This window comes from Lysobacter alkalisoli (assembly GCF_006547045.1).
GTDB lineage: Bacteria > Pseudomonadota > Gammaproteobacteria > Xanthomonadales > Xanthomonadaceae > Marilutibacter > Marilutibacter alkalisoli.
This window is the reverse complement of sequence record NZ_CP041242.1, coordinates 3,429,269-3,857,091: the sequence shown is the minus strand read 5'-3', so window position 1 is coordinate 3,857,091 and position 427,823 is coordinate 3,429,269. Positions and strand designations below refer to the sequence as shown.

General features: G+C 66.8%; 364 protein-coding genes and 14 pseudogenes (1 of these 378 cut by a window edge). 235 read left to right on the top strand and 143 right to left on the bottom strand.

Annotated elements, in window-relative coordinates:
- Window positions 1-269 precede the first annotated feature (269 nt).
- The 5 genes from rpmH to FKV23_RS17045 all read left to right on the top strand — a co-directional run bounded on the left by rpmH (window position 270) and on the right by FKV23_RS17045 (window position 5,904).
- Window positions 270-410, top strand: coding sequence for a 50S ribosomal protein L34 (gene rpmH, locus FKV23_RS17065; protein WP_027070414.1), 141 nt, complete (start codon window positions 270-272; stop codon window positions 408-410).
- A gap of 74 nt (window positions 411-484) precedes the next feature.
- A complete protein-coding gene (rnpA, locus tag FKV23_RS17060; RefSeq protein ID WP_141624944.1) occupies window positions 485-937 on the top strand; it encodes a ribonuclease P protein component in 453 nt (150 codons plus the stop codon).
- An 81-nt stretch (window positions 938-1,018) separates the two neighbouring features.
- The gene (gene yidC / locus FKV23_RS17055) at window positions 1,019-2,743 is read left to right on the top strand and encodes a membrane protein insertase YidC (RefSeq protein WP_141624943.1); all 1,725 of its coding nucleotides are present in this window, start codon (window positions 1,019-1,021) and stop codon (window positions 2,741-2,743) included.
- Window positions 2,744-3,038: 295 nt separating this feature from the next.
- On the top strand, window positions 3,039-4,394 hold the full coding sequence (gene mnmE / locus FKV23_RS17050) for a tRNA uridine-5-carboxymethylaminomethyl(34) synthesis GTPase MnmE (RefSeq protein WP_141624942.1): 1,356 nt from the start codon (window positions 3,039-3,041) through the stop codon (window positions 4,392-4,394).
- A 130-nt stretch (window positions 4,395-4,524) separates the two neighbouring features.
- Window positions 4,525-5,904 carry an energy transducer TonB gene (locus FKV23_RS17045; protein WP_341867569.1) on the top strand — a complete coding sequence of 460 codons (1,380 nt, stop codon included), beginning with the start codon at window positions 4,525-4,527 and terminating at the stop codon, window positions 5,902-5,904.
- Between the two features lie 54 nt (window positions 5,905-5,958).
- Here FKV23_RS17045 and FKV23_RS17040 read toward each other — a convergent pair whose 3' ends face one another.
- From FKV23_RS17040 to FKV23_RS17015, 6 genes are all read right to left on the bottom strand, one after another.
- Entirely contained in the window at window positions 5,959-7,176 is a 1,218-nt protein-coding gene (locus FKV23_RS17040) for an ABC transporter permease (RefSeq protein ID WP_141624940.1), read from the bottom strand.
- Complete coding sequence (locus FKV23_RS17035) at window positions 7,173-7,919, bottom strand: ABC transporter ATP-binding protein (RefSeq protein WP_141624939.1); 747 nt, start codon at window positions 7,917-7,919, stop codon at window positions 7,173-7,175. The genes FKV23_RS17040 and FKV23_RS17035 overlap by 4 nt, the downstream gene beginning before the upstream one ends.
- A 52-nt stretch (window positions 7,920-7,971) precedes the next feature.
- The gene (locus tag FKV23_RS17030) at window positions 7,972-9,501 is read right to left on the bottom strand and encodes an alpha/beta hydrolase (RefSeq protein ID WP_141624938.1); all 1,530 of its coding nucleotides are present in this window, start codon (window positions 9,499-9,501) and stop codon (window positions 7,972-7,974) included.
- The gene (locus FKV23_RS17025; RefSeq protein WP_141624937.1) at window positions 9,498-9,698 is read right to left on the bottom strand and encodes a helix-turn-helix transcriptional regulator; all 201 of its coding nucleotides are present in this window, start codon (window positions 9,696-9,698) and stop codon (window positions 9,498-9,500) included. Before FKV23_RS17025 ends, FKV23_RS17030 begins: the two co-directional genes overlap by 4 nt.
- Entirely contained in the window at window positions 9,695-10,090 is a 396-nt protein-coding gene (locus tag FKV23_RS17020; protein ID WP_141624936.1) for a hypothetical protein, read from the bottom strand. Before FKV23_RS17020 ends, FKV23_RS17025 begins: the two co-directional genes overlap by 4 nt.
- A gap of 97 nt (window positions 10,091-10,187) precedes the next feature.
- Window positions 10,188-11,045: a ferredoxin--NADP reductase gene (locus FKV23_RS17015; RefSeq protein ID WP_141624935.1), complete on the bottom strand. Its 858-nt coding sequence runs from the start codon at window positions 11,043-11,045 to the stop codon at window positions 10,188-10,190.
- 72 nt (window positions 11,046-11,117) lie between these two features.
- Here FKV23_RS17015 and FKV23_RS17010 point away from each other — a divergent pair, with 72 nt between their 5' ends.
- From FKV23_RS17010 to FKV23_RS16885, 26 genes are all read left to right on the top strand, one after another.
- Window positions 11,118-12,125, top strand: a complete 1,008-nt coding sequence (locus FKV23_RS17010) for an ABC transporter ATP-binding protein (RefSeq protein ID WP_141624934.1) — start codon at window positions 11,118-11,120, stop codon at window positions 12,123-12,125.
- Window positions 12,122-12,931, top strand: a complete 810-nt coding sequence (locus tag FKV23_RS17005; RefSeq protein WP_141624933.1) for an ABC transporter permease — start codon at window positions 12,122-12,124, stop codon at window positions 12,929-12,931. The genes FKV23_RS17010 and FKV23_RS17005 overlap by 4 nt, the downstream gene beginning before the upstream one ends.
- A gap of 371 nt (window positions 12,932-13,302) precedes the next feature.
- Window positions 13,303-14,310, top strand: coding sequence for an OmpA family protein (locus FKV23_RS17000; RefSeq protein WP_244244043.1), 1,008 nt, complete (start codon window positions 13,303-13,305; stop codon window positions 14,308-14,310).
- Between the two features lie 390 nt (window positions 14,311-14,700).
- Entirely contained in the window at window positions 14,701-15,636 is a 936-nt protein-coding gene (locus FKV23_RS16995) for an OmpA family protein (RefSeq protein ID WP_244244042.1), read from the top strand.
- Between the two features lie 35 nt (window positions 15,637-15,671).
- Window positions 15,672-16,274 carry a hypothetical protein gene (locus tag FKV23_RS16990; RefSeq protein WP_141624932.1) on the top strand — a complete coding sequence of 201 codons (603 nt, stop codon included), beginning with the start codon at window positions 15,672-15,674 and terminating at the stop codon, window positions 16,272-16,274.
- 88 nt (window positions 16,275-16,362) lie between these two features.
- Complete coding sequence (locus FKV23_RS16985) at window positions 16,363-16,749, top strand: hypothetical protein (protein ID WP_141624931.1); 387 nt, start codon at window positions 16,363-16,365, stop codon at window positions 16,747-16,749.
- 102 nt (window positions 16,750-16,851) lie between these two features.
- The gene (locus FKV23_RS16980) at window positions 16,852-17,931 is read left to right on the top strand and encodes an OmpA family protein (protein ID WP_244244041.1); all 1,080 of its coding nucleotides are present in this window, start codon (window positions 16,852-16,854) and stop codon (window positions 17,929-17,931) included.
- Window positions 17,932-18,180: 249 nt separating this feature from the next.
- A complete protein-coding gene (locus tag FKV23_RS16975; protein WP_141624930.1) occupies window positions 18,181-18,456 on the top strand; it encodes a pilus assembly protein in 276 nt (91 codons plus the stop codon).
- Window positions 18,457-18,706: 250 nt separating this feature from the next.
- Complete coding sequence (locus tag FKV23_RS16970) at window positions 18,707-20,383, top strand: pilus assembly protein TadG-related protein (protein WP_167285370.1); 1,677 nt, start codon at window positions 18,707-18,709, stop codon at window positions 20,381-20,383.
- A gap of 59 nt (window positions 20,384-20,442) precedes the next feature.
- Window positions 20,443-21,306: a hypothetical protein gene (locus tag FKV23_RS16965; protein WP_141624928.1), complete on the top strand. Its 864-nt coding sequence runs from the start codon at window positions 20,443-20,445 to the stop codon at window positions 21,304-21,306.
- Window positions 21,307-21,321: 15 nt separating this feature from the next.
- A complete protein-coding gene (locus FKV23_RS16960; protein WP_141624927.1) occupies window positions 21,322-22,248 on the top strand; it encodes a TadE family protein in 927 nt (308 codons plus the stop codon).
- Between the two features lie 30 nt (window positions 22,249-22,278).
- On the top strand, window positions 22,279-23,004 hold the full coding sequence (locus tag FKV23_RS16955) for a hypothetical protein (protein ID WP_141624926.1): 726 nt from the start codon (window positions 22,279-22,281) through the stop codon (window positions 23,002-23,004).
- Window positions 23,001-23,237, top strand: a complete 237-nt coding sequence (locus FKV23_RS16950) for a hypothetical protein (protein ID WP_141624925.1) — start codon at window positions 23,001-23,003, stop codon at window positions 23,235-23,237. Before FKV23_RS16955 ends, FKV23_RS16950 begins: the two co-directional genes overlap by 4 nt.
- Before the next feature lie 37 nt (window positions 23,238-23,274).
- Window positions 23,275-24,066: a Flp pilus assembly protein CpaB gene (gene cpaB / locus FKV23_RS16945; RefSeq protein WP_167285368.1), complete on the top strand. Its 792-nt coding sequence runs from the start codon at window positions 23,275-23,277 to the stop codon at window positions 24,064-24,066.
- 55 nt (window positions 24,067-24,121) lie between these two features.
- A complete protein-coding gene (locus tag FKV23_RS16940) occupies window positions 24,122-25,423 on the top strand; it encodes a type II and III secretion system protein family protein (RefSeq protein WP_167285365.1) in 1,302 nt (433 codons plus the stop codon).
- A gap of 8 nt (window positions 25,424-25,431) precedes the next feature.
- On the top strand, window positions 25,432-27,165 hold the full coding sequence (locus FKV23_RS16935) for an ATPase, T2SS/T4P/T4SS family (RefSeq protein ID WP_208543199.1): 1,734 nt from the start codon (window positions 25,432-25,434) through the stop codon (window positions 27,163-27,165).
- 2 nt (window positions 27,166-27,167) lie between these two features.
- Entirely contained in the window at window positions 27,168-28,016 is an 849-nt protein-coding gene (locus tag FKV23_RS16930; RefSeq protein WP_141624922.1) for a type II secretion system F family protein, read from the top strand.
- Window positions 28,013-28,900, top strand: coding sequence for a type II secretion system F family protein (locus tag FKV23_RS16925; protein ID WP_141624921.1), 888 nt, complete (start codon window positions 28,013-28,015; stop codon window positions 28,898-28,900). Before FKV23_RS16930 ends, FKV23_RS16925 begins: the two co-directional genes overlap by 4 nt.
- A gap of 26 nt (window positions 28,901-28,926) precedes the next feature.
- Entirely contained in the window at window positions 28,927-29,244 is a 318-nt protein-coding gene (locus tag FKV23_RS16920) for a DUF192 domain-containing protein (protein WP_407067690.1), read from the top strand.
- Entirely contained in the window at window positions 29,241-29,801 is a 561-nt protein-coding gene (locus FKV23_RS16915) for a tetratricopeptide repeat protein (protein WP_167285363.1), read from the top strand. The genes FKV23_RS16920 and FKV23_RS16915 overlap by 4 nt, the downstream gene beginning before the upstream one ends.
- Before the next feature lie 23 nt (window positions 29,802-29,824).
- Window positions 29,825-30,766 carry a TadE/TadG family type IV pilus assembly protein gene (locus FKV23_RS16910; protein WP_208543198.1) on the top strand — a complete coding sequence of 314 codons (942 nt, stop codon included), beginning with the start codon at window positions 29,825-29,827 and terminating at the stop codon, window positions 30,764-30,766.
- Window positions 30,757-31,398 carry a hypothetical protein gene (locus FKV23_RS16905; protein ID WP_141624918.1) on the top strand — a complete coding sequence of 214 codons (642 nt, stop codon included), beginning with the start codon at window positions 30,757-30,759 and terminating at the stop codon, window positions 31,396-31,398. The genes FKV23_RS16910 and FKV23_RS16905 overlap by 10 nt, the downstream gene beginning before the upstream one ends.
- 11 nt (window positions 31,399-31,409) lie before the next feature.
- Complete coding sequence (locus FKV23_RS16900; protein WP_167285361.1) at window positions 31,410-32,336, top strand: pesticin C-terminus-like muramidase; 927 nt, start codon at window positions 31,410-31,412, stop codon at window positions 32,334-32,336.
- Between the two features lie 54 nt (window positions 32,337-32,390).
- Window positions 32,391-33,164: a hypothetical protein gene (locus FKV23_RS16895; RefSeq protein ID WP_141624916.1), complete on the top strand. Its 774-nt coding sequence runs from the start codon at window positions 32,391-32,393 to the stop codon at window positions 33,162-33,164.
- Complete coding sequence (locus FKV23_RS16890; protein WP_141624915.1) at window positions 33,161-33,820, top strand: hypothetical protein; 660 nt, start codon at window positions 33,161-33,163, stop codon at window positions 33,818-33,820. The genes FKV23_RS16895 and FKV23_RS16890 overlap by 4 nt, the downstream gene beginning before the upstream one ends.
- Window positions 33,821-33,908: 88 nt before the next feature.
- Window positions 33,909-34,946 carry an OmpA family protein gene (locus FKV23_RS16885; protein WP_141624914.1) on the top strand — a complete coding sequence of 346 codons (1,038 nt, stop codon included), beginning with the start codon at window positions 33,909-33,911 and terminating at the stop codon, window positions 34,944-34,946.
- A 12-nt stretch (window positions 34,947-34,958) separates the two neighbouring features.
- On the opposite strand, the gene FKV23_RS16880 is transcribed toward FKV23_RS16885, so the two are convergent.
- Window positions 34,959-35,768 (bottom strand): TatD family hydrolase, encoded by an 810-nt coding sequence (locus tag FKV23_RS16880; RefSeq protein WP_141624913.1) that lies wholly within the window; start codon window positions 35,766-35,768, stop codon window positions 34,959-34,961.
- 345 nt (window positions 35,769-36,113) lie between these two features.
- Between FKV23_RS16880 and hrpB the strand changes: the two genes are divergently transcribed.
- Complete coding sequence (gene hrpB / locus FKV23_RS16875) at window positions 36,114-38,720, top strand: ATP-dependent helicase HrpB (protein WP_141624912.1); 2,607 nt, start codon at window positions 36,114-36,116, stop codon at window positions 38,718-38,720.
- Between the two features lie 158 nt (window positions 38,721-38,878).
- Here hrpB and FKV23_RS16870 read toward each other — a convergent pair whose 3' ends face one another.
- From FKV23_RS16870 to FKV23_RS16850, 5 genes are all read right to left on the bottom strand, one after another.
- A complete protein-coding gene (locus FKV23_RS16870) occupies window positions 38,879-40,015 on the bottom strand; it encodes a hybrid sensor histidine kinase/response regulator (protein ID WP_141624911.1) in 1,137 nt (378 codons plus the stop codon).
- Window positions 40,016-40,172: 157 nt separating this feature from the next.
- The gene (locus FKV23_RS16865; RefSeq protein WP_141624910.1) at window positions 40,173-40,727 is read right to left on the bottom strand and encodes a pseudouridine synthase; all 555 of its coding nucleotides are present in this window, start codon (window positions 40,725-40,727) and stop codon (window positions 40,173-40,175) included.
- 25 nt (window positions 40,728-40,752) lie between these two features.
- Window positions 40,753-41,166: a PPC domain-containing protein gene (locus FKV23_RS16860; RefSeq protein WP_141624909.1), complete on the bottom strand. Its 414-nt coding sequence runs from the start codon at window positions 41,164-41,166 to the stop codon at window positions 40,753-40,755.
- Between the two features lie 71 nt (window positions 41,167-41,237).
- Entirely contained in the window at window positions 41,238-42,113 is an 876-nt protein-coding gene (locus FKV23_RS16855; RefSeq protein WP_141624908.1) for a class I SAM-dependent methyltransferase, read from the bottom strand.
- 156 nt (window positions 42,114-42,269) lie between these two features.
- Window positions 42,270-43,178: a LysR substrate-binding domain-containing protein gene (locus tag FKV23_RS16850; protein WP_141624907.1), complete on the bottom strand. Its 909-nt coding sequence runs from the start codon at window positions 43,176-43,178 to the stop codon at window positions 42,270-42,272.
- Between the two features lie 141 nt (window positions 43,179-43,319).
- Here FKV23_RS16850 and FKV23_RS16845 point away from each other — a divergent pair, with 141 nt between their 5' ends.
- From FKV23_RS16845 to FKV23_RS16835, 3 genes are all read left to right on the top strand, one after another.
- Window positions 43,320-43,520 (top strand): hypothetical protein, encoded by a 201-nt coding sequence (locus tag FKV23_RS16845; RefSeq protein WP_141624906.1) that lies wholly within the window; start codon window positions 43,320-43,322, stop codon window positions 43,518-43,520.
- A 94-nt stretch (window positions 43,521-43,614) separates the two neighbouring features.
- Window positions 43,615-44,664, top strand: a complete 1,050-nt coding sequence (locus FKV23_RS16840; RefSeq protein WP_244244039.1) for a DUF4344 domain-containing metallopeptidase — start codon at window positions 43,615-43,617, stop codon at window positions 44,662-44,664.
- Between the two features lie 44 nt (window positions 44,665-44,708).
- On the top strand, window positions 44,709-45,308 hold the full coding sequence (locus FKV23_RS16835) for a class I SAM-dependent methyltransferase (protein WP_208543197.1): 600 nt from the start codon (window positions 44,709-44,711) through the stop codon (window positions 45,306-45,308).
- Between the two features lie 94 nt (window positions 45,309-45,402).
- Here FKV23_RS16835 and FKV23_RS16830 read toward each other — a convergent pair whose 3' ends face one another.
- On the bottom strand, window positions 45,403-47,646 hold the full coding sequence (locus FKV23_RS16830) for an NADP-dependent isocitrate dehydrogenase (RefSeq protein ID WP_141624905.1): 2,244 nt from the start codon (window positions 47,644-47,646) through the stop codon (window positions 45,403-45,405).
- Window positions 47,647-47,902: 256 nt separating this feature from the next.
- On the opposite strand from FKV23_RS16830, the gene FKV23_RS16825 reads away from it, so the two are divergent.
- The gene (locus FKV23_RS16825) at window positions 47,903-48,616 is read left to right on the top strand and encodes a CPBP family intramembrane glutamic endopeptidase (protein ID WP_167285356.1); all 714 of its coding nucleotides are present in this window, start codon (window positions 47,903-47,905) and stop codon (window positions 48,614-48,616) included.
- 15 nt (window positions 48,617-48,631) lie between these two features.
- Here FKV23_RS16825 and FKV23_RS16820 read toward each other — a convergent pair whose 3' ends face one another.
- The 7 genes from FKV23_RS16820 to FKV23_RS16790 all read right to left on the bottom strand — a co-directional run bounded on the left by FKV23_RS16820 (window position 48,632) and on the right by FKV23_RS16790 (window position 56,355).
- Window positions 48,632-49,975 carry a DUF58 domain-containing protein gene (locus tag FKV23_RS16820; protein WP_244244038.1) on the bottom strand — a complete coding sequence of 448 codons (1,344 nt, stop codon included), beginning with the start codon at window positions 49,973-49,975 and terminating at the stop codon, window positions 48,632-48,634.
- Window positions 49,972-51,003: an AAA family ATPase gene (locus FKV23_RS16815; RefSeq protein ID WP_141624903.1), complete on the bottom strand. Its 1,032-nt coding sequence runs from the start codon at window positions 51,001-51,003 to the stop codon at window positions 49,972-49,974. The genes FKV23_RS16820 and FKV23_RS16815 overlap by 4 nt, the downstream gene beginning before the upstream one ends.
- Window positions 51,000-52,208: a DUF4350 domain-containing protein gene (locus FKV23_RS16810; protein WP_141624902.1), complete on the bottom strand. Its 1,209-nt coding sequence runs from the start codon at window positions 52,206-52,208 to the stop codon at window positions 51,000-51,002. Before FKV23_RS16810 ends, FKV23_RS16815 begins: the two co-directional genes overlap by 4 nt.
- Window positions 52,205-53,893 (bottom strand): DUF4129 domain-containing protein, encoded by a 1,689-nt coding sequence (locus tag FKV23_RS16805; protein ID WP_141624901.1) that lies wholly within the window; start codon window positions 53,891-53,893, stop codon window positions 52,205-52,207. The genes FKV23_RS16810 and FKV23_RS16805 overlap by 4 nt, the downstream gene beginning before the upstream one ends.
- Window positions 53,890-54,909: a stage II sporulation protein M gene (locus FKV23_RS16800; protein ID WP_141624900.1), complete on the bottom strand. Its 1,020-nt coding sequence runs from the start codon at window positions 54,907-54,909 to the stop codon at window positions 53,890-53,892. Before FKV23_RS16800 ends, FKV23_RS16805 begins: the two co-directional genes overlap by 4 nt.
- Window positions 54,906-55,700 (bottom strand): RDD family protein, encoded by a 795-nt coding sequence (locus FKV23_RS16795; protein ID WP_141624899.1) that lies wholly within the window; start codon window positions 55,698-55,700, stop codon window positions 54,906-54,908. Before FKV23_RS16795 ends, FKV23_RS16800 begins: the two co-directional genes overlap by 4 nt.
- A 112-nt stretch (window positions 55,701-55,812) precedes the next feature.
- Window positions 55,813-56,355, bottom strand: coding sequence for a gamma carbonic anhydrase family protein (locus tag FKV23_RS16790; protein WP_141624898.1), 543 nt, complete (start codon window positions 56,353-56,355; stop codon window positions 55,813-55,815).
- A 55-nt stretch (window positions 56,356-56,410) separates the two neighbouring features.
- On the opposite strand from FKV23_RS16790, the gene FKV23_RS16785 reads away from it, so the two are divergent.
- Together FKV23_RS16785 and xth are read left to right on the top strand one after the other, a co-directional pair.
- On the top strand, window positions 56,411-57,826 hold the full coding sequence (locus tag FKV23_RS16785; RefSeq protein ID WP_141624897.1) for a coniferyl aldehyde dehydrogenase: 1,416 nt from the start codon (window positions 56,411-56,413) through the stop codon (window positions 57,824-57,826).
- A gap of 18 nt (window positions 57,827-57,844) precedes the next feature.
- Window positions 57,845-58,642 carry an exodeoxyribonuclease III gene (gene xth / locus FKV23_RS16780; protein WP_141624896.1) on the top strand — a complete coding sequence of 266 codons (798 nt, stop codon included), beginning with the start codon at window positions 57,845-57,847 and terminating at the stop codon, window positions 58,640-58,642.
- Between the two features lie 508 nt (window positions 58,643-59,150).
- Here xth and FKV23_RS16775 read toward each other — a convergent pair.
- Window positions 59,151-59,405 (bottom strand): GlsB/YeaQ/YmgE family stress response membrane protein, encoded by a 255-nt coding sequence (locus FKV23_RS16775; RefSeq protein ID WP_141624895.1) that lies wholly within the window; start codon window positions 59,403-59,405, stop codon window positions 59,151-59,153.
- Between the two features lie 125 nt (window positions 59,406-59,530).
- The gene (locus FKV23_RS16770) at window positions 59,531-60,934 is read right to left on the bottom strand and encodes an AMP-binding protein (protein ID WP_141624894.1); all 1,404 of its coding nucleotides are present in this window, start codon (window positions 60,932-60,934) and stop codon (window positions 59,531-59,533) included.
- 172 nt (window positions 60,935-61,106) lie between these two features.
- On the opposite strand from FKV23_RS16770, the gene FKV23_RS16765 reads away from it, so the two are divergent.
- From FKV23_RS16765 to cls, 9 genes are all read left to right on the top strand, one after another.
- A complete protein-coding gene (locus FKV23_RS16765) occupies window positions 61,107-61,676 on the top strand; it encodes a 4'-phosphopantetheinyl transferase family protein (protein ID WP_407067689.1) in 570 nt (189 codons plus the stop codon).
- A gap of 56 nt (window positions 61,677-61,732) precedes the next feature.
- Window positions 61,733-62,374, top strand: a complete 642-nt coding sequence (gene rsmG, locus FKV23_RS16760) for a 16S rRNA (guanine(527)-N(7))-methyltransferase RsmG (RefSeq protein ID WP_244244201.1) — start codon at window positions 61,733-61,735, stop codon at window positions 62,372-62,374.
- A 284-nt stretch (window positions 62,375-62,658) separates the two neighbouring features.
- The gene (locus FKV23_RS16755; RefSeq protein WP_141624892.1) at window positions 62,659-63,495 is read left to right on the top strand and encodes a ParA family protein; all 837 of its coding nucleotides are present in this window, start codon (window positions 62,659-62,661) and stop codon (window positions 63,493-63,495) included.
- Entirely contained in the window at window positions 63,492-64,430 is a 939-nt protein-coding gene (locus tag FKV23_RS16750; RefSeq protein ID WP_141624891.1) for a ParB/RepB/Spo0J family partition protein, read from the top strand. Before FKV23_RS16755 ends, FKV23_RS16750 begins: the two co-directional genes overlap by 4 nt.
- 51 nt (window positions 64,431-64,481) lie before the next feature.
- Window positions 64,482-64,913: a hypothetical protein gene (locus FKV23_RS16745; protein ID WP_141624890.1), complete on the top strand. Its 432-nt coding sequence runs from the start codon at window positions 64,482-64,484 to the stop codon at window positions 64,911-64,913.
- 21 nt (window positions 64,914-64,934) lie between these two features.
- Window positions 64,935-65,924 carry an NAD-dependent epimerase/dehydratase family protein gene (locus FKV23_RS16740; RefSeq protein WP_141624889.1) on the top strand — a complete coding sequence of 330 codons (990 nt, stop codon included), beginning with the start codon at window positions 64,935-64,937 and terminating at the stop codon, window positions 65,922-65,924.
- Between the two features lie 229 nt (window positions 65,925-66,153).
- On the top strand, window positions 66,154-66,390 hold the full coding sequence (gene rpmB, locus FKV23_RS16735) for a 50S ribosomal protein L28 (RefSeq protein WP_141624888.1): 237 nt from the start codon (window positions 66,154-66,156) through the stop codon (window positions 66,388-66,390).
- A gap of 13 nt (window positions 66,391-66,403) precedes the next feature.
- Window positions 66,404-66,568: a 50S ribosomal protein L33 gene (rpmG, locus tag FKV23_RS16730; protein ID WP_036191471.1), complete on the top strand. Its 165-nt coding sequence runs from the start codon at window positions 66,404-66,406 to the stop codon at window positions 66,566-66,568.
- 227 nt (window positions 66,569-66,795) lie between these two features.
- A complete protein-coding gene (gene cls, locus FKV23_RS16725) occupies window positions 66,796-68,217 on the top strand; it encodes a cardiolipin synthase (RefSeq protein WP_141624887.1) in 1,422 nt (473 codons plus the stop codon).
- 42 nt (window positions 68,218-68,259) lie between these two features.
- Here the strand turns inward: cls and FKV23_RS16720 are convergent, their stop codons facing one another.
- Window positions 68,260-68,880 carry an exonuclease domain-containing protein gene (locus FKV23_RS16720; protein ID WP_141624886.1) on the bottom strand — a complete coding sequence of 207 codons (621 nt, stop codon included), beginning with the start codon at window positions 68,878-68,880 and terminating at the stop codon, window positions 68,260-68,262.
- The gene (locus FKV23_RS16715) at window positions 68,877-70,754 is read right to left on the bottom strand and encodes a DUF294 nucleotidyltransferase-like domain-containing protein (RefSeq protein ID WP_141624885.1); all 1,878 of its coding nucleotides are present in this window, start codon (window positions 70,752-70,754) and stop codon (window positions 68,877-68,879) included. Before FKV23_RS16715 ends, FKV23_RS16720 begins: the two co-directional genes overlap by 4 nt.
- Before the next feature lie 102 nt (window positions 70,755-70,856).
- On the opposite strand from FKV23_RS16715, the gene FKV23_RS16710 reads away from it, so the two are divergent.
- Window positions 70,857-74,375, top strand: a complete 3,519-nt coding sequence (locus FKV23_RS16710) for a hybrid sensor histidine kinase/response regulator (RefSeq protein ID WP_141624884.1) — start codon at window positions 70,857-70,859, stop codon at window positions 74,373-74,375.
- Between the two features lie 64 nt (window positions 74,376-74,439).
- Here the strand turns inward: FKV23_RS16710 and FKV23_RS16705 are convergent, their stop codons facing one another.
- The 5 genes from FKV23_RS16705 to acs all read right to left on the bottom strand — a co-directional run bounded on the left by FKV23_RS16705 (window position 74,440) and on the right by acs (window position 80,466).
- Window positions 74,440-76,185: a sensor domain-containing diguanylate cyclase gene (locus tag FKV23_RS16705; protein WP_167285351.1), complete on the bottom strand. Its 1,746-nt coding sequence runs from the start codon at window positions 76,183-76,185 to the stop codon at window positions 74,440-74,442.
- Between the two features lie 96 nt (window positions 76,186-76,281).
- Window positions 76,282-76,575 (bottom strand): hypothetical protein, encoded by a 294-nt coding sequence (locus tag FKV23_RS16700; protein ID WP_141624882.1) that lies wholly within the window; start codon window positions 76,573-76,575, stop codon window positions 76,282-76,284.
- Window positions 76,575-77,432: an SAM-dependent methyltransferase gene (locus tag FKV23_RS16695; protein WP_208543196.1), complete on the bottom strand. Its 858-nt coding sequence runs from the start codon at window positions 77,430-77,432 to the stop codon at window positions 76,575-76,577. Before FKV23_RS16695 ends, FKV23_RS16700 begins: the two co-directional genes overlap by 1 nt.
- Window positions 77,433-77,708: 276 nt before the next feature.
- Window positions 77,709-78,392 carry a response regulator transcription factor gene (locus FKV23_RS16690; RefSeq protein ID WP_141624881.1) on the bottom strand — a complete coding sequence of 228 codons (684 nt, stop codon included), beginning with the start codon at window positions 78,390-78,392 and terminating at the stop codon, window positions 77,709-77,711.
- 121 nt (window positions 78,393-78,513) lie between these two features.
- Window positions 78,514-80,466, bottom strand: a complete 1,953-nt coding sequence (acs, locus tag FKV23_RS16685; protein WP_141624880.1) for an acetate--CoA ligase — start codon at window positions 80,464-80,466, stop codon at window positions 78,514-78,516.
- A 302-nt stretch (window positions 80,467-80,768) separates the two neighbouring features.
- Between acs and FKV23_RS16680 the strand changes: the two genes are divergently transcribed.
- The 4 genes from FKV23_RS16680 (at window position 80,769) to FKV23_RS16665 (ending at window position 84,746) form a co-directional block, all read left to right on the top strand.
- A complete protein-coding gene (locus tag FKV23_RS16680; RefSeq protein WP_141624879.1) occupies window positions 80,769-82,097 on the top strand; it encodes a DcaP family trimeric outer membrane transporter in 1,329 nt (442 codons plus the stop codon).
- 76 nt (window positions 82,098-82,173) lie between these two features.
- The gene (locus tag FKV23_RS16675) at window positions 82,174-82,428 is read left to right on the top strand and encodes a DUF4212 domain-containing protein (RefSeq protein WP_141624878.1); all 255 of its coding nucleotides are present in this window, start codon (window positions 82,174-82,176) and stop codon (window positions 82,426-82,428) included.
- A gap of 12 nt (window positions 82,429-82,440) precedes the next feature.
- Window positions 82,441-84,261, top strand: coding sequence for a sodium:solute symporter family protein (locus tag FKV23_RS16670; RefSeq protein ID WP_141624877.1), 1,821 nt, complete (start codon window positions 82,441-82,443; stop codon window positions 84,259-84,261).
- Window positions 84,262-84,386: 125 nt separating this feature from the next.
- A complete protein-coding gene (locus tag FKV23_RS16665; RefSeq protein WP_141624876.1) occupies window positions 84,387-84,746 on the top strand; it encodes a hypothetical protein in 360 nt (119 codons plus the stop codon).
- Between the two features lie 140 nt (window positions 84,747-84,886).
- Here FKV23_RS16665 and FKV23_RS16660 read toward each other — a convergent pair whose 3' ends face one another.
- The 4 genes from FKV23_RS16660 to FKV23_RS16645 all read right to left on the bottom strand — a co-directional run bounded on the left by FKV23_RS16660 (window position 84,887) and on the right by FKV23_RS16645 (window position 88,915).
- The gene (locus tag FKV23_RS16660; RefSeq protein WP_141624875.1) at window positions 84,887-85,555 is read right to left on the bottom strand and encodes an esterase; all 669 of its coding nucleotides are present in this window, start codon (window positions 85,553-85,555) and stop codon (window positions 84,887-84,889) included.
- An 80-nt stretch (window positions 85,556-85,635) separates the two neighbouring features.
- A complete protein-coding gene (locus FKV23_RS16655; protein WP_141624874.1) occupies window positions 85,636-85,968 on the bottom strand; it encodes an EF-hand domain-containing protein in 333 nt (110 codons plus the stop codon).
- Window positions 85,969-86,588: 620 nt separating this feature from the next.
- Complete coding sequence (locus tag FKV23_RS16650; RefSeq protein ID WP_141624873.1) at window positions 86,589-87,776, bottom strand: DesA family fatty acid desaturase; 1,188 nt, start codon at window positions 87,774-87,776, stop codon at window positions 86,589-86,591.
- A gap of 230 nt (window positions 87,777-88,006) precedes the next feature.
- The gene (locus FKV23_RS16645) at window positions 88,007-88,915 is read right to left on the bottom strand and encodes a CHAD domain-containing protein (RefSeq protein WP_167285350.1); all 909 of its coding nucleotides are present in this window, start codon (window positions 88,913-88,915) and stop codon (window positions 88,007-88,009) included.
- A 170-nt stretch (window positions 88,916-89,085) separates the two neighbouring features.
- On the opposite strand from FKV23_RS16645, the gene mutM reads away from it, so the two are divergent.
- The 3 genes from mutM (at window position 89,086) to FKV23_RS16630 (ending at window position 93,435) form a co-directional block, all read left to right on the top strand.
- Window positions 89,086-89,913, top strand: coding sequence for a bifunctional DNA-formamidopyrimidine glycosylase/DNA-(apurinic or apyrimidinic site) lyase (gene mutM / locus FKV23_RS16640; RefSeq protein WP_141624871.1), 828 nt, complete (start codon window positions 89,086-89,088; stop codon window positions 89,911-89,913).
- A 19-nt stretch (window positions 89,914-89,932) separates the two neighbouring features.
- Complete coding sequence (locus tag FKV23_RS16635; RefSeq protein ID WP_141624870.1) at window positions 89,933-90,514, top strand: ECF-type sigma factor; 582 nt, start codon at window positions 89,933-89,935, stop codon at window positions 90,512-90,514.
- Window positions 90,515-90,606: 92 nt separating this feature from the next.
- Window positions 90,607-93,435, top strand: a complete 2,829-nt coding sequence (locus tag FKV23_RS16630; RefSeq protein ID WP_141624869.1) for a serine/threonine-protein kinase — start codon at window positions 90,607-90,609, stop codon at window positions 93,433-93,435.
- An 80-nt stretch (window positions 93,436-93,515) separates the two neighbouring features.
- Here FKV23_RS16630 and FKV23_RS16625 read toward each other — a convergent pair whose 3' ends face one another.
- The 3 genes from FKV23_RS16625 to FKV23_RS16615 form a co-directional block, all read right to left on the bottom strand.
- Complete coding sequence (locus tag FKV23_RS16625) at window positions 93,516-94,229, bottom strand: SEL1-like repeat protein (protein ID WP_141624868.1); 714 nt, start codon at window positions 94,227-94,229, stop codon at window positions 93,516-93,518.
- 87 nt (window positions 94,230-94,316) lie between these two features.
- Window positions 94,317-94,940, bottom strand: coding sequence for a thymidine kinase (locus tag FKV23_RS16620; RefSeq protein ID WP_141624867.1), 624 nt, complete (start codon window positions 94,938-94,940; stop codon window positions 94,317-94,319).
- Between the two features lie 137 nt (window positions 94,941-95,077).
- Entirely contained in the window at window positions 95,078-95,971 is an 894-nt protein-coding gene (locus FKV23_RS16615; protein WP_141624866.1) for a methylglyoxal synthase, read from the bottom strand.
- Between the two features lie 603 nt (window positions 95,972-96,574).
- Between FKV23_RS16615 and FKV23_RS16610 the strand changes: the two genes are divergently transcribed.
- The 3 genes from FKV23_RS16610 (at window position 96,575) to FKV23_RS16600 (ending at window position 100,429) form a co-directional block, all read left to right on the top strand.
- A complete protein-coding gene (locus FKV23_RS16610) occupies window positions 96,575-98,557 on the top strand; it encodes a UvrD-helicase domain-containing protein (protein ID WP_141624865.1) in 1,983 nt (660 codons plus the stop codon).
- 229 nt (window positions 98,558-98,786) lie between these two features.
- A complete protein-coding gene (locus tag FKV23_RS16605) occupies window positions 98,787-99,428 on the top strand; it encodes an outer membrane beta-barrel protein (RefSeq protein WP_167285349.1) in 642 nt (213 codons plus the stop codon).
- A 104-nt stretch (window positions 99,429-99,532) separates the two neighbouring features.
- Window positions 99,533-100,429, top strand: a complete 897-nt coding sequence (locus FKV23_RS16600) for a 5'-nucleotidase, lipoprotein e(P4) family (protein WP_167285348.1) — start codon at window positions 99,533-99,535, stop codon at window positions 100,427-100,429.
- Between the two features lie 32 nt (window positions 100,430-100,461).
- Here FKV23_RS16600 and FKV23_RS16595 read toward each other — a convergent pair whose 3' ends face one another.
- The 5 genes from FKV23_RS16595 to FKV23_RS16575 all read right to left on the bottom strand — a co-directional run bounded on the left by FKV23_RS16595 (window position 100,462) and on the right by FKV23_RS16575 (window position 105,191).
- Window positions 100,462-102,459 carry a carboxypeptidase-like regulatory domain-containing protein gene (locus FKV23_RS16595; RefSeq protein WP_167285347.1) on the bottom strand — a complete coding sequence of 666 codons (1,998 nt, stop codon included), beginning with the start codon at window positions 102,457-102,459 and terminating at the stop codon, window positions 100,462-100,464.
- A 38-nt stretch (window positions 102,460-102,497) separates the two neighbouring features.
- Window positions 102,498-103,340, bottom strand: a complete 843-nt coding sequence (locus FKV23_RS16590; RefSeq protein ID WP_141624861.1) for a COG1470 family protein — start codon at window positions 103,338-103,340, stop codon at window positions 102,498-102,500.
- The gene (locus FKV23_RS16585; RefSeq protein ID WP_141624860.1) at window positions 103,340-103,846 is read right to left on the bottom strand and encodes a hypothetical protein; all 507 of its coding nucleotides are present in this window, start codon (window positions 103,844-103,846) and stop codon (window positions 103,340-103,342) included. The genes FKV23_RS16590 and FKV23_RS16585 overlap by 1 nt, the downstream gene beginning before the upstream one ends.
- Window positions 103,843-104,472, bottom strand: a complete 630-nt coding sequence (locus FKV23_RS16580) for a hypothetical protein (RefSeq protein WP_141624859.1) — start codon at window positions 104,470-104,472, stop codon at window positions 103,843-103,845. The genes FKV23_RS16585 and FKV23_RS16580 overlap by 4 nt, the downstream gene beginning before the upstream one ends.
- A gap of 128 nt (window positions 104,473-104,600) precedes the next feature.
- Window positions 104,601-105,191: a hypothetical protein gene (locus FKV23_RS16575; protein ID WP_141624858.1), complete on the bottom strand. Its 591-nt coding sequence runs from the start codon at window positions 105,189-105,191 to the stop codon at window positions 104,601-104,603.
- A 383-nt stretch (window positions 105,192-105,574) separates the two neighbouring features.
- Between FKV23_RS16575 and FKV23_RS16570 the strand changes: the two genes are divergently transcribed.
- Complete coding sequence (locus FKV23_RS16570) at window positions 105,575-106,546, top strand: hypothetical protein (RefSeq protein ID WP_141624857.1); 972 nt, start codon at window positions 105,575-105,577, stop codon at window positions 106,544-106,546.
- Window positions 106,547-106,583: 37 nt separating this feature from the next.
- Complete coding sequence (gene plsB, locus FKV23_RS16565; protein ID WP_141624856.1) at window positions 106,584-109,319, top strand: glycerol-3-phosphate 1-O-acyltransferase PlsB; 2,736 nt, start codon at window positions 106,584-106,586, stop codon at window positions 109,317-109,319.
- A gap of 28 nt (window positions 109,320-109,347) precedes the next feature.
- Here plsB and FKV23_RS16560 read toward each other — a convergent pair whose 3' ends face one another.
- On the bottom strand, window positions 109,348-109,566 hold the full coding sequence (locus FKV23_RS16560) for a YdcH family protein (RefSeq protein ID WP_141624855.1): 219 nt from the start codon (window positions 109,564-109,566) through the stop codon (window positions 109,348-109,350).
- Between the two features lie 118 nt (window positions 109,567-109,684).
- Here FKV23_RS16560 and ttcA point away from each other — a divergent pair, with 118 nt between their 5' ends.
- The 3 genes from ttcA (at window position 109,685) to FKV23_RS16545 (ending at window position 112,625) form a co-directional block, all read left to right on the top strand.
- Window positions 109,685-110,560, top strand: a complete 876-nt coding sequence (gene ttcA, locus FKV23_RS16555; RefSeq protein WP_141624854.1) for a tRNA 2-thiocytidine(32) synthetase TtcA — start codon at window positions 109,685-109,687, stop codon at window positions 110,558-110,560.
- Window positions 110,561-110,668: 108 nt separating this feature from the next.
- Window positions 110,669-111,571 (top strand): recombination-associated protein RdgC, encoded by a 903-nt coding sequence (locus FKV23_RS16550; protein ID WP_141625261.1) that lies wholly within the window; start codon window positions 110,669-110,671, stop codon window positions 111,569-111,571.
- A gap of 250 nt (window positions 111,572-111,821) precedes the next feature.
- Complete coding sequence (locus FKV23_RS16545; RefSeq protein ID WP_141624853.1) at window positions 111,822-112,625, top strand: M48 family metallopeptidase; 804 nt, start codon at window positions 111,822-111,824, stop codon at window positions 112,623-112,625.
- Here FKV23_RS16545 and FKV23_RS16540 read toward each other — a convergent pair.
- Window positions 112,612-113,472 carry an alpha/beta fold hydrolase gene (locus FKV23_RS16540; protein ID WP_407067688.1) on the bottom strand — a complete coding sequence of 287 codons (861 nt, stop codon included), beginning with the start codon at window positions 113,470-113,472 and terminating at the stop codon, window positions 112,612-112,614. The two genes, FKV23_RS16545 and FKV23_RS16540, sit on opposite strands and share 14 nt — an antisense overlap.
- Before the next feature lie 8 nt (window positions 113,473-113,480).
- Entirely contained in the window at window positions 113,481-114,509 is a 1,029-nt protein-coding gene (gene hemH, locus FKV23_RS16535; RefSeq protein WP_141624852.1) for a ferrochelatase, read from the bottom strand.
- A 192-nt stretch (window positions 114,510-114,701) separates the two neighbouring features.
- Between hemH and FKV23_RS16530 the strand changes: the two genes are divergently transcribed.
- The 4 genes from FKV23_RS16530 to tatC all read left to right on the top strand — a co-directional run bounded on the left by FKV23_RS16530 (window position 114,702) and on the right by tatC (window position 117,150).
- Window positions 114,702-115,601 carry a lipid-binding SYLF domain-containing protein gene (locus tag FKV23_RS16530; RefSeq protein ID WP_141624851.1) on the top strand — a complete coding sequence of 300 codons (900 nt, stop codon included), beginning with the start codon at window positions 114,702-114,704 and terminating at the stop codon, window positions 115,599-115,601.
- Window positions 115,602-115,758: 157 nt separating this feature from the next.
- The gene (gene tatA / locus FKV23_RS16525; protein WP_141624850.1) at window positions 115,759-116,001 is read left to right on the top strand and encodes a Sec-independent protein translocase subunit TatA; all 243 of its coding nucleotides are present in this window, start codon (window positions 115,759-115,761) and stop codon (window positions 115,999-116,001) included.
- A 29-nt stretch (window positions 116,002-116,030) separates the two neighbouring features.
- Complete coding sequence (gene tatB, locus FKV23_RS16520) at window positions 116,031-116,408, top strand: Sec-independent protein translocase protein TatB (RefSeq protein WP_141624849.1); 378 nt, start codon at window positions 116,031-116,033, stop codon at window positions 116,406-116,408.
- On the top strand, window positions 116,386-117,150 hold the full coding sequence (tatC, locus tag FKV23_RS16515) for a twin-arginine translocase subunit TatC (RefSeq protein ID WP_141624848.1): 765 nt from the start codon (window positions 116,386-116,388) through the stop codon (window positions 117,148-117,150). Before tatB ends, tatC begins: the two co-directional genes overlap by 23 nt.
- Before the next feature lie 36 nt (window positions 117,151-117,186).
- Here tatC and FKV23_RS16510 read toward each other — a convergent pair whose 3' ends face one another.
- Window positions 117,187-118,032: a BPSS1780 family membrane protein gene (locus FKV23_RS16510; RefSeq protein ID WP_141624847.1), complete on the bottom strand. Its 846-nt coding sequence runs from the start codon at window positions 118,030-118,032 to the stop codon at window positions 117,187-117,189.
- Between the two features lie 27 nt (window positions 118,033-118,059).
- On the bottom strand, window positions 118,060-118,785 hold the full coding sequence (locus FKV23_RS16505) for a glutamine amidotransferase (protein WP_208543305.1): 726 nt from the start codon (window positions 118,783-118,785) through the stop codon (window positions 118,060-118,062).
- 66 nt (window positions 118,786-118,851) lie between these two features.
- Between FKV23_RS16505 and glyQ the strand changes: the two genes are divergently transcribed.
- Together glyQ and glyS are read left to right on the top strand one after the other, a co-directional pair.
- The gene (gene glyQ, locus FKV23_RS16500; protein WP_141624845.1) at window positions 118,852-119,787 is read left to right on the top strand and encodes a glycine--tRNA ligase subunit alpha; all 936 of its coding nucleotides are present in this window, start codon (window positions 118,852-118,854) and stop codon (window positions 119,785-119,787) included.
- Complete coding sequence (glyS, locus tag FKV23_RS16495; RefSeq protein ID WP_244244036.1) at window positions 119,784-121,922, top strand: glycine--tRNA ligase subunit beta; 2,139 nt, start codon at window positions 119,784-119,786, stop codon at window positions 121,920-121,922. Before glyQ ends, glyS begins: the two co-directional genes overlap by 4 nt.
- A gap of 20 nt (window positions 121,923-121,942) precedes the next feature.
- Here the strand turns inward: glyS and FKV23_RS16490 are convergent, their stop codons facing one another.
- The 4 genes from FKV23_RS16490 to FKV23_RS16475 form a co-directional block, all read right to left on the bottom strand.
- Window positions 121,943-122,188, bottom strand: coding sequence for a hypothetical protein (locus tag FKV23_RS16490; protein ID WP_141624844.1), 246 nt, complete (start codon window positions 122,186-122,188; stop codon window positions 121,943-121,945).
- A 13-nt stretch (window positions 122,189-122,201) separates the two neighbouring features.
- The gene (locus FKV23_RS16485) at window positions 122,202-123,317 is read right to left on the bottom strand and encodes a transporter substrate-binding domain-containing protein (protein WP_141624843.1); all 1,116 of its coding nucleotides are present in this window, start codon (window positions 123,315-123,317) and stop codon (window positions 122,202-122,204) included.
- A 72-nt stretch (window positions 123,318-123,389) separates the two neighbouring features.
- Complete coding sequence (locus tag FKV23_RS16480; protein WP_141624842.1) at window positions 123,390-123,926, bottom strand: hypothetical protein; 537 nt, start codon at window positions 123,924-123,926, stop codon at window positions 123,390-123,392.
- Window positions 123,927-123,995: 69 nt separating this feature from the next.
- Window positions 123,996-124,619: a DUF3011 domain-containing protein gene (locus FKV23_RS16475; protein ID WP_141624841.1), complete on the bottom strand. Its 624-nt coding sequence runs from the start codon at window positions 124,617-124,619 to the stop codon at window positions 123,996-123,998.
- Between the two features lie 384 nt (window positions 124,620-125,003).
- Here FKV23_RS16475 and FKV23_RS16470 point away from each other — a divergent pair, with 384 nt between their 5' ends.
- The 7 genes from FKV23_RS16470 (at window position 125,004) to FKV23_RS16440 (ending at window position 137,539) form a co-directional block, all read left to right on the top strand.
- On the top strand, window positions 125,004-126,812 hold the full coding sequence (locus FKV23_RS16470; RefSeq protein WP_244244035.1) for an autotransporter assembly complex protein TamA: 1,809 nt from the start codon (window positions 125,004-125,006) through the stop codon (window positions 126,810-126,812).
- Entirely contained in the window at window positions 126,809-130,735 is a 3,927-nt protein-coding gene (locus FKV23_RS16465) for a translocation/assembly module TamB domain-containing protein (protein ID WP_244244034.1), read from the top strand. Before FKV23_RS16470 ends, FKV23_RS16465 begins: the two co-directional genes overlap by 4 nt.
- A 37-nt stretch (window positions 130,736-130,772) precedes the next feature.
- Window positions 130,773-131,849 (top strand): winged helix DNA-binding domain-containing protein, encoded by a 1,077-nt coding sequence (locus FKV23_RS16460; RefSeq protein ID WP_167285344.1) that lies wholly within the window; start codon window positions 130,773-130,775, stop codon window positions 131,847-131,849.
- A gap of 218 nt (window positions 131,850-132,067) precedes the next feature.
- The gene (locus FKV23_RS16455; protein ID WP_141624838.1) at window positions 132,068-132,592 is read left to right on the top strand and encodes an RNA polymerase sigma factor; all 525 of its coding nucleotides are present in this window, start codon (window positions 132,068-132,070) and stop codon (window positions 132,590-132,592) included.
- Window positions 132,589-133,626, top strand: coding sequence for a FecR family protein (locus tag FKV23_RS16450; RefSeq protein ID WP_141624837.1), 1,038 nt, complete (start codon window positions 132,589-132,591; stop codon window positions 133,624-133,626). Before FKV23_RS16455 ends, FKV23_RS16450 begins: the two co-directional genes overlap by 4 nt.
- A 114-nt stretch (window positions 133,627-133,740) precedes the next feature.
- The gene (locus FKV23_RS16445) at window positions 133,741-136,374 is read left to right on the top strand and encodes a TonB-dependent receptor (protein WP_141624836.1); all 2,634 of its coding nucleotides are present in this window, start codon (window positions 133,741-133,743) and stop codon (window positions 136,372-136,374) included.
- Window positions 136,375-136,387: 13 nt separating this feature from the next.
- Complete coding sequence (locus FKV23_RS16440) at window positions 136,388-137,539, top strand: TlpA disulfide reductase family protein (RefSeq protein WP_167285342.1); 1,152 nt, start codon at window positions 136,388-136,390, stop codon at window positions 137,537-137,539.
- A gap of 108 nt (window positions 137,540-137,647) precedes the next feature.
- Here FKV23_RS16440 and mnmG read toward each other — a convergent pair whose 3' ends face one another.
- On the bottom strand, window positions 137,648-139,540 hold the full coding sequence (gene mnmG, locus FKV23_RS16435; protein ID WP_141624834.1) for a tRNA uridine-5-carboxymethylaminomethyl(34) synthesis enzyme MnmG: 1,893 nt from the start codon (window positions 139,538-139,540) through the stop codon (window positions 137,648-137,650).
- Between the two features lie 877 nt (window positions 139,541-140,417).
- The gene (locus tag FKV23_RS16430) at window positions 140,418-140,957 is read right to left on the bottom strand and encodes a hypothetical protein (protein WP_141624833.1); all 540 of its coding nucleotides are present in this window, start codon (window positions 140,955-140,957) and stop codon (window positions 140,418-140,420) included.
- 175 nt (window positions 140,958-141,132) lie between these two features.
- Between FKV23_RS16430 and FKV23_RS16425 the strand changes: the two genes are divergently transcribed.
- The 5 genes from FKV23_RS16425 (at window position 141,133) to FKV23_RS16405 (ending at window position 145,499) form a co-directional block, all read left to right on the top strand.
- Entirely contained in the window at window positions 141,133-142,104 is a 972-nt protein-coding gene (locus tag FKV23_RS16425) for a DMT family transporter (RefSeq protein ID WP_208543195.1), read from the top strand.
- Window positions 142,105-142,113: 9 nt separating this feature from the next.
- On the top strand, window positions 142,114-143,115 hold the full coding sequence (locus tag FKV23_RS16420) for a pyridoxal-phosphate dependent enzyme (protein ID WP_141624832.1): 1,002 nt from the start codon (window positions 142,114-142,116) through the stop codon (window positions 143,113-143,115).
- A 236-nt stretch (window positions 143,116-143,351) separates the two neighbouring features.
- A complete protein-coding gene (locus FKV23_RS16415) occupies window positions 143,352-144,110 on the top strand; it encodes a hypothetical protein (protein WP_141624831.1) in 759 nt (252 codons plus the stop codon).
- A gap of 111 nt (window positions 144,111-144,221) precedes the next feature.
- On the top strand, window positions 144,222-144,974 hold the full coding sequence (locus tag FKV23_RS16410; protein WP_141624830.1) for an MHYT domain-containing protein: 753 nt from the start codon (window positions 144,222-144,224) through the stop codon (window positions 144,972-144,974).
- Window positions 144,975-145,070: 96 nt separating this feature from the next.
- A complete protein-coding gene (locus tag FKV23_RS16405) occupies window positions 145,071-145,499 on the top strand; it encodes a ketosteroid isomerase-related protein (protein WP_141624829.1) in 429 nt (142 codons plus the stop codon).
- Between the two features lie 192 nt (window positions 145,500-145,691).
- On the opposite strand, the gene FKV23_RS16400 is transcribed toward FKV23_RS16405, so the two are convergent.
- The 6 genes from FKV23_RS16400 to bioB all read right to left on the bottom strand — a co-directional run bounded on the left by FKV23_RS16400 (window position 145,692) and on the right by bioB (window position 151,627).
- Window positions 145,692-146,378, bottom strand: a complete 687-nt coding sequence (locus FKV23_RS16400; RefSeq protein WP_141624828.1) for a hypothetical protein — start codon at window positions 146,376-146,378, stop codon at window positions 145,692-145,694.
- Between the two features lie 85 nt (window positions 146,379-146,463).
- Window positions 146,464-147,456: a multidrug resistance efflux transporter family protein gene (locus FKV23_RS16395; RefSeq protein WP_141624827.1), complete on the bottom strand. Its 993-nt coding sequence runs from the start codon at window positions 147,454-147,456 to the stop codon at window positions 146,464-146,466.
- 58 nt (window positions 147,457-147,514) lie between these two features.
- Window positions 147,515-148,447 carry a malonyl-ACP O-methyltransferase BioC gene (bioC, locus tag FKV23_RS16390; protein WP_141624826.1) on the bottom strand — a complete coding sequence of 311 codons (933 nt, stop codon included), beginning with the start codon at window positions 148,445-148,447 and terminating at the stop codon, window positions 147,515-147,517.
- A 2-nt stretch (window positions 148,448-148,449) separates the two neighbouring features.
- Complete coding sequence (gene bioH, locus FKV23_RS16385; RefSeq protein ID WP_141624825.1) at window positions 148,450-149,292, bottom strand: pimeloyl-ACP methyl ester esterase BioH; 843 nt, start codon at window positions 149,290-149,292, stop codon at window positions 148,450-148,452.
- Window positions 149,293-149,305: 13 nt separating this feature from the next.
- Window positions 149,306-150,523 carry an 8-amino-7-oxononanoate synthase gene (gene bioF, locus FKV23_RS16380; protein ID WP_141624824.1) on the bottom strand — a complete coding sequence of 406 codons (1,218 nt, stop codon included), beginning with the start codon at window positions 150,521-150,523 and terminating at the stop codon, window positions 149,306-149,308.
- Between the two features lie 27 nt (window positions 150,524-150,550).
- Window positions 150,551-151,627 carry a biotin synthase BioB gene (gene bioB / locus FKV23_RS16375; protein WP_141624823.1) on the bottom strand — a complete coding sequence of 359 codons (1,077 nt, stop codon included), beginning with the start codon at window positions 151,625-151,627 and terminating at the stop codon, window positions 150,551-150,553.
- A gap of 49 nt (window positions 151,628-151,676) precedes the next feature.
- Here bioB and FKV23_RS16370 point away from each other — a divergent pair, with 49 nt between their 5' ends.
- Complete coding sequence (locus tag FKV23_RS16370; RefSeq protein ID WP_141624822.1) at window positions 151,677-152,450, top strand: ComF family protein; 774 nt, start codon at window positions 151,677-151,679, stop codon at window positions 152,448-152,450.
- Here FKV23_RS16370 and FKV23_RS16365 read toward each other — a convergent pair.
- On the bottom strand, window positions 152,447-156,163 hold the full coding sequence (locus FKV23_RS16365) for an indolepyruvate ferredoxin oxidoreductase family protein (RefSeq protein WP_141624821.1): 3,717 nt from the start codon (window positions 156,161-156,163) through the stop codon (window positions 152,447-152,449). The genes FKV23_RS16370 and FKV23_RS16365 overlap by 4 nt on opposite strands.
- A gap of 315 nt (window positions 156,164-156,478) precedes the next feature.
- On the opposite strand from FKV23_RS16365, the gene FKV23_RS16360 reads away from it, so the two are divergent.
- From FKV23_RS16360 to FKV23_RS17885, 10 genes are all read left to right on the top strand, one after another.
- Window positions 156,479-157,492, top strand: coding sequence for a hypothetical protein (locus FKV23_RS16360; RefSeq protein WP_141624820.1), 1,014 nt, complete (start codon window positions 156,479-156,481; stop codon window positions 157,490-157,492).
- Window positions 157,493-157,803: 311 nt separating this feature from the next.
- Window positions 157,804-158,610, top strand: coding sequence for a hypothetical protein (locus tag FKV23_RS16355; RefSeq protein ID WP_141624819.1), 807 nt, complete (start codon window positions 157,804-157,806; stop codon window positions 158,608-158,610).
- 94 nt (window positions 158,611-158,704) lie between these two features.
- On the top strand, window positions 158,705-159,472 hold the full coding sequence (locus tag FKV23_RS16350) for a hypothetical protein (protein ID WP_141624818.1): 768 nt from the start codon (window positions 158,705-158,707) through the stop codon (window positions 159,470-159,472).
- A gap of 57 nt (window positions 159,473-159,529) precedes the next feature.
- Window positions 159,530-159,910: a hypothetical protein gene (locus FKV23_RS16345; RefSeq protein ID WP_141624817.1), complete on the top strand. Its 381-nt coding sequence runs from the start codon at window positions 159,530-159,532 to the stop codon at window positions 159,908-159,910.
- Between the two features lie 214 nt (window positions 159,911-160,124).
- On the top strand, window positions 160,125-161,171 hold the full coding sequence (locus FKV23_RS16340; RefSeq protein WP_141624816.1) for an AraC family transcriptional regulator: 1,047 nt from the start codon (window positions 160,125-160,127) through the stop codon (window positions 161,169-161,171).
- A 92-nt stretch (window positions 161,172-161,263) separates the two neighbouring features.
- Window positions 161,264-162,475 carry a nuclear transport factor 2 family protein gene (locus tag FKV23_RS16335; protein ID WP_141624815.1) on the top strand — a complete coding sequence of 404 codons (1,212 nt, stop codon included), beginning with the start codon at window positions 161,264-161,266 and terminating at the stop codon, window positions 162,473-162,475.
- 180 nt (window positions 162,476-162,655) lie between these two features.
- Window positions 162,656-163,516 carry a right-handed parallel beta-helix repeat-containing protein gene (locus FKV23_RS16330; protein WP_141624814.1) on the top strand — a complete coding sequence of 287 codons (861 nt, stop codon included), beginning with the start codon at window positions 162,656-162,658 and terminating at the stop codon, window positions 163,514-163,516.
- A 207-nt stretch (window positions 163,517-163,723) separates the two neighbouring features.
- Window positions 163,724-163,960, top strand: a complete 237-nt coding sequence (locus FKV23_RS17890) for a transposase (protein WP_141624813.1) — start codon at window positions 163,724-163,726, stop codon at window positions 163,958-163,960.
- Between the two features lie 169 nt (window positions 163,961-164,129).
- Window positions 164,130-164,585 carry an SRPBCC family protein gene (locus FKV23_RS16320; RefSeq protein WP_141624812.1) on the top strand — a complete coding sequence of 152 codons (456 nt, stop codon included), beginning with the start codon at window positions 164,130-164,132 and terminating at the stop codon, window positions 164,583-164,585.
- 84 nt (window positions 164,586-164,669) lie between these two features.
- Window positions 164,670-165,176 carry a GNAT family N-acetyltransferase gene (locus FKV23_RS17885; protein WP_141624811.1) on the top strand — a complete coding sequence of 169 codons (507 nt, stop codon included), beginning with the start codon at window positions 164,670-164,672 and terminating at the stop codon, window positions 165,174-165,176.
- Between the two features lie 30 nt (window positions 165,177-165,206).
- Here FKV23_RS17885 and FKV23_RS16310 read toward each other — a convergent pair whose 3' ends face one another.
- The 4 genes from FKV23_RS16310 to FKV23_RS16295 form a co-directional block, all read right to left on the bottom strand.
- Window positions 165,207-166,262: a DUF5694 domain-containing protein gene (locus tag FKV23_RS16310; RefSeq protein WP_141624810.1), complete on the bottom strand. Its 1,056-nt coding sequence runs from the start codon at window positions 166,260-166,262 to the stop codon at window positions 165,207-165,209.
- 323 nt (window positions 166,263-166,585) lie between these two features.
- Window positions 166,586-167,713: a hypothetical protein gene (locus tag FKV23_RS16305; RefSeq protein ID WP_141624809.1), complete on the bottom strand. Its 1,128-nt coding sequence runs from the start codon at window positions 167,711-167,713 to the stop codon at window positions 166,586-166,588.
- A gap of 161 nt (window positions 167,714-167,874) precedes the next feature.
- Window positions 167,875-168,219 (bottom strand): 5-carboxymethyl-2-hydroxymuconate Delta-isomerase, encoded by a 345-nt coding sequence (locus FKV23_RS16300; RefSeq protein WP_141624808.1) that lies wholly within the window; start codon window positions 168,217-168,219, stop codon window positions 167,875-167,877.
- A 53-nt stretch (window positions 168,220-168,272) separates the two neighbouring features.
- Complete coding sequence (locus FKV23_RS16295) at window positions 168,273-168,767, bottom strand: lipocalin-like domain-containing protein (RefSeq protein WP_141624807.1); 495 nt, start codon at window positions 168,765-168,767, stop codon at window positions 168,273-168,275.
- Between the two features lie 108 nt (window positions 168,768-168,875).
- Between FKV23_RS16295 and FKV23_RS16290 the strand changes: the two genes are divergently transcribed.
- From FKV23_RS16290 to FKV23_RS16270, 5 genes are all read left to right on the top strand, one after another.
- Window positions 168,876-169,715, top strand: coding sequence for a LysR family transcriptional regulator (locus FKV23_RS16290; protein ID WP_141624806.1), 840 nt, complete (start codon window positions 168,876-168,878; stop codon window positions 169,713-169,715).
- A 217-nt stretch (window positions 169,716-169,932) separates the two neighbouring features.
- Window positions 169,933-170,643 carry an alpha/beta hydrolase gene (locus tag FKV23_RS16285; protein WP_208543194.1) on the top strand — a complete coding sequence of 237 codons (711 nt, stop codon included), beginning with the start codon at window positions 169,933-169,935 and terminating at the stop codon, window positions 170,641-170,643.
- 61 nt (window positions 170,644-170,704) lie between these two features.
- On the top strand, window positions 170,705-171,088 hold the full coding sequence (locus tag FKV23_RS16280; RefSeq protein WP_167285341.1) for an ankyrin repeat domain-containing protein: 384 nt from the start codon (window positions 170,705-170,707) through the stop codon (window positions 171,086-171,088).
- A 180-nt stretch (window positions 171,089-171,268) separates the two neighbouring features.
- A complete protein-coding gene (locus tag FKV23_RS16275; protein ID WP_141624804.1) occupies window positions 171,269-171,649 on the top strand; it encodes a hypothetical protein in 381 nt (126 codons plus the stop codon).
- 18 nt (window positions 171,650-171,667) lie between these two features.
- The gene (locus FKV23_RS16270; protein WP_167285340.1) at window positions 171,668-172,093 is read left to right on the top strand and encodes a hypothetical protein; all 426 of its coding nucleotides are present in this window, start codon (window positions 171,668-171,670) and stop codon (window positions 172,091-172,093) included.
- 335 nt (window positions 172,094-172,428) lie between these two features.
- Here the strand turns inward: FKV23_RS16270 and FKV23_RS16265 are convergent, their stop codons facing one another.
- Entirely contained in the window at window positions 172,429-173,022 is a 594-nt protein-coding gene (locus tag FKV23_RS16265) for a hypothetical protein (RefSeq protein ID WP_208543193.1), read from the bottom strand.
- Between the two features lie 277 nt (window positions 173,023-173,299).
- Between FKV23_RS16265 and FKV23_RS16260 the strand changes: the two genes are divergently transcribed.
- Together FKV23_RS16260 and FKV23_RS16255 are read left to right on the top strand one after the other, a co-directional pair.
- Window positions 173,300-173,695 (top strand): GFA family protein, encoded by a 396-nt coding sequence (locus tag FKV23_RS16260; protein WP_141624802.1) that lies wholly within the window; start codon window positions 173,300-173,302, stop codon window positions 173,693-173,695.
- A 130-nt stretch (window positions 173,696-173,825) separates the two neighbouring features.
- Complete coding sequence (locus FKV23_RS16255) at window positions 173,826-174,362, top strand: GrpB family protein (protein WP_141624801.1); 537 nt, start codon at window positions 173,826-173,828, stop codon at window positions 174,360-174,362.
- A 360-nt stretch (window positions 174,363-174,722) separates the two neighbouring features.
- Here FKV23_RS16255 and FKV23_RS16245 read toward each other — a convergent pair whose 3' ends face one another.
- A complete protein-coding gene (locus tag FKV23_RS16245) occupies window positions 174,723-174,839 on the bottom strand; it encodes a helix-turn-helix domain-containing protein (RefSeq protein ID WP_141624800.1) in 117 nt (38 codons plus the stop codon).
- Between the two features lie 118 nt (window positions 174,840-174,957).
- On the opposite strand from FKV23_RS16245, the gene FKV23_RS16240 reads away from it, so the two are divergent.
- The 3 genes from FKV23_RS16240 (at window position 174,958) to FKV23_RS17880 (ending at window position 177,223) form a co-directional block, all read left to right on the top strand.
- The gene (locus tag FKV23_RS16240) at window positions 174,958-175,860 is read left to right on the top strand and encodes a hypothetical protein (protein WP_141624799.1); all 903 of its coding nucleotides are present in this window, start codon (window positions 174,958-174,960) and stop codon (window positions 175,858-175,860) included.
- A gap of 342 nt (window positions 175,861-176,202) precedes the next feature.
- The gene (locus FKV23_RS16235; RefSeq protein WP_141624798.1) at window positions 176,203-176,913 is read left to right on the top strand and encodes a class I SAM-dependent methyltransferase; all 711 of its coding nucleotides are present in this window, start codon (window positions 176,203-176,205) and stop codon (window positions 176,911-176,913) included.
- 220 nt (window positions 176,914-177,133) lie between these two features.
- Window positions 177,134-177,223, top strand: a complete 90-nt coding sequence (locus FKV23_RS17880) for an SEC-C metal-binding domain-containing protein (protein WP_208543303.1) — start codon at window positions 177,134-177,136, stop codon at window positions 177,221-177,223.
- A gap of 157 nt (window positions 177,224-177,380) precedes the next feature.
- Here FKV23_RS17880 and FKV23_RS16225 read toward each other — a convergent pair whose 3' ends face one another.
- Window positions 177,381-177,662 carry a hypothetical protein gene (locus tag FKV23_RS16225; protein ID WP_141624797.1) on the bottom strand — a complete coding sequence of 94 codons (282 nt, stop codon included), beginning with the start codon at window positions 177,660-177,662 and terminating at the stop codon, window positions 177,381-177,383.
- 53 nt (window positions 177,663-177,715) lie between these two features.
- Here FKV23_RS16225 and FKV23_RS16220 point away from each other — a divergent pair, with 53 nt between their 5' ends.
- On the top strand, window positions 177,716-177,937 hold the full coding sequence (locus FKV23_RS16220) for a hypothetical protein (protein ID WP_141624796.1): 222 nt from the start codon (window positions 177,716-177,718) through the stop codon (window positions 177,935-177,937).
- Window positions 177,938-178,115: 178 nt separating this feature from the next.
- Here FKV23_RS16220 and FKV23_RS16215 read toward each other — a convergent pair whose 3' ends face one another.
- Window positions 178,116-178,961: a 3-keto-disaccharide hydrolase gene (locus FKV23_RS16215; RefSeq protein WP_208543192.1), complete on the bottom strand. Its 846-nt coding sequence runs from the start codon at window positions 178,959-178,961 to the stop codon at window positions 178,116-178,118.
- Window positions 178,962-179,048: 87 nt separating this feature from the next.
- On the opposite strand from FKV23_RS16215, the gene FKV23_RS16210 reads away from it, so the two are divergent.
- Together FKV23_RS16210 and FKV23_RS16205 are read left to right on the top strand one after the other, a co-directional pair.
- Window positions 179,049-179,264, top strand: coding sequence for an addiction module protein (locus FKV23_RS16210; protein ID WP_141624795.1), 216 nt, complete (start codon window positions 179,049-179,051; stop codon window positions 179,262-179,264).
- The gene (locus FKV23_RS16205) at window positions 179,261-179,557 is read left to right on the top strand and encodes a type II toxin-antitoxin system RelE/ParE family toxin (RefSeq protein WP_167285339.1); all 297 of its coding nucleotides are present in this window, start codon (window positions 179,261-179,263) and stop codon (window positions 179,555-179,557) included. The genes FKV23_RS16210 and FKV23_RS16205 overlap by 4 nt, the downstream gene beginning before the upstream one ends.
- Before the next feature lie 32 nt (window positions 179,558-179,589).
- On the opposite strand, the gene nagA is transcribed toward FKV23_RS16205, so the two are convergent.
- The 3 genes from nagA to FKV23_RS16190 all read right to left on the bottom strand — a co-directional run bounded on the left by nagA (window position 179,590) and on the right by FKV23_RS16190 (window position 182,691).
- Window positions 179,590-180,723 (bottom strand): N-acetylglucosamine-6-phosphate deacetylase, encoded by a 1,134-nt coding sequence (gene nagA, locus FKV23_RS16200; protein ID WP_141624793.1) that lies wholly within the window; start codon window positions 180,721-180,723, stop codon window positions 179,590-179,592.
- 143 nt (window positions 180,724-180,866) lie between these two features.
- On the bottom strand, window positions 180,867-181,880 hold the full coding sequence (locus FKV23_RS16195) for an SIS domain-containing protein (protein ID WP_141625254.1): 1,014 nt from the start codon (window positions 181,878-181,880) through the stop codon (window positions 180,867-180,869).
- 67 nt (window positions 181,881-181,947) lie between these two features.
- Entirely contained in the window at window positions 181,948-182,691 is a 744-nt protein-coding gene (locus FKV23_RS16190; protein WP_141624792.1) for a GntR family transcriptional regulator, read from the bottom strand.
- 285 nt (window positions 182,692-182,976) lie between these two features.
- Here FKV23_RS16190 and zwf point away from each other — a divergent pair, with 285 nt between their 5' ends.
- The 5 genes from zwf to FKV23_RS16165 all read left to right on the top strand — a co-directional run bounded on the left by zwf (window position 182,977) and on the right by FKV23_RS16165 (window position 188,549).
- On the top strand, window positions 182,977-184,473 hold the full coding sequence (gene zwf / locus FKV23_RS16185; protein WP_208543191.1) for a glucose-6-phosphate dehydrogenase: 1,497 nt from the start codon (window positions 182,977-182,979) through the stop codon (window positions 184,471-184,473).
- Entirely contained in the window at window positions 184,473-185,219 is a 747-nt protein-coding gene (gene pgl, locus FKV23_RS16180; protein WP_244244033.1) for a 6-phosphogluconolactonase, read from the top strand. Before zwf ends, pgl begins: the two co-directional genes overlap by 1 nt.
- Before the next feature lie 154 nt (window positions 185,220-185,373).
- Complete coding sequence (gene edd / locus FKV23_RS16175; RefSeq protein WP_141624791.1) at window positions 185,374-187,239, top strand: phosphogluconate dehydratase; 1,866 nt, start codon at window positions 185,374-185,376, stop codon at window positions 187,237-187,239.
- Between the two features lie 163 nt (window positions 187,240-187,402).
- Window positions 187,403-188,032: a bifunctional 4-hydroxy-2-oxoglutarate aldolase/2-dehydro-3-deoxy-phosphogluconate aldolase gene (eda, locus tag FKV23_RS16170; protein ID WP_141624790.1), complete on the top strand. Its 630-nt coding sequence runs from the start codon at window positions 187,403-187,405 to the stop codon at window positions 188,030-188,032.
- 223 nt (window positions 188,033-188,255) lie between these two features.
- Entirely contained in the window at window positions 188,256-188,549 is a 294-nt protein-coding gene (locus FKV23_RS16165) for a hypothetical protein (protein ID WP_141624789.1), read from the top strand.
- A gap of 66 nt (window positions 188,550-188,615) precedes the next feature.
- Here FKV23_RS16165 and FKV23_RS16160 read toward each other — a convergent pair whose 3' ends face one another.
- Both FKV23_RS16160 and FKV23_RS16155 read right to left on the bottom strand, forming a co-directional pair.
- Window positions 188,616-189,650 (bottom strand): LacI family DNA-binding transcriptional regulator, encoded by a 1,035-nt coding sequence (locus FKV23_RS16160; protein ID WP_141625251.1) that lies wholly within the window; start codon window positions 189,648-189,650, stop codon window positions 188,616-188,618.
- A 102-nt stretch (window positions 189,651-189,752) separates the two neighbouring features.
- On the bottom strand, window positions 189,753-191,045 hold the full coding sequence (locus tag FKV23_RS16155; protein WP_141624788.1) for a sugar MFS transporter: 1,293 nt from the start codon (window positions 191,043-191,045) through the stop codon (window positions 189,753-189,755).
- Window positions 191,046-191,443: 398 nt separating this feature from the next.
- Here FKV23_RS16155 and FKV23_RS16150 point away from each other — a divergent pair, with 398 nt between their 5' ends.
- The 4 genes from FKV23_RS16150 (at window position 191,444) to FKV23_RS16135 (ending at window position 198,684) form a co-directional block, all read left to right on the top strand.
- The gene (locus FKV23_RS16150) at window positions 191,444-192,478 is read left to right on the top strand and encodes a glucokinase (protein ID WP_141624787.1); all 1,035 of its coding nucleotides are present in this window, start codon (window positions 191,444-191,446) and stop codon (window positions 192,476-192,478) included.
- Window positions 192,479-192,596: 118 nt separating this feature from the next.
- Complete coding sequence (locus tag FKV23_RS16145; protein ID WP_141624786.1) at window positions 192,597-195,371, top strand: TonB-dependent receptor; 2,775 nt, start codon at window positions 192,597-192,599, stop codon at window positions 195,369-195,371.
- A 156-nt stretch (window positions 195,372-195,527) separates the two neighbouring features.
- On the top strand, window positions 195,528-197,882 hold the full coding sequence (locus FKV23_RS16140) for a beta-N-acetylhexosaminidase (protein WP_141625250.1): 2,355 nt from the start codon (window positions 195,528-195,530) through the stop codon (window positions 197,880-197,882).
- Window positions 197,883-198,054: 172 nt separating this feature from the next.
- Entirely contained in the window at window positions 198,055-198,684 is a 630-nt protein-coding gene (locus FKV23_RS16135; protein ID WP_141624785.1) for a tetratricopeptide repeat protein, read from the top strand.
- A 33-nt stretch (window positions 198,685-198,717) separates the two neighbouring features.
- Here the strand turns inward: FKV23_RS16135 and FKV23_RS16130 are convergent, their stop codons facing one another.
- The gene (locus FKV23_RS16130; RefSeq protein ID WP_141624784.1) at window positions 198,718-200,199 is read right to left on the bottom strand and encodes an AAA family ATPase; all 1,482 of its coding nucleotides are present in this window, start codon (window positions 200,197-200,199) and stop codon (window positions 198,718-198,720) included.
- Between the two features lie 117 nt (window positions 200,200-200,316).
- Here FKV23_RS16130 and FKV23_RS16125 point away from each other — a divergent pair, with 117 nt between their 5' ends.
- The 12 genes from FKV23_RS16125 (at window position 200,317) to FKV23_RS16070 (ending at window position 212,476) form a co-directional block, all read left to right on the top strand.
- The gene (locus tag FKV23_RS16125; protein ID WP_141624783.1) at window positions 200,317-201,240 is read left to right on the top strand and encodes an AEC family transporter; all 924 of its coding nucleotides are present in this window, start codon (window positions 200,317-200,319) and stop codon (window positions 201,238-201,240) included.
- A 77-nt stretch (window positions 201,241-201,317) separates the two neighbouring features.
- Complete coding sequence (locus tag FKV23_RS16120) at window positions 201,318-202,568, top strand: hypothetical protein (protein ID WP_167285338.1); 1,251 nt, start codon at window positions 201,318-201,320, stop codon at window positions 202,566-202,568.
- A 66-nt stretch (window positions 202,569-202,634) separates the two neighbouring features.
- A complete protein-coding gene (locus FKV23_RS16115) occupies window positions 202,635-203,264 on the top strand; it encodes a ParA family protein (RefSeq protein ID WP_141624781.1) in 630 nt (209 codons plus the stop codon).
- Window positions 203,265-203,353: 89 nt separating this feature from the next.
- Window positions 203,354-203,830, top strand: a complete 477-nt coding sequence (locus FKV23_RS16110; RefSeq protein ID WP_141624780.1) for a SixA phosphatase family protein — start codon at window positions 203,354-203,356, stop codon at window positions 203,828-203,830.
- Between the two features lie 89 nt (window positions 203,831-203,919).
- A complete protein-coding gene (locus FKV23_RS16105) occupies window positions 203,920-204,516 on the top strand; it encodes a YceI family protein (protein ID WP_167285336.1) in 597 nt (198 codons plus the stop codon).
- A gap of 35 nt (window positions 204,517-204,551) precedes the next feature.
- The gene (locus FKV23_RS16100; protein ID WP_244244199.1) at window positions 204,552-206,489 is read left to right on the top strand and encodes a phospholipase D family protein; all 1,938 of its coding nucleotides are present in this window, start codon (window positions 204,552-204,554) and stop codon (window positions 206,487-206,489) included.
- 483 nt (window positions 206,490-206,972) lie between these two features.
- Window positions 206,973-207,167: a hypothetical protein gene (locus FKV23_RS16095; protein ID WP_141624778.1), complete on the top strand. Its 195-nt coding sequence runs from the start codon at window positions 206,973-206,975 to the stop codon at window positions 207,165-207,167.
- A gap of 184 nt (window positions 207,168-207,351) precedes the next feature.
- The gene (locus FKV23_RS16090; RefSeq protein WP_141624777.1) at window positions 207,352-207,801 is read left to right on the top strand and encodes a hotdog fold thioesterase; all 450 of its coding nucleotides are present in this window, start codon (window positions 207,352-207,354) and stop codon (window positions 207,799-207,801) included.
- Window positions 207,802-207,831: 30 nt separating this feature from the next.
- Complete coding sequence (locus FKV23_RS16085) at window positions 207,832-208,635, top strand: lysophospholipid acyltransferase family protein (RefSeq protein ID WP_141624776.1); 804 nt, start codon at window positions 207,832-207,834, stop codon at window positions 208,633-208,635.
- Window positions 208,636-208,680: 45 nt separating this feature from the next.
- On the top strand, window positions 208,681-209,685 hold the full coding sequence (locus FKV23_RS16080) for a YheT family hydrolase (RefSeq protein WP_141624775.1): 1,005 nt from the start codon (window positions 208,681-208,683) through the stop codon (window positions 209,683-209,685).
- Window positions 209,686-209,750: 65 nt separating this feature from the next.
- Window positions 209,751-211,820 (top strand): tetratricopeptide repeat protein, encoded by a 2,070-nt coding sequence (locus FKV23_RS16075; RefSeq protein WP_167285333.1) that lies wholly within the window; start codon window positions 209,751-209,753, stop codon window positions 211,818-211,820.
- Between the two features lie 29 nt (window positions 211,821-211,849).
- A complete protein-coding gene (locus FKV23_RS16070) occupies window positions 211,850-212,476 on the top strand; it encodes a YbhB/YbcL family Raf kinase inhibitor-like protein (protein ID WP_141624773.1) in 627 nt (208 codons plus the stop codon).
- A 110-nt stretch (window positions 212,477-212,586) separates the two neighbouring features.
- Here the strand turns inward: FKV23_RS16070 and FKV23_RS16065 are convergent, their stop codons facing one another.
- The gene (locus tag FKV23_RS16065; protein ID WP_141624772.1) at window positions 212,587-213,420 is read right to left on the bottom strand and encodes an META and DUF4377 domain-containing protein; all 834 of its coding nucleotides are present in this window, start codon (window positions 213,418-213,420) and stop codon (window positions 212,587-212,589) included.
- 77 nt (window positions 213,421-213,497) lie between these two features.
- Window positions 213,498-214,292 (bottom strand): undecaprenyl-diphosphate phosphatase, encoded by a 795-nt coding sequence (locus FKV23_RS16060; RefSeq protein WP_141625248.1) that lies wholly within the window; start codon window positions 214,290-214,292, stop codon window positions 213,498-213,500.
- Between the two features lie 373 nt (window positions 214,293-214,665).
- Between FKV23_RS16060 and FKV23_RS16055 the strand changes: the two genes are divergently transcribed.
- Complete coding sequence (locus FKV23_RS16055; protein ID WP_141624771.1) at window positions 214,666-217,353, top strand: TonB-dependent receptor; 2,688 nt, start codon at window positions 214,666-214,668, stop codon at window positions 217,351-217,353.
- Between the two features lie 147 nt (window positions 217,354-217,500).
- On the opposite strand, the gene FKV23_RS16050 is transcribed toward FKV23_RS16055, so the two are convergent.
- Entirely contained in the window at window positions 217,501-218,565 is a 1,065-nt protein-coding gene (locus FKV23_RS16050) for a LacI family DNA-binding transcriptional regulator (RefSeq protein ID WP_141624770.1), read from the bottom strand.
- 471 nt (window positions 218,566-219,036) lie between these two features.
- Between FKV23_RS16050 and glk the strand changes: the two genes are divergently transcribed.
- Window positions 219,037-220,044: a glucokinase gene (gene glk, locus FKV23_RS16045; RefSeq protein WP_167285331.1), complete on the top strand. Its 1,008-nt coding sequence runs from the start codon at window positions 219,037-219,039 to the stop codon at window positions 220,042-220,044.
- An 84-nt stretch (window positions 220,045-220,128) separates the two neighbouring features.
- Here glk and FKV23_RS16040 read toward each other — a convergent pair whose 3' ends face one another.
- The 3 genes from FKV23_RS16040 to FKV23_RS16030 form a co-directional block, all read right to left on the bottom strand.
- Window positions 220,129-221,640 (bottom strand): tryptophan halogenase family protein, encoded by a 1,512-nt coding sequence (locus FKV23_RS16040; RefSeq protein ID WP_141624768.1) that lies wholly within the window; start codon window positions 221,638-221,640, stop codon window positions 220,129-220,131.
- Window positions 221,641-221,876: 236 nt separating this feature from the next.
- Entirely contained in the window at window positions 221,877-223,868 is a 1,992-nt protein-coding gene (locus FKV23_RS16035) for a TonB-dependent receptor (protein ID WP_167285328.1), read from the bottom strand.
- Window positions 223,805-224,620 carry a TonB-dependent receptor plug domain-containing protein gene (locus FKV23_RS16030; RefSeq protein WP_167285326.1) on the bottom strand — a complete coding sequence of 272 codons (816 nt, stop codon included), beginning with the start codon at window positions 224,618-224,620 and terminating at the stop codon, window positions 223,805-223,807. The genes FKV23_RS16035 and FKV23_RS16030 overlap by 64 nt, the downstream gene beginning before the upstream one ends.
- A gap of 314 nt (window positions 224,621-224,934) precedes the next feature.
- Here FKV23_RS16030 and FKV23_RS16025 point away from each other — a divergent pair, with 314 nt between their 5' ends.
- A complete protein-coding gene (locus tag FKV23_RS16025) occupies window positions 224,935-227,592 on the top strand; it encodes an alpha-amylase family glycosyl hydrolase (RefSeq protein WP_244244198.1) in 2,658 nt (885 codons plus the stop codon).
- Window positions 227,593-227,747: 155 nt separating this feature from the next.
- Here FKV23_RS16025 and FKV23_RS16020 read toward each other — a convergent pair whose 3' ends face one another.
- From FKV23_RS16020 to FKV23_RS16010, 3 genes are all read right to left on the bottom strand, one after another.
- Complete coding sequence (locus FKV23_RS16020; protein WP_141624764.1) at window positions 227,748-229,775, bottom strand: glycoside hydrolase family 97 protein; 2,028 nt, start codon at window positions 229,773-229,775, stop codon at window positions 227,748-227,750.
- Window positions 229,776-230,025: 250 nt separating this feature from the next.
- On the bottom strand, window positions 230,026-232,728 hold the full coding sequence (locus FKV23_RS16015; RefSeq protein WP_141624763.1) for an alpha-1,6-glucosidase domain-containing protein: 2,703 nt from the start codon (window positions 232,726-232,728) through the stop codon (window positions 230,026-230,028).
- A gap of 21 nt (window positions 232,729-232,749) precedes the next feature.
- On the bottom strand, window positions 232,750-234,381 hold the full coding sequence (locus FKV23_RS16010; protein ID WP_141624762.1) for an alpha-glucosidase family protein: 1,632 nt from the start codon (window positions 234,379-234,381) through the stop codon (window positions 232,750-232,752).
- 342 nt (window positions 234,382-234,723) lie between these two features.
- Between FKV23_RS16010 and FKV23_RS17875 the strand changes: the two are divergent.
- The 3 genes and pseudogenes from FKV23_RS17875 to FKV23_RS16000 all read left to right on the top strand — a co-directional run.
- Window positions 234,724-235,384, top strand: a pseudogene (locus tag FKV23_RS17875) (MFS transporter); the annotation flags it as partial.
- A 77-nt stretch (window positions 235,385-235,461) separates the two neighbouring features.
- Window positions 235,462-236,208, top strand: a pseudogene (locus tag FKV23_RS17870) (MFS transporter); the annotation flags it as partial.
- Window positions 236,205-237,944: an alpha-amylase family glycosyl hydrolase gene (locus FKV23_RS16000; RefSeq protein WP_141624760.1), complete on the top strand. Its 1,740-nt coding sequence runs from the start codon at window positions 236,205-236,207 to the stop codon at window positions 237,942-237,944. The pseudogene FKV23_RS17870 and the gene FKV23_RS16000, both read left to right, overlap by 4 nt.
- Window positions 237,945-237,980: 36 nt before the next feature.
- Here the strand turns inward: FKV23_RS16000 and FKV23_RS15995 are convergent, their stop codons facing one another.
- Window positions 237,981-239,012 carry a LacI family DNA-binding transcriptional regulator gene (locus tag FKV23_RS15995; RefSeq protein WP_141624759.1) on the bottom strand — a complete coding sequence of 344 codons (1,032 nt, stop codon included), beginning with the start codon at window positions 239,010-239,012 and terminating at the stop codon, window positions 237,981-237,983.
- Between the two features lie 243 nt (window positions 239,013-239,255).
- Here FKV23_RS15995 and glnA point away from each other — a divergent pair, with 243 nt between their 5' ends.
- The 9 genes and pseudogenes from glnA (at window position 239,256) to FKV23_RS15945 (ending at window position 248,722) form a co-directional block, all read left to right on the top strand.
- Complete coding sequence (gene glnA / locus FKV23_RS15990) at window positions 239,256-240,665, top strand: type I glutamate--ammonia ligase (RefSeq protein WP_141624758.1); 1,410 nt, start codon at window positions 239,256-239,258, stop codon at window positions 240,663-240,665.
- A 233-nt stretch (window positions 240,666-240,898) separates the two neighbouring features.
- Complete coding sequence (locus FKV23_RS15985) at window positions 240,899-241,672, top strand: TorF family putative porin (protein ID WP_141624757.1); 774 nt, start codon at window positions 240,899-240,901, stop codon at window positions 241,670-241,672.
- 45 nt (window positions 241,673-241,717) lie between these two features.
- Window positions 241,718-242,056 carry a P-II family nitrogen regulator gene (locus FKV23_RS15980; RefSeq protein WP_141624756.1) on the top strand — a complete coding sequence of 113 codons (339 nt, stop codon included), beginning with the start codon at window positions 241,718-241,720 and terminating at the stop codon, window positions 242,054-242,056.
- Window positions 242,057-242,174: 118 nt separating this feature from the next.
- Window positions 242,175-243,611: an ammonium transporter gene (locus FKV23_RS15975; protein WP_141624755.1), complete on the top strand. Its 1,437-nt coding sequence runs from the start codon at window positions 242,175-242,177 to the stop codon at window positions 243,609-243,611.
- Between the two features lie 199 nt (window positions 243,612-243,810).
- Window positions 243,811-244,845: a two-component system sensor histidine kinase NtrB gene (locus FKV23_RS15970; protein WP_141624754.1), complete on the top strand. Its 1,035-nt coding sequence runs from the start codon at window positions 243,811-243,813 to the stop codon at window positions 244,843-244,845.
- 142 nt (window positions 244,846-244,987) lie between these two features.
- The gene (ntrC, locus tag FKV23_RS15960) at window positions 244,988-246,433 is read left to right on the top strand and encodes a nitrogen regulation protein NR(I) (RefSeq protein WP_141624752.1); all 1,446 of its coding nucleotides are present in this window, start codon (window positions 244,988-244,990) and stop codon (window positions 246,431-246,433) included.
- 152 nt (window positions 246,434-246,585) lie between these two features.
- Window positions 246,586-247,136, top strand: a pseudogene (locus tag FKV23_RS15955) (superoxide dismutase family protein).
- A 105-nt stretch (window positions 247,137-247,241) separates the two neighbouring features.
- Window positions 247,242-247,727 carry a GNAT family N-acetyltransferase gene (locus FKV23_RS15950; RefSeq protein ID WP_141624751.1) on the top strand — a complete coding sequence of 162 codons (486 nt, stop codon included), beginning with the start codon at window positions 247,242-247,244 and terminating at the stop codon, window positions 247,725-247,727.
- Window positions 247,728-247,825: 98 nt separating this feature from the next.
- Window positions 247,826-248,722, top strand: coding sequence for a bile acid:sodium symporter family protein (locus FKV23_RS15945; protein ID WP_141624750.1), 897 nt, complete (start codon window positions 247,826-247,828; stop codon window positions 248,720-248,722).
- 214 nt (window positions 248,723-248,936) lie between these two features.
- Here the strand turns inward: FKV23_RS15945 and FKV23_RS17685 are convergent, their stop codons facing one another.
- The 11 genes from FKV23_RS17685 to FKV23_RS15895 form a co-directional block, all read right to left on the bottom strand.
- Window positions 248,937-249,071, bottom strand: a complete 135-nt coding sequence (locus FKV23_RS17685; RefSeq protein ID WP_279633015.1) for a hypothetical protein — start codon at window positions 249,069-249,071, stop codon at window positions 248,937-248,939.
- Window positions 249,072-249,209: 138 nt separating this feature from the next.
- Entirely contained in the window at window positions 249,210-249,917 is a 708-nt protein-coding gene (locus tag FKV23_RS15940; protein ID WP_167285321.1) for a right-handed parallel beta-helix repeat-containing protein, read from the bottom strand.
- A gap of 162 nt (window positions 249,918-250,079) precedes the next feature.
- Entirely contained in the window at window positions 250,080-250,943 is an 864-nt protein-coding gene (locus tag FKV23_RS15935) for a right-handed parallel beta-helix repeat-containing protein (protein ID WP_141624748.1), read from the bottom strand.
- Window positions 250,944-251,107: 164 nt separating this feature from the next.
- Entirely contained in the window at window positions 251,108-251,977 is an 870-nt protein-coding gene (locus tag FKV23_RS15930; protein WP_141624747.1) for a right-handed parallel beta-helix repeat-containing protein, read from the bottom strand.
- A gap of 10 nt (window positions 251,978-251,987) precedes the next feature.
- A complete protein-coding gene (locus FKV23_RS15925) occupies window positions 251,988-252,845 on the bottom strand; it encodes a right-handed parallel beta-helix repeat-containing protein (protein ID WP_141624746.1) in 858 nt (285 codons plus the stop codon).
- A gap of 175 nt (window positions 252,846-253,020) precedes the next feature.
- Entirely contained in the window at window positions 253,021-253,713 is a 693-nt protein-coding gene (locus FKV23_RS15920; RefSeq protein WP_141624745.1) for a hypothetical protein, read from the bottom strand.
- Between the two features lie 4 nt (window positions 253,714-253,717).
- The gene (locus tag FKV23_RS15915) at window positions 253,718-253,924 is read right to left on the bottom strand and encodes a hypothetical protein (RefSeq protein ID WP_141624744.1); all 207 of its coding nucleotides are present in this window, start codon (window positions 253,922-253,924) and stop codon (window positions 253,718-253,720) included.
- 72 nt (window positions 253,925-253,996) lie between these two features.
- Window positions 253,997-254,866, bottom strand: coding sequence for a right-handed parallel beta-helix repeat-containing protein (locus FKV23_RS15910; protein WP_167285318.1), 870 nt, complete (start codon window positions 254,864-254,866; stop codon window positions 253,997-253,999).
- Between the two features lie 136 nt (window positions 254,867-255,002).
- Complete coding sequence (locus FKV23_RS15905; protein ID WP_141624742.1) at window positions 255,003-255,869, bottom strand: right-handed parallel beta-helix repeat-containing protein; 867 nt, start codon at window positions 255,867-255,869, stop codon at window positions 255,003-255,005.
- Window positions 255,870-255,971: 102 nt separating this feature from the next.
- A complete protein-coding gene (locus FKV23_RS15900) occupies window positions 255,972-259,190 on the bottom strand; it encodes a BTAD domain-containing putative transcriptional regulator (RefSeq protein WP_141624741.1) in 3,219 nt (1,072 codons plus the stop codon).
- 48 nt (window positions 259,191-259,238) lie between these two features.
- Window positions 259,239-260,216: a hypothetical protein gene (locus tag FKV23_RS15895; protein WP_141624740.1), complete on the bottom strand. Its 978-nt coding sequence runs from the start codon at window positions 260,214-260,216 to the stop codon at window positions 259,239-259,241.
- A 145-nt stretch (window positions 260,217-260,361) separates the two neighbouring features.
- On the opposite strand from FKV23_RS15895, the gene FKV23_RS15890 reads away from it, so the two are divergent.
- A complete protein-coding gene (locus tag FKV23_RS15890; RefSeq protein ID WP_141624739.1) occupies window positions 260,362-261,639 on the top strand; it encodes an acetyl-CoA C-acetyltransferase in 1,278 nt (425 codons plus the stop codon).
- A 201-nt stretch (window positions 261,640-261,840) separates the two neighbouring features.
- Here FKV23_RS15890 and FKV23_RS15885 read toward each other — a convergent pair whose 3' ends face one another.
- The 3 genes from FKV23_RS15885 to FKV23_RS15875 all read right to left on the bottom strand — a co-directional run bounded on the left by FKV23_RS15885 (window position 261,841) and on the right by FKV23_RS15875 (window position 265,008).
- Entirely contained in the window at window positions 261,841-263,091 is a 1,251-nt protein-coding gene (locus FKV23_RS15885) for a heme biosynthesis protein HemY (protein ID WP_141624738.1), read from the bottom strand.
- Entirely contained in the window at window positions 263,088-264,167 is a 1,080-nt protein-coding gene (locus FKV23_RS15880; RefSeq protein ID WP_141624737.1) for a uroporphyrinogen-III C-methyltransferase, read from the bottom strand. The genes FKV23_RS15885 and FKV23_RS15880 overlap by 4 nt, the downstream gene beginning before the upstream one ends.
- A 79-nt stretch (window positions 264,168-264,246) precedes the next feature.
- Window positions 264,247-265,008 (bottom strand): uroporphyrinogen-III synthase, encoded by a 762-nt coding sequence (locus FKV23_RS15875; protein ID WP_141624736.1) that lies wholly within the window; start codon window positions 265,006-265,008, stop codon window positions 264,247-264,249.
- Here FKV23_RS15875 and FKV23_RS17725 point away from each other — a divergent pair.
- The 5 genes and pseudogenes from FKV23_RS17725 to FKV23_RS15850 all read left to right on the top strand — a co-directional run.
- Window positions 265,007-265,555: pseudogene (locus FKV23_RS17725) on the top strand (YiiD C-terminal domain-containing protein); the annotation flags it as partial. The gene FKV23_RS15875 and the pseudogene FKV23_RS17725 overlap by 2 nt on opposite strands.
- 155 nt (window positions 265,556-265,710) lie before the next feature.
- Entirely contained in the window at window positions 265,711-266,187 is a 477-nt protein-coding gene (locus tag FKV23_RS15865) for a hypothetical protein (protein ID WP_244244032.1), read from the top strand.
- 156 nt (window positions 266,188-266,343) lie between these two features.
- On the top strand, window positions 266,344-266,781 hold the full coding sequence (locus FKV23_RS15860; RefSeq protein ID WP_141624734.1) for a rhodanese-like domain-containing protein: 438 nt from the start codon (window positions 266,344-266,346) through the stop codon (window positions 266,779-266,781).
- A gap of 187 nt (window positions 266,782-266,968) precedes the next feature.
- The gene (secB, locus tag FKV23_RS15855) at window positions 266,969-267,505 is read left to right on the top strand and encodes a protein-export chaperone SecB (RefSeq protein WP_141624733.1); all 537 of its coding nucleotides are present in this window, start codon (window positions 266,969-266,971) and stop codon (window positions 267,503-267,505) included.
- 14 nt (window positions 267,506-267,519) lie between these two features.
- A pseudogene (locus FKV23_RS15850) lies at window positions 267,520-268,562 on the top strand (NAD(P)H-dependent glycerol-3-phosphate dehydrogenase).
- 123 nt (window positions 268,563-268,685) lie between these two features.
- Here FKV23_RS15850 and hemF read toward each other — a convergent pair.
- Window positions 268,686-269,621 (bottom strand): oxygen-dependent coproporphyrinogen oxidase, encoded by a 936-nt coding sequence (gene hemF / locus FKV23_RS15845; RefSeq protein ID WP_141624731.1) that lies wholly within the window; start codon window positions 269,619-269,621, stop codon window positions 268,686-268,688.
- Window positions 269,622-269,802: 181 nt separating this feature from the next.
- Between hemF and fabG the strand changes: the two genes are divergently transcribed.
- The 3 genes from fabG to FKV23_RS15830 all read left to right on the top strand — a co-directional run bounded on the left by fabG (window position 269,803) and on the right by FKV23_RS15830 (window position 271,868).
- On the top strand, window positions 269,803-270,540 hold the full coding sequence (fabG, locus tag FKV23_RS15840; RefSeq protein WP_141624730.1) for a 3-oxoacyl-ACP reductase FabG: 738 nt from the start codon (window positions 269,803-269,805) through the stop codon (window positions 270,538-270,540).
- Window positions 270,541-270,781: 241 nt separating this feature from the next.
- Complete coding sequence (locus FKV23_RS15835; RefSeq protein WP_141624729.1) at window positions 270,782-271,282, top strand: hypothetical protein; 501 nt, start codon at window positions 270,782-270,784, stop codon at window positions 271,280-271,282.
- A gap of 106 nt (window positions 271,283-271,388) precedes the next feature.
- Complete coding sequence (locus FKV23_RS15830) at window positions 271,389-271,868, top strand: hypothetical protein (RefSeq protein ID WP_141624728.1); 480 nt, start codon at window positions 271,389-271,391, stop codon at window positions 271,866-271,868.
- Window positions 271,869-271,885: 17 nt separating this feature from the next.
- Here the strand turns inward: FKV23_RS15830 and FKV23_RS15825 are convergent, their stop codons facing one another.
- The 7 genes from FKV23_RS15825 to cyoA all read right to left on the bottom strand — a co-directional run bounded on the left by FKV23_RS15825 (window position 271,886) and on the right by cyoA (window position 279,015).
- The gene (locus FKV23_RS15825) at window positions 271,886-272,425 is read right to left on the bottom strand and encodes a response regulator transcription factor (RefSeq protein WP_141624727.1); all 540 of its coding nucleotides are present in this window, start codon (window positions 272,423-272,425) and stop codon (window positions 271,886-271,888) included.
- Window positions 272,415-273,707 (bottom strand): ATP-binding protein, encoded by a 1,293-nt coding sequence (locus FKV23_RS15820; RefSeq protein ID WP_244244031.1) that lies wholly within the window; start codon window positions 273,705-273,707, stop codon window positions 272,415-272,417. Before FKV23_RS15820 ends, FKV23_RS15825 begins: the two co-directional genes overlap by 11 nt.
- A gap of 23 nt (window positions 273,708-273,730) precedes the next feature.
- Complete coding sequence (locus tag FKV23_RS15815; RefSeq protein WP_141624725.1) at window positions 273,731-274,456, bottom strand: SURF1 family protein; 726 nt, start codon at window positions 274,454-274,456, stop codon at window positions 273,731-273,733.
- A 327-nt stretch (window positions 274,457-274,783) separates the two neighbouring features.
- Window positions 274,784-275,170 (bottom strand): cytochrome o ubiquinol oxidase subunit IV, encoded by a 387-nt coding sequence (gene cyoD, locus FKV23_RS15810; RefSeq protein ID WP_141624724.1) that lies wholly within the window; start codon window positions 275,168-275,170, stop codon window positions 274,784-274,786.
- The gene (gene cyoC / locus FKV23_RS15805) at window positions 275,167-275,778 is read right to left on the bottom strand and encodes a cytochrome o ubiquinol oxidase subunit III (RefSeq protein ID WP_407067686.1); all 612 of its coding nucleotides are present in this window, start codon (window positions 275,776-275,778) and stop codon (window positions 275,167-275,169) included. Before cyoC ends, cyoD begins: the two co-directional genes overlap by 4 nt.
- A 16-nt stretch (window positions 275,779-275,794) precedes the next feature.
- Complete coding sequence (cyoB, locus tag FKV23_RS15800; RefSeq protein WP_141624722.1) at window positions 275,795-277,801, bottom strand: cytochrome o ubiquinol oxidase subunit I; 2,007 nt, start codon at window positions 277,799-277,801, stop codon at window positions 275,795-275,797.
- 161 nt (window positions 277,802-277,962) lie between these two features.
- Entirely contained in the window at window positions 277,963-279,015 is a 1,053-nt protein-coding gene (gene cyoA / locus FKV23_RS15795) for a ubiquinol oxidase subunit II (RefSeq protein WP_141624721.1), read from the bottom strand.
- Between the two features lie 226 nt (window positions 279,016-279,241).
- On the opposite strand from cyoA, the gene FKV23_RS15790 reads away from it, so the two are divergent.
- Window positions 279,242-280,579 carry an MFS transporter gene (locus tag FKV23_RS15790; protein ID WP_141624720.1) on the top strand — a complete coding sequence of 446 codons (1,338 nt, stop codon included), beginning with the start codon at window positions 279,242-279,244 and terminating at the stop codon, window positions 280,577-280,579.
- A gap of 75 nt (window positions 280,580-280,654) precedes the next feature.
- Here FKV23_RS15790 and FKV23_RS15785 read toward each other — a convergent pair.
- The 3 genes and pseudogenes from FKV23_RS15785 to FKV23_RS15775 all read right to left on the bottom strand — a co-directional run bounded on the left by FKV23_RS15785 (window position 280,655) and on the right by FKV23_RS15775 (window position 283,539).
- A pseudogene (locus FKV23_RS15785) lies at window positions 280,655-281,496 on the bottom strand (glycosyltransferase family 2 protein).
- A complete protein-coding gene (locus FKV23_RS15780) occupies window positions 281,489-282,298 on the bottom strand; it encodes a beta-ketoacyl synthase chain length factor (RefSeq protein ID WP_141624719.1) in 810 nt (269 codons plus the stop codon). The pseudogene FKV23_RS15785 and the gene FKV23_RS15780 overlap by 8 nt, the downstream one beginning before the upstream one ends.
- Before the next feature lie 2 nt (window positions 282,299-282,300).
- Window positions 282,301-283,539 (bottom strand): beta-ketoacyl-[acyl-carrier-protein] synthase family protein, encoded by a 1,239-nt coding sequence (locus FKV23_RS15775; RefSeq protein ID WP_141624718.1) that lies wholly within the window; start codon window positions 283,537-283,539, stop codon window positions 282,301-282,303.
- A 176-nt stretch (window positions 283,540-283,715) separates the two neighbouring features.
- Here FKV23_RS15775 and FKV23_RS15770 point away from each other — a divergent pair, with 176 nt between their 5' ends.
- Together FKV23_RS15770 and FKV23_RS15765 are read left to right on the top strand one after the other, a co-directional pair.
- Entirely contained in the window at window positions 283,716-284,123 is a 408-nt protein-coding gene (locus FKV23_RS15770) for a hypothetical protein (protein WP_141624717.1), read from the top strand.
- 22 nt (window positions 284,124-284,145) lie between these two features.
- Complete coding sequence (locus tag FKV23_RS15765) at window positions 284,146-284,868, top strand: YdcF family protein (RefSeq protein WP_141624716.1); 723 nt, start codon at window positions 284,146-284,148, stop codon at window positions 284,866-284,868.
- A 141-nt stretch (window positions 284,869-285,009) separates the two neighbouring features.
- On the opposite strand, the gene FKV23_RS15760 is transcribed toward FKV23_RS15765, so the two are convergent.
- Together FKV23_RS15760 and FKV23_RS15755 are read right to left on the bottom strand one after the other, a co-directional pair.
- The gene (locus FKV23_RS15760) at window positions 285,010-287,316 is read right to left on the bottom strand and encodes a S9 family peptidase (protein WP_407067632.1); all 2,307 of its coding nucleotides are present in this window, start codon (window positions 287,314-287,316) and stop codon (window positions 285,010-285,012) included.
- A gap of 90 nt (window positions 287,317-287,406) precedes the next feature.
- On the bottom strand, window positions 287,407-288,102 hold the full coding sequence (locus FKV23_RS15755; protein ID WP_141624715.1) for a glutathione S-transferase N-terminal domain-containing protein: 696 nt from the start codon (window positions 288,100-288,102) through the stop codon (window positions 287,407-287,409).
- A 106-nt stretch (window positions 288,103-288,208) separates the two neighbouring features.
- On the opposite strand from FKV23_RS15755, the gene FKV23_RS15750 reads away from it, so the two are divergent.
- The 3 genes from FKV23_RS15750 to FKV23_RS15740 all read left to right on the top strand — a co-directional run bounded on the left by FKV23_RS15750 (window position 288,209) and on the right by FKV23_RS15740 (window position 291,839).
- A complete protein-coding gene (locus FKV23_RS15750; RefSeq protein WP_141624714.1) occupies window positions 288,209-288,790 on the top strand; it encodes a TIGR00645 family protein in 582 nt (193 codons plus the stop codon).
- Between the two features lie 246 nt (window positions 288,791-289,036).
- Window positions 289,037-291,256, top strand: a complete 2,220-nt coding sequence (uvrD, locus tag FKV23_RS15745; protein ID WP_141624713.1) for a DNA helicase II — start codon at window positions 289,037-289,039, stop codon at window positions 291,254-291,256.
- A gap of 190 nt (window positions 291,257-291,446) precedes the next feature.
- Entirely contained in the window at window positions 291,447-291,839 is a 393-nt protein-coding gene (locus FKV23_RS15740; protein WP_141624712.1) for an HU family DNA-binding protein, read from the top strand.
- A gap of 107 nt (window positions 291,840-291,946) precedes the next feature.
- Here FKV23_RS15740 and FKV23_RS15735 read toward each other — a convergent pair whose 3' ends face one another.
- Window positions 291,947-292,231, bottom strand: a complete 285-nt coding sequence (locus tag FKV23_RS15735; protein ID WP_141624711.1) for a DUF2782 domain-containing protein — start codon at window positions 292,229-292,231, stop codon at window positions 291,947-291,949.
- 120 nt (window positions 292,232-292,351) lie between these two features.
- On the opposite strand from FKV23_RS15735, the gene polA reads away from it, so the two are divergent.
- Window positions 292,352-295,147, top strand: a complete 2,796-nt coding sequence (gene polA / locus FKV23_RS15730) for a DNA polymerase I (protein ID WP_141624710.1) — start codon at window positions 292,352-292,354, stop codon at window positions 295,145-295,147.
- A gap of 758 nt (window positions 295,148-295,905) precedes the next feature.
- Here polA and FKV23_RS15725 read toward each other — a convergent pair.
- From FKV23_RS15725 to FKV23_RS15715, 3 genes are all read right to left on the bottom strand, one after another.
- Window positions 295,906-296,487: an OmpO family porin gene (locus FKV23_RS15725; protein ID WP_141624709.1), complete on the bottom strand. Its 582-nt coding sequence runs from the start codon at window positions 296,485-296,487 to the stop codon at window positions 295,906-295,908.
- Window positions 296,488-296,704: 217 nt separating this feature from the next.
- Window positions 296,705-297,184 carry a tRNA (cytidine(34)-2'-O)-methyltransferase gene (locus tag FKV23_RS15720; protein WP_141624708.1) on the bottom strand — a complete coding sequence of 160 codons (480 nt, stop codon included), beginning with the start codon at window positions 297,182-297,184 and terminating at the stop codon, window positions 296,705-296,707.
- A 64-nt stretch (window positions 297,185-297,248) separates the two neighbouring features.
- Entirely contained in the window at window positions 297,249-297,950 is a 702-nt protein-coding gene (locus tag FKV23_RS15715) for an SDR family oxidoreductase (protein WP_141624707.1), read from the bottom strand.
- A 212-nt stretch (window positions 297,951-298,162) separates the two neighbouring features.
- Between FKV23_RS15715 and FKV23_RS15710 the strand changes: the two genes are divergently transcribed.
- The 3 genes from FKV23_RS15710 (at window position 298,163) to FKV23_RS15700 (ending at window position 302,669) form a co-directional block, all read left to right on the top strand.
- A complete protein-coding gene (locus FKV23_RS15710; protein WP_141625245.1) occupies window positions 298,163-301,057 on the top strand; it encodes a M16 family metallopeptidase in 2,895 nt (964 codons plus the stop codon).
- 168 nt (window positions 301,058-301,225) lie between these two features.
- Window positions 301,226-301,561: a DUF4156 domain-containing protein gene (locus tag FKV23_RS15705; protein ID WP_141624706.1), complete on the top strand. Its 336-nt coding sequence runs from the start codon at window positions 301,226-301,228 to the stop codon at window positions 301,559-301,561.
- Between the two features lie 85 nt (window positions 301,562-301,646).
- Entirely contained in the window at window positions 301,647-302,669 is a 1,023-nt protein-coding gene (locus FKV23_RS15700) for a 3-oxoacyl-ACP synthase III (RefSeq protein ID WP_141624705.1), read from the top strand.
- A 512-nt stretch (window positions 302,670-303,181) separates the two neighbouring features.
- Here the strand turns inward: FKV23_RS15700 and FKV23_RS15695 are convergent.
- Window positions 303,182-304,150: a LysR family transcriptional regulator gene (locus tag FKV23_RS15695; protein WP_141624704.1), complete on the bottom strand. Its 969-nt coding sequence runs from the start codon at window positions 304,148-304,150 to the stop codon at window positions 303,182-303,184.
- Between the two features lie 141 nt (window positions 304,151-304,291).
- Between FKV23_RS15695 and aceB the strand changes: the two genes are divergently transcribed.
- Window positions 304,292-305,953: a malate synthase A gene (aceB, locus tag FKV23_RS15690; protein ID WP_141625244.1), complete on the top strand. Its 1,662-nt coding sequence runs from the start codon at window positions 304,292-304,294 to the stop codon at window positions 305,951-305,953.
- A 155-nt stretch (window positions 305,954-306,108) separates the two neighbouring features.
- Complete coding sequence (gene aceA, locus FKV23_RS15685; RefSeq protein ID WP_141624703.1) at window positions 306,109-307,407, top strand: isocitrate lyase; 1,299 nt, start codon at window positions 306,109-306,111, stop codon at window positions 307,405-307,407.
- Window positions 307,408-307,490: 83 nt separating this feature from the next.
- On the opposite strand, the gene FKV23_RS15680 is transcribed toward aceA, so the two are convergent.
- Window positions 307,491-309,557 (bottom strand): S9 family peptidase, encoded by a 2,067-nt coding sequence (locus tag FKV23_RS15680; protein WP_141624702.1) that lies wholly within the window; start codon window positions 309,555-309,557, stop codon window positions 307,491-307,493.
- A 273-nt stretch (window positions 309,558-309,830) separates the two neighbouring features.
- Here FKV23_RS15680 and FKV23_RS15675 point away from each other — a divergent pair, with 273 nt between their 5' ends.
- Window positions 309,831-310,871 (top strand): GGDEF domain-containing protein, encoded by a 1,041-nt coding sequence (locus tag FKV23_RS15675; RefSeq protein WP_141624701.1) that lies wholly within the window; start codon window positions 309,831-309,833, stop codon window positions 310,869-310,871.
- A gap of 11 nt (window positions 310,872-310,882) precedes the next feature.
- Window positions 310,883-313,510: a putative peptide modification system cyclase gene (locus FKV23_RS15670; protein WP_141624700.1), complete on the top strand. Its 2,628-nt coding sequence runs from the start codon at window positions 310,883-310,885 to the stop codon at window positions 313,508-313,510.
- On the opposite strand, the gene FKV23_RS15665 is transcribed toward FKV23_RS15670, so the two are convergent.
- Window positions 313,465-313,812 carry an NHLP-related RiPP peptide gene (locus FKV23_RS15665; RefSeq protein ID WP_141624699.1) on the bottom strand — a complete coding sequence of 116 codons (348 nt, stop codon included), beginning with the start codon at window positions 313,810-313,812 and terminating at the stop codon, window positions 313,465-313,467. The two genes, FKV23_RS15670 and FKV23_RS15665, sit on opposite strands and share 46 nt — an antisense overlap.
- Before the next feature lie 262 nt (window positions 313,813-314,074).
- Between FKV23_RS15665 and FKV23_RS15660 the strand changes: the two genes are divergently transcribed.
- Window positions 314,075-315,280 (top strand): putative peptide maturation dehydrogenase, encoded by a 1,206-nt coding sequence (locus tag FKV23_RS15660; protein ID WP_141624698.1) that lies wholly within the window; start codon window positions 314,075-314,077, stop codon window positions 315,278-315,280.
- Between the two features lie 152 nt (window positions 315,281-315,432).
- Here the strand turns inward: FKV23_RS15660 and FKV23_RS15655 are convergent, their stop codons facing one another.
- The 4 genes and pseudogenes from FKV23_RS15655 to FKV23_RS15640 all read right to left on the bottom strand — a co-directional run bounded on the left by FKV23_RS15655 (window position 315,433) and on the right by FKV23_RS15640 (window position 322,032).
- Entirely contained in the window at window positions 315,433-316,752 is a 1,320-nt protein-coding gene (locus tag FKV23_RS15655; RefSeq protein WP_141624697.1) for a hypothetical protein, read from the bottom strand.
- 1,023 nt (window positions 316,753-317,775) lie between these two features.
- A pseudogene (locus tag FKV23_RS17610) lies at window positions 317,776-319,449 on the bottom strand (type IV secretory system conjugative DNA transfer family protein); the annotation flags it as partial.
- 63 nt (window positions 319,450-319,512) lie between these two features.
- Window positions 319,513-320,133 (bottom strand): hypothetical protein, encoded by a 621-nt coding sequence (locus FKV23_RS15645; protein WP_141624695.1) that lies wholly within the window; start codon window positions 320,131-320,133, stop codon window positions 319,513-319,515.
- Window positions 320,134-320,439: 306 nt separating this feature from the next.
- Window positions 320,440-322,032, bottom strand: coding sequence for a type IV pilus assembly protein FimV (locus tag FKV23_RS15640; protein ID WP_141624694.1), 1,593 nt, complete (start codon window positions 322,030-322,032; stop codon window positions 320,440-320,442).
- Window positions 322,033-322,646: 614 nt separating this feature from the next.
- Between FKV23_RS15640 and FKV23_RS15635 the strand changes: the two genes are divergently transcribed.
- From FKV23_RS15635 to FKV23_RS15470, 31 genes and pseudogenes are all read left to right on the top strand, one after another.
- Window positions 322,647-322,961, top strand: a complete 315-nt coding sequence (locus FKV23_RS15635) for a TcpQ domain-containing protein (protein WP_244244030.1) — start codon at window positions 322,647-322,649, stop codon at window positions 322,959-322,961.
- 16 nt (window positions 322,962-322,977) lie between these two features.
- Window positions 322,978-323,913, top strand: coding sequence for a virB8 family protein (locus tag FKV23_RS15630; RefSeq protein WP_141624692.1), 936 nt, complete (start codon window positions 322,978-322,980; stop codon window positions 323,911-323,913).
- Window positions 323,910-324,680, top strand: a complete 771-nt coding sequence (locus FKV23_RS15625) for a TrbG/VirB9 family P-type conjugative transfer protein (protein WP_141624691.1) — start codon at window positions 323,910-323,912, stop codon at window positions 324,678-324,680. The genes FKV23_RS15630 and FKV23_RS15625 overlap by 4 nt, the downstream gene beginning before the upstream one ends.
- Window positions 324,677-325,834 (top strand): TrbI/VirB10 family protein, encoded by a 1,158-nt coding sequence (locus FKV23_RS15620; RefSeq protein WP_141624690.1) that lies wholly within the window; start codon window positions 324,677-324,679, stop codon window positions 325,832-325,834. Before FKV23_RS15625 ends, FKV23_RS15620 begins: the two co-directional genes overlap by 4 nt.
- Before the next feature lie 7 nt (window positions 325,835-325,841).
- Window positions 325,842-326,900, top strand: coding sequence for a P-type DNA transfer ATPase VirB11 (virB11, locus tag FKV23_RS15615; protein ID WP_141624689.1), 1,059 nt, complete (start codon window positions 325,842-325,844; stop codon window positions 326,898-326,900).
- 147 nt (window positions 326,901-327,047) lie between these two features.
- On the top strand, window positions 327,048-327,908 hold the full coding sequence (locus FKV23_RS17720) for a lytic transglycosylase domain-containing protein (RefSeq protein WP_141624688.1): 861 nt from the start codon (window positions 327,048-327,050) through the stop codon (window positions 327,906-327,908).
- A 63-nt stretch (window positions 327,909-327,971) separates the two neighbouring features.
- Window positions 327,972-328,367 (top strand): TrbC/VirB2 family protein, encoded by a 396-nt coding sequence (locus FKV23_RS15605; RefSeq protein WP_141624687.1) that lies wholly within the window; start codon window positions 327,972-327,974, stop codon window positions 328,365-328,367.
- The gene (locus FKV23_RS15600) at window positions 328,367-328,684 is read left to right on the top strand and encodes a type IV secretion system protein VirB3 (RefSeq protein ID WP_141624686.1); all 318 of its coding nucleotides are present in this window, start codon (window positions 328,367-328,369) and stop codon (window positions 328,682-328,684) included. The genes FKV23_RS15605 and FKV23_RS15600 overlap by 1 nt, the downstream gene beginning before the upstream one ends.
- Before the next feature lie 14 nt (window positions 328,685-328,698).
- Window positions 328,699-331,161 carry a VirB4 family type IV secretion/conjugal transfer ATPase gene (locus tag FKV23_RS15595; RefSeq protein ID WP_141624685.1) on the top strand — a complete coding sequence of 821 codons (2,463 nt, stop codon included), beginning with the start codon at window positions 328,699-328,701 and terminating at the stop codon, window positions 331,159-331,161.
- 56 nt (window positions 331,162-331,217) lie between these two features.
- On the top strand, window positions 331,218-332,018 hold the full coding sequence (locus FKV23_RS15590; protein WP_141624684.1) for a hypothetical protein: 801 nt from the start codon (window positions 331,218-331,220) through the stop codon (window positions 332,016-332,018).
- Window positions 332,019-332,094: 76 nt separating this feature from the next.
- Window positions 332,095-333,435 carry a type IV secretion system protein gene (locus FKV23_RS15585; RefSeq protein WP_167285316.1) on the top strand — a complete coding sequence of 447 codons (1,341 nt, stop codon included), beginning with the start codon at window positions 332,095-332,097 and terminating at the stop codon, window positions 333,433-333,435.
- A 25-nt stretch (window positions 333,436-333,460) separates the two neighbouring features.
- Entirely contained in the window at window positions 333,461-333,982 is a 522-nt protein-coding gene (locus tag FKV23_RS15580; protein WP_141624682.1) for a DUF4189 domain-containing protein, read from the top strand.
- 370 nt (window positions 333,983-334,352) lie between these two features.
- Window positions 334,353-334,811 carry a hypothetical protein gene (locus FKV23_RS15575; protein ID WP_141624681.1) on the top strand — a complete coding sequence of 153 codons (459 nt, stop codon included), beginning with the start codon at window positions 334,353-334,355 and terminating at the stop codon, window positions 334,809-334,811.
- A gap of 120 nt (window positions 334,812-334,931) precedes the next feature.
- Window positions 334,932-335,440, top strand: a pseudogene (locus FKV23_RS15570) (DUF4189 domain-containing protein).
- Between the two features lie 99 nt (window positions 335,441-335,539).
- Window positions 335,540-336,073: a DUF4189 domain-containing protein gene (locus FKV23_RS15560; RefSeq protein ID WP_141624679.1), complete on the top strand. Its 534-nt coding sequence runs from the start codon at window positions 335,540-335,542 to the stop codon at window positions 336,071-336,073.
- Between the two features lie 109 nt (window positions 336,074-336,182).
- Complete coding sequence (locus FKV23_RS15555; protein WP_141624678.1) at window positions 336,183-336,524, top strand: DUF4189 domain-containing protein; 342 nt, start codon at window positions 336,183-336,185, stop codon at window positions 336,522-336,524.
- Between the two features lie 281 nt (window positions 336,525-336,805).
- A pseudogene (locus FKV23_RS17600) lies at window positions 336,806-337,319 on the top strand (DUF4189 domain-containing protein).
- Window positions 337,320-337,417: 98 nt separating this feature from the next.
- Complete coding sequence (locus tag FKV23_RS15540) at window positions 337,418-337,957, top strand: DUF4189 domain-containing protein (protein ID WP_141624675.1); 540 nt, start codon at window positions 337,418-337,420, stop codon at window positions 337,955-337,957.
- Window positions 337,958-338,179: 222 nt separating this feature from the next.
- On the top strand, window positions 338,180-338,749 hold the full coding sequence (locus FKV23_RS15535) for a hypothetical protein (RefSeq protein ID WP_141624674.1): 570 nt from the start codon (window positions 338,180-338,182) through the stop codon (window positions 338,747-338,749).
- Window positions 338,746-340,017, top strand: coding sequence for a lipase family protein (locus FKV23_RS15530; RefSeq protein ID WP_208543188.1), 1,272 nt, complete (start codon window positions 338,746-338,748; stop codon window positions 340,015-340,017). The genes FKV23_RS15535 and FKV23_RS15530 overlap by 4 nt, the downstream gene beginning before the upstream one ends.
- Window positions 340,018-340,034: 17 nt before the next feature.
- Complete coding sequence (locus tag FKV23_RS15525; RefSeq protein WP_141624673.1) at window positions 340,035-340,358, top strand: hypothetical protein; 324 nt, start codon at window positions 340,035-340,037, stop codon at window positions 340,356-340,358.
- A 655-nt stretch (window positions 340,359-341,013) separates the two neighbouring features.
- The gene (locus FKV23_RS15520) at window positions 341,014-341,580 is read left to right on the top strand and encodes a hypothetical protein (protein ID WP_141624672.1); all 567 of its coding nucleotides are present in this window, start codon (window positions 341,014-341,016) and stop codon (window positions 341,578-341,580) included.
- Window positions 341,581-341,802: 222 nt separating this feature from the next.
- Window positions 341,803-342,882, top strand: coding sequence for a peptidoglycan-binding protein (locus tag FKV23_RS15515; protein ID WP_141624671.1), 1,080 nt, complete (start codon window positions 341,803-341,805; stop codon window positions 342,880-342,882).
- A gap of 214 nt (window positions 342,883-343,096) precedes the next feature.
- A complete protein-coding gene (locus FKV23_RS15510; protein WP_141624670.1) occupies window positions 343,097-343,879 on the top strand; it encodes a hypothetical protein in 783 nt (260 codons plus the stop codon).
- Window positions 343,880-343,981: 102 nt separating this feature from the next.
- A pseudogene (locus tag FKV23_RS15505) lies at window positions 343,982-345,529 on the top strand (peptidoglycan-binding protein); the annotation flags it as partial.
- 308 nt (window positions 345,530-345,837) lie between these two features.
- Window positions 345,838-346,398, top strand: a complete 561-nt coding sequence (locus FKV23_RS15495) for a hypothetical protein (RefSeq protein ID WP_141624669.1) — start codon at window positions 345,838-345,840, stop codon at window positions 346,396-346,398.
- Window positions 346,395-347,660, top strand: coding sequence for an alpha/beta hydrolase family protein (locus FKV23_RS15490; protein ID WP_244244029.1), 1,266 nt, complete (start codon window positions 346,395-346,397; stop codon window positions 347,658-347,660). Before FKV23_RS15495 ends, FKV23_RS15490 begins: the two co-directional genes overlap by 4 nt.
- 188 nt (window positions 347,661-347,848) lie before the next feature.
- Window positions 347,849-348,532, top strand: a complete 684-nt coding sequence (locus tag FKV23_RS15485) for a hypothetical protein (RefSeq protein ID WP_141624668.1) — start codon at window positions 347,849-347,851, stop codon at window positions 348,530-348,532.
- A 78-nt stretch (window positions 348,533-348,610) separates the two neighbouring features.
- Window positions 348,611-349,702, top strand: a complete 1,092-nt coding sequence (locus FKV23_RS15480) for a peptidoglycan-binding protein (RefSeq protein ID WP_141624667.1) — start codon at window positions 348,611-348,613, stop codon at window positions 349,700-349,702.
- A gap of 147 nt (window positions 349,703-349,849) precedes the next feature.
- Window positions 349,850-350,236: a type IV secretion system protein gene (locus FKV23_RS15475; protein WP_167285311.1), complete on the top strand. Its 387-nt coding sequence runs from the start codon at window positions 349,850-349,852 to the stop codon at window positions 350,234-350,236.
- A 163-nt stretch (window positions 350,237-350,399) separates the two neighbouring features.
- The gene (locus tag FKV23_RS15470) at window positions 350,400-350,867 is read left to right on the top strand and encodes a hypothetical protein (RefSeq protein WP_141624665.1); all 468 of its coding nucleotides are present in this window, start codon (window positions 350,400-350,402) and stop codon (window positions 350,865-350,867) included.
- A gap of 73 nt (window positions 350,868-350,940) precedes the next feature.
- Here the strand turns inward: FKV23_RS15470 and FKV23_RS15465 are convergent, their stop codons facing one another.
- Window positions 350,941-353,340 (bottom strand): alpha/beta hydrolase family protein, encoded by a 2,400-nt coding sequence (locus FKV23_RS15465; RefSeq protein WP_141624664.1) that lies wholly within the window; start codon window positions 353,338-353,340, stop codon window positions 350,941-350,943.
- Window positions 353,341-353,625: 285 nt separating this feature from the next.
- On the opposite strand from FKV23_RS15465, the gene FKV23_RS15460 reads away from it, so the two are divergent.
- Both FKV23_RS15460 and FKV23_RS15455 read left to right on the top strand, forming a co-directional pair.
- Window positions 353,626-353,895: a YcgL domain-containing protein gene (locus FKV23_RS15460; protein ID WP_141624663.1), complete on the top strand. Its 270-nt coding sequence runs from the start codon at window positions 353,626-353,628 to the stop codon at window positions 353,893-353,895.
- Window positions 353,888-357,274, top strand: coding sequence for an ankyrin repeat domain-containing protein (locus tag FKV23_RS15455; RefSeq protein ID WP_141624662.1), 3,387 nt, complete (start codon window positions 353,888-353,890; stop codon window positions 357,272-357,274). Before FKV23_RS15460 ends, FKV23_RS15455 begins: the two co-directional genes overlap by 8 nt.
- 10 nt (window positions 357,275-357,284) lie before the next feature.
- On the opposite strand, the gene FKV23_RS15450 is transcribed toward FKV23_RS15455, so the two are convergent.
- The gene (locus FKV23_RS15450; protein ID WP_141624661.1) at window positions 357,285-359,099 is read right to left on the bottom strand and encodes a monovalent cation:proton antiporter-2 (CPA2) family protein; all 1,815 of its coding nucleotides are present in this window, start codon (window positions 359,097-359,099) and stop codon (window positions 357,285-357,287) included.
- Between the two features lie 119 nt (window positions 359,100-359,218).
- On the opposite strand from FKV23_RS15450, the gene FKV23_RS15445 reads away from it, so the two are divergent.
- A complete protein-coding gene (locus tag FKV23_RS15445) occupies window positions 359,219-360,070 on the top strand; it encodes an energy transducer TonB (protein WP_141624660.1) in 852 nt (283 codons plus the stop codon).
- 60 nt (window positions 360,071-360,130) lie between these two features.
- Here the strand turns inward: FKV23_RS15445 and rho are convergent.
- Together rho and trxA are read right to left on the bottom strand one after the other, a co-directional pair.
- Window positions 360,131-361,534, bottom strand: a pseudogene (gene rho / locus FKV23_RS15440) (transcription termination factor Rho); the annotation flags it as partial.
- 591 nt (window positions 361,535-362,125) lie between these two features.
- Window positions 362,126-362,452, bottom strand: a complete 327-nt coding sequence (gene trxA / locus FKV23_RS15435; RefSeq protein ID WP_141624658.1) for a thioredoxin TrxA — start codon at window positions 362,450-362,452, stop codon at window positions 362,126-362,128.
- A 237-nt stretch (window positions 362,453-362,689) separates the two neighbouring features.
- On the opposite strand from trxA, the gene rhlB reads away from it, so the two are divergent.
- The 17 genes and pseudogenes from rhlB (at window position 362,690) to rpoH (ending at window position 381,917) form a co-directional block, all read left to right on the top strand.
- Entirely contained in the window at window positions 362,690-364,444 is a 1,755-nt protein-coding gene (gene rhlB / locus FKV23_RS15430) for an ATP-dependent RNA helicase RhlB (protein ID WP_141624657.1), read from the top strand.
- Between the two features lie 134 nt (window positions 364,445-364,578).
- Complete coding sequence (ftsE, locus tag FKV23_RS15425) at window positions 364,579-365,265, top strand: cell division ATP-binding protein FtsE (RefSeq protein ID WP_141624656.1); 687 nt, start codon at window positions 364,579-364,581, stop codon at window positions 365,263-365,265.
- Window positions 365,262-366,233, top strand: a complete 972-nt coding sequence (gene ftsX / locus FKV23_RS15420; protein ID WP_141624655.1) for a permease-like cell division protein FtsX — start codon at window positions 365,262-365,264, stop codon at window positions 366,231-366,233. The genes ftsE and ftsX overlap by 4 nt, the downstream gene beginning before the upstream one ends.
- Window positions 366,234-366,243: 10 nt before the next feature.
- On the top strand, window positions 366,244-367,083 hold the full coding sequence (locus FKV23_RS15415; protein WP_141624654.1) for a response regulator: 840 nt from the start codon (window positions 366,244-366,246) through the stop codon (window positions 367,081-367,083).
- A 354-nt stretch (window positions 367,084-367,437) separates the two neighbouring features.
- Complete coding sequence (locus FKV23_RS15410) at window positions 367,438-368,418, top strand: helix-turn-helix domain-containing protein (protein ID WP_141624653.1); 981 nt, start codon at window positions 367,438-367,440, stop codon at window positions 368,416-368,418.
- Window positions 368,419-368,450: 32 nt separating this feature from the next.
- Window positions 368,451-369,143, top strand: coding sequence for a uracil-DNA glycosylase (gene ung, locus FKV23_RS15405; protein WP_141624652.1), 693 nt, complete (start codon window positions 368,451-368,453; stop codon window positions 369,141-369,143).
- A 127-nt stretch (window positions 369,144-369,270) separates the two neighbouring features.
- Window positions 369,271-370,845 carry a phospholipase D family protein gene (locus FKV23_RS15400; RefSeq protein WP_167285308.1) on the top strand — a complete coding sequence of 525 codons (1,575 nt, stop codon included), beginning with the start codon at window positions 369,271-369,273 and terminating at the stop codon, window positions 370,843-370,845.
- Between the two features lie 136 nt (window positions 370,846-370,981).
- Complete coding sequence (locus FKV23_RS15395) at window positions 370,982-372,031, top strand: bifunctional nicotinamide-nucleotide adenylyltransferase/Nudix hydroxylase (protein WP_141624650.1); 1,050 nt, start codon at window positions 370,982-370,984, stop codon at window positions 372,029-372,031.
- A gap of 61 nt (window positions 372,032-372,092) precedes the next feature.
- Window positions 372,093-373,556 carry a nicotinate phosphoribosyltransferase gene (locus tag FKV23_RS15390; RefSeq protein ID WP_141624649.1) on the top strand — a complete coding sequence of 488 codons (1,464 nt, stop codon included), beginning with the start codon at window positions 372,093-372,095 and terminating at the stop codon, window positions 373,554-373,556.
- A 34-nt stretch (window positions 373,557-373,590) separates the two neighbouring features.
- Window positions 373,591-374,667 (top strand): radical SAM family protein, encoded by a 1,077-nt coding sequence (locus FKV23_RS15385; protein WP_407067685.1) that lies wholly within the window; start codon window positions 373,591-373,593, stop codon window positions 374,665-374,667.
- Window positions 374,660-375,712, top strand: a complete 1,053-nt coding sequence (locus FKV23_RS15380) for a DNA methyltransferase (protein ID WP_244244027.1) — start codon at window positions 374,660-374,662, stop codon at window positions 375,710-375,712. Before FKV23_RS15385 ends, FKV23_RS15380 begins: the two co-directional genes overlap by 8 nt.
- A gap of 114 nt (window positions 375,713-375,826) precedes the next feature.
- Window positions 375,827-376,738: an STM4015 family protein gene (locus FKV23_RS15375; protein WP_141624647.1), complete on the top strand. Its 912-nt coding sequence runs from the start codon at window positions 375,827-375,829 to the stop codon at window positions 376,736-376,738.
- 24 nt (window positions 376,739-376,762) lie between these two features.
- The gene (locus FKV23_RS15370) at window positions 376,763-377,878 is read left to right on the top strand and encodes an STM4014 family protein (protein WP_141625240.1); all 1,116 of its coding nucleotides are present in this window, start codon (window positions 376,763-376,765) and stop codon (window positions 377,876-377,878) included.
- A 16-nt stretch (window positions 377,879-377,894) separates the two neighbouring features.
- A complete protein-coding gene (locus tag FKV23_RS15365; RefSeq protein WP_208543186.1) occupies window positions 377,895-378,692 on the top strand; it encodes an STM4013/SEN3800 family hydrolase in 798 nt (265 codons plus the stop codon).
- A complete protein-coding gene (locus FKV23_RS15360; protein ID WP_141624645.1) occupies window positions 378,689-380,047 on the top strand; it encodes an STM4012 family radical SAM protein in 1,359 nt (452 codons plus the stop codon). The genes FKV23_RS15365 and FKV23_RS15360 overlap by 4 nt, the downstream gene beginning before the upstream one ends.
- Window positions 380,048-380,052: 5 nt before the next feature.
- Window positions 380,053-380,901 (top strand): annotated as a pseudogene (locus FKV23_RS15355) (STM4011 family radical SAM protein); the annotation flags it as partial.
- Window positions 380,902-381,038: 137 nt separating this feature from the next.
- The gene (gene rpoH, locus FKV23_RS15350; protein ID WP_141624644.1) at window positions 381,039-381,917 is read left to right on the top strand and encodes an RNA polymerase sigma factor RpoH; all 879 of its coding nucleotides are present in this window, start codon (window positions 381,039-381,041) and stop codon (window positions 381,915-381,917) included.
- Window positions 381,918-381,975: 58 nt separating this feature from the next.
- Here the strand turns inward: rpoH and FKV23_RS15345 are convergent, their stop codons facing one another.
- Both FKV23_RS15345 and FKV23_RS15340 read right to left on the bottom strand, forming a co-directional pair.
- On the bottom strand, window positions 381,976-383,295 hold the full coding sequence (locus FKV23_RS15345) for an NAD(P)/FAD-dependent oxidoreductase (RefSeq protein WP_141624643.1): 1,320 nt from the start codon (window positions 383,293-383,295) through the stop codon (window positions 381,976-381,978).
- Window positions 383,282-384,238 carry an NAD(P)H-binding protein gene (locus FKV23_RS15340; protein WP_167285305.1) on the bottom strand — a complete coding sequence of 319 codons (957 nt, stop codon included), beginning with the start codon at window positions 384,236-384,238 and terminating at the stop codon, window positions 383,282-383,284. The genes FKV23_RS15345 and FKV23_RS15340 overlap by 14 nt, the downstream gene beginning before the upstream one ends.
- Window positions 384,239-384,352: 114 nt before the next feature.
- Between FKV23_RS15340 and FKV23_RS15335 the strand changes: the two genes are divergently transcribed.
- Window positions 384,353-384,889 carry a GbsR/MarR family transcriptional regulator gene (locus FKV23_RS15335; RefSeq protein WP_141624641.1) on the top strand — a complete coding sequence of 179 codons (537 nt, stop codon included), beginning with the start codon at window positions 384,353-384,355 and terminating at the stop codon, window positions 384,887-384,889.
- 42 nt (window positions 384,890-384,931) lie between these two features.
- On the opposite strand, the gene tal is transcribed toward FKV23_RS15335, so the two are convergent.
- Window positions 384,932-385,897 carry a transaldolase gene (gene tal, locus FKV23_RS15330; protein ID WP_141624640.1) on the bottom strand — a complete coding sequence of 322 codons (966 nt, stop codon included), beginning with the start codon at window positions 385,895-385,897 and terminating at the stop codon, window positions 384,932-384,934.
- A 164-nt stretch (window positions 385,898-386,061) separates the two neighbouring features.
- Here tal and FKV23_RS15325 point away from each other — a divergent pair, with 164 nt between their 5' ends.
- The 9 genes from FKV23_RS15325 (at window position 386,062) to FKV23_RS15285 (ending at window position 400,070) form a co-directional block, all read left to right on the top strand.
- The gene (locus FKV23_RS15325) at window positions 386,062-386,796 is read left to right on the top strand and encodes an NYN domain-containing protein (RefSeq protein WP_141624639.1); all 735 of its coding nucleotides are present in this window, start codon (window positions 386,062-386,064) and stop codon (window positions 386,794-386,796) included.
- Window positions 386,797-386,895: 99 nt separating this feature from the next.
- A complete protein-coding gene (locus tag FKV23_RS15320) occupies window positions 386,896-387,645 on the top strand; it encodes a protein-L-isoaspartate(D-aspartate) O-methyltransferase (protein WP_141624638.1) in 750 nt (249 codons plus the stop codon).
- On the top strand, window positions 387,642-390,077 hold the full coding sequence (locus FKV23_RS15315; protein ID WP_141624637.1) for a class I SAM-dependent methyltransferase: 2,436 nt from the start codon (window positions 387,642-387,644) through the stop codon (window positions 390,075-390,077). Before FKV23_RS15320 ends, FKV23_RS15315 begins: the two co-directional genes overlap by 4 nt.
- Window positions 390,078-390,139: 62 nt before the next feature.
- A complete protein-coding gene (locus FKV23_RS15310; RefSeq protein ID WP_141624636.1) occupies window positions 390,140-392,080 on the top strand; it encodes an alpha/beta hydrolase family protein in 1,941 nt (646 codons plus the stop codon).
- A 214-nt stretch (window positions 392,081-392,294) separates the two neighbouring features.
- Entirely contained in the window at window positions 392,295-392,960 is a 666-nt protein-coding gene (locus FKV23_RS15305) for a response regulator transcription factor (RefSeq protein ID WP_141624635.1), read from the top strand.
- Window positions 392,961-392,986: 26 nt separating this feature from the next.
- Window positions 392,987-394,576, top strand: a complete 1,590-nt coding sequence (locus FKV23_RS15300) for a 7TM diverse intracellular signaling domain-containing protein (RefSeq protein ID WP_167285303.1) — start codon at window positions 392,987-392,989, stop codon at window positions 394,574-394,576.
- Entirely contained in the window at window positions 394,495-394,815 is a 321-nt protein-coding gene (locus tag FKV23_RS17715) for a sensor histidine kinase (RefSeq protein ID WP_141624633.1), read from the top strand. The genes FKV23_RS15300 and FKV23_RS17715 overlap by 82 nt, the downstream gene beginning before the upstream one ends.
- A gap of 127 nt (window positions 394,816-394,942) precedes the next feature.
- Complete coding sequence (locus tag FKV23_RS15290) at window positions 394,943-398,077, top strand: hypothetical protein (protein ID WP_141624632.1); 3,135 nt, start codon at window positions 394,943-394,945, stop codon at window positions 398,075-398,077.
- A 178-nt stretch (window positions 398,078-398,255) separates the two neighbouring features.
- A complete protein-coding gene (locus FKV23_RS15285) occupies window positions 398,256-400,070 on the top strand; it encodes a YadA-like family protein (RefSeq protein WP_141624631.1) in 1,815 nt (604 codons plus the stop codon).
- 103 nt (window positions 400,071-400,173) lie between these two features.
- Here FKV23_RS15285 and FKV23_RS15280 read toward each other — a convergent pair whose 3' ends face one another.
- Window positions 400,174-402,441 (bottom strand): primosomal protein N', encoded by a 2,268-nt coding sequence (locus FKV23_RS15280; protein WP_141624630.1) that lies wholly within the window; start codon window positions 402,439-402,441, stop codon window positions 400,174-400,176.
- 576 nt (window positions 402,442-403,017) lie between these two features.
- On the opposite strand from FKV23_RS15280, the gene FKV23_RS15275 reads away from it, so the two are divergent.
- Window positions 403,018-404,028, top strand: coding sequence for a hypothetical protein (locus FKV23_RS15275; protein WP_141624629.1), 1,011 nt, complete (start codon window positions 403,018-403,020; stop codon window positions 404,026-404,028).
- Complete coding sequence (locus FKV23_RS15270) at window positions 404,018-404,743, top strand: DUF3106 domain-containing protein (RefSeq protein WP_167285297.1); 726 nt, start codon at window positions 404,018-404,020, stop codon at window positions 404,741-404,743. The genes FKV23_RS15275 and FKV23_RS15270 overlap by 11 nt, the downstream gene beginning before the upstream one ends.
- Before the next feature lie 71 nt (window positions 404,744-404,814).
- Here FKV23_RS15270 and FKV23_RS15265 read toward each other — a convergent pair whose 3' ends face one another.
- Together FKV23_RS15265 and FKV23_RS17865 are read right to left on the bottom strand one after the other, a co-directional pair.
- Entirely contained in the window at window positions 404,815-405,162 is a 348-nt protein-coding gene (locus tag FKV23_RS15265; protein WP_141624627.1) for a DUF4286 family protein, read from the bottom strand.
- Window positions 405,163-406,129: 967 nt separating this feature from the next.
- A pseudogene (locus FKV23_RS17865) lies at window positions 406,130-406,448 on the bottom strand (DUF3667 domain-containing protein); the annotation flags it as partial.
- A 123-nt stretch (window positions 406,449-406,571) separates the two neighbouring features.
- Here FKV23_RS17865 and FKV23_RS15255 point away from each other — a divergent pair.
- Both FKV23_RS15255 and sppA read left to right on the top strand, forming a co-directional pair.
- Complete coding sequence (locus tag FKV23_RS15255) at window positions 406,572-407,972, top strand: MATE family efflux transporter (RefSeq protein WP_141624625.1); 1,401 nt, start codon at window positions 406,572-406,574, stop codon at window positions 407,970-407,972.
- A gap of 69 nt (window positions 407,973-408,041) precedes the next feature.
- Window positions 408,042-409,943, top strand: a complete 1,902-nt coding sequence (gene sppA, locus FKV23_RS15250; protein WP_141624624.1) for a signal peptide peptidase SppA — start codon at window positions 408,042-408,044, stop codon at window positions 409,941-409,943.
- 191 nt (window positions 409,944-410,134) lie between these two features.
- On the opposite strand, the gene FKV23_RS15245 is transcribed toward sppA, so the two are convergent.
- Window positions 410,135-410,359 (bottom strand): hypothetical protein, encoded by a 225-nt coding sequence (locus FKV23_RS15245; protein ID WP_407067631.1) that lies wholly within the window; start codon window positions 410,357-410,359, stop codon window positions 410,135-410,137.
- Between the two features lie 130 nt (window positions 410,360-410,489).
- Between FKV23_RS15245 and FKV23_RS15240 the strand changes: the two genes are divergently transcribed.
- The gene (locus tag FKV23_RS15240; protein ID WP_141624623.1) at window positions 410,490-411,266 is read left to right on the top strand and encodes an SDR family oxidoreductase; all 777 of its coding nucleotides are present in this window, start codon (window positions 410,490-410,492) and stop codon (window positions 411,264-411,266) included.
- 21 nt (window positions 411,267-411,287) lie between these two features.
- Here the strand turns inward: FKV23_RS15240 and FKV23_RS15235 are convergent, their stop codons facing one another.
- The 9 genes and pseudogenes from FKV23_RS15235 to FKV23_RS15195 all read right to left on the bottom strand — a co-directional run bounded on the left by FKV23_RS15235 (window position 411,288) and on the right by FKV23_RS15195 (window position 421,907).
- On the bottom strand, window positions 411,288-412,145 hold the full coding sequence (locus tag FKV23_RS15235) for a DUF4124 domain-containing protein (protein WP_141624622.1): 858 nt from the start codon (window positions 412,143-412,145) through the stop codon (window positions 411,288-411,290).
- Complete coding sequence (locus FKV23_RS15230) at window positions 412,145-412,873, bottom strand: DUF4124 domain-containing protein (protein ID WP_167285295.1); 729 nt, start codon at window positions 412,871-412,873, stop codon at window positions 412,145-412,147. The genes FKV23_RS15235 and FKV23_RS15230 overlap by 1 nt, the downstream gene beginning before the upstream one ends.
- A gap of 195 nt (window positions 412,874-413,068) precedes the next feature.
- Window positions 413,069-413,632: an L-threonylcarbamoyladenylate synthase gene (locus FKV23_RS15225; RefSeq protein WP_141624621.1), complete on the bottom strand. Its 564-nt coding sequence runs from the start codon at window positions 413,630-413,632 to the stop codon at window positions 413,069-413,071.
- A 30-nt stretch (window positions 413,633-413,662) separates the two neighbouring features.
- A pseudogene (locus FKV23_RS15220) lies at window positions 413,663-414,837 on the bottom strand (lytic polysaccharide monooxygenase).
- A gap of 243 nt (window positions 414,838-415,080) precedes the next feature.
- Window positions 415,081-417,552: a DNA topoisomerase I gene (locus FKV23_RS15215; RefSeq protein ID WP_141624620.1), complete on the bottom strand. Its 2,472-nt coding sequence runs from the start codon at window positions 417,550-417,552 to the stop codon at window positions 415,081-415,083.
- Window positions 417,553-417,744: 192 nt separating this feature from the next.
- A complete protein-coding gene (locus FKV23_RS15210) occupies window positions 417,745-418,683 on the bottom strand; it encodes an RDD family protein (RefSeq protein WP_141624619.1) in 939 nt (312 codons plus the stop codon).
- A gap of 181 nt (window positions 418,684-418,864) precedes the next feature.
- Window positions 418,865-419,353, bottom strand: a complete 489-nt coding sequence (locus tag FKV23_RS15205; protein ID WP_141624618.1) for a DUF494 family protein — start codon at window positions 419,351-419,353, stop codon at window positions 418,865-418,867.
- A gap of 89 nt (window positions 419,354-419,442) precedes the next feature.
- The gene (gene dprA, locus FKV23_RS15200; RefSeq protein ID WP_141624617.1) at window positions 419,443-420,669 is read right to left on the bottom strand and encodes a DNA-processing protein DprA; all 1,227 of its coding nucleotides are present in this window, start codon (window positions 420,667-420,669) and stop codon (window positions 419,443-419,445) included.
- 89 nt (window positions 420,670-420,758) lie between these two features.
- The gene (locus FKV23_RS15195) at window positions 420,759-421,907 is read right to left on the bottom strand and encodes a LysM peptidoglycan-binding domain-containing protein (RefSeq protein WP_141625237.1); all 1,149 of its coding nucleotides are present in this window, start codon (window positions 421,905-421,907) and stop codon (window positions 420,759-420,761) included.
- Window positions 421,908-422,080: 173 nt separating this feature from the next.
- Between FKV23_RS15195 and def the strand changes: the two genes are divergently transcribed.
- The 4 genes from def (at window position 422,081) to FKV23_RS15175 (ending at window position 425,809) form a co-directional block, all read left to right on the top strand.
- Entirely contained in the window at window positions 422,081-422,596 is a 516-nt protein-coding gene (gene def, locus FKV23_RS15190; RefSeq protein ID WP_141624616.1) for a peptide deformylase, read from the top strand.
- Window positions 422,593-423,516 carry a methionyl-tRNA formyltransferase gene (fmt, locus tag FKV23_RS15185; RefSeq protein ID WP_141624615.1) on the top strand — a complete coding sequence of 308 codons (924 nt, stop codon included), beginning with the start codon at window positions 422,593-422,595 and terminating at the stop codon, window positions 423,514-423,516. Before def ends, fmt begins: the two co-directional genes overlap by 4 nt.
- 66 nt (window positions 423,517-423,582) lie before the next feature.
- Window positions 423,583-424,893, top strand: coding sequence for a 16S rRNA (cytosine(967)-C(5))-methyltransferase RsmB (gene rsmB, locus FKV23_RS15180; protein ID WP_141624614.1), 1,311 nt, complete (start codon window positions 423,583-423,585; stop codon window positions 424,891-424,893).
- 91 nt (window positions 424,894-424,984) lie between these two features.
- On the top strand, window positions 424,985-425,809 hold the full coding sequence (locus tag FKV23_RS15175) for a glycosyltransferase family 2 protein (protein WP_141624613.1): 825 nt from the start codon (window positions 424,985-424,987) through the stop codon (window positions 425,807-425,809).
- 40 nt (window positions 425,810-425,849) lie between these two features.
- On the opposite strand, the gene FKV23_RS15170 is transcribed toward FKV23_RS15175, so the two are convergent.
- Together FKV23_RS15170 and FKV23_RS15165 are read right to left on the bottom strand one after the other, a co-directional pair.
- Window positions 425,850-426,890, bottom strand: coding sequence for a glycosyltransferase (locus FKV23_RS15170; protein ID WP_141624612.1), 1,041 nt, complete (start codon window positions 426,888-426,890; stop codon window positions 425,850-425,852).
- Between the two features lie 35 nt (window positions 426,891-426,925).
- Window positions 426,926-427,823, bottom strand: partial view of a PH domain-containing protein gene (locus FKV23_RS15165; protein WP_141624611.1) — the 3' portion only. It continues 617 nt past the right edge of the window; only the last 898 of its 1,515 coding nucleotides appear in the window; its start codon lies beyond the right edge, outside the window — the gene reads right to left on this strand; the stop codon is at window positions 426,926-426,928.

The window sequence follows — 427,823 nt, the reverse complement described above, 5'->3', positions numbered from 1 at the left end:
GTCAGCCAGACTATCACCGTGGCGGAGGCGGGAACAGCGCGCAAGCACTGCAACTACGCGGTTCCGCCGTTATCTGCATGTCAAGTGCCCACAGGAAGTCCACAACCCTGGCGGCGACCCATCACGCCGAGATCCGGCCCCGGGGCGCATCCGCAGGCGGGAGGCGCAGGTCTGCGTCCCGATCAATGCAGGTCAGGAGCGGCTTGACCGTGCCCGGACCGATGGTTAGACTTCGCGGTTCCCTTACGCATATAACGCAGAGCCACGTCATGGCCACCAAGCGCACCTACCAGCCCAGCAATCTCAAGCGCAAGCGCGACCACGGTTTCCGCGCGCGCATGGCCACTGCCGATGGCCGCAAGATCCTTGCGCGTCGTCGCGCCAAGGGCCGCAAGCGCCTGAGCGCCTGAGCGCTCGAGCAACAGCTGCCAGCAGCTGTGGCCGCGGTCGCCGGCACGCGTTGCCCGCACCGCCATCGACGCCGATGACGTCCCATCGCTTCCCGCGCGCCGCGCGGGTTCGCGCACGCGGGGATTTCGATCGCATCTTCAAGCACGGGCGGCGTGTCGCGCTGCCCGTGCTTGCTTTGCATTGCAGCTTCGATGACGACGACAGCGCCACCCGGGGCGTGCCTCGTCTCGGCCTGGCCGTCTCGCGCAAGGTCGATCCGCGCGCGGTCGGCCGCAACCGCATCAAGCGTGCCCTGCGCGAAGCGTTCCGCCTTCACCGCGACCGGCTGCGTGCCGGCGACTACGTCGTGGTCGCCCGCCCGGGAGCGGCCCGCCAGGACGGGAAGGCTCTGAGCGAGGCTTTCCTGCAACTGCTGCAACGGGCCGGTGCGTTGCCCCGCGCGGACGCGGACGGCACAATGCGCGCCAGCACGTCTGCCGAGACGCCCGCTCCCCGTGCCGATCTTCCTTCCGGTAGTCCGTCCTGATGGGATCGACCGGAGGCGCCGGACTGCGCCACGTCCGGCCTGACGCTTTGCGAAACCACGAATCCTGAAGAGTCCCGCTCCATGACCCAGACCCGCGTTTTCCTGATCATTGCCTGGCTGATGGTGGCGACCCTGCTGTGGATGGAGTGGGACAAGGAGCGCGCCGCGCCCGTGGCCGAGCCGACGCCGGTCGCCACCACGACCACCGACATGTCCGATGCCGGCGTGCCGGCCGTCACCGGTCCGGTCCCGACGACTGCCGCGGACGATGGCAGCGTGCCCAGCGCACCGCAGCCGGGCGCCACCCCGGATACGCCCACGGCCCCGATCGCATCCGGTGCCGAGGCGGTGACCGTCACCACCGACGTGTTCAAGATCGTGCTCGATGGCGGCCAGCTGCGCCAGGCCGATCTGCTCGGCTACGCCACCACCACCGACGACAACAGCCCGCCGGTGCGACTCTTCACGCTCGACCCGATCGGCTATTTCGTCGCCCAGAGCGGCTGGACCAGCAGCGATCGCACCGCACCTACCCATGCCTCGGGCTTCCAGCCTGTCGGGGACGCGCGCAACTACGTGCTGGCCGAAGCAAGCGACAGCGTGGTCGTGCCGTTCCTGTGGACCGGGCCGGACGGGGTCAGCATCCGCCGCGAGTACACCTTCCGCCGCGGCGACTACGTGGTCGGCGTGCGCGACGAAGTCGTCAACCGTGGCGATGCGCCCTGGCAGGGTTTCGTCTACCGGCAATTGAGCCGGGTGCCGGTGGCGGTCAAGGGCTCCGGCCCGATGAATGCGGAAAGCTTCAGCTTCCAGGGTGCGGTCTGGTACAGCGCGATCGACAAGTTCGAGCGCCGCAAGTACGACGATTTCGTCGACGATGGTCCGCTCAACAAGCGCGTGACCGGCGGCTGGATCGGCATGCTGCAGCACCACTTCTTCGCCGCCTGGATTCCGGGCGAGGCCGACGAGAGCACCTACTCGCTGGCGACCCTGTCCGCCAATGGCGGCACCCAGTACCTGATCCGCGAGGTCGGTCCGGGCGTGAACGTTGCGCCGGGCGCCACTGCCGCCACCGAGGCGCGGCTGTGGGTCGGTCCGAAGCTGGCCAAGCAGATCGAGGCGCAGGGCGTGCCGGGACTGGACCGGGCGATCGACTACAGCCGTTTCAGCATCTTTGCCGCGCTCGGCAATGCGCTGTTCTGGCTGCTCGACAAGATCCACTCGCTGGCCGGCAACTGGGGCTGGGCGATCATCGGCCTGGTGTTGCTGATCAAACTGGCGATGTACCCGCTGTCGAAGGCGCAGTACAAGTCGATGGCCAAGATGCGCAAGTTCCAGCCGCGCATCGCCGCGCTCAAGGAGCGCTACGGCGACGACCGGCAGAAGTTCCAGCAGGCGATGATGGAGCTCTACAAGAAGGAGAAGATCAATCCGGTTGGCGGCTGTCTGCCGATCCTGTTGCAGATGCCGATCTTCCTCGCTCTGTACTGGGTGCTGCTGGAGTCGGTGGAGCTGCGCCATGCGCCGTGGATCCTGTGGATCCAGGATCTGACCGCGCGCGACCCGTTCTTCATCCTGCCGGCGCTGAACATGGCGGTGATGTGGGCGACGCAGAAGCTCACGCCGATGAGCGGCATGGATCCGATGCAGCAGAAGATGATGCAGTTCATGCCGCTGGTGTTCGGCGTGATGTTCGCGTTCTTCCCGGCCGGCCTGGTGCTGTACTGGACCACCAACGGTGCGCTCGGCCTGCTGCAGCAGTGGTGGATGACGAAGAAGTACGCGGAGGCGCCGGCGAAGGCGTGAGTTGGCGGCGCGTTCGATTGAAAGCGAGGCCCGCCGGTTGGCGGGCTTTGTCTTTGATAGCACCGGGTAATCTGCGGGAGAAGCCATCGGGTGTGGCATTGCGGCACACGCCGTGAATACATCCGTGTAGGCTCTTCCGAAACATCCATGTTTCGGAAGGTCCCGCAATGCCACACCCGATGGCTTCTGGACAGGCTTCCGGCGGCTGTGGGAAAAGCAACAACCTCGTCATCTCGACTTTTCCGGGATGACGAAGCCTTCGAGGTTCCCTTCAGCGTTCTGCCACCGTCCCGCCATGCCTCTCCCCAACCGCGACACCATCGCCGCCATCGCCACCGGCCCCGCCGCGGGCGGGGTCGGCATCGTGCGTTTGTCGGGGCCGCAGGCGAAGGCGATCGGCGAGGCGGTATGCAAGCGCGCGTTGCGCCCGCGCCACGCCCATCACGCACACTTCCACGATGCCGGCGGCGCGGTGCTCGACGACGGCATCGCTTTGTATTTCGCCGCACCGGCCAGCTACACCGGCGAGGAGGTGGTCGAGTTGCAGGCGCATGGCAGTCCGGCGGTACTCAATGCGCTGGTCGAGGCCTGTGTCGTGCTCGGTGCACGGCGGGCGCGGCCGGGCGAGTTCAGTGAGCGGGCGTTCCTCGAGGGCCGCCTCGACCTGGCCCAGGCCGAGGCGGTCGCCGACCTGATCGCGGCGGCCGACCTGCAGGCGGCAAGGGCGGCGCGGCGCGCGCTCGACGGCGAGTTCTCGCGCCGGGTCGAGGCGATCGCCGCCGACCTGCTCGCCGCACGCGTGCATGTGGAAGCGGCGATCGACTTTGCCGATGAGCCGATCGATACGCTCGGTGGCGAGGCGCTGAAGCGGAAACTGGGCACGCTCGCCGACGACCTCGACACCTTGCTGCGCGCGGCCGATCGCGGTCGCCGCCTGCGCGACGGTCTGCATGCGGTGATCGTCGGCCCGCCCAACGCCGGCAAGAGTTCGCTGCTCAATGCGCTGGCTGGCAGCGATCGCGCGATCGTCACCGACATCGCCGGCACCACCCGCGACCTGCTGCACGAAACCATCCGGGTCGACGGGGTCGAGCTGACCCTGGTCGATACCGCCGGCCTGCGCGAAGGCGGCGATGCGATCGAGCGCGAGGGCATGCGCCGGGCCGCCGGCGAGCTGCAGCAGGCCGACCTGGCCATCATCGTGCTCGACGCGCGCGATCCGGACCGTGGACGCACGGCCATCGCCGATGCGATTGCCCGGGTGCCGCGGCGGTTGTGGCTGCACAACAAGGCGGATCTGCTGGCGGCGCCCGGGGAATGGTCACCGGCGAGCGGCGAAGAGGTGCTGCATGTGTCCGCGCATACCGGAGCGGGGCTGGAGGCCTTGCATGCGCGTCTGCGAGAACTGGCCCAAGGCCATGCCGGCAGCGACGGGGCGGGCGCCTTCACTGCCCGCAGGCGGCATGTCGAGGCGCTGCATGCCGCAGCGACCGAACTGGCCGAGGCCCGCGCCCAGCTCGACCATGACGTGCTTGAACTGACCGCCGAGGCCCTGCGCCAGGCCCATGACCGCCTTGGTGAGATTACCGGCCGCGTGCATGCCGACGACCTGCTGGGCCATATCTTCTCCAGCTTCTGCATCGGCAAGTGAGGGGGGCGGGCATGGATGCGTACCCGGGCGAATTGTGCTTTGGATCCACTTTTCTGCTTGACAAAGGCACTGTGAAGAGGCGATGAAGGGCGTTGCTCGCATGAGCTCGAATCAGGGGAGAGTTTCACCAATGACGTCATACCGAATGCATGATCGGGTCACGGCCGGCTGCGCGGCGGCGGGCCGGGTGGTCCTGCTCGTCGCCCTGGGCCTGGCCCTGGTCGCCTGTGGCCAGGATGCGCCGGCACCGGCCACTCCGGCCCAGGCCCCGGAACCGGAGGTGGCCGAAACGCCGGCCGAAACGGCCGAAACCGACGAGGGGGAGACGCCCGATCGGCTGTCGACGCTGGACGCCGGCGAGCTGCGCGAGGCCGCGCGCCAGGCCTACGCGGAGAACCGCCTGTACGCCCCCACCGGCAACAACGCGGTCGAGTACTACCTGGCGCTGCGTGAGAAGGCTCCGGCCGATGCGGCGGTGTCCAGCGCGTTGACCGATCTGCTGCCGATGACCGTCATCGCGATCGAACAGAGCGTGCAGCGCGAAGACTTCGACGAAGCGCTGCGGCTGACCCGGCTGCTCGCGCGTGCGGATCCGCAGCATCCGGCCCTGGCCCGGCTCAATGACAGCATCGAAGCCCAGCAAACCGCTTCAGCCCGTCGTGTCGAACAGGAACGGATCGGCGCCGAAGAGCGTGCGCGCCGGCAGGAAGAACTGGAGCGCCAGCGGCTGACCGAACAGCAGGCCCAGCAGCAGCAGGCCGCGCGTGAACTCGCCGCCCAGCAGGAAGCCGCGCGCCAGCAGGCCGAGCAAGAGGAAGCCGAACGCATTGCCGCCGAACGCCGCGCCGCGGAACAGCGCGCTGCCGACCAGCGTGCAGCGCAGCAGCGAGCCGCCGAGCCGGTCCGGGCGACTGCCGCCGATCTGCGGCCGCTGTCGACGCCGGCGCCGCGCTATCCGCCGGAGGCTTTGCGTGCGGGCACGTCCGGCGAAGTCCAGATCGAATTCACCGTCGGCACCGACGGTTCGGTCACCAGTGCTCGTGTGGTCCGCTCCAGTCCCCCGCGGGTGTTCGACCGCGAGGCGGTCGCCGCGGTCCGCAACTGGCGTTTCCAGCCGCTCGCCAATCCGGTCACCACCCGCCGCACCATCGGCTTCAGCCCGGGGGGTGAGGCCAGCTTCATTGGCGCATGCGCCAATGAAGCTCCCAAAGTGCGCACCGCAAACTTTGGGCCCCAGGCCATGCTTCCGATCCTCCGCCCGCGCCTGGGGCGCGAGCCGCCCCCGTTACCAAGGGGGCCAGAGCACCTGGTCTGTTGGATGATCGAGGCGCCGGGGGCGAAGGCCCTTGGATGCGAATGTCCCCCGGCACCGGCCAGGGGACATTCGCCGTCAAGGCTGGCAGGCCGCGTCGGAACAGCCAGACAGCGGCGAGAACCGGTATCAAACGCAAGCCAGCGCCACGCCTTCGCTGAGGAAGAGTTCCCGCTCAGGTGGAAGAAGAACAAATGAGAAGCCCGGCGTTCGCCGGGCTTCTCATTTCAATTCAATGCACTCGATTCCGGATCACTCGGAGATCGCCAGCTTCTCCTGGTTGTACCGGTGCACCGCCGCCAGCCACAACACCGCCGCCAGCCCGAGCGCGGCGGACAGGTAGACCGCCCATGCCTGCGGGCCGATCCATTCGCCGCGGATCACCTTCAGCAACATCTGGTTCTGGGCCAGGAAGGGCACCGCGTACTGCCACAATTGCGATTTGATCGGATTCACCATCAGGATGAAGGTCGGCACCATCGGCAGCAGCATCAGCCAACTCATGTGGCTCTGCGCCTCCTTGGTGCTCTTGGCCGAGCCGGCCAGGAAGGTCAGCAGCGAATTGCCCAGCAGCATCATCGGCAACAGGATGAACAGCATCCGCGCGATCGACTCGAAGCTGACATCGAGCAGCTTCGCCGCCCTGATGTCGATCAGGGTCGCGCCCTTGAACGCGAGCAGGCTCAGCAACAGCGAGATCAGCCCCAACACACAGGCAGCGGTGATCTTGCCGCTGACCGTCGCGCTGCGCGGTGCCGGCGTGGCCAGCAACGGCTCCAGCGATTGCCGCTCGCGCTCGCCGGCGGTGGCGTCGATGATCAGGGCCGCGCCACCGATGAACGAGGTCAGGATCAGGAAGTACGGCAACAGCACCGCCAGCATCTGGCCCTGCTTGGCAGCGACGCTGGCCAGGTCGCGCTCGCCCACGGCGATGGGTTGGATCACAACCGGGTCGATGCCGCGCACCATCAACCGCAGATTGCCCACCTGGCGGCGGTAGCCCTCCAGCGCGATCTGCAGCCGCCGCACCGGCAGTTCGGCGTAACGGCGGGTGCTGTCGTAGACCACCTCGATGGAGGCCGAGCGCCCGGCATGCCAGTCTTCGCCGAAATCCTCGCTCAGTACCAGGCCGACGTCGACCACCTGGCCGATGATCGACGCTTCCAGGTTGTCGGGTGCAGGGACCACCTCGATGCTTTGGCTGGCAAGCCAGGCGACCAGGTTGGGTGCTCGCTCGCTACCGACCATGGGTACTTTCAGCACGCCTTCGAGCTGGGTCCGGGCACGTTGTTCGCTCAGCGCTCCCATGCCGAGCATCATTGCCGGGAACAGCACCGGCCCGAGCAGCAGGACCAGGGCCAGGGTGCGGCGATCGCGGGAGATGTCGAGCAGTTCCTTGCGCACCACGGTGAGCAGCGAGGCGAAGAAGCCGATCCGACGTGGCGATTTGCCTTTGAATGCGGTGTTCATGCGTGCAGGCCCTCCGACGAACCGATCGCCTTGACGAAGGCGTCCTCCAGATTGGTTTCGGCATAGCGCTGGCGCAGTTCGTCGGCGCTGCCGGCGGCGACCACCCGACCCTTGGCGATGATGACGATGCGGTCACACAGTGCCGCCACCTCCTGCATGATGTGACTGGAAAAGATCACGCAGCGGCCCTCCGCGCGCAGGCGGCGCAGGAATTCGCGCATTGCCCGCGTCGTCATCACATCCAGACCGTTGGTGGGTTCGTCGAGGATGACGTTCTTCGGGTCGTGTACGAGTGCGCGGGCGATCGCGGTCTTGGTCCGCTGGCCCTGGCTGAAGCCCTCGGTGCGGCGGTCCAGGATGTCCGCCATGTCGAGCGCATCGGACAATGCCGCGGTGCGCTGGGCAATGTCCGTCCTGTCCATGCCATGCAGCCTGCCGAAGTAGGCGATGTTCTCGCGCGCGGTCAGGCGTTTGTAGACGCCGCGCGCGTCCGGCAGCACGCCGAGCGCGCGCCGCACCGCAGCCGGGTCGTGAGCGGCATCGATGCCGTCGACGTGGATGTCGCCGCGGTCGGGCGCCATCAACGTGTAGAGCATGCGCAGGGTGGTGGTCTTGCCGGCGCCGTTGGGGCCAAGCAGGCCGGTGATCTGGCCGTCGTGGGCCTTGAAGCTGACGCCTTCGACCGCGGTGACCGTGCCGGTCCGGGTCTTGAACGCCTTGTGCAGGTCGTTTGCGATGATCATTGGAGATTCCGTGAGTGGGGAGCAGTGGCGCGTACCGGTTGGTGTGTCGCGCTCAGGGCTCCCAGCCGTTGTAGCCGGTGAACGGCGGAACGTAGTCGAGGGCGTCCAGACACTTGGCGTCGAGTGCCTGCGGGTCGGCCGACTCGATGAACTGTGCGATCAGGCGCGGCATGCAGCCCACGCCCATCACCCCATGGCCTTGTCCGCGCAGAGAGAAGTGGCGCGCATTGGGCAGATCGCCGGCCACTTCGTCGCCGTACTCGGGCGGCGTCACCGGATCCAGTTCGCCGGACAGCAGCAGGACCGGCAGTTCACCTTTGAACGGTGCGTTGAAATCGGTCGGGACGTCGCCGGTCGGCCAGAAGTCGCAGCCGGTGAAGAAACGCGAGCCCTGTTCGGTGCCCATCAGGGTGCCGGCATCGGCTGGGTCGGGTTCGTAGCGACGCGCGTCCTCCGCGCACACCACCGAGCGCTGCATGCCGAGGTTCATCATGTCCTCCATCTGCCCGCTCCAGAGCTGGGCGATCGACATCATCGGCTCGTAGTGGCCCTGCTCGGCCTCGCTAATGACCAGCGGCAGTACCGCGCCCAGTTGCGGCACATAGGACACGCCATGCACCAGGCCGATCAGGGTGTCCGCGGTCAACTGGTCCTGTCCCGGTGCGAAGGTGGTCGGATGGCGGTAGCTGACCTCCACCGGCTGTTCGGCGAGCCGCGACTGCAATGCGCGGATGCGCGAGATCAGGTCCTCGCCGAAGCGGGCCTTGCAGGCCGGCGTCCCGGCGCATTGCGCATCCTGCCGTTGCAGGCTGCGATCGAGCATGCGCGCGAACTCGCCGCCGACCACCAGCCGGTTCGGGACGACGCCATCGAGTACCACGCTGCGGGTGTGTTGCGGGTAGCGCGCGGCGTACTGCTGAGTGACCCGGGTGCCATAGGAGCCGCCGACCAGATTGATGCGTTCCACGCCCATCGCCGCGCGCACCGCGTCGAGGTCGGCCAGGGCGTGGCCGGTGGTGTAGAAGCGCGGGTCGGCGCGGCCTTCCAGCGATTCCAGGCACTGGCGGAAGTAATCTCCGGCGGCTTCGGGATCGGCCATCCGTTCCGGTTCCAGCTGCAGTGGCCGTCCGTCCGGGGCGCGGCAATCGAGCGGGTTGGACTGTCCGGTGCCGCGCTGGTCGACCAGGATGATCGCGCGCTGCTTGCGCACGTCCCTGAGGGCGCGGTCGACCATAGGCGCCACGGCGGTTGCCGCCTGGCCCGGCCCGCCGGCGAGGAAGAACACCGGGTCGGCGGCGCCGGCACCGCGTTCGGCTTCAAGCCAGGCGATGTTGAGCTCGATCCGGCGGCCTTCAGGCCGAGCCGGATCCTCGGCGACCTCGAAGCGGCCGCACTGGGCGCCGACCGTCGGCATGCCGCGTTCGCCGCCGAGCACGCAGGGCTTGAACGCGATTTCGCCGTACTGATGTACGGAAGTGTCGATCCGGGTCGCCACCGCGGCCGGATCCTCCGGCTGGCAGCCGACAGCAAGCAGCGCGGCCGCGAGCGTGAGCAGTGGAATGAACCGCAGTGGTGGAGTCATGCGTCCCCCTCGGGAAAGAAAATCGATTCGATGGTGGCGTTGAACAAGGCGGCGATCCGGAACGCCAGCGGCAGGCTGGGATCGTACTTGCCGGTTTCGATCGCGTTGATCGTCTGCCGTGAAACTTCCAGACGTTCGCCAAGCTGCGCTTGTGACCAGCCGCGTGCCTCGCGCAGTTCGCGGACGCGGCTTCTCACTGGTAGCGCCGCGAGGTGACGGCTGCAAACACGCCGTAGAGGAGTGCGTACAGCGGAAGGATCCAGATCAGCACGGTGGCGCCATCGAGCGGCTGCAACACGGCGCGGCCCAGCAGGCCGAGCGAGAAGGCGCCCAGAGTCAGTACCAGCGATGCCAGGGCAAAGGCCTCCAGCTGGATCCGCCGTTGCAGTTCATCGCTGTCGCGTACGAACCGCAGCAGGGCGCGGGCGGCAAAGCCGATCGGGATCACCGGCAGCAGCGCGATCGCGGCACGCGCCAGGGGGGAATCGACGGCCCTGAGGGCATGGACCGAAGCCAGCAGCACGACCACATAGCCCGTCATCGCGGGGATGAATTCACGCAGGTAGCGGCGGGAAACGGCAGCGGTCATGGCGGACCCTTTGTGTCAAGGAGGCTTGACACAAGCATCCCTCTGTGTGGGCGCCATGTCAAGCATGCTTGACATAATGGCCCGCCCGCCCGGCGCGTTACTTGCTGCTGACGTACTTCTCGCGGCGAATCTGCTTCACTTCCAGCGCGCATGCTTTCAGCGCCTCGAAGCAGGCATCGACCATGTTCGGGTTGCCGCACAGGTAGGCGATGTCATGGCTGGCATCCGGTGCGACCTCGTCGAGGAACTGCTGCACGTAGCCGTGGCGGACGTCGGCGTGCGCGTGCGGGGACCCGGCGTCCGGCAGCTCGCGCGAGAAGCAGGGCATGAAGCGGAAGTGGTCCGGATGCTTGTCGGCGAAGGCGCGGAATTCATCCCCATAAAGCAGCTCCGCCGGAGTCCGTGCGCCGAACAGCAGGACCACCTGCACGCCGCGCTCGCGGATTGCCGCTTCAAGTTGCGGCAGCATCGAGCGGTACGGGGTCACGCCGGTGCCGGTGGCGATCAACAGATAGCGCGCGTTGGCATCGCCCGGCATCAGGCAGAAGCGGCCGAACGGACCGCTGGCGTCGACCGTGCCGCCGACCTCCAGGCCCTCGAACAGCGCCGTCGCCGCGCCGCCGGGGACGTAGCTGACCGCGATCTCGACCGCCTCGCCCGGACCCATCGCGTGATCGTGGATGGTCGCCAGCGAATAGCTGCGCTTGGTCGCGGTGCCGTCGGCGTACTCGAAGTGGACCTGGATGAACTGGCCGGGGATGAAGTCGAGTGGCAGGCCGTCGTCGCGGACGAAGCTGTAGTGGCCGATGGCCGGGGCCAGCATGCGGCGGGAGATGAGCTTGAGCGGGAAATGCTGGATGGCCACGTGGTCGGTCGGTCCTGTGTGTCGCTCGGGCAGGGCGACAGCATATGCGTCGGCGGAGTGCGCCGGGCGGAACACTGTAGCCCGGGGCATGGACGGTCGGCCGCCTATAATAACGGCTATCGCCGCGGTGCCCGCGGCCCAGGCCTGGCCATGACTCCCACCATGAACGAGCAATCCGCCGCCGTTGCGGCACCTGCGCTGTCGGTCCCCGCCCTCAGCGTGAGTGGTCTGCGCAAGACCTACGACAACCGGGTCGAGGCGCTCAAGGGCGTTTCGCTCGACGTCGCCCAGGGCGACTTCTTCGCCCTGCTCGGCCCCAACGGCGCCGGCAAGAGCACCCTGATCGGCATTGTCAGTTCGCTGGTGAACCTGAGCGGGGGCGAGGTGCGCATCTTCGGCACCGACCTGGTCCGTGAGCGCGACACCGCCATGCGCCTGATCGGCCTGGTGCCGCAGGAACTCAACTTCAACATGTTCGAGAAGCCGCTCGACATCCTGGTCAACTACGCCGGCTTCTACGGCATCCCGCGTGCCGAGGCGCTGGTGCGTGCCGAGCAGGAACTGCGCCGCGCCCAGCTGTGGGACAAGGCAGCGATGATGAGCCGTACCCTGTCCGGCGGCATGAAGAGAAGACTCATGATCGCCCGCGCGATGATGACCCGGCCGCGCCTGCTGATCCTCGACGAACCGACCGCCGGCGTCGATATCGAGATCCGCCGCGGCATGTGGCAGACCCTGCGCGAGATCAACGCTGCTGGCACCACCATCATCCTGACCACGCATTACCTGGAAGAGGCCGAGAGCCTGTGCCGCAACCTCGCCATCATCGACCGCGGCAGCATCGTTGCAGCCGGTCCGATGAAGACATTGCTGGCCAAACTCGACGTCGAGGGCTTCCTGTTCGATATCGACGGCCGGCTGCCGACGGCATTGCCGGCGATCGAGGGCACGACCATCATCGCCCCCGACGACCACACCCTCGATGTCGAGATGCCGCGCTCGATGGACCTCAACCGGGTGTTCGCCGCGCTCGGCGAGGCCGGCATCCGGGTGCGATCGATGCGCACCAAGTCCAACCGCCTGGAGGAACTGTTCGTGCGCATGACCGGCGAGAACGCCATCGATGCCACCGACAGCACCACCCAGGTCGCCCCGGAGCCGACCGCATGAACACGACCGATGCCACGCACCACGAGGCGACCAGCGCCGCCCGGCGCAACTTCGTCGCCCTTGGCACCATCGTGCGCCGCGAGATCACCCGCATCCTGCGCATCTGGGGCCAGACCCTGGTGCCGCCGGCGATCACGATGACCCTGTACTTCCTGATCTTCGGCGGCCTGATCGGCTCGCGCATCGGCACCATGGACGGCATCGCCTACATGGACTTCATCGTGCCGGGCCTGGTGATGATGAGCATCATCCAGAACAGCTACGGCAACATCTCCTCGAGCTTCTTCGGCGCCAAGTTCGGCCGCCATGTCGAGGAGCTGCTGGTCAGCCCGATGCCGAACTGGGTGATCCTGACCGGCTACGTCGCCGGCGCGGTCGCGCGCGGACTCGCGGTCGGCGCGATCGTGCTGTGCATCGCCATGCTGTTCACCAAGGTGCGCATCCCGCACCCGTTCGTCACCCTGACCACGGTGATACTGGGAGCGACCATCTTCGCCCTCGCCGGCTTCGTCAACGCTGTGTACGCGAAGAAGTTCGACGACATCGCGATCGTCCCGACTTTCATCCTGACCCCGCTGACCTACCTCGGCGGCGTGTTCTATTCGGTCAAGCTGCTGCCCGGCTGGGCCGAGGCCGCGACCCACGCCAACCCGATCTTCTACATGGTCAACGCGTTCCGCTACGGCCTGCTCGGTGCGAGCGACGTACGGCTGTGGGTGGCCTACGCGCTGATGCTCGGCTTCGTGGTCGCACTGGCGGCGCTCGGCCTGTGGCTGCTGAAGCGGGGTGTAGGGCTGCGCAGCTGAGGTGCCGGTCAGGTTGATCGGGCAGGTCTGCTCTCTTCACTTCTCATTGCGGTGCCAGCGCCTGCAGGTGTTATCCCAATCACGATTCCGGGAGCAGACGCGCGATTTGTCGCAGATGCGCCGATATGATGAGCACGAATGACGCGAGCAGACCGCATTGATGGCCAAAAGCATCGGAATTTGCGCGTGGACACGAGGCGATCATTGACCGCAACAGTTTCAGCATATGCCTGCGTGCCGTGAGAGAACCGGGCAAGGCCCTGCAGGCCAGTGCGACTACCCAGGATCCCCGCAACTGAACAACTAAGGAAAGGAGCAAGATGGATATCGGGTGTTCTATCAGCATCATGCGACGTGGTGTGCTTGTGGCGATGGCCATCGGTGTACTGGTGGCCTGTGGTCGCTCGGAGCAGGCCGTCGCAACACAGGACGGAGAGCCGGTGCAGGCCGGCGAGTCCGCCCCGGCCGAAACAGCCGTCAGCCCGGCTGCAGCCCCTGGGCCTGCTCCCGAGCCGGCGAAGCCGGTCGGCTTCGACCTTGCCTCGGTGCCGGTGTCCGACCGTGCGCTTGGCGCGTTTCCGTTCATTGCGCTCCCGGAGGGCTATGAAGCGATTGACGAGCAGACCCTGAATATCGCGCGAGTGCCGTTCTGGACGGGCGACCGGCTGGAAAACGTCGAAGGAAAGGTCTACATGGCGACGATCCAGGAGCAGCAGGGCTGGACCTACTCCCACCTGGAACTTGAGCGCAATATCCAGCATGTGGTCGAGCAGGCCGGTGGCATGCTGGTAACCGACTCGAACATCGCGCCGGACGTGCTTGAGAGCGTCAGCCGTGATGTCCGCGTAAGTCTGGTCGGCGGCTGGGGCGATGTTTACAACTACCCGGTGCGGACCTACGTGATCCGCAACACCGACAAGACGGTCTGGCTGCACCTGTGCGCCGACAGTGCCGGCGCCGGCCTGATCATCGTCGAGGCCAAGGCGTTCGAGCCGACTGCCAGCTTGCTACCGGCCGATGCGCTCAAGCGAGAGATCGACGCCCATGGCAAGGTCGCCATGCAGATCCACTTCGCAGTCGACAAGGCCGACATCATGCCGGACTCGATGCCACAGATCGAGCAGGTCACCAGCCTGCTGAACAACGATCCGGTGCTGAAGCTGTCGATCAACGGCCATACCGACAATACCGGCGATGCTGCCCACAACCAGGTACTTTCCGAAGCGCGTGCCAAGTCGGTGGTCGCTGCACTGATCGCGCGCGGTATCGACGAGTCGCGCCTGCAGGCGAAGGGCCAGGGCCAGAGCGAACCGGTTGCCGACAACGCGACCGAGGCAGGGCGGGCGAAGAACCGACGGGTCGAGCTGGTCAGGATCTGATCGGCCATGTCGTGCCCACCTGTTTTCGTGCGTTGTTTCCCTTTGTCCGTTACCAAGACGTCGCCTAGCTGAATGCAATGTCGTGATGCGCGGCTACCAGGTTGCCGCATCCTAGTAGACAAGCGGTTCGCGGCTGCAAAAAACGAGGCGGCGGTCTTCGCAGCTCATATGCAAAGCTGTTAAGGTCGCCCGGTCCGATCACGGTACGGGTGTACAGAGACCCCGAAACTGGCGATTCGTTGACCTACTGCCCTCATCGGAACATGGAGTTTCCACATGTTGCAGCGCCCGCCCTTCATGAACGTCCCCGCTTCCGTCCTGGTACTGCTTGTCCTTGGGCTCGCCCTTGCCGGCTGCAGCCAACCAGTCGAGGAGCCGGAGGCACAAGCGGTGACTTCCGTCGATAGTGCGACGACTGGTGCCGATGTCGATGCTGCACCGGCCGCAGCACCGGCGGTGGACAGCGCAACGGAGTTCGATATCACCTCGGTTCCGGTGTCGCAGGCCGCGCTGGGCGAGTTCCCGTACTTCGCGCTGCCGACAGGATACGAGCCGCGGAGCTGGGAAGCCCGGGATTTCGACCGTTTTCCGTTCTGGGTCGGCGACCGCTTCGAATGGGTTGAAGGCAAGCTCTGGTCGACGTTCATCGGTGCCGTGGACGGCAAGAAGATGTCGCAGTACGAGGTCAAGCGCAATCTCGACCATGTCATTGCCGGTGCCGGTGGCACCAAGATTTTCGAAGGCCAGGTGCCGAACGCGGCAGTCGAGTCACTCGGCAGAGGCATCATGGTCGAGCACAACACCGGCCTCGGCGGCATTGCCAGCGAACCGAGTACGGTCTGGCTGCTGCGCAGGCCGGATCGCAACATCTGGGTATACCTCAATACCTACAGCGCCGGTGGCAGCCTCGCCATCGCTGAGTCTGAAGCCTTCCTTCCGACTGCCGCATTGATTCCTGCCAGCGAACTCAGGCAGAAGCTCAACGCCGATGGCCGGATCGCACTGCAGGTCAACTTCGCCATCGACAAGGCCGACATCCTGTCCGAGTCACAGCCGCAGATCGAGCAGGTGTTGCAGCTGCTGCGCGAGGATTCCACGCTGAAACTCTCGGTCAACGGCCACACCGACAGCACGGGCGATGCCAACCACAATCAGGCGTTGTCTGAAGCGCGTGCACAGGCGGTGGTCGCTGCGCTGGTTGAGCAGGGCATCGATGCCGCACGCCTGGAGGCTGCCGGCTTCGGTCAGAGCCAGCCGGTCGCCGACAACGACACCGAGGCAGGCAAGGCGCAGAACCGCCGCGTCGAACTGATGCGCCTGCCCTGAAACATGCTCTGACAAAAGGCAGGCATCCCCGTGCTATGCCACTGATCTACCGACCGGCGGCTGGAAGCGAGATTGTTGGTCCTCGTAATCGGCACCGAATCAGGACGGAGCTCGCGTTACGGTTCTGCCTTACAAAAAAAAACCAGAAAGAACACGAGGAAAACCCGATGTTGCGACACACCCTTTCCCTCGCCATCCTGATGCCTCTACTGGCAGTCGGATGCGCTGACAAACCCGGTGTTCCAGCCGAGCAGGCCGAGACAGTCGAATCGACGGCACGAGAAATTGGGTCTGCAGAAACCATGCCTGAGACGACCGAAGAGGCGACAAGCCATGCGCTGGATCCGGCTATGGAGGCCATGGTGCAGTTGGCGGCCCAGCTGAGCGCCGCCGCTGCCGTGTGCGGAAGTTCTTCCCGCGCTGAAATTGACGCCGCTGCCACCCAGTCGCGGCAAACCATGGCCGGGCGTGGTCTGAGTGGTACCGACCACGACCGCATCTACAACGCCTCGTTCAGATCGGTCGAGCGCAAGTTCGAGCAGATGTCCGCCGCCGAGCGGAAGCAAAGCTGCGACGAGTTGGAGCAGCTCGGCGAGGCAATGAAGGAAATGGCGGAGGGGCTTCCGTCAGAGCAATAGCAGCTCCATCCGGGAACATCGCTGAAGCTGGGCGCTTCCGGTTTTTGTTTACGTAATCCTGTCCACTGATCCAAGTACGGAGAATCCCATGCCCAACATGATCAAGCCATTGATGCCGGCCTGCCTCCTCGCTGCCGTGGCCATTGCATTCAGCCCTTCGTTGCACGCCCAGGGCGGGCCTGGCGACGTTGGGACGCAGGTGGCCAGGGCCGTGGGTTCGTTGCATGCCATGGCGAGGGCCTGTGGTGCGGCTACCGATCAGCAACTGGCCGGACTGAAGCAGAAACAAAAGGCCCAGCACGGCCAGTTCGGCATGGACCCGGCCACCTTCGACCCAGGCTTTGATGCCGGTGAAAAAGAAGTCGACCAAAGCATGCGGAACATGTCACCGGTGCAGAAGGTCGAGGCTTGCGCAGAAGTCAAGCAGCAATTCGAGGAGGCCGCCCGGCAACTCGGCGAGACGTACGGCCAGTGATCCCTGCCCGCGGAGTAGCGCGGGCAAGGTTCGACATCAAGAGTTACAGGCCAGGGAGCCCACCCTTCGCCTGCCGGCACCTTCTTCAGGAGAAGAATAGAAATGAACCAGCAACTTTCCCGCACCTTGAGCCACGGCTTTGCGATAACGCTGCTGGCGGGCGCCCTCGCCGCCTGTGGGGTGGCCCCGCAGGCCGATGTCGATACCCCGGACCAAGGCGCGCAGATGCTGGAACCGGCTGAGCAGGAGATGACAGAGGAAGCGGCGGCGACGGGTCAGCTGGAGTCCGGCCAAGCTGAATCTGAGTCGGAGGGCGCCGATGCTGGCTTCGATTTAGGCAAGGCGCCGGTCTCGACGGTCGCTCTGGGCGAGTTTCCCTTTGTTTCGCTTCCAGAGGGATACGAGCCGATAAACAAGCCGAGAACGCTGAGCATCGCACGGGTGCCGTTCTGGACAGGCGACAGGTTGGAGCAGGTCGAGGGCAAGACCTATGTGGTCACCATCCAGGCGCAGAAAGGAGTGACCTACTCCGCCTTTGAGCTGATGCGGAATATTGAGCATGTGATCGAACAGGCGGGTGGCGTCAAGGTTACCGATTCCAGGATTCCGTCCGAGGTTCTCAAGTCTGTCGGCAGCGATGTCAGCGTTGGCCTGATCGACGGTTGGGGCGATGTGTACAACAATCCTGTCCAGACCTACGTGATCCGGACTGCCGACAAAACGGTCTGGGTCCATCTGTGCAGCAACAGCATGGATGCCGGCTTGCTCATTGTCGAGGCGCAGGCATTCGAGCCTACCGCGAGCCTGTTGCCGGCCGATGCGCTGAAGCAGCAGCTTGATATCGATGGCAAGGTCGCGCTGCAGATTCATTTCGCCGTCGACAAGGCCGATATCCTGCCCGAGTCTCAACCGCAGGTCGATCAGGTGCTGAAGCTGCTACAACAGCATCCGTCGCTGAAGCTCTCGGTCGATGGCCACACCGACAATACCGGCAATGCCGACCGTAATCAGGCGTTGTCCGAAGCGCGGGCACAGGCAGTGGCGGCCGCATTGACCGCGCAGGGCATCGAAGCGAAGCGGCTGCAGGCGCAGGGGTTTGGCCAGAGTCAGCCCGTAGCCGATAACTCGACTCAAGATGGCAAAGCTGCCAACCGCCGCGTGGAGCTGGTGAGGCTGGACTGAGGGTGCGCTATCTCTGCTTGGTGCCTGGCTCCAGCCGTTGTACGGCGCCCATACGCTGAGGTCTTGAAACGGTCATCTCAAGCGTGTAACGTCAGCAAGACCTTGGGTGTCATATTTCGCCGCAGAGCGTCAGCTGAAAACCGCCCGAGGGCCGAAAAGAACAGGAATCGAGCAGCAACATCATGCCCCCGGCACTAACGAGACATTGGGGGTTTCGAAGTCAAGTCGAGAGAAGAGAGGATATTTCTCATGGAACTCAAGCAGCGTCGTTTCGGTACCCGTCAGCGCGGTCAGGGCATGACCGAGTACATCATCATCGTGGCATTGATCGCGATTGCGGCCATCACCGTGGTCAGCTTCTTCGGCGGCACGGTCCGCAATCAGGTAGCGGGTATGGCCCAGGAACTGTCGGGCACGAGCGCAAGCTCGTCGATTGGGCAGGCCAAGCAGAACGCTCAAAAGGCTGCCAATGATGCCAAACAAGAAAGGAACATGGGCAGTTACGAGAATCAGGTCAGCGACTGACCTGTAATCTCGTTTCAAGTCGGTTTCGCATAACCGGAGGGCGGTGCTTGTGGCTACTAGACCACGAGCGCGGCTCTGCTGCTGGCTTCCTGCGCGATCGGAACGGATTATCGCCTGACTGCAATCATCGTTGCAGCAGGCAATCATTTCTGCAGTGCTGATTGCCTGTATGTAGTCAGGTGTGTTGCCCGTGCCGGGCAGGACTCTAATGGCGCACCGGTTGCCCAAGGCATGCCAAGGGTGAATGCCAATGGACGTCAACAATAAAGAGATGGCTCGTCGTATCAGGCTTCGCGGCGCAAGTGCGAGGCCTTCGGGTGCTCGCCGATTGCGTGGCCAGGCCATGGTGCTGTTCCTGGTGCTGGTCGGGGTCCTGTGCCTGGGCGCGGTCCTGATGTTCAACACTGGCCAGACCGTTCAGAAGAAAGTGCATTTGACCAACACGGCTGATGCGGCAGCCTACAGTGTTGCCGTGCAGCAGGCACGGGCGATGAATTTTGTTGCCTACATGAACCGCGGGCGTATCGCCAACGAAGTCGCGGTTGCCCAGATGGTCAGTCTGTGGTCGTGGATGAACATGTATCACACGCATGCAGTCGCTGGGCAGAATTTCTTTTTTTATATCGAATCGCTATGCAATGCCTTGTCTCTTATCCCAGGCGTTGCAGCCATATGCCAGCCAATCGCCCGAGCTGCGAACCTGATGAAGAAGGGATATCAGGCGGCTGAAAAAGGTTTGGCTAGTACCAGGGCTGCCGTTCATCCGCTTGTGGATGGTGCCGTAACGATGCTGGGAACCTGGAACCTTGGGCTGGCGAACGCGGCAGATCTGATGCTGGCAGGAATGCTGGTTGATGGCATAAAGGTTGCCCGTGATGTGGTCGATAAGAACGATAAGAATGCCAAAATTCCGGCGCTGGCCCATGGGCTGCTGCTAAACCAGATAAGAAAGGCGAGCACGGAAAGCAATATGCTGGACAGGTTTAAAAAGGGTCGGGCATCAGAAGGCGATACCAGGCACATAGCGGGCATGAATCGCTATCGCAATGTCGTGATGGCATCGCGCGATTACTTCAGTGCTGACAGAACCTCTGAGACCCCACTCCCGTTCATCAAGCTCAAGGAGCGCGGCGGTACGGACATGGTGGATTATGACCGCTGGGTTGCGGTCGACGCCCTGGACCTGAACATGAAGTTCTGGAAGCTGGAATTTGATATTTCGCTTGGGTTCGGCGGTGCACAGGCAGTAAGAGACGTAGTAGGAGATGGGAGTAAAACCCCCAGGTTTTTTGAAGGCATAGAGAGCGGCCGGAATGGGGCGGGTGCCGGTTGGTACTACGAGGGCCTGCCGGGAAATGATGGGCATCCTCTCTATCCACAGTATGGCGGGGCTACGAACAATACTGCGAAATTTGTAGAGCAATACCCGTCTGTGAATCAGCCTAAGACTCTTCCATTCTTTTCCCCTCTGGGACCGACCGGTGGTCCGAATCGAAAGCGAGATGCGTACCTTTCCGGCCACCGTGGGCTGCAGGACTATAGCGACATAAACCAAGAGTATGCCCGGACCCCGGAGGGGGAGAAGGCAGGTCCGATTTTCACTGTTCTTGTCGAAAGTGACCGTAAGCATGCCCGCACCAGTGAGGACACTGAGATCGGTGGCCCGGCAAATGGCCAGCTTGAACTGAACAATGACATGAGCGGCGACAAGATGAGGGCGATCGCGTCGGCGCAAGTTTACTTTAATCGCCCACCGGCCCACCCATGGTTTCAGCGTGTCTCGCGGCAATCGTGGAAGGATAAAAACCCGACGGTTGCCAATGAGCTCGAGATGGGGAGCCTGTTCAGTCCTTACTGGCAGGCACGTCTGATAGAAACTCCCGCGAAGGACTACTTGGTGGTCCTTCCTTCATTGGCGGGTGGCTAGGGCTCTGGACGGGATCTATGACAAATAAGACGAATAACAGGTCTGAAAGCGTGCCGAGCATGGGTGAATCGCTTCTGAAAGGCTTACTTCTGAAGGGCGTATTTTTGAAGGCGGCCATCGTGGTCATTGCATTGACTGCTTGTACTCAATCCGGAGCCGATGTGGCAGTTGCCGCTGGCACAGCTGTGTCGCATGACAGCGCGGAGGCTGGTGATGCCGATATTCCAAGAATCTATGTTGACCGCGTGTTTGAAAAATCGGTCGATAAGGGTACGAATTTCTATCTCAACCTTTATCAGGAAGCCCTCTCGATGTGCCAGGAGGCGGGCGCATCGACCAAGCCATTAAGCCCTGATGATGAGGCGCGAGTTGGCACTGAACGCTGGCAGTACTGGCGAGTTCCCGGTCGGTTGGCGTACCGGGTGGAAAGCTGGGAGTTTGCAACAGGGGAGACGCCTTCGACTGCATGCCATTTCGACCTGCAGACGAGCGAAGCGCGCCATGCCTATTTTGATCGCGAGAAAACGGTCTATCTCGACATGCTGACAGGCGAGAGCAGGGTTGCGCCGCCGAAACCCGAGAACCTGGGTGCGTACGACTTGACCGCTGATAACGATCGCTACGCCGCAGAGCCGGGCTGGGATGGGCCGAACCAGCAAGCAGTTCTCGGGCAACCGTGCAACGAATGGCAGCATGGGGCTGCGGAAAGCATCTGTGTATGGTCCGCAGGCGAGAAATGGGGGTTCTCCGCGGGGCCGCATGCTGATTTGCAGGGCGGAACGCCGAGCACGCACCGTATCGATCTGAAAATCGATCCTCCACCAAACGGCACGGGTGCACGCTTGACCACCAGGCGATTCAATATCGACCAGGGCATTGACCTGGACGAGATTCTGCCTGCCGAGGTTGCCAACGGAATGTAACCGGGAGTGACGTGTATGGGTAACGCGATATCTTTCCGCCAGCCTGCATTGAGTGGAGTGAAGTCACCAAGACTGCAGCATGGCCAAGCACTGACTGAAATGGCGATTCTTGCAGTAGTGCTGGTGCCGCTGTTCCTGCTGATCCCAATGCTTGGCAAGTACTCCCATACTCAGCAGATGGCCCAGCAGGCAGTGCGCGCGGCAGCCTGGGAAGCGACAGTTGCGGATTCGTACCACTGGGATGATTCAGTCGAAAGCAATGCTTGGCGTGCCCAACAACTCCAGAAGCTGATTGATCGCCATTACGGGGATGCGGCCGCTCCGATTCGCTCGCAGTCATCCGGTGCACAAGGGAGTGATGCGGTCGAAGATGTGATGATGAATACGTTTTCCGGACGGCCATTGCTCCAGCGTGATGGTGTCGAGCTGTTGCCGTACAAGAATGAATCTGCTGGCTTTTCCTCAAAGGCGATTGAGCTGCTGGACAAATTGCCTGACTTCATTCCGGGTGATTTTCCGCCAGGTCGGGATGGGTTGGTAAGTGCTGAGCTGGTAGTGCGCCCGGAGGATCTGAAAACTGCTGATGGCGCGGCTGCAAAGTATTTGGAGCCCTTTGACAACCTGGGTCTGGAGATGCGTGTGAAGCACGTGGTGTTGGCAGACACGTGGAATGCATCCGGTAGCGGATGTCTTGGCGGCCAGTGTCAGGACAGCGTTTCCGCTCAGAGGGATCGCAGGCGCGTACGTGATCAGGTGAAGACGTTGAGTCTGGGTTCGATATTTGGCCCGGATTCACGGATAGGGGGCCCGATCCACAAGGTAAAAGAAGCTCTTAAACCATTTGAAAATATACCGTTGCTGGACGTTCCTCTTCGAATTGATCCAGGCTACATAGAGCCCGATGTGGTCCCGCGAGACAGGTTGCAGGCGTATCAGCCATGACGCTTGAGAGGGTGTAGATGTATGTCGACTATGAAAAAACGACTGTCGCGCATGGTCTGTACCGGATTGTTTCGGCGGCGCAAGTTCACGATGCGCGCGCGAGGTATGACCGTGATCACATGCTGCATGCTTTGTGCGAGTCAGGTGGGCGGGGCGTGGCCGAGCGTGCCATTGCCGGACAATAGCCGCGGAGAGATGGTCAGCGAGCATATCAAGTTCAATGGCCTGAACATGCAAGCGAGTCGATTCGCTACTTCACAGTCGCCCGAGGATGTGGCGGCATTCTATGCCACGCAATGGCCAGGCCAGCATGTCGTAGACAAAGTGGAGTCGAAGACGGTCATAGGCAGGGCGGCGGGCAAGTACTACATCACGGTGGAGCTGGAGGCGAGCGGCGGCGGTACCGAAGGGACCGTAGGGATCATCGAGTTGCCCAAAGATGGGCAGGTGCCGAGCATGGGGGAGGGTTTCTACCGACCTGCCGGTACCGACGTAGTCAGTGATATCAGTTATCTCGATACCCCCAACAAGAGCCGTACGCTAGTTCTTCACAATCAGATGTCGCCTTATGTCAACCAGCAGCACTATCTGCAGCGCATGCGCGCGGAAGGCTGGTCGGTTGTTGAGTCGGCGGGGTGCAGGCCGAGTTCGAGCCAGTGCGTTGTGCGATTCGAACGGGCACGGGGCCGACGGATGGCGATTGCCATCACGCGTGACGAAGGAATGGTGACATCGACAGTGGTTACCATCGAATGATTGGAACCTACGGCAGGGCTTGGACAATGAAGAGGAAACAGCTTCCGAAGGGTCCGCGGCGACAGCGGGGCAGTGCGATTGTTGAATACAGCATCATCACCATGCTTGTCATTGTTGTCCTTGTTGCCAATGACAATGTGGTGGGGCAGCTGATGCAGGCGATCAAGGGCATGTATGAGGCCTTCAGTTATGCCCTGTCGATGACATTTCCTACAGATTTCCTACAGAATTGAATTGTGATGCAAAGGGGAGCACGTGGCCTTACCTAAATTGAACAAGAACGTCCTTTTCCTGGGAGGGGCGATTCTGCTGGGGATCATTGCGGCACTGCTGAGCGTCAGTTACATACAGGAGCGTGTCGCAGAGGCAACAGCGGCCGTGCAGGTTGAGGTGGCTGAAACGCAGGTCGTGGTTTCAAGGCGCAACCTTGATATCGGCGATACCATTTCGGAGTCCGATATGGTCACGCGCAACATGCCGGTGGACTTCGTCCCGGCGGATGCGGTGACGACCGAGAATTACGTCGGCTTCATTGATCGGATGGTGCGTTCACCGATCAAGCAGGGCACACCACTCAGTGCCAGCGCCCTGGTACCCGCGTACGACAAGTTCTCGCATGTAATCGTGCCGGGCAAGGTGGGTTACACCCTCTCGGTGAACGAGAACAACTCCATTTCGGGCATGATCGCGCCAGGCGACCGTGTCGATATTCTGCTCACCTACAGCGGCGACAAGGACTTTGGTGGCGGCAAGAAGAGCAACCAGGGGGACAAAGTGGTACCGCTGCTTGAGAACATTACGGTACTGGCGACCGGTACCCGCATAGGAGATGTGCCTGAAGGTATGGGTGACAGCGCGTTTTCGAGCGTCACCCTGGAACTTGCTCCGAACCAAGCCGAGTTGTTGACGGCAGGACAAAAGACGGGTGACTTGCGAGTGTTGCTGCGAAATTACGAGGACAACACGCCTTTTGGCTTGTCGGGGCTCTCCGAAAAGACATTGATGAGTCTGTTCAGTAGTGGCGGGGGCGATGATGTCGAGTACATCATCGGCGGTAATTGATAAATCGATAATGGACACATCAATGCGCAGGGATTCTTTATTTGGGATTATCGCGATGCTGGCCATCGCATTCACATCCGCCTTCATGCCTTTCGGGCAAGCCCAGGCACAGGTTGCGACGTTGCCGAACAAGCTTGAGCTGTACGGTGGTCAGGTCAAGGTCTACAAGAGCGGCCGGCCGTTTTCGCGGGTCGCCGTGGGCAACGGCGACCTGATCGAAGTGACTACCATCGACAAACGGCAGCTCGTTGTGATCGCAGGAGCCGATAAAGGTGGTTTCACCACATTGCACCTGTGGTACGAGGATGGTGACCAGCGTTCTATCAACGTCAATGTGAGCCCGGTTGATACCAGCAGCACGTCATTGGTTGTTCGCGAACTGCTGGCCCTCGAGCCGAATTCGAAAGCGCGCGTGCAGGATGTGGGGAGCAGCGTAGTGATCACCGGCGAGCTGACGGCGCTCGAGGCCGAGCGTGTCGGCACCATTGCCAAGCTGTATCCGAATGTCGTTGACCTGAGCACCCCGGATCTGGTTGCGATGCAGCCGATGGTGTTGATGGATGTGCGGATCATGGAGTTCAAGCGCGATGCCCTCCGCGACCTCGGCATCCGCTGGCAGGAAAGCATCGACGGTCCCGCAGGTGGCGCGATCAAGGATTTCTCAAGTTCCTTTTTCCGCATATTGCCCGACAAAAGCTCGTTTCTGGATATCGTCGATGACCTGCCGGCACGGATCAATCCGATGGCGACCTATTTCGGCATCGCCACCTCGATCACATCCAGGATCAACCTGCTGACCGAAACCGGCAATGCCTACGAACTGGCATCGCCACAGCTCAGCGCGCGCAGTGGAGGGAGCGCCAAATTCCTCGCCGGCGGCGAAGTTCCGATCCTGAAGCCTGGTGCCTTCGGTACGACCACGGTCGAATTCAAGGAATACGGCATCAAGCTGGACATCGAGCCGTTCGTTAATGGCAATGACGAAATCTCGACTGCAGTGTCTACCGAGGTCAGCAAGATTGATCCCTCGGTCACGGTGCAGGGCGTGCCCGGTTTCCTGACCCGCAAGACCGACACTGAGCTCAATGTACGTTCGGGTGAGACCATCGTGATCTCGGGTCTGGTCGATATCACAGGTTCCAAGGGCTTCGGCGGTATTCCGGGCTTGGCCAATATTCCGATCCTGGGCCGGCTGTTCCGCTCGGATGAATTCCGTGCCGGCCGCACCGACTTGGTGATCTTCGTGACCCCGAGGATCATTCATCCGGATCACCCAGCCAACATCGATGCCATCCAGAAGAGCGATCGGATGCTTGAGGATTTCAAGCAGACGATCGGCACGGATATCTTTGACTGAGTACGGGCATGTTCAACGTCGTCGTAGAAGCACCGCGAAGCGAGCCGAGGAAGATCCGTTGCCTGCACAACGAGTGCGGGGTCGGCCGTGGCGAGGAAAATCTGGTGATTCTCCAAGGTTGGAGTATCGCCAAACGACATGCGTTGATCCGGGCCCAGGACGATGGCATGTTCATCGAGTCCACCGGGGGTCGGGCCCAGGTCCGTGTGAACGGCAATGCGATCAAGGAGCGCCAGGGGCCGATCAGCAGCAGCGATATCGTCGAGATCGGTGATTATCGCCTGCGGATCTTTTCCGACTCCGTCAACAACGGGACGGTGCAACACAACGACCACGCGGCGCCGTCCGCCGACCAGTTGGATCCAGCGCCGCCAACGCCTGTTGCCGCGCCGGTGGAGCCGGCAGCGACACCGACAGAGAGCGCGGCGACCGAAATCGCAACGACTGCCGATGCCCCGCCCGACATGGTGGTGTGGCGTGGGCGGGTACATGCGTCGCTGGTCAAGCAGATGGACCTGCGACGGGTGGATGTCCGCAGCCTGAGTGATGCCGAACTACGGGAAAAGACTGCTGCGCTGATCGAGGCAGTCCTGGACAAGGAGTATGCCGACCTCCCGAAGGCGATCAGCCGCCGCATGCTGGCCAAGCAGGTCCTGGATGAAGCCATCGGCCTCGGCCCGCTGGAAAATCTGATCGACGATAACAGCGTTACCGAGATCATGGTCAATGCCCACGACCAGATCTATATCGAACGCAGTGGTCGGATCGAGAAGTCTCCGGTCTATTTCACTAATGACCGGGCCGTGCTTTCGGCCATCGAGCGCATCGTCGCCCCGCTGGGACGCCGGATCGACGAAAGCTCGCCCATGGTCGATGCACGACTCAAGGATGGGTCGCGCGTCAACGCGATCATCCCGCCCATCGCGTTGCGCGGACCCAGCATCAGCATCCGAAAATTCGCCAAAAAGAAGCTGGACGGCCGCGATTTGTACGGCTACGGGTCAATCAACGAAGGAATGCTGGCATTCCTGGAGACGGCTGTACGCGAACGCAAGAACATCGTCGTGACCGGCGGTACCGGCTCGGGCAAGACCACGCTGCTGAATATCCTGTCCAACTTCATTCCCGACCGTGATCGCATCGTCACCATCGAGGACGCGGCCGAGCTCAAGCTCGTGCAGCCCAACCTGGTGGCTCTGGAAGCGCGCCCGCCGAACCTTGAAGGCAAGGGGCAGGTCACCATCCGCGATTTGGTAAAGAACGCGCTGCGTATGCGCCCGGACCGGATCGTGGTCGGCGAGTGTCGTGGTGGCGAAACGCTCGACATGCTGCAGGCGATGAACACCGGCCATGAAGGCTCGTTGACCACGGCCCATGCCAACTCGCCACGCGATGCGATCTCGCGCATCGAAGTGATGGTCCTGATGGCCGGAATGGAGCTCCCGATGGCGGTCGTTCGCGAGCAGATTGCCTCGGCGGTCGACATGATCGTGCACCAGCGCCGCTTCCCGTGCGGATCGCGCAAGGTGACCCATATCACGGAGGTCACCGGCATCGAAAGCGGCACCATCCAGTTGCAGGACATCTTCCATTTCAGGGTTCGCTCTCACCATGGTCCGGACGGCAAGGTTATGGGCACGTTCGAAGCAACGGGCGCGATTCCGGAATTCATGGAAGAGCTGGCCGACCGGGGCGTGAAGATCGATCTGTCGATATTCCGGAAGCCCAAGGAGGATTTCTAGGCATGCAGGTCTGGCTGATCGCGATCACGGCTTTCGCAGCGGTATGCCTCGCGGGGGTGTACGCCATCCGGGCCGGTGACACCTTTATGGGGCGCTACCATGAGGCGTTCATGGAGCAGGCCCGGGTCAATCTCGCGGACATGTTCCTGTTCGTTGATCCGAAAAAGTTGTACACCGCCAATATCGTGATGCTCGTGATTGTGCCACTGCTGCTGTGGATGATCACCGGAAAATTGCTGATCGCAATCGTCGCTGCCTTGGCCCTGGCCATCATGCCCAAGAAGATATATCGCTGGTTGCGGCAGCGGCGGATCAACAAGATCCAAGAACAGCTTCCGGATGCGTTGATGATGCTGTCTGGCGGCATGAAGGCGGGGCTGGGCTTTGCTCCGGCATTGGAAAGCCTGGTGAGGGATGGGTATCCACCGCTTGCCCAGGAGTTGGCTCTGGTGCTGCGCGAGCAGCATCTCGGGGTCAAGACCGAGGAGGCGTTGGAGCACTTTGCCGAACGGGTGCCGGTACTCGACGTCAAATTGTTCGTGTCGGCGGTTTCGATTTCGCGCGAGGTGGGTGGCAACCTTGCCGAAAGCCTGAAAACACTGGCTGAAACACTACGGCGGCGCTTGATCATGGAGAACAAGGTCAAGGCGTTGACTTCGCAGGGCAAGCTGCAGGGAATCGTGATGGCAATGTTGCCGGTCGCGATCGCCGGCTACCTTGCCATGGCCTATCCCAGCACGATGGAGCCGATGTTCAACACCTGGATGGGCTACGGCGTCATCGCCGTGTGCGTGATCCTGGAGTACGTTGGCTACAAGATGTGCGTGAAGATCATGACGATCGATATATGATTCAGCTGGCATTTCTAGCATTGTGTGTTGTTGCCGCGTTCGTGATGGTGATCGTTGGTATACGCGGCCTTTTGAACCAGGTGCCGCAGGATGAGCGTGACTATCAGGATCCACTTCCGTTCACCCTGAAGATGATGTGGCCACTGGTGACCGCGGCCACCTATGTCATCGGACCGCGGTTGAAGTCTAGTGACCTGGAAAAGGCCCATCGCACTTTGCAGTCGGCCGGGCAGGACTATCTGATCTCGCCGGAACAACTCGCGGGGCTCCGTATCGTTGCCAGCGGGATGGTAACGATGTTCTTCCTTCTGGTTGTAGTACTGCTCAAGCAGCTCAACTTTGGAACCTTTTTCATTTGTGTCGTGTTTGGCTTGCCGCTGGGCTGGCTGTACCCGAGCCTGTGGCTGGGTGAGCGCCGCAAGACCCGGCAGAAGCGGGTGATCCGCGACCTGCCGATCTTCCTCGACTTCATCACCATGTCGGTTGAAGCCGGTCTCAACATCACAGGCGCGATCGAACAGGCGGTTATGAAAGGGCCGGCAGGACCCTTGTCGCAGGAATTCTCGCGCATGCTGCGGGACCTGAGTGCCGGCTTGCCACGTTCGGAGGCACTCAAGCGTCTGGCTGACCGGATGGATATTGCGCAGATATCCAGTTTCACCAGCGCGCTGATCCAGGCCGACCGTGTCGGTGCCAGCCTGGGCGACACATTGCGCGCGCAGTCGATGCAGCGACGCGAAGAGCGTTTCCTGCGGGCGGAGAAACTGGCGCTGGAGGCACCGGTGAAGATGATGGCGCCGCTGATCATGTTCTTCTTTCCGCTCATCTTCATCGTGCTGGCCTATTTCATCTACCTCAAGATGGTGGAGGACGGGATCCTTTGAAGCGCATTTGCTTCTACCGCAAGGGGGTGTGTTTGGCGCCGCATGGCAAGGCGGCTCTATCGTGGTGGGCGCGGCTGCGCGGCCTGCTGTTCCGACCACCGCTGGCAAACGACGGTAGCGAGGCGCTGTTGATTTCGCCATGCGCCAGCATCCATACCTTCGGCATGAGCTATCCGCTGGATGTGGTTTTCCTGGATCGTGCCGGCAGCGTACTTGGGGTGCGTGAACGGATCCGCCCCTGGCGTGCCTGCATGCAGAAGGGCGCACGCAGTGTCATCGAATTCCATGCCGGTGCCGTACAGCGGCTCTCGATCCGGCCCGGGGATGTCATCGAATGGAGATGAAAGTGAAGACCGGCCTTCCATGCTTGCTGGTGGCCTTCGTCATTGCCAGCGGCTGTGCGACGTCGGGGCAGAAGGAGGTGGGGCCGGAGCTGAACGGGCTCGTGGAGGTCGAGCGTCGCGCCAGTGATGCCTATGCCAACGGCCGCAACGAGGAGGCCGCGCAGTTGTACCGCAGCATGGTCGAGCAGATGCCAGGCGAAGCCGAGTACTGGTATCGGCTGGCCAACTCCCTGGTCAGGACCGGTCGTCAGGATGATGCCGCCATTGCCTATCAACAGACACTGCGGATTGATCCTGACAACGCCAAGGCGTGGCATAACCTTGGGATCGTGAGATTGCGCCAGGCCCAGGCGTCATTTGCAACGGGTGTACAGAACTCGTCCTCTGGAGATCGGGTCTTCGACGAGAGCCTGAGGCTTTCGACAGCCGTGTTCTCACTGATCTCACCCGAAAGCAAGCAAGGTAGAAGGGAAGAATCCGCAACTGATGGAAATGCCCGCTCGATCAACGCAGGTCAGGAGCCGGGTGGGATGCCGGAGGCACAGCCAGGAGGCTAGCCCAGACACCGGGAGCACATGTCATGGAGAACAGAACCGCCATTCAACGCAGTGTTGGAACAGGGAACAGGCAGGCCGGTCAATCGCTGCCGGAATTCTTGATTGTGGTGCCTGTGTTCCTGTTCCTGGTGCTGCTGGTCTTCCAGATAGTGCTGGTTTATCGCGCCAAGACCACCTTGGATTATGCCGCTCTTGAAGCCGCTCGTGCTGGGGCTGTCAATAACGCGAAGATGGATGCGATGCAGGACGGCTTGATCCGGGGCCTCATGCCGCTATACACGACGTCGAGCGACGTTCCGGGGTTGGCCAAAGCGTATGCCGCGGCTGTGCTCGACGTGAAAGGGGTTGGAGCGTACGGCGGCAATGCCAAGATTGAGATTATCAGCCCGACCAAACAGGCCTGGAATGAGTTCAAGGAGAAACAATACGACGGGCGAGAAGCATTGCCGAACGACAACCTGGCATTTCGTAGCAGTGAAGTCGGGAGCAGTGGCGTCAATGTCCAGGATGCAAACATCCTCAAGATACGGGTGCATTACGACTTCCCATTGATCGTGCCCTTCGTCGACCGGGTGCTGCGCGGTGACTCGCAGTACGTGAGGAGCAACGGCTTTTTCGATTCGGCCAAGGTCGACATGAAGGATCCGTTGCTGGGCGGTCCGGATCCGATGCACGGAGAGTGGGTGCTGGGCAGGCATTTCCGGATTCCCCTGCGGTCCACTGCCATCGTGCGCATGCAAACACCGATCTACGACGCCAACCTGCTTGCCGATGCAGGAGGCGCCTCGCCACCAGGAGGCGGCACCCCGCCAGGCGGCGGGGGAGGCACTCCGCCGGGAGGCGGTGGTGGCGACGACGGTGGTGGCACGCCACCCGGAGGAGGCACTCCACCGGGAGGTGGTGATCCGCCCGGCGGTGGCGGCCCTGAAGAACCGGATCCCGAGGATCCGCCGGTATGCACATGAACACCACGACGGGGAAAATGCCGATGGCAGGGTCACTGCTGCGATGGTTGCTGCCGGCAATGCTGCTGCTTTCATATGCCGGGCTGGCTCAGGCCGAAAGCCGCAAGTACCGACAACTGCCGGCTTCGGCATGGCAACAGCTTGACCAGGCACGTGGCGTGCGGTTGACCGGTGATGCGGGACTGACGCCCAATGTGCAGATCGTCTGCGACCCGAATTGTCCGTATTGCGCACGCCTGGATCGCAGGTTGCGCGAAGCGCACAAGAACATGCCGATACGCTGGGTGCCGGTGGCTTACTTCAAACCGGACAGCGAAACGATGGCGGCGGCGATCCTGTCTGCACGGGATCCGGTGGCGAGCCTGGAAGCCAACTATCGCGATTACGATTTCGATGCGCGTCGCGGTGGCCATGCGTCGCCTTCCGAGCGCATGCGCTTGGACCCGGGTCACGCGGAGCTGAAGCGGGCATGGAAGCAATGGGGCGGTTTCACCCCGATGATCATCGTACGTACCCGCGATGGTCGCATCCTGCGGGCCATGGGGGCGAGTGATGCATTTGTGGAAAGCGTGCTGGAGCAGGCGGCTCCGCCAGTCCGAGCCTATGAGGCATGGCGCCCGTCATCGCGGTGAGGAGGATGAGCATGATGAAGGATCTGCAATCCATCGGAGTTTCGCGGCCAGTGTCCGGTAGCAGACAGGGCACGATCCATTCTTCGAAAGGTTGGAACAATTGGATCACGGGGCTCGCCCTGGTGGTGCTGTTTGTCTTGAGTCCACCGTCGGCCTGGGCTGAACCGTGTCCGGACCCTGGCATGTGCTTCTTCAATCAGAATGCCAAGGATGCCTGGGCCAACGACCTGGACTGCGACTTCGGGGATGATGGCGAAGGGCCTGCAGGCGATGACTGTACGGAAACATGGCGGCTGGACGATGCCTTCCTTGAACAGAGCGAAGGAGCACTCATACTCGAAGGTTACATTCCGATGCAGGGGGGCGAGGTGCTCGGTCAGAGCGGTGTCACCATCAGCACCGGCGTCGACCTGGGCCAGCAGAGCGCAAGCGGCACCCGCAACATCATCAACAACTACATCAATGAGCATGGGAACAATGAAAATGTCGATGTCGATGCATTCATGGCCAAGCTCAATCCATATTTCGGTCTGAAGAAGGGAGCCGCTGTAGCTGCACTGGAGGAGACGCCGTTGACGGTGACCCAGGCCGAGGCCGAGCTGCTGGCGGAAGCCTTCAAGCACCATTTCCTCAACCAGATTGCCGCACAGTTCAATGCCCGCAACGAGCTGGGCATGACCTTCCAGCGGTTGCCGACGGAGGCACAGACGGTAATCATGGATTTCGCCTACCAGTATGGCCTGTCCGATACTCAGGGCAGCGTCAGGCAGACCTTCTGGGGGCATGTGTACCGGGGCGAATGGATGCAGCTTGCCGAGTGGCTGAACAGCAACCCTGATCCGTATACCAGTCGTCGTCGCCGAGAAGGCAATCTGTTGCAGGATGCCATCGACAACCATCGCATTCCCAACGTCGGCGACCCCTGTCCGGGCGGCTGACGTGGGGGATACACAGGTGGGGATTGGCACCATTGAATGGATCGGGAGTTCGACATGAACAGCATGATGAGAAACACCCTGGCAGTTGCCAGCCTGCTTGTGCTGTCCGCCTGCAACGGTGCGCCGCAGGCGGTAGGCGCTGCCGATGCGGCGAATGCTCCTGCGGCTGCCGAAAGCACACAGGCGACACCATCGGTCGATGCGTTCAAGGATTTCATCAATGAGATCCGACGCTTTGCCGGATCAGCACAGGTCGTGATGGGCGATGAGGCAGGGGACGCAGTGTCGCTTGCCGTAGGCGACCGCATTGTGACCGGTTTCGAGCAGTACCCGCCGCGGCAGCTGTCATTGGCCGATGGTTCGACAATCTACTGGGGTTGGCAGCACGGCCAGGCTTTCGTCCAGTCGATCGCGATACGCGGAACGGACGGGCAGTTGCAGTTGCTGGGTGCTGTGGACGACCTGCCGGTGCTTTACAGCCGGCGCGCGAATCGGGCCATTGCCGATCAGCAGGCCTACGACGCATTCTTGCGCGAGAGCGCAGAGCGAGGTGGCAAGCCTGCAGTTGCGTTGTTCATCAAGGATGACAATGCACTTGCGGCCTACTATCCCCTGGTGGCTCGCTGGCTGCAGGCGGCCATGCTGGGCTTCAATGCCGATTGCAGCGATCCGGCACAGGGACCGACTTGTGCGTTTGTCGAACAGGTCAGCGTTCCTGTCGAAGCCTACGCGCGCGATTGCGCGGCCGCGGACACGGTCAATGCCTGTGCTCTGGTGGTGCCGGATATCCCGGCAGCCGATGTCCCACTGGAATCTTTCAAGCAGTGAAGTCCGGATGGAATATGCGCAGGCGATCGGGCCGATGGCTGCTTCCAGCCCTGTTTTGCCTGATGGCAGTTCCGGCGGTGGCGGAGGATGGCCCCCCTGCCCCGACGGCATTCACGCTGCATGCGACCATGGTCGGGGACAACCCGTACCACGGTGGTTACGACACCACGCCGTATCCGGTCACGCTCTATGCGCGCGGAAAGTCGACGCGGGTCGACTTCACCGGTCCCGCCGACGAACGCGGCATGCTCTTGCATGAAGCCGACACCCGCTCGGGTTGGCTGGTCAGTCTGAATGAGGGAATCGCGATTCCACTGGATGCGCCGGGCCTGGGTGAGCTGGTGGTGGAACCGGAGCGGCCCTGTCAGCGCATGCAGGCGCGTTGCCAACCGGCCGGGAACCGGTACGTGGCAGGCAGGGTCGTCAAGGGTTGGCGCTACCGCAACGCCGACGGGCGCGGTCCCGCCGGCACCAGCAGCGGCGAGTTGTGGGTCGATCCGGAACACGGCGTAATTCTGGCCTATAGCGGAAAGAAACAGGGTTGGGACCGGCGCTACGAGATGGAGGCCATGGCCGTGACCTACGGGCCGTTGTCCGAACTGCTGTTCGAGCTGCCGGAAAGCGTGGCTGTGCCGAACGAAGGGGAACGCCTCTGACGGAGGTCCCCCACGACTGCCGACAGTCTGGTGATGGTGCGACCATTGCCCGCTATCATCGGCAGAATCCAGTCCCCAGGATGTTTCGATGATCCATCGTCCCTTCTCTTTCCTTGGCCTGACCGCATGTCTAGCATTGGCCGCGTGTGGCGGTGACGCGCCGCCTCCGGCCGATGAGCCGGAGACCGATGCGACTGCGGAGGCATCGACAGAACCGGAATCCGATGAGCCCAAAGCCTTTGACATCACCACCATTCCGGTATCCGATGCCCCGCTTGGAGAATTTCCCTATTTCCAGTTGCCGGAGGGATATCACACGACCGAAAAGTTATCCTCGACCATTGAGGTCGGACAGTTCCCATTCTGGGTCGGGGAGTTCTTCATCGGCGTGGAAGGCCGGATCCATCAGGCCAATATCCGGGGCAACGAAGGCAAGGCGTTTTCCGCTCTTGAAGTGGAGCAGGCGATCCGCAACGCAATCACCTCTGCAGGTGGTGTCGAGATCGCAAACATGGTCATCCCGAGATCCAGGACCCAGGATGTACTGACCCGCAGCTTCACCCAGGAGTTCAGCAACGGACTGTGCTGGCCGAAAGAACCGGTGCGCACCTATGTCGTGCATCGCACCGACAAGGACATCTGGGTGCATGCCTGTACCTATGGCGGAATCGGTGCCGCCTGGGTGATTGCCGAGACCGCGACAGCCGAGCCGGAGTTTGAGGTGGTGTCCAGCGATACCCTGCGCGAGCGGCTCCGTACTGAAGGCAGGGTTGCAATACCAGTCGGGTTTGCCAGTGCTTCTGCGGAGCTGTTGCCGGGCGCGGCAGCGCAGATCAGGGAAATCGTGACGCTGCTCGAGCAGGAAGCCGAATGGCTGCTTGATATCAATGTGCATGTCGACGACAGCGGAAGCGCACAGCACAGCATGGCTTTGTCGGAGGCACGCGCTCGAGCGGTGGCGGAAGCCATGGCCGCCGCGGGCGCGGGCACGGGCCGGCTCAAGGCCCGCGGCCTTGGGCGCAGTGAGCCGATTGCCGACAATGGCACCCCGGAAGGCAGGGCGAAGAACCGCCGCGTGGAACTGGTGTTGCAGGGGCAAGAATCGGAACCGGCTGCAGAGGGCTGAGGTCGAACGGGATCAGGCCGCCGGCAATCCGAAGAACGCACGCGCGGTCGCGGTGGCATTGGCCGCGGTCACTTCCACGTCCTCGCCGCGGTCGCGGGCCAGCTCCTCGACGATATGGGCCAGGTACATCGGTTCGTTGCGGCGGTGTGAGGGTGCGGGCCTGACCGTGCGCGGGAGCAGGTAGGGGGCGTCGGTCTCGATCATCAGGCGGTTGGCAGGGATCGATTTCACCAGCTCGCGCAGGTGCTGGCCGCGGCGCTCGTCGCACAGCCAGCCGGTGATGCCGATGTGCCAGTCCCGGTCGAGGCAGGCGAACAGCTCCTCTCGGGTGCCGGTGAAGCAGTGCACGACCGCGGGGCCGAGCCGGCCCTCGAAATTCTTCATGATCGCGACGAAGTCATCGTGCGCGTCGCGCTGGTGCAGGAAGAGTGGTTTTGCAGCGCGGGCTTTTCCGGTGTCGACCGCGATTTGAAGTTGCATCTCGAACGCGCGTCGCTGCGCCGGTCGCGGAGAGAAGTCGCGGAAGTAGTCCAGCCCGCATTCGCCGACCGCAACCACTTCATCGTGGGCGAGCAGTGCGCGCATCTCGGCGTCGCATTCGGCGGTGTACTCGCTGGCGTGGTGCGGATGCACGCCGGCGGTCGCGAACAGTTCACGCGGGTGTGCCTGTGCCAGGGCCAGCGCTTTGGGTGAATGCTCGCGGCTGGCGCCGGTAACGACCATCTGCACCACGCCAGCCGCGCGCGCGCGCTGCAGCACCGCGTCGCGGTCGTGGTCGAAGCTGTCGTGGGTCAGGTTGGCGCCGATGTCGATGAGTTGCATGGTGGGGCGCGGGTTGTCCATTTGTGGATGCACAAGGATAAGGCTCTGTCACCCCGAGCGCAGCGGCGTGGTCATCTATCCAGACGCAGTCGGGGTTGCCGTTGCAGGGCCGTATGCGGCATGGATGCCGCATCCGAGCCCCCAAGGGTGAGGCCGCGCGCTTGCGAAGCATTGCTTCGCGCGCTGTCGAACGCCTGGAGGCCATGCCGGAGGGCCGGGCCCGCGAAGCGGGGGTTCGCGGCGTGTCCTGCAACGGCGACCCCGATTGCGTCCTTCCGTGAACTACCAAAACGGGTCATGCCGCTGCGCTCGGGATGACGGCTTCCCGGAAGCTCCCCGTATCCTATGCAGGTGAACCATCCCGACTTGCCCATCGACCCCCTGCTGCCGCAGATCCGCGACAGCCTTGCCGTGCATCCGCGGCTGGTACTGGAAGCGCCGCCGGGCGCCGGCAAGACCACCCGGGTGCCGCCGGCGCTGCTCGATGCGCCGTGGCTGCAGGGTCGGAAGATCGTGATGCTGGAGCCACGCCGGGTCGCGGCGCGGGCGGCGGCGATGTTCATGGCGCGCGAGCGCGGCGAGGCGGTCGGGGAAACCGTCGGCTACCGCATACGCTTCGATAACAAGGTGTCTGCGAAGACCCGGATCGAAGTGGTCACCGAGGGCATCCTGACCCGGATGATCCAGGACGATCCGATGCTGGAAGGTATCGGCGCACTGTTGTTCGACGAGTTCCACGAACGGCACATGGCCGCCGACCTCGGCCTCGCGCTTGCCCTCGACGTGCAGGCGTCACTTTATCCGGACCCCGGATCAAGTCCGGGGCCGGCTCTGCGCATCGTGGTGATGTCGGCGACGCTGGACGGCGCGCGGCTGGCGCAGTTCCTCGATGCACCTCGGCTGGCAAGCGAGGGGCGCAGCTTCCCGGTCGCGATCGAACACGTCCCGGCCCGCCGTGACGAGAAGCCCGAACACCAGATGCGGCGCGCGATCGAGCATGCGCTGGAAGCACACCCGGGGGACGTGCTCGCGTTCCTGCCGGGACGGCGCGAGATCTCGCGGGTGGAGGCGGTGCTGAGCCCGCTTTCGCCTGCGGAAGAGGGGGTGGAGGTATTGACCCTCCACGGCGACCTTCCCGTCGAACAGCAGACCCGGGTGCTGCAGCCTGCGACCGACGGCCGCCGGCGCGTCGTGCTGGCGACCAATGTCGCCGAATCCAGCGTGACCCTGCCGGGCGTGCGCGTGGTGGTCGATTCCGGACTCGCCCGCGAGCCGCGCTACGACCCCAACAGCGGTTTCGCGCGGCTGGACGTGGTCAACATTGCGCAGGCCTCGGCCGACCAGCGTGCCGGTCGCGCCGGCCGCGTCGCCGAGGGCTGGGCCTACCGGCTGTGGCCGCAGTCGCAGCGGCTGGAGCCACAGCGGCGGCCGGAGATCGCCCAGGTCGAACTGGCCGGGCTGGCGCTGGAACTGGCGGCCTGGGGCAATGCCGAACTGCGTTTCGTCGACCCACCGCCACCGGGGGCGCTCGCTGCCGCGCGCGAGCTGCTGCAGCGCCTCGGTGCACTGGACGCCGGCCCCCACCCTTCTCCGCAAGCGAGGGAGGGGATTTCAGGAATCACCCCGCTCGGCCGGCGCATGCTCGCGCTCGGCACCCATCCACGACTGGCGGCGATGCTGCTCGCATCCAGCTCGCAAAGCGAGACTGCACTGGCCTGCGACCTCGCCGCATTGATCGAAGCGCGCGATCCGCTGCTGCCTCGAAAAGGCGTGCAGCGCAGCGATGCCCTGGCCGAACGCTGGCAGGCGCTGGCGGCGTTCCGCACTGGCCGCGTGCCCGCAGATGCATCGCGCGCGTCGCTGGCCGCGATCGACCAGGCCGCGAAGCAATGGCGGCGACGGTTGCGAATCGATGCGCCGCCGCCGGTCGATCTGCCCGCGCATGCGCTCGGCGACGTGTTGCTGCATGCCTGGCCGGACCGGATCGCGCGCCAGCATCCCACCGATCCCTATCGCTATGCGCTCGCCAACGGCCGCATCGCGCGACTGTTCGACGACAGCATGCTCTACGGCGAGCCGTGGCTGGTGATCAGCGAATTGCGCGACGACGCCCGCGAAGCGCGCATCCTGCGCGCGGCCCCCCTGGATGAATCACGTTTGCGACGTGAGTTCCCGCAGCGTTTCACCCGCGAGGATCGCGTAGTGTGGGATGCGGAGAAACGTGCCATCGCCGCGATCCGCGAATCGCGTTTCGACCGCATCGTGCTCGACAGCCGGCCGCTGGCGAAACCGAATGAGAAGGAATGGTCGTCGAAGTACGCCGACGCTCTGGTCGATGCGGTGCGCCAACTTGGCCTCGATGCGCTGCCGTGGACCGAATCGCTGCGGCAGTGGCGTGCGCGGGTGCGCTGCCTGCGCGCGTGGATGCCTGAGCTGGCCGAGACCCTGCCCGATCTCTCTGATGCCACGCTGCTGGCCTCGCTCGACGACTGGCTGCGGCCGGCGTTGGCCGGCAGGACCCGGCTCGACGCGCTCGACGAACAGAGCTTCGGCGAAGCCCTGAAGTCGTCGCTCGACTGGGCCACGCGGCAACACATCGACACACTGGCGCCGCTGCGCATCGCGGTGCCGTCCGGCCTAGAACGCCGCATCGACTATGCCTGGGACGCCGCCGCCGGTACGCCGGTCGAACCGGTACTGGCGGTCAAGCTGCAGGAACTGTTCGGCCTCGCCGACACCCCGCGCATCGTCGGCGGGCGGGTGCCGCTGACCCTGCACCTGCTGTCGCCGGGCGGTCGTCCGTTACAGGTGACCCGCGATCTGCGCGGGTTCTGGGACCGCACCTACCCGGAGGTGAGGAAGGAGATGAAGGGGCGGTATCCGCGCCACCCATGGCCGGACGATCCATGGAGTGCCATGGCCACGCACAGGGCCAAACCACGGGGCACCTGAATTCCCGCCTGTGGCGACGGTGACACGGAAAGTGGCGGAAGTTTCACTCGGCGCGGCCGGACGATCCGTGGACAGCGCAGGCCACCCTCCGCGCCAAGCCGCGGCTGCGCCGATGGAGAACCGCGCGCCCGGCAGTGTATGCCGGGCAGAGCGGGCGCTCAGTCGCGCGCGACCGCGGCCGTAGCCTCCGGGTCCGGCGTTTCACAGGCGGCGGCAGCCTGCGCTTCCGGCAGTTCGATGATGAAGCGCGCACCGCCGCGCCGGCGCGATTCGTACCAGAGCTGGCCGCCGGCCTCGGCGACGATCTGCCGCGCCAGCGACAGGCCCAGACCGCTGGAGATGCCGTCCTCCTCCTCGGTCAGGCGGGTGAACGGCTTGAACAGATCGCGCTGTTGCGCGGGCGGGATGCCGGGGCCGCGGTCGGAGACCACGATCTGCCAGTAGCCGGGCGCCCCCATGCGCGCACTGAGGATCAACGGCGCGCCGGGTGCGTACTTGATCGCATTGGTGACCAGGTTCTCGGCGACCTGGCACAGCACGCGCTCATCGATCGCCACCAGGGCATCGCGCGGTGGCAGGTGCAGTTCGACGTCCATGCCGGTGGCCTCCAGCTGCACCTCGTAGCGCTGCAGCAGCCAGTGCAGGGTCGCCGAGACGCTGGCGCGGGCATCGCCGTTGCCCTTGCGGGCCTGGTGGCGGGTTTCCAGGTACTGGTGGATATAGCCGAGCGCGTCGGTCGCGCTTTCGTGGATGATGCGCAGGTAGCGCGGCACCCGTTCGGGCTTGCACTTGTCCTCCAGCAGCAGTTCGCTGGCGAACAGCGCGCTGGTCAGCGGGTTCTTGAGGTCGTGTGCGACCAGGCTGACCAGTTCCTCGCGCTCGCGTGCGACCCGCTCCAGCCGGTCGACGGTGAGCTTGAGGCCGATGTGGGCGTTGACCCGCGCCAGCAGCTCCTCGGGCAGGAACGGCTTGGTCACGTAGTCGACCACGCCGGCATCGAAGGCGCGCAGCAGCAGGTCGCGGTCGTGCGCGGCGGTGACGAATATCACCGGAATGCGGGTATGGGCTTCGCGCAGTACCGCCATCACTTCGAAGCCGTCCATGCTCGGCATCATCACGTCGAGCAGCATCAGGTCGAAGTCGGCCTCACCGCAAAGCGCCAGGGCTTCATCGCCGCTCGACGCAAGGGCGACTTCATAACCATGGCGGGTCAGCAGGGCGCTGACGACACGGAGATTCGCGGCCTGGTCATCCACCACCAGGATCCGGCCCTGGCTGTTGGCGGGTGTGGTCATTCGTTCTCGCCCCGGTACCCGCGGCCGCCCCCCGCGCCGCGTGAACCCATCGCTGAATTTCACGTCACGTTAGCAGATTCCATCCCGGTTGAATCGCCTTGCGGAGGGAAAAGCAGGTGTAAGTGTTGTCAGGGTGGATGCCCCGCCCCGACGACGGTCAGCGTGCCTCCAGGCGCCATTGCCCGGGTGCCAGGCCGGCCAGTGCGACGTCGCCGACCGCGACCCGAACCAGCCGCAGGGTCGGCAGGCCGACCGCCGCGGTCATCCGCCGCACCTGGCGGTTGCGGCCTTCGGTGATGGTCAGTTCCAGCCAGGCGTCGGGCACGGTCTTGCGGAACCGCACCGGCGGATCGCGCGGCCACAGTGCCGGCGCCGCGATCGACCGCACCCGCGCCGGCCGGGTCGGGCCGTCCTTCAGCACCACGCCGCGGCGCAATGCCGCCAGCCGGGCCTCGTCGGGCGTGCCTTCGACCTGCACCCAATAGGTCTTGGGCTGCTTGTGGCGCGGGTCGGTCAGGCGGTGGGCGAGGCGGCCGTCGTCGGTCAGCAGCAACAGGCCTTCGCTGTCGTGGTCGAGCCGCCCGGCCGGGTATACGCCGGCGGGCAGCCCGAAGTCGGCCAGCGTGCGCCGTGCCGGCATTCCGCCCTGCAGCCCACTGCGATCGGTGAACTGGCACAGCACGTTGAAGGGCTTGTTGAAGGCGATCAGCACGGCGCACGCCCCGCCCGGGGCGGGTTCAGTCGTCGCTGACGACGCTGGCCTTGATCGTGTAGGCACCCACCGCGTTCTCGCCGCTGCCGAGCGAATTGAGGCGGACGAGGTAATCGCCGGCGATGCTGGTCGAGGCCACGATCAGCGAGTTGGTGTCGCCGTCGGCACGGTCGTCGTTCTCGGCCAGCTTCGAGCCGTCAGGAGCGAACAGCACCAGCACCGGATCGAAATCGGTCGACTTGGCGCTGATCGCGATCAGCTGTCCGGCCTCGAGCCGGAGCGTGTAGTCCTGGTTGCGGCCGCCGTTGTCGCTGGGGCGGTTGGACTCGGACAGCTTGCCGCTGGTCTGGTGGCCGAGGCGCAGGCTCGGGTCTGCGGCATGGGCGGAGCCCAGAGCGAACAGGCCGGCGGCGAAGAGGGTCAGGGGAATCTTGCGCACATGAAATCCTTATGCAGGGGATAAAAGAGATGCCGGCACCGCGTTCTGTGACGCGGTGCCGGCATCGGCCATTATTCGGCCGGTTTCACAAAGCGCAAGGTCATCCGGTCGCTCTCGCCGATTTCCGCATACTTTTCCGCGTCGGCATCGTCGTGGCGGTTGCTTGGCGGCAGCGTCCACACGCCGTTCGGATGATCGGCGGTATCGGCCGGATTAGCGTTGATCTCGCTCCGGTCGGCCAGCTCGAAGCCGGCCGCGGTGGCCAGCTCGATCACCACCGCTTCGGTCAGGTAGCCGGACTTGTTCATGGCCTCGGCATCGGTGCCGGGTTTGGCACGGTGGTCGACCACACCTAGGGTGCCGCCGGGGGCCAGCACGTCGAAGAAGGCGCTGAAGTAGGCCTCGCCGTCGCCAGCGGCGACCCAGTTGTGGGCGTTGCGGAAGGTCACCACCGCGTCGGCCGAGCCGGCCGGGCCGAACGCCGGTGCCTTCGGGTCGAACACGCGCACTTCCGGCGCGCCGTAGACCTCGGGGTTGTCGGCGAACTTGGCGCGCAATTCCTCGTTGAGGCGATAGCGGTAACCGGGCTGGTCGGGGATCGCGTCGTCCCAGACCGCGGCGATGTAGGTGCCATCGTCGCGCAGGTACGGAGCGAGGATCTCGGCGTACCAGCCGCCGCCCGGGGTGATCTCGATGACGGTCTGGTCCGGCGCGATGCCGAAGAACGCCAGCGTCTCGGCCGGGTGGCGGTACTTGTCGCGGGCGGCGAAATCGGAGGTGCGCCAGTTGCCGGCAACGGCGGCGGCCAGGGCATCGGCCGCCGAGGGGGCCGGGTCGGCGGCCTCGGTGGTCGCGGTGTCGGTGTCGGTGGCGGGTGCCGGGTCCTGCGCGGTGCAGGCTGCGAGCAGCAGCACAGGGACGAGTGTGGCAAGCAAGGTGCGGGTCATGCGTAAGCCTCCAGCGAACGGGGGGCACAGCCTAGCCCGGATGGCTCACCCTGTCCTGCCGTGAGCTGTCCCGCCTGTCGGCGCATGCCGGTCGTGACCTGTCATCGGCGGGCTGCGCGGGGTAATGGCGAGATGCCCGGGCCGGCCCGCAACTCTTCAGGCATTCGCTTCAAGCGTCGCCGCATAGGCCTGGGCTTCGGCCAGCAACCAGTCGCGGAAGGCCTGCAGGCCGGCATGGTCGGCCGAGCGTTGCGGATACGCCAGGTAGTGGGCGTAGTGGGTGCGCAGGCGCGCCTCGCTGAGCCGCACCAGCTGGCCCGATTCGATCAGCAGGCGCGCGCGGGTCAGCCGGCCCAGCGTCACGCCGACCCCGCTGGCGGCGGCGCGCAACAGCGCTTCGGTGTCGTCGAAGTTGGCCGCGTAGCGCGCCGGCGGTTCGCCGCCGTGCGCGGCGAACCAGGCCAGCCACTGCTCGTTGCCGTCGTCCGGTTCGCCCAGAAGCGGCCAGGTGTGAAGCTCCGCCATCTTCGGCGGACCACCGAGGCGGGCGACCAGCTCGGGGCTGGCGACCGGCGCCACCCATTCGTCGAACAGGTGCTCGCTGGCCAGCCCCGGCCAGTGTCCGCGGCCGATCCGCAGCGCGGCGTCGACTTCGCGCTCGCGTTCGAAATCGATCGCGGTCGCGGTCGACTGCAGGTTGATCTGTACCTGTGGGTGCGCGGCGAGGAACCCGCCCAGTCGCGGCACCAGCCAGGCCGAGGCCATCGACGGGGTCACGCTCAGGGTCAGCACGTCGTCGTGACGCGGGCCGTACGGGCGCAGCGCCTGCTCGAGTGCGTCCAGGTGCGGTGCGACCCGGCTCATCAGGTGCTGGCCGTCGGCGGTCAGCTTCACCCCGCGCGAACTGCGTTCGAACAGGCGCCGGCCGAGCCGTTCCTCCAGGCCGCGGACCTGGTGGCTGAGCGCGCTCACGGTCAGGTGCATCGACTCGGCGGCGCGGGTCAGGTTGCCGGCGCGGGCGGCGGCGGCGAAGCCGAGCAGGGCGTGCAGGGGTGGGCGGGCCATGATCGATCCTTTCTTGAACAAAATTCAATGAAGCCTTGCGTAACTATCGCTTTTTAGGTGATTGGCGCAAGCGTATCTTGCAACCTACTTGATAGGGCCGTCCACTCCTCCCCCACCCGGCCCGCTACCTGGAGATCGATCATGAGCATCTACAAAGACCTGCTGTTCCTGCACGGCTACCGGAGCGACCTCGCGGTGGCCGACGACATCGAGCAGACCCGGACGGCCCCGGTCGCCGCCGACGGCAGGGCGAACCGATCGGACCACATCAGGCCCCGCGTGGAATCGGGCGCCGGACGCACCGCCGTGCCCCCGATGCCAGCAGCCGGAGGCTGTGCCTGAGAACGGAATGCCACCCCGGCGCGGTTCCTCTCCACGGCGGCAGGCACTACCATCGCCCCGTCGTATCTGCGACCGGACGGGGAGATCGCGCAAGTTGCGGAAGGGCTGGATCATCGCGATCGCATTGGCTGTCGTCGCCATCGCCGCCGGCGCAGGCAGCCATGCCGGCAGGTCGACGGCGCCGATGGGGATGCTGGCGCAGGGCCTGCCGGAAGCCCCGGGGCGGTCGCTGATGCGATCGCTGATCCGGCCGGTGGTGCGGCCACGGCCGGTCCTTCCCGGCGAGCGCGAGAAGCGGGGCGGGCCGGCGTTCGAGTACGAGTACATCGCCCCGCGTTCACCGGAACTGCAGCCGATCCATCAACGCGTGCGCGAGGCGGACCTGCTGCACCACCTGCCCGAAGTGGAGGCGATCGACGGCCTGTTCCTGCTGCCGTACGCGTTGCGTTTCGTCACCGCCGAGTGCGAGCAGTTCGGCGCGTTCTACGTGCCCGCGACGCACGAGGTGGTGCTCTGCTACGAGACGCTGGAGGTGCTGTATGAGCGCGGCGAACAGCTGCGCGAAGACAACGGTTTCGACGCCGGCTACCCGCAGCGCTATGCCCTGGCCAACCTGCGTTTCATCGTCCTGCACGAAACCGGACACGCCCTGATCCACCTGCTCGACCTGCCCGTCACCGGACGCCAGGAAGATGCGGTCGACCAGCTGGCGACCATGCTGATGCTGCACTTCGCCGGCACCGACGAGTCGCCGCAGCAGGTCGCCGAGAATCTGCGTATGGCCGCCAACTGGTTCCTGGTGCGCAGCACCGGCGCCTACAACCTCGACGCCTATGCCGATGAGCATGCACTCGGCGAGCAGCGCTATTTCAACCTGCAATGCCTGCTGTACGGCAGCGATCCGGTGCGCCTAGTCGACACCGTCACCGACGGCGACCTGCCGCCGGCGCGCGCGCAGCGCTGCCCGCAGGAGGCGCAGCAGATCAAGCGCGCCTGGCTGCGCCTGCTGCTGCCGCACCTGGCGCCGAAGTACGAAATGAGCGAAGCCGAGGCCAACCACTACCTCGAGCAGCAGCAGCGCGAACGCGAGCGCCACGGCCAGCGGCCATATGTGCGTGGCCCTGCCCCGGCCACCGCTCCGTGAGTCCCTCCCGGTGTCCGCTGTGCTCCGCAACGGACACGAGGCCTTTGGCCCGTGTCGCCTCGCGTCGCTATTTCGAATGCGGCGGCTGCGACCTGGCCTTCATGGCCGGCGAGGACCTGCCCTCGCCGGCCCAGGAGCGGGCGATCTATGAGCAGCACCAGAACGATCCTTCCGATCCCGGGTACCGCGCTTTCCTCAACCGGCTCGTGGAACCGCTCGCCGAGCGCCTGTCGCCTGGCATGCGCGGATTGGACTTCGGTGCCGGTCCGGGCCCGGCCCTGGCCCTGATGCTGGGCGAGCGCGGCTTTCCCACGCTGTCATGGGATCCGATGTTCGAGCCGCATGAGGCGTTGCTCGACAGCCGCTACGACTTCGTGACCTGTAGCGAGACCGTGGAGCATTTCCATCGGCCCGGCATCGAGTTCGAGCGACTGGCGGCGCTGCTGCGCCCGGGCGGCTGGCTCGCGATCATGACCCAATGGCGCCTGCCCGGTGCCGCGTTCGATCGCTGGGGCTATGTGCGCGACCCCACCCACGCCTGCTTCTTCTCCGAGCGCACGTTCGGCTGGCTCGCGGTCAGGCATGGCCTGCGGCTGGAGACGCCGGCGCGTCACATCGCCTTGTTGCAGCGCGGTGATGCCTGACCCGGCAGTGCAGCGACCGGCAACATAACGACCGGGAACACAACGAAAAGGCCCGGCATGATGCCGGGCCTCCTGTTTCGCGGAACGCGCCGGCTCAGCCGGCCAGCGAATCGATCACCGCGTTGAGCGTGCTGCTCGGCCGCATCGCCGCGGCGAGCTTGCCGAAGTCCGGGTGGTAATAGCCACCCATGTCGACCGGCTGGCCCTGCACCGCGATCAGCTCCTCGACGATCTTCGCCTCGTTGTCGGCCAGCGCCTGCGCGACCGGGGCGAAGGTCGCCTTCAGTTCGGCGTCGTCGTCCTGGGCGGCCAGTGCCTGCGCCCAGTACATCGCCAGGTAGAAGTGGCTGCCGCGGTTGTCGATGCCGCCGAGCTTGCGGGTCGGCGACTTGTCGCTGTCGAGGAACTGGCCATTGGCGACGTCGAGCGCATCGGCCAGCACCTTCGCCCGCGCGTTGCCGGTGGTCTCGGCCAGGTGCTCGAGCGAGGCCGCCAGCGCAAGGAACTCGCCCAGCGAATCCCAGCGCAGGTAGTCGTCCTGCTCGAACTGCTGCACGTGCTTGGGCGCGCTGCCGCCGGCGCCGGTCTCGAACAGGCCGCCGCCGGCCATCAGCGGCACCACCGACAGCATCTTGGCGCTGGTGCCCAGCTCCATGATCGGAAACAGGTCGGTCAGGTAGTCGCGCAGCACGTTGCCGGTGACGCTGATCGTGTCCTTGCCGGCGCGGATGCGTTCGAGCGAGAACTTCATCGCCTCGACCGGCGCCATGACATGGATCTCCAGACCGCTGGTGTCGTGATCCTTCAGATAGGCCTCGACCTTGGCCGCGAGGTTGCGGTCGTGCGCGCGCTGCGGGTCGAGCCAGAACACCGCCGGAGTGTTGCTCAGGCGTGCGCGGGTGACCGCCAGCTTGACCCAGTCGCGGATCGGCGCGTCCTTGGTCTGGCACATGCGCCAGATGTCGCCGGCCTCGACTTCGTGCTTCATCAGCACGGCGCCGGCCTCGTCGAGCACCTCGACCACGCCGTCGGCGGGAATCTTGAAGGTCTTGTCGTGGCTGCCGTACTCCTCGGCCTTCTGCGCCATCAGGCCGACGTTGGGCACGCTGCCCATCGTCGCCGGGTCGAACGCGCCGTGCGCCCTGCAGTCATCGATCACCGCCTGGTAGATGCCGGCGTAGTTGCGGTCCGGGATCACCGCCTTGGCATCCTGCAACTCGCCGGCCGGGTTCCACATCCGGCCACTGTCGCGGATCATCGCCGGCATCGACGCGTCGACGATGATGTCGCTGGGCACGTGCAGGTTGGTGATGCCCTTGTCGGAGTTGACCATCGCAAGCTGAGGGCGCTCGCCGTACAGGGCGTCGATATCGGCCTTGATCTCAGTGGCAACGCTTTCGTCCAGCGACGGCAGCCGCGCGTACAGGTCGCCGATGCCGTTGTTCGGGTCGAAGCCGGCCTCGGCCAGCACCGCCGCGTGCTTGTCCAGCACCGGCCCATAGAACTCGCTGACCGCGACACCGAAGATGATCGGGTCGGACACCTTCATCATCGTCGCCTTCAGGTGCAGCGAGAACAGCACGTCCTGCGCGCGCGCATCGTCGATCTGCGCGCGGATGAAGGCGGCCAGCGCCTTCGCGCTCATGCAGGTGGCGTCGATCACCTCGCCCTCGGTGACCTTGACCCCGGTCTTGAGCATGTTGCTGCGGCCATCGCTGCCGGTCAGCCGCACCTTGACCGTGCCGGCCTGCTGGATCACGACCGACTGCTCGCTGCCGTAGAAGTCACCGGCGTCCATGTGCGCGACGTGCGACTTCGAGTCCGGGCTCCACTTGCCCATCCGGTGCGGGTGCTTGCGCGCGTAGTTCTTGACCGAGGCCGGCGCGCGGCGGTCGGAATTGCCCTCGCGCAGCACCGGATTGACCGCGCTGCCCTTGGTGCGGTCGTAGCGGGCCTTGATCTCGCTCTCCTGCTCGCCCTTGGGCTCCTCCGGGTAATCCGGCAGCGGGTAGCCCTGCGCCTGCAATTCCTTGATCGCCGCCTTCAGCTGCGGCACCGAGGCGCTGATGTTCGGCAGCTTGATGATGTTGGCCTCGGGCTTGGTCGCCAGCGCGCCCAGCTCGGCCAGGTGGTCGCCGACCTTCTGGTCATCGGCCAGCACATCCGGGAACTGCGCCAGGATCCGCCCCGCCAGCGAAATGTCGCGCGTCTCCACCGCCACCCCGGCGGTGCCGGCGAAGGCCTCGATGATCGGCAGCAGCGACTGCGTCGCCAGCAGCGGGGCTTCGTCGGTGAGGGTGTAGATGATCCGAGGGGTGTTGCCGGTGGACTGGGTCATGTGGGGATTCGACTCGAAAGCGGTGGACGGGCGCTGTCGCGCGACGGCGCAGGCACGGAAACGCCGGCCATTGTCTCAACCGCGCCGAGTCAGAGCAAAGGCAAGGACCCTACGGGGTGGCATGGGGGTATGCCGGTGGGGCATGTGCACGGAACGATGCTGGCATGTCCCCACGGACATCGTCCTGATGGACAACGCCGAAGCCCCGTCCGACACTCCGGCGTGAAGCCGCCACGGGGGGCGGGGAGGGATGCATGTGCACATCGCGACCTACTCACTGACATTCGCCGTGATGGCGCTGCTGCTCGCGCTGGCCGCGATGCCGTTCGACCGCCGCATCGGAGTCGCGACTGCGGCGCTGTTCGCGCTCTACCTCGGCCTGGACGATCTCGATACCGCACTGCCGACCGCGGTGGCCGCGGCCGATCTGCTCGGTGGCCGCTGGAACTGGTCAGGCAAGGTCTACAGCCTGCTGCTGGCGGCGGTGGTGATCTGGATCTTCCGGCTCAGGCCCGATGCGGTGGGATTGACCTTCAGGCAGCGCAACCTGCGCGCATCGATGATCGCACTGGTGTTGCTGGTCGCGCTGGGGGCGGCGCTGGGTTTCGCCTTCGATCCGGATACGCCCTCGTTCGAGACGCTCGCGTTCCAGGCGACGATGCCGGCGCTGGCCGAAGAGCTGGCCTATCGCGGGGTCGCGCCCGCCCTGCTGCTCGGCCTGATCGGTCGCAAGGCGCCGCCCGGGCAGGTGCCGTGGGCGGTGGTGGTGGTGACCGCGGTGATGTTCTCGCTGTGGCACGGGCTCGGCTACGGCCGCGACGGGTTCTCGTTCGAGCCGGTATCGGCGTCGTTCACCCTCGTCGGCGGGCTCGCCTATGGCTGGATGCGCTTCAACAGCGGCAGCCTGCTGTTCCCGCTGCTCGCGCATGCGCTCGGCAACCTGGTGTTCCAGTTGACCGCGTTCGTGTGAGTTGCAGGGCGAGACCTACAGCAGGCCGTCGCGCTTGACCGCCAGGTAGCGTTCGACCAGCGAGGCGGCGAGCTGGTCGCAGGTGACGTCGAGGACCATCACGCCGTGGTTGCGCAGGGCCTCGTGGGCGGCGTTGCGCTGTTGCAGGTACTGGGCGGTGGCGCCGGCGCGGATCGCGTCGGGCAGGTCGTGGACTTCGCGGGCAAGGGCGTTGTCGAGGGCGACTTCGCGCAGGCTGGCGACGCAGACCAGGTGTCGCTTGCGCAGCAGCTGCACCGCAGCGAGCACGTCGTCCATGTCCTCGTCGCGCAGGTTGGTGACCAGCATCACCAGCGAGCGGCGCCGCTGGCGCACCGACAGTTCGGTGGCGGCGGCGAGGAAGTCGGTGGCGACCGGCGACGGCTGCAACGCATAGCTGCCACGCAGCAGGCCCTCGATCGCGCCGGCACCGCGTCGTGGCGGTACCCAGGTGGTGTCGCCGCCGGCAGCGAGCAGGCCGACCGCGTCGCCCTGGCGCAGGGCGAGATAGGCGACCACCAGCGCGGCGTCGAGCACATGGTCGAAGTGGGCCATGCCCTTGCCATCCGCAAGGTCGTCGCGGGCGAGCAGGCGGCGGCCGGTGTCGAGCAGCAGCACCAGTTGCTGGTTGCGCTCGTCCTGGTATTCGCGCGAGATCAGCTTGTGCGAACGCGCGGTGGCTTTCCAGTCGATCTGGCGCAGGCTGTCGCCAAGCCGGTATTCGCGCAGCTGATGGAAGTCGGTGCCCTCGCCGCGGCGGCGCTTGACGTGCGCGCCGACCAGTCGCGAGGCCTGCTCGGCGGAGAACATCGCGAACTTGGCCAGCGGCGCGAAGTTCGGGAACACCCGCACCGCTTGCGGCTCGCCGGCCACGCGCAGCTGGGTCCACAGCCGCCACGGCGCGTGCAGGCGCAGCTGGGTGCCGTCGAACACGAAGTCGCCGCGCTCGTGCGCGCGCAGGTGGTAGTCGAAGCGGGCGGACTCGTTGCGGCCCAGGTCGAGCCGCCGTGGCAGACCGTGCAGGGCCCAGCCGACCGGATGCAGGTCGAACACGTCCATGCGCTGGCGACGGGTCGATTCGAAGGCCAGTGTCACCGGCCGTTCGATGCCGATCGGCCAGGTGTCGGGGATGCCGCGCTCGACCTGTGGCAACGGCTGCCGCCATAGCCGCACGAGGTCGGTCAGCGCGAGCAAGGCGAGCGCCGCTCCCGCCGCCTGCCACCACAGGGCCGGCAGCCAGCCGATGCTGGCAGCCAGGCCGAGCGCGGCCCAGCACGCGAGCAATGCGAGCAGGGCCGGGGCGGGGCGGGGCCAGCGCCGGCGTGGCACAGGCGCCGTCACTGCCGCGGCGCCTCCACCTTGGCCAGCAGGGCCTTGAGCACGGCGTCGGGAGTCTGGCCCTCGATCTGCAGCTCCGGCGCCAGTGCGATGCGGTGGCGCAGTGCCGGCAGGGCGATCTCGCGGACGTCGTCGGGGGTGACGAAGTCGCGGCCGGCCAGCACCGCCTGCGCGCGCGCGGCCCGCACCAGGGCGAGGCTGCCGCGCGGGCCGGCGCCCATCGCGATGCCGGCCCAGTCGCGGGTCGCGGCGACGATCCGCACCGCGTAGTCGATCACCGCGTCGTCGACGGCGACCTGCGCGGTGGCGGCCTGCATCGCGACGATGTCGTCGGGGCCGGCCACGCACTGCACCTGCGACAGGTCGAACGAGGCCGCGGTCTGGCCACGGCTGACCGCGGCGACCATGCGCTTCTCGTCGTCGCGGTCCGGGTAGTCGATCAGTACCTTGAGCAGGAAGCGGTCGAGCTGGGCCTCGGGCAGCGGGTAGGTGCCTTCCTGCTCGACCGGGTTCTGGGTCGCCATGGTCATGAACGGCGGCGGCAGCGGGAAGCTCTTGCCTTCGATCGTGACCTGCAGTTCGGCCATCGCCTCCAACAGTGCCGACTGGGTCTTGGCCGGGGCGCGGTTGATCTCGTCGGCGAGCAGCAGGTGGGTGAAGATCGGCCCGCGGCGGATGTTGAAGGTCTCGCTCTTCGGGTTCCACACCGCGTGGCCGCTGATGTCGCTGGGCATCAGGTCGGGGGTGAACTGCACGCGCGCGTAACTGCAGTCCAGCGCCTGCGACAGCGACCGCACCAGCAGGGTCTTGCCGAGGCCGGGCACGCCTTCGATCAGCACGTGGCCGCCGGCGAGCAGGGCGACCAGGATCTGGTCGAGCACCTCGGGCTGGCCGATGAAGGCCTTGCCGACCTCGTCGCGGATGGCGGCGGCGCGCTCGGCCAGCCCGTCACCGGCAACTGCGGTTGTGACAGGCGAGGCTTCGGCGGACGGGGGCGCAGCATGCTGCGGTGGAAGTTCGTTGGCGGTCATAGCTGATTCCTCAACCGGATCAGGGTGGCAATGCGGGAACGGAACGCGGCGTGGTCGCGCGCGGGAGGGGCGGACAGGGCGATGCGCACGTCGTCGGCACTGACCGTGAGCGTGTCCTTGAAGCGTTCGGCGATCAGTGCCGCTTGAGCGTCGCCTTCGAGCGCGGCGGCCTGTGGATCGCGCCGGCGCAGGCGGGCGAGGAAGGCCGCACGCACCGCGGCATGCAGTACATGGCCGTAGCCGTAGCGGTAGATGTGCTCGCCGCTGGCGGTGACATGTTCGAGCAGCGAGCGGCGCTCGCCGATCGGCGACGGCAGCTGTGGCCCGAAACGCTGCATGCGCGACCACAACCAGGCCAGCAGCGCCAGCAGCAGCGGCAGCCAGGCCATCCAGCTGTTGGCGGCCAGCCAGCGCCAGAACGATGGCATCTCCGCCGCGTACAGCAGGTGCGCGGTGCCGGCCTTCCAGTTGGGTTCCAGCAGCTGCCGGGCCAGCACGATGTGCGGGCCGTCGCGCAGTTTGTCGTTGGTCATGAAGTCGAGGCCGGCGATCACGTCCACCGTGCCCTCGCCATACGGCAGGCGTGCGTAGACGAGGTGGCCGTTCTCGTCCTTCCAGCGATGCAGCGGGCCGATCGCGCCGGTTCCGAAGCGCTGGCCGCCGCAGAACTCGACATGGCTCTCCTCTCCGTCGACCAGCAGCGGCACGCAGGGCCGGGGGGCCTTGGCCAGCATCACGTCGAGGGCTTCGAACAGGGTGTCCTGGCGCCCCGCGCCGGCCTCGAGCCGCGACTGGCGCGGGAACAGCGAATCGACCATGCCCGACGGTGGAGTGCGCACCACCAGGTGGCCGCCCCCGTCGACCCAGTCGAGCAGGGTGTCGGCATCGATCTGCGACATCCGGCCCGGATCGTTGAGCACGACCACGGTGTCGCGTGGGCCGAGCGTGGCTTTGCGGCTGTCCAGGCGCTGGCGCATGTCCACCGTCCAGCCGTCCTCGCGCAGGGCCAGGCCGAGCACGTACAGCGGGTTGTAGGTGATCTCGCCGGTGCGTGGCAGCTCGATCTCCTCCTCGACCCGCTCATGGGTCGAGTACCACCACCAGCCGACCGCGCCGAGCAGCGGCAATGCGATCGCCACCGCGAGCAGCGTCCACAGCGTCTGCCGGCGCGAGCTCGGGCGTGATGTGGCCGGCGCCGCGCTCATGCCGCGCCTCCGCCGCTGGCGAACGAGCCTCTCGAAATCCAGCCGAAGCGCCCGCCGAGGGTGTCGAGCAGCTGTTCGAAGGCATTGTCGTCGGGCAATCGGCCGGCGTAGGCCGCGTACTGCCACAACCGCACCATCGAGGCGAAGGCATCGCGGTCGCCGGCCTCGGGCATCCGGCGCGAGGCGCGCAGGCAGGCCGCTTCGGTCGCGCCCGGCACCAGCACCACGCCGGCGCGTTCGCGCACCACCTCGACACTGGCGCGGTACATCAGCGCCAAAGCCTCGCGGTGGCGGCCGGCGTTCCACAGTGCCCGTGCCGCGGCCGGGATGTCGTCGGGCAACGGGGCGTCCTCGATCAGGGCATCGTGGACGATCGGGTCGGGTTCACGCCGCTGCGCATCGACCGCCCCGCGCAGCCAGCCGATCCAGCGCGGCATGGTCGCCAGCAGGATCGCCACCAGCACCCCCAGCAGCAGCCACAGGCCGTATTTGCCGATCAGCGCGATGACGGTGCCGATGGCTTTCAGCGCCGGGGCGTCGGAGTTTGAGGGCTTGTGGTCTTTCTTCTCGTTGCGGTCGCGCCGCTGCCAGGTCGTCACCGTGCGCTTGCGGGTGACGCTGGGGTCGTCATAGGCGCGGGCGACCGACTCGCTCAGCCCGTCGGCATCGGCGATGCCGCGGAACACCTTCGGCAGGGTGGACTTCTGCAGGTGGTCGCGACGGCGTGGCGGGGAAGCATCATCTTCCGTGGCGGTTTCGCCTTCATCGCTGTCTTCGCTGGTGTCGGCTTTTTCCCGGACCGGCTTGTCGAGCTTGCGCTGCGACAGCGGCCGCACCGGGCCGTCGATCTCCTGCGCCGATGCCGGCACGGTGGAGGCCGCCAGCAGGCCGCCGCCGAGCGCGACCGCAAGCAGCAGCGGCGTGGCGGTGCGGGCCAGCCGCGAGGCCAGCCGGCGCAGCACGATCTCGATGTCCCAGCCCTCGATCTGGGTGCGCCGGTTGAGGTACAGGCCGAAGCCGGCGCCGACATAGAACGGTTCGATCGCGCAGGTCGCCAGCCACACCAGGGTATTGGTGAGCAGGTCCAGCCACAGCGGCTGTTCGCGCATCAGGGTCAGGAAACCGTTCCAGGCCCCGGTCAGGTGTTCGGGCGGGATGAACAGGAATGCCAGCGCGTTGAACCCGAGGTACACCGCCAGTTCGAAATGCAGGCAGATCGCCGTGACCAGCACGCCGATGCCATAGACCGGCCCGGCCAGGGCGCGACGGCGCTGGCGCGCGGCCGCGCCCTGGCCGCCTTCGAGCAGATCGACCGGCAGGTTCAGCGCGCGCACCGGGCTGAGCCGGCGCCAGGTCAGGTGGGCCGGCATCCAGCGCAGGCCCCAGTTGAACTGCGCGCGCAAGGTGCGGGCGGGGCCCGGGACGTCGCCGAACACCGCGTGCGAGAGCACATAGAGCGGGATGCGGTCGTACAGCGGCTTGAGCCACCACATCAGCAGCGGCGCCAGCCACATCACGCCGAGCGACCAGGCCAGCAGATTGCACAGCACCAGCATCGGGATGGTCAGCAGCAGCCACGGCTTCCAGATTGCGGCGGCGTGGCGACGGGTCAGCGCCGTGCCCAGCTCCACCGCTTCCCACGCGGTACGCGGACGCAGGGCGACGGTCAGCGACTCCAGGTTCATGCCGCGCCTCCGTCGTGTTCGCCGGTGGGTCCGAGATGGCGGCCGCCGAGCAGCAGCCAGCCGAGCACCAGCGTCCACAGGCCGGCGCCGACCGAGTACTTGATCCATGCCGGCATCCACGCGATCGACGACCAGAACGCCTCCACGAACGCCGCGAACACCAGCATCGCGAACACCCCCAGGCACAAGCGCGCACCGCGGATGCCGCCCTCGACCAGCGCATCGATGCGCCGCCGCCGTCCCGGCGCGACCAGGTTCAGGCCCAGCCGCAGGCCGGCGCCGCCGGCGATCACGATTGCGGTCAGTTCCGGCGCCGAATGGCCGGCGACGAAGCGCCAGAACGGATCGCCGTGGCCGACCGCCTGCAGGTGCCCGGCCACGCCGCCGATGCTCACGCCGTTGAACAGCAGCACCAGCACCGTGCCCAGTCCGGCCAGCAGGCCGCTGGCGAACGTGCGGAAACCGATGCTGACGTTGTTCCAGATGTAGTAGCCGAACATCGCCAGGTCGGTTTCGCTGTCGCGGCCGAGCTTGCGCTCCGGGTCTTTCGGGTCGTACATGTTCTCGAACCCGGCCAGCTGGAGCGGGTCGAACAGGCTGCTGGCCAGCTCCGGTTTGAGCTGGATGGCGACGAAGATCACCACCAACGGCAGCGCGAACAGCGCCAGCGAGGCCAGCATGCAGCCGCGCTCGGCACGCACCTGGCGCGGGAACCCCGACAGCAGGAATTCCAGCGCCACATGCCAGCGCGGCGGCGGGGTGCGGTAGAGCAGGCTGTGGCCACGCTGCATGATCTGCTGCAGGCGCTCGACCAGCACCGGGCTGTAGCCGCGCCGCCGGGCCAGCGCCAGCTGCTGGCACAGGCGGCGGTAGCGGGCCGGCATCTCATGGTCGGCGATGCCGTCCCAGCCGCGCCGCTCGTTGCGCGCCTTGCGGGCCTGGCCGCGGGCGTCGAGCCAGCGTTCCAGCGCCAGCCATTCGGGCTCGTGGCGGCGGACGAAGAGTTCCTGCTTCATCCGTGCTGTCCAGATCCGTGCTGTTCAGAGCCATGCTGTTCAGAGCCGTGCTGTCCAGAGCCGTGCGGTCCAGGGTCGCGCCGCCCCAGCAGGCCATTGGCGATGCCGTACAGGCGCTGCACTGCCGTGTCGCCACGTGCCTGCAGCCAGGGCGAGCCCAGTTCGGCCAGCTCGATCTGGCGTGCCTGTGTGAGCCGCGGCGCGCGTTCGGCGAAGGCGACCAGCGCCGCCTGCTCGTGCGGCAGCAGCACGACCGGCGCGGCCATCGGTTCGGCGGGCGGGGTGGTGGCCGGCGGCGGGGTGCGGCTGTCGTGCACGACCAGGGTGCCGGCGACCATGTCGCCGATACGCCGCCCCCACGGATCGCCGAAGCTGACCAGCAGGCCCAGCGCATAACCGAACGGCAGCATGTCGACCACCCGCAGCAGGTTGCGCGCGAACGCCGCCAGCCAGCCGACCGGGGCGCCGTTGGCGGCGATCACCCGCAGCCCGAGTGCGCGCTTGCCCGGCGTGCGTCCGCCCCACAGCACCTCGAATGCGATCGGGTACAGCCAGAACACCGAGAACAGCAGGATCAGGTACGGGCCCATGCTGCCGCGGCCGAGCATGCCCACCACCATGCTGCCGGCCACCAGTATCGCCATGCGCAGCATGAAGTCGATCAGCCAGGCCAGCGCTCGCGGCATCGGCCCGGCCGCAGGCAGACGCAGCGCGACGCCTTCGGGAGTGACGACTTCGCGGCAGGTGTCGAGTACGGGCACCGCGGCGGCCCTGCCGTCAATCACTGCCATGCCTTGAACATCCCCACATCGTGAATCCCTGCACTGCGCCCCCGTACCGGCGAAATCTTCAACGAAACAGCTTCCGGTCCTTTTCCGCTTTGGAAAGCCTGTCCCGAAGCCCTCAACTACCGGTGATGCCGAGGTACCGATCCTTCAATCGCATGTAATGCTGCGCGCTGTATTGCAACTGTTCGATCTCGCGATTGTCCAGTTTTCGCACGAACCGGGCCGGATTGCCAAGCCACAGTTCCGCCTCACCGACGGTCTTGCCCGGCGCCAGCACCGCGCCGGCACCGACAAAACCGAAGCGCGAGACGGTGGCGCCGTCGAGGATCTTCGCGCCCATGCCGATCAGGGCGAACTCGTGCACGGTGCAGGCATGGATGATCGCGCCGTGGCCGACGGTGACGTCGTTGCCGATCACCGTCGGCAGTCCGCCCGGGCGGGTGAACGGGCCCTCGTGGGTGACGTGGACGATGGTGCCGTCCTGGATGTTGGTGCGGGCGCCGATCTCGATGCGGTTGACGTCGCCGCGGACCACGCAGCCGGGCCAGATCGAAACGTCGTCGCCGATCGTGACCGCGCCGATCACGGTCGCGGCGGGGTCGATGTAGACGCGCTCGCCGAGGCTGGGAAAAGTGTCGAGGTAGGGGCGCAGGGTCATGCGTCGATTGTACCGGTTTGGTCTGTCGGACCGTGGCTGCGCCTACACTCGGACCATGGACATCACCGCCGACACCACGCCCGACGAGTTGCGCGTGACCCATCGCGCGCTGCGCCAAGCCTGGCAGGGGCGCAAGCCCGCCATGGCCCAGCGCCGTGCCGACCTGCTGCGTCTGCGCGACGCGTTCCGGACCCGGGTGGTGGAAATGGACGCGGCGATCCGCGCCGATTTCGGCCATCGTTCCGAACACGAGAACCTGATCTCCGAGACGATGGTGGTGCTGGCCGAGATCGCCCATGCCCTGCGCCACCTGAGCCGCTGGGCGAAACCGCGCCGCGCCGCGGTCGGCTGGAAGTTCTGGCCGGCACGGGCGCAGGTGCGGCCGGAGCCGGTCGGCGTGGTCGGGATCATGTCGCCGTGGAACTACCCGGTGAACCTGGCGCTGGTGCCGCTGGTGTCGGCGATCGCCGCCGGCAACCACGTCTACCTCAAACCGTCCGAACACACCCCGCGCACCGGTGCCTGGCTGCGCGCGCTGCTGGCCGACGTGTTCCCGGCCGACCGCGTCGCGGTCGCGCTGGGCGGCCCCGAGGTCGGTGCCGCCTTCGCCGCGCTGCCATTCGACCACCTGCTGTTCACCGGCTCGAGCTCGGTCGGGCGCAAGGTGATGGCGGCGGCGGCGCCGAACCTGACCCCGCTGACGCTGGAGCTGGGCGGCAAGTCGCCGGCCATCGTCTGTCCGGATTACCCGCTGGCCAGCGCCGCCGCACGGATCGCCACCGGCAAGTGGTTCAACGCCGGCCAGACCTGCATCGGCGTCGACTACGTGCTTGTCGACGCCGCCCGCCGCGATGCCTTCGTCGATGCCATCGTCGCCGAGCTGCACAAGCGCTACGGCGACTTCGACGCGCCGCTCGACTACACCCGCATCATCAGCGACGCCCAGCATGCACGCCTGCGCGGCTGCCTCGACGACGCCCACGCACGCGGCCTGCGCGTGATCGAGCCGTTCGCGGGCAAGGCCGATGCCGGCGCGCGCCTGTTGCCGCCGGTACTGGTGATCGATCCGGACCTCGATGCCGAGGTCATGCGCCATGAGATCTTCGGCCCGATCCTGCCGGTCGTTTCCTGCCAGGGCCTGGACGACGCGATCGCGAAGATGCAACGCCTCGATCGCCCGCTCGCGCTGTATCCCTTCAGCCATGACCGGGCCAGCATCGAGCGCATCGTGTCCGGCGTGCTGGCCGGCGGCGTCACCGTCAACGACACCCTGATCCATTTCGGCGTGCACAGCCTGCCGTTCGGCGGCATCGGCCCGAGCGGGATGGGCCAGATCCACGGTCGCCACGGCTTCGACACCTTCAGCAAGCTGCTACCGGTGTTGCACCAGGCCCGCCGCGCCGGCAGCGACCTGATCCGGCCGCCGTACACGGGTTGGGTCGACCGGATGATCCGCTGGCTGGCGAGGTAGTCGACTACACTGCGGCGCATGAAAATCGCCAGCTGGAACGTCAACTCGCTCAACGTCCGCCTGCCGCATCTGCAGCAGTGGCTCGACCAGGCCGCACCCGACGTGGTCGGTCTGCAGGAGACCAAACTGGAGGACGCCCGGTTTCCCGACGATGCACTCGCCGCGGCCGGCTGGCGCAGCGTGTTCTCTGGCCAGAAGACCTACAACGGTGTCGCCATCCTCGCCCGCGAGGCGCCACGCGATGTGCAGATGGGGATTCCCGGTTTCGAAGACGACCAGAAGCGGGTGATCGCGGCGACCGTCGGCGCTCCCGGATCCTCGGATCCGGAACGGGCGATCCGCATCGTCAATCTGTACGTGGTCAACGGCCAGGACGTCGGCACCGACAAGTACGCCTACAAGCTGCGCTGGCTCGAGGCGGTGCACGACTGGCTGGCCGAGGAGATCCGCGCGCATCCGAGGCTGGTGGTGATGGGCGATTTCAACATCGCCCCGGACGCGCGCGACGTGCACGACCCGGAGCTGTGGAACGAGGACCACATCCTGACCTCGACCGCCGAGCGCGACGCGCTGCGCCGGCTGTGTGCGCTGGGCCTGCACGACGCCTTCCGCCTGCACAGCGACGAGGCCGGCACCTTCAGCTGGTGGGACTACCGCCAGGCCGGCTTCCGCCGCGACCGCGGCCTGCGCATCGACCTGACCCTGGTTTCCGACGCGCTCAGGCCACATTGCGCCGCCGCCGGCATCGACCGCGAGCCGCGGACCTGGGAGCGCCCCAGCGACCACGCCCCGGCATGGGTGACGCTGGACGCATAGGACAGAACCGGGAATCGCCCCCCTGAAATCGGGTTTTTCGCCCAATCGAGGGGAAAGCGCCGGGTCTGTTGGATAACCGCGGCGCCGGGGGCGAAGGCCCTTGGGTACGAATGTCCCCCGGCACCGGCCAGGGCCGGCGCCTCCGCCTTGATTTCGCACCCAAGGGCCTTCGCCCCCGGCGTTCCGACATGACTGGTGGTTCCAGAAGCGCACTCCCGGGGAGGGTCTGCTTCGCGTTCCAGCGTGGCCGCGCGATCCCGCCAAGGCCGGCAGGTCGCGGCGGGACAGCCAGACAGCGGCGAGAACCGGCGATCGAACGCAAGCGGCAGCGCCCACGCCTTCGCTGAAGGCGAGCCCCCCTCACGTGGAAGAAGAACCTGAAATCGCCCCCCTTGTTCAGGGGGGGCGATTCGCGCCGCAGGTGCGAAGGGGGTGTGGAGGTGCACGGCGGGGCCAAGGTTTGCGCAGCAAACTTTGGGGATACCCGGGCACAGCCCGGGTATCGTGCTCAGCGCATCTTGCCGCGCCGGAACAGATTGACGATGGCCAGCAATACGATCGCGCCGATCAGCGCGGTGATCAGGTAGCCGAGCCATCCTGTCAGGTTCAGGCCGACCATCGGCAGCAGCCAGCCGCCGAGGAAGCCGCCGATGATGCCGACGACGACGTTCAGAATGATGCCCTGCTGCGCATCGGTCTTCATGACGATGCTGGCCAACCAGCCAGCAATGCCACCTACGAACAACATGATGATCCAACTCATGCCAGCTCTCCCGGAGTGAAAGTACCGTCATGACCCGGGCGCGCCGGTGGCGGGCCTGCGGGTCGCGGTCACTCTGGGGCCGTGCCCGTGACGGGCATGTCAGTACGGGCGCGCTGTTCAGCTTTTCAGCTTTGGCCGTGCAGCAGCGCCAGCAGGGCGCGGCGCGGCAGTTTGCCGGTTTCGTTGCGCGGCAGCGCCGGGACGCAGCGCAGCGGGCGCGGCAGGAACACCGGGTCGACGGTGGCACGCAGCGATTGCATGACCGCCTCCGCTGCCAGGCCCGGCGCCACCGCCAATGCCGCGATCCGGCGCACGCCGGCGGCATCGGCCTCATCAAGCTGGAACACCACCGCGTCCTCGACCCCGGGTACGGCCTGCAGCTTGCGGGTCAGGTCGCCGAGCGAGGCGCGCTTGCCGGCGATCTCCAGCAGGTCGCTGTTGCGGCCGTGAAGGGCGAAGCGGCCGTCTTCGAACACCTCGATCAGGTCGGCCAGCAGCACTGGCCCGGTCAGGTGCGGCGCGTGCACCGCGGTGCCGTCGGGCCGGGGGTGCAGGTCCACGCCGGGCAGCGGTGTCCAGGCCGTGTCGACCGCGGTGCGACGGCGCGCGAACACACAGGTCTCGGTCGAGCCGAACAGTTCGCGCACTTCGCAGCCGAAGCGGGCCTCGGCGGCGCGGGCGAGTTCGGCGGGCAGTGGCGCGGTCGCCGAGACAATGCCGGCCAGCGCCGGCATCGCCACGCCGGACTCGACCAGCGCGCGCAGGTGGACCGGGGTGGTGACCAGCAGTGGCGCGCCGGCGGCGTCGGTACAGGCGCGGGCGATGTCGCCGGGGAAGAATGGCCTTGTGGTGTGCACCGCGACCGGCCCCAGCAGCGGCAGCAGCACCGACATCTCCATGCCGTACATGTGCTGCGGCGGCACGGTGGCGACAAGTGGCGTGGTTCGGGTTGGGGTGATGCCGGCGTCGAGCAGGTCCTGCAGCGCCGCCAGGTTCTGTGTGGTGCTGGCGCGGAATGCGGCCCAGGTCTTCGGGTTCGGCCGCGGTTGGCCGGTGCTGCCGGAGGTGAAGCCGATCGCCACGACCGCGTCGTCGGCGACGACAAGTGGACCGCCGTCGAGTTGCGGCAGCTGTTCAGGCAGCCGGATCGCGCGATCCAGGGCGTCGGTGGGCGTGCTGCAGCAGGGCATGACGTCGCCGAGGCCATAGCTGCCCGGGTGCCGGGCCAGCACTTCGTCGATCATCGCCGGGGCCCGCGAGGGTGGCAGCAGGGTGGTCTGGCCGCGCAGCGCGGCAGCACAGAACGCGACCAGGAAGCGGTAGCGGTCCTCGCACAAGTTGATCACCGCCGGTGCGTCGGGCAGGCCGGCGGCGACGCCGCGGACCTCGCGCCGGAAGCGCGCCAGCTCGATCGCGCCGTGTGCATCGAAGGCGACCGGTCGCGCGGCGTCGCCGGTGGCGAGCGCGTGCCCGGGTCCCCGGGACGTTGGCGTGGTCTGGCGCTTGGCTGGCTGAAGCTCGGCTGACATGGTTGCGGCATCCCCCGCGCTGTTCCTGCATGCGGCCATGGCCGCCCCCTGTCGGGTAGTTTAGGGCCTGTGGCGAGCCCATGCCGCGCATCCTCCCCGCCTTCACCTGACCGTTACCCATCCGACCGTGCCAGCCCTCGACCCGCCAGCTTCCGAATCCGGTCCCGCCGCGATGCCCGTGCGCTGGATCTGGCTGCCGCGTCAGCACGGCGTGGCCGCCGAGGCGCAGGCGCGCGGCTGGCTGGCGACACAGCTGGAGCTGTCGGCGGACGCCGTGCCGCTGTACCGCGACGATGGCCGGCGGCCGTGGCTCGGGGCGCCGCTGGCCGCCCGCGACATCAACTGGAGCCACAGCGGCGAGGGGCTGCTGGTCGCACTCGGCGAAACCGGCTTGCGGGTCGGCGCCGACCTGGAGTGGCGGCGTCCGCGGCCGCGCGCGATGGCACTGGCCAGGCGCTGGTTCACCGCTACCGAGAATGCATGGCTGGACTCCATGGCCGATGAGCAGGCGCGCGAGCAGGCCTTCCTGCGCCTGTGGTGCGCGAAGGAGGCGGTGCTCAAGGCGCACGGGCGGGGGATCGCGTTCGGCCTTGACCGGCTGTCGTTCAGCGACGGGCCGCATGGCCTGCGACTGGTCGAATGCCATCCAGAACTCGGCAGGCCCGACGCCTGGTCGCTGGCTGAGATCGCGCCGGCACCCGGCTATCTCGGCACACTGGCGTGGCGCAGGAGCGAAAGCTGACCGGCCCGGGCAACGACCCACTAGACTTTGCCGATGCCGACCGCCCTGCCCCCGACCTGCGCCCGACCCTCGAAACCGGCCTGACCGGTCTCGGCCTCGACCCGGCCCTGTCCACGCCGCTGCTCGACTACCTGGCCCTGCTGGCGCGCTGGAACCGCGCCTACAACCTGACCGCGATCCGCAATCCGCGCGAGATGCTGGTCAAGCACCTGCTCGATTCGCTGGCGATGCATGCATTCGTCAATGACATTGCCGCCGCCGGGGGCGCGCTGGCCGACCTGGGTACCGGAGCCGGCCTGCCCGGCATCCCGCTGGCAATCACCAAGCCTGGCCTGCGCGTCGCACTGGTGGAGAGCAACGGCAAGAAGGCGCGCTTCATGCGCGAGGCGATCCGCAAACTCGACCTCGCGCCACGGGTGCGGGTGCTGGAATCCCGGATCGAGGCGGTGGACGAGGCCGGCGCGTTCGATGCGATCACCGCACGCGCGCTGGCGACACTGCCGCTGATCATCGAACTCGGCGGCCCTCTGCTGAAACCCGACGGCGTGCTGCTGGCGATGAAGGGCACTCATCCTGATGACGAGATCGCCGCCCTGCCGGCCGGCTGGACCCTTCGCGCCAGCCATCGCCTCGACGTGCCCGGCCTCGATGCCGAACGCCACCTGATCGTGGTTGGGCGCGACCAGGGCCGGACGTAGCCCGGGGCAAGCGCCGCGCGCCCGGGATTCCTCTCGACCCACCTTGGGTTCGCTCCGCGTGCCCAGGCGACGAACTGCGCGTTCATCCTTCTCCGGCCGTCGCCAAATCGCCGGCAATCGTGACCCCGAGGTGGGACAGGCGCCTGGAGATGGGCATAATCACCAGTCCGGCCTGCGTCCGGACCGGGCCCGCCGCGGCAGCGTGCGGACCCGGCAGCGAGCGCCGGCCACCGAACCCAACGCCCTCCGGGGTGCCACCCGCATACGCCAGGGGAACCAGCCGCATGGCCCGCATCATCGCCATCGCCAACCAGAAGGGCGGGGTCGGCAAGACCACCACCGCCGTCAACCTGGCCGCAGGACTGGCGCGCACGCCGAAGAAAGTGCTGCTGGTCGACATCGACCCGCAGGGCAACGCGACGATGGGCAGCGGCGTCGACAAGCGCGAGCTGGAAAGCTCGGTCTGCGACGTGCTGATGGGCGAGGTCGCGGCCGCCGACGCGATCGTGCGCACCGCCGAGGACTTCGACCTGCTGCCGGGCAACATCGACCTGACCGCCGCCGAGATCCAGCTGATGGAGCGCGATGGCCGCGAGCAGCAACTCAAGATCGCGCTGGCCGGTGTCGCCGACCGCTACGACTACGTGTTGATCGACTGCCCGCCGGCACTGTCGCTGCTGACCCTCAACGCGCTGACCGCCGCCGATGCGGTGATCGTGCCGATGCAGTGCGAGTACTACGCGCTGGAAGGCATCAGTGCGCTGATGGAGACGATCGAGGCGATCCGCCAGCGGCTCAACCCGAAGCTGGAGATCGAGGGCGTGCTGCGGACCATGTTCGATGTGCGCAACAACCTCGCCAACGCGGTTTCGGCCGAATTGACCAACCACTTCGGCGACAAGGTGTTCCGCACCATCGTGCCGCGCAACGTGCGCCTGGCCGAGGCGCCCAGCCATGGCCAGAGCATCGTCGGCTACGACCGCGCCAGCCGCGGCGGCATCGCCTACCTGGGACTGGCCGGCGAGGTGATCCGCCGCCAGCGCGAGCGTGAACAGGCCGCACGTGCGGCAGCGCAACCACAGGCGGCCTCGGCTGCCGGCACACCGGAGGTGGCGGCATGACCGCAGCCAAGGACGCGACGGCCAAGGCAAGTGTGGCGAAGAAGCGTGGACTCGGGCGGGGGCTTGAAGCCCTGCTCGGTCCCAAGGGCGCGGCCGAGGCGCCGGCGCTGGAAGCGACCCCGGGCGACGCCCTGCGCACCCTGCCGGTCGATGCGCTGGCGCCGGGCAAGTACCAGCCGCGCAAGCACTGGGACGAAGACAAGCTCGACGAGCTGGCCGAGTCGATCAAGGCGCAGGGCGTGATCCAGCCGATCGTGGTGCGCGAGATCGCCGAGCGCGGCGGCAAGACCTGGGAAATCATCGCCGGCGAGCGCCGCTGGCGCGCCAGCCAGCGTGCCGGCCTGAGCGAGATCCCGGTGGTGGTGCGCGAGGTCGACGACCGTACCGTGGTCGCGATGGCGCTGATCGAGAACATCCAGCGCGAGGATCTCAACCCGCTGGAGGAAGCCACCGCGCTGCAGCGCCTGATCGACGAATTCGACCTGACCCACGCCCAGACCGCGGAAGCGGTCGGACGTTCGCGTGCGGCGGTGTCCAACCTGCTGCGCCTGCTCGAACTGCCGCCGGAAATCCGGGTGCTGGTCGAGACCCGCGCGCTGGAAATGGGCCACGCCCGTGCGCTGTTGACCCTGACCCCGCAGGCGGCGATCGCGCTCGCTCGCCAGGCTGCCGAGCATGGCTGGTCGGTGCGCGAGGTCGAGCACCGCGTGCAGCAGCTCGCCGCCGGCATGGTGCCGACGAACGGCAAGAGCAAGCCGGCCAGGGCCGCGCCACAAGCCGACATCCTCAGCCTCGAACGCGAGCTGGCGGAGTCGCTCAACACCCGCGTCAATGTGCTGCACGGCCGCGGCGGCAAGGGCCGGCTGGTGATCCACTATTCCAACCTCGACGCGCTCGACGGCGTGCTCGAGAAGCTCCGCGGCAAGGCCGACTGAAGCCGGGCCATCGAGGACGGCGCCGATTCACAGCTGACGCCCGCAACGATCGTGAATCCCTACCGCTATCAGGTGGCCCTGCGCGCCACCCATCCCAGTGACGATCTGAAGCCGCTGTTCGAGGCGATCGGGTTGCGGCCCACGCGCGCCTGGCGTGCAGGCGAGCCTCGGCGCACCCCGGCCGGACATCGGTTGGAGGGCGCCTACCCCGACAGCTACGCGAGCGCATCGCTGCTCGACCAGGCCGCGCCGCGCGGCTGGACCGAGGAACCGCTGGAAGCCTTCCTGCGCCGCCAGCTCGACCGCCTGGCGCCGCACCAGCCCGCATTCCAGGCGCTCGCCAGTCAAGGCGGGCGCTGCGAGCTCTTCATCGGATTGTTTGCCGACAACAGTTTCGGCTTCGACCTCGGCAACTGGCTGTGCGAGGCTACCGCCCGGCTGCGCCTGTCGCTGGCCTTCGATATCCATCCCGGCGCCGACTGAGTGCGCCAGGAGCCTTAATCGATGAGCGATTCCACTCCTCCCGTCCTGGTCACCGGCGCCGCCGGCTTCATTGGCGCCTATGTGTGCCGTGCCCTGCGCGCACGCGGCGAGGCCGTGATCGGGCTCGACAATTTCAACGGCTACTACGACCCGCAGCTCAAGCGCGACCGGGTAGCGGCGCTGTGCCCGGACATCGACCTGCGCACGCTCGATCTCACTGACCGTGCAGGCCTGGCCGCGCTGTTCGACGAATTGCAGCCGCAGCGCGTCATCCACCTCGCCGCCCAGGCCGGGGTGCGCTACTCGCTGCAGAACCCGCACGCCTACGTCGACAGCAACCTCGCCGGTTTCGTCAATCTGCTGGAGCTGTGCCGGCATCGCCATGTCGGGCACCTGGTCTACGCCAGCTCATCCTCGGTCTACGGCGACTCGGCCACGCCGCCGTTCTCCGAGGACCAGCGCATCGACAAACCGCGCTCGCTGTATGCGGCGACCAAGGCCGCCAACGAGCTGATGGGCTACAGCTATGCCCAGCTGTACGGCCTGCGCATGACGGGGCTGCGTTTCTTCACCGTCTACGGCCGGTGGGGACGGCCGGACATGGCGCCGATGATCTTCAGCCGCGCGGTGCTGGCCGGACAGCCGATCGAGGTGTTCAACAACGGCGAGATGCGGCGCGACTTCACCCACATCGACGACATCGTCGCTGGCGTGCTGGCCGCACTCGATCGCCCGCCGCCAGCCGCCGTCGACGGCGTACCGCCGCACCGGGTGTTCAATCTCGGCAACCACACCCCGGTCGAACTGGAGCGTTTCATCGCGGTGATCGAAGCCGCCGCCGGCCGCAAGGCGGACAAGGTCTACAAGCCGATGCAACCCGGCGACATGGTCGAAACCATGGCCGACACCCAACGCGCCCGCGAGGCACTGGGCTTCGAGCCGCGCACCGCGATCGAGGACGGCCTGCCGGAAGTCGTGGACTGGTGCCGCGATTATTTCGGCACGGTCTGAGCGCCTGTCGGGCTTGTGGATAAGTCTTGCGCGATGCCCCCAGGGCGTGCATAATGCCCGGCTCGCTGTGTCCGGCAGGTTCTCACGATCCCGTCGGGCGGCCCGGAAGCGCGATTCCGGCCGCCAGCTGGCAGCGCAGATTGGACCCTCCCGGATCGCGCATCGCCCATGGCGATGGGGCCGCCACCTCCCTGGCTAAGGGCGGTACCACGAACACTTGAGGTGCGTAATGTCCCGAGTATGCCAAGTCACCGGCAAGCGTACGACGACCGGCAACAACGTCTCGCACGCGATGAACAAGACCCGTCGCCGTTTCATGCCCAACTTGCACGAGCGCAAGTTCTGGGTCGCCAGCGAGAACCGCTGGGTGAAGCTGCGTATTTCCACCAAGGCGCTGCGCACCATCGACAAGAACGGCATCGACGCCGTGCTCGCCGACCTGCGTGCACGCGGCGAAAAGGTCTGAGGAGGACTGAACCATGGCTTCCAAGCGCGACAAGATCCGCCTGATCTCCTCGGCCAACACCGGCCACTTCTACACCACCGACAAGAACAAGAAGAACACGCCGAACAAGATGGAGATCAAGAAGTACGATCCCGTCGTTCGCAAGCACGTGATCTACAAGGAAGGCAAGATCAAGTGACGACCTGGCGCGTTTTCGCGTAGCGAAAACGCCTTTGCCAGGACGTCATCCCGGCATGCTTTCAGCCGGGATCCGGCTTTTCAGACAGCCCGCCATTTGGCGGGCTGTTGCTTTTGCGCCTTCGCACACGGCGCGAATGCCCCGCCATCCGATCCAGGCCCCGCGGTTCCGTTTGCCGGCGCAACACTCCAGAATCGGGCGATGGACGTCATGGCGGACGCGCAACGATGAGCTGGGACCTGCTGTCCACCGGCGCTTTGCTGCTCGCCTTGGATTGGGCGATCCGGCTGGCGGCGCTGGTCTGGATACCGGCCCGCACCTCCCCGGCTGCCGCACGCAGCTGGCTGCTGCTGGTGTTCTTCCTGCCGCTGCTGGGGCTGCCGCTGTACCTGCTGTTCGGCCATCCGTGGCTCTCTCGCGAGCGCATCCGCCGTCAGGCGCTGGCCTCGCAGGCGATCCGCGAGGGGCAGGCGCCGCAGGCGGCGCTGCGCTGGACGCCGCCGACCGGCGGGGCGGAGTACGAGATGGCGCCGCTGGTCGAGCGCCTGGGCGACTTCATGCCGGTGCGCGGCAACACGATCGCGCTGCTCGACGACTACGACGCCTCGCTGCGTACGCTGCTGGACGATATCGATGGCGCACGCGAGCGCGTGCACCTGCTGTACTACCTGATGTTCGACGATGCGGTTGGCGAGGCGGTGGTTGGCGCGCTGGAGCGGGCTGCCGGGCGTGGGGTGTGCTGTCGCCTGCTGCTGGACGCGGTGGGGGCCAAGCGTGGTTTCCGCCGCTATGCACGACGCCTGCGCGCGGCCGGCGTGGAGGTGCACGACATGCTGCCCGGCGGCCTGCGCTGGCGCCGCAGCGGCCGAATGGACCTGCGCAATCACCGCAAGATCGCGGTGATCGACGATGACGTCGCCCATGTCGGCTCGCAGAACCTGGCCGAGGCGGAGTTCGTGCGCGGCTTTCCCAACCGCGAGCTGGTGGCGCGCGTTCGCGGCCCCGCAGTAGCGCACCTGGAAGCGGTGTTCGCCAGCGACTGGTATCTGGAGACGGGCGAGATACTGGCGGTCTCATCGACGCGGCCGACCCACTCCGACGATGCGGCGGCGCAGCTGCTGCCCAGCGGTCCGGCCTATCCCTTCGCCAATGCCCGCGACACCGTCAATGCGTTGATCCACCTGGCCCGGCACCGGCTGGTGCTGACCACCCCCTATTTTGTGCCCGACGACGCCATCATGGCCGCGCTGCGCATCGCCGCGCTCTCCGGCGTGGAAGTGCAGCTGATCCTGTCGGCCAGCAACAACCAGCGCCTGACCGCCTGGGCACAGCATTCCTGGTACGAGGAACTGCTTGCCTGCGGGGTCAAGGTCGCCCTGTACCGGCCGCACTTCCTGCACGCCAAGCACATGAGCGTGGACGACGGCATCGTCCTGATCGGGTCGATCAACCTCGACTTCCGTTCCTTCGCCCTGAATGCCGAGATCGGCCTGCTCTGCTACGACCGCGATGCGGTGGCGCGCATGCGCGGGATCGAGGCCGAGTACCTGCGCGATTCGGAACAGCTGTCGCTGGAGCAGTGGCGCAGGCGTCCGGGCTGGAAGCGCAGCCTGGAGGGCATCGCACGGCTGGCGGATTCGTTCATGTGAGAGAAACGGCCGCGGAACCGTACCGGGGCGGTCGCCATGGGTTCACCGTCGTGCCCGCAATGCCAGCCAGCAGGCTGCGGCTGTAGTCGCGTCGCCAAGGGCGGTATGACGGCCAAGCATGGGCACGCCGAGGGCGGCGGCGACGGTTTCGAAACCGGTGGTATCGAGGCCCGCATCCGGATTGCGATGGGCATGGGCGGCGTATTCGAGCGCGATGTCGATGTGCGGGTTGGGCAGCCGGAAGCCGGTGATCGCCGGCACGATGCGGTCGAGTATCGCCACGTCGAAGCCGATCCGGTAGCCGATCAGGGTGCGCGGGCCGAGCCAGTCGAGCAGTTGCGCCACCGCCACCTGCACGTCCGAGCCGTGGGCGAGGTCCTGCGGGCGCAGCCGATGGTGGCGGATCGCCTCGATGTCGGCGGCGCGGGGGGCGCCGTCCGGCGGTCGCACCACGGCTTCGAAGCGGTCTGCGAGGTGAACCCGCCCCGCGGACACCGGTATCGCGGCGATGGTCAGGATGTGGTCGCGGGTGGTGTCCAGCCCGGTGGTCTCCAGGTCGAGCGACACCCATTCACCGGCCGGCGGCGGTGCCAGCAGGCCACCCCAGGGGCCATCGCCGTGACGGCGCCTGTCCAGCCACCTTCGCAGGCTCGCGAGCATCATTCGTACAGGCTGAAGGTGGCGCGGATGTGGTCCTTGAACGCGTTGACCACCCGGAACGCATCGCGCAGCAGTTCGCGGTCGAGTCGGCGCAGTGCGGCCGGATCGAGTCTGTTGCCGGCCTCGCGCCCGGCCGCCAGCGCCTGCAGCTGGGCGCCCAGCCGCAGGCGCATGAACACCGCCAGCGCCTGCGGCACGTCGCGGCCGAGATCGGGCGGCAGCGCGCCGGCTTCCAGCAGCGCGGCGCAACGGTCGAAACTGTTGTGGCGGCGAACGCCGTGGCGCAGCGACAGCATGCGGATGCCGTTGACCAGCGGGAACACCCCGCCCTTCTTCAGGTCGATGCCGTCGGCGTCGCCGCGGACCCGGCCGAACAGGTTGAGCGGGCTGGAGAAGTCGAGCGTGGCGCGGGCCAGCTGGCGCAGCAGGATGTCGTCGCCGCCGAGCGTGGCGATTCGCTCGGCGACCGGCTCGAACAGCGCCGGGTTGCCGGCCAGCGGGCGCGCGTCGATCGCGATCGACAGGTCGAGCACGCTCTGGCCGTCGCCCTCGCGCCGCCAGTGCTCGATGCGCTGGAGCCACTGCGCGCGACTCATCCGCCAGTGCGGGTTGGAGGCCATCACCCCGCCCGGACAGGGCGGATAGCCGATGTCGGCCAGCGCTTCGCTGAAACGGCGCATCGCATCTTCGAGCCCGTCCCATTCGAAGCCGTCGTCGAGTACCAGGGCGTTGTCCTGGTCGGTCTTGAGGATCTGCTCGCGCCGGCCCTCGCTGCCGAGCACCAGCAGGCATACATGGTTGCGCAGCGGTTCCGGCACGACCTCGTCGAAGACCCGGCCGAGGATGCGGCTGTTGAGCGCGGACACCAGTTCCATCAGGTAGCTCATGCGCGCGCCCTGGGCATGCAGCTGGCGCACCAGCGCGGTCATGCTGCGCGCCGCCTCGGCGACCTCGGCGAGGGTTTCGGCGCGCGCCAGGCGCAGGCTGATCAGGTGCGAATGGCTGGCGTAGTGGGCCAGCACTTCGGCCATGCCGAGGGTGCCGAGCATGCGCCCGCCAGTGCGGGCCTCGCCCTCGGTGACCAGCACCCGCTCGATGTGATGCTCGGTCATCGTCACCAGCGCCTGGAACAGCACGTCGTGGGCGCGCACGCCGATCACCGGCCGTTGTGCCAGCGGCGCGACCGCATCCTCCGGCGTGAGCCCATTCAGGGCCACGGCTTCGAGCAGGTCGGTGCGGGTCAACATGCCGGGGCCGGCATCGGGGTCATCGACCAGCAGGCAGTCGACCCGCGATTCGCGCAGCTGGCGTGCGGCCTCGGCCACGGTGGTCGTGACCGGCACCTGTACCGCGGGCGCCAGTTGCGCGTCGCCGACCCGGGTCAGCATCAGCTCGGTCACTTCCGAGGACTGCTGCTCGCGGCTTGCGCGTTGCCGCTTCAGGGCCAGGCCTTCGTGGAACCAGGCGGCGAAGGCGGGATTGCCGGCCAGCAGTTCGCGGAACAGCGTGGCCGGGATCAGGAAGTCGAGCACGTCCTCCGCGGCCTGGTAGCGGTGCCGCGCGCGGCCGGCGATCACCGCCCAGGCGCCGAACACGTCGCCGGGGCCGAAGTCGGCGAACAGCCGCGGCGCGTCGTCGCCATGACCACCCGGCTCGTCCCAGGCCCGGACCACGCCCTTGAGGATCACATGCACGTGTTCCGAGGCGGCCCCGGCCGGCAGCAGCACGGTGCCGGCCGGATGGAAGCCCATGTCGACCGCACGCTGCACCCGCGCCTGTTCGACATCGGTCAGCAGGTCGAACGGCGGGTGATCGAGATCGAGGCCGGGCACCGGTTCCATGCCGCGCAGCGTGCCACGGCAGGGCACGCTGCGCATGCGACTTTAGGGGAAGGTGGCCGGATGCCGGTAGCGTGGCCCCGGGTGCGCTTTGCTTAGCCGGGCTACACTCATCCGGATCGCAGAGGGGGCCAACAAGACGTGATCCCGGGCTGGGTACTGCTGCTGGTGTCGCTGGGCTATGTGGCCCTGCTGTTCGCGGTCGCCTACTGGGGCGACCGGCACAGCGAATCGATGCCGCGCTGGCGATGGCTGCGGCCGGCGATCTATTCGCTGGCGATGGCGGTGTACTGCTCGTCATGGACCTTCTATGGCGCGGTCGGCACCGCCGCGCGCACCGGCCTGGGCTTCCTGCCGATCTATCTCGGCCCGTTGCTGCTGCTGTTCTTCGGCTGGCGGATCCTGGAGCGGCTGGTGCTGATCTCGGGCGAGAACCGGATCGTCTCGATTGCCGACTTCCTGTCCTCGCGCTACGGGCGGGCGCCCGGGCTGGCGGCACTGGTGGCATTGCTGGCGCTGGTCGCGGCGGTGCCCTACGTCGCGCTGCAGTTCAAGGCGGTGGCGATGAGCGTGGGCGTACTGGCCGGGCTGCCGGCCAATTCCCCGCCGCTGTCGGACCCGGCCTTCTACACCGCACTGCTGCTGGCGGTGTTCGCGATCCTGTTCGGCACTCGCCAGATCGACGCCACCGAGCACCACCGCGGCATGGTGCTGGCGGTGGCGCTGGAGTCGATGGTCAAGCTGGTCGCGTTCGTCGCGATCGGCGTGTTCGCACTGATGCACCTGCCCGGCACCGGCCATGTCGGCGAACGCATGGTGCAGGCCGCCGACGTGGTGCTCTCGCCCGGCATGCCGACCGGCTTCATGGTCCAGACTCTGCTCGCGTTCACCGCCATCCTGTGCCTGCCGCGACAGTTCCATGTCGCGGTGGTGGAGTGCCAGAACCCGGCCGACGTGCGCACCGCGCGCTGGATGTTCGGCGGCTACCTGATCCTGATCAGCGTGCTGGTGGTGCCGATCACCCTGGCCGGCTGGGCGGTGCTGGGGGGCTCCGGGGCCTCGCCGGACAGCTACGTGCTGGCCCTGCCTTTGGCGCTGGACCACAACACCCTGGCGATGGTCGTCTACATCGGCGGCTTTTCCGCCGCCACCGGCATGGTGATCGTGGCCAGCGTCGCGCTGGCGACCATGGTCAGCAACGACCTGGTGATGCCGCTGCTGCTGCGCAGCCGCAGCCTCGACGAGACGCCTGCGATCAATCGCCACATCCTGTGGGTGCGCCGGATCACCATCGTGATGCTGGCGATGCTGGCCTATGCCTATCACCGCGGCGACCTGCAGCGTGGCGACGCCGGCAGCCTGGCCCAGCATGGCCTGCTCGCGTTCGCCGCGGTCGCGCAGTTCGCACCGGCATTGATCGGCGGCCTGTATTGGCGCGGGGCCAGCCGGACCGGCGCTTTCAGCGGTCTGCTCGCCGGTGCGGTGCTGTGGGGCTGGACCTTGCTGCTGCCGGCCCTGGCGCGTGGCGGCTGGTTCGACCAGGGCTGGATCGAACGGGGTCCGTTCGGCATCGACTGGCTGCAGCCGGAGCAGCTGTTCGGCCTGCAGGGCTGGGATCCGTTGACCCATGGCGTGTTCTGGTCGCTGCTGTTCAATGTCGGCGTGTTCGTGTTCATGTCGATGCGGCAGCGTCCGCGCCTGCAGGATCAGCTGCTGGCCGCACCGTTCCTCGACCCCTATGTGCAGCGGCCCGCGCTCGGCCCGGGCGGCTGGGCCGGCAGCGTGCGTGCCGGCGAATTGCTGGCGCTGGCCGAGCGCATCGTCGGCGAGCGTCATGCGCGGCGCGCGTTCGAGACCCATGCCGCGCAGCAGAACCGCACCTGGCAGCCCGAACAACCGGCCGATCGCGCGCTGGCCCAGTTCACCGAGCGCCTGCTGGCCTCGGCGATCGGTGCCGCCTCCGCGCGCCTGACCCTGACCAGCGCCCTGCGCGGCTCGGGCATGGAGCTGGGCGAGGTGGTGGCCCTGCTCGATGAAGCCAACCAGGAGCTGCGCTTCAACCGCCAGGTGCTGTCGACCACGCTGGAGAACATCAGCCAGGGCGTCAGCGTGGTCGATGCCGAGCTGCGCCTGGTGGCCTGGAACCGCCAGTACCAGGAACTGTTCGACTATCCGGACGGCATGCTCTACGTCGGCCGTCCGGTGGCCGACCTGATCCGCTGGAATGCCGAGCGCGGCGAGATGGGCGAGGGCGATATCGAGGAGCAGGTGCGGCGCCGTCTCGGTCACCTGCGTGCCGGCACCCCGTATGTGTTCGAGCGCGTGCGCGCCAGCGGCCAGGTGGTGGAGATGCGCGGGCGTCCGCTGCAGGGGGGCGGCTACGTCACCAGCTACAGCGACGTCACCGACTACAAACGCGCCGAACAGGCCCTGCGCGAGGTCAACGAGACCCTGGAGCAGCGGGTCGAGCAGCGCACCCGCGAAGCCGAGGCCGCGCAGCAGTCGCGTACCCGTTTCCTGGCCGCGGTCAGCCACGATGTGCTGCAGCCGCTCAACGCCGCGCGGCTGTTCACCACCGCCTTGCGCGACAGTCGCGACGGCGACGAACAGGCGCGCCTGGCCGAGCGCGTCGATGCCGCGCTGCGGGCCGCGGAAGACCTGCTGGACGGCCTGCTCGACATCTCGCGCCTGGATGCCGGAGCGCTGCGGGTCGAAATCGGCGACTTCGACGTCAACGAACTATTGCGCGAACTCGTGGCCCAGTACGCGCCGATCGCCGCCGAGCGCGGCCTGCAACTGCGCGTGCGCGCGCCCGAGCGGCCACAGCCCGTGCGCAGCGACCGCCGGCTGTTGCGGCGCGCGCTGCAGAACTTCCTCGCCAACGCGCTGCGCTATACCCGCGAGGGCGGCGTGCTGATCGCCGCACGGGTGCGCGAAAGCGCGATCGAGCTGCAGGTCTGGGATACCGGCCCGGGCGTTTCCGAACATCATCTTGCGCAGATCTTCGACGAATTTCGTCGTTTCGATACACCGGCCCGCGGCGGCGAGCGCGGGCTCGGTCTCGGTCTTTCGATCTGCCAGCGCATTGCCCGCACCCTCGACCATCCGCTGCGGGTGCGTTCAAGGATAGGCAAGGGCTGTGTGTTCTCGATCACCGTGCCTTTCGGCAGGGCTGCCGGAACGGATGCCGGGCAGGCGGTGGCCGCCACGGCCAATCTGCAGGCGCCTGCGGTGGCATCGCCCATCAGCGATATCGACGCATTGGCCGGACTGCAGGTGCTGTGCGTGGACAACGACCGCGAAATTCTCGATGGCATGCGCACCCTGCTTCAGCGCTGGGGCGCGGATGTGGTCACCGCCGTCAACACCGACGAGGCGCTGGCCGCCGCCGACTCGATGCGGCCGCCGGACGTCGCCCTGGTCGACTACCACCTGCACGACCGCCTCGACGGCCTCGGTGTGATCGATGCCCTGCGCTCCCGGCTCGGCCCCCTGTTCCCGGTCGCGTTGCTGACCGGTGACGGCAGCGACGCCCTCAAGCATGCCGCCCGCGAACGCGGCTGCCGGGTGCTGACCAAGCCGGTCAAGCCGGCCTCGATGCGTGCCTTCCTCGCCGCGCAAAAACCCGTCGCCCGGGCAAGCGAAGCTCACCCCGGGTGATCGGCGGCGACCATTCCCGGGTGCGCTTCGCTTACCCGGGCTACGCGAGTTGCGAAGGCTCGCGCTACGCCGTGCCCCGTTGCAGCACCGCCACCCCCGACGGGCCGCCATGGATGCGGATGCGGTCGCGGCCCTCGGCCTTGGCCCGGTACATCGCGTTGTCGGCGTGGGCGAACATCAGTTCGAAAGTCGGGCCCGAACGGACCGAGGTGGTGCAGCCGAAACTGGCGGTGATCGGCTCGCCATGGCCGATCGGAGAGGTGTCGATCGCGGCCAGCTGCTCGCGGCACTGGCGGGCGATGCGCTCGGCGGCGGCCAGGTCGCCACCGCAGGACATGATCGCGAACTCCTCGCCGCCGAGGCGCCCGCACAGGTCGCCGTCGCGGCACACGCTGCGGCAGGCTTCGGCGACCCGGGCCAGCACCCAGTCACCGGCGGCGTGGCCGTGGTGATCGTTGAGGCGCTTGAAGTTGTCCAGGTCGAGCAGGATCAGCGCGGTCTCGCGTCCGGACGACGCGCAACGCATCAGCAGCGCGTCGGCCTGTTCGCGGAAGTGGCGGCGGTTGCTGATCCCGGTCAGGCCATCGGTCTGCGCCAGGCGCCGCAGCTTCATCTGCATGCGCTTGGTCTTCCAGGCCCAGAAGCCGACTGCCGACGCGATCACGATCAGCAGCAGGACCAGCAGGTGGGTGTTCTGCGCCGACTTGCGCGCGACTTCCTGCTCCAGCCGCAGTACCTCGTTCTGCTTGCTCAGCAGGCCGATCGCCTGGTCGCGCTGCTGCAGCTCATGGCGGCTGAGCTGGAACGCGAACTCGCGCGCCTTGACCTCGTCGAGGCGCGCCTTGTCGGCTTTGGCGTAGCTGCGGTATTCGTCGAGAGCGGTGGCGAGGTCGCCTCGTTTGAGCGCGGTTTCGAACAGCACCCGGTGTGCGATGACCAGAGGCAGCGAATAGGCATCCTTTTCGCCCAGCTCCAGTACGGTGCGGGCATGCTGATCGGCGCGTGCCAGATCGCCGGTCGCCTGGCGGTATTCCGCAAGCAGGCTGTGGATCTCGCCGATCAGGCGCGGAAAGCCGGTTGCCTCGACTTCCGACAGATGGGTCTCAAGCAGTTCGATGGCTTTGGCTGTCTTGCCCGCCCCCGCCCATTGGCGGGCCAGGTAACCACGAAGGAGTCCCGTGGCAATCGGCTCCTTCTGGGCCATGCAGTCGCTGATTGCGATATGTGTATCGCGCTCGACTTCAGGCCTGGTGCCGAGCTTCCACTCTGCCTCGATTTTCTTAAGGCGGGCTGCACATCGGGTGCGCGCTGAAGTTTCGAGGGAAAGAAGCTGCTTGGCGTAGTGGAGCGAAAGCGAATGCTGTCCGTACTCGGTGTACAAGATCGCGGCTACCAGAGAACCCAGGTGCCGCTCATCGGCCTCTGGCACCTGGTCCTGCATTGCCAGGGCGATTTCCAGATAGCGCAAGCCCAGCGAAAACTCCCGGGTGATCGCCGCGGTGTTTGCCGCCAGCAGGGCGGCACGGAACTTCAGGGTTGGATCGTCGGTGCGTTGATGGATGTCGATCGCGTCGGCTATGGCGGACTCGTAGTTGCCGGTGAGAGTCTTCTGGTAGGTCCGGAGGAGCCGGATGCGAAGCTTCTGATTCGGTGTTGCTTCCGGCTCGAACGCGGCGAGGCCGGCAAGGGCGTCGGCGAACTCCCTGGGGTCGCTGGTGCGAATCGAGTCCGCGTGCTTCAGGGCCGCTTCGATGCCGGCCCGGGCCGGCATCGCCACCGCGCAAGCGGCCAGGATCATGGTGACCAGCACTGCACGAACTGCTCTGCACATCATGGTGTCATCCTCCAGCCATCCGCTGCTGGCGCTGCCGGCCGCACCCGCAATGCCCGGGCGCGGGTGCAACGTCTACTCAGGTTCCTTGGGTGTCGGCTCTTCGACCGGCGTCTCCACGCCTTCGTCTTCACGGTCGTCGTCGAGGGGCTGCTCCTTGCCGCCATCGGGAGTGGCGACAAAACTGAAGCAGAACATCGGTGAGCGGGCATCCAGGGCGTGTATCAAGCTCTCGGCATCACGCTGCAAGAGGGCATCGCGCGAACTCTCGTCCAGCCCGGCATCCATCACGGTGCGGATATAGTCCGCGTCCGAAAGCAGGGCCGGATGCCGGCCCATGGTTTCAAGGAACTGAACGACATTCGACATCAGGTGGCTCCTTCTGTTTCAAGCGATAACGAGGAAATCGTGAGTGAACCGGTCACGGCTGCGCGTTCGAGCGCCTCGATCCGCGCCAGCATGGCGGTGTCGGGTTGCAGCGCTGTGGCCGGTGGCAGCACCAGGGTGCTGTGCATGTGCAGTTCGGTGTCGGCCAAGTTGCTCAGCTTCACCGACTCCATCCGTGGCGCGGTGATCGGCAAGGTGGCGGCCTCGTAGACGACGGCCTCGTGGTCGGCCGGATAGTCCTCGAGCAGGCGCTCGACCAGCAGCCGGCGGTGGGCCGGGCCGGTGGCGAAGCGGCGGCAGCTGCGGTCGCCGGCGATGCCGACCTGCCAAAGCACCAGGTAGGCCGAGGGGTCGATGCGGCGCCGGTAGAACATGAACTGGCTGGCCTCGTAGTGCTGGCAGCCGAACCTGCCCGGGTCGATGCCGAGGTCGGCGTACAGGCAGTCCTCGGCGGAGACGCCGGGTTCCATGTGGGCGTGGAAGCCCTCGCGGCGGGCCTGGGCGATGGCCTCGTGGGCTACCTGGGCGAACACGCCGGGGTGACCGTAGAAGGCGCCGCAGACCTGCTTGCCGGCGCGGACCTCGGCCAGCATGGCCTCGACCATCTCGCGATAGGTCTGGTGGCGCGACTTGCCCTCGGCGTAATGGGGCTGCAGGCTGCGCACGTCGGCGTTCATATCCTGCAGCCACAGTTCCACCAGCGGGTCGGATACGGCGGCGAACACCACGTCGGCCTGTTCGACATGACTGCGCGCGCGCGGCCCGATATGGGCCCCGAGCATCATCCCCACGCCGATGCAGGCGAGTCTGCCCGGTGGCTTGGTGGCGATCTTCGGCATTGCTGATGTGTGCCCCCCCGGACCAGAAGCCGACGATACTCCCACCGAACAGGTTTGCAAGCCGGCTCAGCGGTTTGCCCGCAGGGCGCTCCAATGCCGGCACGGCAGTTCCCAGCGGCACAGGCCGGGGCGCTGGCCCGTTCCGGAGTGCGGCGGAAGCCGAAACGATCGAGCAGGCGGCCGATGGGCCGGGCGAGGCCGTCGTCCGGCTGCTCGGCGCTGATCAGGGCCAGATGACGAGCAAGAGGCGCGGTGTGATGGGCAAGACCGCGACCGTCAATCCGTCTCTTCCGGTGGCGGCACGATCGCGCCCGGGTCGACCGCGAGGCGGCCGGCGATCAGCACCGCCTGGGTGCGGTTGCTGGCCCCCAGCTTGCGCAGGATAGCGGTGACGTGGGCCTTGATCGTGGCTTCCGACACGCCGAGGTCGTAGGCGATCTGCTTGTTGAGCAGGCCGGCGCCGAGCATCTGCAGGACGCGGAACTGCTGTGGAGTCAGTTCGCGCACGCGCCGGGCGGCATCGTGTTCGGCATCGTCGGCGGCCGGTGCGGACAGTGCCGCCGGTGGCGCCCAGCGGTCGCCGGCGAGCACGGCGGTGATCGCGCTACCCAGGGTCGCGGCATCCGCGGACTTGGGGATGAAGCCGACCGCGCCGTGGTCCAGCGCGCGCCGCATCACCACCGGTTCCTCGCGTGCCGACACCACCACGATCGGCAACTGCGGATGCAGCGCGCGCAGATGAACCAGAGCCGAGAACCCCTGCGCACCGGGCATGTTGAGGTCGAGCAGCAGCAGATCGGCATCGGGCTCGCTCTCGACCAGCGTGTACAGCGACTCGACGCCATCGGCCTCGCACAGCCGGGCATCGGGTAGCACCCGCGCGACTGCGCCGCGCAGGGCTTCGCGGAACAGCGGATGGTCGTCGGCGACGATGACGGTGGCGGGGGGAGGGCTGGACATTCGGTTTCTCCCCCTCTCCCGCGTGGGAGAGGGTCGGGGTGAGGGCAAAGGGCGCTGGGCACGCCCCCCATCCCAACCTTCCCCCGTAAACGGGGGAAGGGGCAAGAGGCCGGTTCGGCCGTTACGGTACCCGTCGCTCCGCGACCAGCGACTCGACCACGCTCGGATCGGCCAGGGTGCTGGTATCGCCGAGCTGGTCGGGTGCGTTCTCGGCGATCTTGCGCAGGATGCGGCGCATGATCTTGCCCGAGCGCGTCTTCGGCAGGCCCGGTGCCCACTGCAGGTGGTCGGGGGTGGCGATCGGGCCGATCTCCTTGCGCACGTGGACGATCAGCTCCTTGTGCAGTTCCTCGGTCTGCGCCTCGCCGGCGATCAGGGTGACGTAGGCGTAGATGCCCTGGCCCTTGACGTCGTGCGGGAAGCCGACCACGGCGGCCTCGGCGACCTTCGGGTGGGATACCAGTGCGCTCTCGACCTCGGCGGTGCCGATGCGGTGGCCGCTGACGTTGATCACGTCGTCGACGCGGCCGGTGATCCAGTAGTAGCCATCGGCGTCGCGGCGGCAGCCGTCGCCGGTGAAGTACGTACCGGGATAGGCCTTGAAGTAGGTGTCGATGAAGCGCTGGTGGTCGCCGTAGACGGTGCGCATCTGCCCCGGCCAGGAATCGAGCAGGACCAGGTTGCCCTCGGCCTCGCCTTCGAGGAAGGTGCCATTGGCGTCGACCAGGGCCGGCTGCACGCCGAAGAAGGGTTGGGTCGCCGAGCCGGGCTTGAGGTCGGTCGCGCCGGCCAGCGGGGTGATCAGGATGCCGCCGGTCTCGGTCTGCCACCAGGTGTCGACGATCGGACAGCGCGAGTCGCCCACGGTTTCGTAGTACCAGCGCCAAGCCTCGGGGTTGATCGGCTCGCCGACCGTGCCGAGCAGCCGCAGCGAGGCGCGCGAGGTCTTCTTTACCGGCTCGTCGCCGTCGCGCATCAGCGCGCGGATCGCAGTCGGTGCGGTGTAGAAGATCGTGACCTGGTGCTTGTCGATGACCTGCCAGAAGCGCGATACGTCGGGGTAGTTGGGCACGCCCTCGAACACCAGCGCGGTGGCGCCGTTGGCGAGCGGGCCGTAGACGATGTAGCTGTGGCCGGTGACCCAGCCGACGTCGGCGGTGCACCAGTAGACGTCGTCCTCGCGCAGGTCGAACACCGCCTCGTGGGTGTAGCTGGCATAGGCCAGGTAGCCGCCGGTGGTGTGCAGCACGCCCTTGGGCTTTCCGGTCGAACCGGAGGTGTAGAGGATGAACAGAGGGTCCTCGGCGTTCATGCGCTCGGGCTCGCACTCGGTCGGCTGCCCGTCGACGACGGCGTCGTACCAGCGGTCGCGCGGCATCTGCATGTCGACCGCACCACCGGTGTGGCGCACCACCAGCACGGTTTCCACCGAGTTCGTGCCCGGCAGACCGAGCGCGGCGTCGACGTTGGCCTTGAGCGGCACCTTCTTGCCGCCGCGCAGGCCCTCGTCGGCGGTGATGATCAGCTTGCTGCCGCAGTCGGCGACGCGGTCGGCAATCGAGTTCGGGGCGAAGCCGCCGAACACCACCGAGTGGATCGCCCCGACACGAGCGCAGGCCAGCATCGCCACCACCGCCTCCACGATCATCGGCAGGTAGATGGTGATGCGGTCGCCCTTCTTCACCCCGAGGCTGCGCAATGCATTGGCGAGCCTGCAGACCTTCGCGTGCAGTTCCCGATAGCTGACATGCACGGCCGGATCGGACGGGTTGTCGGGCTCGAACACCAGGGCGGTCTTGTCGCCGCGGGTTTCGAGGTGGCGGTCGAGGCAGTTGACGCTGGCATTGAGTTCGCCGTCCTCGTACCAGCGGATATGGAAGTCTTCCAGCGCGTAGCTGACGTCCTTGATCTTCGTCGGTGGCTTGAACCAGTCCAGGCGTTCGGCGACGCGGCCCCAGAACGCATCCGGGTTCTCGACCGACTCCTTGTACAGGCGCGTGTAGTCGTCCCGGCCGATGCGCGCCGTGGCTGCGAAGTCCTCGGGCACGGGGTAAAGGGCGTTGGGATGGTTCATGCGGCGCTCCATGTGACGGGTGGTGCGTGGGACGGGGCCGCGGGCACAGGCGTCCGCGGCCGTATTGATGGCCGCGCGCGGCGGCCGGAGCCCAAGTGTGCCGCATCGGCCGGCGGCCCCCGGCCCGGCTTGGGTTAGACGATGGTCGCAAAAGACATGTTTCCGGCCCGTACAGGCCCCATATCGGGTCATCCGGGCCCGCTTATGCGACCAATGGGGAATGGTTCGTGTCGGGGCGCTGCGCTCAGTCTGCACGGGACCGTGCAAAGGCACGGTATTTCCTTTTGGGAGGGAGGAAGTCCATGTCCACACATAATGCGCTCAAGCGGCCCCTCGCGGTCGCATTGGCGGCCGCGCTGGTCCTGCCTGGCCTGGCCGGCGCCCAGACCGCCAAGGAGGCCGAGCTCGAAGCTCGCGTCGCCGAACTCGAAAAGATGGTGCAACAGCTGTTGCAGCACCAGCAGGAGGCGCCGGCCGTGGCGCCTGCGCCGGCAGCGGATCCGGGCAAGACGATCCAGTCCACCACGATCCTGCCCGGGGCCAATCCGGGCAGCCGGTTCTCGTACGGCGGTTTCATCAAGTTCGATGCCATGGTCACCGACACCAGCGACGGCAAGATCGCCGACGGCTCGGCAGGCCGCCTGTTCTACGTGCCGAGCACCATTCCGGTGGTCGCGAACGGTACCGAGCCGGACACCGATCCGTATACCGACTTCCACGCCGCGTTCTCGCGCTTCTGGTTCGCGGTCGACCACACCACCGACAACGACGACAAGTTCAGGGGCTATATCGAGGCCGACCTGTTCGGCGGCGGCAGCGCCAATCTCGGCAACGAGGTCTCCACCAACACCCACGGCATCACCATCCGCCACGCCTTCGTGACCTGGAACAACTGGCTGGCCGGCCAGACCTGGACCAACTTCCAGGACCTGGGCTCGCTGCCGGAAACGGTGGACTTCCTCGGCGTGTCCGACGGCACCATCTTCGTGCGCCAGGCCCAGTTGCGCTACACCAACGGCCCGTGGTCGTTCTCGATCGAGAACCCGCACACGCTGGCGACCAACTTCGGGGGCACCGGCCGCTTCAGCTCCGGCGACAACGTGCTGCCTGACATCACCGCGCGCTGGAACACCAAGGGCGACTGGGGCCACTTCAGCGTGGCCGGCCTGCTGCGCCAGTTCAAGGCCGGCGATGAAACCGCGACCGGCGCGTCGGTCAGCGTGGCCGGCAAGTTCAATCTGGGCGCCAACGACGACATCCGCTACATGGCCAACTACGGTCAGGGCCTCGGCCGCTACTTCGCCTTCGGCCAGGGCACCGACGTGGTACTCGATGCCGGCAGCGACCTCGAACCGATCAACGCCTATGGCGGCTTCATCGGCTGGCGGCATGCGTTCAATCCCCAGCTGCGCAGCAACATCATCTTCTCGGCGGCGTATTACGACAACGATCCCAGCCTGACCGGCTGGGGCGTCACCGAGCGCTCGCATTCGATCCGCGCCAACCTGATCTACTCGCCGTTCCCCAAGCTCGACATCGGCGCGGAAGTGACCTACGGCGAGCGCGCGCTCGAGGACGACCGCGAAGGCGATCTGAAGCGCTTCCACACCACGGTCAAGTACAGCTTCTGACCCGGCCGGCCGGGCCCCGCATGGGCGGGCACCCGGCTGTTCTCACAGACAGAAAACCCACGGAGGCGTTTCAACAATGAGTGTCTCATCGGAACACTGGCGCCATACGCGCAACCTGATGCTCGGGCACCTGACGGTCTGGTTCGTATTCTCGTTCCTGATCCACTGGTTCGCATCGTCGCTTTACAACGTCAACTTCCTCGGCTGGCCGCTCAACTACTACATGGCGGCCCAGGGCTCGCTGATCGTGTTCGTGATCCAGCTGTTCCTGTTCAGCAGGCAGCAGCACGCGGTCGACACGAAGTACGGCGTCCACGAAGACGAGCAATAAGGGGAGATCGTCATGGGACTGCAATGGGAAGGTAAATCCTTCATCGACAACCTGCCGAAGATCTACGGGGTCTACACCGGCGGCTTCCTGGTCTTCTTCGCGCTGATGGCGATCGGCGAGAAGATGGGCATGAGCGCCGCCGCGATCGGCATCTCGTTCGTGGCCTTCACGGTCGTGATCTACGCTTTCATCGGTATCCTCTCGCGCACGATGGCGGTCGATGCCTACTACGTGGCGGGCCGCAGCGTGCCCCCGGTGTTCAACGGCATGGCCACGGCAGCCGACTGGATGTCGGGTGCCTCGTTCGTGGCGATGGCCGGCGGCATCTTCATGTCCGGCTACCCGTACCTCGCGTTCGTGGTCGGCTGGACCGGCGGCTACATCCTGGTGGCGACGCTGATGGCGCCGTACCTGCGCAAGTTCGGCTGTTACACGGTGCCGGACTTCATCGGTACCCGTTACGGCGGCAAGCTGACCCGCTTCTGCGCCATCGTGGTGCTGATCGTCGCATCGTTCACCTATGTGACCGCGCAGATCACCGCCAGCGGCACGATCGCCGCGCGCGCGTTCCTGATCCCGTTCGAGTGGGGCGTCTATATCGGCCTGGCCGGCATCCTGGTCTGTTCGATGCTCGGTGGCATGCGCGCGGTGACCTGGACCCAGGTGGCGCAGTACATCGTGCTGATCATCGCCTACCTCGTCCCGATCGTATGGATGTCGGGTGCACAGGGCTTCGGCTGGTTCCCGCAGTTCCAGTACGGTCCGGCGGTCGAGCGCATCATCGAGCTGGAGCCGATGCTGGGTGTTGGCACAGCGGCAGCCGAGCAGGTTCCCGGCCTGGGCGTGCTGACCACCCTGCACGCGGAACCCCAGGCGGGTGCGCTGGCGGCCTGGCAGTTCGTCACGTTGGCGTTCTGCATGATGGTCGGTACCGCCTCGCTGCCGCACATCCTGATGCGCTACTTCACCACCCCATCGGTGAAGGCCGCCCGCAACTCGGTGGCATGGTCGCTGTTCTTCATCTTCCTGCTGTACTTCTCGGCACCGGCCCTGGCCACCCTCAGCAAGCTGTCGCTGATGGACCCGAATCTGGCCAGCTCGATCTTCGGCAAGAGCATTGCCGAGGTCGAAGCACTGAGCTGGGTGCGGAACTGGGGCGAGGTCGGCCTGCTGGCGATCCGCGACTCCAACGGCGACGGGATCCTGCAGGTCAACGAGTTCTTCCTCAACCCGGACATCATCGTGCTGGCCACGCCGGAATTCGCCGGCCTGCCGTACGTGATCTCCGGACTGGTCGCCGCAGGCGGCCTGGCCGCGGCGATGTCCACCGCCGACGGCCTGCTGCTGGCGATGGCCAACACCCTGTCGCATGACCTGTACTACAAGATCCTCGACCCGAAGGCCGAGACCCGCAAGCGCCTGCTGACCGCACGCGTCCTGCTGATCGTCATCGGTCTGGCCGGTGCGCTGGTGGCCAGCATGAAGCTGACCGGCATCCTCGGTGCGGTGGCCTGGGCGTTCTGCTTCGCGATGTCGGGTCTGTTCGCGCCACTGGTGCTGGGCGTGTGGTGGAAGCGCGCCAATCGCCAGGGCGCGATCGCCGGCATGGTGTTCGGCCTGGCCGCGGGCTGGGGCTACCTGCTCGCGGTGCGTGGAGGAATGGAGCCCTGGCTCGGCCTCGACCATCTGCGCTTCGGCGTGGTCGGCGTGGTCGTCAGCTTCGTCGCGATGATCGTGGTGACGCTGATGTTCCCGGCGCCGGATGAGGAAACCCAGCGCATGGTCGACGAGGTCCGCGTGCCGCGCGGCGAGACCATCATCGGTAGATCCTGATGGCGCACGGCCTGCTCCGGTCGGAGCAGGCCTTCTGGTGAAGTCGGCGGTGCTTGCAGCCGCCGGCTTCGCCGTATGAGAGCATTACGGACGAGGCCGCGGGCAAGAGAGTTTCCGGAGTCGAGATGATTACAGAAGTACCGCTGTACGCAGTCGTGATCGACTACCTGCTGGGCATGGTGATGTGGACGCTGATCGGCCGCTTCGGCATGCGCATCTTCCTGCCGGAAGACAGCAAGTTCTTCTTCAGCCGCTTCTTCATCCGCGTCACCGATCCGCTGATCAGGCTGTTCAAGCCGATCACCCCGGGCTTCCTGGTCCCGGCGATGGTGCCGCTGTACGTGGCCTGGTTCTTCTTCATGGCCCGCTTCTACCTGATGCCCTGGCTGCTCGGCTATTCGGTGATGGGCATGCTGTCGTTCCCGCTGGAGGGGCAGATCACCAAGGCGCTGCGCTACTTCTGGCACCTGCTGCTGGGCAGCTGAGCGAATGCAGCCCGGGCAGGGCCGAAGGCCGGACCCGGGACAAAGGCGGCATGAACCCGTTCGGCACCCCGTAGCCCGGGTAAGCGAAGCGCACCCGGGGACTAACCGCCCCGGATCCGGCCTTCGGCCTTGTCCGGGCGTCAGTCGAGGCTGCGCGCGATCGCATCGGCGTCGAGCATCCCGCGCAGTTCGGCGCGCACGTCCTTCCAATGGAAACGCACCGAGTTGCGCACGACCTCTTCGTCGAACCGCTTGAGGTTCTCGACCACCGGCGCCCACTTCACCAGCGCGGTGGGGCTTTCATGGAAACAGCCTTCACCGTCCTCGACCTGGTGCCACGGGGTCAGTGCGATCCGCGCACGCACACGCTCGGCGTGGGCGGGGAACTCTGCGTCGGCCTCGGCCGGGACGCCGGTCGCGACGAGGATGTCCTCGACCGTCCGCCGCATCAACGCGCCGGTCTGCTCTTCCGGAATGCCGCGGTGTACCAGCAGGCCGCCGGCATACACCGTCAGGTCGGACACGCAGGCCAGCCACATGTGCCACTTGGCGATGTTGATCGAGGCCACGAACACATCGTCGTCGAACAACTCCGGATAGCGCATCCCGGCGCGGGTGCGCAGGTAGCCGTACAGGCTGGTCTGGGCGATGAAGCTGGCGCGGCTGTTGATGAACGCGTGCAGTTCATCGGCATCGCGCACCGGTTCGCGGCGCACCTTGCCGCCGATGCCGAGGTAGTCGCGGCATTGCGAGACGAAACCGGCAATGCCGGCCTGCATGCGGTCGGCCAGGGAATCGTTCTGCTTCATGGCGCTCTGTGCTGGACGGACTCCCGCACTTTGAGGCAAGCCGCGCGGGCAGGCAATGCAGGCATTGGTCGAATGCGCCGTTACAGCGGCGGGGCGGCCAGTTCTCGGGCATCGAGATGGCCGTCGCCGTTGCGGTCCTGCCTGTGGAAGCGTTCGGTCAGGCGCTGGCGGTGTTCCTCGCGGGTGACCGGCGTGCCTTTGCCGCCGGGCAGCTCGTCGGCGCTCAGCACGCCGTCGCCGTCGCGGTCCATCTGCTCGAAGGCGTAGCCCATCCAGTCCAGGTATTCCTCCAGCGACACCCGGCCGTCGCCATCCGTGTCCATGCGTGCGAGGTATTCATCGGTGGCCTGGACCTGGGCATGAGCCAGGGGCGTGACGAGCAGCAGGGCGGTGAGGGCGATGTGACGGCGCATGGCGGCAGGCTACCGGATTCGTGCGTGGGTTTTCAGGTGTCTCTGGAAATGTTTCTTTGCTTTCCATGGAGCTGCGGGGCTTGCGGGGAAGCCGGCGGCCAGTGCGTTGCGGGACACGCGTGAACCCATCCATGGGGCTCTTCCGCGACATCCATGTCGCGGACGGTCCCGCAACGCACTGGCCGCCGGCTTCTGGACACATTGTCGGTGCTTGATGAAAAACCATCCGGAGCGGCAAGCCTTCGTGTTCGCGAAGGCGATGATCGGCGGGAAGGTGCCAATCTCCGGAAACAGGGGCGGCGGCCTCCTTGATTTCGCCGTCAAGGCCGACAGGCCACGTCGAATCGCGGCCACACTGGAACGCGAAGCGGGCCCTCCCCGGGAGTGCGCTTCTGGAGCCACCAGTCATGTCGGAACGCCGGGGGCGAAGGCCCTTGGGTGCGAAATCAAGGAGGAGGTGCCGGCCCTGGCCGGTGCCGGGGGACATTCGCATCCAAGGGCCTTCGCCCCCGGCGCAACGGTCATCCAACAGACCCGGCGCTTTCCCCCGATTGGGCGAAGAACCAATAAAAAGCCCGCGCATTGCGCGGGCTTCGGTGATGCACTCGGGGCGGACCGGATCAACCGCGTGCCGGCGCCAGCGTGTAGCCCTTGAGTCGCATGGAGAAGGCTTCCAGCGCGGCGATGCCGCTGGCCTCGGCCTCGGCGCACCAGGCTTGCAGCCGCTGCAACGTGGCCTGGGCGTCGTGCGAACGGTCGTCGAGCACGTGGGCCAGGCGCTGGCGGTACTCGGCCAGGGTCGCCATCTTCGGCCGCTCGGCCAGCCAGGCCTGCAGGCGCTCGCGCTTGCCATCGTCGAGCCAGCGGCCGCCGTCGGCGAGGCCACGGCGCAACGCCAGCGGCAACTTGCCGCCGCGGCTTTCGCGCAGCGCCGGCAGGGTGACGTTGCGGTAGTAGTCGGTCATCGCCTGGAAGCGGATCGCCAGCAGCGCCCTGAGTGTCTCGCCGTCGGGCATGGCGATGTTGGGGCGCACGTCGAGCGACGGCGCCACGCGCAGCACCTTGGCCAAGCCGAGTTTCTCGAACACGCGGATGCTGGCCCAGCCGATGTCGAACTCCCACTTGCGCAGCGCGAACTTGGCCGACGACGGGAACGCGTGGTGGTTGTTGTGCAGCTCCTCGCCGCCGATCCACACGCCCCACGGGGTCAGGTTGGTCGAGGTGTCGGCGCTCTCGAAGTTGCGGTAGCCCCACCAGTGGCCGAGGCCGTTGACCACGCCGGCGGCCCAGAACGGGATCCAGGCCATCTGGATCGCCCATACCGCGACGCCCGCGAAGCCGAACAGGGCGAAGCTGATGAACAGCAGCAGGGTCGGGCCGAGCGTCGCGTGCGGGGTATAGAGGTGGCGCTCGATCCAGTCGTCCGGGCAGCCCTTGCCGTACTTCTCGATCGACTCGCGGTCGCCGCGTGCCTCGCGGTACAGCTCGACGCCACGCCAGAACACGTTGCCGATGCCCTTGACCTGCGGGCTGTGCGGGTCGTCCGCGGTCTCGACCTTGGCGTGGTGCTTGCGGTGGATCGCCGCCCATTCGCGGGTGATCATCGAGGTGGTCAACCAGGTCCAGAAGCGGAAGAAGTGCGCCACCACGGGATGGAAGTCGACCGCGCGGTGCGCCATCGAACGGTGCAGATACAACGTGACCGAGAGGATGGTCAGCTGGGTCGCGACCAGCAAATAGATCACGAGGGTGCCGAGGCTGGCCTGGATCAGGCCGCCGGCGAGGAAGTCGAGCAGTGAAGCGAGCATCTGGAACTCCGTGGACCGGGGTCCGGGTAAATGGCGCCGTCCGCAGCCGTGTCAACCACGACTGCCGGCGGGGAAGGCGGGACCGATACGTTTGATGCGGCCAGCCCTGTACTCATCATGCCACCCGGGCGTGACCGTTCGCTCCGGTATGGCGGCACGACGATGGTCGTGGGAGGGGTGGCGTTCACATGCCGTGCGTGACCGGGTGCCTGAATGGGCGCTCCGGATACTCAGGCACGGTGGCGGATGCGTTCGCGCAACTTCGCCAGCTCGATTTCGGCATAGCGTGCCAGGGCATGGCGATCGGCCTTGCCGAAGCCGCCGCTACGTCCGCAGTGTTCGAGCAGCAGGCTCAGATCCTGGGCGGTGCCGAGCAGGGCCGCGGTGCTTTTGTCCACGTCGCTCTTGTCGGCGCGGCCTTCGTCGATGATGCCCTTGCCCGATACCGGTGTCCCTGCATCCGCGCCGCTCGCGATGGGGATGCCGCACCTGGCCAGTATCGTGTGCTGCTGCGACTGCCGCCGCATCCGTCGGCGCCAGCGGTGCCAGTCGCGATCGCGCCCGCTGGCTGCGACCCGCGCGCGCGTCTTGGCCGTTGTGGTTGCGCTGGCCTGCAGGGCGGTATGGACGATCTCCATGGACACTGCCGCCCAGGGCAGGGTATCGAGGGCGCCGGCCAGGGCGGCCAGCACGGCGCGGCGGTCGGTCAGGCCAGGGTCGTCGGCCAGCGCTGCATCGGCCAGCGCACGACGGCGCCGGCTCGCCATGCGTCGAACACCGCGCAGGTGCGATACGGTTATCGGATCGTCGCAGCCGGCCTGCAGGCGGGTGAGGGTTTCCACCAATGCTTGGCCGTCGCGCAGCTTGCCCAGGCTGCGTACCACCCGGCGCAGCTCGCGATCGACCATGTCCGCGCCCGGGCCGAGTGCCGGCCGGCCCAGCGCCAGCGTGGCCCGGACCCGGCGCAGTGCCTTGCGGCCCTGGTGCACGCCCCGGTGCAGGCGCCGCTTGCCGGCATCGTCGACCGTCAGCCAGTCGATCGCGGCATCGAGCTCGGTGTGGGCATGACGACGCAGCGCGGGGCCGGGCAATGGCCGCCCGCTGACATGTTCCGGGTCATTGCCTTCCGGGTTCGACATGGTCGATACCGCGCGGCAGATAGGAGAATCGAGCATACCTTCGGCGCTGTCCGCGTGCAGCGCGGCAGCATCGCCCGGTCACGTATCGGCATACACTTCCCCGCTCGTCCTTGAGCTCTGCGAGCCTGCCGCTCCGGCGACGGCCACGCACGGATTGCGAACAGTCACGCATGCCTGAGTTGCCCGAAGTCGAAACCACCCGTGCCGGCCTGGCGCCGCATCTGCAGGGCCGCCGCGTCACCGCCGTGCGGCTGCGCCGCCCCGACCTGCGCTGGCCGATCCCGGCCGAGATCGAACGCACCCTGCCCGGCCAGCGCATCGATGCGGTGCGCCGGCGTGCCAAGTACCTGCTGCTGGACACCGCCGCTGGCAGCGCGCTGCTGCACCTGGGCATGTCCGGCAGCCTGCGGGTGGTGCCGGCCGACACCCCGGTACGCACGCACGACCACGTCGACCTCGCCCTCGATTCGGGGCGGGTGCTGCGCTTCAACGATCCACGCCGGTTCGGCTGCCTGCTCTGGCAGCCGGCGGGCGAAGTGCATGAACTGCTGCGCGGACTCGGCCCGGAGCCCTTGTCGAATGCGTTCGATGGGACGGCTTTCGATGGGGATTACCTGTTCAATCTCAGCCGCGGCCGCCGCGCGCCGGTCAAGACTTTCCTGATGGATCAGGCGGTGGTGGTCGGGGTCGGCAACATCTACGCTGCCGAGGCCCTGTTCATGGCCGGCATCTCGCCGCTGCGCGCGGCCGGTCGGGTCGCGCGCGCGCGCTATGCGGCGCTGGCCGCTGCGGTGAAGGCGATCCTCGGCCATGCGATCGCGCGTGGCGGCACCACCCTGCGCGATTTCATCAGCCCGGACGGTGCGCCCGGCTACTTCGAGCAGGAACTGCTGGCCTACGGCCGTGGCGGCGAACCCTGCCCGCGCTGCGGTCGTGCGTTCAGGCAGGCCAGCATCGGCCAGCGCGCGACGGTCTGGTGCGGCCATTGCCAGCGCTGAACGCGCTATATTCGCGCCCATGGAGATCGGCGACACCCCTGCGCGGGCCGCAGACATCACTCAACTGCTGGGCGCCGCCCGCGACGGCGACCGCGGCGCGCTCGACTCGGTGCTGGCCACCCTGTACCGGGAGTTGCACTCGATGGCCCGCCGCCAGCTGGCCGGACAGCACGGGCATACCCTTGACGCCACCGCGCTGGTCCACGAGGCCTACCTCAAGCTGATCGGCCGCCGCGACGCCAAGTTCGACGATCGTGCCCATTTCTTTGCCTACGCCGCTTCGGCCATGCGCAGCGTGGTGGTCGACTACGCCCGACAGCGGTTGGCGCAGAAGCGCGGCGGCGACATGCACCGGGTCACCGACCTGCCCGAAGATCTCGATGGCGGGCTGCGCCTGGACGAGGAAACCCTGGGCCTGGACACCGCACTGACCCGGCTGGCCAATGTCGACAAGCGGCTGGCGCAGGTGGTCGAACTGCGTTATTTCGGCGGGCTGTCGGAGCTGGAGATCGCCGGCCTGCTCGAACGCTCCGAGCGCAGCATCCGCCGCGACTGGCAGAAGGCGCGGCTGTTCCTGCTGGCCTCGCTGCAAGAGAACTAGGAGAGAGTGAAGAGGAGTGAGAAGAGAGTGAAGGCACGGCGGTTTTCGCTTCTCCCTCGTTTCTCACTCCTCTCCACTCTCCACTCGGTTCCATGGACGCCGAACGCTGGCAACGCCTGTCACCGCTGCTCGACGCGCTGCTCGAACTCGAGCCGGAGGCGCGCACCCGGCGGCTGGAGGAACTGCGCGGGGAAGACGCGGCGCTGGCCGGGGAGCTGGAGGCGCTGGTCGCGCTCGAAGCCGAACATGGGGACTTCCTGTCCGAACCGCTGGTGATGCCGCCGGCCGGGGTCGGCAGCGGTAGCGAGGTCGGGCCGTACCGGCTCGACCGCCTGCTCGGCGAGGGCGGCATGGGCCAGGTCTGGCTCGCCTCGCGCGCCGACGGCCTGTACCAGCGCCGGGTCGCGCTCAAGCTGCTGCGCCCGGGCCTGACCAGCCACGACCTGCGCCTGCGCTTCACCCGCGAGCGCGAGATCCTCGCCCGTCTCGCCCATCCGCACATCGCCCGCCTGCTCGATGCCGGCATCAGCGCCGAGGGGCTGCCCTACCTGGCGTTGGAGTATGTCGACGGTACCCCGATCACCGACTATTGCCGCGACAACAGGATCCCGCTGGCACAGCGCCTGGGCATGTTCCTGCAGGTCTGCGAGGCGGCCAGTCATGCCCACGCCAACCTGATCGTCCACCGCGACCTCAAGCCGTCCAACATCCTGGTCACCCCGGCCGGCGAGGTCCGTCTGCTCGACTTCGGCATCGCCAAGCTGCTCGACAGCGGGTTGTCCGAAGGCGCGGCCACTGCGCGGGAACAGACCGGCACCGGCATGCGCGCCTTCACCCTGCACTATGCCGCGCCCGAGCAGATCCGCGGCGAGCCGGTCACCACCATGACCGACGTCTATTCGCTCGGCGTGGTGCTGTACGAACTGCTGACCGACCGCCGCCCGTACCGGCTCAAGCGCCACAGCGACGCCGAGTGGGAGGAAGCCATCCTCACCGCCGACCCGCTCCGGCCCTCGGTCGGGGTGCTGCGCGACACCGCCACCGCGCGCGACCGCCAGGCACAGCGGCGGCACAGCCGGGTGCTGGCTGGCGACCTCGACAACATCGCGCTCAAGGCCCTGGCCAAGCGGCCCGAGCAGCGTTATCCCTCGGTCGAGGCACTGGCGCAGGACATCCGCCGCTACCGGGCCGGACGACCGGTGCTGGCGCGGCCGCAGAAGCTCGGCTACCGGCTGCACAAGTTCGTCGCCCGGCACCGCTGGGCGCTGGCCTCGGCGCTGCTGGCGACCGCGGCGCTGACCGCCGCGCTGGCGCTGATCGCCTGGCAGGCGCAGCAGGCGGTGGCGGAAGCCGCGCGCGCGCAGGCGATGCAGGACTTCATGGTCGGTCTGTTCGAGAACGCCAGCGGCCGCAGCCGCGGCGAGCCGATGGACCTGGACCAGTTGCTCGACGACGCGGTCGCGCGCGGCAACCAGCAACTCGCGCGCGAACCGCGCGCGCGCGCCGAACTGCTCGGGGTGATCGCGCGCCTGCACATTGGTCTGGGCAACTACCCGCAAGCGCAGATCCTGCTCGACCAGCAGGCGGAGATCATCGGCCAGACCGCGGACATCCCGAACAGCCTGCAGCTGGAAGCGTTGACCCAGCGCGGTCGGGTGTTGCGGCTGCTCGGTGAGCCGGAAGCCTGCATCGAGGCGATGCAGCCGGCACAGTCGCTGGTCCGCCGCGAACAGGCGCGGCTGCCGCCGCAGGTCGCCGCTTTCCATGTCCAGCTCGGGCATTGCCGGCATGCGGTCGGCGAGCGCCAGGGTGCGCGGCAGTCGTTCGAGCGCGCGCTGGTCGTGCGCCGGGCGATCGGCGGCGACGAGGCCGGTACGGTCGAGGTGCTGATGGACCTGGCCGTGCTGCAGGCCGACGACAATCCGGCGGCCGCGCTGGTGGCCTACGAGCTGGCCCGCACGCAGCTTCACGACCGGGTCGGGCCCGCCCACGTGCTGAATATCCGGCTTGGTCGCGAACTGGCCGCACTGCAGACGGCGGCGGGGCGGTTCCAGCCGGCCCGGGAAACCCTGCGGCAGGCCCTGCAGGTCGCGTTGGACATACACGGCCCCGGCCACGAGGAGACCCTCGGGGTGCGCGGCCAACTGGCCGGGCTGCTGTTCGACACCAGCCGATTCGACGAGGCGGAGATCGAGCTGCGCGAGGTCCACCGCCTGCGCCGGGCACGACTTGGCCCCGGTCATCCCGAGCTGGTGTCCGACCACATCCGCCTTGGCCGGCTCGCGTGGGAACGCGATGACCTTTCCACCGCGCTGGCCGAACTTCGCGAGGCGTTGCAGATCGCGCGCAGCGCCGGTGAGCCCGAAGCCGAGATCCGTTCGCTGGTGGCGCTGGCCGATGTGCTGCGAGCAGCCGGACGCGCCGGCGCGGCACGGCCGGTGCTGGTCGAGGCGCAGCAACTGCGCAACGCGCTGGCCGATGTCGACTCCGATGCCGGCAACGATGTCGATTGGCTGCTCGGCGATGTCGAGATCACGCTGGGCGATACCCTGGTCGGCCAGGCCCGGCTGCAGCAGGCCATGGTGCTGGCCCAGCGCCGTTACGGCGAGACGCAGCCCGACGCCCTGCGTGTCGAGGTCGTGTCGCTGCGGCTGCGCGCACTCGATGGCGACCTGCAGGCGATGGAGCGGCTCGAAGCGATCGCTCGCGGGCAGGACCAGGCCCGTTTCGATCACCGCCGGCGTGCGATCGGCTGGCAGGCTTCCGTGGCGGTGGCCGAGGCACGCTGCCGCAACGGCGAAGCAGAGGCCGGTGCTGCCGCCCTCGACCAGCTGTCGAGCCGGTTGCAGAGCGAACAGCCCGACGGCAGTGCGCTCAGGCGCGAGATCGAGGCCACACGCGGACGCTGCGGGGGGAGATGAGCTCGGGGCTGGAGGCTCGGAACGGGAGCTCGGAGCTGAAGTTCGCAACTGGCCGGGACCCGGAGCGATTCCGTTCGATGCTACGGGTCCAGCGGCTCGTCCAGCTTTTCCACGTCGCCGATGTCCACCCGGCCTTCCAGCGGGGCTTTCCAGAGAATGTCCTGCATCGCCCAGTAGTACTCAGGTTCCCAGTACTTCTTCGCGTAGTACTGGTCGCCGCGCAGGGTCATGCCCATGTCCGACATCGGGCCGGTGTTCGGGACGATGGTCAGGAAGCCGGTAAAACCGGTGCGGCTGCCCGTCATCCGGCGCCGCTCGCGCCGGAGCACCCGTTCCAGGCGCGGTTTTGCGACATCGTCGCCGTACTCGGCCAGCACGGCCTGTCCACGCTCGACCGCGGCTGCGCGCTCATGCTCCGACAGCGCATCCCAATAGATTTCGCGGCGCACCAGGAAATCGTGGTAATGGCGCTCGGCCGCGATGTCCATCCAGACATAGCCCAGCGCGCGGTCCTGCGGCACGCCGATGCCGTTCCAGTACATCTCGGCAATCATCGCCTGCGAGGGCTTGTCGGCATAGCGCGCGGCGCGCTTGAGCCGGGTCATCGCCAGTTCGTAGTTTGCCTGCCCGTAGGCATGCAGTCCTTCGCCGCGCCAGCGCAGGTCCGGGTGCGCGGCAAGGAAGCCTTCGGTCATCACTGCCGGATCGAAACCGGCTTCGAGATTCTCGGCCTGTCCCGCAGCCAGGGCGGGGGACGTGCATAGCAGGCAGGCCAGCAGCAACAGCGTGCGCACAGGTGTTCCTCCTTGTCTCACGGTGCGGACTCTACGATGCCGCCGGTGCCAGCGTCGCAGGTGGAAGGTCATGGGGTCTTCGGGGCATCAGTCCAGCGACAACGGCGGTTGCAGCGGATCGATCGTGCCCTCGCCCCGCATCACTCTCTTGTATTCGGCACGCGACACCGACACGTAGCGGTCGTTGCCGCCGATCTCGACCTGGGGTCCCTCGCGCACGGCGCGGCCCTGTGCATCGACGCGCACCACCATCGTCGCCTTGCTGCCGCTGTGGCAGATGGTCTTGATCTCGGTCAGCTCGTCGGCCCAGGCCAGCAGGTACTGGCTGCCCTCGAACAGCTCGCCGCGGAAGTCGGTGCGCAGGCCGTAGCACAGCACCGGGATGCGCAGCGCATCGACCACTTCGCTGAGCTGCCAGACCTGCGCCTTGGACAGGAACTGTGCCTCGTCGACCAGCACGCAGTGCAGCTTGCCGTGGGTGGTGATGTCGCGCTCGACCCGCCGCTGCAGGTCGTCGTCGCGCTCGAACGCGATCGCCTCCGACTGCAGGCCGATCCTCGATGCGACCCGGCCGGCCCCGGCGCGGTCGTCCAGCCGCGGGGTCAGGATCGCCACTTGCATCCCGCGCTCGCGGTAGTTGTGCGCCGACTGCAGCAGGGTGGTGGTCTTGCCGGCGTTCATCGCCGAGTAGTAGAAGTAGAGCTTGGCCATCCGCGCATTTTAGGGCGGCGCGTGCCGGGCCGTCTCGACCGAAGCCGTTGTTGCCTGCTCGTGGGGCGATGCCCGGCTGCGCCTGGACACATTGCGTGAACCGATTTCGCGTCACCCAGGATGACACCCAAGTCCTCTCAGAGCGGCCTTTGCATCTCCCGCTTCGCCACCCCCTCCGCCCAGCGCGCCGCCATCGTCGGCGAGGTCACGCAGACCGCGTCGTCGGTGACCGTGGTGACCGCGCGTTCGAGCAGCTGGATGTCGGCCTCGTGCTGGCGGGCGACGTGCGGGTCCTCGAAGAACACCACCCGCTGGCAGCGCCGCTCCAGCACCAGGTCGGCGATCTGCGCGTCGCCACCGAGCGGGCCGCTCTTGTAGCGGTCCACCCATGGCGTGTCGGCCGGCCAGCCGCGGCTCCAGGCCAGTTCGTTGAGGCGCTGGCCGGTGGTGCCGGTGCCGACCCGGCGGGCGAACCCGGAGAGCAGGTCGAAATGGGCGGTGGCGAAGTCGAGCATCGAGGCCTTCATCGCGTCGTGCGCGATCAGCGCCAGGGTCTGGCCGCGATGGTCGAAGAAGCGGTCGGCGCCGGGATCGGGGGCGAAGCCGGCGTGGATGCGCTCGAGTTCGATGAAGTCGCGCGCCGACGCCACCGTCGACACGAACGGCTTGCCGTGGATCACACACTGGCGCTTGAGTGCGACCGCCTCGGGGAAGGTCGAGGACGGGTCGACCGGGTCGATCAGGTAGATCGCGCCGTCGAGGGTGCGGCTTCCATCGGGGTTGCCGTCGTCGAGGCCGACCACTTCGGCGACCAGCTTCATCAGCCCGCCCTCGCGGCCGTACGGATAACGGCGCAGGCCGGGGTAGCCGCCAAGCATGCCGGCCGCGGCGATCGCGTCATGGGTGCGGCCGACCGCGTGCAGGTCGAGTTTCAGCTCGCGGATGCCGGACTCGCAGGCGCGCAGCCAGCGGAACAATGCGGCGTCTTCGGTAGCGTGGTGCAAACGGTTGGCGGCCAGGCCCAGTCGCATCGGCGGCTCCGGAACAAGTGGAGGAGCTCCAGTCTACGGGCGAATGACGACGATCAAGCGCTCGCTGCCTGACGAAGCACATCATCCCGGGCGCAGTGAGGGCTCTGTTCTGGCTCTTCTCCCAAGTGAGGGGGGCTCGCTTTCAGCGAAGGCGTGGGTGCCGCCGCTTGCGTTCGATCGCCGGTTCTCGCCGCTACTTTTCGCCGCTACCTGGCTGTCCCGACGCGACCTGCCGGCCTTGACGGCGAATGTCCCCCGGCCGCCGCCCGTGGCGGCGGCCTCCTCCTTGATTTCGCCGTCAAGGCCGGCAGGCCACGTCGGGATCGCGTGGCCACGCTGGAACGCGAAGCAGGCCCTCCCTGGGAGTGCGCTTCTGGAACCACCGGTCATGTCGGAACGCCGGGGGTGAAGGCCCTTGGGTGCGAAATCAAGGAGGAGGCACCGGCCCTGGCCGGTGCCGGGGGACATTCGCATCCAAGGGCCTTCGCTCCCGGCGCCCGGTCCTCCAACAGACCCGGCGCTTTCCCCGCGATTGGGCGAAGAACCAAATAATCTCCTGGCCAGGCAAGGCCGCTACACTGTCGCCCGCTCCAGGGAACACTCATGCACGGCCTCAACCCCCCCCAACGCGCCGCCGTCCTGCATACCGACGGCCCCCTGCTCGTGCTCGCCGGCGCCGGCAGCGGCAAGACCCGCGTGATCGTCGAGAAGATCGCCCACCTGATCGCTTCCGGCCGCATGCCGGCGCGGCGGATCGCGGCGATCACCTTCACCAACAAGTCGGCGAAGGAGATGAAGGAGCGCGTGGCCAAGCGCATCCGGGGCGATGCGGCCGAAGGGCTGACCGTCTGCACCTTCCATGCGCTGGGGCTGAAGATGCTGCAGATCGACCAGGCCAAGGTCGGGCTGCGGCGCGGTTTTTCGGTGTTCGATTCCGACGACACCGCCGCCCAGATCAAGGACCTGTTGCCGGCCGGCAGCAAGCCCGACGCACTCGACAACGCCCGCAACCTGATCTCGCGCGCCAAGAATGCCGGGCTGTCGCCGGAGCAGGCACTGGCGGTGGCGCGTTCGCAGCGCGAGATCGAGGCCGCGCAGCTGTACGCGCGTTACCAGGCGCGGCTGACCACCTTCAACGCGGTCGACTTCGACGACCTGATCCGCTTGCCGGTGGAGCTGCTGGAGAACGATGAGGATGCGCGCCTGGGCTGGCGCGAGCGCATCGGCTACCTGCTGGTCGACGAGTGCCAGGACACCAACGATGCCCAGTACCGGCTGTTGAAGGCGATCGCCGGCCCGAAGGGTCTGTTCACCTGCGTGGGCGACGACGACCAGTCGATCTATGCCTGGCGCGGCGCCAACCCGGACAACCTGTTGACCCTGGGTACCGACTACCCGGAGCTTAAAGTGGTCAAGCTGGAGCAGAACTACCGCTGCTCCAACCGTGTGCTGCGCGCCGCCAACGCATTGATCGCGCACAACCCGCACGAGCACCTCAAGACCCTGTGGAGCGACAACGCCGACGGCGAGCGCATCCGCATCTGGGAATGCAAGGACGGCGCCCACGAGGCCGAGAAGGTCGCCGCCGAGATCCACTTCATCGCCACCGCCAAACAGGCGCCGTGGAGCGACTTCTGCATCCTGTTCCGCAGCAACCACCAGAGCCGCGCGCTGGAGAAGTCGTTGCAGTTGCTGAAGGTGCCCTACCACCTGACCGGCGGCACCGCCTTCCTCGAACGCGGTGAGGTCAAGGACGCGCTGGCCTGGCTGCGGCTCATCGCCAACCCCGACGACGACGCGGCGTTCCTGCGCGCGGTACAGGCGCCGAAGCGCGAGGTCGGTGCGACCACATTGTCGAAACTGGCCGAGATGGCGCAGAAGGCGCACATGCCGATGTCGCGTGCGGCCGAGTCGGTCGGCGTGCTCAAGCAGCTCGCGCCGCGGGCCGGCAATGCGCTCGATGGCTTCATCGGCATCATCCGCTCGCTGCGCGGCGATGCGCAGCGCCTGCCGCCGGCCGAGCTGGTGCGGGTGCTGGCCGAGAAGAGCGGCCTGCTCACCGCGATCCGCGCCCAGTGCAAGGACGAGGCGACGTTCCAGCGCCGCAAGGCCAACCTCGAAGAACTGGCCGACTGGTTCGAAGGCGGCAAGAGCAGCGGTCCCGGCGAACTCGCCGCACAGCTCGCGCTGCTCTCGCACGCCGACAAGGGCGAGGCCGGCAACCAGGTCCGGTTGATGAGCCTGCACGCGGCCAAGGGACTGGAGTTCCGCTATGTGTTCATCGTCGGCATGGACGACGGCACCCTGCCGCACGAGGTCGCGGTCGAGGAAGGCAGCCTGGAGGAGGAGCGCCGCCTGCTCTACGTCGGCATCACCCGTGCCAAGGAACAGCTGTGGCTGTCGCATTGCCGCGAGACCCAGCGCTGGGGCGACCGCCTCCGCCTGCAGCCAAGCCGCTTCTTCGACGAACTGCCCGCCGCCGAGATCCAGCGCGACGGTGCCGACCCGGAAGCCGACGCCGCGCGCAAGCAGGAACGTGCTCAGGCCGGGCTGGCCGCGATCCGGGCGTTGCTGGAAGAAGGTTGAGGCAATTCCCGGGCTGTGCCCGGGAATCCCCGAAGTCTGCAGCGCAAACCTTGGACCCCGCCGTGCACTGCCATACCCCCATTCGCGCCTGCGGCGCGAATCGCCCCCTGACTCAGGGGGCTGGGCCTTCCGTGGTTCTGCACCGTCTGCGGTTAGAATGCCGCGCCCGCATCGCGGGAGGCGGATGCTGCAACGGCTTTCGTCACCAACATCAACATCAGGGGACAACATGTTCAAACATGGATGCATGGCGCTGGTCGCCATCGCATGCGCTGCCGTCGTGCCGGCCGCACACGCAGAAGGAAATTTCTTCGTCGCCGGCCAGGTCGGCCAGGCGAAGTACCACGACATCGATTTCGGCGACGATACGGCCGGTACCTACGCGATCAGCGGCGGTTACCGCTGGCAGGCCGGAGCGGTCACCCAGGTCGGTGTCGAGGCCGGCTATGGCAGGGTCAACGAGGTCCACGAGGCGCATAGCTGGGGCAACGGTTACACCGACTCCGGTCATGCGCGCGTCGGCATGAAGGCCCGCTATGCCCATATCGGTGCCAATGCGCGCTTCAGCTTCGGCGAGGGCAGCCGCTGGTTCGCCATCCTGCGCGCCGGATACATCGGTTACAAGCAGGACGTGAGTTTCGAAAGCACCTCGTATTTCGAGGGCAGCATCATCGACAGCTATTCCGGGTCCCACAGCGATGATGGCGGTGGCGCCTACTTCGGTGCCGGCATCGGTTTCGATGTCACACCCAATTTCAGCGTCAGCGTGATGCGTAGCGGTTACGCTTTCTCCAGCTCCGATAGCGGCGACTGGAACGACGACTACGGCACCGCTGCCACCAACACCCTCGGCCTGGAACTGCGCTTCTGAGCCTGCGGGTCACGGGCACGTGCGGGGCCGGATTCCAGGCCCCGCACATCGACTGAAATCCAGGGCCGCTACACTCGGACGTTTCCATGGATCCCGGAGCCGTCATGCGCCCCCATCTCCTGGCCGCGTCCCTGCTGGCCTGTTCCCTTGCCCTCGTCGCCTGCAAGCGCGTCGAGCCTGTCCCGTCGCAAGCGTCGCCGACCGCCGCGGACAGCGCCGAAGCCGTCCCCGCCGACGACAACCTCAATGCGGTGTTGTGGGTGCAGACCTCGGCCGAGTACCGGATGCTGACCACGCAGACGTTCAAGGCCGCCGCCGACCACCTCGACAAGGCATTGGCCGAGCCGAACTGGGATGCGCTGGTGCCGGCCGAACGCGAGAACCCGGGCGCGGGTTTGCGGCCGGCGGTGATCGTGGACATCGACGAGACCGTGCTCGACAACTCGCCCTACCAGGCGCGGCTGGTGCGCGATGGCGAAAGCTACGACGAGGTCAGCTGGGCGGCCTGGGTGGCGGAGAAGAAGGCCAAGCCGGTGCCGGGCGTGGTCGACTTCGCCAGGGCCGCGGCGGACAAGGGCGTGACCCTGCTGTATCTGTCCAACCGCGCCCAGCATCTGCAGGAGGCGACCCTTGCCAACCTGCGTGAGGTCGGCCTGCCGGTCGCCGACGACAGCGTGTTCCTCGGCCTCGGTACCCATGTCGAGGGCTGCGAGCAGCACGGCAGCGAGAAGAAATGCCGACGGCGGCTGGCCGGGCGCGAGTACCGGGTGCTGATGCAGTTCGGCGACCAGCTCGGCGACTTCGTCGAGGTCGTCAGCAACACGCCCGAGGGCCGCGCCGCGTTGCTGGAGGAGTACGGCGACTGGTTCGGCGAGCGCTGGTGGATGTTGCCCAACCCGACCTACGGTTCGTGGGAACCGGCGACCTTCAACAACGACTGGAGCCAGCCGCTGGAAGTACGCCGCGCAGCCAAGCGTGCCGCACTCGACGTCGCGCCCTGACCGATCTCGGCCTTGCCTCCGGCGTCGTGCGGTCAGCGCGGCCGCGTGGCGGGGATGTCGATGCGCAGGTCCTGGCGGACCTCGAGCTCGATCTGGCGCTCGGCCTCGGTGTCGTCGAAGAACCAGGGCAGTGGCAGATTGTCGGCCAGCACGGTGAGGGTGTGGCGGCCGACCGCGACGTTGGGGAACTCGAAATTCCCGGCGCTGTCGGTGCGCACCGCGTAACGGCCGTCGAGGATCACGGTGAGGTGGGCGACCGGCAGCTCGGCCGCGTTGCGGACGCGGTCGTTGTTGTCGTCCAGGTAGACGCTGCCGGCGACGTGGCCGGTGGCAGCGCCCGGGGCGCCGCCGATCACCGCGCGCGGGCGCCCGGCCTCGCGCTCGTAGCGCAGCACCAGGAAGGCCGAGCGTTCGCGCGGCAGGTCGACGAACAGCGGGTCGTTCGCCAGCGGGTCGAGTTGGAACGGAGAACGTCGCGCGCCCTGGTTCTGGTACAGCGTCGCCGCCAGCGACCAGTGGCGGGCCAGACGCCAGTTGATGCCGATGTTGGCGTTGAAGCCGCGCAACGCGTCGGGGCCATTGCCGTGGGTCCAGCGGACCTGGCCATCGATCGCGAGCCGGTCGCCGAGGTCCTGGCCGCCGTAGAGCGCCAGGCCGGTGCTGCGCGTGGCCGGGCGGCCGTCGTATGACAGTTCACCATGCGACAACGACGCCGACAGTCGGCTCCCAGTGTCGACCGGAAACGCCTGATCGAGGGTGAGCTGCCAGCTGTCGCGGTCCCCACTCTGGCCGTTGCCGTTCCGGGCACTGGCGCCGTCGACCTGCAGGCGGGTGTTGCCCCAGTCGTTGCGTGCGTCGAGGAACAGCTGGGCGCCGACCGCGTCATCGCTGCCGTCGCGCAGGCTCAGGCTGCCGCCGTAGCCGAGGCGGCTGCTGGCCTGGTAGCGGACATGGGCGTTGGCATAGGTGCCATCGAAGCTGTCGCCGGAGATCGACTCGATGCGGTCCAGGCCCGCGTTCCAGCTCCAGCGGGCGAACTGATAGGCGATGCGGTAGTAACCGCCGCGGACGTCGTTGTTGATCGGATAGCTGCCCCAGGCGAGATCGTCGCCCAGGTAGAAGGCGCCGTAGTTGTGGCTGTAACGGCCACGGGCGGCGCTGGCATCGATCCATGCCCCGTTCGCCGCGCCGGCGTCGGCGTCGCTGGCCAGCAGGTTCAGCTGGATCCGGTCGCGGGTGCCCTGCCAGGCGGTGGCGGCATGGACGGCGTGCGAGGTGTTCGCCTCGATCACTGCCTGGCCCTGGTCGCCGGCGACCAGGCGGCCGTCGCTGCTCAACGCGGTGACGGCGCCGGTCCAGCCCGGGGCCCAGCGCCATTGCGCGCCGATGGCGCCGACGTGGCCCTCGTCCAGTTCGAAGCCGAGCAGGCGGGTGCCGGTAAAATGGCCGATGCGCCCGCCGCCGGCCTGCAGGCGCAGGCCCGAGTCGGTGTTGCGCCATTCGCTGCTGGCGCCGGCGAAGGCCACGCTGGGCAGGAAGAAGCGGTACTGGCTACGCTGCAGCGGCAGTGCCGGGGTATTGAGCACACCCAGGCCGTTGTCGCCGGACCACTGTCCGGGCATGGCGAGGTTGCGCTGCCAGAGCGTGGCCGCGCCGCGCCATTCGTCGCCAGCGCTGCCGGTCGGGGATGCGTTCGCGCGGGTGTCGTCGCGACGGGACAGGCTCGCCTGCAGCGACAGGGTGCCGTGGTGTCCGGTTTCGCGGAAGCCGCCGGCCGAGACGCCGTGTTCGCGGTAGGTATCGTCGCCGAACCTGCCGTGGCTGTACGCCGCTTCGGCGTGGAACGCGCGCGGCAGGCCGTTCGCGTCGTAGTCCGTGTCCGCGTCGTCGTCGGACGCCTTCGACAGCGATGCGGGGTCGATCACCCGGTCCTGGTAGGCCGGCGGGTCGTCTGTCGGATCGTCTGCCGGATCGGCGCCGGCCGGCAGTGTCGCCAGCAACAGCGCGACCGCCGAAGCGAGTGCGCTCATCGTCGCCGGATGCCGCGGCATCGGCAGGCGCACGGCCTTCACGGCCGGACGACGAAGTCGATGTCGACGCGCTGCCGGCCGGCGTCGAGGCGGCCTTTCAGGGTCAGCGGATAATGGATCGCCGGCACCGGCGTACCGCTGTCGTCCTGCACCGGCGACAGGATGATGGCGCGGGTCTCGCCGGCCAGGATCGGCAGACTCGAAGGGGCGAGGGCGATACGTCTGCCTTCGGCATCGGTGCCGTTGAGGTAACCGTCCAGGCGGCCGTGGGCATCGCCGGTATTGCTGATTTCCAGTACCGGAAGCCGCTGGCCCTGGACCATCGCGACGTGGTGGCCGGCCACGGCCAGGTACGGCGCGGCGTCACCGATGGCCAGGTAGACGATGATCCCCAGCCGGCCCGATACCGGCACCGGTACATCGCCCGGCGCGGCCTGCGGCGCGCCTTCGAACATCAGCGCGAAACGGCACTCGCCCTGTGGCGCATCGGCAGGCACGTCGACCTCGAAGCGGAAGCGGCGCTTGCGGCCGGCCCCGAGGCTGAACTCGCGCGCCTCGATGGCGGCCCAGGGCCGGCAACTGCCGTCGGCCAGCGCATCGTCGAACTGCGCATTGCCGGACGCATCCAACGTCCAATCGGCCGTCATCACTGTCAGCGGCGTATCGCTGCGGGCCACGTTGGTCAGTTCGACGATGCTGCGCCAGGTCTCCCCGGGCCTGGCTCGAGCCTCGATGCGCGGGGGCGAGGCCAGTATCGCGAATTCGCCCGCATGCGCGTTCGTGCCCGGCAGCAGCAGGCCCGGCAGCAGCACGCCAAGCACTGCTACGGCCGGGAGGCAGGCGCGATGCAGGTCGCGTACGCGGAGGCGGAAACAGGTCATCACAGGGCTCCGGGTTCGATCTCGAACGAAAAATCCAGCTGCTCATTGCGGCCCAGGCGGCGGCCGTCGGCCTGCAGGTGCAGGCGCATCGTGTCTTCGATGAGGGCGGTATCGATGGGGCCGGCGTAGACCAGCTGGCGCTCGCCCGCACGCAGAACGCCGGGCAGCAATGGGCCGCGGGTGGTCCAGGTCGCGGTGACCGGGCCGCTGGGCTGGTGCGGCAGGCTCATGTAGATCCGGCCCGGCCGGCCGCGCCATGGCGCCACGTCCAGCCGTACCAGCACGGTCACGGTACCGCTCACCGCGTGCGAGGCGGCGCCTGAGCCGGGCGTGCTGTCCCACTCCATCGGCACCAGTCGTTCGAGTACCTGGCTGGCGCTGTCGTCGACCGGGTAGCTGCGCGACTGGGCCTGTGCGTCGTGCATGGCCAAGGCCAGGTACAGGAAGGTGGCAAGCAGGGTGCAGGCGGCAAGCCGGGCGGTGATCGGCAGGCGGCGCAGCATCATGGCGCCGACAGGGTGTAGGTGGCGCGGCCGTTGTACTCGCCGGCAGCGAGTACGTCGGTGTTGGCGTAGCTGAAGCTCAGGCAGCTCTCGTTCCAGGTGTTGCGGGAGAACGTCGCCAGGGTCTGCTGGCCGCCGGTGAAAGCGCCCGCAGGAATCGGCTGGGCGCCGGTATCGCCGTTGCCGCTGCTGGTCCAGCTGATCCGGTTGAATGGCAGGGTGTCGCCGGCGGCATTGGCCAGGTGGGTTGGCGTGCTGACGGTAAGCGTCGCCACGCTCGCATTGTTGTTCGGCCGGCGATAGAACCCGCCCACGTAGACCTGGCCGGTATTGCAGAACGCATAGCCGTCGTAATTGCTGGTGTTCTGGGTCGCGTTGCCGGTCATCGCCAGCGCGGTGCCGTTGCCCAGCGCCGCGGCCGGCACGCTTACCGAGACCCGGTTGATCGAACCTCCGTTGCCTGGGATGCCGCCGTTGACGTAATTGGCGCTGCTGAAGACGCCGTCGCCGACCCGCAGGTAGAGCTGGCGGGAGCCTGAGCTGATGTTGACGGTGAACGCCGCGGCCTGTGCCGACCAGAGCGTTGCCATCAGCAGGAGTAGCGTGGTCGCGAGCGCGCGGGTGTGCATGCGGGATCCGGGAAAGCGTGCAATCGGGGTGGGGTGCGACGGCGGCCCATGACGGGCCGCCGTCTTCGCGGACGGGGCAGACAGGCGGCTTCGGGACGGCCTGCCCGCGCGTCCGTACCAGCGCCGGGTCAGGGCATCGCGGCGGTGTAGGTCACCCGACCGTTGTTGACGTTCTGGCCGCCGTAGGTGCCGGCTGCGACCAGCGCGCTGTTGGCGTACTCGAAGGTCCATTGGGCGCTGCGGTCGGTGACCTTGCTGCCCGAGGTCGGGGCCAGTACTACCGAGCTGGTCGTGCCGTCGACGAGGGTCGGCGAGGGCAGGCCAGAGTCGCTGCTGCTGGTGGTGATCTCGGCATAGGAGATCGAATCGCCGTCTCCGTTGAGCAGCGCGCCCACGGTGGTCGCGCCGAGGGTGATCGCACCGTTGTTGCCCATCACGTGCGCGGTGACGCTGCCGCCGCCCAGGTCGCCACCGGTGCCGCTGACCGTCTGCGTGCCGGCGTTCTGCAGGTCGGCGGCGGTCACGTCGAAATCGATCAGGTCGACGGTGCCGGCGTCGGAGCCGACGCGCAGGAGCAGGACCCGCGGCACGGTCACCTGGAAGTCCAGGTGCGCGGTCGCGCTGCCGTTGCCGTCGATGAAGCTCGAATTGGCGTGGGTGGTGAGCGGAAGTGCGACCGCCAGGACGGCGGCGGCGAGAAGGCTGTGCTTGAGGTTCATGGGCATGTTGGCTCGCTGGGTCTGAAGGGTGGGGGGAGTGGTTGCGGCTTGTGTCGGATGGACGCTGGGCAAGATGAAGAAAACGTGAAGAGGCGAGCAGGAATCGTGCCAACTATTGAGATGCGCATCACATTAAGGCGCTGAAGCGGCTCTGAAGTGGTGTGGTGCAGAGCGCATTACTTCACGCAACCATCATGTTTTCTGTTCTGTTGCCTGGTTCAGCGACAACTTATGACGTCCTGTGTCAGTTCCCACGCAACGTTGAGCACCGTGCCCGATGCGTCTCGATTGCGGGTTCGATCCGCGACCAGGTTGGCAATACCCCGCCTTGTCTGCCCGTACCGCGACCGCCAAGATGCCGGTCAGCGAAAGGGGGGATGCGCATGCAAGGTTTCCGGGGGGCTCCGGTCAATCGCCAGCGTTGGTTATGGGCCGTGCTGGCCGGGGCGGTATTGTTGGCGGCTTGCCGGCCTGAGCCGGCGCCGCTGGACGTCGGAACTGCGCCGAACCGCCCGACCGAAGCGGTGGCTCAACTGGTCGACGACCTGCGCCGCAATGATCTCAACGCCTATGCCCGTCACGCGGTACCGCCCGCGCTGCATGCGCGGCTGGGCGTCGCGTGGTCGCAGGGCCGCACGCTGTGGCCGCTGACCCTGTTGCCTCTGGACGAGCAGTTGCCGGCGATGATCACCGCCCTGGCCGAGCCGGACTCGGAGCAGGAATTGATGGCGGTCTACAACCGCCAGTTCGCTGGCGCCACCCGCGAACTGCGCGCCACCGCCTCGGCCTTGGGTCTGTTCGCGGCGCAGTACATCAACAACCACTCCGACTACAGCGACGCGGAGCGCGAGCACTACGTGCAACTGGCCGCCGTGCTCAGCCAGTGGGGTCAGCAGGCGCCACTGTCCGATCGCCAGCGTGCCGGTCCGGCACTGGCCCGGCTGGCGGCCGCGGCCCGTGAAACCGGGCTGGCCGGCGATGACGCCTTTGCCGCGGCCGGCCTGGAGCCCGGCCTGGAACGGATGACGCCCTTCATCCAAACGTTGAAGCAGGTGCTGGCCGACTACGGCCTGGACCTGGATGCCGCGCTGGACAGTGTCGAATCCAGTCTGGTCGAACAGACCGGCGACCGGGCACAGGTGCGCCTGCGCTACGTCCTGGCCGGGCAGGAGATCGACGTGGTGCTCGCGCTGGAGCGCCATGACGACCGCTGGTACCTGAGCGATCTGCTGCGCCATGCCGAGAACGAGGCCGGGCCGCTGCCGTCGACTGGCGAGACCGATGCGGGGGAGCCGGACGCCGCGCCCGATGGGACTGGCGCCGATAGCGGCGAGCCTGCGGCGGCGGCATCCTGAGTCGGGCAAACGCTACCCGTCGCCGGCTACCGGCATAATGATGGGGATGCCGAAACAGTCGCCCCTGCCATTCCCGGACGCCGCCGACCCGTCGAAGACCGCGGACGCGCCGGCCGACTCCGCCATGTCCATGCCGTCGGCGGAGGTGAAGCCGAGCCACACGGGTGACGGGGATGCCGCCGATCCCAGCCCGCCGCCAATCTCCGACGCCGCCCCGGCCGTCGCGCCCGCCGCCTCGCGCCCGGTGCGTACCCGCCGCCCCTGGTGGGCGCGCCTGCTCGGGCGGATGCTGGCGCCATGGGTCTCGCTGACCATCGAACCGTCGGACCCCGGCATCCATGACGACGGCCGCGGCCGCCCGCTCTGCTACGTGCTCGAGGACTACGGCCTGTCCAACGCGCTGATCCTCGACCGCGCCTGTCGCGAGGCCGGCCTGCCCTCACCGCTGCAGCCGCTGCCGGGCGATCCGCTCGGCCGCAAGCGCGCCTACGTTGCGCTGTCGCGGCGCAATGCCACCCGCGTGCCGCTGGGGAGCTCGCCGCCCTCGGGCAAGAGTCATTCCGAATCGCTGGCGCGCCTGCTCGAGGCGCATCGCGCCGAGCCCGGGCTCGACGTGCAACTGGTGCCGGTGTCGATCTTCGTCGGCCGTGCGCCGGACAAGCAGAGCGGCTGGTTCTCGGTGCTGTTCTCGGAGAACTGGGCGCTGGTCGGCCGCTTCCGCCGCCTGCTCGCGATCCTGCTCAATGGGCGCGACACCCTGGTCCGGTTCGCGCCGCCGGTGTCGCTGCGCGGAATCAGCGATGAAGGCCTGCCGCCCGAGCGCACCGTGCGCAAACTGTCGCGGGTGCTGCGCGCGCATTTCCGCCGCATCCGTGCCGCGATCATCGGCCCCGACCTGTCGACCCGCCGCCTGCTGGTCGACCGGGTGCTGGCCGCGTCGACGGTCAAGGAGGCGATCGCCGACCAGGCCCGCCGCGACAAGACCTCCCAGACCGACGCCTGGAAGAAGGCGCACGCCTACGCCTACGAGATCGCCGCCGACTACTCGCACCCGGTGGTGCGCTCGGCCAGCTTCCTGCTCACCTTCGTCTGGAACCGGATCTACCGCGGCGTGCTGGTCCACCACCTCGACAAGCTCAAGCAGGACGCCCCCGGCCACGAGGTGGTCTACGTGCCCAGCCACCGCAGCCACATGGACTACCTGCTGCTGAGCTACCTGCTGTACACCCGCGGCATCGTGCCGCCGCACATCTTTGCCGGGGTCAACCTCAACCTGCCGGTCATCGGCACCTTCCTGCGCAAGGGCGGTGCGTTCTTCGCCCGCCGCACGTTCCGCGGCAACGCGCTGTACTCGGCGGTGTTCCGCGAGTACATGGCGCAGCTGGTCGCCGGCGGCTACTCGATCGAATACTTCATCGAGGGCGGCCGCTCGCGTACCGGTCGGCTGCTGCCTCCCAAGGGCGGCTCGCTGGCGATGACCGTGCGCGCCTATCTGCGCCAGCCGACCCGGCCGGTGCTGTTCCAGCCGGTCTACATCGGCTACGAGAAGCTGATGGAGGGCAACAGCTACCTCGACGAGTTGTCTGGCAAGCCCAAGAACAAGGAGTCGATCTGGCAGTTGCTGACCGGCATCCCCAAGGTCCTGCGCAGCAACTACGGCCAGGTGGTGGTGAACTTCGGCGAGCCGATCCGGCTCAACGACATGCTCGCCGAGCATGCGCCGGGCTGGAATGGCGAGCCGCTGTCGGAGGAGGAAAAGCCGGCCTGGCTGGCGGAGACCATCGACGGACTCGCGCAGCGCATCCAGGTCAACGTCAATCGCGCCGCCGACGTCAATCCGATCAACCTGCTCGCGCTGGCACTGCTGTCCACGCCCAAGCACGCGATGGGCGAGGGCGACCTGCTGGCCCAGATCGCGTTGAGCAAGACCCTGCTCGACCAGGTGCCTTACGGCGAGCGCGTCACCGTCACCCCGCACCCGCCCGAACAGATCATCGCCCACGGCGAGGAAATCGGCGTGCTCGTCCGTACCGCGCATCCGCTCGGCGACGTGCTCGGCGTGTCAGGCGACAACGCGGTGCTGCTGAGCTACTACCGCAACAACGTCGTCCACCTGTTCACCGCCGCATCGTGGATCGCCTGCTGCTTCCAGCACAACCGGCGCATGAGTCTGGCCGGCCTGCTGCGGTTGGGCCGCAGCGTGTACCCGTTCCTGCAGGCCGAACTGTTCCTGCCGTGGAGCGAAGACGAGTTCGCCGCCCGCATCGAGGCCACCATTGGCGTGTTCATCGACGAGGGGCTGCTGCAGCGGGTCAGCGACGACGAGGGCGGCATCCTTGCCCGCAGCCCCGGCCAGAGCGACGAGGTGTTCCGCCTGCGCGCGATCGGCCATTCGCTGCAGCAGGCGTTCGAGCGCTATTACATCGCGATCTCGGTGCTGGCCAAGAACGGCGCCGGCACCCTTACTGCCGGTCAGCTGGAAAGCATGTGCCAGCTCACCGCGCAGCGCCTGAGTCTGCTGTACGCACCGGCCGCGCCGGAGTTCTTCGACAAGACCCTGTTCCGCGGCTTCATCCAGAAACTGCGCGAGCTGGGTCTGGTCTGGAGCGACGATGACGGCAAGCTCGCCTTCGACAACCGTCTCGACCAGTGGGCCCGCGACGCCAAGTTCATCCTCGGCCGCGAACTGCGCCACACGATCGAGAAGATCAGCCCGGAGATGGCGCCGGAGGTTGCCGGAGACATACCGGCCGAGCCCGTTGCGGGCGGGTGAGGTTCGAGTTGCGCGGAAACTGGCGGCCCTAGGCCGGCTCGTCGGGAATCAGCGCACTCTCGAGCCGGGCGATGCAGTCCTTCAGCCACAGCTTGCGTTTCTTCATCCGTTTGAGCGCGAGGTCGTCATGCGGGTCGCTGCTTCCCAGCGCGACCAGACGGACGATGGCCGCGTCGAGGTCGCGGTGTTCGAGCCGCAGCTCGCCCAGGCGGCGGGCGATGATGGCGGGGTCGTCGTTCTCGAGCATGCGGGCTGGGCCGGGCTTGGATCGCTGTCGGCAGCTTAGCGCGCCGCCGGCTGTTGCGTCATGACGATCCGGCCTGGCTGCTCGTCCGGCGGGGCACTCCGGTAGAATCTGGCGGTCGATGAATACTGTCCTGCCCCTAGCCGAACCGCTGCCGCGCCGCGCCGCGCACGAGGCCAACAAGCTGGCCAAGCGCCTGCGCCACCAGGTCGGCCGCGCGATCGCCGACTTCGGCATGATCGAGGACGGCGACCGGGTCATGGTCTGCCTGTCCGGCGGCAAGGACAGCTACACGATGCTCGACGTGTTGCTGCAGCTGCAATCGAGGGCGCCGGTCGAGTTCTCGATCACCGCGGTCAACCTCGACCAGAAGCAGCCCGGCTTCCCGGAACACGTGCTGCCGGAGTACCTGCGCTCGATCGGCGTCGACCACCACATCATCGAGCAGGACACCTACTCGGTGGTCACCCGCGTGGTGCCGGAAGGCAAGACCATGTGTTCGTTGTGCTCGCGGTTGCGTCGCGGCGCGCTGTACACCTACGCCGAGGAGTACGGCTTCAACAAGATTGCGCTCGGCCACCATCGCGACGACCTGGTGGCGACGTTCTTCCTCAACCTGTTCTTCCACGCCAAGCTGTCGGGCATGCCGCCCAAGCTGCTCAGCGACAACGGCAAGCACGTGGTGATCCGCCCGCTGGCCTATGTGCGCGAAGACGACATCGCCCGCTATGCAGAGCTCAAGCAGTTCCCGATCATCCCCTGCAACCTGTGCGGTTCGCAGGAGAACCTGCAGCGCAAGCAGGTCGGGAAGATGATGGCGGCATGGGAGCGCGAGTCGCCCGGCCGCATCGAGACGATCGCGCGTGCGCTTGGCGACATTCGTCCGTCGCAGCTCAGCGACCCGAAGCTGTTCGATTTCCTCGCGCTCGGCCGCCATGGCGGCGACGTGCCCGACATGCATGCGTGGCTGGCCGGCGAGCCGCACGCGAACGAATAACCCCTGTCATTCCGAGGGCGATGCCCGAGGAGTCTGCTTTGCCACGGCAAGAAAAGCAGATCCCTCACTTCGTTCGGGATGACCATGACGCAAGGAATCCTCGATTCGATGTTCTTCCGCAACCTGACCCTGTTCCGCTTCCCCACCGCGCAGAAGTTCGACGACCTCGACAGCGGCCTCGACGAATGCCAGCTCAAGCCGGTCGGCCCGCTGGAGCTGTCCAGCCGCGGTTTCATCAGCCCGTTCGGGCGCGATGCCGAGGCCCTGTCGCACGCGGTCAACGACGCGATGTGGCTGACCGTCGGCGGCGAGGACCGGCTGCTGCCGGGCAGCGTGGTCAACGACATGCTGGGCAAGAAGCTGGCCGAGATCGAGCGCAAGGAAGGCCGCAAGCCCGGTGGTCGCACCCGCAAGCGGATCAAGGACGAACTGATCACCGACCTGCTGCCGCGCGCCTTCATCAAGCCCAGCCGCACCGATGCACTGATCGACCGCAGTCACGGCATCGTCGTGGTCGACACGTCCAGCCGCAAGAACGCCGAGACCGTGGTCAGCGAGATCCGCCGTGCGATGGGCAGTTTCCCGGCGTTGCCGCTCAATGCCGAGGTCGCCCCGCGCTCGATTCTGACCGGCTGGCTCGCCGGCGAGCCGCTGCCCGACGGCCTGTCGCTGGGCGACGAATGCGAGCTGCGCGATCCGGTCGACCAGGGCGCGGTGGTCAAGGTGCAGCGGATGGAACTGCAATCGGACGAGATCAACAAGCACCTGGAGTCCGGCAAGCAGGTCACCCGGCTGGCGCTGAATCTCGACGACCACGTCAGCTTCGTGCTCGGCGAGGACCTGGTGATCCGCAAGTTCAAGCTGCTCGACGGTGCCGTCGACGAGCTCGAGGCCACCGACACCGAGGACATGCGCGCCGAGCTCGACGCCCGTTTCGCACTGATGGCAGGCGAGACCAAGCGCCTGTTCGCGGTGCTGGAGTCGGCGCTCAAGCTCAGCAAGGTCGACTGACTGCTACCAAGCTGTGCCTGGTAAGCCCCGAGAGCTGCCGCGCAGTTTTCGGGGCCGGCAAGGCGTTCCCACACTCCGTACGCACCTGGTGGACTCGCCTTCACGATGTCCTGGCGACGATGCCCGGAGGTATCATGCCTCCATCCATGGAAGATCGGTGATGTACGACGTCGCCTGTTCTTGATCGCCGTTTCCGCCGCGCGGGGACGGCGTCGAGTCCTCCTCCCGCCTCGCAGTTGCCCATACGTCGATGACACCCCCTTTCCGCCTGCTCGCGCCGCGGGCACGGTCCGTTGGCCGTGTCGAGCGCGAAGCCGTCGAGTTCACCCTGCCCGACGGCCGCCTGATCGAAATGACACGGGTGCGCGATCCGCGCGCTCGGCGGTTGCGGTTGTCGGTCGATGAGCGCGGTGCGCGCCTGACCCTGCCGCCGCGTTCGTCTCTGGTCGCCGCAGAGCGCTTCGCGCTCGAACACGGCAGCTGGCTGGCCGAGCAGATCGACCGCTATACCATCGACGCCCTGCCGACCCTGATCAAGGGCGAGACCGTCGCCCTGCCGCTGCGCGGCGACAGCCTACCGGTCGAATGGCGGGAAGGCCGCTTCACCCGGCTGCAGGCCGAAGCCGACGGCCACTTGCTGTTCATCGCCAACCCTCGTGCCGGCGACCCGGCATTGCGCCGCGCGCTGCGCGACTTCTACGAGGCGCAGGCGCGCGCCGATGTCGGTCGCTGGCTGCCGCGCTACCTGTCCGGGCTGCCGTGCGCACCGCGGCGGGTGCGGCTGAAGGTGATGAGTTCGCAATGGGGTTCGCTGGCCCCGGACGGCACCATGGCGCTGGACCTCGGCCTGGTGCTGGCACGGCCGTCGGCGTTCGAGTACGTGCTGGTGCACGAACTCTGCCATCTGGTCCACGCCGACCACTCGCACGCGTTCTGGCGCGAGGTCGAGGCTCGCTTCCCCGACTGGCGCGCCGAACGCGACTATTTCCATGCCGAAGGCCGCCGCCTGAAGGCGATGATGCGCGCGCTGTGCGGCGGTCCTACGGGGCGATGAAGAAATCGCCGATGGCCTGTGCCACCGCTTCTGGTTGTTCCATGTGCAGATGGTGGCCGCCCTCGATCACCACCAGCTCGCCACGCGGCAGCAGGGCGACGCGTTCGCGGCGCAGCGGATCGGGCAGGTAGGGTTGGGCCGGGTCGGCGAAGATCACCCGTGCCGGGCATTCGATCCCGGCCACCAGCACATTGACCTGCGCCTCGGTCGGGCGCTGGAAGGTCGGCAGGGTCAGGCGCGGGTCGCTGGACCAGACAAAGCCGCCCTCGACCGGCGCCGTACCGCGCTCGACCAGCAGCCGTGCGGCCGGCTCGGCGAGGCGACTGCCGAGCCGGTGGCCGGCGCTCATGCGCGCACGCACCGCCTGCGCGAGGTCGGGGAACACTCGCAGCGACTTGCCCTGCAGCGCGCGTGTCGCGATGATCGCGTCCCGCATCCGCACCACCGTATTGTCGACCTCATCGGCCAGCGCGCCGAGCGCCTCGATCGCGAGCAGCCGCTCGACCCGTTGCGGGCAGGCTGCGGCGAGCAGGCTGGCGATGCCGGCGCCCATCGAATGGCCGAGCAGGGCGAAGCGCTCCCAGCCCAGCGCGTCGGCGACGTCGAGCACCGCGTTGACCGCGCCGGCGAACGAGTAGTCGGCGCCGGGTGCGAGATGCGCGCTGCGGCCGTGGCCGGGCAGGTCGATCGCGACCAGGTCGAGGCCGTCCAGGTGCGGTAGCAGCGGCACGAAGCTGGCGGCGTTGTCGAGCCAGCCGTGCAGGGCCAGTACGCGTGTACCGTTCGACGGGCCGCCGCGCAGGCCGCTCATCCGGCCCATCGGGGTATCGAGGACGAGCTCGCGCATCGGCGCGCTCATGCCTCGGTCGCCTGCAGCACCGGGCGCACGATATCCGCCAGCGCACGCGCGTGCGCCGGTTCCGCATTGAGGCAGGGGATGTAGCGCAGCGTGCCGCCGCGTCCGGCGAAGCCCTTGGCCAGCATCATGGCGACCTCCTCAAGCGTTTCGATGCAATCGACCGCGAAGCCGGGGGCGACCACGTCCACGGTTTTCACCCCACGGTCGGCGAGCGTGGCCAGGGTGGCCTCGGTCGACGGCTCCAGCCACGGCTCGCGTCCGAAGCGCGACTGGTAGCACAGCGTCCAGGCATCGTCGGCCAGACCCAGCGCGGCGGCGATCGCGGCCACGCTGGCCTCGCACTGGCGCGCATACGGGTCGCCGTTGTCGACGAAGCGCTGCGGCAGGCCATGGAACGAGAACAGCAGGTGTTCGCCGGCACCATTGGCTTCGCGGTGGGCGCGGATCGAGTCGGCGACCGCAGCGACCCAGCCGGGGTCGAGGTGATAGTCCTCGACCATCTTCACCTCGACGCCGGGCGCGGATGCACGAAACTTCGCCACCACGTCGCCCACCGAGGCCGTGGTCGAGGTCGAATACTGCGGGTAGAGCGGCAGCACCACGATCCGTTGCGCACCCTCGTCGCGCAGCCGTTGCAAGGTCGCTGCAAGCGAAGGGTTGCCGTAGCGCATCGCATCGATCACCCGCACGCCCGATGCATGCGCCTGCGGCAGTTCGGCCTGCAGCGCCCGGGTCAGCCGGCGGGTATACACCGCCAGCGGCGAGTTGCCATTCTCGGCGCGGCCGTTCTGGGCAGGGCCGTGCTCGCCTTCGATCCAGATGCTGGCGTATTTCTCCGACACCACCCGCGAGCGCAGCGGCAGGATCGCCAGGTGCAGGACCGGCAGCCACAGCCAGCGCGGCATGTCGACCACGCGCGGGTCGCTGAGAAACTCGGCCAGGTAGCGGCGCACCGCGGCCGCGGTCGGCGCATCGGGCGTACCGAGGTTGACGAGGACGACGGCGGTGGCGGGTGATGGGGACATCGGGCTGGCGTCTGCGGCTGGCATCCGGGGCCGCATAGCATGACAGGTGGTGCGATCGGGTTCAGCCGGGGGAGGGCCGCGCAGGGTGCGACAGGCCGCATCATCCCTGTGTTGTCGCGGATTTCGCACGGATTCATTCGCACTCCGTCACGCTGGATCACAATCGTCGCCAAACCCTGCCGTGAGGCCGCCATGCTCCTCCACATCGCGTTCCTGAAATCCTTAGCCCGGAAGTCCTTTGCAGCCATCCTGCTGGCTGGCGTCGCTACTGCCGCCACCACCGCCGTTGCCGGCCCGACCGAGGACCAGCGCGCCCGCGATGCGTTGCGGGTCCTGGCCGAGGTGCAGGGGATCCCGGAGTCGGCGATCCCGGACAAGCTGTTCGACGAGGCCAAGGGGATCGTGGTCGTGCCCGACACGCTCAAGATCGGCCTGGTGCTCGGTGGCCGCCGTGGCCACGGGCTGATGTCGGTCAAGAATCCGGACGGCACCTGGTCGCAGCCGAGCTTCGTCAAGCTGACCGGCGGCAGTGTCGGTTTCCAGGCCGGGGTGCAGTCGGCCGACGTGGTGCTGGTGTTCCGCAAGGCGCGCGGGCTCGATTCGATCGTCAACGGCAAGGTCACCCTCGGCGCCGATGCCGGCGTCGCCGCCGGTCCGGTCGGCCGCAATGCCGCCACCGCCACCGACGGCCAGCTCAAGGCCGAGATCTGGTCGTGGTCGCGCGCACGCGGCCTGTTCGCCGGCATCGCCCTGGACGGTGCGGTGCTGAGCATCGACGACAAGGCCAACCTGGCGGTCTATGGCGACGGCACCACCCCGCGGATGATCTTCGAGGGCCGCACCAGACAGACCCCGTCGGATGCGGTGGTCGATTTCCGCGACCAGCTGGAGGAGGCCACCGCCGCCGCCCGCGCCGCCCGCGGCACCGACACCCGGCCGGCCCCGGCCGACGCGACCCTGCCGACCACCACGGTCGAGCCGCCGCCCGCGAGCACCGCGCCGATCGGCCAGGCCGAGCCGCAATCGGGCGGGTTCGAGACGGTCGAGGAGCCGATCCAGGAGCCGGTCCAGGCCGAGCCGTTGCCGCACTGAACGGGCGGACCGACCCCGGACCGTGAGCGTCGTCACCTCCCGCAATCGCGGGATGGCGGGTGGATGAGGTCTTTCAAGTCGGGTCTGCGTCCGCTGTCATCGGGTTGGAGCCGGCACTGCGCTATCCTGTGAGGCCCACTTACCAACGGGCAATCCCATGGGCAGTTTCAGCATCTGGCACTGGCTGGTCGTCCTCCTGATCGTGGTGCTGGTGTTCGGTACCAAGCGGCTGAAGAACATCGGCAAGGACCTGGGCGAAGCCGTGAAGGGCTTCAAGGACGGCGTCAAGACCGATGACCAGGCCGACGACGCGCCGAAGCAACTGCCGCAGGACGACGCTTCCTCGTCCACCCAGACGCGCAGCGGGCAGAAAGCCGAGGACGAGCGCGATCCGCGCTGATCCCGGCCCCGCACGCGTTTTCGCCTGACATGTTCGACATCGGCTTTACCGAGATCTTCGTGATCGCGGTGATCGCGCTGCTCGTGCTCGGGCCCGAGCGCCTGCCCAGGGCCGCGCGTTTCGCCGGCCTGTGGGTGCGGCGCGCGCGTGCGCAGTGGTACTCGGTGAAGACCGAGTTCGAGCGCGAGCTGGCCGACGAAGAACTCAAACGCAGCCTGCTCGACGCCCGCGACGACCTGCGCGAGGCCGGCCGCAGCCTCAATGAAGGCGGCGCCGCGCTCAGGCGCGAGATCGAAACGATGGACCCGGACCGCGCCGCCGCGGATCCAGCCCCGTCCGAGCCTGCCGGCGACCCGCCCGCCCCCACCGACACGCCGCCATCCGATGACCCAGCCCCGCGCGCCTGATCCCCATGCCGGCGGGCACGGTGCGGCCGAGGAGCCGCGCCTGCTCGACCATCTGGTCGAGCTGCGCAGCCGGCTGCTGCGTGCCGTGCTCGGCCTGCTCGCCGCGCTGCTGGTGGTGATGCCGTTCTCGCACAAGCTGTACGCCTGGCTGGCCGCGCCGCTGGTGGCCCGGTTGCCGGAAGGCGCGCACATGATCGCGGTCGAGGTCGCCTCGCCGTTCTTCGCCCCGCTCAAGCTCGCCTTCTTCGTCGCCCTGGTGCTGGTGATGCCGTGGCTGCTTTACCAGGCCTGGGCCTTCGTCGCCCCCGGCCTGTACCAGCGCGAGAAACGGCTGGCGATGCCGCTGCTGGTATCGGCGGTGGCGCTGTTCTATGCCGGCTGCGCGTTCGCCTACTTCCTGGTGTTGCCGGTGGTGTTCGGCTTCCTGACCGGCATCACCCCGGAAGGCGTGTCGATGATGACCGACATCAATGCCTACCTCGACTTCGTGCTGGTGATCTTCTTTGCCTTCGGCCTGAGTTTCGAGCTGCCGGTGGCGCTGGTGATCCTGTCGTTGCTGGGCTGGGTCACGCCCGCGCAGATGAGTGAAGCGCGCGGCTACGCCATCGTCGGCGTGTTCGTGGTCGCCGCGATCGTGACCCCGCCGGACGTGATCTCGCAGCTGATGCTGGCGATACCGATGATGGCCCTGTACGAACTCGGCATCCTGGCCTCGCGCTGGCTGGCTCCCAAGCCGGAATAGGCGCCCCCGGGCCACGGGGCTGCGCTTCTCCCGTTCCTACACCTCGATCCCGGCACTGGGCATCGGCGGCGGGGCGGTGCCATCGAGCATCCGCCGCCATGCCGAATAGATCGTCGCGCCCATCAACGGCAGCAGCACCGACATCAACAGGGTCTGCCCGATCAGCATCGCGATCGGCAGGCCCAGCGCGATCCCAAGCACGGCGACCAGGATGTTGGCGGCGATGCTCAGCGCGAAGAAGGTGATCACCAGCAGCACCATGAACACCAGTACCGCGCCGATGTTGTGCAGGCAGGCGCGGAAGCTCAGCCCCATCGCCGCAAAGCCGCTGCGGTCGGTGAACATCACGTCGGGAATCGCGATCAGGGTGAAGAAGCCGGCCACCATGCTGACCACCAGTACCGCGACCAGCCAGGCGAACAGCGAGCCGACCGGCAACGCCTCCAGCAGCGCAGGGTCCGGGTTGCCCGCACTGTCCTGGATCTTCTGCATCACCTCGGCCATCTGTTGCAGCTGCTCGCTGCCGATCATCGCCACCAGCAGCAACGCCAGCACCAGCAGCGCGGCCAGTTGTGGCAGCAGCATCACCAGGAAGCGGGCCATCTTGCCTTCGCGCAGGCCCTGCAGCAGGTGACCGGGCTGGGCGCTGCGGCCCTGATCGACCTCGCGCGCGGCGTAGATCACCCCGCCGAACAACAGCGGCCCGAACACGGCCAGCACCAGGCTCATCCAGACCTGGCCGGTCAACGAGGCGATTGCGGACAGTCCGCCCCAGATCAGCCCGAGCACGCCGAGGGCGAGCGGTGCCTTGCGCAGCAGGGTGAAGCCGTCGAGCAGCCACTGCGCGCCCTGGCTGGCGGAAAGTTTGTTGATATGGGGCATGTCGGTATCGGGTGTCGGAAGCAGATGTCAGGCGCGCGCCAGCTGGCGTGCGTGGTGGACGAATCGCCGCAGTACCCGGCGTGCCTGCGGGGCCGCACCGACGTTGGCGAGGATCGCGGCCGGGTCATGGCCTTCGCGGGCGAGGGCGACGTGGCGCGCACGCACGTAGCCGCGCATGTGGGTGGCGCTGAACTCGGGATGGAACTGCACGCCCCAGGCGCGGTCGCCCCAGCGGAAGGCCTGGTGCGGATCGTGTTCGGAGTGGGCGAGCACCGTGGCGCCTTCGGGCAGTTCCAGCACGCTCTGCACGTGGGTGAGCTGGGCGGCGAAGGCCGCTGGCAGGGGTTCGAACAGCGGATCCTCGCCGGCCGGTGCGGCCTTGCGGATCTCGAGCGTGCCCATCCTGCGTCCAAGCGGGTTGTCGCCGACCTTGCCGCCCAATGCGTGCGCCAGCAGCTGATGGCCGTAGCAGATGCCGAGCACCGGCAACCCGGCGCGGGCGGCTTCGCCGAGCCAGGCCGCGCTGCGCTCACTCCATTCGGTGCGGTCGGTGACCATCGCCGCCGAGCCGGTGACGATCGCTCCGGCCAGGCCTTCATGCGCGGGCAGCGTCTCGCCGGCCTCGACATTGGCCACGACCGAGTCGCCGGCCGGCAGTCCGGCAGCGACGCGGATCCAGTGCGGGAAGCCGCGGTGGCGGCGCATCGACTCGACCGGCTGGCCGGTCTCGATGATCAGGAAGTGTGGGGGCACGGCAAGGGAAGGGTGAACTAGGCCTGCCGGTATACTAGCGCGCCTTGCCGCACGCCCAGCGACACCATGGCCGCACCGCCGCTCCAATCGAACACCTTCCAGCAGTTGATCCAACGCTTGAACGCCTACTGGGCGGAGCAGGGCTGCGTGCTGATCCAGCCGCTCGACCTGGAGGTCGGCGCCGGCACCTTCCATCCGGCCACCTTCCTGCGCGCGCTGGGCCCGGAGCCGTGGAACGCCGCCTACGTGCAGCCCTGCCGCCGCCCCACCGACGGCCGCTACGGCGACAACCCCAACCGCCTGCAACGCTATTACCAGTACCAGGTGGTGATGAAGCCGTCGCCCGACAACATCGTCGAGCTGTACTTCGACTCGCTCAAACATCTCGGGATCGATCCGCTGGTCCACGACCTGCGCCTGGTCGAGGACAACTGGGAATCGCCCACGCTCGGCGCCTGGGGCCTGGGCTGGGAGGTCTGGCTCAACGGCATGGAGGTGACCCAGTTCACCTACTTCCAGCAGGCCGGGGGGCTGGAGTGCCGGCCGGTGCTGGGCGAGATCACCTACGGCCTCGAGCGCCTGTGCATGTACCTGCAGAACGTCGACAACGTGTTCGACCTGATCTGGACCTATGGTCCCGACGGTACTCCCGTCACCTACCGCGACGTCTACCACCAGAACGAAGTCGAGCAGAGCACCTACAACTTCGAGCATGCCGACGTCGCCGAACTGCTCCACCGCTTCGATGCCTGCGAGGCCGAGGCGCAGCGCCTGATCGAACTGCAACTGCCGCTGCCGGCCTACGAACAGGTCTGCAAGGCCAGTCACAGTTTCAACATGCTCGATGCACGCCGCGCGATCAGCGTGACCGAGCGCCAGCGCTACATCCTGCGGGTGCGCAAGATCGCCCAGGGCGTGGCCGAGGCGTATCACGCGCAGCGCGAGAAGCTCGGGTTCCCGGGCTTGAAGAAAGTGGCAGCGGACAAGGAGGTGGCGGCATGAGCGCCTCCAGCATGCACCCCCTCCTGATCGAACTCGGCACCGAAGAGCTGCCGGTCAAGGCGCTGCCGGGCCTGGCGCAGGCGTTCTTCGACGGCGTCATCGCCGGACTGGAAAAGCGCGGCATCGCCTTCGATCGTGGTGACGCGAAGCCGCTGTACACCCCGCGCCGGCTCGCGGTGCTGTTGCCACTGGTGGCGGACGAGCAGCCCGAACAGCGCAGCGAGGTGCTCGGTCCCTACCTCAACATCGCCCTTGACGCCGACGGCCAGCCGACCCGCGCGCTGCAGGGTTTTGCGGCCAAGGCCGGGGTCGAGTGGAGCGCGCTGGAGAAGACCACCGACAACAAGGGCGAGCGCTTCGTCCACCGCTCGGTCAAGCCGGGCGCGCGCAGCGCCGACCTGCTGCCGGAGATCATCCGCGAGGCGGTCGCGGCGATGCCGATCCCCAAGCCGATGCGTTGGGGCGCGCACGAGTACGGCTTCGCCCGCCCGGTGCATTGGCTGGTCGTGCTGCACGGCAAGGACGTGGTCGAGGCCGAGCTGCTCGGCGTGCGCAGCGACCGCATGAGCCGCGGCCACCGCTTCATGCACGACAAGCCGGTCTGGTTCAGCGTGCCCGGCGACTACATCGAGTTCCTGCGCGGCGCCAAGGTGCTGGCCGACCCGGACGAGCGTCGCGCGCGCGTCGTCGCCGAGGTCGAGGCGGCGGCGAAGGCGGCCGGCGGCAGTGCGCGTATCGACGCCGGCATCCTGGAAGAGGTCAACGGCCTGACCGAGTGGCCGGTGGCGGTGCGCTGCAGCTTCGAGCCCGAGTTCCTCGCGGTGCCGGCCGAGGCGCTGGTGGCGACGATGGAGACCAACCAGAAGTTCTTCCCGGTGCTCGATTCCGACGGCCGGTTGTCCGAGCACTTCGTCGGCATCGCCAACATCGAATCCAACGACGAGGCCGAGGTCCGCAAGGGCTACGAGCGGGTGATCCGCCCGCGCTTCGCCGACGCCCAGTTCTTCTTCGTCGAGGACATGAAGCAGGGCCTGGCCGCGATGGGCGAGGGCCTGAAGACGGTGACCTACCAGGCCAAGCTGGGCACCCTCGCCGACAAGGTCGCGCGGGTGACCGCGCTGGCCGAGGCGATCGCGGAACAGGTCGGTGCCGACAAGAAGCTGGTGCGGCTCGCCGCGCAGTTGTCGAAGAACGACCTGCAATCGCGCATGGTCGGCGAGTTCCCTGAACTGCAGGGCATCGCCGGTCGCCACTACGCGATGCAGGATGTCTCGCTCGACGATCTTCCGCACGACGACCGAGTTGCCGTCGCCGACGCCATCGACGAGGCCTACCGCCCGCGCTTCGGCGGCGACGACATCGCACTGTCGCCGGCGGGCAAGGTGCTGGCGATTGCCGAGCGGCTGGATACCCTGGCCGGCGGTTTCGCCGCCGGACTCAAGCCGACCGGCAACAAGGATCCGTTCGCGCTGCGGCGCAATGCGCTGGGGTTGGCGCGGACGGTGATCGAGAGTGGGTTTGATCTGGACATCAACGCTTTTATCTCCAGTGCTGTGGGGATTAATGCTCCGGTCGACCGTGTGGAAGATCCATCAGATCCGCACGCTCATTTAGAGCAGAGTGCGAAAGAGCTTTACGACTTCATCCTCGACCGCCTGCGCGGCTACTACGCCGACAAGGGCGTGCCGGTGCAGCACTTCAACGCGGTCGCCGAACTGAAGCCGAAGTCGCTGTACGACTTCGACCGCCGCATCGACGCGATCGGCATCTTCGCCGCGTTGCAGGAGGCGGAAGCCCTCGCTGCGGCCAACAAGCGCATCAACAACATCCTGCGCAAGGCAGAGGGTGAAATCCCCGCGGGTTTCGACCTCGAGCTGATGAGCGAGCCGGCCGAGCTGGCGCTGGCCGAGGCGGTCGAGGCCGTGCATGCCGAAACCGGCCACGCACTCGCGCATGGCGACTACGTCGAGGCGCTGCGCCACCTGGCGCGGCTGCGCCCGCAGGTCGATGCGTTCTTCGACAACGTGATGGTCAACGCCGACGACCCGGCCGTACGCGGCAACCGCCTGGCCCTGCTCAAGCGGCTGAGCGAGCGCCTCGGCAGCGTCGCCGCGATCGAGCAGCTGGCGATCTGAGGCGGGTCCCGAAGCGGCGGTTACGGCTTGTGTTTCGTGTCGTACCGTACTTCGATCAGGGCACAGTGCAATGCGACGGGTGCCGGCGTAACGGTTGCAAGCTTCCCGTCGATGAAATCGCAGCTGATGAGGTTGTCCGGCCCGCTCTTGCGGGCAGTGAGAACATTGAAGTCGACCATGACGTCGCCGGCGACGGCAGCGGCTTCAACGTCCTCGCTGCCGAGCTGGATCTGGCCGACATCGTCGCCGTGCTGTATCTGTTTCATGACCGTGCCTTCATCAGCGTGAGTCGCCGAAATACCGCGCCCTGAGCTCCTCTGCGAGGCCGCTCCTGCGCGCGCCGATCACTTCCACGGTCAGCGGTCGTGTCAGTTCATTGCGGTGGGACAGGCCGAACCCGTACTTGTCCGGCCGGAAGATCGCTCCCACCACCGAAACCGGCTGGTCCGGGTTTACATGGGCGTAGTACTCGAGCACGGGCGCGTCGCCGATGATCGCGGTAACCCGGCCGGCGGCCAGGGCCTCCACGGCCTCCTCGATGTGCGCGAAGGTGCGGGTGTCCAGATTGGCGTCACGGGCGTATTCCTCCGCCACGCTGCCGGTGCGGACCCCGACCGGCCGTCCGGACAGGTCGGCCACGCTGTTGATCTGGTTGGTCAGCGACAGGGTGGTCATCACGCTGGTCACCGATGAGGTGACATAGGCCAGCACCGCGATGCCGCAGACCAGCCACGCGCCCTGCCAGATCCGGCCAATCCAGCCGAACAGGTTCTTGCGCGAGGGCGTCTTGCCCGAGGTGGCCACCGACATCACGGTGTAGAAGCTCTCGGCCACGCCGTCGCGCCAACGGCGCGGGAAATCCTTGTCGAAACGGCGATCGAACACGGTCAGCAGGGCCGAGGCGATGACGATGACGAACGCGATCCACGCATAGGCCTTCAGGTGGCCCGATTCGCGCAGCCCGGCGACAAGATCCCTGAAGCTCGAGCCCTGCTCCTGGCGGACCATGATCCTGAGCCCGGCGTCGAACCAGGGTTGGGTGAAGTCGATGCGTTCCACCCGGCTGCGGGTGATCGTGAGATTGGTGACCGCGACGTCGATCTCGCCACTGGCGGCGGCGTCGACCAGCGCGCCGATGGTGTCCAGCTCCACGTACCGGCTTTGCAGGTCGAGTTGGCCACTCATATGCTCCCACAGGTCGATCGCCATGCCGGTGTACCGGTCATCCTCCTTCATCACGAAGGGCGGGCTGACATACACCCCGACGGTCAGCTGTCCGGAAGGCGGAGCGGTGTCGGCAGAAGCATCCTGCGCATGGACGGAACCCGCTCCGGCGAGTACGAGCAAGGCGGCAAGGAATGCAGGGTAGATGGAGCGCAGGAATCCGGAAACCATGAGGCGGCCTGTGGCTTTCTGGGTCGTTGTTCAATCAGTCGCGGTCGATCAGTCGCTGTTGGCGGTACCCATCTAGTTGTCGAGATCGCTTGTGTCCTGGAGCGTGGTGACCAGGATCGACTGCTTTTCGCAGGCATCGTCCTCGCAGATACCGGTCAGCCAGACTTCTCCATTGCCGAACATGAGACCGTTCTTGTTGACCATCAGGTCGGCAAAATTCTGCCGGGCGACAGCATCGGCAATCGCAGGCGTGACGATGCTGTCGTACTCGCGGACGAACTGGCCGGCGTCCCGGATCGTCTGCTGTCCGTCGACGGCACCGTTCAGCGGATACAGGATCATTTGTGCCACGGCATCCTTGTCGCCTGCGGCCACGGCCTTCTGCAAGGCCAGGAAAGCCGATTTGTAATCGTCCGCATTGCCGCCGAGTATCGATTCGATACCCGCTCTGACCGAGGCATCGTCTTCGGCCGGGGCTGCAGCAGCATCCACAGTTCCACCATTGCCGGCCTCATCGAGAGCCACAGCGTCCTGTGCTTCGGCTGCAGGTGTCGACCTTTCCGGTGCGGCGTCGTGCGAGCCGCCGCATGCGGGCAACAGCAGCAACATGCCGATGATGGCGATTGAATTTCCGGTGTTCATTCCGGGCTCCTCGTCTTCCAGAGTGTCGTCCGGACCCTAGTCGTCCGAGCCGGGGTCATCCACCTCGCAACCAAGGCCGTGGCAACCCTGATAGTTGCCATGGGTGTCGAAGTTTGGATTGCCTTCCCGGTCGTACTGCGGACGATCATCGATGACCTGCTGGTCCGGATCGTCCACCAGGCAACCGACGCCGTGGCAGCCCGTATAGCCGGAGCCCGAGTTGCCGGTATGGTGGTGCGCGTTGCTGGTGTGGTGGTGCTTTTGATCCGACTCGGCCGCACCCACGAGCAGCGCGCCCAGGACCGCGCCCGCCACCACCGCGCCGGTGTCGTGACCGCGAGGGCCATAGCTGCGCGTGCCGTCGTCATATGTGCCGGCCTCGCCATGGTGATAGCCGCCGGGATCGGCGAAGACGCCGGAACAACCCTGCGAGACCCAGATCCGGCGGGTGGCTGGGTTGAAGCCCCAGGTGCGGTTGATGATGCAGGCCGCATGCGAACTCTGGTAGACCAGATGAGGTGCCTCCAGCGGCGCATAGCACTCGTTGTATTGGTACTCGTGCGAGATGCATTCGACGGTCGTCTCCGCGGAGGCGGGCGACGGCGACCCGACCCAGGCCAGGCCGGCGGCGATGGCCAATACGGGGAGTTTCATGTTCATGGTCTGCTCCTGGTGGAAACGAGTCCGCGTGGCCCGGGTGACGGTAGTGGACCCGCCGTGAAAGCGCGGTCTGTTTCGCAAAGATGGCATCGTCCGGACAGCCGGCGCAGCCCGCCGAGGAAGCCATGGGCGTCCAGTGCCAGTCCCTGGCCGATCCGCACCGACGAACCCTGGACGCCGGCCAGGACGGTGCGTGCCCCATGACCAGGCCGAATCCCGGGCCGGCCGGGGTGTCCATTCCCGGCCGGTTCCTTCTTTCTGCCGCTCGTTTGTGCTTCCCACTGCAACCGGACCGATTGCGTTAACGGAGGATTGATGGCGGCCCGGTATGCTCGGCGCATGCCTGCCTGTTCATCTGCCCCGGCTGCAAAGGACCCGCCTCCGGTGGTGGTACGACCGTCGGGCCGTCGCTTGCCGGGCATCCTCGCCTCCGCATTGCTGCTGCTGGGCAGTGGCACCGCCCATGCCATCCAGGTTGGCGAGGTCGGCATCCATGGCCTCGATGAGCCGATGACCGAGAACGTGCGGGTCGCGTTGTCGCTGGTCGATGCCCGCGGCGAGGAGTTGAGCTGGCGCCGGCTCGGCTATCTGATCACGGCCGCCGAGAAGGAAACCCGCAAGGCGCTGGAACCGTTCGGCTACTACGACCCGCAGATCACCGTCGAGCGCCGACGTGAGGGCGATGCGGTCGCGGTCTCGATCAGGGTCGAACCCGGCGAGCCGGTGCGGGTGCGGCATTCGGACATCGCCATCATCGGCGCGGGCGCGACCGACCGCTACCTGAAACAGGACCTGGCCAAGTTCAGGCCGGCGCCGGGCGAAACCCTCAACCACGAGAGCTACGAAGCCAGCAAGGTCCGGATCACCCGGCGCTTGGCCGAGCGTGGCTATTTCGATGCCGACTTCGTCTCGCGCCGGGTCGAGGTCACCCGCGCCGAACATGCCGCCGACATCGACCTGGTCTGGGAAAGCGGCCCGCGCTACGACATGGGAACGATCACCTTCACCCAGCAGCCGGAGCGGATCATCCGCGACTCGCTGCTGGAGCAACTGATCTACTGGAACGAAGGCGAGTATTACCATCAGGGCAGGCTCGACCGTTTCCGCCAGTCGCTGTCGCAGCTGGACTACTTCGCCGCCATCGACATCGTGCCGCAACCCGATCAGGCAGTGGACGGGCGGGTCCCGGTCGAGGTCACCCTGACCCCGGCCAAACGCAGCGTCTACACCGCCGGCGTCAGCTACAGCACCCTGGACGGCCCCGGCATCCGGCTCGGGCTGGAGCGGCGCTACCTCAACGATCGCGGCCACAAGCTGCTGTCGCAAGTCGACTATGCCAAGCGCCGCAAGACGGCGACCGTGCAGTACCGCATCCCTGCCTTCGCCTGGCTGGACGGCTGGTACATCGTCGGCGCCCAGGGCGTCGACGAGCAGAGCAAGTACATCGATTCGCGCCGGATCGAATTCACCGGCAGCCGCACCGGCAAGATCAACCGCTACCTGACCGCCACCGCTTCGATGCATGCGCTGCGCGAGCGCTGGCGCTATGCGATCAACCGGGATCAGGATGGCGACGGCGTGCCTGAGCCGCTCCCCTACCAGTACGGAACATACGTCTACCCGTCATTGCGCGCCGACTATGTCGATGCGGACAACGCGCTGTTTCCGCGCGATGCGCTCGCGGGCAGGCTCGAGATCCGCGGCGGTGCCGAGGGCCTCGGCTCCGATGCCAACTTCGCCCAGGCCTACGGTTCGTTGCGCTGGTACCGAGGAGTCGGCGAGCGCAACCGGCTGATCGCGCGTGGCGAAGTCGGCCATACCTTCACCGGCGATCTGGTCAACCTGCCGCCGAGCCTGCGCTACTACGCCGGCGGCGACCGCAGCATCCGCGGCTACGGCTGGCGCGAGGTCGGCCCGAGCGAGGAAACCGAGGGCGGCCGCTACTACACCGGCGGCAAGAGCCTGGCCACCGGCAGCGTCGAATTCGAGCATTACTTCAACGACACCTGGGGCGTGGCCGGCTTCGTCGACAGCGGCAGCGCGTTCGACGACAGGCCGGACTGGCGCACCGGCGTCGGCGTCGGCCTGCGCTGGGTCTCGCCGGTCGGCCCGTTGCGGCTCGATCTCGCCCGCGGTCTGAACGACCCCGAATCGTCGTTCCAGATCTATCTCAACATCGGTGCCGACTTGTGAACAGGCCCGCCGACTCGCTTCCCACTCCCGACCCGCACGACCTGCGCATCGCCGAACTGCGTGCGCGACGCTTCGCGCGGATGCGCTGGCTGGCGATCCGCAGCGGGCTGGTTTTCGCCGCGATGGTATTGCTGCTGCTGGCGCTGGTGTACTGGCTGGTGAGCACGATCGGCGGCCGCGACCTGCTGCTCGCGCAGGTCAAGTCGCGGCTGCCCTACGGCACCGAGCTGTCGTGGTCGAAGGTCGAAGGTCCGGTGCGCGGGCCGATGGTGTTGCACGACGTGCGTTTCATCAGCCGCGGCTGTCCGGCCGATGGCGAGACCCCGGTGGCTTACCCCAACTGCAAGCATCCGCGCACCACCACCTTCACCGCCCGGCGGATCGCGATCAATCCGGCGTTGCAGCCCTTGCTGGGCAAGCGCCTGCAGTTGAACGCGATGGCGCTGAGCGATGCCAGCCTCGACCTGCCCGACTCGGACAAGCCGTTCGAGCTGCCGCGCTGGCCGGATCTGCTGCCGCAGATCGCGCCGCCGCTTGCATTGCGCGCCGGCGACATCCGTGTCGACCGGTTGAAGATCAGCCGCCAGGGCGAGCCGCTGATCGATCTGCACAGCGTGCGCGGCGGGCTGGACGCCGGAAACGGCTGGGTCCGTGTCGAGCGATTCGATATCGACAGCGACCGTGGCCGCTTCAGCGTGCACGGCGACTATGCGCCGCGCGACAACTACCGCACCGACCTGGTCGCCACTGCAGTGCTGCCGGCGCCGGCCGGCCGCACCCGGCCGCGGCTCGGCCTGGTCGCACGCGGCAACCTGGCGAAGATGGATATCGGCCTCGGCGGCGCCGTGCCCGGTCCGCTGCGCGCGACCCTGAGCATCGAAACCCGCGCTCTCGAAGAGCGCAGCGCCCCGCGCTGGCAGTTGCGTGCCGACGCCAGGGCGCTCGATCCGGGCTTGCTCGCCGGCGGTGAACCGTTGGAAGCGCCGTTGGCGGCGACGTTGTCGGTGGACGGCGTCGGCGGTGCGATGGACGTGCAGGGCGAACTGACCCGGGGAGACCTCACGGCCCGCATCCAGCCTTCGAAGCTGCGGCTGGAGGACCAGGTCGTCGAGGCGGCACCGCTGGTGGTCGACATTTTCGAAGGCCGCATCATCGCGCACGGCCGGGCCGACTTCGGCGATCCGGCTGATGACGATGAAGAGCGTGGCCGTATCCGCTACGCGATCAACGCGCGCGGGTTGAGCTGGGGCGGCGAGGCGGACGAACCGGCCGTGATCGCAAACGCCGACCTTGGTATCGCCGGCACCCTGCAGGACTGGGCGGTGATCGGCCGCGCCACGCTCGTCCGCGACGGTGAGCAGGCGAACGTCCGCCTCGACGGCCGTGGCGACAGCGAGCGCATGCGTCTGCACACTCTCGAGATCGAGATGCCGACCGGCACCCTCGACGTCGGCGGCGAAGTGGCGTGGGCGCCGACCGTTGGCTGGGACCTCGAGACGACGCTGGCAGGCTTCGACCCCGGTTACTTCCTTCCCGACTGGCCGGGCGCGGTCGATGGCCGCATCAGCAGCACCGGCGAGCTGCGCGACCCTGGTGGATTGGCGGCCCATGTCGAAATCGAATCGCTCGGCGGCCGCCTGCGCGACCGCGCGCTCGACGGACACGGCCAGATCCGGATCGATGGCGATGCTTACGAAGGCGACATCACCCTGGCGCTCGGCGCCAGCCGCGTCGAGGCCAGTGGCCGGATCGCCGACAGCCTGGATGTCGAAGCCCGCTTCGAGCCGCTGCGGCTGGTCGACGTGTTGCCCGACGCTGCCGGCACCCTGCAAGGCACCGTATCGTTACAGGGACGCCGCGACGCGCCGGACGTGGCCGCCGACCTCACCGGCAGCGGACTGTCCTGGAGTCGCTCCAACACAGACAGGTACAGCGTCGACACGGTCAGCCTTCGCGGCCTGCTGCCATGGCGCGGGCGCAACGGCGAGCTCGCGCTGCGCGCCACGGGCGTGCAGGCTGGTACCGCGCTGGACACGTTGTCGGTCGATGCGCGCGGCACGGTCGAGTCGTTGCAACTCGACGTCGATGCGCAGGGCGACATCGGCCGCCTCGTGCTGGCCGGACAGGTCGAGCAGCGCGGCAACGCCTGGCAGGGCCAGCTGGCCACGCTGCAACTGGCACCCGTGCGCGGGGCCTCGTGGGCACTGCAGCAGCCGGCGGCGTTCCGCTGGGATGGCAGCAACAGCCGGCTCGAGCGCAGCTGCCTCGCATCGAGCGGCGGTGGCACGCTCTGCATCGACGCCGACTGGCCGCGCCGCGGCCTCGATGTCGACGGCCGGGCCCTGCCACTGACTCTGGTCGAACCGTGGATGCCCGCGCGCGGCGACGGCCGGCCGTGGCTGCTGCGCGGCGAGATCGCGATCGATGCGCAACTGCAGCCGGCTGGCAATGCCTGGCGTGGCGACGTGCGCGTGGCCTCGGCCGGGGGCGGCGTCAAGTTCAGCGAACGCAGCCGTGAGGAGATCTTCGACTACAAGGACCTGCTGCTGCAGGCCCGTTTCCATCCGCAGCGGATCGAGGCCACCCTCGGCGCCACACTGATCGGCGACGGTCATCTCGATGCGCGCCTGACCACCGGCTGGGACGACTATTCGCCGCTCGAAGGCGAAGCCTCGATCAACCTTCACGAGCTGGTCTGGCTGGAGCTGTTCTCGCCGGATATCGTCGAGCCGAAGGGGACGCTGAACGGCCGCATCACCCTGTCCGGTACCCGTGCCGAACCGCGTCTCGGCGGGCAGATGCAGTTGAGCGATTTCAGCACCGATATGCCCGCGCTCGGCCTGCACCTGCACGACGGCAACGTGCGCCTGCTGGCCCGCAGCGACGGCAGCGCCAGCATTCAGGGCGAGCTCTACAGCGGCAATGGCGACGACAGCAGCGGCCCGCTCAACATCGACGGCGAACTCGGCTGGAGCGACGACGGCCCACCGCTGCAATTGCATGTGCACGGCAAGGACGTGCTGGTGTCCGACACCCGTGACCTGCGCGCGGTCGCCAGCCCCGACGTGCGGGTACGAATCGCCGCCGGCGAGCCGATCACCGTCACCGGTACCGTCACCGTACCTTCGGCCGCGATCGACCTGGAACGGCTGGAAGGCGGGGTGTCCGTCTCCGACGACGTGGTCGTGCTCGACCCGGCCGATCCAGAGGACAGGGGTGCCGCGCCGCTCGACCTCGACCTTGCCATTGCCCTCGGCGACGACGTCCGCCTCAACGGCTTCGGCCTGCGCGGCAGCCTCGGTGGGCAGATGCGGGTGCGCGCCCGCCCGGGTCGCGAGATGACCGCGCGCGGCACCCTCAACGTCGCCGGCCGCTACAAGGCCTACGGCCAGGACCTGACCATCCGCCGCGGCGAACTGGGCTGGTCGAACAGCCCGGTCTCGGATCCGATCCTCGACATCCGTGCGATCCGCGAGATCGGCAACGTCACCGCCGGCGTCGATATCGGCGGCCGGGTCAGCGCACCGGAGGTCAGGGTCTGGTCCGACCCGGCGACCACCCAGTCCGATGCGCTCGCCTACCTGACCCTGGGTCGACCGCTGTCCAGCGCGACCAGCGCCGAAAGCGACCAGCTCACCGCCGCCAACGCCGCACTCGCCGCCGGCGGCAGCGTGCTGGCCTCGCAGATCGGCAGCAAGATCGGCCTCGACGAAGCCGGCGCAATGCAAAGTCGCACCCTCGGCAGTGTGTTCGGCGTCGGCAAGCGCCTGTCGCCGCGCCTGTACGTCGGCTATGGCGTGTCGATGGTCGGCGCCGGCACCGTGCTGACCCTCAAATACCTGCTCGGTCTGGGCTTCGATGTCGAGGTCGAAAGCGGCTCCCATGAAAGCCGTGCCTCGCTCAACTGGCGCAAGGAGAAGTAAGCTCGGTACTACTCCGCAACAGGTTCGCGATGGAAGCATGCCGACGACCACATCCAGGCCCGCAGGAAATGGATTGACTGCGCTGTTGCGCCATCGCTTTGCGGCTCAGCACCTGTCTACCGGCAAGGCGGAATCACCCCACGCCGCAGTGCGTCGCCTGCTTGCGGTGCAGGCGCAGGACTACCACGCGGCGTTGTGGGCGGTCGGGCTGCGCACGTCGGGAGCGACCGCGGCGACGGTGGAACAGGCGCTGTCCGAACGCCGGATCGTCCGCACCTGGCCGATGCGCGGCACCCTGCACTTGGTTGCCGCCGAGGACGTGCGCTGGCTGCAGGGCCTGCTGGCACCGCGCGCGCTGGCCCGCGACGGCAACCGCCACGAGCGCGAGTACGGACTGGACACGAAGGCCATGCGCGAATGCAGGCGCGCGGTCGAACGCATCCTCCGCGATGGCGAGCCGATGCCACGCCCGGCGTTGTATGCCGCGCTCGAAGCCGACGGCATCGCCACCGGCGGCAGTCGCGGCCTGCATATCCTGATGCGGCTCGCGCACGAGGGCCTGATCTGCCAGGGGCCGAGGGTCGGCAAGCAGCCGGGCTTCGTCTGGCTCGATGCCTGGCTGCCGCCAACGCCCCCGCTGTCGCGCGAGGAGGCGCTGGCCGAACTCGCCCGCCGCTACATCGCCGGTCATGGCCCGGCCACTGCGCACGACCTGGCATGGTGGTCGGGGCTCACCTTGACCGATGCCAAGGCGGCGCTGGCCTCGGTGACATCCGGGCTGGTCGGGCTCGATATAGACGGTATCCGTCATTGGCAGTCCCACAATGCCGCCGCCGCATCGTCTACGCGTGGTGTGCTGTTGTTGCCCGCGTTCGACGAATACCTGCTCGGCTACAAGGACCGCACCCCGGTGCTCGACCCCGACCACCACCGCAAGGTGTTCACCATCAACGGGCTGATCCATCCGACGGTGGTGGCGGGTGGCCGCGTGGCCGGCATCTGGCCGCGTGCGGCTGCGGAGTTCGAGCCGAACCTGTTCCGCCCGCTCGGCGAAGCGGAGACCCGCAGCCTGAAAACCGCATCAGAACGCCATGAGCAATTCTGGAAGCAGTAGGCATGTAGCCCACGTGCGACGCATCCGGGAATCCCGATTGCGTCCCGCTTACCCGGGCAAAGGCATCTGGCGATGCTCGACGGTTGCGCAGCATGCTTTCACAGCGGAGCCTGCATTCGCCAGGGCGACAGGGTGATGTCCTCCGGGCGCCCTTCGGGGTCGATGACGGGATTGGGGCGCTCGTGCGTCTTATCCTGTATCGGCCCACAGGAATATCCATGCCAGAGCTATCTCCCCAGCCGCAGGTTGTCGCGCCGTTTGAACAGTTGAATCGGCGTTTTCGCCCCGCATTGATGGCTTTCTTCCTGCGCCGGCTGGGCAGTCATGCTGAAGCCGAGGATCTGACCCAGGAGGTGTTCGTGCGGATCACCGCCATGGATGTCGGTCGCATGACCTCTTCCGAGGCCTATATCTTTCAGATGGCCGCCAACTTGCTGCGAGACCGCAGTCGAAGGGAGAAGGTACGCTTCGATTTCCGGGCCGATGCGATGGCCGATGAACAGTCCGGTCTGGACCTGCGCGAGCCGTCCCGTGTGGCTGCCAGCCGGCAGTCGCTTGAGAGATTGGAATCAGCGCTGCGTGCATTGCCCGATACGACGCGGAACATGTTTGTGCTGTACCGCCTTGAGCATGTGGATCGCCGTGATATTGCGGCCGCCTTCGGGACTTCGCTCAGTACTGTGGACCGGCACCTGGCCCGCGCCATGGCGCACCTGACACGTTCGATGAGGGACGACGAATGAAAGGGGCCGCATCTGCAAACGACTGCATCGATCAGGCCAGCGGCTGGTGTCTGCGCCTGTCCGAAGGCCCGTTGGACAATGATGAACTCGATCAGCTGCAAGCCTGGCTCGACGCCGACCCTCGCAACACCGAAGCTTTCGAGAACGCCGCTCGCGCCTGGCAGGCGTTCGAACAGGCAGGCAGCTCACCTGGGCTTGTGCGCCTGCGTCGCGATGCATTGGAGTCCTACAGCCGGGGCCAGGCCAAACGCTGGCACAGCCCCGCGCGTCCGTCCTGGTTGGTCCGGGCGACCATTGCGGCCTGCCTGCTGGTGGTGGTTGGTGTCGGACTTTGGTGGTCGGCGTGGCAACCGGACAGCTACCGAACTGGCCTGGGCGAGCGTCAGATGGTCATGCTTGATGATGGCTCGCAATTGTCGCTCGACGCGGATACCCGGGTGGACGTTCGTTATGGCCGCCACCGCCGTGAACTCTGGTTGCGTCAGGGGCGTGCACGCTTCCAGGTCGCGCACGACTCGCTTCGTCCGTTCAGCGTGTCGGCGGGTGACCGGCTGGTAGTCGCTACCGGAACGGAATTCAGTGTGGAGCTGCTGCAACGCGAGGTGCACGTCGTCCTTTACGAGGGCAGTGTGGAGGTGTTGGCCCGCAACGGCCGCAATGCAGAACCTGCACAGGCGGTCCAGGCTCTGAAAGCAGGCGGTGCAAGGCCGCGTCTCCTGCCTGGCCGTGAGCTCGTTGCCACCGTCGATTCCACCGAAACCCGCATTCACCAGGTCGATACGCGGCGCTCGCGTGCCTGGGAAAGCGGCCAGCTTGTCTTCAACGACGAGCCTCTGTCCGCGGTTGTCGCGCGTATGAACCGATATGCCGCGCAACCACTGGTCATCGTCGATGCCTCGATCGAGGGAATGCGTATCAGCGGCACCTTTGCTGCTGGGGATAGTGATGCCTTCGCCGAAGGCGTTACCGGAGTGTTCCCTGTCCAGGCGCGGGCACAGGACGGGCTGATCCTGTTGCAGGGTGTGGGGGACTAGGTTTCGCAGGATTCGGCTTGTCAATGGCAGTGACGTGATCGTGCCGTTCGTGCGTCTTACATCGCACATAGCGGAAACCGCATCCCGCGGTGCCGTTCCAGCAAGGGGATCCGCATGCCGTCCAAGCATCACCGCCACCTTCGTGGTCACCGCATTTCACTGGCGATCGTTTCTGCGCTGGCCCTGTCCGGAGCCGCGATTGCCCAGGAGAGTGGGAGCTCACCCGCTACCAGTCAGCAGGCCGGGCAGCACAGCTTTGACATCGCCGCCCAGCCACTGGCGGAGGCTCTGCAGGCATTCGCCCGCATCTCGCGGCAACAGGTGACATTCGACGCGGCCGCGCTTGCAGGCAAGATCGCCAATCCCGTTAGTGGGCGCTACAGCCCCTCCGAGGCCCTGCAGCGGCTGGTAGAGGGAATCGACGTTGAGATCCGCCGGGGCACACACGGCGTCTGGATCGTTCGTCCACTGCCACCTGCGTCCATCCCGGCGGCGGGCGTGGCGGAGATGGAAACCATCGTGGTGACCGGTACGCATATCCGCAACGTCGCGCCGACGGGGTCTCCCATTATCGTGATCGATTCCGAGGACATCCGGCGCAGCGGCTACTCCGGTACCGAGCAACTGTTGCAGGCGCTGCCCCAGAATTTCCGTGGTGGCGAGGCTGGCGCTTCGGCCGACGTCAACATGAGCCTGGGCTCGCAGCGCGGCTTCAACATGACTGCAGGCTCGGGCGTGAACCTGCGTGGACTTGGCGCCAATGCCACCTTGGTGCTGATCAACGGGCGACGCATATCGGCGTCGTCCGGCGGTACCTTCACCGACATCTCGATGATTCCGCTCGATGCCATCGAGCGCATTGAAGTGTTGGCCGATGGCGCTTCGGCTGTCTATGGCGCCGATGCGGTCGGAGGCGTGGTCAACATCATACTCAAGTCGGACTACGACAGCGCCGAGACCCGTTTGTCCTTCGGCGCCACCACGGAGGCCGGGCGCGACGAGTATCGTGTCTCACACAGCATGGGGCGCCAGTGGGACGACGGCAGCATGATGCTCACCGCCGATTACCTGCATCAGAGCCAGCTGATGGCCAGCGAGCGCAGCTTCACCGCAGACGTGCCTGCTCCAACCAGCCTGTTTCCGTCCAACAGGATGGCCAGTGCCGTGTTCAACGCCAGCCACGGGCTCACCGATGCGCTGACGCTCAAGGGTGACCTGCAGTACTCCCGCGCCGAACGTTTCCTGGTCACCACCAGTGGAAACATCCGCAACGAGAGCAACGTCACGCCGGTGCGCCGCAACGCGGCATTGACGCTGGACTACAAGCTGGCAAGCGACTGGAACGTCGCACTCGATCTGTTCGCCAGCGGGGAGGTCGCCCGCAGCCAGGTGCATTCCTATCTGCCCGACGGTACGCCAGGCTACGACTACCGGCATGTGCGCAAGCAGGAACAGCAAGGTATCGAACTCAAGGGAAGCGGCCGCTTGTTCGACACGCCTGGCGGGAGCATGCGGCTGGCCGTCGGAGTCAGCTACAAGAAAGAGGATTACCAGCGGACGATCGACCTGTGGTCCATCGACCATCGGGCCAATCGTGACAACACGTCCGCATTCGCCGAGCTGCACGTTCCACTGATCGGGAAAGACAATGCGAGTGCGGGCCTGCATCGCCTCGATCTCTCGTTTGCGATGCGTCATGACGATTACTCCGACTTCGGGAGTACCAGCAATCCACGGGTGGGACTGTCGTGGGCGCCCACCGAGCGCCTGACACTACGCACCAGCTACAGCACGTCATTCCGCGCGCCCGCGATCGGGGAGGAAGCGCGCTTCAGCAACGATGGATTGCTGGCTGCCCAGCTGCAGCCGTTCCTGGCAGCGGACGGTACTGAATGGGTGCCGGTCGTGGTGTGGCTCGGGTCGGAGGAGCTCCGGCCCGAGTTGTCCCGCAACCGGAGCATCGGGATCGACTGGAAGCCTGCGTTCGCCGACGGCCTGTCGCTTGCGCTGACCTATTACGACATCCGGTACACCGATCGCATCATGTTGCCGCCGTTCGAAATGGACATCCTTGGCGACCCGGAGTTGCAGGCTTTCGTACATCACTATGACGACCCGGCGCAGCTGCGGACGGAGGTCGAGGAGGCCGCCGCGCGCGGAATCCCGTTTCTCGACTACACCTTCGGTGAGTTCGGGGACGATCCACTGGAGGTGGCCACCACGGCTTACCGCTATATGTGGACCAACGCCCGGCGGGTGGACATGAGCGGACTCGATATGGAGATCCGCTATCCGATCCGGCGGAATGGTCACCACATCGAAGCTGGTCTCGATGCCAGTCTCATCCAGAAGATCGAGAACCGCCTGTCGCCTGCATCCACTCCGTTCGACATGGTCGGCACGTTCGGCAACCCGCCGAAGTTGCGTGCACGCGGATCGCTTGCCTGGTCGTACCAGGGCATCTCGACGGCGATGAACATCAACTACAACCACTCCTACACTGATACCAGTGGTCTGGCCGACCGCCCGATCCGGGCCTACACCACTGTCGACCTTGTCACACGCTACATGTTCGCGTCCGGCGGGAATCCGTTTTCCGACGGCCTGTCGGTGTCGTTGAACGTCACCAACCTGCTCGACGAGAAGCCGCCGTATATCGAAGCCGGCGGGCTTGGGTCGCATTACGATTCTGCCAATGCCAGTCCGTTGGGCAGGATGGTGCTCCTGCAGCTTGCAAAGCGCTGGTAGGAGGGTGCGCCGTATGTCCCGGATCATCCTGTGCGCCAGCCTGCTGACGGCAGCTCTGGTGGTAACCGCAGCACAGCCGCCCTCTCCCCGATTGGGGATTGGAGACGTGCCGCCACCTTTGTCGCCGATGGCCTGGATCAAGGGTAATCAGGTGACGGAGTTCCAGTCAGACCACGTGTACGTGGTCAGTTTCTTTGCCACCTGGTGCGGCGCGTCGCGCCAAGCGATGCCACTGATGAGCCAGCTCGCCCGGCAGCACGCCGGAGATCTGACCGTCATCGGTGTCAACGTCCGCGAATCCGAGCGGGGCGATCCCTCGGTCGAGTCGATATCGCGGTTCGTCGCGGAGCGCCCGGAAAGCTTCGACCATATCGTGGCGATGGACGACCCGATGACCGCGCCACTGTTCCAGAGTTGGATGCGGAGTGCGGACATGTACGGAACGCCCACCGCGTTCGTCATCGGGCGGGATGGCCGGATCGTCTGGATTGGCATTCCCATCGATGATCGCGCGGTCTATACCTTCGAGCAGGCGGTGGCTGATGCGGTTAGTGGATCGGTCAATCTGGATGCCTCGCGCGCCGTCCACGTCGAGACCGCGCGCGAGATTTCCGAATACCTGGAAGCTCGTGAGGTGTTGGCCGACGTCGATGCTGCGCGCATGCGTGGCGATCATGCCGCGACGTTGACCGCGATCGATGCCGTCGTCGCCGAACGACCCGAGTATCGTCACCGCACGCGCGATACCCGATTGTCGGCATTGCTGCACATCGATGAATCAAAAGCGCTGGCCTTCGCCGAGCAGGAGCTGGAATTCGTGTCCGCAGGTGAGTTGGCAGAACATCGGGGCAGGATCGCCGGCAGCATCGGTCGCACCGTCGCCGGCCATCCCGACCTGTCGCCCGCTGCCCAGGCGTGGGCGCTGTTCTATCTGCGGCAAGGGATTGAGGCCGAACCGGAAGGGTCCGGTGGAGTGCTCAACTGGTTGTCGTTGGCTGAGCTCGAGCACGCCCGCGGCCACATCGATCAGGCCATCGCCGCGCAGGAACGTGCGGTTCGCCTGGCCCGTACTGCGCGGGAAGTCACGGCCGAATCGTTGAAGGAGCTGGAACGAACGTTGTCGGAGTACCGGGCGCAACGCATGGACGGCGCGACCTCGCCGTAGCCGGAAGGTGTTGCCGTCGAATCGCGCACCAGGGAGTCGCTGGTCGGACAAGGCCGTGCGTCTTCAAAACCGGCGACCGTTTCCAGGCACTTCCAGCAAGCGTCTGGCCTACGCCACCCGACTGCGCCGCGCCCGCTCCAGGTGCACCAGCAGCAACGAGATCGCGGCCGGGGTCATGCCTGGGATGCGCTGCGCCTGGCCGATGGTCTGCGGACGCACGCGCTCGAGCTTGCCCTGCACCTCGGCCGACAGCCCGCGTACCTGCGCATAGTCGAAGCCGTCCGGGATCGCGGTGTCCTCGTGGCGGCGCGCGCGTTCGATTTCCTCGCGCTGGCGGTCGAGATAACCGGCGTACTTGACCCCGATCTCGACCTGTTCGGCCACTGCCGCGTCGTCGACGCCGGGGCCGATGCCGGGCACCGACGCCAGCTTCGCGTAGTCGAGTTCTGGCCGCTTGAGCAGGTCGCGCGCGTTGCTCTCGCGGCTGACCTCGACCCCGAGCGTATCGGCCAGCGCGCGACCGAGCGCGTTGTTCGGCGCCGCCCATAGCCTTCCAAGACGGGTGCTCTCGACCTCGATCGCCTCGCGCTTGGCCTCGAACCGCGACCAGCGTGCGTCGTCGACCAGGCCGAGTCCGCGCCCGACCGGAGTCAGCCTCAGGTCGGCGTTGTCCTCGCGCAGCTGCAGCCGGTACTCGGCGCGGCTGGTGAACATGCGGTACGGCTCGCTGGTGCCGTGGGTGGTCAGGTCGTCGACCAGCACGCCGAGGTAGGCCTGGTCGCGACGCGGGCTCCAGCCGTCCATGCCGCGCACGAAGCGCGCCGCGTTGACGCCGGCCAGCAGGCCCTGCGCGGCGGCTTCCTCGTAACCGGTGGTGCCGTTGATCTGGCCGGCGAAGAACAGCCCGGCGATGGCCTTGGTCTCCAGCGTGGTCCTGAGCCCGCGCGGGTCGAAGAAGTCGTATTCGATCGCGTAGCCGGCGCGGGTGATGTGGGCATGCTCGAAGCCGCGGATGCTGCGCACCAGTTCCAGCTGCACGTCGAACGGCAGCGAGGTCGAGATGCCGTTGGGGTAGATCTCGGCCACGTCCAGGCCTTCGGGTTCGACGAAGATCTGGTGGCTGGCCTTCTCGGCGAAGCGCACCACCTTGTCCTCGATCGACGGGCAATAACGCGGGCCGATGCCCTCGATCTGGCCGGTGTAGAGCGGGCTGCGGTCGAGCGCGGCGCGGATGATCTCGTGGGTGCGCTCGGAGGTATGGGTGATCCAGCACGGCACTTGGCGCGGATGGTCGGAGGTCGAGCCCATGAACGACATCACCGGGCGCGGGTCGTCGCCGGGCTGCTCCTCCATCACCGAATAGTCGAGCGTGCGGCCGTCGATCCGCGGCGGGGTGCCGGTCTTGAGCCGGTCGACCACGAACGGGCCCTCGCGCAGCTTATGGGCCAGCGCGACCGCGGGCGGATCGCCGGCGCGGCCGGCGGCATAGGTGGTCTGGCCGACGTGGACCTTGCCGGCGAGGAAGGTGCCGGCGGTCAGCACCACCGCGGGCGCCTCGAAGCGCAGCCCGGTCTGGGTGAGCACGCCGGTGACCTTCTTGCCGTCTCCGAATTCGATGTCATCGACCGCGGCCTGGAACAGGGTCAGTCCCGGCTGGCTCTCGACCGCGCGTCGGACGAAGGCGCGGTACAGCGCGCGATCGGCCTGGCAGCGGGTCGCCCGCACCGCCGGGCCCTTGCTCGCGTTGAGCCGGCGCCACTGGATGCCGGCGGCGTCGGCGGCGCGGGCCATCACCCCGCCCAGCGCGTCGATCTCCTTGACCAGATGGCCCTTGCCGATGCCGCCGATGGCCGGGTTGCAGCTCATCGCCCCGACCGTCTCGACGCTGTGGGTCAGCAGCAGGGTGCGCGCACCGGCCCGTGCCGCGGCCAGCGCAGCCTCGGTGCCGGCGTGGCCGCCGCCGACCACGATCACGTCGTATTGGTAGAAGCTTTTGGTCATGGGAGATCAGGCCCGGGTATCGGGACGGATTCTAGGCCAGAGCGGGTGTATCCGCCCGCAACGGCGCCGGGTTGGCATGCTTTCTGCATCTGTACCGATGCACCCGACGGGGCAGGCGCCATGCGCCGGCTGGAATTGGAACAGGGGCTGGCCAAGTGCCCGCCGGGGAAGCACAAGGGCCGAATGTCGGGGGACATTCGGCCCTTTTTTTGTTTGGCGTCGCCAAACAAAGAACCCAAAGTTCTGCTGCGCAAAACTGTTGGGCCCCGAGGCGTTAACTTCCGATCCCCCGCCCCTTCGGGGCGCCCCTCGCATGGCCTAGCCGCTTCGCGTCAAGGCCACCCCAAGGTTTGCTGTCGCAAACCTCGGGCCCCGGTGCGTACTTCCGATCCCCCAACCCACGCCTACGGCGTGAGTCGCCCCCTTACCAAGGGGGCTAAAAACCATGCCACGTCATGCTGCTGCCATCGTCGGATGGCCTTCGACCTTTCTGGTGGCGAGCCCCCTTGGTAAGGGGGCGCGCCGAAGGCGCGGGGATTGGAGGTGCTAGCTGGGGCCCAAGCATTCGCGCAGCGAATCTTGGGGATGTTTCGTGCGAAAGCGCGGAACATCAGCACGTCGCGAATCCTGGGGGGCGCCTTGGGCTTCAACACAAGGCGCCGACGTCCGACGGGGACGGAACAGGGGGGATCCGTGATTCCTCGCCGGACGCCGACATCGACGCTTGCATCTACGCACCCGCCCTGCGGGTGCTGGCCTGACCAATATTGCGTCGCAATACGACGCTGCGGGTCACGCGGGGCTAACTGTGCGCCCTCAATGACGGATACGTCAAGCGACGGCCGTCACGGCCAGATCGATTGGCCGGACCCGGGTCTCAGGGTTCGATTTCGCGGATCCGCTTGGCGTCCTGGCGCTCCGTGCTGCGGGGCCTGGGCTGGTAGGTCGCGCGCGGCTGGACCGGGCGCGGCTGGGCGCTGGGGGTCGGTCCGACCTGCTGTCCGACCTGCCGCGGGGCCGGGGTATCCAGCCGCGGGCGGCGCTTCTCGCGCTCGATCCGGTCAAGGTCGCGCCACGGGGCCTTGCCATGGCCGTCGCCCGGCCGATGGCTGGGCGGCTTCCCGCTCACCGGCGGCCGGTGCGGGTACACCGGGTAGTACGGATAACGCGGGTAGGAGTAGTACGGGCGGTGCGGGCGGTAGTAGCGGTACGGGTAATGGCCGTAGGAATACACCCCGTACGGATGGAGGCTGTACGGGTAGTAGCCGTAGCCACCGTAGTACTGGTACTGGACCGACGGGCGGCCGTAGTAGTAACCGCCGCCGTCGGCGCGGTAGTTGTAGCCACTGACGCAGCCGCCAAGCAGGGTGACGGCAAGCGCGGGTGCGAGTACGCGGATCAGCAATGTACGGGTCATATCCGGAGCCCCCCGGTTCTGAGGATTTCACCATGGGCCGGACGCATTGAACTCGCGCTTAACTCCAGCCAAATAGGCGGGAATCATGTCGCTGGCGTACAGCTGGCGTGGCCCGTCGTTGCAGACGGCACCGGGCCGATGCGAGCATGCTGTCCCACGTCGGTCGGGCCCCATCATGAACCTGCATCGCGCCTCGGGCCAGTGGCGCCTCGGCCTGTCCCTGTCCCTGTTCACCGCCCTGTGCTGGGCAACCCTGCCGATCGCGCTGAAGATCGTGCTGGAAGAGGTCGATGCAATCACCCTGACCTGGTTCCGTTTCCTGGTCGCGACCGTGATCACCGGTGGCTGGCTGGCCGCACGCGGTCGCCTGCACGGCTACGGCGCCCTCGGCGGCAGCGGCTGGCTGATGCTGCTGGTCGCCGGGCTGATGCTGCTGGGCAATTACGTGTTCTACCTGCTCGGCGTGCAGTACACCACGCCGGCCAATACCCAGCTGCTGATCCAGCTGGCACCGCTGCTGATGGCGTTGGGCGGGATCTGGGTGTTCGGCGAGCACTTCCGTGCCGCGCAGTGGCTGGGCCTGTTGCTGCTGGTGACCGGGCTGGTGCTGTTCTCGTGGGAGCAATGGCAGGGCGCGCAGGGGGAAGGCTATCTGTTCGGATCGTCGCTGGTGGTGATCGCGGCGGTGGTCTGGGCCGGCTACGCGCTGCTGCAGAAGCAACTGCTGCTCAAGCTCGGTTCGATGCGGATCCTGCTCGGCATCTATGCCTTGTCGACGCTGGCGCTATGGCCGTTCGCGAGCCCATCCGCGCTGCTCGACCTCGACCTTGCACTCTGGCTGCTGCTCGGCTACTGCGCGCTCAACACGATCGGGGCCTACGGCGCCTTCGCCGAGGCACTCGCGCATTGGGAAGCCTCGCGGGTGTCGGCAGTGCTGGCGACCACGCCACTGCTGACCATCGCCGCCTCGGCGCTGGTCGCGGTGCTGTGGCCGGGCTGGCTGGCGCCGGAGCGGATTGCCTGGCTGGGCTGGACCGGTGCCGGGCTGGCGGTGGCCGGTTCGGCCGTGGTCAGCCTGATGGGGCGGCGCGCGACCGCGGTGGCGACCGTGCCGCCGCAGCAGCCGCCAGCTGAAACGACACGGTAGGCTATCGGCATGAATACCGCCGCGACCAACGCTTCATTCGCCGAGCCGGCACTGCGGGCGCCCACCCACGGCGACGTGCTCGCCGCCGCCGCGCGGATCGCCCCGCATGCGCACGTCACCCCGGTAATGCGTTCGCACGCACTCGATGCGATGGCCGGCTGCGAGCTGCATTTCAAGTGCGAGAACCTGCAACGCGCCGGCGCGTTCAAGTTCCGCGGCGCCTGCAATGCGGTGTTCTCGTTGTCCGACGAGGAGATCGCACGCGGCATCGTCACCCAGAGCTCCGGCAACCACGGCGCCGCGGTGGCATTGGCCGCGCGCCTGCGCGGCACCACCGCCACCGTGGTCGCGCCGCACAGCACGCCGAAGATCAAGCTGGCGGCGATTGCCGGCTACGGGGCGCGCATCGTGCCCTGCGACACCCTCCAGGCTTCGCGAGATGCGGTCACCGCCGAGGTGCTGGCCGAGACCGGTGGCGTGCTGGTGCATCCGTTCAACGATGCGCGGGTGATCGCCGGCCAGGGCACCGCGACATTGGAACTGCTCGCCGCCGTGCCCGGCCTCGATGCGCTGGTCGCGCCGGTCAGCGGCGGTGGCCTGCTGTCGGGCACTTGCCTGGCCGCGCGTGGCATCGACCCGGCGATCGAACTGTTCGGTGCCGAGCCCGAAGGTGCGCGCGACGCCCATGACTCGCTGCAGTGCGGCCAGCGCATTACCGGTCGCGTCGCCGACACCGTCTGCGATGGCCTGCGATCCGAACTGGGCACCCTGACCTTCCCGATCCTGCGCGAGCACCTGCGCGACATCCTGCTGGTCGACGACGCTGCGGTGATCGCGGCGATGCGGCTGATCTGGGAGCGGATGAAGCTGGTGGTCGAGCCATCGGCCGCGGTTCCCCTGGCCGCGGTGCTGGCCCGGCGCGAACGTTTTGCCGGACGCCGGGTCGGGCTGGTGCTGTCGGGCGGCAACGTCGATCTCGATGCACTGGCGTCGCTGTTCGCCAGCATGTGATGGATGGATTTCAAGCTTGATGTGAAGCACGCGTGAAGAGTCGTGCAGATCACATTGTGCTGATTCATTTGTGATGTCAGTTGGATTTTTTTGCCGGCCTTGCTGGCAGGCTGAACGGCGAAGGTGCGAGTTCAGATGGCGGACTCCGATGGGGATAGCGGACCGCGCCACACCGGCAATCGAACGAACCGCATAGACGAGAGCTGCTGGATGCCTGGGGGTGGCGGATGGTGGATGTGGAGTTTCGTCTGGTCTCCGACCAACGCGAAGGGTTGCTGCTTGCGCTTGGACAAACGGTGATCGCCAATGGTTTCACCCTGCTCCGGCAACGGATGAGCAGCTGCCCGGATGGCGTGCAGCTGACGATGCTGGTGCGCGGAGCCGAAGAGAATCTCCTGCTGCTCGAAGAGCATCTCGGCACCCATCACCTGGTGAAGAGCTTCGAATCGGGACCGCCCGGCGAGATGCTGGCCGCATCGTCATTTGCCGCATCGACGCCTGCTGCCGCGCCCGCGCCGGTCGCTGTCCCTGTGGGAGCGGCCAGGCCGTCTTCGATCGCGACCGAGCGGGCCGAAATCGTGCTGCCGCAGCTGGCGCGCAGCTATCCGAACATCAACATCCTGGTCCGTGCGCTGGACAAGGAGCTGCCGACCACGCAGCGCGCGCCAACCCTGCACCACGTCGGCCACCGCGTCGGGGCCTGGGTCTACAAGCGCGAATACGCGCTGGGCGGACACCTCAGCCTGCACGATGCATTGCGCCGGATCGCATTGCCGGCGGTCGGCGAGCTGGTGCACGTGCGGATCGATGGCGATGCATTGGTGGTCGACAACAGTCCGTACTGCCGGCCGGGCCAGGGCGCCGGTTGCCACTTCCTGCGCGGCATGCTCGAAGGCCTGTTGGGTGGGGCGCATGGGACCCGCGGACTGGTTGCCGTCGAGCGCACGTGCCGGGGCGACGGCGCGCAGGCGTGCCGGTTCGAGTTCAGCCATTGAGCATCTGATCCGCGTGCGTCGCGGGAACAGCCCGCATCACGCGGCAATCCGGTCGAAGGCGGAGGCGTCCTCCGCTGTCCAACAACGCGTTCAACCAAAGGGGAGGTTGCCATGCCACACGATCACGCGATCCAGTGCGTCCACGAGCCGTTCCTGATCGCACTTTCGTTCCTGGTCTCGGTTCTGGGCTCGTTCACCGCGCTGCAGTTGGCCGTTGCGATCCCGGCGGCCGATACCGTCGCGCAGCGCTGGCGCGCGGTCGTCGCCGCAGGCGCGGCGATGGGCGGCGGCGCGATCTGGGCGATGCATTTCATCGCCATGCTCGCCTGCAACATGGATGTGCCGGTGACCTACGACATCGGCCTGACCGTGCTGTCGGCGCTGGTCGGCATGGCCTCGTGCATGGCCGGGCTGGCGATCGCCGGCACCGGTGTGTTCGGCTGGAGCAAGCTGGTCCTGGCCGGGGTGTTCATGGGCATGGGTGTGGGCGGCATGCACTATTCCGGCATGGCGGCGATGCAGATGCCGGCCGACACCCACTACGACATGACCCTGGTCGCAGCCTCGCTGACAATTGCGATCGTGGCCTCGATCGTCGCGCTATGGCTCGCCTTCAATCTGCGCGGCTGGGTGCAGATGCTGGGCAGTGCGGTGGTGATGGGTATCGCCGTCTGCGGCATGCACTACACCGGCATGGCCGCGGCGAGCTTCATCCCCAACGGGGCCGGGCCCGAAGTCCTGGCCGGAGGCATGGGTGGCGAGTACCTGGGCATGGGCATCTTCGCCGTGACCACGGTGGTGTTGGCCGCCATGCTGGCGACCAGCCTGGTGCGCCAGCGCCAGCGCGAACTCGTGCAGATCTGAACCCGCCCGGGGTCGGGTGACTGGCAAAGGCCCGCCATGCGGGCCTTTGTCGTCGTGGGCGCATAATGACGGTTCCGCACCGCTGCGTAAGCCGCAATGAGAATCGACGGAACCCGCAGTCACGACCGCACCACCGAACAGGTGCTCAGCTACTACGCCGCGTTCAACCGCGGCGACTGGGACGCGATGCTGGACCTGCTCGACGACGGCGTGGCCCATGACCTCAATCAGGGCGCGCGCGAGATCGGCCGGGACGCGTTCGCGGCCTTCCTGCAGCGGATGGCCCGCTGTTACCGCGAGCAGTTGCGCGACATCGTGGTGATGGTGTCGCCGGACGGCAGCCGTGCGGCGGCCGAATACGTGGTGCATGGCGAATACATCGCCGACGACGAAGGATTGCCACCGGCGCATGGGCAACGCTACGTGCTGCCGGGCGGGGCGTTCTTCGAGCTGCGCGAGGGTCGCATCGCCCGGGTCAGCAACTACTACAACCTGCAGGACTGGATCGCCCAGGTCGGCGGCTGATCACCGGCTGATCGCGGGCCGCGCCCGGGAGTCTCTACGAGATTTGGCTGCGCCCGCCTTGGGCCTCTCCGCGCAGGTTTCCATGCCCCCGTTCGCACCTGCGGCGCGAATCGCTTCCCTTGTCAGGGCAACGCTGAAAGTGGTCGCCCCGGCGAGAGCCGGGGTCCAGCCCGCCGACAGGTGCCGACGCCGCTACAGGGAAGACATGTCGGCGAGCATCGTCAGCCCCTGGCTGAGCAGCAGCCGGGTGACCGCCGCGCGTTCGGCCTGCGGTTGTCCTTCCAGCGCGGTGGTCAGCTGGGCGACCGCCCGGCAGCGGGCATCGGCATCGTTGCCGTTGAGTGCGGCGGTGAAACCATCGTTGAGGAAGGTGGCGCGTACCGCGGCGGCCTTCAGCGCCTGCCCGGCGGCCTCGGCGTCGTAGGGCTGCGGCTTGCCCTGGGCCGAGCTCATCAACACCAGCAACACGGCGTTGGCCAGGCGTTGGCGGCTGGCGTCGCCGAGGCTGAGGGCGGCCCGGTTGAGGCCGTCCAGGCTGCGGTCGCCGCCGGGTTCGAACAGGCCGCACAACGCACGCGATTCGTTCTCGTCCTGCAGGCTGCGGTGCACGGCCTGGAACAGCGCATCGACGGCCGGGTCGGGCGCGCGCTGCAGCAGGTCGGCGCCGTTGCCTGCGAGTACGGACGGGTCCACGCCCCAGGCCTCGATCATCGCGCGGGCGTCGGCGCCGGGCGGCGGGGTGGCCGTGGCCGGGCGGCTGGCCGCGGTCAACAAGGCGATGGCGAGGCCGAGCGAGCAGAGGGATGAAACGGCGAATGGTCGGAACAGGGTGCGCATGGTCGGGGCGATCGGCTGGAAATGGCGACTGGATGAAGTCACGGCCGAATCTAGTCCCGTGCGGCTGAACCGTGACGCGCCGCAGCCGGGAACTTTTCGCGGGATCCCGGGAATGCTGAAGCGCGCTTCAGGCGCCCCGATCGCTGCGCAGGCGCCGGGTCGCGCGGGGATTGCCGGCCGCGGCGCGGGCGGCGACCAGGCTGAAGGCGACGATGCCGGCGATCACCAGCAGCGCGCCCCCCAGTGCGCGTCCCTGTGGCCATGCTTCGCCGAGCCAGAGCACGCCGAACAGGGTCGCGAACAGGATCTCGGCCGCCTGCATCGCCTCGGCCGCGGCCAGCGCCGTCGGCTCGTTGCGGACCATGCCGGTGGCCTGGAAGAACAGCACCGTGGCAATGATGCCGGCGCCGACCGCGACGCCCGCGGCCAGCCACACCTGTGCGATCGACGGCGGTCCGGCCACGCTCCACGCGTACACGGCGATCGCCAGCCACAACGGCTGGCTGGCCAGGGTCATGCCGAACACGCGCTGGGTCGCGTTGAGCGGCTCGCCACTGCGCTCCAGGTGCAGCAGCAGGCCGCGGTTACCGAGCGGGTAGGCGAACGCGGCGACCGCCACGCAGGCCAGCGCGATCCAGCCGTCGCGGCCGAGCGCGCCGCCGCCGTGGCCGAACTGCATCAACAGCACGCCCGCCACCACCACCAGCCCGACGGCCAGCGCGGGCAGCGGTATGCGCGCGCGCTGGTCCTTGTAGAGGAACGGCGCGCACAGCATTCCGGCGATCACGGTCAGCTGGAAGGTGCCGGCGATCAACCACGACGGCCCGCTTGCCGCCGCGTAGGTCAGGCCGGTGTAGAACAGCACGAAGCCGATCCCGCTCCAGGCCAGCCACGGCCCGGGATGGGCGCGGATCGCCCGCCACACCGGCGCCGCGCCGCCCTGCCAGCGCATCAGCGGCCACAGCAGCGGCAGGGTGATCAGGTAGCGCAGCGTCGCCGTCCACGCCCAGTGCCCGCCATCGACCGCGGCGGCGCGGTTGAGCACGTAGGTGCTGGTGAAGAACAACGCCGAGGCCAGGGCGATGGCGACGGCGAGCAGGGCGGTGCGGCGGCTCGACATGGGGTCAGTGTGCGCGGTCCAGGGCGTGCCGGTCATGGCGATGGCGACAACTGTGCACTCAGCGTCGCCGGATCGGGATGCCGTGCGCGGGCAGCCGCACCTCGTCGACGTCGCCGATCCGGATCGGCGCACCCGGCGGCGGGCCCCAGGCGTGGGCGTAGATCACTTCCCAGGTCGCCGGCAGTTGCCCCGCATGCGGGGTGCCGGATGCGCCGCGCAACGGTTCGTAGGCCTGCGCGGCGCGGGCGAAGCGGGCGCGTCCGGTCAGGCTGCGGCGGCGCTCGCGCATCGCGTTGGTGGCGCCGAGCGTGCGCAGTTCGCGCATCAGGTCGGCGAGATCGGGGTGGCCGCGGGTGAACTCGTCGCGGTCGAGCACCGGGTCCTTGAAGCCGGCCGCGATCAGCGCGTCGCCGAACTGCGCGATCGACGGGAACAGGCTCACGTGCGGCGCCTCGTCGGCTTCGGCGAAGGCGCCGCGCAGTTCGTACAGGGTGTCCGGGCCGAAGGTCGAGACCAGCAGCAGGCCGCCGGGCTTGAGCACGCGGCGGAAACCGGCGAACACCGCCGGCAGGTCCTCGACCCACTGCAGGCACAGGTTGGAGAACAGCACGTCGACGCTGGCATCGGCCAGCGGCAGCGCGCGCGCGTCGGCGCAGACCGGTTCGGGTGCGCGTGCGCCGCCGAGCCAGCGCGGACGGCCGGCGCCGGGCAGTTCGGCGGCATGGCCGCGCGCTGCCATGGCCATCGGAAGGGCCAGGTCGAGCGCGATCACCCGCGCCTTCGGCCAACGCTGCTGCATCGTCACCGCGGCATGGCCGGGGCCGCAGCCGACATCGACCACGCACTGCGGTGTCAGTCCGACCGCGGGGTCGGCGAGGTAGTCGAGCGATTCCATCAGTCGCGAGGCGACCTCGCGCTGCAGCGCGGCGGCATCGTCGTAGTGCGCGGCCGAGCGCGAGAACGCGCGGCGGACCTGGCGGTGGTCGAACATCGTCAAGCTCCTTCCCCCGCTTGCGGGGGAAGGTCGGGATGGGGGCGGCCCTCACCCCGACCCTCTCCCGCAAGCGGGAGAGGGGGAAGTGCGTGCATGAAACTGTCGATCTCGCGCGCCACTTCATCCGCCGCGCCGAGGAACGGCGCATGGCCGGCATTGCCGATCACCACGCTGCGCGCATCCGGTGCCAGTGCGGCGGCGGCCGGCATCGCCCCGGCCGGAACCAGCCGGTCGCGGCGACCGCTGATCCACAGGCTCGGCACCTGCAGGCGTGGCAGTTCATCGCGCAGATCGAGCCGGTCGAGCAGGGCCAGGCCCTCGTGCAGGGTGCGCTCGGCCGGTTCGCCGCGTTCGAAGGCGTGCGCCTTGAGGTCGCGCAGTTCCTCCTGCGCGCTGGCCGAGCCGAGTGCCTCCAGTGCGAGGAAGCCTTCCAGCGTGCCGCGGAAGTCGCGCCGCAGCGCATCGCCGAAATCGCGGAACAGGTTCGGGCCGACACCATGCGGCCAATTGTCGCCGGCGACGAAGCGCGGCGAGCTGGCGACCATGACCACGCCGCGCACCGTTTCGGGATGGTCGAGCGCGGCGCGCAGGGCGAACTGGCCGCCCAGCGACCAGCCCAGCCAGACCGCGTCCGGGATCGCGCCGACCAGCTCCGATGCGAGCGCTTCCGGCGCCAGCGGCGCATCGGAATCGCGCGCGTGGCCGTGGCCGGGCAGGTCGACCAGGTGCAGGGTATGGCGGTCGGCGAGTCGTTCGACCAGCGGCGCGAACAGGCCGCCGTGCATGGCCCAGCCGTGGATCAGCGCCAGCGAAGGTCCGCTGCCGCGGGTTTCGATATGCATGGGGGAGGGGGTTTCAATTTGCTGCGGTGTGCTCGCGTGCGGGCGGCATGATACGCGCACTGCGTTCGCGGGCCCGTTCCAGCGCCACCACCAGGCCGTCGACATCGCCGACGCCATGCAGTGCCGACAGCGTGACCCGCAACCGGGCGCGGCCTTCGGGCACGGTCGGCGGGCGGATCGCGCCGACCCAGTAGCCGTCGTGTTCCAGCGATTTCGACATCGCCAGCGCGCGGACGTCGTCGCCGCAGACCACCGGCTGGATCGGGGTGTCCGATTCCATCAGTTCCAGGCCGACGCGGCTGGCACGCTCGCGGAAGCGCGCGACCAGCTCGGCCAGCTTGTCGCGGCGCCAATGCTCGCTGCGGGCGAGTTTGACCGCGGCCAGCGTCGCCGCGGCCTGGGCCGGCGGCAAGGCCGTGGTGTAGATGTAGGGGCGCGCGGTTTCGGCGAGATGGCCGATCAGGTCTTCGTCGCCGAGCACCACGGCGCCATGGCCGCCCAGCGCCTTGCCGAGCGTGGCCAGCTGCAGCGGAACTTCATGAATGCCGAGCTTGGCGCCGGCCACGCTGCCGCGGCCGTCGGGGCCGACCACGCCGACGCCATGCGCATCGTCGACGTACAGCAATGCCCGTTGCACGCGCGCGACCAGGGCGAGCTGGCGCAGCGGGGCGATGTCGCCGTCCATGCTGAACACGCCATCGGTGGCCAGCATCGCCATGCCCGTGGGCACGTTGCGCAACTGCCGGATCGCGCCCTCAGGATCGGCGTGCGGATAGCGGCGCAGACGGCAGCCGGCCAGGCGCGCGGCATCGATCAGGCTGGCGTGATTGAGGCGGTCCTGCACGCACACCGACTCGTCATCGAGCAGTGACTGCACCACCGCGAGGTTGGCGAGATAGCCGCTGCCGAATAACAACGCGCGCGGCGCGCCGATCCAGTCGGCCAGTTCCTTCTCCAGCGCATCGTGCAGAACGTGGTGGCCGCAGACCAGGTGCGAGCTGGTGCCGCCGGCGCCCTCGCGCGAGGCCGCGTCCTGCAACGCGCCGACCACCGCGAAATGCTGCGACAGGCCGAGGTAGTCGTTGCTGCAGAAGTTCAGCAGGTTGCGGCCATCGACCACGCAGCGGGCGCCGTCGCGCTGGCTGACGCTGCGGCGCACGCGGGTACGCTGGGTCGCGGCGCGCTGTTGGCGTGCCTGCTGGACAAGTTCATGCCAGGACGGACGGCTCATGACAGTCGTGACCCGCCGGACACGGCTTCACGCGGCGCACGGGCGCGCTTGCCCGTCAATCGCATGCGCCTCGACGATGTCGGCATGTACGGTACTGCCATGAGTATTGTCCCCCTGCTCATGGATCTGCATCGGTCGCAGGCCCAAGCGTTGGAACAATGCCATATCGCGCTCGGTGTCGGGGTTACCGGTCGTCAGCAATTTCTCGCCGTAGAAGATGGAATTGGCCCCGGCGAGGAAGCAAAGCGCCTGCAACTCGTCGCTCATGGCCTCGCGGCCGGCCGACAGCCGCACCATCGAGCGCGGCATCAGGATCCGCGCCGCCGCGATCGTGCGGACGAACTCGAACGGGTCCAGCTCGACGGTGCCGGCCAGCGGCGTGCCCTCGACCTGCACCAGACGGTTGATCGGGACCGAGTCCGGGTGCGCGGGCAGGTTGGCCAGGGTCTGCAGCAGGCCGGCGCGCTGCTCGCGGCTCTCGCCCATGCCGACGATGCCGCCGCAGCAGGTCTTCATGCCGGCATCGCGCACGTGCCCGAGCGTGTCCAGGCGGTCCTGGAACTCGCGGGTGTGGATGATCTCGTTGTAGAACTCCGGCGCGGTGTCGAGGTTGTGGTTGTAGTAGTCCAGCCCGGCCTCGCGCAGCGCGCCGGCCTGCTCGCCCGACAGCATGCCCAGGGTCGCGCAGGTCTCCAGCCCGAGCGCCTTCACCTCGCGGATCATTGCCGCGACCTTGGGAATGTCGCGGTCCTTGGGCGAGCGCCAGGCCGCGCCCATGCAGAAGCGGCTTGCGCCGGCGGCCTTGGCCTGGCGGGCCTTCTCGACCACCGCCTCGGTGCTCATCAGCTTGGTCGCATCGACCCCGGTGTGGTAGCGCGCCGCCTGCGGGCAGTAGCCGCAGTCCTCCGGACAGCCGCCGGTCTTCACCGAAAGCAGGGTGCTGACCTGGACCTCGGCGGGATCGAAATTCTCGCGGTGGACGCTCGCGGCGCGGTGCAGCAGCTCCGGGAACGGCAGCTCGAACAGGGCGCGGACCTCGCCACGCGTCCAGTCATTGCGGAGCGGCTCGTGGCGGGGGGCGGGAGAAGCACTGACAGCGGACATGGCGGTTTTCCGACAGACACGGCGGGACAGGGGCGCCAGTCTGGAAAGCATGTCCGAGGCTGTCAACCAGAACATGCTGCGCCGGGTTTACGACTGGATCGCCAGCGCCGGCCCGTTGTGGCCGTCCCGCTGCCTGGTCTGTGGCGAAGCCTGCCCGGGCCGCGGGCGGGGTGAAGCGCCGATGTCGCCGCTGGAGGGCATCTGCCCGCCCTGCGCCCGCGCGCTGCCATGGAACCGCCATGCCTGCGACCGTTGCGCGTTGCCACTGCCGGCCATCGACGCCGGCACCACCTGCGGCGCCTGCCTGCGCCGGCCGCCGCCGCTCGCGGCCTGCCGGGCCGTCTTCGTCTATGGCTTCCCGCTCGACCGGCTGCTGCCGCGGGCGAAGTTCCACAAGGACCTGGCTGCGAGCCGGCAACTTGGCCGGTGGATGGCTGGTGCGCTGGAGGATCTCCTGGCCGCCGACGAACGGCCGCAGGCAGTGGTGCCGTTGCCGCTGCATCGCGGCCGCCTGCGCGGGCGTGGCTACGACCAGGCGCTGGAGTTGACCCGGCCGCTCGCGCGCCGGCTCGGCCTGCCGCTGCGCGACGACCTGCTCAGGCGCGTGCGCGCCACCGCCCCGCAGTCGCGCCAGGATGCCGCCGGCCGTCGCCGCAACCTGCGCAACGCCTTCATCGTGCCGGCCGGAGTGGCCGTGCCGGCACATGTGGCCATCGTCGACGACGTGATGACCACCGGCGCGACCCTGCACGCGGCCGCGAGCGCATTGCGCCGGGCCGGGGTGGCCCGGGTCGATGCCTGGGTCTGCGCGCGGGTGCCCTAGGCGACCTGCACCACCCGCAGCGGGTTCTTCCACTCGGCCAGCAGTTCGGCCTCGCGGGCCTTGGCCTTGGCCAGGTGCGCTTCCTTGACGTGGCCGTAGCCGCGGATGTGCTCGGGGATCGAGGCGATCTCGGCGGCGAGGGCGACGTTGCCGGCATCGAGTTGCGGCAGCAGCGACTCGATCGTCCACACGTAGTCGCCGATCAGCTGCCGCTCCATCTTCCGCTCCTCGGTGTAGCCGAAGATGTCCAGGCGGCCGCCGCGCAGCCTGCGCAACTTCGCCAGCCACTTGAACGCGGTGAACACCCACGGGCCGTACTCGCCCTTGACCAGCTCGCCCTTGTCATTCTTCTTCGCCAGCAGCGGCGGGGCGAGGTGGAACTTGAGCTTGTAGTCGCCGTCGAACTGCTGCTCCAGCCGGCGCTTGAACTCGCCGCTGGTGTACAGCCGCGCGACCTCGTACTCGTCCTTGTAGGCCATCAGCTTGAACGCATAGCGCGCGACCGCCTCGGTCAGGTCGGTGCTGCCCGGCGCCTTGCCCTGCTCGGCGTCGCGCACGCGGCTGACGAAGCTGCTGTAGCGCGCAGCGTAGGCGGCGTCCTGGTAGTCGGTGAGGAAGGCGACGCGGCGCGCGATCAGTTCGTCGAGCGAACGCGACAGGCGCTCGTCGTCGAGCGGCAGGAAGGCGACGCTGTCGGCATCGGACCGGGCATCGCCGAAGGCATTCTTCAGATGGCGCAACTCGTCCTCGTCACGGCTGATGCGCGGCGCCGAGGTCGCGCCCCATTCGGTGCTCTCCCATGCGCCCGGCTCCAGCATCGGCAACACGTTGGCGTGTTCGGCCGCCGGCGCGCTCGGCGCGATGCCGGCAGCGGCGAGCACCGCAGGCAGGTCGATCGCGGCCAGCCGGCCCCAGGCGAACGCGGTCTTGTTCATCTCGATCGCAGCGCCGTTGAGCTCGACCGCACGCATCAGCGCGTCGAAGGTGATCGGCACCAGGCCCAGCTGCCAGGCATAGCCGAGCAGGAACAGGTTGCTGCCGATCGCATTGCCGAGCAGGGCGGTCGCGACCTGGGTCGCGTCGACCACGTGCGGCGCCCCGTCACCCATGGCAGTAGTGATCGCCTGGATGATGTCGTTGGCCGGAAACTCCATGTCCGGGCGGGTGGTGAAGGTGCCCGGCATCGCCTCGTAGCTGTTGAGCACGACCCGGCTGCGGCCCTCGCGGATCTTCGACAGCGCCCAGTAATCGTTGACCACCACCATGTCGCAGCCCAGCACCAGGTCGGCCTCGCCGGCGGCGATGCGCACGGCGTGGATGTCCTCGGGCGTCTTGGCGATGCGGATGTGCGTCGTGACCGCGCCGCCCTTCTGCGCCAGCCCGGTCTGGTCGAGCACGGTCGCGCCCTTGCCCTCCAGGTGGCCGGCCATGCCGAGCAGCGCGCCGATCGTGACCACGCCGGTACCGCCGACGCCGGTGATCAGGATGTTCCAGGGCTGGTCGAGCGACGCCAGCTGCGGCATCGGCAGGTCGTTGAGGCGATCCTTGGCCGAGGCCGCCGCTTTCTTCTTCTTCAGGTCACCGCCCTCGACGGTGACGAAGCTCGGGCAGAAACCGTTGACGCAGGAAAAGTCCTTGTTGCAGTTGCTCTGGTCGATCTCGCGCTTGCGGCCGAACTCGGTCTCCTTCGGCAGCACCGACACGCAGAACGACTTCTTGCCGCAGTCGCCGCAGCCCTCGCAGACCAGCGAGTTCACCACCACGCGCTTGGCCGGGTCGACCATCTTGCCGCGCTTGCGGCGGCGGCGCTTCTCGGTCGCGCAGACCTGGTCGTAGATCAGCACGCTCACGCCCTTGACCTCGCGCAGGCGCTTCTGCACCGCGTCGAGCTCCTTGCGGTCGAAGAACTCCACATCGTTCGGGAACAGCTCGCGCTTGCGCCACTTGGTGATGTCGTCCGACACCACCACGATCGTATGCACGCCCTCGCTGCGGACCTGCTGCGCGATCTGCGGCACGCTCAGGGTGCCGTCGACCGGTTGGCCGCCGGTCATCGCGACCGCGTCGTTGTAGAGGATCTTGTAGGTGATGTTCACGCCGGCGGCGATCGACTGGCGGATCGCCAGCGAGCCGGAGTGGAAGTAGGTGCCGTCGCCGAGGTTCTGGAACACGTGCGGCGTATCGGTGAACGCCGCCTGCCCGGCCCAGGTCACGCCTTCGCCGCCCATGTGGGTGAAGGTGTCGGTGCTGCGGTCCATCCAGGTGACCATGTAGTGGCAGCCGATGCCGCCGAGCGCGCGCGAGCCCTCCGGCACCACGGTGGAGGTGTTGTGCGGGCAGCCCGAGCAGTAGTGCGGCACGCGCGGGAACTGCGCCCGCGGCAGCGCCAGCGCCGACTCCTTCTGTTCCATCCAGCGCAGCACCTCGCGCATCTGTTCGCTGTCGTGGAATTTCTGGATGCGCCGCGCGATCACGCCGGCGATGCGCGCCGGGGTCAGCTCCGAGGTCGAGGGCAGGATCCACTCGCCGGCCTCGTCGTACTTGCCGACGATGCTTGGCCGCTGGCCATGCCCAAGCTCGAAGTCGAAGTTGTAGAACAGCTCCTTCATCTGGCTCTCGATGAAGGCGTGCTTCTCCTCGACCACCAGGATGTCCTGCAGCCCGCGCGCGAACGCACGGATGCCGACCGGCTCCAGCGGCCAGGTCATGCCGACCTTGTAGACGCGGATGCCCAGCTCGGCGCAGGCGCGCTCGTCGAGCCCGAGGTATTCCAGCGCCTGCAGCACGTCCAGGTAGCTCTTGCCGGTGGTGACGATGCCCAGCCGCGGGTTCGGCGAGTCGATCACCACGCGATCGAGCCGGTTCGCGCGCGCGAACGCCTGCGCCGCCTTCACCGCGTACTGGTGCAGGCGCATCTCCTGGTCCATCGGCGGGTCCGGCCAGCGGATGTTGAGCCCGCCCGGCGGCAGCTCGAAGTCGTCCGGGGTGACGATCTGCAGCGCCAGCGGGTTGACGTCGACCGAGGCCGACGACTCCACCGTCTCGGCGATCGTCTTGAAGCCGACCCAACGCCCGGTGTAGCGGCTCATCGCCCAGCCGATCAGGCCCATGTCGAGGATGTCCTGCACCCCGGCCGGGTTCAGCACCGGCATCATCGCGCTGACGAACTCGTGTTCGGAGCCGTGCGGCAGGGTCGAGCTGCGACAGGCATGGTCGTCGGCGGCCAGCGCCAGCACGCCCCCGTGCGGCGAGGTGCCGGCCGCGTTGGCGTGCTTGAACACGTCGCCGCAGCGGTCCACGCCCGGGCCCTTGCCGTACCACATGCCGAACACGCCATCGTGCCTGGCGCCCGGGAACAGGTTGGTCTGCTGGGTGCCCCAGACCATGGTCGCGCCCAGGTCCTCGTTGAGGCCCGGCTGGAACTTCACCTTCGCCGCCTCAAGGTGCTTGCGCGCCCGCCACAGCTCCAGGTCGAACCCGCCCAGCGGCGAGCCGCGGTAGCCGGACACGAAGCCGGCCGTATCCAGCCCGGCTGCCTGGTCGCGCAGCCGCTGCATCAGCGGCAGCCGCACGAGCGCCTGCACCCCGGACAGGTAGATGCGCCCGGTCTCGCGCGTGTACTTGTGCTCCAGCGTGTAATCCGGGTCGGTCACGCCATTGGTCAGCGAGGTGTTGGCCGAGGCCGGATCGGAAAGTTCGGACGTGCTGGTCATGCGTGGCTCCGGGCGGGGAAGCGCCATTGGCTGCGGAACGCCCGGCACCCCGCGCCGCGAACCCGCGACAGGATCGACGGGCACGGCCGGGGGCAGGGCAAAGACGCGGAATTATAGCAATGCGGCTTTGGTCGGCCTTGGTGCGGTGCGGTTTGACTGGGGGGCGGACCGCAGCATAGGCGACCACGTCCCCTGATCCGTAGTAGATTCGGGTCAATACCGCCCCGTTGCGGGGGTGATATCCGATCCGAGCTTCATTTCAGGGGCATATTCAGGTGTTAGGGGCTGCATCAAACTACATCGTCAGGGGGAGATATGAACACACTTAGTGGCAGTGCCACACCGCCCTCGGGCGGCGATCTGGTCGCAGCCGTACCAAAAGATCAATTGCGATCCCTTTTTTATCTGTTTACCGGAAAACCAGACTCCCGCATCAAGATCTTTAATGATCCGGTGTGCATTGCACCCGAAGATATCGTGGAGCTAAACGATTGTGTGGTGAGAAAGCTTGCCACGCACCATATTGACCTAAACGTAACCTCGGTAAAGATTGGCTACGACGGATCGCAATTTAGTGAGTTCTCCACTTGGGTCGAGTTCGAGTCTCATAGATGGCACGAGCCCGATAAAGTTGAAGAGCTGGTCATAAAGTGGGACTTCCTTGTGAACATCAAGGACTACGCTGCCCCACAGCGACATACGCTCCTTCTGAGAATATCTCGGGACATCAAGCCATCTCAGATTTTTCATATGCTCGGTGCGGGAAACGCAGATGAGCTCGACAAGCTTGACGAAATTGCAGCTCCCGCCTTCTGCAGAGTCGATTTTATCAACGCTCAGATCAGTAAAGAACTGATTACGCTAGTTGAAGATTGGCACAAAGGACGTAAACAGCCCAGGCTCATCAATCCCACACTCTTCTGGCTTAAGAAGCGCCGCAGTGGAATTGCCACCATTCTTGATCAGTGGCTACTTCTTTCTTGGGCGCTTCTTGTTACGTCCTTTCTTTACTGGGGATCTACGCACTTGATAGAGAACCCTTCAATTGCGCATGGCGCTATTGCCACCTTCCTGGCAATTTATACGCTTCGCCCTATGGGAAAGATCTCGCATAGACTTGCTGGCTGGGCGTTCAAGACGTTATCTGAAGTTGAAGGAAGCAAGGTGGTATTCCGATTCACATCCGGGGACAAGAAGCGCATAGATGAGTTGGAGCGCGACAATGAAAAGCAAGGCCGCAAGTTCATTGTCGCGAGCGTCTGGAACCTTGGACTGAATGTCCTCGCCGGAATCATCTATGCCTATTTGTTTACCAAGGGCAGTCCCTGAGGGAAATGGGGTCAGGGTGAGTCACCCCTGTTTTGTAATTGCCTCCGTCGCCTTTGCTCCGGGATGCATTACTGACCATCGTCAAATCTGGCGCCGTTAGCAACGCCTATGGGAGTACAGATGTTCAACCACGTCTGGTATAGCAAACCTCAAGTCGACGCCAGAAAAGGGGTCCAGAAAAGGGGTCAGGTAGAAATGGGGTCAGGTTCATTTGCCATGACTTAAGCGGTGGGCTGAGGATTGTGGAGTAAACGTATCTGCTCTTTTTCAGGGAAGTAGCCCCAGTATGGGCAAGCGGCGGTAGTGCGACGATGACGGCAAGTTTCAATCAGATACTTATTGTTGATTCGTTGCCAGACGGCGAAGTCAATACCGCCGAGCATCTGTTTGAAGATGTGCGGGGCTGGGCTCACATCCTGGGTGAAGCGCCTCATGTCGTTCGTGTGCGCGTGGAAGCAGGTGTAGAGTTTCTGGCGTTGTTGGAGCAGCGCGCTGCACTGGCCAGACGTGATTCTTATGCTCCGTTGTTGCACATCGAATGCCATGGGTCTGATGAAGGCTTGCAGTTTGCCGATGGTTCAAACCTGACGTGGGAGGCTATGAGGCCTGCCTTCGTAAGCCTCAACGAGGCAACAAGAATGAACTTGATCGTGGTGGTGGCTGCATGCTCGGGGAGTTCGATTGCATCGACTGTCCAAGTCCAGGACCGTGCCCCACTTTGGGCTTTTTTGGCGCCCAAGCAGGATATTGGTTCGCTCGCTTTGGAAGCCTCATTGTCGGCGTTCTACCAAACGCTCCTTGCGACTCGATCCGCAGAGGCTGCGCTTGGTGCATTGCGCAGCACAGAAGCGGGTTTATTGTTCATGTATTCAAGTGCTCAGACAATGTATCGCCTTGTTGTCGAAGGCTACGAGCGTGAGCACGGAAGTGCTGAGGCAATTCAGAGGCAGGCTGAGAGGCTATGCGCGATGGCAGGGCAACATGGATTCGGATGGTCGGTCGATCAGGTTGAAGCACTGATTCGGGATCCTCAAATTTTTGAGGGGTTCCGGCGGCGCTTTTTCATGATGGATCTCTTTCCAGAGAACGCGCATCGGTTCCAGGAAGCTGCGAAATAGCTAGAACAGGAATAAGGGCTCAGCGTCATTATGCTGACGAGCAGATCCACCATCTTTATGCACTTTTTTACGGCAATAAGCCCAGGATGATGCAATGCGCACACTCATTCTCTGCATGGCGCTATCTAGCGTTGTTGTCTTCGGTGGCGCGTTCGTCGCCTCATTCCTGAATCCCGTTCTGGTCGAGCGTCTGGCCAGGGAGGTTGTCCGGATCGAGGTCGAGAAGCGCGTTGGCGAGAGACTCGACTCGCTATCGAATGCCCGCCTGGTTGGCTTTGCGCAGAAGGCGCTTCGCAAAACCGATGAGGAGATTGCTGTTAGCACGAGCCAGATCAGGGACGGCGTTCCGCGAGCGGTGGCCACTGTCGTCGCAGACATGCTCGATGCGGATTGCGAGTGCCGGAAGCGAATGATTGCCTACGCCGAGAGAGGCGCCAACGAGCAACTGTCATCGCTTGGGCGCGCGCGCGAACGACTGACCCAGTTCATCGAGGCCACCTACACGCATGTGACCACCAGTCTCATGCGTGAGTTCAGGGTGTTCACCGCGGCAAATGCAGTTGTCTTCTTGTTCCTGGCCGGCGTTGCTTTCCGGCGCCGCCGTGCCGCTCCGCAGCTTGTCCTGCCCGCCGTCGTCCTCATTGGCGCTGCCACTTTGACTGCTGCGTTGTACCTGTTCGGGCAGAACTGGCTGCACACCATCATCTTCAGCAACTACGTGGGCCTTGCCTACTTCGCCTACCTGGCGATGGCTGTCGCGCTGCTCTCGGATGTCGCCTTCAACCGGGCCCGTGTATGCACGTGGCTCCTCAACCAGGCGACTTCGGCAGTGGGTTCGGCTCTTCACTTCGCGCCGTGTTGACCCCGGCGGCGAAATGGTGACCCCTGTTTTCCTCAAGGACATAGGACGTTAGTTCACATGACCAATCCCTACCAAGCGCCCTCCGCTCAAGCCGCTGGGCATGATGGTTCCGCCAAGCCAGGAGTTGCAGCCCTTCTTGTCAGCCTCTGTTTCGCCGGCCTCACCGCCTTGATCCTGACCGCTGTGGTGCCGAACTTCCGGGATGTGTTGGCGAGCTTTGGTGCGGAACTGCCTTGGCTGAGTCGGGCCGTGATGGACGGGTATCTGGTTGCATGGCTGCTCCCCGCATGCGTCGCGGTCGTATGGTTCTTGTGGCCGAAGCCACGCCAGCGTCGTATCGCCGTTCTTGCAGTTGGGCTGATCAGCCTGCTTGTTGTGCTGCCCATGTGCCTTCTGGTGCTGTACTTGCCAATTTTCAGGCTGGGGGCCGCTTTGTGATGGCTGTGGGTGCATCAAGCTCATCAGGCAAACGTTGATCCAGCAACTCAGGCACATCCTGGTCCGGAAAGGCCAGGAACTACCTTTGTTTTCGGGGCCTTGTCGCTGCAGCCCCAGTGTCGCGACCCAATTCTCATCACCGTCGCATGCCGTTATTGTGTGCCACTGAAGCCGCCGGTCCCTCGCGGCGTCCGCTTCGCGGAACTCGTCATCCATGATCCATTCTTATCTGCTGTTCTTCTTTGCAGGGCTAGGTGCCTTCAATGGCCTGGTGCTTTCGTTGTATCTGCTCTGGCGACAACCCGTAACGCCCGCGCATCGGTGGCTGGCCGTACTGGTGTTGACGCTCAGCCTCCGCACCGGCAAGTCGGTGATGTTCTACTTCTGGCCAGAGATCTCCAAGCTCGTGCTGCAGGTGGGCTTGACCGCCTGTCTGCTCATCGGTCCCTGCCTGATTGGCTTCGTACGCGCCTGGGCCGATCCACAACGCCTGCACACCCGCAGCGACCCGGTCCTGGGCCTGGGCCTGCTGGGGCTGGCCGTCGGCTTCGGCCTGGCCTGGCCGTATCCGGACCACCCTGACCTGTGGGGCGGCCCGGTCTGGAAACTGATCCAGTACGCATGGCTGGGCTGCCTGCTGCTTGCGGGCGGCCTGTTCGTGCGTGCCACGCGGTGCGAGGTCGCCCACGTGCCTGCTGACGGCTTGACGAGCAGGCATGTCGCGGCCGTCATCGTGGGCGTCGCGGCGGTCTGGCTGGCCTATTACACCGCGGGGCTGACCTCGTACATTGTGGGCGCGCTGTCCTTCTCGGTGGTCCTGTACCTGAGCATCATTGTCATGCTCGCCCGGCGCAGGGCGGGCCGTGCACCGACTCCCTATCAGGACCGCAAGATCGCGGCCGACGAAGCAGCAGCTGCCCTGCAGTCGCTGCACCAGCTGATGGCCGAAGAGCACCTGTACCGGGACACCACTCTCACGCTGCCCAAGCTGGCGCGTCGGCTCGGTATGCCGGCGGCGCGCTTGTCGCAGCTGCTCAACGACAACCACCAGATCGCCTTCAAGCCGTACCTGGCCCAAGTGCGGGTCGAAGCTGCCAAGCGGTTGCTGAGCGCGCCCGGCGGTGGAGCGATGGAGCAGGTGGCCGAGGCCGTTGGCTTCGTGTCCATGTCCACCTTCTACAGCAGCTTCAGGAAGGTCGAGGGCACGACCCCGGCCGCATGGCGTCAGGCCGCCCAGCAGGCTTCGCAAGCCGGCTCCTGAAACGCGTTTCAGGATTCCGAAAACGCGTTGCAAGCTGTTGATGTACAGGGCGCTCGAGCAGAGTACGGGGCTTTCCCAAACCGGAGCCCCACATGGCCGCAAAGCTTCTCACCCGTGTGCCCTACGCTGCCTGCCTGAGGCGGGCGCTGACCTCAAAACTCGTGGCCCTGGCTTTCCTGGCGCTGATGCTCAGCGTGCCTGCGCAGGCCCAACCCGTGCCGGACGACCGCCAGGTTGCCGCTGTCATCCACGACTACCTGCAGGGAAGCTCGTACAACCGGACCGAGCAGTTGCAACGCGCGTTCCACCCCGATGCGCGCCTGTACCTCAGCCAGCCCAACAGTGGCATGCGTGAGGTGGGCATTGCCGAATACGCCAGCTGGTTCAGCAAGAACCCCGGCCAGTCCAACGGTCGCATTGGCCGGCTGATCAGCACACAGATCGAGGGCGACATCGCCACGGCCAAGGCCGAGGTTCTGGTCAGCCGGGATGGTGCCCGCTTCGTCGACCTGTTCCTGTTGAAGAAGCTGGCCGGGCAGTGGCAGGTAATCAGCAAGACCGCCACGCGCCACGCGGCGCCGGCTCACGGGCGCAAGGTGCTGCTGGTCGTCTCCAACGTGGGCACCATGCCTGGCACCCGGCTCAGCGCCGGCAACAGCTTTCCCGAACTGATCCAGGCCTACGCCACCTTCCGCGAGGCCGGCTACGGAGTGGAGTTCGTCAGCCCGGAAGGCGGCGCCGTGCCGTTGGCCTACATCGACACGCGTGATGCCGAGCACAAGCAATGGATCTACGACGCCGATTTCATGTGGGCGCTCGCCAGCACACATAGGCCGGAAGAGGTGAACGCGGGAGACTATGTCGCGCTGATGTACATCGGCGGCAGCGCGGCGATGTATGGCGTGGCAGAACACCCCGGCCTGCAGTCACTCGCCACGCGGGTCTATGAGCTGCAGGGCGGCATCCTGTCTGCCGTTTGCCACGGCAGTGCCGGGCTGGTGAACCTGACCCTGTCGGACGGCACGCCTCTGGTCAGCGGCAAGCGCGTCACGGGTTATCCGGATGCGTTCGAGGACACCAGCGCGGCGTACTACAAGACGTTTCCGTTCTCGATCGAGCAGCGCTTGCAGCAGCGCAAGGGCCAGTTCCGTTACGGTGCGCGCAACACCTCGTACGTGGAGGCCGATGGCCGACTTGTCACAGGCATGAACTGGCAATCCACGCGTGATGTGGTCAAGGCCGTCATCAGCCAGTTGGAGGGCGGACGACTGGAGTCACGAACTGACTCGGCGACCAGGCGTTAGGTTCGGGGCCTCAGAAGAAGGTCGGCCTCAGGAAAGGGATCAGGTTCATCTTCGATGATTGAAGCAAGGAAAATGTACTTGATCCCATTTCCTGGATCCTTTTTCTTGAGAGCCTGTCCCTCTCCGGCGCCGGATTGCGTTTACAGCCATTGCAACCCGTCGCTCAAAGGAGCATCGACAATGCTGCGCCTCTTCCTCACCTACCTGTTGCTTTCGCTCGCGCTGCACGCGGTGCCGGCATCGGCCGAGACCACCAACTGCACCACCATCGGCAGCCTGCCCATCACCATTACCACGCAGGGCGTGTACTGCCTCACTGGCAACCTGTCCACGAGCATCAGCGCCGGGGCGGCCATCACCATCAACACCAACAACGTCACCATCGATTGCAACGAGTGGAAGATCGGCGGCCTTGCCGCGGGCGCCGGTACCGGAGCCACCGGAATCTACGCCAATGCCAGGAACAACATCACGATCCGCAACTGCGGCATCCGCGGTTTCCGGCGCGGCGTCTGGTTTCCGGGATCCGCCGGCGGCTACCACCTGATCGAGAACAACCGCTTCGACAACAACACCAACTTCGGCATCCAGACCCGCGGCGACGGCACCACCATCCGCGGCAACCGCGTCTATGACACCGGCGGGACGACGATCGTGAACTATGCGTACGGGATCGATGCCTGGGACAACGCCGATATCATCGACAATGCGGTCTCCGGCGTGGTCGCCACCGCCGGCCAGAACGGCGGCGCGTTCGGCATCGTCTCCAGCAGCAACGAGGGGGGCGAGGTGTCGCGCAACCGCGTCTCAGGCCTCGTCGAGGACGGCTCCGGCACCAAGCGAGGGATCTGGGCCAACGGCGGGCGACCGGTGATCCGCTACAACGCCCTCATCGGCAACATCGCTCCGGACGCCAACGACTACGGCATCGTTTGCAACAGTAGCGCAGGGGTCGCGCGCGAGAACATCATCATCGGCTACGGCGCGCCGGCCACGACGATCGGCGGCTGCACCTCGGTCAGCAATACGATCAACCTCTAGCCAAGGCGGCCGCTATCGGGCGGCCCGGTCAGCGCCTGGCGCGGACGGGACCGCCCGTCCGCGCCGCCGCTGATCAGCCGTTCACCCGCTTGGCAATCGCCGCGCTCAGATCGCCCGGCGAGAAAGGGGTCAAAGTGAGTCACCCTGAGTCACCCCTGATTCTTCGGACACCACAAAGCGAGGACAATCCTCGCATGGCGGTGTTCGATGCAGAAGCGTCAACGGTTCACGGCGGAGTTCAAGCTCGAGGCGGTTCGACTGCTCAAGGCGGGCGATCGGCCAACGGCGGTCGTGGCGCGGGAGCTGGGGGGACGTCGGCGTCACCCTGAGGCCGGCCGGGTCGCGCTCGCGCTCGCGCATGTCCGTAGCGCACTAGTGGAGGGTGGCCGCTTGTATATTGACGGCGGCAACCCGCTTAGAGAGGTCACGCTTGGCGCGGCATAACAATTCATTCAAGCCGAAGCCGCTTCGCGGTTCGGCTTAGCTCAGGTGTTGGGCGTCACTCAGTACCGTCTTGTTCATCCAGGGTTTCTTGCCTCGCCATTGTCGAATTCGTACGAGTCCGATCGTCTAAGCCTAGAGGGACTTCCTCGGCGACACAGCGGAGCAACTTATGCCAGTACTCAAGCGACTTCAGTGGTCGGTAGACATTGCCGCGCCAGCATCCCAGGTCTACCAGATGCTGGTCGGACCAGAGAGCTACAAGGAGTGGACGTCCGCCTTCGGTGAAGGCCTGTACTTCGAAGGCTCGTGGCAGAAGGGCCAACGAATTCGCTTTCTGACTCCGGACGGGCACGGCGTGATCTCGGAGATCGCTGAGAACCGACCTAACGAGTTCATCTCGATCCGACATCTCGGCTACATCGACGACGATGGCGTTGAAGACACGAGCAGCGAAGCCATCCGTGCGTGGGCGCCAGCGTACGAGAACTACACTTTCACGACAACGCCGCAGGGAACGAAGCTCACTGTGGACCAAGACATCACGGATGATTTCGAGAGCATGCCGGAAGCTTGGCCGAAAGCACTTGGAAAGTTGAAGGCGTTGTGCGAGAACCGCGCGCAGTGACGCCTAACAACTCATCCAAGCCGACGCCGCTTCGCGGCGCGGCTTAACTCGAGCGTTAGGCCGCATCATGAACGCGAGGTTCTCATGCATCAGAGTGAAATCAAGCTCAACTTCGTTCCGATTACGTCGGACGCAATCAAAGAAACTGAGGGATGGTTCGACGATCCGGATACACAGCGCTTTCTCGGAGGGCGCGAATGGGTCCGCCGCATCCCGGCGCTCCTGCAAGATTCACCAGGAGCGGAGTTTCGAGGCCGTAGAGTACTGGCTCGTTACGCATGGGTTGTTTATGCGACAGGACGCTCCGTCGGGATTGTAGATGTCGAGCGATATGATGATAGAACAGCGGGGATCGCTTTGGCGGTTGCCCCGGCTATGCGAGGGAAAGGTATTGGGAGGCGAATTCTCTCCAGCTTGGAGACTTTGGACGAGTTGGCGGAGGTAGAGACTTTCATCGGAGCCGTGGAACCGGAGAATGAAGCTGCACGGCGATGCATGAGAAGCGCACGGTTCGAGGTGGCGGAGCGAGTAGATGAAGAAGGGATGCTGCGGATCTCACGTAGTGTGGCTTGGAAAACCGGGGGCAGTTGAAGCGGCTGGCAGCGGGTTCGAGATTCGACGCTATTCCAGCGCTGGCAGGACATCCACGACCTCGACGCCCTGCATGTGGCCGAGCAAGGTATCGAACCACGGCTTGTGCGACACGCCTGCTATCGACAGCACGCGCGCACCCGGGCGTTCGCGGAACGTGGCACCGATGTTGGCGACCATACGCAGGTTGCGCAGGTCCCAGCCGGCGACGTACTGGCGGCCGAATCGCTGCGCGGAACCCTCCTTCTGCGCCGCACCGAAATCGCATGCCACTGTGGCGCGCTGGTATTCCGCGCCGTTGATGTGGCGGTAGAGCGCCAGCAGGTCCCCGCTCTCGCGCAACGCGTCCGCAAGCTCGCGTGACGGCGCGCATTGCTCTCGCGCGCCATCCCATGCTCCGCGGATCGCCTTGGCGAAACCGTCCATATCGTCGATCCGCAGGGCGTCGCCGGTGTGGTCATCGACCGGAAACACGCGCTGCAGGCCCAATCGCACCGCCAACGTCGCGCCGATGCGGGTGTTCTCGTTGAGGGAACTGGCGCGCTTGCGCAGGGCCTCCACCAGAGCGACGTCGAGTCCGTCGCCGGCGACGCGTTCGGCGACGGGCAGGTGCCACCATTGCACCAACGCCGATGTCGGGTCGCCGGCGGCCAGCATCGCTGCGGCGAGCTGGCGGCGCTGTACGGGCGAAGGCGCGTCCGGCCACGATGCCAGCAACCTGTCGACCTCGGCGATCGCGGCGGGCACGTCCATGCCGGTGGCGGCCATCGCCGCGGCGGTGTCGGGGCAGAACCTGTCGAGGTTCTCCGGATCCGAATCGTAGGTCGCCGGATGGCGCGCCATCAGGTCGCAGGTTTCGCCGGGCATCGCCTCGATCGTGATGATCTGCGGACGGAAAGAGACCAGCCGCTGCAGCAGCGGTTCGAGCGCCGATGCATCGAAGCGTTCGGGTCCATCCTGCGCCAGGTGCACCGAGCCCAGCACCATCACCCGGGTGGGCGCGCCCGACAGACCCTCGTCCAGTGTCGACAGGTCGACCTGCGCCATCGCGGTACCGGTGAGCGCCAGCCACGCCGTAGCCGTCATGCGGAGCAAGCGGCGAAGCGGCCTCGCCGCCCGTGCCGTCGACGAGAGTGCGATAGCAGGAGCCGTGGGGAATCGCTGGCGAGCATTCATGTCGGTATGCATGTCGAGGAATGGGTAGTTGCGATGTTGACCGCCTGCGGATGGACCGGCACCTGTCGATGGTCACGGCCGCGCGTGACGTCTGGCAAACAACTCCGCCGCCTATCCGGGGTATTTCCCTACAGCGCGTCGACCTGGGTCACCGGCCGATCGCGCTGTTGCTGGATACTGCTGGCGTCCTCGCCGAAAGTGCATAGGTTGGGGTTCGCTGCGCTCACCCCAACCTATGGGCCCTGCTTTGCGCGAGTTTCGCCCTCATTCACGCGTAGTACGAGCAGGGCGCGCAGGTCATCGGTCTCTGCGCTAGGATCGTCCAGTACGGCGGGCCGCTCGATCAGACCACGTTCGACCAGCAGATCCATCACGTCCCAGATAAATTCGTGCGCTGCGATCACCAGCGCTTGCTTCCGGTCCACGCCCTCGATCGAGGTGAGGACCTCTGCCATCTCACCGTCTCGATCCAATGCGTTGGCCAGCACCGTGGCGATGCCCAGTGCAGGAGCGTGCAAGGGGTCGTCGTCGCGCACGTGTATCACCGGAATCTGCATGCCACTGTCGTCGATCAGGGTCCAGGTGCGGCCGGACACGTCGATCACTGGCGCGATTTTCTGCCCCGTGGCCAGCCGTTGTAATGCATCGGGCAGTCCCAGGGACGTATCGAGACTGCGCAATGCACGCCCGGTCGGACGCGTCCAGTTGAGGATCAGGGTGGCCTGGCCGGCACGATGCTCGTTTACACCGGCCACGTTTCCGCGTGATGGGTACAACGCCCAGAGGGCGCCGCGCCAAAGCGGATACTCCACACTCAACTCGGTAGACGGCAGCGCGCCGCGCTCACGTAGGCGTTCCCACAGTACGCCGTCTACGGCATGACCGAATACAACCGCATACTCGCTGCGCGATAGTCCCTCGTCGTGCAGTCTGGCGCGGATCGCCGCCACGTGCGGCTCGATGTCCGGCAGTACCGCCTCGGCCAGCTGACGCAAGCGTGGACGCAGGCTGTCGAGCTGCTCCGGACCGATCACAGGAAAGGCCGTTCTCAGTACATCGTCATCGACCTCAAGCGCGTGCATCAACTGCAGTAGCGCGATCTGGCTATCCGTCACCGCGATGCCCTCGCGTGCGAGTTCGTCCCTCGTCACGCCAGAACGGGCGCGATGGAGGATCGTGCCGTTGTTATCCATCGTGATCGCTGAGTGGGGCGTGCGCACGGCGGTGATGCAGAAGCAGTGCAACGACCATTCCGCCAGATTACTGGGCGCAGAATCGTCAGGTTCGGTAGCCAGGGCCGATGTGGCTCCTGCGATGCCGAGGATCCAGCCCATCCAACACGCTGCATGCTTGACCATCATTCAAATGCCTCCGTGGTGTTCGTCGGGTGGTTTGACATCCTCCCGGTGTTGAGTAGTACGGCGATCTACGTCGTGCGGCGACTCAATCGAGTCGTCGCCAGACCGAAATCGGGATGCCACCCTGCGCACGCGGCGATACCTGTGCGATTCAACCGCCGTGCCTACAACATGTCTCGATTGAGATAGGTCGCTTTCTCGAACTCCGCGACATTCGTGGCGATTCGATGGACAGTCGGGAACATGTCAACCAGTTCGCTGACTATCCTCTTCGAGAGATCTGCCCGCTGCTCGATGGTTCGTCCCTGCATGATGTACGAGAACACGTGGATGAAGTCTTCCTTTCCTCCGCCGACGGCGTAGACCAGGAAAGGATTGACCCGGACCTTGATATCCGGCTCATCGAACAATCCCGTGGAGTTCACGGCGTGATGCAGTCGTGCAAGGATCTCTTCCTCGCTGCGCTGTCGCAGTATTCCCTGCGAGCAATCAATCACGAAGTGCGGCATGTCGTCTCTCGTCTCCTGGTTCTGGGGAAAGGCGGTTTACGTCGCGCGGCGACTCAATCGAGTCGTCGCCAGACCGAAATCGGGATGCTACCGTCCGCCCGTGGCGGTACCTGGTAGCTCAGTTCCCTGCCTTCCAGCTTGTACTGACGTCGTTGCACGGTGCCTTCCCAATTGGGGAAGGATGAGCCCTCGATCGAAAAGACAAGCCGTCCCGCCTTCTCATCGATCGTGACTGTGCCGTAGTGGGTGCTGCTGCCCATCACTGCGGACTTGAATTCATCGGTGCTGCCGTCAGCCTTGCTATCGGCGGCGAAACGCAGGCGCTCGGATTTGAGTATCTGCAACGAGTATCGGCCCTGGGTGTCGACGATCAGCCTGCCCCTGGGCTGCTCGCCATAGTCTCGTGCCAGTGCGCCACCGGGCAGGATCTTGTCCGCGGCCACCAGGGTCCAGGTACCGTGCAGCGGGAATTCATGGGCCGGCTCAGGCATGTCGCGCGTGGCCAGCCCGGCCAGCATCGCGAGCATCACACCGCTCAGTCGTTTCATCGTAGGGCTCCTTTGGCAACGGGTATCGAAGCCCAGCCTAGATCGCTTGAATGATCATGAAAATGCATCTATAGATATATCTGTCATTTCAGATTCGAATCTTTCCGAATGAAGGCGATGGATGTCGATGCGGTCAAGGCCTTCGTGCTGGCCGCCGACCTGCAAAGCTTCACCCGCGCGGCCGACGTGCTGGGAACCACCCAGTCCGCGGTCAGCCTCAAGCTGCGCCGGCTGGAAGACCAGCTGGGCCGGCGCCTGCTGGAACGCACGCCTCGGCATGTGCGTCTGTCCGTCGAAGGGCTGGCATTTCTCGGGGTGGCACGCGAACTGGTTTCGACCCATGACCGCGCGGCCGCCGCGTTCGAGGTCGAGCGGCGCCGGCTGGCGATCGGCATCAGTCATTTGCTGGTCGGCGGCGAATTGCCGTCGCTGTTGCGGCGGATGCGGGACCACGATCCGGGCCTGCTGGTCGAGATGCGCGTGGCCGGCACGCGCGAGCTGATGCAGGCCTACGAACAGGGCGAGCTCGATGCGGTGCTGGCGCTGCGTCCGGAGGACCGCCGCAAGCAGGGCAGGGCCGCTTTCGTCGAGGCTTTTTCCTGGTTCGCGGCCGTCGGCTGGGAGCCCCATGCCAACCAACCCCTGCCGTTGGCAACGCAAGGCGAGTCGTGTCGCATCAGAGCGGTAGCGGTTCGTGCGCTCGACAGGGCCGGAATCGAATGGAGCGAGGTTTTCGTTGGCAAAGGTGCCGCGATCCTCGGCGCGGCTGCGGCCGGGGGATTGGCCGTGGCCGTGTTGGCGCAACGCGCCGCGCCATCCGGCACGATCGATATCGGCGAAGGTCTGTCCTTGCCGCCGATCCCCCCGCAGGATGTGATGCTCTACACCGCACTCAGTGACCGTCGATCGCGTGAAGCGCTTCGTGTGCTCACGCTGGCGTTCCGGTGAGCGAACGTCAGGATCACGTCGGTTGGGGGATCGCGGACACTTCGCAAGTTGGGAAGTGCATTCTGACCTTTGTTCTTGTCTTGTTGTTTTGGGTAAGAGCCGGGCTGGGCGGTCGAAGTTGTTGTCGCTCGACTGCATTCGTTCCCGTTTTGACGGCGCCGGTCTTGTAACATCCAACCCTGATTCAACCCGGGTGCGCTCCGCCGTGAACAGGTCAATGAAAGCCTTGCTTCTGGTTCTGCTCGCCATCATCGTGCCGGCGCATGCGGGCGTCATCCGCACCGATGTCCCCGAAAGTCCCGAGTCCACGAAGATCCATCTGATCTACCTGCATGGGCGAATCATCGAGAACGCCGGGCTCCGCCCCACCGATCCGCGTTTCGGACGCTATGACTATCCCGCCGTGCTGGAGGCGCTTTCATCCCGCGACGCCGTGATCATTTCGGCGCAGCGGCCGCCATCAACGGACATGAACGCCTATGCCGGCGTCGTCGTCTCCCAGGTCGAAGCCTTGATCGATCGCGGCGTTCCGCCCGGGAACATCGTTGTCGTTGGCTTCTCCAAGGGCGGGGGCATCGCGAAGCGCGTTTCCAGTTTCCTGCGGCGGCCCGAGGTCCGCTTCGTGCTGCTCGCTGCGTGCCCCGGAGGGCCCGTCGCGCCGAACATCCGCCTGACCGGTCGCGTCCTTTCCGTGCATGAGGCAAGCGACACCCTGGCGGGGAGCTGCGAATCGCTTGCCCGGCAGGCTGAGCAGCCTCGGTCCTTCGAGGAGATCGAGATCTCGACCGGCAAGTTGCATGGTGCGTTCTACATGCCGCTCCCCGTATGGGTCGACCCGGTGCTGGATTGGGTGCATGGGCCGGCGGCTGAGGGTCAGCAAAGGGCCAGCAAAGGGGGCAGAGGCAATCAAGTACGAGATCATGAGTAAACCTCATCGCCCAACCTCTTATGAAAGCGCCTCCGGGAAACGCGGCGAGCCCGAGACACCGATGCACGGCGAGGCCTGGGTCGGAGCGCACAAGAGGCTGCGGCGACTGATACGCCAAGGCCACGACGTCGATGCCCTCGACGACACCGGCGAGTCGCCGCTGCACGGCGCCGCGTCGCACGGCAACGCGACGGCCCTGCGCGTGCTGTTGCGGGCGGGCGCCGATCCCAACATGCATGCCACCGATACGGGCATGACGCCACTGCACTGGGCCTGCGGCTGGGGCGGCCTTGCTGCGGTGCGCGCTCTGGTGAGGCACGGTGCGGACGTCGATGCGAAGGATCACAAGGACCGGACGCCCGAACAGGTCGCTCTGGAGCATGGGAAGACTGGAGTTGCCGAATGGTTGCGGCAGCGGTGCTTGCAGGCGGCGTCCGTGCGTTGAATCCGATCGCGGCTCGCGCCGTTCCTGGACGAAAACTCGGGTCAGAGTAGACTTCCTCGGTTGAGGGCAATAAGGGAATATCGGTGTCAGAGACACTTCCTCAGGAACTCACTCAGCGATGGGACTAAAGAAAGAAAGGTCAGGCTCATTCTTCGCCAATGACATAGGACGTCAGTTCACGTGACCAATCCCTACCGTGCGCCCACCGCTCAAGCCACAGAGCGTCATCGTTCTGCGAAGCCGGGAATTGCAGTCTTGCTTGTCAGTCTCTGCTTGGCCGGGATCACCGCCTTGATCCTGACCGTCGTGGTGCCGAACTTCCGGGATGTGTTGGCGAGCTTTGGTGCGGAACTGCCCTGGCTGAGTCGGGCCGTGATGGACGGGTATCTGGTCGCATGGCTGCTCCCTGCATGCGTCGCGGTCGCATGGTTCCGGTGGCCGAACCCGCGCCAGCGTCGTATCGCCGCCCTTGTGATCGGACTGATCAGCTTGCTCGTGGTGTTGCCCATGTGTCTTCTAGCGCTGTACCTGCCAATTTTCAGTCTGGCGACCGCTTTATGATGGCCTTGGGCGAAACGCATGAGTGAGTCGATGAAGCGAAACCTGCCGTTGCTTATTTCCTTTGCGGTCTTTATCGCTTCCTTGTTTTTGCCGGCGCTGCATGGCAGAGGCAGCTCTATCGATGGCCTTGTTCTGCTGTTTTTTGGCTGGACGCAAGCCGTTGATGCCCTGTGCTTTGCCTGGCTTGCAAATCTGGCGATCGCTGCAGGTGCAATCTTCTACTTGCTTCGTCAGTTCATGGTTGCGCTCTGGTCCTCGGTCATCGCAATGGTCATCGGCCTTGACACGTTCAGGGCAACTGTTTTTCCGTCGGACGCGGGAGGCATGAATGTCCAGATCGACGCCATTGGATCCGCGTTCTATGTATGGGAGCTCAGCTTTGCGATTCTGGCAGCCACTTCCATTTACATGGTGCTGAAGGAGCGGAAGAAGGGGGCGAACTGACTCTTCGAAGAAAACTCGGGTCAGAGCAGACTTCCTCAGTTGAGGACGATCAAGTCGGGTCAGTTGCGTGGTCACGGGCACCTCGCAAAGCGGAAAGTGCACTCTGAGTTCCCCCCGATTTCGAGAAGAGTCCTCGCAAGCTGCCGCCGGTGCCTTCGCGGATCCGGGTTTTCCGCGGCCACGCACATCGATCTACGGGAAGCGCCGGCACGCCTGGGTGCACCTGCCGGACGGCATCGACTGCCACGATTGACGAGGCCTGCTCGTCGTCTGCGGCAATGAAGATGTCGGAGACGAACCCGGGACGACGACGCGCGGCCGCCGGGGCTATGTCCCTACTTCTCCTTGGGCGTCGCCCGTGGACCTATCGGAATCATGATGTGCGCGTACGGGGTGTTCTTGAACATCACGTACGGGACGCCCGCGTTGGGGTCGTTGGTCATGTCCTTGAGCATGGTCTCCGCGTTCGGAACGATCACCATGACGTGCGGGCCCTCGGTCACCCAGGGTTCGCCCGGGTCCTGGGTAGTGTCGAACGGGTCGTCGTTATTGACCGGTGCGTCGCCGGCGAACATGTAGGAAACCCCGACGCGGGTGGGGTTCGGGGCTTTCCTGGCTGCGAACGCCTGCATGAACTCCATCCATGCCGGGTCATTGCACATCGGGAAATCCATGCCCGGTCCCATGCTCGGCATGCAGGTCCAGCCGTTCGATCCTTCCCGCAGCACCGTGCCGTCGTGCTCCATGATCTTCGCTCCGGCGGTGATCTGTGCCGGTCCCGCGCTCATCGCGCGCGCGATCCGGGCTTCCGCAGCATCCTTGTCGCTTGCCAGCGCGGCGGACGAAAGAACCAGCGCCGCGCACGAAAAAGCAATCATCTGAACCGACGTTCTTTTCATGACGAGTCTCCGAACAAGAATTGCGTTCACCCCGGGAAACGCAATCCGTGCGACATTCAGGACTTCGTCTCGCAAGTCATTGATTTAATGCGGCCTGAGCCGTGGGGCGGGTAGAACAAAAGGCGGCTTTCAGCAGCTGAACGGCCGATCAGCCCGTCACTCTGCCAGTACGCAAAAATGGGGGCCTGGTTCTAAGGTTTCCCCACATGTTCATGCTGCCAACACCATCTGGTCGAGAACCGCTGGAGGCAGTATTTGTAAGCTGATGCCGCTTGACAGCACGGCCAAACCCCGTACACCGGACACCATGATCAATCGTCTCGCTTCATGCAGTTGTGGAAAGCTCACCGTCCGCGCGCGCGGCGAGCCGGTCCGTATCTCGATCTGCCATTGCCTGGCGTGCCAGAAGCGCACCGGCAGTGTGTTCGGCGCGCAGGCCCGGTTCCCCGAGGATGCGGTGACCATCGACGGCCCGAGCACGGAGTACACGCGCATCGGCGACGAAGGCGGTTCGGCCCGGTTCCACTTCTGCCCGGCGTGCGGTTCCACCGTGTTCTATCGGCTGGATGCGGTGCCCGGCATGGTCGCGATTCCGGTCGGTGCCTTCGCGGATCCGGAGTTCCCCCAGCCGCGCATATCGATCTATGGGGAGCGCCGGCATGCCTGGGTGCACCTGCCCGACGGCATCGAGTGCCATGATTGACGTGGCCTGCCCGTCATCTGGCGACGCCCGCATGATGAGGATGCAAGGTGCGGAGTAGAGTGATCGAGCCAGCTGTCCAAGGTCGTCGCCCGAAAGCGCACTCTGTCCCTGTTCTGGTAGAGAACCAGCCGTGAACGAAGAAGAATCCCTCCTCGCTGCCATCCACGAGGACGTGGAGCTGCACTCGTACGACGCTTCCTGGCCTCAGGCATTTGAAGTCGAGCGGGACCGCCTCCTGTTCCTGTTCCCGGGCATCTTCATGGACATCCAGCACATCGGAAGCACTGCGGTTCCGGGCCTCATCGCCAAGCCGGTCATCGACATTCTTGCCGGCGTCCAGTCCATCACGGTCGCCGAACGACTCGCGCCGTCGTTGTGCCGATCGGGCTACGCCACTTCCACAGAGTTCAACGAGTCCTTGTCGGATCGCAAGTGGTTCATGCGCTGGGCAAACGGGCGTCGAACGCATCATCTTCATCTCGTCGTCCATGACGGTCCCGTCTGGCACAAGCGGCTGAAGTTCCGCGATGCGTTGCGGTCTGATCCAGAGCTGGCCGCAAAGTATGCCGCGCTTAAGACCCGGCTCGCCGCGACGCATCCCAGGGATCGGGAGGCATACACTGATGCCAAGGCAGAGTTTGTCGGCGCCATCGTGCGCGAGGCCTGAGCCCTCCATTGAGGGGGCGTCCGACAAAAGGAGACGGAGGCAATTAACCAGGTAAGACCCGACCGCGGAAGGATGTAGGGTTTGTCGCTTAATGGCACCTCGAATAACGCCGCTTTTCGTTGCCTGACAATGGTTCGACCTGCGGCGAGCCGTTCGCCTTATCGCACGGGGCGTCTTCAATGATGTCGTGAAGCGATGTTCGACCTCCAGGCCGCCTTTCGGCGGCCGTTGGCCTTCATGCAGGCACAGCTGTAGCCTCGCCAGCCGCATCAGGTTGTGCCCGGCCACCTTCAAGCCAATCACCACCTTCGCGCGCTTCAGACCGATCGTGCGTAGGCATTTGTCGCCTTGCGGCGCCCTTTACGATGCCTTTACTGCCTTTACGATGACCTGGGCGATGTGCCTCTGGGAATAACCTGCATCATGCAGGGCGGCGATCTGGTAGCGTTGCTCCAGGGTCAGGTGCCGATAGTTCATGTGCAACTCCACTTACCGGTGAAGCGGCACAGATTACGGTGCCTGGCCCGCTTAAGTTCAAGGAAATTGCACTTCGAGGTTTAATCAAACCACCATCTAAAGCTACAGGAACAGCACGATGTACGATCAGCGCGCCAGAAGCTTCACAGGGATAACTGCATTCAAGAAGGACTATGCCGTAATAACCGCGGTGGATGACGAGCTTGCGGACCAGAACGTAGATCATTCGATAGTTTTCCGCTACGCCAATGACACATGGGGGAAAAAGACTCTCGAAGGCGCGACACGGGGCTCAATAGTCCTAGAGGAAGGGGCGCGAATTTTCAACATGGGCGTTGACGGGAGGATATTCATTCTGAACCTTCCCGGCGTATCCGAGGAGCATGTGGATACTTCTGATGATGGCCCCAGCAACCTATTGGCGCTGAGAGTTGCGCGACGCATCGGTGATGAGGTCTATGTGGCAGGCATGGGTAGACATGTGTACAAAAGAGCCCAAGAAGGCGTGTGGCTCCAGGTCGACAGCGGCGTATTCTTGGAGAAAGAAAGTCGCACTCACGCCATAGGCTTCAACGCTATCGATGGATTTTCTGCAGGCGACATTTACTGCGCGGGATATGCGGGAGAAATCTGGCACTTCGACGGGAATGGCTGGATCCAAAAACAGAGTCCGAGCAATGTAGTGCTCAATTGCATTCTGTGCGCGGGGGATGGCCTGGTATATGCCTGCGGAATGGCTGGCACCATCATCCGTGGTCGCGGCGATGCATGGGAAGCAATCACTCAAGATGTCACCACAAGTGATTTCTGGGGCATGACTTCTTTCAATGGAAAACTATACCTTTCAAGCTATGAAGGTCTATTTAAAGTCACAGGCGACCTTGTCGAACAGGTGGATCCAGGTATCGAAGTAAGCACCGCATACCTTGACGCTGCTGACGGGCGCATTTGGTCGGTTGGTCTGCAAGACATTGCATACAGTGATGACGCTGTGAACTGGGTCCAGGTTGCGAATCCGTAGAGAGAAGGGGGCGGGGCAATTAACCAGGTAAGACCCAAGCGCGGAAGTTGTTGGGCTCGTCGCTTAGTTCCCTCCGTCCCTTTCTCTGGATCTTGTTCGCATCCGCGATCGCATATATGGCATCACTTCGAGGATCGTCAGGGCAGCGAGTAGCGGCCCTCACCCCAACCCCTCTCCCGTGAACGGGAGAGGGGCTTTAAGGCCGACGAGCTCCTGAGCCCCTCTCCCGCTTGCGGGAGAGGGGTTGGGGTGAGGGCCAGGCTTTTGAAAACAGGCGTCAGAGTCGAGTTTTGATATCGGCTCACAGTTCGTCCCCCGAGACCAATAAAAACGGAGACCCAGATGCACCAGGACGAAATCAAGGAGTTGTTCGACCAGCAGGCGGCGAACTACGACACGCAGTGGGCGAAGACGGCGCCGATCCGGGACTGCCTGCACCTGTTGCTGGACGCGCTGTTCGCCGGGCTGCCGGACGAGGCGCGGGTCCTGTGCGTCGGCGTGGGCACGGGGGCGGAGCTGGCCTACATGGCGCGCAAGCATCCCGGCTGGCGGTTCACCGCGGTGGAGCCCTCGGGGCGCATGCTCGAGGTCTGCCGACAACGGGCGGAGGCGGAGGGGTTCGTCTCGCGTTGTCACTTCCACGAGGGCTACCTCGGCTCACTCACGGGCGCCGGGCTGCACGATGCTGCGACCTGCTTCCTGGTGTCGCAGTTCATCCTCGACCCGCCGGCGCGTGCCGCGTTCTTTGGCGAGATTGCGAGTGCGCTCACGCCGCGGGGCCTGCTCGCCAGCACCGACCTGGCGTCCGACATCGCTTCGCCCGAGTACGAGGTCCTGCTCCACGCCTGGCTGGCGATGATGGCGTCGGCGGACATCACGCCCGAGGCCATCGAGCGCATGCGCCAGGCCTACGCCAGAGACGTGGGCGTGCTGCCGCCGGGACGCATCGCATCGATCATCGAGTCGGCCGGCTTCGAGCCGCCCGTGCCGTTCTTCCAGGCCGGCCTGATACATGGCTGGGTGTCGAAGCGCGCGAAGACGCCGGGGGTCTGACGAAGGGAGTCAGGTTCTTTTTCACAGCGACTGCGATGCCTTGGCCTGCGTCCGAGCGCTAGAATGCACCGCCCGTCATGGGCTGACACAGGAGATGTGCCATGAAACGCCACGACGACAACCAGGCGTCCTTTTGAGGTCACGAGCAAGCGCCGCAAGGGGTTCCCATCCGAAACCCGGGTGAAGAAGGGCCGCAGATTTTGTCCATGGCGACAAGGAGCTGTGCGAGAAGCTCGGTCGCAACGATCCCTGCCCATGCGGTTCGGGCAAGCGCTTCAAGCGGTGCTGTCTAACCGTCGGCAGCTTTTGACGGGGTCAACCGCCATGACTATTCCCGCTAGCTGATCTGCCAGTCGTCCACAGAACGGAACGACGACGCCCGGCCATGGGGCCGGGCGTTTGCAATTGTGAGTTGTGTTGACCAGTCCCCGGCTACCGGAAGTCACTTCGTCCCACCATCGCAACCGCTAATGCTGGTCCAGGTAACGGATCTGCGTCGCGCCACCACTTTGCAGGATCAAGCCGGCACGGATCTCCGGCAGCAGCACGGCGACCGGATGGGTCGTGTTCGCCTTGTATCGCCAGGCTTCCCCGCCTTGCAGGTCGACCAGTTCGATCCTGCCTCGCGTGGATTCGTTGCCGGCCAGCACCAGCCACGGTTCGCCCGGCGTGTACGACGCCCAGTGCACGGTCTGCAGGCTGAGTGGGAAGATACGTTCGCGCCGCCAGTCCTGCGTTTTCAACTGCACGACCTCGGCCTGTCCACTCGCCGGGCAGCGCCAGCAGCAGCTCGCCGCTACGCGTGTCCCATACCTTGGGCATGCCGTCCGGGTCGAGGTCCATCACGGTGCTGCCGATCGAGCTGGTCAGCACGATGCCGTCTTCCGCGCCGAAGGCGATGTTTTCGATGCGGACCGAATGCGCGTCGCGCGTGATGCGCGAACACGCGGCGATTGAAGTCGATGAAGTTCTGGACGAACTCCGGATCGATGCGTGTGTCCCGCGATGCGATGTACCACCATGACAGCGTCCGCAGCGCACACGGCGCCAGCACCGCCGCCGCCCAGGTTCCCCTCGATCTTGCGCGCATCTCTGTCCCCTGATGGCGGCTGTGGAAACTGTAGAAATGAAGTCAGGTCTTCTCCGCTGACTGAGACGATGGCCTGACGATTGCGGGATCAGTATGCCTGCACACTTTCCCTCTACTCGGGCGCGAGTTCCCTCAACCAGATGTTGCGGAAGCGGACGGGGTTGCCGTGATCCTGCAGTGAAAGCGGCAAACGCGGCGGGTGGGCTGCATAGGGCGGGCGCTGCTTGTGCGCGGTCGGGCCTGTCAGGGCGACGTTGTCCTGCACCAGCACGCCGTTGTGGAACACCGTCATGCGCGCGGGTTGTTGCAGCCGCCCATCGGTATCGAAGCGGGGCGCGCGGAACACGATGTCGTACCGCTGCCACTCGCCCGGTGGCCGGTTGGCGTTGACCAGTGGAGGGTATTGCCCGTAGATCGCGCCCGCCTGTCCGTCCGGATAGGTGGTGTTCCGGTACGAGTCGAGGACCTGCACTTCGTACCGTCCCATCAGGAAGACCCCGCTGTTTCCCCGGTCCTGCCCCTGCCCTTGCGCGGGCTCGGGCGCCGCCCATTCGATATGAAGCTGGACATCGCCGAACTCCTGGGATGAGGCGATGGCTCCGGAGCCTGGTGCTACTTCGAAATAGCCATCCTTGACTTTCCAGCGTGCCGGGCTGCCATCGGCCGAGCGCCAGTGGGAGAGGTCGCTGCCATCGAACAGGACCACTGCATCCGCAGGTGCGGGGACAGGTGCCGCGGCCGGGCCAGGGTCGACGATGGCGGGTTGGGGACGGTCGGTTGAATGTATCGGCCAGCGCTCCGTCGATTGTCCGGGAATGTCGTTCGCGGGCATCGGATATGCGGTCGAACATCCGATGAGTGCGCCGGCACCGACAATGCCGGCAATCGAGGCGACGACCATGCCCGCTGACCGGCGATGTTCCTTGTTCTTCGACATGGATGCTTTTTTCGAGTTCATGGGGCGTTCTACCATCGGGAAAAGGGGCAGGTCACGTGCATGATGACCGGATGTAAACTGACGACCGTGGATTACGGAGGAGCGGACATGGCCATCACTCCCGAACAACTGGATCAACTGGGCAAGTTCGAGCGCCTGCAACTGGTCGAGGATCTGTGGGACCGGTTCGCCGCCGAGGCCACGCCCGAGACCGATCCGGCCGTGCTTGACGAACTGGAACGCCGTGCGAAATGGCGCGACGCCCATCCCGCACAGGGCAAGTCCTTGGCGCAGATCGCCTCAGGTCTCGGCATTCGCCTGTGATCCGGCGGGTTGTCTTCGAAGCGCCGGCTCAGGCGGAGATCGTCGCGGCCTTCGAGTGGTACGAGCAGCGCTCGTACGGACTGGGTGGTGACTTCCTGCGCGCTGTGGCTGCCGCCGAGGAGCATCTGGCACGTTCGGCTGAAAGCTATCCTGCTGTCCGGGGCCGTTTCCGGCGTGTCCTGTTACGCCGCTTTCCCTATGCCCTCCATTTCGAGATTCTGGATGGGGAACAGGTTTCCGTGCTGGCCTGTCTGCATCACAGGCGAAGTCCGGAACGCTGGCCGGAAGGGTGAATTCGCCATTGGGGCTGGGGTGAGGGCAGGTTTTACGCGCTGCCGCCGATCCAGCTGCCCTGCACGGTGACGTTCTCATCCAGCACCACCAGGTCGGCGCGGTAGCCGGCGGCAATCCGGCCGAGCTCATGGCCGAGGCCGAGGAACTCGGCGGGGTACTGCGAGGCCATGCGGCAGGCTTCGTCGAGCGGCAGGCCGAGTCGCTGCACGGAGTTGCGGACGGCGCTGGCCATGTCGAGGGCGGAGCCGGCGAGGGTGCCGCTGGCGGTGCTGCACAGGCCGTCGCGGCAGGTCATGGTTTCGCCGTAGAGCTCGAAGTCCTCGCGCTCGCCGCCGACCGGGGGCATGGCGTCGGTGACCAGGATCATCTTCCCGCGCGGGCGGGCGGCGATGGCGACGCGCAGGCTGGCGTCGTGGACGTGGTGGCCGTCGACGATCAGGCCGCACCATACGTCTTCATTGTCGAGCGCGGCGCCGACGCCGCCCGGCTCGCGGCTGTTCATCGGCGTCATCGCGTTGAACAGGTGGGTGACGCCGCGGATGCCGGCGTCGAAACCGGCGCGCATCGTGTCGTAGTCGGCGGCGGTGTGGCCGGCGCTGAGGATCACCCCGCGTGCGGCCAGCGCGCGCAGGGTGTCGGCGTCGAAACGCTCGGGGGCGACGGTCAGCAAGGTCTTGCCGTTGCCCAGCGAGGCGACCAGGTCGAGTTCGTCCTCGCCCGGAGTGTGGAACTTGCCCGGATCGTGCACGCCCTTGCGCGCTTCGGCCAGGTACGGGCCTTCGAGGTGGATGCCGAGCACGCCGGGCACGCCCTGCTCGATCGCCCCGCGCACCGCGGCGATGGCGTTGCGCATCACCTCGACGTCATCGCTGATCAGGGTCGGCAGCAGGCCGGTGGTGCCGTATTTGCGGTGGGCCTCGGCGATGCGGCGCACGCCGTCGACCGTGGTGGCGTCGTTCAAAAGCACGTCGCCGCCGCCATTGACCTGGGTGTCGATGAAGCCGGGCACGAGGTGTTGGCCTTGCAGGTCGACGACCTCGGCCGATGCCGGCGGCGGGCCGGGCACGACGGCGACGATATGGCCGTCCTCGACGATCACGCACAGGCCGGTCTCGAAGCCGCGCTCGGTGAGGACGTGTCCGTTGTGGAAGGCGAGGGCGGGCATCGTCGCGATTCTCCCCCTCCCCCGCGTGCGGGGGAGGGCTGGGGTGGGGGCGAGCGGAGCGGCGATGCCGCGATCCGCGATGGGATGGTCGGCGCTTTGCCCCATCCCGGCCTTCCCCCGCAGGCGGGGAAGGGATCACAAGCTCAGATCGTCTCGGTGACTTTGTTGAGGTGCGGCGGCAGGTCGGGGTTGTGGCCGCGGGCGACGGCCAGCGCGTTCACCGCCTTGTAGAACGATTGCACGGTCAGCAGCGGGGTCACCGCCGGGTGCGAAGCGGCGGCCAGCGGCAGCAAACCCTCGCCGGCGTCCTGCCCCGGCGCGGCCAGCCACACCGGCGCACCGCGCTGACGGAATTCGTCGGCGACCGCGGCGGTGCCAGCGCCGGTGTCGTCGTCCTGGGCGAAGGCCAGCACCGGGAAGCCCGGGCCGACGATCGCCATCGGGCCGTGCCTGACCTCTGCCGACGAGAACGCCTCGGCGTGCAGGCCGCTGGTCTCCTTGAACTTGAGCGCGGCTTCCTGCGCGGCGCCGAGACCGAGCCCGCGAGCGAGCACGAACAGGTTGCGTGCATCCTTCAAACCTTCGACGACGGCCGACCAGTCCTGCGCCCAGGCCTGGCGCAGCGCTTCGGGCAGGCCGCGTTCGGCGGCGAGCAGGGCTTCATCGCCGCTCCAGCGCGCGGTCAGCTGCAGCAGTGCGGCCAGCGAGCACAGGTAGCTCTTGGTCGCGGCGACGCTGCGCTCGGGACCGGCGTGCAGCGGTACCACGGTGTCGGCGAGTTCCGCCAGCGGCGAGTCGGCGACGTTGACCAGGGCGACCACGTGGGCGCCGGCGGCCTTGGCGATCTCGGCATTGCGCAGCAGGTCCGGGCTCTTGCCCGACTGCGAGATGACGACGAACAGCGCGCCCTCCATCTGCGGCTTGATCGCGTAGACCGAACCGACCGACGGCGAGGCCGAGGCGGTGACCAGCCCCAGCGTGGTCTCGAACAGGTACTTGCCGTAGGTCGCGGCGTGGTCGGAACTGCCGCGCGCGCAGGTGACGATGAAACGCGGCGGGTCGGCGCGCAGGCGTTCGGCGAGGGCGTCGAGCACCGCGGCATTGGCGGCGAACTGGCGCGCGACCGCGTCGGCAGCCTCGGCCGCCTCGGCGAACATCAGGGTGTCTTCGGCGCGCAGCGGCCGGGCGGACAGAGCGGTCGGGTCGACGGCGGCGTTCAAGGCATCACTCCGTATGCAGTTCGGCGACGAAGTCGTAGGCATCGCCGCGGTAGAAGGATCGGGTGAATTCGGCGACGCGGCCGTCGTCGAGGAAGGTGCGACGTTCGATGAACAGCCCGGGACTGCCTTCGGGCAGGCGCATCAGCCGGGCCTGTTCGGCGTCGAAGGCGATCGCGCGCAGCCGCTGCAGCGCCCGCACCGGGCGCAGGCCGAGCTTGTCGAAGGCGGCGTAGAGCGAGTTCTCGACCAGCGACGGGTCGGCGAGGATCGCCTGCGGCACCACGGTGCGCTCCAGCGCCAGCGCGGTGCCGTTGGCGGTACGCAGGCGGTAGTAGCGGACCACCTGGGCGCCGGGCGACAGGTTCAGCGCCATCGCTTCCTCCGGAGTGACCTCGCCGGTGCCGCGCTCGATGAACTCCGACTTCGGGTCCAGCCCGCGCGCGCGCAGGTCGTCGGTGAAACTGGTCAGCGCCGAGAACGACTTGACGATGCGCTCGGCGACGAAGGTGCCGGCGCCCTGGCGCTGCAGCACCAGGCCGTCGGCGACCAGGCCGGCGATGGCCTTGCGCACGGTGACCCGCGACAGGTCGAGCAGCCGCGCCAGTTCGCGCTCGCCGGGCAGGGCCTGGCCGGCGGTCAGCGAGCCGTTCTCGATCGCGTGCTGGAGGGTGCGGCGCAGGTGCTGGTAGGCCGGCGCGCGTCGCGCGGCCTGTTGGCGCTGGTATTCGCTGAGCAGATAGTCCTGCATGGCGGAAAGATACCAGTAACAAACCAGTGGCGGCAAGCCGGGGACGAGGTTTGCGAGGTCCCGGAGGCTCGTCATCCCTGCAGGAGCGGGGCGCCATGGGCTCTATTGGTCAAATTCAGGGGTATCCATGGATGCCCGGCTTCGCGGGAATGGCGGGAGATGGGAAGTGGTTTGCGCAATTGGTATCGTAGTGGTATCGTTCGCCGCATGGTCAAACACCAGACCAGTCACAGCCCGGAGGTCCGCGGCACGGGTGCCGCGGTGCCGCCCCCAGCGAGTCCATCCATGACCCTGCACGCCAAGCACCCCTCCGTCACTCCGATGCCCCCGTTCGATCTGGTGATCTTCGGCGGCACCGGCGATCTGGCCATGCGCAAGCTGCTGCCGGCACTGCTGCACCGCTATGTCGACGGCCAGATCGTCGCCGGCACCCGCATCTACGGCATCGCCCGCGACGAGCGCAGCGACGAGGCGTATCGCGAGCGCGTACGCGAGGCGGTCGCCGCCGCAGCCGCGGCCGACCCGCGGGTGGCCGAGTGCGTCGATGGCTTCATCGAACTGTTGCATTACCGCCGCCTCGACCTGTCCGGCGAGGCCGGCTGGCCGGAATTCGCCGCCGAGATCGGCAACGACCCGGACCGGGTTCGGGTGTTCTACCTCGCCGTCGGCCCCGGCCTGTTTGCGATGGTCGGCGACCGCCTGCAGGCGGCGGGCCTGTCCGGCGAAGGCAGCCGGGTCGTGGTCGAGAAGCCGATCGGCAAGGACGGCGCCAGCGCCCAGGTCATCAACGAGGCGCTGGGCCGCGTGTTCGACGAGTCGCAGGTCTACCGGATCGATCACTACCTCGGCAAGGAAACGGTGCAGAACCTGACCGCGCTGCGCTTCGGCAACGCGCTGTTCGAACCGTTGTGGAAGGCCGAGCACATCGACCACGTGCAGATCACCGTCGCCGAGACGGTCGGGCTGGAGACCCGTGCGGGCTACTACGACCAGTCCGGCGCGCTGCGCGACATGGTCCAGAACCACCTGCTGCAGCTGCTGTGCCTGGTGGCGATGGAGCCGCCGGCCTCGCTGGCCGCCGATTCGATCCGCGACGAGAAGCTCAAGGTGCTGCGCTCGCTGCGCCCGATCGACAACGGCAATGCCGCCCAGCTCACCGTGCGCGGCCAGTATCGCGCCGGCGCGGTCGGCGGCAAGGCGGTGCCGGGCTATCTCGACGAGCTCGGCCACGGCTCGCACACCGAGACTTTCGTCGCGATCAAGGCCGAGGTGCAGAACTGGCGCTGGGCCGGGGTGCCGTTCTACCTGCGCACCGGCAAGCGCCTGTCCGAGCGGATGAGCGAGATCGTGGTGACCTTCCGCCAGGTGCCGCATTCGATCTTCGCCGACCTGCCCAACGCCAGTCCGCTGGCGCCGAACAAGCTGGTGATCCGGCTGCAACCGGACGAGGGCATCAAGCTGTGGCTGATGCACAAGGTGCCGGGCCCGGGCGGCATGCGCATGCGCGAGGTGGCGATGGACCTGAGCGTCGAGGAGACCTTCGGCGGTCGCCAGCCCGACGCCTACGAGCGCCTGCTGATGGACACCGTGCGCGGCAACCCGATGCTGTTCATGCGCCGCGACGAGGTCGACGCCGCGTGGCACTGGATCGACCCGATCCGCAATGCCTGGGAAGTCAATCACGACGCTCCCAAGCCCTACACCGCCGGCGGCTGGGGCCCGAGCGCCGCGGTGGCCCTGATCGAGCGCGATGGCCGCACCTGGCACGAGGACGAAGGTTGATGCCTGCCGAACTGAGAGTGATCGAGCCGATGCCCCTGCCCCTGGATACCCATGAATTCACCGGCGGCGCCGTGCTGGCCGAAGCGCTGGCGAAGGCGGTCGCCGCCAACCTGCGTGCCGCGATCGCGCGCCGCGGCAGCGCCCGCATCGCGCTGTCGGGCGGCAGCACGCCGCGCGCGTTCCTGACCGAGTTGTCGAAGCAGACCGTCGACTGGTCGCGGGTCACCGTGCTGCCGGTCGACGACCGCTGGGTACCGCCGCAGAGCGAACGTTCCAATGAGCGCCTGCTGCGCGAGACCCTGCTGCAGGGCGAGGCGGCGAAGGCGAAGTTCATGCCGCTGTACCGCCCGGCGCCGACCCCGGAATCGGCATTGCTGCCGGTGCTGGTGCAGGTCGCCAACAAGGCGTTGCCGCTGGATGTGGTCGTGCTCGGCATGGGCGAGGACGGCCACGTCGCCTCACTGTTCCCGGACCTGGGCGCCGACCGTTCCGGCCTGCGCGAGATCGGCCTCGCCCCGCGCGGCCGCACTCCGGCGCTGGCGGTGCGTACCGCCAATGCACCGGAGCCGCGGATGACGCTGACGCTGAGCGCGATCTTCACCGCACCCTCGCTGTACCTGCATATCGAGGGGGCGAAGAAGCGCGCGGTGCTCGATGGCGCGATCAATGATCCACGCTCGACCCTGCCGGTGCGCGCCGCGATGGCCGGCGCGCCGGTCACGCCGATGTTGTATTGGTGTCCGTAATGTCGGGCGCCCGTTCTTGGCCCCTTCCCCCGCTGGCGGGGGAAGGCCGGGATGGGGGCAAAAGGGCTGCGATGCTTCGTAATCGCGCTTCGCGCACCCCCACCCTCACCCTTCCCCGCATGCGGGGGAGGGGATGGAGAAAGAGGTTGTAGTCATGTCCACCCTGCACCCCACAATCACCGAAGTCACCGACCGTATCCGCGAGCGCAGCCGCGACTCCCGTGCCGCCTATCTGGCGCGGATCGATGCCGCCGCCGGCCACGGCCCGCACCGCGCGCGGCTGTCGTGCGGCAACCTCGCCCACGGTTTCGCCGCCTGCGGGCCGTCCGACAAGGACGCGTTGCGTGGTGACAGTTCGCCCAACCTCGGCATCGTCACCGCCTACAACGACATGCTGTCGGCGCACCAGCCGTTCGAGCGCTTCCCGTTCCTGATCAAGAACGCGGCGCGCGGCGTCGGCGCCACCGCCCAGGTCGCCGGCGGCGTGCCGGCGATGTGCGACGGCGTGACCCAGGGCCGCGCCGGCATGGAGCTGAGCCTGTTCTCGCGCGACGTGATCGCGCTGTCGACCGCGGTCGCGCTGTCGCACGACATGTTCGACGCCGCGCTGTACCTGGGCGTGTGCGACAAGATCGTCCCCGGCCTGCTGATCGGCGCGCTCAGCTTCGGTCACCTGCCGGCGGTGTTCGTGCCGGCCGGACCGATGCCCTCGGGCATCCCCAACGACGAGAAGTCGCGCGTGCGGCAGCGCTACGCCGAGGGCAAGGCGACCCGCGACGAACTGCTGGAGGCCGAGGCCGCCAGCTACCACGCGCCGGGGACCTGCACCTTCTACGGCACCGCCAACTCCAACCAGATGCTGATGGAGATCATGGGCCTGCACATGCCGGGCGCCAGCTTCATCAATCCGAACACCCCGCTGCGCGACGCGCTGACCGCCGAGGCCACCCGCCGCGCCGCCGCGATCACCGCGCTCGGCGACGATTACCGCCCGGTCGGCCGGATCATCGACGAGCGCGCGATCGTCAACGGCGTGATCGGACTGCACGCGACCGGTGGCTCGACCAACCACCTGCTGCACATCATCGCGATCGCCGCCGCCGCCGGCATCGAGCTGCGGCTGGAGGACTTCGACGCGCTGTCGTCGGTGGTGCCGCTGCTGGCGCGCGTGTACCCGAACGGCAGCGCCGACGTGAACCACTTCCACGCCGCCGGCGGACTCGCCTTCATGATCGGCTCGCTGCTCGACGCAGGCCTGCTGCACGGTGACGTCGAAACCGTCGCCGGCCCGGGGCTGGAACGCTATCGGGTCGAACCGCGCGTCGACGGCGCCAACGGTGTCGCCTATGCCCCGGCTGCGCCGGAGAGCGCCGACACCGCCGTGCTGCGGCCGGTCGCCGAGCCGTTCCGCGCCGATGGCGGCTTGCGTGTGCTGCACGGCAACCTCGGCATCGGTGCGATCAAGGTCTCGGCGGTGCCGGACGACCGCACCGTGATCGAGGCGCCGTGCCGGATCTTCAGCGAGCAGGGCGAGGTGCGGACCGCATTCGAGCGCGGCGAACTGGACCGCGACGTGATCGTGGTGGTCCGCTTCCAGGGCCCGCAGGCCAACGGCATGCCCGAGCTGCACCAGCTGACCCCGACCCTGGCCGTGCTGCAGAAGCGCGGCCACCGTGTCGCCCTGGTCACCGACGGCCGCATGTCCGGCGCCTCGGGCCAGGTGCCAGCGGCGATCCACGTCAGTCCGGAGGCCGCCGACGGTGGTCCGCTCGCGCGCCTGCGCGATGGCGATGTGGTCCGCCTCGATGCTGTGGCCGGCACGCTGGAGGCGCGGGTCGATGCGGCCGAATTCGCCGCCCGCGAGCCGGTCGTCGCCGACCTGTCCGGTCATCAGCATGGCATGGGCCGCGAACTGTTCGACCTGTTCCGCCGTGTCGCCGGTCCGGCAACACGGGGCGGCTCGGCCTTTGACGCCGGTGTCGATGCTGCATCAGCATCGGACACGCATGAAAGAGCTTGATCGCCATCCCCGCGCTCGTGTTTTTGCATCGGCCCAATGGCCGATTGCGCGGGGAGCCATGGACTTTGCGTTTCGAAAGGCCAACGTCCATGGATGCCCGCTTGCGCGGGCATGACGAGAGCCTTGAGGTTTTCCCAAGTCATTCTGTGAGCCAAGTGACCCCATGACCCTGATCGAGAAAGTCTTGCACCTGGCCCCGGTGATCCCGGTGGTCGTGATCGAGGACGCGAGCCACGCGGTGCCGATGGCGCGCGCGCTGGTCGCCGGTGGCCTGCCGGTGATCGAGGTGACCCTGCGCAGCGACGCCGCACTGGCCGCGGTGCGCGCGATCGCCGACGAGGTGCCTGACGCGATCGTCGGCACCGGCACCGTGCGCCGCCCGGCCGACCTCGATGCCTCGGCGAAAGCGGGTGCGCGCTTCGCGGTCTCGCCCGGCTCTACCCCTGACCTGCTTGCCGCCGCACGCGGCCATGATGTGGCCTGGCTGCCGGCCTCGGCGAGCGCGTCGGAGGCGATGACCCTGGCCGAGGCGGGCTTCACGTTCCAGAAGTTCTTCCCCGCCCAGGCCGCCGGCGGCACTGCGCTGCTGCGCAGCCTGCACGGCCCGCTGCCGGAGATCCGCTTCTGCGCGACCGGCGGCATCAGTCTGGCCAATGCCGCCGAATACCTCGCCACTCCGAACGTGGCCTGTGTCGGCGGCTCGTGGATTACCCCGGCCGGACTGATGCGCGCCGGTGACTGGGCCGCGATCGAACAGCTGGCCCGCGAGGCGGCGGCACTGCGGGCAGGCTGAGGCTGAGGCTGCCCTCACCCCAACCCCTCTCCCACACGTGGGAGAGGGGCTTCCAGGCAGCCGCGACGCCTAGGAGAAGGGCTTCCAGGCGGCCGCGACGCCTATGGCCCCTCTCCCGTTTACGGGAGAGGGGTTGGGGTGAGGGCCCCGGCTCCGCACCCTGACGCGCTCTGTACGCGTCTGTTGCATCATCCTTGCCGGGTTTCCGCGCAAGGGGCTTCGCATGCACACCATCCTGATGGTTATCGCCGGCCTGGCCGTGCTCGGCCTGTTCCTGCTGATCGGCCGCCTGTGGGCCTTGCGGGTGCCGGGCGCGACACGTCGCGCGGCGCTGTGGTTCATGCCGATCTGGCTGGTCGCCGCGCTGGTCAACATGGGCGTCGGCGTGATCGAGGCCGGCTACAGCGTCTCCGAGGAGTTGCCGTTCCTGCTGATGGTGTTCGGCATCCCGGCGCTGGTGGCGGGGTATGTGTGGTGGCGGCTGCGGCCACGCAAGAACCCGAACCCGCTTCCATAGGGGTTTTACGTGGCCCGGGTACGGCTTCGCCTTACCCGGCGACAGGTTGCGTCGCAAACTGCAGTGTCACGCCTTCGGCCGCGGCGGCGCGGTCGAGCCACGCACCACCAGCACCGGGCTGAAACCTTCGTTCGGGTGGGTATCGACGTTGCCGTCGCGGCGCAGCTCGGCGATCAGCCGGTAGGCGGCGTGGCGGGCGATCGCCTCGGTGGCCTGGCTGGCGGTGGTCAGCGGTGGCCACGACTGCTTGGAGAACGGGCTGTCCTCGAAGCCGGCGATCGACAGGTCGTAGGGCACGTTGAGGCCGCTGGAGCGGGCCGCAGCGAGCACGCCGGCGGCGATCTCGTCGTTGCTGCCGAAGATCGCGGTCGGCGGTTCGGGCAACGAGAGCAGCCGGCGCGCGCCGCGGAAGCCGTCGTCGAACGAATAATCGCCGGGCAGCACCAGGGTCTCGTCCTCGACGATGCCGTAGTCGGCCAGCGCCTTGGCGTAACCCTTGTAGCGCTCCGAGCTCGACTTGTGCGAGGTGCCGCCCCAGAGGAAGCCGATGCGCTGGTGGCCGAGCTGGATCAGATGTTCGGTGATGTCGTAGGCGGCGTCGCGGTCGTCGACCCAGACGCACGGGGCGCCGTCGTGCGGGTCGGCCGATGCGGAGACGATGCGTACCAGCCGGATGCCCTGCTCGACCAGTTCGTTGACCAGTTCCATCCGCTCGGACATCGGCGGGGCCAGCACCAGCCCGGCCAGGCGCGCGCCCTGGACCAGATCGATCAGGTCCGCGGCCAGCACCGGCGAGGAGGCGTCGCAGGGGTGGATCTGCAGGCCGTAGCCGGTCTCGCGACAGGCCGACAGCACGCCGTTCTGCACCGCGATGATGTAGTACGGGTTGGGATTGTCGTAGACCACGCCCAGCGCGTACGGCTGGGCGCTGCGCAGACTGCGCGCGGACGGATCGGGACGGTAGCCGAGCGCGGCGATGGCCTGGTTGACCTTCTCGCGGGTGCGGGCGCGCACGCCCGGCTCGTCGTTGATCACCCGTGAAACGGTCTTGAGCGAAACTTCGGCGCGCTCGGCAACGTCTTTGATCGTGGGGCGGCGCACCGGAACCTCGTTCATGCGGTCAGGCGCCTAGCCTAACGGCCGCGGGGCGCGGCGTGAACAGGCAGCCAGCCCGTGACTCCGGCGGTGCGGAGCGCATCCGGGTCAGGCCTCGCCCTTCAGCCCCGCCCGGTATCCGCGCGTGGCGAAGTGCCAGATGTACAGGTAGCACGGCACCATCAGCAGCAGGAACACCCACTGGAAGTCGAACGAGCTCTGCAGTACCGCGTACAGCTGCGGGATCACCGCGCCGCCGGCGATGCCCATGATCATGATCGCCGAGCCGAGCTCGGTCAGGCGGCCCAGGCCGCGGATCGCGAGCGGGAAGATCGCCGGCCACATCATCGCGTTGGCGAAGCCGAGCAGGGCGACGAAGGCGACCGACACGTAGCCGCTGGTGAAGAAGGCGCCGATGGTCAGCGCCACGCCCAGCACCGCCGACCAGGCCAGATAACGCTCCTGCGAGATGAAGCGCGGGATCGTGATCAACCCGACCAGGTAGCCGGCCAGCATCCCGCCCAGGGTCAGCGAGGTGAAGAACTTGCTGTGGTCGAGTGGCAGGCCGAGCGACTCGCCGTAGATCACGATCGCGTCGCCGGCCATCACCTCCACGCCGACGTAGGCGAACAGGCAGGCCGCGCCCAGCCACAGGTGCGGGTAGTGGAACAGGGTGCGGCGGCTGCCGGCGGCGCCGGGTGTCTCGGCATTGGCCTCTTCCGGACGCAACTCCGGCAACGGCGAGAACAGCACCCCGACCGCGACCAGCGCCAGCAGGCCGGCCATGACCATGTACGGGTCGTGGATGCGCGCCGCGAACTCGTTTAGCAGCGCTTCCTTGCCGGCGGGGTCGGCCGCCTCGACCTGCGTGGCGAGGTCGCCCATGCCATGCAGTACCAGCGAGCCGAGCACGATCGGGGCGAGGATGCCGGCCAGCTTGTTGCAGATGCCCATCACCGCGATCCGCTGCGCGGCGCCCTCGATCGGGCCGAGGATCGAGATGTAAGGGTTGGCCGCGGTCTGCAGGATCGCCAACCCGGCGCCGATTACGAAGATGCCGGCCACCGCTCCGGGGAAGTGGCGGCCGGTGGTGAACTGGCCGAACACCACCGCGCCGACCGCCATCACGAACAGGCCCAGCGCCATGCCCTTCTTCATCCCGATCTTCTTCAGGATCAGCGAGGAAGGCAGGGCGAGGAAGAAGTAGGAGATGTAGAACGCGAACGGAATCAGGAACGCCCCGACCTCGCTGACATCGAAGGCGAGCTTGGCGAACGCGATCAGCGGACCGTTGAGCCAGGTGACGAAGCCGAACAGGAAGAACAGCAGGCCGATGATCCCGATCGAGAGCAGGTAGCCCTGGGTGCGATGCGGTGCGGCGGTGGACGTGGTCGAAGACATGGAACGGACTCCCCTCCGTGTGCGGCAGGCAGGCCCGCCGGCGGTCGTGGTGTGGCGGCCGCGGTCCGGTGGCATTGGCGCGGGCGTGTTTTGACCGCACGTTGTCACAAGTTTGTCCCGTAGGCCAGTACTCTTCAAAAAACACCTTTTTCTCGGGCTTTCCGCGCATAATTTCATGCTGCATCGCAGCAATAAAGTGCTTGGCCAGCATGTTTTCCGGGCTGTTGCACGCTTTCAAGACAAAAAGTTGACATCGTTGTCTTATCTGTCGCAGGCTCGGTCCCCGCTACGGGGATGGACCCGTATGGAGGCTCGATGAAAGGGGAGTGTTCTGGCAGCTCGGCCCGCGTGCGCATGCAGCGCAGCTCGGGTTGTACGGGGATCGGCGGGGCGATGGCATGAGCGCAGCGCAGCGCCTGGTGGTGGCCGAGCGCCGCTTCATCGCCGCCGATGTCGGCGGCACCCACACCCGTGTGGGCCTGGTCTGCGCCGGTGGCGCGGGCGAATCGCCGGTCGCCGTGCTCACGCATCGCAAGTACGCCTGCGCCGAGTATCCGGACCTGGCCGCGATCATCGCCGACTTCATTGCCGGCATCCCCGGCGGGGCCGGCGATGTCGACAGCGTGGCGATCGCCTGTGCCGGAGTGATGCTCGACGGCGTGGTGGTCAATGCCAACCTGCACTGGCGCGTGTCCAGTGCCGACCTGCGCCGGGCACTGGGCCTGCAGCGGGTGTTGTTCATCAACGACTTCCAGGCCGCCGCGCACGCCGCGCAGTGCATGAACCCGGCCGAGGCGACCCTGCTGACCCCGGGCGTGGAGACCAATGAGCCCGGCCCGGTGCTGGTCGTCGGCCCCGGCACCGGCCTGGGCGCGGCGATGCGGGTGCCGTATCGCGACGGCACCGTGGTGCTGCCGACCGAGGCCGGCCACGCCGCCTTCGCACCCGGCAACCCGCGCGAGCTCGAAGTGCTGCGCTGGTTGCAGCGGCGTGGCGGTCATGTGCCGACAGAAGACCTGGTGTCCGGCCCCGGCCTGGTCAACCTGTATCGCGCGCTGTGCGCGATCGACGGCCGCAGCCCGCAGCCGCTGGATCCCTCGCAGATCAGCTCGGCTGCGCGCGACGGCGACCCGAGCGCGCGCGAGGCGGTGCTGACCTTCTGCGCCCTGCTCGGCAGCGTGATCGGAGACCTGGCCGTGGTCAGCAGCGCCCGTTCGGTGTTCATCGCCGGCGGCATCCTGCCGCGGCTCAAGGATTTCATCGCCGGCAGCGAGTTCCTGACGCGCCTGCGCGACAAGGGTGCGATGCGGCCGGTGCTCGAGCGCCTGCCGGTGCGCCTGATCGAGAACGACCGGCTCGGCGTGATCGGTGCCGCCAGCTGGTACCTGCAGCACGGGATGGAGTACGAAATGGAGCAAGCGCGTGGGAGTTGAACCGATCGCCTGAACCGAAACGCCCGGCCGGCGCCGCTGGCGGGCTTCAAGCACCAGGGGGAGCGAGCACCGCGCAGAAGGGGCCGCACCGCCGGATACGACCCGAGGGAGAGAGAAAATGACCACTACACTTCGCAAAACCCTGTTATCGGCGAGCATCCTCGCCGCGCTGTCATTCACCGGCGCCGCCGTCGCTCAGGAGGCGGCGGCCGATGCCTCGGCCACCGATCTCGACACGGTTGTCGTCCGCGGCATCCGCGCCGCGGAGGCGGCTTCGCTCGCGGCCAAGCGCGACGAGGTCACCCGCGTCGAGGTCATCAGTTCCGAGGACATCGGCAAGATGCCGGACAAGAACGTCGCCGACTCGCTGGCGCGCGTGTCCGGCGTCAACATCAGCGCCGCCAGCGCCAATGAGGGCGCGTTCGACGAGAACGACCGCGTCAGCATGCGCGGCACCCCGCCGAGCTTCACCCAGACCCTGATCGATGGCCACAGCGTCGCCACCGGCGACTGGTTCGTACTCAACCAGACCGGCACCGTCGGCCGCAGCGTCAGCTACTCGCTGCTGCCGGCCGAGCTGGTCGACCAGGTGATGGTGCGCAAGTCGTCCGAGGCCAAGCTGGTCGAGGGCGGCGCGGTCGGCAACATCGACATCATCACCCGCAACCCGTTGAACTTCGACACCGGTTTCAGCGTGTTCGGCTCGGTCGGTGCGGTCTATGCCGACAAGCCCGAGAAGTGGGCCCCGCAGCTGTCGGTGCTCGGCAACTGGAAGAACGACGCCGGCACCTTCGGCGTGACCGTGCAGGCATTCAGCGAGGAGCGCCACCTGCGTCGTGATGGCCAGGAGCTGCTGGGCTACGAGCAGATCGCGGCTGATTCCGCCATTGCTGCCAGCAATCCGGACCTGGCAGGCGTCTACTATCCGACCCTGATCGGTTCGGCACTGTTCGAGCAGGAGCGCAAGCGCACCGGCGGCAAGCTGACCTTCCAGCTCAGGCCGACCGACAACACCGAGTTCGAGGCCAACTACTTCCGCTCCGACCTCAAGGCCGACAATTACAACCGCAACTACATGCTGTGGGGCGCGCGCATCCTCGGCCAGGGCAACGGCCAGGCGCCGGACCCGGGCTACGTGGTCCGCAACGGCACCCTGGTGTCGGCCAACTTCACCGGCGTCGAAGGCCAGCAATACGGCATCTACGACGAGATTTCGCGCCCGGGGTCCAAGTCCAGCACCGAGTTCCTCACGCTCGATGGCAAGTGGAATGCCACCGACAGCCTGACCCTCAGCTTCCAGGCCGGCACTTCCGAGGGCCACGGCAAGACTCCGACGCAGGACGTGGCCGAATGGGACTTGGGCTTTGGTACCGGTGCCGGCTGGCAGCTCAACGGTGTCGGCGCGGCCGACTGGAACCTTGGCAGCCTGAATACCTCGGTGCCGGGCGTGGCTGGGGTCGACTACCGCCTCGACTGGATCTTCGGCTTCCAGGACATCGACGTCGAGGACTCCGAGGACTGGTTGAAGCTGGACGGCGAGTACTACGTCGGCGGCACCCTGAGCACGATCGAATTCGGTGTCCGCGATGCGCGCCATGAGCGTGGTCTGGACCGCATCACCGCGCAGGGCCCGGGATGCATCGACTCGGCCGGCAACGTGGTGCCGTTCGACTGGTCACAACCGTACTGGTGTCCGGTCGGCACCCAGTCGCCGGCCGACCCGGCCAACTTTCCGGTCGACTACCGCAACTATCCGGGTGATTTCGCCAACGGCATCGGCGGCAACTTCCCGCGCGACATCTGGTACCACTCGATGCGCGACCTGGCCGAGTACAACCGGCTGACCAACCGAGACCCGGTCGAGCGGTTCTTCTTCCCGGGTGCCTACGCTCTGGAGGAGCGCAGCACCGCCGCCTATACCCAGTTCAACTTCGAGGGCGACAACTGGAGCGGCAACATCGGCGTGCGCTACGTGCGCACCGAGGAGGAAGTCACCAACTACGTCAATACCGACGCCACGGACCCGGACGCGATCACGACCTCGGCCTTCGGTCCATTCAAGCAGGTGGTTACCAAGAACACCTATAACGATTGGCTGCCGAGCGCCAACTTCCGCTACAGCCTCAACGACGACATGGTTCTGCGTTTCGCCGCATCGCGGACCCTGACCCGTCCGGACTTCTCCGCACTGTCAGGTGCGATCAGTCTGAGCCCGCCTGCCACCGAGGGCGGCGTCGGTACCGGTACCGGTGGCAACCCGAACCTCGAGCCGATCATCTCGACCAACCTTGACGGTACCTTCGAGTGGTACTACGCAGAGCGTGCCCTGCTGTCGGCCAGCCTGTTCTCGATGAACATCGACAACTACGTCTCGCTGGGCATCGTGCGCCAGCAATTCCTGACCATCGATAACCTGCATCCGGACGGCGTGCTGATCGACTACGACCTGTCGGTACCCGTCGGGACCGGTGCCAAGGTCAAGGGTATCGAACTGGCGTGGGAGGCACCGATCGGTGAGTACTTCGGCGCGTTCGCCAACTACACCTACGCCGATGGCGAGACTGACGACGGCTCGCCGATGCTGGGCACCTCGAAGAACACCTACAACCTGGGTGCCTACTTCGAGAACGACCTGTTCAGTGCCCGAGTGAACTACACGTACCGTTCGGAGTTCTACAGCGGCCTGGATCGCGCTTCGGCGTTCTACCAGGATGAGATCGACAGCCTGTCGGCCTCGCTGGGCTGGAAGATCAGTGACAACTTCTCGCTGAGCCTGGATGCGCTGAACCTCAACAACCCGAAGACCAAGTACTACGCCGAGAACCGCGACCGCCCTCGCTCGATCTACGAGAACGGCCGCCAGTACTACCTGAACCTCCGTTTCAACTACTGATGGCACGCAGTCAGCTGCGTACCGCAGGTATCGTTTGACCCCTGGCGGGCCCGGATGCCGTGGGCCCGCCTTTTCTTGTGGCGACGCGGTCGGGTGCATCGGCGCCGGACTCGTCCGAAGATGTCGGGACGCACCATGAAGGATCGAACCGAAGTGATGATGCAATCGAAGTCGACCGGATGCCGCCTGTGGCTGGCAGGGGCCGTGATGCTCGTGGCGTTGACGGCGTGTGCCGACCGGACTCCGACTGCGACTGAGGCGGCGGCCGTGCCTGATGTTGCGGATGGCGCATTGATCCCGAAACCGGCCAGGCTGGAGCAGGGCGACGGCGCGTTCGTGCTGTCCGTGGATACGCCATTGCTGTCCGCGGACGCGGCGGCCGAGGCGGTGGCGGTGCGTTTCGCCGATTACCTGCGGGCGACGCGGGGACTCGAGCTGGGCACCGCCGTCGGCGGGGCGGACGAGGGCGCGGTGCACTTCGCTCTCGATCCGGCTTTCGATGGTGGCTCGCCGGAAGCCTACCGGCTCGATGTCGCGCCGACCGGCGTGCGCGTGGTTGCCGCCGAACCGGCCGGGCTGTTCTACGGCGCGGTGACCCTGTGGCAGCTGGCGACGACGCAGGCCGAGGGCGACATTCGCATCCCGTCGATGCGTATCGAGGACGCGCCGCGCTTCGGCTGGCGTGGTTTCATGCTCGATTCCGCGCGCCACTTCCAGAGCGTGGAGCAGATCAAGAAGCTGCTCGACGCGATGGCGCTGCACAAGCTCAACACCTTCCATTGGCACCTGACCGACGACCAGGGCTGGCGGATCGAGATCAAGCGCTATCCGAAGCTCACCGAGATCGGCGGCTGTCGGATTCCGGCGGGCGACGCCGGCATCGACCCGGCCAGCGGCAAGCCGCGCCCGTACTGCGGCCATTACACCCAGGAGCAGATCCGCGACATCGTCGCCTATGCCGCCGAGCGCCATATCACCGTGGTGCCGGAGATCGACGTGCCCGGCCACGCACAGGCGGCGATCGCGTCCTATCCCGAACTCGGCGTGACCGGCGAGCGACCGCCGGTGTCGAACGAGTGGGGCGTGCACAGCTGGCTGTTCAATGTCGAGGAAGAGACCTTCGTATTCCTCGAGAACGTGCTGGCCGAAGTGGTCGAACTGTTCCCCGGCGAGTATGTGCACATCGGCGGCGACGAAGCGGTCAAGGACCAGTGGGAGTCCTCCGCGCGGGTGCAGGCGCGCATGCGCGAGCTGGGTGCGCAGGACGAGATGGCGATGCAGGGGCTGCTGGTCGAGCGGCTGGAGAAGTTCCTCGCCGGCAACGGCAAGCGTCTGATCGGCTGGGACGAGATCCTCGAGGCCGAGTTGCCGCCGGCCGCGACGGTGATGTCCTGGCGCGGCATCGAGGGCGGCATCGAGGCCGCGCGCAAGGGCCACGACGTGGTGATGTCGCCTTCGTCCGACCTCTACCTCGACTATCTGCAGACCACCCTGCCCGACGAGCCGCCGGGCAGGCCGGCGACGATCACCGTGCAGGATGTCTATGCGTTCGAGCCGGTGCCGGCGGAGCTGGACGCGGGCCAGCAGAAACACATCCTCGGCCTGCAGGCCAACATGTGGACCGAGCACACCCGCTTCGACGAGCGCCTGGAACACAACCTGTTCCCGCGCCTGGCCGCAGTCGCCGAGAGCGGCTGGACCCCGGCAGCGGACAAGAACTGGGACGACTTCCGCCGGCGCCTGCCGATGCAGCTGCAGCGTTACCGCATGCTCGGCATCGGCCATGCGCAGACGCCGTTCCAGGTCGCCATCGAGGTCGACGACGACCGCGCCGCCGGCATCGCCACGGTCGCCCTGTCCAACCCGCTCGGGTACGAGATCCGCCATACCACCGATGGCAGCATGCCGGTCGCCACGTCGCCGGCCCATGCCGGGCCGTTCGAGGTCGCATTGCCGGCCGAGCTTCGTGCGGCGGCGTTTTTCGACGGCGAACCGCTGGCGGAGCCGCAGACGTTCGTGCTCGATCCGGCTTCGTTGCTGGTCCGCACCGACGAACAGCTGGCGATCTGTCCCGATGCCGGCCGTCTGCTGCTGCGGCTGGAGGACGACGGCCCCGCCGACGGCGAGCGCGCGATCTTCAACGCCACCATCTTCTATCCGTGCTGGCAGTGGAACGCGGCCGACCTCGACGGCATCGGCGCGGTGAAGGTGCGGCTGGGGCGGATCCCGTATTACTTCCAGCTCGCCCACGACGAGCCCAGCCGCCACTTCGAGCCGGCCGTCACCGCGCATGGCGAACTGATGGTCCACGGCGGAGGCTGCGAAGGCGAACTGCTGGCGCAGCTGCCGATGCCGGCCGAACCCGGCGCCGACGGTTTCGTCGAGCTGGAGGCCGTGCTGCCGCCGCCGCCGGCGGCAGGCCGGCAGGACCTGTGCATCCGCGTCACCGGCGATACCCGGCCGGCGATGTGGGTGGTCGACCGGGTCGGGTTGGTGCCCGGCCGGCCCTGAACATCCGCCGGGAACAGCGAGGTGAGGGTCACATTTTCGGCGTGCATCGGGTAGCATTCGTTGCGTCGCAGCACGTCAAGTGCTGCGACGCTGCCGCGCCGAGTAAAGCGCGCTGATGAATGCAACGTGCTGACAGACGCACCACGCCTGGAGGCAACAGGGGGAAACGCACATGAGTGCACGAATCTTGCTGCTGGCGGTCCTGCTTGCCGCCACCGGTATGGCCGCGGCCCAGAACCTGCCGCGCCCGGCCGAGTTCTACTTCGCCGATGACTCCCGCACGACGCGACCGGTGGTCGTGGTCAATGGCACCGGCGAGGCGGTGATGCAGAAATTGCTGGCGACCATCGAGCGCAACCGGCGCGCCCATGCCGAGGCCGCCCAGCTGGCCCACCTCGCCTTCGGTTCCGGCCGGGTCGAAGTCGGCCGCAGCCTGTACGACCGGGCCCTGGAAGGGCTGGACGGAAACAACGCGCTCCGGCGCCCGGTGATGTGGAACTATGGCTGGGACCTGTACCGGTCTGGCGACTCCGAGGGTGCGCTGGCGCAGTGGGCCGGGCTGGTGAATTTGCGCAGTATCACGGCGAGCTGGGTGCCGCAGACACTGGCACTGGCCTTGTGGTCGGTCGACCGCAGGGACGAGGCGGTGCAGTGGTACGCCGCCGCGGTGCGCAGCGAACCGGACCAGTGGCGCACCACCGCCCGCCATGCGGAGCTGCTGCCGGACTGGAGCGAATCCGAGCGTGCGATCCTGGCCGAAGTGCAGGCCGCCTGGGCCGAGAATCCGCCGGCCTGGCCGTAAGCCCAGACCGCCCCGGGCCGCCTGCGCGGCCCCTCAGTCGGTCGGCACCGTACGCCCTGTCGCCCATGCGCGCAGCGCTTCGACCTGTTCGGCCATCAGCACCGAAAGCGGTCGCGATTGCTTGAGTTCGGCGCGCAGGGCGAAGTCGCTCAATGCCGCGCCGGTGGCATGGGCGGCGTACATCGCCGACACGATGGCCTGCTCGACTTCGGCGCCGGAAAAGCCTTCGCTGGCGGTGGCCAGGCCACGCAGGTCGAATTCCGACGGATCCAGCGTGCGCTTGCGCAGGTGCAGGTCGAACAACTGCTCGCGGGTGGCGGCATCGGGCAGGTCGACGAAGAACACCTCGTCGAAACGGCCCTTGCGCAGCAGTTCCGGCGGCAGCGCGCTGACCTGGTTGGCGGTCGCGACCATGAACACCCGCGACCGGCGTTCGGCCATCCAGGTCAACAGGTGGCCAAGCACCCGGCGTGACACGCCGCCGTCGTTGTCGTCGCCCGACAGCGCCTTCTCGATCTCGTCGACCCACAGCACGCACGGAGCCAATTGCTCGGCCGCGGCCAGCGCTTCGCGCAGGTTGCGCTCGGTCTCGCCGTGGTACTTGTTGTAGAGCGTGCCCATGTCCAGCCGCACCAGCGGCACCCCGAAGCCGGCCGCGACCGCCTTGGCGATCATCGACTTGCCGCAGCCCTGCACGCCGAGCAGCAGCATGCCCTTGGGAATGTCGAGCCCGGGCGGTGCATTGCCGCTGACGAACACCTCGCGGCGGTGCTCGACCCAGCGCTTGAGCCGGCGCGCACCGGCGACCTCGTCCATGCGCGCGCTGTCGTATTCGTAGTGCAGGTGGCCGCTCTGGTTGAGCAGCTCGAACTTGAGCCGGGCCAGCTCCGGCAGGTCGTCGGCATCGAGTGCGCCATCGCGGAAGATCAGGTGGCGGGCGATCCGGCGGGCGTCGACCAGGTCCAGTCCGTTGAGGTTGCGCACGATCTGCTGCACCGCCTCGCCGTCGACCTCGACCCGCTTGCCGCCGTGTTCCTTCGCGTAGTCCTCGGCCTGCTGGCGGACCAGCTTGAGCAGCGCGTTGGCATCGGGCAGGCGCGGGCGGTAGCGCACCGCGCGGGATTCCAGCTCGGCCGGCAGCTCGACCTTGTGCCCGACCATCACCAGCACATGCGGCTGGCAATCACGCCGGTCGATGACCTCGCGCAGCTGGCGCTGGGTCATCGCCGCGCCGAGGAACGGGTGCACGTCGAACAGCAGGTAGACGCCGCGTTGGCCGGCGTCGCGGATCGTCATCAGTGTGCTCGACACGTCCGGCGGCGACTCGGCCGGGTCCTCGCGATCGATGTCGATCCGGCGCAGGCCCTCGGTGATCGACCAGCGGAACATCGCCCGCCAGACCTGCATCAGTGCCTGCCGGAACAGCTCGGTGACGCGGCTCTCGTCGCGGGTCTCGATCACGATCAGGGGAGTGTTGGCGCGGATCAGCGCGACCAGGTCTTGCAGTTCGCTCATCGGGCAGGGCTTGGCTGTCGGTCCCGCATGATAGCGAGCGCGGACGGACCTTCGTCTACTTGAGCGCATCGCGCGGTGCGGCGAGGATGGTGACTCCCCCCGTCCGCGATGCAATCGATGGCTTTCGACGCCTTCGCCCTGGTGCTGGCGATGCTGGCGCTGGGCTACCTGTTCCAGCGCCTGCGCGTGTTGCCCGGCGACGCGCCGCAGGTGCTCAACCTGGTGGTGCTCTACGTCTGCCTGCCGGCGGCGGTGTTGCGCTATGCGCCGCGGCTGACGCTGGAGCCGGCGCTGATCGGGGTGGTCGCGGTGCCCTGGCTGCTGCTGGCCGCGACCGTGCTGCTGGTCGGGCTGTGCGCGCGCTGGTTCGGCTTTCGTCGCGACGAGCATGCGGTACTGCTGCTGACCGTCGCCCTCGGCAATACCAGCTACCTCGGCTATCCGCTGGTGAGCGCCCTGATCGGCGAGCATGCATTGCCCTACGCAGTGGTCTACGACCAGTTCGGCGCGTTCATGATCCTGTCGACCTTCGGCCTGTGGGTGCTGGCGCGCTACAGCGGCAGCATGCCGCATGGGAACCGTGCGCCGGGTGCCCGCGAGGTCGCCGTGCGGATCCTCCGATTTCCACCGTTCTGGGCGCTGATCGTCGGTTTCACGGCGATGCCGGCCGAGCCGCCGCACTGGATCGAAGCCGGCCTGCAGCGGCTGTCAGACGCATTGCTGCCGCTGGCGATGCTGACCATCGGCCTGTCGGTACGGCTGGCATTGCCGCGCGACGAACTCAAGCCGCTCGCCGTCGGCCTGCTGCTCAAACTGGCGCTGATGCCGGCACTGGCCTGGTTGCTGGTGCCCCTGCTGGGATTGCGCGGGGCGATGGCGCAGGCAGCGGTGCTGGAGTCGGCGATGCCGTCGATGGTCACCGCCGCCGCACTCGCCATCGCCCAGGGCCTCGCTCCGCGGCTGGCCGCGGCAATGGTCGGCTACGGCGTACTGCTGTCGATGGCGACCCTGCCGCTGTGGGCGATGCTGTTGGGGCGCTGAGGGGTCGATAGTCGGGCGCTTGTTACGCTCACGGCCTGGGGTTTGGAAAGGAGACGCACCTTGGGGAACGCAGCACGATGGGGGTGGTGACCTTGGGAGCGGCCCTGCTGCTGGGTTGCGGGCAAGGATCGGCACCAGAAGCCGACGTGGGCGCCAATGCTGGCCGCAGTGGCGCACTCGATCTGGCGGTCGAAACTGACATCGTGGAACAAGATGCTGCCGAGCGCGTCTCCAGCGATGCCGGCATTGGAGGTCGCGCGAGCCCCGAAGTCGAGGACCCGCGGGCGTTGTACGAACTGGAGCACTGGCGACATGCCTGGCACGTCGCGGTCCGTGATCATCTGCGGGCGCATGCCGCTGCCGGCGACGGCCGTGCGCAACTTGCATTGGCCGTGCTGCCGCTCGAATCCACCCGCAAGCCCACGGACCCGACGATGCTGGCGCTCCATGAGAAAAAGCGAAAAGCTGATCGAGCGGAGGCCTTCGCCAGGGCGCTGGAGATGATGCCCGACGACCCGTTGGCGAACTGGCTGGCGGCAGCCGAGTGCGATCCGGTCGATCCAAGCTGTGACCGGCAGGCATGGGACGCGCGCCTGCAGGCACTGGAGCCCGACAATGCGGCGGTCTGGCTTTCCGAGCTCCAGCGGGCGCAGGCGGCAGGCGACGATGCCGCGGTCGATGCCGCGCTTGAACGGATGGCGCAGGCGTCGTTCCAGGATGCTCACGTCACCGATCTCAGCCGGATGCTGGCCGATCAGTTGGCCGCGGTGGCGTCGCCGGTGCCGTCGCCGCAAGTGGCTGCCGCGGCTGGCGAGCAGATGGGGCTGGGCAGGCCCGCGACCGCGGACGAGATGAAACTCGTGGAGGTGAACGCAACGTGGGCAGCGTTCGCCCTACCCGCGTTCCAGGGCCTCACCCGTGCCTGCAGGCCGCCGCTGCCACCGGCACGGACCGGTCTGTGCCAAGGCGCAGCTTCGCGGGTCGCCAGCGGCGACACGCTGATCGAGCGCTTGATCGGGCTGGTGACCCAGGTCCGGCTCAGTGCCGGCTCTGCCGGGGGAGCTGTGTGGCGGGAATCGCTGCGCCAGCATTATTGGCAACACGAAGCGTTGTCCCGCCAGTTCCAGCAAGGCGTACCCGTCGGCTACACCGAACGGATGTTGCAACAGGGCGAAATGGCGGCGATCCAGTGGCTACTGGAACAGCGCGGTCAATCACAATCGCCACCCGGCTGGCTGCCATCCAATCCCCGTCAGCGTGCCCTGGTGATCACCGGCCGCGATCCGCACGGCGACGAAAACGCTCCGGTGCCGCCACCCCCGCCTTGACCGCCTCGCGATGGTCCCGCCGCGGCCGCCGGTGTAGGCTGCGGATTCCGTCCGGAGGGAGCTCGCATGAAGACCGTGCTGGTAGCCAGTTCCAAGGGAGGCGTCGGAAAGACCACCATCGCCACCCACCTTGCCGCGCAGGCGGCTCTTGATGGCTTGAACACCGTCCTGCTCGATGTCGACCCGCAGCGTTCGTCGACGCGCTGGGCCGAACGCCGGGCCGGGAGCGAGAGCGCGGTGCTGCCGCTCGACGGCACCAGGCGCAAGGCCTGGCGCAAGCAGTTGCCGGAGGACACCCAGCGGCTGGTCATCGATGCCCCCGCCGGGGCGATGGCCGGCGACCTCGAGCACCTGCTGGAGTTCGCCGACCACGTGGTGGTGCCGGTGCAGGCCTCCAACCTCGACCTCGAAGCTTCGGTGCCGTTCCTCGATTCGCTGGCCAGGCATCCGCGGGTGCGCAAGGGCGAGCTGCGGGTCGGCCTGGTCGGCAACCGGCTGCGGCCGTGGACCAACGCTTCGCGGCGGACCGTGGAACTGCTCAAGCAGTGGCCCTATCCGCTGGTGGGGGAGTTGCGCGACAGCCAGGCCTATGTGTTCCTGACCGGGTGGGGCAAGAGTCTGTTCGACTACCACTCGGCCAAGGTCCGCGAGCACCAGGAAGACTGGCAGCCGCTGCTGAGGTGGCTGCGCAAGTAGCGACCAGCCGGGCAGCTTCGAGCCGAAAACCGCCCCCGGGACTGGCAACCCGCCGTATCCTTGTCACTCACTGAGCATCTGGCCAGCCCATGCGCGAACTCATTCTCCTGCGCCACGCACACGCCGAACCGGCATCCTTCGGCCAGGCCGACCTCGACCGGCCGCTGTCCGCCGAAGGCCTCGCCGAGGCGGAAGCCGCCGGGCGCTGGATTGCCGAACAGCGGCTGGTCCCGGACTGCGTGCTGTGTTCGCCGGCGCGGCGCACCCGCGAGACGCTGGAGGCGGTGCTGTCGGTGGTCGGCTATGTCGACCAGCGCATCGAGCCGGCGATCTACGAGGCCACGCCCGGCAACCTGATCTCGCTGGCCGAGGGCCATGCCGAGGTCGGGCGGTTGATGCTGGTCGGCCACAACCCGGGTTTCGAGCGGCTGTCGGCGCTGCTGCACAGCGGTCAGTCCAGCGAGTACCGCGGCATGCCGCCGGCCGGCATCGCGGTGCTGTCGCTGCCCGGCGATGTCGCACTCGAGCCCGGCATTGCCCGGCTCAGCGCATTCTGGTGGCCATGACCGAGGCTTGGGTCGGGAGCGGTCGGCGAATGCCAGGGGGCGTGACCCGCGCAGGGTGGGGGCTGACGCTGTGGCGGTGGCCGGCATCGATGCGGGGCACCCGGCCGCAGGGGCTCGGCCGATGGCGCTGTTGGCTGGCTTCGGGCCTGTTGCTGGCCGTGCCGGTGGCCGCCGCGCAGCAGACAGTGGGCGAGTTCGACCGTGAGCACACCCGTTTCGGGGTCGAGCTGCGCACCCGCTGGGGCCAGCGCGTGATGGGTGAGTTCCCCCGCTACGACGGTGAACTGGTGATGGTCGACGAACGCCGCCGGCAGGTGCGGGTGCGCCTGGATACCGCCAGTTTCGTGGTTGCCGGCTCCGACCGCTACACCCAGATGGCGCGCGGTGAGGCGTTCTTCGATGCCGGGCAGCATCCGCAGGTCGAATTCGTGTCCGATCCGGTCGGCGAGGATGAAGTCCGCCGCGGCGGCGCCCTGCGTGGCCGGCTGACCATCCGCGACGTTAGCCGGATCGAGACCTTCGAGTTGCAGCCGGCCACCTGCGCCCGGCCCGGTCGCGATTGCGATGTGGTCGCCAGCGGCCGCATCGATCGCCATGACTATGGCCTCAGCGCCTGGCGGTTCGCGCTCGACAACCATGTCCGTTTCACCCTTCAGGTACGCCTGGACAAGGACGCACAGCCGTGACCGCTGTTGTACTTCAACGGGCCAGGTGGCTGGCCGTGGGTTTCCTTGCGCTGTGGCTGGCGGGTTGCGCGAGTCTGTCCGGCGTCCAGCGCGATCGCGCCGAGGCCATTGCCATGCAGGCGCGCTCGACCGAGCTGGACTGCGACCGGGCCGACGCCTGCGCCCAGCCCTCGCCGCTGCGGCGACTGGCCGGCGAGGCCTTCGCCGCCTCGACCCCGGAGGCGCCGCGGCACTATGCGCTGATCCTCGACCACGGTCCGGAGGCGCTGCTGGCGCGGGTCAACCTGATCCGCAGCGCCACCACCACCATCGACCTGCAGACCTTCATCTTCGACGAGGACGATGCCGGCCGGCTGGTGCTCGACGAACTGCTGGCCGCGGCCCGGCGCGGGGTACGGGTGCGGCTGCTGATCGACCAGCTGTCCGCGTTCAGGCGCGTCGACACCCTGGCCGCGCTGGTCTCCGTCCACGCCAACTTCGATGTCCGCCTGTACAACCCGGTGCGGAACAAGGCCATGATCAGCTATCCGGAATACGCGCTGGCGGCGCTGTGCTGCTGGCGCCGGCTCAACCAGCGCATGCACACCAAACTGCTGCTGGTCGATGGCGCGGTCGGCATCTCCGGTGGCCGCAACTACCAGGACGATTATTACGACTGGGATGCGGGCTACAACTTCCGCGATCGCGACGTGCTGGTGACCGGACCGGTCGCGCATGAGATGGCGACCGACTTCAACCTGTTCTGGAGCGACCACCGAAGCGTGCCGGCGGCGCGCCTGAACGACGTTGGCCGGCGGCTGCTCAGGAACGGGGTGTTGGAACTGGCGCCCGCGGAGTACCTCCATCCCGAGCGCGCCGAGGCGATGCGCCGCGATGCCGGCGATGAGCAACGGGTCGACCAGGCGCTGGCATCGAAGGCGATCCCGGTCGGCGAGGTGCGCTACATCTCCGACACCCCGGAAAAGCACCAGGGCAACCTTGAGCTCGGTACCAGCACCTCGCTGCGCGAGCTGATCGAATCGGCCAATGAAGAAGTGCTGATGCAGACGCCGTACCTGGTGCTGTCGCCCGCCGCGCAGGACCTGTTCCGCGGCATGCGCCAGCGCGAGGATCCGCCGCGGGTCGTGGTCTCGACCAACAGCCTGGCCGCGACCGATGCTTTCATCGTCTATGCGCTCTCGCACAAGTACAAGCGCCGTTACCTGCGCGAGTTCGGCTTCAACATATATGAGTACAAGCCGTTCCCGGCCGACGCGCCGATCGACCTGACGGCGACGCAGGCCGAGCCGGAGCCGGACGCGGCGGATACATCGCCGAGCCGGGCGGTCATTGCCGCCGACGATGCCGATTTCGACGAAGTCCGACGGGCGCTGCGCAACCACTACAACCGCAGTAGCACGGTCGAGCGCTACCAGTACCGGCGGGCACTGGCGCGCGAACATGCGGCGCTGCGGTTCTCCTCGCGCCGCATGCGCGAACCGGTGCCACTCAAGCGCGCCGGAGTGCGGATCGGCCTGCACGCCAAGTCGCTGGTGATCGACGGCCGTGTCGGCGTGGTCGGCAGCCACAATTTCGACCCGCGCGGCGACCACTACAACACCGAAGCGGCGGTGGTGATCGAGGACCGGGCGTTCGCCGAAGCCCTGGCCGAAAGCATCCGCCGCGACATCGCGCCGGCCAATTCCTGGGTGATCGCGCGCCGCGACAAGCCGCCGGTGTTCTCCGGACTCGATTATTCGGTGGCCAAGGCCTTCGAGTACCTGCCGCTGTTCGACTTCTGGCCGCTTCGCTACGCGACCAGCTACGAATTCGTGCCCGGCCCCGATTGCCCCGAACCGTTGCCGCCCGACCACCCGGGCTTCCGTGCCTGCTACCAGCCGGTCGGCGACTTCCCCGAGGTCGACTTCGGCTTCAAGGGCTTCACCACCCGCGTCTTCACTGCGTTTGGAGCGGGGCTGGCGCCGATTCTGTAGCTGCGCCCAGCAACAGAGGCGTGTCCGTTGGGATGCAAGTGGCGGCGCCTTCCTGACGCCGCCGTGCTACCCCTGGCGGCGATGTTTTTGCGAGAGCGGAGATACGTCGCTTCGGATGGGTTTACCTGCAGACGTCAGTTGGCTGTCCTGAAGCCGGCGGCCATGCCATTGCGGGACCGTCCGCGACATGGATGTCGCGGAAGAGCCCCAGGGATGGGTTCACGCGTGTCCCGCAATGGCATGGCCGCCGGCTTCCACGCGGCCCCCTGCCATCAGTCACAGCAACGGTTTGCCGGCCCGGCTCATCTGAATCCTTGAGCCGCGACCCTGGCTCCCCCGCAACCTGAACCAAAACAAAGCAATAGCGGAAGCATGACTTCCGGCACATGGGGTAAGGGTCTAGGTGTTATACTTTACCAGCACACCGATTCACTACATCGGTTGTCACCCCCCCACCAGCTCCGCCGCCCCCAGGAAACCGCCATGAACGCCACCAGCAACGTCCACACCCTCAACCGCCCCCGCGACGACCGCCGCAACGTCAACAACAACACTCCCCAGGTCCGCCACCCCTATCCGTCACGTGATTTCGGTGTCGGCTACGGCCGCAGCAGCGGCTATGCCACTGGCCGCAGCTATACCGGTCGCACGTTCACTCCGCTGTATGCCTGCGCGTGAGCGCCGGCCGGCCCGTCCGGCGCCCCCAGGTCTGTTTTCCCCTGCCGGCTGTCGCATCGTCCCCTTCCCCCATCTCTCGGCGATGCGCCGGCCGGTAATTTTGTCTTCCCCGGGAGTCCGATCAAGACCCCGTGGCCATGAGCCCCACTGTCGCTGATCGGCGGAGCTCGGCTATCGTGGCGCAATGAACAGCGCCCCCGACCTCAAGCCCCCCTCACTGTTTCGCAGCGGCGTCAGCCTCGACCAGCTCAACGCGCTCTCGCGCGGCACCGCGATGGAGCCGCTGGGCATCGTCTTCACCGAAATCGGCCCCGATTATCTGCGCGCCACCATGCCGGTCGACGCGCGCACCCGCCAACCCTATGGCCTGCTGCACGGTGGCGCTTCGGTGCTGCTCGCCGAAACCCTGGGTTCCAGCGCCGGCGGCCTGTGTGTGGCGGAAGGCAAGGGCGTGGTCGGGATCGAGATCAATGCCAACCACGTACGCGGCGTGCGCGAGGGCGTGGTGACCGGCACCGCGCGCGCGTTGCACGTCGGGAGCAGCACCCAGGTCTGGGAAATCCGCATCGAGGACGAGGCCGGCCGTCTGGTCTGCGTGTCGCGACTCACCCTGGCAGTGGTCGGGGGCCGCTGAACCGGCGGCGAAGCCGCTATCATTCGCAGGATGAATGCGTCGCCCCCCCACGGCGTCGCTGGCACGCGATCGGCGTGGCCTGCGCGCGCCTTCCGTTATCTCTACCGGATTCCGCTGCTGCTGCTGCACCTGGCGGTGTCGCTGCCGGTGGTGCTAGTGCTGATTTCGCTGCCGACCCATCGCCTGCACTGGGGTGGCGAACCGCTCGACCATCGCGCGGTCCGGGCCTGGTCGGGCGGCTTGATGCGGATCTTCGGCTTCCGCATGCGCCGGGTCGGCACTCCGCTACCGGGTGCGGCGATGTTCGTCGCCAACCATGTCAGCTGGATCGACATCACCGCCCTGCATAGCCAGCGGATGATGGGCTTCGTCGCCAAGCGCGAGATCTCGAACTGGCCGGTGGTCGGCTGGCTGGCCGGTCGCGCCGGCACCATCTTCCACCACCGCGGCAGCACCGAGTCGCTGGGCGGGGTGCTGCACGAAATGCTGGCGCGGTTGCGCAACGGGCAGTCGGTCGGGGTGTTCCCCGAAGGCGGCACCCGCGGCGGCCGCGAGATCGGTCCGTTCCATGCCCGCATCTTCCTGGCCGCGGTCGAGGCCGGGGTGCCGGTGCAGCCGGTCGCGTTGCGCTACGGCGAGCACGGCAATGCCCAGGTCACGGTCGCGTTCGCACCGAGGGAAAGCTTCATGGCCAACTTCCTGCGCCTGCTCGGCGAGCCAGCGCGGCCGGGCGAGGTGATCTTCCTCGAGCCGATCCCGCACGGTGCCGAGGACGGCCGCCGCCGCATCGCCGAGCTGGCCCGGCAGCGCATCATCGGGGCCATGCAGTATTAGTGGATCCGAGCGAATGCTCGAATCGACAGGGCTAGTTTCGAACCCATGCCGTTCCCGTCGCTGACCGCTTCCGACTATCGCCCGCCGCCCTGGCTGCGTAGCCCGCACGTGCAGTCGGCGCTGGGCAGCAGTCCGCTGCGCCGCCGTCATGGCGAGCGCAGCCTGGCCGCCTGTGGCGCGATCACCACCGGCCACATCATCGACGGTGGCGACGGCGTGCGCCTGCACGGCCTGCACAGCGTGGTGCCTGGAGCGGAGCCGCACGGCCTGGTGTTGTTGCTGCACGGCTGGGAGGGCAGCGTCGACTCCAGCTACATGCGGTTGACCGCGGCGAAACTGCTGCAGGCGGGGTTCGAGGTGTTCCGGCTCAATTTCCGCGACCACGGCGACACCCATCATCTCAATGAGGAGATGTTCCATTCCAACCGGATCGGCGAGGTCGTCCACGCCGCCTGCGAGGTCGCGCGCCGGTTCGCGCGGCGGCCGATGGCGGTGGCCGGCTATTCGCTGGGCGGCAACTTCGCCCTGCGCCTGGCCCTGCATGCCCCGTCCGTCGGGTTGCCGCTCGCGCACGTGGCGGCGATCTGCCCGGTACTCGATCCGGCCCGCACCATGGAGGCGATGGAAAACGGCCTGCCGCTTTACCTGTGGTATTTCGAGCGCAAGTGGCGCGGCTCGCTGGCGCGCAAGCGCGAGCTGTTCCCGCAACTGCATGCCTTCGACGACAGCGTGCTCGGATTGCGGATGCGGCCGCTGACCCAGTGGATGGTCGAACGCCACACCGACTTCGGCAGCCTCGACCGCTATTTCGACGGCTACTCGATCGCCGGCGAGCGGCTGGCCGCGCTGTCGGTGCCGGCCAGCATCCTGATGGCCGAGGACGATCCGGTGATCCCGGTCGACGGTTTTCGCGCCCTGCGGTTGCCGTCGACCGCGCGGCTGGAGATCTCGCCCTGGGGCGGGCACTGCGGGTTCCTGGAAAGCCGGCGCCTGGACGGCTTCGCCGAGCGCTGGGTCGCGCAACGGTTGGCCGACGTACTGGCGGGTTGAGCGCGCCCGGCTCGGGGTGGCGGACGCCCGCTACAATGCGCGTTTCGCCCGACCCAAAGCCTTCCATGTACGAACCCATCATCGATGCCCTCCGCCGCGGTGCCGCCGCCGAAGCCCTGACCGCCGCCCGCGAGGCCGTCGACGCCCAACCCGAGGACCCGGCCGCGCACCGCCTGCTGGCCTCCGCGCTGCGCCTGGACGGCGACCGCGATGCCGCGCTGGCCGCGGTCGACCGTGCCATCGAGCTGCAGCCCGAGGATGCCCGGTTGCACCTGGAGCGTGCCGGCCTGCTGCTCGACGGCCGCCAGCTCGACGCAGCCGAGGCCGAACTGGCGCGCACCATCGGGCTCGACCCGAACCAGTTCCCGGCCTACATCCTGCAGGCCCAGCTGGCACTGGCCCGTGGCGACCTCGACCAGGCCGACAGCGTGATCAAGGTCGCCGCCCGCATCGCGCCCGAGCATCCGCAGGTGGCTGCGGTCGAGGGCACCCTGGCGCTGCGCCGTGGCGACGCCGACCGCGGCCTGTCGATCCTCAGCCGGGCTGCGCAGCGCTTCCCGGACGAAGCGATCCTGCGCAATGCACTTGGCTTCGCCTACGCCGCCAAGGGCCACTTCGCCTTTGCCGAACAGGCTTTCCGCGGCCTGCTTGAACGCAAGCCGTCCAACCCGTTGCGGGCGATTGTGGCCGACATGGTCCGCCGCCAGGGCCGCCCCGGCGAAGCGGTCGACGAGCTGCTGCCGATCCTCGACAGCGAGCCCGGCAACCCGGGCCTGCGACGGCTGGTCGGCGAGATGGAGCTGGAGGCTGGCCGCTTCGACAGCGCGCAGGCACGGCTCAAGGCGCTGTTGTCGGAATACCCGCGCGACCGCCGCACCATCGTCGCCCTGACCGAGGCCTGGCGCCGCGGCGGTGCCGACGACGATGCCCGCCAGACCCTAGAAGGCCTGCTCGCCACCCACGCCGATGTGCCCGACCTCTGGTACGCGCGACTGCTGTTCGAGGAATTCGCAGGCGACGCCGCGCGCGAAGTGGTCGAGCGCTGGCTGGCGGCGATGCCGGATTTCGTGCCGGCGCTGGAAGCTCGCGCCACCCTGCACCAGCAGGCCGGCGAGACCGCGCAGGCCGACGCCATCGCCCGCCGCATCACCGAACTCGACCCCGGGCATGCCGGTGCCGAACTGCGCGTGGTCGACGGCCTGATGCGCACCGACCCGGATGCCGCGGTGACCCAGATCGAGGGCCTGCTGGCCAAGGCCGGGGACGAAAACATCAAGCGCGGGCTGAGGCAACTGCTCGGCCGTGCGTTCGACACCGCCGGCCAGCATGACGCCGCGCTCGCAACCTGGGTCGAGCTGCAGACCGAGATGGTGCCGCAACGGCTGCCGCTGCCGCCGCTCAGCGACAGTCTTCCGGCCCTGCCGGAGATGGCGCCGGTGCCGGAAAAGGCGCCGGGTGTCGCCTTCCTGTGGGGTGCGCCGGGCTCGCTGGTCGAACGCATCGCGCTGACCCTCGAGCACGCCCGCATGCCGTTGCGCGCCGACCGCTTCAGCGCGCAACCGCCGCGCGACCCGGTGCAGCGCTACGGCACCCCAGCCGCCCTCGTCGACGGCTCGCTCGACCCGCATTTCCTGATCAGCCAGTGGCGCGCCACCCATGCCGCGCGCCGGGTCGAAAACGGCAGCCTCATCGACTGGCTGCTGTGGTGGGACAACGCCCTGTTGATCGCGCTGCGCACGCAGTTGCCGGCGGCACGGCTGCTGATCGCGCTGCGCGATCCGCGCGACATGCTGGTTGGCTGGCTGGCCTTCGGTGCGCCGATGCCGTTCGCGATGGAGTCGCCCGAGGCCGCGGCGCAATGGATGGCCAGGGCGCTCGGCCAGATCGCCGACCTGCACGAGCAGGACCTGTTCCCGCACGCGCTGATCAGGCTTGATGACAGTGCCACCGATCCGGCCGCGATTGCCGGGGCGGTCGGTGAAGCGCTCGGGGTCGAGCTGCCGCCGCTGCCGCCCGGTGCGCAGGGACCGGACCACTACGCGCCGGGCCACTGGCGCCACTACGCCGAACCGCTGGCGACCGCCTTCGCGATTCTGGCGCCGGTGGCGGAGCGGCTCGGCTATCCGGCACGATGACGCTTCATGGTTCTTGACGGGAGACCCGCATGAAAATCATCAGCGACAACTTCCAGAACGGCCAGCGCCTGCCGGCCGAATTCGCCGCCGGCCAGCCGACCTCCGACGGTTTCGGCTTCGCGCCCAACCGCAACCCGCACCTGGCCTGGGACGGAGTGCCCGAGGGCACGCGTTCGTTCGCGCTGCTGTGCATCGACCCGGACGTGCCGACGGTGGCGGAGATGGTGGGCAAGGCCGGGGTCGAGATCCCGGTCGACCAGCCGCGTTGCGACTTCGTGCACTGGGCGATGGTCGACATCGCGCCGGAGCTGCGCGAAATAGCGGCTGGCAGTTGCAGCGACGGCGTCATTCCGCACGGCAAGAGCGAGCCGGCAGGCCCGGCCGGCGCGCGCCAGGGCCTGAATGACTACACCGGCTGGTTCGCCGGCGACGACTCGATGTCGGGCCAGTGGCGCGGTTACGACGGCCCGTTCCCGCCGCCCAACGACCTGCGCCTGCACCGCTACTTCTTCCGCCTGTTTGCGCTCGACGTCGACACCCTGCCGGTCGGCGACGACTTCAGCGCCGCCGACGCGTTCGCCGCGATGCACGGCCATGTGCTGGCCGAGGCCAGCATCCACGGCACTTACTCTCTGCATCCGGGCGTCAAAGGCTGACACGATCGCAGCCCGGGTAAGCGCAGCGCACCCGGGAAATCGTCACGTCGTCCCCGGGTGCGCTGCGCTTACCCGGGCTACGGTGGAAAACTGCGGCCGTGCCGGGCCGGTCAGTCGTTGCCGGTCACGATCTCCGACTCGACCACCATGTCGAGCACATAGGCCACCGAAGATGCGTCGGCCGGCGGATCGGCAATGTCGAAGCGCTTCAGGCGCAGCACGTTGCGGGTGCCCGCGTCGTGCTCGTAGCCCTCGATCTCCTGGTACAGCGGCTGCCAGTCCTCGGACACGAAAGTCTTGAGGCCGGCATCGTCGTAGCGGATCTCGCGCGCCATCAGGCACTGCATGTCCGGGATCAGCGGGTGCGGGCAGGACTCGCGTTGCGCGGCGACTTCGAGGAACACCTGGGTGCCGGCGCTGCCGTAGCGCGCCTCGGGGGTGGCTTCGCCGTTGAAGACCAGCGCGCTGCCATCGGCGGCGGTCAGGGTCAGGGTGGGCGGCTCGCCCGGTTGCAGGTCGAGGCGCGGGGCGCCTTCAAGATGCTCCACCAGTGCCGCGTCGGCGGCCATCAGGTCGCCCTCGCAGGCCATCAGGGTCTGCCGCAGCGAGCCGACCTGCAGCGTGCCGTCCTCGATGCGGTAGTCGCCGCCGAAGCCGTTGCAGGCGCCGTTGCTGGACAGGCTGTCGTCGAAGAAGTCGAGTTGGAGCGGGCGTTCCAGGCCGGCCAGCGGACCCGGGGCGGGCTCACCATCGGCGCCGAGCACCTGGCTCAGCTTCCAGTGATGGCGGGTCAGCTCGGCGCCGGCTCCGGAAGCGGTTGCGACAGCGGCCGGGGTGCCGGAATCGTCGGGTTGCGGATCGGCCGATTGCGGATTGCACCCGGCCAGTGCCAGCGCGACGGAGAGGGCCAGGGCAAGGCTGCCGAGGGGGGCGTGTCGGATCATGTGGAGCTCCTTCTGGAATCGATACCCACCCTGTAACGGCGCGGCGGCTGCGATGGGGTTGCAGGCCGGAGAGGCGTTCAGCCGCCGGAGGGCAGCCACAGCAGCAAGGCGGCGCCCAAGGCTATCCGGTACAGCGCGAAGGGGGTGTATCGGTGCTGCTTGATGTAACCCAGCAGCCAGCGCACGACCATGAAGCCGGTGATCGCCGCCGCCACGAAGGCCAGCCCCAATTCGTCCCAGGCTTCCGGTGGCGCGCTGCCGTCGAGCATGTACTCGAGCAGGGCGTAGCCGCTGGCCGCGAACATGGTCGGGATGCCGACCAGGAACACGAACTCGGTCGCCGCCGAGCGCTGGCCGGTGCCGGCCAGCATCGCCATGAAGATCGCCGCCGCCGAGCGCGAGGTGCCCGGGAACACGCCGGCCACCACCTGCGCCAGCCCGACCAGGATCGCCACCGTCCAGGTGATCTCGATGCTCGGCGCGCGGCGCTCGGCCAGCCGCTCGGCGACCAGCATCCAGATGCCGCCGAGGATCAGCGCGGTGGCCACCGGCGACACCGTTTCCGGCAGTTGCCAGCCGGCCAGCCGCACCGGCAGCCCCACCAGCGCGGTGACCAGGAAGGCGACCGCGATCTTGGCCAGGTAGAGCCGGTTGGCGCGCTCGCCCAGCCCGGTCGCCAGCCCCCACAGCCGCTGCCGGAACACCAGGGTGATGGCGATGATCGCGCCGGCCTGGATGACGATATTGAACAGGTCCGAACGCGGCCCCAGCCAGTGCTGGGCGATCAGCAGATGGCCGGTACTGGAGACCGGCAGGAACTCGGTCAGGCCTTCGAGGATACCCAGCAGCAGGGCGGACAGCAGGTCGGACACGGCGGCGTCCGCGGGGATCGGAAAAGGCATCGGCAGGTCGTGGGCGCTGGAACGGCCCGCTAGGATAGGTCAGCGTCGCTGAGCGTGGACAGACGCGGCAGGCAGCAGTTTCGCGACTTGCAGGCGCAGGGTCGGCATTCATGGCGCCTGTTGCGGCCCGTGCAACCACTCACAGGCGGTCGCCTCTCCCGCGGAGATGCGTGCTGCGACGCAGCAGAAAAATCCCTTTGTGCTCCGTGATTTAGGCCTTTCCAAGGGGAGGCGATGCATTTGCAGATACGAGTTGACAGCGTTGTCAACTGGTGTGTAGAACGGCCGGGAAATTGGCCGCCAGGCCGTGACGCATATCCAGCAACTCAAGGGGAGAGATCAGATGACCCGTCAATACCGACAACACATCCTCACGCGCGCGATCTTCGCGTCGCTGCTCGCGACCACCGTCGTCATGCCGGCTGTGGCGCAGACGGTGCAGGAAGAACGCAAGCCTGCCGACGCGCGTGATGCGTCCACGCTGGATGCCGTGATCGTCACCGTGGAGCGGCGCGAACAGGATCTGCAGAAGTACGCCGGTACCGCACAGGCCATCTCCGCCGACGACGCGCGCGCGCTTGGCATCAACAACGAGCTGCGCAACATCCAGGCGCTGGTGCCCGGCATGAGCATGGCCAACCAGGAAGGCAACCTGGAGATCTTCATCCGCGGCGTGGGCTCGTCGAACAATACCGAGCTGGGCGATCCCGGCGCCGCACCGCACATCAACGGTGCCTACATCCCGCGCCCCCGTGGCCTTGGCGGCATGTTCTACGACATCGAGCGCGTGGAGATAAACAAGGGTCCGCAGGGCACGCTGCGTGGCCGCAATGCGCTGGCCGGCACGCTCAATATCATCACCGCACGTCCCGACCTCGATGCCTTTGGTGGCTACGTGCAGGTCGAGGCCGGCAACCGAGATCACCGCGGCGGCGAGTTTGCGCTGAATTTTCCGCTGGGCGGATGGGCCGCGCTGCGCGTGGCCGGTTACAAGGTCGAAAAGGATTCCCCATTCGAGAACGCAGGCAGGGCGCAGGAGCTGGATCCGGCAGGCATCCAGGACGATCGTGGCGCGCGCGTGTCGTTCCTGTACCAGCCTGATGAGAAGCTGTCGGTGTTCGCCATGGCCGACATGGGCAAGGAAGGCGGCACCGGCTATCCGGGGGCCAACGTCTATACCGCTGCCAGGGCCGGCTACATGCCCGACGACGTGGACCTGCGCAAGGTCATCTACCGCGGCGCACAGGGCGCGCTGGACAGCACCAACTGGGGTGCGCAGGCCAGTGTTTCCTACGACTTCGGCCCGGTGGTGCTGGAATACAACACCAGCTACCGCGACGTGGACTTCAGGCAGACCAATGCACAGAGCGAAGGCATCCTGTGGCCGGGCCGCAACATTGAACCCCTCTCGGACAGCAACCCGGGCGGCATCGACTACGACAACTATTCCACCCAGTACTGGATGACAAAATCGCAGTCGCAGGTGCATGAACTGCGATTGTCCTCCCACGACGACACGCGCCTGCGCTGGACCACCGGCCTGTTCCACTTCGACGAGGATCAGGAGGTCGGTTACTTCTCGCTGGCGGACAAGGGGCGCTGGTACTCGGGCACCGAATTCACCATGCCCGAGGTCAATGGCCGCTCCTCGGCGGTGTTTGCCGACGGTACGTTCGACGTCAACGACCGTCTGCGTGTGAAGGGCGGGCTTCGTTACACGAAGGAGGAGAAGTCGCGCTACGGCATCGGCGGCAACTGGGCGCTCGGTTTGCCGGGCACCCCGGCCGACGATGCGCCCGAAGGCTGGCCGGGCGAGTTCGCCACCCGGCTGGGCACGCCCGGCTTCGCGCCGGCGTTCATGTATCGGCCCAACTTCGATGTAACCGGCCTCACCTCGCCGGCCGAGATGGCGCGTTTCCTGCTGCAGGGCATCCTGTCGCACGGGCGCAACGACACCATCCTCGAGCAGATCGGCGGCGTCGCCAACGGCGGCGACTTCGGTTGCGTCGACCGCGTCGATATTGGCGGCGAGTACTTGAACTGCCCGTACCAGGACTGGGTCCAGGTGAACGGCATCCCGGCGCAGCAGTTCGGCCGCAGCAAGTTCAACTTCACCGACTGGCGGGTGGGCTTCGAGTACGACCTGAGCGCAGACAACCTGCTGTATGGCCTGGTCTCCAGCGGACACAAGGCGGGCGGTTTCAACGATACCTTCGACCCGGAAGAGATCCCGGAGACGTTCAAGCCCGAGTCCATCATCGCTTACGAACTGGGCAGCAAGAACTCCTTCGGGCTGTTCGATCGCACCTCCACCTTCAACGTCAGCGCCTTCTACTACGACTACCGCGACCAGGTGTTCCAGGATCTGGCAGTGATCGCCACCAATCCCTCTACCGGCGAGGCGACCGGCTTTGCGCTGGTCAACCGCAACGTCGGCAAGTCCGCGGTCTATGGCGTGGAGGCCGAAAGCGTGCTGCGCTTGCCGTACAGCTTCATACTCAATCTCAATGCGCTTTGGCTCGACAGCGAGATCAAGCAGGGCACCGTGGCCGACGTGCGCAGCCAGAACTGGGGCGTAGGCGGCGCGACCTCGCTGATCGACCTGTCCGGCAACGAGCTGCCGCTGGCCTCGAAGCTGACCTTCAACATGCGCCTGCAGCACTCCATGGAGCTGCCGTTTGGCACCCTCGACTGGCAGGTGCTGGCCTCGTACCGGTCGGCCTTTTATCTGACCCAGTACAACAACCGCGATGTGGAGTTCATCCGCAAGGATCAGGATACCGGTGCGGTGATCCACGACCGTACCGAGGACGCAGCGAGTGCCGGTTTCCCCGATCGCCAGCGCGGCGAGACCATGCTCAATGCCGGCATCGGTCTGACCACACTGGACGGTCGCTGGCGTTTCGAAGCCTGGGGCAACAACCTGCTCGACAACGACGTCTCGCAGAAGGCCCTGGTCGGCTCGGGGATCAACGTGCGCTTCCTCAACGATCCGCGCAGCTATGGCCTGCGTGTCCGCTATCAGTTCTGATATCGGCAGACATGACCACCCGCGATCGGCCCGCTGGCACCGGGCCCGATCCGGCGTGCCTGCGCGGTGGCTACGGCCCTGAGTGACGCCGACGACCCGCTGTTACGAAAACATGGCCCAACGCCCCCGGAAGAACAGCCTGCCAGATCAGGTCGGTGCCGGGCCTGTAGAGCGTCGTACCTGCAGTGAGTAAGCCAGATTGACCAGGCCGCCGCTGCCCGTTTCGCGGACCTCCTTGAGCAGTTCGGCTGCGGCCAGTCGGCCCATTTCGCGCGTGGGCTGGCGCACCGTGGTCAAGGCCGGGTAGATCTGCCTGGAGATCGGCGTGTCGTCGAAGCCACAGACGGAGATGTCGCCCGGCACGGAAAGGCCGCGCTCGCAGATCGCGCAGATGACGCCGGCGGCCATGTCGTCGTTGGCCGCGAAGATCGCGGTTGGTCGCTCGGGCAGATCCAGCAGGATGTTGGCGCCGGCATAGCCGGAATCGTATGAGAACTCGCCGTCCACCACCATGGTTGCGTCGTAGCGCAGCCCGGCCCGACGCAGGCCCTCGCGGTAGCCGGCCAGACGCCAGCTGCTGCCGCCGTGCGCGGCGTGGCCCTTGAGGTGGGCGATGCGGGTGTGACCCAGCGAAATCAGATGTGCCATGAGCGTGCATACCGCATCGAACTCGTCAACGACTACGCCCACATGCCGGTTCTGCTCCTTGGCCGAAATGCTCGAATAGGGAACGCCAAGCTCGACCAGCCGTTCCAGTAGCGCGGGATGGTCGGTGAGCGGCGGAGTCAGCAGGACGCCGTCCACTTGCGACTGCATGACCAGCGACTCCACCTTGGCCACGACGTCGCTGGCGTCGTAGACCAGCGGCGCGAGCATCAGGTTGTAGTGCTGCGCCTGGCAGGCATCGAGCATGCCCATCTCGATCTCCATCAGGTAGCTGGCAGACGGGTTGTCGAACAACATGGCGATCAGGTACGAGCGCCGTCCTGCCAGCACCCGCGCCGAGGGCAGCGGACGGTAGCGCAGCTTCTCCACCGCCGCCTCGACCAGCTTGCGAGCGCGTTCGGAGACGTTCGGTTCGCTGTTGAGCACACGCGAGACGGTTTTCATCGAAACGCCCGCCGTCGCCGCGACGTCCTCGATGCGCACGCGGCCCGGCCGGCCACCTCGCGCCTGGACGGGGCCGACCGCCGCCTGATTCTTGTCAGTCATGATGCTTTCCGGTTTCCATTTGTCGTGCCTGCGGCCATGCGTGTGCCATGAAGCGCAACTTTATCCGCAACGCGGCATGCTGCATTGCGGCATGCCGACCACGGCTTATCCCGGCTATTCTACCTATGGGTTGACAACGCTGTCAGGTCGCTCTGCGCAACCGTGCGCCTATTTCATCCATTCCGGATCCACAGATCATGAAACCCGCGACTCCAGCACCCGTCCCCATGCCGACCGCGCACAGACCCATGGACATCGCGCACCCCAATGCTGGTGCAGGCGACCGGTGGCGCCCGCGGGGACCGGACATGGCATCGAGGAAAATGCGAGGCGCGTGGCGAGATGGTGCAGCCAGGACAGGCCAGCGTTGCTGCCCGTGAGCAGGCATGGGTGCAAACGTATACAGAACGTGACCCTGCCGCCTGCGTTTACGCTGGCGGTTTCCCCACCGGAATGATCGTGGACAGTCCCATGGCCGCAAGCCCCTCTGTATCGACCTTCACCAGCGCGGATGCTCCGGTCCTGGTGGCCGACATCGGCGGCACCAATGCGCGTTTCGCGCTGGCCGATATCAGTGGTGCCCGACCAACCGTGCGTGAGGCGCATTCGCTGCCCAATGCTGACTTCGCCAGCCTGCAGCATGCCGCCGAGCACTATCTGGAACGCACCGGGGCGCGGCCGAAGCGGGCTGCGATCGCGGTTGCCTCGCCGGTCAATACCGACGAGATCCGGCTGACCAACCGGGCCTGGTCGTTCAACCAGCGCGAGCTGCGGCAAGCGCTCGCGCTCGATGAGCTGCGCATGGTCAATGACTTTGGCGCGGTGGCCTGGGCGGTGCCGGCGCTGCAGGGCGAGGACCGTGTCCACCTGTACGGTCCGGTCGAAGCGCTTGGCGCCGGCCCGGTCAGTGTGCTCGGCCCGGGCACCGGGCTCGGGGTCGGCCTGCTGGTCGGCTCGGAGGCCGCCGGTTGGCACGTGGTCGAGACCGAGGGCGGCCACGCCAGTTTCGCGCCGCTGAATGCGGAGGAAGAAGCCATCGCGCGCTGGCTCGCCGCGCGCCACGGCCGGGTATCGAATGAGCGCCTGCTGTGCGGCCACGGCTTGTCCTGCATCGATGCGGTGCTGCGCGGCGAGCCGACCGGTCGCGAGGCCGTGCTGCGCTCGCCGGCCGAGGTGGTGAGATTGGCGCTGGACGGTCACGACCAGGCTGCGCGGCGCGCACTGGCACGCTTCTGCGCGGTGCTTGGCAGCGTCGCTGGCGATATCGCGCTGACCCACGGCGCGCGCTGCGTGACCATCGCCGGCGGCATGGTGCCGCGCTTTCTGCCGTTCCTGCGTTCCAGCGCGTTCCGCGAGCGCTTCCTCGCCAAGGGCCGCTTCGTCGCCTACCTGGAAGCGGTGGCGGTACAGGTGGTGACCCATCCATACCCCGGCCTGCTCGGTGCGGCGATGTCGATGCGGGAAACGGGGGGGCGCTGAGGCGACACTGAAAAGCCAAACTCCGTCGTTCCGGCTTGACCAGCCATTCGGCTGCTGTAAAGCGCGAGGGCCGGGATGACAGTTCTACACCGGCTCCGCCTTGCAGTTCTGTGCGATGAACTCCTCGTGCGTCGGCATCAGCTCGACCACGCCGTGGATGACGCGGCGCACGTCGGCCAGCATGCCCTCGACCTTGGCCTCGGATTTCACGTCGGCCAGGCCGTGGTAGCCGCGCGGATGGATGCCCTGGCCGTACATGACCTGGAACCAGCTGACCTCGGTGAACAGCTCGTTGTTGAGCCGCTGGACCCGGCCATTGCTCTTGAACAGCTCGATCTTGTGCCGCAGCGTGTCCGGGATCGGCATCGTGCGGCAATGGTTCCAGAACGCCGAATCGTCGCGCCGGGTGGCGTGGTAGTGCAGGATGATGAAGTCGCGGATCTGCTCGTATTCCTGCACCGACTGGCGGTTGAATTCGTCGATGTCGGCCGGGTCGAAGTGGCGGTTGGGGAAGAACGCGACCAGCCGCGCGATGGCCTTCTGCACCAGGTGGATCGAAGTCGATTCCAGTGGCTCCATGAAGCCGCCGGCCAGCCCGATCGCGACCACGTTCCTGTTCCAGAACCGCTTGCGGCGGCCGGTGGTGAAGCGGATCGGGCGCGGTTCGGCCAGCGCCTCGCCGTCGAGGTTGCGCATCAGGATGCCGGCCGCCTCGTCGTCGCTCATGAACTCGCTGCAGTAGACATGGCCGTTGCCGATCCGGCTCTGCAGCGGGATCCGCCATTGCCAGCCGGCCGCATGCGCGGTGGAGCGGGTATACGGGGTCAGCGGCGCCACCGAACGGCACGGCACCGCCAGCGCGCGGTTGCAGGGCAGCCAGTGGCTCCAGTCCTCGTAGCCGGTCTGCAGGGTGCGCTCGATCAGCAGGCCGTGGAAGCCGGAGCAGTCGACGAACAGGTCCGCTTCGTGGACGTCGCCGTTGGCGAGGGTGACCGAGGTGACGAAGCCCGATTCCGGGTGCTGCTGCACGCTGGCGATGCGGCCTTCGGTGCGGATCGCCCCGTGGCCTTCGGCGTAGCCACGCAGGAAGCGCGCATACAGGCCAGCGTCGAAATGGAAGGCGTGGGCGATGTCCTGCAACGGCGAGTTCGGGTACTGGTCCGATGCCCGCATGAACCTGTTCCTGTCGCAGGCCAGCAGGTTGATCGAGTAGTTCTCGATGCCGTCGACCTTGCCGGCCTGGCGCATCTTCAGCCAATAGTGGTGGAAGTCGACCACGCCGGTGCTGTGGCCCATGGTGCCGAAGCCGTGGGTGTAGGTCTCGCCCTGTGCGCCCCAGTCGCGGAACTGGATGCCGAGCTTGAACGTGGCCTGGGTGGCCTTGATGAACTCGTCCTCGTCGATCCCCAGCGCGGTGTTGAAGTTCACGATCGGCGGGATCGTCGCCTCGCCGACGCCGACGATGCCGATCTCGTCGGATTCGATCAGACGCAGTTCGATGTCCGTGCCGACGGCCTGCGACAGGAAGGCGGCGGTCATCCAGCCGGCGCTGCCGCCGCCGACGACGATCACCTTGCGGATGCGATTGTCGGTCATGTCGTTGTCCATCGTACTTCAGCTGTCCCCATGCCCCGTCATCCCGGCGCTCGCGCTTTACAGCAGCCGAATGGCTGATCAAGCCGGGATCCATGTTGATCCAGACTGGCAGCTCGATTGCGCATCGAAAGCCAAAAATGGATCCCGGTTTCCGCAAGGATGACAACGAGCCACCCCGAAAAAAAGCTTTGCCGGCGCTGCGGCCGGCAAAGCGGTGACAACCGGGCGGTCTGCGATCAGAACTTGTAGCCGAAGCCCGCCAGGATGGTCTTGCCGTACTCGAAGTACTTCAGCGGACGCGATTCCGAATCGACGCTCTCGGTCGAACGGGCCGGTTCGTCGCCGATATTGCTGACCTGCAGGTACAGCGACAGGCCCTTGAGCGTGCCGTCGTTGAAGTCGTAGTTCACCTGCGCGTCCTGGACCTTCTCGCCCTGGAAGTCCTCGTAGCCCAGGTCGGCGCCGAAGCCGCGGGATTCGCCGCGGTACTTGCTGCGGCTGCGCTGGCTGAAGCGGATCGAGAAGCCGCCGCGCTCGTAGTAGGCGGTCGCGCTGGACACGTACTTGGACCAGCCCGGCAGGCGCTCGCTGGTGCCGGGGCCGTTCGGTGAGATGCTGGTATCGGTGACCGAGTAGCTGCCGAGCACGCCGAAGCCGTTCAGGCCGCTCCAGATCAAGTCCAATGGCACCGAGAACGACAACTCGTAGCCGCGCAGCGTGCCGCCTTCGCCGTTGAACTCGCCCTTCAGGTAACCGTTGGTTCCGCTCGGGTAAATGACCTGGCCAGGTGCCTGCGGTGGCAGGGCATAGCCGGCGAAGTCGAACGGACGGGTGTCCGTGTAGATGTAGTTGAGCAGATCCTTGTAGAAGTAGGCCGCGCCGAGGAAGCCGGTGTTGCCCGCTTCGGTGGTGAAGTACTTCTCCAGGCTCAGGTCATAGGCGTTGGCCAGCCAAGGTTTGAGCTTCGGGTTGCCACCCTCGCCGCACCAGACCGGCTCGGTGAGCGAGATGTTGTGGCAGATGGGGCTCATCGGGATGTTCACGTCGACACTGGCGCGCATGGCGTCCATGCGCGGACGCTGCATCTGCCGCGATGCGCCGACGCGGATGTAGTACTCGTCGGGGAAGCCGAACGACAGGTTCAGGCTCGGCAGGAGGTTGCTGTAGGTGGCGCCGGAAACACCGGTGTCGCCGACATCGCTGCCTTCGACCGTGTTGATGCCGCTGGAGCTCTGGTCGGTCCGCACCCATTGCACGCCGACGTTGCCGCGCAGTACCACGTGCTGGCCGAGGTCGGTGTTGATGTTGGCCTGCGCGTAGACGGTGTCCACCGTTTCGCGGATCGACCAGTTCTTGGCGGCGATGTCCGAGTGGTTCTTCCGGACCAGCTGATAGGTGCCGTTGCGCAGCAGGGTTTCGGCGTCGAACATCGCCAGACCGTCGATACCGCCGAAGCTGAATCCGGTCGGCTGGCCCGGGAACGGCGCGCTGGCACCGACCACGCAGTCGGCCGGTGAGGCTGGATCGACCTGCAGGCACAGCTTGTACTCCAGCGACGACTTCTCCTTCTTGCGGATGGTCTCGTTGGCGCCGAAGGAGATGCTCTCGATGAAGCCGGAGTCGAAGCTGCGGCTCAGGTCGATGCGACCGGCGGTGATGCGGTCCTCGACCTGGAAGTTCTTCAGATAGCCGTCCTGCGACCAGTTGCCGGCATCGATCATCTGCAGCTGATCGGGGTCGTTGAAGCTGGTGTCGAAGGCGAAGCGGTTGAAACCGCCCGGGTCCACGGTCGCGCGCAGGGTGGCGGTGCCGTCGCCCCGCAGGCCGGCGTAGGTCTCCAGGAAGTCCATGTCGCGGTCGACGCGCGAAGTCGAGAGGTCCTGGCTCAGGGTCCAGTGCTCGCCCAGCTGCCACTTGTTGTTCCAGCCCAGCGAGAACAGGCGATCGTCGAGCGGGTTGGAGTCGGCACGCAGCACCGGCTTGACGTTGGTCCAGGTGCTGTCGGTGATGGTGCCGTTGCCGTTGACCGTATAGCCGGGCTGCAGCACGCCCTGGCCCCAGGCGGTGCCGAATTCGACGCCGGACTTGACTTCGCTCCTGCGGAACTTGGAATAGAACAGATCCAGCGAGGTCTCGTAGATGTCGCTCGGCCTGTACTGCAGGGTCAGCATCGCGCCGTCGCGCTTGTTGTTGTTGTCGAACTTGTAGATCTTGCCGCCGCCGACCACGGTGGTGCCGTTGGGGCCATCCGCATAGCCCAGGATTCGTTCTGGAAACCGGGCTGCGGGCTGTCGATGTGGGCGTAGCCGAACGCGATGCCCAGCGTGTTGTCGAGGAACTGGTCGATGTAGGAGAAGCTGTAGCGATTGCCGCTTTCCTTCAGGTCGTCGATCTTGTTCTGCTCGTAGCGAGCGTTGACCGCCAGCACGCGCTCGGAGAAATCCAGTGGGCGCGCGGTGCGCAGGTCGACAGTGCCGGACAGGCCCTGGCCGACCAGCGAGGCATCCGGGGTCTTGTAGACCACGGCCGCGCTGAGCAGTTCGGAGGGATACTGGTCGAACTCGACGCCGCGATTGTCGCTGGTGTTGGCCTGCTCGCGCCCGTTCAGGGTGGTGCCGGCGAAGTCGCCGGACAGGCCGCGGATGTGGATCTGGGCGGCACGGCCGCGCTCGCGATGGGCGGTCAGGCCGGGCAGGCGCGCGATCGAGTCGGCGATGGAGGCGTCGGGCAACTTGCCGATGTCCTCGGCGGACACGGCCTCGACGATCGAGGTCGATTCGCGCTTGGTGTCGAGCGACTTCTCGATGCCGCCACGGATACCGGTGACGACGACGCTGTCGAGCGTGGTGGCGTCGGGCGCCGGGCTGGTGTCCTGGTCATTGGCAGGCTCGGCAACGGATTGCGCCTGTACGCCCGTCGCCATCAGCGCGGTTGCCGAGGCCAGCGCCACGCTGAGCATGTTTCGCCTGAGTTGCAACATCTTCCCCTCCACACGGTTGGTGTTGGCCTCGGTGGGCTGAACGTCTGCGCGCTCTTGGCTCCGGAAGGCCATGAATTACGCCCCGCGTGCTGTTGCAGACAGCACCGGATTGGTGGCGTGAAGCGATAGTAGACGCGGGTGCAACTGCACAAACGGCACTGCAAACGTATTCACGAGGGCTGCAGACGTTTGCAGGGGAGCGGTGGGGCTTTCGCGGTGGCGGCTGCATGGAATAGTGGCATCGCCATGGCAATGCACGAATGTGTGGGAGGGCGCGGATGAGAATGCGAACGGCTTCGAACGCTGTCGTGAACATGCTGCGATGGGCACTGCTGTCGGGCTGCGTCGGGGCCGCGGCGACGGCGTCGGCCGGCGACCTGCATGTGCCGTCGCCGGACTGGCGCGACCAGGTGGTCTACTTCGCGATGATCGACCGTTTCGATGACGGCGATCCATCCAACAACGATCAGGGCGTGGGCGAGTACGACCCGGCCGACAACAGCCGTTACAGCGGCGGCGACCTGCGTGGGCTGACGCGACGGCTCGACTACATCCAGGGCCTCGGCGCGACCGCGCTGTGGATCACTCCGCCGGTCGCCAACCAGTGGCTGAATCCGGACCGCAGCTACGGCGGCTACCATGGCTACTGGGCCAGCGATCTTTCCGCCATCGATGCCCACTACGGCACCCTGGACGACTACCGCGCGCTGTCGCGCGCGCTGCACGGCCGTGGCATGTACCTGATCCAGGACGTGGTGGTGAACCACACCGGCGACTGGATCGGCTGCGGGGATGCAGTCGATCCCGACGACAATGCCTCCATCGCCGAGCATTGCCGTCTGCGCGGCGATGCCCAGGGCCGCAGCGCACCGGTGCAGCCGCCGTTCGATCGCAACGATCCGCAGGATCCGGCCGATCGCGAGGCCGCGATCTACCACTTCACCCCGCCGATCGCCGATTACAGCAACCGCCGGCAGGAGCTGGACTACGCGCTGGCCGACCTCGACGACCTGAACACGGAGAACCCGGTGGTCCGCCGCGCATTGCGCAAGGCGTACGGCGACTGGATCCGCGAGGCCGGCGTGGATGCGTTCCGCATCGATACCGCCTTCCATGTACCGGCGGAATTCTTCAACGATTTCCTGCATGCCGACGACCCCGAGGCGCCCGGCATGACCCGCGTCGCCGCCGAGACCGGCCGCGCCGATTTCCTCTCGTTCGGCGAGGGCTTCGGCAGCGACAAGCCGTTCGGCGATGCCCAGGCACGCAAGCTCGACGCCTACATGCGCACGCCAGGCGGGCTGCCGTCGATGATCAACTTCCCGCTGTACGGCACGTTGGGAGACGTGTTCGCGCGCGGGCGGCCGGCGGCCGAACTGCGGCATCGGGTCGAGTCGATGATGACGCTGCACGCCGACCCGTGGCGCATGCCCAGCTTCATCGACAACCACGACGTCGACCGCTTCCTTGCCAGTAGCAGCGAGGCCGGGCTGAAGCAGGCGCTGCTGGCGATGCTGACCCTGCCCGGGATTCCGGTCGTCTACTCCGGCACCGAACAGGGGTTCCGCGAGCAGCGGCGGGCGATGTTCGCGAGCGGCTTCGGCAGCGGTGGCCGCGACCATTTCGACACCGAGGCACCGTTGTATCGCTATCTGCGCGATGCAATCGCACTGCGGCGTGGCAATGCGGTGCTTTCGCGAGGCACGCCGGTGGTGCTCGCCGCCAATCCGGCTCGTGCCGGCGCGATTGCGTGGCGCACGGACGGGAAAGAAGAAACCGCTCTCGTCATCCTCAACAGCGCCGGCCACGAAGTACTGCTTGACGACCTCGATACCGGCCTGCCCGCAGGCACCCGCCTGCAGGGCCTGTTCGCGATCGATGCCGCGCCCCGCGATCTTGTCGTCGGCGAAGCCGGCCGCCTGACCCTGGTGTTGCCGCCGCATAGTGGCGAGGTATGGCGGGTGGCAGATACCGGTGTGCGGTCCGGACGAAAGCCGTCATCCCGGAGGGCGCTGTCACCCCCACGCAGGCGGGATGCCATGGACGCTGAGCCACTTCTGCAAGGAGGAGCCATGGATGCCCGCCTGCGCGGGCACGACGGTGACGGGGTGGCCGTGGTCGGGAGCGACTTCGAAGCCCACGGTACCGCACCCGGCACTGAATCCATCCGCCTCGTCATCGACGGCGACCTCGGCAACGCGCAGACCATCGCCATCGACGAAGCCGGACACTGGCAGGCGCGGCTGCGCGCCGACGACATGATCGACCCGGCCATCGAGCACCGCGTGGTCGCCTACGACCCTGGCAGTGGCAGGACCAGTCCCGCGCAGCTGTTCCGCGTCGCGCTCGACTGGCGGCTGGCGGCCGACATCACCGATCCGCAGGACGACGACACCGGCCCGACCGGCACCTACACCTATCCGACCGGCCCCGGCTGGCGCGAACATCGGCCAGCCGATATCGAGCGCCTGCGCGTCTGGACCGCCGGCGCTGCGCTGCGCTTCGAGCTGACGATGCGCAGCCTAAGCACCGCGTGGCACCCGGCCAGCGGTTTCGACCACGTCGCGATCACCGCCTTCCTGCAGCTGCCGGAAGCGGACGGTGCGCGGGTGATGCCGCAGCAGCACGCCGAACTGCCCGACGGCATGCGCTGGCACCGCCGCCTGCGCGCGCATGGCTGGTCGAATGCCCTGTTCTCGCACGAAGGCGCGAGTGCCGACGTCGAAGGCACGCCGGTCACCCCGGTCGCCGACATCGCCGTCGACCACGATGCGCGCACGATCGCCTTCACCTTGCCGGCCGGCGCCCTCGGCCACCCGACCACGCTGGCCGGCGCGCGGCTGCATGTCACCACCTGGGACTACGACGGCGGTTATCGACCACTCGCGCCCGAGGCCGGCGCCACCACCTTCGGCGGCGGCGAGGCGGATGGGGCGCGGGTGATGGACGAAGTCAGCGCAGCGCTCAAGTAGCCCGGGCAAGGCCGCAGCCCGCACCCGGGGTCAGGGTGTCGCGAATCCCCGAGTGCGACTTCGCCTTGCCCGGACGACGTGGCTTCAATCGCACAGGGTGGGCACAAACGTGCCCACCAGAACGGCCTTGGGTGGTGGCGCCTGCCTCTCAATCCTCAACGTGCGACGAAACGGATCGCCTGACCGCCGCCGGCGGCGAGTTTCAGCGTCAGCACATCGGCGCTGGTGACTTCGCGCTGCTCGCGGGCGAATGCGAACGGCTTGTCCTGCCAATGCGCGCCGTCGCCGTCGCGGTAGATCTGCGCGGTGTAGGTCCGGCCCGGGTCGAGGAACGACAGCGGCACCTGCAGCAGGCGGCCGTGTTCGTCGGTGAGGCTGCCCAGGTACCAGTCTTCGCTGTTGCGGTCCTTGCGGGCGAAGGTCACGTAGTCGCCGATCTCGCCATCGAGCACGCGGGTCTCGGCCCAGTCGGCCGGCACGTCCTTGATGAACTGGAACGCCTCCATGTGCCTGGCGTAATTCTCTGGCAGGTCGGCGGCCATCTGCAGCGGGCAGTACAGCACCACGTACAGGGCGAGCTGTTTGGCCAGCGTGGTCTGGATCGCCTGGCCGCGGCCCTGCAGGCTGAGGATGCCGGGGGTGAAGTCCATCGGGCCGGACAGCATGCGGGTGAATACCAGGTTGGTCTCGTGCTCGGGCGGGTTGGTCGGATTGCCCCAGGCGGCGTATTCCATGCCGCGCGCGCCCTCGCGCGAGACCCAGTTCGGGTAGGTGCGGCGCAGGCCGGTGTCCTTGATCGGCTCGTGGGCGTTGATCGCGACCTTGTGGCGGGCGGCGGCCTCGAGCACGCGCTGGTGGTGGTTGCTGTTCCACTGGCCGTCATGCCATTCGCGCGCGACGGTTCCGTCATCGAGTCGCCGCTCGATCCCTCCGGCGTCGCAGACGTAGCCGGTCTTGACCGAGTCGATGCCCAGGCGTGCGTTCATCGCGAACGCGGCTTCCATCTGCTCTTCGTAGTGGCTGACCGCGCAGGCGGTCTCGTGGTGGCCGACCAGGCGCACGCCTTTCGACGTGGCGTAGGCCGAAAGCGCCTCGATATCGAAGTCGGGCGTGGCGCGGGTGAAGTCGAAGTCGTAGCCGTTGCCGAACCAGTCACCGTCCCAGCCCGGGTTCCAGCCTTCCACCAGCACGCCGCGGAAACCGTGCTCGGCGGCGAAGTCGATGTAGCGCTTTGTGTTCTTCGTCGTCGCACCGTGCTTGCGGCCAGTGGCCCAGGTCTCGGTGTCCAGGTGCAGCGACCACCAGATGCCGATGTACTTGGCCGGTTCGAACCAGCTGACATCGCCGAGCCTGTTGGGCTCGTTGAGGTTGAGGATCAGGTCGGATGAGGCGTACAGCGCGGCGGCGCTGTCGGTGATCTGCAAGGTCCGCCACGGGGTGTGGAACGGGGCGTTGCGGCGCACCTTCCAGCCTTCGGATGCCGGGGCCAGCTGGGCGCGGAAGCGGCGACCCTCGGTGCGGCGCAGCCACATGCCGGCGTAGTCGACCAGCGCGGCCTCGTGGAAGGCGATGTGCAGGCCGTCGTCGGTACGCACCGTCATCGGCGTGTGCGCCTGGGTGACCTGTTCGACCGGGGTGCGATCGTACAGGTACTCGTAGCGGTTCCACTCGCCGGCCGGGATCCACCACGCGGTCGCCGGCGTGGCGAGGGCGAACTCGGTCAGTTCGTCGTCGATGATGACCTCGTCGAGATTCGGCTGTTCGGGGAGTTCGTAGCGGAAGCCGAGGCCGTCGTCGAACACGCGCACGAGCACGTCGAAGCTGCGATTCGGCGCGATGGTTTCGGTGAAGCGCGCGCGCAGTTCGTTGTGGTGGTCGCGGACGAAACGGCTTTCGCCCCAGGGCTGTTCCCAGGTTTCGTCATGGCTGCGCGTTGTTTGCGAGGACAGGGCGAGGTTGCGTTCGAGCTTTTCGGCGCCGCGAAGCTGGAAACCGAGCCGGGAATCGTCGATCACCGGTTCGCCGAAGCGCAGCACGCGGTAGGCGAGGCGGCCTTCGGTGATATCGAGTTCGACCGCCAGCACCTTGCCGGGCGATTCGACCCGGGCGACGGTTTCGGCGTTTGCGGTGAAGACGGCAAGGCCGAGGATGGGCAGGAGGGCGATGTGCCTGAACAGGTGCATGATGGTTTCCTGTTGTCGTGGTTTGTCGCCATCCCGAGCACGGCGAACAATCTGCTTTTGGAGCCTTGCAGTGGGCCGCAGCCGGGCATGGCTTTGCAGGACACGCCGTAAACCCGTCCTTGGGGGCTCATCCGAAACATCCATGTTTCGGAAGGACCTGCAAAGCCATGCCCGGCTGCGGCTGGACCGTTGGCCGGAAAGCCGATCCCTTGCCATGCTTGGGATGACGGAACATGTTCATGTCATTCGATCAGTTGGCTGACTTCTCGATCACGTAGACCGCGGTGGTGCGGGCCGGGATATTGAATCGGCCTGTCGCGGGATCGAACACGGCCTCGCGTGCACGCGGATCGGTGCCGTCGCGCAGCACCGGGTGCAGCACGTAGTCCTTGCCGGTTTCGTCCTGCAGAAGTAGCGATTGGGGTTGCGACGATACGTTGACCAGGTACATCACCTCATCGAACTCGGCACCGGAATAGCCGCGGCCATCGAGGTGGCCGGCGATCACCGCCGGGTTCTGCTCCGGACCGGTGTTGGGGAAGCGCAGCCGTTGCTGCACTGCGTCGGCGCTGCGCAGGCGGAACAGGGATGAGCCGGCGCGGATGCGCAGCAGGTCGAGGAAGGCGTCGCGGACGAAGCCGATCTGCTCCGGGCCGGGTCGGATGCCGGGTTCGTGCAGCAGCGGGCGCATCCACTCCCAGTCCTCGCGGTTGTCGTGCGCGGGCGGCAGACCGGTGCCGAAGAAGTTGTCGCGGCCGGTCCAGTCGACGCGATTGAACCAGTCGCCGGAGTCGTAGCTGTTGCGGTCCAGCGATTTGGAGCGCAGCAGTTCGCCGCCGGCATGGAAGTAGGCCACGCCCTGGCTGAAGGTGTTCAATGCCAGCGCCAGCAACTGCACCCGCGCACGCTCGTCGGCGGGGGTATCAGGCGGCAGCTTGATCGCGTTGATGTCGAACAGGGTCTGGTTGTCGTGGTTCTCGACGTAGTTGACCGCTTCGCCGGGCTGCGCGGCGTAACCGGCCGGCTGGCCCTTGTAGTCGATGGCCGACAGCGGCTTCTCGATGCCGTCGGCGGCGAGCATGCGGTAGTCGCGCAGGGTGCCGGCGAGGCCGGCGCGGACCAGGTCGGCGGCATGCAGCAAAACTTCGTGATCGTCGCTCTCTGCGAGGCCGTTGACGTAGCCGGGCGTGCGCAGCGCCTCGCCGCGGTCGGCCGGGCCGCCGCCGCGGATCGCGTCGCGGGCACGGTCGCTGAAGGTGGCGATGCCCGAATCCTGCAGCGACAGCTGCGAGGCCTGCACGAAGCGCGCGCCGTCGACCACCTCGCCGAAGTTCCAGCCCTCGCCGAGAAGCTGCACGTGACGACCGGCGGCGGCATCGACCGCAGCCTGCAGTCGCTCCATCGCTTCGCGCGGCTGATGGCCCATCAGGTCGAAGCGGAACGAGTCGATCCGGTAGTGCTTCGCCCACAGCACGGCCGAGTCGATCATCAGCCGCGCCATCATCATGTGCTCGGTGGCGGTGTTGTCGCAGCAGGTCGACTGCTCGACCACGCCGTCGGCGTCGAGGCGGTGGTAGTAGCCCGGGACGATGCGGTCGAGCACCGAACGCGGGTCCTGGCCGGAGGCGCTGGTGTGGTTGTAGACCACGTCCATGCCCACGCGCAGGCCGGCCGCATGCAGGGCCTGCACCATCGTGCGGAACTCGCGCACCCGCACCGCGGCGTCATCGGCATCGCTGGCGAAGCTGCCTTCCGGCGCGTTGAAGTGGAACGGGTCGTAGCCCCAGTTGAAGCAGTCGCGGTCGGCGACCGCCATCACCGCCGCCTGCTGCGCCTCGCTGTCGGGCGCGGCATCAGGCACGTCCGGGACGACACAGTCCGTCTCCGGCACCGTGGCGAGGTCGAATACCGGCAGCAGGTGGATGTCGCTGATGCCGGCCCCGGCCAGTGCGCGCAGGTGGCGCATGCCATCGCTGCCGGTATCGGTGAAGGCGAGGTACTTGCCGCGGTGCTGTTCCGGCACGGTTGCATCGTCGCGCGAGAAGTCGCGTACGTGCAGCTCGTAGACCGCCATGTCGGTCATTGCCGCCAACGGTTCCGGGCGCGGCGCGCCGTCCCAGCCTGCGGGCTTCAGCGCTGGATCGTCGAGATCGATGATGAAGCTGCGCTTCGAGTTGGCCGACAGGCTAACCGAGTAGGGATCGGTGACGCGGTTACGCACCATGCCGGTGCCGGGTACAAACACGTCGACCAGGTACGTGTAGTAGTTGCCGCTCAGGTCGTTCTCGAAATCGACCGACCACATGCCGGTCGCCTCGTCGCGTTGGAGTGGGACGGTTTCGCGGGCGGGTGTGCCGGCGTCGGCGTGCAGGCAGGCGCTCACCGCCTTCGCGGTCGGCGCCCACAGCCGCAGCGAAGTTGCGCCATCCGCAAGCTCCGGACCGAGCGCAGGTCCGATGCCGGCAGCGGCGTATAGATCGTCGAGTACGCCCGGATGCTGCAAATCGGTGACGGCAAGCACGTGACCATCGGCGTCCTCGTGTACCAGACGCAGCTGGCCACGCAGCAGTTCACGCAAGGTGGCATCGTCGGCCTGCAGTCGCAGCCGCACGCCCTCGCCGATGAAGGCGAAGCGTTCGGCCAGTGCCGACGGTAGCGGATCGGTGTCGACGGACAGCGGCAGCGAGCCGTCGGCGCCGGTGACGGCCGTGCCCGGTTCGGTGACCAGCTGTCCGCTGGCGGAGTGGTAGAGGCGGAAGCGTCCGCCTCCGACTGCCTGCCCCGGCCACTGCAGGCGCTGGCGGTCAAGCCAGTGGCTCTTTGCGGGAAGGGTCGGCGAGGCGGCTGCCCGTAGCACGCGGGCGTGGGTATCGCCATCGCAATCGGCCAGGGGGGCGGCACAGGCGGGCAGGCTGGCGAGCAGGAGCGCTGCAAACAAGGGAGCGCGGTTCATCGTGGACCTCCCTTTTCCGGTTCAGCCGAGCCGGGCGAAATAGACGCCGCGGCCCGGCAGTTTCAGTTCACCGCCCACGACCTTGCCGGTGAGCAGACCGTGGTCGTCCAGCGCAGTCGGCGGCCGCCCTTCGGGAAACGTGCTTGCCGGAAGCGGCCAGTCGACCGCGGTGGTCGAGAGGTTGAACACGACCAGCAGGCGGTCATCGCCGTTGCCGCGGGTGAAGGCCAGCACCGGCTCGCGGGTGTCGAGGAACGCGATGTCGCCGTGTACCAGCGCCGGCAGCGTCTTGCGCCAGCGCAGGAAGCGGCGGGTGGTGTTGAGCACCGAGTTCGGATCCGTTTCCTGCGCCTGCACGCTGCGTGCGCGGTGCTCGGACGGGATCGGCAGCCACGGCGTGCCGTCGCTGAAACCGGTGTTGGGCGCGTCCGACCATGGCAGTGGCGTGCGGCAGCCGTCGCGGCCCTTGAAGTTCGGCCAGAACGAGATGCCGTACGGATCCTGCAGCGCTTCGAACGGCACCTCGGCCTCGGTCAGGCCCAGCTCCTCGCCCTGGTACAGGCAGACCGAGCCGCGCAACGAACAGACCAGCGCGACCAGTTGCGCGGCCAGCGCGTCGGAGGCCTCGTCGCCGCCCCAGCGGCTGACCGCGCGTTCGACGTCGTGGTTGGAGATCGCCCAGCACGGCCAGCCGTGCGGCATCTTCGATTCCAGGTTCTCGACCGTACCTCGGATGTAATCGACGCTGAAGTCGTCGGTCAGCAGCTCGAAGCTGTAGCCCATGTGCAGGCGCTGGTCGCCGACGTACTCGGCCATCGTCGCCAGCGAGTCCTCCGACGAGAACTCGCCCAGCGCGGCCACGTCGGGGTAGCGGTCCATCAGCCCGCGCAGTTCTTCCATGAAGCCCAACGTCTCGGGCTGGGTATTGTTGTAGTAGTGGTACTGGTAGGCGTACGGGTTGTCGGCGCTGAAGCCGCGACCGACGCGCAGGTGCGGTGGCTTGGGTGGGTTGTCGCGCAACTGGGCGTCGTGATAGCAGAAGTTGATCGCATCCAGGCGCAGGCCGTCGACGCCACGGTCGAGCCAGAACGCGACGTTGTCGAGCGTGGCCGCGCGCACGTCGTCGCAATGGAAGTTCAGGTCTGGCTGCGAGGTCAGGAAGTTGTGCAGGTAGTACTGTTCGCGGCGCGGCTCCCATTGCCAGGCGACGCCGCCGAAGATCGACAGCCAGTTGTTCGGCGGCGTGCCGTCGTCGCGTGCATCGGCCCACACATACCAGTCGGCCTTGGCGTTGTCGCGGCTCTCTCGGCTTTCCTGGAACCAGGCGTGCTCGATCGAAGTGTGGCTGAGCACCTGGTCGATCATCACCTTGATGCCGAGCGAGTGCGCCTTGGCCAGCACGCGGTCGAAGTCCTCGATCGTGCCGAACAGCGGGTCGACGTCGCGGTAGTCGGCGATGTCGTAGCCGAAGTCGGCCATTGGCGACTTGAAGAATGGCGATATCCAGATCGCGTCGACGCCGAGGCTGGCGATGTAGTCCAGCTTCTCGACGATGCCCGGCAGGTCGCCGACACCATCACCGTTGGTGTCGCGAAAACTGCGCGGATAGACCTGGTAGATCACCGCGCCGTGCCACCATGAAGCCGTCTTCATTCCATTCCCACCCGAACCGTTTCGGGTTGCCACTATTCCATGCTCAGGACCCGCTGGGGCAGGCAAAAGGTCATGGCGGACGGTGAATACGTTTGCACGGTTCCATGTTGCAGTGCGATGCCTGACTAGCATGCGCGCCATGCCTTTGCCGGACGTGGCGGATCGAGTCCTGCGCGTCCAGCTGTCGTCGTCCCGGCGAAAGCCGGGGCTCATTCTGATTCGCGGCTGTATCGGGATGGCCTGAAATGCAACATGGGTCCCGGCTTTTGCCGGGACGACGGAACTGGAACCAATGAAGGGGAACGAATGAATCCAGCACCATCGACGGCGTCGACCACCACAATGTCGACGACCGCCAAGCCCGCACTCACGTTCTGGCAGATCTGGAACATGTGCTTCGGCTTCCTCGGCATCCAGTTCGGCTTCGCGTTGCAGAACGCCAACGTCAGCCGCATCTTCCAGACCCTGGGCGCGGACATGGACCTGGTGCCGGGCCTGTGGATCGCCGCGCCACTGACCGGCCTGCTGGTGCAGCCGGTGATCGGCTACATGTCCGATCGCACCTGGGGCCGCTTCGGACGCCGCCGGCCGTACTTCCTGGTCGGCGCGATCCTCGCTTCGCTGGCCCTGTTCGTAATGCCCAACTCGCCGCTGCTGTGGGTCGCCGCCGGTACCCTGTGGGTGCTCGATGCCTCGATCAACATCGCGATGGAGCCGTTCCGCGCCTTCGTTGGCGATCAGCTGCCACCACGGCAGCGGCCGACCGGTTATGCGATGCAGAGCTTCTTCATCGGTGTCGGCGCGGTGGTTGCGAGCATGCTGCCGTGGTTGCTGGCGCACGCCGGGGTGGCCAATACCGCCGCGCCGGGCGAGGTGCCGGACACGGTGCGCTACGCGTTCTACTTCGGCGGCGCGGTGCTGTTCCTGGCGATCGGCTGGACCGTGCTGCGCACCCGCGAGTATCCGCCCGAGCAGCTGATGGCGTTCGACGACGCGACACCGGTCATCCATGAGCCAACCGCCACCGCGCCCGTGGTTACCGCTACCACCGGCCTGGGCTGGCTGCTGGCTGGCGCGGCCGGGGTCGCCGCGATCGCGTGGTTCGGCTGGGGCCGGATGCTGTATGTGTTGGCCGGCATGCTGCTCGCCTATGGCCTGCTGCTGCAGGTCGCGCGCTTCCTGAAACCGCAACGCATGCTGGCCGTCATCGTCAGCGACATGCGGGTGATGCCGGGGACCATGCGGCGGCTGGCGGTGGTGCAGTTCTTCTCCTGGTTCGCCCTGTTCGCGATGTGGATCTACACCACCGGTGCGGTCACCGAGGTCCATTTCGGCAGCACCGACACCGCTTCGGATGCCTACAACGAAGGCGCCAACTGGGTGGGTGTGCTGTTCGCCGCCTACAACGGCTTCGCCGCGCTGGCCGCGCTCGTGATTCCGCTGATGGTGCGGTGCTGGGGGCTGCGGGTCAGTCACCTGGTCAACGTCAGCCTGGGCGGCCTCGGTCTGCTGTCGTTCCTGTGGTTCCGCGACCCGCACTGGCTGCTGTTGTCGATGCTCGGGGTCGGATTTGCATGGGCCTCGATCCTTTCACTGCCGTATGCACTGCTTTCCGATAGTCTTCCGGCGGACAAGATGGGCATCTACATGGGCATCTTCAATTTCTTCATCGTGATCCCGCAGCTGGTCGCGGCCAGCCTGCTCGGCTTCATGCTCAAGACCTTCCTCGGCGGTGAGCCGATCAATGCGCTGGCGATCGGTGGCGCGAGCATGATCGTCGCCGGCCTGTGCGTGTTGCGCGTGCGTGAGCCGGGGGCGGCGCGATGAGGCCGGTGCTGTCCACCCTGGCCATCGCCCTGGCCCTGCTTGGCGCGGGTTGCGCGCATTCGCCGACCGAGGCTCCGGCGACGCTGCCGGCCGCGACCCTGCGCCCGGCCTATTACGGCACGCTGGAGCCGCTGGCATCCGACGCGGTCTACTTCGTGGTCACCGACCGTTTCGTCAACGGCGACCCGTCCAACGACCACCGCGATCAGGGCGGGCCGGACGCCGCGCGGCGGACCTTCGACCGGCCGGTGCCGGGCGCCGGCGCGAACGGTGCCAACATCGGCTACCTCGGCGGCGATTTCAAAGGCCTGCTCGACAACGCCGGCTACATTGCCGACATGGGTTTCGGCGCGGTCTGGATCACTCCGATCGTCGACAACCCGGACGAAGCTTTCACCGGCGGCGATCCGATCGGTTCGGACGCGTTCTTCAAGGATCGCGGCAAGACCGGCTACCACGGTTACTGGGGCGTCAATTTCTTCGAGCTCGACGAGCATCTGCCGAGCCGCAAGCTGGATTTCGCCGGGTTGACCCGGGGTCTGAGGAAGCACGGGCTCAAGACTGTGCTCGACATCGTCGCCAACCACGGCTCGCCGTCGTACACGATGCCAGAGCCCCAGCCCGGGTTCGGGCAGATCTTCGACGCCGACGGCACCCTGATCGCCGATCACCAGAACCTGCACCCGGGCGAACTGGACCCGGAAAACAACCCGCTGCACGCATTCTTCCATGCCGAGCCGGACCTGGCCCAGCTGTCCAACAACGACGACACCAGCCCGGTCGTGCTCGACTACTTCTGCCGGGCCTATCTGAAGTGGGCCGGGCAGGGCGCCGACGCATTCCGCATCGACACCATCCGCCACATGCCGGTCGCATTCTGGAAGTCGTTCAGCGACTGCATCCGTGCCGAGCATCCGGACTTCTTCATGTTCGGGGAGGCCTTCGACTACGCGGCCGAGAACATAGCCCCGTTCACCTGGCCGGAGAACGGCGGCGTCAGCGTGCTCGACTTTCCACTCAAGGAGCGCATCGACGCGGTGTTCAGTGTGAAGCAGCACGATGATGGGAAGCACGGCTACGAGCACATCGTCGATGCGCTGTATCTGACCGGCGGCCCGTACCACAACCCGTACGAGCTGATGACCTTCTACGACAACCACGACATGCCGCGCATGGATGCGAGCGACGAAGGCTTCATCGACGCGCACAACTTCCTGTTCACCGCGCGCGGCATCCCGGTCATCTACTACGGCTCGGAGGTCGGCTTCATGCGCGGCACCGGCGAGCATGCCGGCAACCGCAACTACTTCGGCCAGCCGCGCGTCAACGCCGCCGAGGGCCACCCGATCCATGCCGCGCTGCGTCGCATCGCCAAGGTGCGCGAGGCCACGCCGGCGCTGCAGCGCGGACTGCAATTGAACGTGGAGATGGCCGGCGACCGTGCGGTGTTCTATCGCGTGCTGCAGGAAGGCGGCTTCGCGCAGATCGCGCTGGTCATGCTCAACAAGGGCGACGCGCCAGCGGCCTTCGAGGTCGAACGCTGGCTGCAGCCGGGCGAATGGCGTGCCGCGATTTCCGGTGACCGGCAGGTAGTGGAAGACAGCGGCACGCTGCAGGCGACCGTGCCCGCGCATGGCGTCGAGGTCTGGCTGCTCAATGCCCCGGTCCGCCGCGCCGACCTGCGCGCGGCGCTGGACGAGGCGATGGCGGAGCGGATCGGCGGGCCGAAGAACTAGCGACTCTATCTACCCTGCGGAGCTGGAAGCGAGCGGTTACTCCGCCCCGGTCGAGCGCCGCACCACCAGTGAAGCCGGCAGGGTGATGCTCCGCACTTCCTCGCCGCGGATCTGCGCGATCAGCGACTCGACCAGCAGCGCGCCGGCCCGCGTGGTGTCCTGGAACACAGTGGTCAGCGCCGGCTGGGCGAAGCGGGCGGCGGGGATGTCGTCGAAGCCGCTGACCACGATGTCCTCGGGCACCCGCCGGCCGCTTTCGGCCAGTGCCCGCATCGCGCCGATCGCGATCAGGTCGCTGGCGGCGAACACCGCATCGAATTCGCCCCCCCGCGCGAGCAGGGTACGGGCGGCGTCGTAGCCGGCCTCCTCGGCGCTGACCGCGTCGACCTGCAGGCCCTCGTCCATGCGCAGGCCGGCTTCGTGCAGGGCGGCGTCGCAGCCGCGGTAACGGTCGAAGAACTCCGGGTAGTGGCTGGAGGCGTCGCCGAGAAAGGCGATCCTGCTGCGGCCGAGGCCGAGCAGGTGTTCGCCGACCAGGCGGCCGCCGTGGAAGTTGTCGCAGCCGATCGAGATGCCCGGCTGGTCCGGCAGCACCGCGCCCCAGCGTACGAAGCGGGTGCCCTGGCCGACCAGGGTTTCCAGCTTGCCGCGGTAGGCCAGGTAGTCGCCGTAGCCGAGCAGGATCAGGCCGTCGGCCTTCATGCTGTCCTCGTAGTCGGCATGCCAGTCGTCGGACAGTTGCTGGAACGAGACCAGCAGGTCGTGGCCGTAGCGGGCGCAGGCGCGGGTGATCGAGCCCAGCATCGACAGGAAGAACGGATTGATGTGCGAGTCGTCCGGGGTCGGGTCCTCGAACAGCAGCAGGGCCAGCGTGCCGGAGCGCTGGGTACGCAGGCTGGAGGCGTGGCGGTCGACCTTGTAGTTGAGCTCGCGCACCGCCTCCTCGACCCGCTTGCGGGTCTCGGCGTTGACCAGCGGGCTGCCGCTGAGCACGCGCGACACGGTGGCCTGGGAGACCCCGGCGCGGTGTGCGATATCGATCGACGTGACCCTGGATCGTCTGCCCATCGGGCCCTCCTCCCATGGACGGAACGTGGAACGGACCCATTCTACCGGGATGCCGGGGGCGGCGGTCCGGAGCATGCGCCAATCGGGTGCAGGAGGCGGCCGGCGCTGCGCAATTGTGGTGCATCTCGCCCGCAGCTGGCGAGCCGACATGTATGAAATCAATGGCTTGCGATGGCTCTTGGGTTGGCATGCCGCTTGCGTACAAGATGGCACATCCACTCAACCGGAAAGGCCGTCAGCACCATGTCGCTCGAAAACGTCGAAAAGCTCATCCGTGACCACAAGGTCGAATTCGTCGACCTGCGCTTCGCCGACATGCGCGGCACCCAGCACCACGTGACCTATCCCCAGTCGATCGTCGACGCCGGCCTGTTCGAGGACGGCAAGATGTTCGACGGTTCCTCGATCAACGGCTGGAAAGGCATCAACGAGTCCGACATGGTGCTGATGCCGGATCCGGCCACCGCCTACCTCGACCCGTTCGCCGCCGACCCGACCCTGGTCATGGTCTGCGACGTGCTCGATCCGTCCACCATGCAGTCCTACTCGCGCGACCCGCGCGGCGTCGCCAAGCGCGCCGAGGCCTACCTCAAGGCCAGCGGCATCGCCGAGCAGGCGTTCTTCGGCCCGGAACCGGAGTTCTTCGTGTTCGATTCGGTCCGCTACGGCAACGAGATGGGCCACACCTTCTTCCACGTCGATTCCGAGGAAGCGCACTGGAACTCGGCGCGCGAGTACGAAGGCGGCAACAGCGGCTATCGCCCGGGCATCAAGGGCGGCTATTTCCCGGTGCCGCCGGTCGACTCGCTGCACGACATCCGCGCCGAGATGTGCAAGACCCTGGAGCAGGTCGGCATCGAGGTCGAGGTGCATCACCACGAGGTCGCCAATGCCGGCCAGTGCGAGATCGGCACCAAGTTCAACTCGCTGGTCAAGAAGGCCGACGAGCTGTTGATGCTCAAGTACATCGTCAAGAACGTGGCCTTCCGCAACGGCAAGACCGCGACCTTCATGCCCAAGCCGATCGTCGGCGACAACGGCAGCGGCATGCACGTGCACCAGTCGCTGGCGAAGGATGGCAAGAACCTGTTCAGCGGCGACGGCTACGGCGGCCTGAGCCAGATGGCGCTGTGGTACATCGGCGGCGTGTTCAAGCACGCGCGCGCGATCAACGCATTCACCAACGCCAGCACCAACAGCTACAAGCGCCTGGTCCCGGGCTTCGAGGCGCCGGTGATGCTGGCCTATTCGGCCCGCAACCGTTCGGCCAGCTGCCGGATCCCGTTCGTGTCCAACCCGAAGGCGCGCCGGATCGAGTTCCGTTTCCCGGATCCGGTGCAGTCGGGCTACCTGACCTTCGCCGCGCTGATGATGGCCGGCCTGGACGGCATCAAGAACCAGATCGACCCCGGCGCGCCGAGCGACAAGGATCTCTACGACCTGCCGCCGGAAGAGGAAAAGGGCATCCCGACCGTGTGCCACAGCCTCGACCAGGCGCTGGAGGCGCTGGACAAGGACCGCGAGTTCCTCAAGGCCGGCGGCGTGTTCTCCGACGACTTCATCGACGGCTATATCGCGCTGAAGATGGACGAAGTCACCCGGTTCCGCGCGGCCACTCACCCGCTCGAGTACCAGATGTACTACGCGAACTGATCGCGTAGCACCCGCGGCGGACCGGACGGCACAAGTCCGGCCGTCGCACGGTGGGGCAAGGGACCCCGCACTACCGCAACGAAAGAAGGACCACAACGGTGGGCGTGCCCGCCGCAGGGCGGCTTTTGCCCTGAATTTGCCTGGAAACAGGATGCGGCGGGGCTTCGAGGCCCTGCCGTACGAGCACGAAAGCAATGACCGGGGAGGGCCATCGCATATGAGGAGCCTGTGTCATGTCGTCTCAGATCAATAGCAGCAAGCGTTGTGTTTCACGCCACCGTGTCGCGACCCATCGCACCGCGGCCGGCCGCATTCTGGCTCCCGTGGTGTCGTGCGTACTGCTGGCCGGCCTCGGGATGGGCCATGCACAGGCCGGTGAGGTATCGGGCGAACTCACCCTGACCAGCGACTACCTGTTCCGCGGCATCACCCAGACCGACGAGAAGCCGGCGATCCAGGGCGGCATCGAGTACACCGACGACAGCGGTTTCTACGTCGGTGCCTGGGGCAGCAGCATCAGCTGGCTGGCCGATTCCGATCCCGACATCTCCAGCCAGGTCGAGCTCGACGTCTATTTCGGTTACGGCGGCGAGTTCGGCGACAGCGGCATCAGCTACGACGTCGGCGCGATCTACTACTGGTACCCGGGCAGTTATCCCTCGGGCTTCAACAAGGCCGACACCGCCGAGCTCTACTTCGGCCTCGAGTGGAACATCCTCTCGCTCACCTATTCGTATGCGTTGACCGACTGGTTCGGCGTCGACGATTCCGATGGCAGCCAGGCGCTGGAACTGGGCACCAGCTGGGAGTTCGCACCGAGCTGGACCCTCGACGGCGCCGTCGGCAAACAGTGGGTGAAGCACGACCCGGCCAGCGACTACGCGTTCTGGTCGGTCGGCGTCGGCAAGAGCTTCGACGGCGGCTTCGATATCGCCTTTGCCTACAACGACAACGACCTGATCGGGCCGGACGAGACCTGGACCCTGTCCGTCACCAAGTCCTTCTGAACACGGCCCGCCCAACCGTCCGCAACATCGCCACGGAGCACGTGCATGAAACTGATCACTGCAATCATCCGGCCGTTCAAGCTCGACGAGGTGCGCGAGGCGCTCACCGAAGTCGGTGTGTCCGGCATCACCGTCACCGAAGTCAAGGGCTTCGGTCGGCAGAAGGGCCACACCGAGCTGTACCGCGGCGCCGAGTACGTCGTCGATTTCCTGCCCAAGTTGAAGGTCGAGTGCGCCGTGCCCGACGCCATGCTCGAACCCGCGCTGGAGGCGCTTCAGTCGGGTGCGAAGACCGGCAAGGTCGGTGACGGCAAGATCTTCGTCAGTCACCTCGAGGCCACGGTGCGTATCCGCACCGGCGAGCTCGACGACGACGCGCTTTGAGGCGGTGGCCATGGACATCCATCGCCACCGCCCGTACGAGCCGTTTCCGCCGTCGCCTCCGCGCAGGCGGGCGACCGGTGACGCCTCATTCGTAGACGCAATCAAGGGGAAAGACGAAATGACCGATTCAAAGACACCTGATCCCCGCCTGCGCGGGGATGACAGTCGCGATACCAGTGCGCTTTCGCCGGCGCAGCGTCGCGCGGTCGATGCGTTCCGCTTCCCGCGACCGCTGGCGGCGTTGTCCGCGCTGCCGGCGCTGGTGGCGCCCGCGCTGGCATCGGCGCAGGAAGTGATCCAGGAGGTGGTCGAGGACGTCGCGCCGATCGTCGACAAGGGCGACATCGCCTGGATGCTGGTCTCGACCTTGCTGGTCGTGCTGATGACCGTGCCCGGTTTGGCCCTGTTCTACGGCGGCCTGGTGCGCGCCAAGAACGTGCTGAGCGTGTTGATGCAGGTGCTGGCGGTGTTCTCGCTGGTGGTGGTGCTGTGGGCGATCTACGGCTATTCGCTGGCCTTCGGCAGCGCGGGCACGATCATCGGCGGCTTCGACAAGCTGTTCCTGTCGGGGGTGACCCCGGACAGCCTGGCGGCCACCTTCACCGATGGCGTGATGCTGCCCGAATACGTGTTCATCGCCTTCCAGGCCACTTTCGCCGGCATCACCGCGGCGCTGGTCGTCGGCGCGTTCGCCGAGCGGATCAAGTTCAGCGCGGTGCTGTTGTTCTCGGTGCTGTGGTTCACCTTCGCCTACCTGCCGATCGCGCACATGGTCTGGGGCGAGGGCGGCTACCTGCTCGACAAGGGCGCGCTGGACTTCGCCGGCGGCACCGTCGTGCACATCAACGCCGGTGTCGCCGGCCTGGTCGGCGCCTGGCTGATCGGCAAGCGCACCGGCTACGGCCGCGAGGCGATCAAGCCGCACAGCCTGACCTTCTGCATGGTCGGCGCCTCGCTGCTGTGGGTGGGCTGGTTCGGCTTCAACGCCGGCTCCAACCTGGAAGCGACCTCGGGTGCCGCGCTGGCCTTCCTCAACACCCTGCTCGCCCCGGCGGCTGCGGCGCTGGCCTGGAGCGCGGTCGAGGCCCTCCTCAAGGGCAAGCCGTCGATGCTCGGCGCGGCTTCGGGCGTGGTCGCCGGCCTGGTCGCGATCACCCCGGCCTGCGGCTCGGTCGGTCCGATGGGCGCGATCGTGATCGGCCTGCTCGCCGGTGCGCTGTGCGTATGGGGCGTGACCGGTCTGAAGAAGTTGCTCAATGCCGACGACTCGCTCGACGTGTTCGGCGTGCACGGCCTGGGCGGCATCATCGGCGCGATCCTGACCGGCGTGTTCACCGCGCCGTCCCTGGGCGGCATCGGTGACGAGGACTTCTCGATCGTCTCGCAGGTGCTGGTCCAGGCCGAGGGCGTGGTGATCACCATCGTCTGGTCCGGCGTTGTCGCCGCGATCGCCTTCGGGCTGGTCAAGCTGGTGGTCGGGCTGCGCGTGCCGGAGGAGTCCGAGCGCGAGGGCCTGGACATCGCCTCGCATGGCGAGTCGGCCTACGAGAGCTGATCGGGACAACGCCCGGCGGCCTGGTGTCGCCGGGCAGGTCCCGGGGGAGACGGACTGGGGCGGCCGCTTTGGCCGCCCCACTTCGTTGCAAGGCCGTTTCCCTGCCAACGCCCAGTTGCGATCGGCATGGGCTCCCGCCCGGATGGTCCCGATGGCGGAATCGCTACGCAGAGCCGGGAGCACGCTCTACCATGGGGGCATGCCGGCCGCCGACCTCACTGAAAGCCCGTTCGACAGTCTGACCACGCCGATCGCCTGGTGCGACGCCTCCGGGGCGGTCGTCGCCTGCAACACGGCGATGTCAGGCTGGCTTGGCGTTGGTGCGAGGCGCCTGCTCGGCTGGCCGATGGCGTCGCTGGACGCCGGCGACGGCCGCCTCGCCGAAGCGTTGAAGCGACCGGCCGAAGAGGGGGCGCCGTTGCGCCTGCGTCGCGCGCGGTTGCGTTTCACCGACCATGACGAATGCTTTGCCGACCTCTGGCTCAGCCGCACCACCGAAGGCGGCTGGCGGATGGAGGCGCATCCGGTCGACGAGTTCCCCGGCGACGACCCGGCCCTGCTGCTGCCATCGGCGCTGTCGGCCTCGCTCAAGGGGCTCGCGCATGAGCTGCGCAACCCGCTGGCGGGGCTGAAGGGTGCCGCACAGCTGCTGTCGCGGCGGGTGGACGATGCCGAATCGCGCGAACTGGTGCGGTTGATCGACGACGAGGTCGCGCGACTGGCCGGCCTGATCGACCAGCTGATGAGTCCATCGCCGCCGCGCCCGCCGGCACCGCTGAACATCCATGCCGTGCTTGAACGCGTGCTGCGCCTGAACGAGAGCGACGCCGGCTGGGCGGTGCGCCTGCTGCGCGACTACGATCCCAGCCTGCCCGAGCTGATGGGCGACGCCGACCGCCTGGTGCAGGCGGTCTGGAACCTGGTCCGCAATGCGATCGAGGCCGGTGCCACCCACGTCACCCTGCGTACCCGTGCCGAGCATGCCGTGCGTATCGGCGAGGAACTGCATCACGTGGCGTTGCGGCTGGAGATCGTCGACGACGGTCGCGGGATTCCCGAAGAACTGGCCGACCGGCTGTTCCTGCCACTGGTTTCAGGACGCGCCGAAGGCAGCGGCCTGGGGTTGGCGTTGGCCCAGCAGGTCGCGCGCGAACACCGTGGCTCACTGGCCTACCGCTCGCGTCCTGGCCACACAGTGTTCACCCTGCTGTTGCCGATGTCGGCGGTAGAGTAGTTGTCAGTTGACGATTGTTGCTGGCGCACATGGGTCGGACAATCGGCATTGGAAACCCGGGACCACCAACCACCAACCACCAACCACCAACCGACAACCGACAACCGACAACCGACAACCGACAACCGACAACCGACAACCGATGCCAACCCACCCCGCCCGCATCTGGGTCGTCGATGACGACCGCAGCGTCCGCTTCGTCCTCGCCGCTGCGTTGCGTCAGGCCGGCCATGCCACCGAAGACTTTGCCGACGCGGCCGAAGCCTTGCAGGCGCTGACGCTGCATGACGCTCCGGATCTGCTGTTCACGGATGTGCGCATGCCCGGTGATGACGGTCTGGTGCTGCTGGAAAAGCTCAAACAGGCGTACCCGGAGCTGCCGGTGGTGGTGATGAGCGCCTACACCGATGTTGCCAGCACTGCCGGTGCGTTCCGCGGCGGGGCCCATGAATTCCTGTCCAAGCCTTTCGACCTCGACGAAGCGGTAGCGCTGGCCGAGCAGACGCTGGGCCGGGCCGGCGAAGCCGTCCCGGACGAGGACGCTGCCGCCGGAACCGATGTGGCCGCATCCGGCGACACCCTGATCGGCGACACCCCGGCCATGCGCACCCTGTTCCGCGCCATTGGCCGGCTCGCCCAGGCGCCGTTGTCGGTGCTGGTGACCGGCGAAACCGGTACCGGCAAGGAGCTGGTCGCATGCGCGCTGCACCGCGAGTCGCCGCGCTCCCACAAGCCCTTCGTTGCGCTCAATACCGCCGCCATTCCGTCCGAACTGCTCGAAAGCGAACTGTTCGGTCACGAGGCCGGCGCTTTCACCGGCGCCCAGCGCCGCCATATCGGCCGCTTCGAGCAGGCCGATGGCGGCACCCTGTTTCTCGACGAGATCGGCGACATGCCGCTGTCGTTGCAGACCCGGTTGCTGCGTGTGCTGGCCGAAGGCGAGTTCTTCCGCGTCGGCGGGCGCGAGCTGATCCGGGTCGATGTGCGGGTCATCGCCGCCACCCACCAGGCCCTCGACGCCTTGGTTGCCGAGGGCCGCTTCCGCGCCGACCTGCTGCACCGCCTCGACGTGGTGCGCCTGCACCTGCCACCACTGCGCGACCGTCGCGACGACGTGCCGCGGCTGGCCGAGCGTTTCCTCGCCGCGGCTGCCACGCGATTCCAGTCTCCACCCAAACGCCTGTCGCGGGCCGCACTCGACCGGCTTGTCGCGCATGACTGGCCCGGCAACGTGCGTGAACTGGAAAACCTGTGCTGGCGACTGGCTGCGCTGGCCCCCGGCGACGTGATCGGCGAGAGCGATGTCGATGCGGTGCTGTCGCGCGGCGAGGCCGTCGGTACGGGCGACACACCTGCCGGTGCCGATGGCGTGCCGGCATGGGAGCCGATGCTCGCCGCCTGGGCTCGCGAAGAGCTTGCCGCCGGACGCGACGAGATCCATGCGCGGGCGGTGGAGCGGGTGGAGCGCCTGTTGCTCGATGCCGCGCTCGAGCATGCCGGCGGCCGCCGCACCGAAGCAGCGGCCCGGCTTGGCCTCAGCCGCAATACGGTCGCACGCAAGCTGGGCGCCCGGCGGCCTCGGCGTTGAGAGCCGTGCCGAGGCTTCACGGGTACGGCGGCTGTTTGCGAGTACAACCTGTCATGCAGGCAACATGGGCCCACGCTGGCCCACCGAATGAAAAGAGGAGCCCGACGATGACGCCCCCCAGGTTTTCCCGTCCGCTGCAACTGTTCTCTGCCATGGCCGGCCTCGGCCTGCTTGCGGCCTGCAGCACCACCCCCACCCCGCCCCTGCACCGAAGCCGGTGGCTCCGGCGCCGAAGCCGGTGTCGACCGCGCAGGCCGGTGAGGTCGTGCTGATGTCGGCCTCGGCCAGCCTGGTCAGCGGCAAGCTCGCCATCGTCCCGGTGGTCGACGGCGTACGGCTGAGCGGTGAAGTCGGCGGTCTGGGCCCGGGTCGCCCGCATGCCATCCACATCCACGAGAAAGGCGACTGCAGCGCGGTCGACGCCAGCAGTGCCGGCGGCCACTTCAACCCCGACGACTCCGTGCATGGGCGGGTCGGCCACGGTGCCCATCACGGGGGCGACATGGACAACCTGCAGGCCGATGGGCGGGGCGTGGCCCGGGTCGACGCGTTCGCCAGAGGCGTGACCCTGGGCGGTGGCGCCTACAACGACGTCGCCGGACGTGCAGTGATCGTGCATGCCGCCGCCGACGACTACACCAGCCAGCCGGCCGGGAACGCCGGCGCACGTGTGGCCTGCGGCATCATCAAGGTGACACGTTGAAAAAGCCTTCGGACAAGCGTTCTTGATCGTCGCCTCTGCCTTCATCACCATCCCCGCCTTCTTGGCCGTCATTCCCGCGAAGGCGGGGATCCATGGACTTTGCACATGACCACCCTCCGCATCCGCGACGCCCATGCCGCCGACGCCCCGCTGCTCGCGCAGTGGGCGGCGGCGATGGCATGGGAAACCGAGCACAAGCGGCTCGATCCCGCCACCGTGCTGGCCGGCGTCACCGCCGGCATCGCCGACCCGGGCAAGGCCCGCTACCTGATGGCGATGCACGACGCCCCGCTTGCCGGCGACGAAATGATCGCGGTGCCGGCCGGCACCCTGATGCTGACCCGCGAATGGAGCGACTGGCGCAATGGCGAGTGGTGGTGGATCCAGAGCGTCTACGTCGCGCCCGAATACCGCCGCCAGGGCGTGTTCGCGGCGCTGTACCGCCATGTCGAAGCGCAGGCCCGCGCCACCGCCGGCGTGGTCGGCCTGCGCCTGTACGTCGAACGCGAGAACGAAAAGGCCCAGCACACCTATCGCGCGCTGGGCATGGACGATGCCGGCTACCGGGTTTTCGAGGCGGAGTGGACGTAGGATGCATGCGGGGGTGTCGGTCGGCCCCGGGGCCGACCGGATGTTCTCCCATCGACACTGCCGGATAAGCCGGCCACCAGCGCAGAGGGATGCCGACGATGGAAAACAGCCCGCTGATCGAACTGGGCCTGCCGCTGGCCCTGGCCGTCATCATGATCGGCATGGGCCTGAGCCTGCGCCCGGCCGACTTCCGCCAGGTGGCCGTGCGCCCGCTGGGATTGGCCTGGGGCACGTTTCTGCAGCTGGTGCTGCTGCCGGCCTGCGCCTTCGCACTCGCACACCTGCTCAAGCTGCCGCCATTGATCGCGGTTGGCCTGGTCATCCTGGCCGCCTGCCCGGGCGGTACCACCTCGAACCTGATCACCTACCTGGCACGTGGCGATCTGGCGTTGTCGATCGCGCTGACCGTGGTCGCCAGCAGCATCACCATCGTCAGCCTGCCGTTCCTGGCCAATATCGCGCTGGCGATGTTCGCGGGGGCCGACGAGGCGGTCGAGTTGCCGATGGCGCGCACCGTGCTGATGCTGGCCGCGATCACCGTGGTGCCGGTCTGTATCGGCATGCTGGTCAAGGCGCGCTGGCCCGGCGTTGCCGCCGCCGCCGAGCGGGCGGTCGGCCTGTTCGGTGCGCTCGTGCTCGCCACCCTGATCGTGCTCATCGCCTGGCAGCTCTGGGATCGGTTGCCGAGCCTGCTCGCCCGGGCCGGGCCGGCCTGCGTCGCGCTGAACCTGATCGGCATCGCCGCCGGTCTGCTGGCCACCCGGGTGCCGGGTCTGCCGCGTGAGCAGGCGCTGACGATCGCGATCGAACTCGGGATCAAGAACGGCACGCTCGGCCTGCTGGTCGCGATGACCCTGCTGGACTCGCCGGAAATGGCCGTCCCGTCGGCGATCTATGGTCTGCTGATGTACGGCTTCGGCATCGCGATCATCTTCTTCGGCCGGCGCCAGCAGGCGCTGAAAGCGCGTGCCGGGGATTTCGTCCGCTCACGGTGAAACGTGCCTGCTGGTCCAGGCAGTTCAGGCCAGCGCTGTGCATGTCGCGATTGGAACGACCTCGATGACGATCCCAAGCCCGCCACGTGGCTGCAATCTGGCTGGCTGGCTGGCGGGCTTGGGCGCCGTTGTATCGGAACTAGTTCAAGTTCACGGAGTTCGAGCTGGAAAGACAGCTTCGATGGCGGTTTCGAAGCCGATGATCACAATGTGATCAATTGTTGCGGGCGGTTTCCCGGTTTGTGTCGCAGCGCAGACCGATACTGCCGCTGCCGAACGCATCTGCGTTCGTCCCGGTTGGTGCGACGTCGTTGACGGTGTTGTTGAGGCCGTCCACGCCGCCGGACACGGAGATTCCGTAGGTAGTTCCCGTGTTTGCGGTCGAGAATGACGTTGTTGGCGACGATCGTGCACCGACTTGCGTTGGGCTTACGTGGGAAGCCTTTCCGGACTGTCACGGGCGTCCAGAAAGGCAGCTCTCACGGAATCAGTTCGAGTTCACGACATTCGAACCGGTAAAACAGTTGGCGATGCCCGTCTGGAATCCTGCAATCGCGTTGTCGAGGACCGTCCCTTCATTGGTGAAGCAGCGTATCCCGAGGCTTCCAGCCACGCCGGGACCGGGTCCCTGCACGTCGTTGTCGCGGATGATGCTCCGCCCCGTGTTGGTGGTGTAAATGCCGTAAGGCACGCCTGCGCCCGTCGGTGCCAGCCCCCGGACCCGGTTGCCGCTGATGCTGCCGCTGCCATTGAAGTCTGTGTTGATTCCGATTGCGCTGGTATCCGTGCCGGTCGGTGCGACGCCGTTGACGGTGTTGTTGATGATGTCCACGCCGAACGCCGCGAAGATTCCCGCGGCAAGGCTTGTGGACGCCGTCGAACCACCTGTGTCGATGACCAGGTTGTTGCGGATGGTGGAATTGGAGCTGATGACGTAGATGCCATAGAGCGTATTGCCGTCGAAGCTGCTGTTCTCGACCAGGTGCCCGCCGCCTGCGTTGAGATAGACGCCACGATAGAAGCCGCGGATGTTGCAGTTCCTGACCGTCGCATTGAACCTGGACGCTGCCCGGACTCCATTGGTGACTGTGCCCGTGCCTGCCGCAAGCCCGCCAATCTTGAAGTGATTGCAGTCGAGGGTGACGTTGTTGGTGTTGATGGTTATCGCGTCGCCGCTGGTCATGCTGGTGGACACGTCCTTGTTCAGGCACCAGGTGCCCTGGGATGCGATTGTGGCCGGCAGCGAACTGGTGAAACCGGTGCAGTTGTCGTAGCTCTCGGCGGCCTCGGAAGACTTCCTCGATACGTGAGGTGGTGTGCCCACGTCCTCAGGGATAGGCAGGTGTTGCGTTAAAGCTCAGTGGACCGCATTACCGCCGTCATCCAGACAGCCGGAGTTGGCGGTTGCAAAACCCCAGGAGGTGCTGTTGCGCAATGCGCCATTGGAGGAGTTGCAGCGATAGCCTTGTGAGCCGGCGAGCGGTGAGGGCAGGCTGACGCGGTTGTCGTCCAGGAAGATCTTCAACCCGTTGGAGGTGTAGATCCCGCGGGCAAGGCCGGTTCCAGTGGGTACCGTGTTGCGGACGACATTCTGGCCAACAGCGGCGCCATGGCCCCCGGTGAGGCGGATACCGTACACGGTCGTATTGCTGCCACCGGTTCCGATGACGCCATCGACCTGATTGTTGCGGATATCGGTATTGCCTTGGCCGTGAATGCCGTTCGCTTCAGGGTTCCCGGTGCCGCCGCCGGTGTCGATGACGATGTTGTTGCGCACCAGATTGCCATCGCCCCTGACATCGATAGCGGTATGCGTGTTCTTGTCGAATTTGCTGTTCTCCACAAGATGGCCACTGCCATTGCCAACGGCGGCGACTCCTGTCTGGAATCCCCGGATGTTGCAATTGCGAACCGTAAGGTTCTGCCTGGTGTCGGCACGAATGCCGGTTGCCGTTGTGCCGAGGCCCGCCGCCAGCCCACCCAGCTTGAAGTGATTGCAATCGAGAGTGACGTTGTTGGTGTTGACGGTGATCGCGCTGCCGCTGGTCACGCCTGTGGACAGGTCCTTGTTCAGGCACCAGGTGCCTTGGGTGGAAATGGTGGCAGGCAGCGAACTGATGAAGCCCGTGCAGTTGTCGTAGCTCTCGGCGGCCCGGGCCAGGGACGGGCAGATGGACAGGGCCACGCAGGTCAGGGCGAGACAGGTCAGAGTGCGGATCATCGGAAGCCCCTCGCATGGCTGGATTCGTGGATTGGTGACAGCCTGCCGTCAGCGCCACGCGGCACGTGCGGCAGTGCTACTGGCAGGAACGCAGATGGCGAACGGGTGCGGCCAGGCGCGCGGGCCCGTCGGGCATCGGGGAGTCGGACAGCGCTGCCCGCCGCTCAGTTCGAATTGACAATGTTGCCGGCGAACAGGCAATTGACGACACCCGTTGCGAACCCGCTGATGTTGTTGTCCCGTGCCGTGCCGCGGTCGCTGCCGCAGTGCACGCCGACACTGCCGGGGGCGGCGTTGCCCTGGACGTCGTTGTCGCGCACTACGGTGTGGTTGCTGTTGAAAATGTGGATACCGTGGGCCACGCCGGTTCCGTTTGGCGTCAGCCCGCGGATACGGTTGCGGGCGACAGTGGCCGGAAGGTTGGAGGACACGGCGGCAACGAAGATGCCGTAGGCCGAGGCATCGGTGGTTCCCGGCGCCACGCCGCTGATGGTGTTGTCGATGATGTCGGTGCCGTTGTCGGTGCGTATGGCCTGCGCGTCACCGACGCCGGCAGTAGACCCGCCAGTGTTGACGATCAGGTTGGCCCGTATCGTCGATTGCGGGCTGTTGACCCGGACAGAGTAGAGCCTGTTGCTGTCGAACGTGTTCCGCTCGACCAGGTGGCCGTCGCCGCCCCAAGTCGACATACCGAACCAGAACCCGCGGATACTGCAGTGGCGCACGGTCACGTTCTTCCGGTCGACGGCGTTGATGCCGACGGCGCCGGTTCCGGTGCCTGCACCCAGGCCGCCGAGCTTGAAATGATTGCAGTCGAGGGTGACATTGTTGGCGGCGATCTCGATCGCGCTGCCGCTGATCATGCCGGTGGACAGATCCTTGCGCAGACACCAGGTGCCCTGGGTGCTGATCGTGGCTGGCAACGAGTCGATGAAACCAGTGCAGTTGTCGTAGTCCTCGGAGGCCAGTGCTGAAGACCAAGCGGCGCAGGCCGACAACAGCACGAGGGCGAGTGACGGAGCCATGGAATGCATGGCGATCTCCTCAGTTCGTGTTCATCGTGTTGTTCGAAGACAGACAGTTCTGGATGCTGGTATTGAAGCCGCTGATGATGTTGCCCCGTGCCGTTCCCTGGTCTGTAATGCAGCGGATGCCGATGCTGCCTGTACTGCCGGTTCCCTGGACGTCGTTGTCCCGGACCACGATCCGGCCGGAGTTGGTGTTGTAGATCCCGAAAGCCAGCCCGGTTCCGTTGGCGGCCAGGCCGCGGACACGGTTGCTGTTGATGCTGCCATCACCGTTGAAGTTGGAACCAATGCCAAAGGCATTCGCATTGGTGCCGCCCGGTGCCACCCCAATGACCGTGTTGTCGATGATGTCGACGCCGTCCGCCGCATTGATTCCATATGCCGCAGCGGCGCTCGAGGTGGAGCCCCCGGTATCGATCACCAGATTGCCGCGGATGACCGAGCCCGGGCTCTGGATGTCGATGCCGCGCAGCGTATTGCTGTCGAAGCGGTTGTTCTCGATCCTGTGACCACCGCCATTCGTGGTTGCCACGCCGCGATTGAAACCGCGAATGTTGCATTGACGGACAGTGAGGTTGTAGCGGCTGTTGGCCTGGATGCCGATGGTCAGCGTGCCGGTTCCTGCTGCCAGACCCCCGAGCTTGAAATCGTTGCAGTCGATGGTGACGTTGTTGGTGTTGACGGTGATCGCCGCACCGCTGGCCATGCCAGTGCCCAGATCCTTGTTGAGACACCAGGTGCCCTGGGTGACGATGGTGGCCGGTACAGAGTTGATGAAGCCGGTGCAGTTGTCATAGCTTTCGGCGGCACTGGACGTCCCAGAGAGCCCTCCGAGCACCATGGCGGCAAGCGAAAGTGGGATGATGCGGAACATGCCGGGTCTCCTGTCTGGTAGGTCGGAAGCCGCCGGTGCTCTCCGCGCCGGGCTATGGCTTCCGCTGGAAAACAGCCTGCCCAGAGGGAACTTACGTTGGACTTACGCGTCGCTGCCGTAGCCGGAATCGCGTCGATGCCGGGCACCCTCCAGCGGCATGTCGACTTGTGAGGGCTTATACGAGCGGCACTCTCGATGCCGGAAGCGATGGGGACAGGCGATCGCATTGCTCAAGAACGAGCCGCAGGGCGACGCGGGCGCCAGCGGAACCATGGCCGTCGTCGGGATAGGCGCGTTCAAGTGTCAGACGTGACGCCTTCGGCGCAGGGCTGAATGCAACCACGTCATGGAGAACGGGTCTCCCACCGGTACCGGACCAGCCATCCCGTGCCAACCTGGTGCGGGCTTCCTCGACGAAGGCCGGCGCGATTGAGTCCACGATTCCTTGGGAGAGCGCCGTGTCGATGGCGGCAGCATCGGCGCGGACAATGCCCCGGCTCTCCGCTACCCATTCGTTCGCCTCGACGTAGGCCTCGGCAAGCAGGTCGGCGACTTTCCTGTTGGCTGCGTTGGCCCGCCTGGGCTGTTCGGCGGGCGGGTAGGCGCCCAGTTCGACAATCAGGAATGCCAGGAACACCGGGAGGGGATCCGCACATGGCAGTTCGCATGCGCACGAGAATGGCGGGATCATGTCGCCTGCGACCAGTAACGTGGATCCGGTTGCGTTGCGAAGCGGCATGATCCGGGGCGGCTCGGGGTGCGAACCGGAGAACCAGTGAAGCAACAGCCAGTCATTGTCCGGGCGAACACCCTCGCTCACGGTGGCGAGGATCTCGAGCCGTTCGAACCGCAGCAGGTAAGCGTCCATACTGTTACTTGGTCACGTTGCCGTCGCCGGTGCCGGTGCCGGTGCCGCTGCCGCTGCCGCTGCCGGAAATGCCGGTGCTGAAGCCGTCGACGATACTGTTGTTGGCGCTGCCGGGCCTGCTGTCGCAGCGCGGGCCGGGACCGGGACGGCAGTTGCGGTCATGGCGGCCGGCATGGCCCGCCCGATGGACTGGGTGCGCATGGGGGTGCATGGCATGGCTTCCTCGGGTTGCCTGATGCAGGTCGGCAGTCTGGGCACGGGCGACTAACGTTGGGCTTACGCCTCAGTTTCCGTTGACGGTATTGCCGGAAGCCAGGCAGTTCTGGATTCCGGTCTCGAATCCGGCGATCAGGTTGTCGCGGGCCGTGCCCTTGTTGTTGCTGCAATGCACGCCCACACTGCCGCTGCCACCATTGCCCTGGACATCGTTGCCACGCACGATGGCGCGACCGGCCTGCAGATCGTAGATTCCCCTGGCCGCGCCTGCTCCCGCCGGCACCAGACCGCGGACGCGATTGCCGGTGATGGTGCCCCCGTCATTCGAGTTGGCATAGATGCCATAGGCCCAGCCGATGCCGCTGCCGTTGGGCGTAGGAAGCACCCCACTGACGGTGTTGTCGACGATGTCCACGCCCGAGGTCGCGAAGACTCCCTCGGCGAACCCGGTTGTGGCCGTCGAGCCGCCGGTATCGATCACGTGGTTGCTACTGATCCTCGAGGCGGAACTCTGGATGGCGAGGCCGACGAGGGTATTGCCGTCCAGACGATTGTGTTCGATAAGGTGGCCGCCACCCCCCGAGGTATGGATGCCCGCCCTGAACCCGCGGACATTGCAGCGGCGGACAGTCAGGTTGAAGCGGTTGTCGGCCCGGATGCCATTGGCGTTGGTCCCCACCCCGGCGGCCAGCCCGCCGATCTTGAAACCGTTGCAGTCGAGGGTGACGTTGTTGGCGTTGACCGTGATCGCGTTGCCGCTGCTCATGCCGGTGCTCAGGTCCTTGCGCAGGCACCAGGTGCCCTGGGTGCCGATGGTGGCCGGCAGCGAGTCGATGAAACCGGTGCAGTTGCCGTAGCTCCCGGCAGCATGGGCCCGATGGACCGGAGAAAAGACAAGGAGTGCTGCGATGGCGATTGGAAGAACTGTGAGGAACACGGGAAACACGACGACCCTCCTCGCATTGAATGAGCGGTTGCGCAGGTGCCGCTACCGGCACGCCGCATCCATCGCCAGGCGTCGTGCCGATGGGCTGCATGAATCGGGCTGGCGTATCCGGGAGAGCGGTATCGGCTCAGTTCGCATTGACGTAGTTTCCGCTCAGCGCACAGTTGCTGATCCCGGTGGCAAAGCCGCTGACGACATTGCCGCGCGCCGTACTCTGGTTGCTGGTGCAGCTCACGCCCACGCCGTTGGCATGGCCGGAATCCTGTACGTCGTTGTCGCGCACCACCAGACGGCCGGAACTGGAATTGAGTATCCCCCTGACCGTCCCGCCCCCGGCAGGAACAAGGTCGCGCACGCGGTTTGCCGTGACGCTGCCGTTGCCGTTGAACTGGGTCCTGATGCCGTAGGTCGTTGCGGTGGTGCCATTGCCGGGTCCCACGACACCCGTGACCGTATTGTCGATGATGTCGATGCCGTTACCGGCATAGATGCCCGCCGTGTAGATGTAGAGCGGTGCAGTCGTACCCCCGGTGTCGACCACCCTGTTGCCGCGGATCGTCGATCCCGGACCGAAGATGGCGATGGCACTGAGCGTGTTGCTGTCCAGGCCATTGCGCTCGACCAGGTGGGCGCCGCCGGATGTGGCGTAGATCCCGCGCAGGAAGCCACGGATGTTGCAGTGACGCACGGTCAGGTTGAACCGGCCGTTGGCGCTGATGCTATTGGCCAGGGTTCCCGGACCTGCCGCCAGTCCGCCGATCTTGAAACCGTTGCAGTCGAGGGTGACGTTGTTGGCGTTGACCGTGATCGCGCTGCCGCTGGTCATGGCGTTGCTCAGATCCTTGCGCAGGCACCAGACGCCTTGGGTGGAGATGGTGGCCGGCAGCGAATCGATGAAACCCTTGCAGGTGTGATGGGTCTCGGCATGGGCCGGACGATCCGGGCCGAGCAGGAACAATGCGATGACGGCAAACAGCATGACGGTACGGAGCATGGGGCACCTCCTGGCGCAGGCCACGGAGGCATTCCCGGTGTGCTGTCGCCGGGTGGGCGTCTCCGTTGGCGGAACTGTGCGCCGGGAAGACTTACGTCGGACTTACGCGAGCAGGGGTGCGACCATCCGTCGGATGGCGGCCGAGGCGGGTGTATCGAGGGCGGTCTGTCGGACCCGCTCGTAGCGGGCGTAGGCTGCAAGCGCGCCGGCGGAGTCATCGGCGGCCAGTCTGGCGCGGATCAGGGCCTCGAACAGGCGGGTGGAAGCGGGATAGAAATCAAGCGCGTGCAGGTAGAGCGATTGCGCTTCGGCCGGCATGTTGCGTGCCTCGCGGCAACGACCCAGTTCCAGCGCCAGGCCGATCAGCTTGCTGCGGGTACGTTCGGCCGCGGGGATCGACCATTCGCTGGCGCGCTCGTGTTGCAGCAGCGGGCCGGTGAACGCGCGGAACACGTGCTCCAGCGCGGACTCCCTGGACCTCGAGTCGGCCGCTCCCGGTGACGCGGGGGACAGTGCCTGGGCGAGCTTGTGTTCCCAGTCGGCCAGATCCACCCATACCGCCTCGCGCGCCAGGCTGAGTTTTCCTTCGCGAAGCAATACCAGGTCGGCGCGTCCCAGCGCCTTGCGCAGCCGATGCAGGGCCTGGTCGCAGGCGGCCTTGGCGCGGTCGCCCTCAGCCTCCGGCCAGAGCCAGTCATGGAGCTTCTCGACCGCACAGGTGTGTCCGGGAGCGACAGCCAGCACGCGAAGAATGTCGAGCATGCGCGGCGGAGAGCGGGTACCGAATGCGAGCGGGGCACCGTCGAGCTGTAGCCGGAACTCACCCAGCACCTGCACGCGCAACGTCCATGGCCAGTGCGATGGCCGCTCCAGCGGGGGCTGCAGCCTGCGGCGCGCGATCAAGCTGCGGACGAATTCGGGCTCGACCTCCTGCGCAAGCGCATCGGCACACACCTCGGCCAGCAGTTCCGGAAGATTGATCAGCACGGCGGTCCAGTCCGTGGCTCGCAGCCGGGCCATGGCATTGCGCAACAACTCGCCGTAGGCGTCGGTGTCCCCTCTGGATCTGGCTTGCAGTGCATGAGCCAGGGCGATGGCCGCTTCGGTCCGCTGCCTGACGCCGCCATCGAACTGCGGCAGGTGCTCCTGAAGCAGGCTTGCTGCCTCCCGTTCACGGCTGTCGGCCAACAGCACCTGGTAGTGGGTGATGTAGTGGGGCCAGCGTTCGATCGGCGGTTCGTTGGCTGCTTCCACCGCGGCCATGCAACGCTCGCAGGCCCGATAAGCTTCGGGCAGGTCCCCGCGCCGGGTATGCAGTGCGACCTGGCAATCGGCTACGACATCCGTCTGGGTGCTGTAGCGGCTGTCTGCGATCCGGGTCAGGCGATCGACCAGGCGCTCGAACTCCGCGAAATCGTTGCGAAGCTTCGTCAGCACCTGGAGATGGTAGATCGCACCGAACTCCACGCTGCGTAGCTGTTCGTGTTCGCCAATGGTGATCGCCGCATGCAGCGCCTGCTCCGCGTCTGCATACGGGAAGCCACGACGCGCATACGGGAAGTAGCGGCCACTGACCGTGCCGAAGTCCACCAGCCACAGGCCGCGCACCATCGGTGGGACGTTCTCATCGTTCAGCACGTCGCCGATGGCGTCCACGGCCTGCGAGAACAGGTCGGCCTGTGCGGTCGAGCCAGCACGCTGCACCAGCACGCCGCTGGCCAGCATGCGCAGGGTGTTCGAGTCATCCGCCTGCGGCTGCAACAGCCGTTGCAGCAGGCGCTGCTCCAGTCGCTTCACCGCGTCGGCTTCGCTGCGGTACTGCTCGGCGAAATCGAAGGCACGCACCAGCCCCGCCAGGACCAGCAGTTCCTCATCGCCCTGCAGCGGTGGCAGGTCCTGCCCGGCCAGTCGCAGCGCGCGCCGGGTCCAGGCGGGAAGGCCGGCGTGGGTGCGCCAGCTGTCGGTCTTGATCAGCACGGCGCGCGCCGCCGTGAGCGTCTGGCCATGAAGATCGCCCAGCTCGACGAAGCGCTCCCATGCGCGCGCCAGCCAGGTCTCCGCCGCGGCGTCGTCGGTTGTGTGGGCCACGCCCAGCCAATAGTAGAGCCAGGCATCGAGTTCGGACTCCGGCAATCGCGCGCACCAGTCGATCAGGGTGGCCCGCCGGCCCTGGGCCAGGACGATGGCGGCCCGGTCCAGGATGAACCGATGTGCGAGCGGCCATGCCTGGACGCGCAGCGCCAGATCGATGGCATCTTCCGGATGGCCGGACCTGTCGAGCAGTTCGGCGATCTGCCCGCCGAGCCGGGCCAGGTCTTCGCCCTGCAGCTTCTCGGCAAGCCGGGCCTGCAGGAATCCACGCAGCAGATCGTGCATCTGGAAAACCAGTCGGTCCGAGTCGCCAGTAGCCACCAGCAGTTGCAGCTGATGCAGGCGCTCCAGGGAAGCATGCGCCTGCTCGGTTCCCACCAACGCCGCGACCAGGTCCGGCGGTATCTCGGGGACCATGCCCAATTGCAACAGCAGGTCCTGCTCCGCAGGAGCCAGGGTGTCGAACAGCATCTGCCCGAGCGCTTCAAAGACGGCAGCCTCCCTGCCGCGTGCAGCCGAGGTGCCGATGTTGCGAACCTGCAGGCGGGCAAGCAGGTCGTGCTGGGTCAGCAGGACCAGCCCCGCCGCCCAGCCGCCAGCCACGGAGACATCCACTGTCTCCGACGTCGCGGTCGTGCGAGCGCTGATCAGGGCGCATGCCTCCTCGTGGGTGAACTCGAGCGCCGGCTGGTCGAGCACGGCGATCCGGCCAGCCAGCATCAGGTCGTTCAGTTCGGAGGGGGGGAGGGTGCGCGACAGGCAGACACAGTGCAGCGTGTCCGGCAGCTCGCGTAGCAGCGTCGCCAGCACATGGCGAAATGCGGGAGTGTCGGCGCAGTGCAGGTCGTCCAGGACCAGGACGGTGCCGTCGCGCAGCGTGTCGAACCAGCTGCGGAAGGCGCGTCTCGCGAAGGCTTCGGGCTGGTCGGCATACTCCGGGCCGAAGACCGGCATGGGCCGCGTGCCATCACTCTGCCGGGGAGCCTGGGCCAGGTAGTGGAAGAAGCTGGCGATGTCCTGGTCGCTCTCGTCGACGCGGTACCAGACATTCGGTCGTGCGGGTTTGCCCAGGTAATCGGCCAGCGCCGTGGTCTTGCCGTAGCCCGCCGGTGTCGCGATCCAGCAGATTCCGCCCTGCAGGGCGGAATCGATCGCAGCGACAATCCGTGGGCGCCGGACAAGATGGGCCGTGCGTGGCGCTGAAAGCTTGGCGATCGGCGGTTGATTCACAGCAACTCCTCGTCGGACAGGCCCTCGAAAGCGGTTGCTGGGGGAGAATCAGCCTTGGTCTGGGGTTCCCGTGGTTTGCAAGTATATGTCCGCGGGCTGTTCGCAATGCACGAAGTTGACCGCGACGCCGTGAGCGCCGAGCACGGCGGCGATCTGGCGCTGGCGGACCTGGAAGTGCTGGTAGCGGCGTTCGAGCTCGGCGCGGCAATCGTCGCTGTCGCAGGGGGCTTCGGGCGCGTAGCGCGCGTGCCAGGCGCGCGGTGGGAACAGGGCGATGCGTGCTTCGCCACCGGTGTAGTGCACCAGCGGCTCGGGCACCGCATCCAGCCAGGCGCTGCCGCCGGGTTCGAGCAGGGCGGTTTCCAGCAACGGCCACAGCGGGGCCAGGCCGGCGTGCTCGTATTGCATCGCGGTCATCGCGGCGAGGTCGTGGACGGTCAGGTAGCGCGCGTGTTCGATCCGCATCCCGAATGCGGCCTGCGCCTGCAGTGCGGTTTCGGCGCCTGCCATGCCGCGTTCGAGCAGGCCGCTCTCGAACGCTTCGCCGACGCGGGCGACCAGGCCGGCATCGCCTGACAGCACGAACGGCAGCAGCCTGAAGGTGCCGCCGCCATGGTCCTCCGATGGCGCCAGTGCGCCCGGCAGCCGGCCTTCGTGGGTGCCGAAGGCGATGATCGTGCCGTTCGCGCTGCCGTCGGCGGCGCTGTCATCGGCGGTGTTGCCTCCGGCCGGCCCCGGCCGAGGCGCGCGGGCGGCCAGATCGCCCAGTTCGCGGTGCAGCGGCCAGCCCGGCCGCAGCAGTTCGACCGGATCGTAATGAGCGCCGACCGTGACCAGGTCCAGCCGTGCGGCTTCCGGCTCGAAATCGGCCAGGTCGCGGGCCAGCAGCGCGGCCAGCGCACCGGCATCGCCCTGCGGCAGGGTGGTCCGGGCCACTGCGGCCCCGGCGGTCAGTTCCAGCGCCAGCGCGCCGAACACGGTCGGGTCGGCGGTGGCGTCCGGCAGGGGCTGGGCGGTGTGAGGCATGGGTGAAGGATACGGTGGCGTTTGGTTGTGCGCGAGGGCGGCGCTACACTCCAGTGCTGTCGATTATGCCCGCGCGCGCTGGCGGGCAGCCTGTCACGGATCCGGCCGCAACGCACGGCCGTCCCAGCCCCCAAGAGGTGTCCCGATGCGTCAAGCCCGTCCCGTCGCCGTGCTCGGTGGCGTCCGCATTCCGTTCTGCCGCCAGAACACCGCCTATGCGGATGTCGGCAACCTTGGCATGTCGGTGCGCACGCTCGGTGCCCTGGTCGAGAAGTTCGGCCTGCACGGGCAGCAGCTGGGCGAGGTGGCGATGGGCGCGGTGATCAAGCACAGCAGCGACTGGAACCTCGGCCGCGAGGCGGCGCTGTCGTCGGGGCTGTCGTCGCTGACCCCGGGCATCACCCTGCAGCGTGCCTGCGGCACTTCGCTGGATTCGATCATCACCGTCGCCAACAAGATCGCCGTTGGCCAGATCGAGGCCGGCATCGGCGGCGGTTCGGACACCACATCGGACGTGCCGATTGTGTACGGCAGGAGGCTGCGCCGGCGCCTGCTGGAAGCCAATGCCGCACGCGACTTCAAGGGCAAGCTGGCCGCGTTCAAGGGCTTCTCGCTGCGTGAACTCAAGCCCGAATTCCCCGGTGTCGCCGAGCCGCGCACCGGCAAGAGCATGGGCGAACACTGCGAGGACATGGCCAAGCAGTGGAGCATCAGCCGCGATTCGCAGGACGAGTGGGCACTGTCCTCGCACCAGAAGCTGGCCGCGGCCTACGAGCGAGGTTTCTTCGACGATCTGGTGGTCAGCTTCCGCGGCGTCTCGCGCGACAATATCCTGCGCGCGGATTCCACTCTGGAAAAACTCGCCACGCTGAAGCCGGCGTTCGACAGAACCTCCGGCCGCGGCACCCTGACTGCCGCCAACTCGACCCCGCTCACCGACGGTGCCGCTGCCTGCCTGCTGGCATCCGAGGAGTGGGCCGAGAAGCACGGCCATGAGGTGCTGTGCCATCTGCGCGACGCGCACGTGGCTGCGGTCGACTTCGTCCACGGCGAGGGTCTGCTGATGGCGCCGACCGTGGCGGTGCCGGAAATGCTCGCCCGCAACGGCCTGACCCTGCAGGACTTCGATTTCTACGAGATCCATGAGGCTTTCGCTGCGCAGGTGCTGTGCACCCTGCGTGCGTGGGAGAGCGAGGAATACTGCAAGTCGCGTCTTGGCCTGGATGCGGCGATGGGGCGCATCGATCCGGCGAAGATCAACCCCAACGGTTCCTCGCTCGCCACCGGCCACCCGTTCGCCGCCACCGGTGCGCGCATCGTTGCCGCCGCGGCGAAGGAACTGAAGGCACGCGGCGGCGGCCGCTGCCTGATCTCGATCTGCACCGCCGGCGGCATGGGCGTGGTGGCGATCCTGGAGCGCTGAGAGAAGCTGCTGTCGCCCTTGGCGGGCACGACTGGTTTCGGATTGCCCGGCCCGGTCTGGCCTTCGGCTTCGCATCCTGCACCGTCGGCGAGCTCTGGCACGCATCCTTGCGCAGCCGTCGCTGGCAGTGCCAGCGGCTCATGGCCGGGCGTTCACAAGCGCAGACGATGCGCCGATAGGGCATCGTCCAAGCGCGCCTGCTCAGCCGCGCAGTCGCGGCAGCCCGTGCTCGTCGCGTTCCTCGATCGCGGCCTGGTCGAAGATCTTCTGCTTGAGGTCGCGGCCGGGAATCTCGACCGGCGCCTCGCCGCGGCCGACGCGCAACGCGTTGGCGTAGCACTGGCGCGCGCGGGCGTCGTCGCCGGCCTGGGCGAAGCCGTTCCCAAGTTCTTCCCAGGCCTCGGCATTGCCGCCCTGGGCGAGCGCGCGGTGCAGGAAGCCCTCGGCCTGGGTCCACTGGCCACGCGTGCGGTGCAGGCGGGCCAGGGTCAGCAGCAGGCCCGGGCTGGCCGGGTGCGCCTGCAGCCAGCGCGCGGCGTTCTCGAGCCGGGCATCGAGGCGGCCGATCGGCAGACGGCCGTAGAGGTCGGCCAGATCGTCGCTCCAGCGCGTATCGAGTGCCTGTTCGATGCTGCGCGCGGCAGCGTCTTCCCAGCGCAGGGTGGCGGCGCGTTCGGCATAGGCGGCGACAGCGGCCGGGTCGCTGCGCAGGGCCTTGGGCAATGCTTCCCAGCGGTCGGCGAGGACGTTGGCATCGGCAGCCTCGCGCAGGCCGGCCTCGGCCCAGCGCGCTTCCAGCACCTGCAGGCGACTGGAGGGCAGCGCCTGCTGCTGGCGCAGCGCACCGAGAAGTCCATAGGCATCGCCGGCGCGACCCAGCGCGGCCAGTGTCTCGGCACGCAGGGCAAGGCCGCGTGGCGGCAGCGGTTGCGCCGCCGCCGCATCGAGGGCCTCGAGTGCATCGGCGGGGCGGGCATCGGCCAGCGCCAGTTCGGCGGTGGCCACGGCAAAGGCGGCCGGGTGGCTTTCGGCCAGCGGGACGAGGTGGGCGCGGGCGGCTTCGGCATCGCCACGGCCGGTGCTGGCGTGGGCGGCGGCGATGCGGGCAATGGGACCGGTTTCGCGGTTGTCGGCGGCTTCGGCCAGCAGCTTTTCGGCGCGGCTCCAGTGGCCCAGGTGGACCGCCTGCAGACCGTCGATCAGGCGCGCGCGAGCGGCCTTGCGGCGGCGCCGGCGCAGCATCACGAACGGTGCGCGGAGCAGGCGCCAGGCCAGCCACAGCAGCGCCGCCACCGCCAGCACCAGCACCAGCGTGTAGGACAGCGACTTGCGGTAGGTCCAGTCTCCGAAGCTGACCATCACCAGCCCCGGATCCTGCGCCATCAACTGGGCGACCAGGGCCCCAAGCAGGGCCAGGACGATCCAGAACAGCAGGCTGCGGAACAGGTTCATGGGCGCTCCGTGGGGGCATCGGGCGTTGTGGGACTTGCGCTGGCGGCGGGCCGCGTTCCGGCAGGCATGGCGATCGCCTGGGTGCTACGCAGCTGCTGCAACTGTTGCAGTGTGCTGCCCAGGGTGGGAACCGAAAGTGAAAGCGGCATGGCGGCAATGCCGTCGAGTTCGGCGCGATGGGCATCGAGTGATGGCGAGGGTGGCCACAACCGCAGCAGCCAGTCCTGTGCGCGGGCCAATGCGGCCCTGAAGCCGGCCTCGTCGCGACGCTCGGCGGCGGCACGGGCCAAGGTCAATTCGAGCTGCAGGCCGGCACTCGCGTCGGCGCGGTCGGAGGGCAGTTCGGCGATCACCCGGTCGCGCGGCTGGATGTCGAACACGTTGGAGAACGCCCGCTTCCACCATGGGGCGCCGGCCGCCTGCGGTGCAGGGGTCGATGCCGGGGGAGCGTCCTGCAGCTTCCGATTGAAGGCATCGATCCGGGACAGCGCGGCTACCCGCGGGTCGGCTTCGATCGCATCGAGTGCGGCCCGCTCCTGGATCAGCGCCTGGCGCAGGTTGACGTAGGCCGGGTCCTGGATCGCCGCCAGCACCGCGTCGGCGAGCGCGTAACCACGTTGTGCACCGGTCAGGTCGCCAGCGAGCTCCAATCGCAGCTGGCCGAACACCAGCAGCATTTCGACCTCTTCCAGGCGCAGCGAGCGGGTGCTGTCGCGCCCGGGGTCGGCGAGCCGGGTCACGCTTTCCTCCAGCAGGGCCGCACGCTGGCCGATGCCAAGCAGTTCATCGCGCAGCACGCGGTTGGTGGCGTCGGCTTGTTGCAGACGCTGGCCATGCGCGCGCTGGTCGCTGCGCAACGAGTCGATGCGCTCGTTGAGTGCTTCGATGCGGTGGTCGGCCTGGGCGACAGCAGCGCGTTCGCGCGCTTCATGGCCCTGCCACCATTGCCAGCCATGCCAGCCGCCGACGGCCAGCGCCGCGAATACGATCAGCAACAACCAGGGCCAGCGTGCGGCACGGCGTCGTGGCGGCCTGGGTGGGGCCTGGGCGGTGGAGGGCGTGTTGGAGTCGGACACGGCAGCAGACGGTAACCGGGGATGGCGCCATGCTACCGGAACGCCCGTGGGGGCTGGTCGATCGTCGTGTATCGGCCGATCAGTCGCGATCGAACCCGGCCGCCGCCGCCAGTTGCGAGGGCCGTGGTCCGGCCGCGATCACGACGTCATCGAAGCCGGCTTCGCGCGCGATCGTCGCCAGCCGTTCGCTGGCCGCCAGCACGCGTGCGCCGCGGAGTTTCATCGCCGCATCGGCGGGCAGCCGGGCAAGGACGCGGGAGAGCGCTTCGCCGCTGCTCAGCGCCACTGCCAGCGGAGCATCGGCCGTGCGCAGCCGGGCGATGGCATGGACGGGAAGCGGTACCGGTTCGCGTGCGTAGACATCGGCCCGCAACACCCGGGCCCCACGCGCCTGCAGTGCGGGCAGCAGCATGCCGCGGCCGCCCGGGGCGGTAACCAAGCCAATCGTGGTGCCGGCGATCCGTTGCAGGGCGGGCAGGGCCAGCAGGCCTTCGCTGTCCATGCGCGCCGGATGGGCGACGTCCGCCGCACCGGCCCGCCGCAGCGCGGCGGCCGTGCCGGCGCCAACCGCGATCCAGCGGACGTCCGCGACCTCGCGCAGCGGCCGCAGCGCATCGGCCGCGTGTACCGCGGCCGGGCTGGTGAACACGGCCAGACCGCTGGCGAGCGCCATGTCGAGTGCCTGCCGGCTGGCGTCGTCGTCACGGAACACCAGCCTGCAACTCGACAACGCGACCAGGGCGCCGCCCCGGCGCGCCGCCGCACGCCGCAGTGCCTCGTGTCCTCCCTGAGGGCGCAACGAGACCAGGTACCAGCGGGGCGGGGCAGCGGACACGGGCATGGCGTCAAGCTTGTCACAACAGGTCGGTCATGCACGATGGCTGTGGCGCATGGATTCTCGCCAGGACGTGTCATCAACTGCCCGCAAGATGGTGCCTGTGCCGGCATCGCGGCGACCGTACGCCGCCGCAGCGTCGTCGCGGCAGCAGGTTGCCTGTACCCTGCGCCGGCCTTCCCCTTTCTGTCTCCTACTTTCCATGTCGTCAGTCCCCAAGCTCACTCCCCACGCGGAGGCACTCGATCGCCTCAAGCACCACTACGATTCGATGCCGCCGGTCGCGGTGATGGATCTTTCCGTCGCCGGGTACGACGGCCATTGCCTGCATCTCCACGCGCCGCTGGCTCGCCACGTCAACGACAAGGGCTGCGCGTTCGGCGGCAGCCTGGCTTCGATGATGACCCTGGCCGGCTGGGGGCTGGTGTCGCTGCATGTGGAGGCGGCAGGCATGGAGGCCGACGTGTATGTCGCCGACAGTCAGATCGGTTATCTCGCCCCGTTGTTCGCCGACCTCGATGTCGAGGCCGAGGCCGCGCACGAGGCCGACTGGGCCGCTTTCATCTCGACGCTGCGCGCGCGCGGACGGGCCCGGATCGGCGTGGTCGCGCACGCCCGCCTGCCCGGGGCGGCAGCGCGACCGAGTTCGCCGGCCGCTATGTCGCGATCCTGCGGCGCTGAGGGCCCGTTGCCTGCTAGCATGCGCCGGTGCCTGACACCCTGGGGAATCCGATGCACATTCCGAGCAGATCGAGCTGCGTCCCGAACCGCGTTGCCCGCTTGGCCTGCCTTGCGGCGCTCGTCGTCGCCCTCGCCGCCTGTGCCAGCGCCGGCCCGAAGGCAGATGCGCTCAACCAGAGTCAATACGCCTGGTCCGGGGCGGTCCGCTGGGGTGATTTCGAAGGTGCGTGGGGCCTGCTGGACCCTGAGTACCGCGAACAGCATCCGATCACCGAACTGGAGATGGAGCGCTACAACCAGATCCAGGTCTCCTATTACCGGGACAACGGTGGCGTGCGCGACCTCGATGCCGGTACCGCTGCCCGCGACGTCGAAATGGGCGTGATCAACCGCCATACCCAGGCCGAGCGAACGGCGCGCTACAAGGAAACCTGGCGCTGGGACGAAGCCGCCAAGCGCTGGTGGCTGACCAGTGGCATGCCGGATTTCTGGAAGGGGCAGTAACACCCTGTTCGCGAACTCTCCGCAGCCCGCGCCGGGACCGGCAGTTCGCATGGCGGCGCCACTTTTTGCGCCATCGGCGGCCCTGGGCGACAATCCCGGCCCCGCGGTCCTCGCATCGAGGCCCGTCCCTCCCTCTACTTCCGGTGGCTGTGATCCGTGAGTGCTGAAGAATTGCTGGCCTTCCTGGGCCGCCATCCCTACCTGTCGCTGGCCCTGGTCGGCCTGACGATGGCCCTGCTCTACACCGAGATCGGGCGCCTGATGCGAGGTTACAAGGCGCTGCGTCCGGCCGAGCTGACCGGCCTGATCAACCGCGAGGACGCGCTGGTCGTCGACCTGTCGCCCAGCAACGATTTCGACAAGGGCCATATCGCCGGCAGCAAATCGGTCGCGCCCAGCCAGTTCGATCCGGAAAGCAAGCTGCTCGCCAACGTCAAGAACCTGCCGGTGGTGATGGTCTGCCGCAACGGCATGGCCTCGGCAGGCGCCGCCAAGCGCCTGAAAAAGGCCGGTTTCGAACAGGTCTACTGGCTCGATGGTGGCATCGCCGCCTGGCAGCAGGCCGACCTGCCGCTGGTAAAGGGGCGGGGCTGAACCCGGGTTAGTGAGGTCCTGCCGGCGTCACGCGTGCCCTGTCAGCTGTCCGGCAGGGGTTGCGAACGCTGCATTCGCCCCAACGTGGGCAGTCAGGGGGAATCGTCGGGGCTGTCGCGCTCGCATGCGATACTCCGCCCCCGGCGATCCGAATCCTTGATCCAACACCCAATATCTGGAGTTAGAGATGTCCGAAGAACAGAACAACGGCGCCGCCGCACCTGCCGAAGGCGCGCAGCCGGCCGCTCCGACCTTCTCGGTCGAGAAAATCTACGCCAAGGACGTCTCGTTCGAAGCGCCGGGGGCGCCGGCGGTGTTCAATGAACAGGCCCAGCCGCAGCTGCAGATGAACATGAACCAGAGCGTGCAGCGCCTCGGCGACAACGCCTATGAGGTCGTGCTCGGCCTGACTCTGACCTGCGCGGTCGGCGAGAAGTCGATCTATCTGGCCGAGGTCAAGCAGGCCGGCGTGTTCGGCCTGGCCGGCTTCGACGGCCCGACCCTCGACGGCCTGCTCGGCAGCCATTGCCCGAGCGTGCTGTACCCGTATGCCCGCCAGCTGATCAGCGACCTGATCCAGGCCGGTGGCTTCCCGCCGTTCTACCTGCAGCCGGTCAACTTCGACGCCCTGTACGCCGAAGGTCTGCGCCAGCGCCAGGCCCAGGCGGCACAGCAGCAGAACGGCGACGGTCTGGCCGACGCCGAACCCGCTGGCAACGCCTGATCCGTCCGGACGGCATGACAGCAGTTGACGACCCGGGGGCCGGCAAGGCCCCCATCGCGGTGCTCGGTGCGGGCTCCTGGGGCACCGCACTGGCCTCACTGGCCGCCCGGCACGGTCACCCGACCGTGCTGTGGGGGCGCGATGCCGGCATCGTCGAGGCGATCAACGACCGTCACGAGAACAGTCGCTACCTGCCCGGCCACCCGCTGCCGGACAACCTGCGCGCGACCACCGACATGGCCGAGGCCGTTCACGGTGTCGGCATGATCCTGGTCGTCGTGCCCTCGCATGCCTTCACCGAGGTCGTGCGCGCGCTGCAGCCGTTGCGGCCGGACGGTGTCGGCGTGTCCTGGGCAACCAAGGGTTTCGAACCGGGCAGTGGCCGCTTCCTGCACGAGGTGGCTGGCGAGGTGTTCGGCCCCGGCGTGCCACTGGCGGTAGTGACCGGCCCGTCCTTCGCCAAGGAAGTGGTTGCGGGTCTGCCGACTGCGCTCACCGTGCACTCGGATGACGCCGATTTCGCCCAGCAGGTCGCCGAAACACTGCACGGTCCCGCGTTCCGCGCCTACACCGGCGATGACATGGTCGGTGCCGAGCTCGGCGGTGCGATGAAGAACGTGCTCGCGGTCGCCACCGGCGTTGCCGACGGCATGCAACTGGGCCTCAACGCCCGCGCCGGTTTGATCACCCGCGGCCTCAACGAGATGCTGCGGCTCAACCAGGCCATCGGCGGCAAGGCCGAAACCCTGATGGGGCTGGCCGGTCTCGGCGATCTGGTGCTGACCTGCACCGGCGACCTGTCGCGCAACCGCCGTCTTGGCCTCGCGCTCGGCCGTGGCCAGAGCATCGAGGATGCAGTGCGCGAGATCGGTCAGGTGGTCGAATCGGTACAGACCGCCGACGAGGTGATGCGCCAGGCCGAGCGCCATGGGATCGAATTGCCGATTTCCAGCGCGGTGCAGTCCGTGCTGCACGGCGAGATCACCCCGAGGACGGTCTCCGCCAGCTGCTCGCGCGCGAGCAGAAGCCGGAATATCCGGTCGGCCTGTTCGGCTGAACCGCGCAAATCTGAAAGCAGCAAATCCGAAAGCGAAACGGGTGCCCGTGCGGCACCCGTTTCGCTTTTGACACCAAAGTAGCCCGGGTAAGACCGAAGGCCGCACCCGGGAACCGCCGGGACTCACCCCAACTCCGTCAGCCAATCCCGCGGCCGCAGGTAGTCGGCCAGCCGTGCCTCGTCGCTGCCGGCTTCGGGCTGGTAGCCGTATTCCCAGCGCACCAGCGGTGGCAGGCTCATCAGGATCGATTCGGTGCGCCCGCCCGACTGCAGCCCGAACAGGGTGCCGCGGTCGAACACGAGGTTGAACTCGACGTAACGGCCGCGGCGATACAGCTGGAACTGCCGCTCGCGCTCGCCATGCGGTGTGTCGCGGCGATGCTCGACGATCGGCAGGTAGGCATCGAGGAAGCCATTCCCGACCGCGCGCAGGTAGTCGAACTCGCGCTCGAAGTCGCCATGCAGGTCGTCGAAGAACAGCCCGCCGACGCCGCGGGTCTCGTCGCGGTGCTTGAGGAAGAAGTACTCGTCGCACCACTTCCTGTGGGCGTCGTAGCGCGACTGCCCGCCGAACGGTTCGCACAGCGCGCGCGCAGTGCGGTGCCAGTGCAGCACGTCCTGGTCGAAAGGATAGAACGGAGTCAGGTCGAAGCCGCCACCGAACCACCAGGCCACCGTCTCACCGTCGCGTACCGCATGGAAATGGCGCACGTTGGCATGGGTGGTCGGGACGTAGGGGTTGCGCGGATGGAACACCAGCGACACCCCGACCGCCCGCCACGACGCTCCGGCCAGCTCCGGTCGCGCCGCGGTCGCCGACGGCGGCAACCGCGTGCCCGACACATCCGAGAATCCGATTCCCGCCTGCTCGAACACCGCGCCATCGCGCAGGATCCGGGTCCGCCCGCCACCGCCCAGCCCGGCCGGACTGTCCCCGGATGGCGTCCGCTCCCACGCGTCCTCAATGAACCGGCCCTCCCCGTCGGCCGCCTCGATCGACTGGCAGATACGGTCCTGCAGACCGGAAAGATAAGCGCGTACACGCGAGAAATTGTCCATCCGCGCATTCTACGTGCGACCAGAGAGCAGAGCTGGGCAGATCGCCTTGTTGGCAGCGACTGTTGGCAGGTCGTCGCCTGGCTCGTCCTCGGCCCGAAACCGATATCGCGGACCTGCACGAACCTGGTTCGGCGAACGAGGCGGCCAGGTCTGGTGAAGCGGGCACTGGCACAATGTCCGGATGAATGCTCCTACTCTCCAGCGCCGTGCCCTGGTCACCGGCGGCAGCGGCGATATCGGCGCCGCGATCAGCCGCCGGCTCGCTGCCGACGGTTGCCATGTGATCGTCCACGCCAACCGCAATCGGGAGGCCGCCGAGGCGGTCGTGGCCGATATCGTCGCCAGCGGTGGCAGTGCCGGGACCGTCGCCTTCGATGTTGCCGATGGCGAGGCCGGACGTGCTGCGATCGAGAGCCTGCTTGCCGCCGGCCCGATCCAGGTCGTGGTCAACAATGCCGGCATCCACGATGACGCACCGTTGGCCGGCATGTCCGATGCACAGTGGAAGCGGGTGATCGACGTGTCGCTGCACGGCTTCTTCCACGTCACCCAGCCGTTGCTGCTGCCGATGGCCCGCACCCGCTGGGGTCGGATCGTCAGTGTGTCCTCGGTGGCGGCGGTGCTCGGCAACCGCGGTCAGTGCAATTACGCCGCAGCCAAGGCGGCCCTGCATGGCGCGACCCGCTCACTGGCACGGGAGATGGCCAGCCGCGGCATCACCGCCAATGTCGTGGCGCCCGGCGTGATCGAGGGGCGGATGGCGGAGGCGGCGTTTCCGCCCGAGCAGCTCAAACAGATCGTGCCTGCGGGGCGCGCCGGTCGGCCGGAAGAGGTCGCGGCGCTGGTCGGCTTCCTGTGCTCGGATGCGGCCGGCTACATCAACGGCCAGGTCATCGGTGTAAACGGCGGCATGGGGTGAGAGCGGGCGTTTGCGAACCATTGGTTCGCGCCCGCGCGAACGCCCGAGCGCTATGCGCGAGGGCCGGGGGGAGGGCGTTTGCGAACCATTGGTTCGCGCCCGCACGAACGCCGGAGCGCCATGCGCGAGGGCCGGGGGAGGTGTCGATGAAACGCCCTGCTCGGTTACAGTGATGCGTCCGCCCGGGGAGGGGCGGACACGCTCGTGCAAAGCATCCGTCGCTCATAGCAAGGGGAAGTAAATGTCCAAGACCATTGGCCTGACGGCCGCCTTCGTGTTGTCCCTGTCCTTTTTTGCTCCTGTCGCCTCGGCCAACGGCCTGAAGCTGCAGACGCCGGTGGCGTTTGCCGAGGACAACGATATCTCCAACGCCATCAAGACCGAATGCGAGATCGGCCGCCAACTGGCCGAATTCGTGAAGGAATACGCGCCGGAGCCGGTCGAGTTGGTTGCCGAGGCACCCGACACCGGCAGCGGCCGCGTGCTGCGGCTGGAGATTGTCGACGCGATGAGCATGGGCAATGCCTTCCTCGGCCACCAGAAGTACACCAAGGTCCACGGCGCGCTGTTCGTCGATGGCGAAAAGGTGGCCGGCTTCAAGGCCCGGCGCAACTCGATGGGCGGCGCGTTCGCCGGCTTCAAGGGCTCGTGCTCGGTCCTGGGCCGTACCGTGAAGGCGATCGGTCGCGATATCGGTGGTTGGCTCGCCGATCCGGTCGACGGCAGCCACCTCGGCGATTGATCCGTCTGGCTCCGCTGCCGTTGCTGGCACCCGGTGCTGCAGCGGGCCTTCACTTTCGTCGGCGTAGGATCGGAGCGTAGACAGCGGCATCGCCCAGGAGGTTTCCATGATTCGTATCCGACATGTCTTCCCGCTCCGTCGGGCCGTCATCGCGGCAACCGTGTTGCTGCTCTCGGCCTGCTCCACCTCCAGCATGCTGGTCGGGCAGGCGCGGCCGCCGATCGACGTGTCGCAGGTGCGCATCTACCATGCGCCGCCAGCGGTGCCCTACGAGCAGATCGCGGTGATCGAGACCGCCAGCGGCCCGGTCACCTACGGCGAGCAGAACAAGCTCAACGCGGTGCTCGACAAGCTGCGCCGGGAGGCGGCCAAGTTCGGCGCCAACGGCGTGCTGTTGCAGGGCACGGCCAATGGCTATGGCGGTACCAGCGTCGGGGTCGGTACCGGGGTGGGCCGCTTTGGTGGCCGCAGCTATACCAGCGGTGGGGTCGGGGTCAGCGTCTCGCCGCGGCCCAAGTACGCGACCGGTATTGCGATTCACGTGCCCAATCCGCCACCGCCGATGGAGCCTGACGCGGAGCAGTGACGGCGGTTTCCCGCCCGTTACTTCACCTGCCGCTTTTCCAGCTTGCGGGCCAGCGTGCGCCGGTGCATGCCGAGCCGGCGCGCGGTCTCGGAAATGTTGAAGCCGGTTTCCGCCAGCACCTCGTGGATGCGCTCCCATTCCAGCGTCTTGAGCGAGGTCTGGCGGTGGGCCGGTTCGATCGCGGTGCTGGCTTCGGTGCGCCCGAATGCGGCCTCGATGTCATCGGTGTTCGATGGCTTGACCAGATAGTGGCAGGCACCGAGCTTGATCGCTTCCACCGCGGTGGCGATGCTGGCGTAGCCGGTCAGCACCACGATCCGCATTGCGGGGTCGTGCCGGTGCAATGCCTTCACACAGGCCAGCCCGGAGTCGCCAGCAGCCAACTTGAGGTCGACCACGGCATGGCCGGGCGCGTGCTCCGCGGCCACGGCCACCGCCTCCTCAACGTTTTCCGCGCCGCGGACCACATAGCCGCGGCGCTCGAACGAGCGCGCCAGGGTACGGGCGAAGGCGGCGTCGTCCTCGACGATGAGCAGTCGTCGCGGTTCATTGTTCATCGTCCACCTCCTCCAGTGTCAGCGAAGCCAGCGGCAGGATCACCGTCACTTCCGCGCCGCCGGCCTCCCGGTTGCGGGCGGCGACGTTGCCGCCGAACGCGCGCGCGACGTTGACCGACAGGAACAGGCCCAGGCCACCACCCGGACGGCCCTTGCTCGACTGGTAGGGGCGGCCGAACTCGGCCAGCATCGCCGGCGCGAAACCGGGGCCGCGGTCGCACACGCGCAGTACCAGAGCATCATCCTCCCGGGTGGCTTCCAGCGCCACCCAGTCCGGCGAGGCTTCCAGCGCGTTGTCGAGCACGTTGCCGATCATCTGCTTCAGTCCGGTGTCCGAGATGATCGCGATGTCGCTGCCGATGTCCTTGGTGTATTCGAAGCCACGCACCGGGCGCGTCGCCCGCCACTCGGTGACCAGGCCGTCGAGGAAGGTCGCCAGTGTGGTCGGTTCGGGCGATTCGCCGCGCGCCTTGCCGGCCGACAGCAGGATGCCGGTGACGATCGACTTGCAGCGGTCGACCTGGATCTGCATCTCGCCGAGTTCGTCGCGCAGGTCGGTGCGCTCGGTGAACGGCGGCATCCGTCGCCAGTCGCCGAGAATCACCGACAGCGTCGCAAGCGGCGTGCCCAGCTCGTGTGCGGCGCCGGAGGCGAGCAGGCCCATGCGCACGATGTGCTCCTCCTCGGCCGCACGCTGGCGCAGCGTCGCCAGATGCGCGTCGCGTGCACGCAATGAGGCGTTGATGCGGGTGATGAACACCACCAGCAGCACCGCGTTCAGGGCGAAACAGATCAGCAGGCCCCACACGTAGGGGGAGTGCAGGCCGCCGGCAAGGTCGACCGGGATCGTCACCGGCCCCGGCCACAGTGCCAGCGCGAGCACGCAGGCGGTGGTGATCGCAACCACTGTCCAGCTCGCCCAGGGGCGCAGCAGTACCGCGGCCAGGCCGACCTGCAGCAGATACAGGAATACGAACGGATTTGAGATCCCGCCGGCCAGGTACAGCAGCGCGGTCAGGGTCAGGATGTCGACCAGCAGGGCACGGAACAGGGCGCCGCTGCGGACATCCGCGCGCGGGCGCCAGCGCAGCATGCTGACCAGATTGAATGCGGCCAGTGCCGCCACCACTGCGAACATCGATGGCAGCGGCAGGGCGATGTCGAGGACGTGCTGGGCGAACAGGATGGTGACGATCTGGCCGACCACCGCGATCCAGCGCAACTGGACCAGCGGATGCTGGGCGCGCAACTGGGGAGGGGCGGATCGCTGGCGCTCCGGCATCGCAGGTCCTCGTGGTGGCTTCTTCATCTCCGGCCGCGCCGGGCATCGCGCAGCAGGTACACGAAGGCCGCGGCCGACATCAGCGCCAGCGCGAACCAGGTCAGCGCATAGACCAGATGGTGGTTGCGAAAGCGCACCACGGTCAAGCCACCGACCGGAGCGCCGACATCGGCATCAGGATTGCGTCCGGCATCGACGAAGTACGGCGCGACCTCCCGCAGCCCGCGCGCGGTGGCGATGGCCTGCACGTCACGCGAGTACCAGCGGTCGTTGGCGGGATCGTTGTCGCGCAGGAACGCACCGCCCGGCTCGCTGATCCGCAGCAGTCCGGTCATACGGGTGTCGGCAGGCGGCGCGGTCTCCCCCACCCGGTCAGGCGGCACGAAGCCGCGGTTGATCAGCACGATGCCGCCGTCGGCAGTTTCAAACGGCGCCAGCAGCCAGAAGCCCGCGCCGAGTTCCGTCACCGCCTGCACCTTCGCGTCGAGTCCCGGCAGGAAACGACCTTCGAGCACGACGTGCAGGTACTCGTGGCTGGCGGCATCGACATGCGCCCACTCGGCCGGTCCGGGCGCCGCCACCGGCGGCGCGTGCACGCGGGACTCGACCCGCTCGATCAGGTCCAGCTTCCAGGCCAGCCGCTTGACCTGCCAGACGCCGAGCGCGGTGAAGCCGGCGAAGGCGATCGCGAGCGCCACGGCGAAGGCAACAGAAAGAGGGCTGATGTTGTGGTGGGTTGGAATCGACATGAGTTGTGTCACCGCCGGCTTCGCCGGGCCCTCACCCCAACCCCTCTCCCGTAAACGGGAGAGGGGCTCTCAAGCCCTCCCCGTCAAGGGGAGGGTTGGGTGGGGATGGGTTTCCCGCAAGCGCCGACCACCTATCCAGAAGCGGGTGGCCATGCCGTTGCGGGACCTTCCGAAACATGGATGTTTCGGAAGAGCCTACATGGACGTATTAACGGCGTGTCCCGCAACGGCATGGCCACCCGCTTCGCCCTCAGACTTTCCGCAATATTGAGAAGAACCAAGCTAACATCCAAGGGTTCCCGCCCCATGGGGACGGCGGGAAGCAGGTCAAGGCTGCACCCGCATCTCATGCGGCGCCATCGGCATCATGTTGGTGTTGAGATGGTGCATGACCCACAGCGAGCCGGCCAGCATGATCACCACCAGGACCGCGGTGAAGATCAGCGCCAGCATGTTCCATCCGCCCTGCGACTTCGCGTCCAGGTGCAGGAAATAGATCATGTGCACGACCATCTGCACCGCCGCGAAAGCGAGCACCACGAAGCCGGTCAGGTTGGACGAGGAAACCACCTGGCCCATCACCAGCCAGAACGGGATCGCGGTCAGCACCACCGACAGCAGGAAACCGGTCATGTAGCCCTTGACGCTGAAATGCAGGCCGCCGTCCTCGTCGTGGTGGTCGGCGACGTGGGCGTCATGGTGCGCGTCGCTCATGGCAGCACTCCCATCAGGTAGACGAAGGTGAAGACGCCGATCCAGACGACGTCGAGGAAATGCCAGAACATCGACAGGCACAGCAGGCGGCGCCGATTGGCCGTGGTCAGCCCCAGCTTGCCGACCTGCAGCATCAGCACCACCAGCCATACAACGCCAAAGGTGACGTGCAGGCCGTGGGTGCCGACCAGGGCGAAGAACGAGGACAGGAACGCACTGCGCTGCGGGCCGGCACCCTCGTGGATCAGGTGGGCGAACTCGTACAGCTCGACGCCGAGGAAGCCCAACCCGAGCAGGCCGGTCACCGCCAGCCAGGCCAGCACGGCCTTTTTCTTTTTCGCCTGCATCGCCACCATCGAGAAGCCGTAGGTGATCGACGACAGCAACAACAGGCCGGTGTTGATCGCGACCAGGTTGAGATCGAACAGGTCGGCGCCCGACGGCCCGGCCGCGTAGCTGCGCCCGAGCACGCCGTAGATGGCGAACAGCACTGCGAAGATCAGGCAGTCGCTCATCAGGTACAGCCAGAAGCCGAGCAGGGTACCGTTCTCCGGGTGGTGCCGGCCTGCTGTATCGAGAAAGACCGGGCGCCCCTGCGCGTCGGTCATTGCAATGGCATGCGTATCAGACATGGAGGTTCGCCAGTTGCGCGGTGCGCGCATCCTCGGCTGCGGTGATTTCCTCGGCCGGGATGTGATAGTCGCGCTTGTAGTTGAAGGTGTGGACGATCGCGACGATAAGCGTCGCGGCGAAGCTGGCGATCACCAGCCACCAGATGTGCCAGATCAGGGCGAAGCCGAGCAGGGTGCTCAGGCCGGCCAGGACCACGCCGGCGGCGGTGTTCCTCGGCATGTGCACCGGGATGAAGCCGGTGGTCGGCCGCTGGAAGCCGCGCTGCTTCATGTCGTGCCAGGCGTCGTTGTCGTGCACCACCGGAGTGAAGGCGAAGTTGTAGGCCGGCGGCGGCGACGAGGTCGACCACTCCAGGGTGCGGCCTTCCCACGGATCGCCGCTTTCGTCGCGCAGTTGCTTGCGGCGCAGGATGCTGACCGCGAACTGCACCAGCATGCAGACGATGCCGATCGCGATCAGGAACGCGCCGGCCGCGGCGATCAGGAACCAGACCTGCAGCGACGGATCGTCGAAATGGCTCACCCGTCGGGTCACGCCCATCAGGCCGAGTACGTACAGCGGCGCGAACGCGAGCACGAAGCCGACCAGCCAGAACCAGAACGACAGCTTGCCCCAGAACGGATCGAGTCTGAAGCCGAAGGCCTTCGGCCACCAGAAGTTGATCCCGGCGAACATGCCGAACAGCACGCCGCCGATGATCACGTTGTGGAAGTGGGCGATCAGGAACAGGCTGTTGTGCAGCACGAAGTCGGCCGCCGGAATCGCCAGCATCACGCCGGTCATGCCGCCGATCACGAAGGTCACCATGAAGCCGACCGTCCACAGCATCGGCAGCTCGAAGCGGATCCGGCCGCGGTACATGGTGAACAGCCAGTTGAACACCTTGGCCCCGGTCGGGATCGAGATGATCATCGTCGCAATGCCGAAGAACGAGTTCACGCTCGCGCCCGAACCCATGGTGAAAAAGTGGTGCAGCCACACCAGGTACGACAGGATCGTGATCACCACCGTCGCGTAGACCATCGACGCGTAACCGAACAGGCGCTTGCCGCAGAACGTGGACACGACCTCGGAGAAGATGCCGAACGCGGGCAGGATCAGGATGTAGACCTCCGGATGGCCCCAGATCCAGATCAGGTTCACGTACATCATGGCGTTGCCGCCAAGATCGCTGGTGAAGAAGTTGGTGCCGATGTAGCGGTCCAGGGTCAGCAGCGCCAGGGTCGCGGTCAGCACCGGGAACGAAGCGACGATCAGCACGTTCGAGCACAGCGCGGTCCAGGTGAACACCGGCATCCGCATCAGGGTCATGCCCGGTGCGCGCATCTTGACGATGGTGGCGATCAGGTTGATGCCCGACAGCGTGGTGCCCACGCCGGCCACCTGTAGCCCCCATATGTAGTAATCGACCCCGACCCCGGGACTGAAGTCGATGCCCGACAGCGGCGGATAGGCCAGCCAGCCGGTCATCGCGAACTCGCCGACGAACAGCGACAGCATCACCAGCGCCGCGCCGCCGGCGGTCATCCAGAAACTGAAGTTGTTGAGGAACGGGAAGGCGACATCGCGCGCGCCAATCTGCAGCGGCACCACGTAGTTCATGAAGCCGGTGACGAACGGCATCGCCACGAAGAAAATCATGATCACGCCGTGGGCGGTGAAGATCTGGTCGTAGTGGTGCGGTGGCAGATAACCGACCGAATCGCCGAAGGCCATCGCCTGCTGCAGCCGCATCATGATCGCGTCGGCGAAGCCGCGCAGGAACATCACCAGCCCCAGCACGCAGTACATGATGCCGATCTTCTTGTGATCGATGCTGGTGAACCACTCGTGCCACAGGTAGCCCCACAGCCGGTAGCGGGTGAGCAGCGCCAGCACCGCGATGCCGACCACGGCGACACCGGCGAAGGTGCCGAGGAGGATCGGGTCGTGGTACGGGATCGCCTCCAGGGAGAGGCGGCCGAAGAACGGGTGGGTCGGACTTGCGGGGTTGGACATCTGTGTTCTCACGGTGCGCGCGGGCAGCGCGCGGTGTGGGGTTCGTAAAGTCCTGTCATTCCGGACGCAGTGAGGGATCCGTTTTCAACGCAGATCCGTCGCTGCGCCCGGGATGACAGTCCAACTGAAGCGAGTTCCCGCTTCAGGACGTGGGAGAAGGATCACGGCGCGGTCCGCGCCAGCGGTGCGAGCGGCGGGATCAGGTCATCGGCGCGGCATACTGCCGCCGCGACCACCGGGCCGCCGCGCAGGTCGCCGCGCAGGCGCGGGATCAGCGCATCGATCGCGTCCCGGCCGAGGCCGCCGCCGGCGTCGATCGCCATCATCTCGTCCATGCAGATATGGTTGGCGTCGACGCAGCGGTTGAGAATGGCGTGGTACAGGCCCGGGGCGACGCCGGCGTAATGGCGCACCGGTTCGCGCTCGCTGGGTTTCTCCAGTTCCAGGAAGCCGTCGCGATCCAGGGCCTGCCCGCTCGCGCGGGCCTGCGCGACCCACTGCTCGAAGTCATCCTCGCTCATTCCGCGGAAGCGGAAGCGCATGCCGTTGAAGCCCTCGCCGCTGTAGTTGGCGGAGAAGCCGACGTATTCGCCTGGCTCGTTCATCACCGCGTGCAGCTTGGTTTCCATCCCGGGCATGGCGTAGATCATCCCGGCCATGGCGGGGATGTAGAACGAGTTCATCACCGTGGTGCCGGTGATCAGGAAGCGGACCGGACGGTCGACCGGCGCGGCGATCTCGTTGACGGTGGCGATGTTCTGTTCGGGGTAGAGGAACAGCCACTTCCAGTCCAGCGCCACCACCTGGATTTCCAGCGGCTCCACGCCCTCCGGCACCGGCTGGCCTTCGGCGATGCGCTCCAGCGGGCGGTATGGGTCGAGGGTGTGGGTGCTGATCCAGGTGATCGCGCCCAGCGCGATGATGATCACCAGCGGTGCCGCCCAGATCAGCAGTTCGAGCTGGACGGAGTGGTCCCAGTCGGGCTTGTAGGTCGCCTTGGTGTTGGAGGCGCGGTAACGCCAGGCGAAGAACAACGTCAGCGCGATCACCGGGACGATGATCAGCAGCATCAGCACGGTGGAGACGACGATCAGATCGCCCTGCTGCCGGGCCACGTCGCCGGGTGCGTTGAGGAGGATGGTGTTGCACCCGGGCAGCGACAGTGCGGCCAGTGCGGCGAGCAGCGGGCGGCCAAGGGATCGGAGCGTGGGCATCGGCAATCGATTCGACGGTCGGGGAGGGGCCGAGGAACGGCAACGGGAAACTCTAACCGCCGATGCTGCGGCGCACGATTGGACGTTTTGTCCTATGGTGTCCGAGCGGCAGTGATGGGAACCTAGGAACCGTCGGCGCCCGTGCGGGGCCATCATCCCGCCTTCGCGGGGGTGGCGGAACACTCCGGCCGACGTGGCCCTGCCGCAAACATCGCCCCGTCCGACCATGCAGACATCGAGTTCCGTCCCCGCCTCCGACCCGAATGACCGGCATGCGACCGTCTCGGTGCATGGCGAGAACAAACATGCCGTCGCTCCCGGCGACATCGCCGTTGGCGTGGTCATCGGTCGTGCGTCGGAGTATTTCGACTTCTTCGTCTATGGCATCGCTTCGGCGCTGGTGTTCCCGCGGGTGTTCTTCCCGTTCCTGGAGCCGCTGCAAGCGACCTTGTGGTCGTTCGCGATCTTCGCCCTGGCCTTCATCGCGCGCCCACTGGGCACCGTACTGTTCATGTGGATCCAGCGGCGCTGGGACCGCAGCACCAAGCTGACTGCGGCGCTGTTCCTGCTCGGCACCGCCACCGCCGGCATCGCCTTCCTGCCCGGCTACGAGAGAATCGGTGCGCTGTCGATCGGTCTGCTGGCGCTGTTCCGGGTGTTGCAAGGGGTCGCCCTCGGCGGATCCTGGGACGGGCTGCCGTCACTGCTCGCGCTGAACGCGCCCGAGGAGCGCCGTGGCCACTACGCGATGCTGGGCCAGCTCGGTGCGCCCGCCGGTTTCATCATCGCCGCCGCCCTGTTCGCCTACCTGCTCGGCAACCTGAACACGGACGACTTCTTCGGCTGGGGCTGGCGGTATCCGTTCTTCGCTGCGTTCGCGCTCAACGTGGTGGCGCTGTTCGCGCGCCTGCGGCTGGTGGTCACGCACGAGTACGTGCACGAACTGGATCGCAACGACCTCGAGCCGGTCCCGGTGGGCGAGCTGCTGCGTGCCAAGGGGCCGAACGTGGCGATCGGCGGGTTCGCCGCGCTGGCCAGCTACGCGCTGTTCCATGTCGTCACGATCTTCCCGATCTCCTGGATCCTGCTGTTCACCGACGAGCCGGTCGGGCAGTTCCTGCTGCTGCAGGTGGCCGGCGCCTTCCTCGCTGCCGGTGGCGTGGTCGCGTCCGGCTGGATCGCCGACCGCTATGGCCGCATCCGGACCCTGAGCGGCTTCGCCGCCGCGATCGCGGTGTTCAGCGGCTTCGCACCGACCCTGCTCACCGGCGGTACGGTCGGAAAATACGCGTTCGTGCTGCTCGGCTTCATCCTGCTCGGGCTGTGCTACGGCCAGGCCGCGGGAGCGGTAACGGTCAATTTCGGTGCCCGCTATCGCTATACCGGTGCTGCGCTGACTGCCGACATGGCCTGGCTGATCGGCGCCGCGTTCGCGCCGCTGGTCGCGCTGTGGCTATGCGCGAAGTTCGGTCTCGCCTTCGTCGGCGCCTACCTGCTGTCCGGCGCGGTCTGCACGGTGCTCGCGCTGCTGGCGAACCGGAAGCTGAAACTGCTGCGGAACTGATTCCGGGGCGCCGCCTTTCGCGAGCGTGAAGCTCGAGCGCCGCCCGCAACTGGAAGGCAAGCCTGACCTAGGGCGCTAGGTTTCCTTCGGCACCCGCTGGATGTGCCCTTGAGCGGGGGCATCGCGGTTATCGTCCGGATCGTGGATGCGCGGCGGGTTCGCACGCGTGCGACGGTACTCTGCGACCACGTTGCCCTGGTTCCACACCTTCGCGACCACGTGCGAGGTGATCCGGTAGAGATCGCGAAGCGGGCGGAAATGGCTTTTTCGAAAGCGCGGGGCGTCGGTTTCGGCAGCGTCCAGACCGTAACGCGACTCCACCGGCACCGACACCACGCCCACGCCGAGCCGGCGTGCGGCCGAGATCAGGATCTGTGCCTCGAACACGAAGTCCTCGCCGGGCACGTCATCCAGCATGCACACGGCGGCCGGGTAGTAGCGCTGGCCGCTCTGGCTGTCGGCGATGCGGAAGCCACAACCCCAGCCGATGCCCCAGTCGCCGAACTCGTTGGCGAGGCGACGGTACAGCGGTTGGCACGCCCGTTTCTGCAGACGCGCACCGATTACGATGTCGCCTGGATTATGGCGTGCCGCGTCGAGCAGGCGCGGGATGTCGGCCGCGGCATGCTGGCCGTCGCCGTCCATGCTCAGTACGCCGTCGAAGCCGCGCCGCATCGCCTCGGCGAAGCCGTCGCGCAGGCTGGCCCCTTGCCCTGACGGCGGGCGTGGCGCAGCACGATGACCGGCAGGTCGGCGATGCGTTCGACGGTGTCGTCGTCCGAACCGTCGTCGACCACGATCACGTTCGGGCACTCGGACAGCGCCCTCTCGACCACCTCGCGGATGCGCAACGCCTCGTTGAGCGCCGGAATCACAACGGCGATGTTCAAGGCGGCGGCATGGTCGGGATCAGGCATCGACCGATTCCATCGCGGCCGCGCCCGGCAGCAGCGTGACCGACAGCACCCGGCCGGGGCCTGCTGCAAGCGCGACCGCGGCTGGCGCGCCGTGCGCGAGGGCCTCGAACAGCGGCAGCATCGGCGCCATCGCATTGCTGCCGGCGTGACGGGAGAGCGGGCCATCGGCGGGTGGCGGTACGCCATCGACCAGTTCGGCCTGCAGCACCGGGCCGGTTTCGGCACCGCTTTGCGACAGTAACAGCGCGCCAGCGAGCAGCCCTTTGCTGTGCCACTGTCTGCCGACCGGGCCATTGGCATTGCCATCGTAGGCGGCGAGCAGCACCGCCTCTTCGCCTGCGGCCAGCTGCAGCAGCGCTTCCAGCAGGCCCTGGGCAAAGCTTGCGTCCAACGCGCTGATCGCGGTGGCGGGCCGGTGGCTGCGGGTGCCAATGGTCCAGTAGCCGGAGGCGGCGTTGTGCACCGAGTTGTGGAAGCGGGTCGGCGACACGGTGCGAGGCTCGCGGGCCAGGGTTTCGCACATGTAGTCGGTGATGGCGTGGTCGCCGTGGGTGGAGGCGAACACCGACGGCAGCGTGGCCGGGTCGCGGCCGGCGGCGTGGCAGGCGGCGAGCGCGACGTCGAGCGCGATCGCCACCGTGTCCGGTGTGCGCCGACGTTCGTTCGGCGGCAGCAGCTGCGGTGAGGGTCGTCGCGGCGCGTCGGCCGCCAGCGAGCCGGTGCGAATGAAGTCGCGCGCGGCCTGCCAGGACGGCAGCCCCGGGGCCCAGAAACCGATGCCTTCGATCTGTGCGGCGAGCATGCTCATACCTTTCCGAACACCAGCGAGCAGTTGTTGCCGCCGAAGCCGAACGAGTTGTTCATCGCATGGCGCACCTCGCGCTCGGCGTTGTCGAAGCGGATCTGTGGCCCGCAGGCCGGGTCCGGCGCGGAGCTGTTGAGCGTGCCCGGCAACAGCCCGCGCTCGAGCGCGATCAGTGCGAACACCGATTCGACGATGCCGGCCGCGCCGAGAGTGTGGCCGGTCCAGCCCTTGGTCGAACTGGCGTGCAACGCGGACGGGAACAGCGCCGCCACTACCATTGCCTCGATGCTGTCGTTGGCAGGCGTGGCGGTGCCGTGCAGGTTGAGGTAGCCGAGCTGCGATGCGTCGATGCCGGCGCGGGCCAGCGCGTCCTCCATCGCCAGTCGCGCGCCGAGGCCCTCGGGATGCGGGGCGGACATGTGGTGGCCGTCGCTGGATTCGCCGTAGCCGCACAGTTTCAGCGTGGCGTCGCCGTCGTCGATGCTTGAACTACGCTCGAGCAGGGCGAAACCGCCGGCTTCGCCGAGCGACAGCCCGTTGCGGTGGGCGTCGAACGGGCGGCACGGGGAGGTCGAGACCAGTTGCAGCGCGTTGAAGCCGAACAGCACGCTGCCGCAGAGGGTGTCGACGCCGCCGACCAGGGCCGCATCGGCCAGGCCGGCGTCGATCAGGCGCGCTGCCTGGACGAACACCTTGGCGCTGGACGAGCAGGCGGTGGCGACGGTCACGCACGGCCCGCGCGCACCGGTCGCCTGTTGCACGAAGGCGCCGAGCGAGTGCGGGGTATGGATGCCGGGACGGGCGAGGTCGGGTGGGAAATGCAGGTTGCCGTCGGCGTCCGGCTGCAGCCGCGCATAGGCCTCCTCGGTGGCGCCGATGCTCGAGGTCGAGGTGCCAACGACCAGTGCGACGCGAGTGGCACCGTAGCGGTCGATCGCATCGGCAACTGCCGCGTCGATGCCGTCCTGCTGCAGCGCCAGCCAGGCGAGCCGGTTATTGCGGCATTCCCAATCGGCAAGTTCCGCCGGCAGCGGGCTGTCCTCGATACCGTCGACACGGCCAATCCAGCAGTCCAGCGGCGTCTCGCCGGGCGCGGTGGTCGGGAAATCGTTGCGGCGCAACCCGCCGCGGCGTGTCGCCAGCGCCTCGGCCTGGGCTTCACGGCCACGGCCCAGGGCGGTGGTGGCGGTATGGGCGCGGATCGCCAGCGGCGGGCGCTGTTTCAGGGTGGCGGGCATTCAGCAGGGTGCGCTGGAAACGGCAGAAGTACGCGGGGGCTCAGTATAGCCAGCGCAAGGGAGCGATCGAACACAGGCCGTACGGCAAGCCCGCTGCACCGGCGTGGCCGCGGCGCGTATGCTTCGTGCTGGCCGCGCGCCGCGTCGAGCGGTGCCATTCATCCCGGGAGGCATTCATGCGCATCATCCATCTGCTGTTTGTCGTCATTTCGCTGGCCGTGTTCGCGCCTGCGGCAGAAGCACGCAAGTCACCGCTGGTCGATCCGGATCCGGTCGCGATCCCGGCCGGCCTCGACAGTGGGCAGGTCGCCAAGGACATCAAGCGCGCGCTCGCCGGCCGTGGCTGGGCGGTGACCGACGAGCAGCCCGGGCGGATCGACTCGACCCTGCACCTGCGCGACCACGTGGCGCGGATCCGCATCACCTACGACGATACCCATGTCCGGTTCGCCTACATCGACAGCATCAACCTCGACCACAAGATCAAGAAAGGCGTGACCTACATCCACTCCAACTACCTGAGCTGGATCGGTTTCCTGGTTTCGGACCTGTCGACCAACATGCAGCTCAGCATCGAAGGTTAGTGCACCAGGGCCGCGCACCGTCATGCCGGATACGAGGCGGGCTCCGCCCCCCGCCACCCGTCTCGCCCATCGCCTGCGACTGTTCAGCGACCGCGATGTGCTCCATGGGTCGCTGGTGGCTGTGACCGCCTGCGTGGCCAGTCTTGGCCTGGTCTACCTGGCCTATCTGGTTCATGTGTGGCGGGTCGCGCGTGGGGCTGGCTGCGAGGCCGGGGAGGGTCGCCGGGTGCTGGTGTTCGGCAAGCACGCGCCGGGCGGTCGGCCGGATGCGGATTTCGAAGCCCGGCTCGACCGTGCTGCCGCACTGGGACAACAACGCCCCGGTACCGGCTTCATCCTGCTCGGCGGTGGTGCGGCCGGCGAACCCAGCGAAGCCGAACTGGCCCGCCGGGGCCTGCTTGCGCGGGGTCTGCCGGGCGAAGCACCGCTGTGGCTGGAGGATCAATCGCGCGACACGCTGCAGAACCTGCGCAACGCCCGCGACCTGCTTGCGCTGATCGGCACCGGCCCTGACCGGCACCGCGTCACCCTGCTCAGCAGCCGTTACCACCTTGCCCGCTGCCTGTGGTTCGCGCGTCGGCTCGGTTACGACGCCGAACCCTGCGCGGCCGAACCGGCATTGCGGATGACGCCCGCCAATCTGTGCCGCCTCGCCGGCGAGGCCGGCTACATCGCCCTGGTCGACCTCGGCACGCGCTGGGCGAAGCTGATCGGCAGCCGGCGGATGCTGGCGCGGACGGAGTAGGCGCGGCGGCCCCGTAACGGTTCGCGTGTAGCCCGGGTAAGGCGAAGCCGCACCCGGGGTCTGGCATGCCTGGCAATTCCCCGGGTGCGGCTTCGCCTTACCCGGGCTACGGCGCCTACGGCTTGCCAATGATTCCCGCGATCACGTCGCCGGCTTCAGGCAGCGGGCGAAGAAGGCCTCGGTGATCCGCAGCCGGTGCAGCAGGTCGGCGCCCTTGAGGCCATGCTTGGCGCCCGGATAGGTCATCAGCTCGAACGGCTGGCCGCGCTGCTGCAGCGCGCTCATCAGCGCGGTGGAGTTGGAGAACAGCACGTTGTCGTCGGCCATGCCGTGGATCAGCAGCAGCGGCGAGGTGAGCCCGTCGATGTGTTCGAGCACGCGCGCCTCGCGGTAGCCGTCCGGATTGGCGTCCGGCAGGTCCATGTAGCGCTCGGTGTAGTGGGTGTCGTACAGCGCCCAGTCGGTGACCGGCGCGCCGGCGATACCGCAGGCGTACTTGCCGGACGCCTTGGCCAGCAGCATCAGGGTCATGTAGCCGCCGTTCGACCAGCCATGCACGCCGATGCGTTCGCTGTCGACCCAGGGCTGCGACTGCAGCCACTCGATACCGCGAAGCTGGTCTTCGACCTCGACCGTGCCCTGGCGGGCGTAGAGTGCGCCGCCGAAGGCCTCGCCACGGCGCGGGGTACCGCGGTTGTCGAGCGAGAACACGATGTAGCCGTGCTGCGCCAGGTACTGATTGAGCCAGTGGTCGCCGCGACCGGGCCAGGCGCGGGTCACGGTCTGCGCGGCCGGGCCGCCGTAGACGTAGACCACGACCGGGTACTGCTTGCCGGGATCGAAGCCGGCTGGCCTGATCAGGCTGTAGTGCAGCGTCGTCGCGCCGTCGCCGGCGGTGAGGGTGCCGTACTCGGTCGGCCGGTGCGCGGCGCGGAACGGGGCGTAGGGATGATCGTCGGCGGCCAGGTCGTTGTCGACCAGTGCGGCGATGCGGCTGCCGTCATTGCGGTGCAGGGTCAGCTGCGGCGGCGTGTCCGGGGTCGACCAGTTGTCGACGTAGACGCTGGCGTTACCGGCGAAGGTCGCCACGTGCATGCCGGCCTCCTGCGACAGCCGCTCGACCGCGCCCCCGGCCAGCGGCACGCGGTACACGTGGCTTTCCAGCGGCGAGTCCTTGCCGGCGGCGAAATAGACCTGGCCGGCTTCCTCGTCCACCGCCAGCACGCGGTCGACCGGCCACTCGCCCGAGGTCAGCGCGGTGGCATTGCCGTCGGCGTCGATCAGGTACAGGTGTTCGAAGCCGCTGCGCTCGCTCGACCACAGCAGACGGCCGTCCTTGAGGAAGCGCAGGTTGTCGTGCAGCGGCACCCAGGTGTTCGAGGTTTCGGTCGCGAGCACGCGCTGGCGGCCGCTGTTGAGGTCGGTCTCGACCAGCTCCAGCAGCTTCTGGTCGCGCGACTGGCGCTGGAAGGTCAGGTGGCGGGAATCGCGCCAGTCGACGCGGGCAAGGTAGATGTCGCCGCTCTCGCCCGACGCATTGTCGCCGTGCAGGCCGTCGGCGGGTACGCCGTCGCCAAGCTTGATCCAGCGCGGCGCCACGCCGGCCTTCGGTGCCATCACCGCCAACTGCACGCGCACGTTGTCGTCGCCGGCGGCCGGGTAGCGCTGCTCGACCACCTCGGTGCGGTCGGGGTACACCTCGTAGCGCTTCTGCACCGGGACCGGCGACTCGTCGATGCGGATGAAGGCGATCGCCGAGTCGTCCGGCGCCCACCAGTAGCCGGTGTGGCGGCCCATTTCCTCGTCGGCGACGAACTCGGCCACGCCGTTGCCGATCACCTCACTGCCGTCGCGGGTCAACTGCGCGGGCTGGCCGGTACGCAGGTCGATCACCCACAGGTTGCGGTCGCGGATGAAACTGACATAGCCACCCTTGGGTGAGATCTTCGGGTCGGTGGCGAAGCCCTCGCCATCGGTCAGCCGGCGCACGGCGTCGGCGCCGGTCCCGTCCAGATCGTAGAGATACAGCTCGCCGCCGAGCGGGAACAGCAGCGAGTTGCTGTCCGGCGCCCACTGGTAGTCGACAATGCCGCTCAGCGCGGCGATGCGCTGGCGCTCGCGGCGCGCCTTTTCCTCGTCGCTGAGCACCTCCTGCCCGGGTGGCAGCACCACGTCGGCGTCGACCAGGCGCGTGGTTTCGCCGCTGGCGACATCGTAGGCCCACAGGTCGAGCCGGTTGCGGTTGTCCGGCTTGCCGCGCAGGAACGTCACCCTGGAGCCATCCGGGGCGATCTTCGGCTTCATCAGGCTCGGTCCCGACAGCGGCGCATCACCGGCCAGCGCTTCCAGCGTCAGCCGTCGCGGCGTTGGCGCGTCGGCGAGAGCGGGGGTTGCGAGGGAGGTGGTCAGGGTCATGGCGAGCAGGCAGCGGGCGAGGGTTTTGTTCATGCGGTTGATGGACCTGGTGGCACCGATGCCGTCATCCCGGCGGCGGTGGCGATCGAGATGGAGCCCGGCTTCCGCCGGGATGACGAAAGCTTACGCGGGCTGCGACGGTGTGCCGAACAGGTTGCGCCGCATCTCCGCGCTCATCTCGCGCTGCACGCGGTGCCGGTCGGCGACCGCGTACGCACGCTTGGTTGCCGGGCGTTCGGCAATCGCGGCGTGCCAGCGGCGCAGGTGCCTGAAACCCGACAGGTCCATCGGCGCCTTGTCGTACGGGTCGATCCACGGGTAGCAGGCCATGTCGGCGATGGTGTACTCGGTGCCGGCGATGAAATTGCGGCCGTCCAGCCGTTTGTCGAGCACCTCGAGCAGGCGGGTGGCTTCGCGCGCATAGCGATCGCGGGCGTATCCGATCGGTTCCGGCGCATAGACGTGGAAATGCCCGTACTGACCGGTCATCGGTCCCAGCCCGCCCATCTGCCAGAACAGCCACTCCAGCGTCGCGACGCGTCCGCGCGGGTCGGCGGGAATGAAGCGGCCGGTTTTCTCGGCCAGGTACAGCAGGATCGCGCCGGACTCGAACACGGTCACCGGCAGGCCGCCGTCGGCCGGGGCGTTGTCGATGATCGCCGGCATCTTGTTGTTCGGCGAGAACGCCAGGAACTCGGGCTTGTGCTGGTCGCCGGCGCCGATGTCGACCGGGTGGATGGTGTAGTCCAGGCCGGTCTCTTCGAGGAACAGGGTGATCTTGTGGCCGTTCGGGGTCGGCCAGTAATACAGATCGATCATGGATGGGCCTCCTGCGGCGGGGGACGCCCAGTGTACGTGCCGACTGGGACTTGAGCCCGTCATCGTCGATGGCTACTCTGCGGCGCTTTCATTCCCAGTGAACCGCATGTCCACACAGACCCCGCGCCTCGGCCCGCTGCCGGCCCTGATCTTCAGCTCGCGCTGGCTGCAGCTGCCGCTGTACCTCGGCCTGATCCTGGCTCAGTGCGTGTACGTGTTCTTGTTCCTGAAGGATCTGTGGCACCTGATCCGCGACGCCGGCCACCTGACTGAGCAGGGCATCATGCTGATCGTGCTCGGCCTGATCGACGTGGTGATGATCTCCAACCTGCTGGTGATGGTGATCGTCGGCGGTTACGAAACTTTCGTCTCGCGCCTGAACCTGCAGGGCCACCCCGACCAGCCGGAGTGGCTGAGCCACGTCAACGCCAGCGTGCTCAAGGTCAAGCTGGCGATGGCGATCATCGGCATCTCCTCGATCCACCTGCTCAAGACCTTCATCGAGGCCGGCTCGCTGGGCCTGCCGTTGTGTGGCCCGGAGTTGGCGGCCGGCGTGCTGTGCACCAAGGCGACCGCAACCGGGGTGATGTGGCAGACCATCATCCACTGCGTGTTCATCCTTTCGGCGATCGGCATCGCCTGGACCGACCGGCTGATGGCGCACGCGCACGCCAAGGGCGCGCACTGAGCCGTCATCCCGGGCATCGCGAGGGACCTGCTTTCCGGCCAACCATCCAGACGCAGCCGGGCATGCCTTTGCAGGACCGTATGCGGCATGGATGCCGCATCCGAGCCCCCATGGACGGGTTTACGGCGTGTCCTGCAAAGGCATGCCCGGTTGCGTCCTCGCGCGGACGCATCAAAGCAGGTTCCTCGCGATGCTCGGGATGACACTACTGACCGGAAATCGAACCCGGCCCGGTAGAATGACGGCATGGATGTTTCCCACCTGCTCGACGGGCTCAACCCGGCCCAGCGCGAGGCGGTCAGTGCGCCTCCCGGTCACTACCTGGTCCTCGCTGGCGCCGGCTCCGGCAAGACCCGCGTCCTCACCCACCGCATCGCCTGGCTGAACGAAGTGTTCGGGGTGCCGACCCACGGCATCCTCGCGGTCACCTTCACCAACAAGGCCGCCGGCGAGATGCGCCATCGTGTCGAGGCGCAGCTGTCGCACGGCGCGCGCGGGATGTGGATCGGCACCTTCCACGGCCTCGCCCATCGCCTGCTGCGCCTGCACTGGCAGGAGGCGAAATTGCCGGAGACCTTCCAGGTGCTCGACTCCGACGACCAGCAGCGCCTGGTCAAGCGCGTCGTGCAGGGGCTGGAGATCGACGACACCCGCTTTCCACCGCGCCAGATCGCCTGGTGGATCAATGCGCAGAAGGACGAGGGTCGGCGCCCGCAGCATCTGCAGGGCGGGCAGGACGAGTGGACCGACGTGATGCGCAAGGTCTACGCCGCCTATCAGGAGCGCTGCGACCGCGCCGGCCTGGTCGACTTCGCCGAGCTGCTGTTGCGCGCGCACGAACTGCTGCGCGACAACCCGGCCCTGCTCGCGCACTACCGCCACCGCTTCCGCCAGATCCTGGTCGACGAGTTCCAGGACACCAATGCGATCCAGTACGCCTTCGTGCGCGTTCTGGCCGGCAGCGATACCGATGAAAGCAGGGGCCAGGTGTTCGTGGTCGGCGACGACGACCAGTCGATCTACGGCTGGCGTGGCGCCAAGGTCGAGAACATGCAGCGCTTCCTCAAGGATTTCGGTTCTGAAGAACGTGGCCGTGCGCAGACCATCCGCCTGGAACAGAACTACCGCTCCAGCGCCAACATCCTCGATGCCGCCAACGCCGTCATCGCCCACAACCCGGACCGTCTCGGCAAGAAACTGTGGACCGATACCGGCAGTGGCGAGCCTATCGACCTGTACGCCGCCTACAACGAGATCGACGAGGCCCGCTTCGTGGTCGAGCGGATCAAGCAGTGGGTGCGCGACGGCGGCAGCCACGGAGACTGCGCGGTGCTCTACCGCAGCAACGCGCAGTCGCGGGTGTTCGAAGAGGCGCTGCTGGCCGAGCAGGTGCCGTACCGCGTCTACGGCGGACTGCGCTTCTTCGAGCGTGCCGAGATCAAGGACACCCTGGCCTACCTGCGGCTGGTCGCCAACCGCGGCGACGATGCCGCGTTCGAGCGCGCGGTCAATACGCCGACGCGCGGGATCGGCGAGCGCACCCTGGACGAGGTGCGCAAGCGTGCCCGCGGCGACCGCATCCCGCTGTGGGACGCGGCGCAGCGGATCAGTGTCGAGACCGGGCTCGCCGCACGTGCGCGCAACGCACTGGCTGCTTTCATCAATCTCATCGACGCGCTCGACGCCGAACTGGTGGAGATGCCGCTGCCGGAGAAGATCGACCACGTGCTGGCCCGTTCCGGCCTGCGCGAACACTACGCCAACGAATCGCGCGGCCAGCTCGATTCGCGCACCGACAACCTCGACGAACTGGTATCGGTCGCCTCGCGCTTCACCCGCAGCGATGAGGAGGACGTGGAGGCGATGCCCGAGCTGGTCGCCTTCCTCAGCTACGCCTCGCTGGAGGCCGGCGAGGGCCAGGCGCAGGCCGGCGAGGAGGGCGTGCAGCTGATGACCCTGCACAGCGCCAAGGGGCTGGAGTTCCCGCTGGTGTTCCTCGGCGGACTGGAGGAAGGCCTGTTCCCGAGCAACAAGTCGACCGAGGAACACGGCCGGTTGGAAGAGGAACGTCGGCTTGCCTACGTCGGCATCACCCGCGCTCGTCACAAGCTGGTGCTCAGCTATGCCGAGACCCGCCGCATCCACGGCATGGACATGTACGGCATGCCGTCGCGATTCCTGCGCGAGATCCCGGCGGCGCTGCTGCACGAGGTGCGGCCGAAGGTGCAGGTGTCGCGGCCGCTCGGGCGCATGGGCGCGGGCGCGCAACAGCGCCGCAACGTGGGGCACGCCGCGATCGAGGGGCCGTCGATCCCGCTCGGCGCGCAGGTGACCCATCCGAAGTTCGGTAGTGGCACCGTTATCGACTACGAAGGCAGCGGCGCGCACGCCCGCGTCCAGGTCAACTTCGACGACGCCGGCAGCAAGTGGCTGGTGCTGGCTTACGCCAACCTGCAGCCGGCGTGATTGGTGTGTTCGACAGGTGAAATCCCCCATCCCGGCAGGGCGAATCCGGACTTTTTTTCGCTCTGACCCTGTTTTCAGGCGTTTTTCGACCTGTGACCGCTTGGCGTAGGCGCGCGCATGCCCTACATTCCGGGTGCCGGCTCTGCAGGCACACATCAGAAACCCAACGACGACCCATTAGGGGACACGCATGGCCACCAAGAAAACCGCAAAGAAAGCCGCAAAGAAAGCTGCACCGAAGAAGGCCGCCGCCAAGCCGGCCGCTCCGAAGCCGATCAAGGAAACCCTGACCAAGTCCGGCCTGGTCGCCCACATTGCCGAGACTTCCGGCGTCGTCGCCAAGGACGTGCGTGCTGTGCTCGCCTCGCTGGAGAACGCCGTGCACGGATCGATCAGCAAGAAGGGCGCGGGTGCGTTCACCCTGCCGGGCCTGCTGAAGATCACCTCGGTCAAGGTGCCGGCCAAGCCGAAGCGCAAGGGCATCAACCCGTTCACCAAGGAAGAGCAGTGGTTCGCCGCCAAGCCGGCCACCGTCAAGGTCAAGGTGCGCCCGTTGAAGAAGCTCAAGGACGCCGCGCTGTAAGCGGCATCCCATCGCCGGCGGCTGCCTTGCGGATGGAGGCAGCGCCGGAAGACACGAAAAAGCCGACGCTTTGCGTCGGCTTTTTCGTTATCGAGGCATGGGATCGCTCAATCCCAGCCGAACAGCTTCCATAGCACCGGCGAAACCGGCGTGCCGTCGTCGGGTCTGCGGTCGCCGGGATGCAGGTAGTAGACCGGGCCGCGCGCAGGGATGACCTTGACCACGTGCAGGCGGCCGTTGACGCGGTATTCCTCGATCACGTCGCCGCTGGGCTCCTCGTGGCGGATCACCTCGGGATTGGCCAGGCCCGCGGTCGGGTCGTCGCTGACGGGGGCGGTACTGGCGCAGGCGGCCAACGACAGGACGAGCAGGGCGATGAGGGCGGCGCGCATGGCTGGGCTCCTGGAGTTCTGCGGGAGGCATTCCCGATGCCATCAGCATACGCCTGCCACGTTTCGTGCGAAGTGATGCCGTTGGCAGGCGACGGTCCGCTGGAGCGTAGAATTCCCGCCATGACCGACACCGCCCCCCGCCTCGTCCTGATCGACGGATCGAGCTATCTCTACCGAGCCTTCCATGCCCTGCCGCCGCTGAGCAACGACGACGGCGAGCCGACCGGGGCCCTGTTCGGCGTGGTCAACATGCTGCGCGCGACGCTGAAGGAGAACCCCGGCTACGTGGCCTTCGTCGTCGACGCGCCCGGACCGACCTTCCGCGACGACCTCTACCCCGACTACAAGGCCAACCGCCCGCCGATGCCGGACGAGTTGCGCGCGCAGGTCGAGCCGATGATGAAGATCGTCGGAGCGCTCGGCATCCCGATCCTGCGCGTGCCGGGGGTGGAGGCCGACGACGTGATCGGCACCCTCGCGGTGCAGGCTGCGGGCGATGGTGTCGATGTCACCATTTCCACCAGCGACAAGGACTTCGCCCAGCTGGTGCGGCCGGACGGAAGCGGTGCCGGCATCGCCCTGATCAACACCATGACCGGCAGCCGCCTGGATTCCGAGCAGGCCGTGATCGACAAGTTCGGCGTGCGTCCGGACCAGATCGTCGACTACCTCGCGCTGATGGGCGATACGGTCGACAACGTGCCGGGGGTGACCAAATGCGGGCCCAAGACTGCTGCCAAGTGGCTCGGCGAATACGGCTCGCTCGACGGCGTGATCGAACATGCGGGCGAGATCAAGGGCAAGATCGGCGACAACCTGCGCCAGGCGCTGGAGCGCCTGCCGCTCAATCGCACCCTGGTGACGATCAGGACCGATGTAAAACTGGAATCGGCACCCTCCGATCTCGTCCTGCGCGCGGCCGATACCGACGCACTGCGCGCGCTGTATACCCGCTACGGTTTCAGGCAGGCGCTCAAGGAACTGGGTGGCGGTGCCGCCGCCAACGAGGCGCAGGCCCGTGCCGAGGCTGCCGGCATGCGCAACACCGCCGCCGGCTATGCGAAAGCCGCGGCCACCGCTGACGATGCCGATCCTGCCCTGTCGGCCGTGGGCGAATACGAATGCGTGACCGCCCGGGCGCAACTCGATGCCTGGCTCGAACGCCTGCAGGCGGCCGATGAGTTCGCCTTCGACTGCGAGACCGATTCGCTCGACCCGATGCGCGCCAACCTGGTCGGCCTCAGCTTCGCGGTCGAACCCGGCCGCGCCTGCTACCTCCCGCTCGCCCACGACTATCCCGGCGCACCGCAGCAACTCGACCGCGCCGACGTCCTCGCCGCGCTGCGCCCTGTGATGACCGATGCCGGCAAGCGCAAGCTCGGCCAGCATGGCAAGTACGACCTGCACGTGCTGCGCCGCCACGGCATCGACGTGCAAGGCTATGCCGACGACACCATGCTCGAGAGCTTCGTCTACAACGCCACCGCCACCCGCCACGACATGGATTCGCTGGCCAGGCGCTACCTCGGCTACGAGACGGTCAAGTACAGCGATGTCGCCGGCAAGGGCGCCAAGGCGATCCTGTTCTCGCAGGTCGCGCTCGACGATGCCACCCGCTACGCCGCCGAGGACGCCGACGTCACCCTGCGCCTGCATCGCGTGCTGCAACCGAAGCTGGCCGCCGAGCCGACGCTGGAGAAGGTCTACCGCGAGATCGAGATGCCGCTGGTCAAGGTGCTCGAACGCATCGAGGCCAACGGCGTGAAGGTCGACGCCAATGAGCTGCGCCGGCAGTCGGCCGACCTCGGCAAGCGCATGCTTGCAGCCCAGCAGAAGGCGACCGAACTGGCCGGGCGCACCTTCAACCTCGACTCGCCCAAGCAGCTCGGCGCGCTGTTGTTCGACGAACTCAAGCTGCCGGCATTGGTGAAGACACCCAAGGGTCAGCCGAGCACCAACGAGGAGGCGCTGGAAGCGATCGCCGACCAGCACGAGCTGCCGCGGGTGATCCTCGAGTACCGCGGCCTGGCCAAGCTGCGCAGCACCTATACCGACAAGCTGCCGGAAATGGTCAACCCCGATACCGGCCGCGTCCACACCAGTTATCACCAGGCCGGCGCGGCGACCGGCCGGCTCGCGTCCAGCGAACCGAACCTGCAGAACATCCCGATCCGTACCGACGACGGCCGCCGCATCCGCACCGCCTTCGTCGCGCCGGAAGGCAGGAAGATCGTCGCCTGCGACTATTCGCAGATCGAACTGCGGATCATGGCCCACCTGTCCGGAGACGAGAGCCTGGTCAAGGCCTTCGAGTCGGGCGCCGACATCCACCGCGCGACCGCAGCCGAGGTGTTTGGCAAACCGATCGACGAAGTGAGCGGCAACGAGCGCCGCGCGGCCAAGGCGATCAACTTCGGCCTGATGTACGGCATGGGCGCGTTCGGCCTGGCCAGGCAGCTAGGCGTGGCTCGCGGCGAGGCGCAGGACTACATCGCGCTGTACTTCAGCCGTTATCCGGGCGTGCGCGATTTCATGGAGCGTACCCGCCAGCAGGCGCGCGACCAGGGCTACGTGGAGACCGTGTTCGGCCGCCGCCTGTACCTGGAGCACATCGCCGCCCGCAACGCCGGCCTGCGTGCCGGTGCCGAACGCGCGGCGATCAACGCACCGATGCAGGGCACCGCGGCCGACATCATCAAGCGCGCGATGGTCGATATCGACGGCTGGCTGCAGGCCCATGCCGATCGCGCGCTGATGGTGCTGCAGGTCCACGACGAACTGGTGTTCGAGGTGGAGGAGGATTTCGTACAAACGTTGATCGGGGAGGTTTCCGGCCGCATGGCGCGTGCCGCGGAACTGAGGGTGCCGCTGATCGTGGATAGCGGGATCGGCGACAACTGGGAAGAAGCGCACTGATGTGCCGGATTTGGCGTCAGATTGGCGGGAGTTGAATCGGTGAATCGACCCTGAATCCAACGTTTTATTAACCCCGATCTTCACGAACCATCAATGCGGGAAGTGGTCATATATGTCGCGACAGGTGCAACGCCTGTCGCTGATCTCTCCCCTCCCCTGGAGCGATCCCCCGGAACGGTGTGCCCCTCCCCAGGCCCCGTTCCACCAGCCCCGCCGGCCCCCCCTGCCTGCGGGGCTTTTTTATGGTTCTTCTCCCAAGTGAGGGGGAGTTCGCCTTCAACGAAGGCATGGACGCTGCCGATTGCGTTCGATCGCCGGTTCTCGCCGCTACTTCTCGCCGCTACCTGGCTGTCCCGACGCGACCTGCCGGCCTTGACGGCGAATGTCCCCCGGCCGCCGCCAGTGGCGGCGGCCTCCTCCTTGATTTCGCCGTCAAGGCCGGCAGGCCACGTCGGATCGCGCGGCCACGCCGAAACGCGAAGCCGGTCCTCCTCGGGATTCTGCTTCTGGAACTACCGGCCATGTCCGAAAGCCGGGGTCGAAGGCCCTTGGGTGCGAAATCAAGGAGGAGGCGCCAGCCCTGGCCGGTGCCGGGGGACATTCGCATCCAAGGGCCTTCGACCCCGGCGCCCGGTCATCCAACAGGCCCCGCGCTTTCCCCGCGATCAGGCGAAGAACCAAAAAAAGCCCGGCCACAAGGGCCGGGCTGCATCGCGATGTTTCGGGGGAGAGAGAGATTCAGCGCGATGGGGTGGTGCTCAGAAGCTGGCGCGCGGGCCCACGAACCACTGGGTGTCACCGTCGACGAACTTGACGTCGCCGCTGATGCCCCAGGTCTGGTTGAATTTCACCAGTGCGCCCAGGCGGCCGTAGAACTCGCCGTCGATCTTCTGGCCAGCGAGATCGTCGTAGTCCTCGTAGCCGGCCAGCGCGTAGCCCTCGAAGTTCGGGGTGAACGCGCCGCGAACGCCGGCCTCGACGCTCCAGCCGTCGGAATCCAAGCCGCTGCCGGCGTCGAACTTCTCGTAGGCGACACGGGTCAGCAGGTCGACATTGCGGTTGATTTCGTGGTTGTAGCCCACGCCCAGGCGCCACTGGTCGAAATCGATGCTGGTGTTGTCGATTTCCTGGTTGCTGTAGCTGCCGAAGATGTGGAAGTTCGGCGCGATCGCGGCGGAGCCGCCGATGGCCCAGCCGTCGGCATCACGGTCGCCGTTGATGGCGGCGTAGCCGGCCTCAACATAGTTGTAGGACACGCCCTCGGCCGCGGACGCGGCGAACGGGATGGCAGCGATCAGGGACAGAGCGGCAAGCTTGGAAATGGCGTTGGAACGCTTCATGGGACTCAGCCTTTTATTGTCTTTGGTATCGGGCCGGAGGGCGGCTTTCTTGGGAGCCGTCGCATCCGGTGTGAGCCAGTATCCGCAGCGCTCCGGAACGAAAACTTAATAATGAACCTGCCGGTTCATGAACTATTGCTCCCGTTCATGGTCACGGGTCCGTGCTCGCCGGGAGCCCGGTTTGTGCCGATGTCCGCCGGCAGGCGGTGACGACGGCTCAGGCGCCGCCGTCGAAGCCCTGCTGCCGCCAGGCCTCGAACACCACCACCGCGACGGAGTTGGAGAGGTTCAGGCTGCGGTTGCCGGGGCGCATGGGCAGGCGCAGGCGCTGTTCCGGCGGCAGTGCGTCGAGCACGGCGTCGGGCAGGCCGCGGGTCTCGGGGCCGAACAGGAAGGCGTCACCGGCCCGGTAGCGCGGGGCGTCGAAGCGGGTGCGGCCACGGGTGCTGAGGGCGAACAGCCGTGGCGGGGTGCCGTTGGCCTGCGCGATCACGGCCAGCGCGGCGTCGAGGCCGTCGTGGATCTGCACGGTGGCGTACTCGTGGTAGTCCAGTCCGGCCCGGCGCAGCTGGCGGTCGTCCATGTCGAAACCGAGCGGGGCGATCAGGTGCAGGCGGGCGCCGGTGTTGGCGCAGAGCCTGATCGCGTTGCCGGTGTTGGGCGGGATTTCGGGCTGGAACAAAATGACGTCGAACATGGGGCGCCATCTTGCCTGAAGACACCCGCTTGCACCCCGGGCTGCACCGAACTCAGGCGTGCGTTCACCAAGGCGCCGGCCGGCCACGCCAGTCGAGAAAGCGCCCGCTGTCGTCGGCTCCGGCGGTCTCGATCACCTTCAGCATGCCGGCGACCGATTCGGATGGGGTCAGTTCGGCGTGGGCGCCGCCCATGTCGGTCTGCACCCAGCCCGGGTTCATCGCCAGCACCACGATCCCGCGCTCGCCCAGCGCTTTGGCCAGCAGGGCGGTGACCATGTTCTGGGCGGCCTTGGAGATCGCATAGCTGGGCGTGCGAAACGCCTCCAGCTCGCTCACCGAGCCCCACGACGAGGACAGGTTCACCACCCGCGCGCCCTCCGCCAGCACGGGGGCCAGCGCCTGGGTCAACAGCAGCGGGCCGCTGGCGTTGGTGCGGAAGCTGTCGTCGAGATTGGCCGGCGGCACGCTGCCGAAGCGCTCGCCCGAGTGCAGCACGCCGGCGTTGTTGACCAGCAGGTCCAGACCGTCGCAGACCAGCGGCAGTTCGCGCGCCAGCTCGGCGATGGATCGGGGGTCGGCGATGTTGAGCGGCAGCATGTGCAGGCGGCCCGGGTACTCGCCGACCAGCCCGTTCAACGCCGATGCCCGGCCGGGTTGGCGGCAGGTGGCGACGACATGGTCGCCGCGCTCGAGCAGCTGCTGGGCGAATTCCAGTCCGAGGCCACGGTTCGCGCCGGTGACCAGGCTGCGGCGGGGGTGGGACATGGCGCACCTCACGGGGCGGGATGACGGCGTGCGTGGGCAATCACCGACATGAAACCACAAATGCGGCCCGGGACTTGTGGCCTAGTGTCCGGTATCGGTCCGCGGGCTAGGATGGGCGTTCATGTCGGCCCGGCCCGTCAGGGGGACGGAGGGCCATCACCAGGGAAAAGGAGCGTCAGATGCTTGCTGATCGTGGGCCGCGCCATGCGGGAATGTCCAACCTCAACACGACCGGCCTGCGCGGCGGGCGTGCGCTGCTCAACCGTGGCCTGCTCGCGGTCGCGCTGGCGGCTGCGATGGGCAGCCTGGCCTATACCGCGCCGCTGTCCGTGCATGCACAACAGCCTGCCGCCGGAGAGCAGGTCCGCGTCGGCGTCGACATCCCGTACGAGAGCTTCACCCTACCCAACGGCCTGCGGGTGATCGTGCACACCGACCGCAAGGCACCGATCGTCGCGGTCAACATCTGGTACCACGTCGGCAGCAAGAACGAGCCGGCCGGCCGCAGCGGCTTCGCCCACCTGTTCGAACACCTGATGTTCAACGGCTCGGAGAATTACCCGGGCGAGTATTTCGAACCGTTCGAGCTGGTGGGCGCCACCGACATGAACGGCACCACCAATTCCGACCGCACCAACTACTTCCAGAACGTGCCGACCACCGCGCTCGACCTGGCGCTGTGGATGGAGTCCGACCGCATGGGCCACTTCCTCGGCGCGGTCGACCAGAAGACCCTCGACGAGCAGCGCGGGGTGGTCCAGAACGAGAAGCGCCAGGGCGAGAACCAGCCGTACGGCCAGGTCTGGGAAAAGATCGGCCGGGCGATGTATCCGAAGGGCCACCCCTACCACCACAGCGTGATCGGTTCGATGGCCGACCTCAACGCGGCCACGCTGGACGACGTCAGGCAGTGGTTCCGTGCCTGGTACGGCCCCAACAACGCGGTGCTGGTACTGGCCGGCGACATCGACGTCGCCACCGCGAAAGAGAAGGCGGCCAGGTACTTCGGCCACATTCCGGCCGGGCCGACCATGGCCCAGCCGGCGGTCGATGTGGCCCGGCGCCCGGCCGACACCCGCGAGGTGATGGCCGACCGGGTGCCGCAGGCGCGCATCTACCGGGTCTGGAACGTATCGCAGACCAACACCCGCGACCTCGACCAGCTCAAGGTGCTGGCGCAGGTTCTCGGCGGCAGCGCGTCCTCGCGCCTGGACCGCCGCCTGGTGCATGTCGACAAGCTGGTCGACAGCGTCAGCGCCGCCGCCTACGGCTCGCAGTTGAGCTCGAACTTCCTGGTCGTCGCCAACGTCAAGGAAGGCGTCGATCCGGCGAAGGTCGAGGCCATCATCGACGAGGAGCTCGACCGCCTGCTGGCCGAAGGCCCGACTCCCGGTGAACTGGAACAGGCCAGGACCGTCCATCGCGCCGGATTCATCCGCGGCATCGAACGGATTGGCGGTTTCGGCGGCAAGGCCGACGCGCTGGCCGCGTGCGCGGTCTATACCGGTGACCCGGGCTGCTTCCGCGAGAGCCTGGCGAATGTCGAGGCGACCACCGCGGCCGATGTGCAGGCGGTCGGTCGCACGTGGCTGGATGTCGGCTCGCACACCCTGATTGTCGAGCCGGGCGAGCGCACCCCGCTGGTCGAGGAACCGGCCGAAACCCCGGCGCCATTCCGGTTGCTGGCCGCCGATCCGAAATACAGCACCACCGAAAGCACGGTCGACCGCAGCACCGGCGTGCCGATGCCTGACGAATTCCCGACCCTGAAGTTCCCCGAGTTGCAGCGGGCGACGCTGAAGAACGGCACCCGGGTGATCCTGGCCCAGCGCCACGATATCCCGGTGGTGCAGTTCAGTTACGAATTCGAAGGCGGCTACAAGGCCGACCATGGCGTCACTCTCGGCACCTCGAGTTTCGCGATGAACATGATCGACGAGGGGGCCGGCCGGTACGGTGCGCTGGAGTTCCGCGAACGTGCCGAGGCGCTTGGCGCCAACCTCGGTTCCGGCGCCTCGCTCGATGGCGGCAATGCCTGGCTGTCGGCACTGAAGGAGAACATCGACCCGTCGCTGGAGCTGTTCGCGACCATGTTGCGTGAGCCACGCTTCGAGCAGGCCGAGATCGACCGGGTCAAGGCGCAGTGGATCGCCGGCATCAAGCAGGAGAAGGCGCGCCCGAACTCGGCCGCGCTGCGGGTGCTGCCGCCGCTGCTGTACGGCGCCGATCATCCGTACGCGATGCCGTTCAGCGGCTCGGGCACCGAGGAATCGATCGCGGCGTTGACCCGCGACGATCTGGTCGCCTACCACCGGGCCTGGGTGCGGCCGGAGAACGCGACCCTGATCGTGGTCGGCGACACCACGCTGAAGGAGATCGTGCCGGCGCTGAACCGGCACCTGGGCAAGTGGAAGGGCGAGGGCAAGGCCCCGGCTCCGCTGACGGTACCGGACGTGGCGCGGCCGGATGCGCCCCGGGTCTATCTGGTCGACCAGCCGGGCGCGGTGCAGGCCAACATCTTCGCCGGCCAGCTGATGGCGCCGACCGGCAGCCCCGGCGAGGTGCCGCTGGAAGTGGCCAATGACGTGATCGGCGGTTCCTTCACCGCGCGTCTGAACATGAACCTGCGCGAGGACAAACACTGGTCCTATGGCGCCTATACCGTGCTGACCAATGCGCTCGGCCAGCGCCCGTGGCTGGCCATCGCCCCGGTCCAGATCGACAAGACCGGCGAATCGGTGGCCGAGATCCAGCGCGAGATCAGCGAATACGTCAGCGGCAAGACCCCGCCGACCGCCGAGGAAGTCGCCAAGATCCAGGCCAACGAGAGCCGCCGCCTGCCCGGTGCCTACGAAACCGCCCGTGCGGTGATGGGCACCATCGGCGGGCTGGTCCGTTACAACCGGCCGGACGACCATGTGATCCGCCGCAACGACGAGATCCAGTCGCTGACCCCGGCGCAGATCGCCGAGGCGGCCACGGCCATCGATCCGTCACGGCTGGTCTGGGTGGTGGTCGGCGACCTTGGCCAGATCGAGGCTCCGCTGCGCGAACTGGATCTTGGCCGGATGCAGGTGCTCGACGCCGACGGCAAGCCGGTCGAGTGACATCGTGCGTCCCCTTCCGCCGCTGCGGGAGGGGACGTCCGGGCCGCGTCGACAGGCGGGTGCATGATCGCCGCCGCTGGAGTGGTACGCGATGGGCCACGACCCGCATTCTTCCCTGATTCACCCGTCCGGATGACAATACCTCGCATACACCGGAGCCTTCCCGACATGTCCCTGCGTCCTTTTGCCCCTGCAGTCGTCGCGGCCTTCCTCGCCGTTGCCCTCCCGGCCTGTACCTGGGTCCACATGGCCCCGGGCGCCAGTGCGGTGCGGGTGATCAGTGCCGGACCGGCGCCTGCCGGCTGCCAGAAGCTTGGCGAGATCAGCGTTTCGGTCAAGCACAGCGTCGCCTTCTACGAGCGCAACGAACTGCGCGTGCGCGAGGAGCTGGAAACCCTGGCCCGCAACGAGGGGCCGGACCTGGGTGCCGATACCATCCAGCCGCTGGGTGAGCCGGTCGACGGCGGGCAGCGCTTCGCCGGATACCGTTGCGGCAACCGCTGAACAGGCACCCTACGGAGGCGGATGGCGGGAATGCCGTCAACGCGGTATGCTTGCACGCTTTTTCCGCTTTCCGGTAGCTGCCGCCATGCTGTTCCAACACGTCGCGATCGCCGGCCTGGCCCATATCGATGCTCCGCGCCGGCTGACCTCGGACGAGATCCATGCCCGGCTCAAGCCGACCCTCGATCGTCTCGGCATCAAGTACAACGTCCTTGAGGAAGTCGCCGGCGTGCGCGAGCGCCGGCTGTGGGACGGCGAGGTCAAGGCTTCCGACGCCGCCACCCTGGCCGGGGTCAAGGCGCTGGCCGACGCCGGCATCGACGCCGACCGCATCGGCCTGCTGGTCAACACTTCGGTCAGCCGCGACTACCTGGAGCCGTCGACCGCGTCGATCGTCTCCGGCAACCTGCGCCTGCCCGACACCTGCCAGAACTTCGACGTCGCCAACGCCTGCCTGGCGTTCCTCAACGGCATGGACATCGCCAGCCGCATGATCGAGCGTGGCGAGATCGACTATGCCCTGGTCGTCAACGGCGAAACCGCCGATCTGGCCTACGAGAAGACCCTCGAGCGACTGAGCCGCGACGACGTCACCGAGGAGCAGTTCAAGGACGAGATGGCCACGCTGACCCTCGGCAGCGGTGCCGCCGCGATGGTCCTGGCCCGCACCGAGCTGGCTCCGGGCGCGCCGCGCTACCGCGGCAGCGTGACCCGCTCGGCGACCGAGTGGAACCAGCTGTGCCGCGGCGACCTGGTCCACGACCGCATGATCGCCGACGGCCGCATGCTGATGATCGAAGGCCTCAAGCTGGCCCAGAACACCTTCGGTGCCGCCCGCGCCGCGCTCGGCTGGGTGGTCGAGGAGCTCGACGAGTTCGTCATCCACCAGGTCAGCAAGGCTCACACCAAGGCCTTCCTCAAGGCGTTCCGCATCGATCCGAAGAAAGTGCTTACGATCTTCGGCGAGCATGGGAACATCGGCCCGGCCTCGGTGCCGATCGTGCTCAGCAAGCTGCGCGAGGGTGGGCGCCTGAAGAAGGGCACCCGCATCGCCCTGCTCGGCATCGGCTCCGGTCTGAACTGCTCGATGGCCGAGGTGGTCTGGTAACCGTCGACTGCAAGCAAGCCTCTTCGACGCCCCGGTCCGCAAGGTCCGGGGCGTTTTCTTTGGTGCTTCTCCCAAGTGAGGGGGGCTCGCCTTCAGCGAAGGCGTGGGCGCCGCCGCTTGCGTTCGATCGCCGGTTCTCGCCGCTGTCTGGCTGTCCCGACGCGACCTGTCGGCCTTGACGGCGAATGTCCCCGGCCGCCGCCTGTGGCGGCGGCCTCCTCCTTGATTTCGCCGTCAAGGCCGGCAGATCGCGTCGGGATCGCGCGGCCACGCTGGAACGCCAAGCAGACCCTCCCTGGGAGTGCGCTTCTGGAACCACCGGTCATGTCGGAACGCCGGGGGCGAAGGCCCTTGGGTGCGAAATCAAGGAGGAGGCGCCGGCCCTGGCCGGTGCCGGGGGGCATTCGCATCCAAGGGCCTTCGCCCCCGGCGCCGCGGTCATCCAACAGACCCGGCGCTTTCCCCTCGATCGGGCGAAGAGCCTTTTAGAAGAACCTTTCATTTGCGGACCGTCAGCGCTCTGATGGGCCGGTATCGTCGTAACCGCCGCGAGTGAACAGGTCGGGCTTGATCAGCTCGGTGAAGGCGCGCGCCTGCGGGCTCAGGTACTTGCCCTTGCGTACCACCACGCCGTAGCTGCGGTCGGGGAAATATTCGGCCAGCGAGCGTGTCGCCAGCCGTCCGTGGTCGGTCTCGGTCAGGCAGATCGCGGTGACGATGCTGATGCCCAGACCCATCGCCACGTACTGCTTGATCACCTCCCAGCCGCCGACCTCCAGCGCCACCGTGTAGGGCACCCGCGCGCGCTGGAACACCAGGTCGACCATGCGGTAGGTGGTCAGCCGCTGCGGCGGCAGGATCAGGCCATAGGGCGACAGGTCGGCCAGCTCGAGTTCGGGTTTGTCCGCCAGCGGGTGGTCGGGCGGCATGATCAGCATCGGCTCGAAGCTGTACACCGGTGCGTAGTCGAGGTCGGCCGGCACGTCGAGCATCGAGCCTACCGCCAGGTCCACCTCGTCCGAGCGCAGCAGGTCCAGGCCGCCGGCGCCGGTGACGTTGTGCAGCGACAGCCGCACGTCCGGATGGGCCTGCTTGAACTGCTGCACGATCGCCGGCAGCAGGTAGAGGATGGTCGACGTTCCGGCGGCGACGTGCAGCTCGCCCGCATCCATCCCGCGCATGCGCTCGCGGAACGCGCCCTCGATCCCGTCCAGCCCCTCAACCAGCGGCCGCGCCAGCTCGTACAGCGCCTCGCCTTCGGGGGTCATCACCAGCCGCCTGCCGCTGCGCTCGAGCAGCTTGACGCTCATGTCGCGTTCAAGTGCCTGCAGTTGCAGGGTCACCGCCGGTTGGCTCAGGTACAGCGCCTCAGCTGCCCGTGAGACCGAGCCCAGCCGGGCGGTCTGGCAGAACGCGCGCAACGGTTTGAGGCGGTCACCCTTGTACGCAAACCGGGGCGTGGAGGAGGCTGAACGGGCCATTGGAGTCAAGTATAAGTTTTCCTAATGTTTTGCATTGCAAAAACTTGATTGTCAAATACCAAACGCAGTCGCATGGTGCTGGACAAGGCGAAACGCCCGAGAGGGCCGCCTCCCCACGATGAATCCAGCAGGAGAACCATGATGTCGGCAGTGATGGCAGAACGGCAGGGCACCCCGGTCCATGCCCAGCCCCCGGCGGGGGTGGAGATCACCGCCCGGGTGGACGGGCAGGACGACCTGCTCCCCCCGGCCGCGCTCGAGCTGCTGGCCGGGCTGCACCGGCGCTTCGAGCTCACCCGGCAGACCCGGTTGGCGGTCCGCCGCGCCCGTCAGGCCTTTTTCGACGACGGCGGCCTGCCCGACTTCCGTGCCGACACCGCCGCGATCCGCGCCGGCGACTGGAAGGTCGCGCCGATCCCGGCCGCGCTGCTCGATCGCCGGGTCGAGATCACCGGCCCGGTCGACCCGAAGATGGTCATCAACGCGCTCAATTCCGGCGCCAACTGCTACATGGCCGACTTCGAGGACAGCACCGCGCCGACCTGGGACAACCTGTTGACCGGCCAGCGTGCATTGCGCGAGGCGGTCGCCGGCACCCTGGCCTTCACCAGCGAGCAGGGCAAGGCCTACGCGCTCAAGCCGTTCGAGCAGCAGGCCGTGCTGATCGTGCGCCCGCGCGGCTGGCACCTGGACGAGAAGCACCTGCGCGTCGACGGCGCGCCGATCGCCGGCAGCCTGTTCGATGCCGCGCTGTTCGCCTTCCACAATGCGGGCGTGCTCGCCGCCAAGGATCGCGGGCCCTACCTCTACCTGCCCAAGCTGCAGTGCATGGAAGAGGCGCAGCTGTGGGACGACGCGCTGGGCCACATCGAGCAGGCGCTGGACCTGCCGGCCGGACAGATCAAGGTCACCGTGCTGGTCGAAACCCTGCCAGCGGTGTTCGAGATGGACGAGATCCTGCACGCGCTGCGCGGCCGCATCGTCGGCCTCAACTGCGGGCGCTGGGACTACATGTTCTCCTACATCAAGACCTTCCGCGCCCATCGCGACAAGGTGTTGCCCGAGCGCGGCCAGGTGACGATGACCCAGCCGTTCCTGCGCGCCTACTCCGAGCTGCTGATCCAGACCTGCCACCGCCGCGGCGCCCACGCGATGGGCGGCATGGCCGCGCAGATCCCGATCAGTGGCGATGCCGAAGCCAATGAAATCGCGCTGGGCAAGGTTCGCGCCGACAAACTGCGCGAGGTCACTGCCGGCCACGACGGCACCTGGGTCGCGCATCCGGCGTTGATCCCGCTGGCGCGCGAGGTGTTCGACGAGCGCATGCCCGGCCCGAACCAGCACGACGTGCTGCGCGAGGAAGTCACCGTCACCCGCGATGACCTCATCAAGCCATCGCTGGGCACGATCACCCGCGCCGGCTTCGAGGGCAACGTCGAGGTCTGCGTCCGCTACCTCGCCGCCTGGCTCGATGGCAACGGCTGCGTGCCGATCCACAACCTGATGGAGGACGCCGCCACCGCCGAGATCGCCCGCGCGCAGCTGTGGTCGTGGCTGCATCACGCTCGCCAGCCGGTCGGCCAAGTGCCTCCCGGGGAAAACCTGTACCTGGACGACGGCACCCCGGTCGACTTCGCCCTGCTCGAGCGCGCCCTGATCGGCCTGCCCGCGCGCCTGGGCGACCGCAGTCGCCTGCCCGGCGGCAGTCGCATCAACGAGGCGATCGGCGTGCTCGACCGCCTCACCCACGCCGACGAACTCGAGGAATTCCTGACCCTGCCCGCATACGCGCGGCTGGATTGATCCGAGCCCGGCCGACATCCGTAGGAGCGGCGTAAGCCGCGATGAAACGTTCCCGTGAAGGCCAGTCGCGGCTTACGCCGCTCCTACAAAAACACCACACCACAAACCCGAACCCCACACGCCCGAGCAAGGGCACTGTAAGAGAGGCCACCACCATGAGCCACATCCACGCCACCGCCGACCAACTGCGCCAGCAATGGGCGAGCAGCCCGCGCTGGGCCGGGATCACCCGCCCGTACTCCGCCGAGGACGTCGTGCGCCTGCGCGGCACGGTGCCGGTCGAGTACTCGATCGCCCGCCATGGCGCCGACAAGCTGTGGAACTCGCTGCAGACCGAGGACTTCATCAATGCCCTCGGCGCGCTCACCGGCAACCAGGCCATGCAGCAGGTCAAGGCAGGGCTCAAGGCGATCTACCTGTCCGGCTGGCAGGTTGCCGCCGACGCCAACCTCGGCGGGCAGATGTATCCCGACCAGTCGCTGTACCCTGCCGACTCGGTGCCGGCCGTGGTCAAGCGCATCAACAACACCCTGCTGCGCGCCGACCAGATCCAGTGCGCGGAGGGAGGTGGTGACGTCGACTTCCTGCAGCCGATCGTCGCCGATGCCGAGGCCGGCTTCGGCGGCGTGCTCAATGCGTTCGAGCTGATGAAGGGCATGATCGAGGCCGGCGCCGCAGGTGTGCACTTCGAGGACCAGCTGGCTTCGGCCAAGAAGTGCGGCCACCTCGGCGGCAAGGTGCTGGTGCCGACCCGCGAGGCGGTCGACAAGCTCATCGCCGCGCGCCTGGCCGCCGACGTGATGGGCGTGCCGACGATCATCGTCGCCCGCACCGATGCCGAAGCCGCCGACCTGCTGACCAGCGACATCGACGACAACGACAGGGACTTCTGCACCGGTGAGCGCACCGTCGAGGGCTTCTACAAGACCCGCAACGGCCTCGATCAGGCGATCAGCCGCGGCCTGGCCTACGCACCCTACGCCGACCTGGTGTGGTGCGAGACCGGCAAGCCCGACCTGGAGTTCGCGCGCAAGTTCGCCGAGGCCATCCACGCCAAGTACCCGGGCAAGATGCTGGCCTACAACTGCTCGCCGAGCTTCAACTGGAAGAAGAACCTCGACGACGCGACCATCGCCAGGTTCCAGAAGGAGATCGCGTCGTACGGCTACAAGTTCCAGTTCATCACCCTGGCCGGCTTCCACGCGCTCAACTACGGCATGTTCAACCTCGCCCACGGCTACGCGCGCCGGCAGATGAGCGCTTTCGTCGAGCTGCAGGAGGCCGAGTTCGCCGCCGCGGAGAAGGGCTTCACCGCGGTCAAGCACCAGCGCGAGGTCGGCACCGGTTACTTCGATGCGGTTACCCAGACCATCCAGGGCGCCCAGTCCTCGACCGTCGCGCTGAAGGGTTCGACCGAGGAAGAGCAGTTCACCGATGAGCGTGCGGCGGCCTGAGCGCACCGGCACGATTGGTCCAGGGATGGAAATGAAGAGGCCCGGCGTATGCCGGGCCTCTTTGCATCGCAGGAGTTGCCGGCTTACTTCCGGATGGCCTGGGTATGCGATTCCAGCGCCTCGGCCAGTCCCTGCACGATATCGGCACCGGCCGGCACATCGATGCTGGAACCGTTGAAGTCATCGCCGATCGGCTCCGCGCGTCCGCCCAGGCAGGTGGCCAGGAAGCCCTCGGCGACCGCATTGAACGCCTTGCTGTTCTCCGGCCGGGCAAAGCCGTGGCCCTCGTCCGGGAACAGCACGTAGGTCACCGGAATCTGCTTGCCGGTCATCGCCTCGACGATCTGGTCGCTCTCGGCCTGCTTCACCCGCGGATCGTTGGCGCCCTGACCGATCAGCAGCGGCTTGACGATCTTGTCGGCGTGGGTCAGCGGCGAGCGCTCGGTCAGCCAGGCGCGGCCTTCCTCGGTGCGCGGATCGCCCATTCGCCGAGCGAGCTGCTCGAAGAAGCTGGCCCAGTACGGCGGCACCGTTTCCAGCAAGGTGTTGAGGTTGGACGGGCCAACGATGTCGACGCCGCAGGCGAAGGTATCCGGGGTGAAAGTCAGCCCGGCCAGGGTCGCGTAGCCACCGTAGCTGCCGCCCATGATCGCCACCTGATCCTCGGTGGTGACGCCCTGATCGACCGCCCATTGCACCGCGTCGAGCAGGTCGTCGTGCATCTTGCCTGCCCACTCGCCATCGCCGGCATTGGTGAAGTCCTTGCCGAACCCGGTAGAGGCACGGAAGTTGACCGACAGCACCGCGTAGCCGCGGTTGGCCAGCCACTGGTGGTAGGTGTTGTAGCCATAGCTGTCGCGATGCCAGGGGCCGCCATGCACCAACAGCACCATCGGCACCGCACTGTCGGCACGGCCGTCGCCGTCAGCGTCGGCGTGAGCGGGCAGGCTGAGGTAGCTGACCAGGTTCAGGCCGTCGCGCGAGGTGATCTCCTGCGGCCACATTGGCACCAGTGGTTTGCCATCCAGATCCGGGCGGGCGGAGAACAGTTCGGTCAGCTCGCCGCTATCGCGGTCGTAGCGGTAATAGACTGCCGGTGCCTCGGCGGCGGAATAGGTGACGATCCAGGTGCGGTCGTCGAGTGTGCGATTGACGCTGACCGTGCCCGGGCCGATGCCCTCCAGTTTCTCCAGGTCGGCGCCGATGGCCGGGTCCAGCAGCTTCCATTCCGGGCGCAGATAGTTCACCCGCACCGCCTGCACCAGCCCGGTCTTCGGATCGGAGAGGCTTGCGCCGACGTCGGCCCGCCGGTCCTCGTGGACCAGGACCTTGTCGTTGCTGGTGGTGTCGATCGCGAACAGTGCCGAGGTGTTGCGCCCGCGCGAATCGATGAAATACAGCGTGTTGCCGTCCTTGGTCAGGCCGCCGGGGGAGGTGGTGAGGCCATCCTCGAACGGGATGTCGTCGTACGCCTCCCAGGCGCCGGCACCGTTGCGCTGGAGCACCTCGACACCGCCGTCCGGACGCGAGCGGGTGGCATAGCGCAAGGCGTATTCCTCGTCGGCGATGTAGCCGCCGATCCGCTGCTCGTTGCGCTCGATCAGGGTGCGCTCGCCGCTGGCCAGGTCGACTTGATACAGGTCGTGCCATTGCGGGTCGCGGTCGTTCATGCCGACCAGGATCGTGTCCGGATGCAGGTCGCTGACGCCGACCATCCGCGCGGTGGTTTTCTCGAACGGGGTCAGGTCGCGGCTTTCGTTGCTGACCAGATCCAGGGCATAGAGATGGAAATCCTCGTCGCCGCCGGTGTCGCGCATGTACAGCAGGGTGTCCGGCCGGTGCGACCAGAAATAGTTGCGGATGCCGCGGGCGTCGTCGCGGGTGACCGCGCGGGCCGCGCCGACGTCGTCGGCCGGGGACACCCACACGTTGAGCACGCCATCCACCGGCGCGATCCAGCTCAGGTACTTGCCGTCGGGGCTGATCTGCACGTTGGCGCGTTCGGGATTGCCGAACAGGGCCTCGCGCGGGATCAGTTCGACATCGTCGATGGAGCCGGGCGCTGAGGCCGTCGGTGCGTCGGTGCTGCCTCCGCCTCCGCAGGCGGCAAGGGCCAGCCCGAGGGCTGATGCGAGGACAAGGCGTTGCATGGTGACCTCCATGATCTGTCGAATGAAGGCGGGACGGTAGCAGGGATCGTGCGGCCCCGTGCGTGCCTTTGGTTGGTGCGAGTCCCGGGAGGGCGTCCGGGTGGTGCGCAGGCCTGTCCGCCGGACCGTGGCTTTTCCGTTGTCCTGCCAGACGTGGTGCTATGCTCGCCGGGTCCGTGCATTGGGGAATGCATGGCCTTGCGACCATGGATGCGGCATCAAGGGCCCGGCAGGAGGGAGATAGGGGTGGACCACGAAAATCCAGTGCTGGCCATGTCTGCCAGGACGGTCCCGGGAGGGGCCGCTGCGGGCGTGCCGCGCGCGGAGCTTGGCGAAGAGGCCATGACCACGGCGATCCTCAGCGCCGAGGAAGTCGCGCTGTTCGCGCGCATGGGCCGCCTGCGTTCCATCCAGCAGGGGCAGGTACTGTTCCGCCGCGGCGACCGCGGTACTTCGATGTACGTTGTGTCTCGCGGCGAAGTCGACCTGGATTTCGGTGACGACCTGCGGCCCAAGCGCCTGGGGCCCAACGAGTTCTTCGGCGAGCTCGGCCTGCTGATCGGCGACCACGGTCGCAGCGCCGACGCCGTCGCCGTCTGCGAAGGCGAGCTGATCGAGCTGCGCCACGAAGCATTCGAACGCCTGGTCGAGCACGCCCCGGTGGTGGTGTCTTTCTTCCTGCGCCGCGCGATCATGCGCGTGGTGCTCAACGAGCAGGGCCTGATCCGTCGCCTGCGCCGCCGCAACCAGGATCTGCAGGCCGCGCTCGACCGCCTGCATGCCACCACCCACCAACTCAACAGGACCGAGGAACTGGTCCGTACCGACGAGTTGACCGGCCTCTACAACCGCCGCGGGCTGATGATGCACGTGCAGGAATGCCGCGACATCGGCAAGGCCGATCGGTTCGGCCTGGTACTGGTCGACTGTGACCGCTTCAAGCAGGTCAACGACGACTTCGGCCATCTCACTGGCGATCGCGTGCTGCAGAGCGTGGCCAGTATTCTGCGCGCGGTGATCGGCCCCGAAGACCTGGCCTGTCGCCTGGGCGGCGACGAGTTCTGTCTGGTCATCGCATCCGGAAGTCGAGACGAAGTGATGCGCGTCGCCAACTACATCGCCCGCACGGCGGGTGAGTTGCTCGCCATGGAAGGTAACGAGGGCGCGCCGCCGGTGATCTGCCAGCTTAGCGTCGGTGCCTGCCTGGTCGAGGCCGGTAGCGACTGGAATGCCTGGTATGCGCGGGCCGATGCCGCGCTGTATCGTGCCAAGCGCCACGGCGGGGGCCGGGTGGAATGGCAGGATCCGACCTGAGAGGTGCCTTCATGGAAGACGCTGTAGTGCTCCAGAGCGAGCCCCAGGCCGAGTCGGCCGCACCGTTGCTGCGCACCATCCTGCTGGCCGACATCTGCGACTCCACCAACCTGGTCGAGCGGCTTGGCGACGGTGGTGCCGCACAGTTCTTCCGCGAACACGATCGGCTCGTCCTGCGTTTGCAACAGCAGTGGCGCGGGCGGCTGATCGACCGCGCCGACGGCCTGCTGCTGCTGTTCGAGCGCCCTGTCGACGGTCTTGGCTTCGCCCTCGACTATGCCCGTGGCCTGGCCGACATCGGCAAGCTGCGCCATCTCGACATCAAGACCCGCTCCGGTCTGCATGTCGGCGAGGTGCTGACCTGGCGCAACAGCGACGAGGCGGTGCGTCTTGGCGCCAAGCCGATCGAGGTCGAAGGCCTGGCCAAGCCCATCGCCGCGCGGTTGATGTCGATCGCCCGCCCCGGCCAGATTCTGATGTCCGCGGTCGCCGAACCGCTGGCGCACCGTTCGGCCCGCGAGCTTGGCGAGCGCGGCCAGAACCTGGTGTGGAAGTCGCATGGGCTGTGGCAGTTCAAGGGAGTGGCCGAGCGCCAGCTGGTGTTCGAGGTGGGTGAGCCCGGACTTGCCCCGTTGCGTGCTCCGGGCAACAGCTCCAAGGCGTGGCGCCGGCTGCCGTTATGGCGCCGGCCGGCCGCGCTCATGGCCGAGGCCGCCGTGCTGGTCGCGGTCACCTTCGGCGCCTGGTTCGCGACCCGCACACCGCCGGCGATCGCCTTCAACGAACGCGACTGGGTCGTGGTCGGTGACCTGCGCAACCTGACCGGCGACATCCGCCTGGAGGATTCGCTGGAACAGGCCTTCCGCATCAGCCTGGAACAGTCGCGTCACGTCAACGTGCTGTCCGACCTCAAGGTCCGCGACAGCCTTGCCCGCATGCGGCTTGAGCCCGGTACCGTCGTCGATCGCGACATCGCCTCCCAGATCGCCCAGCGCGACGGCGCCCGCGCCGTCATCCTGCCCACGGTCTCGGAAATCGGTGGTCGCCTGCGTTTCAGCGTCGAAGTGGTCGACCCGCTCACCCAGACCACCGTCTATGCCCGCGCCGCCGACGGCAGGGGCGAGGAATCCGTGCTCGCCTCCATCGATCAGGTCACTGGTTCCGTGCGTGCCAACCTGGGCGAGGCGGTCAAACAGATAGAGCATGACTCGAAGCCGCTGCCGGAAGTGACTACGGACAACATTGATGCATTGCGAGCGTATGCATTGGGACAGAAGGCGTTCAGCAAGAACGACTATCTCGAAGCGGATTCGTATTACCAGAAAGCAACTGAGATCGATCCCGAATTTGCTCTCGCATGGCTGGCTCGGGCGCGCGCCGGCTTTGGATTGTGGGATATCCAAGCCGCGGTGCCTTCACTGAGAAAGGCCCAGTCTCTTCGTGAGCGGCTTGTACCGAAGGAAGCCCAGTATCTGGATGGCTGGGTAGCTGAATTTGATGAGCCCCAGAATGCTCTTGCCAAGTGGCGCATGATGGCAACTCTTTATCCGGACAATGGCCCTGCTCAGGCAAACGTAGTCATCCGTCTTGTGGCAGCGAACAGATTCTCGGAGGCGCTTCCGTTTGCTAATAGAGCTACGTCGTTGAAGTACGAACTCATTGGAAATTCATTCGACCAGCTCGGTAGGGTCAAGCTTGGATTGGAGGATTTTGAGGGGGCGGGTTCGGCGTTCGACCAGGCATTGACTTTGGGAAACAGGAGCAGTCTTCGACGCCGAGCCAATGTGGAGGCTGCCCAATACAACTTCCCGGCTGCGGAAAAACTCCTTGAAGAAGCGCCCGTAGGCGATGCCGTCTCCAGCTTGGACCGTATCAGTATTGCGATGGATAAAGGCAAATGTACGGTTGCCAATGAGACAGCGAAGCGCGCGTTGACTCCGAAAAGTGAAGTGCCAGCGCAGTACCTACGGGCGCTGCAGATCTCTGCCGCGACCGTAGAATGGCTATGCGGTGATGCTCAGGTTGCCGCGAAGTCTGCCAGGAGCGTTATGCGTGATGCCATGGACGCTGCCGAGGCATCCAGCCCGGTTGAGGCACCCGACGATATAGGGATCGCTCTCATCGCAGGATTGTTGCTACAGCGACTGGATGATGATGCTCCAGTGGATGGTCTGATTGATCGGCTCGAGAAGAGCCGAGTGGTGGAGCAGCATGACTATCTCCGAGAGCTGCGGTCCGTGTTGCTTGCAGAATGGGACAGGAAGCAGGGGCGATATCGGCGTGCCTTGGAAAGGCTGGAGCCGCTTGTAACCGGTTATGAGCGATACCAGACCCGGCAGGCCCTACTGGAGGCGTATGCTGAAACGAAAAGGCTTGATCTGGCGTTGGAGCAGGTTACCTGGTTGGCAGAACACCGAGGTCTTGCGTACCTGGAACAGGGTTGCGCCCAGTGCCAGCAAGCATTGAACGTTGCGGATAGCAATTTATCTCTGTTGCGCGCAGCAGAACTACTTGAATCCGAAGGTCACGACGATCGGGCGCGCCAGTACTTGGCACGATTCGATGAAATTTGGCCGCCGCAGGTTCTGCCGCCTCACTTAAGGACGCGCCGCTCGGCTTTGAGAGCTGCATCCAACTGAGGCGTGTTGTGCGCAAGTCCCTTGATAAGCATGGATTTGATCTCCGCTCTTGCAGCTGCGATGGTTTCTTTTGCTGCGAGTTCGTTGACCTTGCACTCAGCAAATGGCTCCAGTTCTATGGCAGCCGTCGTTCCACAGGCCGTCATCTGACCGGGGGCGGGCGATTCGTAACCGATCGAGCGCAGTGCGGCAAGGTGATCGCGCTGGAAGCGCTCGCGGAATAGGTCGTCGGTGCTGAGCAGGTCCAGCAGGCGATCGGCGATCTCCGGCGACAGCGGCGCGGTCCGGGTCTTGGTACTCATCGGTAGTTCCCCATGTGCGGCCTGGGCCAGACCGTCAGCGGCAGAATCTAGCGCCCCGGCGGCGGGCGGGCAACCGTCACAGAATCATGCGCAGGGGTCGAGAGCATTGGAGCGGCCTCAATTTTACGCACGCGCCTTGCCATGCCAGGCAGCGCCGGCTCGAGTCAGATCATTGGTCTACCGGGGCGAACCCCGCGTGTCCCTGTGGCCGGGCCCGGAGCGGGCCAGCATAATCCAGTGACTTCAGGAAAGAGTCGTCTGTATGAAGATCCGCCGTTGCGCCGCCGTTTTCCTCGAGCCGCGCGAAGAAGTCGCATTCGAGCTGGAGTCGCTGCTGGGCGGCGGTGACGGCCTGCGGCGCGAGCGGCGCTGGCTGGCGTTGGCGCCGCACATCGGTGAGGAGGTCGAACTCGAAGCGAGTGAGCGCGAGTTGCTCGGCCGGCTGAGCCCCGGTCAGTGGGTCGAGGCTGGCGACCTCGATGCCGACGTCGCTTCCGTCCTGCCGCGCCTGCTGGCCGAGGGCCTGGTGGTGGCTGACGCGGGACCGGACGATGACACTCTCGCACGCTGGCGCGGCCGCGATGAGGCCTTCCGCCGGGTCCACTGGCATCCGCTCGGCGCCACCCTGCATGCGTTCACCCGTTGGGAAGGCGTCGACGCGGTGCAGAACAGCAAGGACAGCCGCACCGAGACTGCGGTCGAGATGCGTGAGGTGCTCGGCGTGCCGCCGGTCGAGGCGGCCTGCCGTGGCGACGACGGTTCCCGGCTGAAATTGCCGCGCGCCGCCGCCAACGATTTCGACCGCCTGCTCGCCCGCCGTGCGACCTGCCGCAATTTCGATCCGTCACGCCAACTGCCGTTCGACACCTTCGCCCAGGTCATGCAGCGCGTGTTCGCCGCGCAGGCCGAGGTGCGTGTGTCCGACGACACCGTATTCCTGAAGAAGAACGTCCCCAGCGGCGGCGGCCTGCATCCGATGGAGTGCTACCTGGTGGTGCAGCACGTCGACGGCGTGCCGCCGGGCCTGTACCACTACCACGCCGTCGAGCATGCCCTTGAGCCCCTCCCCCCGCCCGCGGGGGAAGGTTGGGAGGGGGGCGGACTGCGTGCATTCATCATGGACATGGTCGCCCAGCAGCACTGGTTCGCCGACGCCCATGTGCTGGTGATGCTGGCGCCACGCTTCGACCGCACCTTCTGGAAATACCGCCAGCACGCCAAGGGCTACCGCGTGGTCGCGCTGGAAGGTGGCCACATCTCCCAGACCCTCTACCTGTCCGCCACCGAGGCCGGGCTGGGCGCGTTCATCACCGGCGCGATCAACGAAAAGCAACTCGAACACGCTTTCGGCCTCGACCCGGTCAGCCAGGGCGCGCTGGCGATCTGCGGCTTCGGCTGGCGCGGCCCGGTGATGGAAACCGCCGAACTCGACCCGGCGGGAGAAGTCTGGGCAAAGTCCGAAGACTGACCTCGGCCCGTTGTGGCGTGGCCCTGCTGGTCGGGATCATCGCCTGCATGCACGGCGCACAAGGCGAGGATGCCCGTATCCGGTTCTTCGGGTTCGACTTCCGGGCCAGACCATTGCGCTGGCGGTGCACGTCCGGGGGCGGGGCAGTGTCGTTATCCGCCCAGACTTAGGGCCGGTCCGGCTTGTGTCTGCTGCTGGGCGGCCAGCTGGCGTTGCTGCGCCTGTTCCTGTCGCTGTTGATCGAGTTCTGCCGCCTGCCGTGCGCTGTCCTGTGCAGTGGGTGGGGGAGCGGCGAGATCGACCCGGGCGCCATGAGCGGGATGATGACCTTGCAGGGTCGCGCTGGACTCGTTGAAGCGCACGTCCAGCATTTCGTCGGGACGAATTCGGGCTTCCTTGGCGGCGAGAGTGAACTGCGCCAGGCGATCCTCGGAGACGACTGCACCGTCGGGCAGTTGTGAGTACAACGCCTGCCGGACGTTCAGATGGAGCGCGTGGTCGGGATGGGATGGGTCGGAGAACTGGGCCGGAGCCGTCTGGCCGCCACTGGCCGGACGCATGGCCAGCCGTTCGATCTCATGGTGCGACGGCTGCTCGTTGCCAGCCAGCGTCTGCGGACTGCGCGCGATCTCGCGGTAGGGGTCGTCCGGGTGGAACTGCTGGCGTTTTTCCTCTCGTTCCAGGCGCAACTCACGCGTATCGGAGAGCTGTCGAAGCCGGTCGGGATCGGTGACGGTACGGGTGACCGTGTGGGGATAGCTGCCGGGATCGTGCAGCTCCTGGACTTCCGACCACGCGTTGCGGTTTCGGTCGTAGCGGTAGTGGAAATCCCGGATTCCGATGGTGTCCGGGTCCGTATTCGCGAGGTTCTGGGTGGCCGCCATGCGCGCTACCGTCATGTCGCCCATGTACTCCACACTGGCCTTGACGCTGTCGAGTGAACGCAGATCGGTATGTTTCCAGACTTCGGCGGAGGTGAACCAGGCGCGGTCCAGTCCCAGTCGCCGGTTGTCGAGCATGTTCGACCAGACGTGCTCCATGGCGGGCGGACCGCCCTTGTCTTCGGCCATGTCCATCAGCCGGCGCGGGGTCCAGGCGTCGGGGTCGATGTTGGCGTTGCGGAAGCTGTCGTCGTGGACATCTTTGACATCCTCGCCTTTCAGATTGAGGGCGCGGGTCGGGTCGTCCTTGAAATGAAATTGCCGCATGGCAAAGTCGCGTTTCATCAGGTCGATGCCGAACTGTTCCCAGCCACGCTCGTCCAGCTCCACGCCGTTGCGGCGGGCGAACGCCTGCGCATGCGCGTTGGCGACCTGGCCGGGGGCATTGTCGTTGCGCACTACTCCCAGGGCCAGCAGGCCGTATCCATCACTATCGGGCAACTGGGCCAGGTAGTTCCAGTAGAGCTCGCGGTTGTCTTTTCCGGCGTAGTGACGAAGGATCTCAAGATCCTTCTGGGTCAATCCAGGCATGGTCGGCATACTTCCTGTATCGGCGGTGGGCTACTGCATGTGACCTTGGTGCAGAAGGTCTCGGACGCGGGATTCGATCCGCTTCCAGTCGCGCATGAACACGCGTGGATACGTGATGCGCGTGTGCAGGTTCCACTCCGGAATTGCAAAGAAGTGATCACACATGGCCCGTCGGCGATTCGCCGGATCGTTGACCACCTGGTTGCCATCTATGAGCAAACCGTCGGGCTCTTCCCGGCTGTCGCACTTGAGTACCGTCATCGGATAGCCCGTGTCTCCCATGCGCAGGTACCACTCCTTCGAGTTGCGGATCAGGTTTTCACGACTGGGACGCTCAGAGTAGGTTTCAGTCAAGAAGGCTTCGACCTTCTCCAGGTCGGCATAAAACGATTCCAGTCCGTACACCGGTTCGCCCTGTATGCGCAGATCAAGATTCTCCATCGGGTCGCTGCGATGCTTCGGGTTATCCGGGTCAATCGGTTCGACGAAGCTCTGCATCCTGTCGCGGAGACTGAACCGCTCGGGGTCGCGATAGGCGATCACCGGCGAGATGCTGCGCAGGAAATGTTCTGGATGGTCGGCATAGTCCACGCCGGGCGGCAGCGGTTCCATGCACGGCCACTGGAAACTGATGCGGACATCATCCAGCGGTCTGGAACCGGGCCGGCTCTGCATGATGTTGTGCGGCATCCAGAACCGGTGCGGACCCAACAGGAACTCGATCGGACGGTCGCTGTGTCCTTCCCACTTGTAGCCGGGTTCGACCGGGAGGTCGCCGTCCTCGATCATGCTGTCGACCATGCGCTCGTAGAACGCGCGCTCGGCTTCGATTTCCTTCATCCGCTCTGCGGGAATGGTGACCGGCGGGCAGCGGAATTCGGCGGGAGCATGGTCCTGCCGGGGTTCGATCACCGTGGCCGCCGCCTCGTCTTGTGCGGCGCTGTGCGGGCTGGCACAGGCGGCAAGCATGGCCAGGGTGGATGCGGCGATCACCGAGGCGCTCTTGCCGGGCAACGACGTGGTTCCTGGCAGGTTCAACGGCGCGACCTCGACCTTGGGCAGCAGCCGTTTGGTGAAGTAGCGATCCTTGTAGTAGCGGATCTTCTCGCACATCACCGGATGGGCCAGACCCTCGTAAAGGAAGATCTCCTTGTCCGGCCCCATCGCCTTGAGCTCCTGCGGCAGCATCAGCGCCCGCTTCTCGTACGCCTCGCTGTAGGAGGTGCTGTTGCCCTGGCCGCGCGAGCGGGTCCGCTGCTTGCGGTGCACGGTGGTGTAGCCCAGCATCTCCGAGTAGTCGTTGGCGTCCTGCTGCTCGCGCGGGGCATAGATGATCTGCAGCGCGTGGTTGGTGATGATCGTGCGCGACATCTCCCTGCCGTACACCGCGTCCAGCTGCGCCATCGACTGGATGATCGGCAGCAGGCGCAGGTTGTAGCCGGCCATGTAGGCCACCGCCTTGGCGATGATGTCGACCCGGCCCAGCGCAGTGAACTCGTCCATCAGCAACAGGCACTGGTGCTTGAGCTCGGGGTTGTTCTGCGGCAGTTCCTTGGTGTTGACGTTGATCAGCTGGCTGAAGAACAGGTTCACGATCAGTCGGCTCTCGGCCAGCTTGTTGGGCTGGATGCCGATGTAGATCGTCATCTTGCGCTTGCGCACGTCGTCGAGGCGGAAATCGTCGGCGCTGGTGGCCGCGTCCAGCACCGGGTTGATCCAGGCGTTGAGCGGCTCCTTGAAGCTGCCAATGATCGAGGCGAAGGTCACGTCCGCCTGCGACAGCAGCCCGGCGAAAGCGGTACGCGCATTGGCGCTCAGGAACGGCGCCTGCGACAGCGTCTGCAGGTAGGGCTTGAGCTCCTCGCCGCCGGTATCGGAGGACAGCCGGTAGACCCCGCCCAGGGTGGGCGTGCCGGTGCCCTCGTGGTCGGCCTTCTCGAACAGATACAGGCCGAAGGCCATGAACGCGTTGCGGGCCTGGCTGACCCAGAACTTGTCCTTGTCGTCGCCGTCCGGGTAGAGCATGGCGGCGATGCTCATCAGGTCGGAGACCCGGAACGCCGGGTCCTTGGACACATAGGTGAGCGGGTTCCAGCGATGGGTGCGGCGGTCGTCGGCGAACGGATTGAACAGGTAGATCTCCTGCCCCCGCGAGGCCCGCCAGCCGGAGGTCAGATCGAAATTCTCCTGCTTGATGTCGAGGACCACGACCGACTCGTCGTATTCGAGCAGATTGGGGATGACCACGCCCACGCCCTTGCCCGAGCGGGTCGGCGCGGCAAGGACCACGAACTGCTGACCGGGCAGGCGCAGCAGCTTGCCGTTCTTCTTGCCGACCACGATGCCGTTGCTGGCGGACTTGAGGAAGCCCTTCTGGGCCAGGTCGACGAGGCCGGCGAAGCGCGCCTTGCCGTGGATGTCGCGGTCCTGGCCGGTGCGCAGCAGCAGGACCAGCGAAGCGATCCAGACCAGCATGGGCAGGCCGAAACCGATCGCGCCGGCGAACTTGACCCGGCCGGTGTAGGGCTGCATGCGCGGGTGGTCGAGCAACTGCAGGTAGTTCCAGTAGGTGCCGAACCCAAGCGTGGCGGTGTCCAGCTTCATGAACATCAGGGCCAGCCAGCCGGAGAAGTACAGGCCGGCGACGAGGGCCAGCACGAGCAGGGCCAGGGCGGTGAGCAGTTTCGGTTTTGTCACGGCTTCAAACCTGTCGGGTGGGTGTGGAGCGTAAGGTGCGCCGCGGGTGGCGGCATGAAGAGATCAGCGTGCGGACTTTCGACCGTCTGGTTGCGCGGATCCCGATGTCGAGGTGTCGACCAGAATGTAGTCCTGGTTCTTGCCCCAGCGAGGTTGTCCTTCCTCCAGTTTCATGCACGGACGGCCGTCGCACGAGGTGACCGTCACATGCTGGAGTGCCTGCATCACTTCGGCCTGAACCTGGAGCCGCTCGGTACGCTTGACGTTGTGCCACAGCACGAAGCTCGAGCCGGCCACGGTAAGAAATGCCGCCGCGCCTATCGCGATCATCGATTTCCATCCCATGATCCGCATCCGCATGCCGACCGCGGATTGCTCGCGCTTCAACTGGTCGCTCACCTGTCGCAGCTGGTTGGCGCTTTCGCCGATCGCCTTCGTTGCTGCACCGACTTCCTGTGCCAATGCCTGACGCACGGCGGCCTGTGCATGCTGGAGCAACTCCGTTTTGCCGGCGGTCACGACCTCGCCGAGAGTTCCTTCAACTCCATGCAATGTCTGCACGAGTGCCTTGGCGCTGTCCTGTTGCTGTTCGGCGGCATCAAGACAGCGGCGTTCGAGATCCGCAGCGAGGAGGGCGGCCTTCTCCAGGAAGTTGATCAGTTCCTGATACTTTGCGTCTTGCATCGGATATCTCGGATAGCCTGTGGATGAGGCGGGCCGGTCGATGCTCTGTCTCGCATTCCCCGGCTACGCATGAGTACTAGGTAAAACTCGATTCCCTGTAGATTATTCGTGCTGCTGTTGTTCTTCTGTACTATCGATGCTTGCACGCGAGGCGGGGTGTTTCGCGTAACTGGATGCATGCGGGCCGCATGCCGCCAGTGACACGCTAGCCGACCGTATCATCCGCCAGTGGTATCCGTCTGCGGCCGGGTCGGTGGTGGGATAGCGCATCACTTCCATCGGTTGGTTATCACCCTTGCACGTGAGTCAAGCGCGATGCCAGCGGGAGCGGCGGGGCGCTGCGGTTTCGATGCTGGCGTTACGGCCTCGTTTGCGGCGCAGCCACAGTCCGGCCAATCCGCCCAGAAACAGCAGCCCCGCCAGCCCCGACCAGAGCCAAGACGAACGGACTGAAATCCAGCCGTCCCCTTCTGCTTGCGTGAGACGCTCCTGCGCGGTGGCCAACGCATTGTCTTGAAGGGTGATGACCTGTTGCAGCTCATCATGAGAACCCTCCAATTCCGTAACGCGTTGCTTCAGGTATTCGATCTCCGCATCACGACTGGCCAGCGTCTCGCGATGCAGTGTCGTCGCTCCCGCTGATCCGATACCAGTGATGTCCGGTTTGATATCGGGTTCGGACGACAGCTCGCGTTCCGGTGGTGCGATTTCCAGACGCGGCAGCGCCAGAGACACGGGCGTGGTTTCAGTGGCCTGCTGCATGCCGGTTCTGACCGCGGCCAGAGCAGCGGCCATCTCGGCCGGAGGCACCGACCCCGGGCCTTCCTGCCACTCGCGGATCTGCAGGCGCACCAGGTCGCGTGCGTGCCCGGGATCGATGGAGGCCAGTGTGGCGTGTGCCGGCAACTGCAGGGTCGCGCCCTGCATGAGGCGATTGATGTTGCCGTCGATGAAGGCTTCCGGATTGGCCAGCAACAAAGCCGCCAGTGCCTGTTCGTGCATCGCACCGGCGCCGTCGATCCGTGCAGCGATCCGCGTCAGGGTCTCGCCAGACTTTACCGGCCCGTGCTGAGCCCCGCCCGGAAGTGGCTGGACAGGTCGGGGTGCGGGAGCTGGGAGAGAAGTGCGGGGGCTGTTCGTCTGGCTGGGGTTTGAGGGCGTTGCGGATGCAGTCCGTTCCGGCGGCGCCTCCGGCTGAGGGGCGGGGGAGGCGGTGGGCGTCGGCGAAGCAGCGAGGGATGGTGGGGCAGCAACGGCTGGTGGAGCCGCGGCCGGCGGGGGCCGGGTCTGCAGCGGAATCGGAGCCGCGGGCGGATCTGCTGCTGCCGGCGATGCCGGAGCGGCTATCGGCCGGGTTGCGACCACGGCGATGGGGGCGGCCAGCGGCGGGGGCTCCAGAGGTGGCTCGACGAACGACAGCTCGACCGACGGCAGCTCGACCGGTTTCGACAATGGTGGCTCGGACACTCCGGGTAGTTCGATCACCGGCAGAGCCGTTGCCGGCATCGAGGTCGGCTCGCGCAACGCGATGGAGAACTCCCGGATCATCCGGCCCGCATCCCAGTCGAGCTGGATCAGGAACGTGAAGAATTCCTCGCTCACCGGGTTGACGGTGGTGATGCGAATTGCGGGTTGTCCGCCCGTATCCCGGATCGAGAATCGCAGGTCGGCCACCGCCCCACGTGGCCGCGACAGGCCGACGCGTGCAAACACGACCGGTGGCGCCAGTTCCGCACGTAATGACCGCAGCTCTTCAGGCGAGGCCTTGATCGGAATTTCGGCCAACAGCGGCTCGCCGATCGCCGAACGGACCGCTATCGGTTCCATGTCCATTGCCCGAGCCGGCATTGCCGCCTGAGTCATCGCCGCCAGAATCAGGCTCAACAGCATCCATCGCATGACGTGCTTCCGTGCCTCGTGTCACAAATCTGTCTTGATCCGATCCGAAGAATATGACATATGAAGTCAATGGGCATGTGCCGGGCGGGTGTCCGCGCCCGGCACTAGTAGATGAGCAGCATACGGATCCGGATCCCGCTTGACGACCCATTGCAGACACAGGTACCTTTAAAAAAGGCCCGCTATAAGCTGGGCTCCGGGGGGGCAGGTCCAAGCTTGGGGCTGCCAATCCGGGTACGTGTTTCAGGAGCGGAACGACAGGGGGCGAGGTTTAAGGACATGAGAGCCACGGAGTGGGCTATACGTCGTAGCGTATCGCCCTTCGACACACAATCGGTACGGCAGCGGGTTTCACCTGCTGCAACGTCCAACATCATCAATGTCATGCGTCCCGGGCAGACTTCGTCCGGGGCATGCCTGTCTCTGCCTGTTTTTGCTCCCGCATGCCTGCATGGGCGTGCGGAAAGCGCATGTCTGCAATTCCTCCACAGGGTGAAGCCGTGAACCATTCAGTAGTCCATCGCCTTTTCATTGCGCTGGTGCTGGCGCCTGCGATCCTCACAGTCGGATGTGCAGCTCCCGAGGCGCCGGGCGTCCGCGGACGCTGGAAGCCCGTGAATCACTTTGCCGCAGCGCCGGAGGTGATTCCGCTCCAGCAGGCTTATCTGTTCCAGGCATCGCCTGCGGACGGCACGCTCAAGAACATGCTGAGCCGCTGGGCGCGCGACAGCCGGATGAGTCTTTCGTACCTGCACTCGAACGATTACACCCTGTATGCACCGGTGGCGGATATCCACACCACCAACCTCCAGGCCGCGGTCTCGGCGCTGACGGATGCATATGCGCAGCAGGGCGTCTCGATCACTGCGGACGGCAGCCAGATCGTCGTTCGCGCCGCTACGGCCGCGTCGGCCGAGCTCGAAGACTGACCGGGCGGGCACTTTCATGTTCGGAAAGAAGACATCCTCGCCGCAGGTTGATCAGGCTGTCGCCAAAGCGGTCAACTATGAGCTGACGGTGGCCGACCTGGCCCGTCGCAGCCAGCGCCGCGCCTGGCTGGTCGCCTGGTGCGCAATCGTGATGTCGCTGATCCTGGCGAGCGGCTATTTCGTGTTCCTGCCGCTCAAGGAGAAAGTGCCATACCTGGTCATGGCTGATCCATATACGGGCACTGCCACGGTGGCCCGGTTGCAGGGCAACTTCGGCAACAACAGCATCACCACCCAGGAAGCGATCAACAAGAGCAACGTGGCCCGGTTCGTGCTCGCCCGCGAGTCCTATGACTCGGGTCTGGTCGGCAACCAGAACTGGTACACGGTGTTCTCGATGGCCGGCGAGCGAGTCGCGCCTGCATACAAGGCGGTTTATGCGGCAAACAATCCCAATCGCCCCGCAACCCTCTATGGCGCGACCAAGTCAGTTCATGTCAGGATCGTGAGCATCCACCTGCTGGGCGGAGGTGGCGGGCAGCCGTACACGGGGGCGACGGTGCGCTTCCAGCGCAGCCTGTATGACAAGACCACCGGCCGTTTCACGTCACTGGACAACAGCGGCAAGATCGCCACGCTCGAGTTCACCTACAGGCCCAATCTCAAGCTCGGTGAGCGGGATCGCCTGCTGAATCCGCTCGGATTCCAGGTGACGAACTATCGGGTCGAGAACGATTTTGCCGAAGCCCTGCCACCGGAGCCTGCATTCCCGTCGCCGGCGGAGTTGATGCAAAGACCGTCGCAATCGGCGCCGCCTGTCGCCGCAGGCACCGAGGGGAGCATCGGAGTGGTGCCTGACACTGTCCCACCTCCGGATTTTGCCCCCGAGGAAGGCCAAATTCCTGCCAATCCCGATGCGGCTGCCCCCGCCAATGGAGTCAACACTCAATGAGTCATTTGAGCGAGCTGCTTTCGCGCTTCGGCCTCTTTCTGGCCCTTGTCTGCGCCTCCGTGTCCGTCCAGGCACAGGCTGTCGAAGAATACGAATACGAGCCTGACCGCATCTATCAGGTGCGTACGGGACTGGGTATCACCACCCAGATCGAGCTGAGTCCGCATGAGGAAATCAAGGACTACAGTACTGGTTTCAGCAGTGGTTGGGATCTGAACCGGCGCGGGAACGTGTTCTACATTCGGCCGAAGAATGTCGATGTGGACACCAACATGATGGTGCGCACGGCCACGAATTCGTACATTTTCGAGCTCAGAGTCGTCGCCACCGACTGGCGCACGCTTGCCCAGGCCAAGTCTGCCGGCGTCCAATATAAGATCAAGTTCGTCTATCCGCATGGCACCGAGTTTGCCGAGGCCATGGCCGTGGCCGAGGAGCCGAATACCGAACTCAGTACCAGCATCCATCCCGACCGCGGCTACCACTTCAACTACGAGTTCTCGGCCCCCAGGCGGGCGCCGAAGTGGTTGGTGCCGACGACGGTCTATGACGACGGCCGCTTCACCTACATCAAGATGACCGACCTTGCCGACATGCCCACCGGCAACTTCCCGGTCATCCTCGGTCGCGAGCGCGAGCACAGTGGTGACTTCATCGTCAACAGTACCGTCGAAGGCAACACCATCATTGTCCACGGCACCTATCCCTATCTGGTGATCCGTCACGGCAAGAACGTCGTCGGCCTGCGCAGGAGGCAGCAACAGTGAGCCAGAACACGCCCAACAATCCCCCCGGCCAGGCCCAGGATTCGCAGGAAAATCCCTATTCCGCCAACTGGCAGGGTGGCGGTGCACCGGATCTCGATGCCGAAGCGCCTGTGCTCAGGGCCGACGAGGCCCAACGCCTGAATCGCAAGGCGCTGATGTATCTGGCGGGCATCGTCGCTCTGCTGCTGCTGACTGCGATCTGGCTGGCCCGCGGTATGTTCTCAGGCGATGACGCCAAGCGCGCCCCGCCCCAGCGCGAGGAGCGGGTCGTAATCCCGGATGCGCCCACGGACGTGATGTTGCCGCAACTTCCGCCCGAGCGTGCGCCCGAGTTCGCAGAGCCACTGCCCTTGGCGCAGGTTCCGATGCCGTCGGAATTGCCACCGCTGCCCCCCGCGCAGCCGGCCGCACCTAGCGGGCCTTCACTTCTGGAGCGCCGCATTGGGCGCTCTGATAGTCCCGTCAGCGACGCCACCACCACACCGCCGGAAATGCCCTCGCTGGAAGGCGTGGGAGCGGATTCCGCTACCCAGATGCGGGCAAGCCTGGCCAGTGCGCGACCGCTCTACAAGCCCGACACATTGATGGTGCGCGGTACCTATATCCGCTGCGTGCTTGAAACACGGGTGATTACGGATGTGCCCGGGTTCACCTCCTGCGTGGTGACCGAGCCGGTGTATTCGATTAATGGCCGGCGCCTGCTGCTCCCCAAGGGTTCCAAGGTCCTGGGCACCTATGGTTCCGCCGCGACCGGTGGCAATCGGGTGGCGGTCGTTTGGGATCGCATCACCACGCCGAACGGCCTGGACATCAACATGAGCAGCCCGGGCGTGGATGACCTGGGCAGTTCCGGGCACCCAGGCCACTACGATGCTCACTGGCCGCAGCGCATTTCCTCGGCACTGTTGATCAGCATGATCAGCGATGCATTCAAGTACGTAGGTGCCAAGCATGGTCCCCAGCAGGTGGACATCAGCAACGGTACCGTGGTGCAGAGCCCGTATGAGAGCAACACCGCCCGCACCATGGAGCGGATGGCGAACATGGCGCTGGAAAGGAACATGGCACGTCAGCCGACCGTGACCATCAACCAGGGCGAGGTCGTCAACGTTTACGTCGCCCAGGACGTCGACTTCTCGTCGGTGCTGCGCTGAACAGGCAATGGATATGGATGACGGCTCCGCCACCGCCAGGGTCTCCAACGACTTTCTCGAGTACCAGTACCAGGTGCTCGGGATCGGGGAGTATCTGCGTTCGGCGGACGTCACCGAGATCTGCATCAACCGGCCCGGTGAGCTGTACCTGGAAACCGTCAGTGCCGGCTGGCAGAAGGTCGAGGTGCCGTCGCTGACCTTCGAGCGCGCGCGCCAGTTCTGCACCGCGGTCGTCAACGAGAGCAACACCGGCCAGCGCATCACCGATGCAGACCCGATGGTGTCGTTGACCTTCCCGACCGGTCAGCGCGCGCAATTCGTGATTCCGCCGGCCTGCGACCCGGGCAAGGCTTCCATCACGATCCGTCTGCCTGCGAAGTTCAGCAAGTCGCTCGAGCAGTACGAGAAGGATGGCTTCTTTGCCGAGATCCTCGAGCAGGACGGAGAAATCAGCGACCACGACCGCGAGTTGCTTGAGTTGCGTGAAGAGCGGAACTATGCCGAGTTCTTCCGCAAGGCCGTCGCCTACCACAAGAACGTGGTGGTCGCCGGTGCGACCGGCAGCGGCAAGACCACGTTCATGAAATCGCTGGTCAATCACATCCCGCACAGCGAACGGCTTGTCACCATCGAGGATGCGCGCGAGCTGTTCATCCCGCAGCCGAACGTCGTCCACCTGCTCTACTCCAAGGGCGGGCAGAGCACCAGCAACGTCACTGCCAAGACCTGCATGGAAGCCTGCCTGCGCATGAAGCCGGACAGGATCATCCTCGCCGAGTTGCGCGGAGACGAGTCGTTCTACTTCATCCGCAACTGCGCCTCCGGCCACCCGGGCTCTATCACCAGTTGCCATGCCGGCAGCATCGCGCAGACCTGGGACCAGCTGGCGCTTATGGTCAAGGCATCGAACGAAGGTTCGGGACTCGAGTTCTCGGTCATCAAACGGTTGCTGATGATGACCATCGACATCGTTGTGCACATCAAGGCGCATGCTGGCCGCCGCTACATCACCGGCATAGATTTCGATCCCAGGCGGGCGATGGCGGATACGGGAGGCCGGGCATGATGTACCCAACTCCCGCGTATGGTAGATTGACGGCCGCCCGTGAACCGGTGAAAGATGGCGTGGCCCGGATTGGAATCGGGTCGGATGCAACCAGGTGCCGGATGCAAGGCACAGGGAACACAAGGAGGGGGTAGCGTGTTGCCAGGTATGGAAATGATGGCGTGTGTGGACCTTGCGGTACCCGTCGAGGTAATGCGCCACGTCGTAAAGGTCGAGTCTTCCTTCAATCCCTATGCGATTGGCGTCGTCGGCGGCCGCCTGGTGCGGCAGCCACAGAACCTGGCCGAAGCCGTCGCGACGGCGCGCATGCTCGAGGAAAAGGGCTACAACTTCTCGCTTGGCCTGGCGCAGGTCAATCGCTACAACCTGACCAGGTACGGCCTCACCAGCTATGAGCGCGCCTTCCAGACCTGCCCGAACCTGCAGGCGGGTGCCCGCATCCTGGCCGAGTGCCATGGCCGCGCGGATGGCGATTGGGGCAAGGCCTTCAGCTGCTACTACTCGGGGAACTTCACCACCGGATTCCGGCACGGTTACGTGCAGAAGGTGTATGCGTCTATGCGCAATGCGGCGGACGTCGGCGGACAGGCGATACCACTGGCCGGTACCCAGGGAAATGCCTCGGCTCCACGGCCTGCGCGGGCGACCGCTGCGGTCGCTGATTCCCTGTTGGCGCGGCGAATTGAATCCGAATCGGTTACGGCTCCGGCATCGCTGATTGCCCCAGTTGCGGCTACCGAGGTGGCGCCGGTCGCCGCTGCGCCAGCTTCGATGGCCAGAGCCCAGACTCCCGCAAGTCCGCAATCGCAAGCTGCCTTGCTGCCACAGCAGGCAGCCGAGTCCTCGCCAGAGCCGGTCATGGTGCGCTTGATGGGCGCGCCGGCTGCTGGCACTGCGACCAGCGGCCATGGAATGGCTGCGCAACCCGTTCCGCCTTCGTCCCCGCCTTCACCCGCACGAGATGTTGCTTCCACCAATACAGGCAAGGACGAGGCATTTGTTTTCTAACCGGGTCGTTCCGGCCTTTGGACTATTGCACCACCCCGTCATCCACCACGAAGGAGCTAGAAGATGAAAATGAATGCAACGACCCACCAAACCCGGCAGACGGCATCTGCCGCACTCATGGCCATGGTCTTTGTCGCCTGCGTGGCGGTGCCGGATCTGGCGTTTGCCCAGGATCGCGATTTCGAGGGACAGACCTGTGGTTTTCTCGGCCAGATCACCGGCCTGCTGAGTATCGCTTCGATCGCGGTGGTCACCATCGCCATCGTGTTCGCCGGCTACCAGATTGCCTTCGCGCACAAGCGCATGAGCGACGTCGCGCCGATCCTGATCGGCGGTCTGCTGATCGGTGGCGCCAGCCAGCTCGCAGGCTGGATCCTCGGCGACAACTATGGTGAGTGCGACGCTACTTCCACCAGTACCGGGATGATCGTTCAGCAGATGCTGCAGTACGTCGCCTGATGCAGAAGAACGTACTGTTCCGCGGCTGCACCCGCCCGGCGATGTTCCTGGGCGTGCCTTACGTGCCGTTCTTCATCGGCGCGGGCGGGTGTCTGCTGCTGGCCATGTACACCAATCTGCTGGTGCTGTTCCTGCTGCCGGTGGTGATCTTCGTCATGCGCCAGATGGCCCGGCGTGACGAGATGGTCTTCCGTCTGCTGGGACTGCGGCTGCAGATGCGCACGCGCATGCGCAACATCCGCGAGCATGGCGGCATGTGGGTGTGCACGCCCAATCCCTACCGTGCACGCCCCACGCCGGATACCCGCGGACGTTGACGAGATAACGCACGATGTTCAATCCAGACACGCCCATCAGCGAATTCATTCCACTCTCCAGCCATGTCTCGCCTTCGGTGGTCAAGACCACCGGGGGAGACTTCCTGTTGAGCTGGTGTCTGGGCGGGCTGCCATTCGTCGGCCGCGACGAATGGGAGATCGAGCACCGCCACAATGTGTTCAACCGCATGCTGCAGACGCTGCGTGCGCCCGACTACGTCAACGTGGCGTTCTGGGTTCATGACGTACGCCGCCGGCGGAGCATCACATCCAACGACGCGTTCGACCAGGCCTTCAACCAGCGCATGTCGGACGAGTACTACAGGGCTCTGTCGTCGCAGAAGATCATGGTCAACGAGCTGTACCTGACCATGATCTACCGACCTGTCGTTGGTGGCAAAGCATTCATGGAGAAAACCAGCGACGTGGAACGCCTGAAGGCCGAACAGGATCAGGCCGTGGCCAAGGTGCTGGAACTGGCCGGCAACGTCGAAGCCGTGCTCAAGGAATACGCCCCGCGCCGCCTCGGCATGTATGAGGCGGAGAACGGCGTGGTGTTCTCCGAAACCCTGGAGCTGTTCGGCTACCTGCTCAACCGCATCGACGAGCCGGTACCGGCGTTGTCGGCGCCGATACCGGAATACCTGCCGGTCAGCCGCCACATGTTCTCGGTCAAGACCGGCGACTTCGTGGTCACCACACCGACCGGCAAGAACCACTTCGGCGCCATCCTCAATCTCAAGGAGTATGCCGAGGGCACCTATCCCGGCATTCTCAATGGCCTGAAGTACCTGGATTTCGAGTATGTCATCACCCATTCCTTCAGCCCGATGGGTCGGCAGGATGCGCTCAGCGTGCTCGACCGCACCAAGGGCATGATGATCTCCTCCGGCGACAAGGCGGTCAGCCAGATCGTCGAACTCGACCATGCGATGGACCAGCTGGCATCGGGCAACTTCGTGCTCGGCGAGTACCACTTCATCATCGCCATCTATGCCGACAGCCAGGAGGCGCTCAGCCGGCAGCTCGCAACCACCCGTGCCGAGCTGTCCAATGCCGGCTTCGTATCGGCCAAGGAAGACTGGGCGATCACCGCCTCGTTCTACTCGCAGCTGCCGGGCAACTGGAAGTACCGTACGCGCCTTGCCAACCTCAGCTCGCTCAACTTCCTCGGCCTGAGCCCACTGCACAACTTCAGCGCAGGCAAGAAGGACCACAATCCGTGGGGGCCGTGCGTGACCACGCTACAGGCGACCAACGGTCAGCCGTACTACTTCAACTTCCACGCCACCCACCCGGCGGAGAAATCGTTCGGCGAGAAGGCGATCGCCAACACCATGGTGATCGGCAAGTCTGGTACCGGCAAGACCGCGCTGATCAACTTCCTGCTCAGCCAGGTGCAGAAGCTGGACCCGTCGCCGACCATCTTCTTCTTCGACAAGGACCGCGGCGCGGAGATCTTCGTGCGCGCCTGCGGCGGCAACTACCTGGCGCTGGAGAACGGCGCGCCGACCGGCTTCAACCCGTTCCAGTGCGAGCGCACCGAGGCCAACATCCAGTTCCTGGCCGACCTGATCAAGGTGCTGGCCGGCAAGCGCGAATACACCGCCCGCGAGGAAGAGGACATCTTCCGCGCTGTCGAGAGCATCCTCGATACCCCTCCGCATCTGCGGACCATGACCAACTTCCAGAAGAGCCTGCCCAACATGGGCGACGACGGGCTCTACGCGCGCCTGCGCAAGTGGACCGTCGGCAATTCCCTGGGCTGGGTGTTCGACAATCCGAACGACGTCATCGACCTGCACAAGGCCCACATCATCGGCTTCGACTACACCGACATCATCGACAACCACGAGGTGCGGATACCGGTCATCAACTACCTGCTGCACCGGCTCGAGGAACTGATCGACGGCCGTCGCCTGATCTACGTCATGGACGAGTTCTGGAAGGTCCTCGACGGCGAGGGCGGGCTCAAGGAATTCGCCAAGAACAAGCAGAAGACCATCCGAAAGCAGAACGGCCTGGGCATCTTCGCCACCCAGAGCCCGGAGGACGCGCTCAAGAGCGACATCGCCGCGGCGCTGATCGAGCAGACCGCGACCATGATCCTGCTGCCCAATCCCAATGCCAGCCGCGAGGACTACATCGACGGCCTGAAACTGACCGAGGCCGAGTTCCAGGTCATCAAGGGCCTCGACGAGCGCAGCCGCTGCTTCCTGGTCAAGCAGGGCCATGGCGCCACCGTATGCCAGCTCAACCTGCGCGGCATGGACGACGCGCTGGCGGTGATCTCCGCCAGCACCGACAACATCGACATCCTGCACCAGGTGCTGGAGCGCAAGGCGCGCTTCCACCACGTCACTGCGGACGAACTTACGCCCGAGCAGTGGCTGCAGGACTTCTATGACAACCGCAAGGGCTCGGGCAAGGGCGACACGCAGACCGGCGGCCGTTCGCGCCAGGAGGCAGCCGCATGATGGCTTTCAACAGACGGTCGAACAGTTACCGCAAAAAAACCAGCAGGAGCACGTCCATGAACAACATGACCCAAACCCGCCGGCCCATCGTCAAACAACGGCTTGCCCTGCTGGCTCTGGCAATGGCGGGACTGCTGGCCTCGGGCAATGCCGCCGCGCAGTGGATAGTGAACGATACGCTGCATGTCAAAACGCAACTGGCCGAGTTCACCAAGGAGGCCACTCGCTGGGGAGAGCAGGGAAGGCAGTGGTTGAAGGAGTATCAGCAGTTCATGCAGCAGTACAACAGCTTCCTGTCCTCGGCCAACCAGGTGCGCGCCTCGTACAACTTGCCCGATGCGGTCCCGATGAGGAAGGTGGAAGATGACGAATATGTGGAGGAGCGCTGTGGTCCGCGTTACGGGGGCGGCAGCGCCGGCGTGCTGGGCCGGATGTTCCAGGTCGACCTGCGAGGCGACGTGCAGCAGCAGCGATACGAGGTCTGCGCGTTGATTCAGCAGATGCGCAACCGGCAGCTCAACGATACGGTGGACTACCTACAGAAAACCATGCCGCAGATGAAGGCGGACCTCATTGCGGCCGGCGACCGTTTCATCGGCAGTGGCAAGACACAGGGTGACATGACCACCTATAGCGCGGAATTCAGCCAGGTCGGGGCCGGGATGGCCCAGTCCCATGAGGAATTCCAGGCGCTGATGCAGGCCTACGAAAAATATATCAATGCGCTGGAATCCGCCCAGGGCACCCTGACACGGGCGGCCATGCGTGGCCATTCCGGCCTGCCGTCGAAGATCGTCAACGTGGCGACGATGAAGACGGCGCTGTGCGGCACAAGCGGCAGCAAATGCAGGGATTGATGTCTGCAAGGCGTGGGCACGATAGGCGTGCCGCCATGTCACCCGGGGGCGGGCTTCAGTGATGGAAACAGTAAAAATGACATTGCAGGGATTCGAAATACTCTCCGGCCTGTTCGGCCAGGAGTTATGGAGCTGGCTGCAACCGAAGGCGATCATCGACGATGTCGGTGACTTCGTGTTCTTCAAGTTTGTGCTGGACCGCCTGTCCCACGACATCGGTGTATTCCGCGATGGCGTGATCGGCCGTGTGATGCAGATGGTGCAGCTGGTGGCGCTGGCGCTGCTGACGCTGTGGGTGTTTGTGCAGGGCTACCGGGTCATGACCGGGCAGATGCGCGATTCGATGATGCAGTTGACGGTCAACACGCTGCGCGCGGTGCTGATCGTGACGGCGGCGATCTCGTTCGGGAGCTTCGACGAGCCGATCACGCGCTACGTGACCACGGACATGAAGGATGGGATCCACTGGGTGATCACCGGCGAGGAAGGCTCGCCGGAGGACGAGATCGACAGCAACCTGGGCTGGATGCAGGCGGCGATGTCGAGCCTGGACGTGCTGGAGACCGGGGGCGACCTGGACGCGTCGCGGGAGAAGGAGCGGGCGGCGATGATGATCGGGGCCGGCACCGGCGGCCCGGCGCTGGTGGCCGGCGCGCTGCTGCTGATGTACCAGGTGGCGATGGCGCTGTTCATCGGCCTGGGCCCGATCTTCATCCTGTGCCTGCTGTTCAACTCGACCAAGAGTCTGTTCCAGAGGTGGCTGCTGTACGGAATCGGGACGATGTTCAGTCTTGCGGTGCTGAGCGCGATGACGTCGATCGCACTGAAGATGGTGACGGACGTGGCGATCGGGATGTGGGCGTCTGACGCGATCAACACGCTGTTGTTGGGCGGCGAGCCGGCCGGTTTTGGCAGCCGCGCGATGCAGAGCGGCGGGATGGGCCTGATCCTGACCATGCTGCTGCTGACGGTGCCACCGATGGCGGCGAACTTCTTCCAGGGCTCGCTGGGTCAGTTCATGGCGTACGCCACGATGGGCCCGCACCTGCAAACGGGTCAGCCGCAGATGGGGGCGTACTCGGGCGGTGGCCCGGGTGGTGGTGGATATGGGGGCGGGTACTCGCCGCAGCAGCCTGGAACTTTGAATGCTCGCGCACAGGATGATGGCAGTAGGCAAGCAGGGGATTTCCGTGGGGCTTACGCCGCGACCCCGACCCACTCGGCCGGCTCCGCCACAGGCGGCTATTCTTCACTGCAGGATGATCTGGTGCGTACAGTGGATCGCAGTGGCGGGCCAGGTTCCAGTCCACAGGTGGATCGACACTATGCCTCGAATTCACCCACGACTCAGGCGAGCGGGCCTACAGCACAAGCACCGCCACCACCGCCGAAGGACGACACCCCGCGGCGCGGCTAACGGATAGTGGTAAGGAGGTAGCGTGATGAAACTCCCGACAATATTGATCTTGGGTTTGCTGATGGTAGGCAGTGCTCATGCCCAGATGAACAACAACCAATACCACCGACATCAACAGCAGATCCAGAACCGCAGCCATATGGCCGAGCAGCATCGGCAGGGCTATATGACTCAGCAGCAGCAAATGCAACAACAGTCACCGCAGCCGCCAGAGCCGACTGGTTGGTGGGAAACCACTTGGGGCGCGATTGCACCCTCGCCAGTAGGCGGCGTATTGGGAACAGCCGTTGGTGCGAGTAGCAAGGAAGAAGCTGAACGCTCCGCGTTGGAAGACTGTAAAGCAAAAGGGGGAGGGGCGTGCGAGGTGCGTCTTGCTTATTACAACCAGTGTGCAGTAATGATACTTGGTGACAATATATACAGAACCGCAAGTGCTGGAAGTATCAGGGACGCAGAGGAATATGGAATTGAGTTGTGCGAGAAAGAAGATACTAGCTGCCGTGTCTACTATTCCGCTTGTACTGAGCCAGTCTTTCACAGGTATTAAGTAGGCCTACAACACATGCACTGCCACCACCGCCAACGGACGACACCCCGCGGCGTGGATAGTGGAAGGTGGGTTGTGCCATGAGTCTCAAGGTGCTGTTGGTAGTTGGTCTACTGGGTATGAGCGGTGTCGTTCAGGCGCAAGCGCAGTCCCCGCATGTCTGCGGCGCCGGCCCTGGGCCCAATGAAGTCCAGGCGGGAGTACAGCCGGGCGGGCCCGGGATGGCGCCCACGCCGTTTTGCTATTGGAAGTCACAACCTCAGCAGTCGCAGCAACAGCCACAGCAACCTCCGCGACCGACGGGGTATTGGGAAAAGACGAGGGGAGCGTTAGCACCTTCGCCAGGTTCAGTCTTGCGGTGCTGAGCGCGATGACCTCGATCGCATTGAAGATGGTGACCGACGTCGCTATGGGCATGTGGGCGTCGAATGCGATCAGCACGCTGTTGTTGAACGGCGATGCGGTCGGTTACGGCAGTCGCGCGATACAAAGCGGTGGCATGGGCCTGATCCTGACCATGCTGCTGCTGACGGTCCCGCCAATGGCGGCGAACTTCTTCCAGGGCTCATTGGGTCAGTTCATGGCGTACGCGACCATTGGCCCGCACCTGTCGCAAGGTCAACCGCAGCGCGGGTCGTACTCGGGTGGTGGACCGGGTGGGGAGTATCCGCAGCAGTTGAGTGCCGCCAATACATCGGGCAGTAGAGATCAAGTTTCGTCGGGCGAATTCCGAACGCCGCCCGCCCCATACCAACAACAACCTTTGGCAGGCCAACCCGTATCGGGCGACTCGATCCGACGGGATGCGCCACCTCATGATCGGGGATGACCCGATGGGCCGCATTCACCGAAAGCTCAGCCGGGCGGGCCTAGAACACAAGCACCGCCGCCGCCATGGAAAGACACCCGGCTGCGTGGCTAAGTGGACAGTGGTAAGGAGGGTTGCGTGATGAAACTGCAAGTAGTGATGATCCTGGGTTTGCTGTTCACCGGAAACGTCCAGGCTCAGATGAACAACAATCAGCACCACCAGAATCAGCAGCGGATCCAGAACCAGAATCATAGGGCTGAGCAGCACCGGCAAGGGTATATGAACAGCCAGCAGCAGATGCAGCAACCGCCACAGCCGACCGGGTATTGGGAGACCACTTGGGGGGCGATTGCGCCTTCACCGGTCGGAGGAGTAGTCGGCGCAGCAGTTGGTGCAAAAAGCAAGAAAGAGGCTGAACGTCTTGCATTGAAAGACTGTGAAGCCAAAGGGGGGGGGCGTGCAAGGTTGGAATCGCCTATTACAACCAGTGTGGCGTGATGGTCATTGGCGACAATAAACATTTCACTTCTAGCGCCGGTACACCTGAAAGTGCTGCGGAAGCGGGGATCAAGTACTGTGAAAAGTATGATTCGAATTGTGAGGTCTACTACTCCGCCTGCACCGAACCAGTCTTCCACAGATACTGAGCAGATCAGACGGCTCATCCGAGCGGGCCTACAACACAACCGCCGCCGCCGCCGAAGGACCCGACACCGCGGCGCGGCTAGTGGAAGGAGGATAGTGTCGTGAAACTCAAGGCGTTGTGGATACTGGGTTTTCTGCTGGTGACTGGCAATAATCAGGCCCAGATGAACAACAACCAGTACCACCAGCACCAGCAGCGGATCCAGAACCAGAATCATGTGGCCGAGCAGAACCGGCAGGGCTATATGGCCCAGCAACGGCAAACGCAGCAGGAGCAAATGCAGCAACAGTCCCCACAGCCGACTGGCTGGTGGGAGACGACTTGGGGGGCGTTAGCGCCTTCACCAGTAGGTGGTGTGTTGGGAGTAGCTGTTGGTGCGAGCAGCAAGGAAGAGGCTGAGCAGCTTGCGCTAGAGGATTGCAAGGCGAAAGGAGGGGGGGGGTGCGAGGTTGAGTTTGCTTATCACAACCAATGTGGAGCTATGGTTCTCGGCCAAGCTAACTATCACATTGTGGGCGCTGGCTCCGTATCGAAAGCATCTGAGTTCGGAATAAAGTTGTGTGAAGATCGCGGTGACTCTAACTGCAGTGTCTACTATTCCGCCTGCACTGAACCAGTCTTCCACAGATACTGAGCAGATTAGAGGACTCAGGCGAGCGGGCCTACAGCGCAAGCACCGCCACCACCGCCGAAGGACGACACCCCGCGGCGCGGCTAACGGATGGTGGTAAGGAGGTAGCGTGATGAAACTCCCGACAATATTGATCTTGGGTTTGCTGATGGTAGGCAGTGCTCATGCCCAGATGAACAACAACCAGTACCACCAGCACCAGCAGCGGATCCAGAACCGGAATCATGTGGCCGAGCAGAACCGGCAGGGCTATATGGCCCAGCAACGGCAAATGCAGCAGGAGCAAATGCAGCAACAGTCCCCACAGCCGACTGGCTGGTGGGAGACAACCTGGGGTGCGATTGCAACTTCGGAGACAGGGGGGGCGTTGGGAACAGCCCTTGGCGCATCTAATGAATCAGAAGCGAAACAGATTGCTCTTAGTGATTGTAAAGCCAAGGGTGGGGGGGTGTGAGAGCAATTTCGCCTACCACAATCAGTGTGCTGTTGCAGTACTAGGCGCAAATACTTTCCGAATGTATGGTGCGGCATCAATTGAAGAGGCAACAGCCGATGGCATGAAAGATTGCGCTGCTGCTAACGGTGACGGCTCTAGTTGCCGCGTCTATTATTCCGCTTGTACTGAGCCAGTCTTCCACAGGTATTAAGTAGGCCTGCAACACATGCACTGCCACCACCGCCGACGGACGACACTCCGAGGCGGGGCTAGTGAACAGTGGTAAGGAGGGCTGAGTAATGAAACTCCAATTGGTGTTGATCTTTGGATTGCTGGGGGCTGGCAATGTCCAGGCGCAGATGAACAACAACCAGTACCACCAGCATCAGCAGCGGATCCAAAACCAGAACCATATAGCCGAGCAGAACCGGCAAGGCTATATGAACAGCCAGCAGCAGATGCAGCAGCCACTGCCACCGCAACCGACAGGCTGGTGGGAGACGACTTGGGGGGCGATTGCACCCTCGCCGGTGGGCGGCGTTCTAGGTACGGCGGTTGGTGCAAAAAGCGAGAAAGAAGCTGAGCGCCTTGCGCTGGCAGACTGCAAAGCAAAGGGAGGGGGCGTGTCAAGTTCTGATTACCTACGACAATCAATGCGGTGTATTGATTGTTGGCGATAAATTTTTAGGCACCGCGAGGGCCAGAACGAAAGAGATAGCAGAAGATATTGGGGTTGAAGCGTGTCAAGTTAGCGATACAAATTGTGAGGTCTACTACTCCGCCTGCACCGAACCAGTCTTCCACAGATACTGAGCAGATCAGACGGCTCATCCGAGCGGGCCTACAACACAACCGCCGCCGCCCCGAAGGACGACACCTTATGGCGCGGCTAGTGGAAGGAGGATAGTGTCGTGAAACTCAAGGCGTTGTGGATACTGGGTTTTCTGCTGGTGACTGGCAATAATCAGGCCCAGATGAACAACAACCAGTACCACCAGCACCAGCAGCGGATCCAGAACCGGAATCATGTGGCCGAGCAGAACCGGCAGGGCTATATGGCCCAGCAACGGCAAATGCAGCAGGAGCAAATGCAGCAACAGTCCCCACAGCCGACTGGCTGGTGGGAGACGACTTGGGGGGCGTTAGCGCCTTCACCAGTAGGTGGTGTGTTGGGAGTAGCTGTTGGTGCGAGCAGCAAGGAAGAGGCTGAAAGCCGCGCACTAGCCGATTGCAAATCGAAAGGGGGGGGCGCGTGTGAGGTGCTAGCAACCTACTTCAATCAATGTGGCGCAATGGCACTAGGGGCGGAAAGGATATTTGGCGCGAGCGCAGGCACCGAAAAATCTGCAGGGGAAGAGGCTGTAAGGTATTGCGAGCAAGAAGAAGGAGCCGACGCAAACTGCCGTGTCTACTATTCCGCTTGTACTGAGCCAGTCTTCCACAAATATTGAGTAGTCCTACTAAGCAGTAAACGGCTGATTCCTCTCGCCTAAATTCGAGTCGGTACCAGTTTGAACCAACCCAAGCGCATGGGACGCGATATGTGTCAACCGCAAAGACAATTCCAACACCCGCAGCGGCTTGCCGCTGTGGGTGTTTTGTTGTCCAGGAACCGATGGGCAGCGGCGCTGTCGGTCCTTCTCCTGTCTTCCACGGCCGCGTGCAGTGCATCCATGAGCGACAAACCCAAGCCCGAGTACCGCGAGAACCTCAATCCGCAGCAAACCTACCAGCTGACGATGCGCATCGCCGACGCGCCCGGGGGGTTCGGTTGGATACAGGGTTTCATGCAGTTCGATGTGACCAACCCGGAATGCTTGCCGCCCCCAAAGGATAATCCGGGCGGGCATACCTCGCCGATACCGACCCGTTCGATCCCGTTCGATCTGCAGAAGGTTGCCGAAGACGAGTACACGGCGACCGTGTTCGCAGACGGCATGATCGACGAGGATTACCATGGTCGAGGGATGTGCCAGTGGAAGCTGGTGCAGGTACAAGTGCAACTGAAGGCCACGGGTTCGAAGAGCGAAACTCTATTTATTCCCAGCTTGGGGCGCAGAGAGCTCCGGTCGGATGAGGTGAAGCCGCAGTACTTCCTGAAAGCGAGTTATCCAAGACATCCAGAATCGACGCTGGATGAACCGATCGCATTCGGTCAACCGAATCGCTTGCAGATGGCGTCCTCCTTGAGTGACGAGGATCTGTTCACCATCACATTGTCCATGGAGGAAGCAGGGCCATGAAACCGACCAGCCAACAGTACGCCGACCTGGCAGATCACTGCTACGACCGTGACGGGAATCTGGCGCAGCTCGCAAGTGCAAAAGAGGAAGTCGAGATCGGCGGCGTGACCTACAAGGTCGTCGATCACCTTGACAACCCGCGCACCGGCTACCAAGGCACGATCTACCAGCAGGTGGATTCCGGTGCCATCGTAGTGGCGCATCGCGGCACCGAGCCCGACCGTGACTTCGTGAAAGACATCATCGCTGCCGATGCCGGCATGGTGCTGACGCGCAATAACCTGCAGGTTGACGATGCTATCGCGTTGACCAGGCGTGCAAAGGAATATGCAAACAATCCGGAGTTCGTTGCGCAGTACGGCCAAGCCCCCGAAGTCTCCGTCACCGGTCACTCACTGGGCGGCACGTTGGCCCAGGTCACCGCCCACCACTTCGACCTGCGCGGCGAGACCTTCAACGCCTACGGCGCAGTGAGCCTGAACCTTCGCATCCCCGAAGGCGGAGACAAGGTGCTCAACCATGTCATGGCGACCGACGTGGTCAGCTCGGGCAGCCCGCATTACGGCCAGGTCCGCCACTACGCCCTGCCCGAGGAAGTCACCCGGCTGCATCAATCGGGTTACCACGACAACCGATTCGTGGATGCGTTGGTCGGGGACATGCCGATAGCGGCGGCCATGCGCTCGTTCGGCAGCCACAACATGCACCATTTCCTGGACGTGGACGGCGAAGGCCGGCCCGATGTGTCCATCCTGCGCAATCCGGAAGCCCGCCGTTTGGCGGACCAGCACAGCCGGATGATCGAGGACTACCGCGGTGACGTAGAAGGCATTCGCCGCGGCATCACCCGCGGGGCCCGCGGCCCGGGCGGCTTGCTGCAGGACGGCGTCGATTGGCTGCGCGGACCGGTCGAGGCCGGCGAACCTGCGGCGCGTGAAGCACGCGAGCAGGCGTCGCGCGAAGCGCGGGAGGCGGCACGAGCACGGCCTGGCCAAGGCGTACAAGGTTCGGGGCTGTTCGATTCGGACGGTCCACTCAAGTGGCCGGAGTCTCTGCCACGCACGGACATGGGCGGTCCGCCGCTGCGGCCGAGTGCCGCAGCTGAAGCGACGGCACGCCTGGATCGTCTGCTGGCAGGTGAATTCGACCCGGCTGCACGCGAAGCCTGGGACCGCGATGTGGCCATGCACCGCCAGCGCATGGAGCCGGTGCGCGAACAGGAAGTGCTTCAGGCACAGCAGTCCGAGCAGGCCGGACTGGCGCGCTGAGGCCATCCATGACGGGCATGGACGCCACCATCCACCTTAAACCTCCCCTCGCCGCCATGCAGGTGGGGAGAGTCAAGGTGAGCGAGCATTCGAAACCAGGCGGTGTCCGTTACGTGCTGGACCGCCTGGCCCATGACATTCGCATGTTCGGCGATGGCGTGATCGGCCGCGTGATACAGCTGGTGCAGTTTGTCGCGCTGGTATTGCTGACGCTGTGGGTGATGGTGCAGGGCTACCGGGTATTGACCGGTCAGATGCGCGAGCCGCTGATGCAGATGATGACCAGCCCCTCACCTGCCAGATCGTTCCGGCCGCGCAGCAGGCTTGGGATCAGCACGTAATCGCGCAATCGGACGGAGCTGTCTCTGCTTGCATCGGGGGAATACATTCAGTATGAACTGCTTGGGGCGCATCACTCCCAATTCGTTAGTGTGACAATTCTTTATGGACTAGCGTCATCTCTAAACAAGGAAAATGTATATGAGCAACATGAAGATCATCGTCCTTTCTTCGGTCTGCCTTGCGCTTGCCGGATGTGCATCAATGGCTGTGACTGAAGATTCGCTTACGCAAAGAACAGCGTCTTCACTTGGGCTGTCGCCAGATCAGTTCACTATTTCGAACAGAGTGGATTCCGGTGTGCGGACGGATTATGAGGTCCGGACCAGCTCGGGGAAGAACTATGTGTGCTACGTCACGGGAACGGTTTCTGTAACCGGGCGTCTTGTCTCCGATGCCATCTGCAGCCAGAAAGGAGCGGCGAGTCAGTCAGCTTCTGAATCAAGTGGAAATTGCAACGATCTGCTGAGAGCTGCCGGGAAGTGTAATTAACTCCCTGATAGGCATGCCATATCTTCGTTCAGGTGGATGGCCCAAATGGGTCATCCGCTTGATTCGGATGTTGTCGCCCATGATCTTGCCTTGCGCTTTCATGAATTCTCAGAATAGAGGTCAGAGTGGGCCGCCCACTGATTCGTGGAACATGCAGGACACGAAATGAAGCAACAGAAGAAGCCAGTCCGACATCTACTGCAACGGCTCGCTCTCACAGTGGCGCTACTGTTTCAGGCGACATTACTAGCCGCGTGCGACACATCACAGGCGCCTGACTCGCAAGCGCAAGTACAAGACCTGTCAGGCATTCAAGCCAAGGAGTCCACCATGGGCGATCGCCCCCCTGCGTCCGAAAAGCCCGACCCTGCCACAGACCTCGCTGCCCAGTTCAAGCCGGGCATGGCCTATGGCGATTTCCGGAGACTGGTTCTGGGCAAGGGTTGGAAGCCGGTCGTCAATCCCGGGTGCAGGGCCAACCTGGCAGGTGCGGATGCCGACGACTTTTGCGCCAGTAACCCCCGGTTGATTGCGTGCAGGATCTGTGACGAACTGCCGGAATTGGACGCCTGCAGTGGCGATGCCCGCTGTCTGGTACGGTTCCACCATCCGGAAAGCGCCTCTATTCTTGAAGCAACAGGGTATGGCGAAGTGGAGTACTGGAGCGAGACAGGGGAGGATGCCGGGCTTCAGGTTTCAGGCTGGGAGTTCGTCGAATCGAAAGACAGGTAGAATGAGGCTCCCGTGGCTGCCATTGATCGGTGGCCGTGGGAGGGGCGAACGAGTTGATCCGTTCATCCGCGGCGCAGTGACGCGCCGGATGCAGGCCGGTATGCAAGGGCCGGTCTGCAAGTGCAAGCCAGACAGCCGGCTTGTCATGACCGAAGGACGACTTATGGACGAGACGCTTCGAGTCATTTTTCAACCGACCTTGACACGAAATGGAGTTTCACCATGGCCAATCCGATCCATGACCTGATGTATCGCGGCGAATCGGGCGCCGCCGGCTACAACGCCTACAACCGTGGCACGTACACGGATGCCGCTGGCAATGAGCGCATCCGCGCGGGCGGCGCGCCGATGGACTTTTCCAGCTTCACGCTGGGCGAAGTCCAGGACCTGCAGCATCTGCCGCGCCGGGATCCCGACCGGCTGTTCGCCGTCGGCAAGTATCAGATCATCCCCGGCACCATGGATGCCGCCGTCGCCCGATTGGGGCTGGACCGCGATGAAGCATTCACCCCCGAACTGCAGGACCGGATCTTCACGGATTACCTGCTGCGGCAGAAACAGCCCGGTGTCCGTGATTACATCGAAGGCAAGCCGGGGGTGACCCTTGAGCAGGCGCAGCATGGACTTGCCCGTGAGTGGGCCAGCTTTGGCGATCCTTACAAGGAGGGCCGCAGTTACTACGGTGGCGCCAATCGCGCGCACATCAGCCTTGAACAGAGTGAAGCCGCGCTCACCCAGATGCGCGCCGGGTATGCGGCTGCAATCGATCGTGGCTTGTCTTCCGATGAGGCCTGGCGAGTGGCAACGGCGATCGATCCGGAGCAGCGGACACAGGCGAGGCCGTCCGCGGCCAGGACCGATCCACTGGCCGACGGCCTGCTCCGTCACGGCGAGAAAGGCGATCCCATCCGCGAGTTGCAGCAAAGCCTGCACGAGCTGGGCTACACCGGCCGCGACGGCAAGCCGCTGTCACTGGATGGCGATTTCGGAGCGAATACCGGGCACGCCGTACGTGCCTATCAGCGCGAACATGGCTTGAAAGTGGACGGTATCGCCGGTCCGCGCACACTCGAGTCCATCGAACAACAGCGGCAGGAGCAGACGCAGGCATCGCCGGAAGTCCAGGAGGCCATATCCCGCCTGGATCGACTGACGTCCGGCCAGATCGACCCGAGTGCCCAGCAGGCCTGGAACCAGCACGTGGCCGCTTGCCGACCGTGCCCGGATCCGGTGCGCGAGCAGGAGTCCCTGCAGCAGCGGGCTCAGGAGCAGGCGGCCGAGCAGGCCGGGTTGGCACGCTGAGGCCGCTGGCATGGGCCGTTCTTCCAGGTCGACATGTGAGCATGGAATGATGAACCGATACTTGGGGATGTCCGGGTTTTCTTCTGTCGCGGCGCCGCTTCTTGCAGCGGCGGCTTTGCTTGCGGGCTGTGATACCGGTGGATCCCCAGAGGACAATCGCATGGTGTCAAGCGAGATTGCGGACAATGCATCAAACACTCAGGACGCTGTAACCATGGACGCAAAAAACGACACCGGAGCCATCGCAATCAAGCCGCCGGCACCGGATGGAGTGCTGTACTTCATCTACCAGAAGGACGGCGATGGGGCCGTCTCCTACGAGATTGCGAACGGTGCGTGGGCGACATACTGGTACGGCCACTCATTCGAACTGGATGGCAAGCGCTACTTCACCGGATTCGCCTACGCCACCCAGGAGCGCTTTCCTGCCGATGGCGAGCACGTCCCGGGGCCGGATGATCAGGTCGACCTGTCGAACGCCACGTTCCTGCTGACGGACGAAGGAAGCGAAACCCCTTGGAGCCTTGTCGGTGCGGAGCCGTACATCGGCAGGTTCGGCGCCCATGACAAGGGCAACGAGGTCGATCCCGGACGCAAGGCACAGGAGTTCCGCACCCGGGAGGGGCGTCTGCTGCTTGCCGTCCCAACCTCATCGCTGCAGTCGGGCGTCCGCATCGAGTCATTCGACCTGTTCGTGTTCAATCCGGCTAAAGAGGTGCCGATCGACGAGCATCACTGGACCTACGTGGGCAATGTCTATATCGGCGAGGACAACAGCGCTTCGTGTGACCAGGACGCGGGCAGGCTGGCGTGCGCGAACAGCTCGGGCACGCTGCAATTCGTCCCGCAGGATGACAGTCCGATGCCGATGCTCCGGGTGGAGCGCAATGGCACCGTCGTCGATGGCCCCGGGCAGACGCGGACTCTGGGCTCGTCCGATGTCCTCGAGTACAGCTTCGACGCCGCGAACCGGAAATACCTGACAGACGATCTGTAGTACTTCTGCTTTACCCGGTTGACCGAGAGCTCAAGGCGAAAGGATTCGCCCGGTTGACGCAATGCGGCAGAGCCGCACCTCAACAATCTCAAGGAGCATCAAATGGCGCGTGATTACACCCGCGAGGAAGTCCTGGACATCATCGAGCGCGAAGCCAATGCACGGGGCATCCCGCGCGACGACTTCCTGCGATTCGCCTATATCGAGACCGGTGGCCAGTTCGATGAGCATGCCTCACGTGGCCCCGGCGGTGCGAAGGGCCTGTTCCAGTTCGTGCCGGGCACGGCCGAGGCATACGGCATCCGTGGCCGCGAGTTCGATGCCGTCGCGAACACCCAGGCGGCTGCACAGCTGTACCTGGACAACCGCGACCAGCTGGTCAACCGCCACCAACGCGATGGGCGGCCATACCTTTCGGGCAAGCCCGAGCCGGATGGCCTGGACATGTATCTGGCGCACCAGCAGGGTGCGGGCGGTTATCGCTCCCTGCAGACAGCGATCGCCACGGGACAGTTCAGCCTGGAAAGCACCCGCGCCAATCTCCTGAACAACGTCAGCTCCCGCGATATCGAGGCCATCACCGGGCACAGCCATGCGGACTTCCGCCAACTGTCCGACCGCGAGTTGGCGGCCACGTTCGTCGAGTACTGGGGGGAGAAGTTCGATCGGGTACGGATAGCGGAAAAAGGCATCGAGCCCGTTGCCCGGGTGCCGTCGGAGCCTGCTCCTGGTTTGGCGCCGGTCGCAAGTGCCGGAATCGCGCTGGAAGCCGCACACGCCCTGAGCATCAAGCACGACGATGTGAAGTACGGATTCGGGGTCAAGGATCCCGCCAGTGGCAAGGTCGACTGCTCGGGTTGGGTCGTGACCCTGCAGAACGCCACGATGGACGAGATCAATGCCAAGGCCGGCCATTCGGTGTTCGCGCGGGAAGACCGCTTCAAGCCCGAGTGGGACTCCGCCGCCGCCATCGTGCAGAAGGCCCAGGCGCGTTCGGGTGTCCTGCTTGAAGGTGGCGAAATCACCCGTGATGCCCTCAAGGAGGGCATGATCATTGGCGAGGACAACGGCCCCAAGTCCTGGGACCGGGGGCGCTACAAGGGCATCGACCATATCGTGATGGTCGTGCGTGATCCGGCCACGAATGAGTTGATGGTGAGCCAGTCTCGTGGCGGCGAGGGCGTGGAACTGTCCCGGCTGGACGACTACCTTGAGGGCAAGCAGGCAAGGGGCGTCAAGCTGTACGCAACCGACCCGTTGGCGCAGGCAAGGGAGTTGCTGCACGACCGCTCGCAGGTGCAGGGCCAGAACCGGGCCGCACCAACGCTCCCGGCGACGGGCAACCATGCCTCCATGGCTGATGGCCTGCTCCGTCGCGGCGAGAAAGGTGAACCCATCCGCGATCTGCAGCAAAGCCTGCACGAGCTGGGCTACACCGGCCGCAACGGCAAGCCACTCGCGGTGGACGGCGACTTCGGCGGAAACACCGAACATGCCGTACGTGCCTATCAGCGTGACCACGGCCTGAAGGTGGACGGTATCGCCGGCCCGCGCACGCTGGAGGCCGTTGAGCAGCAACGACGGCAGGAACAGGCGCAGAGCCAGGGGTCGCCAGCGGCCCAGGATGCCATGTCCCGCCTGGATCGCCTGGCATCCGGCCAGGTCGACCCGGCCGCCCGGCAGGCCTGGGACCAGGAAGTGGCGGCCTGCCGCCCCTGCCCGGACCCGGTACGCGAGCAGGAGTCCGCGCTGGAACAACGACAGGCGCAGCAGACGATCCAAGCGGAACAGGGACGTTGATCCTCGCCGGATGGCAGGAGCACGTGAGCTGGCCCTGGATTCCACTCAATCTAGACACGGTGGCAATGGTGCCGAACAACAGAATCATGACGAAGGCTCGATGGACAGTGGCGCTGTCGGCCCCCCTTTTATTCTCCATAACCGCATGCAGTGCATCCATGAGCGAAAACTCCAAACCCGAATACCGAGAGAATCCTGACCCACAACAGAAGCATCGTCTGACGATGCGCATCGACAACGCGCCCGGCCAGTTCGACTGGATCCACGGCACGATGCAGTTCAACGTCGAAAACACCGAATGCCTGCCGCCACCGAAGGAGAACCCGGGTGGACATACCTCGCCGGTGCCGGTGCGCATGATTCCGTTCGAGCTCGAGCGCCAGCCGGATGGTGAGTACACGGCCGCGGTGTTCACCGACGGCATGATCGACGAGGACTATTACGATCGTGGGGTCTGCCGGTGGAAGCTCCTGAACGTGCAGGTGCAACTGAAGGCCACCGGAGCCGAGGAGGAAACCCTGTTCATGGCCGACCTGTTCCAGGATGAGCTGATGGCCGGGCAGGCGAAAACACTCTACTACTGGAAAAACCGTTATCCGCGCGAAGATGGTTTTGACAGCTTCCCTGCATCAGGTCAGGGGGATCTCTCGCAGGTTCCTGCCGATAAGCAGGAAGAATTCTTCAGCATCAGTCTGACCGCCAAGGAGGCGACACCGTGACGATCAACAGTCAGCAGTACGCGAATCTGGCCGACCACACCTATGACCGCCAGGGCGACATGGCGCAGCTGGCTGCGCGGCGGGAGGTCATCGAGATCGAGGGAACACGCTATAAAGTTGTCGACCATGTCGACAATCCGCGCAACGGCTACCAGGGCACGATCTACCAGAGGGTGGATACGGGAGAGATCGTCGTTGCCCACCGGGGTACGGAGTTCGACCGTGAGGCCCTTCGTGATGGACTGACGGATGCGGGCATGGTGCTGACGCGCCAGAACGTCCAGGCCGACGACGCCATCGCACTGACACGCAGGGCCTTGGAGTATGCGCAGCGGGAAGGTCTCCAGCCCGGAAGGCAGGCTCCCGAAGTCAGCGTCACCGGCCACTCGCTGGGCGGCACGCTGGCACAGATCTCGGCGCATCACTTCGATCTGCGCGGCGAGACCTTCAATGCCTACGGTGCGGCCAGCCTGGATCGTCGCATTCCCGAAGGCGGGGAAAGGGTGCTCAATCATGTGATGGCCACCGACCCGGTCAGCGCGGCAAGCCCGCATTACGGGCAGGTGCGGATATACGCCCAGCCTGACGAAATTAAACGTCTGCACACGAGCGGTTACCACGACAACCGCATTCTGGACGCACTGGTCCGGGACATGCCGCTGCTCGCCGCGGGCCGGTCGTTTGATGCCCACAGCATGCACCACTTCCTGAACGTGGACGGCGACGGCCGACCCGATGTATCGACGCTGCGAGATCCAGAGACGCGCCAGTTGGCGGACCAGCACAGCCGGATGATCGAGGACTACCGCGGTGACGTAGAAGGCATTCGCCGCGGCATCACCCGCGGGGCCCGCGGCCCGGGCGGCTTGCTGCAGGACGGCGTCGATTGGCTGCGCGGACCGGTCGAGGCCGGCGAACCTGCGGCGCGTGAAGCACGCGAGCAGGCGTCGCGCGAAGCGCTGGAGGCGGCACGAGCACGGCCTGGCCAAGGCGTACAAGGGTCGGGGCTGTTCGACTCGGACGGTCCACTCAAGTGGCCGGATTCCTTGCCACGCGCGGACATGGGCGGTCCGCCGCTGCGGCCGAGCGCGGCGGCTGAAGCAACGGCGCGCCTGGACCAACTGCTGGCGGGCAATCTTGAGCCGGCCCGTCAGCGGCATGGGTGGGACCTTGAAGTGGCAGCGCATCGCGAGCGCCTGGGGCCGACGCGCGATCAGGAAGCCCAGCAGCAGGCCGTCGAGCAGGCCGGATTGGCGCGCTGAGGTTGCCCAGTCAAGGTGTGAGGAGAGTGATATAAACGGTGAAGTTTATTACTCTGCCTGCACACGAGCCTGTCTTTCATAGGTATAGAGCGGGGCAATCAGGTAGCAACAGACCCGCTTTTTGTAAGTCACTACTTCCCGGTTCAGAGCAACAATAGCCTAGTCTAATTAGACGTACAGGACGCGACATGAAACAACAGCTAATATCAATCCAGCACCCGCAGCGGCTTGCCGCTATGGGTGTTTTGTTGCTTGTTCTGGCAGGGTGCCAAGGCCCAGAGCAACAGGGTGACATGCAGATCGATGCTGCAAACATGGAAAATTTGTTGTCAGCCGAGTCGTCAAAAAAGGATCAGATACCAACCATGGGCAATGTAGAAGACTTCATCCCGGCGGGCGGCAGTTTGCTGGCCTCGCAAACCGGCGATCTCAATGGCGATGGAATTGAGGATGTAGTGGCTGTCGTCGATCTCCCGCGTGATGACGAGCAGTCCAACGATTTACCCCCTCGCGTGACCATGCTGTTGATCCGGGATGCGGATGGTCAGCTGCAGAAAGTTACGCAGAACGATGCTCTGGTGCCCTGCGCAAAGTGTGGCGGGTTGATGGGCGATCCTTTCGGGTATATCCGTGTCGAACCGGGTAAATTCACTGTCGTGATCGAGGGCGGCTCGCGCCAGCGATGGTCGGCTGAGTATGTGTTCCAGCATTCGGTCCAGTCGAATGACTGGTACCTGCAGAAGGCGGAACGTAACGCCTACGACCAGATATCGGAAGAGAGTGTGTCGAAGACCTTTACGTCGGAGGATTTCGGGCAAATTTCCTTCGCTGACTTTGACCCTTCAATGATCCAGGAGGTGGTGCTTCCCTGAAATTTGCTGCATGACCAAGTTGGAACGTAGATGAAAGAGGGATTCTTTTGTCATTTTTAATCATGAGGAGTTACTGACATGGCAACAGATCGAGAAACGCAGTTGTTGAGCGCCGCCTACGAGGCGGGAATCACATCGCCGAGAGAACTGGCGAACTTCATGGCGCAGGTGAGCGCCGAATCAGGTGGCCTGAACCGGCTCAACGAGAGCTTCCGGTATTCTGGGGGTCCCGAAACCGTCTCGAACAATGTGAGGTCGGCCTTGCGGCAGGGGCCCGAAGCCCTGAATGCTGCATGGCGAGAGGCGATGGATGGCCGTCCGGAGCCGCTGGCGGAGTTGATGTACGGCGGCCGGATGGGCAATAACGAGCCGGGTGATGGCTACGAATATCGTGGCCGTGGCTATATACAACTCACCGGCAAGAACCAGTACCGGGCTGCGGGCGAGGCGCTTGACCTGGATCTGGTCAACCAGCCGGAGTTGGCCGCGGAACCAGAGAATGCGGCCAGGATTGCGATCTGGTACTGGCAGGAGAACGTGCAGGCACGGGCGCCCGAAAGCGTCAGGGAGGCCGGCTCGATCATCAATACGGGGGCGATGGGAAACACGCCCAACGGCCTCGGTCACCGTGAGGCGGAGTTTGCGAAATGGCAACGCACATTGACACCTGAGGTCATGGAGCAACTGGCTCAGGGCGAAATCGGTGCAATTCAGGGGGCGCGACGTCCGTCCGTGGACCCACTTGCTGACGGCGTGCTCCGAAACGGCGAGAAGGGCGAGCCGATCCGGGAGTTGCAGCAGGACCTGCATGCGCTCGGATATACCGGCCGCAATGGCCAGCCGCTGACGGCAGATGGCGATTTCGGCGCCAACACCGAGCACGCCGTGCGTGCCTATCAGCGCGATCATGGCTTGACGGTGGACGGCATCGTTGGTCCGAGGACACTGGAGTCCATCCAGCAACAGCAGCAAGAGCAGTCACAGACTCAGCCGACAACGGCTGCCCAAGGCGCCACATCCGCCATCGACCGCCTGCTCGCAGGCCAGATCGATCCAGCCGCCCAGCAGGCCTGGAACCGAGATGTGGCCGCCTGCCGCCCGTGCCCTGATCCCGTACGCGAGCAGGAGGCGCAACAGCAAGCGCAGCAGCAGGACGGAATGGCGCGCTAGAACCATCACAGTGCATCAGTGATGCTCATGGGCGTTACTGTCATCACAAACTTCCCTTCTCTCCAGTCCGCCGGAGAGTAGGGAAGGGTTCTCGATCGCCTGTCCCACGACATCGGTGTATCCCGTGATGGCGTGATCGGCCGTGTGATGCAGATGGTGCAGTTGGTGGCGCTGACGTTGCTAACGCTGTGGGTGTTCGTGCAGGGGTGCCGGGTGATGACCGGTCAGATGCGCGATTCGATGATGCAGTTGACGGTCAACACGCTGCGCGCGGTGCTGATCGTGACGGCGGCGATCTCGTTCGGAAGCTTCGACGATCCGATCACGCGCTACGTGACCACGGACATGAAGAATGGGTTCCACTGGGTGATCACGGGCGAAGAGGGCTCGCCGGAGGACGACATCGACGCATCAAAGGAGAAGGAGCGGGCGGTCACGATGATCGGCCTGGCCGTGGGCCGTGGACCGCATGATGGTCCGAAGACGCTGGAGGCCATTGAATCTAGGTGGCCACAGGGGCAGACTCAGGCGTAACCGCAACAACGAAAACATGTCAAGTTCAACCATGGTTGGTTAATGACTCTGTTCAATTGATTTTCAAGGAGATTGCAATGAAGCCTTTCCGTCCCTCTCTTGTCTTGCTCGCCACCGCGCTGTCCATGGCCACGATCGCGCCCGCACCCGCACGGGCGCAGATGTGTCCAGGCGGGGGGGCGGCTGCTTCGAATATCTCACTCACTACGGCAACAACCCCTTCCTGTTCTGCACCATCGGCGCGCCGTACGATGGCTGGATTTCGGTGGTATGGCAGACGGGGCAATTTCAGGTGATCAACCCGTATTATTTCAATCCGGTATCGGCGGCGCAGTATGCGCGGGTGTGTCCGGCGGCCTCGGGCCTGGGCGGTATGTCAAGCGCGGCATCCATGTCACTGCAGGCGATGCAGCAGACGGTGATGAGCGAAGTGAGCCAGATCAGGGGCAAGAAGAAGTGGTCGCGATCGAAGAAGCAGCGGCGGATTCAAGAGGTAATGAACAGGTATACACAGGATGCGGTGCAGATTGTGTCGGTCGAGAACCAGGTTCCGCCGCCGTCGCAGGTGCTGCCGGAGGATGCGCTGGAACGGGCGGAGGGGCGGACGCAGCCCCCGCCGGCGAATCCCTGACGCTTTCTTGATGTGTGGGGAGCGAGGTGACCGAGGCCGGCCGAGTGGTCCCAGTGCCGGCCCAGCCTTGGATTTACTCCCCGTCCTTCAACGCCCGCTCGAACAACTCGAAAATCCGCCGATACTCGTCATACCAGCTGTCCGGATGCACGAAGCCGTGGCGCTCCATCGGGTAGCTGGCCAGTTCCCACTTGTCCTTGCGCAGTTCGATCAGGCGCTGGGCCAGCATCACCGAGTCCTTGTAGAACACGTTGTCGTCGATCATGCCGTGGGCGATCAGCAGGTGGTCCTGCAGGCCTTCGGCATACTCGATGGGTGAAGAGCGCTGGTAGGCCTCGGGGTCGAGTTCGGGCGTGTTGAGGATGTTGCTGGTGTACTCGTGGTTGTACTGCGACCAGTCGGTGACCGGGCGCAGGGCAGCGCCGGCCTTGAACACGCCCGGTTCGCGGAACAGCGCCATGAAGGCCATGAAGCCGCCGTAGCTGCCGCCATAGATGCCGACGCGGTCGCGGTCGCCCTGCTTCTGTTCGACCAGCCATTCGATGCCGTCGAGGTAATCCTCAAGCTCGGGGTGGCCCATCTGCCGGTAGATTGCGGTACGCCAGTCGCGGCCATGGCCGGCGCTGGCGCGGTAATCGAGGTCGAGCACGATGTAGCCGCTGTCGACCAGCAGGTTGTGGAACATCTGCTCGCGGAAGTAGACGGGGTAGCGATCGTGCACGTTCTGCAGGTAGCCGGCGCCGTGCACGAACAGGACGATCGGATAGCTGCGGCCCGGTACGTAGTCCTTCGGTCCGTAGAACTTGCCCCAGATGGCATCGGCACCGTGGCGACTGGGCACCTGCACGTATTCGGGCTCGATCCAGTCGCGGTGCTTGAACGCGGGCTTGCGGGTATCGGTCAGCCGGGCCAGGCCGCTGCCGTCGGTGCCGATCACGGCCACCTGCGGTGGCAGGTAGCTGGCGGAATGGCGGACCAGCAGCCGGGTCCCATCCGGTGACAGCGCGAAATCCTCGACACCGTCCAGTGCGGTCACCTCGCGCACGTTGCCGCCGTCGCGGTCGACCGTGCAGACTTCGTAGTCGCCGGGCCAGTCGCGGTTGCAGGTGAAGTAGAAGCTGCGACCGTCGGCCGACAGCTGCGGGCTGGAGACTTCCCACCGGCCCGAGGTCAGGGCGCGCGGTCTGCCGTTGCCCTCGATCACATACAGGTGCGAGTAGCCGCTCTGCTCCGACAACAACCACAACGTGCCGTCCGGGGTCCAGCCGAAATCGTTGTAGCGCCAGTTGATCCAGGCCGGGTCGGTGAGGCGATGGCGTGGCTGCAGCCTGGCGTTGGCCAGGTCGACCGTCGCGATCCAGCGATCCTTGTTGTCGATCGCACGCAGCATCACCGCGACGTTGCGGCCGTCGTCGCTCCATTCGATCGCCGGGCCGCTGCCGTCGATCGCCACCCGCAGCGGGCGCTCGCCCTTGAGCGGGTCCTGGTCGGCAGCCTTGCGCAGCGAGGCCAGCGGGTCGTCGCCGATGCCGGGCAGGGCGTCGAATTTCAACTCGTTCACCTTGGCCGTTGCCGTTTCGACCAGCCACAGGCGGTGCGGCTGAGGATCCTTGCGGCCGACCCGGGTGCGGACCTCCTCGAACTCCTCGTAGCCTGACTCGGTGACGTACTTGGGCATCTTGCCGCGCTGCCCACCGTTGTCGCCCTTGGCGTGGGTGACTGCCAGCAGCCAGCGACCGTCGGGCGACAGCACGCTGTCCTCGATCACCACGTCCTTGCCCAGGTATACCGGGGCCGGCGCACGGGTCGGGTCGGCGGCGCGCCATTGCATGTCCTGCTCGCGCTGGGTGTCGCGTTGCTCGCGCTCGGTGCGCAGGGTCTCGACCAGGCGCAGCTGGCGGTCACGCAGGTCGTCGGCCTTCGGCGCCTTGCCCGGATCGTCGGTGGCCTTGACCAGCGCGGCCTGGCTGATGCCCTGGCCGGCGCGCCACTGGAACCAGTCGTTGCCGGCGCGGAACACCAGGTTGCCGTCGCGGCTCCACTGCGGTCGCGATTCGTGGGCCTCGCTGCGGGTGACCTGGGTCAGCACGCCGTTGTGCAGGTCGCGGACGAAGATATCGCCGTTGCGGACGAAGGCCATGCGCCTGCGCTGGGAGTCGTAGACCGGACGTCTGCCATCGAGGTCGGCAAGGTCGGCGCCATCCACCATCTGTGCGGTGCCCCCGTCGATGCCCTGGCGCCAGGTGTCGCGCACCGGCGAGCCGTCGCGCTTGAGACGGTACTGCACGCTGCGGCCGTCCCAGCTCCACCACGCGGCCTCGACCGGCGGGCCGATCCAGTCCGGATCGGCCATGGTCTGGGCCAGGGTCAGCGGCTCGGACGGCGCCAGCGTCGGCGGGTCGGCGGCCAGGGCGGGGCCGCCGAGGAGCGCGGCGGCAAGCAGGGTGGCAGGCAGGCTTCGGCAAAGGCGCATCGTCATCGGGATTCGTGCGGAAAACCGACGCAGGGTAGCAGGCCGGCTCAAGGCCCGGCCGGGCCATCGGTCATGCCCGCGGGAGCGTCCCGACTATCACCCCAGCGCAGGTGGTGGCCAGGGACCTGGTTCTTGAAGGGGTGACGTCGATGGATTCCGCCTGTACGTGAATGACGGCAGTTTTCCGGGCGGCTGGAGGTGGCTTCCCCTCCACTCTTCACCTGTCGTCCGGGTATGCTTGTCTCCAATCGCCGCGCCTTCCCCCGGGCGCCGCCGCAGCGACCGATGCAAGCCTACGTCTACAAAAGTCTGCGCAAAGCCGACACCTATATATATCTGGCCGCGCGCGACGATTTCGCCCGCCTGCCCGAACCGTTGCGCGGCCAGCTCGGCCAGTTGGCCTACGTGCTGGAAGTGGTGCTGACCCCGGAGCGCAAACTGGCCCAGGAGGATCCGGCCGTGGTTCGAGAGAACCTGGCCACGCGCGGTTTCCATCTGCAGTTCCCGCCCACCGCAGCCGATCCGATGACCGAGGATTGGGGTACCGATGCCTGAGCAGGTGCGTTCCGGAGCTTCCACACCATCGGTCGCCGGTCGCACGGGCGGCGTCGCTTTCGACAAGTGGCTTGTGCTGTGCACTGTCGCCGGCCTGGTGCTGGCCAGCCTGACCGGGCTTGGCACGGTGGCTGCGGCGCTGGGCGGGGTGCTGGCACAGCCGGCGTTCGCGCTGGCGGTGCGGCGCTGGCGCGCACGCGCCAGCGCGCCACGACTGGACTGGCGCGGCGACGGTCTCGCCCTGCTTGGCCTGTGGACCGCGGCGGGGACGGGTTTGGCATTGCTGCTGGCATGGCCGATGTCGACACTGGTGGCGCAGGGTTCGTTGTCATCGGCATTGGGCGTGAGCGCGGTCATCGGCCTGGTGCTGATCGCGTTGTGGCGGACCTGGCCACTCTGGCACCGGATCGAGCACCGTGGCGGCTCGCTTGCGGCGGCCTGGCGGACACTCGGCGATTGCGAGCCCGGCGCCTGGCGCGGGCTGGCCGCGGCGGGCGTGGTGCTGGTGCCGCTGCTGCTGGTGCTGCTGCTGGCCTGGCCGGGACTGCTCTCCGGCGGCCTGCGCGTGATGGCAGTACTGGCGCTGACTCTGGGTTCGCCGTTGCTGCACTTCGTGCTGCAGAGCCTGCGCGATCCAGAGCCGGTGCTGGTGATCGGCGGCCTGCCGGTCGAAGGAGTCGTCGATGACGGTCCCGATGCGGCCGTGGCGGTGGAACCGGCCGTGGCCGATGGCGAGCCGTTGGAGCCGGCCCTGCATGCCGCCGCCCGTTCCGGCCGGGTCGAGCGCGCACTGGAACTGATCGAGGCCGGCGCCGACCCGCACGCGCCGCCGTCCGAAAACGAGCGCGACCGGCGCAGCCTGGCCGTGCTGGCCGCGGTGCTGCCCGACCTGCGCCTGCTGCGGCGGCTGATCGCGGCAGGGGTCGATCTCAACGAATCCCATGGCGGCATGACGCCGTTGATCGCCGCCACCCGCGACAGCTGGCATGGCCGTCCCGACGCGGTGATGACCCTCCTCGCCAACGGCGCCGACCCGCGCGTTCGCGACAGCGAAGGCAACACCCCGCTGCACCACGCCGCGCGCAGCTCCGATCCTGGCGTGGCGGCGCTGCTGCGTGATGCCGCCGCCGATATCGACGCGCTCAATGACGATGGTCAGTCGCCGCTCGGCGTGGCCTGCGCCTGCGGCAACTGGCGGCTGGCGCGGTTCCTGCTCGAGCGTGGTGCCCGCCCGCATCCACAGGGCGGACGCCCGGCCCTGCTCGATGCCGCTGGCGGCGATGAGGACGATCCGGCCGGCGTGCAGCTGCTGCTCAAGCAGAAGGCGCGCGTCGATGCCACCGATGGGCGCAGCCGCACCGCCCTGCACGAAGCAGTGCTGGCCGGCCATGCGGATATCGTCAGCGTGCTGCTGGCGGCCGGTGCCGACCCGGCCGCCGTCGACGCGCAGGGCCACAACGCGGTACTCGAAGCCGCCCGTGCCGGCCGTCCTTCGATACTCGAACAACTGCTCGCCCACCTGCCCGACGAGGGCGCCGACGAGGCCAACGCGCTCGATGCCGCCGGCCGCAACGCGCTGCAACTGGCCTGCATGGCCGAAGCGACGACGCCGGCACTGATCCAGCGCCTGCTCGCGCTCGGCGTGCCGCCCGAGCACCGCGACAGCGAAGGCCAGCGCGCGGTCGATCGGGCGGCCCAGATCGGGCGTTGGGCGCTGGTGGCCGCGCTCGATGCCGGCTATGCGTTGCCGATCAGTGTCGGCGGCGACCTGTCCGATGACGAGTTGGATGCCAGCATCGATGCACCGTTGCCCGACCGACCGCCGGTCGAACTGCTGCGCGAAGCCCTCGCAGAGGGCCGCGAACACGCTGCCGGGCCAATGGCCAAGCTGGTGCCGGCCGCCGAGCTGGGCCGGATGCTGCATGCCGAATCATTGCCACCTGTCGCCCAGGTCGAATGGCTGTTGCGCCATGGCGCCACTGCCGATGTGCGCAACGCCAATGGCGATACCGTCCTGTTCGACTGGCTGGGCCGCGGTCCGTCCGCGTGGCCGCAGATCGATGTGCTGCTTCGGCATGGCGTGAGCCCTGCCGGCCGTGGCGGTCTGGCCCGCTTCATGGCGGCCTGCCTGGCCGACAAGGGCGGTGCCCGGGCCGACGAGGCGCAGGCACTGGCGCTGCTCGAACGCGGTGCCGATCCGTTCGCCGCCTCACCGGCGGGCGATCCGGCGCTGGCGCTGGCGGTGCGGCTGGGCTGGCCACACTTGCTCGATCGCCTGCTCACGACCGGTGTCGACCTCAACGTTCGCGACAGCCACGGCATGAGCGCGCTGCATCTGGCCGCGGCGCTCGGCCGCGGGGACATGCTCAAACGTCTGGTCGCGTGTGGCGCCGCTCCCGACCTGCTCGCTGCCGATGGCCAGACCCCGCTCGGTGTGGCCCTGGCATCGGGCCGTCGTGATCTGGCCGATTGGCTCGATTGGCGCGGCTGGGTACTGCCACGGCGCCCGTTGCGCGATTCCGATGTGCCGGCCGCCGCGATTATTGGCGATGTCGATGCGGTGCGCCGGCTGCTCGACCTTGGCCATCCGGTCGATGCGATGGACAGCCAGGGCTGCAGCGCATTGCTGCGCGCGGCCGGTGGCGGACATGCTGCCCTGGTCGAGCTGCTGCTTGAACGTGGAGCCGATCCGAAACGGGCCGCCAACTCCGGTGCCACCCCGCTGTCGGCCGCGGTCAGCATGCGCCATTCCGGGATCGTCGATTGCCTGCTTGCGGCGGGCGCCGCGCTCGAGCAACGCCTGCCCGGCGAACTGACCGTGCTGATGGTCGCCTGCGCGCTCGGCCTGCCGGACATGGCCGGACGCCTGCTCGCCGCCGGCGCCGATGCCCATGCGGTCGATGCCCAGGGCCGCACGCCGCTGCACTGTGCGGCGATGTACGCCTTTACCGCCCGCGACCGCTCGCGACTGGTCGCACTGTTCGACACCCTGCTGCTGGCCGACGGTGATGTCGATGTCAGCGCCGCCGGAGCGACCCCGCTGCTGTTGCTGCTCGGCGCCCGTGCCGAGCCCGGCACCGCGGCCGACGAGGACTGCCTGATCGCCGGCCTGGAACTGCTGCTCGATCACGACGCCCAGCTTGATGTCGCCGATCCGCGCGGCTTCGGCCCGCTGCACCTGGCGGCCCTGCATGGTCTGTCCGCGGTGGTGCAATGGCTGCTGCGCGCCGGAGCCAACCCCGATCTGCGCGATTCGCTCAACCGCACCCCGCGCGAGATCGCGGTGATGCGCGGCTTCGTCGACATCGCCGCCGAATTCGCCCCGCCCGACGCGAGCAACAGCGTGTCGATGGCGCGGTTCCTGCGCGACCGGAACTGACGTCGGGTTCCTACCGGTCGCCTGCACCCGGGCCTGAAGCCGTGCCCAGCACCCCTTGGCCAGCATCGGCGTCGAGCAGTTCCTCCAGCTCGCGGCGCGCATCCTTGACGGTCTGGCGCAGCGCGTCCTCGTCGTGGCGGATCGGTTGCTGGGCGTGCAACAGGCGTTCGTCGTGCTCGGCGAAACGGGCTGCGGTCTGGCGCGCGGCGGCTTCCGGCACGCCCAGCGCCATCAGCACCTGGGCGCCGGTGTGCAGGCTGGAATGCAACAGCTCGCGCACCGGTTCGACGCCGATGTCCATCAGTTCCCACGACACGCGGCGGTCGCGCGCCTGCACCAGCACCCTGGCTTGCGGGTACAGGTGGCGGATCGAGCGCGCCACGCGCAGGCTTTCGCCCGGGTCGTCGATCGCGACCACGAACACGCGCACGTGCTCGGCACCGGCCGCGCGCAGCAGGTCGGGCTTGCCCGGGTCGCCGTAATAAATGGTGTTGTCGAAGCGGCGCGAGAATTCCAGCTGCTCGACATCGTGCTCGATCACGATGAATGGCGTGCGGTGCATCGCCAGCACACGGGCCACGATCTGGCCGAAGCGGCCGAAGCCGGCGATCAGCACCTGCGGGCGTCCATCGTCGGGCATCGGGTCGGGCTCGCGCTCGGCCGCCGGCACCGGCTTGCGTGACAGCTTGCGCGACACCGCGATCACCAGCAGCGGGGTCAATGCCATCGACACGCCGACCGTGGCGACCAGGCGGTCGCGCATGGCCAGGTCGAGCAGGCCCGCGCGTACCGCTTCGGCGAACACCACGAACGCGAACTCGCCGCCCAGCGCCAGCACCGCGCCCAGGCGCAGCGCTTCCTTCTTGTCCAGCCCGCCCGGGATTGCTCCGAGCAGGTAGATCAGCGCGAACTTGAGCAACATCAGCGTCGCGACCAGGGCGAGGATGAGACCCGGCTCGGACAGCACCCGGCCCAGGTCGATGCTCATGCCCACGGCCATGAAGAACAGGCCCAGCAGCAGCCCCTTGAACGGCTCGATCTGCGATTCCAGCTCGTGGCGGAACTCCGAATCGGCGAGCAGCACGCCGGCGATGAATGCGCCCAGGCCCGCCGACAGCCCGGCGTGCTGCATCAGCCACGCCGAACCGAGCACGGTCAGCAGCGCCGCGCCGGTGAACACCTCCGGCATCTGCGAACGGGCGACGATGCGGAACACGTGCCGCAGCAGCAGCCGGCCGCCGAGCACCAGGATCGCGATCGCGGCCAGCGCCTGCACCACCCCGGTCCAGCCCGGCCCGGCCTCGTCGCCGGCGACGCCGAGCAGCGGTATCGCCGCCAGCAGCGGGATCGCGGCCAGGTCCTGGAACAGCAGGATCGCGAAACCCAGCCGCCCGTGCGGCGCGGTCAGGGTCTTGCGTTCGGCCAGCAACTGCAGGCCGACCGCGGTCGACGACAACGCCAGGCCGAAGCCGACCACGATCGCCGCCTTCGTGCCCAGCCCGCCGAGCATCGACAGCCCGGCCAGCGCCACCCCGCACAACAGCACCTGCAGCCCACCGATCCCGAACACCGGCCGCCGCATCACCTTCAGCCGCGGCAACGACAGCTCCAGGCCGATCACGAACAGCATCATCACCACGCCGATCTCCGATGCGGTCAGCACCGGTTCTGCATCGGCGATCACCCTGAGACCCGACGGCCCCAGCACCACGCCCGCGACCAGATAGCCGAGCACCGCCCCCAGCCCGAAGCGCCGGAACACCGGCACCGCGATCACCGCGGCGAGCAGGAAAACCAGCGCGAGTTCGAGACCTTGGCCGTGCATGTCGTTACCGGGTTGTTGCGGGAATGGCGCGGCATGGCGGACCGCGTGCCGGGCTGATATTGTCACAGCCGACCACGCCCCGGGGCGGCGCGGATGCAACCAAGCATGGAGGATTTGGAATGATGCGTGTATCGGCTTTCATGGTGGCGGTACTGGCGTTGGTGGTCGGCTTGGCCGTGGCAGCCCCGCCGGGACCCAAATCGGTCCGCGACCGGATCGAGGCCAGCATGCTGGTCACCGGCGAGATCGATATCGACAGGGAAGGGCAGGTGCTGGCGTATCGGCTGGACGAATTTGACAAGCTTCCACCCGAGGTAGTGGAGCTGCTGGACAGGTCGGTTCCGGCGTGGGCATTCAAGCCGGTCGAGATCGATGGCAGTCCTGTGAAGGTGCGCGCACGCACCAGTATTCTCATCCATGCCAGCAAGATGGACGAGGACAGCTATCGCATCAGTATTGCCAAGGCCGGTTTCGGTTCGCATGACGATGATGACATGCCCACATCAAAGCGGCTTTCGCCGCCCCGATATCCCGTGGACATGGCTCAGGCAGGCGTTGGTGGCACCGTCTACCTGCTCATCAAGGTTGCACGTGATGGCGAAGTGCTGGATGTGGCGCCCGAGCAAGTCAATCTGAGGGTGGTGGCCAACGAGCGTCAGTTGCAGCGTTTCCGCGACACGCTCGCGCAGAACGCGATTGGCGCCGCGCGTCGCTGGCAGTTCAACCCACCGGTGAAGCCGGACGATTCGCCCTATTGGGTGGTGCGGGTACCGGTCGACTACGTTGCACCGGGCCATCGGGTCCCGAAGTACGGCGAGTGGTATTCCTATGTCCCTGGACCTCGTGCTGAAGCGCCGTGGGAAGGTGTTGAGCACCTGGACCCGCCCGAGACCCTCGTCGCCGGCGGCGTCTACGGGATCGGTAAGCGAGGCCCGGAGTTGCTTACGCCATTGGCTTCACCCGAGAGCTGATCGCAGACAAAACAAAACGCCCCGCGATGCGGGGCGTTTTGTTTGGGTCCGACGCGCGCCTCAGCGCTTCATCGAACTGAAGAACTCGTCGTTGCTCTTGGTGGTCTTCATCTTGTCGAGCAGGAACTCCATCGCGCCGATTTCGTCCATGCCGTGCAGCAGCTTGCGCAGGATCCAGATCTTCTGCAGCAACTCCGGCTCGATCAGCAGGTCCTCGCGGCGGGTGCCGGAGCGGTTGATGTTGATCGCGGGATAGACGCGCTTCTCGGCGATGCGGCGGTCCAGGTGCACCTCGGAGTTGCCGGTGCCCTTGAACTCCTCGTAGATCACCTCGTCCATCTTGCTGCCGGTGTCGATCAGCGCGGTGGCGATGATGGTCAGCGAGCCACCTTCTTCCACGTTGCGGGCGGCGCCGAAGAAGCGCTTCGGCCGGTGCAGGGCGTTGGCGTCGACACCGCCGGTCAGCACCTTGCCCGAGCTCGGCACCACGTTGTTGTAGGCACGGGCGAGGCGGGTGATCGAGTCGAGCAGGATGACCACGTCCTTCTTGTGCTCGACCAGGCGCTTGGCGCGCTCGATCACCATCTCGGCGACCTGCACGTGGCGGCCGGCGGGTTCATCGAAGGTCGAGCTGACGACTTCACCGCGCACGGTGCGCTGCATTTCGGTCACTTCCTCGGGACGCTCGTCGACGAGGAGGACGATCATGTGCACGTCCGGGTGGTTGCTGGTGATGGCGGTGGCGACCTGCTGCATCAGCATGGTCTTGCCGGCCTTGGGCGGGCTGACGATCAGCGCGCGCTGGCCCTTGCCCTGTGGCGCCATCAGGTCGAGGATGCGGCCGGTGATGTCCTCGGTGCTGCCATCGCCGCGCTCGAGGGTGAACTTGCGGCGCGGGAACAGCGGGGTCAGGTTCTCGAACAGGGTCTTGTTCTTCGACGCTTCCAGCGGCTCGCCGTTGATGGTGTCGACCACCGACAGGGCGAAGTAGCGCTCGCCGTCCTTCGGCCAGCGGATGCGGCCGGACAGGTGGTCGCCGGTGCGCAGGTTGAAGCGGCGGATCTGGCTGGGGCTGATGTAGACGTCGTCGGGGCCGGCCAGGTAGCTGGCCTCGGCGCTGCGCAGGAAGCCATAGCCGTCGGGCAGGATTTCCAGCACGCCGTCGGCGGCGACGCCTTCGCCGTGGCGGGTCAGGACCTTGAGCAGGGCGAAGATCACATCCTGCTTGCGGGCGCGGGCGACGCCCTCGTGGATCTGCAACTGCTCGGCGATCTCCAGCAGCTTCGGTGCCGGCATCCGCTTCAGGTCGCCCAGCGAGTACTGCGGGAAGCCTTCGGGCACCTGCGGGTGCGGACGCGGCACGAAATCTTCCTGGCCGCCGTCATCCGGCAGGCCGTCACGGCCGCGGCCGCGGTTGCGATCACGGTCGCGGCGGTTGCGGAAGCGTTCGCGACGGTTGTTGTTGCGGCCATCGCGCTGGAAGGCTTCGCTGCCGCTGCCTGCCTGTGCGCCGGCTGGCGCGCCACCGGCAGCCGCCGGTGCGGCATCGCCGACCGCGGGCGCATCGGTTTTCGCCGCCCTTGTCGGCTCGCCCGCAGGCGCTTCAGGCCTGGGAGTTTCCGGTTTCGGAGCGTCGGGCTTCGGAGCTTCAGGCTTCGGCGCGTCGGCCTTCGGCGACTCGGCCTGGCTGGCCTCGGCCTTGGTCGTGGCGGTGGATTTGCTGGCGGCGGCCTTGGTGGCACGCGGCTTGCGCACGCGCTTTTCGGCGGTTTCGCCGGCGTCGGGGGTGTTATCGGACAAGCGTCATTTCCTCGCTAAGCGGCGAGCGCTCGCAGTGTGCGAGCGGAGCGTCATGGACGTGATGGTCTGGTGTTTTCCAGAAGGGTGCGGCGGCTCGGACGGATGTCCGGGAGCGCCGGGTAGGTTGAAACTAGCACCGCCAAGGCCCGCTGCGCAAGGGTATGGGCGGAGCGGGCCTTGATTCGTTCACCTTTGCCAGGGGGCGCCTGCCCCGACCGCGCTGCGGCCGGGCAGGTTGCGATGATGAACAGGTGCTCAGAGCGCCTTGTCGATCATCTGCGCCAGTTGGGCCTTGCCAACGGCGCCGATCTGGGTGTCGTGGACCTGGCCGTCCTTGAACAGCAGCAACATCGGGATCGAGCGGACGTGGTACTTCATCGCGGTGGCGCGGTTGTGGTCGACGTTGACCTTGGCGATCTTGACCTTGCCATCGTAGGTCTCGGCCAGTTCGTCCAAGGCCGGGGCGATCATCTTGCATGGGCCGCACCATTCGGCCCAGAAGTCGACCAGCACGGGTTCGGACGATTGCAGCACGGCGTTGTCGAAATCGGCATCGCCGACATGCATGATTTTCTCGCTCACGAAGCTCTCCTGTGGTGCGGGGCTGGCCGGAATGGGGGCGCCGCGGGCCATCGGCCCGGCATGGGTTAAACTGGGGCGTTTCACGGCGGCTTCAAGGCCCGCCGACGCTGCGGTCAGGAATCCACTGGCCGACCCCGGCAGTCTGCTGCGACGGCGCCAGCCGCGCAAGCACTGCCCCATGACAAGTCGCGATGACACGATGACAAGACGTGCGCCGCGCGTGGAAACCTGAACCGAATGAGCGACAAACCCCTGACCGATGTCACCTTCGAGTCCTTCGGCCTGCACCCGAGCCTGCTGGCCGGGCTGGAAGGCGCCGGATTCACCCGCTGTACCCCGATCCAGGCCATGACCCTGCCGATCGCCCTGGCCGGCCGCGACGTCGCCGGCCAGGCCCAGACCGGCACCGGCAAGACCCTGGCCTTCCTGGTCGCGGTGATGAACCGCCTGCTGACCCGCCCGGCCCTGGCCGAGCGCAAGCCCGAGGATCCGCGCGCGCTGATCCTGGCGCCGACCCGCGAGCTGGCGATCCAGATCCACAAGGACGCGGTCAAGTTCGGCAGCGACCTGGGGCTCAAGTTCGCCCTGGTCTACGGCGGTGTCGACTACGACAAGCAGCGTTCGATCCTGCAGGAAGGCGCCGACATCATCATCGCCACCCCGGGCCGCCTGATCGACTACGTCAAGCAGCACAAGGTGGTCAGCCTGCACGCCTGCGAGACCTGTGTGCTGGACGAGGCCGACCGCATGTTCGACCTCGGCTTCATCAAGGACATCCGCTTCCTGCTGCGGCGCATGCCGATCCGCACCGAGCGCCAGACCCTGCTGTTCTCGGCCACCCTCAGCCACCGCGTGCTGGAGCTGGCCTACGAGCACATGAACGAGCCGGAAAAGCTGGTGGTCGAGACCGAGACCATCACCGCCGCGCGGGTCCGGCAGCGCATGTACTTCCCGGCCGACGAGGAGAAGATCCCGCTGCTGCTGGGCCTGCTGTCGCGCAGCGAGACGGCGCGCACGATGGTGTTCGTCAACACCAAGGTGTTCGTCGAGCGCGTCGCCCGCGCACTGGAAAAGGCCGGCCACCGCGTCGGCGTGCTGTCCGGCGACGTGCCGCAGAAGAAACGCGAGTCCCTGCTGGGGCGGTTCCAGAAAGGCCAGCTGGATATCCTGGTGGCTACCGACGTCGCCGCCCGTGGCCTGCACATCGACGGCATCAGCCACGTCTACAACTACGACCTGCCGTTCGATGCCGAGGATTACGTGCACCGCATCGGCCGCACCGCGCGCCTGGGCGCCGAGGGCGACGCCGTCAGCTTCGCCTGCGAGCGCTATGCGATGAGCCTGCCGGATATCGAGGCGTACATCGAGCAGAAGATCCCGGTCGAACCGGTGACCCCCGACCTGCTGATCGCGGTGCCGCGTGCGCCGCGCGAGACCCCGGCCGGTGAGGAAAGCGAGAGCGTCAGCGCGATCTTCCGCGAGGCGCGCGAGCAGCGCGCTGCCGACGAGGAGCGCCGTGGCGGTGGCAAGGGCCGCGGACGTGGCGAGCGCGGTGGACGTTCGCACAGCGGCGAGCGCGGTCCACGCCGCGGGAGCGGTGAAGGCCGGCGTGCCGATGGAGAACAGGTCGCTGGAGCGCGCGCCGCTGGAGAGCAGGCTGCTGGAGGGCAGGCCGCACGTCCGCCACGCGGGCCGAAGCCGGCGGCGGGCGACGTGGCGCCGGCGAATGCCGCTGCCGAAGGCGAGGCCCACAAGCCGCGCAAGCGCCGCCGCCGTCGCGGTGGTCGCCGGGTCGAGGGCGCGGATGCCGCTGCCGCCGTGCCGGCCAGCGCGGAGCGCAACAGCAACGGTCCGACCCAGGTGCCGGCCAACAAGGTGCGCCCGGCCAAGCTGTCGACGAAGACCGCCGATGGGGACAAGCCCGGCCTGTTCGCGCGCATCGGCCGTGGCCTGAAGTCGCTGGTCACCCGCGCACCGCGTTCGCAGCATTGAGTGCGGTCCGCCGCCGTTCATCCCGGCTTTCGCCGGGATGACGGGGGTTCTGCATCGCGGTTTGATTGCAGCCCTGCTGGCCGGCAGCGGCAATAGGTCGTAGCCTTCCACCTGAATCCCCCGACCCTCGGCCCATGTCCGTCCTGCGCTTCGACAACGTCAGCAAACGCTACAGCGGCGGCAAGGACGCGCTCAGCGAAGTCAGTTTCGAGGTGGGCGCCGGCGAGATGTTGTTCATCACCGGTCATTCCGGCGCCGGCAAGAGCACCCTGCTCAGGCTGATCCACCTGTCCGAGCGGCCCAGTCGCGGCACCGTGTTGTTCGGCAACCAGAATCTGATGAAGGTGCGCGGCCGCCGCGTCGCCCTGCACCGGCGCGAGGTCGGCGTGGTGTTCCAGGATCATCGTCTGCTGGCCGATCGCAGCGTTGCCGACAACGTCGGCCTGCCGCTGGTGCTGCGCGGCGAACGCCGTGACGGTATCGGCAAGCGGGTGCGCAGTCTGCTCGAGCGGGTGGGGCTTGGTGACCGTGCCAACGCGCTGCCGGCGCAACTGTCGGCAGGTGAGCAGCAGCGCGTTGGCATCGCCCGCGCGATCATCGCCGAACCGCGGCTGCTGGTCGCCGACGAGCCGACCGGCAATCTCGATCCGACCCTGTCGGCCGAGATCATGACCCTGTTCGAGTCGCTGCCCGAACACGGCACCAGCGTGATGATTGCCAGCCATGACCTGGCCCTGGTCAAGCGGATGAAGAAACGCGTGCTGGTGCTCGACCATGGCCGCCTCCTCGATGACATCTCGCCGGAGGATCTGGCCGAATGAACGCGAACCGGGAGCGGGTAGGGGAACGGGGTGCCACGCATCGGGAAAGGGCACGCGTATCCCGTGTCGGTGCCTGGTTCGACCATCATGTCTTCAGCCTGGTCGCGAGCTTCGGCCGGTTGCTGGCACGGCCGTGGGCGGCGTTGCTGACCATCGGCGTGATGGCGGTCGCGCTGGCCCTGCCGCTGGGTTTGTGGGCGGCGCTGGGCAATATCGAACGCTTCACCGGCAACGTGCAGGAAGCGCGCGAGATCAGCGTGTTCCTGAAGCCGGAGGTGACGGTGGCGCGCGCGCGTGAACTGGCCGATGAACTCGCTGGGCGCGGCGATGTTGCCGATGTCGAGTTGCGTACGCCGGAGCAGGGGTTGGAAGCTCTGCGTGTTGCCAGTGGCCTCGATGAGGCCATCGCCGCAGTCGGCGACAACCCGCTGCCGAGCGTGCTGGTTGTCGGTCCGAGAGGCGACGAGCTGCTGTTGGCCGGTTCGCTCAGGACCCTGCCCGAAGCGGACATCGTCCAGCACGACGCGGTCTGGCGACAGCGCCTGGACGGCTGGTTGCGCTTCGGCAGCCGCCTGGCCATGGTGCTGGCGGCCCTGCTCGGCATCGGCGCGCTGCTGGTGGTCGGCAACACCGTGCGCCTGGACATCCAGCAGCGGCGCGAGGAAATCAGCGTGCTGCAGCAGCTCGGTGCGACCGATGGCTTCATCCGCCGTCCGTTCCTCTACCTCGGGGCCTGTTACGGTGTGCTGGCCGGCACATTGGCGCTGGTGGTGCTGACCGCTGCCGAATGGGCGCTGCGACCGGCGCTGGGGGAACTGGCGCGCAGCTACGGCAGCGACTTCATGCTGCAAGGGTTCTCGCTGACGCAAGCGGCGGTGATCGTGGTTGGCGCCGGCGTGCTCGGCTGGCTTGGTGCCGGCCTGGTAGCCGGTCACACCCTGCACCAGACCCGACCGACCGAGACATAACCCGCCTTTGATGAGCACGCATGCAGTGACCCAGGACAGCCATTCTCTCAGGCACCTTGCCGCCGACGCCCCGCGAGTAATGGTGGTCGATGGCTCCAAGCTGGTCCGCAAGCTGATCAGCGACACCCTGCGCCGTGCGCTGGAGCAGGTCGAGGTGGTCGCCTGCGGCAGCATCGAGGAGGCGCGCGAGGCACTGGCCGCGGCGCCAGTCAATCTGGTCACGACATCGCTGGTGTTGCCCGACGGCGACGGCGTCGCGCTTGCCCACAGCGTGCGCGAAGCTGCGGGGCAGGCCTATGTGCCGGTGATCGTCGTTTCGGGCGATGCCCAGTCGCACCTGGAGTCGCGCCAGTTCACCGAGGACGTGACCGACTACTTCGACAAGTCGCTTGGCCATGAGGCGCTGGCTACGTTCATCCGCGGCTACGTGCAGCCCGAGCCGATCCCGGACGCGCGCGTGCTCTACGTCGAGGACAGCAAGGTCGTCGCGCTGGCGACCAAGCGCATGCTCGAACGCCACGGCCTGCGTGTGATGCACTTCATTGGTGTCGAGGAAGCGCTCGAGTACCTCGAAACCCACCGCGGCAACGACGACCCCGGCGCCGACCTGGTGCTGACCGACGTCTACCTCAAGGGCGAACTCAGCGGCATGGACCTGCTGCAGCGCCTGCGCGGCGACTTCGGCTACGGCAAACGCCGTCTGCCGGTGCTGGTGATGACCGGCGACGACAACAAGGACAACCAGAGCAAGCTGCTCAGACAGGGCGCCAACGACCTCGTGCTCAAGCCGATCGAGGAGCGCCTGCTGGTGACCAAGACCCTGTTCCAGCTGCGGGTGGCGCGGCTTTGAACGGCTGAGGTCCGGTACAGGCAATTACCGGCAATCGCTGTTGGGCCGGGCCGGAGGCGGCTTGTTGCAGTCATTCATCCCCAAGCGCTGTACCGTGTCGTTTCTGCAGCCACCTCCGCAGCGTCGCCCAAACCCGTGGCGGTGCCTTGGCCGGGAGCCTGAGCTGGTCGTGTGTCCTGAGGGGTCTGTCGTCTGGTCCCCGAAGAGGTCTGGATATGGCATGGTGGGCCCACGGGATCATGGTCTCGGCTCCTGCTTGTGTCGCGATCAGGTTCCCCTTCTTGCGCCGGGCTCGAAATATCCGTTGTGGACATTCATGCTTCAGATCCTGCCAGCCTTCGCTCGCGCCCACGTGTGGCGATTCTCGCCTACGACGACCTGTGCCTGTTCGAGTTCGGCCTGGCGCTGGAGGTTTTCGGCCCGCTCCAGGCCGTGCACCACAAGCAGTGGTATCTCGCCGGGATCGTTGCTGAATCCAGTCCCGTCCTGACCAAGTACACCCGGGTTCCGGTCATGGCACCCGAAGGGCTGGAGGCGCTGGAGATGGCTGATATCGTGGTCGTCCCCGGATGGCGTGCGCCAGGTGCGACACCCAGTGCCCGATTGCGGAAGTCGATGAGCCGGGCGGCACGTTCGGGCGCCCGGTTCGTGTCCATCTGTACCGGAAGTTTCCTTCTGGGCCACTGCAACCTCCTCGACGGCCGCAAGGCCACCACGCACTGGCGCTATGCGGACGAGTTCCGGTCGCTGTTTCCGTCAACCGTGCTGAGCCCCGACGTGCTGTTCGTGGAAGACGGACCGGTTCTCACTTCTGCCGGCAGCGCGGCCGGCCTTGACGCTTGCCTGCATGTGGTGGGCCGGGATTTCGGTGTCAGTGTTCGAAACCAGGTGGCCCGGACCCTGGTCATGTCTCCGCAACGTAGTGGTGGCCAGAAGCAGTTCTTCCCGCCCGCGTCCAAGACGCTGCCGGAGGGCCCTCTCGCCAGGGTCATGGCCTGGGTCCTGGATCATCTGCACGAGCCCCTTACCGGTGCTAGGCTCGCCCGGGTATCCAACCTCAGTCAGCGATCCCTGTTTCGCCAGTTCGAGCGCACCCTCGGCATTGCGCCGATGGCATGGGTGGCGCAGCAACGTATCGGTCGGGCCAAGGAACTGCTGGAAGCGAGCAGCCTGGGTATCGACCAGATTGCGGATCAATGCGGTTTTGGCCAGGCCAATACGCTACGGCGTCATTTCAGGCAGGCTACAGCGCTGACGCCTACCGAGTATCGGCGCCGTTTCGCGCAGCACGGCCAGTCTTCCCCGGAGGATGACGTTCGTGACATGGCCCGCTAGCCTGTGCCTCCAGCCCAAGCCGAAGCCCACGGATGACCGACTCCGACCACATCAAGCTCGAACCGTCCTGGAAGGCGCGCGTCGGCGACTACCTGCTGCGCGACGACATGCGGGCGCTGTCGGCGTTCCTGCGTGAGCGCAAGGCGACCGGGGCGACGATCTATCCGCCGGGGCCGCAGATCTTTGCAGCGTTCGACGCCACTCCGTTCGATGCGGTCAAGGTGGTCGTGCTCGGACAGGACCCGTACCACGGGCCGGGGCAGGCGCATGGGCTGTGTTTCTCGGTGCAGCCCGGCGTGCCGGTGCCGCCGTCGCTGCTCAACATCTACAAGGAACTGCAAAGCGACGTCGGCTTCAAGCCACCCTCTCATGGTTACCTGCAGCGCTGGGCCGAACAGGGCGTGCTGCTGCTCAACGCGGTGCTCACCGTCGAGGCCGGCCGTGCCGGCAGCCACCAGGGCAAGGGCTGGGAGGGCTTCACCGACCACGTGGTCGATGTGCTCAACCGCGAGCGCGAGGGGCTGGTGTTCCTGCTGTGGGGCAGTTACGCGCAGGCCAAGGGCAAGGTCATCGACCCGCGCCGGCACCGGGTGCTGAAGGCGCCGCATCCGTCGCCGCTGTCGGCGCACCGCGGCTTCCTTGGCTGCCGCCATTTCTCTGCTGCCAACGATTATCTTGCCCGTCGCGGGCAGACGCCGATCGACTGGACGCTGCCCGAGGTCTGATGCGGGCAGCCCTGTCGTCACGGCGCCGACAGGCACGCGACGGTTTGCATTTGTCGGGTTCAAGACGATCATGGGCGCGATTCCGCGACATGGTTTTCGCAGCGGAATCGAGCCGGAGGACGCGGACATGCGATGGAAGATGAAGCTGGCCTTGAGTGGAACGGGCATGCTGTTCGTGTCTGCGCTGCTGTTCGTGCTGCTGGGTTGCTCGACGCTGCCGACACGGCCAGTGGAGCCCGCGGTCGCCGCGCTGCCCGCCGGGCAGGACACCCGGCTCGATGAGGTGGTGCAACCTGCGCTGGATGCCCGTCCCGGGCAGTCCGGCTTCCATCTGGTATCGGACGGCGTCGAAGCCTTCGCCCTGCGCGGCCTGTCCGGTCGTGCGGCCGAGCGCAGCCTCGACGTGCAGTACTACATCTGGAACGACGACTTGACCGGCCGGCTGCTTGCCCTGGAACTGCTCGATGCCGCTGACCGCGGAGTGCGGGTGCGGTTGTTGCTGGACGACATGGACGCGCGGGCCAAGAACTTCGCCATCGCCGCATTGGCCGCACACCCCAACATCAGCGTGCGGCTGTTCAATCCGTTCGCTTCACGCCGGGGCCTCTTCGGCAAGGCGATGGAAGCGGTCACCAGCTTCTCGCGCATCAACCACCGCATGCACAACAAGAGCTGGATCGTCGACAATCGCTTCGCGATCGCCGGTGGTCGCAACATCGGCAACGAGTATTTCGACGCCAGCGACCACGTCAACTTCAACGACCTCGACCTGGCCTTCGTCGGCCCCGCGGTCGAACAGCTCAGCGCGTCCTTCGACCGGTACTGGAATTCAGAACAGGTCTGGCCGATCGAATCGCTGAGCCCGGAATCGGTCAGCACCGGGGCCCTGGACGATCTGCGCAGCCAGCTGAAGGCCTACGAGGCACAAGCACGAGAGACGCCCTACATCAAGGCGATGGAAGGTCACGACGCGATTGCCGCCGCGCGCGCCATGGCGCTGCCGATGCACTGGACCCCGCGCTGGCAGGTGCTCAGCGATGAGCCCGGCAAGGCGACCCACAAGGACTCGCCGATGGAAGCCTCGGCGGTGCTGGTCGGGCTGACCCGGGCGGTGGACGAGGCGGCCAGCGAAGTGGTGTTGATCTCGCCTTACTTCGTGCCCGGAAAGGAGGGGGCCAGGCTGTTGCTGGAACAGGTCGAAGCCGGGCGTGAAGTGCGCATCCTGACCAACTCGCTGGCGGCCAACGACGTGGCCGCCGTGCACGGTGGCTATTCCCGCTATCGCAAGCCGCTGCTGGAAGGCGGGATCGCGCTGTGGGAACTCAAGCCCGAGCGTGTCGCCGACACCGGTGAGGACAGCGGCATCAGCCTGTTCGGCTCCTCAGGCGGCAGCCTGCACAGCAAGGCGGCGGTGATCGATAACCGGGTCGCCTTCGTCGGCTCGTTCAACCTCGATCCGCGCTCGGTATCGCTGAACTGCGAGCAGGGCCTGCTGGTCGACGAGCCGGTCATCGCCGCACAAGTGACTGCGTTGTTCCAGAGGATGACCTCGCCGGCAGCGGCCTGGGAGGTTGGCCTCGAGAATGGCGACCTGCGCTGGGGCGACGGCCGCCGGAGCTTTGAAAAGGAGCCCGGGGCCAGCTTGGGGCGTCGCTTCCAGGCCCGACTCGCGCGTTGGCTGCCGGTGGAGCCGCTGCTCTGAGCGTCGAGTGCAGCGCACGCACGCCATCATCGGAAGCCCCGCAGCAGCAGGCATGTTGACCATACCGAAAATGGGGGTACGATTGATTCGAGCCTTGGGACAGACCCGGGGCGACCACCCACCGTGAGGGAGCCTCATGGAATACGATTATCTGGTCTTCATTGGCCGCTTCGAGCCGTTTCACAACGGCCACGCCGCCGTCGCCCGCCTCGCACTGGGCCGGGCCCGCAAGCTGATCCTTCTGGTCGGCTCTGCCGATACCCCCCGCACCATCCGCAACCCCTGGACCGTCGCCGAGCGCGAGGTCATGGTCCGCGCTGCGCTCGCGGGCGATGACCAGCGCTTGATCGTCCGGCCGTTGCGCGACCACCTCTACAACGAGGCGCTGTGGGTCGCCGCGGTCCAGCGCAGCGTCGCCGAGGCGATCAAGTCCGATGGCGGTGCCGCCGATGCCAAGATTGGCCTGATCGGCCAGGACAAGGACGCCAGCAGCTACTACCTGCAGGAGTTCCCGCAGTGGCCGCTGGTCGACGTGCAGCACACCGCCACGCTGTCGGCGACTGAGCTGCGCCGCTACCTGTTCGAAGCCAACCGGCTCGACAGTCACGGCGGGCTGATGCTGATCCGCGCCAACGTGCCCGGCCCGGTGTTCGACATGCTCGAGGCGTTCCGCAAGAACTCGCCCGCGTTCACCCAGCTGGTCGCCGAGCACCGCTTCATCGACCAGTACCGCGCGGCCTGGGCCGAAGCCCCGTATCCGCCGACCTTCGTCACCACTGACGCGGTGGTCGTGCATTCCGGTCATGTGTTGCTGGTGCGTCGCCGGGCCGAACCGGGCAAGGGCCTGTGGGCGCTGCCGGGCGGCTTCGTCCACCAGGAGGAGTCGATCCTCGCCAGCTGCCTGCGCGAGTTGCGCGAAGAGACCCGGCTCAAGGTCCCGGTGCCGGTGCTGAAAGGCTCGATCAAGGGCCAGCACGTGTTCGACCACCCCGAACGCTCGCAGCGCGGCCGTACCGTCACCCACGCCTTCCACTTCGACTTCCCGGCCGGCGACCTGCCGCCGGTGCGCGGTGGCGACGATGCCGACAAGGCGCGCTGGTTCCCGGTCAGCGAGGCCCTCGAAATGGGTCCGCAGCTGTACGAGGACCATCTGCACATCCTCGAATTCTTCCTCGGCCGGGGCTGACCCCGACCCTCCCGCCGGCGGACAGACCGCTGGCGTCACCCGACGCGAAGGAGCTTCCGTCATGCGCCATCTCGAAAACCTCATCCTCAACACCGACAGCTACAAGGCCAGCCACTGGCTGCAGTACCCGCCCGGCACCGACGCCACGTTCTTCTACGTCGAGTCCCGCGGCGGGGTGTACGACAAGACGCTGTTCTTCGGCCTGCAGGCGATCCTCAAGGAATACCTGTCCAAGCCGGTCACCCATGCCGACGTCGACGAGGCGCGCGATTTCTTCGCCGCCCACGGCGAGCCGTTCAACGAGGCCGGCTGGCGGCGGATCGTCGACGTGCACGGCGGCCTGCTGCCGCTGCGGATCCGTGCCGTGCCCGAAGGCAGCGTGGTGCGCACCCACCAGGCCCTGGTCACGATCGAATCCACCGACCCGGAGGCGTTCTGGCTGCCCAGCTACATCGAAACCCTGCTGCTGCGGCTGTGGTACCCGGTGACGGTCGCGACGATCAGCTGGCACGTGAAGCAGACGATCCGCGCCTTTCTCGAACGCACCAGCGACGATGCCGAAGGGCAGCTGCCGTTCAAGCTGCACGACTTCGGCGCCCGCGGCGTGTCCAGCCTCGAATCGGCCGGGCTCGGCGGGGCGGCGCACCTGGTCAACTTCATGGGCACCGACACCGTCGCCGGCGTGCTGACCACTCGCGCCTACTACCACGAGCCGATGGCCGGGTTCTCGATCCCGGCCGCCGAGCACAGCACGATCACCAGTTGGGGCCGCGAGCGCGAGGTCGAGGCCTACGCCAACATGCTCAAGCAGTTCGCCAAGCCGGGCAGCCTGGTCGCGGTGGTGTCCGACAGCTACGACATCTACACGGCTATCAAGGAGCACTGGGGCCAGGCCCTGCGCCAGCAGGTGATCGACTCCGGCGCCACCGTGGTGATCCGCCCCGACTCCGGCGATCCGGTCGAGGTCGTGCATCAGTGCCTGGAACTGCTCGACGAGGCTTTTGGCAGCACCGTCAATGGCAAGGGCTACAAGGTGCTCGAGCACCTGCGGCTGATCCAGGGCGACGGTGTCGACCCGGACAGCATCCGCGCGATCCTGGAGCGGATCACCGAGGCCGGCTACGCCACCGACAACATCGCCTTCGGCATGGGCGGTGGTCTGCTGCAGAAGCTCAACCGCGACACCCAGAAGTTCGCGCTCAAGTGCTCGGCGGCACGTGTCGACGGCCAGTGGATCGACGTCTACAAGGACCCGGTCACCGACAGCGGCAAGACCTCCAAGCGCGGCCGGCTGGCACTGTTGCGGCATGTCGAATACGGCAGCGTGAAGACCGTACCGGTGCCCGATGACGTCGCCGACGTCGAGGACATGGCGCTTCCCCTGGGCTGGGAGCATGCGATGGAAACGGTGTGGGAGAACGGCGAGTTCGTCCGCGACTGGACCTTCTCCGAGATCCGCGCACGCTCCGGGCAGGCGCGCATCGAGAACAAGGCAGGATGCCATGAAGCCGCATTTGCCGATTGAGCCTCTGGCGGCTGCCGACCCGGGCAGCCTGCCGCTGGCGGGACGCTCGCCATTGTTCGAACGCCTTCGCGCGCAAACGCCGATGCTGGTACGGCGTGCGCCTCCGCGCATGGATGCGCAGCGCTGGCATCACGCCATCGTGGGCGGACGTGGCCATCGTTTTGCCCAGCCGCTCACGTTCACCCCGTACGCAGCGGCCCGGCCCTGTTCGGCGCGCTGCCGGTTCTGCTCGGAAACGCTGCGGCCGATGCATGGCGGAACCATGGCCGCACGGCTGCGACCGGCAGCGGATTACTTCGCCACCCTGGAGCAGGCGCTGGCCGCGGTGCGGGGCATCCCGATGTCGTGGTCGCTGTCGGGGCTGGAGGCCAGCGACAATGAAGCCTGGCTGCTGCAATTGCTGGAAACGCTGTCGGCCGAGGAACGCCGCGGGGCCGCCATCAACGAGCGCGTCCTGTACAGCAACGGTGCCGGACTGGCGCGGGCACGTGGTGACGAGCTCATCGACGCGCTGCGACGTTTCGGATTGTCGTGGATCGAATTATCACGCCATCACCCCGACCCGGCGCGCAACCAGGCCATCATGCGGTTTCGTCCCGATGAGCCGATCGCCGATGTGGCCGGCTTCGCTGGTACTGCGCGCAGGGTGAGCGAGGCGCTGCCGCTTAGGCTTGTCTGCATCGTGCAACGCGGCGGCGTGGAGGATGCCGATGGGGTGATGGAATACCTGCGCTGGGCCGAAGGGCTGGGGGCGACCGCGGTGATATTCCGCGAGTTCTCCCGGCTGGACGAGGTTTACCGGGACACGGTCACCCGACGCTACATCGAGGGCGGCCGGGTGACGGTGGAGCGCGTGCTCGAAGCGTGCATGGCTGCTGCCTGGTGGCCGTCGCTGGTGCCGGTGCGTATGACCGAGGGCTACTACTTCTGGAACCTGGTGCTGCGCGCGCCGTCGGGCATGGAGGTCGTGTTCGAAACCTCCGACTACGGCGCCATGCACGATCGCCACCAGACCGGCGATGTCTACAAGCTCGTGTTCCATGCCAACGGCAACCTGTGCACGGGTTGGGAGCCGGATCACGGCATCATCTGGAGGGCTGCCCGTGGATGACGCCAGCTGGTTCGCACCGTCACCCGATCGTTCCGATTGGGAACTGCCCCGCGACATCCGCGACCGTGATGTCTTCGGCGGGAGCGATTGCGGCTGGGTGGAGCAGATGCGGCCTTTCATCCGTCATTTCTCGCAGCCGCGGCAGACCGTGCTCGATCCGTTCTGCGGTTTCGCGACGACATTGCTGGCCGCCGGCATCGAGGGGCGGCGCGGCATCGGCTTCGAGATCGATCCGCAGCGGGCGGCGCTGGCTCGCGAACGGCTGCAGCGGCACGGCGTGGATGCCGATATCCGTACCGGGCCGCTTTCGCATGAAGCGACCGAAGTTCGGGCCGACCTGTGCCTGACCAGCGTGCCGTACTTCGGCTGCAGCTGGAACGGAGAGGCCGTGCAGGGACAGCTCTATCTCGAGCGAGACTACGCGGGCTTCCTGTCCGGCCTGCGTGCGGTGTTCCACGCCGTGCGCCGTTCGCTGGCGGACGACGGTTTCTGCATCGCCATGGCCGAGAACATCGTGGTCGGCGGTCGCCGTTTTCAGCTGGCCTGGGACGTGGCGCGCATCCTCGACAGCCTGTACGTCGCCCACGAGGAGCGCGTGCTCTGCTACCCGCGGTCCGTATCGCCGCTGCCGCATGCAGCCACCTCGACCAACCGCAGCCACGAGTACGCGCTGGTCTACCAGAAGCGGCGCGAGACGATCGATCTGCAGGCGACGCTGGAGATCCTGCGCGCGATCGAGGGCGCGGGGTTCGACTTCCGCCTCCATGGCAGCTTCGCGGCCTGGCTCGAAGCCGGCATGCCAGCGCACGGACGCCGGCCCGCCGATGCCGACCTGCTGCTGCCGCCCCGGCAGGACCGGCTCGACGCGCTGCTGCGCTGGCTGGTCGCACGCGGTTTCGAACTGAACCTGTGGGGCGAACCGGTCAAACCGCCGGTGGATCTGCCCACGTGGCAGGCCCACCACTATGTGCGGGCCGACCGGCGCGGGCGCGACGGTTCGCTGGTGCGGCTGGACCTGGGGTGTGCATCGGTGGATGCGTTCTGACGATGCCGGGTCGTCGGTGCAAAGGTGCCGCCATCCGCCTCTGCTAAGCTTCGGCGCACACGAACAGGCCCGGCGCGGCCGCCTTCCACCCTCTCCTCATACAGGGACGTTTGCATGACCATCGGCGAATACACGCAGACCTGTCGCGGCAAACCTGTCGTCGACTTCAGGATGGGCGACGAGGCCTCGGGAAGCGATGTCGTCTACCGCCTCTACCAGGAATACGACAGCGAGGAAGGCCAGGCCGAGCTGCTTGCCCACCTGTTCTCCCGGGTCGCTCCCGGAACGATCGAGGCCCTGGTCATCGGCCCTTGGTCCGAGGCGCACGACAAGGCCCCCAGTGGCTACCTCGACGGGCTGATCGCGCGCCGGGACGAGCTGTCTGCGCTCAGGGCGCTGTTCGTCGGCGACATGACCTATGAGGATTGCGAGGTCTCCTGGATCATCCAGGGTGCCTATAACCCGTTGCTTGCGGCCTTCCCGCAACTGGAGTCGCTGCGCATCCGCGGGTCGAGCTCGCTGGAGCTGCAGCCGTTCGAACATGCGAGCCTGCAGGAGCTGGCGATCGAATGCGGCGGCCTGCCGTCGGCGATCGTCGGTGCGATCGCGGAGTCCGAACTGCCGGCCCTGCGCCAGCTCGAGCTCTGGCTGGGCGACGACAACTACGGCTACGACGGCGACCTCGCCACCTACCAGCGCCTGCTCGCCGCGATCCGGCCCGAGCGCTTGGAGTATCTCGGCCTACGCAATGCCGGCAACAGCGACGAGCTGGCGGCCTGGCTGGCGACCCAGCCGTGGCTGGGGTCGCTGAAGGTCCTCGATCTTTCCCTGGGTACGATCGGCGATGCCGGCGCGCAGGCACTGTTCGAGAGCCCTCACCTCGGCACCATCGAACGGATCGACCTCAGCCACCACTACATTTCGCCGGAGTGGCAGCAGAAGCTCCAGTCGCTTCCCTGTACGGTGCTGCTCGACCGCCTCGAGGAAGAGGATGAGGGCGAGCGCTACGTCGCCGTGTCCGAGTAGGCCGTGACGGGCATCCGCTGGCTGCTGGTTGGCCCGCGATCCAGCCGCCGGATCGACGGGTTTCAACGTGCGCTGCACGCGCACGGGTTGCCTGCGGCCGAAGTCGTCGAATACGAAGCGGTGTTGTCCGATGCCATGCGGCTGGACGAAGTCCTCGTCCGTCATCCCGATGCATGCATCAAGCTTGAATCGCCTGGCGAGGCGCCCGCCCTGCATGACGCCCTGGTCCGCCGTGGCTGGGAGCTGGCCGGTGGACCGGGAGCGGCCCCGCATCCGCTCGAACACGGGGAGCTCGCCCATCAACAGTACTGGCATGCGGGTTTCGCGGAAGTACTGGCGGCGATGCCGGTTGATGCGCGCTATCTGAACCCGCCAGCAGATCTGTCGCGGATGGCGGACAAGCTGGCCTGCCAGCAGCGGCTGATCGCCGCGGGTGTCGAGGTGCCGCCGCTATCCGGCACCATCGCCGGCTATGACGACTTGCGCCGGCGACTCGGTGCGAACGGTTGCGGCAGCGTCTTCGTCAAGGCCCGCTACGGTTCGTCCGGTGCCGGCGTGCTGGCATACCGGCGGCACCGTGATGGGCGCGAGATTGCAACCGGCCCGGTGGAACTCGTCGAGGACTGCGGGCGGACACGGCTGTTCAACTCGCTGCGCCAGCGTCGCTATACCGACAGTCCGCAGATCGCTCGTCTGGTCGATGCACTTGCGCAGCAGGGCGCCTACCTGGAGCGCTGGATTCCCAAGCCGCGCGTTCCCGGCTCCGAAGGCGCCCATTTCGATCTCCGTGTCGTAGCGTTCGATGGCCGCCCCCGCCAGCGTGTCGCCCGTATAGGGCGCGGGCCGCTGACCAACCTGCATCTCGGTAATCGGCGCATGCCTGTCGACGCCTGCCTGGATCCGGCCGGCATCGCCGGCCTGGAGAATGCCGTGATCCGCGCCACCGCGGCGTTTCCGACCAGCCGCGTGATCGGCTTCGACATCGTCGTCCGCCAGTCGCGTACCTGGGTGCTGGAAGCCAACGGCTTCGGCGACCTGCTGCCCAACCTGCGCTGGGAAGGGCGCACCACCTACGAGGACCAGGCACGGATTGGCCTGCTCGATGCGATATACCCGACCGGCGAGGTCGCTCATGCCTGAAACCGGCATGCCTGACATGAATGCCGTCGTCGGTCGCCACGACGTCGTGCTGCTCACCCTGGATACCCTGCGTTTCGACGCGGCCCAGCGCTGCTTCGAGCGCGGCGAACTGCCGGTGCTGGCGCCACACCTGGTGCCGGATGGCTGGGAACGCAGGCACACGCCGGGCAGCTTCACCTATGCCGCGCATGCGGCGTTCTTCGCCGGCTTCCTGCCGACGCCGGCCCGGCCGGGCCCGCATCCGCGCCTGTTCGCGCTCGAGTTCGAGGGCAGCGAAACCACTTCGACGCACACGCACGTCTTCCGCGGCTGCGACAATATCGTCGCCGGGTTCAGTCGTTCGGGCTATTGGACGCTCTGCATCGGTGGCGTCGGCTTCTTCAACAAACGCAATCCGCTCGGGTCGCAGTTGCCGTCCCTGTTCGACGAAAGCCATTGGCGGCTGGAATTCGGCGTGACCGCGCCGGACTCCATCGAGAACCAGGTCGCGCTCGCCTGCGAACGGCTGCGCAGCGAAGACCTGCATGACAGGCGTTGTTTCCTCTTCATCAATGTGTCCGCCGTCCACCAGCCCAACCGGCATTACCTGGAAGACGCCGAATGCGATGATTTTGAAAGTCACTGCGCGGCGCTCCGCCATGTCGATGCGGCGCTGGCCCCGCTGCTGGAGACACTGAGCCGGCGCGGCCGCGCTTTCGTGATCGCCTGCTCCGACCACGGCACCGCCTATGGCGAAGACGGCTATCACGGCCATCGCCTCGCGCACGAGGTGGTGATGACCGTGCCCTACGCGCATTTCTTCCTTTCGCCATGACCGTTCCACGACTCGCGGACCTGCTGCGCCTGCCGCCTTACCAGGCGTATTCGTATTCCTACCCGCACAAGACCGCCTACCGCGCGCTCGAGCCGGCCACGCCGCTGTCCGGGCTGTGGGCGGATGAATGCCGCGACGCGCTGTTCCTGTACCTGCACGTGCCCTTCTGTTCCTACCGTTGCGGCTTCTGCAACCTATTCGCCCTGGCCCGGCCCGACGCGGCCAGGGTCGAAGCCTATCTCGCCCAGATGGAACGGCAGCTGCGTGCTACCGGTGCAGCGCTCGGCGAACACCGGTTCGTGCGTTTCGCCCTTGGCGGCGGCACCCCGACCTATCTCGATGCCGGGCAACTGCAGCGTGTCTTCGAAATGGTGGAGCGCCACGTCACGATCGACCTGCGCGCGATCCCCGCAGGCATCGAGGCCTCGCCCGAAACGATCGACACGGACAAGCTGCGTGCGTGCCGTGAGGCCGGCATCGATCGGGTCAGCATGGGCGTGCAGAGTTTCAGCGACGCCGAAGTGCGCGCGCTGGTCCGGCCGCAGCAGCGCGAGGTGGTCGAGCGCGCGATCGCGGCGATTCGGGAGTTGGCCTTCCCGACCCTGAACCTCGACCTGATCTACGGCATCGAAGGGCAGAGCGTGGCCAGCTTCCTGGCCTCGATCGATACCGCGCTGGCGCACCGGCCGGAGGAGCTGTACCTGTATCCCCTGTATGTCCGCCCGGTGACCGGGCTGGGACGCATCGCCGCCAGGGACGGCAAGACCGGATTTCGGCTGCAGTCCGAGCCGCTGGACGGACGTCTCGAACTGTACGAAGCCGGTCGCGACCACCTGCTTGCGGCCGGCTATACCCAGGTTTCCATGCGCATGTTCCGCGCACCGCACGCGCCCGATGCGGGCGGGCCGGCCTACTGCTGCCAGAGCGACGGCATGGTCGGCATCGGATGCGGCGCGCGCTCCTACGCCACGCATCTGCACTATTCGAGCGAGTACGGTGTGAGCCGGCGTTCGGTGGCCGAAATACTCGACCACTACCTCGCGCGGGACGAAGCGTCCTTCGCGAGCGCGGATTACGGCATTGTGTTGGACGCAGACGAGCGCCGCCGCCGCTATGTGATCCAGTCCCTGCTGGTCCGGCCAGGCCTCGACCGCGCGGATTACCGGCAGCGCTTCGGCTCGGACTGCCTCGACGACCTACCGCAACTGCGCGAACTGATCGATCTGGAGCTGGCCATCGCCGATGCGTCGCGGCTTTCGCTCAGCGATGCCGGCCTGGCGCGCTCAGATACCATCGGACCGTGGCTGGTGTCCGCGTCCGTTACCGAGCTCATGCGCGATTACCGCGTCGGCTGACCCGCATGCACCTGACCTTGCTCTATCGTGGTCGCCTGAGCAGTTGCAACTACGACTGCGATTACTGCCCGTTCGCCAAGACCCGCGATAGCCGCGAAGCCCTGCGCCGGGATGCCGACGACCTGGCACGGTTCGTCTCCTGGGCAGAGCGGCAGCGATTCGGGTTGTCGATCCTGTTCACGCCCTGGGGTGAGGGACTGGTCCGCCGCCATTACCGTGAAGCGATGGTGCGCCTGAGCCGCCTGCCCCACCTGCAGCGTGTCGCGATTCAGACCAACCTCTGCGTGGGATTGCGCTGGCTCGACGAAGCCGACCTGCGCACCCTGGCACTGTGGTGCACCTACCACCCAGGCCAGGTCTCACGCGATGCATTCCTGGGGCGGTGCGGCGAACTGTATCGTCGCGGGGTGCGCCACAGTGTCGGCATGGTCGCGATGCGCGAGCATCTGGACGAGATCGAAGCGATGCGTACCGCGCTGCCCCCGCAGGTGCCGCTGTGGCTCAACGCCTATGACGAGCGCTCGCCGGACTACTACACGCCGGAGGAGGTCGAGCGCATGGCGCGGATCGATCCCCACTTCCGCTATAACCTCGGGCCCGCCCCGAGCCTCGGAGCGCCCTGCAGGGCAGGGGAGAGCGTGCTGTCGGTCGACGGCAATGGCGACGTCAAGCGTTGCCACTTCGTTCCCGAGCAGCTCGGAAACCTGTATGACGGCTCCTTCGTCACCCAGCTGCGCGCACGCGCCTGTCCGAACGCGCGCTGCGACTGCTACATCGGCTATGTCCACCGCAAGGACCTGCCGTTCCAGGCCGAGTATGGCCCAGGGCTGCTCGAGCGCATTCCGCTCGACGCAGTGCGGGGCAGGTACTGGCCTGGTGGACCGGAAGCCGGCCTGCCAAAACCTGAACAGGGCCTTTGTTCCACCGGCGGGATGGATTGAACCTCCGGCGCGGTTAGCAGTCCAAGCATGCGACTGCTAAGATGCCTGCCATGAACCAAGCCTCCATGTCCACTGCCCTGATCGCCAACAACCTGCCGGTGCCCAGCGCACTGGGGTCGCTCGACGCCTACATCGGAGCGGTCTACCAGATTCCCGTGCTGAGCGCGGAGGACGAGCAGGACCTCGCGCGCCGCTTCCGCGACCATGAGGATCTCGACGCCGCCCGCGATCTGGTCCATTCGCACCTGCGCTTCGTGGTCCACGTCGCGCGCGGCTACAACGGCTACGGCCTGCCGCTGGGCGACCTGATCCAGGAAGGCAATATCGGCCTGATGAAGGCGGTCAAGCGCTTCGACCCGGACCAGGGCGTGCGCCTGGTCAGCTTCGCGGTGCACTGGATCCGCGCCGAGATGCACGAGTTCATCCTCAAGAACTGGCGCATCGTCAAGGTCGCCACGACCAAGGCGCAGCGCAAGCTGTTCTTCAACCTGCGCAAGAGCAAGAAGCGCCTGGGCTGGCTGAACGCCGCCGAGGTCAGCGCGGTGGCGAAGGACCTCAACGTCTCCGAGCGCGAGGTGCTGGAGATGGAGTCGCGCCTGTCCGGTCGCGATGTGGGCTTCGATGCTCCCGCCACCGACGATGACGACCGTGCACCGCCGTCGCCTTCGGCCTACCTGCGCACCGACCAGGAAGACCCGTCGCAGCTGTACGAGCGCGAGGACGAGGAAGACAACCAGCTCGAGCTCCTGCGCGAGGGCATGGCCGGCCTGGACGAGCGCTCGCGTGACATCGTCAGCCGCCGCTGGCTCGATGGCGACAACAAGGTCACCCTGCAGGAACTGGCCGACGAGTACGGCGTCTCCGCCGAGCGTATCCGCCAGATCGAGGCCAACGCGCTGAAGAAGATGCGCGCACTGTTCGTGGCGTAGGCGCGCCTCGGTCCGCAACCGCACGACGGCCCCTCTGGGGCCGTCGTCGTTTCCGGCTTCAGTCTGGTGGCGAGGCGTCGACAGAGTCCGGACGACCGAAGATGATCCGCGCGTGCCGCTGGTAGCTCCAGTACGCCCAGGCCCAGTTGATCAGCACGACCAGGCGGTTGCGAAAGCCGATCAGGAACAGCACGTGCACCCATAGCCAGAACCACCAGGCGACAAGGCCCGAGAGCTTGACGCCGTGCAGGTCGACCACCGCGGCCATGCGGCCGATGGTGGCGAGGTTGCCCATGTCGCGGTAGCGGAACGCAGGCGCCTTCTGGCCGGCGATGCGGGCACGGATCGCCTTGGCGACGCAGGCGCCCATCTGCTTGGCGGCGGGGGCGACCCCGGGCACTGGCTTGCCGTTCTGCTGAACGCTGGCGAGGTCGCCGGCGACGAACACGTCAGGGTGGCCGGGCACGCTGAGATCGGCTTCGACCTGCACCCGGCCGGCACGATCACGCGGCGCATCGAGCAGGGCGCCGAGCGGCGAGGCAGCCACGCCCGCCGCCCACAGCACCGTGCGCGCGGCGACACGTTCGCGGTCGCGGTTGCTGTCGCTGCCAGGCCCGCTCCTGCCCAGGGTGTAACCGTCGGCGTCGATATCCTCGACCGCGCGGCCGGTCATGACTTCCACGCCGAGGCTTTCCAGTTGGCGGCGGGCTTTTTCCGACAACGATTCCGGGAACGAGGCCAGCACCCGCGGGCCGGCTTCGACCAGCCGCACCTTCGCCTCGGCGGGGTCGATATGGCGAAACTCGTTCTTCAGCGTGTGGCGGGCGATCTCGGCCAGGGTACCGGCCAGCTCGACCCCGGTCGGGCCACCGCCGACGACGGCGAAGTTGAGCCAGGCCGCACGCTCGGCCGGATCGTCCGTGGCTTCGGCATGTTCGAACGCGAGCAGCAGCCGGCGGCGGATGCCGAGTGCGTCGTCGAGGGTCTTCAGCCCCGGTGCGTGCGCGGCCCAGTTGTCGTTGCCGAAGTAAGCGTGGGTCGCGCCGCTGGCGAGCAGCAGGTAGTCGTAGTCGAGATCGCCACCGCCGGCGAGGCTGACCCGGTGCGCGCCAGTGTCGATGCCGGTGACCTCGCCCAGCCGGACCTCGACGTTGCGCTGCCGGCGCAGGATATGGCGCAGTGGCGCGGCGATGTCGGGCGCGGACAGGCCGGCGGTCGCGACCTGGTACAGCAGCGGCTGGAACAGGTGGTGGTTGCGGCGGTCGATCAGGGTGATGCGGACATCGTCGCGGGCCAGTGCACGGGTTGCCCACAGGCCGGCGAAGCCACCGCCGACGATCACGACATGGGGCGGGAGGTGGTTTTCATGCGCGGACACCGGTGGCGGGCAGTGGTGGGGTTCCGGATTGAACCGGATCGTGTGCGCCGACCGTGCACGGCGCACGGCCGAGCAGCCGCGGCAGCATGTTCGTTCGAGGGCAATTGTCCTGCCGCAGCAGTTCCCAGTGACCGTACGAGAATGGCGTCCAATGCAAAAGGTCGCAGAGATGGCTGGCCAGGCGCGCGAGCCAGCCGGGCGTGCGCAGTTGCCATGCGGGGCTATCGGTGCGCAGGCGGCGCATCGCCGCGATGTGCTCGTCCAGCGTGCACGGATTCGGGCCGCCGAGGTCGAGTTCGCGCGGCAGGTCGTGACCGGAAGGTGCAATTGCGAGGTTGGCGATCGCCTCGCCGAGATCGCCTACGTCGAGCACCGCGATGCGGCCGATCGCGTCGGCCGGCAGCACGTACAGGGGCCAGCCCGCGACGCGGCGGATCCAGCGCGCGCCGAAGCCACCCTCGCCGTCGAGCAGTGACGGTCGCACGATGTGCCAGTCGGCACCGCTGGCGCGCAACGCCGCCTCGCCGTCGCGCTTGGACAGCAGGAAGCGGCTGCGGACCGGGCCATCGAGGCCGAGCGCGGACACGTGCACCAGCCGCAGGCCGCGTGCCGCGCAGGCGGCAGCAAGCGCGGCCGGCGCGCGATGGTGGACGCGGTCGTAGGTTTCGCGACCGCGCGGGCGCAGGATGCCGACGCAGTTGATCACGACGTCGACATCGCCGAGCAGGGTGTTCCAGCTGTCGGGCGAGATCATCCGTTCCATCCGTACATGCCGGTAGTCGGCGTCGAGACCGGTGCGCTGGCGGCGGTGTGGATGGCGGCTGCCGATGCTGATCAGTGCGCCCTGCGCGAGCAGCGCGGCAGCGACGTGGCGGCCGACGAAGCCGGCGCCGCCGAGCACGAGAATGCGAAGGCGCGTACCGGGATCTTGGTGGGCGTACATGTCCTTGGCTCCCATGTCGGTAATTTCTGTATTGACAGAAATGTATGGCGAAACTAGCCTGTTGCCAAGTCCCTCCGAGGCCCGGCTTGCCGGGCGACGCATGCCGAGCCTGCCATGAGCGAATCCGCTGACCTCACCCCGATCGCACGGCGTTTCGTCCTGCACTGGGGCGAGATGGGTTCGCGCTGGGGCGTGAATCGCACCGTTGCCCAGATCCACGCCCTGCTGTTCCTGTCGGCGCGGCCGATGCATGCCGAGGAGATCGCGGCGACGCTGTCGGTTGCGCGCTCGAACGTCAGCACCAGCCTGCGCGAGCTGATCAACTACAACCTGGTGCGCACGGTGCACCAGTTGGGTGACCGCCGCGACCACTTCGAAACCTCGAAGGATGCCTGGGAGTTGTTTCGCACCGTCGTGCGCGAGCGCAAGGCGCGCGAATTCGACCCGACCGTGGCAATGCTCGGCGAATGCATGGCCTCGCCCGAACTGACAGGCGAACCGCCGGAAGTGCGCGCGCGGATCGAGGACACGCTGGCGCTGATGACCGCGTTGTCTGCCTGGGGCGAGGAAATGCTGCGGCTGGAGCCGGCGACGCTGATGAAGGTGATGAAGCTCGGCAGCCGGATCCAGAAGCTGCTGCGCGAAGGTTGAGCCGGATCGGAAAGCGGCCTTTGCCCGGGCTACTTCGGAGCTTCAGGCCGCGGCGGCGGTCTGCAGGCGCTCGGCGAGCAGTGTTTCCAGCTTGACCTGGTCGGCGGCGAACTTGCGGATGCCCTCGGCCAGCTTCTCGGTCGCCATCGCGTCCTCGTTGTGCTGCCAGCGGAACGCGTCTTCGGTGAGCGAAGCCGGGGCCGGGGCGCGTTCGCCGTTGTCGACCAGCGCGCGCGGGACGTCGGCCCGGGTCGCATCGAGTTCGCCGAGCAGGTCGGGCGAGATGGTCAGGCGGTCGCAGCCGGCCAGCGCCAGCACCTGGCCGGTGTTGCGGAAGCTCGCGCCCATCACCACGGTGTCGTAGCCGTGGCGCTTGTAGTACTGCCAGATGCGGGTGACCGATTGCACGCCCGGGTCGTCCTGCGGCGTCGCCGGCGCGTCCATGCCGTTGGCGCGGTGCCAGTCGAGAATGCGGCCGACGAAGGGCGAGATCAGGAACACCCCGGCCTCGGCGCAGGCTACCGCCTGGGCGAACGAGAACAGCAGGGTCAGGTTGCAGTGGATGCCCTCGCGCTCGAGCTGTTCGGCGGCGCGGATGCCTTCCCAGGTCGAGGCGATCTTGATCAGCAGACGCTCGCGGCCGATGCCGGCGTCGTCGTACAGCGCGACCAGTTTGCGCGCCTTGGCCAGGGTGGCGTCGGTGTCGAAGCTCAGGCGCGCGTCGACCTCGGTCGAGACCCGGCCCGGGACCAGCTTGAGGATCTCGCCGCCGATCGCCACCGAGAGGCGGTCACCGGCATCGGCCACGCGCTCGGCCGCATCGTTGCCGCGGGCCTGCTCCACCGCCGCATCGATCAGCGGCGCGTAGGCCGGCAGCGAGGCTGCCTTCAGCAGCAGCGAGGGATTGGTGGTCGCATCGAGCGGGCGGAAGCGGGCGATCGCCTCGATGTCGCCGGTGTCGGCGACTACCGAGGACAAGCTGCGTAGCTGTTCGAGCTGGGAAGTCATGGGCGTCGGGTCGCGTGCGGGGGCACCATTCTGTCGCAAGGGACGAGTGGGGCCAAATATGGTTGCAGCGGCAAGCGCCCGGGACCGCCCCTGCCGTAGACACCCGGGCACAGCCCGGGGATCGCATGCGGTAGTCTCGGTGCAAACCCGACCATGGAGGCCATATGGCCGAGCCGGAAAAGCGCATTGCCCTGCTGATCGATGCCGACAATGCGCCGGCATCGAAGATCGACGTGGTCCTGGCCGAGGTCGCGCGCCATGGCGCGGCCAACGTGCGCCGCGCCTATGGCAACTGGAAGAGCCCGGCGATGAAGGGCTGGGAGACGATGTTGCATGCATACGCGATCCGACCGATCCAGCAGTTCGCCTACAGCAAGGGCAAGAACGCCTCCGACATGGCGATGGTGATCGACGCGATGGACCTGCTGTACGCCGGCAAGCTCGATGCGTTCGCGATCGTCTCTTCGGATGCCGACTTCACCCCGCTGGTGATGCGGCTGCTGACCGAGGGCGTGAAGGTCTACGGTTTTGGCGCGAAGCAGACGCCGGAGCCATTCGTCAACGCCTGCACCAAGTTCACCTATGTCGAGGCACTGGGACAGCAGGCAGCCGAGAATGATGGCGGCGCAAAGCAGAAATCGGCCAAGGAACTGCGCGGCGATGCCCGCCTGGTGCAACTGCTGCGCGGTGCGGTCGAAGCCGCCAGCGAGGACGACGATTGGGCACACCTGGGCGCGGTCGGCAGCCAGATCGGCAACCAGGCCTCGTTCGATCCGCGCAACTACGGCTACCGCAAGCTCAGCGATCTGATCGAGGCGACCGGCCTGTTCGAGGTCAAGCGCCAGAACCAGGTGGTGCTGGTGCGCGACAAGCCGAAGGGCAAGACCGGCGCCCGATAGGGCTTTTCGATGCTCCCGGCGTAGCGTGAGCTGCGCCCATGAGCGGCCTTCAACGGCCTGCTAACACGGCCCCGCCTAGACTCCATGGGCATGCGCATCATGGCCACCAGAGTCGGGGGCGCTTTCTGCGTGCTGCTGGCGTTGGCGCTGCTCGCGGGGAGCGGTGCGGCCATGGCGCAGGGCGACCACGACCCATATGCCGGTCCACGGCGTGCGCTGGTCGCCGAGCTGCGCGCAATGGCGGACGCAAGGGCTGGCGGCCGCGCCCGCATCGATGCCGCCACCCTCAAGCTGATCGAACGCGTGCCGCGGCACGAGTACGTGCCCGAGGCGCAGCGCCGCCACGCCTATCGCAACCGCCCGCTCGGGATCGGCCATGGCCAGACCATCTCGCAGCCGTACATCGTTGCCCTGATGACCACGCTCGCCCGGCCGGGCGAAGGGCAGCGAATCCTCGAGATCGGCACCGGCTCGGGTTACCAGGCCGCGGTGCTGGCCGAATCGGGGGCGCAGGTGTACTCGATCGAGATCATCGAGCCACTGGCAAGGCGCGCGGCGCAGGTGCTGCGCGAGCAGGGCCAGGACAACGTCGTCACCCGTATCGGCGACGGCTACTACGGCTGGCAGGAGCACGCTCCGTTCGATGCGATCGTGGTCACGGCCGCGGCTTCGTCGATCCCGCCGCCGCTGGTCGAACAGCTCAAGCCCGGCGGGCGCATGGTGATCCCGGTCGGCGCCGCCTTCATGACCCAGAACCTGATGCTGGTGGAGAAGGACGACGACGGCCGCGTGCGCACGCGGCAGATCCTGCCGGTGCGGTTCGTGCCGCTGACGCGCGAAGCGGAATGATCCGGCTGCCGATCGCCATCGCGCTGGTCTCGATGGCCGCGCTGGCCTATCAGTTGCTGCTGATGCGCTGGCTGGCGATCGCGCACTGGCACTCGTTCGCGGTGGTGATCATCAGCCTGGCCCTGCTCGGGCATGGCGCCAGCGGTACCTGGCTGAGCCTGTTCCAGGGCGTGGCGCGCAAGCGGTTCGACATCGCGTTTCCGGCCTGTGCACTGCTGTTCACCGCCACTGCGGTAGCGATGCTGTGGCTGGTGTGGGCAATCCCGTTCAATGGCCTGGAGCTGGTCTGGAACCCGCGCCAGTGGCTGTGGCTGGGGGCGCTGTATCTGGCGTTGGCATTGCCGTTCGGTTTCGCCGCCAGCTGCTTCGGACTGGCTTTCGCGCGCCATGGCGGGCATATCCCGATGCTGTACGGTGCCGACCTGCTCGGTGCAGGCCTCGGCGCGCTGGCGGCGATCGCGCTGCAGTGGTTGCCGGTCGAGCACGGCCTGCTGCTGGCACTGTGCTGCGGCCCGCTGGCGGCGGTGGTGGCGGCCGCACGACGGCAATGGCGATGGGTGCTGCCGGCTGCGCTGGTGACGTCGTTGCTGTTGCCCGGTCATGTGCCGGCGCCGCAGGTCAACGAGTACAAGGGGCTGAGCACGACACGGCTGCTGCCGGATACGAGCGTGCTGGTCACCCGCAACGGCCCCTACGGGCGGCTCGACGTGCTGGAAAGCCCGCGGGTGCCACTGCGACATGCCCCCGGCCTGAGCCTGGCCAATGTGGATGAGCCATCGCCGCAACTGGGCGTGTTCACCGATGGCGATGGCCTGTCGGTGATCGTGCGCGACGATGGTGATGCGGAGTCGCTGGCCTGGTCGGGACGGATGACCTCGGCCTTGCCGTATCGCTTGAAGCAGGCGCCGACGGTGCTGGTGCTGGGCGCTGGCGGTGGCATGGAGGTGTTGCAGGCTCTGGCGCTGGGCGCGCGCACGGTGGATGCGGTCGAACTCGACCCGGGGCGGGTGCGACTGGTGCGTGATGATTTCGCGGATTTCGCCGGCCATCTCTATCACGACCCGCGCGTCCGCCTGCACGTGGCGGAACCGCGTGCGTTCGCGCGCGCCGATCGCCAGCATTACGACGTCGTGGTTCTGGCCGGCGCCGAATCCTTTGCCGCGGGCGGCGCAGGCGTGCTGGCCGCGTCCGAGCAGTATGCGCTGACCGTCGGCGCGATCCGCGAATATCTTGCGCGCCTGGCACCGGGCGGTGTGCTGGTCGCGACCCGCTGGAGCCAACAGCCGCCACGCGCCGAACTGCGGCTGTTCGCGACCATGATCGAAGCATTGCGTGCCGAAGGCGTCGACGATCCGCAGTCGCGACTGACGGTGCTGCGGAACTGGGACGCGAGCACGCTGCTGGTCAAGCGCGATCGTTTCGAGAGTGACGAGCTGGCGGCGATCCGCGGGTTCGCGCAGGAATACGGCTTCGATCCGCCGCATCTGCCCGGCAGCGCCTCGGATGAAACCGGACACCACCACTTCGGAGAACGCGACTGGCTTCGCGAAGGCACGCAGGCGCTGCTGTCGACCGAAGCCGATGCGTTCCTGCGTGACTACAAGTTCGCGATCTCGCCGGTAAGCGACGACATGCCGTACTTCGGCGACTTCTTCCGCTGGCGCAGCCTGCCCGAGCTGTGGCGGCTGCGCGAGCAGGGCAGCGCGGTGCTGCTGGATTCGGGCACGCTGCTGTTGTTCGGTGCCCTGGCGCAGGCGGTGCCGCTGTCGTTGCTGCTGGTGTTGCTGCCGTTGTGGGCTTTGCCGCGCGGTGGAGCAGGCGCGGGCGGTGGAGCGGGCATGGACGGGGCGGACGTCGCGTTGCCGCGCCTGCGCGCGGGCGGTTACTTCTTCCTGCTCGGCCTGGCCTTCATGCTGATCGAGATCGCGAGCCTGTCGCGACTGACCTTGCTGGTCGGGCATCCGCTGCCGGCGGTCGCGGTCGGGCTCGGCGGTTTCCTGCTGTTCGCCGGCGCAGGCAGCCTCGCGGTGCAGTGCCTGTTGGTTCGCATGTCGCCGATGCGGATGACGCGCTGGGCTGTGCTGGCGATCGCGCTCGGGCTGGGCTGGCAGTTCACGGTTTTCGCGACCACCCATTCAATCGGCGCGAGCTGGCCGGTGGCGGCGCGCGCGCTGGCCGGACTGATCGGCATCGCGCCGCTCGCCTTCGCGATGGGCATGCCGTTCCCGCTCGGCCTGGCCCGGCTTGCGCGCGACGCCCCGGCTTTCGTGCCCTGGGCCTGGGGCATCAACGGCTGCGCCTCGGTGGTCGCCGCGATCGGCGCGCTGCTGCTGGCGATGGCGATCGGCCTGTGCATGACCCTGCTCGTTGCGCTGGCGTTGTATGTCGTCGCGGCGTGGCTGTGGCGGGAAGGGGTGGGCCGAAGCCGGTAAGCAGGCACTATGCTCTCCCCATTGGGGATGGATGGAACAGGGGGAGATGGATGATGCCGTTCATGAGATGGCTGCTGGCATGCGCATGCCTGTGCCTGTCGATGCAGGTGTGCGCCGGGGTGGACCTTGATGCGTTCCTGAAGCGGGATACCTTCGGCACGATCAAGATCTCGCCCGACGGCAGGTACTACGCCGCGACCGTGCCGATGGGCGACCGCACCGGCATGGTGATCGTGGACCGCGAGGCGAAGCGTTTCGTGTCCAAGGCCACCGGCGGGCGCAAGTCGACGGTGGCCAACTTCTGGTGGGTCGACGACGCCCGCGTGGTGATCGCGATGGCCGAGACCGAGGGCAGCAAGGACACGCCGTACCTCACCGGCCAATTGCACATGTTCGACATCGAAGGCGGCAGTGTCCGGAACGTGTTCGGTGTCCGCATCGAACCCGGCATGACCGCCCGGATCGGCGGGCCGCCGAGCGACATGGCGACCCTGGTCGACCCGCTGATCGATTCCGCCGACGAGATCCTGATCGCGGTCTGGCAACCGAGCTCGACCCCGCAGACCCGGGTCGAGCGCCTGAACCTGAAAAGCCGCCGTACCCGCCGGGTCGCCAGCGCGCCGGTGGGACGGGCGGACTTTACCGTCGATGCCCGGGGCCAGGTCCGCTTTGCCGATGGTGCGGACAGCCGTAATTACCGCCGCCTGTACTACCGCGCCGGCGACAAGGCCGACTGGCAGCTGGTGAGCGCGCAGGAGGAACGCGGCGAAGTGGTGTCGGCGCTGGGCCTGTCGGCCGACGGCGGCACCGCCTGGCTGCGGGTGAAGCGGCCCGACGGTCCCGACCGGATCGAGGCGATGGACACCGCCAGCCTGGAGCGCAAGCCGCTGCTGCGCGACGAGCGGGTCGACCCTTACAAGATCCTGTACGACCGCGACGGCCGCACGCCGATCGGCGTGCAGTACATGGACGACGGTGTCCACAGCCGCTTCTTCGACGAAACCTCGGAGATGGCGCGGAGTTATCGCGCGCTGGAGAAAGCGTTCCCGGGTTCGGCGGTCGATTTCACCTCGTTCACCCGCGACGGCAAGCTGGCGTTGATGCAGGTCTGGAACGACCGCACGGCCGGCGATTACGCCCTGTTCGACATGCAGGCCCGCACTGCCGACGGCGTGTTCGAGTCGCGCAAGTGGCTGGCCCCGACCGCCCTGCCGCGTAGCGAGCGCATCGAACTGCAGGCCCGCGATGGCGTGCGCCTGAACGGCTACCTGACCCGGCCGCAGGGCTGGACCCGGGGCGCCTCGCCGATGGTGGTCATGCCGCACGGCGGCCCGTTCGGCATCTTCGACGAATGGGGCTACGACACCGACACCCAGATCCTCGCGGCGGCCGGCTACGCCGTGCTGCGGGTGAACTACCGCGGTTCGGGCAACTACGGGCTGGAATTCAAGCAACTTGGCGCGCAGCAGTGGGGCGGCACCATGCAGGATGACCTGACCGACGCGACCCGCTGGGCGGTCGGGCAGGGCATTGCCGATGGCGGGCGCATCTGCATCTTCGGCGGCAGCTACGGGGGCTATGCCGCGCTGATGGGCGTGGCCCGCGAGCCGGCGTTGTATCGGTGCGCGGTCGGCTATGTCGGCGTCTACGATCTGGAGCTGATGCACCGCGAGGATTCGCGCCAGGCCGCCTGGCTCCGCCACTGGGCCAACGACTGGGTCGGCGAGCGCAACACACTGGCCGAACGCTCGCCGGTCAACCTGGCCGGGTCGATCAAGGCACCGGTGTTCCTGGCTGCCGGCGGCGACGACCATCGCGCGCCGATCGCGCACAGCAAGCGGATGGAGAAGGCGCTGCGCAAGGCCGACGTGCCGGTGGAGACCCTGTATTACGACAGCGAGGGCCATGGCTTCGTCGACGACGGGCATCGGCGCGAGTTCTACACACGATTGCTGGATTTCCTCGCCCGCCATCTCGGCGGTGAGCGGGCAGAAGATCAGTAGAGATCGACCGGGTCGACGTCGATCGACCAGCGCACCTTGCGTGTCTCGGGCAGAGTGTGGATCGCGGGCAGGGCGGCATGGAGCCCCATATGCAGACCATGCCGGCCCGGTGAGCTGGCGCTGATGGCCGACGCGGCAATGCCTGCCGTCTGCTGGCTCTGCGCATGCGCTGCTACACTGGCGTGGTCGCGTGTTCGTAGCGGCAGGGGATCTCATGCAGCCGCAGCCGATCGAGCTCAACCCGGTGCTGATCGTTGAGGACGACGCGGCCGCGCGCGAGCGCCTGCTGCGGTTGATGCACGAGCTGGCCGGCGCGCAGGCGCGTATCGAGGCGGTGGCCGACCTGGCCGCCGCGCGCGAACACCTGCAGCGGTCCGACTGCGCCCTGGCACTGATCGACGTGCAGCTGCCGGACGGAAATGGCGTCGAACTGATCGCATGGATCGCACAGCGTTGGCCCCAGCTGCAGTCGGTGATCGTTTCGGCCTATGCCGAGGAAGAAACCATCCTGGCCGCGGTGCGCGCCGGCGCGATCGGCTACCTGCTCAAGGACCGCGATGACGATGAACTGCGGCTGTCGCTGAAGAGCCTGCAGCGTGGTGGCGCGCCGATCGATCCGTTGATAGCGCGGCGGATTCTGGCATTGGTGCCGCCGTCGCCGCCTGAGCCCGACCCCGAGCCGATGGTGCAGTTGTCCAAACGCGAGCACGAGATCCTGCGCCTGGTCGCGCAGGGTTTCAGCAATCGCGAGATTGCCGAACTGGCGGCGTTGTCCAGGCTCACCGTCGAATGCCATACCAAGAACATCTACCGCAAACTGGCGGTCGGTTCGCGTACCGCGGCGGTGTTCGAGGCGCGCGCGCTGGGACTGCTGAACTGAGTCCGTATCGCTCCAGCGCCAGGCGTGTGCGCGTCTGTCTGCGCTGGCTGCTGGTCGCACTTGCCACCATCGCGTTCGCCGCGCCCGCGAGTGCCGCGGACGAGCCCGGCGTGGCCGTGCTGGAGCATGGCGAGGCCGCACGCTCGGGCTGGGATGCCGAGGTGCCGCCGGCCGCGGGCTGGGTGCCGGTGACCCTGCTGGACCTGTGGCACGAACGCTGGCCCGGGCACGACGGCGTGGTCTGGTATCGGCTGCGGTGGCACCAGGACGACCCGCGCCGGCCGACCGCGCTGCTGGCGGACTACATGAGCATGAGCGGCGCGATCTACGTCAACGGCGAGGCGGTCGCGCGCGATCCCAGCCTGGTCGAGCCGCTGTCGCGCACCTGGCACGCGCCGCACTACGCGCTGCTGCCGGCGTCGCTGTTGCGCGCCGGCGAGAACACCGTGTGGCTGCGCGTGTCCGGCCTGAGCGCCTACCAGCCCGGCGCCGGGCTGGTGCGGGTGGGCGATCCGCAGGCATTGCAGCAGCGCTACCGCAGCGAGCGCTTCCAACGCTACGACATCAAGCTGATCAACCTGGCGATGTCGGCGGTGCTGGGCGGGGTGTTCCTGCTGATGTGGCTGCTGCGGCGCAAGGACAGCGTGTACGGGTGGTTCGCGCTGACCGAACTGGCCGGGGCGCTGTACGGCTACAACCATATCGCCACCACCGTCTGGCCGCTGCCCGGCACCGATGCCTGGCAGGCGTTCAATGCCGCGTTCTACGTCGTCGCCGGTGCCTGTTACGCGCTGTTCCTGCTGCGCTACTGCGGGCGTCGCCATCCGCGCCTGGAGCGCGTGCTGGCGGTGCTGTCGGCGCTGGCCCTGCTGTCGGCGACCCTGGCGCCGGCGTGGATGGGGCACCATCGGAACCTGTGGTTCGCCGCCGGCGGGCTGTGCTACTACGTCGCGATCGGCTGGTTCATGGCCCAGGCCTGGCGCAGCCGCCGTCCCGACGCGCTGGTGCTGGCCGCCTGCCTGCTGCTGCCGGTGCTGGTGTCGTTCCGCGACTTCGCCCTGTTCTTCGGCTGGATCGAAGGCACCACCTACTGGCTCAGCCTGACCTCGGTGCTGACCCTGATCGGCATCGGCTTCGTACTGTCATACCGCTTCGTGACCGCGATGCGGCGGGTGGAAGGCTTCAATCTGGAACTCAAGCGCGAGGTGGAAGCGGCCACCACGGAGCTTGCCACGACGCTGTCGCGCCAGCACGCACTGGAGCTCGCGCACAGCCGTGCAGGCGAACGCCTGCAGCTGGTGCGCGACCTGCATGACGGCTTCGGCGGCACCCTGGTCGCCACCATCGCGCAACTGGAGGCGGCGCCGGCCGGCACGCCCAGGGCGCAGGTGGTCGCCACGCTCAAGGAGCTGCGCGACGACCTGCGCCTGGTGATCGACAGTACCGCGCGCGAGCACGCCGACCTGCCGGCGCAACTGGCGCCGTTGCGGCACCGCCTGGGCCGGTTGCTGGAGACGGCCGACATCGACAGCCGCTGGCGACTGGAGGGGCTGGAGGGGCCGAGCTGGACAGCGCGCGCAGCCTGGACCTGCTGCGGCTGCTGCAGGAAGCGCTGACCAATGTCTACAAGCACAGCCGCGCGCGGCGGGTGGAGGTGACGCTGCGCCGGGTCGGCACGCAGTTGCGGCTGGCAATCGAGGACGACGGCCAAGGGATCGGTGCGGCCGCGCAGGCCGACGGCGGCGCCGGCCTGGCCAGCATGCGCCTGCGTGCGCGGCGCCTGGGCGGAGTGCTGGACATAGAATCCGGCGAGACGGGCACGGCCCTGCGCCTGGAATTCTCCTTGTCGGCCTGAGTGCCGCGCCACGCTACCCGGTTTCGGGGATGTTGCGACCATCGTCCCCGACGCATCGTGGCCCGGCGATCACGCCTTCCTTCTGCGTGCGTTTGATCGTATACCCCCGCCGAGAAAGGATCCTGCAATGCCGGACAACAAGGAACCGCAGGCATCGAACGCGACCCCTGGTCCGCCAAGCGATGTCGAGGAACTCAACGCATTCCTGGCCTCGCGCCTGATCGGTGCGTTTGCCAGCCTGCTGCGTTCGCATGAGGTGTACTCGCTGGACGTGTTCGCCAGACTGCTCAGGGATACCAATCTGCGGAAATCGTTGCGGCAGTCCTTCATCGACCAGAAGGCACCGCCCCGGCCCAGTCCGACCAAGGACAAGGACACCGAGGAAACCGGGACCCACCAACAGGAAAAGGCGGAAGCGCGCGCCAATGCCAAGGGGCGGGAAGCGAGTGAACTGATGGCCGGGCACAGGGCCGCGCTGGCGGCTTTCGATACCTTGAGGGGGAAGGACATCGACGAGGATGTCAAGGCGTTCCGCGAGGCGCGCAAGCCGGCTTCAACACCTCCGACAGACCAACGCTACGAGGCAACGAAGGAGCTCAAGGATTATCTGACGAAGGAGGGCTTTCCGGAAGGAAGCATGCCCCTGTTCGAGGAACACGGGGTCTATTCGATCCCGGCCCTGCAGGATCTGTGTGGCGATCCCACGTGGCGAGACCGTCTGGAAGCCGACTTGCGCCAGGGCAAAGTCATCGACGGGCGCCGCCTTCCCGGCTCCGACAGCGCCGCGAACCTGCTCAAGAATCTGTCGGCCAATGAGGTGGCGACGCGCTCGAAGCCATCCATCCAGGCCGACACGATCATGTCCAAGGAGGCGCAGGCGCGCCGCAAGCAGCTCGAGGAGGCGATCGCCAAGGTCGACGAGCTCCGCCAGGCTTGCGTCGACGACGCAGGCGCCAACCTGGGCTCGATGAAGAAACGCGCCGAGACCGAGCTGGCCGCGATGCTGGAGCGGGCGGGCGTGGGCGCAGTGCTGTCCCGGCTGGACAAGGGCGCCTATGCCAGCCTGGGCTCGTTGAATGCCGCGCTGGCCGACATCGGCAAGAACCTGGGCGACGCGATCGGCAAGGAGCTGCTGGCCGCACAGCGCAACGAGTCGCCGCTGGAGAACGACAAGCTGGTCGAGTTCAACGGCCTGCGCCGTGGCGTGGTGCTTACCGTGGCCGGTGTGCGCGATGCCTGTGGCGCGGAGCTCGTGGACGTGGCCGCGAGCGTCAGCTACAGCAACGAGGGCTATCGCGAAAGCATCGCCCAGTACGACAGCGAATCCTCGTACCAGTATGCGGAGAAGACGGTCGAGCGCTCGTCCTCGGCGTTCTCGACCTCCGAGCGCGTCAGCGGCGGCGGCATCGGCCAGTCCGGATTGTTCGCACTCAGTGCGGCCGGATCCTATGCCCGTGCCAGGTACGAACAGAAGGAATCCACCGCAGGCGGGCGCCGCAGCCAGGCCAGCAAGCTCGCAGTGCGCAAGATCGAGATGGTCAGCGCGCGCGTGCGTTTGCCGAAAACGGGTGTGCGTTTGAGTCGTGAGGCCGCTGAGGCCGCGATGCGGATTGCCACGGAAGCAGATGAGTCGCGGTCGGCGCAGCGTGCACGCGATTTCATCGACGAGTTCGGCAGTCACCTGTTCTGCGAGATCGGGCTGGGCGGCTGCTACAAGAGCGTGGTCCGGGCCGAAGCCTTGGCCGAGGACAGCATCGGCGTGCTGTCCCGGGCCGTCAGTCTGGCAGCGGGCTGGAAGGCCTCCGGCGCGGCGACCTGCGTTGGGCTCAACTTCCTGGCCAGCGCCGCCACCGCCAACGAGGGCGACAAGGCGCAGGCCGAAGGCTTCAGCAAGGATGAGCGCAACCAGCTCAAGTCGGTGCGCGTCGACATCAGCTCGCACGCGGTGGGCGGTCTGCCGGGTTTGTCGGCCGACCTGTGGAAATACAGCCTGGGCAAGAACCAGAACTGGCGGGTGATCGACCGCCATCAGCCGGTGGCGCTGTGGACACTGCTGCGCGACGCCATCATCGACAGCCTGACCGACGAGCAGAGGGAGCTGCTTTGTCGTCGGCTGGAGCGCAGCTGGGTGCGCGACTACTTCCTGCCCGACCTGCTGACGCTGGATGCGGACCTGAAGGACAACGAGGCGCTGATGAAGGCGGAGTCCGTGGCCGGGCTCGTGGAGGCGGTCACCGGATTGATGCGCCCGCCGTCTTTGCGCCTGTGCTGCTTCCGCAAGACCTTCCCTGCCAGCAGGACCCTGCGCGTCGCGCTGGATCTGCCCGAGCACTACAAGATCCTGTCCGGTGGCGCGTCCACGCTGAAGACGGACAAGGGCAATTTCCTGATCTCGAGCTATCCGAGCTACGATCCGGCGCTCAGGTGCTGGGCGTGGCATGCCGAGATGCGCGACATCAGGTATGCCTCCAACGATGAGCATGAGATCGCCGTGATCGCCGTCTACGATCCGGACGACGAATGGGATGTGCGGCTGTTCGCCAGCCAGAGCCAAGGCCTGGAAACCCGCCATAGTGAGCTGGTGGTTGCCGAGTCCGGGTATCTGATCACCGGCGGCGGTGGGCGCATCGATCGATTCGGCTGGGCCGCGTTGACCCAGTGCGGCTTCGAGCCCGGCGACGCCGCCGCACCGAAACCGGGCTTTCGTGTCGCCTCGCGTAGTTGCCTGAAGGACAGCCACCACCAGTTGACCGCGATCGCCGTCGGCCTGAGGCCCCGCAATGGGACCCGTCTGGTACCCGTCTATCCTGGCGAGACGGGGGAGAAGGTCGCCCACCCAGACGTCAGGTTGACGCGCAAGAACCGCGGCGAAGTGTTCCTTGGCGGCGGCGTGAGCACACAACCCGAGGGCGATAACTTCCTGCTCGGCTCATGCCCGATCGTCGACGACTCCAACGAGGTAGTGGGATGGAAGGCCAGCAGCAAGGATCATGAGCGCACCTCCAAGGTCGGCATGACGGTGACCATGGTGGGCGTGGCCAACGTTGCGTTCGAGTACCACGTGCCACATCACAAGGACAAGGCGCAACTGCGCGAGGACTCAGGCCAGTTCTGCATGGAATGCGGCCATGTTGGACCATGGACGCAGATCGATACGTGGCCGCATGACTTCAAGGTCGCCTTCGACTCGGTCCAGAAACGGTACCTTTTCCAGTGTGCGAACAAGGAGTGCGGGGCGATCATGAGTGCCGGAGGGGCATAGCCCGATCGCGGCCATCGCGGCAGTGCCGGAGAAGTCCACGGCGGGCGGGGCCGTGGCTGGCACTACCTGATTTCGGGGATGTGCAGGTCGATGGCGAGCGCGACACTGGTCACATTCCGCTTGGGGGGCGGAACGGCATCCCGAGGCCTCCCGGCACCTGCCCAGAGCGAGGACCTCCATGTCGAACCCATCTGCCCGGGCGCTGCGCCCGCTTGCGCTCGCCGTTGCCCTGCTGGCGGCCGCCGCGTCCCTGCCGGCGACGGCCGGCGCCACCTGCGAACTGCTCGACGCCGCGGGCAACCCGATCGGCGATGGCGGTGCCGATGCCGGCAACGACACTGGTGAGCAGTCCGACTCCATGGCGTGCGGGCGCGACGCGGCGGCCACCGGGCCCACGGCCACCGCACTCGGCGACGCCAGCCAGGCGCTCGGTTCGCGCAGCATCGCGCTGGGCTCGAGTTCGGTAGCCAACGCAGCCGATACGGTTTCGCTGGGTCACGGCGCGGACGATCTCGACGTCCTCGGCAATCCGTTCGGCAGCGACCTCGACCGCCGCCTGACCCACCTGGCCGACGGCGTCGATGCGACCGACGCGGTGAATGTGCGGCAGTTGAACGCCGCGATGGCCGATGCCGGTTCGCCCTATGTGGCCGTCAATGGCGCGGCCAGCGACATCGGCAGCGCCGATGCGCAGGCGGCGCGGCTGGGCTCGATCGCGATCGGCAGCAATGCGATGGCGAACACCGCCGGGAACAATTACGGCATCGCCATCGGTGCGGCGAGCCAGGCGCAGGGCTACAGTTCCGTCGCGATCGGGCCAATGGCGACCACCGGCACCTCCGCGTTCGGGTCGGTCGCGCTCGGCCTGTACGCGGTCGCCAACGAAGCCGGCGTGGTGTCGTTCGGACATGCCGCGGGGGACTCGGCATTCCTGCCGGGCAGCGGCAACACCATCACCTTCAATACCGAACAGACGCGCAGGCTGATCCACGTCGGCGCCGGCACGGCAGACACCGACGCGGTCAACCTGTCGCAGCTGCATCCGCTGGCAAATGCGCTGGGCGGGGGTGCGAGCTACACCGGCGGCGTGTTCGCTGCGCCTGTCTACAGCATCCAGGGCGCGAACTACTCCGATGTCGGATCCGCGTTCGCAGCGGTGGACGTGCGTCTGAGCCAGCTGCAGACGAGCATCGACGGCATCGCGGCCATGCCCGGCCCGCAGGGGCCACAAGGGCCGGCAGGACCGCAGGGACCGGCGGGGCCGCAGGGGCCGCAGGGGCCGACAGGACCACAAGGGCCGACGGGGCCGCAGGGACCAGCAGGGCCGCAGGGGCCGACAGGACCACAAGGGCCGACGGGGCCACAGGGACCGGCGGGGCCGGGCAGCGAGTTGGCGGTCGAATACGACGGCAGCGATTCGGGATCGATCACCCTGGGAGGCACGGATGGCACGGTGATTTCCAACGTCGCCGATGGCACGGCGGCCGGCGATGCCGTGAACAAGCGCCAGATGGATGCCGGTGATGCGGCGACGCTGGTGTCGGCCGGTGACTACACCGACGCGCGCGAAACCGCGGTGCGTGGCGACATGGCCGCCGCCGATGCCGCCACCCTGCAGGCGGCACAGATCCACGCACGATCGGCCGCGGACGGGGCGTTGCAATCGGCCGATGCGTACACCGACTCCCAGGTGGCGGTGCTCAACGATCGTTTCGACATGTTGGCCAGGGGGGTGGATCAGCGCCTGCGTGGCTACGACCGGCGCCTGGACCGGATCGGCGCGATGGGTGGCGCGATGGCGGCCGCCGCGCTCAACACCGCCGGCCTGTCGGGAAGCAATCGCCTGGGCGTCGGCGTGGGTTCGCAGGGCGGCGAGAACGCGTTGGCGATGGGCTACCAGCGCGTGTTCGGCGAGCGGATGAGTTTCTCGCTGTCGGCAGGGTTTTCCGGCGAGGAGCGCAGCGTCGCGGCCGGCGCCGGCTTCAGCTGGTAGCTGGCGCGGCGGGGCCGCGCTACCGCCGGGGCAGTGCGGACCCCGTCCCGCCATCGCCTCTCGCACCGGCGATACCTCGCCGTCTTCCGAGTCCCGAATCTCCTCAGTAGAGATCGACCGGGTCGACGTCGAGCGACCAGCGCACCTTGCGTGCCTCGGGCAGGGCGTGGATCGTGGGCAGGGCGGCGTCGAGGGCGGCATGCAGGCTGCGGCGATCGGGCGCTGAAAGCAGCAACTGCATGCGCTGGTAGCCGGCGCGGCGCGGCATCGGGGCGGGGAGTGGGCCGTGCAGTTCGAGGGCATCCGTTCGGGTGTCGGCGAGCGTGTCGCGGGCAGCGCGCAGGAACGCCTCCACCGCATCGACCCGCCTGGCCTCGGCGCGCAGCATCGCCATGTGCGCGAACGGCGGGAAGCGGGCGGCCTCGCGCTGCGGCAATTCGGTGTCGGCAAAGGCCTGGTAGCCGCCCGAGAGCAGGGTCGCCAGCAACGGGTGCTCGGGGTGATGGGTCTGCAGCAGCACTTCGCCCGGGCGGTCGGCGCGGCCGGCGCGGCCGGCGACCTGGATCAGCAACTGGGCGAGCTTCTCCGGCGCGCGGAAATCGGCGGAGAACAGACCCTCGTCGATGCCGACCACGGCGACCAGGGTCAGCCCGGCGAGGTCGTGGCCCTTGGCCAGCATCTGGGTGCCGACCAGGATGCCGGGCTCACTGCCGAACTCGGCCAGCAGTTTCTCCATCGCATCGCGGCGCTGGGTGCTGCCGCGGTCGATGCGCAGCACCCGGGTATCGGGGAAGCGGACCTTCAGCGCGTCCTCGATCCGTTCGGTGCCGGCGCCCTGCGGCTGCAGGGCGAGGCTGCCGCAGTCCGGGCAGGCATCGGGCACGCGCTGGCGGGCGCCGCAGTGGTGGCACTGCAGGCGGCGGCCACCGCCGTGCACGGTCATCGGGGTGGGGTGTTCGGGAGTGCCGCAGCGCGGGCAGTGCGCGCTCCAGCCGCAGTCGTGGCACAGCAACACCGGCGCGTAGCCGCGGCGGTTCTTGAACACCAGCACCTGGCCGCCGCTGGCGAGGGCGCGTTCGATTGCAGCGAGCATCTCCGGCGACAGGCCGGCCTCGAGCGGGCGTTTGCGCACATCGATCACGCGGACCTGCGGGGGCTTTGCGTTGCCGGCGCGCTGGCGCAGGCGCAGGTGGGCGTAGCGGCCGGTGTGCGCGTTCTGCAGCGACTCCAGCGATGGGGTCGCACTGCCGAGCAGCACCGGCACCCCGAGCGCCTTGCCGCGCACCAGGGCGAAGTCGCGGGCGTGGTAGCGGATGCCGTCGAGCTGTTTGAAGCTGCCGTCGTGTTCCTCGTCGATCACGATCAGGCCCGGCTCGGGCAGCGGCAGGAATACCGCCGAGCGGGTGCCGACCACCACCCGCGCCTCGCCGCGCACCGCTGCCGCCCACACCCGCGCGCGCTCGCCATCGGACAGGCCCGAGTGCAGCGCGTGCACCTGGACGCCCAGACGGGCGCGGAAGCGGGCCAGGGTCTGCGGGGTCAGGCCGATCTCCGGCACCAGCACCAGCGCCTGCTTGCCGCGCGCGAGGCAGTCGGCGATCGCGTGCAGGTAGACCTCGGTCTTGCCGCTGCCGGTAACGCCGTCGAGCAGAAACGGGGCGAAGCCGTCGCGGGCGGCCAGCACCGCGTCGACTGCGGCCTGTTGCTCGGGATTGAGGGAAAAAATGGGGTCAGAGTCATTTTTCCTTTCGGGAAGAAATGACTCTGACCCCATTTTTTCCTTTTTGATCGCGACGCGTTCGGCCAGGCCGCGCTTGGCCAGGCTGCGGGCGGCGGCACGCCAGCCTCCGAGCGTGGCATCGAGCGCATCTTCATCCACTGCACCCGCAGCCAGGCGTTCGGCCAACTGCTTCGGCTTGCCGGCGCGCAGGCCGGGCAATGCGGTCGCGCCGGCTTCGCTGAGGCGCCAGGCCCAGGCATGGGTGTCGGGCAGCGGCTCGCCGTGGCGCAGCGGCCCGGGCAGGGCGGTCGCCAGCACCTCGCCGAGCGGGGCGTGGGTGTAGCGGGCCAGCCAGCGCAGCGAGGCGAGCAGTTCGCCATGCAGCAAAGGCTCGGCGTCCAGCCGTGCGGCGACCGTTTTCAGTTCCGCATCGGAGTCGGGCTGATCGGTGGCGACCACCACCCCGATTTTTTCGCCGCTGCGCCCGAAAGGCACCCGGACCCGGCAGCCGACCGGATCGGCGTCGGCATCGCCAGGCGGTGGCAGGTAGTCGAACAACCGCGGCAGCGGCACCGGCAGCGCGACCCGCCAGGTGGCCGTGGCGGGGGTGTCGATGGCGTTGGAGCTGGCCGGTGGGTCGGTAGCGGGCATCGCGGCAGTCTAGGCGATCGCGTTGCGCTCGGCCTTGGCCGGCCGCGACCCTTCCGGCTGTGTTTCAGTTGTGGGGCATTGCTCCCTTCCACGTGACGAAGATCACGCAAGTTGCCGAAGCAGAAGAGAAAATTTCCTTATCCACATCGACTGTGGATAACTCTGTGCATGCCGTGTCGGCAGATCGGCGTAACCCCGGTGCAACAAGCCTTCCCGTTGCCTTGGCTAAAAAATAGCCAATGGTATTTTTCCTTTTATTGTCAACTGGTTATGCGTGAAACATTGCCGCCGTCGAGCATGCCCACGGGGTCTTCCCCAAGCCGGTGACACTTTCTTTACTGCTGTGCACAACCGCATCCGACGTGAAAGCCGCGTCATTTCTGGCGGAGCACGTAATCAGGATCTGTCAAGCCGCGATTCAGCTGTGAACATCAGTTGCGGATGCTTGCGCGATGAAGACTCGATGGAGCAGGACAATGGCTGAACCCCGGCTGGAGCCGGGGGCGCGGGGGGCGGGTCCGGAGCCGCACTGGCATGGCTATCATGCGGCATGAAGTCCACACCCGGATGAGCCCCGTGTCCGCTCGCGACGCGCGCAACCTCCCTCCTGCCCCGGCTGCCCTGGCCGCGTTCATGCGTGGGGTGGAGCGGCGCGCGGCGATCTTTGCCGAGCTGCAGGCCGGCGATGCCGATGCCGGCGATGCGGCGGTCGAGTCGGCCCTGTACCTGTTCCGGGACGAGGCCGGCCGCCTGCCGATGAATGAATGGCCGCCGTGCTTCTGGGCGTTGCTGATGGCGCAGCCGGCCTTGCAGCGGCATGCCGGAGTCGCAATCCCGCTGGAGGCCACCGATCGTCTGGCCGAGCTCGGCCACGGTCCGCGCGCGGCGCTGCTGCTGCAGCTGGCGGCCGGACTGGATGAAGCCGGGGCCGCGCGCGCGATGGGCGTGGCACCGGCCGGCTACAGCCTGGCGATCGAGCAGGCGCTGACCGCTGCGGCCGGCGGGCTACCGGCACTGCAGGCCTGGCGGCAGTTGCGCGAACAGGTGCAACGGCGCATCCGAAGCCTGCCGGTGCCGCGGCTTTCACGACTGGCCCGGGTCCGCGAGGCCGCCCTGCGCGGCGATGTGCCCGTCGCGCTGGAAGGCACCGAGGAGCTGCGCCCCAGGCCGCGAGGGCTCCGGCGTCGCGGCCTGCTGGCTCTGCTATGGCTGTTGCTGGCTGGATGCGTGCTGGCCTTCGCAGCGACGTTCTGGTGGCCGTTCCCGGGCTTCAATCCATTCATCAATCCATTCGACTGGGGGTCTTCCTCCAGCGTCCGCGCGTCGCGCGATACCGGCCAGGTCATGATCGAACCATTGCCGACGATCGGGCCGCCCGCACAGCGCTACGACCCGGTCACCGCCCTGATCACCCACCCGGATTTCGAGCGGCTGGCCGACCCCGGGCTGGCCGCGGTCGCCGACGAGCTGGCGCTGTACAGCTGGCTGGTGGCTGACGGTGCCGGGACGCCGGACCCGATGCTGCCGGTGCTCGAAGATGCCGGCGACGGCGAAGAAGCCGAGATGGAGACTGGTGATGCGCCGTAGCCTGGCCCTGCCCGGACTGGTGCTGGCCGCCGGTGTCGCGGCCATGGTGCCGCCGTTGCCCGGGGCGGTCGATGGGCAATCGGTCGATGGGGGGCTTGCCGAGGCCCGGCCGGCGGAGGACGCGATCGTCACGCCGGTGTCGCTGGATGGCCTGCCCGAGGCCGTCAGCCGCCTGCTGCAGCAGTTGCCCGATGAGAATGCGCGCCGCCTGCGTCGGCACGCGACGCTGTGGCAGGGATGGACGCCGGCCATGCGCGCCGCCTTCGCCGAGCGTGCCAGCGAGTGGGACGCACTTCCCGCGGCACAGCGTGCCGCCCGCCGCGAGACCTGGCAGGCACTGCAGGCCCTGCCGCAAGCGCAGCGCGAGCAGGTCGTTGGCATGGCACGCGAGTTTGCGCACAAACCGCAGGTTGAGCAGGACGCACTGCGGCAGCGCTTTGCCGGGCTGGAGCCCGGTGCGCGGCGTGGCTGGCTGCTTGGCCCGGTGTTGGGCGCCGACTACCCCACCCTGCACCCGTTGCTGGCGCAGTTGCCGGCCGGGCAGCACGCTCCGCTGATGGCGGTGCTGCAATCAATGACCGCGGCACAGCGCGTCCAGCTCGGCGTGCTGGTCCAGCGTACGCCACCACAGGACCGCGACGCCCTGCGTCTGGAGCTGATCGCGACCCCGCCCGAGCGGCGCCAGCATTGGCTGTGGGAGCAGTTGGACCGGTAGGAGCGAGTGGAGAGGGGAGAGGAGGGAGTGGAGAGGGAAAGGCGAACCTGCCGATGACCTCATCTCCCGACTCACTCCTCTTCACACTCCACTTGCCTCACGCGTACCAATACCCGACGGGTGGCGGTGAAATGGTCGCCGAACCGTGCCAGCCCGTCGGCCCGCAAGCGCGGTGCATGGTGTTCCAGATAGGCCTCGAATGCGGACGCATCGCGCAATCGGTACTGCACGCACAGCGAAACCCGACCATCGCGCGCCGGCGGGTCGATCACCTCGAAGATCCGCGCACCGGTGAAGCCCGGCAGGGCGCAGATCTCGGCCACGTGCGCATCCAGCCAGACGCGGTAATCGGCGATCACCGTCGCGTCGACGTCGAGGTTCACCTCGTACACGATCATGTTGTGTGCGGCATCGTTCATGTCGGTTTCGCCAGGGTAACCACGAACATCACTGCCGCGGCGGTCGCCAGCATCATGAAGTAGATGTAGCCGACCACCAGGTACTTGAGGATCGTCATCGGCCAGCCCTGGCCGTAGGCGCGCTTCTGCATCAACAGCAGGTAGAGCGGCGCCCACAGGCCGATGCCGGTCGCGGCGAGGGTGGTGGACAGCGACAGCCACGGCATTGAGGCCTTCACCGCGCCGCCAAGGCCGGTCAGCAGGAAGATCGCCGCCAGCGCCAGCAGCAGGAAGCAGTGGCTGTAGAGCGCGATCACCATGTGCTCCAGATACAGCCGACGCTTGAACAGGTAGGCGAACTTGAGCAGCAGCGCGAACACCGGCACCAGCACGAACAGCGCCGACGGCAGCGCCTTCATGAAGGTCTGTGCGTAAAGACCGGGTCGATCGTTCATGCGCTGCACGTTGTCGTTGGCGTAGCCCAGGCGTCTGGTCAGCCAGTCATTGGCGAAGTCCGGCAACCAGCCGATCTGGACACGGTTCTTTTGCGGATTCCAGGCTTCGGAGTCGGTGCTGAACAGCGGTCCCTCCCATTCCGGCTCGCTGGCCCCGGTCTCGCCGCTCGCAGTCGGGTCGTCGCCCGGGGTGGGATCAACGGTGGCAACTTCATCGCCCGGTGCGGCATCGGCGTCCGGGCCATCGGCTTCGGGCCTGCCATCGCCAGCGTTCCGGCCGGCGCGCATGGCGGCGCGGCGCAACTGCACGATCCGGTTGTCGGCTTCGCCGCGGATGCGCACTTCCTCGCGGATCATCACCGCGTCCAGCCCGGGGATGGGGGCGTTGTCGGCGATCTCGCGACGCGCTTCCGTCACCTCGGCCAGCAGGCGGTCGCGCGCCTCGCGGACCTCCGCCTCGCTCTGCGCACGGGTGATCGGGCCGAGATCGGTGCTGGTACTCGCGGCACCGCTGGATTCGATATCCACGGTCATCTGGCCGATGAAGAAAGTCAGCAGGCTCAGGATCACGAACATCCGCAACGGTGCGATGTAGCGCACGCGATGGCCGGCCAGGTACTGCAGCGCCACCTTGCCCGGCACCAGCAGGTCGCGCAGGGTGCGGAACACGCGGCCGTCCAGGTGCCAGAACGATTCGAACACCTCTTCGACCGCATGGCCGACGTGGCGCACCGGACTGTGCATGGATTGGCCGCAGATGTGGCAATAGTGGCCCTGCAATACGGTGCCGCAGTTCTCGCAGGGCGTCGGCGCGGATGTGGATGGAGCGTGGCCGATGGCTTGATCGCTCATGGCGGTTACGCGCTCCCCGCGCGCCGGTTCAGGAAATCGCGGCTAAGATAGCCGCCAGCCGTGACCCGGCGCCAGCGCGCGACACCCGATCGCTGCCGGCCGAAGTCCCAGAACGGTGCACCCATGCCTTCCTCCTCCCCCATGCGTCCGCGCTTCGGCCGCGAGGTGCGTGCTTCCGCGATCCTGGCCGCGCCGCTGGTGCTGGGGCACCTGGCCACCGGCCTGATCGGTTTTGTCGACAGCGTGATCGCCGGCCATCATGGCACCAGTACGCTGGCCGCGGTGTCGGTCGGTACCGCGCTGTTCTGGCTGCCGGTGATGATCCCGATGGGTACGCTGATGGCGGTGCCGGCGGCGGTGTCGCAGCTCGACGGCGGCGGCCGCCGGCCTGAGATCGGCGCGCTGTTCCGGCAGGCGCTTTGGCTTGCGGCCGGGCTTGGCCTGCTGCTGTTCGCGTTCATGACCCTGGCCACCCTGGCGCTGGGACCGATGGGCATCGCGCCCGAGATCCGTCCCGGCGCCGAGGCCTTCCTGCGCGGCATCCGCTGGGGCGTGCCGGCGCTGACGATGTACCTGTGCATGCGTTACCTCTGCGACGGCCTGCACTGGACGCTGCCGACCATGCTGTTCGGCTTCGGCGGCCTGCTGTTGCTGGTGCCGCTCGGCTATGGGCTGACCTATGGCGTGTCCGGCCTGCCCGGAATCACCATTCCGGAGCTGGGCGCCGGTGGGCTCGGGTTCGCCTCGGCGGTGATGATGTGGGTGCAGGCGGCAAGTTTTGCGATCTACCTGTGGCGTTCGCGGCGCTTCGCCCAACTGCGCCTGTTCGAGCGTTTCGACGGGCCGCGCTGGCCGGCGATCCGCGGCCTGCTCGCGACCGGCTTGCCGATCGGGGTGACCGTGGCGATGGAGGGTGGGTTGTTCATCGCCACCGCGTTGCTGATCGGCCGCCTCGGCGAGCTGCCGGCGGCGGCGCACCAGATCGCGATCAACGTCGCCGCGCTGTGCTTCATGATCCCGATGGGCCTGGCCGAGGCGACCACGGTGCGGGTCGGCCATGCATTCGGCCGCGCCGATGCGACCGGGGTGCGCCGCGCCGCATTCGCCGGCTACACGATCATGCTCGGCACCCAGCTGACTTCGGCGATCGTGCTTTTGACCGGACACGACTTCGTGGTCGGTTTCTACACCGCCGATGCCGCGGTGGCGACGCTGGCTGCGAGCCTGCTGCTGTATGCGGCGGCGTTCCAGTTCCCGGACGGGATCCAGGTGTTGTCGGCCGGCGCGTTGCGAGGGCTCAAGGACACCCGGGTGCCGATGCTGCTGGCCGCGATCGCCTACTGGGGCGTGGGTATGTCGCTGGGCGCCGGGCTCGGGCTGGGCCTGGGCTGGGGGCCGAAGGGCATGTGGATCGGCCTGATCGCCGGGTTGAGCTTTGCCGCGCTGTTGCTGACCCTGCGTTTCATGCGGGCGAGCGCGCCGGAGCGGTTGCGGTTTCAGGGCCAGGCGGCCGGACAGGGGTGACGTTCGACGGATGAACCGACACCCCGGGGTCGGGTAGGCTGGAGGCCTGATTCCCGAGTGGCTTCCTTCATGAACGCAACATCCCCGCGCACCCCGGCCCAGCGCACCCCGGTCGTCCGATTCTTCATCGGCCTGTGGGATGCGATGAACTTCACCCGCCGGCTGATCTTCAACCTCCTGTTCTTCGGCCTGCTGTTGCTGCTGCTGTTCGTACTGGCCAGCGGCGACGGCGTGCCGAAGCTGCACGAGCGCAGCGCGCTGGTGATCGCGCCCAAGGGCAATCTGGTCGAGCAGTACAGCGCCGACCCGTTCTCGCGCGCGATGGCGGAATCGATGGGCCAGGGCCAGGGCGAGGTCCAATTGCGCGACTTGCTGCGCGCGCTGGAGTCGGCGGTCGAGGACAAGAACATCGAACGCGTGGTGCTGCGCCTGGACGGTCTGAGCGGCGGCGGCATGGCTTCGCGCGGTGAGCTGGCGCGCGCGGTGGCCCGGGTGCGCGAGAGCGGCAAGGAAGTGCTCGCCTTCGGCGAGGGCATGAACCAGGCCCAGTACCAGATCGCTGCCGAGGCCGGCGAGGTCTACCTCGACCCGATGGGATGGATGGTGCTGGAAGGCCTGGGCCGTTACCGAGCCTATTACCGCGAACTGCTGCAGGACAAGCTCGGCGTCGACATGCACCTGTTCAAGGTCGGCGAATACAAGTCCGCGGCCGAGCCTTACGTGCTCGACGCCGCCTCGGACGAGGCCAAGGAGGCCGACCTGTACTGGATGAACGACCTCTGGCAGCGCTACCTTGCCGATGTCGGCAAGGCGCGCGGTCTCGATCCTGCAGCGATCGCGCAGGGCATCGACGGCCTGGATGCAGGCATCCAGGCCGCCGGCGGCGACCTGGCTCGCCACGCGCTGGACCAGAAGCTGGTCGACGAGTTGATCACCCGCGAGCAGTTCGACCAGCGGCTGGTCGAGCGCGGCGTTGCCGACAAGGACGCCGAGGGCGGCTTCCGCCAGATCTCGCTGCGCGACTACCTGGCCCGCGTCGACAAGAGCGCGCTGGCGGCGATCGACCCGCGTCCGCAGGTTGCGGTGGTGGTGGCCGAGGGCGAGATCAGCGGCGGCAAGCAGCCGCCGGGCAAGATCGGTGGCGAGTCGACCTCGGTCCTGCTGCGCGAGGCGCGCGACGACAATCGGGTCAAGGCGGTGGTGTTGCGGGTCGATTCGCCCGGCGGCGAAGTGTTCGCCTCCGAGCAGATCCGCCGCGAGGTGGTCGCGCTGAAGGAAGCCGGCAAGCCGGTGGTGGTATCGATGGGCGACCTCGCCGCGTCCGGTGGCTACTGGATCAGCATGAACGCCGACCGCATCTACGCCGACCCGTCGACGATCACAGGTTCGATCGGCATCTTCGGCATGTTCCCGACCATCCCGCGTGCGCTGGACAAGATCGGCGTGCACAGCGACGGCGTCGGCACCACCCGTTTCGCCGGCGCCTTCGACATCACCCGCGAACTGGCGCCGGGCGTCGGTGAGGTCATCCAGGCGATCATCGACAAGGGCTATCGAGACTTCACTGGCCGCGTCGCCGAGGCGCGCGGGAAGCCGGTCGAGCAGATCGATGAAGTCGCACGCGGCCGCGTCTGGAGCGGCGCGCAGGCGAAGGAGCGCGGTCTGGTCGATGCGTTCGGCGGGCTCGAGGATGCGATCGCCGACGTCGCCGAGCGCGCCGAACTCGGCGAGCGCAAGGGCTGGGGCGTGCGTTACATCGAGAAGGCGGCCTCGCCGTTCGAACGCTTCTTCATCGACATGGCCCAGGCCCGCATCGGCCAGGCACTGCTGAAGGATTCCAGCCTCGCCATGGGCGTGCTCGGCCGCTACATGCCGCAGGCGGCCGACGACCTGCGCTTCCTCGAAGACGCCGCACGCCCGGCTGCCGGTGCGCCGGTGAAGACCATCGCGCACTGCCTCTGCGGACTGTAGCTGCTTGAAATGCCCTCCCCTTCAAGGGGAGGGTCGGGTGGGGATGGGTTTCCACGGGAAGGCGAAGCCGGGAGGAATTCACGGCTTTCTGCAGCCCGACTACGGTGAAGCCGCACCCGGGTTCGGGAGAGCCGGACCCCCGGGTGCGCTCCGCTTACCCGGGCTACGGGTCTGGATAAAGCTCCCGGTTCTCAATCGCCATCGATCGCCGCTTCGCGTGCCTTCGCCGCGTCCTGCACGGCCTGTTCGGCGGCGCGGGCCTTGTCGAGCGGGGCCTGGATCGCGTCGCGCAGCTCGGTCGCGCCAGCGGTCTTGGGTACCGGCGGCCGCTCCTTTTCCGGCGGCTGTGGTTGGCAGGCGGCCAGCAGGGCAAGCAGGATTGCGATTGGCCAGTAAGGCAGGTGCATCCGGATCATGTGTTGCTCCCGTGCAGGCCGTCATCCACGGCGTCGGCGCTATGCTACGCCGAGCGGCCGCGCGTCACGCGGCGGCGCTTCACATCGTGGCACTTCATATCGCGGCACACGCAGAGACCCCGGAGCACGCATGGACCCCCGACGCTGGCGACTGGACGGACAACTCGCACTGGTGACCGGCGGCAGCGCCGGAATCGGCCGTGCGATCGCACGCGAACTGCTCGGTTTCGGCGCCGACGTGCTGCTGGCTGCGCGCGATGCCACCGCGCTCGACAGCGCCCGCGACGAACTGCTCGAGGATTTCCCGGAGCGCGAGATCGCCTGCTTCGCCGCCGACGTCGCCGTCGAGGAGCAGCGCCGCGAACTGCTGGACTGGGTCGAGGACTTCGGCGACGGCCTGCACATCCTGGTCAACAACGCCGGCGGCAACCTCGGCAAGCCTGCTACCGAATACGCCGACGACGAGTGGCGCGGGATCTTCGAGATCAACCTGTTCTCCGCCTTCGAACTGTCGCGCTACCTGCATCCGCTGCTGGCCCGCCACGGCGCCGCCAGCATCGTCAACGTCGGCAGCGTGTCCGGCCTCACCCACGTGCGCACCGGCGTGGCCTACGGCATGAGCAAGGCCGGGCTGCACCAGATGACCAAGAACCTGGCGGTCGAATGGGCGGAAGATGGCATCCGCGTCAATGCGGTCGCACCGTGGTACATCCGCACCCGCCGGACCTCCGACAAGCTGGCCGACCCCGATTATCTCGATGACGTACTGCTGCGCACCCCGCTCGGCCGCATTGGCGAACCGGAGGAAGTCGCCGCCGCGGTCGCCTTCCTGTGCCTGCCCGCAGCCGGCTATGTCACCGGCGAATGCATCGCGGTCGACGGCGGATTTTTGCGTTACGGGTTCTGAGCATCCGGGTGCGCGTGGCGGTTACCGTGCACTGCAATGACTGTCCCTGAGCACGCTCTCGATCCGCTCGATCTCGGCACGCGTGGCCGCCGGATCCTCGCTGCGGGCGAACACCAGTTGTGCCTGTTCGTCGCGCAGCCGCCGCAGCCAGGCGTCGCATAGCTGGTCTTCGGGTACGGCGGTGCAGCGATCGGCGATCATTTCGCAGGCGGTGCCGGCACCCAGCCCGGGCAGGCCGCCGAGGCCTGTGGTCTGCAATGGTTTGCAGCGGGTCTGCGGTTCTTCGGCTTCGCTGTAGCGGATTTCGTTGTCCCAGCCGCGGCAGGCCTGCAACGCGGGCGGTGGGGGCTGTTCGTCGGTGGTGGCCGCGTCTGCGTCGTCCGGGTCGCGTTCTGCGAGCGGGATGCCGGAGTCGAGGATGCGGTATTCGGTCTCGCGGGTGTCGACGATCACCTCCAACGGCTTCTGGCGCATGATCGGCTGGCCAGGCGCGGGCAGCGGAATGGCGGCCGGATCGGGCGCGGTGACCGGCATCAGCGGTGACGGGGCCGGCAGCGGAGCGAGGATCGGGATTTCCGGGGCGGAGGCAGGCATGCCGCTGGCCGCTGGGTTGTCCGCCGGGGACGGCAACTGCCATTCGGGCGCCGGCAAACCGCGTGCCGGCGTTTGCGATGCCTCGGTCGGTGCGCTGGGTACCTCGCCGATCACCTGCTTGCGTTCCTGCGTACCGGCCGGGCACGGGTCGTTCTGGACGGTCAGGTTGCCGCCGGCGTCGGTGCAGCGGTAGAGCACGGTCTGGCTGTTGGCAGGCGGGGCCAGTGCGATCAGCAGGGCCGCGAAAGGCAGGAAAGCCGCGGCACGGGGCAGGTGGAAAGGCATCAATGTCCTCGGCAGTCGTTGGCCAGGCGGGCGTCGATCCCGCGCTGCTCGCGATCGATCTCGGCGCGTTCGCTCTGCAGGGCGCTGTTGTAGCGGCGGCCGAGCTCGAAGCGGCGGTCGCGCAGGCGGCTGCAGACTTCCTGTTGCGGCAGCGGGTGGCAGGCATCGCGGACCCAGGTGCCTGTCGGATAGGCGACCGTCGCCAGCGGTGGTCTAGGGTGGCGCTGGTCGATCGAGATCCGGCCATCGACCCGGCCGGTGTTGATCCCGATATCGGCACGGAAGCCGTCATGGCCGCCACGATGGCCTGGTACCGCGACCGGATAGCCGAGCGTCCACATCGGCACCCAGCGCGGATTGCCTTCCGGCGTGTCGCTGATGTAGCTGTCGCCGTCCGGGGTCACGCATTCGTACATCGGCCGCGGCGGCTGCAGCACCACGGTCTGCACCGGCGGCGGGTCGGGGGGCGGTGGTGCCGCGGTCACGGCGGCGGGCGGTGTCGCGACGGACGGTGGATCGGTCGGCTTCTGCATCGTCTGCACCTGCTGTTTCTCACCTGCGGCGCAGGGCGTATCGCGCAGGGTCAGCCGGCCCTGGGTGTCGGTACAGCGGTAGATGATGACTTCCCCGGCCTGTGCGCTGCCCGCGCTGGCGCCGGCCAGCACCAGCGCTGCCAGCGTCCAGATGGACGCGGCGCGGTGGGAACGGCGGGCGGGGCGACAGGTCATGACACCATCTTGCGCCGCAGCGGTGCCGGGGGAAAGCCCACGACTCGAGGCAGCGACAGCCGGGCGCGGTGCGCGGAAGTGTGGGATGCGGCCGTGTGGCGACTACTCCGATCGCGGGCCCGCGCCATCGCACCGTCGTGCATCGGGTCGGGCCCCTGGTCGGTGTGAGCGGGCATTGAGCGTCGCCGTGGTCGTTCAGCCCCGCAGCAGTCGGTCGTCACGGGCGTCGCGGATCGTGGTCGGGGCGTGGAGGCCGCCGGTTTCGCCGCCGGCGATCGCGTCGATGCGTTCGAGCAACACCGGGTCGAGTTCGTCGCGTGCGAAGGCCGGCGGCTTTCCGGTGAGGTTGGCGCTGGTCGACACCAGGGGGCCGCCGAAACTGTCGCACAGCACGATCACATCCGGATGCGCGCTGACCCGCACGGCGACGCTGTCATGGACGCCGGTGATCCAGCGCGGCATTCGCGGAGTGGCCGGTACCACCCAGGTATGCGGACCGGGCCAGTTGGCAAGCACGGTATCGCGCTGGCTGGCGGACAGAGCCTCCCAGTCGATCAGCGGGTCGAGCTGGCCGACGCCTGACGCGATCAGGATCAGCCCCTTGTCGACCGGGCGTTGCTTGATGTCCAGCAGGCGCAACACCGCGGCCTCGTTGAATGGATCGCATCCCAGTCCCCAGACCGCTTCGGTGGGGTAGGCGATGACGCCGCCGCGGCGCAGGGCGGCGACGGCGGCGGTGATGTCGGTCGGTGCGGGCATGGCGTCAGTCTGCCATGCCCGCGGTGGCGGTCAGTACTCGATCCAGGCGTCCTGCCAGTGGCTGCCGCTGCCCGGTGCGTAGTGGGCCGGGCTGTTGATGTTGCACCAGCCGCCCTCGGGGAACGGCCGGCAGGCGTACAGGCGGCCGTTGCTGGCCTTGACCACGGTTTCGCCCGGCAGGTACTGGCCGATGCCGTCCGGGTAGACGTAATCGTATTCGCCCGGCGGTGGCGGCTCCTGCGGCAGGGTGACGTCGAGCTGGTGACTGCGGCCGTCGCCACGCAGGTAGACGCGGTTGCCGCTGGCCGATTCGATCGGGGTGATCGCGCCATTCTCCATCACGCCGATGCGGGCGAAGCTGGCGCGGGCGTTGACCTGTTCGCCGACGTGGCGCGGCCAGCGCGTGGTCGAGCCCTGCCCGGCGTCCGCGATCTCGACTTCGATCCGCTCGGCGTCGCTGCCATCGGCGTTGAACACGCGCAGGGTCACCGTGGTGCCGGCCGGCAATGGACTCTGTGCGACCAGCGCGCCGGCATCGCGCCATTCCGGCGGCGGGGCGGGGTGCTGCCGCCGGCGAACTGCACGTCCACGCAGGTATAGAACGCCTCGGTCGAATCCGAGCGCTGCCAGGTGTTGTAGATCACGTGACGGCCGCTGCGCTGCGGCAGCGGACAGTCGAGGCGGTAGTTGCCGTCGGCCGACAGCGGTACGTGGCCGAGGCGGCAGAACTCCTGCAGGTCCGACCACCTGAGCACGCTGCTCGGGTTCCAGCTCTCCGGGGTGACGTAAAACACCCACTCGCGGGTCGCGTGTGGCGCGGTGCCCTTGAATTCGAACTCGTAGCGGCCGTTGGCGTCGGGCGCGATCGGGGTCGCCTGCCAGTCGTCGCGGACCAGGTCGAGGCCGCGGAAGGTCGGGTTGTTGCCGCTGCACAGCGTGCCGTCCGGTACCACCGCCTGGTGGTTGCCATTGGCGTTGGCCTGGTTGACGCCCATCCAGTCGTAGAACAGCTGGGGGCCGGCGACCTCCCAGGCCGCCCGGCAGGCAGGGTCGGACGGGTTCTCGCGATTGCCTTGGGCACAGGTGTAGATGCGGCTGGCCGGTTTGACCATGGAGCCGTGGGCCTCGGTGCGCGGCGCCGGCAGCGAGGCCGTGATCGCGCAGGCGGCGATCGCGGCCAGGCGCAAAGCTGGGTGGGTCTTCATGACATGTCCCTCTCTCGGTTGGATGTCCGTGGTGGATCCCCCGAGACCGAAAATAGACAACGATGTCAGATGAAAACGTGATGAAATATCGGCTTAATGAATATTCTTGCCAGGCTTATATGGCTTTATCGGGTCATTTGACCTTTCAAAGACATCTGGAGCTGGGCGCGCATACGCGACGGCCGCCCGAATGGGCGGCCGTGATGCTCAGTCGGGGAGGCCGGATGCCGGCCGGCACCGGGGTCAGGACACAGTCTTCTTCGCTGCCTTCTTCACCGCTTTCTTGGCCACTTTCTTGGTGGCTTTTTTGGCCGCGGTTTTCTTTGTGGCGGCCTTCTTGGTGGCTTTCTTGGCTGCGGTCTTCTTGGTGGCCTTCCTGGTCGCGGTTTTCTTGGCCGCCTTCTTGGCGAAGCGCCCGCGCATCGGCTTGCCGGTCTCCTCCAGCAGCTTCAGTGCTTCCTCCAGCTCCAACGAGGCCGGTTCGCGGTCCTTGGGGATCTTGCCGTTCATCTTGCCGTCGGACAGGTACGGGCCGAAGCGGCCGTTGAGGACCTGGATGTCGTGCCCGTCCCACTCCTTGATGATGCGGTTGCGGGCGAACTCCTCCTTCTCCTCGATCAGCTCGACCGCGCGCTCGAAGCCGATCGTGTACGGGTCGTCCTCCTTCTTCAGCGAGGCGTAGGTGCTGCCGCGCTTGGCGAATGGACCGAAGCGGCCGACGCCGACGCTGACCGGCTCGCCATTGGACTCGCCGAGTGCGCGCGGCAGCTTGAACAGCTCCAGCGCCTCCTCCAGCGTGATCGTGTGCATGCTCTGGCCCGGACGCAGCGAGGCGAACCTGGGCTTCTCCTCCGATTCCTCGGAGGTGCTGCCGAGCGCGGCATACGGCCCGAACCGGCCCAGCCGCACGCTGACCGGCTTGCCGGTCGCAGGATCGGTGCCGAGTTCGCGCGCGCCGGTGGCTTCGCTGCGATCGACGGTTTCCATCTTGTCGTCGACCATCTCCTTGAACGGGCCCCAGAACTTCTCCATCAGCGGCACCCAGTCCTCCTCGCCGCGGCTGACCGCGTCGAGCTCGTCTTCCATCCGCGCGGTGAAGTCGTAGTCGACGTAGCGGGTGAAGTGGGCGCTGAGGAACTTCGATACCGCGCGGCCGACGTCGGTCGGCCGGAACGCGCGGCCTTCCAGCTCGGTGTACTTGCGGAACAGCAGGGTCTGGATGATCGCGGCGTAGGTCGAGGGGCGGCCGATGCCGTACTCCTCCAGTGCCTTGACCAATGACGCCTCGGTGTAGCGCGGCGGCGGCTGGGTGAAGTGCTGGTCGGCGTGCACGCGCTCGAGCGGGATGCGGTCGCCGGGCTGCATCGGCGGCAGCTTGCGGCCCTGGTCGTCGTCGTCCTTGCCCTTGCTGTCCTTGCCTTCCTCGTAGACGGCGAGGAAGCCGGGCACCACCACTGTCGTGCCCGATACGCGGAAGCCGTGTTCGCTGCCGGCGGCCAGGTCGACGGTCACGGTGTTGAGCGTGGCCGGGATCATCTGGCAGGCGACCGCGCGCTTCCAGATCAGTTCGTAGAGCTTGCGCTCGTCGTCGCTCAGGAACCGTGCGACCTGGGCCGGGGTGTGCAGCGCCGAAGTCGGGCGTACCGCTTCATGCGCTTCCTGCGCGTTCTTGGCCTTGGTCTGGTAGAAGTTCGGCTTGTCCGGCACCGAGTCGGTGCCGAAGTCGCGCGCGATCACGTCGCGCAGCTCGCTGAGCGCATCGGCCGACAGGCTGACCGAGTCGGTACGCATGTAGGTGATCAGGCCGACCGTGCCCTCCTCGCCGAGCGCCACGCCCTCGTACAGCTTCTGCGCGACCTGCATGGTCTTGCGGGTGGTGAAGCCGAGCTTGCGCGCGGCCTCCTGCTGCAGGGTCGAGGTGGTGAACGGCGGCGCCGGGCGGCGCTTGCGTTCCTTGCTGGCGACGTCGGTGACCTGCAGCATGCCGCCGGCCGATTGCACGATGCGCTGGCGCGCATCCTCGGCAGTCTCGCCGTCGGTGATCGTGAACTGCTCGTACTTCTTGCCGTCGAACTTGACCAGCCGTGCGCTGAAGGCCTGGCTCGGGTGCCGGCATTCGGCCTCGATGGTCCAGTATTCGCGTGCCTTGAACGCCTCGATCTCTTCCTCGCGCTCGACGATCATGCGCAGCGCCGGCGACTGTACGCGGCCGGCCGACAACCCGCTCTGGACCTTGCGCCACAGCACCGGCGACAGGTTGAAGCCGACCAGGTAGTCGAGTGCGCGGCGTGCCTGCTGGGCATCGACCAGCGGCGTGGAGATGTCGCGCGGGTGGTCGACCGCCTCGCGGATCGCACGCGGAGTGATCTCGGTGAACACCACCCGGTGCAGCGCCTTGTTCTCGAGCAGCCCGCGCTCGCGCAGGATCTCGGCGATGTGCCAGCTGATCGCCTCGCCTTCGCGATCCGGGTCGGTCGCGAGGTACAGGGCGTCGGCGGTCTTGGCGGCCTTGGCGATCGCGGCGACGTGCTTTTCGTTCTTGTCGATCAGGTCGTAGCGCATCGCGAAGCCGCGTGCCGGATCGACCGCGCCTTCCTTCGGCACCAGGTCGCGGACGTGGCCGTAGGAGGCAAGGACGGTGAAGTCCTTGCCGAGGTATTTATTGATCGTCTTGGCCTTGGCGGGCGACTCGACGATGAGCAGGTTCCTGGCCATGTGTGGCTCCAAGGGGCGGCGGGCTCATGGGCCCCGCACGTGTATACAGCAAAGATGGCGACGCCCGCGGCAAGAGCGCGGGCGCTGGGGACAGGCGGGGCCATGACGCCGGTCGGCGGCACGGCTCCCTTATTTAGTGGTGTCACGCCGGACCGGGCGCTGTCAAGCGCGGCGGTCGGCCGGCGACGGTGTTTACACTCCCGCCGCGCGCTGTACGTAGCTATGGTAGGCCGGGATCGCGATGGCGAGGACGATCGCGGCATAGGCCAGGATCGCCAGCAGTGCCAGCACCATCACCACGATGGTGACCGCCCCCAGCTCGCGACGCTGCTGTTGTGGCGAGGCGGTATAGGCCCAGCGGTCCACTACCAGGGTGCCGGCAACCATGTCGTGCAGACCGCGTTTGCGGTCGGTGAAGCCGGCCATCAGGTAGCCGATATAGAGGGTGAAGTACGACAGCAGGTGCGAGAACCAGCGGCCCAGTGCCTGGCCGCGGGACAGGCGGCGGCCCGAGGCATCGGTGACCTTGATCCCGACTGCCATCTTGCCGAGCGTGGCCTGCCTGGACGAGGACTCGAAGCCGACGTAGTACAGCGCGCTGAGCAGCGGGTAGATCAGATAGACCATGGCCACCAGGGCGAACATGCCGCCGGCAGCGGCGCTGCCCTCCATCATGCCGGCGCCGAGGCCAAGCACGATCATCATCGCGATCACCATGCCGTAGTAGGCGATGCCGATCACGAAGCTGTCGATCGCCAGCGCCGCGAAGCGTTTCCAGAAGCCGGCATAGACAACTTCGCCGCCGGACTGGAAGTCGTCCTGTTCGGCCAGTGGCGAGGCCGGCGGCGTGTAGGGTGAGGCCGGGCTGGAGACGGGAATCGCGGCCGCCGATGCGTAGTCGTGGACTTGGCTCGCCGTGTCCGGCGCCGTGGCGGTGGTGTCCGGGGCGAATGCGGGCGTTGCCAGGATTTCGCTCAGAAGCGTGCGCAGTGGCTGCCATTCGGCCAGTCCGTCCCGCCATACCAGGGTGGCTTCGTCGACCCCGCCCTGGCGCTGCAGCCCGGCGAGGGTGGCGGTATCGACCGGTCCCTGCCGGCGGTTCATGGCGTCGCTGTAGTACCAGGCGGTCATGCGTGCCGGTTCCCCTGTTTGGTGAAGTCGCACGCTTCGCGTGCTGTAGATGGTGAAGTCGTGCGCTGTGCGCACTGCAAATGGATTGATCGGTGAGTGACGGCACTGCCATCGCGCTGCTGGCAGCGCATGAAGCGTGTGACTTTAACCTTCACAGCGCCACCGGCGCGACTTTACCGCCTCAATGCACCGGCTCGGGTTCGTCGGCGAAGATCTGGGTTTCCATCCAGGCGTAGGCGGCCTCGGCGCCCGGCTGGTTGAACAGCACCATCAGCACCACCCACTTGAGGTCGTCGAGGTCGATCTCGTCCTGGTCCAGCGCCATCGTGCGGTCGAGCACCAGCTCGCGCTGGCCGGCGTCGAGGATGCCGTGCTGCTCCAGGAACAGCAGGAAGCCGCGGCAGTCGGTGTCGAGCCGGTCCAGCTCAGGCCCGGCGTAGACGCGGGTCGGGCCGTCGGCACGGGCGACCGTGGCGCCAGGGCGTTGCCGGGCCAGTGCATCGAGCCATTCGAAAGCCTTGTTGATCTCGGCCGGGCTGAAGCCGGCCTGGGCAAGCTCGTCGAACAGCGGGCCGGCGGTGAGGGAGTCGCGATCGCGGACCAGGTCCGCCTCTTGGGTGAAGTAGTGCTCGAACAGGTACAGCAGGACGTCCAGGATGCTCTCTTTCATTTCCCTCGGCCTGCGCCGCATGCGGCGCGTTGGGTCAGGAGGATCGCCGGTCGCTGTCCCGACCCGGCGGTGGGTCCGACCGTGTCCGTTCAGTGGCTGCGGAAGTAGCGGCCATGCTGCACCGTCACGCGTCCATCAAGCTCCATGAGCAGGAGCATGGAGGACACTTGGGCGGCCGTCAATCCGCTGCGTTCGACCAGTTCATCCATACCGGTAGGGTCATGGCCCAGCGCCACCCACAATTTCTTGTGGTCAAGGTCGTCGCAGGAATCTGCGAGACCAGGCGGCTGCGGGGGCGTGATTCCGGCGTGACCGTCAGATGTGGGGGCGTGAGGCGCCTGTTCAAGCGCTCCTAGGCGTCGCCGCAGGTCGCCAGCCAGCTTTGCGGCCATCGGCGCCAGTGCTGCGATCACTTCGTCCACGCCTTCGACCAGGGCGGCGCCGTCGCGGATCAGGCGATGGCAACCGCGCGCCATCGGATTGTGGATCGAGCCGGGCACGGCGAACACCTCGCGCCCGGACTCGGCAGCGAGGCGGGCGGTGATCAGCGCGCCGGAGCGCAGTGCAGCCTCGACCACCACGGTGCCGAGGCCGAGCCCGGCGAGGATGCGGTTGCGGGTCGGGAAGTGAGCCTTGTGCGGCCCGGTGCCGGGCAGGTGCTCGCTGACCACCGCGCCGGTTTCGACGATGCGCGCATGCAGGGCGGTGTTGCCGCGCGGGTAGGGCACGTCCGGGCCGGTGCCGAGCACGGCCACGGTCGCGCCGCCGACATCGAGACAGCCCTGGTGGGCAGCAGTATCGATGCCGGCCGCCATCCCGCTGGCGACCGCGAACCCGGATCGTGCCAGCGCCCGCGAGAATGCCGCCGCGGTATCGCGCCCGCCCGCGGTCGGCCGGCGGCTGCCGACGATCGCCACCGCCGGATGCCAGAGCAGGCTCGGGTCGCCGGCGACGAACAGGGCCAGTGGCGGCCGGTCGATCCGACGCAGCAGTGGCGGGTAGTCGGGATGGTGCCAACCGATCATGTGGTGGCGCGGTGCCTGCAGCCAGTCCAGCGTGGCGGCCTCGCCGGCTGGCGCTGCGCCGGACAGGGAGGCGATCTGGGGGGCGGTCAGTCCGCAGGCCCGCCAGGCCGAGCGACCGGCCGCCAGCGCCGCGGTGGCGTTGCCGGCCTGTTCCAGCAGGGTCTGGCGGGGACGCAGGGCGCCGCCGCAGGCCAGCAGTCGCAGCAGGGCGCCAGCTTCTTCCGGGGGGGTGGAGGCGCGGCCGGCCCTGTCGTCACAGGGTGCGGCAAGCGTGTCGGCGTCGGTTTCCATTGGCCCATCGTGAGCCAGAAACGACGACAGCGCCCTCGGGCGCCGTCGCGGTATCGGGTAGGAAAAGTCCTATCCGGAGGTGGATGCGCTCAGTACGGCGCGTCCGGATGCTTCAGCTCCTGGCCGACCGTGATCGGACGGATGCCGTCCATGACCAGGCCATAGCTCACCCTGTCGAAGGTGCGGAACACCATGATGTGACCGGCGTACTCGTCCGGCAGGCGTGCCTTGGAGCCGCGGCCCACCGCGTCCGGGCTGCGGTCGGAGCCGATCTTGACCCGGTCCACGGCCGTGCTGCCGACACGCCAGCTGGAGAACACGGTGCCGTTGTCGACGCCGTCGCGGGCGCCGACCGACAGCGCGACCACGTGGCGGGTGCCGCTGGCGATGACGCCGTCGGCCACTGCCAGCACCTTGGCCTGGCCATAGGCCATGTCGTGCGCCGGCGGGTGCGGGAAGAAGTGCAGGTCGTATGGCTGCGCCTCGACCGGGATCAGGCGGTCACCGGCGCGGACCTCGCGGCCCGAATCGTCGATCAGCAGGGTGCTGACCTCGGACTGACCGGACGGGCCGCGGGTGATGGTGCCCACGGTCTGCTGCATCAGTTCGTAGCCGAGGAACTCGCCGCCGCCCGGCGGCAGCAGGTGGCTCCACATCGTCTCGTAGCCGAGGATGCGCTTGCCACGGAAATCGAGATCGTCCGCCCGGCGGTTGCCCGGTTCGCAGCAGCGGTCCGGATCCGGCGAGAGGAAGCGCGCGGTCGGGCGCACGATGGCGTAGCGGGTGCCGGCCGGAGCGCTCTCGATGCCCCTTGCATACGCCACCTGGCCGTCGGCACCGCGCAGGCGGTCCTCCTCCAGGCCCACGATGTAGGGCAGCTCCTCGAAGCTGTCGACCACGCGCAGGTTCTTCAGGAACGCCTCCACGTCGGACAGCGGGATCGCATTGATCGGCTCTTCCTCGCGCGGCCCCGGCTGTGCGGTGACGCGGTTGAGGTAGGCCAGCGAGATCACGTCGCCCGGATAGATCAGGTGCGGGTTGCGGATCTGTGGATTGGCCTGCCAGATTTCCGGCCACAGCCATGGTTTCTTCAGGAATTTGCCGGCGATGCCCCACAGGGTGTCGCCGCGCTTGACCACGTAGGTGTCGGGGTGGTCGCCGCGCATCTCGGCCGCCAGGCCGTAGGTGGCAATAGTTAACAACGCCGCGGCAGCAACCGCGCGGATCGGTTTGAACATGGCAGCCATCTACCTGATTCCCCTTGCAGGTTCGCCCGGGCGCCGGTCACGGCGGGGGGCGAAAGCACTATAGCCCAGAAGGCGAGCACGGTTGCAAGCCCCGGGCCTCGATATCGGCGTTACAATACGTGGTGTCGCTTGCCTCTGTGACAGGCGCCCCTATTTCGATTGCCATGGCACTGCTTCCGATCCTCGAATTCCCAGACCCGCGCCTGCGCACCGTCGCCGCGCCGGTCGATCCTGCCCGGGTGACCAGCCCCGACTTCCAGCAATTGCTCGACGACATGTTCGAGACCATGTACGCCGCGCCCGGCATCGGACTGGCCGCGAGCCAGGTCGATGTGCATCAGCGCTTCATGGTGATCGACGTCAGCGAGGAGCAGAACGAGCCGCGGGTGTTCATCAATCCCGAGATCACCGCCCGCGACGGCGAACAGGTCTATCAGGAAGGCTGTCTGTCGGTGCCGGGCATTTTCGCCGACGTCACCCGTGCCAATACCATCACCGTCAGCTACCTCGACCGCGATGCCCGGCCGCAGACCCTGCAGGCCGATGGCGTGCTTGCGGTCTGCGTCCAGCACGAGATGGACCACCTGGCCGGCAAGCTGTTCGTCGACTACCTCTCGCCGCTCAAGCGCGAGATGGTGCGCAAGAAGCTGGCCAAGGCGCGGCGGCAAGCTGCCGCGTGAGGATCGTCTTCGCCGGCACCCCCGACTTCGCGGTGCCCTGCCTGCGTGCCGCGGCGGCGCGCGGCGAGGTGGTGGCCGTCTACACCCAGCCCGACCGTCCGGCCGGACGTGGCCGCGGGCTGGCGCCAACGCCGGTCAAGCAGGCGGCGCAGGAACTCGGCATCGAGGTGCGCCAACCGGAGAACTTTCGCGGCAAGGAGGCGAAGGCGGCGCTGCGCGAACTGGAGCCGGACCTGATGGTGGTGGTGGCCTACGGCCTGATCCTGCCGCAGTCGGTGCTCGACATTCCCACTCACGGTTGCTGGAACGTGCATGCCTCGCTGCTGCCGCGCTGGCGCGGCGCGGCGCCGATCCAGCGCGCGATCCAGGCCGGCGACGCCGAAACCGGGGTCTGCCTGATGCAGATGGAGAAGGGCCTGGACACCGGCCCGGTGCTGCTGCGGCAATCGCTGGCAATCGGTGAGCACGAAACCGGCGGCCAGTTGCACGACCGTCTGTCCGAACTCGGCGCGCAGGTGCTGGCCGACGGCCTCGGCCTGTTGCGCGCCGGTATCCGTCCGGCGCCACAGCCGCAGCCGGAAGACGGCGTGACCTACGCCCACAAGCTCGACAAGGCCGAGGCGAAGCTGGACTGGTCGCGGCCCGCGCGTGAGCTGACCAACACGGTGCGTGCGTTCACTCCCTGGCCGGTGGCCGAATGCCGGCTGGCCGGCGAACGACTGCGCCTGCACGGGGCGGTGGCGATCGACGAAAGCCACGGAGCCGTGCCCGGCACTTTGCTGCATGCCGGCCGCAATGGCCTCGACGTGGCCTGCGGCGAAGGCGTGCTGCGCATCCGCGTGCTGCAGCGCGACGGTGGCAAGGTGATCACCGCGGCCGACTATCTCAACGCGCGGCAGGACCTGAAGGTCGCGGGGTAACCCGATGCGCGTTGCGTTTGCTTTTGCCGGGATACTGGTGACTCAACTGTCGTCAGAGGTCCCGGCATGACCACGCAGCCCGGCGTTGCCGTACGCGTTACCGCTGTCAGGATTCTCGACGCCGTCCTGCACCGCGGCCGCTCCCTGCGCGCCGAACTGGGCGACGCATTGCCGGCGCTCGACGACCCGCGCGACCGCGCCCTGGTCGAGACCCTGTGCTTCACCGTGCTGCGCCAGTCCGGCCGCTATGCCGCCGCGCTGTCGGCGTGGATGCCAAAACCGCCGGGTCGGCGCGATGGCCTCCTGCGCACGCTGCTGTATGTCGGTTTCGCCCAGCTCGATCCGTTGCGCCTGCCCGCACACGCGGCGGTGGCGGCGACGGTGGAAGCGGCAAGAAGCCTCGGCCGTGCTCACCAGGCCGGGCTGGTCAACGCGCTGCTGCGCCGCGCCCAGCGCGAGGGGCTGCCTGCGGGCGACACCGCGGGCGACTGGCCGGGCTGGCTGCGCGACCGCATCCGCGCCGATTGGCCCGGGCAGGCCGACGCGGTGTTCGCCGCCAGCATGGAAGAGCCGCCGCTGTGGCTGCGGGTGAACCGCCGGCAGGGCACGCGCGAGGACTACCTTGCACGATTGCATGCGGCCGGTATCGAGGCCGAGCCAGCACCGCATGCCGCCGACGCGCTGCGCCTTCCCGGTTCGATGCCGGTGGCGGTATTGCCCGGTTTCGATAGCGGCGCGGTATCGGTGCAGGATCTGTCGGCACAGTGCGTGGCCGATCTGATCGCGCCAGCGCCCGGCATGCGTGTGCTCGATGCCTGCGCGGCCCCCGGCGGCAAGACCGCGCACCTGCTCGAACGCGAGCCGGCCCTGCGCATGACCGCGCTCGACGTCGATGCGCGCCGTCTGGGCCGCATCCGCGACACCCTGCAACGGCTGCAACTGGACGACGGTGTGCGCCTGCTTGCCGCCGATGGCACCGACACCGCGGCCTGGTGGGATGGCGAGCCGTTCGACACGATCCTGCTCGACGCGCCGTGCTCGGCCACCGGCATCATCCGACGCCAGCCCGATGTGCGCCTGCACCGGCGCGAGTCCGACATCCAGGCGCTGGTCGCGCTGCAGGCGCGGCTGCTGGATGCGCTGTGGACGACGCTGGCGCCGGGCGGGGCGCTGGTCTATGCCACCTGCTCGATCCTCAAGGACGAAAACCAGCGGCAGATCGAGGCCTTCCTCGCCCGCACGCCGGACGCCGTCGCCGAACCGCTGCCGGCGCACCTTGGTCACGCCGACGGCCCCGGCCGCCAGCGCCTGCCGGGAGAGGGCGACGGCGACGGTTTCTACTACGCCCGTCTGGTCAGGGCGCGCCTCACGGCGTGAGCGGCCTGCCCGGCAGGTGCGATAATCCGCCCCGCCGGCCGTACCTGCACCAGGTGCGGTCGGATACGGCCCATCACCGAGCGCCCTGCCCATGTCCACGCCCATCGCCAGCATCATCTTCACCACCTACAACCAGCCGGACTGGTTGGAGAAGACCCTGCTGGGCTTCGCCGCGCAGGACCGCGACGACTTCGAGGTGATCGTGGCCGACGATGGCTCGCGCGACGAAACCCGCGAGCGTATCGAAGGCCTGCGCCCGCGCCTGCCGTACGCGCTGCAGCATATCTGGCAGCCGGATGAGGGCTTCCAGAAATGCCGCATTCTGAACAAGGCCATCGTCGCCAGTCGCAGCGACTACCTGATCGTCACCGACGGCGACTGCATCCCCCGCCGTGATTTCGTCTCCACCCACCTGCGCCTGCGCGAGCCGGGACGGTTCCTCTCGGGCGGCTACTTCAAGCTGCCGATGGATATCAGCAAGGCGATTACCGGCGACGACATCGCCCGTGGCGACTGCTTCGAGCTGGGCTGGTTGCGGCGGCAGGGACTGCGCCGGGGCCCGCGCGACATCAAGCTGGTCGCGCGCGGCGGCCTGGCGGCATTGCTGGACGTGCTGGTGACCGCCACGGTCAGCTGGAACGGACACAACGCTTCGGGCTGGAAGCGCGACATCGTCGCCGCCAACGGCTTCGACGAACGCATGGGCTACGGCGGGCAGGACAAGGAATTCGGCGAGCGCCTGGCCAACGCCGGCATCCGAGGCAAGCGCATCCGCCATCGCGCGATCTGCGTGCATCTGGATCATTCACGCGGATACAGCGATCCGAAGATACGCGAACGCAACCGGGCGATCCGTGCCGAGACCCTGACCACCCGCGCCACACGGACCGCCTACGGGATCGAGCAGCACGCCTGAGCCAGGTTTGCTCGCAGGCAGTCCGGCCGGCACGGGCCGGTCACCCGGCCGGCGCCTGCCGTCTGCGGTCGATGACGCGCCGGTAGAAATCGAGCATCGCCGTCATCGCGTTGTCGACATGGTGGGCGGACAGGTCCACGGCACGGTGCGGCGGGCGTTCGCGGCCATGGCGTTCGAGCAGGGCGGTCAGCGCCGGCACGTCCTCGCGCACGAACATGTCGCCGCCGTAGTCCTCGATCAGCTCGCGACAGCCGTCCGCGTCGGAACCGATCACCGGCACCCCGGCGTCCATCGCCTCCAGCATCACCCGCGGCAATGGTTCGAAGCGCGATGGGCACACGAACAGGTCCAGCGCCTGGTAGATGTCCTTGAGGTCCTTGCGGTAGCCACCGAAGCTGATGCGCGGATCGTCCTGGGCCTGGCGTCGCAGGGCGGCCTCGGCGCTACCGCTGCCGAACAGCACCAGCCGGGTATCGGCCGGCAACTCGGCCGCACGGAGGGCATCGATCAGCATGTCCCAGCCTTTTTTTCGGGTCAGCCGGCCGGCGCCGCCAATCAGGAAGGTTTTCGGACCGGCGCCCAATTGCGTGCGCAGGGCGGTGATCTCGTCGCCGTCCAGGCGCCGGTGCGGCACCAGCGAGTTGTTGGCCTTGAACGAGAGTCCGCGGTAATCCGCGGGCAAGTCGCGGATCTGCCAGCGGGCGTTGCAGATCAACCCGTCCATGGCGCCGTAGGCCGGGCCGTTGAAGTCCAGGTGCAGGGTCGCGACCAGTGCCGCCGGCGGACGGATCCGTGCCACCAGCCGGGTCGAGCGGCGCAGATGGCAATGCACCAGATCGGGCGCGAACGTGGCCAGCACCCGGGCCAGGGTGCGCTGCGTGAACAACCGGTCCGGTACCACTTCCACCTGCACCCGCGGATCGACATGGTCGAGGATGCTGGCGCCGTTGCCGGCGCGATGGCTGCGCCGCACCACCAACAGCACCGGGTGGCCGGCGGCGACCTGGGCGTTGCAGGATTCGGCGGTCGAACGTTCGGAGCCGGCAAAGCCGCGGGACAGGATGATGTGCGCGATTTTCATGACGACGACAGGGTTGGTGAGGGGAAACGAATCATCTACCAGCGAAGCGGGCGCCGCCGAAGCTCTTGCGACAACCTGGCCAGCAGTTCGCGCGCCTCGCTTTCGGGCAGGAAGCGGATCCTCAGCGGCGGCGCCGTCGCATGTGCGCCGGCGGTATCCAGGCGCAGGGTGGCGGTGCCGAAGTGGCGGTCGACCGGCGAGCGCACCAGTTGCAGGGCCTGCAATTTGTCGATCTCGGCGAAGCGCCAATGCCGGCTCCACCAGCCCTCGCGCACCGCGACCAGTTCACTGCCCAATGCGTAGCCGATCCGGCGCGCGTGCTGGCGTGCCTTGAACGCCGACCATGGCAGCCACAGCAGGAGCAGCAGCCCCCAGCGGCCGAACCCGCTGCAGACGATGGCGGTCAAAAGGGCATTCCACATCAGTGCGGGCAGGAACAGCCGCCACCAGGCGACGTCCGGTACCGACTGCCAGTGCAACGCGGTCCAGTCGCCCTTCGGCAGCAGGTGGTCGATCAGTGCATCGCAGACGCCGGGAGTGGCGACCGGCGCCACGTCGCGCAATGCGCGTTGCTGTTGCCCTTGTTGCGACACGGCGGTGTCGACCTCCAGGCTGCGGCGCCGGAACAGCCGATGCAGCAGGGTTTCGCGCAGGGTCCAGGCCTGGATGCGGCGGCGCGAGGCGCTGGTCCGCCAGCGTGCGAGCAGGCCGCGTTCGACGGTCAGGCGGCGGCCGTGCTCGCTGAGGGTGAAGCCGAAGAACTGAAGCAGGGCCAGCAGCACCGACAGCAGCCGCACCAGGGCCAGCAGCACCAGCAGCAGGGTGATCGCGGCGAACGCGTATTCACCGGTGCCGAGTTGATGACCGTTTGCCCAGCCCAGCGCATGGCGCGCGCTCTGCTCGGCGTAGTCCTCGATCAGGTTGCCGCCGCCG

Coding starts and splice junctions, on each gene's coding strand:
- rpmH (WP_027070414.1), top strand. CDS start 270: ATGGCCACCAAGCGCACCTACCAGCCCAGCAATCTCAAGCGCAAGCGC.
- rnpA (WP_141624944.1), top strand. CDS start 485: ATGACGTCCCATCGCTTCCCGCGCGCCGCGCGGGTTCGCGCACGCGGG.
- yidC (WP_141624943.1), top strand. CDS start 1,019: ATGACCCAGACCCGCGTTTTCCTGATCATTGCCTGGCTGATGGTGGCG.
- mnmE (WP_141624942.1), top strand. CDS start 3,039: ATGCCTCTCCCCAACCGCGACACCATCGCCGCCATCGCCACCGGCCCC.
- FKV23_RS17045 (WP_341867569.1), top strand. CDS start 4,525: ATGACGTCATACCGAATGCATGATCGGGTCACGGCCGGCTGCGCGGCG.
- FKV23_RS17040 (WP_141624940.1), bottom strand. CDS start 7,176: ATGAACACCGCATTCAAAGGCAAATCGCCACGTCGGATCGGCTTCTTC.
- FKV23_RS17035 (WP_141624939.1), bottom strand. CDS start 7,919: ATGATCATCGCAAACGACCTGCACAAGGCGTTCAAGACCCGGACCGGC.
- FKV23_RS17030 (WP_141624938.1), bottom strand. CDS start 9,501: ATGACTCCACCACTGCGGTTCATTCCACTGCTCACGCTCGCGGCCGCG.
- FKV23_RS17020 (WP_141624936.1), bottom strand. CDS start 10,090: ATGACCGCTGCCGTTTCCCGCCGCTACCTGCGTGAATTCATCCCCGCG.
- FKV23_RS17015 (WP_141624935.1), bottom strand. CDS start 11,045: ATGCCCCGGGCTACAGTGTTCCGCCCGGCGCACTCCGCCGACGCATAT.
- FKV23_RS17010 (WP_141624934.1), top strand. CDS start 11,118: ATGAACGAGCAATCCGCCGCCGTTGCGGCACCTGCGCTGTCGGTCCCC.
- FKV23_RS17005 (WP_141624933.1), top strand. CDS start 12,122: ATGAACACGACCGATGCCACGCACCACGAGGCGACCAGCGCCGCCCGG.
- FKV23_RS17000 (WP_244244043.1), top strand. CDS start 13,303: ATGGCCATCGGTGTACTGGTGGCCTGTGGTCGCTCGGAGCAGGCCGTC.
- FKV23_RS16990 (WP_141624932.1), top strand. CDS start 15,672: ATGCCACTGATCTACCGACCGGCGGCTGGAAGCGAGATTGTTGGTCCT.
- FKV23_RS16985 (WP_141624931.1), top strand. CDS start 16,363: ATGCCCAACATGATCAAGCCATTGATGCCGGCCTGCCTCCTCGCTGCC.
- FKV23_RS16980 (WP_244244041.1), top strand. CDS start 16,852: ATGAACCAGCAACTTTCCCGCACCTTGAGCCACGGCTTTGCGATAACG.
- FKV23_RS16975 (WP_141624930.1), top strand. CDS start 18,181: ATGGAACTCAAGCAGCGTCGTTTCGGTACCCGTCAGCGCGGTCAGGGC.
- FKV23_RS16970 (WP_167285370.1), top strand. CDS start 18,707: ATGGACGTCAACAATAAAGAGATGGCTCGTCGTATCAGGCTTCGCGGC.
- FKV23_RS16965 (WP_141624928.1), top strand. CDS start 20,443: ATGGGTGAATCGCTTCTGAAAGGCTTACTTCTGAAGGGCGTATTTTTG.
- FKV23_RS16960 (WP_141624927.1), top strand. CDS start 21,322: ATGGGTAACGCGATATCTTTCCGCCAGCCTGCATTGAGTGGAGTGAAG.
- FKV23_RS16955 (WP_141624926.1), top strand. CDS start 22,279: ATGAAAAAACGACTGTCGCGCATGGTCTGTACCGGATTGTTTCGGCGG.
- FKV23_RS16950 (WP_141624925.1), top strand. CDS start 23,001: ATGATTGGAACCTACGGCAGGGCTTGGACAATGAAGAGGAAACAGCTT.
- FKV23_RS16940 (WP_167285365.1), top strand. CDS start 24,122: ATGCTGGCCATCGCATTCACATCCGCCTTCATGCCTTTCGGGCAAGCC.
- FKV23_RS16935 (WP_208543199.1), top strand. CDS start 25,432: ATGTTCAACGTCGTCGTAGAAGCACCGCGAAGCGAGCCGAGGAAGATC.
- FKV23_RS16930 (WP_141624922.1), top strand. CDS start 27,168: ATGCAGGTCTGGCTGATCGCGATCACGGCTTTCGCAGCGGTATGCCTC.
- FKV23_RS16925 (WP_141624921.1), top strand. CDS start 28,013: ATGATTCAGCTGGCATTTCTAGCATTGTGTGTTGTTGCCGCGTTCGTG.
- FKV23_RS16915 (WP_167285363.1), top strand. CDS start 29,241: ATGAAAGTGAAGACCGGCCTTCCATGCTTGCTGGTGGCCTTCGTCATT.
- FKV23_RS16910 (WP_208543198.1), top strand. CDS start 29,825: ATGGAGAACAGAACCGCCATTCAACGCAGTGTTGGAACAGGGAACAGG.
- FKV23_RS16905 (WP_141624918.1), top strand. CDS start 30,757: ATGCACATGAACACCACGACGGGGAAAATGCCGATGGCAGGGTCACTG.
- FKV23_RS16900 (WP_167285361.1), top strand. CDS start 31,410: ATGATGAAGGATCTGCAATCCATCGGAGTTTCGCGGCCAGTGTCCGGT.
- FKV23_RS16895 (WP_141624916.1), top strand. CDS start 32,391: ATGAACAGCATGATGAGAAACACCCTGGCAGTTGCCAGCCTGCTTGTG.
- FKV23_RS16885 (WP_141624914.1), top strand. CDS start 33,909: ATGATCCATCGTCCCTTCTCTTTCCTTGGCCTGACCGCATGTCTAGCA.
- FKV23_RS16880 (WP_141624913.1), bottom strand. CDS start 35,768: ATGCAACTCATCGACATCGGCGCCAACCTGACCCACGACAGCTTCGAC.
- hrpB (WP_141624912.1), top strand. CDS start 36,114: ATGCAGGTGAACCATCCCGACTTGCCCATCGACCCCCTGCTGCCGCAG.
- FKV23_RS16870 (WP_141624911.1), bottom strand. CDS start 40,015: ATGACCACACCCGCCAACAGCCAGGGCCGGATCCTGGTGGTGGATGAC.
- FKV23_RS16855 (WP_141624908.1), bottom strand. CDS start 42,113: ATGACCCGCACCTTGCTTGCCACACTCGTCCCTGTGCTGCTGCTCGCA.
- FKV23_RS16850 (WP_141624907.1), bottom strand. CDS start 43,178: ATGGCCCGCCCACCCCTGCACGCCCTGCTCGGCTTCGCCGCCGCCGCC.
- FKV23_RS16845 (WP_141624906.1), top strand. CDS start 43,320: ATGAGCATCTACAAAGACCTGCTGTTCCTGCACGGCTACCGGAGCGAC.
- FKV23_RS16830 (WP_141624905.1), bottom strand. CDS start 47,646: ATGACCCAGTCCACCGGCAACACCCCTCGGATCATCTACACCCTCACC.
- FKV23_RS16815 (WP_141624903.1), bottom strand. CDS start 51,003: ATGACCGCCAACGAACTTCCACCGCAGCATGCTGCGCCCCCGTCCGCC.
- FKV23_RS16810 (WP_141624902.1), bottom strand. CDS start 52,208: ATGAGCGCGGCGCCGGCCACATCACGCCCGAGCTCGCGCCGGCAGACG.
- FKV23_RS16805 (WP_141624901.1), bottom strand. CDS start 53,893: ATGAACCTGGAGTCGCTGACCGTCGCCCTGCGTCCGCGTACCGCGTGG.
- FKV23_RS16800 (WP_141624900.1), bottom strand. CDS start 54,909: ATGAAGCAGGAACTCTTCGTCCGCCGCCACGAGCCCGAATGGCTGGCG.
- FKV23_RS16795 (WP_141624899.1), bottom strand. CDS start 55,700: ATGGCAGTGATTGACGGCAGGGCCGCCGCGGTGCCCGTACTCGACACC.
- FKV23_RS16790 (WP_141624898.1), bottom strand. CDS start 56,355: ATGACCCTGCGCCCCTACCTCGACACTTTTCCCAGCCTCGGCGAGCGC.
- FKV23_RS16785 (WP_141624897.1), top strand. CDS start 56,411: ATGGACATCACCGCCGACACCACGCCCGACGAGTTGCGCGTGACCCAT.
- xth (WP_141624896.1), top strand. CDS start 57,845: ATGAAAATCGCCAGCTGGAACGTCAACTCGCTCAACGTCCGCCTGCCG.
- FKV23_RS16775 (WP_141624895.1), bottom strand. CDS start 59,405: ATGAGTTGGATCATCATGTTGTTCGTAGGTGGCATTGCTGGCTGGTTG.
- FKV23_RS16770 (WP_141624894.1), bottom strand. CDS start 60,934: ATGTCAGCCGAGCTTCAGCCAGCCAAGCGCCAGACCACGCCAACGTCC.
- FKV23_RS16765 (WP_407067689.1), top strand. CDS start 61,107: ATGCCCGTGCGCTGGATCTGGCTGCCGCGTCAGCACGGCGTGGCCGCC.
- FKV23_RS16755 (WP_141624892.1), top strand. CDS start 62,659: ATGGCCCGCATCATCGCCATCGCCAACCAGAAGGGCGGGGTCGGCAAG.
- FKV23_RS16750 (WP_141624891.1), top strand. CDS start 63,492: ATGACCGCAGCCAAGGACGCGACGGCCAAGGCAAGTGTGGCGAAGAAG.
- FKV23_RS16740 (WP_141624889.1), top strand. CDS start 64,935: ATGAGCGATTCCACTCCTCCCGTCCTGGTCACCGGCGCCGCCGGCTTC.
- rpmB (WP_141624888.1), top strand. CDS start 66,154: ATGTCCCGAGTATGCCAAGTCACCGGCAAGCGTACGACGACCGGCAAC.
- rpmG (WP_036191471.1), top strand. CDS start 66,404: ATGGCTTCCAAGCGCGACAAGATCCGCCTGATCTCCTCGGCCAACACC.
- cls (WP_141624887.1), top strand. CDS start 66,796: ATGAGCTGGGACCTGCTGTCCACCGGCGCTTTGCTGCTCGCCTTGGAT.
- FKV23_RS16720 (WP_141624886.1), bottom strand. CDS start 68,880: ATGATGCTCGCGAGCCTGCGAAGGTGGCTGGACAGGCGCCGTCACGGC.
- FKV23_RS16715 (WP_141624885.1), bottom strand. CDS start 70,754: ATGCGCAGCGTGCCCTGCCGTGGCACGCTGCGCGGCATGGAACCGGTG.
- FKV23_RS16700 (WP_141624882.1), bottom strand. CDS start 76,575: ATGTCGAATGTCGTTCAGTTCCTTGAAACCATGGGCCGGCATCCGGCC.
- FKV23_RS16695 (WP_208543196.1), bottom strand. CDS start 77,432: ATGCCGAAGATCGCCACCAAGCCACCGGGCAGACTCGCCTGCATCGGC.
- FKV23_RS16690 (WP_141624881.1), bottom strand. CDS start 78,392: ATGTCCAGCCCTCCCCCCGCCACCGTCATCGTCGCCGACGACCATCCG.
- acs (WP_141624880.1), bottom strand. CDS start 80,466: ATGAACCATCCCAACGCCCTTTACCCCGTGCCCGAGGACTTCGCAGCC.
- FKV23_RS16680 (WP_141624879.1), top strand. CDS start 80,769: ATGTCCACACATAATGCGCTCAAGCGGCCCCTCGCGGTCGCATTGGCG.
- FKV23_RS16675 (WP_141624878.1), top strand. CDS start 82,174: ATGAGTGTCTCATCGGAACACTGGCGCCATACGCGCAACCTGATGCTC.
- FKV23_RS16670 (WP_141624877.1), top strand. CDS start 82,441: ATGGGACTGCAATGGGAAGGTAAATCCTTCATCGACAACCTGCCGAAG.
- FKV23_RS16665 (WP_141624876.1), top strand. CDS start 84,387: ATGATTACAGAAGTACCGCTGTACGCAGTCGTGATCGACTACCTGCTG.
- FKV23_RS16660 (WP_141624875.1), bottom strand. CDS start 85,555: ATGAAGCAGAACGATTCCCTGGCCGACCGCATGCAGGCCGGCATTGCC.
- FKV23_RS16655 (WP_141624874.1), bottom strand. CDS start 85,968: ATGCGCCGTCACATCGCCCTCACCGCCCTGCTGCTCGTCACGCCCCTG.
- FKV23_RS16650 (WP_141624873.1), bottom strand. CDS start 87,776: ATGCTCGCTTCACTGCTCGACTTCCTCGCCGGCGGCCTGATCCAGGCC.
- FKV23_RS16645 (WP_167285350.1), bottom strand. CDS start 88,915: ATGTCGAACCCGGAAGGCAATGACCCGGAACATGTCAGCGGGCGGCCA.
- mutM (WP_141624871.1), top strand. CDS start 89,086: ATGCCTGAGTTGCCCGAAGTCGAAACCACCCGTGCCGGCCTGGCGCCG.
- FKV23_RS16635 (WP_141624870.1), top strand. CDS start 89,933: ATGGAGATCGGCGACACCCCTGCGCGGGCCGCAGACATCACTCAACTG.
- FKV23_RS16630 (WP_141624869.1), top strand. CDS start 90,607: ATGGACGCCGAACGCTGGCAACGCCTGTCACCGCTGCTCGACGCGCTG.
- FKV23_RS16620 (WP_141624867.1), bottom strand. CDS start 94,940: ATGGCCAAGCTCTACTTCTACTACTCGGCGATGAACGCCGGCAAGACC.
- FKV23_RS16615 (WP_141624866.1), bottom strand. CDS start 95,971: ATGCGACTGGGCCTGGCCGCCAACCGTTTGCACCACGCTACCGAAGAC.
- FKV23_RS16610 (WP_141624865.1), top strand. CDS start 96,575: ATGCACGGCCTCAACCCCCCCCAACGCGCCGCCGTCCTGCATACCGAC.
- FKV23_RS16605 (WP_167285349.1), top strand. CDS start 98,787: ATGTTCAAACATGGATGCATGGCGCTGGTCGCCATCGCATGCGCTGCC.
- FKV23_RS16600 (WP_167285348.1), top strand. CDS start 99,533: ATGCGCCCCCATCTCCTGGCCGCGTCCCTGCTGGCCTGTTCCCTTGCC.
- FKV23_RS16595 (WP_167285347.1), bottom strand. CDS start 102,459: ATGAGCGCACTCGCTTCGGCGGTCGCGCTGTTGCTGGCGACACTGCCG.
- FKV23_RS16590 (WP_141624861.1), bottom strand. CDS start 103,340: ATGACCTGTTTCCGCCTCCGCGTACGCGACCTGCATCGCGCCTGCCTC.
- FKV23_RS16585 (WP_141624860.1), bottom strand. CDS start 103,846: ATGATGCTGCGCCGCCTGCCGATCACCGCCCGGCTTGCCGCCTGCACC.
- FKV23_RS16580 (WP_141624859.1), bottom strand. CDS start 104,472: ATGCACACCCGCGCGCTCGCGACCACGCTACTCCTGCTGATGGCAACG.
- FKV23_RS16575 (WP_141624858.1), bottom strand. CDS start 105,191: ATGAACCTCAAGCACAGCCTTCTCGCCGCCGCCGTCCTGGCGGTCGCA.
- FKV23_RS16570 (WP_141624857.1), top strand. CDS start 105,575: ATGCAAGGTTTCCGGGGGGCTCCGGTCAATCGCCAGCGTTGGTTATGG.
- plsB (WP_141624856.1), top strand. CDS start 106,584: ATGATGGGGATGCCGAAACAGTCGCCCCTGCCATTCCCGGACGCCGCC.
- FKV23_RS16560 (WP_141624855.1), bottom strand. CDS start 109,566: ATGCTCGAGAACGACGACCCCGCCATCATCGCCCGCCGCCTGGGCGAG.
- ttcA (WP_141624854.1), top strand. CDS start 109,685: ATGAATACTGTCCTGCCCCTAGCCGAACCGCTGCCGCGCCGCGCCGCG.
- FKV23_RS16550 (WP_141625261.1), top strand. CDS start 110,669: ATGTTCTTCCGCAACCTGACCCTGTTCCGCTTCCCCACCGCGCAGAAG.
- FKV23_RS16545 (WP_141624853.1), top strand. CDS start 111,822: ATGACACCCCCTTTCCGCCTGCTCGCGCCGCGGGCACGGTCCGTTGGC.
- FKV23_RS16540 (WP_407067688.1), bottom strand. CDS start 113,472: ATGCGCGAGCTCGTCCTCGATACCCCGATGGGCCGGATGAGCGGCCTG.
- hemH (WP_141624852.1), bottom strand. CDS start 114,509: ATGTCCCCATCACCCGCCACCGCCGTCGTCCTCGTCAACCTCGGTACG.
- FKV23_RS16530 (WP_141624851.1), top strand. CDS start 114,702: ATGCTCCTCCACATCGCGTTCCTGAAATCCTTAGCCCGGAAGTCCTTT.
- tatA (WP_141624850.1), top strand. CDS start 115,759: ATGGGCAGTTTCAGCATCTGGCACTGGCTGGTCGTCCTCCTGATCGTG.
- tatB (WP_141624849.1), top strand. CDS start 116,031: ATGTTCGACATCGGCTTTACCGAGATCTTCGTGATCGCGGTGATCGCG.
- tatC (WP_141624848.1), top strand. CDS start 116,386: ATGACCCAGCCCCGCGCGCCTGATCCCCATGCCGGCGGGCACGGTGCG.
- FKV23_RS16510 (WP_141624847.1), bottom strand. CDS start 118,032: ATGCCCCATATCAACAAACTTTCCGCCAGCCAGGGCGCGCAGTGGCTG.
- glyQ (WP_141624845.1), top strand. CDS start 118,852: ATGGCCGCACCGCCGCTCCAATCGAACACCTTCCAGCAGTTGATCCAA.
- glyS (WP_244244036.1), top strand. CDS start 119,784: ATGAGCGCCTCCAGCATGCACCCCCTCCTGATCGAACTCGGCACCGAA.
- FKV23_RS16490 (WP_141624844.1), bottom strand. CDS start 122,188: ATGAAACAGATACAGCACGGCGACGATGTCGGCCAGATCCAGCTCGGC.
- FKV23_RS16485 (WP_141624843.1), bottom strand. CDS start 123,317: ATGGTTTCCGGATTCCTGCGCTCCATCTACCCTGCATTCCTTGCCGCC.
- FKV23_RS16480 (WP_141624842.1), bottom strand. CDS start 123,926: ATGTTGCTGCTGTTGCCCGCATGCGGCGGCTCGCACGACGCCGCACCG.
- FKV23_RS16475 (WP_141624841.1), bottom strand. CDS start 124,619: ATGAACATGAAACTCCCCGTATTGGCCATCGCCGCCGGCCTGGCCTGG.
- FKV23_RS16460 (WP_167285344.1), top strand. CDS start 130,773: ATGCCGACGACCACATCCAGGCCCGCAGGAAATGGATTGACTGCGCTG.
- FKV23_RS16455 (WP_141624838.1), top strand. CDS start 132,068: ATGCCAGAGCTATCTCCCCAGCCGCAGGTTGTCGCGCCGTTTGAACAG.
- FKV23_RS16450 (WP_141624837.1), top strand. CDS start 132,589: ATGAAAGGGGCCGCATCTGCAAACGACTGCATCGATCAGGCCAGCGGC.
- FKV23_RS16445 (WP_141624836.1), top strand. CDS start 133,741: ATGCCGTCCAAGCATCACCGCCACCTTCGTGGTCACCGCATTTCACTG.
- FKV23_RS16440 (WP_167285342.1), top strand. CDS start 136,388: ATGTCCCGGATCATCCTGTGCGCCAGCCTGCTGACGGCAGCTCTGGTG.
- mnmG (WP_141624834.1), bottom strand. CDS start 139,540: ATGACCAAAAGCTTCTACCAATACGACGTGATCGTGGTCGGCGGCGGC.
- FKV23_RS16430 (WP_141624833.1), bottom strand. CDS start 140,957: ATGACCCGTACATTGCTGATCCGCGTACTCGCACCCGCGCTTGCCGTC.
- FKV23_RS16425 (WP_208543195.1), top strand. CDS start 141,133: ATGAACCTGCATCGCGCCTCGGGCCAGTGGCGCCTCGGCCTGTCCCTG.
- FKV23_RS16420 (WP_141624832.1), top strand. CDS start 142,114: ATGAATACCGCCGCGACCAACGCTTCATTCGCCGAGCCGGCACTGCGG.
- FKV23_RS16410 (WP_141624830.1), top strand. CDS start 144,222: ATGCCACACGATCACGCGATCCAGTGCGTCCACGAGCCGTTCCTGATC.
- FKV23_RS16405 (WP_141624829.1), top strand. CDS start 145,071: ATGAGAATCGACGGAACCCGCAGTCACGACCGCACCACCGAACAGGTG.
- FKV23_RS16395 (WP_141624827.1), bottom strand. CDS start 147,456: ATGTCGAGCCGCCGCACCGCCCTGCTCGCCGTCGCCATCGCCCTGGCC.
- bioC (WP_141624826.1), bottom strand. CDS start 148,447: ATGTTCGACCACCGCCAGGTCCGCCGCGCGTTCTCGCGCTCGGCCGCG.
- bioH (WP_141624825.1), bottom strand. CDS start 149,292: ATGCATATCGAAACCCGCGGCAGCGGACCTTCGCTGGCGCTGATCCAC.
- bioF (WP_141624824.1), bottom strand. CDS start 150,523: ATGAGCCGTCCGTCCTGGCATGAACTTGTCCAGCAGGCACGCCAACAG.
- bioB (WP_141624823.1), bottom strand. CDS start 151,627: ATGTCCGCTGTCAGTGCTTCTCCCGCCCCCCGCCACGAGCCGCTCCGC.
- FKV23_RS16370 (WP_141624822.1), top strand. CDS start 151,677: ATGTCCGAGGCTGTCAACCAGAACATGCTGCGCCGGGTTTACGACTGG.
- FKV23_RS16365 (WP_141624821.1), bottom strand. CDS start 156,163: ATGACCAGCACGTCCGAACTTTCCGATCCGGCCTCGGCCAACACCTCG.
- FKV23_RS16360 (WP_141624820.1), top strand. CDS start 156,479: ATGAACACACTTAGTGGCAGTGCCACACCGCCCTCGGGCGGCGATCTG.
- FKV23_RS16355 (WP_141624819.1), top strand. CDS start 157,804: ATGACGGCAAGTTTCAATCAGATACTTATTGTTGATTCGTTGCCAGAC.
- FKV23_RS16350 (WP_141624818.1), top strand. CDS start 158,705: ATGCGCACACTCATTCTCTGCATGGCGCTATCTAGCGTTGTTGTCTTC.
- FKV23_RS16345 (WP_141624817.1), top strand. CDS start 159,530: ATGACCAATCCCTACCAAGCGCCCTCCGCTCAAGCCGCTGGGCATGAT.
- FKV23_RS16340 (WP_141624816.1), top strand. CDS start 160,125: ATGATCCATTCTTATCTGCTGTTCTTCTTTGCAGGGCTAGGTGCCTTC.
- FKV23_RS16335 (WP_141624815.1), top strand. CDS start 161,264: ATGGCCGCAAAGCTTCTCACCCGTGTGCCCTACGCTGCCTGCCTGAGG.
- FKV23_RS16330 (WP_141624814.1), top strand. CDS start 162,656: ATGCTGCGCCTCTTCCTCACCTACCTGTTGCTTTCGCTCGCGCTGCAC.
- FKV23_RS17890 (WP_141624813.1), top strand. CDS start 163,724: ATGCAGAAGCGTCAACGGTTCACGGCGGAGTTCAAGCTCGAGGCGGTT.
- FKV23_RS16320 (WP_141624812.1), top strand. CDS start 164,130: ATGCCAGTACTCAAGCGACTTCAGTGGTCGGTAGACATTGCCGCGCCA.
- FKV23_RS17885 (WP_141624811.1), top strand. CDS start 164,670: ATGCATCAGAGTGAAATCAAGCTCAACTTCGTTCCGATTACGTCGGAC.
- FKV23_RS16310 (WP_141624810.1), bottom strand. CDS start 166,262: ATGACGGCTACGGCGTGGCTGGCGCTCACCGGTACCGCGATGGCGCAG.
- FKV23_RS16305 (WP_141624809.1), bottom strand. CDS start 167,713: ATGATGGTCAAGCATGCAGCGTGTTGGATGGGCTGGATCCTCGGCATC.
- FKV23_RS16300 (WP_141624808.1), bottom strand. CDS start 168,219: ATGCCGCACTTCGTGATTGATTGCTCGCAGGGAATACTGCGACAGCGC.
- FKV23_RS16295 (WP_141624807.1), bottom strand. CDS start 168,767: ATGAAACGACTGAGCGGTGTGATGCTCGCGATGCTGGCCGGGCTGGCC.
- FKV23_RS16290 (WP_141624806.1), top strand. CDS start 168,876: ATGAAGGCGATGGATGTCGATGCGGTCAAGGCCTTCGTGCTGGCCGCC.
- FKV23_RS16285 (WP_208543194.1), top strand. CDS start 169,933: ATGAAAGCCTTGCTTCTGGTTCTGCTCGCCATCATCGTGCCGGCGCAT.
- FKV23_RS16280 (WP_167285341.1), top strand. CDS start 170,705: ATGCACGGCGAGGCCTGGGTCGGAGCGCACAAGAGGCTGCGGCGACTG.
- FKV23_RS16270 (WP_167285340.1), top strand. CDS start 171,668: ATGAGTGAGTCGATGAAGCGAAACCTGCCGTTGCTTATTTCCTTTGCG.
- FKV23_RS16260 (WP_141624802.1), top strand. CDS start 173,300: ATGATCAATCGTCTCGCTTCATGCAGTTGTGGAAAGCTCACCGTCCGC.
- FKV23_RS16245 (WP_141624800.1), bottom strand. CDS start 174,839: ATGAACTATCGGCACCTGACCCTGGAGCAACGCTACCAGATCGCCGCC.
- FKV23_RS16240 (WP_141624799.1), top strand. CDS start 174,958: ATGTACGATCAGCGCGCCAGAAGCTTCACAGGGATAACTGCATTCAAG.
- FKV23_RS16235 (WP_141624798.1), top strand. CDS start 176,203: ATGCACCAGGACGAAATCAAGGAGTTGTTCGACCAGCAGGCGGCGAAC.
- FKV23_RS16215 (WP_208543192.1), bottom strand. CDS start 178,961: ATGAACTCGAAAAAAGCATCCATGTCGAAGAACAAGGAACATCGCCGG.
- FKV23_RS16210 (WP_141624795.1), top strand. CDS start 179,049: ATGGCCATCACTCCCGAACAACTGGATCAACTGGGCAAGTTCGAGCGC.
- nagA (WP_141624793.1), bottom strand. CDS start 180,723: ATGCCCGCCCTCGCCTTCCACAACGGACACGTCCTCACCGAGCGCGGC.
- FKV23_RS16195 (WP_141625254.1), bottom strand. CDS start 181,880: ATGTTCGCCGAGGCGGCCGAGGCTGCCGACGCGGTCGCGCGCCAGTTC.
- FKV23_RS16190 (WP_141624792.1), bottom strand. CDS start 182,691: ATGCAGGACTATCTGCTCAGCGAATACCAGCGCCAACAGGCCGCGCGA.
- zwf (WP_208543191.1), top strand. CDS start 182,977: ATGACCCTGCACGCCAAGCACCCCTCCGTCACTCCGATGCCCCCGTTC.
- pgl (WP_244244033.1), top strand. CDS start 184,473: ATGCCTGCCGAACTGAGAGTGATCGAGCCGATGCCCCTGCCCCTGGAT.
- edd (WP_141624791.1), top strand. CDS start 185,374: ATGTCCACCCTGCACCCCACAATCACCGAAGTCACCGACCGTATCCGC.
- eda (WP_141624790.1), top strand. CDS start 187,403: ATGACCCTGATCGAGAAAGTCTTGCACCTGGCCCCGGTGATCCCGGTG.
- FKV23_RS16165 (WP_141624789.1), top strand. CDS start 188,256: ATGCACACCATCCTGATGGTTATCGCCGGCCTGGCCGTGCTCGGCCTG.
- FKV23_RS16155 (WP_141624788.1), bottom strand. CDS start 191,045: ATGTCTTCGACCACGTCCACCGCCGCACCGCATCGCACCCAGGGCTAC.
- FKV23_RS16150 (WP_141624787.1), top strand. CDS start 191,444: ATGAGCGCAGCGCAGCGCCTGGTGGTGGCCGAGCGCCGCTTCATCGCC.
- FKV23_RS16145 (WP_141624786.1), top strand. CDS start 192,597: ATGACCACTACACTTCGCAAAACCCTGTTATCGGCGAGCATCCTCGCC.
- FKV23_RS16140 (WP_141625250.1), top strand. CDS start 195,528: ATGATGCAATCGAAGTCGACCGGATGCCGCCTGTGGCTGGCAGGGGCC.
- FKV23_RS16135 (WP_141624785.1), top strand. CDS start 198,055: ATGAGTGCACGAATCTTGCTGCTGGCGGTCCTGCTTGCCGCCACCGGT.
- FKV23_RS16130 (WP_141624784.1), bottom strand. CDS start 200,199: ATGAGCGAACTGCAAGACCTGGTCGCGCTGATCCGCGCCAACACTCCC.
- FKV23_RS16125 (WP_141624783.1), top strand. CDS start 200,317: ATGGCTTTCGACGCCTTCGCCCTGGTGCTGGCGATGCTGGCGCTGGGC.
- FKV23_RS16120 (WP_167285338.1), top strand. CDS start 201,318: ATGGGGGTGGTGACCTTGGGAGCGGCCCTGCTGCTGGGTTGCGGGCAA.
- FKV23_RS16115 (WP_141624781.1), top strand. CDS start 202,635: ATGAAGACCGTGCTGGTAGCCAGTTCCAAGGGAGGCGTCGGAAAGACC.
- FKV23_RS16110 (WP_141624780.1), top strand. CDS start 203,354: ATGCGCGAACTCATTCTCCTGCGCCACGCACACGCCGAACCGGCATCC.
- FKV23_RS16105 (WP_167285336.1), top strand. CDS start 203,920: ATGCGGGGCACCCGGCCGCAGGGGCTCGGCCGATGGCGCTGTTGGCTG.
- FKV23_RS16095 (WP_141624778.1), top strand. CDS start 206,973: ATGAACGCCACCAGCAACGTCCACACCCTCAACCGCCCCCGCGACGAC.
- FKV23_RS16090 (WP_141624777.1), top strand. CDS start 207,352: ATGAACAGCGCCCCCGACCTCAAGCCCCCCTCACTGTTTCGCAGCGGC.
- FKV23_RS16085 (WP_141624776.1), top strand. CDS start 207,832: ATGAATGCGTCGCCCCCCCACGGCGTCGCTGGCACGCGATCGGCGTGG.
- FKV23_RS16080 (WP_141624775.1), top strand. CDS start 208,681: ATGCCGTTCCCGTCGCTGACCGCTTCCGACTATCGCCCGCCGCCCTGG.
- FKV23_RS16075 (WP_167285333.1), top strand. CDS start 209,751: ATGTACGAACCCATCATCGATGCCCTCCGCCGCGGTGCCGCCGCCGAA.
- FKV23_RS16070 (WP_141624773.1), top strand. CDS start 211,850: ATGAAAATCATCAGCGACAACTTCCAGAACGGCCAGCGCCTGCCGGCC.
- FKV23_RS16065 (WP_141624772.1), bottom strand. CDS start 213,420: ATGATCCGACACGCCCCCCTCGGCAGCCTTGCCCTGGCCCTCTCCGTC.
- FKV23_RS16055 (WP_141624771.1), top strand. CDS start 214,666: ATGACCCGTCAATACCGACAACACATCCTCACGCGCGCGATCTTCGCG.
- FKV23_RS16050 (WP_141624770.1), bottom strand. CDS start 218,565: ATGACTGACAAGAATCAGGCGGCGGTCGGCCCCGTCCAGGCGCGAGGT.
- glk (WP_167285331.1), top strand. CDS start 219,037: ATGGCCGCAAGCCCCTCTGTATCGACCTTCACCAGCGCGGATGCTCCG.
- FKV23_RS16040 (WP_141624768.1), bottom strand. CDS start 221,640: ATGACCGACAATCGCATCCGCAAGGTGATCGTCGTCGGCGGCGGCAGC.
- FKV23_RS16030 (WP_167285326.1), bottom strand. CDS start 224,620: ATGTTGCAACTCAGGCGAAACATGCTCAGCGTGGCGCTGGCCTCGGCA.
- FKV23_RS16025 (WP_244244198.1), top strand. CDS start 224,935: ATGCTGCGATGGGCACTGCTGTCGGGCTGCGTCGGGGCCGCGGCGACG.
- FKV23_RS16020 (WP_141624764.1), bottom strand. CDS start 229,775: ATGCACCTGTTCAGGCACATCGCCCTCCTGCCCATCCTCGGCCTTGCC.
- FKV23_RS16015 (WP_141624763.1), bottom strand. CDS start 232,728: ATGAACCGCGCTCCCTTGTTTGCAGCGCTCCTGCTCGCCAGCCTGCCC.
- FKV23_RS16010 (WP_141624762.1), bottom strand. CDS start 234,381: ATGAAGACGGCTTCATGGTGGCACGGCGCGGTGATCTACCAGGTCTAT.
- FKV23_RS16000 (WP_141624760.1), top strand. CDS start 236,205: ATGAGGCCGGTGCTGTCCACCCTGGCCATCGCCCTGGCCCTGCTTGGC.
- FKV23_RS15995 (WP_141624759.1), bottom strand. CDS start 239,012: ATGGGCAGACGATCCAGGGTCACGTCGATCGATATCGCACACCGCGCC.
- glnA (WP_141624758.1), top strand. CDS start 239,256: ATGTCGCTCGAAAACGTCGAAAAGCTCATCCGTGACCACAAGGTCGAA.
- FKV23_RS15985 (WP_141624757.1), top strand. CDS start 240,899: ATGTCGTCTCAGATCAATAGCAGCAAGCGTTGTGTTTCACGCCACCGT.
- FKV23_RS15980 (WP_141624756.1), top strand. CDS start 241,718: ATGAAACTGATCACTGCAATCATCCGGCCGTTCAAGCTCGACGAGGTG.
- FKV23_RS15975 (WP_141624755.1), top strand. CDS start 242,175: ATGACCGATTCAAAGACACCTGATCCCCGCCTGCGCGGGGATGACAGT.
- FKV23_RS15970 (WP_141624754.1), top strand. CDS start 243,811: ATGCCGGCCGCCGACCTCACTGAAAGCCCGTTCGACAGTCTGACCACG.
- ntrC (WP_141624752.1), top strand. CDS start 244,988: ATGCCAACCCACCCCGCCCGCATCTGGGTCGTCGATGACGACCGCAGC.
- FKV23_RS15950 (WP_141624751.1), top strand. CDS start 247,242: ATGACCACCCTCCGCATCCGCGACGCCCATGCCGCCGACGCCCCGCTG.
- FKV23_RS15945 (WP_141624750.1), top strand. CDS start 247,826: ATGGAAAACAGCCCGCTGATCGAACTGGGCCTGCCGCTGGCCCTGGCC.
- FKV23_RS15935 (WP_141624748.1), bottom strand. CDS start 250,943: ATGATCCGCACTCTGACCTGTCTCGCCCTGACCTGCGTGGCCCTGTCC.
- FKV23_RS15930 (WP_141624747.1), bottom strand. CDS start 251,977: ATGCATTCCATGGCTCCGTCACTCGCCCTCGTGCTGTTGTCGGCCTGC.
- FKV23_RS15925 (WP_141624746.1), bottom strand. CDS start 252,845: ATGTTCCGCATCATCCCACTTTCGCTTGCCGCCATGGTGCTCGGAGGG.
- FKV23_RS15920 (WP_141624745.1), bottom strand. CDS start 253,713: ATGGACGCTTACCTGCTGCGGTTCGAACGGCTCGAGATCCTCGCCACC.
- FKV23_RS15915 (WP_141624744.1), bottom strand. CDS start 253,924: ATGCACCCCCATGCGCACCCAGTCCATCGGGCGGGCCATGCCGGCCGC.
- FKV23_RS15905 (WP_141624742.1), bottom strand. CDS start 255,869: ATGCTCCGTACCGTCATGCTGTTTGCCGTCATCGCATTGTTCCTGCTC.
- FKV23_RS15895 (WP_141624740.1), bottom strand. CDS start 260,216: ATGCCTCACACCGCCCAGCCCCTGCCGGACGCCACCGCCGACCCGACC.
- FKV23_RS15890 (WP_141624739.1), top strand. CDS start 260,362: ATGCGTCAAGCCCGTCCCGTCGCCGTGCTCGGTGGCGTCCGCATTCCG.
- FKV23_RS15885 (WP_141624738.1), bottom strand. CDS start 263,091: ATGAACCTGTTCCGCAGCCTGCTGTTCTGGATCGTCCTGGCCCTGCTT.
- FKV23_RS15875 (WP_141624736.1), bottom strand. CDS start 265,008: ATGCCCGTGTCCGCTGCCCCGCCCCGCTGGTACCTGGTCTCGTTGCGC.
- secB (WP_141624733.1), top strand. CDS start 266,969: ATGTCCGAAGAACAGAACAACGGCGCCGCCGCACCTGCCGAAGGCGCG.
- hemF (WP_141624731.1), bottom strand. CDS start 269,621: ATGGACAATTTCTCGCGTGTACGCGCTTATCTTTCCGGTCTGCAGGAC.
- fabG (WP_141624730.1), top strand. CDS start 269,803: ATGAATGCTCCTACTCTCCAGCGCCGTGCCCTGGTCACCGGCGGCAGC.
- FKV23_RS15835 (WP_141624729.1), top strand. CDS start 270,782: ATGTCCAAGACCATTGGCCTGACGGCCGCCTTCGTGTTGTCCCTGTCC.
- FKV23_RS15830 (WP_141624728.1), top strand. CDS start 271,389: ATGATTCGTATCCGACATGTCTTCCCGCTCCGTCGGGCCGTCATCGCG.
- FKV23_RS15825 (WP_141624727.1), bottom strand. CDS start 272,425: ATGAACAATGAACCGCGACGACTGCTCATCGTCGAGGACGACGCCGCC.
- FKV23_RS15820 (WP_244244031.1), bottom strand. CDS start 273,707: ATGCCGGAGCGCCAGCGATCCGCCCCTCCCCAGTTGCGCGCCCAGCAT.
- FKV23_RS15815 (WP_141624725.1), bottom strand. CDS start 274,456: ATGTCGATTCCAACCCACCACAACATCAGCCCTCTTTCTGTTGCCTTC.
- cyoD (WP_141624724.1), bottom strand. CDS start 275,170: ATGAGCGACGCGCACCATGACGCCCACGTCGCCGACCACCACGACGAG.
- cyoC (WP_407067686.1), bottom strand. CDS start 275,778: ATGACCGACGCGCAGGGGCGCCCGGTCTTTCTCGATACAGCAGGCCGG.
- cyoB (WP_141624722.1), bottom strand. CDS start 277,801: ATGTCCAACCCCGCAAGTCCGACCCACCCGTTCTTCGGCCGCCTCTCC.
- cyoA (WP_141624721.1), bottom strand. CDS start 279,015: ATGCCCACGCTCCGATCCCTTGGCCGCCCGCTGCTCGCCGCACTGGCC.
- FKV23_RS15790 (WP_141624720.1), top strand. CDS start 279,242: ATGCAGACATCGAGTTCCGTCCCCGCCTCCGACCCGAATGACCGGCAT.
- FKV23_RS15780 (WP_141624719.1), bottom strand. CDS start 282,298: ATGCTCGCCGCACAGATCGAAGGCATCGGTTTCTGGGCCCCGGGGCTG.
- FKV23_RS15775 (WP_141624718.1), bottom strand. CDS start 283,539: ATGCCCGCCACCCTGAAACAGCGCCCGCCGCTGGCGATCCGCGCCCAT.
- FKV23_RS15770 (WP_141624717.1), top strand. CDS start 283,716: ATGCGCATCATCCATCTGCTGTTTGTCGTCATTTCGCTGGCCGTGTTC.
- FKV23_RS15765 (WP_141624716.1), top strand. CDS start 284,146: ATGCCGGATACGAGGCGGGCTCCGCCCCCCGCCACCCGTCTCGCCCAT.
- FKV23_RS15760 (WP_407067632.1), bottom strand. CDS start 287,316: ATGAACAAAACCCTCGCCCGCTGCCTGCTCGCCATGACCCTGACCACC.
- FKV23_RS15755 (WP_141624715.1), bottom strand. CDS start 288,102: ATGATCGATCTGTATTACTGGCCGACCCCGAACGGCCACAAGATCACC.
- FKV23_RS15750 (WP_141624714.1), top strand. CDS start 288,209: ATGTCCACACAGACCCCGCGCCTCGGCCCGCTGCCGGCCCTGATCTTC.
- uvrD (WP_141624713.1), top strand. CDS start 289,037: ATGGATGTTTCCCACCTGCTCGACGGGCTCAACCCGGCCCAGCGCGAG.
- FKV23_RS15740 (WP_141624712.1), top strand. CDS start 291,447: ATGGCCACCAAGAAAACCGCAAAGAAAGCCGCAAAGAAAGCTGCACCG.
- FKV23_RS15735 (WP_141624711.1), bottom strand. CDS start 292,231: ATGCGCGCCGCCCTCATCGCCCTGCTCGTCCTGTCGTTGGCCGCCTGC.
- polA (WP_141624710.1), top strand. CDS start 292,352: ATGACCGACACCGCCCCCCGCCTCGTCCTGATCGACGGATCGAGCTAT.
- FKV23_RS15725 (WP_141624709.1), bottom strand. CDS start 296,487: ATGAAGCGTTCCAACGCCATTTCCAAGCTTGCCGCTCTGTCCCTGATC.
- FKV23_RS15720 (WP_141624708.1), bottom strand. CDS start 297,184: ATGTTCGACGTCATTTTGTTCCAGCCCGAAATCCCGCCCAACACCGGC.
- FKV23_RS15715 (WP_141624707.1), bottom strand. CDS start 297,950: ATGTCCCACCCCCGCCGCAGCCTGGTCACCGGCGCGAACCGTGGCCTC.
- FKV23_RS15710 (WP_141625245.1), top strand. CDS start 298,163: ATGTCCAACCTCAACACGACCGGCCTGCGCGGCGGGCGTGCGCTGCTC.
- FKV23_RS15705 (WP_141624706.1), top strand. CDS start 301,226: ATGTCCCTGCGTCCTTTTGCCCCTGCAGTCGTCGCGGCCTTCCTCGCC.
- FKV23_RS15700 (WP_141624705.1), top strand. CDS start 301,647: ATGCTGTTCCAACACGTCGCGATCGCCGGCCTGGCCCATATCGATGCT.
- FKV23_RS15695 (WP_141624704.1), bottom strand. CDS start 304,150: ATGGCCCGTTCAGCCTCCTCCACGCCCCGGTTTGCGTACAAGGGTGAC.
- aceB (WP_141625244.1), top strand. CDS start 304,292: ATGTCGGCAGTGATGGCAGAACGGCAGGGCACCCCGGTCCATGCCCAG.
- aceA (WP_141624703.1), top strand. CDS start 306,109: ATGAGCCACATCCACGCCACCGCCGACCAACTGCGCCAGCAATGGGCG.
- FKV23_RS15680 (WP_141624702.1), bottom strand. CDS start 309,557: ATGCAACGCCTTGTCCTCGCATCAGCCCTCGGGCTGGCCCTTGCCGCC.
- FKV23_RS15675 (WP_141624701.1), top strand. CDS start 309,831: ATGTCTGCCAGGACGGTCCCGGGAGGGGCCGCTGCGGGCGTGCCGCGC.
- FKV23_RS15670 (WP_141624700.1), top strand. CDS start 310,883: ATGGAAGACGCTGTAGTGCTCCAGAGCGAGCCCCAGGCCGAGTCGGCC.
- FKV23_RS15665 (WP_141624699.1), bottom strand. CDS start 313,812: ATGAGTACCAAGACCCGGACCGCGCCGCTGTCGCCGGAGATCGCCGAT.
- FKV23_RS15660 (WP_141624698.1), top strand. CDS start 314,075: ATGAAGATCCGCCGTTGCGCCGCCGTTTTCCTCGAGCCGCGCGAAGAA.
- FKV23_RS15655 (WP_141624697.1), bottom strand. CDS start 316,752: ATGCCTGGATTGACCCAGAAGGATCTTGAGATCCTTCGTCACTACGCC.
- FKV23_RS15645 (WP_141624695.1), bottom strand. CDS start 320,133: ATGCAAGACGCAAAGTATCAGGAACTGATCAACTTCCTGGAGAAGGCC.
- FKV23_RS15640 (WP_141624694.1), bottom strand. CDS start 322,032: ATGCGATGGATGCTGTTGAGCCTGATTCTGGCGGCGATGACTCAGGCG.
- FKV23_RS15630 (WP_141624692.1), top strand. CDS start 322,978: ATGTTCGGAAAGAAGACATCCTCGCCGCAGGTTGATCAGGCTGTCGCC.
- FKV23_RS15625 (WP_141624691.1), top strand. CDS start 323,910: ATGAGTCATTTGAGCGAGCTGCTTTCGCGCTTCGGCCTCTTTCTGGCC.
- virB11 (WP_141624689.1), top strand. CDS start 325,842: ATGGATATGGATGACGGCTCCGCCACCGCCAGGGTCTCCAACGACTTT.
- FKV23_RS17720 (WP_141624688.1), top strand. CDS start 327,048: ATGGAAATGATGGCGTGTGTGGACCTTGCGGTACCCGTCGAGGTAATG.
- FKV23_RS15605 (WP_141624687.1), top strand. CDS start 327,972: ATGAAAATGAATGCAACGACCCACCAAACCCGGCAGACGGCATCTGCC.
- FKV23_RS15600 (WP_141624686.1), top strand. CDS start 328,367: ATGCAGAAGAACGTACTGTTCCGCGGCTGCACCCGCCCGGCGATGTTC.
- FKV23_RS15595 (WP_141624685.1), top strand. CDS start 328,699: ATGTTCAATCCAGACACGCCCATCAGCGAATTCATTCCACTCTCCAGC.
- FKV23_RS15590 (WP_141624684.1), top strand. CDS start 331,218: ATGAACAACATGACCCAAACCCGCCGGCCCATCGTCAAACAACGGCTT.
- FKV23_RS15585 (WP_167285316.1), top strand. CDS start 332,095: ATGACATTGCAGGGATTCGAAATACTCTCCGGCCTGTTCGGCCAGGAG.
- FKV23_RS15580 (WP_141624682.1), top strand. CDS start 333,461: ATGAAACTCCCGACAATATTGATCTTGGGTTTGCTGATGGTAGGCAGT.
- FKV23_RS15575 (WP_141624681.1), top strand. CDS start 334,353: ATGACCTCGATCGCATTGAAGATGGTGACCGACGTCGCTATGGGCATG.
- FKV23_RS15555 (WP_141624678.1), top strand. CDS start 336,183: ATGAAACTCCCGACAATATTGATCTTGGGTTTGCTGATGGTAGGCAGT.
- FKV23_RS15535 (WP_141624674.1), top strand. CDS start 338,180: ATGAGCGACAAACCCAAGCCCGAGTACCGCGAGAACCTCAATCCGCAG.
- FKV23_RS15530 (WP_208543188.1), top strand. CDS start 338,746: ATGAAACCGACCAGCCAACAGTACGCCGACCTGGCAGATCACTGCTAC.
- FKV23_RS15525 (WP_141624673.1), top strand. CDS start 340,035: ATGGACGCCACCATCCACCTTAAACCTCCCCTCGCCGCCATGCAGGTG.
- FKV23_RS15520 (WP_141624672.1), top strand. CDS start 341,014: ATGAAGCAACAGAAGAAGCCAGTCCGACATCTACTGCAACGGCTCGCT.
- FKV23_RS15515 (WP_141624671.1), top strand. CDS start 341,803: ATGGCCAATCCGATCCATGACCTGATGTATCGCGGCGAATCGGGCGCC.
- FKV23_RS15510 (WP_141624670.1), top strand. CDS start 343,097: ATGGACGCAAAAAACGACACCGGAGCCATCGCAATCAAGCCGCCGGCA.
- FKV23_RS15495 (WP_141624669.1), top strand. CDS start 345,838: ATGAGCGAAAACTCCAAACCCGAATACCGAGAGAATCCTGACCCACAA.
- FKV23_RS15485 (WP_141624668.1), top strand. CDS start 347,849: ATGAAACAACAGCTAATATCAATCCAGCACCCGCAGCGGCTTGCCGCT.
- FKV23_RS15480 (WP_141624667.1), top strand. CDS start 348,611: ATGGCAACAGATCGAGAAACGCAGTTGTTGAGCGCCGCCTACGAGGCG.
- FKV23_RS15475 (WP_167285311.1), top strand. CDS start 349,850: ATGCAGATGGTGCAGTTGGTGGCGCTGACGTTGCTAACGCTGTGGGTG.
- FKV23_RS15465 (WP_141624664.1), bottom strand. CDS start 353,340: ATGCGCCTTTGCCGAAGCCTGCCTGCCACCCTGCTTGCCGCCGCGCTC.
- FKV23_RS15460 (WP_141624663.1), top strand. CDS start 353,626: ATGCAAGCCTACGTCTACAAAAGTCTGCGCAAAGCCGACACCTATATA.
- FKV23_RS15455 (WP_141624662.1), top strand. CDS start 353,888: ATGCCTGAGCAGGTGCGTTCCGGAGCTTCCACACCATCGGTCGCCGGT.
- FKV23_RS15450 (WP_141624661.1), bottom strand. CDS start 359,099: ATGCACGGCCAAGGTCTCGAACTCGCGCTGGTTTTCCTGCTCGCCGCG.
- FKV23_RS15445 (WP_141624660.1), top strand. CDS start 359,219: ATGATGCGTGTATCGGCTTTCATGGTGGCGGTACTGGCGTTGGTGGTC.
- rhlB (WP_141624657.1), top strand. CDS start 362,690: ATGAGCGACAAACCCCTGACCGATGTCACCTTCGAGTCCTTCGGCCTG.
- ftsE (WP_141624656.1), top strand. CDS start 364,579: ATGTCCGTCCTGCGCTTCGACAACGTCAGCAAACGCTACAGCGGCGGC.
- ftsX (WP_141624655.1), top strand. CDS start 365,262: ATGAACGCGAACCGGGAGCGGGTAGGGGAACGGGGTGCCACGCATCGG.
- FKV23_RS15415 (WP_141624654.1), top strand. CDS start 366,244: ATGAGCACGCATGCAGTGACCCAGGACAGCCATTCTCTCAGGCACCTT.
- ung (WP_141624652.1), top strand. CDS start 368,451: ATGACCGACTCCGACCACATCAAGCTCGAACCGTCCTGGAAGGCGCGC.
- FKV23_RS15400 (WP_167285308.1), top strand. CDS start 369,271: ATGCGATGGAAGATGAAGCTGGCCTTGAGTGGAACGGGCATGCTGTTC.
- FKV23_RS15395 (WP_141624650.1), top strand. CDS start 370,982: ATGGAATACGATTATCTGGTCTTCATTGGCCGCTTCGAGCCGTTTCAC.
- FKV23_RS15390 (WP_141624649.1), top strand. CDS start 372,093: ATGCGCCATCTCGAAAACCTCATCCTCAACACCGACAGCTACAAGGCC.
- FKV23_RS15375 (WP_141624647.1), top strand. CDS start 375,827: ATGACCATCGGCGAATACACGCAGACCTGTCGCGGCAAACCTGTCGTC.
- FKV23_RS15365 (WP_208543186.1), top strand. CDS start 377,895: ATGAATGCCGTCGTCGGTCGCCACGACGTCGTGCTGCTCACCCTGGAT.
- FKV23_RS15360 (WP_141624645.1), top strand. CDS start 378,689: ATGACCGTTCCACGACTCGCGGACCTGCTGCGCCTGCCGCCTTACCAG.
- rpoH (WP_141624644.1), top strand. CDS start 381,039: ATGAACCAAGCCTCCATGTCCACTGCCCTGATCGCCAACAACCTGCCG.
- FKV23_RS15340 (WP_167285305.1), bottom strand. CDS start 384,238: ATGTACGCCCACCAAGATCCCGGTACGCGCCTTCGCATTCTCGTGCTC.
- FKV23_RS15335 (WP_141624641.1), top strand. CDS start 384,353: ATGAGCGAATCCGCTGACCTCACCCCGATCGCACGGCGTTTCGTCCTG.
- tal (WP_141624640.1), bottom strand. CDS start 385,897: ATGACTTCCCAGCTCGAACAGCTACGCAGCTTGTCCTCGGTAGTCGCC.
- FKV23_RS15325 (WP_141624639.1), top strand. CDS start 386,062: ATGGCCGAGCCGGAAAAGCGCATTGCCCTGCTGATCGATGCCGACAAT.
- FKV23_RS15320 (WP_141624638.1), top strand. CDS start 386,896: ATGGCCACCAGAGTCGGGGGCGCTTTCTGCGTGCTGCTGGCGTTGGCG.
- FKV23_RS15315 (WP_141624637.1), top strand. CDS start 387,642: ATGATCCGGCTGCCGATCGCCATCGCGCTGGTCTCGATGGCCGCGCTG.
- FKV23_RS15310 (WP_141624636.1), top strand. CDS start 390,140: ATGAGATGGCTGCTGGCATGCGCATGCCTGTGCCTGTCGATGCAGGTG.
- FKV23_RS15305 (WP_141624635.1), top strand. CDS start 392,295: ATGCAGCCGCAGCCGATCGAGCTCAACCCGGTGCTGATCGTTGAGGAC.
- FKV23_RS15290 (WP_141624632.1), top strand. CDS start 394,943: ATGCCGGACAACAAGGAACCGCAGGCATCGAACGCGACCCCTGGTCCG.
- FKV23_RS15285 (WP_141624631.1), top strand. CDS start 398,256: ATGTCGAACCCATCTGCCCGGGCGCTGCGCCCGCTTGCGCTCGCCGTT.
- FKV23_RS15280 (WP_141624630.1), bottom strand. CDS start 402,441: ATGCCCGCTACCGACCCACCGGCCAGCTCCAACGCCATCGACACCCCC.
- FKV23_RS15270 (WP_167285297.1), top strand. CDS start 404,018: ATGCGCCGTAGCCTGGCCCTGCCCGGACTGGTGCTGGCCGCCGGTGTC.
- FKV23_RS15265 (WP_141624627.1), bottom strand. CDS start 405,162: ATGAACGATGCCGCACACAACATGATCGTGTACGAGGTGAACCTCGAC.
- FKV23_RS15255 (WP_141624625.1), top strand. CDS start 406,572: ATGCCTTCCTCCTCCCCCATGCGTCCGCGCTTCGGCCGCGAGGTGCGT.
- sppA (WP_141624624.1), top strand. CDS start 408,042: ATGAACGCAACATCCCCGCGCACCCCGGCCCAGCGCACCCCGGTCGTC.
- FKV23_RS15245 (WP_407067631.1), bottom strand. CDS start 410,359: ATGATCCGGATGCACCTGCCTTACTGGCCAATCGCAATCCTGCTTGCC.
- FKV23_RS15240 (WP_141624623.1), top strand. CDS start 410,490: ATGGACCCCCGACGCTGGCGACTGGACGGACAACTCGCACTGGTGACC.
- FKV23_RS15235 (WP_141624622.1), bottom strand. CDS start 412,145: ATGCCTTTCCACCTGCCCCGTGCCGCGGCTTTCCTGCCTTTCGCGGCC.
- FKV23_RS15230 (WP_167285295.1), bottom strand. CDS start 412,873: ATGACCTGTCGCCCCGCCCGCCGTTCCCACCGCGCCGCGTCCATCTGG.
- FKV23_RS15225 (WP_141624621.1), bottom strand. CDS start 413,632: ATGCCCGCACCGACCGACATCACCGCCGCCGTCGCCGCCCTGCGCCGC.
- FKV23_RS15215 (WP_141624620.1), bottom strand. CDS start 417,552: ATGGCCAGGAACCTGCTCATCGTCGAGTCGCCCGCCAAGGCCAAGACG.
- FKV23_RS15210 (WP_141624619.1), bottom strand. CDS start 418,683: ATGACCGCCTGGTACTACAGCGACGCCATGAACCGCCGGCAGGGACCG.
- FKV23_RS15205 (WP_141624618.1), bottom strand. CDS start 419,353: ATGAAAGAGAGCATCCTGGACGTCCTGCTGTACCTGTTCGAGCACTAC.
- dprA (WP_141624617.1), bottom strand. CDS start 420,669: ATGGAAACCGACGCCGACACGCTTGCCGCACCCTGTGACGACAGGGCC.
- FKV23_RS15195 (WP_141625237.1), bottom strand. CDS start 421,907: ATGTTCAAACCGATCCGCGCGGTTGCTGCCGCGGCGTTGTTAACTATT.
- def (WP_141624616.1), top strand. CDS start 422,081: ATGGCACTGCTTCCGATCCTCGAATTCCCAGACCCGCGCCTGCGCACC.
- rsmB (WP_141624614.1), top strand. CDS start 423,583: ATGACCACGCAGCCCGGCGTTGCCGTACGCGTTACCGCTGTCAGGATT.
- FKV23_RS15175 (WP_141624613.1), top strand. CDS start 424,985: ATGTCCACGCCCATCGCCAGCATCATCTTCACCACCTACAACCAGCCG.
- FKV23_RS15170 (WP_141624612.1), bottom strand. CDS start 426,890: ATGAAAATCGCGCACATCATCCTGTCCCGCGGCTTTGCCGGCTCCGAA.